General features: G+C 73.4%; 374 protein-coding genes, 1 tRNA gene, 1 pseudogene and 1 other annotated feature. Of the genes and pseudogenes, 165 read left to right on the top strand and 211 right to left on the bottom strand.

Annotated features, from left to right (window positions below):
• Positions 1-408: 408 nt before the first annotated feature.
• On the bottom strand, positions 409-621 hold the full coding sequence (locus Q0967_RS07065; protein ID WP_298748202.1) for a hypothetical protein: 213 nt from the start codon (positions 619-621) through the stop codon (positions 409-411).
• A gap of 182 nt (positions 622-803) precedes the next feature.
• A complete protein-coding gene (locus Q0967_RS07060; protein ID WP_298748205.1) occupies positions 804-1,217 on the bottom strand; it encodes a hypothetical protein in 414 nt (137 codons plus the stop codon).
• Between the two features lie 382 nt (positions 1,218-1,599).
• On the opposite strand from Q0967_RS07060, the gene Q0967_RS07055 reads away from it, so the two are divergent.
• Positions 1,600-1,821: a hypothetical protein gene (locus Q0967_RS07055; protein WP_298748208.1), complete on the top strand. Its 222-nt coding sequence runs from the start codon at positions 1,600-1,602 to the stop codon at positions 1,819-1,821.
• A 378-nt stretch (positions 1,822-2,199) separates the two neighbouring features.
• Here the strand turns inward: Q0967_RS07055 and Q0967_RS07050 are convergent, their stop codons facing one another.
• Positions 2,200-2,595, bottom strand: a complete 396-nt coding sequence (locus Q0967_RS07050) for a transposase (protein ID WP_298748211.1) — start codon at positions 2,593-2,595, stop codon at positions 2,200-2,202.
• A 637-nt stretch (positions 2,596-3,232) separates the two neighbouring features.
• On the opposite strand from Q0967_RS07050, the gene Q0967_RS07045 reads away from it, so the two are divergent.
• Positions 3,233-3,628, top strand: coding sequence for a VOC family protein (locus Q0967_RS07045; protein ID WP_298748214.1), 396 nt, complete (start codon positions 3,233-3,235; stop codon positions 3,626-3,628).
• A 35-nt stretch (positions 3,629-3,663) separates the two neighbouring features.
• Here the strand turns inward: Q0967_RS07045 and Q0967_RS07040 are convergent, their stop codons facing one another.
• The gene (locus tag Q0967_RS07040) at positions 3,664-4,395 is read right to left on the bottom strand and encodes a class I SAM-dependent methyltransferase (protein WP_298748217.1); all 732 of its coding nucleotides are present in this window, start codon (positions 4,393-4,395) and stop codon (positions 3,664-3,666) included.
• 102 nt (positions 4,396-4,497) lie between these two features.
• Positions 4,498-4,917 carry an HIT family protein gene (locus Q0967_RS07035; RefSeq protein WP_298748221.1) on the bottom strand — a complete coding sequence of 140 codons (420 nt, stop codon included), beginning with the start codon at positions 4,915-4,917 and terminating at the stop codon, positions 4,498-4,500.
• A 340-nt stretch (positions 4,918-5,257) separates the two neighbouring features.
• Between Q0967_RS07035 and Q0967_RS07030 the strand changes: the two genes are divergently transcribed.
• A complete protein-coding gene (locus Q0967_RS07030; protein WP_298748223.1) occupies positions 5,258-5,731 on the top strand; it encodes a hypothetical protein in 474 nt (157 codons plus the stop codon).
• 178 nt (positions 5,732-5,909) lie between these two features.
• On the opposite strand, the gene Q0967_RS07025 is transcribed toward Q0967_RS07030, so the two are convergent.
• From Q0967_RS07025 to Q0967_RS06965, 13 genes are all read right to left on the bottom strand, one after another.
• A complete protein-coding gene (locus Q0967_RS07025; protein WP_299449521.1) occupies positions 5,910-6,299 on the bottom strand; it encodes a PH domain-containing protein in 390 nt (129 codons plus the stop codon).
• A 196-nt stretch (positions 6,300-6,495) separates the two neighbouring features.
• Positions 6,496-6,735, bottom strand: a complete 240-nt coding sequence (locus Q0967_RS07020) for a toxin (protein ID WP_298748228.1) — start codon at positions 6,733-6,735, stop codon at positions 6,496-6,498.
• Complete coding sequence (locus tag Q0967_RS07015) at positions 6,732-6,980, bottom strand: ribbon-helix-helix domain-containing protein (RefSeq protein ID WP_363321978.1); 249 nt, start codon at positions 6,978-6,980, stop codon at positions 6,732-6,734. The genes Q0967_RS07020 and Q0967_RS07015 overlap by 4 nt, the downstream gene beginning before the upstream one ends.
• A 576-nt stretch (positions 6,981-7,556) precedes the next feature.
• Positions 7,557-8,717 (bottom strand): site-specific integrase, encoded by a 1,161-nt coding sequence (locus Q0967_RS07010; RefSeq protein WP_298748231.1) that lies wholly within the window; start codon positions 8,715-8,717, stop codon positions 7,557-7,559.
• 388 nt (positions 8,718-9,105) lie between these two features.
• Positions 9,106-9,867: an HpcH/HpaI aldolase/citrate lyase family protein gene (locus Q0967_RS07005; protein WP_298748234.1), complete on the bottom strand. Its 762-nt coding sequence runs from the start codon at positions 9,865-9,867 to the stop codon at positions 9,106-9,108.
• A gap of 5 nt (positions 9,868-9,872) precedes the next feature.
• Complete coding sequence (locus tag Q0967_RS07000) at positions 9,873-11,024, bottom strand: Ldh family oxidoreductase (protein WP_298748236.1); 1,152 nt, start codon at positions 11,022-11,024, stop codon at positions 9,873-9,875.
• A 40-nt stretch (positions 11,025-11,064) separates the two neighbouring features.
• Complete coding sequence (locus Q0967_RS06995) at positions 11,065-11,736, bottom strand: GntR family transcriptional regulator (protein WP_298748239.1); 672 nt, start codon at positions 11,734-11,736, stop codon at positions 11,065-11,067.
• A gap of 45 nt (positions 11,737-11,781) precedes the next feature.
• Positions 11,782-12,996: an enolase C-terminal domain-like protein gene (locus Q0967_RS06990; RefSeq protein ID WP_298748242.1), complete on the bottom strand. Its 1,215-nt coding sequence runs from the start codon at positions 12,994-12,996 to the stop codon at positions 11,782-11,784.
• A 6-nt stretch (positions 12,997-13,002) separates the two neighbouring features.
• The gene (locus tag Q0967_RS06985) at positions 13,003-13,974 is read right to left on the bottom strand and encodes an aldo/keto reductase (RefSeq protein WP_298748244.1); all 972 of its coding nucleotides are present in this window, start codon (positions 13,972-13,974) and stop codon (positions 13,003-13,005) included.
• Positions 13,974-15,545 carry a tripartite tricarboxylate transporter permease gene (locus tag Q0967_RS06980; protein ID WP_298748247.1) on the bottom strand — a complete coding sequence of 524 codons (1,572 nt, stop codon included), beginning with the start codon at positions 15,543-15,545 and terminating at the stop codon, positions 13,974-13,976. Before Q0967_RS06980 ends, Q0967_RS06985 begins: the two co-directional genes overlap by 1 nt.
• A gap of 10 nt (positions 15,546-15,555) precedes the next feature.
• Positions 15,556-16,110 carry a tripartite tricarboxylate transporter TctB family protein gene (locus Q0967_RS06975; protein ID WP_298748250.1) on the bottom strand — a complete coding sequence of 185 codons (555 nt, stop codon included), beginning with the start codon at positions 16,108-16,110 and terminating at the stop codon, positions 15,556-15,558.
• Positions 16,107-17,138, bottom strand: coding sequence for a tripartite tricarboxylate transporter substrate binding protein (locus tag Q0967_RS06970; RefSeq protein WP_298748253.1), 1,032 nt, complete (start codon positions 17,136-17,138; stop codon positions 16,107-16,109). The genes Q0967_RS06975 and Q0967_RS06970 overlap by 4 nt, the downstream gene beginning before the upstream one ends.
• A 174-nt stretch (positions 17,139-17,312) precedes the next feature.
• A complete protein-coding gene (locus Q0967_RS06965) occupies positions 17,313-17,723 on the bottom strand; it encodes a universal stress protein (protein ID WP_298748256.1) in 411 nt (136 codons plus the stop codon).
• A gap of 84 nt (positions 17,724-17,807) precedes the next feature.
• Between Q0967_RS06965 and Q0967_RS06960 the strand changes: the two genes are divergently transcribed.
• Complete coding sequence (locus Q0967_RS06960; RefSeq protein WP_298748259.1) at positions 17,808-18,605, top strand: enoyl-CoA hydratase/isomerase family protein; 798 nt, start codon at positions 17,808-17,810, stop codon at positions 18,603-18,605.
• A gap of 29 nt (positions 18,606-18,634) precedes the next feature.
• Here Q0967_RS06960 and Q0967_RS06955 read toward each other — a convergent pair whose 3' ends face one another.
• Positions 18,635-19,402: an IclR family transcriptional regulator gene (locus Q0967_RS06955; protein ID WP_298748262.1), complete on the bottom strand. Its 768-nt coding sequence runs from the start codon at positions 19,400-19,402 to the stop codon at positions 18,635-18,637.
• An 89-nt stretch (positions 19,403-19,491) separates the two neighbouring features.
• Between Q0967_RS06955 and Q0967_RS06950 the strand changes: the two genes are divergently transcribed.
• From Q0967_RS06950 to Q0967_RS06900, 11 genes are all read left to right on the top strand, one after another.
• Positions 19,492-20,709 (top strand): CaiB/BaiF CoA-transferase family protein, encoded by a 1,218-nt coding sequence (locus Q0967_RS06950; protein ID WP_299449518.1) that lies wholly within the window; start codon positions 19,492-19,494, stop codon positions 20,707-20,709.
• Positions 20,706-21,911, top strand: a complete 1,206-nt coding sequence (locus Q0967_RS06945) for a hypothetical protein (protein WP_298748267.1) — start codon at positions 20,706-20,708, stop codon at positions 21,909-21,911. The genes Q0967_RS06950 and Q0967_RS06945 overlap by 4 nt, the downstream gene beginning before the upstream one ends.
• Positions 21,908-22,942, top strand: coding sequence for a CaiB/BaiF CoA-transferase family protein (locus tag Q0967_RS06940; RefSeq protein ID WP_298748270.1), 1,035 nt, complete (start codon positions 21,908-21,910; stop codon positions 22,940-22,942). Before Q0967_RS06945 ends, Q0967_RS06940 begins: the two co-directional genes overlap by 4 nt.
• Positions 22,939-24,126: an acyl-CoA dehydrogenase family protein gene (locus Q0967_RS06935; RefSeq protein ID WP_298748273.1), complete on the top strand. Its 1,188-nt coding sequence runs from the start codon at positions 22,939-22,941 to the stop codon at positions 24,124-24,126. Before Q0967_RS06940 ends, Q0967_RS06935 begins: the two co-directional genes overlap by 4 nt.
• Before the next feature lie 5 nt (positions 24,127-24,131).
• The gene (locus Q0967_RS06930; RefSeq protein WP_298748276.1) at positions 24,132-25,055 is read left to right on the top strand and encodes an AEC family transporter; all 924 of its coding nucleotides are present in this window, start codon (positions 24,132-24,134) and stop codon (positions 25,053-25,055) included.
• A gap of 111 nt (positions 25,056-25,166) precedes the next feature.
• Positions 25,167-28,151 (top strand): DUF4040 family protein, encoded by a 2,985-nt coding sequence (locus Q0967_RS06925; protein ID WP_298748279.1) that lies wholly within the window; start codon positions 25,167-25,169, stop codon positions 28,149-28,151.
• Positions 28,148-28,480, top strand: coding sequence for a sodium:proton antiporter (locus tag Q0967_RS06920; protein WP_298748282.1), 333 nt, complete (start codon positions 28,148-28,150; stop codon positions 28,478-28,480). Before Q0967_RS06925 ends, Q0967_RS06920 begins: the two co-directional genes overlap by 4 nt.
• Positions 28,477-29,991, top strand: coding sequence for a monovalent cation/H+ antiporter subunit D family protein (locus tag Q0967_RS06915; RefSeq protein WP_363321979.1), 1,515 nt, complete (start codon positions 28,477-28,479; stop codon positions 29,989-29,991). Before Q0967_RS06920 ends, Q0967_RS06915 begins: the two co-directional genes overlap by 4 nt.
• Positions 29,988-30,368 carry a Na+/H+ antiporter subunit E gene (locus tag Q0967_RS06910; RefSeq protein WP_298748283.1) on the top strand — a complete coding sequence of 127 codons (381 nt, stop codon included), beginning with the start codon at positions 29,988-29,990 and terminating at the stop codon, positions 30,366-30,368. The genes Q0967_RS06915 and Q0967_RS06910 overlap by 4 nt, the downstream gene beginning before the upstream one ends.
• Positions 30,365-30,625: a transporter gene (locus tag Q0967_RS06905; protein WP_298748286.1), complete on the top strand. Its 261-nt coding sequence runs from the start codon at positions 30,365-30,367 to the stop codon at positions 30,623-30,625. Before Q0967_RS06910 ends, Q0967_RS06905 begins: the two co-directional genes overlap by 4 nt.
• Positions 30,622-30,960: a monovalent cation/H(+) antiporter subunit G gene (locus Q0967_RS06900; protein ID WP_298748289.1), complete on the top strand. Its 339-nt coding sequence runs from the start codon at positions 30,622-30,624 to the stop codon at positions 30,958-30,960. The genes Q0967_RS06905 and Q0967_RS06900 overlap by 4 nt, the downstream gene beginning before the upstream one ends.
• A gap of 29 nt (positions 30,961-30,989) precedes the next feature.
• Here Q0967_RS06900 and Q0967_RS06895 read toward each other — a convergent pair whose 3' ends face one another.
• The 7 genes from Q0967_RS06895 to Q0967_RS06865 form a co-directional block, all read right to left on the bottom strand.
• Positions 30,990-31,550, bottom strand: coding sequence for a DUF5063 domain-containing protein (locus Q0967_RS06895; protein ID WP_298748291.1), 561 nt, complete (start codon positions 31,548-31,550; stop codon positions 30,990-30,992).
• A gap of 77 nt (positions 31,551-31,627) precedes the next feature.
• On the bottom strand, positions 31,628-32,245 hold the full coding sequence (gene recR / locus Q0967_RS06890; RefSeq protein WP_298748293.1) for a recombination mediator RecR: 618 nt from the start codon (positions 32,243-32,245) through the stop codon (positions 31,628-31,630).
• A gap of 58 nt (positions 32,246-32,303) precedes the next feature.
• Entirely contained in the window at positions 32,304-32,978 is a 675-nt protein-coding gene (locus Q0967_RS06885; RefSeq protein ID WP_298748295.1) for a 1-acyl-sn-glycerol-3-phosphate acyltransferase, read from the bottom strand.
• 13 nt (positions 32,979-32,991) lie between these two features.
• On the bottom strand, positions 32,992-35,589 hold the full coding sequence (locus tag Q0967_RS06880) for a DNA polymerase III subunit gamma and tau (protein WP_298748297.1): 2,598 nt from the start codon (positions 35,587-35,589) through the stop codon (positions 32,992-32,994).
• Between the two features lie 43 nt (positions 35,590-35,632).
• A complete protein-coding gene (locus tag Q0967_RS06875) occupies positions 35,633-36,703 on the bottom strand; it encodes a hypothetical protein (RefSeq protein ID WP_298748299.1) in 1,071 nt (356 codons plus the stop codon).
• A 120-nt stretch (positions 36,704-36,823) separates the two neighbouring features.
• Positions 36,824-39,037 carry a helicase gene (locus tag Q0967_RS06870; RefSeq protein WP_299449513.1) on the bottom strand — a complete coding sequence of 738 codons (2,214 nt, stop codon included), beginning with the start codon at positions 39,035-39,037 and terminating at the stop codon, positions 36,824-36,826.
• Between the two features lie 84 nt (positions 39,038-39,121).
• A complete protein-coding gene (locus Q0967_RS06865; protein ID WP_298748303.1) occupies positions 39,122-40,138 on the bottom strand; it encodes a helix-turn-helix transcriptional regulator in 1,017 nt (338 codons plus the stop codon).
• 294 nt (positions 40,139-40,432) lie between these two features.
• Here Q0967_RS06865 and purD point away from each other — a divergent pair, with 294 nt between their 5' ends.
• The 4 genes from purD to Q0967_RS06845 are packed head-to-tail and all read left to right on the top strand — an operon-like array spanning position 40,433 to position 47,500.
• On the top strand, positions 40,433-41,719 hold the full coding sequence (gene purD, locus Q0967_RS06860) for a phosphoribosylamine--glycine ligase (RefSeq protein ID WP_298748305.1): 1,287 nt from the start codon (positions 40,433-40,435) through the stop codon (positions 41,717-41,719).
• 1 nt (position 41,720) lies between these two features.
• Positions 41,721-42,680, top strand: a complete 960-nt coding sequence (locus tag Q0967_RS06855; RefSeq protein ID WP_298748306.1) for a phosphoribosylaminoimidazolesuccinocarboxamide synthase — start codon at positions 41,721-41,723, stop codon at positions 42,678-42,680.
• Between the two features lie 36 nt (positions 42,681-42,716).
• Positions 42,717-46,814, top strand: a complete 4,098-nt coding sequence (gene purL, locus Q0967_RS06850) for a phosphoribosylformylglycinamidine synthase (RefSeq protein ID WP_298748308.1) — start codon at positions 42,717-42,719, stop codon at positions 46,812-46,814.
• Positions 46,815-46,870: 56 nt separating this feature from the next.
• Entirely contained in the window at positions 46,871-47,500 is a 630-nt protein-coding gene (locus Q0967_RS06845) for an alpha/beta fold hydrolase (RefSeq protein WP_298748310.1), read from the top strand.
• Between the two features lie 9 nt (positions 47,501-47,509).
• Here Q0967_RS06845 and Q0967_RS06840 read toward each other — a convergent pair whose 3' ends face one another.
• Positions 47,510-47,941 carry a glyoxalase/bleomycin resistance/extradiol dioxygenase family protein gene (locus Q0967_RS06840; protein WP_298748311.1) on the bottom strand — a complete coding sequence of 144 codons (432 nt, stop codon included), beginning with the start codon at positions 47,939-47,941 and terminating at the stop codon, positions 47,510-47,512.
• 133 nt (positions 47,942-48,074) lie between these two features.
• Here Q0967_RS06840 and Q0967_RS06835 point away from each other — a divergent pair, with 133 nt between their 5' ends.
• From Q0967_RS06835 to Q0967_RS06825, 3 genes are read left to right on the top strand one after another with little or no spacing between them, the layout of a single operon-like run.
• The gene (locus tag Q0967_RS06835) at positions 48,075-48,593 is read left to right on the top strand and encodes a pyridoxamine 5'-phosphate oxidase family protein (protein WP_298748313.1); all 519 of its coding nucleotides are present in this window, start codon (positions 48,075-48,077) and stop codon (positions 48,591-48,593) included.
• Between the two features lie 2 nt (positions 48,594-48,595).
• Positions 48,596-49,273 carry a YdeI family protein gene (locus Q0967_RS06830; protein WP_298748315.1) on the top strand — a complete coding sequence of 226 codons (678 nt, stop codon included), beginning with the start codon at positions 48,596-48,598 and terminating at the stop codon, positions 49,271-49,273.
• Between the two features lie 10 nt (positions 49,274-49,283).
• On the top strand, positions 49,284-50,126 hold the full coding sequence (locus tag Q0967_RS06825) for a DNA glycosylase AlkZ-like family protein (protein WP_298748317.1): 843 nt from the start codon (positions 49,284-49,286) through the stop codon (positions 50,124-50,126).
• 10 nt (positions 50,127-50,136) lie between these two features.
• Here Q0967_RS06825 and Q0967_RS06820 read toward each other — a convergent pair whose 3' ends face one another.
• The 6 genes from Q0967_RS06820 to fbaA form a co-directional block, all read right to left on the bottom strand.
• The gene (locus tag Q0967_RS06820) at positions 50,137-50,787 is read right to left on the bottom strand and encodes a maleylpyruvate isomerase family mycothiol-dependent enzyme (RefSeq protein ID WP_298748319.1); all 651 of its coding nucleotides are present in this window, start codon (positions 50,785-50,787) and stop codon (positions 50,137-50,139) included.
• A 71-nt stretch (positions 50,788-50,858) separates the two neighbouring features.
• Entirely contained in the window at positions 50,859-51,326 is a 468-nt protein-coding gene (locus Q0967_RS06815) for an SRPBCC family protein (RefSeq protein ID WP_298748321.1), read from the bottom strand.
• Positions 51,327-51,417: 91 nt separating this feature from the next.
• The gene (locus Q0967_RS06810) at positions 51,418-52,716 is read right to left on the bottom strand and encodes an adenylosuccinate synthase (protein WP_298748323.1); all 1,299 of its coding nucleotides are present in this window, start codon (positions 52,714-52,716) and stop codon (positions 51,418-51,420) included.
• 72 nt (positions 52,717-52,788) lie between these two features.
• Entirely contained in the window at positions 52,789-53,751 is a 963-nt protein-coding gene (locus Q0967_RS06805; protein ID WP_298748325.1) for a hypothetical protein, read from the bottom strand.
• A gap of 171 nt (positions 53,752-53,922) precedes the next feature.
• A complete protein-coding gene (locus Q0967_RS06800; protein WP_298748327.1) occupies positions 53,923-54,339 on the bottom strand; it encodes a DUF3151 domain-containing protein in 417 nt (138 codons plus the stop codon).
• Positions 54,336-55,364, bottom strand: coding sequence for a class II fructose-bisphosphate aldolase (fbaA, locus tag Q0967_RS06795; protein WP_298748329.1), 1,029 nt, complete (start codon positions 55,362-55,364; stop codon positions 54,336-54,338). Before fbaA ends, Q0967_RS06800 begins: the two co-directional genes overlap by 4 nt.
• 83 nt (positions 55,365-55,447) lie before the next feature.
• Here fbaA and Q0967_RS06790 point away from each other — a divergent pair, with 83 nt between their 5' ends.
• The 3 genes from Q0967_RS06790 to Q0967_RS06780 are packed head-to-tail and all read left to right on the top strand — an operon-like array spanning position 55,448 to position 58,829.
• Positions 55,448-57,061 (top strand): circularly permuted type 2 ATP-grasp protein, encoded by a 1,614-nt coding sequence (locus Q0967_RS06790; RefSeq protein ID WP_298748331.1) that lies wholly within the window; start codon positions 55,448-55,450, stop codon positions 57,059-57,061.
• Complete coding sequence (locus tag Q0967_RS06785) at positions 57,055-57,987, top strand: alpha-E domain-containing protein (protein ID WP_298748333.1); 933 nt, start codon at positions 57,055-57,057, stop codon at positions 57,985-57,987. The genes Q0967_RS06790 and Q0967_RS06785 overlap by 7 nt, the downstream gene beginning before the upstream one ends.
• Positions 57,987-58,829 carry a transglutaminase family protein gene (locus Q0967_RS06780; RefSeq protein ID WP_298748335.1) on the top strand — a complete coding sequence of 281 codons (843 nt, stop codon included), beginning with the start codon at positions 57,987-57,989 and terminating at the stop codon, positions 58,827-58,829. Before Q0967_RS06785 ends, Q0967_RS06780 begins: the two co-directional genes overlap by 1 nt.
• Positions 58,830-58,838: 9 nt before the next feature.
• On the opposite strand, the gene Q0967_RS06775 is transcribed toward Q0967_RS06780, so the two are convergent.
• A complete protein-coding gene (locus Q0967_RS06775) occupies positions 58,839-59,642 on the bottom strand; it encodes a transglutaminase family protein (protein ID WP_298748337.1) in 804 nt (267 codons plus the stop codon).
• Between the two features lie 4 nt (positions 59,643-59,646).
• Complete coding sequence (locus tag Q0967_RS06770; protein WP_299449529.1) at positions 59,647-60,300, bottom strand: RNA methyltransferase; 654 nt, start codon at positions 60,298-60,300, stop codon at positions 59,647-59,649.
• A gap of 129 nt (positions 60,301-60,429) precedes the next feature.
• Here Q0967_RS06770 and Q0967_RS06765 point away from each other — a divergent pair, with 129 nt between their 5' ends.
• On the top strand, positions 60,430-61,992 hold the full coding sequence (locus tag Q0967_RS06765; RefSeq protein ID WP_298748341.1) for a hypothetical protein: 1,563 nt from the start codon (positions 60,430-60,432) through the stop codon (positions 61,990-61,992).
• Positions 61,993-62,078: 86 nt separating this feature from the next.
• Here the strand turns inward: Q0967_RS06765 and pyrE are convergent, their stop codons facing one another.
• From pyrE to Q0967_RS06745, 4 genes are all read right to left on the bottom strand, one after another.
• A complete protein-coding gene (gene pyrE / locus Q0967_RS06760) occupies positions 62,079-62,627 on the bottom strand; it encodes an orotate phosphoribosyltransferase (RefSeq protein ID WP_298748343.1) in 549 nt (182 codons plus the stop codon).
• A 199-nt stretch (positions 62,628-62,826) separates the two neighbouring features.
• Positions 62,827-64,221, bottom strand: coding sequence for a glycoside hydrolase family 15 (locus Q0967_RS06755; protein WP_298748345.1), 1,395 nt, complete (start codon positions 64,219-64,221; stop codon positions 62,827-62,829).
• Entirely contained in the window at positions 64,218-65,003 is a 786-nt protein-coding gene (locus Q0967_RS06750; RefSeq protein WP_298748347.1) for an SDR family oxidoreductase, read from the bottom strand. Before Q0967_RS06750 ends, Q0967_RS06755 begins: the two co-directional genes overlap by 4 nt.
• 86 nt (positions 65,004-65,089) lie before the next feature.
• On the bottom strand, positions 65,090-65,890 hold the full coding sequence (locus tag Q0967_RS06745; RefSeq protein WP_298748349.1) for a deoxyribonuclease IV: 801 nt from the start codon (positions 65,888-65,890) through the stop codon (positions 65,090-65,092).
• Between the two features lie 140 nt (positions 65,891-66,030).
• Here Q0967_RS06745 and Q0967_RS06740 point away from each other — a divergent pair, with 140 nt between their 5' ends.
• Positions 66,031-66,441 (top strand): SRPBCC family protein, encoded by a 411-nt coding sequence (locus Q0967_RS06740; protein ID WP_298748351.1) that lies wholly within the window; start codon positions 66,031-66,033, stop codon positions 66,439-66,441.
• Here the strand turns inward: Q0967_RS06740 and aztD are convergent.
• Positions 66,423-67,838, bottom strand: a complete 1,416-nt coding sequence (gene aztD / locus Q0967_RS06735) for a zinc metallochaperone AztD (RefSeq protein ID WP_298748353.1) — start codon at positions 67,836-67,838, stop codon at positions 66,423-66,425. The genes Q0967_RS06740 and aztD overlap by 19 nt on opposite strands.
• A 155-nt stretch (positions 67,839-67,993) precedes the next feature.
• On the bottom strand, positions 67,994-68,446 hold the full coding sequence (locus Q0967_RS06730) for a DUF2231 domain-containing protein (protein WP_298748355.1): 453 nt from the start codon (positions 68,444-68,446) through the stop codon (positions 67,994-67,996).
• A gap of 118 nt (positions 68,447-68,564) precedes the next feature.
• Here Q0967_RS06730 and Q0967_RS06725 point away from each other — a divergent pair, with 118 nt between their 5' ends.
• Positions 68,565-69,368 carry an exodeoxyribonuclease III gene (locus tag Q0967_RS06725; protein WP_298748357.1) on the top strand — a complete coding sequence of 268 codons (804 nt, stop codon included), beginning with the start codon at positions 68,565-68,567 and terminating at the stop codon, positions 69,366-69,368.
• Between the two features lie 25 nt (positions 69,369-69,393).
• Here Q0967_RS06725 and Q0967_RS06720 read toward each other — a convergent pair whose 3' ends face one another.
• Positions 69,394-70,626: an MFS transporter gene (locus Q0967_RS06720; RefSeq protein ID WP_298748359.1), complete on the bottom strand. Its 1,233-nt coding sequence runs from the start codon at positions 70,624-70,626 to the stop codon at positions 69,394-69,396.
• Positions 70,623-71,204 carry an HhH-GPD-type base excision DNA repair protein gene (locus Q0967_RS06715; RefSeq protein WP_298748360.1) on the bottom strand — a complete coding sequence of 194 codons (582 nt, stop codon included), beginning with the start codon at positions 71,202-71,204 and terminating at the stop codon, positions 70,623-70,625. Before Q0967_RS06715 ends, Q0967_RS06720 begins: the two co-directional genes overlap by 4 nt.
• 55 nt (positions 71,205-71,259) lie before the next feature.
• Here Q0967_RS06715 and Q0967_RS06710 point away from each other — a divergent pair, with 55 nt between their 5' ends.
• Positions 71,260-72,138 carry a ribonuclease HI family protein gene (locus Q0967_RS06710; protein WP_298748362.1) on the top strand — a complete coding sequence of 293 codons (879 nt, stop codon included), beginning with the start codon at positions 71,260-71,262 and terminating at the stop codon, positions 72,136-72,138.
• Here the strand turns inward: Q0967_RS06710 and Q0967_RS06705 are convergent.
• The 7 genes from Q0967_RS06705 to clpB all read right to left on the bottom strand — a co-directional run bounded on the left by Q0967_RS06705 (position 72,135) and on the right by clpB (position 81,716).
• The gene (locus Q0967_RS06705; RefSeq protein ID WP_298748364.1) at positions 72,135-73,991 is read right to left on the bottom strand and encodes an MFS transporter; all 1,857 of its coding nucleotides are present in this window, start codon (positions 73,989-73,991) and stop codon (positions 72,135-72,137) included. The two genes, Q0967_RS06710 and Q0967_RS06705, sit on opposite strands and share 4 nt — an antisense overlap.
• A 2-nt stretch (positions 73,992-73,993) precedes the next feature.
• On the bottom strand, positions 73,994-74,746 hold the full coding sequence (locus Q0967_RS06700) for an LppX_LprAFG lipoprotein (protein WP_298748366.1): 753 nt from the start codon (positions 74,744-74,746) through the stop codon (positions 73,994-73,996).
• Between the two features lie 64 nt (positions 74,747-74,810).
• On the bottom strand, positions 74,811-75,590 hold the full coding sequence (pstB, locus tag Q0967_RS06695; RefSeq protein ID WP_298748368.1) for a phosphate ABC transporter ATP-binding protein PstB: 780 nt from the start codon (positions 75,588-75,590) through the stop codon (positions 74,811-74,813).
• Positions 75,591-75,627: 37 nt separating this feature from the next.
• Positions 75,628-76,770: a phosphate ABC transporter permease PstA gene (gene pstA, locus Q0967_RS06690; protein WP_298748370.1), complete on the bottom strand. Its 1,143-nt coding sequence runs from the start codon at positions 76,768-76,770 to the stop codon at positions 75,628-75,630.
• Positions 76,770-77,744: a phosphate ABC transporter permease subunit PstC gene (gene pstC / locus Q0967_RS06685; protein ID WP_298748372.1), complete on the bottom strand. Its 975-nt coding sequence runs from the start codon at positions 77,742-77,744 to the stop codon at positions 76,770-76,772. The genes pstA and pstC overlap by 1 nt, the downstream gene beginning before the upstream one ends.
• Positions 77,745-77,849: 105 nt before the next feature.
• Positions 77,850-78,956: a phosphate ABC transporter substrate-binding protein PstS gene (gene pstS, locus Q0967_RS06680; RefSeq protein ID WP_363321980.1), complete on the bottom strand. Its 1,107-nt coding sequence runs from the start codon at positions 78,954-78,956 to the stop codon at positions 77,850-77,852.
• Between the two features lie 189 nt (positions 78,957-79,145).
• The gene (gene clpB / locus Q0967_RS06675; RefSeq protein WP_298748374.1) at positions 79,146-81,716 is read right to left on the bottom strand and encodes an ATP-dependent chaperone ClpB; all 2,571 of its coding nucleotides are present in this window, start codon (positions 81,714-81,716) and stop codon (positions 79,146-79,148) included.
• Between the two features lie 226 nt (positions 81,717-81,942).
• Here clpB and Q0967_RS06670 point away from each other — a divergent pair, with 226 nt between their 5' ends.
• Both Q0967_RS06670 and Q0967_RS06665 read left to right on the top strand, forming a co-directional pair.
• A complete protein-coding gene (locus Q0967_RS06670; protein WP_298748375.1) occupies positions 81,943-82,287 on the top strand; it encodes a hypothetical protein in 345 nt (114 codons plus the stop codon).
• An 11-nt stretch (positions 82,288-82,298) separates the two neighbouring features.
• A complete protein-coding gene (locus Q0967_RS06665) occupies positions 82,299-83,735 on the top strand; it encodes a hypothetical protein (RefSeq protein ID WP_298748377.1) in 1,437 nt (478 codons plus the stop codon).
• Between the two features lie 12 nt (positions 83,736-83,747).
• Here Q0967_RS06665 and Q0967_RS06660 read toward each other — a convergent pair whose 3' ends face one another.
• The gene (locus Q0967_RS06660) at positions 83,748-84,569 is read right to left on the bottom strand and encodes a ZIP family metal transporter (RefSeq protein ID WP_298748379.1); all 822 of its coding nucleotides are present in this window, start codon (positions 84,567-84,569) and stop codon (positions 83,748-83,750) included.
• 79 nt (positions 84,570-84,648) lie between these two features.
• Between Q0967_RS06660 and Q0967_RS06655 the strand changes: the two genes are divergently transcribed.
• The gene (locus Q0967_RS06655; protein WP_298748381.1) at positions 84,649-85,167 is read left to right on the top strand and encodes an O-acetyl-ADP-ribose deacetylase; all 519 of its coding nucleotides are present in this window, start codon (positions 84,649-84,651) and stop codon (positions 85,165-85,167) included.
• A gap of 54 nt (positions 85,168-85,221) precedes the next feature.
• On the opposite strand, the gene Q0967_RS06650 is transcribed toward Q0967_RS06655, so the two are convergent.
• Complete coding sequence (locus tag Q0967_RS06650; protein WP_298748383.1) at positions 85,222-86,727, bottom strand: CYTH and CHAD domain-containing protein; 1,506 nt, start codon at positions 86,725-86,727, stop codon at positions 85,222-85,224.
• A gap of 88 nt (positions 86,728-86,815) precedes the next feature.
• On the bottom strand, positions 86,816-87,124 hold the full coding sequence (locus tag Q0967_RS06645) for a ribonuclease E inhibitor RraB (protein ID WP_298748385.1): 309 nt from the start codon (positions 87,122-87,124) through the stop codon (positions 86,816-86,818).
• Between the two features lie 306 nt (positions 87,125-87,430).
• On the opposite strand from Q0967_RS06645, the gene Q0967_RS06640 reads away from it, so the two are divergent.
• Positions 87,431-88,054, top strand: coding sequence for a GNAT family N-acetyltransferase (locus Q0967_RS06640; protein ID WP_298748387.1), 624 nt, complete (start codon positions 87,431-87,433; stop codon positions 88,052-88,054).
• On the opposite strand, the gene Q0967_RS06635 is transcribed toward Q0967_RS06640, so the two are convergent.
• Genes Q0967_RS06635 through Q0967_RS06625 form a run of 3 tightly spaced genes read right to left on the bottom strand, consistent with a single transcriptional unit; the run spans position 87,966 to position 91,364 of the window.
• The gene (locus Q0967_RS06635; RefSeq protein WP_298748389.1) at positions 87,966-89,207 is read right to left on the bottom strand and encodes an MFS transporter; all 1,242 of its coding nucleotides are present in this window, start codon (positions 89,205-89,207) and stop codon (positions 87,966-87,968) included. The genes Q0967_RS06640 and Q0967_RS06635 overlap by 89 nt on opposite strands.
• Complete coding sequence (locus tag Q0967_RS06630; RefSeq protein ID WP_298748391.1) at positions 89,204-90,313, bottom strand: ATP-binding protein; 1,110 nt, start codon at positions 90,311-90,313, stop codon at positions 89,204-89,206. Before Q0967_RS06630 ends, Q0967_RS06635 begins: the two co-directional genes overlap by 4 nt.
• A gap of 34 nt (positions 90,314-90,347) precedes the next feature.
• Entirely contained in the window at positions 90,348-91,364 is a 1,017-nt protein-coding gene (locus Q0967_RS06625; protein WP_298748393.1) for a threo-3-hydroxy-L-aspartate ammonia-lyase, read from the bottom strand.
• A 53-nt stretch (positions 91,365-91,417) separates the two neighbouring features.
• On the opposite strand from Q0967_RS06625, the gene Q0967_RS06620 reads away from it, so the two are divergent.
• The 3 genes from Q0967_RS06620 to Q0967_RS06610 all read left to right on the top strand — a co-directional run bounded on the left by Q0967_RS06620 (position 91,418) and on the right by Q0967_RS06610 (position 93,369).
• Complete coding sequence (locus tag Q0967_RS06620) at positions 91,418-91,951, top strand: thioredoxin family protein (protein WP_298748395.1); 534 nt, start codon at positions 91,418-91,420, stop codon at positions 91,949-91,951.
• Positions 91,952-92,689 (top strand): cytochrome c biogenesis CcdA family protein, encoded by a 738-nt coding sequence (locus Q0967_RS06615; protein WP_298748397.1) that lies wholly within the window; start codon positions 91,952-91,954, stop codon positions 92,687-92,689.
• Between the two features lie 80 nt (positions 92,690-92,769).
• Positions 92,770-93,369, top strand: coding sequence for a bifunctional 2-polyprenyl-6-hydroxyphenol methylase/3-demethylubiquinol 3-O-methyltransferase UbiG (locus tag Q0967_RS06610; protein ID WP_298748399.1), 600 nt, complete (start codon positions 92,770-92,772; stop codon positions 93,367-93,369).
• 56 nt (positions 93,370-93,425) lie between these two features.
• On the opposite strand, the gene Q0967_RS06605 is transcribed toward Q0967_RS06610, so the two are convergent.
• The 4 genes from Q0967_RS06605 to Q0967_RS06590 all read right to left on the bottom strand — a co-directional run bounded on the left by Q0967_RS06605 (position 93,426) and on the right by Q0967_RS06590 (position 97,173).
• Positions 93,426-94,454 carry a sensor histidine kinase KdpD gene (locus Q0967_RS06605; protein WP_298748401.1) on the bottom strand — a complete coding sequence of 343 codons (1,029 nt, stop codon included), beginning with the start codon at positions 94,452-94,454 and terminating at the stop codon, positions 93,426-93,428.
• Entirely contained in the window at positions 94,444-95,157 is a 714-nt protein-coding gene (locus Q0967_RS06600) for a response regulator transcription factor (RefSeq protein ID WP_298748403.1), read from the bottom strand. Before Q0967_RS06600 ends, Q0967_RS06605 begins: the two co-directional genes overlap by 11 nt.
• Positions 95,158-95,239: 82 nt before the next feature.
• Positions 95,240-95,896 carry a response regulator transcription factor gene (locus Q0967_RS06595; protein WP_298748405.1) on the bottom strand — a complete coding sequence of 219 codons (657 nt, stop codon included), beginning with the start codon at positions 95,894-95,896 and terminating at the stop codon, positions 95,240-95,242.
• Between the two features lie 29 nt (positions 95,897-95,925).
• On the bottom strand, positions 95,926-97,173 hold the full coding sequence (locus Q0967_RS06590) for a sensor histidine kinase (protein ID WP_298748407.1): 1,248 nt from the start codon (positions 97,171-97,173) through the stop codon (positions 95,926-95,928).
• A gap of 164 nt (positions 97,174-97,337) precedes the next feature.
• On the opposite strand from Q0967_RS06590, the gene Q0967_RS06585 reads away from it, so the two are divergent.
• Positions 97,338-98,231, top strand: coding sequence for an ABC transporter ATP-binding protein (locus Q0967_RS06585; RefSeq protein WP_058892203.1), 894 nt, complete (start codon positions 97,338-97,340; stop codon positions 98,229-98,231).
• Positions 98,228-99,175, top strand: a complete 948-nt coding sequence (locus Q0967_RS06580; RefSeq protein WP_298748409.1) for an ABC transporter permease — start codon at positions 98,228-98,230, stop codon at positions 99,173-99,175. The genes Q0967_RS06585 and Q0967_RS06580 overlap by 4 nt, the downstream gene beginning before the upstream one ends.
• Before the next feature lie 164 nt (positions 99,176-99,339).
• Here Q0967_RS06580 and Q0967_RS06575 read toward each other — a convergent pair whose 3' ends face one another.
• The 5 genes from Q0967_RS06575 to Q0967_RS06555 all read right to left on the bottom strand — a co-directional run bounded on the left by Q0967_RS06575 (position 99,340) and on the right by Q0967_RS06555 (position 104,468).
• Positions 99,340-99,777 (bottom strand): heat shock protein transcriptional repressor HspR, encoded by a 438-nt coding sequence (locus Q0967_RS06575; RefSeq protein ID WP_298748410.1) that lies wholly within the window; start codon positions 99,775-99,777, stop codon positions 99,340-99,342.
• Between the two features lie 3 nt (positions 99,778-99,780).
• Positions 99,781-100,857 carry a DnaJ C-terminal domain-containing protein gene (locus Q0967_RS06570; protein WP_298748412.1) on the bottom strand — a complete coding sequence of 359 codons (1,077 nt, stop codon included), beginning with the start codon at positions 100,855-100,857 and terminating at the stop codon, positions 99,781-99,783.
• Positions 100,858-100,905: 48 nt separating this feature from the next.
• Positions 100,906-101,649 carry a nucleotide exchange factor GrpE gene (locus Q0967_RS06565; RefSeq protein ID WP_298748414.1) on the bottom strand — a complete coding sequence of 248 codons (744 nt, stop codon included), beginning with the start codon at positions 101,647-101,649 and terminating at the stop codon, positions 100,906-100,908.
• Positions 101,646-103,580 (bottom strand): molecular chaperone DnaK, encoded by a 1,935-nt coding sequence (dnaK, locus tag Q0967_RS06560; RefSeq protein WP_298748416.1) that lies wholly within the window; start codon positions 103,578-103,580, stop codon positions 101,646-101,648. The genes Q0967_RS06565 and dnaK overlap by 4 nt, the downstream gene beginning before the upstream one ends.
• A 177-nt stretch (positions 103,581-103,757) precedes the next feature.
• A complete protein-coding gene (locus Q0967_RS06555) occupies positions 103,758-104,468 on the bottom strand; it encodes an HAD family hydrolase (RefSeq protein WP_298748418.1) in 711 nt (236 codons plus the stop codon).
• 64 nt (positions 104,469-104,532) lie between these two features.
• Here Q0967_RS06555 and Q0967_RS06550 point away from each other — a divergent pair, with 64 nt between their 5' ends.
• Together Q0967_RS06550 and Q0967_RS06545 are read left to right on the top strand one after the other, a co-directional pair.
• Positions 104,533-105,471, top strand: coding sequence for an aminotransferase class IV (locus Q0967_RS06550; RefSeq protein ID WP_298748420.1), 939 nt, complete (start codon positions 104,533-104,535; stop codon positions 105,469-105,471).
• Positions 105,468-106,175 (top strand): HAD family hydrolase, encoded by a 708-nt coding sequence (locus Q0967_RS06545; protein ID WP_298748422.1) that lies wholly within the window; start codon positions 105,468-105,470, stop codon positions 106,173-106,175. The genes Q0967_RS06550 and Q0967_RS06545 overlap by 4 nt, the downstream gene beginning before the upstream one ends.
• A 92-nt stretch (positions 106,176-106,267) precedes the next feature.
• Here the strand turns inward: Q0967_RS06545 and Q0967_RS06540 are convergent, their stop codons facing one another.
• A complete protein-coding gene (locus tag Q0967_RS06540) occupies positions 106,268-106,795 on the bottom strand; it encodes a DUF4188 domain-containing protein (protein ID WP_298748424.1) in 528 nt (175 codons plus the stop codon).
• 71 nt (positions 106,796-106,866) lie between these two features.
• Here Q0967_RS06540 and Q0967_RS06535 point away from each other — a divergent pair, with 71 nt between their 5' ends.
• Positions 106,867-107,589: a MerR family transcriptional regulator gene (locus Q0967_RS06535; RefSeq protein ID WP_298748425.1), complete on the top strand. Its 723-nt coding sequence runs from the start codon at positions 106,867-106,869 to the stop codon at positions 107,587-107,589.
• Complete coding sequence (locus tag Q0967_RS06530; RefSeq protein WP_298748427.1) at positions 107,586-108,347, top strand: isocitrate lyase/phosphoenolpyruvate mutase family protein; 762 nt, start codon at positions 107,586-107,588, stop codon at positions 108,345-108,347. The genes Q0967_RS06535 and Q0967_RS06530 overlap by 4 nt, the downstream gene beginning before the upstream one ends.
• A gap of 60 nt (positions 108,348-108,407) precedes the next feature.
• Here the strand turns inward: Q0967_RS06530 and pdxY are convergent, their stop codons facing one another.
• Positions 108,408-109,274, bottom strand: coding sequence for a pyridoxal kinase PdxY (gene pdxY, locus Q0967_RS06525; protein WP_298748429.1), 867 nt, complete (start codon positions 109,272-109,274; stop codon positions 108,408-108,410).
• Positions 109,275-109,468: 194 nt separating this feature from the next.
• Between pdxY and Q0967_RS06520 the strand changes: the two genes are divergently transcribed.
• From Q0967_RS06520 to Q0967_RS06500, 5 genes are all read left to right on the top strand, one after another.
• Positions 109,469-110,017, top strand: a complete 549-nt coding sequence (locus Q0967_RS06520) for an MOSC domain-containing protein (protein ID WP_298748431.1) — start codon at positions 109,469-109,471, stop codon at positions 110,015-110,017.
• A gap of 199 nt (positions 110,018-110,216) precedes the next feature.
• Positions 110,217-111,119 (top strand): phosphatase PAP2 family protein, encoded by a 903-nt coding sequence (locus tag Q0967_RS06515; protein WP_298748433.1) that lies wholly within the window; start codon positions 110,217-110,219, stop codon positions 111,117-111,119.
• A gap of 12 nt (positions 111,120-111,131) precedes the next feature.
• Entirely contained in the window at positions 111,132-112,184 is a 1,053-nt protein-coding gene (locus Q0967_RS06510; protein ID WP_298748435.1) for an ArsO family NAD(P)H-dependent flavin-containing monooxygenase, read from the top strand.
• 24 nt (positions 112,185-112,208) lie between these two features.
• On the top strand, positions 112,209-112,601 hold the full coding sequence (locus tag Q0967_RS06505) for a helix-turn-helix transcriptional regulator (protein WP_298748773.1): 393 nt from the start codon (positions 112,209-112,211) through the stop codon (positions 112,599-112,601).
• Positions 112,598-113,272: a cation diffusion facilitator family transporter gene (locus Q0967_RS06500; RefSeq protein ID WP_298748437.1), complete on the top strand. Its 675-nt coding sequence runs from the start codon at positions 112,598-112,600 to the stop codon at positions 113,270-113,272. Before Q0967_RS06505 ends, Q0967_RS06500 begins: the two co-directional genes overlap by 4 nt.
• A 4-nt stretch (positions 113,273-113,276) precedes the next feature.
• Here Q0967_RS06500 and Q0967_RS06495 read toward each other — a convergent pair whose 3' ends face one another.
• Positions 113,277-113,639, bottom strand: coding sequence for an iron chaperone (locus Q0967_RS06495; protein ID WP_298748439.1), 363 nt, complete (start codon positions 113,637-113,639; stop codon positions 113,277-113,279).
• A 31-nt stretch (positions 113,640-113,670) separates the two neighbouring features.
• Here Q0967_RS06495 and Q0967_RS06490 point away from each other — a divergent pair, with 31 nt between their 5' ends.
• On the top strand, positions 113,671-114,552 hold the full coding sequence (locus Q0967_RS06490) for a patatin family protein (protein WP_298748442.1): 882 nt from the start codon (positions 113,671-113,673) through the stop codon (positions 114,550-114,552).
• Between the two features lie 56 nt (positions 114,553-114,608).
• Here Q0967_RS06490 and Q0967_RS06485 read toward each other — a convergent pair whose 3' ends face one another.
• Positions 114,609-115,265: an alpha/beta fold hydrolase gene (locus Q0967_RS06485; protein WP_298748444.1), complete on the bottom strand. Its 657-nt coding sequence runs from the start codon at positions 115,263-115,265 to the stop codon at positions 114,609-114,611.
• A complete protein-coding gene (locus tag Q0967_RS06480; RefSeq protein WP_298748446.1) occupies positions 115,262-115,834 on the bottom strand; it encodes a VOC family protein in 573 nt (190 codons plus the stop codon). Before Q0967_RS06480 ends, Q0967_RS06485 begins: the two co-directional genes overlap by 4 nt.
• 96 nt (positions 115,835-115,930) lie before the next feature.
• Between Q0967_RS06480 and Q0967_RS06475 the strand changes: the two genes are divergently transcribed.
• From Q0967_RS06475 to Q0967_RS06455, 5 genes are all read left to right on the top strand, one after another.
• A complete protein-coding gene (locus Q0967_RS06475) occupies positions 115,931-116,371 on the top strand; it encodes an OsmC family peroxiredoxin (protein WP_298748448.1) in 441 nt (146 codons plus the stop codon).
• Between the two features lie 132 nt (positions 116,372-116,503).
• Positions 116,504-117,301, top strand: coding sequence for a crotonase/enoyl-CoA hydratase family protein (locus Q0967_RS06470; RefSeq protein WP_298748449.1), 798 nt, complete (start codon positions 116,504-116,506; stop codon positions 117,299-117,301).
• A gap of 20 nt (positions 117,302-117,321) precedes the next feature.
• Positions 117,322-118,710 (top strand): DUF2254 domain-containing protein, encoded by a 1,389-nt coding sequence (locus Q0967_RS06465; RefSeq protein ID WP_298748450.1) that lies wholly within the window; start codon positions 117,322-117,324, stop codon positions 118,708-118,710.
• Positions 118,707-119,609 carry a mechanosensitive ion channel family protein gene (locus tag Q0967_RS06460; protein WP_298748451.1) on the top strand — a complete coding sequence of 301 codons (903 nt, stop codon included), beginning with the start codon at positions 118,707-118,709 and terminating at the stop codon, positions 119,607-119,609. Before Q0967_RS06465 ends, Q0967_RS06460 begins: the two co-directional genes overlap by 4 nt.
• A gap of 5 nt (positions 119,610-119,614) precedes the next feature.
• Positions 119,615-122,086, top strand: coding sequence for an excinuclease ABC subunit A (locus Q0967_RS06455; protein WP_298748453.1), 2,472 nt, complete (start codon positions 119,615-119,617; stop codon positions 122,084-122,086).
• Here the strand turns inward: Q0967_RS06455 and Q0967_RS06450 are convergent.
• Together Q0967_RS06450 and Q0967_RS06445 are read right to left on the bottom strand one after the other, a co-directional pair.
• The gene (locus Q0967_RS06450) at positions 122,067-123,020 is read right to left on the bottom strand and encodes a class II glutamine amidotransferase (protein WP_298748455.1); all 954 of its coding nucleotides are present in this window, start codon (positions 123,018-123,020) and stop codon (positions 122,067-122,069) included. The two genes, Q0967_RS06455 and Q0967_RS06450, sit on opposite strands and share 20 nt — an antisense overlap.
• Before the next feature lie 74 nt (positions 123,021-123,094).
• Positions 123,095-123,484: an OsmC family protein gene (locus Q0967_RS06445; protein WP_298748457.1), complete on the bottom strand. Its 390-nt coding sequence runs from the start codon at positions 123,482-123,484 to the stop codon at positions 123,095-123,097.
• A 72-nt stretch (positions 123,485-123,556) separates the two neighbouring features.
• On the opposite strand from Q0967_RS06445, the gene Q0967_RS06440 reads away from it, so the two are divergent.
• Positions 123,557-124,795 carry a glycosyltransferase gene (locus Q0967_RS06440; protein WP_298748459.1) on the top strand — a complete coding sequence of 413 codons (1,239 nt, stop codon included), beginning with the start codon at positions 123,557-123,559 and terminating at the stop codon, positions 124,793-124,795.
• A 151-nt stretch (positions 124,796-124,946) separates the two neighbouring features.
• Here the strand turns inward: Q0967_RS06440 and Q0967_RS06435 are convergent, their stop codons facing one another.
• Positions 124,947-126,137 carry a sorbosone dehydrogenase family protein gene (locus Q0967_RS06435; RefSeq protein WP_298748461.1) on the bottom strand — a complete coding sequence of 397 codons (1,191 nt, stop codon included), beginning with the start codon at positions 126,135-126,137 and terminating at the stop codon, positions 124,947-124,949.
• A 23-nt stretch (positions 126,138-126,160) separates the two neighbouring features.
• A complete protein-coding gene (locus Q0967_RS06430; RefSeq protein WP_298748463.1) occupies positions 126,161-127,345 on the bottom strand; it encodes a hypothetical protein in 1,185 nt (394 codons plus the stop codon).
• Positions 127,346-127,479: 134 nt separating this feature from the next.
• Here Q0967_RS06430 and deoD point away from each other — a divergent pair, with 134 nt between their 5' ends.
• Positions 127,480-128,199 carry a purine-nucleoside phosphorylase gene (gene deoD, locus Q0967_RS06425; protein WP_298748465.1) on the top strand — a complete coding sequence of 240 codons (720 nt, stop codon included), beginning with the start codon at positions 127,480-127,482 and terminating at the stop codon, positions 128,197-128,199.
• A 74-nt stretch (positions 128,200-128,273) separates the two neighbouring features.
• Here the strand turns inward: deoD and Q0967_RS06420 are convergent, their stop codons facing one another.
• The 5 genes from Q0967_RS06420 to Q0967_RS06400 form a co-directional block, all read right to left on the bottom strand.
• Positions 128,274-129,302, bottom strand: coding sequence for an alpha/beta fold hydrolase (locus tag Q0967_RS06420; RefSeq protein WP_298748467.1), 1,029 nt, complete (start codon positions 129,300-129,302; stop codon positions 128,274-128,276).
• Positions 129,303-129,340: 38 nt separating this feature from the next.
• A complete protein-coding gene (locus Q0967_RS06415; RefSeq protein ID WP_298748468.1) occupies positions 129,341-130,213 on the bottom strand; it encodes an NUDIX hydrolase in 873 nt (290 codons plus the stop codon).
• An 11-nt stretch (positions 130,214-130,224) separates the two neighbouring features.
• Positions 130,225-131,934 carry a phenylacetic acid degradation protein PaaN gene (paaN, locus tag Q0967_RS06410; RefSeq protein WP_298748470.1) on the bottom strand — a complete coding sequence of 570 codons (1,710 nt, stop codon included), beginning with the start codon at positions 131,932-131,934 and terminating at the stop codon, positions 130,225-130,227.
• A 100-nt stretch (positions 131,935-132,034) separates the two neighbouring features.
• A complete protein-coding gene (locus tag Q0967_RS06405; protein ID WP_298748472.1) occupies positions 132,035-132,979 on the bottom strand; it encodes a hypothetical protein in 945 nt (314 codons plus the stop codon).
• Between the two features lie 274 nt (positions 132,980-133,253).
• On the bottom strand, positions 133,254-134,051 hold the full coding sequence (locus Q0967_RS06400; RefSeq protein ID WP_298748474.1) for a MerR family transcriptional regulator: 798 nt from the start codon (positions 134,049-134,051) through the stop codon (positions 133,254-133,256).
• A gap of 82 nt (positions 134,052-134,133) precedes the next feature.
• Between Q0967_RS06400 and Q0967_RS06395 the strand changes: the two genes are divergently transcribed.
• The 4 genes from Q0967_RS06395 to paaK are packed head-to-tail and all read left to right on the top strand — an operon-like array spanning position 134,134 to position 137,771.
• Positions 134,134-135,393, top strand: a complete 1,260-nt coding sequence (locus Q0967_RS06395; protein ID WP_298748476.1) for a 3-hydroxyacyl-CoA dehydrogenase NAD-binding domain-containing protein — start codon at positions 134,134-134,136, stop codon at positions 135,391-135,393.
• Positions 135,394-135,427: 34 nt separating this feature from the next.
• Complete coding sequence (paaI, locus tag Q0967_RS06390; RefSeq protein ID WP_298748477.1) at positions 135,428-135,868, top strand: hydroxyphenylacetyl-CoA thioesterase PaaI; 441 nt, start codon at positions 135,428-135,430, stop codon at positions 135,866-135,868.
• A gap of 16 nt (positions 135,869-135,884) precedes the next feature.
• Positions 135,885-136,403, top strand: a complete 519-nt coding sequence (locus tag Q0967_RS06385) for a hypothetical protein (protein WP_298748479.1) — start codon at positions 135,885-135,887, stop codon at positions 136,401-136,403.
• A 45-nt stretch (positions 136,404-136,448) separates the two neighbouring features.
• The gene (gene paaK, locus Q0967_RS06380; RefSeq protein ID WP_298748481.1) at positions 136,449-137,771 is read left to right on the top strand and encodes a phenylacetate--CoA ligase PaaK; all 1,323 of its coding nucleotides are present in this window, start codon (positions 136,449-136,451) and stop codon (positions 137,769-137,771) included.
• A 38-nt stretch (positions 137,772-137,809) separates the two neighbouring features.
• On the opposite strand, the gene Q0967_RS06375 is transcribed toward paaK, so the two are convergent.
• Entirely contained in the window at positions 137,810-138,595 is a 786-nt protein-coding gene (locus tag Q0967_RS06375; protein ID WP_298748484.1) for a hypothetical protein, read from the bottom strand.
• Positions 138,592-139,140 (bottom strand): SigE family RNA polymerase sigma factor, encoded by a 549-nt coding sequence (locus Q0967_RS06370; RefSeq protein WP_298748486.1) that lies wholly within the window; start codon positions 139,138-139,140, stop codon positions 138,592-138,594. The genes Q0967_RS06375 and Q0967_RS06370 overlap by 4 nt, the downstream gene beginning before the upstream one ends.
• A gap of 223 nt (positions 139,141-139,363) precedes the next feature.
• Here Q0967_RS06370 and Q0967_RS06365 point away from each other — a divergent pair, with 223 nt between their 5' ends.
• The 4 genes from Q0967_RS06365 to Q0967_RS06350 are packed head-to-tail and all read left to right on the top strand — an operon-like array spanning position 139,364 to position 147,540.
• Positions 139,364-143,005: an FtsX-like permease family protein gene (locus Q0967_RS06365; RefSeq protein WP_298748488.1), complete on the top strand. Its 3,642-nt coding sequence runs from the start codon at positions 139,364-139,366 to the stop codon at positions 143,003-143,005.
• Positions 143,002-145,809: an FtsX-like permease family protein gene (locus tag Q0967_RS06360; RefSeq protein ID WP_298748490.1), complete on the top strand. Its 2,808-nt coding sequence runs from the start codon at positions 143,002-143,004 to the stop codon at positions 145,807-145,809. The genes Q0967_RS06365 and Q0967_RS06360 overlap by 4 nt, the downstream gene beginning before the upstream one ends.
• Complete coding sequence (locus tag Q0967_RS06355) at positions 145,806-146,822, top strand: ABC transporter ATP-binding protein (RefSeq protein ID WP_298748492.1); 1,017 nt, start codon at positions 145,806-145,808, stop codon at positions 146,820-146,822. Before Q0967_RS06360 ends, Q0967_RS06355 begins: the two co-directional genes overlap by 4 nt.
• A complete protein-coding gene (locus tag Q0967_RS06350) occupies positions 146,815-147,540 on the top strand; it encodes an ABC transporter ATP-binding protein (RefSeq protein WP_298748494.1) in 726 nt (241 codons plus the stop codon). Before Q0967_RS06355 ends, Q0967_RS06350 begins: the two co-directional genes overlap by 8 nt.
• A gap of 49 nt (positions 147,541-147,589) precedes the next feature.
• Here the strand turns inward: Q0967_RS06350 and Q0967_RS06345 are convergent, their stop codons facing one another.
• Entirely contained in the window at positions 147,590-148,081 is a 492-nt protein-coding gene (locus tag Q0967_RS06345; protein ID WP_298748496.1) for a nucleoside deaminase, read from the bottom strand.
• A 116-nt stretch (positions 148,082-148,197) separates the two neighbouring features.
• Here Q0967_RS06345 and galE point away from each other — a divergent pair, with 116 nt between their 5' ends.
• The 7 genes from galE (at position 148,198) to Q0967_RS06310 (ending at position 157,065) form a co-directional block, all read left to right on the top strand.
• Positions 148,198-149,214 carry a UDP-glucose 4-epimerase GalE gene (gene galE, locus Q0967_RS06340; protein ID WP_298748499.1) on the top strand — a complete coding sequence of 339 codons (1,017 nt, stop codon included), beginning with the start codon at positions 148,198-148,200 and terminating at the stop codon, positions 149,212-149,214.
• Between the two features lie 122 nt (positions 149,215-149,336).
• On the top strand, positions 149,337-149,729 hold the full coding sequence (locus tag Q0967_RS06335) for a BlaI/MecI/CopY family transcriptional regulator (RefSeq protein WP_298748501.1): 393 nt from the start codon (positions 149,337-149,339) through the stop codon (positions 149,727-149,729).
• A 16-nt stretch (positions 149,730-149,745) separates the two neighbouring features.
• A complete protein-coding gene (locus Q0967_RS06330) occupies positions 149,746-150,609 on the top strand; it encodes a M56 family metallopeptidase (protein ID WP_298748503.1) in 864 nt (287 codons plus the stop codon).
• A 74-nt stretch (positions 150,610-150,683) separates the two neighbouring features.
• Complete coding sequence (locus Q0967_RS06325) at positions 150,684-152,147, top strand: cytochrome ubiquinol oxidase subunit I (RefSeq protein WP_298748504.1); 1,464 nt, start codon at positions 150,684-150,686, stop codon at positions 152,145-152,147.
• Positions 152,148-152,159: 12 nt separating this feature from the next.
• A complete protein-coding gene (gene cydB, locus Q0967_RS06320; RefSeq protein WP_298748505.1) occupies positions 152,160-153,239 on the top strand; it encodes a cytochrome d ubiquinol oxidase subunit II in 1,080 nt (359 codons plus the stop codon).
• Positions 153,240-153,266: 27 nt separating this feature from the next.
• Positions 153,267-156,716, top strand: coding sequence for a thiol reductant ABC exporter subunit CydD (cydD, locus tag Q0967_RS06315; RefSeq protein WP_298748506.1), 3,450 nt, complete (start codon positions 153,267-153,269; stop codon positions 156,714-156,716).
• A 10-nt stretch (positions 156,717-156,726) separates the two neighbouring features.
• Positions 156,727-157,065 (top strand): hypothetical protein, encoded by a 339-nt coding sequence (locus tag Q0967_RS06310; protein WP_298748507.1) that lies wholly within the window; start codon positions 156,727-156,729, stop codon positions 157,063-157,065.
• 63 nt (positions 157,066-157,128) lie between these two features.
• Here Q0967_RS06310 and Q0967_RS06305 read toward each other — a convergent pair whose 3' ends face one another.
• Together Q0967_RS06305 and Q0967_RS06300 are read right to left on the bottom strand one after the other, a co-directional pair.
• Positions 157,129-157,713, bottom strand: a complete 585-nt coding sequence (locus Q0967_RS06305; RefSeq protein ID WP_298748509.1) for a hypothetical protein — start codon at positions 157,711-157,713, stop codon at positions 157,129-157,131.
• On the bottom strand, positions 157,710-158,003 hold the full coding sequence (locus Q0967_RS06300) for a hypothetical protein (RefSeq protein ID WP_298748511.1): 294 nt from the start codon (positions 158,001-158,003) through the stop codon (positions 157,710-157,712). Before Q0967_RS06300 ends, Q0967_RS06305 begins: the two co-directional genes overlap by 4 nt.
• 111 nt (positions 158,004-158,114) lie before the next feature.
• On the opposite strand from Q0967_RS06300, the gene purB reads away from it, so the two are divergent.
• From purB to Q0967_RS06280, 4 genes are read left to right on the top strand one after another with little or no spacing between them, the layout of a single operon-like run.
• Entirely contained in the window at positions 158,115-159,569 is a 1,455-nt protein-coding gene (gene purB, locus Q0967_RS06295; protein WP_298748513.1) for an adenylosuccinate lyase, read from the top strand.
• Positions 159,566-159,925, top strand: a complete 360-nt coding sequence (locus tag Q0967_RS06290) for a barstar family protein (protein ID WP_298748515.1) — start codon at positions 159,566-159,568, stop codon at positions 159,923-159,925. Before purB ends, Q0967_RS06290 begins: the two co-directional genes overlap by 4 nt.
• Positions 159,922-160,443, top strand: a complete 522-nt coding sequence (locus Q0967_RS06285) for a ribonuclease domain-containing protein (RefSeq protein ID WP_298748516.1) — start codon at positions 159,922-159,924, stop codon at positions 160,441-160,443. The genes Q0967_RS06290 and Q0967_RS06285 overlap by 4 nt, the downstream gene beginning before the upstream one ends.
• Positions 160,444-160,479: 36 nt before the next feature.
• Positions 160,480-161,097 carry a hypothetical protein gene (locus tag Q0967_RS06280; RefSeq protein ID WP_298748519.1) on the top strand — a complete coding sequence of 206 codons (618 nt, stop codon included), beginning with the start codon at positions 160,480-160,482 and terminating at the stop codon, positions 161,095-161,097.
• A 64-nt stretch (positions 161,098-161,161) separates the two neighbouring features.
• On the opposite strand, the gene Q0967_RS06275 is transcribed toward Q0967_RS06280, so the two are convergent.
• A complete protein-coding gene (locus tag Q0967_RS06275; RefSeq protein WP_298748521.1) occupies positions 161,162-161,536 on the bottom strand; it encodes a hypothetical protein in 375 nt (124 codons plus the stop codon).
• Between the two features lie 469 nt (positions 161,537-162,005).
• Complete coding sequence (locus tag Q0967_RS06270) at positions 162,006-162,569, bottom strand: dihydrofolate reductase family protein (protein WP_298748523.1); 564 nt, start codon at positions 162,567-162,569, stop codon at positions 162,006-162,008.
• A gap of 182 nt (positions 162,570-162,751) precedes the next feature.
• Between Q0967_RS06270 and Q0967_RS06265 the strand changes: the two genes are divergently transcribed.
• Entirely contained in the window at positions 162,752-163,657 is a 906-nt protein-coding gene (locus Q0967_RS06265) for an MBL fold metallo-hydrolase (protein ID WP_298748525.1), read from the top strand.
• Here Q0967_RS06265 and Q0967_RS06260 read toward each other — a convergent pair.
• Both Q0967_RS06260 and Q0967_RS06255 read right to left on the bottom strand, forming a co-directional pair.
• The gene (locus Q0967_RS06260) at positions 163,646-164,137 is read right to left on the bottom strand and encodes a hypothetical protein (RefSeq protein WP_298748526.1); all 492 of its coding nucleotides are present in this window, start codon (positions 164,135-164,137) and stop codon (positions 163,646-163,648) included. The genes Q0967_RS06265 and Q0967_RS06260 overlap by 12 nt on opposite strands.
• 41 nt (positions 164,138-164,178) lie before the next feature.
• The gene (locus tag Q0967_RS06255; protein ID WP_298748528.1) at positions 164,179-164,664 is read right to left on the bottom strand and encodes an ATP-binding protein; all 486 of its coding nucleotides are present in this window, start codon (positions 164,662-164,664) and stop codon (positions 164,179-164,181) included.
• Between the two features lie 82 nt (positions 164,665-164,746).
• Between Q0967_RS06255 and Q0967_RS06250 the strand changes: the two genes are divergently transcribed.
• The 4 genes from Q0967_RS06250 (at position 164,747) to Q0967_RS06235 (ending at position 169,119) form a co-directional block, all read left to right on the top strand.
• Entirely contained in the window at positions 164,747-166,186 is a 1,440-nt protein-coding gene (locus Q0967_RS06250) for a carboxylesterase/lipase family protein (protein ID WP_298748530.1), read from the top strand.
• 97 nt (positions 166,187-166,283) lie between these two features.
• Positions 166,284-166,565, top strand: coding sequence for a metal-sensitive transcriptional regulator (locus tag Q0967_RS06245; protein WP_058892257.1), 282 nt, complete (start codon positions 166,284-166,286; stop codon positions 166,563-166,565).
• 63 nt (positions 166,566-166,628) lie between these two features.
• Positions 166,629-166,868, top strand: coding sequence for a heavy-metal-associated domain-containing protein (locus Q0967_RS06240; RefSeq protein WP_298748531.1), 240 nt, complete (start codon positions 166,629-166,631; stop codon positions 166,866-166,868).
• Between the two features lie 31 nt (positions 166,869-166,899).
• Entirely contained in the window at positions 166,900-169,119 is a 2,220-nt protein-coding gene (locus Q0967_RS06235; RefSeq protein ID WP_298748532.1) for a cation-translocating P-type ATPase, read from the top strand.
• Here the strand turns inward: Q0967_RS06235 and Q0967_RS06230 are convergent.
• From Q0967_RS06230 to serS, 9 genes are all read right to left on the bottom strand, one after another.
• On the bottom strand, positions 169,116-170,474 hold the full coding sequence (locus tag Q0967_RS06230; RefSeq protein WP_298748535.1) for a hypothetical protein: 1,359 nt from the start codon (positions 170,472-170,474) through the stop codon (positions 169,116-169,118). The two genes, Q0967_RS06235 and Q0967_RS06230, sit on opposite strands and share 4 nt — an antisense overlap.
• A gap of 128 nt (positions 170,475-170,602) precedes the next feature.
• Complete coding sequence (locus tag Q0967_RS06225) at positions 170,603-171,250, bottom strand: VOC family protein (RefSeq protein ID WP_298748536.1); 648 nt, start codon at positions 171,248-171,250, stop codon at positions 170,603-170,605.
• A gap of 35 nt (positions 171,251-171,285) precedes the next feature.
• On the bottom strand, positions 171,286-172,086 hold the full coding sequence (locus Q0967_RS06220; RefSeq protein WP_298748538.1) for an RNA methyltransferase: 801 nt from the start codon (positions 172,084-172,086) through the stop codon (positions 171,286-171,288).
• Positions 172,087-172,088: 2 nt separating this feature from the next.
• Positions 172,089-172,940, bottom strand: a complete 852-nt coding sequence (locus Q0967_RS06215; RefSeq protein ID WP_298748540.1) for an HAD family hydrolase — start codon at positions 172,938-172,940, stop codon at positions 172,089-172,091.
• A 47-nt stretch (positions 172,941-172,987) separates the two neighbouring features.
• The gene (locus Q0967_RS06210) at positions 172,988-174,169 is read right to left on the bottom strand and encodes an ABC transporter permease (RefSeq protein WP_298748542.1); all 1,182 of its coding nucleotides are present in this window, start codon (positions 174,167-174,169) and stop codon (positions 172,988-172,990) included.
• Positions 174,166-175,047, bottom strand: a complete 882-nt coding sequence (locus tag Q0967_RS06205; RefSeq protein ID WP_298748544.1) for an ABC transporter ATP-binding protein — start codon at positions 175,045-175,047, stop codon at positions 174,166-174,168. Before Q0967_RS06205 ends, Q0967_RS06210 begins: the two co-directional genes overlap by 4 nt.
• Before the next feature lie 113 nt (positions 175,048-175,160).
• Positions 175,161-175,859 (bottom strand): response regulator transcription factor, encoded by a 699-nt coding sequence (locus Q0967_RS06200; protein ID WP_298748545.1) that lies wholly within the window; start codon positions 175,857-175,859, stop codon positions 175,161-175,163.
• Positions 175,856-177,286, bottom strand: coding sequence for a sensor histidine kinase (locus tag Q0967_RS06195; RefSeq protein ID WP_298748547.1), 1,431 nt, complete (start codon positions 177,284-177,286; stop codon positions 175,856-175,858). Before Q0967_RS06195 ends, Q0967_RS06200 begins: the two co-directional genes overlap by 4 nt.
• 110 nt (positions 177,287-177,396) lie before the next feature.
• On the bottom strand, positions 177,397-178,677 hold the full coding sequence (serS, locus tag Q0967_RS06190) for a serine--tRNA ligase (protein WP_298748549.1): 1,281 nt from the start codon (positions 178,675-178,677) through the stop codon (positions 177,397-177,399).
• 37 nt (positions 178,678-178,714) lie between these two features.
• On the opposite strand from serS, the gene Q0967_RS06185 reads away from it, so the two are divergent.
• Positions 178,715-179,737, top strand: coding sequence for a diacylglycerol kinase family protein (locus Q0967_RS06185; RefSeq protein ID WP_298748551.1), 1,023 nt, complete (start codon positions 178,715-178,717; stop codon positions 179,735-179,737).
• Between the two features lie 274 nt (positions 179,738-180,011).
• On the opposite strand, the gene Q0967_RS06180 is transcribed toward Q0967_RS06185, so the two are convergent.
• Positions 180,012-180,467 carry a DUF4446 family protein gene (locus Q0967_RS06180; protein ID WP_058892269.1) on the bottom strand — a complete coding sequence of 152 codons (456 nt, stop codon included), beginning with the start codon at positions 180,465-180,467 and terminating at the stop codon, positions 180,012-180,014.
• A gap of 72 nt (positions 180,468-180,539) precedes the next feature.
• Here Q0967_RS06180 and Q0967_RS06175 point away from each other — a divergent pair, with 72 nt between their 5' ends.
• Positions 180,540-182,672 (top strand): hypothetical protein, encoded by a 2,133-nt coding sequence (locus Q0967_RS06175; RefSeq protein WP_298748556.1) that lies wholly within the window; start codon positions 180,540-180,542, stop codon positions 182,670-182,672.
• Positions 182,673-182,744: 72 nt separating this feature from the next.
• Here the strand turns inward: Q0967_RS06175 and Q0967_RS06170 are convergent, their stop codons facing one another.
• Together Q0967_RS06170 and Q0967_RS06165 are read right to left on the bottom strand one after the other, a co-directional pair.
• The gene (locus tag Q0967_RS06170) at positions 182,745-183,671 is read right to left on the bottom strand and encodes a glycosyltransferase (RefSeq protein ID WP_298748558.1); all 927 of its coding nucleotides are present in this window, start codon (positions 183,669-183,671) and stop codon (positions 182,745-182,747) included.
• A gap of 4 nt (positions 183,672-183,675) precedes the next feature.
• Positions 183,676-184,584: a DUF5926 family protein gene (locus tag Q0967_RS06165; RefSeq protein ID WP_299449512.1), complete on the bottom strand. Its 909-nt coding sequence runs from the start codon at positions 184,582-184,584 to the stop codon at positions 183,676-183,678.
• 38 nt (positions 184,585-184,622) lie between these two features.
• Between Q0967_RS06165 and Q0967_RS06160 the strand changes: the two genes are divergently transcribed.
• Together Q0967_RS06160 and lgt are read left to right on the top strand one after the other, a co-directional pair.
• On the top strand, positions 184,623-185,747 hold the full coding sequence (locus Q0967_RS06160) for an enoyl-CoA hydratase/isomerase family protein (RefSeq protein WP_298748561.1): 1,125 nt from the start codon (positions 184,623-184,625) through the stop codon (positions 185,745-185,747).
• 109 nt (positions 185,748-185,856) lie between these two features.
• Positions 185,857-186,744, top strand: coding sequence for a prolipoprotein diacylglyceryl transferase (lgt, locus tag Q0967_RS06155; protein WP_298748563.1), 888 nt, complete (start codon positions 185,857-185,859; stop codon positions 186,742-186,744).
• On the opposite strand, the gene Q0967_RS06150 is transcribed toward lgt, so the two are convergent.
• The 7 genes from Q0967_RS06150 to Q0967_RS06120 form a co-directional block, all read right to left on the bottom strand.
• On the bottom strand, positions 186,737-188,242 hold the full coding sequence (locus tag Q0967_RS06150; protein ID WP_298748565.1) for a UDP-N-acetylmuramoyl-L-alanyl-D-glutamate--2,6-diaminopimelate ligase: 1,506 nt from the start codon (positions 188,240-188,242) through the stop codon (positions 186,737-186,739). The two genes, lgt and Q0967_RS06150, sit on opposite strands and share 8 nt — an antisense overlap.
• A 135-nt stretch (positions 188,243-188,377) precedes the next feature.
• Positions 188,378-188,545: a hypothetical protein gene (locus tag Q0967_RS06145; RefSeq protein ID WP_298748567.1), complete on the bottom strand. Its 168-nt coding sequence runs from the start codon at positions 188,543-188,545 to the stop codon at positions 188,378-188,380.
• Between the two features lie 77 nt (positions 188,546-188,622).
• Positions 188,623-190,614 carry an alpha-amylase family protein gene (locus Q0967_RS06140; RefSeq protein WP_299449511.1) on the bottom strand — a complete coding sequence of 664 codons (1,992 nt, stop codon included), beginning with the start codon at positions 190,612-190,614 and terminating at the stop codon, positions 188,623-188,625.
• A gap of 90 nt (positions 190,615-190,704) precedes the next feature.
• Entirely contained in the window at positions 190,705-191,568 is an 864-nt protein-coding gene (locus Q0967_RS06135) for a carbohydrate ABC transporter permease (protein WP_298748571.1), read from the bottom strand.
• Complete coding sequence (locus tag Q0967_RS06130; RefSeq protein WP_298748572.1) at positions 191,565-192,767, bottom strand: carbohydrate ABC transporter permease; 1,203 nt, start codon at positions 192,765-192,767, stop codon at positions 191,565-191,567. The genes Q0967_RS06135 and Q0967_RS06130 overlap by 4 nt, the downstream gene beginning before the upstream one ends.
• Positions 192,764-194,140, bottom strand: coding sequence for an ABC transporter substrate-binding protein (locus Q0967_RS06125; RefSeq protein WP_298748574.1), 1,377 nt, complete (start codon positions 194,138-194,140; stop codon positions 192,764-192,766). The genes Q0967_RS06130 and Q0967_RS06125 overlap by 4 nt, the downstream gene beginning before the upstream one ends.
• 170 nt (positions 194,141-194,310) lie before the next feature.
• A complete protein-coding gene (locus Q0967_RS06120; protein WP_298748575.1) occupies positions 194,311-194,832 on the bottom strand; it encodes a SprT-like domain-containing protein in 522 nt (173 codons plus the stop codon).
• Positions 194,833-194,886: 54 nt separating this feature from the next.
• On the opposite strand from Q0967_RS06120, the gene Q0967_RS06115 reads away from it, so the two are divergent.
• Both Q0967_RS06115 and Q0967_RS06110 read left to right on the top strand, forming a co-directional pair.
• Positions 194,887-195,273, top strand: a complete 387-nt coding sequence (locus Q0967_RS06115; RefSeq protein ID WP_139719370.1) for a DUF6394 family protein — start codon at positions 194,887-194,889, stop codon at positions 195,271-195,273.
• Between the two features lie 15 nt (positions 195,274-195,288).
• Positions 195,289-197,067, top strand: coding sequence for a potassium channel protein (locus Q0967_RS06110; RefSeq protein ID WP_298748577.1), 1,779 nt, complete (start codon positions 195,289-195,291; stop codon positions 197,065-197,067).
• Between the two features lie 18 nt (positions 197,068-197,085).
• Here the strand turns inward: Q0967_RS06110 and Q0967_RS06105 are convergent, their stop codons facing one another.
• Positions 197,086-197,619: a DUF3806 domain-containing protein gene (locus Q0967_RS06105; RefSeq protein ID WP_298748578.1), complete on the bottom strand. Its 534-nt coding sequence runs from the start codon at positions 197,617-197,619 to the stop codon at positions 197,086-197,088.
• 127 nt (positions 197,620-197,746) lie between these two features.
• Between Q0967_RS06105 and Q0967_RS06100 the strand changes: the two genes are divergently transcribed.
• Together Q0967_RS06100 and Q0967_RS06095 are read left to right on the top strand one after the other, a co-directional pair.
• A complete protein-coding gene (locus Q0967_RS06100) occupies positions 197,747-198,250 on the top strand; it encodes a DUF427 domain-containing protein (protein ID WP_298748579.1) in 504 nt (167 codons plus the stop codon).
• 144 nt (positions 198,251-198,394) lie between these two features.
• Positions 198,395-198,892, top strand: a complete 498-nt coding sequence (locus tag Q0967_RS06095; RefSeq protein WP_298748580.1) for a hypothetical protein — start codon at positions 198,395-198,397, stop codon at positions 198,890-198,892.
• A gap of 107 nt (positions 198,893-198,999) precedes the next feature.
• Here Q0967_RS06095 and Q0967_RS06090 read toward each other — a convergent pair whose 3' ends face one another.
• The 3 genes and pseudogenes from Q0967_RS06090 to Q0967_RS06080 all read right to left on the bottom strand — a co-directional run.
• Complete coding sequence (locus tag Q0967_RS06090) at positions 199,000-199,869, bottom strand: transglycosylase family protein (protein ID WP_298748582.1); 870 nt, start codon at positions 199,867-199,869, stop codon at positions 199,000-199,002.
• Between the two features lie 171 nt (positions 199,870-200,040).
• Positions 200,041-200,664, bottom strand: coding sequence for a DinB family protein (locus tag Q0967_RS06085; RefSeq protein WP_298748584.1), 624 nt, complete (start codon positions 200,662-200,664; stop codon positions 200,041-200,043).
• 184 nt (positions 200,665-200,848) lie between these two features.
• Positions 200,849-201,484: pseudogene (locus Q0967_RS06080) on the bottom strand (Type 1 glutamine amidotransferase-like domain-containing protein); the annotation flags it as partial.
• 131 nt (positions 201,485-201,615) lie between these two features.
• Between Q0967_RS06080 and Q0967_RS06075 the strand changes: the two are divergent.
• Positions 201,616-202,176, top strand: coding sequence for an aldo/keto reductase (locus Q0967_RS06075; protein WP_298748586.1), 561 nt, complete (start codon positions 201,616-201,618; stop codon positions 202,174-202,176).
• Between the two features lie 12 nt (positions 202,177-202,188).
• Complete coding sequence (locus Q0967_RS06070) at positions 202,189-202,548, top strand: aldo/keto reductase (RefSeq protein WP_367181611.1); 360 nt, start codon at positions 202,189-202,191, stop codon at positions 202,546-202,548.
• Between the two features lie 120 nt (positions 202,549-202,668).
• On the opposite strand, the gene Q0967_RS06065 is transcribed toward Q0967_RS06070, so the two are convergent.
• From Q0967_RS06065 to Q0967_RS05995, 15 genes are all read right to left on the bottom strand, one after another.
• Entirely contained in the window at positions 202,669-203,877 is a 1,209-nt protein-coding gene (locus Q0967_RS06065; RefSeq protein ID WP_298748587.1) for an ATP-binding protein, read from the bottom strand.
• 127 nt (positions 203,878-204,004) lie between these two features.
• Positions 204,005-204,280, bottom strand: a complete 276-nt coding sequence (locus tag Q0967_RS06060; protein ID WP_058891933.1) for a WXG100 family type VII secretion target — start codon at positions 204,278-204,280, stop codon at positions 204,005-204,007.
• 214 nt (positions 204,281-204,494) lie between these two features.
• Positions 204,495-209,174, bottom strand: coding sequence for an FtsK/SpoIIIE domain-containing protein (locus Q0967_RS06055; RefSeq protein ID WP_298748590.1), 4,680 nt, complete (start codon positions 209,172-209,174; stop codon positions 204,495-204,497).
• Positions 209,175-209,178: 4 nt separating this feature from the next.
• Positions 209,179-212,088, bottom strand: coding sequence for a LysM domain-containing protein (locus Q0967_RS06050; RefSeq protein ID WP_298748591.1), 2,910 nt, complete (start codon positions 212,086-212,088; stop codon positions 209,179-209,181).
• A gap of 33 nt (positions 212,089-212,121) precedes the next feature.
• Positions 212,122-213,084, bottom strand: a complete 963-nt coding sequence (locus tag Q0967_RS06045) for a hypothetical protein (protein WP_298748593.1) — start codon at positions 213,082-213,084, stop codon at positions 212,122-212,124.
• The gene (locus Q0967_RS06040; RefSeq protein WP_298748595.1) at positions 213,078-213,839 is read right to left on the bottom strand and encodes a hypothetical protein; all 762 of its coding nucleotides are present in this window, start codon (positions 213,837-213,839) and stop codon (positions 213,078-213,080) included. Before Q0967_RS06040 ends, Q0967_RS06045 begins: the two co-directional genes overlap by 7 nt.
• Positions 213,840-213,847: 8 nt before the next feature.
• A complete protein-coding gene (locus Q0967_RS06035; RefSeq protein WP_298748597.1) occupies positions 213,848-214,414 on the bottom strand; it encodes a Tad domain-containing protein in 567 nt (188 codons plus the stop codon).
• Complete coding sequence (locus tag Q0967_RS06030; RefSeq protein ID WP_298748600.1) at positions 214,411-214,833, bottom strand: TadE/TadG family type IV pilus assembly protein; 423 nt, start codon at positions 214,831-214,833, stop codon at positions 214,411-214,413. Before Q0967_RS06030 ends, Q0967_RS06035 begins: the two co-directional genes overlap by 4 nt.
• Before the next feature lie 50 nt (positions 214,834-214,883).
• Positions 214,884-215,348 carry a TadE/TadG family type IV pilus assembly protein gene (locus Q0967_RS06025; protein ID WP_298748602.1) on the bottom strand — a complete coding sequence of 155 codons (465 nt, stop codon included), beginning with the start codon at positions 215,346-215,348 and terminating at the stop codon, positions 214,884-214,886.
• Entirely contained in the window at positions 215,348-215,557 is a 210-nt protein-coding gene (locus tag Q0967_RS06020) for a hypothetical protein (protein ID WP_139719341.1), read from the bottom strand. The genes Q0967_RS06025 and Q0967_RS06020 overlap by 1 nt, the downstream gene beginning before the upstream one ends.
• A 101-nt stretch (positions 215,558-215,658) precedes the next feature.
• Positions 215,659-216,594: a type II secretion system F family protein gene (locus Q0967_RS06015; protein WP_298748778.1), complete on the bottom strand. Its 936-nt coding sequence runs from the start codon at positions 216,592-216,594 to the stop codon at positions 215,659-215,661.
• Positions 216,595-216,599: 5 nt separating this feature from the next.
• Positions 216,600-217,541 (bottom strand): type II secretion system F family protein, encoded by a 942-nt coding sequence (locus Q0967_RS06010; RefSeq protein WP_298748780.1) that lies wholly within the window; start codon positions 217,539-217,541, stop codon positions 216,600-216,602.
• The gene (locus Q0967_RS06005; protein ID WP_298748605.1) at positions 217,541-218,899 is read right to left on the bottom strand and encodes a CpaF family protein; all 1,359 of its coding nucleotides are present in this window, start codon (positions 218,897-218,899) and stop codon (positions 217,541-217,543) included. The genes Q0967_RS06010 and Q0967_RS06005 overlap by 1 nt, the downstream gene beginning before the upstream one ends.
• Positions 218,896-219,888: a hypothetical protein gene (locus Q0967_RS06000; RefSeq protein ID WP_298748607.1), complete on the bottom strand. Its 993-nt coding sequence runs from the start codon at positions 219,886-219,888 to the stop codon at positions 218,896-218,898. The genes Q0967_RS06005 and Q0967_RS06000 overlap by 4 nt, the downstream gene beginning before the upstream one ends.
• 7 nt (positions 219,889-219,895) lie before the next feature.
• Positions 219,896-220,573, bottom strand: coding sequence for an SAF domain-containing protein (locus tag Q0967_RS05995; RefSeq protein WP_298748609.1), 678 nt, complete (start codon positions 220,571-220,573; stop codon positions 219,896-219,898).
• Between the two features lie 149 nt (positions 220,574-220,722).
• On the opposite strand from Q0967_RS05995, the gene Q0967_RS05990 reads away from it, so the two are divergent.
• The gene (locus Q0967_RS05990) at positions 220,723-221,055 is read left to right on the top strand and encodes a rhodanese-like domain-containing protein (RefSeq protein WP_298748611.1); all 333 of its coding nucleotides are present in this window, start codon (positions 220,723-220,725) and stop codon (positions 221,053-221,055) included.
• Positions 221,056-221,136: 81 nt separating this feature from the next.
• Entirely contained in the window at positions 221,137-221,730 is a 594-nt protein-coding gene (locus Q0967_RS05985; protein ID WP_298748612.1) for an HAD family hydrolase, read from the top strand.
• A gap of 137 nt (positions 221,731-221,867) precedes the next feature.
• On the opposite strand, the gene Q0967_RS05980 is transcribed toward Q0967_RS05985, so the two are convergent.
• From Q0967_RS05980 to Q0967_RS05935, 10 genes are read right to left on the bottom strand one after another with little or no spacing between them, the layout of a single operon-like run.
• Entirely contained in the window at positions 221,868-222,728 is an 861-nt protein-coding gene (locus Q0967_RS05980) for an Fpg/Nei family DNA glycosylase (protein WP_298748613.1), read from the bottom strand.
• Entirely contained in the window at positions 222,728-223,792 is a 1,065-nt protein-coding gene (locus tag Q0967_RS05975) for an App1 family protein (RefSeq protein ID WP_298748615.1), read from the bottom strand. Before Q0967_RS05975 ends, Q0967_RS05980 begins: the two co-directional genes overlap by 1 nt.
• A gap of 10 nt (positions 223,793-223,802) precedes the next feature.
• Positions 223,803-224,363 (bottom strand): hypothetical protein, encoded by a 561-nt coding sequence (locus tag Q0967_RS05970; RefSeq protein ID WP_298748616.1) that lies wholly within the window; start codon positions 224,361-224,363, stop codon positions 223,803-223,805.
• A 24-nt stretch (positions 224,364-224,387) separates the two neighbouring features.
• Positions 224,388-224,609, bottom strand: a complete 222-nt coding sequence (locus tag Q0967_RS05965) for a hypothetical protein (protein WP_298748618.1) — start codon at positions 224,607-224,609, stop codon at positions 224,388-224,390.
• A complete protein-coding gene (locus Q0967_RS05960) occupies positions 224,597-225,109 on the bottom strand; it encodes a hypothetical protein (protein ID WP_298748619.1) in 513 nt (170 codons plus the stop codon). Before Q0967_RS05960 ends, Q0967_RS05965 begins: the two co-directional genes overlap by 13 nt.
• Positions 225,106-225,699, bottom strand: coding sequence for a hypothetical protein (locus Q0967_RS05955; protein WP_298748621.1), 594 nt, complete (start codon positions 225,697-225,699; stop codon positions 225,106-225,108). The genes Q0967_RS05960 and Q0967_RS05955 overlap by 4 nt, the downstream gene beginning before the upstream one ends.
• Positions 225,696-226,268, bottom strand: a complete 573-nt coding sequence (locus tag Q0967_RS05950) for a MauE/DoxX family redox-associated membrane protein (RefSeq protein ID WP_298748623.1) — start codon at positions 226,266-226,268, stop codon at positions 225,696-225,698. The genes Q0967_RS05955 and Q0967_RS05950 overlap by 4 nt, the downstream gene beginning before the upstream one ends.
• On the bottom strand, positions 226,265-226,981 hold the full coding sequence (locus Q0967_RS05945) for a hypothetical protein (protein ID WP_298748624.1): 717 nt from the start codon (positions 226,979-226,981) through the stop codon (positions 226,265-226,267). The genes Q0967_RS05950 and Q0967_RS05945 overlap by 4 nt, the downstream gene beginning before the upstream one ends.
• A 9-nt stretch (positions 226,982-226,990) precedes the next feature.
• Complete coding sequence (locus tag Q0967_RS05940) at positions 226,991-228,520, bottom strand: cell wall-binding repeat-containing protein (RefSeq protein ID WP_298748625.1); 1,530 nt, start codon at positions 228,518-228,520, stop codon at positions 226,991-226,993.
• 14 nt (positions 228,521-228,534) lie between these two features.
• On the bottom strand, positions 228,535-230,400 hold the full coding sequence (locus Q0967_RS05935; RefSeq protein ID WP_298748626.1) for a peptidoglycan-binding protein: 1,866 nt from the start codon (positions 230,398-230,400) through the stop codon (positions 228,535-228,537).
• A gap of 355 nt (positions 230,401-230,755) precedes the next feature.
• On the opposite strand from Q0967_RS05935, the gene Q0967_RS05930 reads away from it, so the two are divergent.
• Complete coding sequence (locus Q0967_RS05930) at positions 230,756-233,458, top strand: cell wall-binding repeat-containing protein (RefSeq protein WP_298748628.1); 2,703 nt, start codon at positions 230,756-230,758, stop codon at positions 233,456-233,458.
• Positions 233,459-233,551: 93 nt separating this feature from the next.
• Here Q0967_RS05930 and Q0967_RS05925 read toward each other — a convergent pair whose 3' ends face one another.
• From Q0967_RS05925 to Q0967_RS05910, 4 genes are read right to left on the bottom strand one after another with little or no spacing between them, the layout of a single operon-like run.
• A complete protein-coding gene (locus Q0967_RS05925; protein ID WP_298748630.1) occupies positions 233,552-234,451 on the bottom strand; it encodes a carbohydrate ABC transporter permease in 900 nt (299 codons plus the stop codon).
• Positions 234,448-235,542, bottom strand: a complete 1,095-nt coding sequence (locus Q0967_RS05920) for a carbohydrate ABC transporter permease (protein WP_298748632.1) — start codon at positions 235,540-235,542, stop codon at positions 234,448-234,450. Before Q0967_RS05920 ends, Q0967_RS05925 begins: the two co-directional genes overlap by 4 nt.
• Entirely contained in the window at positions 235,539-236,792 is a 1,254-nt protein-coding gene (locus tag Q0967_RS05915; RefSeq protein WP_298748634.1) for an extracellular solute-binding protein, read from the bottom strand. The genes Q0967_RS05920 and Q0967_RS05915 overlap by 4 nt, the downstream gene beginning before the upstream one ends.
• 31 nt (positions 236,793-236,823) lie before the next feature.
• The gene (locus tag Q0967_RS05910; RefSeq protein WP_298748635.1) at positions 236,824-237,900 is read right to left on the bottom strand and encodes a LacI family DNA-binding transcriptional regulator; all 1,077 of its coding nucleotides are present in this window, start codon (positions 237,898-237,900) and stop codon (positions 236,824-236,826) included.
• A gap of 147 nt (positions 237,901-238,047) precedes the next feature.
• On the opposite strand from Q0967_RS05910, the gene Q0967_RS05905 reads away from it, so the two are divergent.
• Together Q0967_RS05905 and Q0967_RS05900 are read left to right on the top strand one after the other, a co-directional pair.
• Positions 238,048-240,045, top strand: coding sequence for a glycogen debranching N-terminal domain-containing protein (locus Q0967_RS05905; protein ID WP_298748637.1), 1,998 nt, complete (start codon positions 238,048-238,050; stop codon positions 240,043-240,045).
• An 86-nt stretch (positions 240,046-240,131) separates the two neighbouring features.
• Entirely contained in the window at positions 240,132-241,010 is an 879-nt protein-coding gene (locus tag Q0967_RS05900; RefSeq protein ID WP_299449508.1) for a cobalamin B12-binding domain-containing protein, read from the top strand.
• Between the two features lie 9 nt (positions 241,011-241,019).
• On the opposite strand, the gene Q0967_RS05895 is transcribed toward Q0967_RS05900, so the two are convergent.
• The 4 genes from Q0967_RS05895 to Q0967_RS05880 form a co-directional block, all read right to left on the bottom strand.
• Positions 241,020-241,943, bottom strand: a complete 924-nt coding sequence (locus tag Q0967_RS05895) for an ABC transporter substrate-binding protein (protein ID WP_298748640.1) — start codon at positions 241,941-241,943, stop codon at positions 241,020-241,022.
• 99 nt (positions 241,944-242,042) lie between these two features.
• Positions 242,043-242,732, bottom strand: coding sequence for an ABC transporter permease (locus Q0967_RS05890; protein WP_298748642.1), 690 nt, complete (start codon positions 242,730-242,732; stop codon positions 242,043-242,045).
• Positions 242,729-243,370: an ABC transporter permease gene (locus tag Q0967_RS05885; RefSeq protein ID WP_298748644.1), complete on the bottom strand. Its 642-nt coding sequence runs from the start codon at positions 243,368-243,370 to the stop codon at positions 242,729-242,731. Before Q0967_RS05885 ends, Q0967_RS05890 begins: the two co-directional genes overlap by 4 nt.
• The gene (locus Q0967_RS05880) at positions 243,367-244,446 is read right to left on the bottom strand and encodes an ABC transporter ATP-binding protein (protein ID WP_298748646.1); all 1,080 of its coding nucleotides are present in this window, start codon (positions 244,444-244,446) and stop codon (positions 243,367-243,369) included. Before Q0967_RS05880 ends, Q0967_RS05885 begins: the two co-directional genes overlap by 4 nt.
• Positions 244,447-244,719: 273 nt before the next feature.
• Here Q0967_RS05880 and Q0967_RS05875 point away from each other — a divergent pair, with 273 nt between their 5' ends.
• Positions 244,720-246,246 (top strand): BCCT family transporter, encoded by a 1,527-nt coding sequence (locus tag Q0967_RS05875; RefSeq protein ID WP_298748647.1) that lies wholly within the window; start codon positions 244,720-244,722, stop codon positions 246,244-246,246.
• Here the strand turns inward: Q0967_RS05875 and Q0967_RS05870 are convergent.
• From Q0967_RS05870 to Q0967_RS05830, 9 genes are all read right to left on the bottom strand, one after another.
• Positions 246,243-247,187 (bottom strand): NAD(P)H-binding protein, encoded by a 945-nt coding sequence (locus Q0967_RS05870; protein WP_298748650.1) that lies wholly within the window; start codon positions 247,185-247,187, stop codon positions 246,243-246,245. The genes Q0967_RS05875 and Q0967_RS05870 overlap by 4 nt on opposite strands.
• A 4-nt stretch (positions 247,188-247,191) precedes the next feature.
• Complete coding sequence (locus tag Q0967_RS05865; protein WP_298748652.1) at positions 247,192-247,914, bottom strand: CPBP family intramembrane glutamic endopeptidase; 723 nt, start codon at positions 247,912-247,914, stop codon at positions 247,192-247,194.
• 357 nt (positions 247,915-248,271) lie between these two features.
• Complete coding sequence (locus tag Q0967_RS05860) at positions 248,272-249,549, bottom strand: cyclopropane-fatty-acyl-phospholipid synthase family protein (RefSeq protein ID WP_298748654.1); 1,278 nt, start codon at positions 249,547-249,549, stop codon at positions 248,272-248,274.
• Positions 249,546-250,301, bottom strand: a complete 756-nt coding sequence (locus Q0967_RS05855) for a DUF1365 domain-containing protein (protein WP_298748656.1) — start codon at positions 250,299-250,301, stop codon at positions 249,546-249,548. Before Q0967_RS05855 ends, Q0967_RS05860 begins: the two co-directional genes overlap by 4 nt.
• Positions 250,298-251,662, bottom strand: a complete 1,365-nt coding sequence (locus Q0967_RS05850; RefSeq protein ID WP_298748658.1) for an NAD(P)/FAD-dependent oxidoreductase — start codon at positions 251,660-251,662, stop codon at positions 250,298-250,300. The genes Q0967_RS05855 and Q0967_RS05850 overlap by 4 nt, the downstream gene beginning before the upstream one ends.
• Before the next feature lie 99 nt (positions 251,663-251,761).
• Entirely contained in the window at positions 251,762-252,568 is an 807-nt protein-coding gene (locus tag Q0967_RS05845; protein WP_298748660.1) for a TspO/MBR family protein, read from the bottom strand.
• Positions 252,565-253,101 carry a pyridoxamine 5'-phosphate oxidase family protein gene (locus Q0967_RS05840; RefSeq protein WP_298748662.1) on the bottom strand — a complete coding sequence of 179 codons (537 nt, stop codon included), beginning with the start codon at positions 253,099-253,101 and terminating at the stop codon, positions 252,565-252,567. Before Q0967_RS05840 ends, Q0967_RS05845 begins: the two co-directional genes overlap by 4 nt.
• On the bottom strand, positions 253,098-253,829 hold the full coding sequence (locus Q0967_RS05835; RefSeq protein WP_298748664.1) for an anti-sigma factor: 732 nt from the start codon (positions 253,827-253,829) through the stop codon (positions 253,098-253,100). The genes Q0967_RS05840 and Q0967_RS05835 overlap by 4 nt, the downstream gene beginning before the upstream one ends.
• Positions 253,826-254,371: an RNA polymerase sigma factor gene (locus Q0967_RS05830; protein WP_298748666.1), complete on the bottom strand. Its 546-nt coding sequence runs from the start codon at positions 254,369-254,371 to the stop codon at positions 253,826-253,828. Before Q0967_RS05830 ends, Q0967_RS05835 begins: the two co-directional genes overlap by 4 nt.
• Before the next feature lie 58 nt (positions 254,372-254,429).
• Between Q0967_RS05830 and Q0967_RS05825 the strand changes: the two genes are divergently transcribed.
• Positions 254,430-255,704, top strand: coding sequence for a class I SAM-dependent methyltransferase (locus Q0967_RS05825; protein ID WP_298748668.1), 1,275 nt, complete (start codon positions 254,430-254,432; stop codon positions 255,702-255,704).
• 16 nt (positions 255,705-255,720) lie between these two features.
• Here Q0967_RS05825 and Q0967_RS05820 read toward each other — a convergent pair whose 3' ends face one another.
• Positions 255,721-256,482 (bottom strand): class F sortase, encoded by a 762-nt coding sequence (locus Q0967_RS05820; protein ID WP_298748670.1) that lies wholly within the window; start codon positions 256,480-256,482, stop codon positions 255,721-255,723.
• A gap of 3 nt (positions 256,483-256,485) precedes the next feature.
• The gene (locus Q0967_RS05815; RefSeq protein ID WP_298748672.1) at positions 256,486-257,304 is read right to left on the bottom strand and encodes a DUF4397 domain-containing protein; all 819 of its coding nucleotides are present in this window, start codon (positions 257,302-257,304) and stop codon (positions 256,486-256,488) included.
• Positions 257,305-257,520: 216 nt separating this feature from the next.
• Between Q0967_RS05815 and Q0967_RS05810 the strand changes: the two genes are divergently transcribed.
• Complete coding sequence (locus Q0967_RS05810; protein ID WP_298748674.1) at positions 257,521-257,754, top strand: hypothetical protein; 234 nt, start codon at positions 257,521-257,523, stop codon at positions 257,752-257,754.
• A gap of 3 nt (positions 257,755-257,757) precedes the next feature.
• Positions 257,758-258,639 carry an FHA domain-containing protein gene (locus Q0967_RS05805; protein WP_298748676.1) on the top strand — a complete coding sequence of 294 codons (882 nt, stop codon included), beginning with the start codon at positions 257,758-257,760 and terminating at the stop codon, positions 258,637-258,639.
• A gap of 30 nt (positions 258,640-258,669) precedes the next feature.
• Here Q0967_RS05805 and Q0967_RS05800 read toward each other — a convergent pair whose 3' ends face one another.
• Positions 258,670-259,371, bottom strand: coding sequence for a FadR/GntR family transcriptional regulator (locus Q0967_RS05800; protein ID WP_298748678.1), 702 nt, complete (start codon positions 259,369-259,371; stop codon positions 258,670-258,672).
• A 111-nt stretch (positions 259,372-259,482) separates the two neighbouring features.
• Here Q0967_RS05800 and eat point away from each other — a divergent pair, with 111 nt between their 5' ends.
• From eat to Q0967_RS05770, 6 genes are read left to right on the top strand one after another with little or no spacing between them, the layout of a single operon-like run.
• Positions 259,483-260,916 carry an ethanolamine permease gene (gene eat, locus Q0967_RS05795; protein WP_298748679.1) on the top strand — a complete coding sequence of 478 codons (1,434 nt, stop codon included), beginning with the start codon at positions 259,483-259,485 and terminating at the stop codon, positions 260,914-260,916.
• The gene (locus tag Q0967_RS05790; protein ID WP_298748680.1) at positions 260,913-262,277 is read left to right on the top strand and encodes a glutamine synthetase family protein; all 1,365 of its coding nucleotides are present in this window, start codon (positions 260,913-260,915) and stop codon (positions 262,275-262,277) included. The genes eat and Q0967_RS05790 overlap by 4 nt, the downstream gene beginning before the upstream one ends.
• Entirely contained in the window at positions 262,274-263,074 is an 801-nt protein-coding gene (locus tag Q0967_RS05785; RefSeq protein ID WP_298748682.1) for a gamma-glutamyl-gamma-aminobutyrate hydrolase family protein, read from the top strand. The genes Q0967_RS05790 and Q0967_RS05785 overlap by 4 nt, the downstream gene beginning before the upstream one ends.
• Entirely contained in the window at positions 263,071-264,432 is a 1,362-nt protein-coding gene (locus tag Q0967_RS05780) for an aldehyde dehydrogenase (protein WP_298748684.1), read from the top strand. The genes Q0967_RS05785 and Q0967_RS05780 overlap by 4 nt, the downstream gene beginning before the upstream one ends.
• Before the next feature lie 40 nt (positions 264,433-264,472).
• Positions 264,473-265,249: a 3-oxoacyl-ACP reductase gene (locus Q0967_RS05775; RefSeq protein ID WP_298748781.1), complete on the top strand. Its 777-nt coding sequence runs from the start codon at positions 264,473-264,475 to the stop codon at positions 265,247-265,249.
• Positions 265,250-265,287: 38 nt separating this feature from the next.
• Positions 265,288-266,139, top strand: coding sequence for an Fpg/Nei family DNA glycosylase (locus Q0967_RS05770; RefSeq protein ID WP_298748686.1), 852 nt, complete (start codon positions 265,288-265,290; stop codon positions 266,137-266,139).
• 67 nt (positions 266,140-266,206) lie between these two features.
• On the opposite strand, the gene Q0967_RS05765 is transcribed toward Q0967_RS05770, so the two are convergent.
• The 4 genes from Q0967_RS05765 to Q0967_RS05750 all read right to left on the bottom strand — a co-directional run bounded on the left by Q0967_RS05765 (position 266,207) and on the right by Q0967_RS05750 (position 269,793).
• Complete coding sequence (locus tag Q0967_RS05765; RefSeq protein WP_298748687.1) at positions 266,207-267,835, bottom strand: CopD family protein; 1,629 nt, start codon at positions 267,833-267,835, stop codon at positions 266,207-266,209.
• Positions 267,836-267,839: 4 nt separating this feature from the next.
• Positions 267,840-268,643 (bottom strand): class F sortase, encoded by an 804-nt coding sequence (locus tag Q0967_RS05760; protein WP_298748689.1) that lies wholly within the window; start codon positions 268,641-268,643, stop codon positions 267,840-267,842.
• Positions 268,644-268,656: 13 nt separating this feature from the next.
• Entirely contained in the window at positions 268,657-269,433 is a 777-nt protein-coding gene (locus tag Q0967_RS05755; RefSeq protein WP_298748691.1) for a CHRD domain-containing protein, read from the bottom strand.
• Between the two features lie 183 nt (positions 269,434-269,616).
• Complete coding sequence (locus Q0967_RS05750) at positions 269,617-269,793, bottom strand: hypothetical protein (protein WP_298748692.1); 177 nt, start codon at positions 269,791-269,793, stop codon at positions 269,617-269,619.
• Positions 269,794-269,932: 139 nt separating this feature from the next.
• Between Q0967_RS05750 and Q0967_RS05745 the strand changes: the two genes are divergently transcribed.
• Positions 269,933-271,312: an amidase gene (locus tag Q0967_RS05745; protein ID WP_299449500.1), complete on the top strand. Its 1,380-nt coding sequence runs from the start codon at positions 269,933-269,935 to the stop codon at positions 271,310-271,312.
• Between the two features lie 42 nt (positions 271,313-271,354).
• Here the strand turns inward: Q0967_RS05745 and Q0967_RS05740 are convergent, their stop codons facing one another.
• The 6 genes from Q0967_RS05740 to Q0967_RS05715 are packed head-to-tail and all read right to left on the bottom strand — an operon-like array spanning position 271,355 to position 279,005.
• Complete coding sequence (locus Q0967_RS05740) at positions 271,355-273,691, bottom strand: glycosyltransferase (RefSeq protein WP_298748694.1); 2,337 nt, start codon at positions 273,689-273,691, stop codon at positions 271,355-271,357.
• Positions 273,688-274,599, bottom strand: a complete 912-nt coding sequence (locus tag Q0967_RS05735) for a WcbI family polysaccharide biosynthesis putative acetyltransferase (RefSeq protein ID WP_298748695.1) — start codon at positions 274,597-274,599, stop codon at positions 273,688-273,690. Before Q0967_RS05735 ends, Q0967_RS05740 begins: the two co-directional genes overlap by 4 nt.
• Positions 274,596-275,714: a glycosyltransferase gene (locus tag Q0967_RS05730; protein WP_298748696.1), complete on the bottom strand. Its 1,119-nt coding sequence runs from the start codon at positions 275,712-275,714 to the stop codon at positions 274,596-274,598. The genes Q0967_RS05735 and Q0967_RS05730 overlap by 4 nt, the downstream gene beginning before the upstream one ends.
• Positions 275,711-276,625 carry a glycosyltransferase family 2 protein gene (locus Q0967_RS05725; protein ID WP_298748698.1) on the bottom strand — a complete coding sequence of 305 codons (915 nt, stop codon included), beginning with the start codon at positions 276,623-276,625 and terminating at the stop codon, positions 275,711-275,713. Before Q0967_RS05725 ends, Q0967_RS05730 begins: the two co-directional genes overlap by 4 nt.
• A complete protein-coding gene (locus tag Q0967_RS05720; RefSeq protein WP_298748700.1) occupies positions 276,622-277,767 on the bottom strand; it encodes a hypothetical protein in 1,146 nt (381 codons plus the stop codon). The genes Q0967_RS05725 and Q0967_RS05720 overlap by 4 nt, the downstream gene beginning before the upstream one ends.
• Positions 277,764-279,005, bottom strand: a complete 1,242-nt coding sequence (locus tag Q0967_RS05715) for a glycosyltransferase (protein ID WP_298748701.1) — start codon at positions 279,003-279,005, stop codon at positions 277,764-277,766. Before Q0967_RS05715 ends, Q0967_RS05720 begins: the two co-directional genes overlap by 4 nt.
• Positions 279,006-279,280: 275 nt before the next feature.
• On the opposite strand from Q0967_RS05715, the gene Q0967_RS05710 reads away from it, so the two are divergent.
• Complete coding sequence (locus Q0967_RS05710) at positions 279,281-280,543, top strand: NAD(P)/FAD-dependent oxidoreductase (RefSeq protein WP_298748703.1); 1,263 nt, start codon at positions 279,281-279,283, stop codon at positions 280,541-280,543.
• A 686-nt stretch (positions 280,544-281,229) separates the two neighbouring features.
• On the opposite strand, the gene Q0967_RS05705 is transcribed toward Q0967_RS05710, so the two are convergent.
• The 8 genes from Q0967_RS05705 to Q0967_RS05670 all read right to left on the bottom strand — a co-directional run bounded on the left by Q0967_RS05705 (position 281,230) and on the right by Q0967_RS05670 (position 291,950).
• Positions 281,230-283,068 carry a glycoside hydrolase family 3 protein gene (locus tag Q0967_RS05705; protein ID WP_298748705.1) on the bottom strand — a complete coding sequence of 613 codons (1,839 nt, stop codon included), beginning with the start codon at positions 283,066-283,068 and terminating at the stop codon, positions 281,230-281,232.
• Positions 283,065-284,639 (bottom strand): glucoamylase family protein, encoded by a 1,575-nt coding sequence (locus Q0967_RS05700; RefSeq protein WP_298748707.1) that lies wholly within the window; start codon positions 284,637-284,639, stop codon positions 283,065-283,067. The genes Q0967_RS05705 and Q0967_RS05700 overlap by 4 nt, the downstream gene beginning before the upstream one ends.
• A 47-nt stretch (positions 284,640-284,686) precedes the next feature.
• Positions 284,687-285,508, bottom strand: coding sequence for a carbohydrate ABC transporter permease (locus Q0967_RS05695; protein WP_298748709.1), 822 nt, complete (start codon positions 285,506-285,508; stop codon positions 284,687-284,689).
• Between the two features lie 3 nt (positions 285,509-285,511).
• Positions 285,512-286,471, bottom strand: a complete 960-nt coding sequence (locus Q0967_RS05690; protein ID WP_298748712.1) for a carbohydrate ABC transporter permease — start codon at positions 286,469-286,471, stop codon at positions 285,512-285,514.
• A gap of 4 nt (positions 286,472-286,475) precedes the next feature.
• Positions 286,476-287,768 carry a sugar ABC transporter substrate-binding protein gene (locus Q0967_RS05685; RefSeq protein WP_298748713.1) on the bottom strand — a complete coding sequence of 431 codons (1,293 nt, stop codon included), beginning with the start codon at positions 287,766-287,768 and terminating at the stop codon, positions 286,476-286,478.
• Between the two features lie 77 nt (positions 287,769-287,845).
• Positions 287,846-288,853: a LacI family DNA-binding transcriptional regulator gene (locus Q0967_RS05680; protein ID WP_298748714.1), complete on the bottom strand. Its 1,008-nt coding sequence runs from the start codon at positions 288,851-288,853 to the stop codon at positions 287,846-287,848.
• 54 nt (positions 288,854-288,907) lie between these two features.
• Positions 288,908-290,359: a sulfatase gene (locus Q0967_RS05675; RefSeq protein WP_298748715.1), complete on the bottom strand. Its 1,452-nt coding sequence runs from the start codon at positions 290,357-290,359 to the stop codon at positions 288,908-288,910.
• Between the two features lie 58 nt (positions 290,360-290,417).
• Complete coding sequence (locus tag Q0967_RS05670; protein WP_298748716.1) at positions 290,418-291,950, bottom strand: long-chain fatty acid--CoA ligase; 1,533 nt, start codon at positions 291,948-291,950, stop codon at positions 290,418-290,420.
• A gap of 111 nt (positions 291,951-292,061) precedes the next feature.
• Here Q0967_RS05670 and Q0967_RS05665 point away from each other — a divergent pair, with 111 nt between their 5' ends.
• From Q0967_RS05665 to Q0967_RS05650, 4 genes are all read left to right on the top strand, one after another.
• A complete protein-coding gene (locus tag Q0967_RS05665) occupies positions 292,062-292,349 on the top strand; it encodes a hypothetical protein (RefSeq protein ID WP_298748717.1) in 288 nt (95 codons plus the stop codon).
• Entirely contained in the window at positions 292,346-294,598 is a 2,253-nt protein-coding gene (locus Q0967_RS05660) for an alpha/beta hydrolase (protein ID WP_298748718.1), read from the top strand. Before Q0967_RS05665 ends, Q0967_RS05660 begins: the two co-directional genes overlap by 4 nt.
• 107 nt (positions 294,599-294,705) lie before the next feature.
• Positions 294,706-295,137 (top strand): hypothetical protein, encoded by a 432-nt coding sequence (locus tag Q0967_RS05655; RefSeq protein WP_298748720.1) that lies wholly within the window; start codon positions 294,706-294,708, stop codon positions 295,135-295,137.
• 77 nt (positions 295,138-295,214) lie between these two features.
• On the top strand, positions 295,215-295,721 hold the full coding sequence (locus Q0967_RS05650; protein ID WP_299449493.1) for a hypothetical protein: 507 nt from the start codon (positions 295,215-295,217) through the stop codon (positions 295,719-295,721).
• 167 nt (positions 295,722-295,888) lie between these two features.
• Here Q0967_RS05650 and Q0967_RS05645 read toward each other — a convergent pair whose 3' ends face one another.
• From Q0967_RS05645 to Q0967_RS05630, 4 genes are all read right to left on the bottom strand, one after another.
• Complete coding sequence (locus Q0967_RS05645; protein ID WP_298748722.1) at positions 295,889-297,409, bottom strand: ATP-dependent DNA ligase; 1,521 nt, start codon at positions 297,407-297,409, stop codon at positions 295,889-295,891.
• Positions 297,410-297,877: 468 nt separating this feature from the next.
• Positions 297,878-298,759: a biotin-dependent carboxyltransferase family protein gene (locus Q0967_RS05640; protein WP_299449491.1), complete on the bottom strand. Its 882-nt coding sequence runs from the start codon at positions 298,757-298,759 to the stop codon at positions 297,878-297,880.
• A gap of 1 nt (position 298,760) precedes the next feature.
• Positions 298,761-299,417: an allophanate hydrolase subunit 1 gene (locus tag Q0967_RS05635; RefSeq protein WP_298748724.1), complete on the bottom strand. Its 657-nt coding sequence runs from the start codon at positions 299,415-299,417 to the stop codon at positions 298,761-298,763.
• Between the two features lie 7 nt (positions 299,418-299,424).
• Positions 299,425-300,183 (bottom strand): LamB/YcsF family protein, encoded by a 759-nt coding sequence (locus Q0967_RS05630; protein WP_298748725.1) that lies wholly within the window; start codon positions 300,181-300,183, stop codon positions 299,425-299,427.
• Between the two features lie 124 nt (positions 300,184-300,307).
• On the opposite strand from Q0967_RS05630, the gene Q0967_RS05625 reads away from it, so the two are divergent.
• The 6 genes from Q0967_RS05625 (at position 300,308) to Q0967_RS05600 (ending at position 306,398) form a co-directional block, all read left to right on the top strand.
• Positions 300,308-301,732 (top strand): sensor histidine kinase, encoded by a 1,425-nt coding sequence (locus tag Q0967_RS05625; RefSeq protein WP_298748727.1) that lies wholly within the window; start codon positions 300,308-300,310, stop codon positions 301,730-301,732.
• A complete protein-coding gene (locus tag Q0967_RS05620; protein ID WP_298748729.1) occupies positions 301,729-302,433 on the top strand; it encodes a response regulator transcription factor in 705 nt (234 codons plus the stop codon). The genes Q0967_RS05625 and Q0967_RS05620 overlap by 4 nt, the downstream gene beginning before the upstream one ends.
• Positions 302,430-303,200: a DUF4097 family beta strand repeat-containing protein gene (locus Q0967_RS05615; RefSeq protein ID WP_298748731.1), complete on the top strand. Its 771-nt coding sequence runs from the start codon at positions 302,430-302,432 to the stop codon at positions 303,198-303,200. The genes Q0967_RS05620 and Q0967_RS05615 overlap by 4 nt, the downstream gene beginning before the upstream one ends.
• A gap of 147 nt (positions 303,201-303,347) precedes the next feature.
• Positions 303,348-305,087, top strand: coding sequence for a carbon starvation protein A (locus Q0967_RS05610; protein ID WP_298748733.1), 1,740 nt, complete (start codon positions 303,348-303,350; stop codon positions 305,085-305,087).
• A 32-nt stretch (positions 305,088-305,119) separates the two neighbouring features.
• Positions 305,120-305,365: a cory-CC-star protein gene (locus Q0967_RS05605; protein ID WP_298748783.1), complete on the top strand. Its 246-nt coding sequence runs from the start codon at positions 305,120-305,122 to the stop codon at positions 305,363-305,365.
• A 13-nt stretch (positions 305,366-305,378) separates the two neighbouring features.
• Positions 305,379-306,398, top strand: a complete 1,020-nt coding sequence (locus Q0967_RS05600; protein ID WP_298748734.1) for an ArsA family ATPase — start codon at positions 305,379-305,381, stop codon at positions 306,396-306,398.
• 157 nt (positions 306,399-306,555) lie between these two features.
• Here Q0967_RS05600 and Q0967_RS05595 read toward each other — a convergent pair whose 3' ends face one another.
• The gene (locus tag Q0967_RS05595; protein ID WP_298748735.1) at positions 306,556-310,227 is read right to left on the bottom strand and encodes a cell wall-binding repeat-containing protein; all 3,672 of its coding nucleotides are present in this window, start codon (positions 310,225-310,227) and stop codon (positions 306,556-306,558) included.
• A 235-nt stretch (positions 310,228-310,462) separates the two neighbouring features.
• On the opposite strand from Q0967_RS05595, the gene Q0967_RS05590 reads away from it, so the two are divergent.
• Together Q0967_RS05590 and Q0967_RS05585 are read left to right on the top strand one after the other, a co-directional pair.
• Positions 310,463-312,199, top strand: a complete 1,737-nt coding sequence (locus tag Q0967_RS05590; protein ID WP_298748738.1) for an ABC transporter ATP-binding protein — start codon at positions 310,463-310,465, stop codon at positions 312,197-312,199.
• Complete coding sequence (locus tag Q0967_RS05585) at positions 312,196-314,184, top strand: ABC transporter ATP-binding protein (protein WP_298748740.1); 1,989 nt, start codon at positions 312,196-312,198, stop codon at positions 314,182-314,184. The genes Q0967_RS05590 and Q0967_RS05585 overlap by 4 nt, the downstream gene beginning before the upstream one ends.
• A gap of 41 nt (positions 314,185-314,225) precedes the next feature.
• On the opposite strand, the gene Q0967_RS05580 is transcribed toward Q0967_RS05585, so the two are convergent.
• The 3 genes from Q0967_RS05580 to Q0967_RS05570 are packed head-to-tail and all read right to left on the bottom strand — an operon-like array spanning position 314,226 to position 317,508.
• Complete coding sequence (locus Q0967_RS05580; RefSeq protein ID WP_298748742.1) at positions 314,226-315,392, bottom strand: ABC transporter permease; 1,167 nt, start codon at positions 315,390-315,392, stop codon at positions 314,226-314,228.
• On the bottom strand, positions 315,389-316,558 hold the full coding sequence (locus Q0967_RS05575) for an ABC transporter permease (RefSeq protein ID WP_298748744.1): 1,170 nt from the start codon (positions 316,556-316,558) through the stop codon (positions 315,389-315,391). The genes Q0967_RS05580 and Q0967_RS05575 overlap by 4 nt, the downstream gene beginning before the upstream one ends.
• A gap of 2 nt (positions 316,559-316,560) precedes the next feature.
• Positions 316,561-317,508: an ABC transporter ATP-binding protein gene (locus Q0967_RS05570; RefSeq protein WP_298748746.1), complete on the bottom strand. Its 948-nt coding sequence runs from the start codon at positions 317,506-317,508 to the stop codon at positions 316,561-316,563.
• 105 nt (positions 317,509-317,613) lie between these two features.
• On the opposite strand from Q0967_RS05570, the gene Q0967_RS05565 reads away from it, so the two are divergent.
• The 3 genes from Q0967_RS05565 to Q0967_RS05555 are packed head-to-tail and all read left to right on the top strand — an operon-like array spanning position 317,614 to position 321,217.
• Positions 317,614-318,378, top strand: a complete 765-nt coding sequence (locus tag Q0967_RS05565) for a methyltransferase domain-containing protein (RefSeq protein ID WP_298748748.1) — start codon at positions 317,614-317,616, stop codon at positions 318,376-318,378.
• The gene (locus Q0967_RS05560) at positions 318,375-319,952 is read left to right on the top strand and encodes an NAD(P)/FAD-dependent oxidoreductase (RefSeq protein WP_298748749.1); all 1,578 of its coding nucleotides are present in this window, start codon (positions 318,375-318,377) and stop codon (positions 319,950-319,952) included. The genes Q0967_RS05565 and Q0967_RS05560 overlap by 4 nt, the downstream gene beginning before the upstream one ends.
• Positions 319,949-321,217: a cytochrome P450 gene (locus Q0967_RS05555; RefSeq protein ID WP_298748755.1), complete on the top strand. Its 1,269-nt coding sequence runs from the start codon at positions 319,949-319,951 to the stop codon at positions 321,215-321,217. Before Q0967_RS05560 ends, Q0967_RS05555 begins: the two co-directional genes overlap by 4 nt.
• Here Q0967_RS05555 and Q0967_RS05550 read toward each other — a convergent pair.
• Both Q0967_RS05550 and Q0967_RS05545 read right to left on the bottom strand, forming a co-directional pair.
• Positions 321,169-321,582: a hypothetical protein gene (locus Q0967_RS05550; protein ID WP_298748757.1), complete on the bottom strand. Its 414-nt coding sequence runs from the start codon at positions 321,580-321,582 to the stop codon at positions 321,169-321,171. The two genes, Q0967_RS05555 and Q0967_RS05550, sit on opposite strands and share 49 nt — an antisense overlap.
• Positions 321,583-321,587: 5 nt before the next feature.
• Entirely contained in the window at positions 321,588-322,511 is a 924-nt protein-coding gene (locus Q0967_RS05545; RefSeq protein ID WP_298748759.1) for a phytoene/squalene synthase family protein, read from the bottom strand.
• Positions 322,512-322,558: 47 nt separating this feature from the next.
• On the opposite strand from Q0967_RS05545, the gene Q0967_RS05540 reads away from it, so the two are divergent.
• Positions 322,559-323,674 (top strand): lycopene cyclase family protein, encoded by a 1,116-nt coding sequence (locus Q0967_RS05540; RefSeq protein ID WP_298748760.1) that lies wholly within the window; start codon positions 322,559-322,561, stop codon positions 323,672-323,674.
• Between the two features lie 15 nt (positions 323,675-323,689).
• On the opposite strand, the gene Q0967_RS05535 is transcribed toward Q0967_RS05540, so the two are convergent.
• Positions 323,690-324,895: a sugar MFS transporter gene (locus Q0967_RS05535; protein ID WP_298748761.1), complete on the bottom strand. Its 1,206-nt coding sequence runs from the start codon at positions 324,893-324,895 to the stop codon at positions 323,690-323,692.
• 137 nt (positions 324,896-325,032) lie between these two features.
• Between Q0967_RS05535 and Q0967_RS05530 the strand changes: the two genes are divergently transcribed.
• Both Q0967_RS05530 and Q0967_RS05525 read left to right on the top strand, forming a co-directional pair.
• Entirely contained in the window at positions 325,033-325,656 is a 624-nt protein-coding gene (locus Q0967_RS05530) for a TetR family transcriptional regulator (RefSeq protein WP_363321981.1), read from the top strand.
• Between the two features lie 204 nt (positions 325,657-325,860).
• Positions 325,861-326,055 carry a hypothetical protein gene (locus Q0967_RS05525; protein WP_299449484.1) on the top strand — a complete coding sequence of 65 codons (195 nt, stop codon included), beginning with the start codon at positions 325,861-325,863 and terminating at the stop codon, positions 326,053-326,055.
• On the opposite strand, the gene Q0967_RS05520 is transcribed toward Q0967_RS05525, so the two are convergent.
• Together Q0967_RS05520 and Q0967_RS05515 are read right to left on the bottom strand one after the other, a co-directional pair.
• Positions 326,052-326,702, bottom strand: a complete 651-nt coding sequence (locus Q0967_RS05520) for a hypothetical protein (protein WP_298748764.1) — start codon at positions 326,700-326,702, stop codon at positions 326,052-326,054. The two genes, Q0967_RS05525 and Q0967_RS05520, sit on opposite strands and share 4 nt — an antisense overlap.
• 276 nt (positions 326,703-326,978) lie before the next feature.
• A protein-coding gene (locus Q0967_RS05515; RefSeq protein WP_299449525.1) for an IS3 family transposase occupies positions 326,979-328,276 on the bottom strand; the annotation gives its coding sequence in 2 pieces (ribosomal slippage) (positions 326,979-327,982 and positions 327,982-328,276; 1,299 coding nt in all).
• Positions 327,849-327,998: a sequence feature (AL1L pseudoknot), on the bottom strand. It overlaps the preceding gene by 150 nt.
• A 108-nt stretch (positions 328,277-328,384) precedes the next feature.
• Between Q0967_RS05515 and Q0967_RS05510 the strand changes: the two genes are divergently transcribed.
• Together Q0967_RS05510 and Q0967_RS05505 are read left to right on the top strand one after the other, a co-directional pair.
• Positions 328,385-329,518 carry a tyrosine-type recombinase/integrase gene (locus Q0967_RS05510; protein ID WP_299449481.1) on the top strand — a complete coding sequence of 378 codons (1,134 nt, stop codon included), beginning with the start codon at positions 328,385-328,387 and terminating at the stop codon, positions 329,516-329,518.
• The gene (locus tag Q0967_RS05505; protein WP_298751805.1) at positions 329,515-330,804 is read left to right on the top strand and encodes a tyrosine-type recombinase/integrase; all 1,290 of its coding nucleotides are present in this window, start codon (positions 329,515-329,517) and stop codon (positions 330,802-330,804) included. The genes Q0967_RS05510 and Q0967_RS05505 overlap by 4 nt, the downstream gene beginning before the upstream one ends.
• A gap of 33 nt (positions 330,805-330,837) precedes the next feature.
• Here the strand turns inward: Q0967_RS05505 and Q0967_RS05500 are convergent, their stop codons facing one another.
• Entirely contained in the window at positions 330,838-331,350 is a 513-nt protein-coding gene (locus Q0967_RS05500; protein WP_298751807.1) for a hypothetical protein, read from the bottom strand.
• Between the two features lie 149 nt (positions 331,351-331,499).
• Between Q0967_RS05500 and Q0967_RS05495 the strand changes: the two genes are divergently transcribed.
• The 4 genes from Q0967_RS05495 (at position 331,500) to Q0967_RS05480 (ending at position 333,687) form a co-directional block, all read left to right on the top strand.
• On the top strand, positions 331,500-331,748 hold the full coding sequence (locus tag Q0967_RS05495) for a ribbon-helix-helix protein, CopG family (protein ID WP_298751809.1): 249 nt from the start codon (positions 331,500-331,502) through the stop codon (positions 331,746-331,748).
• On the top strand, positions 331,745-331,987 hold the full coding sequence (locus Q0967_RS05490; protein ID WP_298751811.1) for a toxin: 243 nt from the start codon (positions 331,745-331,747) through the stop codon (positions 331,985-331,987). Before Q0967_RS05495 ends, Q0967_RS05490 begins: the two co-directional genes overlap by 4 nt.
• Positions 331,988-332,361: 374 nt before the next feature.
• Positions 332,362-333,012, top strand: coding sequence for a hypothetical protein (locus Q0967_RS05485; RefSeq protein ID WP_298751813.1), 651 nt, complete (start codon positions 332,362-332,364; stop codon positions 333,010-333,012).
• A 495-nt stretch (positions 333,013-333,507) separates the two neighbouring features.
• Positions 333,508-333,687 carry a hypothetical protein gene (locus Q0967_RS05480; protein WP_298751815.1) on the top strand — a complete coding sequence of 60 codons (180 nt, stop codon included), beginning with the start codon at positions 333,508-333,510 and terminating at the stop codon, positions 333,685-333,687.
• 19 nt (positions 333,688-333,706) lie between these two features.
• Here Q0967_RS05480 and Q0967_RS05475 read toward each other — a convergent pair whose 3' ends face one another.
• Positions 333,707-334,054: a type II toxin-antitoxin system PemK/MazF family toxin gene (locus Q0967_RS05475; RefSeq protein ID WP_298751817.1), complete on the bottom strand. Its 348-nt coding sequence runs from the start codon at positions 334,052-334,054 to the stop codon at positions 333,707-333,709.
• Complete coding sequence (locus Q0967_RS05470; RefSeq protein WP_298751819.1) at positions 334,041-334,259, bottom strand: CopG family ribbon-helix-helix protein; 219 nt, start codon at positions 334,257-334,259, stop codon at positions 334,041-334,043. Before Q0967_RS05470 ends, Q0967_RS05475 begins: the two co-directional genes overlap by 14 nt.
• A gap of 240 nt (positions 334,260-334,499) precedes the next feature.
• On the opposite strand from Q0967_RS05470, the gene Q0967_RS05465 reads away from it, so the two are divergent.
• Positions 334,500-334,895: a GNAT family N-acetyltransferase gene (locus Q0967_RS05465; RefSeq protein WP_298751822.1), complete on the top strand. Its 396-nt coding sequence runs from the start codon at positions 334,500-334,502 to the stop codon at positions 334,893-334,895.
• A 136-nt stretch (positions 334,896-335,031) separates the two neighbouring features.
• Here Q0967_RS05465 and crtI read toward each other — a convergent pair whose 3' ends face one another.
• On the bottom strand, positions 335,032-336,525 hold the full coding sequence (gene crtI, locus Q0967_RS05460) for a phytoene desaturase family protein (RefSeq protein WP_298751825.1): 1,494 nt from the start codon (positions 336,523-336,525) through the stop codon (positions 335,032-335,034).
• Positions 336,522-338,171 (bottom strand): isopentenyl-diphosphate Delta-isomerase, encoded by a 1,650-nt coding sequence (gene idi, locus Q0967_RS05455; protein ID WP_298751827.1) that lies wholly within the window; start codon positions 338,169-338,171, stop codon positions 336,522-336,524. Before idi ends, crtI begins: the two co-directional genes overlap by 4 nt.
• 196 nt (positions 338,172-338,367) lie before the next feature.
• On the opposite strand from idi, the gene Q0967_RS05450 reads away from it, so the two are divergent.
• Complete coding sequence (locus tag Q0967_RS05450) at positions 338,368-340,218, top strand: Na+/H+ antiporter (protein ID WP_298751829.1); 1,851 nt, start codon at positions 338,368-338,370, stop codon at positions 340,216-340,218.
• A 7-nt stretch (positions 340,219-340,225) separates the two neighbouring features.
• On the opposite strand, the gene Q0967_RS05445 is transcribed toward Q0967_RS05450, so the two are convergent.
• Positions 340,226-341,140, bottom strand: coding sequence for an exodeoxyribonuclease III (locus tag Q0967_RS05445; protein WP_298751831.1), 915 nt, complete (start codon positions 341,138-341,140; stop codon positions 340,226-340,228).
• 64 nt (positions 341,141-341,204) lie between these two features.
• Here Q0967_RS05445 and Q0967_RS05440 point away from each other — a divergent pair, with 64 nt between their 5' ends.
• Positions 341,205-341,642 carry a hypothetical protein gene (locus tag Q0967_RS05440; RefSeq protein ID WP_298751833.1) on the top strand — a complete coding sequence of 146 codons (438 nt, stop codon included), beginning with the start codon at positions 341,205-341,207 and terminating at the stop codon, positions 341,640-341,642.
• Positions 341,643-341,693: 51 nt separating this feature from the next.
• Here Q0967_RS05440 and Q0967_RS05435 read toward each other — a convergent pair whose 3' ends face one another.
• From Q0967_RS05435 to Q0967_RS05410, 6 genes are all read right to left on the bottom strand, one after another.
• Positions 341,694-343,007 (bottom strand): serine hydrolase, encoded by a 1,314-nt coding sequence (locus tag Q0967_RS05435; RefSeq protein ID WP_299449473.1) that lies wholly within the window; start codon positions 343,005-343,007, stop codon positions 341,694-341,696.
• 163 nt (positions 343,008-343,170) lie between these two features.
• Positions 343,171-345,522 (bottom strand): excinuclease ABC subunit UvrA, encoded by a 2,352-nt coding sequence (locus Q0967_RS05430; protein WP_298751838.1) that lies wholly within the window; start codon positions 345,520-345,522, stop codon positions 343,171-343,173.
• A 205-nt stretch (positions 345,523-345,727) separates the two neighbouring features.
• Complete coding sequence (locus Q0967_RS05425; RefSeq protein ID WP_298751840.1) at positions 345,728-347,071, bottom strand: sugar ABC transporter substrate-binding protein; 1,344 nt, start codon at positions 347,069-347,071, stop codon at positions 345,728-345,730.
• Between the two features lie 32 nt (positions 347,072-347,103).
• Complete coding sequence (locus tag Q0967_RS05420) at positions 347,104-347,970, bottom strand: carbohydrate ABC transporter permease (RefSeq protein WP_298751842.1); 867 nt, start codon at positions 347,968-347,970, stop codon at positions 347,104-347,106.
• The gene (locus tag Q0967_RS05415; protein ID WP_298751844.1) at positions 347,967-348,851 is read right to left on the bottom strand and encodes a carbohydrate ABC transporter permease; all 885 of its coding nucleotides are present in this window, start codon (positions 348,849-348,851) and stop codon (positions 347,967-347,969) included. The genes Q0967_RS05420 and Q0967_RS05415 overlap by 4 nt, the downstream gene beginning before the upstream one ends.
• The gene (locus Q0967_RS05410) at positions 348,848-350,932 is read right to left on the bottom strand and encodes a beta-galactosidase (RefSeq protein ID WP_298751846.1); all 2,085 of its coding nucleotides are present in this window, start codon (positions 350,930-350,932) and stop codon (positions 348,848-348,850) included. The genes Q0967_RS05415 and Q0967_RS05410 overlap by 4 nt, the downstream gene beginning before the upstream one ends.
• A gap of 149 nt (positions 350,933-351,081) precedes the next feature.
• Between Q0967_RS05410 and Q0967_RS05405 the strand changes: the two genes are divergently transcribed.
• The 3 genes from Q0967_RS05405 to Q0967_RS05395 all read left to right on the top strand — a co-directional run bounded on the left by Q0967_RS05405 (position 351,082) and on the right by Q0967_RS05395 (position 354,084).
• Positions 351,082-352,095 (top strand): LacI family DNA-binding transcriptional regulator, encoded by a 1,014-nt coding sequence (locus Q0967_RS05405; protein WP_298751848.1) that lies wholly within the window; start codon positions 351,082-351,084, stop codon positions 352,093-352,095.
• Between the two features lie 96 nt (positions 352,096-352,191).
• The gene (locus Q0967_RS05400; protein WP_298751850.1) at positions 352,192-353,217 is read left to right on the top strand and encodes an endonuclease/exonuclease/phosphatase family protein; all 1,026 of its coding nucleotides are present in this window, start codon (positions 352,192-352,194) and stop codon (positions 353,215-353,217) included.
• Between the two features lie 63 nt (positions 353,218-353,280).
• Positions 353,281-354,084 carry a hypothetical protein gene (locus tag Q0967_RS05395; protein WP_298751852.1) on the top strand — a complete coding sequence of 268 codons (804 nt, stop codon included), beginning with the start codon at positions 353,281-353,283 and terminating at the stop codon, positions 354,082-354,084.
• Here the strand turns inward: Q0967_RS05395 and Q0967_RS05390 are convergent.
• Positions 354,069-354,344 (bottom strand): DUF1540 domain-containing protein, encoded by a 276-nt coding sequence (locus tag Q0967_RS05390; protein ID WP_298751855.1) that lies wholly within the window; start codon positions 354,342-354,344, stop codon positions 354,069-354,071. The two genes, Q0967_RS05395 and Q0967_RS05390, sit on opposite strands and share 16 nt — an antisense overlap.
• A gap of 239 nt (positions 354,345-354,583) precedes the next feature.
• Here Q0967_RS05390 and Q0967_RS05385 point away from each other — a divergent pair, with 239 nt between their 5' ends.
• On the top strand, positions 354,584-355,327 hold the full coding sequence (locus Q0967_RS05385) for a hypothetical protein (RefSeq protein ID WP_298751857.1): 744 nt from the start codon (positions 354,584-354,586) through the stop codon (positions 355,325-355,327).
• 3 nt (positions 355,328-355,330) lie between these two features.
• Here the strand turns inward: Q0967_RS05385 and Q0967_RS05380 are convergent, their stop codons facing one another.
• Both Q0967_RS05380 and Q0967_RS05375 read right to left on the bottom strand, forming a co-directional pair.
• Positions 355,331-355,711 (bottom strand): DUF2237 family protein, encoded by a 381-nt coding sequence (locus Q0967_RS05380; protein WP_298751859.1) that lies wholly within the window; start codon positions 355,709-355,711, stop codon positions 355,331-355,333.
• A gap of 66 nt (positions 355,712-355,777) precedes the next feature.
• Complete coding sequence (locus tag Q0967_RS05375; RefSeq protein WP_298751861.1) at positions 355,778-356,827, bottom strand: SGNH/GDSL hydrolase family protein; 1,050 nt, start codon at positions 356,825-356,827, stop codon at positions 355,778-355,780.
• A 93-nt stretch (positions 356,828-356,920) separates the two neighbouring features.
• Here Q0967_RS05375 and Q0967_RS05370 point away from each other — a divergent pair, with 93 nt between their 5' ends.
• From Q0967_RS05370 to Q0967_RS05340, 7 genes are all read left to right on the top strand, one after another.
• On the top strand, positions 356,921-357,220 hold the full coding sequence (locus Q0967_RS05370) for a GNAT family N-acetyltransferase (protein WP_298751863.1): 300 nt from the start codon (positions 356,921-356,923) through the stop codon (positions 357,218-357,220).
• A 52-nt stretch (positions 357,221-357,272) separates the two neighbouring features.
• Positions 357,273-357,470, top strand: coding sequence for a transcriptional regulator (locus Q0967_RS05365; protein WP_298751865.1), 198 nt, complete (start codon positions 357,273-357,275; stop codon positions 357,468-357,470).
• A gap of 1 nt (position 357,471) precedes the next feature.
• The gene (locus tag Q0967_RS05360; protein ID WP_298751867.1) at positions 357,472-357,726 is read left to right on the top strand and encodes a hypothetical protein; all 255 of its coding nucleotides are present in this window, start codon (positions 357,472-357,474) and stop codon (positions 357,724-357,726) included.
• A 106-nt stretch (positions 357,727-357,832) separates the two neighbouring features.
• Positions 357,833-358,147, top strand: a complete 315-nt coding sequence (locus Q0967_RS05355; RefSeq protein ID WP_298751869.1) for a hypothetical protein — start codon at positions 357,833-357,835, stop codon at positions 358,145-358,147.
• A 7-nt stretch (positions 358,148-358,154) separates the two neighbouring features.
• Positions 358,155-360,119, top strand: a complete 1,965-nt coding sequence (locus Q0967_RS05350) for a hypothetical protein (protein ID WP_298751871.1) — start codon at positions 358,155-358,157, stop codon at positions 360,117-360,119.
• A gap of 10 nt (positions 360,120-360,129) precedes the next feature.
• Positions 360,130-360,654 carry a hypothetical protein gene (locus Q0967_RS05345; RefSeq protein WP_298751873.1) on the top strand — a complete coding sequence of 175 codons (525 nt, stop codon included), beginning with the start codon at positions 360,130-360,132 and terminating at the stop codon, positions 360,652-360,654.
• A gap of 10 nt (positions 360,655-360,664) precedes the next feature.
• A complete protein-coding gene (locus Q0967_RS05340; protein ID WP_298751876.1) occupies positions 360,665-361,189 on the top strand; it encodes a hypothetical protein in 525 nt (174 codons plus the stop codon).
• 70 nt (positions 361,190-361,259) lie between these two features.
• On the opposite strand, the gene Q0967_RS05335 is transcribed toward Q0967_RS05340, so the two are convergent.
• The 3 genes from Q0967_RS05335 to Q0967_RS05325 all read right to left on the bottom strand — a co-directional run bounded on the left by Q0967_RS05335 (position 361,260) and on the right by Q0967_RS05325 (position 364,383).
• The gene (locus Q0967_RS05335; protein WP_298752177.1) at positions 361,260-361,982 is read right to left on the bottom strand and encodes an HAD-IA family hydrolase; all 723 of its coding nucleotides are present in this window, start codon (positions 361,980-361,982) and stop codon (positions 361,260-361,262) included.
• The gene (locus tag Q0967_RS05330; protein ID WP_298751878.1) at positions 361,982-363,412 is read right to left on the bottom strand and encodes a sodium:solute symporter; all 1,431 of its coding nucleotides are present in this window, start codon (positions 363,410-363,412) and stop codon (positions 361,982-361,984) included. Before Q0967_RS05330 ends, Q0967_RS05335 begins: the two co-directional genes overlap by 1 nt.
• 89 nt (positions 363,413-363,501) lie before the next feature.
• The gene (locus Q0967_RS05325) at positions 363,502-364,383 is read right to left on the bottom strand and encodes a MurR/RpiR family transcriptional regulator (protein WP_298751880.1); all 882 of its coding nucleotides are present in this window, start codon (positions 364,381-364,383) and stop codon (positions 363,502-363,504) included.
• 72 nt (positions 364,384-364,455) lie between these two features.
• On the opposite strand from Q0967_RS05325, the gene Q0967_RS05320 reads away from it, so the two are divergent.
• Positions 364,456-365,682, top strand: coding sequence for an amidohydrolase family protein (locus Q0967_RS05320; RefSeq protein ID WP_298751882.1), 1,227 nt, complete (start codon positions 364,456-364,458; stop codon positions 365,680-365,682).
• 393 nt (positions 365,683-366,075) lie between these two features.
• Here the strand turns inward: Q0967_RS05320 and Q0967_RS05315 are convergent.
• Positions 366,076-366,159, bottom strand: a tRNA-Leu gene (locus Q0967_RS05315).
• 179 nt (positions 366,160-366,338) lie between these two features.
• Between Q0967_RS05315 and Q0967_RS05310 the strand changes: the two genes are divergently transcribed.
• The 6 genes from Q0967_RS05310 to pknB are packed head-to-tail and all read left to right on the top strand — an operon-like array spanning position 366,339 to position 374,082.
• On the top strand, positions 366,339-367,226 hold the full coding sequence (locus Q0967_RS05310) for a DUF3662 and FHA domain-containing protein (protein WP_298751884.1): 888 nt from the start codon (positions 366,339-366,341) through the stop codon (positions 367,224-367,226).
• A complete protein-coding gene (locus Q0967_RS05305; protein WP_130014851.1) occupies positions 367,226-367,693 on the top strand; it encodes an FHA domain-containing protein in 468 nt (155 codons plus the stop codon). The genes Q0967_RS05310 and Q0967_RS05305 overlap by 1 nt, the downstream gene beginning before the upstream one ends.
• A gap of 2 nt (positions 367,694-367,695) precedes the next feature.
• Complete coding sequence (locus Q0967_RS05300) at positions 367,696-369,177, top strand: PP2C family serine/threonine-protein phosphatase (protein ID WP_298751890.1); 1,482 nt, start codon at positions 367,696-367,698, stop codon at positions 369,175-369,177.
• On the top strand, positions 369,168-370,565 hold the full coding sequence (locus tag Q0967_RS05295) for an FtsW/RodA/SpoVE family cell cycle protein (protein ID WP_298751892.1): 1,398 nt from the start codon (positions 369,168-369,170) through the stop codon (positions 370,563-370,565). The genes Q0967_RS05300 and Q0967_RS05295 overlap by 10 nt, the downstream gene beginning before the upstream one ends.
• Positions 370,562-372,019, top strand: a complete 1,458-nt coding sequence (locus Q0967_RS05290; RefSeq protein ID WP_298751894.1) for a penicillin-binding protein 2 — start codon at positions 370,562-370,564, stop codon at positions 372,017-372,019. The genes Q0967_RS05295 and Q0967_RS05290 overlap by 4 nt, the downstream gene beginning before the upstream one ends.
• Positions 372,016-374,082: a Stk1 family PASTA domain-containing Ser/Thr kinase gene (gene pknB, locus Q0967_RS05285; protein WP_298751896.1), complete on the top strand. Its 2,067-nt coding sequence runs from the start codon at positions 372,016-372,018 to the stop codon at positions 374,080-374,082. The genes Q0967_RS05290 and pknB overlap by 4 nt, the downstream gene beginning before the upstream one ends.
• Before the next feature lie 12 nt (positions 374,083-374,094).
• Here the strand turns inward: pknB and Q0967_RS05280 are convergent, their stop codons facing one another.
• On the bottom strand, positions 374,095-374,856 hold the full coding sequence (locus tag Q0967_RS05280) for a DUF881 domain-containing protein (protein ID WP_298751898.1): 762 nt from the start codon (positions 374,854-374,856) through the stop codon (positions 374,095-374,097).
• 54 nt (positions 374,857-374,910) lie between these two features.
• On the opposite strand from Q0967_RS05280, the gene Q0967_RS05275 reads away from it, so the two are divergent.
• Complete coding sequence (locus Q0967_RS05275) at positions 374,911-375,174, top strand: cell division protein CrgA (protein ID WP_298751901.1); 264 nt, start codon at positions 374,911-374,913, stop codon at positions 375,172-375,174.
• Between the two features lie 74 nt (positions 375,175-375,248).
• Here the strand turns inward: Q0967_RS05275 and Q0967_RS05270 are convergent, their stop codons facing one another.
• On the bottom strand, positions 375,249-375,938 hold the full coding sequence (locus Q0967_RS05270) for a rhomboid family intramembrane serine protease (protein ID WP_298751903.1): 690 nt from the start codon (positions 375,936-375,938) through the stop codon (positions 375,249-375,251).
• Positions 375,939-376,190: 252 nt separating this feature from the next.
• Positions 376,191-376,709, bottom strand: a complete 519-nt coding sequence (locus Q0967_RS05265) for a peptidylprolyl isomerase (protein WP_058891986.1) — start codon at positions 376,707-376,709, stop codon at positions 376,191-376,193.
• Between the two features lie 109 nt (positions 376,710-376,818).
• On the opposite strand from Q0967_RS05265, the gene Q0967_RS05260 reads away from it, so the two are divergent.
• From Q0967_RS05260 to Q0967_RS05200, 13 genes are all read left to right on the top strand, one after another.
• Positions 376,819-378,333: a hypothetical protein gene (locus Q0967_RS05260; protein WP_298751908.1), complete on the top strand. Its 1,515-nt coding sequence runs from the start codon at positions 376,819-376,821 to the stop codon at positions 378,331-378,333.
• Positions 378,334-378,506: 173 nt separating this feature from the next.
• Positions 378,507-380,708, top strand: a complete 2,202-nt coding sequence (locus tag Q0967_RS05255) for an acyltransferase family protein (protein ID WP_299449450.1) — start codon at positions 378,507-378,509, stop codon at positions 380,706-380,708.
• 72 nt (positions 380,709-380,780) lie between these two features.
• A complete protein-coding gene (locus Q0967_RS05250; protein ID WP_299449448.1) occupies positions 380,781-381,998 on the top strand; it encodes an acetyl-CoA carboxylase biotin carboxylase subunit family protein in 1,218 nt (405 codons plus the stop codon).
• Positions 381,988-383,076, top strand: a complete 1,089-nt coding sequence (locus Q0967_RS05245) for a hypothetical protein (protein ID WP_299449445.1) — start codon at positions 381,988-381,990, stop codon at positions 383,074-383,076. Before Q0967_RS05250 ends, Q0967_RS05245 begins: the two co-directional genes overlap by 11 nt.
• Positions 383,073-384,263, top strand: a complete 1,191-nt coding sequence (locus tag Q0967_RS05240; RefSeq protein ID WP_298751914.1) for an alpha/beta hydrolase-fold protein — start codon at positions 383,073-383,075, stop codon at positions 384,261-384,263. The genes Q0967_RS05245 and Q0967_RS05240 overlap by 4 nt, the downstream gene beginning before the upstream one ends.
• A gap of 33 nt (positions 384,264-384,296) precedes the next feature.
• The gene (locus Q0967_RS05235; RefSeq protein ID WP_298751916.1) at positions 384,297-384,860 is read left to right on the top strand and encodes an NYN domain-containing protein; all 564 of its coding nucleotides are present in this window, start codon (positions 384,297-384,299) and stop codon (positions 384,858-384,860) included.
• A 132-nt stretch (positions 384,861-384,992) separates the two neighbouring features.
• Positions 384,993-386,981, top strand: coding sequence for a cell wall-binding repeat-containing protein (locus tag Q0967_RS05230; RefSeq protein ID WP_299449440.1), 1,989 nt, complete (start codon positions 384,993-384,995; stop codon positions 386,979-386,981).
• Positions 386,982-387,083: 102 nt separating this feature from the next.
• A complete protein-coding gene (locus Q0967_RS05225; protein WP_298751920.1) occupies positions 387,084-387,785 on the top strand; it encodes an AzlC family ABC transporter permease in 702 nt (233 codons plus the stop codon).
• Positions 387,782-388,093 (top strand): AzlD domain-containing protein, encoded by a 312-nt coding sequence (locus Q0967_RS05220; protein WP_298751923.1) that lies wholly within the window; start codon positions 387,782-387,784, stop codon positions 388,091-388,093. Before Q0967_RS05225 ends, Q0967_RS05220 begins: the two co-directional genes overlap by 4 nt.
• Before the next feature lie 5 nt (positions 388,094-388,098).
• Positions 388,099-389,088 (top strand): alpha/beta hydrolase, encoded by a 990-nt coding sequence (locus tag Q0967_RS05215; RefSeq protein ID WP_298751925.1) that lies wholly within the window; start codon positions 388,099-388,101, stop codon positions 389,086-389,088.
• A gap of 167 nt (positions 389,089-389,255) precedes the next feature.
• Positions 389,256-390,812 carry a flotillin family protein gene (locus Q0967_RS05210; RefSeq protein WP_298751927.1) on the top strand — a complete coding sequence of 519 codons (1,557 nt, stop codon included), beginning with the start codon at positions 389,256-389,258 and terminating at the stop codon, positions 390,810-390,812.
• Positions 390,813-390,895: 83 nt separating this feature from the next.
• Complete coding sequence (locus tag Q0967_RS05205; RefSeq protein WP_299449435.1) at positions 390,896-391,597, top strand: magnesium transporter MgtE N-terminal domain-containing protein; 702 nt, start codon at positions 390,896-390,898, stop codon at positions 391,595-391,597.
• A gap of 9 nt (positions 391,598-391,606) precedes the next feature.
• Complete coding sequence (locus Q0967_RS05200; RefSeq protein ID WP_298751931.1) at positions 391,607-392,233, top strand: magnesium transporter; 627 nt, start codon at positions 391,607-391,609, stop codon at positions 392,231-392,233.
• Between the two features lie 9 nt (positions 392,234-392,242).
• Here the strand turns inward: Q0967_RS05200 and Q0967_RS05195 are convergent, their stop codons facing one another.
• Together Q0967_RS05195 and Q0967_RS05190 are read right to left on the bottom strand one after the other, a co-directional pair.
• A complete protein-coding gene (locus Q0967_RS05195) occupies positions 392,243-394,525 on the bottom strand; it encodes a cell wall-binding repeat-containing protein (RefSeq protein WP_298751934.1) in 2,283 nt (760 codons plus the stop codon).
• 154 nt (positions 394,526-394,679) lie between these two features.
• Positions 394,680-395,486 (bottom strand): SDR family NAD(P)-dependent oxidoreductase, encoded by an 807-nt coding sequence (locus Q0967_RS05190; protein ID WP_298751936.1) that lies wholly within the window; start codon positions 395,484-395,486, stop codon positions 394,680-394,682.
• Positions 395,487-395,668 lie beyond the last annotated feature (182 nt).

Raw genomic sequence — 395,668 nt, 5'->3', positions numbered from 1 at the left:
GATGCCCTACCCGCGCTGACCGCCTGACAACCCCTGTCGAAGGAGCACAGCGCTACACCACTACCCGGGACTTGACCTTCGGTGCCCTAGCAGTGTGAGGCACCTGACGGCCCGTGCCATTCCAGGGCGCAATCGGGCGTGAGCAGGTCGTGGGCTCACGACGATCACCACCGCTGGGCCCCCGACGGGGCAGCGCAGTGTGGCAGACGACTCGAAACGGTCGTCACCGCGCCAGGCCGAGTTGGCTCCCGAGCACTGCAAAACAGCGCGTTATAGTCGGCTCGGCGCGCCGCGTGACGGCACCGAGGTTGTGACAGGCCAGCTCCGCCGGCGATCGGGCTCTACGGCCTCCTGCTACCGGGCGCGTAGAAGCGTCGGCGATTCACGCAGAGACCGAATTCGTGGGGTCTAGATGTCACCCGCCACTTGCCCCTGGATCAGGTTTCGATGTTCCTCGGTGACTCGCTTGAACTGCAATCCCATCACAGCTCGGGCCTGATGCTCGTTCCAGCCGTACTCGCACTGAAGGGCCTTGGCCGCGCTATGCGCGCTACTGCAGCTGTAGAGGAGCTGGACGAGGGCGATGGGGTTCTTCACCGCCTCGTTGATCGCGATCATCACGTCGTGGGGGTCAGATGCTCTCAAGCTGGCCATGACCGACCCTCCCACGACTCATCCGACCGACACTCGATGTCCCTTGCTGCCAGTGTGCAGCGGTGGTGCGTCGCCCCGGCCCTGCTTACGCAGCCGCCGCTGGCGGATCGATGGGCCGACCAGGTACCCGGCTTCATAGCGTGACGGACTCAGCGTGGCTGCCCCGCGCGCTCCACACGTTGCAGCAGCGACTCGCCCTTCTCGGGTCCGGTGTTCCCGCTATCGGTGCTCAGGTCTTCGAGTTCGGCAGCTACCTGCGCTTGTGAGAGGGCCGGGGAGTCCGGCAGTCGAATGGCATCTGCTTCAAGGAGGAAGGTGTTCAGCAGGGTGAGGACCTGTGCGCCGTCGGTGATGTCATCGGTGAGGGCCACGGCGTAACGCTGACCGACCTCCATGCGTAGCGCGCCCTGCGCCCTTGCCGGTGATCGTTGCCCGTCGATCTCTACGTAACCGGGGAAGGTGTAGATCGACAACTGGTCCCCGGCAGACACTGTGGTGACAGCCCCTGGGTGCTGCCAAACGACTTGCTCTACGCGCACGGCCAGGTCGCGACCGATCTCCACCTCGCCCGGACCTGCTGAACTGGCGGAGCGAGCGTTCTCGCCTGTGACTGACACCACGAGCATTGAGGACCCCCAGCGAGCAATGTCCTCGAGCGACTCCGCCGGCACCATGACCGTCCCCGCCTCACGCACGACGGTCGTGGGGTCTTCGCTCCTCACCGCAGGGGCTGGGGTCACCTCAGAACGGCTGGACTGTATGACTCCTGACGATCCACAGCCAGCGAGCAACGTAGAAGCGGCCACACAACACGCCACTACTGAACGCGGACCAGTGTGCTTCATCGCTCTCTCCCAGCCGTTCACTAGTTCGGCCTCCAGTCAACCACTCCTGGGAGTACTGTTCGTTCCACGTACCCGACAGGGGTTCCGAAGGGAGCCGTCAATGCGTGTGAGCACCCGTCGCAACCTCGCGGCCGCCATCATGTTGCTGCTGATGCTGGCACCCTTCACGATGCTGACTGCCCCCAGCTCGGACGTGGGACACAAGGCCCTGCTGACCGGACTCGGGTTCGTGGTGGTCGGGCTCTGGCGCATCTTCGTCGCGCTCTGGGGACCCGTCGTCGCTCTGCTGACGTGGGGGCCGCGTGGCCCATGCACTTCCTGATCTCGTGCCTGCTCGTCGCCGGCCTGTGGCCAGCACCCGAGAACTCCTGGGGACACTTCGCGTTCGCCTTCCCCGCCTGGGTAGCCACCGTGCTGCTCGTCAGCGGCACGCTCGTGCATCTGCTCGAAGTAGAACAGCGTCAGGCCTCGACGACCCCAGTCCCTGAGAACTTCAAATGTGTAGATCTATGGCTCGGAGGAGTCGAAAGCTCGCGGCGCCGAGGCGCCAACGGACCTGGCCGACCTGTCGGTAAGGCCCCCACTCGGGTTGCTCGCGTCACAGCGGGCGAGAAGGGCAGGAAGCAGACCCCGGTGAGGCGCCAGGACTCGACCCGTCCGTCGCGATGCCCTGCTGGCGCGCCAGTCCTACGGCGGTGGATCAGGAGTCGAAGTTCGCCACGTCGTCTCGGAGACGGTCCGTGCGCTCCCGCCACCAGGCAAGCGAGGGCTGCATGTCCAGAATTGCCGCCCGAGGCGTCATTGACGCGAAGAAAGCCGAGGCCGTCTTGAGGATGTGATTCGCGCGCCGCAACTCGCGGACCTCCCGCTCGAGCTCGGCCACGCGCTGCGAGTCGCTGGTGGTAGTGCCCGGCCGGGCACCGCCATCAATCTCAGCCTGCCGGACCCAGTTGCGCAAGGTCTCACGGTGCATCCCGAGCTGCTCGGCCACCCGAGCGATCGCCCCCGGCTTCGTCGCCGGGTCTGCTCGCAGCTCCACCGCCATACGGGTGGCACGCTCACGCAGCTCGTCGGGGTACTTCCTGGGTGCTGCCATAACTCTCATCCTCCATGGATTGAGAGCCTCCACCAGACCCGGGGCGATTCAGCCACGCCCGCACCAGGTGGCCACGAACAGTGTGGGCCCAAGCCCAGTCTGGAAGCATCGGCAACGCCATTTCTGCCACAGTGTCCAAGTCCGTCACAGCCACCGTGCGACCCCGTCGCCGAGCTTCGGCTGCCATCGCTGCTGCGAGCGTGCTCTTCCCACTGGCGATAGGCCCAGAAATCAGGATCAACCGTGGAAACGCCCCACCTGTCACCGCCCCTAACTTACTCGGCGACATTCGCTTGCCGCATTGCGACGTGGCCTCGGAGACCGGTAGTTGCCAGACTCAGTGCGCCGGCGGTGTCGGCTCAAACTCGCGCGTCTCGATGCTGGCCAGAAAGCGGTGACCGTCGCGGCACCTGTAAGCCATGCGAAGAGTGACCTGGGGCTGGACCAGCCTCCCTGTCCCGGTTGCCGTCACCGGGTAGGCGTCGACCCCGCACGAGGGACACGTCCTTGGCGCGATCTCCATGACCATCAGCGTGACACCGAGCTGCCGGTTGAGCAAGCGCCCAACGCCACTGCGAGCCAGGCGACCGACACCAGCATGTTCGGCCCTGGCGTGCAGGGCCGATACGGTCGCGGCATGGCGAACGTGGTGCATCACATCGAGTTGTGGACCTGCGACATCGAATCCGCCACTTCCTCTTTCGGTTGGCTCCTGTCCTCGATCGGCTGGACAGCGAAGCACGACCCCGGGTGGCCCACCGGGCGCACCTGGCGGCACCCCAGCGGTGTCTACATCGTCCTGGAACAGTCATCAGACATAACCGGCGCCCACGAACGAACCCGCGCTGGCCTGAACCACCTTGCGCTGCGCGCTGGCAGCCTCGAACAGCTCGACGCCCTGCGGGAGCAGAGCGGCAAGCATGGGTGGACCGAACTGTTCGCCGACGACTACCCCCATGCGGGTGGGCCACAGCACACCGCGCTGTTCATCGAGAACAACGAAGGCCTCGAGCTCGAGCTCGTTACGGACTAGGGCGCACCCACTTCCGCGGGACGCGCGGCTGAAACTCAGCTCGGGAGGGCTGCCTCGAAGACCATCAGGGGTTCTGCCTCGGTGTCGCCGAACGACGTCCCTGCCCAGTCGCTCCAGACGTGGAGCGTGCCGAGGCCGACGGCGGCCAGGTCGGCCTCGATCTGGGCCCGGTCGCGGAACTGCAGGGGCTGTTCCACGTCGAGAACGTCGCCGTCATCGAGGAACTCGTTGTGACAGTGCATGAGAACGACACCATTGATGTCCGGTGGTTCGGTTGTCACGGATTCGCGGAGTTTGCCGACGGGTGTGTCCCGTTCGGCGAGCGGGTCGTTCCACCGTGTCCAGGCGCGTGCTGCAGGGTTGCGCGCCTCGAACACGAACCGCCCGTAGGGTCTGAGGGCGCGAGCGACCGCGACCAGCGTGGTGTGCCAGTCGTCTCCGATGATGTGCATGGCGACATTCCCGCTCATGATGATGAGGTCGGCCGTGCAAGGCGTGAGCACGTCGCTGGCGCCGAGGACCCAGTTGACAGCCTCACCTCCGGGCCGGGTAACTGCGCGTTCCAGCATCGCCGGCGCGGGGTCGATCCCCATGACGGTCCGACCCGGTTTGACCAGGGTGATGGTGAGTAGACCGGTGCCGCAACCCAGATCGACAATGTCCTTCGCGCCGAGGTCGTCCGCGAACCGTCGGAAGAAGTCGTGGTCCGGGCCGTCTGGATTGTCGACGTCATACAGCACCGCCAGGCGTGGATCGTCATAGGTCATGGGGTCCTCTGCTCTGTTCCGCTGAGGCCTAGTATCGCCACACGTGGCCTGCTACGGCACTGACGGATGTCAAGGTCTGCCGACGGTCGTGCACGAGGCGCGCTAGGAGAACGAGGTGGGCAGCTGCACGCTGGCGCGCAGAAGGTCGGCGAAGGGGCGTCGTTCATCGGCTGGCACCCAACGGGCCTCAAGATGCCGCTGGTACAGGTCATCGTTCTGGTATCGCGGGAGCACATGAACGTGCAGATGCCACACGTCCTGACCGCCCGCCGGCTCGTTGTGTTGTCGAATGGACACCCCCTGGCAGCCGTACGCGGAACGCATAGCGATGGCGACCCGCTGCGTGAGGTCCCAGACCGCGTGGCCGTCGACCTGCGAGATGTCGTAGAGGTTCTCCACGTGGTGTCGCGAAATGACCAGCGCGCCGCCAGCGTTGGCGGGCCACCACTTCGGGGCGATGCGCGCATAGGCCCGATGCGTCACGCCGACCACGTCGTGGGCCCGATTGCGTTCGTCGAACACGCCGGTCTGAAGCCGGCAGAATGGACAGTCGTCTCCAACCGTTATGCCCCTCCTATCCCGCATCCCCCGATGCTGCCACCCGCCGCCAGTCTCGACCTGCCAGGCGCGCCAACCTCAGCCCTTGACTCTCGGAGCCGGGTTCCCTTGAGTCCGGCTCGAAAAGGGTCGTTTTCGGACCAGCCGGGTTTAACCCATCTGCCGCGGGTCGGTCGGGACCCTTCGCGCTAATCTCGGTAGGTTGAGGCGTGGCATACGACGCCGTGACGGAGAGCCTGCGACTCATCGAGTCTCGCGAGCTCTCAGACGTGAGGAGCCTGAGTCGCCGTCGTCGGCACCCGCGATGGCCCTCGACGTCTCCGAGGACATAGCGGTGACGATGTTCGCGCGCAGAAGCGTGGGCTGCATTGTCGAGGAAACTCATGTCTTCACTCGTCACGGCGATAGGTGGAGAATCCTTGGCGGCGGCGGCGGGCCGCTGGATGACCGCGCGCTCGAGGACCGACCTGCAGAACTGCCTGCGGGGCTCCGCGCAGCCCCTGGGGTGGATGCTCGGGTCCTAGCGCTGGAAGGCGCCGGCGGCATTGTGGACAGTCATTACAAGAGCTGGCGGCCTACCCGCGGGCGATGGATCAATTACGGCATCGTGCGCGTCAACCTCGACGTTGCACACCTCCTCGTGGACAGCAGGGAGATCACGGTTCCGTGGCACGGGCGATGCGTCGTCGCCTGGCCAGGAGGGCGGGCGCAGAAGTTGTCAATCCTTGGTACCGACGGCCAGCGGCTGGGGCAGATATCGCTAAATCGCTCGCCCTGAGACACCATCCGGAAATGCCGCCGGCCGGTTGGCCGCCGACCATGGCTAGGAGGGCTGGGCGCAACGAAACATCTACTTGCCCTTGTTTCAGCGGGCGGTCGACTCCAAAACAGCCGGCTCAGCTACATAGACCATCCTCTTACGTGTGATGCCCCTGCCACCGCGAGCGAAGTCGGCTTCACGATCGAGCTTCCCCGTCTAACGCGCGCCGAACATCACGACTACCTCGCAGAACTTCGACCTCGCTTAACCGCGAAGGGGCGTAACCGAGAAGTTCATCGAGCTGGTTGCCCGGCACGGTCAAGAGAAGCTCAGAGCCGTCCACCAGCCGGACCGTCAACAGTTGCAGGTCACGCCCCGACAGACGGAAGCCGACCACCTCGTCCCACGGCACTCGTTTGCGACCCACCGTATGGAGGCTTAGGCCGTCGCGATCGGCCGCAGTTCCACGAGAACCGGAGACGAATCCGACCACGCCAAGACCACTCCACACCACTGCCATGGCCACCCACGGCCATTCCCCCACAGTGAGGTACAGCACCCCTATCACCAGCCACGCCACGGCCATGGCAAGCCACAACCAGCGAAAGCGATCCCACACTGGCCACTTCCTTGCTTGAGCGTCCACTGATGAGTCCGATCTCTCCGGCATCATCGGCTCCCATCACTCCGGTGTTCTGCAGCTCGACAAGACAGGACCAACCTACTGACGTTCGCACCCGAGCAGAGAGCGCGAACGCACGCATCTGCCGCCGGTCACATGTTCAGTTGAGCAGATGCAGGTACTGTCGCCGAGCCTTCATGGCATGGATGACGAGCTGGTGCCCGCTGTCGAAAGTGAGAATCGCCATCTCGAGAAGACGGCCGCTCCGGTCGAAGCCCAACACGAACTGCTTGGCCGGCATGTCATCGTCCGGTTCGCTGGCGTAGCTCCAGTTCTCGGCCGCGTAGAGGATGTCAAGTTCGCTCACTCCATGCTTGAGTGCTGAGGGGTTGACCTTCACGCCACGTAGGCACGAAGAGCAGCACGGATCAGCTCAGAGCGGGTGGTGTGATCTCGATCCGCGCGCTCGTCTAGCGCGCTGAGCAGAGTGTCGTCGAGGCGGACGGGCACCACCCGAGCGGGTCCGTCGCCCATCGGCTTGCGGCCCCGCTTGCGAAGTTGTTCGACGTCGTAGCCCTGCTCAGCCTCGTCGGCCCACTCCTGGATCATCTCGTCGGTGACGGGCACTCCCTTGATCTTCTCCACCCACGAATCGTAATACGGTTTGGGGAGGCGTGTCACGAGCAACCCGTTCGTATCGCTCGTTCTCACCCCTCTTGCCGAGGGCTGCCTGCGAGCCCATGACCAGGATCTTCGGGTCCCAGTGACGTCGCAGGCAGCCCTCAGCAGGCGTGCCAGCTGCTGGCGGTTCAGGCCGCCGGCGCGCGCTTCTCGCGGAAGGTCCGTAGCGCCTGAGTCCCTTTGGTCTCGTCCCAGGACGCCGGCGAACGGGGAGTTCTGGCGCAGCTCGCGCGCCCGGGGGCTGGTGCTGAGGATCGTATTGACCGTCTGCTCCAGTCCCTGGGCGAGGATGCTGTCCCACTCACGGAGGTGGTCGACCGTTCGGCCATCCGCCCGATGCATGGAGCTCCACCGTCGGATGTTCTCTCGTGCCAGCCTCATCACGTCCTCCGGCCTGGTGAGCAAGTGGGTGAGCATCGCCTGGTGGAGCCACAGCTGCTGACGCTGCTCCTCCGTCATCGACGGGGCCCCGAGCAGGGCTTCGACAAGACCCCCGCAGGGGGCGCATTCCGCCAGCCAGCCTTGGGAGGCAAGCGACGTTCACAGTCCGTCCCGACGCGGGGATCCGGCCACGACCATCGCCGACAGCGCCTCCGCGATCCTGGCGTCCCTGTCCGCCGCGGCGTGCTGGTAGCGCAGTGCCGCCTTGTGCGTCGAGTGGCCGAGCCGAGCCATGAGCTCAGCCAGCGTCGCTCCCGCCTGCGCCGCGAACACCGCTCCCGTGTGTCGCAGGTCGTGCCAGCGCAGGTCCGGACGCCCGGCCGCTGCCCGTGCGGGGTGCCATGCCTTGTTGAGGGTGGACACGGCCAGGTGCTGGGCCGCGTTGCTCTTGGCGTGGAACAGCAGCGCGTCCGGTCGCTTGTCCTGCATCGCGTCCAGGTGCGCCTGAATGGCGGGCATGATCGCGGGCGGCAGCGTGACGGTGCGGATGCCGGCCTCGCTCTTGGGGTCGCCCACGACGAACCGTGGTCGACGACGCGCCGCCACGGTCTCGGGATCCTCACCAGGCAGGCGCACCACGGCGCGGGTCACATGGACGACGTTGCCGAACAGGTCCTTGCGACGCAGCTCCGCCACCTCACCCCAACGGAGCCCACCCCAGGCGGACAGGAGCACGGCGGCCCGCAGCTGGGGCGGCATGTTCTCCACGATCGTCGCCAGCTCCGTCGGCGTCGCAGGCTGGATGCGGTGCCGGCGGCGTGGCGGTGAGCCCGCCTCGCGCAGCCGACAGGGGTTGACGTCGATCAGGGGCGGGTCGTCCTTGCGGGCTGCCTCTAGGACCGTGCGCAGCAGAGCGTAGGCGTGGGCACGGGCCGTGGCCTTGTCCGGGTCCATCCGGCGCCACCACTCCCGCACCGTGTCGGTGGTGATCGCGTTCACGGTGAGCTGGCCGAGGGCGGGAAGGAGGTAGCGGTCGAGCTGGCCGGCGTAGAGCACCCTGGTCCGCGGCTTGAGATCCTGCCGTTCCTCCAGCCACCCCCGCGCGTACTCGCTGAAGGTCACCGACCGGCGTCGCCTCTCCCGGGTCAGGATCCACCCGGTGTCCAGCTCCGTGCGCTTGGTCCGCAGCCAGGCCTCCGCCGCGCCCCTGCTCGCGAACGTGCGCGGCGCCTTGTGCTCCAGCGCCTCCCACGTGTAGCGGGCTTGCCACTTCCCCGACGGCAGACGACGCACCGAGCCGAACCGTCGTTCGCGTGCCATGCCGCCGCCTTTCGTGCCATGAACGTGCCTGGAGATGTGACATCTCCTGCCCTCTCGTGACCACCCGCGTCCTGAGTAACAGTGTGCCCTTTGTGCAGGTCAGACAGCATATCTGCTGATCGGCACCAGCGCCCCAAAATGCCCTAGTGCCATTTTCAAATCCTGTCACCCCGACCAGACGATGTCTCAGGGCATCGGCGACGGCCGGACCCCCATCTGGCGGTCCGGACATCGGTCGCGACGGCCGGTCAGGGGTCCGCGCCACGTCGATGGTGGTGGTCCCGGCGCAGCCGGTCTCCTGCCCCGTCACTCCGCATCGCCGGGCGCCGAGGACAGCGGACCTCAGTCACGAAGGTCCGCTGTCCCCGTCCTGCGGGCCGCAGCTGCGTCAGGCGCCGCCGGCCAGGCCCAGCTCGTGCGCTCCTCCGGCACGGACCAGGGCCAGGTCGTTGACCAGGGTGGTCATCCGGAAACCCTGGGAGATGCGCCGCGAGCCCATCTCGCCGCCGGTGCAGTGGACGCCGGCGATCACGCCGTGCCTGTCGCAGGCGGCCTGGATCCGGGCGACGGCCTCCGCGTGCACGGCGTCCTCGTGCTCGTAGGCCGGCGGAAGGCCGAGGGCCAGGGACAGGTCCGCCGGCCCCACGTAGATGACGTCCACCCCCGGGGTGGCGGCGATCTCGTCGACCCGTTCCAGACCTTCCTGCGTCTCGACCATCACCCCGCAGATGACCTGGTCGAGGTCCACCGGATCCTTGGACCCGACGACCGTGCTGGCGCGTACCGGCCCGTAGGACCGACCGCCCAGCGGGGGATAGCGGCAGGCGGCCACGGCGCGGGCCGCGTCGTCTGGGGTGCTGACCAGAGGGACGATGACCCCCAGGGCCCCGGCGTCCAGCACCCGACCGATCATCGCGGCGTCGTTGGCCGGCACGCGCACGACCGGCGCTGCCCCCTGACCGCTGATGGCCTGCATCATCGGCACCACGTCGGAGTAGTCGGCCACGCCGTGCTGCATGTCCGCGCACACGTAGTCGAAGCCCACCGTGGCCAGGGCCTCGGCGACGACGGCGCTGGGCGAGGCGCACCAGGCGCCCTTCGCGATCTCGCCGCGCTCCCAGGTGGCGCGCAACGGGTTGGTGAAGGTCATGATGATCAGGCTCCTGTCTGAGAGGGTGCTATGTCGGGAGTGCGGGACGGGTCGTCGACCGCGCCCGTGAGCTGTCGCTGAGCGCCGACCTCGTCCGCCAGCCTCTGCAGGTCCGCGAAGACGGTCCCCGAGACGAGGACCCCCTCCTGGGAGGCGCGATCGAAGGCCTGCTCCTCGACCTCCCCCGGCAGCAGCACCTGGTCGAAGCCGTCAGCGGGAGGCAGGTCGTGGACCCGGCGGGCGAAGTCCTCGACGTGCTCGAGGAAGGCCGAGCTGCCCACCCAGCCGTCAGGGTTCAGGGTGATGAACACGTGGCCCACCCGCTGGGGGCGGGTCCAGTCCTCGTACATGTCGCCGATGCCCTCTCCGCTGACACCGGCCACCATCCCCCCGGCCAGGAGGTCGATCATCATCGCCAGCCCGGACCCCTTGGGTCCGCCGAAGGGCGTCACGGAACCCGCCAGGGCAGCCGCGGCATCGGTCGTCGGACGCCCCTCGGCGTCGACGGCCCATCCTTCGGGGATGTCCTTCCCGAGCTGGTTGGCGAGGATGATCTTGCCCCGGGCGGTGGCGCTGGTCGCCATGTCCACGGTGATCGGAGGGCCGTCCGGCCGGGGCAGCGCGATGCTCAACGGGTTGGTGCCGACGGCACGGCTGCGCCCCCCGAAGTAGACCATGGTGGTGGGGGCCGTGGAGATGGCGATCGCCGCGACACCGGCCAGCGCCGCGCGGCGGGTGTAGTACGCCAGGGTGCCGCAGTGGTTGGAGTTGGCCACACCGACCGCTCCCACGGCACCCGCCAGGGCCCGCTCGACGGCCAGGTCCATCCCGACGTCGGCGCCCACGTGACCGATGGCGTTGCGCGCGTCGAGGTAGACGCTGGCCGGGTCCTCGCGGATCACGACCGGCTCCGCCTCGGCATCCAGCAGCCCGCCCCGCAGGCGTTCGGCGTAGATCCTCGTCCGGGTCACCCCGTGGGAGGAGATCCCGCGTGCCTCGGCGTCGGTCATCGAGTCCGCGACCAGGTCCGCACGGGCCGGGGGGAGGCCACAGGCACGCAGTACGGCGGAGCAGTGCTCGCGCAGCTCCGGCAGGGTCACCCGCCGGGCGGGTGCCGTGTCGCCTCCGCCGCGCAGGTAGGCGGTCTTCGTGCTCATGTCGTCCTCCGGGTCGGGGCTGTCGGAATGGTGGTCCGGGTCAGCTGAGCTGGCGCAGCTGCTTGATCATGAGGTCCTCCCCGGTGCGCAGGTGCAGGAGCAGCTCGCTGCGGGCCCGGGCGAAGTCGCCCTCCCCGATGGCCCGGGCGATGGCCAGGTGCTCGTCCAGGGTGTCCTCGACCCGCCCGGCCGCCGCACCCGAGAGGAAGTAGCGACCGCGGTTGATGTGTGCCTCGATGACGTCGTAGAAGTGCTGCAGCCGGCTGTTGCCGCTGCACGCGACGATGGCCTTGTGGAAGCGTTGGTCCTCCTCGAAGTAGTCGCGGTACTGCCCCGGGTCGATGGGGTGCGCGTAGTCCTCGAAGAACCTGCTGAGGGCACGGACCCGCATCGGGTCGGCGGTGCGCTCCAGCTCTTCCAGCCCTACCGGTTCGAGCACCACCCGCAGCTGGAAGATCTCGCGCACGTCCTTCTCGGTGAAGTGGGTGACGGCCCAGCCGGTCCGACCCCGGGGCTCCACGAGCCCGGCCTCCTTCAGCCGGTGCAACGCCTCGCGCACCGGGGTGCGGCTCACACCCAGCGACTCCGAGAGCTCGCGGTCGCTGAGGGCCGTCCCCCCGGGCAGCTCGCCCTTGATGATCGCTGCCCTGATCGCCGCGACGGTGCGGTCTCCCAGGGGAACTGTCTCGATACGTCCCAACGATGACGGCATCCGTCGGCTCCTTCACCCTCGTTGCATTTGGTATGCAGCATACCGTCACGACGGATCAGCCCACCTCTCGTTGGGGACGAGGGGGAACCAGCCCGGGCGCCGCGGATCCCGGTCATAGGTGTAGTTGCCCACCTCGCGGAAGTAGTCCGCGTACTTCTCCATGCGGTCCCGGTCCAGCTCCACCCCGAGGCCGGGACCGGTCGGGACGGCGATGCTGCCGTCCTCGTACCGGAGCTTGCCTCCCACGACCACGTCGTCGAGCAGGTGGTGGTAGTGGGTGTCCACCGCGAAGGGCAGGGCGGGGAGCACGGCACCGAGGTGCAACATGGTCGCCAGCTGGATACCCAGCTCCCCGGACGAGTGCATCGCCACCGACAGCTGGAAGGTCTCGCAGACGCCGGCCGCCTTGATGCAGGGGCGGATACCACCCCAGAACGTGGTGTCGAGCAGGATCACGTCGACGGCCGGGTCCAGCACGTTGGCCGCCAGCTGCTCGAAGTTCACCACCACGGTGTTCGTCGCCATGGGGATCCGGACGTTCTCGCGCACCCGCCGCATACCGTTCATCCCCCAGGTGGGGTCCTCGAAGTAGTCGTTGCGGAGGTGCTCGATCGCCCGCCCGAAGCGGATGGACTCCTCCACGCTGAGCACGGCATTGGGGTCGTAGCGCAACCCGTCGTCCGGGAAGGCCTCGGCCAGGGCCTCGTAGCAGGAGCGCTCGTAGTCAGGGTGGAAGACCCCTCCCTTGAGCTTGTGCGAGCTGAAGCCGTGCTGCCGCTTGAGCTCGGCCGCCTGATCCACCAGCTGCTCGGGGGTCCGGACCTCACCCCGGCCCGCCTCGTCCGAGTAGCGGAAGAAGAGGTAGGAGCCGAAGGCCACCCGGTCCCGCACCCTCCCCCCGAAGAGCTGGGAGGCGGGGACGTCGAGGTACTTGCCCATGAGGTCGATGCAGGCGAACTCCAGGGCGGAGTGCAGGCTCGTGCGGTTGCCGTACAGCGCGGCGGTCGGGTTGAGCAGCTTGAACCGCATCGCCTCCAGGTCGAACGGGTCGTGCCCCACCAGGTAGGCCGTGAGCGCCTTCAGTGCGTCCTCCGTCACGGCGCCGGCGCCTCGCAGCTCGCCGAGCCCGACCAGGCCCTCGTCGGTGTCGACCTCCACGATCGTGCGCACGAAACGACCCCAGTGCCCGCCGTTGGCGTGCCGGAGGGGGGCCTCGAGAGGGACGGCGACCGTGGTCGCGCGGATGTCGGTGATCCTCATCGCGAGTCAGCGGTTGTAGTCCGGCGCGCTGCCGCGGAGGCTGTCCCAGACCTCGTCGCATTCCACCATCACGTCGTCGGCCGGTCTCGGTCCGTCCAGCGCCTGCAGGTTGGCCTCGAGCTGCTCTTGCCGGGACGCCCCGAGCAGCATGCCGTCCGCCAGGGGCCGGGCCGCCACCCACCGCAGCGCGAGCTCCACGAGAGTCAGCCCGGCACCCTCGGCGACCCCGCGCAGCCGCTCCACCGCCGAGAACTGGGCGTCGTTCCAGTACCGGTCGCGATACATCGGCTTGCTGAACCGCGTGCCGTCCTCCGGCGCCTGGTCCGGACGGTGCTTGCCGGTCAGCAGACCGCCGGCCAGAGGGTTGTAGGTGATGCTGGTGAGACCCAGGCGCTGCGCGCAGGCGGCGTACTCCGCCTCGACCCGACGGCCCAGCAGGTTGTACATCGGCTGTGAGACGCGGATCTCCGGCCACCCGTGGAGCCTCGCGAGATAGATCATCTCGGTGATCTGCCAGGCGGCGAAGTTGGACTGGCCGACGTACCTCACCTTCCCTGCCGCCACGATCTCCTCCAGCGCGGCCAGCGTCTCCTCGATCGGGGTGTTCCAGTCCGGACGGTGCAGGTAGTAGACGTCGATGTGGTCCACCCCGAGCCGGCGCAGGCTCCCGTCGACAGCGTGCCTCAGCGCCTTCCGCCCCAGTCCGGCCAACGCCGGGTCCGCCTGGTCGACGTGACTGCCACCCTTGGTCGAGATGACGACCTCGTCGCGGAAGGGCCGCACGATCCGGCCGAGGATCTCCTCCGAGGCCCCGCCGGCGTAGTTGTTGGACGTGTCGAACATGGTGATGCCCGCGTCCCGGCAGGTCTGCACCATCCGGGCTGCGCCCTCCTCGTCGACCTGCGCGCCGAAGGTCATGGTGCCGAAGACGACGCGACCCACCATGAGGTCGGTGCCGGCCAGCTGGATCTGTTCCATCAGTGCTCCTCGTGCGATCGGGTGCGTGTCTGCCGGGGCGCATCGGCGCCGGCGCGATGGGCACGCCGCTCGCGGGCGGCGGTGACCATCGGAAGGAGGAAGAGGATCGCCGTGACGACGAGCACAGGCAGCCCCACGGGGCTGGTGGCCAGCGTTCCCGCGGAGGCCAGGACGTCGCCGTCGTTCAGCGACAGCAGCCGCCGGAGGTTGCTCTCCAGGATGGGTCCGAGGATGAGCGCCAGCACCAGGGGTGCCTTGGGGATTCCGGCCCGGGAGAAGAGGAAGCCGACCAGCGCCGCCACCAGGGTCACCCCGACGTCGAACGCGCTGCCGTTGAGGGCGTAGGACCCGGCGATGCACGCGACGACGATCAGCGGGTAGAGCAGCGTGCGCGGGACGTTGAGCACCTTGGCGAAGTGGCGCGCCCCGAACATGCCGATGAGCAGCAGACACACGTTGGCCAGCAGCAGGCTGATGAAGATGGAGGAGACCAGCTCGCTCTCGTTCTCGAAGAGCAACGGCCCCGGCTGGACACCCTGGATGATCAGCGCTCCCAGCAGGATGGCGGTCAGCGCGTCGCCGGGTATGCCGAGCGACAAGGTCGTCAGCAGGGAGCCGCCGGTGGCCGCGTTGTTCGCGGTGTCGGAGGCGGACAGTCCCTCCGGCGCTCCCTTGCCCATCTCCTCCGGGTGCTTCGACAGCTGCTTCTGCGTCCCGTAGGAGATCACCGAGGCGATGGTGGGGCCCGCCCCCGGGATCGCGCCCACCATCGTCCCGATCACCGACGACCTGGCGATCACCCACCTCAGCGGCAGGACGTCCTTGACCGCAGACCACACGTTGCGTACCTGCTGCGGGTGCTCGGCGAGCCGGTGCTGACGCGCGTAGACCTGCTCGATGACCTCGGACAGGCCGAAGATGCCGACCACCACCGCGATGAAGTCGACGCCGCCGTAGAGCTCCTGCTGGTCCAGCGTCAGACGTGACTGGCCCGTCATGACATCACGGCCGATGCTCCCCACGAGGAGGCCGAGGAGGGCGGAGATGATGCCCTTGAGCATCGAGGAGCCGGACACGAAGGCGATCACCGACAGGCCCAGCAGCGCCACGGCGAAGTACTCGGCGGACCCGAAGTTGCTGGCGAACGAGGCCAATACGGGCCCCGCGCTGCCGAGCACCAGGACGCTGAAGACGCCGCCGAGGAAGGAGGAGAGGACCCCGATGCCGATCGCCCGTCCGCCCTCGCCCCGCCGGCTCATGGGGTAGCCGTCGATCGTCGACATGAGGTCCGCCGGGGTCCCTGGCATGTTGATGAGGATCGCGGGGAGCGTGCCGCCGTACATGGCGCCGAGCCAGATCCCCGTGAGCACGGCGATCGCCTCGGTCGGGGACATGGTGAACGTCAGCGGGACCAGCACCGCGACACTCATGTTGGCGGTCAGACCGGGAATGGCTCCGACCACCATGCCCACGAGCACGGAGGCGAGGATGAGCAGGAGGGTGGTCGGCGTGGCGACCAGGGCCCAGCCCTCCGTGTAGAGGGACCCGGCCGAGGCGGTCAGAACGGTCATCAGGCCTCGCTCACGGAAGGGGGGTGTCAGGGGCGCGCACGCTCAGCAGCTCGAAGAACCCCAGGTAGGCGACCGCCGTCACCGCCGCGGCGAACGCAGCAAGGGTGAGGAGCGAGCGTCTGCTCCGGTCCCGTCCGAGGACGAGGCTGGCGAGCGCCACGAAGACGAACGTGGACACGACGAAGCCGAGCTGGAACGCGGCGACGGCGTAGGCCACCACCGCCAGGCACAGTCCCCCGACGACCCCCCACTCCACGGGTGGCGCGTCGGCCTGTGCGGCGCGGTCGGCCTCGCGCGCTCGCCGGGCCTCCTCGGGGAGGTCCAGCGGCACGCTGTCGGCGTCGTCGGCCTGGGTGATCCCCAGGTGGCGGCGGACCAGGGTCACCACCACCAGGAGGAGGCCACAGCTGATGAGCCCGATGCCCAGCAGCCGAGGAAGGAGTGCCGGGTCGGACCCCACCGGCGCACCGATCGGGAACTCCGAGACCGCCCACATCACCGCGGCCCCGAGAGCCACCGTCAGAGCTCCCGAGAGGAGGTCCTTCGACGGGGCCAGGGTCGTCACTCGCTCAGCCGCTCCGGCATTGTCGTCATGAAGTCCTCGCCCTCGAAGAGCTCGCGGACCAGCTCGTCCTCCTCCTCGATCAGACCTGCGAAGTCCTCGGCCGGGATCCACGTGGTCTCGAAGCCGACCTCCTCCATCGCCGAGACGTACTCCTCGCTGGTGGCGGCCTGCTCCAGCCGTGCGGACAGCTCGTCCTGGATGGCCTCCGGCGTCTCGGCGCTCACGACATACCCGCGCCAGACGTAGTAGGTGACGTCGATGCCCTCCTCCTGGAGGGTCGGCACGTCGGGCAGGGTGGCCGACCGCTCGTCACCCAGCACACCGAGAGTGACCGCGTCGCCGCCGTCGGTGATCGGCCTCGTCTCGGAGGGGCCGTTGAGCACCGCGTCGATCTCGCCGGCCAGGAGCGCGGCGTTGGAGGCGGCGCCGCCGTCGTAGGGGACGAACGAGAACTCCACGCCTGCGGCGTCCTCGAGGAGCAGTCCGGCGGCGTGCCAGACACTGCCCACGCCGGAGTGCCCGATCTGGATCTCCCCCGGGTTCTGCTCCGCGTACTCGATGAACTCCTCGACGCTCTGGTAGGGCGCGTCAGCCCGTACGGTGAGCGACGACACGTCCTGGACCGTCACGCCCAGCGGAGCGAAGTCGACCACCGGGTCGATCTCCGGGGACCCGCTGTAGGGGACCGAGGAGATCGACCGGGACACGACCATCATGGAGGTCCCGTCGGCCGGCTGGTCCAGCAGCTCGGCAGCCGCGATCGCGCCGCTGGCGCCCGTGACGTTGGTCACCACGACGCTGGTCCCCAAGGCCTCGGCCATCTGGTCCTGCATGCCGCGGACCATGATGTCGAAGCCGCCACCGGCGGCAGCGGGGACGTAGACCGTCAGGTCACCGTTCCACTCACCCTCGGCGGGGACCTCGACGTCCCCCCCGGCCTCGGCGCCGTCACCGCCGCCGTCGTCGCCGCAGGCCGCGAGGCAGAGCAGGAGGGGGGCGGAAACTGCGAGTGCTCGGATCGTGCGCATCTGGGCTCCTTTGCTCGTGCCACTCGAGGTGGCCTGCGCGTGCTGCACCGGCGCGGCAGGACAGGGGGCCGCACCGGTCCGAAGTGTCCAAAACTCAATGTTCAGAACTCGGTATACGCAACACCATCGCCCTCGTGCTGTCAAGGGTCGCGAGCACCCCCGCCCGGCTCCGGGTCACCGTCCAGGGTGCTGCGGCTTGACCGCGAGCACGTCGCAGTCGGCCTCGAGCAGGACCCGCTGTGCGGTACTCCCGAAGAGGAACTTGCCGGTGGCCGAGCGTCGCCGCAGCCCGATGACGAGCAGGTCCACCTGCAGCTCGCGGGCCAAGTCGAGAAGCTCGTCCGCTGCGTTCCCCGGGTGGCTCTCGCGTCGGATGGTGTAACTCGCCCCCGAGGCGTCCAACATCTCCGTCAGACCGGCGAGCTGGTCGTCGTAGAGACGACGGCCCTCGACCACGGCGTCACCGCTGGAGAAGTTGAGGACCACCAGCTCACCGCCCTGCTCGGACGCCAGCTGGGTGGCCCGCCGCACGGCCGCCTCCCCGTGTGGTGTAGGGACATATCCGACCAGGATCAAATTCGGCATGTGGTATACCACTACGCAGCCGAATGCCCTGTCAAGTGACCCACAGGCACCCCTCCCTCGACAGGCCGTGACGAGAGGACGAGCATGACCGTCGACGACGACACCGCGGGCCTGCTCTCGGTCCGGCGCGAGGGCGCCGTGGCCACGGTGGTGCTGCAGAACCCCCCGCTGAACATCCTGACCAGCGAGCTCAAGGACCTCATCACCGCGACCTTCCGGGACCTGTCGGCCGACGACGGCGTCCGCGCGGTCGTGCTCACCGGTGGTGGTGAACGGGCCTTCTCGGCCGGCGCCAACCTCAAGGAGTTCCCGGACAGGATCCGCCGGGGGAGCGCCTACGAGGTGTCCCAGCAGGGGCACCGGGTCTCCGAAGCGGTCCGACGGTGCCGGTGCCCGGTGGTCGCGGCGATCGACGGCCTGGCCCTGGGCGGTGGGCTGGAGCTCGCGCTCTTCGCCGACCTGCGGGTGGCGTCTCGACGGTCGACCTTCGCCCTGCCGGAGGTGAGGCGCGGGATCTTCCCCGGGACCAGCGGCTCGCAGCTGCTGCCCCGCATCGTCGGCGCGTCGCAGGCCAAGCGCCTGATGATGTTCGGCGACCCCGTCGACGCCGAGGAGGCCCTGCGGATCGGGCTGGTGGACCTGGTCGTCGACGACGGCCAGGCGCTGGGGCAGGCGCAGGCCTGGGCGGGCACCCTCGCAGACCGGCCCGCCGTCGCCGTCCGGATGATCAAGCGCCTGGTGGACACCGGCGCCACGGCACCTCTCGAGGTGGGCCTGGAGTACGAGTCCCAGCTCTTCGCCCGTGCCTTCGGCACGGAGGACGCGGCCGAGGGCGCCGCCGCTTTCCTGGAGCGGCGCGACCCTCTCTTCCGGCACCGCTAGGATGGCAGGGACCCCTGCGGCGCTGCGGGTCAGTCGGAGCGGAGCGCCTCGGACACCCGACCGGCAGCAGCGCGGACCCGCAGACCCAGCTCGTGCATCTGCTCCGCCGAGGGCGGCGAGCCGAGGTGCGCCAGGCTGAGCGCGGCGACCACCTGCCCGTGGTGACCGCGCACCGGGGCGGCCCAGGCGGTGACCGCCGGGTGCAGCTCCTGGTCGTTCACGGCATACCCGAGGCGGTCCTGCGTGGCGAGCTGGGCGCGGAAGGCCGCTGGGTCGGCGACGGTGCTGCCGGTCACCTGGGTGAAGGTGTGCGCGTCGACCCACCTCTCCCGCTCCTCCCGCGGCAGCGCCCCCACCAACGCCTTGCCCAGGGCGTTGATGTGCGCCGGGACCCGCGTGCCGACCTGCGTGACGACCTGCACCAGGCTGCTGCGGTCCTCGACCTTCTCGAGGTACACCACCTCGTGCCCGTCGAGCACCGCCAGGCTCGCGGTGCCCCGGGTGCTCTCCGAGAGCTCGCGCATCGCGGGACGGGCGACGTCGCGCAGGTCCTCGAACCCCAGGGCGGTCGCCGCCAGCGAGAAGAGCCGGATCGAGAGCCGGTACCGCTGCTCCTCGTCCCGTCGGACGAAGTCCCTGGCGTCCAGCGTGTGCAGCAGTCCGTGGACGGTGCTCTTCGGCATCTCGAGCTCCTGCGCGATCTCGGCCAGGCGCATCGGTCGCCGCCGGGCCGAGAGCAGCTCCAGCACCGCCGTGACGCGCTCCACCGAACGGACCGACCCGTTGTCGCTGACCACGCTGCGCCTCCTCGTCCTGGACCGATCTCTTGCGGGGACCGGGACAGCCTACTACCCTGAACGCCGTTCCTATTTACGAACGGAGACTCATGAGCGCCTCCCTCCCCCTCGCCGGCCTCACGGTGCTGGACCTGAGCCACCTGGCCGCCGGCCCCTGGTGCACCATGCTCCTGGCGGACCTCGGGGCCGACGTCATCAAGATCGAGCGGCCTGGGACCGGAGACATGTCCCGCACCGCTGGCAGCGTCTACGCCGGGGACGAGAGCGCGGTGTTCCTGGCCCTGAACCGCAACAAGCGCAGCGTGGTTCTCGACCTGACCAGCCCGGAGGGCCGGCGGGTCTTCCACCGTCTGGTCCTGGGTGCGGACGCCGTCGTCGAGAACCTCCGTCCGGGCAAGGCAGCCGCCCTGGGCGTAGACCGTCCCGCGCTGGAGCACCTCGCGCCCGAGCTCGTCTACGTCTCCATCTCAGCGTTCGGCACCGACGGCCCCTACGCCGGGCTGGGCGGCAACGACCCCATCGTCCAGGCCCTGTCGGGGGTGATGTCGATCACCGGGGAGCAGGACGGTCCACCGGCCCGCCAGGGGGTGAGCGTGCCCGACTTCGCCGCGGGCATGCTCGCCGCCCAGGCGGTGCTCGCGGGCCTGCTGGGTCGCGTCCGGCACGGTCACGGAAGCCAGGTGGACCTGAACCTGCTGGACGCCGAGATCTTCGCGCTCGGCCCCCGCGCCCAGGAGTACCTCATCAACGGCGAGGACCAGCCGCGGCTCGGGAGCGCGCACCCGCAGTTCTGCCCGTACCAGGCGTTCCGCTGCCAGGACGGGACCTACATCTACCTCTCGGTCATCAACGACAAGTTCTGGCGGCTGCTCTGTCGGGCGCTGGAACGGACCGACCTCCTCGAGGACAGCGGGTACGCCGCCAACCGGGACCGGGTGGCTCGTCGGGAGGAGCTGGTGGCGACGCTCACCGCCCAGTTCGGCCAGCGCGACGCCCAGGACTGGCTCCGCATCCTCCAGGACGAAGGGGTGCCCTGCGCCCCCGTCAACACGTTGTCCACGGCCATGACGGACCCCCAGGTGGTCCACAACCAGATCGTGGTGGAGGTCGAGCACCCCACCGTGGGGCAGCTGCGCACCCTCGCCGCGCCCATGCGTCTCGACGGGGTGCGCCCAGCGGTCCGGACCGCTCCCCCACGACTCGGCGCCGACACCCGCGCCGTCCTGCGCGAGCACGGCCTGTCCGAGGACGAGGTCGAGACCCTTCTCGCCACCGGGGTCGCCGCGAGCGAGGGTGGACGCCCGTGACCGGGGACGCCGACGCGCGCGCCGCCGCCGACCGGGCGCTGCTCGACGTCCGTGCCGGCCTGGACCCGGTGCTGGAGCTCGTCGAGGACGCCCCTGCCGGACACGTCCCGGCCTTCAGCTACCGCACCGGCGGCTACCGGCCGGTGGCGCCTTACGACCCGCACCGGTGGGCCACGTTCCAGTGGGTCGGTTTCCTCACCGGCCGGCTGTGGCTGGTCTCGGAGCACCTCGGCGACGACCGGGTGCGGGCCGCAGCGACCACCCTGGCCCGCACCGTGGCGAGCGCCCTGGCCGCTGCCCCGCCCCGCTTCTCCGCCGCCGGCAGCGACCTGTTCTACGCCTCCTGCCTGGGAGCGCGGCTGACCGGTGACGAGGACCTCGCTGCCGCGTCACTACGTGCCACCGAGCGCTATGCGGAGAACCTCGACCCTCGGCTGGAGATCTTCTTCCAGGTGCTGGGCGTGAACCGCGCCGTCATCGACACCGGCCTGAACCTGCTCCCCTTCTACTGGGCCGCCCCGCAGTCCCCAGCGCTGCGGGACATCGCCGTCACGCACAACGCCCGGCTGCTCGACCACGGCATCATCCGCGACGACGGCTCCGCCCACCAGGCCATCGAGTTCGACCTGGAGACCGGCAGAGCGGCCCGACGGTACTCCCTGCAGGGCTACGACGACGACACCACCTGGGCGCGAGGACAGGCCTGGGCGATGCACAACTACGTCAATGTGCACGAGGCCACCGGGGAACCCCGGTTCCTGGAGGTCGCCCGGCGCACCTGCCGGTGGTACGTGGACCACCTCCCCGAGGACGACGTCCCCTTCTACGACTTCCACGACCCCGCCGCTCCGGCGGTCCCCCGGGACTCGTGCAGCGCCGCGATCGCCGCCAACGCGCTGCTCCGCCTGGCTCGTCTCGACCCCGCCTCCGCCAGGTGGGCGGAGGCGGCCGGGACCCGCATCGCCACCCGCCTGTTCCGCGACCACCTGTCCCCGGGCGGCGTGCTGCTGCACAGCAGCTGGGGGAGGCTGCCGGCCGACAAGGCGGGAGCCGGCTTCTCCCGCTTCCCGATGGAGGACGTGATGCCCTACGGCAACTACTGGGTGGTCGAGGCCGCCTTCCGGCTGCTGCACCCCGACGCCGAGCCCCTGAGCCTGGCACCGGTCCTGCACCCCGCCGGCACCCCCGCCCGCCGCTCATGACCTCCCCGCTCACCGGCCTGCGGGTCCTCGACCTCACGCATTTCGTCGCAGGCCCGTGGTGCACCCAGATGCTGGCCGACCTGGGCGCGGACGTGATCAAGGTCGAGCCCCCCACCGGTGAGATCGGCCGGGCCATGGGCGCGGTCTACGAGGGCGGGGAGTCAGCGATCTTCCTGGGCTTCAACCGCGGCAAGCGGGGGGTCACGCTCGACCTGAAGCGCTCGGAGGACCAATGCCGGGCCCGGGACCTCGCGGCCACGTGCGACGTGGTCGTCCACAACTTCCGGCCGGGGACGGCGGAGCGCCTGGGCATGGGCGCCGACCTTCTCCGGCGCGCCGACCCGCGCCTGGTCTACTGCGCGATCTCCGCCTTCGGGCCAGACGGACCAGCCGCCGGGCGGCCCGCCAACGACCCCGTCATCCAGGCGCTGAGCGGCGCGCTGCACGAGACCGGCGGCGGCGCTCCGGTGCGGATGGGCGTGAGCCTGCCCGACTTCGCGGCCGCCGCGCTCGCGACGAACGCCGTGCTCGCCGCGCTGCTGCGTCGTTCGAGCACCGGGCAGGGGTGCCGCATCGACCTCAACCTGCTCGACGCCCAGCTCTACGCCCAGAACGACCGTATGACCACGCGGGCCGGGGACGAGGTGGGAGAGAGCGCGGCACAGGAGGTGGGAGCGCTCTGCTGCCGGGACGGGGCGGTCTGGGCCGCCACCGCCGACCGGTCGGCGGTGGCGCGTGCCCTGGGCGCCGACGGCCCGGAGGACCTCGACCGGGTCCTGGGCCGCACGGTCCGTGCCGACGCGGTCCACGCCCTGTCCGCCGCCGGCATACCGGTGGCCCCGGTGCACGGGCTGGGCGACGTCCTGCCCGGCCCGCCGGGGCGCACGGTGCAGGTGGAGCATCCCACCCTGGGACCGCTCGCCCAGCTGCCGACACCCCTGCGTGCCGACCCACCCTGGCCACCGGCCACCCGGCCACCACCGCTCCTGGGGCAGCACGACCCCGCACCGACCGACGAGGAGACACCGTGAGCACCACCACACCCACCCCCGAAGCCCGCCACGACGCCGAGCAGTACGCCCTCTCGACCGAGCAGCAGCAGCTCGTCGAACGGGTGCGGGTCCTGGCGGACGGTCCGGTGGCCGCCGGCGCGGCCGAGCGGGACCGCACCGGGGACTATCCCCAGGACATGTTCGAGCTGCTCCGGGACGAGGGCCTGCTCACCCTGCCCTTCCACGAGCGGCACGGCGGGCAGGGAGCCGGCATCCTCACCTCTGCACTGGTGATCGAGGAGCTGACCCGTGCCTGCTACAACACCTCCTACCTGCTGATGATGACCTGGCAGCCGCTCTTCGCGATCGCGATGGCCGGCAACGAGCAGCAGCAGGCCCGCTTCCTGCCCGGGCTGGCTGCCGGCGACCTCCGCTTCTCCACCGCGAACACCGAGCCGGACGTGGGGTCGGACATGGCCAACCTGCAGACGCGGGCCGAGCGGGTGCCCGGTGGGTACCGGCTCACCGGCACCAAGGTCTGGGCCGGCAACGCTCCCGTCTCCGACTACTTCGTGACCTTCGCCCGCACCGGCGAGCCAGGGCATCGCGGGCTGAGCAGCTTCGTGGTCCCGACGGACGCCCCGGGCGTCACCCTCGGGGAGCGGATGAACAAGATCGGCGGCCGCGCCATCCCCTCGTGCCGGGTCGACTTCGCGGACGTCCTGGTGCCCGAGAGCGACCGTCTCGGGGAGGAGGGCCGCGGCTTCGCCACAGCTGCCAGCACCTTCACGATGCTCCGCCCGCTGGTCGGGGCCCGGGCCCTGGGCCTGGGGCGGGCGGCGCTGGAGCACGCGGTCGCCTACTCCCGCGAGCGACACGCGTTCGGACAGCCGATCGGCGACTTCCAGGGCCTGTCCTGGATGCTGGCCGACATGAAGATCGGCCTGGAGGCCTCCCGGCACCTGGTGTACAAGTCCGCCGCCGTCCTGGACGCGGGGACTCCGCCCCGGGAGGCGGCCCCGCTGATCGCCATGGCCAAGACCTTCGCCACGGACTCCACGATGAAGATCACGGTGGACGCCCTCCAGGTGTTCGGCGCGAACGGCTACAGCGCGGACTACCCCCTGGAGCGCTTCATGCGCGAGGCCAAGGGTCTGCAGATCATCGAGGGCACCAACCAGATCCAGCGCAACATCGTCGCCCGAGACCTGATGGCGTCGTAGGCGCCGTGCTGGACGTCCTGGGCGGGTTCCTGCTGCTGGGAACGGTGGTCGGTGTCGGCTACGTGCTCGGGCGGTGGGAGGTCCTCGGCCAGGACGCCGAGGTCCCGCTCAGCCGGCTGTCCTTCGCCGTGGCCGCCCCCGCCCTGCTCTTCACGACGCTGTACGACGCAGAGGTGGGCGCGGTGATGTCGCCGGCGTCGGGGGTGGCGGTCGTCACCGCCACCCTCACGGCTGTGCTCTACGTGGTGGTGGCACGCAGCGTCCTGGGACGCCCCGGCGCCGAGACGGTCATCGGCGCCATGTGCGCGAGCTACGTGAACACCAACAACCTCGGCATACCTCTGCTCATCCTGGTCGTGGGCAGCGCCGCACCCGTCGCCCCGCTGCTGCTCTTCCAGGTACTGGTCATGCTGCCCGTCGGCCTGACCGCGCTCGACCTGCTCACCTCGGGGAAGGGCTCGGGGTGGAGGGTTCTCCTGGGACCGGTGCGCAACCCCTACGTCCTGGCGGTGACCCTGGGACTGGGCGTCAGCCTCGTCGGCTGGAACCCACCACGGGTGCTCCTCGATCCCCTTGAGCTCCTCGGGGCGGCTGCGGTCCCGCTCATGCTGCTGGCCTTCGGCATCTCCCTCCACGGTGCACCCGCGCCGGGACGCGGTCCCGGACGTGACGCCGTCCTCCTGGCGGTCACGCTCAAGTCCCTCATCGCGCCGGCCCTCGCCCTGGGGATCGGCGCGGGCGTCCTCGGCCTCGCGGGCTCGGAGCTGCTCACCGCGATGGTGCTGGTCTCCCTGCCCACCGCGCAGAACATCTTCGTGCACGCCGTGCGCTACTCCACCTCGGTACCGCTGGCACGGGACTCCATCCTGCTCACCACCGCCCTCTCGCTACCCGTCATCCTGCTGGCGTCCGCCCTGGTGTCGGCGTAGGTCCCGCGACACGTCATCCTGAGGCACGACCGGGGTTGGTAGCCTGCTGTTCATGATCCGCCCGGTCGACCGTTGCCCCACTGGCACCGGCCTGTCCAGGGCGGGTGCTCCGTGAGCCTGCTCTGGACCCTCGTCATCTCCGCGGTGACGGTCCTCGCGACGTTCCCGCTCACCCGTTTCCTCGGTCGTCACGCCGGCTGGCCCATCGCCGCGCTCTACCTCGCGGCCGCGGCGGCGTTCTGGCCCGCCGCGGCGCAGGTCATGGCCGGGGACACGCCGACCTGGTCCATGCCGTGGGTGCCGACCCTGGGCCTGGACCTGTCGCTGCGCGCGGACGGCCTCGGCACGGTCTTCACCTTCATCGCCCTGGTCATCGGCGCGATCGTGCTCGCCTACTCCACGGCATACCTCAAGCCGGGCCGCAACCTCACCTTCTACTTCTACATGGCGATGTTCACCGTCTCCATGGTCGGGTTGGTGCTGGCGGACGACCTCATCCTGCTGTTCCTGTGCTGGGAGCTCACCAGCCTCGCCAGCTTCTTCCTCATCGCCCGGTCGGGGTATGCCGGTGAGGCCGCCTCGATGCGCACCCTGCTCATCACCTTCCTCGGCGGGCTCGGGCTGCTGGCCGCGGTCACCGCGATCATCGTGCGCACCGGCACGACCACGCTGTCCGAGGCGCTCGCCCACGAGGTGTGGGACACCAGCCCCGGTTTCACGGCCGCCGTGGCCCTGCTCGTCATCCTCGCGGCCTTCACCAAGTCGGCGCAGTTCCCCTTCCACGTCTGGCTGCCCGACGCCATGGCCGCCGCCACCCCGGTCAGCGCCTACCTGCACGCCGCCGCCGTCGTCAAGGCCGGCATCTTCCTGCTCATGCGCTTCTCCCCGGCCTTCCACGACGTGCCGGTGTGGAACGTCCTGCTCATCACGACCGGCCTCGTCACCTGCGGCATCGGCGGCTGGTTCGCGCTGCAGAAGACCGACCTCAAGAAGCTCATGGCCTACTCCACGGTCAGCCAGCTCGGCCTCATCGTCGCCACCATCGGCGTGGGCACGGAGTACGCCCTGGCCGCCGCCATCCTCCACGTGATCGCGCACGCGCTCTTCAAGTCCGGGCTCTTCATGATGGTCGGCGTCGTCGACCACGCGACCGGGACCCGCGACGTGCGACGGATGCCGGTGCTCTCCAGCGCCATGCCGATGGCCTTCTGGGTCACCGTGCTCGGGTGCGCCTCGATGGCCGGCGTCCCGCCCATGCTCGGCTTCGTCTCCAAGGAGAGCATCCTCACCTCGATGCTCGACTCCCCCTTCGGCGTGGTCGCCTCCTGGGCCGCCTTCCTCGGGGTCGCCCTGACCGCCATCCTCACCTTCGCCTACTGCGCGAAGATCGTCTTCAACGGCTTCTACGACGGCCGCGGCCAGGCCAAGTGGCCCGAGGACCGCCCGTTGCACACCACCCCGTGGGCCCTCGGGACCTTCGCCGCCATCCCCATCGTCGTCGGACTGCCGCTGGCCTTCGTGGTCGGCATCCTCGACACCCCGGTGGGCCGGGCCACCGCCGCCATGCTCCCCGCCGACGCCGAGGAGCCGCACCCGCACCTCGCCCTGTGGCACGGCGTCAACCTCGAGCTCATCACCTCGCTGGCGATCATCGCCGTCGGCGTGATGGTCATCCTGCGCCGCCGCTTCTTCTTCCCGGCCCGCGAGCACGACACCTTCTCCTTCGACGGCGCCGACGTCATCCGGGTCATCAACGACACCGCCGCCGACATCGGCAAGGCGCTGGGCGCCCTCGCCCGCGCCGACAACCCCACCCGCCACGTCGCCGTGCAGTTCGTCGCCCTCGCCGCCCTGGTGCTCGGCGGCGTGGGGGTCCTCGTCGCCCGCGACGAGCTCCTGCCGGTGCAGGAGGGGCTGGTCAGCCCGGTCGACGCGGTCGTGCTCGTCATCATCGCCGGGGCCGTGGTCGTCCTGGGCCGCGCCAGCTCCCGGCTCGCGGCGGTGGTCGCGCTGTCCACGATCGGCGCCGCCGTGACCGTCCAGATCTTCGCCCTCGGCGCACCCGACGTGGGCATGACCCAGCTGCTCGTCGAGGCACTCACCGTGCTGATGATCATGCTCGTGCTGCAGCGCCTCCCCCAGACCTTCGGGCGCGGGCCGCGGTGGGGCAACAAGGCCGCCCTGGTGCTCGCCGTCGTCGGCGGGCTGTCCGCCGGCGTGGCGACCTGGGCGCTGACCGGCCGTCGCGACCGCAGCGAGATCGCGATCTGGTACCTCACCGAGGGCCCGGTCGAGACGAGCGGCGACAACGTCGTCAACACGATCCTCGTGGAGTTCCGTGCCCTCGACACCTTCGGCGAGCTCACCGTGCTCGGGATGGCCGCGGCCGCCATGGTCGCCATCCTCTCCACGGTCCGCGACCGCTACCTCGACCCGCCCCCGGAGGCGGACCGCAACTACGTCGCGCCCCCGGAGGTGCCGCTGCAGGCCGAGGGGTCCACGGCATACCGCGCCATCGCCGAGGCCTGGGGCAACGCCGTGCCGATGCAGATCATGGTCCGGGTCACTGCGCCGCTGCTGGCGATCATCTCCACGATCCTCTTCCTGCGCGGCCACAACTCCCCCGGCGGCGGGTTCATCGCCGCGCTCGTGGGGTCGTCCATCGTGGCGCTGATCTACCTCGCCACCTCCCGCGACCGTGTCGTCGGGCCGCCCCGGCTCCCGCTGCGCCTCGTCGCGGTGGGCGTGCTCATCGCCATCGGCACGGGCATCTGGGGCATGCTCGGTCACGCGTCCTTCCTCGAGCCGCTGCACGGCTACGTCTTCGACATCCACGTCAGCACCTCGATGGTCTTCGACCTCGGCGTCTACCTCGCGGTGCTCGGCCTCGTCATGGAGGCCTTCAACCTGCTCGGCGCCACCGGTGGCCGCGAGGGCACCCGGGAGCGCGCCGACGAGTCGGTGGAGGGTGAGATCAGCGGCCCCATGGACACCTCCCGCGGCGAGCGGTATGCCGAGACGCGTCGCGGCATCCCCGGACGGCGGTCGACCTACCTGCAGCAGGACCGTCCCCCACGGCCGGGAGGTGGCCAGTGATCATCCCCATCACCGTCGGGGTCCTCACCGCGGGGGCCATCTACCTCATGCTGCAGCGCGGCATGGTGCGCATCATCTTCGGCCTGTCGCTGCTCGCCCACGCCGCCAACCTGGTCATCCTCTCCGCGGGCGTGACCGCCTGGCGCGGCGAGCCGTTCCCGGACGCGGCCGGGGCCGCGGACGCCGGTGACCCCCTGCCCCAGGCCTTCGTCCTGACCGCCATCGTCATCGCCCTCGCCGTGACCGTGCTCATGCTCGCCATGGCCGTCATCGGCCACAACGACGACACCAAGCGGATGCCCGAGACCGGGGAGACCCACCGCCGATGATGACCTCCGCCCTCCTCCCGTTCCTCGCCGTGCTGCCGATCGCCGCGTCCGCCGCCACCGTGCTCTGGCGCAACGCCACGTGGCAGCGGATCTGGCTGCTCGCCATCCCGGTCCTCACCGGGCTCGGCGCCCTCGACCTGCTGCTGCAGCACCGCGAGACCCCCGTCATCGCCGAGAACGTCGGCGCCTTCGTGCCCGGGGTCGCGATCCCCTTCGTCTCCGACACGCTCAGCGCGCTCATGATCCTGGTGACCTCGCTCACCGTGCTCATGTGCCTCGTCTTCATGACGATCACCGGGGAGAGCCGCTACCGGCTGGTGACCCCCCTCGTGCTCATGCTGCTCGGCGGGGTCAACGGCGCCTTCCTCACCGGCGACCTCTTCAACCTCTTCGTCTTCGTCGAGGTCATGCTGCTGCCCAGCTACGCCCTCATCGCGGTGACCGGCACGTGGCGGCGCCTGGGCGTGGGCCGGACCTTCGTCGTCGTCAACCTGCTCACCAGCACGATCCTGCTCATCGGGGTCGGCCTCGTCTACGCGACCGCCGAGACGGTCAACCTCGCGCTCCTCGTCGGCGCCGGCAGCGACCCGCGGACCATGCTCAGCTCGGGCGTGGTGCTGCTGGCGCTGTCGATCAAGGCCGCCATCGTGCCCCTGCACACCTGGCTGCCGCGGACCTACCCCGCCACCTCGGCCTCCGTCATGGCGCTGTTCAGCGCCCTGCACACCAAGGTCGCGCTGTACGCCCTGTACCGCGTCACGTCCACGCTCTACGAGGGTCAGCCCCCGTGGATCATGGTCCTCGCCGTCCTCGTGGGGCTCTCGCTGGTCGTCGGCTCCTACAGCACCTTCGGCGAGCGGGTCATGCGGCGGGCCCTGTCCTGGCAGATGGTCGCCGGCGTCGGGCACATCATGCTGGGCCTCGTGCTGTTCACCCAGTTCTCCCTGGGCGCCGGCATCTTCTACATGATCCACCACATCATCACGATGGGGGCCCTCATCCTCGGGGCCGGCGCCATCGAGCAGACCTACGGCTCGGGCCGGTACGAGCGGCTGTCGGGCATCATCCGTCGCGACCGGCTGCTGACCATCGGCTACGCCCTCGCCCTCATGTCGCTCATCGGGCTCCCCCCCAGCTCCGGCTTCTTCGGCAAGGTGGGTCTCGTGCAGGCCTCCGCCCAGGCGGGTGGTGCGTGGCAGGCGGTCTTCATCACGCTGATCTTCGTCGGTGCCCTCGGCTCGCTCGTCGCCATGCAGCGGCTGTGGGTCGGGGTGTTCTGGGGCCCCGACATGGAGGACTACCTCCCCGACTCCCCGGAGACGGGCCGCGGCACCACGGTCGCGCTGACCGACGACGTCCGGGTCACCCCCCGGCTCCTCGCCCCCATGGCCGTGCTCGTGCTCACCCAGCTCGCGATGTTCGTCTTCGCCGGACCGATCATGCAGGTGACCACCCGGGCGGCCCAGGGTCTGGTCGACCTGCAGCCCTACGTGCAGGCGGTGACCGGATGATCCCCAACCCACTGCGCGTCGGGGTCTACGCCGGCTGGCTGGCCGGCGAGGTCATCCGTGGCGCGCTGCGCATCGGGGTCGACGTCATCACCCCGAACCTGCGCATGTCCCCTGCGATCGTGGCGCTCCCCCTGCACTGCGAGACCGACCTGGAGATCAGCACCATGGCCTCCTCCATCACCATCACCCCCGGAACCATCACTCTCGGCATCGCCCCCCGCACCGGCGACTCGCCCCCCACCCTCTACGTCCACGCGCTCTACGGCGAGGACCGCGACTCCGTCATCGAGGACCTGCGGGACATGGAGCGTCGGCTCCTCGTCATGACCCGCGGGCGCCGGTCCGGGGAGCAGGCGATGGAGGGGGAACCGTCATGACCGTCATCGTGTGGACCACCGTGGTGATCCTGCTGCTCGCGGCCGTGCTGGGGCTCGTGCGGGTGATGCTCTCGCGCGACGACGCCTCGGTCGCCGCGGTGAGCGACCTCGTCTACTTCTGCGCGGTCGGCATCTTCCTCATGGTCGGGCTGAACGCCGAGTCGATCGTGCTGCTCGACGTCGCCTCCCTCGCCGCGCTCGTCGGCATCCTCGCGACGGTGTCGTTGGCCCGGATCCTCACCAGGGGGCGACGATGACGCTGCTGCTGACCATCCTCACCGGCGTGCTGTGCATCGGTGGCGCCATCTTCGTGCTGCTCAGCGCCATCGCCATGCTGCGCTCGCGGGACGGCCTGTCCCGGATCAACGTGCTCTCCAGCGCCACCGGCATGGGGCTGCCGTGGATCGCGACCGGGGTCTACATCCAGCACGTCGTGGTGCACGGCTTCGACGTCATCACCCTCATCAAGCTCCTGGTCGCCATCGCCGGCTTCATCATCATGAGCTCGGTCGCCTCCAACGCGCTCGGGCGGGCGGCCTACCGCTCGGGCGCCCCCCTCGACCCCGCCACGGACCCCAACGAGCTGGCCTGAGCCCCCACGCCCCCGGGCGACGGCGGCCGTCAGGTGACGGCGTGCAGCGCGGCGAGCTCGGCCTCCATGACCTGCTCGTCGCTGGCATCGAGCCGGACGTGCGCCAGGAGGGTGTGCAGCACGCGCAGCGCCGCGGCGGCGCGCTCGCCCCAGGAGGACAGGTAGCTGAACTGCCACCACCACATAGCCTCGGTCGGGCGCCCGGCGAGGTAGTGCTCCTGGCCGTGCGCGAGGTCCGCCGCCACGGCCACGAGGTCGTCCGAGAGCGAGCCACGCGTCACCTCGCCGGTGATGACAGGGTCCTCCAGGTCGCAGTAGTCGTCCAGACCCCCGAGCAGCGCGTGCAGCGCCTCGCGCACCCGTTCCAGGTCGGCGTCCGGGCCCGCGTCGGGCTCAAAGCGCTCGGCCGGCACCACGTCCACCAGGGCCCCCAGCCGCGCCCCGGCGGCGCACAGCTGCCCCACGCTGAGCAGCAGGAGCGGCAGCGCCGACTCGGCGGCCTCGCCCGACGCCACCTCCTCGAGACTGCTGAAGTAGGCGGCCACCTCGGCGTGCATGTCCTGCGCCGGCTGGGTCCAGTCGTCGACCATGTCCCCACCCTAGGGGCAACGGGGCGCGCGTGCTGGGCGTGCCGCGCGGCCCTCCCCACCGGTCCGCCGTCGGCGGATCAGGGCGTCGCCGTGCCGGTGGAGATCATCCGGCGGCCCTCGAAGGCGCGTCCGAGGGTGACCTCGTCGGCATACTCCAGGTCGCCGCCGACGGGGAGCCCGGACGCGAGGCGGCTGACCCGCACCCCGTCGTAGGGCTTGAGCAGGCGGGCGAGGTAGGTCGCGGTCGCCTCGCCCTCGAGGTTGGGGTCGGTCGCGATGATGACCTCGGCGACCTCGCCGTCGGCGAGCCTGGCGACCAGCTCGCGGACCCGCAGGTCCTCCGGTCCCACGCCACCGATGGGGTTGATGGCCCCGCCGAGCACGTGGTAACGGCCGCGGAACTCCCGGGTCCGCTCGACGGCGGCCACGTCCTGGCTCTGCTCGACGACGCAGATCATGCTCGGGTCGCGCCGGTCGTCCAGACAGATCCGGCAGCGCTCGGCCTCCGCCACGTTGCCGCAGACCTCGCAGAAGCGCACCTTCTCCCGGATCTGCAGCAGGGCCTCGGCGAGGCGGGTGATGTCCTCGGGGTCGGCCGCGAGCAGGTGGAAGGCCATCCGCTGGGCTCCCTTGGGGCCCACCCCGGGCAGCCGCCCCAGCTCGTCGATCAGGTCCTGGACCACGCCTTCATACACAGCACGCCACTGTATGCCGTGCCGCCGACGCCCGCGTCCAGGCTCGCCCGCCCCCGCGTCAGGCCGGGGTGTCGCCGGAGCGCTGGGCGTACTCCCCCGCCCACTCCTGACCCGACAGCTCACGGATGCGCTGCATGACCTCGTCGGTCAGCTCACGCCGGGCCCGGCCCTGGGGCACCCCGTCGAACCGGTCGGCGACGTGGATCGGCGCGCCGAACTCCACCCGCACCTTCGCCCGGCGCGGGAGGCGGCTCCCCACCGGCTGGATGTCCTGGGTGCCCTGCAACCCGACGGGCACGACCGGGCAGCCGGCCTCCAGGGCCAGCCAGGCGACCCCGGTCCGGCCGCGGTAGAGGCGCCCGTCGCGCGACCGGGTGCCCTCGGGGTAGATGCCGAACGCGCCACCCCCGCGCAGGTGCGCCAGGGCGAGATCGAGGGACTTCTGCGCCGCCCGGGTGTCGTCACGGTCCACGGGGATCGACCCCACCCCGGTGAACCACTCGCGGCTGATCCAGCCCTTGATGCCGGTGCCGGTGAAGTACTCGGACTTGGCGAGGAAGGCCACCTGGCGGGGGGCCGTGAGCGGGATGACGACGCTGTCGATGAACGAGCGGTGGTTGCTCGCGAGGATGACCGGCCCGTCCATCGGCACGTTGTCGCGCCCCACGACCTCGGGCCGCCAGATCACCGTGGCCAACGGGGTCACCACGGGATGGAGCAGCTCGTAGATCATGCCTGGGCCGTCCTCACGCCACGGGGTCGTCGTTGATGGCGATGACAGTACCGCCCAGCACGCTCTCGATGACCGGCTGCCCGACCGTGCCCGAGGTCGCGAGGTCCTCGTCGTCGTCGCTCGGGTCGGCGTCCGCCGGGTGCGCGGGCGCCGTCGCCGGCCGGTCGCCGGTGGCCGGCGGCCCGTCCGGGGCCGGCTCCGCGCCGGTCGCCCAGGCGGGCGCACCCTGGCCGGCGGTCCGGCGCGACCAGTCCGGCTGGTCCGGTGCCGGTCCGTCCGGCCGCCCACCGGCACCGAGCTGCTCGGCCAGACCCGGCTCGCCGGCGCCGGCGCCGCGCCGCGGCTGGCCGGGCGCCGGGTCGGCGCCGCCCCGCCCGCGCACCCGCACCGGGGCGGCGGCAGCCGACGGTGCCGCAGCGGCGGTGGCACCGCCGTCGCCGCTCGCACCACGCGTCCGCAGCCGTCCCCGCATCGGTGCGTCGGGGATGCCCTCGGGCACCGCGGGCGTGCGGGCCGACGGCACACCCGACGTGTCCGTCCGGGGTGACGCCGGGGTGGCGACGTCGGGCGGGCCGAGGTCCTCCGGGGGGGCCCAGTCGTCGGGCTCGGGCGGCTCCTCCGGCTCCGGCCCAGAGGGCTGCTGCGGTGCTGGCCCGGGTGGCTGCTGCGGGGCTCGCTCGGGTTCGTCGTCCGGCGGCTCGGGTGCCGCCTGGCCGCCCGGGCCGGGTGCAGGGCCTCCACCCGGCCGCGCCGCGGGTTGGCGGGGGCGGTTACCGGACCGGTGGTGGGACCCCGCGGCCTCCGCGGCCGCGGTGGGCGGCGCCGAGGGGGAGCTCCCCGAACCGGCGCGCCCGCCACCGCCACCGTCAGCGGGCGGGTGGCCACCGACCACGGTGGCCTCGATCCGGGTGTCGAGGGCGAGCGCGTCCAGCACCCCCTGGCGCAGCGCCTCCTCGTTGGAGGTGCCCATGAAGTGGCGGATCCACCGTTCGTCCGGCATCCCGACGAGCAGCCGTCGGCCGTCGAAGTCCACGACCTGGATCGACTCCAGAGCTCCTGCGGTGCGGCGACTGATCGAGCGCACGGCCGCGATGATCTCCGGCCAGTGCCGACGCAGCGCGGCCGTGTCCAGGTGACCGGGTGCCTGCGCACCGGGGTCCGGCCGCGGGCCGTCGACCTGCTGACCGCGGCCCTGCTCCTCGACCTGTCCCTGACCCGCGCCGCGCGCCTGCTCCCCGTCCACGGGGGCCGGGGCCGGCGCCGTCGGCGCCGATTCCCCGTCCGTGGCCCGCGCCTGCGCCACGGCCCGCTGCCGTGCCGAGGGCTGCGCGGGAACGCCCTGCCCGCCGGTGCTCGCCCCAGGACCACCGCCGGCGGCACCCGGGGGGCCCTCCTCGACCGGGGACGGGCCGCCACGCCGACCGGCGGCCACCCCGTCACCCGGGTGGTCGGCCGCGCCGAGCCGACGCTCGATCCGGTCCAGCCGGGCCCCGTGACCCTCCTCGCCCTGGGCCGCGGGCAGCAGCAGGCGGGCCGCCAGCAGCTCCAGGACCAGCCGGTAGGAGACCGCTCCGGTCATCTCCGAGAGGCCCTGGCTCACCAGGTCCCCCGCTCGCGACAGCCCGGCCGCGCCGTAGGCCTGCGCCTGCCGTCGCATCCGCTCCACCTGGTCCGCCGGCAGCCCGGGGAGGAGCCCGCCGGCCTGCTCGCCCACGGCGGCGAGGACGATGAGGTCGCGGTAGCGCTCGAGCAGGTCCTCGACGAAGCGCCGTGGGTCGTGCCCGGACTCCATGACCCGGTCGACCTGCGCGAAGACCGTGGCCGCGTCGCCGGCCGCGACCGCCTCGACGACGGCGTCGAGCAGCTCGACGTCGGTGAAGCCCAGCAGCGCCGCGGTGCGCTCGTAGGTGAGGCCGTCCTCGCCCGCGCCGGAGATGAGCTGGTCGAGCACCGACAGCGAGTCGCGCACGGAGCCGCCCCCGGCCCGGGTCACGAACGACAGCACGCCCGGCTCGAGGTGCACCCCCTCCGTCCGGCACAGCTGCTCGAGGTATGCCGTGAGCCGCTGCGGCGGGACGAGGTGGAAGGGGTAGTGGTGGGTGCGGGAGCGGATGGTCGCCAGGACCTTCTCCGGCTCGGTGGTCGCGAAGATGAACTTGACGTGCGGCGGGGGCTCCTCCACGACCTTGAGCAGGGAGTTGAAGCCCTCGCGGCTCACCATGTGGGCCTCGTCGATGATGTAGATCTTGTAGCGCGCCGTGGCGGGCCCGAAGGCCGCGCGCTCGCGCAGCTCGCGGGTGTCGTCCACCCGCCCGTGGCTGGCCGCGTCGATCTCGATGACGTCGACCGACCCGGCGCCGTCGCGGGCCAGCGCCACGCACGACTCGCAGGTGCCGCAGGGCTCGGGCGTGGGTCCCTGCTCGCAGTTGAGGCACCGGGCGAGGATGCGCGCGCTCGTGGTCTTGCCGCAGCCGCGCGGGCCCGAGAAGAGGTAGGCGTGGCTCACCCGCTCCGAGCGCAGCGCCTGCATGAGCGGCTCGGTGACGTGCTCCTGACCGATGACGTCCGCGAAGGTCTCCGGTCGGTAGCGGCGGTACAGGGCGATGCTCACAGGACCGACCCTAACGCCCTGGGCCGACAGCGCCCCCCGCCGATCACGCCGTCTGTGGACGACCCCTCTCGCGGCGGACGCGGCGCCACGCCGCGACGACGGACCAGCACACCGCGACAGCGAACAGGACCCAGACCCAGGAGACGAGGTCCGCGCCCCCACCGCTGACGAGGCGGTCGACCGCGAGGAGCACGACCACGGGCACCAGCGCCGTCCAGCCCCAGGCCGCCCGGCGGGCGCGGGCCACCCGGTCCCGGCCGAACCGCGCGGCGTAGGACGCAGGTGTCCCGAACTCCTCGCGCAGCCCGGCACCGGACCGGGCCGCGTGGGCCCTGGCCTCGCGGACGATCTCGGTCACCCTCGCCTCGCTCAGGTCCAACCGCAGCCGGAGGGTGCCGGCCAGCTCCCGCTGCCAGGCCTCGTCGTCCGAGGGGGCACCCCGCGGACCGGCCTGCGGCAGCACCCGCTCGAGCAGGCCGGCGAGCAGGGCGTACCCCACCGCGAGGAGGGCGAGCGAGAAGGTGCTGGTGGTGGCCAGGACGGCGTCCCGGGTGCCCAGCAGCAGCCACGCCAGCCCGGCGACCACCGCCGCCGCCACCCCGAGCCCGGCCGCCGCCGCGACGCCGACCGGGCGGCGGGTCAGCACCGACTCCCAGGTGGCGAGTGCCGCCACGACCCCCGTGCCCGCCAGCAGCGGCAGGAGGAGCAGGCCCCAGGTCACCTCCACCGACCACCCGTCCCGCAGGAGCCACACGAGCATCATCAGCAGGCTGACGAGGCAGGCCACCACCGACCCGAGGACGGGGACGTCCCGCCATCTCGCGTCCGGGGTGGAGTCGACCGTCGCCATCCCGCGCTCGGCCCGGTCCGCGAGCCGCCCCGCGGCCCACTCGGGCGCAGGGCCGTAGAGCTCTGCGGGCCCCTCCCCGGTCTCGCGGACCAGGGGGAGAGCATCCCGCAGCTCCTCCAGGACGGGCTGCGGTGACACCTCCTCACGCACCAGGGTGAGGACCACCTCCTCGGCCCAGGCCTGGTCCTCCGCCCGCCCGCGGGCCTGGCGGTAGGCGCGCAGCACGGGGGTCAGCGGCCCCTCCGACCGTCGTGTCCTGCTCATGGTCCCTCCTCCGTCCGTAGCGCGTCGCCCAGCTCGGCCCAGCTCGCCAGTCCGCGGGCCAGGTGGGCGCCCTCCTCCAACCGCGCCAGCACCGGGTAGAGGGAGCCTCCACGGAGCCTCCTACGCCTCGGGACGCAGCACCGTCATGCGGTGGGCGGCCCGGGTGAGCACGACGTAGAGGGCCCGCACCCCGCCCGGGGCCTCCCGGACGACCGCGTCGGGGTCCACCACGACGGTGGCGTCGTACTCCAGGCCCTTGGTCGACAGCGGGTCGACGAGGACCACCTGCTCGCCGGTGACGACCTCGGCGAGCCGCTCGTGCCAGGACCAGGGGGCGATGACCGCGATCGCGCCGGACACCTGGGCGCGCAGGTCCGCCACCTCCTCGGCCACCCGGGCGGCCGTCTCCTCCACCCGCACGGTGACGTCGCGCGGCTCGTGGCCGGTCTCGCGCACCGCCTGCGGGATGTCGGCGTCCGGCACGTGCTCGGTGATGAGGCGCGCCGCCAGGTCGAAGATCTCCCGGGCGTTGCGGTAGTTGGTGTCCATGTGGAAGGCCCGTCGCGGCGCGCCACCGAAGGCCTCCTCACGGGCCTGTCCGGCCTCCGCGAGGTCGTCCCACGAGGCCTGGGCCAGGTCGCCCACGACGGTCCACGAGGCCCACCGACCACGCCGACCGAGCGTCCGCCACTGCATCGGCGAGAGGTCCTGGGCCTCGTCGACCAGGACGTGGGCGTACTCCTCGGACTCACCCACCCGTCCGGCGAGCAGCCGCTCGCGCGGGTCGGCGGACACCCTCTGCCCCCGACCGGGCGCCACCCCCGCGTCGGTCGCTCCGTCCGCGCCGACCCGCAGGGCGGAGACGCCGTACTGGCTGGCGTCGTCGAGCTCCTCGATCTCGTAGAACCCGCGCTCCTCGCTCGGCAGGTCCACCACGGGCCCCAGCCGGGCGGCGAGGTCGTCGACGAGCGCGACGTCGGCCACGGTCCACGTCCCGAGCCGCAGGGCCTCCTGGTAGGACGACGCGAGACCGGCCGCGGCGTCGGCGTCCAGCCCCCCGAGCCGGCGGACGAGGCCCTCGTCGGCGAGCCAGAGCAGCATCTCGCGGGGATCGAGCGGGCGCCACCAGTGCCGCATGAACGTCTCGACGTCCCCGGAGTCGCGGAACCGGTCGAGGAAGTCGTCGCGCTCGCCGTGCTCGACCTGGGCCCAGGCCAGCTGCGCCAGCGCCTCGACCGCCGCGTCGTAGCCGGCGTTGCGGTGGTGGTGCCGCAGCACCTGGGCGCGAGCCCGGTCGAGGTCCGGGGCGTCCAGCCGGATGGCGTGCCCCGCGACGAAGGTGCGCAGCTGCACGGGCGCCTCCGGGATCGGCTCGCGGACCAGCCGGGCGAGCAGGCGGCGGACCCGGAGGCTGCCCTTGGTGGCAGAGACCGACGGCGGGTCCAGCCGGGTGGCGGTGATGCCGCCGAGGACGTCCCCCAGCGAGCGCAGCACGACCGAGTCCTCCCCCAACGAGGGCAGGACCCGCTCGATGTATGCGGTGTAGGCGGCGGACGGACCGACGACCAGCACCCCGCCGCCCTCGAACCTGCGGCGGTCGGAGTAGAGCAGGTAGGCCGCACGATGCAGCGCGACCACCGTCTTGCCGGTGCCCGGGCCCCCGGTGATCTCGGTGACGCCCCGGGCGGGGGCCCGGATGGCCTCGTCCTGGTGGTGCTGGATGGTGGCGACGATGTCGCGCATCCGGGCGCCCCGGCTGCGGGTCAGCGCGGCCAGCAGGGCCCCGTCGCCGACCACGACGACGTCCTCCGGCGGCTCGGCCACCATGAGGTCGTCCTCGACGCCCACGACCTGCACCCCTCGGCAGCGCAGCACCCGGCGGCGCAGGACGCCGTGCGGGTCGACCGGGGTGGCGCGGTAGAACGGCGCGGCGGCCGGCGCCCGCCAGTCCACGACGAGCGGCTCGTAGTCGTCGTCGCGCACCCCGAGCCGGCCGACGTAGCGCACCTCCCGGGTGGCTCCGTGCTCGTCGGGCACCTCGTGCTCGAGGTCGAGCCGACCGAAGACGAGGCCCTCGTGCTGGTGCTCCAGCGAGGCCCGTCGCCTGCTGGCGGAGTAGACGAGCGCGTCCCGCTCGAACAGCCCGGCCATCTCCTCCTCCCGGGGGTCCCCGGTGCCCCGGCGGTCGGTCTGCCCCCGGGCCATGCCCTCCGCGTGCACCAGCTCGACGCGCGCGGCAGCCTTGCCCAGCTCGGCGTAGACCTTGTCCACGTGCGCCTGCTCCGCTGCGATCTCGGCCGCGACCGTCTGGTCGGTCGTCGCCAGCTCGGTCATCCGCCCACCTTCCGTGCGATCTCCCGGGGGCGCAGCGCCTCGACGGCGGCCCCCGCAAAGTCGGCAGTCTATCGGTCCCCGGCGTCAGACCCAGCCGCGGCGGACCGCCTGGGCACCGGCATGGAAGCGGGTGGCCGCCCCGAGGTGCTCCATGACGTAGCGGACACGCCGCTCGACGGTGCGCACCGAGATGTCGCACCGCCGGGCGATCACCTGGTCCGACGCCCCGCTGACGAGGAGGGTGAGGATGGTCTGGTCGCGCTCGTCCAGCGGTGCCGCCGACCCGCCCACCTCCCTGCGCCGGTTGGCGTCCCGCATCGCGCCGTAGGGGGCCGCCAGCAGCCAGGTCCGCTCGATGAGGCTGGCGACGGCGGCCACCGGGGCCGGCATCCGGGCCTCGAAGGACCCGACGCCCTCGGGGTCGAACCGGCTGATGTCCACGAGCGTGGCGTCGTCGTCGCAGACGACCGCGGTCACCGGCACCCCGTTGCCGGTCCGGACGAGGGCGCCGTCGCGCACCGCCTGCTCCATCACCGCCACCGTGGCGGGGAGCTCCAGCAGCCCGGTGTCGAGGATGAGCCGCCGGTCGACCCCTGCCCGCACGGAGAGGAGCCCGGGGTCGGCGGCCGCGAGCTCGAGCAGCCTGCGGCTCGCCACCGAGCCGTCGATCGCCCACCACAGCCGCTCGGTGGTGGCCAGGTGCATGGCGGTGATCCGACCCACGATGTCGTCGACCCCGCCGAGGAAGTCCATGCCGGGGACGACGCGCTGCACCCCGCCGTCCGCCGCCCGCCGCCACGCCCGCTCCAGCTCCCCGGCCGTGGCCCGGGCCAGCCGCAGCCGGTGCTCGGTCTCGGCGGCATACCGGGCCACCGCCTCGCGCGGCGGCACCACGTCCCAGGTCCCGGGCGTGCCGCCCGGCCGCAGGAAGCCCCGCGCCTCCAGCTCGGCCGTGGCCACGTCGATCTCCTCGTCCGTGAGGCCGGCGTCCTTGAGGGCGGGTCGCGAGGGGCTGCCGAGGCGCACCGCCCGGCGGAACACCGCGGAGACGAAGTCCTCGTAGGCCGCGCCGTGCAGGCGTGCGGGGGGCTGGGCGTCCATCCCCCCATGATGTCGGATGTCCGCCAACGGCAGCATTCCGACGTGCCTGGCGTGACATCGTCCTCGTGGTGTGCCACTGTGGAGAGGTCGGTTCCGACCGGCGCAGGGACCGTGTGTGTCGCGTGGGCAGCCCCCCATCAGCCCGTGACGACCCTGCCCTGCCGATGGCCCTCCTGGGAGATATCCCCCCTGCCTCCCAGGAGGGTCATCCTCGTCCACCGAGCGCCCCCGCGCCGGCCCGCTCGCTCCACCCGCGGCTCCTCCGGGTGCCTGGGGCCAGTAGGCTGCTGGCCCGTGGTGGTCCTCGTCCTCGGCTCGGGCGCGCGTGAGCACGCCCTGGTCCGCTCCCTGGCCCGCGATCCCTCGGTCGACGAGGTGCTCGCCCTGCCCGGCAACCCCGGGATCTCCGCGCTGGCGCGGTGCCTGCCGGGCGACCCTGCGGACCCCGCGACCGTCGTCGCCGCCACCCGCTCGCACGCGGTGGACCTCGTCGTCGTCGGGCCGGAGGCGCCGCTGGTGGCCGGGGTCGCCGACGCCGTGCGCGATGCCGGTGTCGACTGCTTCGGACCCAGCGCCCGGGCCGCCCTGCTGGAGGGCAGCAAGGCGTTCGCCAAGGAGGTCATGGCGGCCGCGGGCGTCCCCACCGCGGCCGCGCACGTGTGCACCGAGGTCGCCCAGGTCGAGCTGGCCCTGGAGGCCACCGGCGCGCCCTACGTCGTCAAGGAGGACGGTCTCGCCGCCGGCAAGGGGGTCGTGGTCACGGAGGACCGGGACGCGGCCCTCGAGCACGCTGCCGCCTGCCTGTCCCGCGAGGGCGGCCGGGTCGTGGTGGAGGACCACCTCGACGGCCCCGAGGTCTCGCTCTTCTGCCTGAGCGACGGCACCGACGTCGTGGCCCTGGAGCCGGCGCAGGACTTCAAGCGGGTCGGCGAGGGCGACAACGGCCCGAACACCGGGGGCATGGGCGCCTACTCGCCGCTCACCTGGGTCCCGGAGGACCTGGTGCCCGGGGTGCTGAGCACGATCGCCCGTCCGACGGTCGCGGAGATGGCGCGGCGGGGGACGCCCTTCGTCGGGGTCCTCTACGTCGGCCTCGCGCTGACGAGCTCGGGTCCGCGGGTGGTCGAGTTCAACGCCCGCTTCGGCGACCCCGAGACCCAGGTCGTCCTGGCCCGTCTGCGCACCCCGCTGGGAGGCGTCCTGCGGGCCGCCGCCCGCGGGAGCCTGGCCGCGCTCCCGCCGCTGGAGTGGGACCCGCGCACCGGGGTCAACGTCGTCGTCGCGGCCGAGCACTACCCCGGCACGCCCGCCACGGGCGACCCGGTCAGCGGGACCGAGGAGGCCGAGCGGGTGGAGGGGGTGCACGTGCTGCACGCCGGCACGGCCACCGACGACCACGGCGTCCTCGTCTCCTCGGGGGGCCGGGTGCTCAGCGTGGTCGCCGTCGCCGAGGACCTGCCGCGGGCGCGCGAGCGGGCCTATGCGGCGGTGGGCCGGATCGGTCTGCGCGGCGGCCACTCCCGCCCCGACATCGCGCTGGCGGCCGAGCAGGGCCGCGTGCGGATCCCGCAGGAGGACTGAGATGACCCTGAGCATCCCCGGCCACGAGCTGCTCTACTCCGGCAAGGTCCGCGGGCTCTACGCCCCGACCGACCCGGTGACCGGCCGGCGCGACGACACCCGCCTGCTGCTGGTCGCCTCCGACCGGGTCAGCGCCTACGACCACGTCCTCTCGACGCCGGTCCCGGACAAGGGCGCGATCCTCACCCAGATGTCGTTGTGGTGGTTCGACCAGCTCGCGGACCTCGTCCCGCACCACGTCCTGTCCACCGACGTGCCGGACGAGGTCGCCGGGCGCGCCGTCTACGTGCGCCGCCTCACCATGCTGCCGGTGGAGTGCGTGGCCCGGGCCTACCTCACCGGGGGCGGCCTGGCCGAGTACGCCGCGACGGGCACCGTCTCCGGGGTGCGGCTGCCGCAGGGCCTGGTCGACGGCTCCCGGCTGCCGGAGCCGGTCTTCACCCCGAGCACCAAGGCGCCGCAGGGCCAGCACGACGAGCCGATCAGCCTCGAGCAGGTCGCGGACCTCGTGGGCCCCGGGCTGGCCGACCGCCTGCGCGACCTCACCGTGGCGATCCTGGCGCGCGGGGACCAGGTCGCCGCCGGACGCGGCATCCTCATCGCCGACACCAAGGTCGAGTTCGGCGTCGACCCCGCCCACCTGCCGCCCCCCGGCGCGGACGGCCGCCCCGACTGGCGGGCGGTGGACCCCGACCACCTCGAGATCCGCCTCGCCGACGAGGTCCTCACCCCCGACTCCTCGCGCTTCTGGCGCGCCGCGGACTGGGAGCCGGGGCGCGCCCAGACCTCCTACGACAAGCAGGTGCTGCGCGACTGGCTCACCTCTCCCGCGAGCGGGTGGGACCGTGCGTCCGACACGCCCCCGCCCGCCCTGCCGGCGGACGTCGTCCAGCTCACCCGGTCCCGCTACGTCGAGGCCTACGAGGCCCTCACCGGCCAGACCTTCCACCCCCGGGCCTGACCCGCCGCCATCCACCCCGCCAGGAGCCGCACCGACATGGCCGCCCCCGACCTCGTCCTCACCACCGTGCCGGGCGGGTCCGCCCTGTCCCCCTTCCGCGCCGAGGGTCTGCTGCGCCGCCTGCGACGGGTGGCCCCGCAGGTCGCCGGCCTGACCGCCCGCCACGTCCTCGTGGTCGCGACCGACGAGGAGCCGACACCCGCAGAGCGTCAGGCCCTGGCCGCCATCCTCGACCACGGCGAGCCCTGGCCCGAGGGCGAGGGCGAGGGCGAGGGCGAGGGCGACGGGGCGGGCGAGCCGCGGCATACCTCGCTCGTCGTCGTCTCCCCCCGGCTCGGCACGATCTCGCCGTGGTCCAGCAAGGCGACCGACATCCTGCACAACTGCGGCCTCGACGTGCGCCGCGTCGAGCGGGTGACCGAGCTCCACCTCGCGCTGGACGGCGCCCCGCTGGACGAGCCCACCTGGGCCGCCTGCGCGGAGGTGCTCCACGACCGGATGACGGAGTCGGCGCTGCCCACCCGCGAGGCCACCGTGCTGCTCTTCGCCGAGCGGGACGCCGCGCCGATGGAGCGGGTGGACGTGCTCGGTCGCGGCCGCGCGGCGCTGGAGGAGGCGGACACCGCCTTCGGGCTGGCGCTCTCGCCGGACGAGATCGACTACCTCGTCGAGTCGTTCACCGCGCTGCGGCGCAACCCGACCGACGTCGAGCTGACGATGTTCGCCCAGGCCAACTCCGAGCACTGCCGGCACAAGATCTTCAACGCCGACTTCGTCATCGACGGCCAGGTCCAGGAGCACAGCCTCTTCGGGATGATCCGGCACACCGAGGCCGTCGCCGGGCAGGGCACCGTCGTCGCCTACAAGGACAACGCCTCGGTCATGCAGGGCGGTCGGGTCTCCCTGTTCCGCCCCGAGGGCGACGGCTCCGGCCACGGGGAGCGGTATGCCGTGCACGAGGACACCGTCCACGTCCTCATGAAGGTCGAGACGCACAACCACCCCACCGCCATCTCGCCCTTTCCCGGGGCCGCGACCGGCGCCGGGGGCGAGATCCGCGACGAGGGCGCGACCGGCCGCGGCAGCGCCCCCAAGGCCGGGCTGACCGGCTTCGCGGTCAGCCACCTGCACCTGCCCGGCACGCAGGAGCCCTGGGAGACCGCCGACCCCGGCCCCGGGTCCCCCGACCACCTCGCGACCCCGCTGGACGTCATGCTGGACGGGCCGCTCGGGGCAGCCGCCTTCAACAACGAGTTCGGCCGGCCCGGGCTCGGGGGCTTCTTCCGGGTCTACGAGCAGACCGTGGACGGGGTGCGCCGCGGCTTCCACAAGCCGGTCATGAGCGCCGGCGGGCTGGGGACGATCAGCGCGGGGCAGACCGAGAAGGTGCGCTTCCCCGCCGGAACGCTCCTCGTGCAGCTCGGCGGCCCGGGCATGCGGATCGGGATGGGCGGCGGGGCGGCCAGCTCGATGGCGTCCGGCACCAACGCGGCCGAGCTCGACTTCGACTCGGTGCAACGGGGCAACCCGGAGATGCAGCGGCGGGCCCAGGAGGTCATCAACCACTGCTGGTCGCGCGGCGCGGACAACCCGGTCCTGGCGATCCACGACGTCGGCGCGGGCGGGCTCTCCAACGCCTTCCCCGAGCTGGTGGACGACGCCGGGCTCGGCGCCCGCTTCGACCTGTCGCGGGTGCCGCTGGCCGAGACCGGCCTGTCGCCCAAGGAGATCTGGTCCAACGAGAGCCAGGAGCGCTACGTCCTGGCGATCGCGCCGGCGTCGCTGGCGGACTTCGCGGCCCTGTGCGAGCGCGAGCGGTGCCCCTTCGCGGTCGTCGGCACCGCCCAGGAGGAGACCGAGCTGGTGGTCACCGACGGGCGGGCGCAGCGGGACGCGGTGACCTCGCCGGAGGACCCGCAGGAGGACCCGCAGGACGGTCCGGGCTCGACCGAGGTCGTCGCCGACGCCCCCGTCGACATGCCCCTGGGGGTGCTGCTGGGCAAGCCGCCACGGACGACCCGCGACGTGCACCGCGTGGTGCGCCGGACCGACGAGCTCGACCTGGAGGGGCTGGACGCCGGTGGCCTGCGGGAGGCGGCCTACGCCGTCCTGCGGCACCCCAGCGTCGCGTCCAAGCGCTTCCTCATCACCATCGGCGACCGCACCGTCGGCGGGCTCAGCCACCGCGACCAGATGGTCGGGCCGTGGCAGGTGCCGGTCGCCGACGTCGCGGTCACGCTGTCGGACCACCTCGGGCTCGGCGGCCAGGCCATGGCCAGCGGGGAACGGATGCCGCTCGCCGCCGTCGACGCACCCGCGTCCGGCCGGATGGCCGTCGGCGAGGCGCTGACCAACCTGCTCGCCGCGCCCGTCACGCCCCTGTCGGACGCCTCACCGCTGTCCGGGGTCAAGCTCTCCTGCAACTGGATGGCCGCCTGCGGCGAGCCCGGTGAGGACGCCGCGCTGCACGACACCGTCCGGGCCGTCGCGCTGGAGCTGTGCCCCGCGCTGGACGTCTCCGTGCCCGTGGGCAAGGACTCGCTGTCGATGCGCACCCGGTGGGCCGACGAGGACGGGACGCAGCAGCAGGTCACCTCCCCGGTCTCGCTCGTCGTCTCGGCCTTCGCCTCGCTGCCCGACGTCCGCGGCACCCTGACGCCGCAGCTCCACGCGGGGTCCGAGCTGCTGTTCGTCGACCTCGGCGCCGGGGCGGACCGCCTCGGGGGCTCCATCCTGGCCCAGGTGCGGGGCGCGTTCGGCGGCACCGTCCCGGACCTGGACGACCCGGCGCGCCTCACCGGCCTCGCCGCCGCACTGACCGGGCTGCGCGCGCAGGGGCTCGTGACGGCCTACCACGACCGCTCCGACGGCGGGCTCTGGGCGACGCTCGTCGAGATGGCGCTCGCCGGTGGGGTCGGGCTCGACGTCGCCCTCCCGTCGGGGCGCGGGCCGGCAGCCCTCTTCACCGAGGAGCTGGGCGTCGTGCTGGAGGTGCCCGCCGGCCGGGTCGAGCAGGCCGAGGACGTGCTGCGCGCGCACGGCCTGGGCGACCTCACGAGCGTGCTCGGGCGCCCCACGACCGGGCGCCGCGTGCGCGTGCGCGCCGCGGACGGCACCGCGGGCGCGGCGCGCGGGACGCGCACCGGGGGCGCGACCGAGGACGTCCTGCTCGACGAGCCCCTCACCGACCTCGCGCAGGCCTGGGACGAGGTGTCCTGGCGGATCGCGTCGCTGCGGGACCACCCGGGCTGCGCCGACGAGGAGCACGCCGCCGTGGGCCGCGACGAGCCCGGGCTGCAGGTGTCACCGAGCTTCGACCCGACCGACGACGTCGCCGCGCCCTACGTCTCGCGCGGCGTCCGGCCCCGCGTGGCGATCCTGCGCGAGCAGGGTGTCAACAGCCACGTCGAGACCGCCTACGCCTTCCACCGCGCCGGGTTCGACGCGCTGGACGTGCACATGACCGACCTGCAGGCGGGGCGGGTCGACCTGTCCGACCCCGGGCTGGTGGGCCTGGTCGCGGCCGGCGGCTTCTCCTACGGCGACACGCTGGGGGCCGGCGAGGGCTGGGCCCGGTCGGTGCTCTTCAGCCCCGGTCTCACCGAGGCCGTCTCGGGCTTCTTCGCCCGGCCTGACACCTTCGCGCTGGGGCTGTGCAACGGGTGCCAGATGTTCGCCGCGCTCGCCGACCTGATCCCCGGCGCGTCCGCCTGGCCCCGCTTCGTGCGCAACCGCAGCGAGCAGTACGAGGCGCGCCTGTCCCAGGTCGAGGTCCTCGACAGCCCGTCGCTCTTCTTCGCCGGGATGGCCGGGTCACGCCTGCCCATCGCCGTGGCGCACGGCGAGGGCCGCGCCGACTTCTCCCGGCAGGGCGACGAGCGCGCCGTCGCCGCCCTGACCGCGATGCGCTACGTCGACGGGCGGGGAGAGGTGGCGACGGCATACCCGCAGAACCCGAACGGCTCCCCCGGCGGACTCACCGCCGTCACCACGCCGGACGGGCGGTTCACCGCGATGATGCCGCACCCGGAGCGGGTCACGCGGAACGCCCAGCTGTCGTGGACGCCCGGGGCGCCGGAGGAGGCGAGCCCCTGGCTGCGGATGTTCCGCAACGCCCGGGTCTGGGTCGGCTGAGGCCCGGCGGCCACCGTGAGCGATGACTCCGAGGGGCCGGGCGGGTCGGACCCGGCATGAGAGTTCTCCTCGTCCCCGGGGCCGGCGGGCAGGCCTGGGACTGGCACCGGGTCGTGCCGCTGCTCGGCGACGCGGTGGCCGTGCAGCTGCCCGCCGCGGACGACACGGCCGGGCTGTCGGCCTATGCCGACACCGTCGTCGCCGCGGCGGGCACGGACCCGGGACCGGTGACGGTCGTGGGTCACTCGATGGGCGGGCTGTCGGCGCCCCTGGTGTGCGACCGGCTCGACGTGCGCCGGCTCGTGCTGCTCAACGCGATGATCCCTGCGCCCGGGGAGAGCGGCGCCGAGTGGTGGTCGGGGTCCGGCCACTCGGACGTCGACATCGGGGAGCTCGACGAGGTGGAGCGCTTCTACCACGACCTGCCGGCGGACCTGCGGGCCGAGGCGCTGGCCCGGCCGGCCCCGGGTCAGAGCGAGACACCCTTCGCCGAGCCGTGGCCCCTGGACGACTGGCCGGACGTGCCGACCCAGGTGGTGGCCGGGGCGGAGGACCGGCTCTTCCCCCTGTCCGTCCAGCGCCGCCTCGCCCGTGAGCGCCTCGGGCTCGGCGTCACGGTCGTGCCGGGCGGGCACATGGCGGCGCTGAACCGCCCCGAGGAGCTGGCCACGGTGCTGCGCGGCTGAGCGAGCGTCTCAGGTATGCCGTGACCAGGCGTCGAGCGCGGCCTGCACCTCCTCGTCGCTCATGGCGACCGGTGTCCCCACGATCCACTGGTGGCCGAAGGGGTCCCGGAACCGTCCCTGGCGGGCACCGTAGGCCTGGTCCGCCACGGGGAAGACCTCGGACGCCCCGTGGTCCAGCGCCCGCTGCATGACGGCGTCCGGGTCGTCGGTGAGGATGTCGAGGACCACGCCACCGCCGCCCTCCGGTGGGGCCGGGTCGGTGTCGTCGGCCTCCTTGACCTGCAGCTGGGCACCGCGCGGCAGGTCGAGGGAGGCGAAGACGACGGCCCCGCCGGCGGCATACCTCGAGCGCGGTCGGGCGCCCAGCACGGCCTCGTAGAACGCGATGGCCTCGTCGGCACCCCGGACGACGAGCTTGGGCGAGATCTGCGGGCCGCTCATGCCCCCAGGCTGGCAGCGGCCGGCGCCGGTCGGCAACCCCCTCACCGGCATCCCCCGCGGGGTGCGGGTCCCCGCCCGACCGGCACCCGCGGGAACGGTGCGGTGTGTCGGCCGCCGGGTCTACGGTGCGGGTATGCCGCCGACGAGCAGCCCGCGCACCGACCGTCCGACCCTGCCGGAGGGCTACGGCCTGCCGACCGGCACCGAGGGGACGCTGGACTGGCCGACGGTCGAGGAGCGCCTCCGCGAGGCGGCGCACTACTGGCTGGCCAGCGTCCGCCCGGACGGTCGTCCGCACTCGGTGCCACGCTGGGGCGTGTGGCTGGACGGACGGTTCTGGTACGACGGGGCCCCGACCACACGGCATACCCGCAACGTCGAGGCCAACCCCGCCGTCACGCTGACGCTGGAGAGCGGCACCGAGGTGGTCATCGTCGAGGGAGACTCCCGCGCCACCTGCGCGGACGCCGACGGGCTGGGGCCGAGGCTGTCCGAGGCCTTCGGGAAGTACGCGGAAGCGGGCTACTCCCCGGGTCCGGACTCCTGGTCCGGCGAGGACGGCGGCGGGCTCCGGGTCATCGAGCCGCACCGGGTGCTGGCATGGTTCGACTTCCCGACCGACTGCACCCGGTTCACCTTCGGGGGCGGCTGAGCATGGCGGGGCGGCCGGGCGGCACACCGGAGCGACCGGCGGTGTTCTTCGACGGGCCGGAGGACTTCCGCGCCTGGCTCGAGGAGCACCACGAGAGCGCGGACGAGCTCTGGATGGGGCTGCACAAGAAGCACGTCGAGCCGCAGGGCCTGACCTGGGCGCAGGCGGTGCCGGAGGCCCTGTGCTTCGGGTGGATCGACTCGGTGAGCCAGCGGATCGACGCGGACAGCCGGCGCCAGCGGTGGACCCCGCGTCGGCGGGGCAGCATCTGGAGCGCGGTCAACGTGGCGCACGTCGAGCGGCTGCTGGCGCAGGGCCGGATGCGACCGGCCGGGATCGCAGCCTTCGAGGCACGGACCGCGGAACGCACGGCGGTCTACTCCTTCGAGAGCGCCCCCGCGCCGCTGGACGCCGCCCAGGAGGAGGCGCTGCGCTCGGACCCGGCGGCGTGGGCGTTCTGGGAGGCGGCCACCCCGAGCTACCGCAGGACCGTCACCGGCTGGGTGACCAGCGCCAAGCGCGAGAGCACCCGGGCGGCGCGGATGCGCCAGCTCGCGGAGGACTGCGCGGCCGGCCGCCTCGTGCCGCCGCAGCGCTACGGCGACCCGCCCGCGTGGCTGACGCGGGCGGCGCAGGCCGCGCGGGCTGCGGGTGGGCCGCCCGGGGAGCCGGGCCGATGAGGGCTGGCCCATGCGCGGCACGCTCTTCGTCGTGCCGGCGGAGGACCTCGGGTGGATGCTCGGCCTCACCGCGACCAAGGTCCTGCGCGGGACGACCCGCCGGCGCGAGGAGCTCGGTCTGGACGACGCCGCCCTGGACCGGGCCGAGGCCGTCGCCCGCACCGTGCTGACGGGCGGCGGGGCGACCCGCGACGCCCTGGTGGAGGCCTGGGTGCAGGCCGGGCACCCCACCGCCGCCGGCCGCGGCTACCACTCGCTCTTCCACCTCGCCGTCCGCGGGGTGATCTGCCTGGGGCCGACCGAGGCTCGTGCCCAGCGGTTCGTCCTCGCCGAGGAGTGGATCACCTCCTCGCGCGCTCTCGAGCCCGAGGCGGCCGTCCTCGAGTGGTTCGTCCGCTACGTCCGCAGCCACGGGCCGGTGCCGGCCGCCGACTTCCTCTGGTGGACCAAGCTGCTCAAGCGCGACCTCGCACCGGTCCTCGGTCCCGCCTGCGACGAGCTGGACGTCCTCGACGTCGACGGGGTCGAGCACTGGGTCGACCCCGCCGTCGTGGAGCGGTATGCCGGTGCCCGCCGGGCGACCGCCACCCCGCTGCTGCTGCCGGGCTTCGACGAGCTGGTGCTGGGCTACGGCGACCGCCGGGCGGTCGTCACCCGGGAGGAGGAGGCGGCGGTGGTGCCGGGAGGCAACGGGGTGTTCCGGCCCACGCTCGTGCAGGCGGGGCGGGCGCTCGGCACGTGGCGTCGGCCGGCGCGGGCCGGTGCCCCCGTCGCGGTGGAGCCTTTCGGGACCGCCCTGCCCGGGCCGGTGGACCGCGCGCTGCCCCGCCTCACCCGCGAGCTGCCCGCCTGAAGCCGTCGGCTCAGCCGGCGATGCGCCCGGCCACGGTCGGCACACCGGGGCCGCTGAGATCCTCCAGGAAGGCTGCTCGACCGGCCAGCACCATGGTGAGCGCGACGGTGGGACCGACGACCTCGAGGCCCGTCCCGACGTCCAGACCGCTGTCGTCCGCCCGGAGTCGCAGCCCTTCACCGGTGGTGCGGCTGGGCACGGTGAAGTCGCGGGACGCGAAGAAGCGCGCCACCGTCTCCGCCCGCCCGGGTGGCGTCGTGGCAGGAAGTCCGAGGGGACGGCGGATGTCCTGGCCGTGCACCACGACCTCGCCCAGCCACGCCGGGGTGTGGCCGGATGCCGCCGTGGTGCTGGTGACCACCCGCCGCAGACCGGCCAGGGTGTCCTGGGGGGACGCGCCGAGGTGCTCGACGAGGCGCCGCTGGTTGTGCAGGTCGACGTCGAAGCGGGCGCCCAGCACGCTGGTCAGCCACCGCACCCGCCCCACGCTGGCCGCGGCGGTCAGGTGGGCCACCACCTCCCGCACGCTCCAGCGGCCGCACAGGCTCGGCGCCGCCCACTGCTCGTCGTCGAGCGTGCTCAGCTGGTCGGCCAGCGCCGCACGCTCCGCGTGCACCGCCGCCCACAGGTCCCTCGTCGTCGTCCGGTCCGGCACAGGCATACCTCGTCGTGGTCGTGGTCAGGTCGGTGGTGGGACCGGGCGGACGCCCCGGACTCATCGGTGCGGGCCTACTACGCGTCCGGTACGCCGAGCTCTTCCCGCAGCACCAGGCGCAGCCGCTCCAGGTCGCGCCGCATGGCCCGCTTCATGCCGAGGGTCACCGCGCCGGAGGCGAGGGTGGTCATCGCCGAGGGACGGCCCGCGTTGCGCACGCTCATCCCGGTGCGCGGGCGACCCCCCTCCCCCGGCTCCTCATCCCACCAGCAGTAGGTCGTCTCCATCGGCAGGGGCCCGTCGTCGGTGCGCATGACCATCCGTTCCTGCGGCACCAGGTCGACGATCTCGTAGGTGTAGGCCAGGTGGCGCCCGAGGAAGCGGGCCACGAAGTCGACCCGGGCCCCCACCACCACCTCGGCCGGGCCCTGCCAGCGGACCGACCGGATGTTGGCGTACCACCGCAGCGCCTGGTCCGGGTCACCGGAGACCGCGGCGACCAGCGGTCGCGGCGCGTCGAAGGTGGTGCCCACGGTGACGTCCATGGGGGTCAGGGTAGCCCTCGCCGCTGCGGTCCCTCCGGCTCAGGAGCAGCCGGCCACGCCTCCCCTGGGGCGGGTCCCGCCACCAGGGGCGTCAGGCCTCGCCGCGCCCCAGCAGGTCGTGCCGCACGATGACCTCGTCCCGGCCGGGCCCGATGCCGATGACCGAGATCCGGGTGCCGATGAGCTCCTCGAGACGCTCCACGTAGCGCTGCGCGGCCTCGGGGAGGTCGTCGAACTCCCGGGCACCGGTGATGTCCTCGCTCCAGCCGGGGAGCTCCTCGTAGACCGGGCGCGCGTGGTGGACATCGGACTGGTTGACCGGCATCTCCTCCACGCGCTCCCCCTGCACGTCGTAGGCGACGCAGACGGGGATGGTGTCGAGACCGGTGAGGACGTCGAGCTTGGTCAGCACGATGTCGGTCAGCCCGTTGACCCGGCGCGCGTAGCGCCCGATGACGACGTCCGCCCAGCCGCACCGGCGCGGCCGGCCCGTGGTCGTGCCGAACTCCGCCCCCACCGTGCGCAGGTGCTCCCCGTGCTCGTCCTCGAGCTCGGTGGGGAACGGTCCCTCGCCCACCCGGGTGGTGTAGGCCTTGAACACCCCGACCACCCGGTCGATCCGGGTGGGGGGCACGCCCGACCCCGTGCAGGCACCACCGGCGGTGGCGTTGGACGACGTGACGAAGGGGTAGGTGCCGTGGTCCACGTCGAGCAGGGTGGCCTGCCCCGCCTCGAAGAGGACGGTACGGCCCTCGTCCAGCGCCTGCCCGAGCTCCAGGACGGTGTCGGTCACCATGGGGCGGATGCGCTCGGCGTGCCGCAGCAGCTCGTCCAGGACCTCGTCGACCTCGACGGCGCGCCGGTTGTAGATCTTGAGCAGCATCTGGTTCTTGACCTCGAGGGCCGCCTCCACCTTCTGCCGCAGGATGGACTCGTCGTAGAGGTCCTGCACGCGGATGCCGACCCGGCTCATCTTGTCGGCGTAGGTGGGGCCGATGCCGCGACCGGTGGTGCCGATGCGCCGCTTGCCCAGGAAACGCTCGGTCACCTTGTCCAGCACCCGGTTGTAGGGCGGTATGACGTGCGCGCTCGCGCTGATGCGCAGCAGCGAGGTGTCGATCCCCCGCACCTCCAGCGCGTCCAGCTCCTCGATGAGCACGCCCAGGTCCACGACGACGCCGTTGCCGATGACCGGCGTGCAGTTCGGGGACAGGATCCCGCTCGGCAGCAGGTGCAGGGCGTACTTCTGGTCCCCGATGACCACCGTGTGGCCGGCGTTGTTGCCCCCGTTGAACTTCACGACGTAGTCGATGTCGGAGCCCAGCAGGTCGGTCGCCTTGCCCTTTCCCTCGTCACCCCACTGGGTGCCGACCAGGACGATCGCTGGCATGGCTGAATGCCTTCCTCTCGGGGCTGCTGACGCCTCACTCTATCGACGTCCCTGCCCTGCCCCGACCACGACTCAGTCGACGAGCCCGCGTCGGCTGACCGCCAGCCCCAGCTGGAAGCGGGTGTCCGATCCGTGCTCCTCCATGAGGGCGGCGATCCGGCGCCGCACGGTGCGCAGGCCCAGGCCCATCTGCCGCGCGATCGCCTCGTCCTTGAAGCCGAGGGAGAGCAGCTCCAGGAGCTTGACGTCCTGGGCCGAGGCGTCCCGGGCCAGCAGCGGCTCCGCCCGCCGCCAGAGCTCGTCGAAGAGGGTGCTGAAGGCGTCGATGATGGCCGGTGGGCGCAGGAGCAGGTGGTCGGCGTCCTCCCCCGCCTCCTTGAGCATCACCCCGGAGCGGCCGAAGATGCCGAACTCCACCCCGATCGCGTCGTCGGCGAGATAGCGCTGCTGCTCCCCCGCCCGGGCCCGCTGCTGGGCGAAGGAGTGCCACTGCGGGTCGGTCAGCACCGACAGCGGGAAGATCGCGCGCAGCTCGCGTCCGCTGCCGGCCGCCTCCTCCCACCGACGCCGGACCCCCTCGTCGTGAGCCGGTCCGGTGGTGACCTGGAGGATGGATCCGCGCGAGGTCCGGGACAGGTGCTCGACCACCGACGCCGCCTCGGACGGCGCCACCTGCTCCCAGGGGGGCACCCGCGGGCCGGAGAGCTGCAGGCCGCGGCGGTAGTCGGACTCGAAGCTCTCCAGGGACTCCCGGAGGCTGAGCAGCTGCCGTCGCCGCTCGTCGAGGTCCGCCTCCTCGGTGTCCAGCAGCCGACCGACGCCGGCCCGGGGGTCGTCCACCTTCACCAGGTCGTCGGGGACCCGCCGCGCGAGACGCAGGCGTTCCAGGTCCCCCATGACGCGCTCCGCGTGGCGCAGCTGCCACCCCAGCGCCTCGGCGTGCTGCGGCAGGGTGGCGGGGGCCGAGCGCAGGACGTGGCGGTAGAGCTGCTCGGCCTCCGCGGACAGCCCGACCGTCTGTGGTTGAGCATTCATCTATGGCAGCATAGAGCCACTGGCAGCCATGGGACAGCCCCGCGCGCGCCAGCGTGCTTGGATGTCCTGGTCGGACCGCACGTCAGGGGACGCGATCGATCCGACTCATGGGGAGCGGGCGGCACCCGGGGCGGTCACGGACCCGGGCGCCGCCCGCAACCCCCCGTCGGCTCAGCAGCCGAGCTCGCGCGCCGCCGTCGCCGAGGACGCCCGGAGGAACTCCGTGCACCGGTGCTGCTCCTCGGTCTCGCCGATGCGACCCGCCGCCGCGGCCAGGGACGCCAGGGCCCGCAGGAAGCCCCGGTTGGGCTCGTGCTCCCAGGGCACCGGCCCCTGCCCGCGCCACCCGGCCCGGCGCAGCTGGTCCAGGCCCCGGTGGTAGCCGGTCCGCGCGAAGGCGTAGGCGGACACGTCGTCCCCCTCGTGCAGGGCGTCCTCGGCCAGCATGGCCCAGGCCAGGCACGATCCGGGGTATGCCGCGGCGACCGCCCGCGGGTCGCCCTCGGCCAGCACCCGGGCCGCGGGGTCCTCGGGCAGCTCGGTCGGCGGGATGCCGAGCAGGTCGGTCGACCCGATGCCGCCGGTCACCGGTGGGTCCCGGCGGAGCGCAGGTTCTCGCAGGCCTCGACGACGCGCGCCGACATCGCGTTCTCGGCGACCTTGCCCCAGGCCCGCGGGTCGTACTGCTTCTTGTTGCCGACCTCGCCGTCCACCTTGAGCACGCCCTCGTAGTTGCTGAGCATGAAGCCGGCGACGGGGCGGGTGAAGGCGTACTGCGTGTCCGTGTCGATGTTCATCTTGACCACGCCGTAGTCGACCGCGTCGGAGATCTCCTGGGCGCTGGAGCCGGAGCCGCCGTGGAAGACCAGGTCGAAGGGGCGGCTCTCGGCGTCGCGGCCGAGCGCCTTGGCGGCCGCCTCCTGGGCGGTCTGGAGCACCTCCGGACGCAGCTTGACGTTGCCCGGCTTGTAGACGCCGTGCACGTTGCCGAAGGTCAGGGCCGCGAGGTAGCGGCCCTGGTCGCCCGTGCCGAGCGCCTCGATCGTGGCGACCGCATCCTCGGGGGTGGTGTAGAGCTGGTCGTTGATCTCGTTGGCGACGCCGTCCTCCTCGCCCCCGACCACGCCGATCTCGACCTCGAGGATGATCTTGGCCTGGCGGCACTGCTCCAGCAGCTCCTCGGCGATCTGCAGGTTCTCGTCCAGCGGCGTCGCGGAGCCGTCCCACATGTGGGACTGGAAGTAGGGCAGCCCGCCCTCCTTGACCCGCTCGACCGACGCGGCGAGCAGCGGCCGGACGAAGCCGTCGAGCTTGTCCTTGGGGCAGTGGTCGGTGTGCAGGGCGATGTTGACGTCGTACTTCTTGGCGACCTCGTGGGCGAAGGCACTGAAGGCCATGGCCCCGGTCACCATCTCCTTGACCCCCTGGCCGGACCAGTACTCCGCTCCTCCGGTCGAGACCTGGATGATCCCGTCCGAGCCGGCCTCGGCGAACCCCTGGATGGCGGCGTTGAAGGTCTGGCTGCTGCTGACGTTGATGGCCGGGTAGGCGAAGCTGCCGGCCTTCGCCCGGTCGATCATGTCGGCGTAGACCTCGGGGGTGGCGATGGGCATGGTGGTCCTCCTCGGGACGCGGTGACGTCAGGTCGCCACCCATGCTTCCACAGCGAGCGGGTGGTCTCCTCTAGGGTTGCGGTATGACTGGCGCGTTCACCGACTACCCGACCACGCCGTCCATCTATGACGAGACGGTCACCACGGACGGAGGCGTCAGGCCCGGCTACGAGCAGATCTCGACGCAGTTCGACACCTTCGGCCTCGAGGACGTCCGCAACCGCGGCGAGTACGTCAGCAAGAGCTACCACGACCAGGGCGTCACCTTCGACTTCGAGGGCGAGGAACGGCCCTTCCCGCTGGACATCGTCCCCCGGGTCATCGAGGCGGACACCTGGTCGCACGTGGAGGCGGGGGTGGCCCAGCGGGTGAAGGCCCTGGAGGCCTTCCTGGCCGACATCTACGGCCCGATGCAGATCATCACGGACAAGGTGATCCCCCGGCACATCGTCACCAGCAGCAACCACTACCACCGGGTGGCCTTCGACATCCAGCCCGGCAACGGGGTGCGGGTGCACGTCTCGGGCATCGACCTCATCCGGGACGGCGAGGGCGCCTTCCGGGTGCTCGAGGACAACGTGCGCATCCCCAGCGGGGTGTCCTACGTCCTCACCAACCGCCGGGCCATGACCTCGACCCTGCCCGAGGTCGTCGGGACGCACCGCATCCGGCCGGTGGCGGCATACCCCAGCCGCCTGCTCCGCGCCCTGCGGGCGGCGGCCCCCTCCGGCATCACCGACCCCGAGGTCGTCGTGCTCACCCCCGGCCCCTACAACTCGGCCTACTTCGAGCACTCGCTCCTGGCCCGTCTCATGGGCTGCCGGCTCGTCGAGGGCCGCGACCTGGTGACCCAGGGCGGTCGCGTCATGATGCGCACCACCCACGGGCTGCAGCCGGTGCACGTCATCTACCGCCGGGTCGACGACGACTTCCTCGACCCGGTCGCCTTCCGCAACGACTCGGTGCTCGGGTGCCCGGGGGTGCTCAACGCGGCCCGCGCGGGCAACGTCACCATCGCCAACGCGGTCGGCAACGGCGTCGCGGACGACAAGCTCATGTACTCCTACGTCCCGGAGATCATCCGCTACTACCTGGGCGAGGAGCCGATCCTGCCCAACGTCGACACCTGGCGGCTGGAGGACCCCACCCACCGCGAGGAGGTGATGGACCGGCTCGACGAGCTCGTGCTCAAGCCGGTGGACGGGTCCGGGGGCAAGGGCATCGTCATCGGGCCCCAGGCGAGCAAGGCCGAGCTGGACCAGCTGCGCACGACGGTCAGCGCCTCGCCCCGCGGCTGGATCGCCCAGCCGGTCGTGCAGCTGTCCACCGTGCCGACCATGGTCGAGGACGGGCTGCGCCCGCGGCACGTCGACCTGCGCCCGTTCGCGATCAACGACGGGGAGAAGGTCTGGGTCCTGCCCGGCGGCCTCACCCGGGTCGCGCTCGGCGAGGGCGAGCTCATCGTCAACTCCAGCCGCGGCGGCGGCTCCAAGGACACCTGGGTGCTCTCGGGCGACGGCCGGCGCACCCGGGTCGAGCCCCGGGCCCAGCGTCAGGTGCAGGTCGGCACCGCCCCGCAGGTGGCGCTCAAGCGCTCGGAGGCCGAGCCCGCCGAGCAGGAGCAGCAGCAACAACAACAGCAGCAGCAGCAGCGAGAACAGCACCAGCTCGCGGACGAGGAGGTGGCGACGTGCTGAGCCGCATCGCCGAGTCGCTCTTCTGGATCGGCCGCTACCTCGAGCGCGCCGAGGACACCTCGCGCCTGCTCGAGGTGCACCTCACCCTCCTGCTCGAGGACCCGGTCGTCGACGAGGAGGCCACCAGCGAGGTCCTGCTGCGGGTCATGGGCATCGACGGCGCAGCCAGCCCCGACCACCAGACGGTGCTGCAGCTGCTGGGCTGGGACGAGACATCCCTCACCTCCATGGTGGCCGCGTTCTACGGCGCCCGTGAGAGCGCCCGCCGGTCCCGGGAGACGGTGTCCCTGGAGATGTGGGAGGCGGTCAACACGACGTGGAACATGATGCGCGGCAACCGGCTCCAGCACGTGCCCGCGCACCGCGCCTGCCAGCTGGTCCGGGAACGCTGCGCGGTCGTCGGCGGCATCGCGGACACGACGATGACCCACGACGAGGGCTGGCAGTACATGATGCTCGGTCGCCAGCTGGAGCGGGTCGACATGACCTCGCGCATCATCGAGTCGGCGGCCTACAACGCCGACAGCCCCTACGCCTGGACGCAGACGCTGCGCGCCTGCGGGGCGCACCACGCGTTCATCCGCACCTACCGGGGCGCGGCGACCGATGCACAGGCGGCGGAGTTCCTCCTGCTGGACCGGATGTTCCCCCGGTCGGTGCTGGTGTCCCTGCAGGCCGCGGAGGACGCGCTGGCCTCGCTCGAGGCCACCACCGGCGGCCGTCGGGTCGGGCTGACCGGTGAGGCGCTGCGCGCCCTCGGTCGGGCCCGTGCAGAGCTGGAGTTCGGATCCTTGGAGGAGACCATGGCCCACCTGCCCGAGCGGATGAGCCGGCTGCAGCGCACCTGCAGCGCGGTCAACGACGCGGTGTCCGACCACTACTTCGACGGCGCCGGCGCGTCCGTCTGGCGGGCGGGGGTGCGCTGATGCTGCTCCGTATCGTGCACCGCACCGGCTACGAGTACGCCGGCATGGCCTCGCACTCCTTCAACGAGGCCCGGATGTCGCCGCGGTCGACGCTGCACCAGGCGGTGCTGCATACCAAGGTCGACATCTCGCCCACGGCGTGGACCAACACCTACACCGACTACTGGGGCACCACGGTGACCCAGTTCGAGGTGCACGAGCCGCACCCGCGGATGGCGGTCACGGCCTCGGCCACCGTCGACGTGCAGCGCCCCGAGGTCACCGGGCACGGGCTGAGCTGGGAGGAGGTGCGCGACCCGGAGGTCTTCGACGACCTCAGCGAGTACCTCCTCACCTCCCCCATGGTCGAGCCGCCCGCCGAGCTCAAGGCCCGGGTGGAGGAGATCGCCGGCCGCAGCAGGACCCCCGGGGACTGCGCCCACGAGGTGGTGGAGCTCATCCACGACGAGATGGAGTACGTCTCCGGCTCGACCGGGGTGCACACCCGCGCGTCCGAGGCGTGGGCCAACCGCTCCGGCGTGTGCCAGGACATGTCCAACCTCACCATCGGCTGCCTCCGCGCCGTCGGCATCCCCGCCTGCTACGTCAGCGGCTACCTGCTGCCAGCCCGGGAGCCCGAGATCGGCACCCCCTACACCGGGGAGTCGCACGCGTGGGTCCGCTGGTGGGACGGGGAGTGGGTCGGCATGGACCCGACCAACGCCATCCAGCCCGGAGGGCGCCACGTGGAGGTGGCCCGCGGCCGCGAGTACGGCGACGTGCCGCCGCTGCGGGGCATCTACACCGGCACCAAGAGCAGCTCGATGTTCGTCGAGGTGGAGCTGACCGCCCTGCGGTCCTGACCCGGGCGGTCAGCCGATCGTCACGGTGCCCAGGTGGTCGTCGGCGGGGAGGTCCCCGTCGGCGACCGCGCTGACCTGCAGGCTGTTGAAGGTCAGGCCGCCGGAGTGCACCGTGAGGAAGGACGTCTCGCTGGCGTCCGCGCCCCCGCCGATCCGCACGAGGGAGGGTCGCGGGGCCAGGCGGGTGGGGTCGACCACGACCCACCGGTCCTCCACCGCGGCCTCGACGACGGCGTGGAAGTCCATCGGCGAGAGACCGGGGGCGTAGCAGGCGACCAGCCGTGCCGGTATGCCGCGCGCCCGCAGCAGCGCGAGCGTCAGGTGGGCGAAGTCGCGGCAGACGCCCCGGCGGGCGAGGTAGGTGTCGCTGGCGCCGTCGGTGACCGTCGAGGACCCGACGACGTAGCGGACGTGGTCGTGCACCCAGCCGGCTACGTCCAGGACCCCCTGCTCACCGGTCACGTCGCCGACCTCGGCCCTGGCCACCGCCTCCAGGCGGTCCAGGTCGACGTAGCGGCTCGGGCGCACGTAGCGGATGCGCTCCAGCGGGCTCACCCCGGCGACCGCACCGCCGTCGGTCGCCGTCGTGGTGTAGCTGATGCTCAGCTCACCCGCCGGCACGTCCCGCAGGAGGTGCCAGCGCGTGCCGGAGACCTCGTCGAGGACGTCGTGGACCTCGACGTCCTGGCCGTCCAGGGTCACGGACAAGGACTCGTCGTGGCGCGTCACCTGCTCGGCGACGGTCACCCCGAGGGTGGCCTCGACCGGGGACGTCACGGTGGCGGTCAGGTCGGCGGAGAGGTGTCGGTGCATCCGCTCATGGTGTCAGGTCGCCGGCGTGCTGCAGCGCCCAGTGGTACATGACGATCGCGGCGGCCGCCCCGGCGTTGAGGGAGCGGGTGGACCCGTGCTGGGTGATGGACACCACGTCCACGCATCCGGCGACCGCCTCCGCGCTCAGCCCGGGACCCTCCTGCCCGAGCAGGAGCACGCAGTCCCGGGGCAGGGCATACCCCTCCAGCGGCACCGACCCCGGCACGTTGTCGACACCCACCACGGGCAGGTGCCGGTCCCTCGCCCAGCGCAGGAGCGCGGCGACGTCGGCGTGGTGGTGCTCGTGCAGGTAGCGGTCGGTCACCATGGCACCGCGCCGGTTCCAGCGGCGCCGGCCCACGATGTGGACCGCCGCCGCGTTGAACGCGTTGGCGGTGCGCACGACCGACCCGATGTTGAAGTCGTGACCCCAGTTCTCGATCCCCACGTGGAACCCGTGGCGCCGGGTGTCCAGGTCGGCGACCACCGCCTCCAGCCGCCAGTAGCGGTAGCGGTCCAGCACGTTGCGGCGGTCACCGGCCTCGAGCAGGTGGGGGTCGAGGTGGGCCGGCAGGTCGCCCGACTCCTGGGTCGGCCACGGCCCCTCCCACGGACCGACGCCCACCGGGGGATCCGTCGACTCGCTCACGCGCAGCATTGTGGCACCGCGGCGGCGCTCTGCCATGGCCGACCTGCGTGTTTCGCACTACGGTGGGGTCGGTCGCGGGCACCAGCCCGCCACCGACCGACATGCGGCCGCACCGGGCCGCCGAACGGAGGCACCACCATGGACTCCACCACCTGGATCCTGTTGATCCTGCTGCTGGTGCTCGTCGGCATCGTCGTCTTCTGGCTGCTGCGCCGCCCCGGCGACGACGGCGACGGCGCGGGGGCGCTGGACGCGCGTGACCACGACGAGCTGGCCGGCGGCGAGGACCACGGCGAGACCGGACCGGCACCCCTGGCCGAGCCGGTGGGAGGGACCGAGGTCCACCAGCAGCCCGCCGGGACCGAGGACGTGCGGGCCGGCGCCGAGGACGGGCAGGTGGCGCCGACCGAGTCCCGTTACGACGCGCAGCCGGTGGAGCCGGTGGTCGAGGACACCTCCGCCCCCGTCCTCGACGAGCAGGACAGCTCCCACGGGCAGCCTCAGGCTCCCGTGGTGGACGAGCAGGACGGCTCCCTCGAGGAGGCCTACCAGCCGGTGGACGACCAGGACGTCGCCGACGAGCACGAGGAGGCCTACCAGCCGGTCGACGAGGAGGACATCGCCGACGAGCCCGCCGTCGTCGAGGAGGGTGGGGCACCGCGCGAGGCCGAGGCGCCCGAGTTCACCGACCCGGCCGCGGCGCAGGAGCCCTCGACCGAGCCGCTCACCGCCGACGAGGTCCTCGCCTCGCAGGACACCCCCGGGGCCGAGGAGTACCCGGTCGGCGACGACGCCACCACCTACCGCGCAGAGGAGGGGCAGGCCGTCGTCCTGGACGACGACGGCTCGGTGCGCGAGGACCGCGGCTCGGCCACCGACGTCTACCCCGGCGGTGACGGGTCGGTGTCCCCCCTCACCGACGAGCCGCCCGTCGAGGACGAGCCGTCGGCCCAGGACGACGCGTGGGACGGCACGGACACGGCGCGCGCCGCGGGCACGGCCGGTGCTGCCGGCGCGGCGAGCCCGGGTGAGGACCAGCACCGGGAGGACCTCTGGGAGTCCCCCGACACCGCCCCCGCCGACGCCCCCGTCGCCGACGACACCTGGTCGGCCCCGGAGGCCTCCACGACCGAGACCACCGTCGCCGACGAGCGTCACGACGACACGTGGGTCACTCCGGACAGCGCACCCACCGAGGCCGTGGGCACCGACCAGCGCCAGGACGAGACCTGGGGCACCCCGGACACCGCCCCCACCGACGTCCCGCCGACCGAGCCCACGGGCGAGGCACCTGTCGTCGAGGAGCCTGTCGTCCAGGAGCCCGTCGTCGAGGAGCCCGTCGCCCAGGAGCCCGTGGTCCAGGAGCCCGTCGTCGAGGCACCTGTTGTCGAGGAGCCCGTCGCCGAGGAGCCTGTCGCCGAGGAGCACCCCACCGAGGCCCCCCTGGCCGACGAGCCGCCGTCGGAGGCCGAGGTCGGCGCTGCGGTCTTCGCCGAGTCCATCTACGGGTCCGGGTCCGCGGAGCCGCTCGAGGACGGCACCGGTCCGGCCGGCTGGTCGGTCAAGGGCAACACCGGCTCGATGCTCTTCCACACCCCTGACTCGCCCAGCTACGAGGGTGTGCGGGCGGAGGTGTGGTTCGAGAGCGAGGACGCGGCGCGCGCCGCCGGCTTCGCACACTGGGACCGCCGCCGGCGCTGAGGGCCGCGGCGGCCACCAGCACCGCAGCTGGGGCTGAGGGCCGCGGCGGCACCAGCACCGCCGCCGGGGCGCTCAGCCCGTCAGGATCAGTCCGCCAGGCCGAGGTCTGCCAGGGAGTAGGCGGCGCGGTACTCGACGCCCTGCTCCTCGATGCGTTCCCGCGCACCGCTGTCCCGGTCGACGATGACCGCGACGGCGAGCACCTCGCCGCCTGCCTCACGGACCGCCTCGACGGCCGTCAGCGGCGAGCTGCCCGTGGTGGACGTGTCCTCGACGACGACGACCCGTCGGCCCGCGAGCGCTGGGCCCTCGATCCGCTGCTGCAGACCGTGGGCCTTCTCGCTCTTGCGGACGACGAAGGCGTCCAGAGCGGGCCCCTCCCGCTGCGCGGCGGCGTGAAGCATGGCCACGGCCACCGGGTCCGCGCCCATCGTCAGCCCCCCGACGGCGTCGACCGCGAGGTCGTCGACGAGGTCGAGCATGACCTCGCCCACCAGCGGGGCGGCCTCGCCGTGCAGGGTGACCCGGCGCAGGTCGACGTAGTAGTCGGCCTCCGCTCCGGAGGAGAGCGTCACCCGGCCGTGCACCACGGCCAGGTCGGTGATGTGGCGGAGCAGCCGGTCGCGTGAGGTCATGACGCCCAGCCTAGCCAGCGTCCCGACCGGTCCCCGTGGGCGACCGGGCCGCCCGAGGGGCCGCTCCTCTGGTCCGTCAGGACGTCCGGTGCGACCCGATCCCGCGTCCGGTGGTGCGCGACTGCAGCGGATATGTCGCCCGCCAGGGCGATTCCACGACATACCCGGTGCAGTCGCACCCTTCCGGGCACGGAGACGGTCAGGGCGCGGGGGCTCGCGCGGCGAGGAGCACGAGGGCCGCGGTCCAGCCCAGCGGGGCCACGGCCGCCGGGTCGCCGTCGTGCAGCACCTTCTCCGGCAGCGCTCCGGCCGCCGTCCGGTGGGCGTCCAGCCAGTCCAGCCAGCGGTCGGCCTCCAGCGGGTGGCCGTTGTGCGCGGCGGCGACCGCCTGGAGCGCCGTCTGCGGGGTCCAGGAGACGCCGTCGTTGCGCCACCCCGCCCCGGGCGCCACCCCTCCGGCCGGACGCCGCTGGGCCTCCTGCGCCCGCAGCCGCGCCTCGTCCGCCCCCGGGACCGGCACGTCGACGAACGGGGGGAGCAGCAGGGTCACCGCGGCGTCCGGGCGTCCACCGACGTGGCGGGGGAACCGCGGCCCGAACGAGTCCCCGATCTGCGCCCGCAGGTTGGCGGCCGCCGGTGCCAGGAGGCCGGGGTCCACCCCGCCCGAGCGCCACGCCTGCTCGCCCACCAGCCCCGAGGCGTGCAGGTCGGACGCCGCCTCCAGACCCATGAGAGCCGTCGCCGCGACGGCCAGCGTGACCTCGTCCTCCGGGCGCTCCCAGTAGTCCGGGGAGGGCCGGGGCAGACCCGTCCCCGGGTCGAGCCGGTCCAGCAGGCGCCCGGTCGAGCGCACCACCAGGGGGGTCAGCAGCCCGGCCACCTGCTGCTGCCCACCTGCTCCTTCGCGGCGGCCCGTCGCCGGCCCGCCGCCGGCGTCACCGGCGTCGCCGTCGTCACCGGGCGACGGCACACCCTCCTCGATCACCGCGGCGGCCGCCCACAGCGCCCACCCCGGCCCGTCCTCCTGCGGCTCCCGGTCGTCCGGCACCGTGCCGTCCCCCACGGGCAGGTAGCGGGCCTGCATCGAGCCGTCGTCGGCCTGCAGGTCCTGCAGCAGGAGCAGGGTCAGGAGCGCGTCCTGCTGGTGCCCGGTGCGGGCGAGCGCCACCGCCACGCAGCTCGCGTCCCGGGGCCAGACGTACTGCCAGGCCGGGGAGGCACCGGCGAGCACCGCGCCGGGTGCGGTGCCGGTGGGCGCGGTGAGGGTGTGCAGGTCGGCCAGCGCGGCACGCACCATCCCGGCCCTCGGGTCGGCGGGGTCTGGGAGCCACCCGGAGGCGAGCCACCCCTGTCGCCCGGCCTCGCGGGCGGCGAGCACGGACACCTCGAGGGGCATCGTCTCGGGGTCCGCGGACAGCGGGAGCCATCCGTCGGCCGACCGCCCGGGTGCCACCTCGACCAGCCGCCCCCAGGCGTCGCGGGTCACCGCCTCCTGGTGCAGCGAGACCTGCCGGTGGCTGCCCTGCCAGACCAGGGACCCGCCGCAGGCGAGCAGCACCGCGAGGGCGGCGGCCCACCGGCTGCGGCGGGTCATCCCTGGGGGTCGCGGGGGCGCCGTCGGGCGGCGAGGGACCCGGCGACCCTGCGGGTCAGCCGGCGGGGCGCGACCCGCAGGAACCCGACGAGGGACCGGTAGGTCACCGACGGCACCGAGACCACGGTGCCGCGGGCGACGTCGTCGAGCCCAGCACGCACGACGTCGGCCGCGTCCAGCCACAGGGCGTCCGGCAGCCGCGACATGTTCATGCGGGCACGGTCGTGGAACTCGGTGTGCACGAAACCGGGGCACAGCGCCGTCACGGTGACGCCGTGGGGCACGAGCTCGGTGGCGAGGGCCTCGGAGAAGACGGTGACGTAGGACTTGATCGCCGAGTAGTGGCCCATGACCGCGAAGGAGGCCACCGAGGAGACGTTGAGGATCGCTCCCCGGCGACGCTCGCGCATGGCGCCGCCGGCCGCGTGCGAGAGCACCATGACCGCTCGCACCATGAGGTCGAGGGCCGCCTCCTCCTCGGCGAGATCACCGCGCACGAAGCCGCGCCGGCTCCCGAACCCGGCGTTGTTGACGAGCAGGTCGACCGGGCGGTCCCGGTCGGCGACGCGCTCGGCGACGCGGCCCAGCGCCGCCCGGTCGGACAGGTCGGCCGGCAGGACCTCGACGGCCACCCCGTGCCGGGCGATGAGCTCGTCCGCGAGCGCGGTGAGCCGCGTCCCGTCCCGGGCCACCAGCACCAGGTCGTGCCCGCGCCCGGCGAGCTGTGCGGCGAACTCCCGTCCCAGTCCGGCCGAGGCACCGGTCACCAGCGCTGTTCCCATGGGCTCAGGGTATGCCGGGGCCTCCCCCGTCGCGCCCGGCAGGTCGTCGCGGGGCACGTCCGGTGGGCGAGCCCGGCGTGCGTCAGCTAGAGGTGCTCGCGGAGCCAGTCGAGGTCCGTGACGTGCTCGTCGGCGCCGCCCGGGGTCTCGACCAGGGAGGGCGCGCCGGCGGCTCGGACGACGTCGGCCAGCTCGTCCGGCGGGACCTGTCCGGCGCCGAGGTTCGCGTGCCGGTCGGCGCCGCTGCCGGCGGCGTCCCGGGAGTCGTTGACGTGCACGAGGTCGATGCGTCCGGTGATGGCGCGCACCTGGTCCACGACCCCGTCCAGCGCGATGCCGCCCGCCCAGGCGTGGCACGTGTCCAGGCAGAAACCGACGTGCTCGGCACCCTCCGCCCGCCCGATCGCCTCCCAGACCCGGGCGATCCGCTCCAGGTGCCGGGCCATGGCGTTGTCGCCCCCGGCGGTGTTCTCGAGGAGCAGCGGCGTCACCCCGAAGGTCAGCGACTCCACGGCCTTGCGCCAGTTGTCGAACCCCTTCTCCGGGTCGTCCTGGGCGTTGACGTGGCCCCCGTGCACGATGAGGCCCTTCGCGCCGATCTCCGTGGCCGCGTCGAGATGCTGCTGCAGCAGCTTGCGCGACGGGATGCGGATGCGGTTGTTGAGGGTGGCGACGTTGACGATGTAGGGGGCGTGGACGTAGAGGTCGACCCCGGCCTCCTCGGCGGCCGCGCGCAGCGCCGCGGCGCCGCCGGCATACCGGATCTCAGGACCCTGGTAGCCCTGGGGGTCACCGAGGAAGAACTGCACCAGGGGCGCCCGCCGGGCCTGCGCCTCGGCGATCGGGTCGGTCTGGTCGACGTGCGCCCCCAGGGCCGGTGTGCTCATGGCCACCATCGTAGGCACGGCACCGGACGCGCGGTCAGGCCACACCGGACCACCGCGTCGTCCGGTGTACGCGTCCGGTGTCGACGGAGCACGCGTCCTGTGCAGGCGGCGGGTGGCGCGGGGTGCCCTAGGCTGGCCGCATGGCCCGGTTCTGGTTCGACGTGCTGGTCCCCGGCGCTCCCGCGCAGGTGTGGGAGCGGCTGTGGGACCTCGACCGGCACACGGCCGCGATCCCCCTCACCACGACGACGGGTGGCCCGCTCGGGCCGGGTGCCGGCTTCGTCGCCAGGACCCGCCTCGGTCCCGTCCGGATCGACGACGAGATGGTCGTGCGGCTCTGGGAGCCCCACGGCCACGCCGTCATCGCGAAAGTCGGCCGCCCCCTCACCGGCCACATCGACGTGACGCTGCGCCCGGCCGGCGCCGACACCCGGCTCAGGTGGGAGCAGGAGTATGCCGTGGCCGGGGTGCCCGGCGCCCTCGCGGCGCTGGCGTCCCCGGCCGTACGAACGGCATACCTGCGTGCCGTGCGTCAGATCACGCGACCCTGATCAGGAGTCCTCGCCTCGTGGTCGTGGTCCTCGTGGTCGTGGTCCTCGCCCTCGTGGTCGTGGTCACCCTCGTGCGCGTGCTCCAGCTCGACGTCGCCCGTGACGCCCGACAGCTCGTTCGGCTCGTGCGGCACGGTGGCGGAGTCGATGACGGCCATCGTGGCCAGGTCGACGATGTGGATCTCGCTGGAGGCGGGCTCGGTGACGTAGGCGAACTGCCCCATGGTGAACAGGGTGGGCCGCGGCTGCTGCCACTCCATCGGCTCCTCCCACTCCTGCACGACCGGGATCTCCTCGGTGATCTCGCCGCTCTCCGGGTCGAGCACCTGGAGCTCGCCGTCGGTGCCGAGGACGAGGGCCTCACCCTCCGGGCCGCGGGCCAGGGAACGGAAGCTGTAGGACGTGCCGAGGTCCACCAGCTGCATCTGCGCCGTCTCGGTGTCGATGAGGGCGACCCGCTCCGGGCGCTCCAGCTCGGCGTCCTCGTCCACCTTGTAGTCACCCAGGACGACGTGCGACTCCTCGGAGCCGGCGACGTTGCCCGTCCGGGCGTAGTCGTCCGGCGCCTCCACCTTGGCGAAGCTGCCGTCGGAGAAGACGACGGGGCCGTCCTCGCAGCCGAGCACGACGGCCTCGTCCTCGGCGACGGTCTCGCCGTGCACGCCCGGGCACTCGTCGGTCAGGGCGATCTGCTCGCCGTCGGGCCCGGTGACCATGGCGCCGGTGCGCTCGTCCTCGGTGCCGACGGTCTGCAGCATCGACCCGTCCTCCAGGCGCACCGCGACGCCGTGGTGCGGGTCCTCCACCTCGATCGACTCGGTGATGGGGAGCTCGCTCGCGGTGGCGTCCAGCTCGGCGGGGTCCAGGATGTCGATCCGGCCGGCGCCGTCGAAGTAGAGCGCGGTCGTGCCATGGTGCCGGACCACGTGGCCGGGGTGCGAGCCTTCGGCGGCGAGGTCGGTGAGCTGCGGCGCGGTGGTGTAGCTGTGGCTGTGGTTGCCGTGCGGCTCGCTCCACGTCCCGGCGTCCAGCAGCCGGAAGGAGTCGCCCTCCGTGAGGAACAGGTGCCGACCGTCACCGGCCGGGTTGAGCCGGACGAAGCCTTCGGCCTCCATCTCCCCCTCGACCTCGAGCGACAGGGCGTCGAGGACCATGACGCCACCGTCGTAGGTCACCGCCAGCCGCGGGCTGGGGCCGCTCGCCTCGACGGTCGAGGCCGCCTCGGACCCGCCCTCGGCGTCCTCCGTCGACTCCTCCTCGGAGGTCGTCTCCTCGGAGTCCTCGGACCCGGCCCCCCCGGTGCTGGCGGCGTCGGTCTCCTGCTCCTCGCTCCCCCCGCCGGACGTCGTGGACTCCGTGGCGCACCCCGCGAGCAGGAGGGAGGCGGCCACGGTCATGGGTAGCAGTCTTCTATGCATGGTGGGAATCATTATCAATTCCAGCCCGTAGGTCAAGTCGGGACCTCCTCGACCAACGGGGCGACGCGCCCGCAGCACCCACCCACGACGCCGGCGCGGCCCGCCGCCGGGCCTCCCGGGCGTGCTCGTGCCGGTCAGCCGCCCCAGACCGACGTGGCGCCGGTGTGGCCGGCCAGCGTGACCGCCACGACCGCCCACAGCGCGGCCAGGGCGGCCAGCGCGCCGAGCACCGTGCCGACCCGGTCCGGCCAGCGCGCCGCCCACCGCGACCGCCCCCACGGGGACGTCGCGACCCAGTGCAGGACGCTCAGCACGGCCAGCAGGATGCCGGCCAGGCCGGCCCGCACCCCCCACGCCCCGTGCTCCTGCAGGATCTGGCTGCTGCCCACCGTCTGCAGCAGGACGTCGCCGTAGCCCTGCGTCACCCGGGCGACGACCCCGGCGACGACGGCGAGCAGCGGCATACCCCACCCCAACCAGCGACGGAAGCGCGGCACGAGCACCACGAGCAGCTGCGCCCCGGCGGCCAGCAGCAGGAGGACGATGGCGAAGTGGACGAGCAGCGGGTGCACCGGTAGTCCCAGCACCGTGGCGACCTCCTGAGGGACAGGTGGATGAAGATTCAACCATCCTCGCGCCGGCTGAGAATCACCTGTGAAGAATCGGGTCGTCCTGGGGGCGAGCAGGGGCACGTAGGCTTCCCGGATGCGCATCGCCACGTGGAACTGCAACAGCATCCGCACCCGGGTGGACCGGGCGGTCGCCTTCCTCGAGCGGCACGACGTGGACGTGCTGGCGCTGCAGGAGACCAAGTGCCGGGACGACCAGTTCCCGTTGCTGCCGTTCGAGCAGGTGGGGTACGAGGTGGCGCACGTCGGGCTGAACCAGTGGAACGGCGTCGCCGTCGTCAGCCGGGTGGGGCTGGCCGACGTCGCCACGTCCTTCCCGGGCCAGCCCGCCTGGGCACCGGAAGGGGCCGAGCCCACGGTCGAGGCGCGGGCGCTCGGGGCGACCTGCGGCGGCGTGCGCGTCTGGAGCCTCTACGTGCCGAACGGCCGGTCGCTGCAGGACCCGCACCTGGACTACAAGCTGGCCTGGCTGGGAGCCCTGCGGGAGGCCGGCCGCGGCTGGCTGGAGCAGGACGCCGGCGCCCCGGTCGCGCTCATGGGTGACTGGAACATCGCACCGACCGACGACGACGTCTGGTCGGTGGAGTACTACGAGGGCAAGACGCATACCAGCCCGGCGGAGCGGGCGGCCTTCGCCGCGGTCGAGCGCGCCGGGTATGCCGACGTCACCCGCGAGCACACGCCCGGTCCGGGGACCTACACCTACTGGGACTACACGCAGCTGGCCTTCCCCAAGCGGCGCGGCATGCGGATCGACTTCTGCCTCGGCTCTCCGGCCCTGGCGGAGCGCGTCGAGGGAGCCTTCATCGACCGCGAGGAGCGCAAGGGCAAGGGCGCCTCGGACCACGCCCCTGTGGTCGTCGACCTGACCGCCGACTGAGCCCCTCCCCGGCCCCGGGGTGCGGTCACGCAGCCCGCCGTGGAGGGCGCGGGGCGACCCGGGCCAGCGGCACGGTGAGCAGGCAGAGCAGGGCGGCCAGGGCCATGCCGGGCCCGAAGCCGGAGGCCACCGCGACCCCGCCGACGACGAGCGAGCCGGTGGCGGTGCCGGTGTCGAAGCCGGCGTTCCACACCGCGCTGGCGGCGCCCACCCGGCGCGGCCCCGCGGCCTCGAAGGCGCGCAGCATCGTCAGGGTCTGCAGGGTGCCGTAGCAGACCCCGACGAGGGCGCAGACCAGGATCCACGGGACGGCGCGGGAGACGTCGACGGGGGTCCGCACCACCCAGGCGAGGGCCGCCAGGACGAGCACGCTCGCGAGGACGGCGGGGACGAGCAGCCGCTGCGCACCGGCCCGGTCCGCGAGCCCGCCGACCTGCCACCGGGTGATGGCCGAGAGCAGTCCGACGGCGAACAGGCCGGCAGCGGAGAGCCAGGGCACCTGCACCATCTGGGGCGCGAAGGTGATGACGGCTCCCCCGGCGAAGGTGATGGCGAGCAGGACGAGCGTCGGGCGCAGCAGGGCGAGGTAGGTGGCGCGGGACGTGGTCGGCTCGGCCACCTCGGGGTGGCTGGCGTCGTGGGTGGAGCGTGCGGGCAGGTGGCGGGCCACCGCCACGCAGGCGGGGATCCCGGCCAGGGGCAGGGCGCCGATGACGAAGACCGGCCAGAAGCCGATCGCGTCGGCGACCCAGCCGCCCACCGGCATGACGACGACCAGGGGCAGCGAGAGCGCGAAGGAGTATGCCCCGACCGCGGCGCCCCGACGGGCCGGCTCGACGAGCAGCACGGCGGCGGCGTTGGCCGCCACCGTGAGGATGCCGAAACCGACCCCGCGCACCGCCGACAGGGCCAGCACCGGGCCGAGGTCCGCGGTCAGCAGGTGCAGGAGCGAGGGCACCCCGAGGAAGACCATGCCGAGGGAGAGGACCCACGCCCACCCGGCCCGACCGATCGCCCACGGCACCGCGAACTGGGTGGCCACCGTGGTGCCCAGGAGCACGAAGTTGACCAGCCCCGCACCGGCGCTGTCCGCGCCGCCGGAGACCGCCCACAGGGGCGCGACCGGGAGCAGCGCGGCATACCCGGTGAACCCGGCCGTCGCGAGCAGCGCGAGAGCGACCATGCCGGGGGTGGACCAGACGGACCCCCGTCCGGGTGGTTCCAGGGCCGCGGACGGCTCGATGGGGGCGCCGCTCACCCCTGGGCAGCCTTGGCGGCGGCCTTCTTCTCCCTCTTGTAGGCGCGCACCTGCTGCAGGGACTCCGCGCCGGTGACGTCGGCAATCGACATGTGCACGCCCTCCCGGCCGTAGTCGCCGGCCGCCTCGCGCCAGCCCTCGGCGGTGAGGCCGCGCTGCTTGCCGAGGAGGGCGAGGAAGATCCGGGCCTTCTGGTCACCGAACCCGGGCAGCGCCTTGAGCCGCTCGAGGACCTCCCGTCCGTCCGGCTCGCCGTCGGTCCAGATCGCCGCGGTGTCGCCGTCGTAGTCGCGGACGACGGCGGTCGCCAGGTCGTGCACGCGCCGGCCCATGGACGTGGGGAACCGGTGGACCGAGGGAGGGGTGGCGCAGAGCGCCACGAACTCCTCGGGGTCGGTGTCGGCGATGGTCCTCGGGTCCACCGAGCCGAGCCGCTCGGCGATCTTGCGCGGGCCGTCGAAGGCGACCTCCATGGGGATCTGCTGGTCCAGGAGCATGCCGGTCAGCAGGGCGAAGGGGTGCTCGGTCAGGATGCGGTCGGCCTCGGCCTCGCCGACCAGGTGCAGGGTGCCGGTCATACCTGCAGCCTAGGACCTTCCTGCGGGCGCCGGGAGGTCTCCTACCCTGGACCCCATGACAGTCGTCGCGGCCGCGGACGGATCCGCCCTGGGCAACCCTGGTCCGGCGGGCTGGGGGTGGTACGTCGACGCCGACCGGTGGGCCAGCGGCGGCTGGCGCCACGGGACCAACAACATGGGTGAGCTGACCGCCGTGCTGGACCTGCTGCAGCAGACGGCCGACCTGGACGAGGACCTGCTCGTCCTGTGCGACTCGCAGTACGCCATCAAGTCCATCACCCAGTGGATGCCCGGCTGGAAGCGGCGCGGCTGGAAGAAGGGCGACGGCAAGCCGCTGGCCAACGTCGAGATCATCAAGGCGCTGGACGCCGCGATGCGCCCCAACGTGCGCTTCCAGTGGGTCAAGGGTCACGCCGGGCACGAGCTCAACGAGCAGGCCGACCGGCTGGCCAACGCCGCCGCCCAGGCGTATGCCGCAGGGCGGCAGCCGCAGCCGGGGCCCGGCTTCGGCGCGGTGTCGGCGCCGGCAGAGCACGCCTTCACGGTGGGCGGCCGGGCGGAGGACGACCTCTTCTCCCTCGCCGAGGAGCCGGGAGACGAGGAGCAGGTGGTGGCGCTGGAGCGCTCGCTGCTCTCCGACGAGGTGCGTTCCGACCCCTCGTCCGCCGCGGCGCTGCTGCACCCGGACTGGCAGGAGGTCGGCCGCTCGGGCCGGCGCTGGAGCCGGGAGGAGATGCTCGACGCGATCACCCCGCTGCCCGACCCGGTGGAGCTCGAGGTCCTCGACGTCCAGCGCCTCCCCGGTGACCTCGTCCTGCTCGTGTGGCGGGGCACCGGCGTCGGCGCCGGGGCGAGCACCCTGCGCAGCTCGCTCTGGCAGCGCTCCGGCCAGCGGTGGCAGCAGCGCTTCCACCAGGGCACCCCGGAGGTCTAGGAGCCCGAGGAGCCGCTCCGGGCGGCACCGACCGGTCGCCAGCCGAGGGCGAGCGCCACCACGGCGGCGAGCGCCGCGGCATACCCCGCGCCGGTGAGGACGGTCTGCACCTGGACGACCGCGGCGTCGAGCAGCGCGTCGGTGTCGGTCGGGTCCGCGAGCGTGCCGACCTCGAGGTGGAAGCGGCGCAGGCCGAGGGCGGTGAGCAGGGCCAGGCCGACCACCATGCCCACCATGCGGGCGACGACGACGAGCGAGCTGACGGTCCCGTGGCCGTCCTCCCGAGCGTCGGCGAGGGCGGCGTCGTTCACCGGCGCGATCGCGAGTCCGACGCCCAGACCGGCGCCGGCGAGGGCGAGCGTCGTGCCGACGAGCTCGTCGAGCGAGGCCCGCTCCCAGCGGGACATCGCGAGGATCGACACCGCGGCGAGGGCCAGCCCCGGCGCCGCGACCAGGGCCGGACCGACCCGCCGCAGCAGCCAGCCGCCCAGCAGCGCCCCGACCGGCACCGCGACGAGGAAGCGCACCAGCACCAGCGCCGCGTCGGTCTCGTCGGTGCCCTGGGTGAGGCGGGAGAGCAACGGCACGTCCACGACGACCGCGACGATCGCGGCCCCCACCAGCAGGCTCACCACGAGCGCCGGCCAGACCCGGCGCCGGACGACGCCGCGCGGGACCAGCGGGGCGGCGGCCAGCCGCTGCCGGAGGAGGAAGGCCACGGTCGAGGCGGCGCCGAGCGGCAGCAGCCAGACGCCCCACGGCCCGAGCACCTCGGTCTCGGGGTTCGCGGTGGAGAAGGTCAGCACCAGCGAGCCCAGGGCGACGGCGACGAAGGTCGCCCCCAGCAGGTCGGCGCGCAGGAGCAGCGGCAGCCACCGGGTCAGGGTGACCAGGGCGAGCAGCAGCGTCACCGCCGCCGCCGCGAGACCGACGGGCGTGGCGACCCGGGAGCCGGAGTCCGGGTCGAGGGGCACGAAGGGCAGGCCGAGCTCCACCGAGGTCGTCAGCGCCTGCGGCGCCCAGAGCGCCAGGGTCCAGAGAGCCGCGGCGAGGACGGCCAGGAGGTATGCCGTGCCCGTCACCCACCGTCTGCGACGCCCGGTCGCCCCAGGGCCAACCACTCGCGACGCTCGGTCGGGGGTGGGGGCAACCACTCGCGACGCCCGGTCAGGGGTGGGGCCCACCACTCGCGACGCCCGGTCGGGGGCGGGCGCCGCGGGGCGGAGGAGGACGACGCCGAGGAGGGCGAGCAGGCCCAGCACGACGTTGAGCCAGAAGATCTCCCGCCACCCGGCGACGGCGAGGACGAGCGCCCCGAGCAGCGGTCCCAGCACCGACCCGAGCTCCTGGACGGCGCCGACGACGCCCAGCGGCATACCCCGTCGACCGCGGGGCCAGAGGTCGGCGACCAGCGCCAGCGTGGCCGGCACCAGCCCTCCGCCGCCCAGGCCCTGCAGGAACCGGCCACCGACCATGACCGGCAGCTCGACCGCCGCGGCGGTCACCGCCGACCCGACGACGAAGACGACGAGGCACCAGAGGAGGATGCGCCGCCGGTCCACCAGGTCGGACAGGCGCCCGATGAGCGGCAGGACGGCGATGTAGCCGAGCAGGAACCCGGAGATGATGGGCGTGCCGCGCTGCAGCGACTCGATCCCCACGCCGACCCCGGCCATCATGTCGGCCAGCGCCAGCACGACGACGTAGGTGTCCGCCGCGGCCAGCGCCACGGCGAGCGCGGCGACGGCCAGCAGCGCACGGGCACCGCGCACGGGCCCGGTGGCCGGGCGGTCGGCGGCCGCGGCGCCCGGCGGTGGCCCGGCCCCCGGCCGCTCCTGCCGCGTCCGCGTCATCCTCAGGGCTGGGTCACGGTGACCGGCTCGCCGTAGGCGTCGAGGGTCACGGTGTAGGTGGACGTCGCCGGCGGGTAGAACGGGCCGGTGATGGCCACGCTGCGGACCTGCCAGTCCTCCTCGACCAGGCCGTAGGTCACGTCGAAGTCGGAGTCGGCGTCGCCCACGAGGAGCAGGTCGGTGACAGTCTGTCCGGGCAGCGTGCCGACGACCTGCTGGACCACCTCGGCCCCGTCCCGGGAGCGCTCCCCGAACTCCGGCTCCTGGGTCTGCTCGAGCAGACCCACGAGGCCGTCCTCGGGGTCGAAGAGCGTCGCCGGGTCGGGCACCCCCAGCTCGGCCGGGTCGGTGTTGACGTGGGCGGGGACGTAGGGCAGCTTCACCCACAGCTCGCCGTCGAGCGCCACCGTCGGGATGTCCGCCTGCACCCCGGCGATGACCGCGGTGATGGTCCCGTCGAAGGCGGGCGGCTCCATGGTGCCGGCCCCCTCGGCGCTGATGATGTAGGACGACTCGTCCTCGGGCAGGTCCGTGCCGGTGAGCGCGAGGCTCACCGACCCGGCGTCGACGAGGACGTCGTGCGCCTGGGCCAGCCGGTCCGCCGCGGTGGGCGGGGGCGGCGCGGAGGAGGTGGCCGTCTCCTCGCCGTCGTCGCTGCAGCCGGCGAGCGCCAGGGAGAGGACGAGGGCCGGCGCGAGCGCGAGCCTCGACCAGCCCGTCCGGGTGAGGGTGTGCCGTCCGCCGCAAGACCTCATACGCCCAGTATCACGCACCCACCGCCCGAGGGGGCGGCAGCGCGCGCGACCGGGCGGCGACCGGTCACCCGAAGCGGCCGGAGATGTAGTCCTCGGTCGCCTGCTGACCCGGGTTGTTGAAGATGTTCTGGGTGGAGTCGTACTCGACGAGCTCGCCGGGCTTGCCGGTCGCCTCGAGGTTGAAGAACCCGGTCTTGTCCGACACCCGCGCCGCCTGCTGCATGTTGTGCGTGACGATGACGACGGTGTAGCGGTCCTTGAGCTCGTTGATGAGGTCCTCGATCGCCAGCGTGGAGATCGGGTCCAGGGCCGAGCAGGGCTCGTCCATGAGGATGACCTCGGGCTGGATGGCGATCGCCCGGGCGATGCACAGGCGCTGCTGCTGCCCGCCGGAGAGGCCCGAACCGGGCTTGTCGAGCCGGTCCTTGACCTCGTTCCACAGGTTGGCCCCGCGCAGCGCCTTCTCGGTCAGCTCGTCGGCCGCCTTGCTGGAGATGCGCTTGGAGTTGAGGCGCACGCCGGCGAGGACGTTCTCCTTGATGGTCATCGTGGGGAAGGGGTTGGGCCGCTGGAAGACCATCCCGACCTGGCGGCGGACGTCGACCGGGTCGACCCCGCGGGCGTAGAGGTTGGTGCCGTCGATCGCCACCTCGCCCTTGACGTAGGCGCCGGGGATGACCTCGTGCATGCGGTTGAGGGTGCGCAGCACCGTCGACTTCCCGCAGCCGGACGGACCGATGAACGCGGTCACGGACCGCGGCTCGATGGTCATCGACACGTTCTTCACGGCATGGAAGTCGCCGTAGTAGATGTCGAGATCCTTGACGTCGATGCGCTTGGACATAGCAGTGATTCTCTCTTCTCCGGACAGGGGTATGCCGTCAGCGGCCGGTCTTGGGGGCGAAGAACGTCGCGATGGCACGGGCGGCGAGGTTCAGCGTCACGACGATGAGCACCAGCAGCAGCGCGGCCGCCCAGGCCCGCTCGCGGCTCGGCTCGATGAGCGCCGGGTCGAGGGGCTTGGTGAACATCCAGTAGGTGTAGACCGCGAGGCTGTTGATGGGCCCCTCGAACATGTTGGTGTTGAAGCTGCGGGCGAACCCGATGGCCACCAGCAGCGGGGCCGTCTCCCCGATGACGCGGGCGATGGCCAGCGTGATGCCGGAGGCCAGGCCCGAGGCCGCGGTGGGCAGCACCACCTTGGCGATGGTGCGCCACTTCGGCACGCCGAGGGCGAGGGAGGCCTCGCGCAGCTCGTTGGGGACGATCCGCAGCATCTCCTCGCTGTTGCGCACGACGGTCGGGATCATGAGGACCGACAGGGCGACCGCGCCGGCGATGCCCATCTTGGCGTCCCGGATGCCGACGATCTGGGTGAACAGCGCGAACGCGAAAAGGCCGGCGACGATCGACGGGATGCCGGTCATGACGTCGACGAGGAAGCGGATGCCCTTGGAGAGGTGGTTGCTGCCGCCGTACTCGACGAGGTAGATCGCGGTGAACATGCCGATGGGCACCGAGATCAGCGCTGCCGTCCCGGTGATGATGAGCGTGCCGATGATGGCGTGCCCCGCACCGCCGGCGAGGGTGTCGGTCTCCCCGCTCGCGTAGGCCTGGTCGTCGGCGCCGGTGATCCCCACCATGTCCTGGGTCCAGAAGCCGGGGGTGAAGGCCAGCGGCAGGCCCTGGCTGAAGACGGTCCAGAGCATCGAGATGAGGGGGACGATCGCGCAGACGAAGGCGGCGTAGACCAGCCAGCGCATGACGACGTCGGTCGCGACCCGCGACCCGCCGAGGGAACGGTAGGTCGCCCACGAGGCCACGAGGAACACCACGTAGGACGCGACCAGCGAGAAGACCGGGTTGAGGTCGACGACGAACCACAGCGCCAGCCACAGCAGGACCGCACCCGCGCCGATGACCATGAGCGGCCGGGAGCTGGTGGCCCGGACGGGCGAGGGGACGTAGTCCGGCTCCTCGCCGCGAGGGGTGGTGCCCGGGGGCGTCGTCGTGGTGGTGCTCATCAGTTGGCTCCGGAGAACTCGGCCCGGCGCTCGACGATCCAGCGAGCGACGAGGTTGACGGCCAGGGTGAGGAGGAAGAGGACGAGTCCGGCGGCGATGAGCTCGGACAGGCGCAGCCCGGCGGCCTCGGGGAAGTTGAGGGCGATCTCGGCGGGGATGGTGTTGTTGCCGGTCCCGATGATGTTCCAGGTGAAGACCCCGGGCGAGAGGATGATGGCCACCGCCATCGTCTCGCCGAGCGCGCGGCCCAGGCCGAGCATGACCCCGCCGATGACGCCCGGGCCGCCGAACGGCAGGACGGCCGTGCGGATCATCTCCCACTGCGTCGCGCCGAGGGCCAGCGCCGCCTCCTCGTGCAGCCGGGGCGTCTGGAGGAACACCTCGCGGGAGACCGAGGTGATGATCGGCAGGATCATCACGGCCAGCACCACCGAGGCGGTCATGAGCGTCCGCCCGGTGGCCGAGCTGTCGGCGAAGAAGGGCAGGAAGCCGAGGTTGGCCTCGAGCCAGTCGAGGAGCGGGACCAGCCGGGGGGCGAAGACGAACAGGCCCCACATGCCGAAGACGACCGAGGGGACGGCCGCCAGCAGGTCGATGACGAACCCGATGGTGCGTCCGATGCGCGGGGGCGCGTAGTGGGACACGAAGAGCGCGATCCCCACGGCGACCGGCGTGGCGAGGACCAGGGCGACGACCGAGGAGACGACCGTGCCCAGCAGCATCGGCCAGACGTAGCTCCAGAACCCGTTGCCGCCGCTGATCTCCTCGGCCGGCGCGGTGAGGGCCGGCATGCCCTGCCAGACCAGGAAGATCGCCACCAGGGCGAGGATCAGCAGGATCAGGACGCCGGAGAACAAGGACGTGCCGCTGAAGACGACGTCCCCGACCCGGCGCTTGACCTTGCCGCCGCCGGTCGGGGGCTCGGTCGTGGCGACGCCACCGCCCCGGTCCGGTTCAGGCTGGGTTGTGCTCATCGTGTACCTCTCGTCTGCGGTCGACGACCGTCACACGCCCGCGACGACGGACGTCCCCCGTGGGTGACGTCCGCCGTCATGGCGTGCTCGCGGGTCCGAACGGGCTCAGCCGCCCTGGATCATGTCGATGGAGGACATGACCTGCTCGCGGGTGCTCTCCCCGATGGGGGCCGAGCCGGCCGCGTCGGACGCGGCCTGCTGGCCCTCCTCGGAGGCGACGTACTCGAGGAACGCCTTGACGTTGTCGGCGCGCTCGGCGTCGTCGTACTCCTTGCAGGCGATGTGGTAGCTCACCAGGACGATCGGGTAGGCACCCGACTCGGTGGTGTCACGGGCCAGCTCCAGGGCCAGGTCGCCCTCGACACCGGTCTCGGCCGGCTCGGAGGACTCGACGACCCGCGCGGCCGCCTCCGGGGAGAACGGCACGAACTCCTCGCCGACCCCGATCGAAGCGGACTGCCCGGTCACGGCCGAGGCGTCGGCATACCCGATGGTGCCCTCGGTCGAGTTGATGACCTGCATGACACCGGTGGTCTGCGCGGCGGCCTCGCCACCCTCGACCGGCCAGGCGTCGGACGGCTCGTGCGGCCACGCGTCGGGGGCGGCCGCGGTGAGGTACTCCATGAAGTTCTCCGTGGTGCCCGAGTCGTCGGACCGGTGCACGACGGTGATCTCGGTGTCCGGCAGCTCGGCGTCCGGGTTGTCCGCCGCGATCGCCTCGTCGTCCCACGTGGTGATGTCGCCGTTCATGATGCCGGCGAGCACCTCCGGCGCGAGGTTGAGCTCGTCCACGCCGGGCAGGTTGTAGGGGATGGCGACCGGGGAGATGTACATCGGCAGGTTGATGGCCTCGCCACCGGCGCAGGCGTCCGCGACCATGCCGCGCTCCTCCTCGTCGAGGTAGGCGTCGGACCCGGCGAAGTCGGTGGCCCCGGCGAGGAACTGCTCGCGACCGGCACCCGAGCCGACGGCGTCGTACTGCACCTCGACCTCGGGCTGCACCTCGAGGTAGCCGGCGATCCAGGCGGTCATCGCGGACTCCTGGGAGGAGGCGCCGGCCCCGACCAGACGGCCGGACAGCTCTCCGCCCCCGGACTCCGAGCCGCCGCCGGCGTCGCCCTCCGAGCTGCTGTCGTCTCCGCCGCAGGCGGCGAGCGCGAAGGACGCCGCCATGGCGATGGCGACCGTGCGGGTCAAGCGGTGCTGCTTCACGGGGAACCTCTCTCAACGTCTGTCAGGGATCGTGACCCCGGGGCCGGTGGCGGAGCACCGGCGCGTCCAGGGGCACGCTGGCGGCATCGCCAACGCTTGAGAAGGTAGGAGCCGCACGTGACGCGATCCACGGCCTTGGGTGAACGAGTGGTGAACGAGGGGCGAAGGTCCGGCAGGGAGACCCCCCGCTCAGCGCAGGAGGAGCTCCCCGGTGCCCTCGTCGAGGTCGACGACGACGTGGGAGCCGTCGCGCACCTCGCCGGAGAGCAGCAGCCGCGCCAGCCGGTCCCCGATCTGGGTCTGCACCAGGCGGCGCAGGGGTCGCGCGCCGTAGGCCGGGTCGTAGCCCCGCTCGGCCAGCCAGGCGGACGCGGCGTCGGTGACCTCGAGGCCGATACGACGACCCTCGAGGCGGCGGGCCAGCTCGGCGACCTGCAGCCCCACGATGGTGGCCAGCTCCTCGCGGGTCAGCGCGTCGAAGATGACGACCTCGTCCAGGCGGTTGAGGAACTCGGGCTTGAAGCTGGCCCGGACGGTGCCCATGACCTGCTCGCGCTTGGTCTGCTCGTCCGTGGTCGGGTCCACGAGGAACTGGCTGCCCAGGTTGGAGGTCATGACGAGGATGACGTTGCGGAAGTCGACCGTCCGGCCCTGCCCGTCGGTGAGCCGGCCGTCGTCGAGCACCTGCAGCAGGATGTCGAAGGTCTCCGGGTGGGCCTTCTCCACCTCGTCCAGCAGCACCACGCTGTACGGGCGCCGCCGGACCGCCTCGGTGAGCTGACCGCCCTCGTCGTACCCGACGTAGCCGGGAGGCGCACCGATGAGGCGCGCGACCGCGTGCCGCTCGGCATACTCCGACATGTCGATGCGCACCATCGCCCGCTCGTCGTCGAAGAGGAAGTCGGCCAGGCTCTTGGCGAGCTCGGTCTTGCCGACGCCGGTCGGGCCGAGGAAGAGGAAGGAGCCCTGCGGGCGGTCGGGGTCGGAGATGCCGGCCCGGGACCGGCGCACCGCGTCGGAGACCAGCCGGACGGCGGTGTGCTGGCCGATGAGCCGCTCGCCGAGGACCGACTCCATCCGGAGCAGCTTCTCGGTCTCGCCCTCGAGCAGCCGACCGGCCGGGATCCCGGTCCAGGCGGAGATGACGTCGGCGACGTCGTCCGCGCCGACCTCGTCCTTGACCATCGGTGCCGTGTCGCTGCTGCGCTCGAGCGCCGACTCCTCCTCCTGGGCGGCGACCAGCTCGGCCTCGGCGGCGGGGATCTCGCCGTAGAGCAGGCGCGACGCACCCTCGTAGTCGCCCTGGCGCTGCAGCCGCTCGGCCTGCGTGCGCAGGTCGTCCAGCCGCGCCTTGAGCTCACCGACCCGGTTGAGGCCCGTCTTCTCCGCCTCCCACCGGGCGGTCAGCGCCGCCAGCTCCTCGCGGCGGTCGGCGAGGTCGGAGCGCAGCTTCTCCAGCCGGGCCCGGGACGCCTCGTCCTCCTCCCGCGCCAGGTGCATCTCCTCCATGGTCAACCGGTCGACCTGCCGCTGCAGCTGGTCGATCTCGACCGGTGAGGAGTCGATCTCCATCCGCAGCCGGCTCGCGGCCTCGTCCACGAGGTCGATCGCCTTGTCCGGCAGCTGACGGCCCGGGATGTAGCGGTCGGAGAGGTCGGCCGCGGCGACGAGCGCGGAGTCCTCGATGGCCACCTTGTGGTGGGCCTCGTAGCGCTCCTTGAGCCCGCGCAGGATGGCGATGGTGTCCTCCACCGACGGCTCACCCACGAAGACCTGCTGGAAGCGGCGCTCCAGGGCCGCGTCCTTCTCGATGTTCTCGCGGTACTCGTCCAGCGTCGTCGCCCCCACCATGCGCAGCTCGCCACGGGCCAGGAGCGGCTTGAGCATGTTGCCCGCGTCCATCGAGGAGTCCCCGCTGGCGCCGGCACCGACGACGGTGTGCAGCTCGTCGATGAAGGTCACGACCTGGCCGTCGCTGCCGGTGATCTCGGCGAGCACCGCCTTGAGCCGCTCCTCGAACTCGCCGCGGTACTTCGCCCCCGCGACCATCGCGCCCAGGTCGAGGGAGATGAGCGTCTTGTCGCGCAGCGACTCCGGGACGTCCCCGGCGACGATGCGCTGGGCCAGGCCCTCGACGACCGCGGTCTTGCCCACACCGGGGTCGCCGATGAGGACGGGGTTGTTCTTGGTGCGACGGGAGAGTACCTGGACCACCCGGCGGATCTCGGCGTCCCGGCCGATGACCGGGTCCAGCTTGCCCTCCCGGGCCATCGCGGTGAGGTCGGTGCCGTACTTGCCCAGCGCGTCGAAGGTGGCCTCCGGGTCGGCGGAGTCCACCCGCTTGCCGCCGCGCAGTGCCGGGATGCGCTCGGCCAGGGCGTCCGCGTCGACCCCGGGCACCGCCCCTGCCCGAGCCAGGGCCAGCAGCAGGTGGTCGGTCGAGACGAAGGTGTCGCCCATCGCCGACATGGCGTCCTGGGCCCCCTTGACGACGCCATGCATGGCCCGCGACAGGCCCGGGTTGCCCATGCTGGACCCGCTGGCGCGCGGCAGTCCGGCCAGCGCGGCGTCGGCGGCCTGCTTGGCCGCCTGCGGGCTGGAGCCGGCCGCCTCGAGCAGCGGTCCGGTCGTCGTGTCGCCCTGCTGGCTCAGCGCCGCGAGCAGGTGCGCGGGCTCGACCTGCGCGTGTCCTGCCGCCGCGGCGTCCCGCACCGCGGTCGACAATGCCTCCTGGGCCTTGCTGGTGAGGTTGAGATCCATGGGTGTGCCCTTGTCCTCCCCGACCGGGAGCGGCGTGCTCGACGGCCGTGTCGTGTCGTTCGAAGAATGTCTGATCTGGTCAACGTCGACAAAGTTGAGCGCATTCCGCTCAACCTTGGTGCACGCTCGTCGCCATGGTCGTGCGGTCGGGCGACCCAGGCTCTACACTCCTCTCAGGTCCAGCCGTGGCAGGGCGGCTGTCGATCACCTGGAGGGGATACACACGATGTGCGACGACGGCACCGGCACCCATGAGATGGTGCCCAACCCGCGGCGGGAGCAGATCCGGGCGACGCTGACCAACCTCGCCCCCGACCTCGAGGCCCTGCGGACGGCCTTCGACCCGGCCGAGCGGGCGATGTCGGCGGGGGCCTGGACGGGTACGCTCGCGGACCGGTTCGGCGACGGGCTGTCGGCCCGCGCCCGGCGGTTGGGCAGGGCGGCCGAGCAGGCGCGCGAGCAGCTCCTCGACGAGCTCGCGGCCGAGCCCGAGCAGGTGCGCCGCTGCGAGACCTTCGGCACGGTCCCGGGGTGGCCGCTGACGCTGCCCCCCGTCGGGAGCCGGGGCTAGTCGTAGCGAGGGTGTCGGTCGACATCGAGGCGATGCGGGACCTGGTCCGCGACCTGAGGGGCGTCGAGGACGAGCTCGGCCAGGCGGAGTCGCGCGTCCGGCAGGCGCTCACCGGTCTCGGCCTGTCCGCGCGCGACCTCACGGGTGTCGACGAGATCGGGGACAGGGCGACGCGCCAGCACCTGGTCCTGCGCAACCAGCTCTTCTACGCGGAGTGGCTCGCGGCGAGCGCGCCCGGCATCCAGCGCACGGTCTCCTACGACCACCAGGCCGTGCCCGACCTGTCGTACGAGGAGGCCAAGCAGTTCGCCGACCGGGCGCGCGACCTCATGGACACCGACAGCATGCCGCCACCGCAGGAGCTCATCGACCTCCTGGAGCACTACGGCGGGGACGCGACCTTCGCCCTGCTCGTCCTCGACGGCTACCGCGAGGGCGACGGCTACGCGACCATGGACCTCGGGCCCAGCATCGACCTCGACTACCTCGAGGCCCTGGACGACTCCCCCGCCTCGGAGCGCTTCCTGCAGCTGTATGCCGGGTCCCTGGGCGTCCTCAGCCACGAGTTCGACTTCCCCGGCGCGGGGGACGTGACCTACGCCCGCGCGTTCGCGCTGCTCGCCAGCCGCGGCGACTGGTCGGCCGACTGGCTGGTCGGCCTCGGCGAGGACGTCATCCACATCGAGCAGGAGGACCCCGAGGCGTGGGCGGCGGAGAAGGTGCGGACCGGGACGGGCACCTACGACTGGCTGCCGATGTTCCGCGACCCGCAGGGGGCGGACGTGGTCGACCCGATGCCGTGGGTCCTGGAGGCGATGAGCCGCAACCCCGAGGCCCTGCGGGCGTTCCTGCTCGGCGGCGAGGACGTCCCGATCCGGGTCCAGGACGGCGACGGCGACGACGACGACGACGTGGACATCCCGGCGAACCTGCGTCACCTCACCCTGGAGCGGGGGTGGATGCAGGGTCGCGGGGCCAGCCTGGGCGCCGCCCTCGTCGAGCTCTCCGCCCTGGACCCGGGCAGCATCGACCAGCACCTGGAGAACCTCGACCGGCTCAAGCCGATGGACGGCTTCAACCCGCTGTCCTTCTTCACCCACCTCGGGCTGGACATCGTCGGACTCGTCCCGGGGGTCGGTGAGTGGGCCGACGGGCTCAACGTCGCGCTCTACGTCGGCGAGGGGAAGTACGTCAACGCCGGCTTCTCCTCTGCCGCCGCCATCCCCGGCGCGGGCGCCGGGTCGACGATCGCCAAGTGGATCCGGCACGTCAACCAGGCAGGGTATGCGGGGGGCGTCACCCTCACCGCCAAGGACATCAAGGACCTCATCCGGTTCCGGAACCACGCCGACCAGGGGGACCCCTCCGGCCCCGGGCTGGACGTCCTGGACGAGGCCGACGTGCGGCGGCAGCGGGTCGGCGGGTGGCAGGGCGCACCGGCCCGCTGAGCGGCCGGGCTCTCACCGCCGCAGCAGCGCCAGCGAGACGACCATGACGACGGCCCCGAGGAAGAGGCCGACCAGGACCTCGCGGTGGCCCACGGCATACCGGCGGGCCCCCGGGACGAGCTCGAGCAGGCTGACCGCGATCATCATCCCCGCGACCAGGGCGAGGGACAGGTCGAGCCAGGCGGGCGGCAGCAGGGCCCGCAGGGCGAGGTAGCCGAGCAGCCCACCGGCGGGCTCGGCGAGCCCGCTGAGCGTCGCCCAGAGCATCGCCTGCGTCCGGTTGCGGGTCGCCACGTAGATCGGCGCGGCCACCGCCAGGCCCTCGGGCACGTTGTGGATGGCGATCGCGAGCGCCAGGACCATCCCGCCGGCAGGGTCCTCGACGGTCGACAGGAAGGTCGCCAGCCCTTCCGGCAGGTTGTGCAGCGTGACCACCACGGCGATGAGGACACCGCTGCGCAGCAGGGTCGGGTCCAGGCCCCGGACGTCGGGCACGCCCGGCGCCGGGCGGTGCGGGAGGAGCCGGCGGAGGGCGAGGACGACCCCGGCCCCGAGGGTCATCGCGCCCAGCACGGCGAGGACCGCGGTGCCCCGACCGAGCGCCCTGGTCATGCTGTCGAGGGCGGCGGGGGCGATCTCGACGAGCGAGATCGTCATCATCAGGCCGGCGGCGAACGCCAGGGCCACCGCCATCGCCCCCGGCCGGACCATCCTCGACCGCGTGCCGATCACCCCGCCGACGCTGGTGGCCAGCCCGGCGAGCAGGGTGACGCCGAGAGCGAGCAGCACGGCATACCTCCTTGCGGGTCGTGCGTCGGACCGGGACGGCGTCACGGCCGACATCGTGGTCGGCCGCCTGACGGTACCTCCCGGCCGGTCGCAGACCACGGGAGGACGGGGCACCATGGGGACCATGCGCATCACTGCCGAGCAGGGCGACCTCACGACCACGAGCGTGGACGCCGTGGTCAACGCCGCCAACTCGACGCTGCTGGGAGGCGGTGGTGTGGACGGCGCACTGCACGCTGCCGCCGGGCCGCAGCTGCTCGAGGAGTGCCGCAGGGTCCGGGCCGCGCGCTGGCACGACGGGCTCCCGGTCGGGGAGGCGGTGGCGACGGGGGCCGGGCGGCTGCCCGCGCGGTGGGTCATCCACACGGTCGGGCCGAACCGGCACCGCGGCCAGACCGACCCCGCCCTGCTCGCGTCCTGCTTCCGGCGCAGCCTGGAGGTGGCGCACGAGGTGGGAGCGCGGTCGGTCGCCTTCCCGGCGATCAGCGCCGGCGTCTACGGCTGGGACCCGGCCGAGGTGGCCCGGGTGGCGGTGCGGGCCGTGCGGGACACCGCCCCGGGCGTGCCGTCGGTGGACGAGACGCGCTTCGTGCTCTTCGGCCAGGAGGTGCTGCTGCACTTCGAGCGCGCGCTCGAGGACTGACGGACGACCTCGCGGCCGGGACGCGACCATCCCGGTCGCGACCTGCCGACACCGTCAGGGCCAGCCGTGCTCCAGGGCCCGGGCGAGCGCCTCCTCGCCGTCCTGGACCGCCTGGGCGCGCGTGACCGCCTGCGCGGCGAGCACCCCGTAGGTGTAGCCCGGCTCCCCCGCCTCCTGCGCTGCCGCAGCGACCCCCCGCAGCCACTCGGCCGCCAGGGCGGCGTCCTGGACGGAGCCCAGCGTCTCGGTGACCTGCTCCCACACCTCGGCGGCCTCGGCCGCCTCCTCGCCCAGCGCGGGGGCGAGCGCCTCGCAGGCGTAGCGCACCGCCTTGGCCTTCTTGCGGGCCTCGTGCAGCTGGTGCAGCTGCTGGCGACCCTCGGCCCGCTCCGCGGCCCGGGCCTGCGTCCGCGCCCGGTCGACAGCACCGAGCACGAGGGCCGGCAGCACCTGGTCGGCACGCTGGTGGGCACGGCCCCGCCAGGGCGGGGCAGCCAGCAGGTCCATGAGCTGTTCCACCAGCTCGCGGTACCGGTCGGAGTCCAGCACCTGGACGAGGGCCTGGTGCGCCGCCGCGTGGCGCTGCCCCAGGTCCGTGCTCACCCGCTCGCGCACGGGGCCGACCCGCTCGTCGTGCGGCAGGTCGTCGACGGAAGCGAGGAGGTGGTCGCGCATCACCTCGGCGTCACGAGGGGCCTCCAGAGCGGTCGCGAACCACCGGATCTCCTCCCGCAGGGGGTCGACGACGTCACGGTCGAGGAGTCGTCGGAACGTGCGCAGAGCGCTGCGCAACCGCCGGGTGGCGACCCGCGTCTTGTGGACCGCGTCCGGCACGTCGGTGCGCACGTCCTCCTCCCGGGCCACGATCACCGCGACCTGCGCCGCGAGGTAGGCCAGCACGACGTCGGCAGCCGGGCCGCCGGCGGCCGGCCCCTCACCGCGCCGGGCCCGCTCCGGCCGGTCGCCCAGGGCACGGGACAGCTTGGAGGGGTCGTCGGCCAGGAGGAGGCCCTGGCGCTCGAAGATGTCGGCCACATGCCCGAGGAAGGCTTCGTCACCGTCGACGAGCTCGACCTCCAGCTCACGCCAGGTCTCCCCCGCCGGCAGGGCGGTCACCCGGTCGTCGCACAGCTGGGCGAGCACCACCTCCGGGCGGGCCGGGTCGAGCAGGTCGAGCTCGAGGCGGTGCGTGACCAGCACGGCCACGGGCAGCAGGGTCCCGTCCGGACCCTCCGGCAGGGCGTGCCCGAGGGTTGCCAGGACCTGCTCACGCAACGTCTGCGGCACCCGTAGCCGGCCCGGGCCGTCCTCGAGCGGGGCGTGCACCTCCAGCCGGGTGCCGTCGGGGCGCGGCGACTTGAGGTGCCACCCGGCGTCCCCACCTCCCTCGCGCCGGCGCAGCGTGAGGCGGTGGCGCGCGAGGTGCAGGGCCTGGGTGTCGAGGTAGACGGCGCGCAGGTGCTGCTCGCGCACCGGCCCCACCTCGACGAACTCGTCCAGCACGGGCAGCGGGTCGTCCGCACCGATCGCGAACTTCAGCTCGGCCTCGACCTGCTGCATACCCGCCTCGCTCTCCGTGGTCCATGCGCTTCCGACCCGGTCCCGCGAACCGGGTCGGTGCACCCACGACCCTAGGTGGGTCCGGCGGTCAGCGCGTGGCGGGCCGGGGGTCGCCCGGCTCGTCGTACCACCCGTCGTGCTCGCGGGCCAGGTCGGTGAACCGCTCCCGCAACGCCTCGTAGGCCCCGCCCCCGGCCGCGTCCGGCAACCGGGTGTCGCGGACGTGCACGACCCACGCGGACTCTCCCTGCCCCCGTCGGCTCTCGCCCTCGGGCACGACTCGCACCTGGCGGAAGCCCTCCTCGTCCAGATCCTCGGCGACGGCCTCGGCCTCCGCGCGGTCCGGCATGGCGACGAGGTGCTCACTGCCGGGGCGAGGGGGCTGTGCGGTGGTCACGCCTGCAGCGTATGAGGTGATCGACGGCCCCGGCCGCAAGCGTTCCAGGGTGTCGACGACTTCCGACCCCACCCTGTCCGCAGACGTCACACTGATCCACCCCCCGAATCAGCCCGCCACTGACCCACCACCCGAATCAACCCGCCGATGATGCACCACTCGAGTCACCGCGCCAGTGATCCACGGCCAGAATCAGCCCGCCACTGATTCAGCATCCGACTCAGTGTGACGTCTCGGCCGGTGCATCTGTCGGGAGGTGCCGGAAAATGACTGGCGCCCACGACGCGGCTCAGTAGCATCGGCCCGGTGCCCGCGTTGCCCACCGACACCCCCACGCTGACCGGAGACCTGGTCGAGCTCCGACCCGTCACCGCCCCGGACGTCGTGCGGCTGCACGCGCTGATGCGTGACCCGGAGGTGGGCCGGCTCACCGGCTCCGTCCACGACGACGCCGAGACCACGGGCGACCCGTGGACCGTCGAGCAGCTGCAGGAGGTCTACGCCCGCTGGGCCGACGACACCGACCGGGTGGTCTGGGCGGTGGTCGACCTCGGCACGGGGCAGGTGGCCGGGGAGGCGGTGCTGCTCGACCACGACCCCGACAACGCCTCCATCGGCTTCCGCATCTGGCTGGGGGGCGCACGCGACCGCGGTCTCGGCACCGAGGCGACACGTCTCGCGGTCGGGCACGCCTTCGACGTCCTGGGGCTGCACCGGGTCGAGCTCGAGGTTTACGCGTTCAACCCGCGCGCCCGCCGGGTCTACGAGAAGGTCGGCTTCGTGCTCGAGGGGACGAAGCGGGAGGCGCTGCGGTATGCCGACCGCTGGGTCGACTGCCACGTCATGGGGATGCTGGCGCAGGACTGGCGCCGGCGTCGCGACCGAGGGTCTCCGGCGCCCGGAACCACACCGCCGCGCCCAGCACGCTGACGATCCCGGTCACGGCCAGGGCGGCACCGAAGCCGACGAGGTCGACCACGGCCCCGATGAGCACCGGTCCGACGATGACGCCGACGTCGGTGGCCATCTGGTAGGTGGACAGCACCGTGCCGCCCTTGCGCTCCTGCCCCACGATGTCGGCGACGGCCGCCTGCTGCGCCGGGTTGACGAAGCCCGCCCCCACCCCGGAGACGAAGCTGAGCCCCAGCAGCACCGCGAGCGAGGCGACGACGGCCAGACCAGGGAGCAGGCTCAGCCCGAGCACCCCCAGCGACAGTCCAGAGGTGACCATCCCAGCGATGACCAGCGGGCGTCGACCCACCCGGTCGGCCAGGCGGCCGGTGACCTGCAGCGTGATCGCGGTGCCCAGCGCCGCGGCGGTGAGCGTCGCGCCGGCCACCCACGGTTCGTCCAGCACGGCCGCCGCCAGCAGCGGGATCACCGCCATCCGCACCCCGAGGTTGGCCCACCCGTTGGCCACGCCGCACGCCAGCGCCGCCCGGTAGGCCCGGTCGCCCAGCGCCTCCCGCACCGTGAGGACCGGCCGGTCCTCCTCCCCCGGCGGCGGCCGGAGCCTCGCCCCGCCCAGCCCCAGACCCACGACCAGGGCCGCGACGACGAGCGCGACGGCATACACGACGAAGGGCAACCGCATCCCCCACCCGGCGATGAGACCACCGATGACGGGGCCGAGCATCGACCCGATGATGAACGAGCTCCCCCACAGCGAGCTGACCCGCCCCCGGATCGTCGGCGGCGCCAGCCGCACCACCAGGGCGATCGCCGAGATCGTGAACATCGTCGAGCCGACCCCGCCGAGGCCGCGGAAGACGAGGAGCTGCCAGTAGGTCTGCGCGTACGCCGTCGCGAAGGAGGAGACGGCCACGATGAGCAGGCCGGTGAGATAGACCGGACGCTCGCCCAGGCGCTGCACCAGCCGGCCGCCCACCGGCGCGAAGACCAGCCGGCAGAACGCGAAGGCCGAGACCACGACCGTCGCCGCGGTGGCGCCGACGTCGAAGGAGCGCGCGAACCCCGGCAGCACCGGTGACACCAGGCCGAACCCGACCGCGATGACGAAGGACGCACCGACGAGGATCCAGATCTCGGACGGTATGCGGACCCGCTCGGTGACGGCGCTCACCCGCGCCTCAGGTGCTCGCGCAGGTAGGGCAGCGCCATGTCGACGAGGCCGTGGCCGGCCGGCGCGATGAGCTCGCGGTCGATGAGCCGGGCGCGCACGACGTTGCCGTGCTGCTTGCTCACCCCCAGCCGGGCGGCCACCTCCCCCGTCGACGACGGCCCGTCGTCCTGGGCCATGGCCCGCAGGTAGTCGAGCTGTCCCTGCGGCACCTGCCGCAGGGCCGGGGTGTGCACCAGCCGGCTCATCCGGTCCACGACGACCGGCAGCGTGGCCTTCACGTCCGCGAGGGTGATGACCTCGTCGTCCCCGGCAGCACGCCAGGCCTGGTAGCCCACGAGCTGCAGCAGGTAGGGGTAGCCGTGCACGACGTCGGCCAGCCGTTCGCCGGCCTCGGCGCTGATGACCCGTCCGGCCTCCCGGACCGTCCGGACCGCCGCGTCGAGGACCTCCTCGCGCCGCAGCGGGGCCAGGTCGACGCGCTCGGCCCGGCGCAGGAAGGTCGAGCCCTGCTGGGCCAGGAGGGCCGCGATCCCCGTAGGCAGACCGGCCCCGACGAAGGCGATCTCGCTCTCGTCCCGCAGCAGGTGCTGGTAGGCCGACGCCAGCCGGGCGACGTCCTCGATGGGGGCTGCCTGGACCTCGTCCAGGGTCAGCAGGACCCCGGTGCCGTGCGACCGGGCGATCTCGGTCAGCCGCTGCAGCATGGTCGCGACGCTGGGGGTCGTGGGGTAGGCCTCCGAGGTGTCGGTGGAGACCGACCCGACCGCGCTGATGCTGCCGCCGGTGATGCGCCGCCGCTGCGAGGCGGGGTCGTGCTCGGTGAGGCGGGCGGGCAGCACGGTCCGCTCCAGCTCGCTCATCAGCCCCGGGCCCTCGGGGAGCCGCAGCACGTGCCAGCCGCGGACCCGCGCCCGTTCCTCCAGCTCGTTGAGCAGGACGGTCTTGCCCATGCCGCGCGCCCCGCTGAGCAGGATCGAGCGCATGGGCGATCCCGGGCCCTCGTCGAGAGCGATGTCGAACTCGTCGAGCAGGTCGGCCCGGCCCGCGACCACCCGGGGGCTGGTGCCGAAGCTCGGCCGGAAGGGGTTTCCCCCGCGCGCACTCATCGGCGCACCTCCCTCCCTGCTGGTGTTTTACCTGTTATACCACGGCCTCGGCGTTTGACCTGTTGTACCCCAGCAGCTGCCCGTACCGCTCCGGGTCGACGTTGCCACCGGTGAGCACCACGCCCACGCGCTCACCCTCCCGCACCGGCACGGCCCCGCTCAGCACCGCCGCGAGGCCCAGGACCCCTGTGGGCTCGACCACCTGCTTGAGCGTGCCGGCGACCAGCGCCATCGCCGCGACGAGCTCCTCGTCGGTCGCGGTCACCACCGCGTCGACCCCGGTGCGCAGGATGGGGAAGGTCAGCTCGCCGAGGTGCTGGGTCTGCGCCCCGTCCGCGATCGTCACCGGGGTGTCGATGTGCACGATCCGCCCCTGCTCCAGGGAGCGTCGGGCGTCGTCCCCCGCGGCCGGCTCCACGCCGTACACCCGGGCCTGCGGGCAGAGGGCACGCACGGCGAGGACGGACCCGGCCAGCAGCCCACCCCCGCCCAGCGGCGTGACCAGGACGTCGAGCGGGCCGGCGTCCTCGACCAGCTCCTTGACCGCCGTGCCCTGCCCGGCGATGACGTGCGGGTGGTCGTAGGGCGGGACGACGGTGGCGCCGCGCTCCTGCGCGATCTCCCGCCCGATCTGCTCCCGGTCCTGCGTGTAGCGGTCGTAGCGCACCACCCGGGCGCCGTAGCCCAGGGTGGCCTCGACCTTGAGCCGGGGCGCGTCGTGGGGCATGACGATGGTCGCGGGGATGCCCAGCTCACGGGCCGCGAGCGCGACCGCCTGCGCGTGGTTGCCCGAGGAGTAGGCCACGACACCGGCCTCCCGCTGCCCCGCGTCGAAGGCCGAGAGCGCGGTGAAGGCGCCCCGGAACTTGAACGCCCCGACCCGCTGCAGGTGCTCGGCCTTGAGCAGCAGCCGGGCGCCGACCTGCGCGTCCAGCCGGCCCGAGGTGAGCACCGGCGTCCGGTGGGCCGCGCCCGCCAGCGTGACCGAGGCGGCCTCCACGTCGGCGTAGGTCGGAGGGGTGGTGAGCGGCATACCCGCAGCGTGCGTCATGCGGTAAGGATTCGGCAACACCACCGCCCCCTCGGCGGGGCCACGCTGGCGGTATGACACGGACCCCAGCCACCCTGCTCGCCGCCCTCGCCACCGCCCTCGTGGTGGCCTCGTGCGGCACCACCGACGACACCGAGCAGCCCGCCACGCCGGCCGCGAGCGCCGAGGACATGACCAGCGAGGACATGACCGGCGAGGACGACATGACGACCGAGGTCGAGGAGATGACCGAGGACGACATGGACGAGGAGGAGACCAGCGCCATGGCCGGGATGAGCGGCTACGTCGAGCACGACACGTATGCCGCGGACCCCGCCGCCTACGACGGCGGCCCGGTCGTGCTGTTCTTCCACGCCGACTGGTGCCCCGACTGCCGCGCCACCGACGAGAGCCTCACCACCGTCGGCCTGCCCGAGGGCCTCACCGTGGTCAAGGTGGACTTCGACGAGCGGACGGACCTGCGGCAGACCTACGGCGTCACCCAGCAGCACACCTTCGTCCAGGTCGACGCGGACGGCGAGGAGATCGCCACCTGGACGGGCGCCACCACGGGCGAGGAGATCCTCGCCCGGACCCAGGGCTCCTGAGTGCTCGCGCTGCTCGGCGCGCTCGTCGCGGGCGTCCTCACGACGCTCGCGCCCTGCGTGCTGCCGCTGCTGCCGGTCATCGTCGGCGGTTCCCTCGTCGGGGACGGTTCCCGCGCGGCGCAGGCCCGGCGCGCGGTGGTCGTGGCCGGGTCGTTGGGTCTGTCGGTGGCCGCCTTCACCCTGGTCCTCAAGGGCACGACGGCGCTCATCGGGGTGCCGCCGGGCGTCTGGCGCTGGTTGTCCGGCGGCATCCTGCTCGCCCTGGGCGCGGTGATGCTCGCCCCGAGGCTGTGGGAGCAGGCCAGCGCCCGGCTCGGCCTGGCCGCCCGCAGCCACGCCGGCCTGCACGGGGCGCAGCAGCGCCAGGGGTTTCTCGGGCAGGCGCTCACCGGCGCCGCGCTGGGGCCGGTCTTCTCCTCGTGCAGCCCGCTGTACGCCTACGTGGTCGTGACCGTGCTGCCCGCCGAGCTCGGCTACGGGCTGACCCTGCTGGCCGCCTACTGCCTCGGCCTGAGCACCACCCTGCTGGCCGTCGCGCTGGCGGGGCAGGGCCTGGTCCGCCGGCTGGGTTGGGCGGCCGACCCCCGCGGGTGGCTGCAGCGGGGTCTCGGTCTGGTCTTCGTCGCGGTCGGGATCGCCGTGGGCCTGGGCTGGGACCGCGAGCTCCAGGCCTGGATCCTGGAGCACTCCCCGGTCGCGCCGTGGGAGCTGGACTCCGGCTTCATCCCCGAGCGGTGAGAGGGGCGCGGCGGCGCTAGCGTGGGCGCCCGGCCGACGGCATACCGGATCCGTCGCCCGCCCGAGCCGAGGAGTCGCGCATGTCCCACCGCCCCACCCGCTGGGAGCTGGCCGGCGAGCACACGCGTGAGTTCGGCGAGCGTCTCGCCCGCCTGGTCGAGGAGGGCACGGACGTCGACGGCGAGGCGCGGCTGGCCGACGTGCTGGTACCCCGGTGCGCCCGGGTCCTCGACGTCGGCTCCGGTATGGGGCGGGTGGCGGCCGCGCTGCAGGCGCGCGGCCACCGGGTGACCGCCGTCGAGCCGGACCCGGCCCTGGTGGAGCAGTCGCGCCGGACCTACCCCGGGCTCGCGGTGACGCAGGCCGACATCCTCGAGGTCGACCTCGAGCCCGGCTACGACCTCGTGGTCCTGGTCGGCAATGTCATGGCGTTCCTGGCCGAGGGGACCGAGCGGGAGGTCCTGGGCCGCGTGCGCGACCTGCTCGGCCCCCAGGGGCGGGTGCTCGTCGGGATGCACCAGCGGGGCGGGCCGGACCACGCGCGACGCTACCCGCCGGAGGAGCTCGAGGCGGACGCCCGTGCCTGCGGTCTCGGCGTGGACCTGCGCGCCGGCTCCTACGAGCTGCACCCGCCGGGTCCGGACTACGCGGTGTGGGTCCTCTCGCCGATCGGCCCCTGACGGCAGTTGTCCCTGCCGCACGTCCGGTGCGGCACGAGCGCGCGTCCGGTGGTGCCCTACCGCGCGTCCGGTGCGGGGGTGTGGCGCGGGAGGGCGATCCGGACGCGGCAGCCGGGCCCGTGGTCGGCCAGCGTGATCGTGCCGCCGCTGCGCTCGACGAGGGCGTGGGCGATCGTCAGGCCCACGCCGACCCCGGCGCCCGCCGACCGGGCGCTGCTGCCGCGCCACCCGGGCTCGAAGGCATGGGCGAGGGCCTCCTCCCCCAGCCCCCCGCAGGCGTCGTCGACGTGGAGCACGACCTCCTCCGCGACCGGGTCCGCCCTGACGTGCACCACGACCTCGGACCCGGCCGCCGACTCCCGGACGGCATTGCTCACCACGTTGGCCACGACCCGGTCGAGCTCGCCGGCGACCGCCCGCACCGGCGCCGGCCCGTCGCCGGTCAGCCGCACGCGGACCTGCTGCTGCTCCGCCACCGGCTGCTGGCCGGCCACCACGGCCGCGGCGACGTCCGCCAGGTCCACCACCTCCCCCGGGTCTGCGGGGGAGGCACTCCGCAGCCGGCTGAGCTCGAGCAGGTCGTCCACCATGACGGTCATCCGGTCGGCCTCGGCGCGGATGCGGCGGTGGTAGTCGTCGTGGTCGGTGACGAGGCCGTCCTCGAGGGCCTCGGCCATCACCCTGATCGAGGACAGCGGGGTCCGCAGGTCGTGCGAGGCCCAGGTGATCATGTCCTGCCGGGAGCGGGCGAGCGCCAGCTCGCGCTGCTCGTCGGCCAGCCGTTGCTGCGCCCGCCGGTCCAGCCGCCGCACGCTGCGGAAGAGCAGGACCCCGATCGCCAGGGCCACCGGCGCCGCCGCCAGCAGCACCAGCGCGATGAGCGTCGCGTCGTGCTCGGACAGGAACATCGCGCGCGTGGTCACGACCACCCCGGCGGCGACGCTGGCCACCCCCACCACCGGCCCCAGCAGGGTCGCCGCCGCCGGCGAGCGCCGGGCCACGAGCAGCGTCAGCGCGGCGCCGGCCAGCCCGACCGCTCCCGCGGTGCCCGCCGCGAGGGTGATCGCCTCCAGCTCAGGCCTCATCGGCATACCCCTGCGCCCGGTCCCACCGGTAGCCCCGTCCCCAGACCGTGCTGATCCGCGCCGGCCGGGACGGGTCGGCCTCGACCTTCTCGCGCAGCCGCCGCACGTGGACGGTGACGGTCGAGCGGTCGCCGACCTCCCACCCCCACACCTCGCGCAGGAGGTCGTCCCGGTCCAGCACGACGCCGGGATGGGTCATGAGGTGCACGAGCAGGTCGAACTCGCGGCTGGTCAGCGCCAGCTCCGCACCCGCCCGGGTGGCCCGGCGGGCGCCGCGGTCGACGACGAGGTCGCCGTCCCGGACGGTGCCGGAGGGCCCGGGGCCGCCCGGCGAGGAGCCGGCCGTGCGGCGCAGCAGCCCCTGCACGCGCAGCACGAGCTCCCGGGCGCTGAAGGGTTTGGTGACGTAGTCGTCCGCACCCAGCTCCAGGCCGGCGATCCGGTCCTGCTCGGTGCTCCGGGCGGTGAGCATGAGCACCGGCACGTCCGGGTCCATCGCCCGGATGCGCCGCAGCACCTCGAAACCGTCGATGCCGGGCACCATGACGTCGAGCACGACCACGGCGGGCCGCACGTCCGGGAAGGCCCGCACCGCCACCAGACCGTCCGCCGCCTCGTGGGTGGGCAGCCCGGCCCGGTGCAGGTAGGCGCACACCACCTCCCGCACCGTCCCCTCGTCCTCGACGACCAGCACCGTGCTCACCGTCTCAGGGTATGCCGCGCCCCGGCGGCCAGATCTTGCGCGACGGTGACGGCCGGCGACCCGCGCGGGGGGCACAGGGGGGTCAGCGCTCGGTGTCGCCGTCCTGCGCGTCGTGGACGAGCAGGGCGATCTGCACCCGGTTCGCGAGCCCGAGCTTGGCCAGGACGCTCGAGACGTGCGCCTTCACCGTCGGCACCGACAGGAAGAGCTCCCGGGAGACCTCGGCGTTGGAGCCACCCCTGGCGACCGCCCGGGCCACCTCGCGCTCCCGCTCGGTCAGGTGCGCCAGCGCGGCCCTGGCCCGCCCGGCCCGCTCCCCACCCGCCGCGGCCGGGGCGCCCGAGACCTCCCGGACGAGCAGTGCCGCGACCGAGGGCGACAGGGCGTGATCGCCGGCCGCGACCTCGTGGACGGCGGCGACCAGCTGGGCCGGCGGGGTGTCCTTGAGCACGAAACCGCGAGCCCCGGCCCGCAGCGCCTCCAGCACGAGCGCGTCGGCGTCGAAGGTGGTCAGGATGAGCACCTGCAGGTCGGGGTAGGCCGCGAGCACCTCCCGGGTGGCGCTCACCCCGTCCGTGCGCGCCATCCGGACGTCGATGACGAGCACGTCGGGCCGGTGCCGTCCGACGAGCTCGACCGCCTGGTCGCCGTCCTCCCCCTCGGCGACGACGTCGACCCCGTCGGGCCCACCCAGCAGCATGCGCAGCCCGGCCCGCACCAGCGGGTCGTCGTCGATCATCACCACTCGTGGGCGGGGCGCCCCCGCGGTCACCTGGTCTCCCACGGCAACCAGACTCGCACGACGAAGACCCCCGGCCCGCCACCGGCCTCGAAGGTGCCGCCGACGAGGGTGACGCGCTCCTGCATACCGGTGAGACCCCGACCGGGCGCCCCGGGGTCCTGGGCCGCCGGGCGCGGGACGACGTTGCGGACCTCCAGGCTCAGCCCCGTCGACTCGTCCCCCGACAGGTCCACCTCGACGGCGGCCCCCGGTGCGTGCTTGCGCGCGTTGGTCAGGGCCTCCTGCACGACGCGGTAGGCGTGGCGCCCGACCCGGTCGGAGAGGGTGACGCTGCGGTCCCACAGACCCGGGGAGGCGGTGAGGTCGACGGGGTGACCGCCCGTCGTCACCTCCGCCGCGAGCGAGGGCAGGTCGGTCAGGGTGGGCTGGGGGGCCGCGGTCCCGGTCGCCGCGTCGGCGTCGTCCTCCCCGCGCAGGACCCCCAGGACCTCGCGCAGCTCCTGCAGGGCCTGGTGCGCGCCGTCGCGGACGATCTCGGCGCTCTGCACCCGCTCGGCCTCGGTCAGGTCGGGACGGTGGGCGAGCGCCCCGGCGTGCATCGCGACGAGGGAGAGCCGGTGTCCCATGACGTCGTGCATCTCCCGGGCGATCCGGGCGCGCTCGGCGGTCCGGGCCTGCGCGACCCTCGCGGCCTGCTCGCGGTGGGCCGTCTCCGCCTGGGTCCGCCAGCTCTCCACGAGCTGGCGACGGCCGCCGATGTTCCAGCCGATGAGGGACACGAGGGCGAACAGCAGGACGCTGAGCAGGGCGACGAGGCCGGCGTACCACGGCGAGGGGATGTCGGACACCGTCTCCATGCCGAGCTGGCGTGCCACCACGAGCTCGTAGAACATCCCTGCCCCGATGTTGACGGCACCGACGGCCAGCAGGGGGCGCCACCGTCGGCGACTGGCCAGGGACAGCGCCGCGAGGAGGGAGGCCGGGACCGCGAGGGAGGAGACCACGAGGGCCGCGCTGGTCAGCACCGCGACGGTCACCGGGAACCGGCGCCGCCAGAGCACGAGGGCGACGGCCAGGTGACCGACGACCAGGTCCGCCACCAGCAGCGCGTCGACGTGGGCCGGGTAGCTGCCCAGCTCCTGGGAGCCGGCCGGCGAGCTCGCGAAGGTGACGAGGAGGATGAGCAGCCCGGTGACCCACACCACCAGGACCCGCCAGGCGTGGCCCCACCAGCGCAGGGGCGGGGGGCCCGGGACCGGGCGGGCGGACGTCATACCGCAGCAGCGTAGGCGGGCGCCGGGCGGCCCGCCTCGACCGTCGGTCGTGCCTCTCTACGACTTTCGTCGGGGTCGGGGCCGCCGAACGCGCGACCATGGGACCACCGACGACCGACCGTGGGCCGATGCGGAGGGGTGGGCGTGTCACCGAGGGTGGAGCCATGATCGAGATCGAGAACCTCACCAAGAGATACGGCGCCTTCACGGCCGTCGACGACATCAGCTTCACCGCACGTCCGGGTCGGGTCACCGGCTTCCTGGGCCCCAACGGCGCGGGCAAGTCCACCGCGATGCGGATGATGTGCGGGCTGACCCCGGCGACCTCGGGCAGCGCGCGGATCCTGGGCCGCCCCTACGCCGCCCTGCCCAACCCCACCCGGCACGTCGGCGTCATGCTCGACGCCAGCGCCCAGCACGCCGGGCGCACGGGCCGCGAGGTCCTCACCCTGGCCGCCATCCTCGTCGGCGCGGGACGCGGCCAGGTCGACGCGACGCTGGAGCGGGTCGGCCTCACCTCCCGCGAGGCCGAGCGTCGGGTCGGCAACTACAGCCTCGGTATGCGGCAGCGGCTCGGCCTGGGTGCCGCCCTGGTCGGCGACCCCCGGGTGCTCATCCTCGACGAGCCGGCCAACGGGCTGGACCCGGGCGGCATCCACTGGATGCGCGGGCTGCTGCGCGACTACGCCCGGGACGGTGGCACCGTGCTGCTCAGCTCGCACCTGCTCTCCGAGGTGGAGATCATCGCCGACGACCTGGTGCTCATCGGCCGCGGCCGCATCGTCGCCCAGGGCACGAAGGAGGAGCTGCTGTCGGCGGCGGGCGTCGTCGTCGACGCCACCGACCGGGCGGCGCTGCGGGCGGCGGTCGAGCAGTCCGGCCTCGAGCACACCCCGCGCCCCGACGGCACGCTCGCGGTCGCCGCGCAGACCGCCGAGGTCGGCGAGCTGGCGCTGCGGCACGGCCTGGTCCTCACCAGCCTGGGCTCCTCCGGGGGCGGCCTGGAGGAGATGTTCCTCACGCTGACCTCCGACGACGCGCGGGAGGTGGCGGCATGACCGGCCCGACGAGCCACACGCAGGCGCCCACGACGACCCCCGGCCCCCTCGACGACCAGGACGGCACCATGACCGGCACGACCTCGACCACGACCCACCCCGACGGCACGAGGGGTGCCGACGGAGGACCCGCCGACGCGTCGCGCGGCGGCGGGCGGACGGCATACCGGCGAGACGGTGAGGCCCCCGAGCTCACCGGCGGCGCGCTGCCCTTCTCCCGCCTCCTGCGCACCGAGCTGCGCAAGACCGTGGACACCCGCGCGGGGCGGTGGCTGCTCATCGTCATCGTCGCGCTGACCGCGCTGGCGATGGGGCTGGTCATGTGGTTCGGCCGGGAGAACGGCGCCGACTACTCCACGCTCCTGCTCACCGCGGTGCTGCCCCAGGGCGTGCTGCTGCCCGTGCTGGGGATCCTCACCGCCGCCTCGGAGTGGAGCCAGCGCACGGCGCTGGTGACCTTCACGCAGGAGCCGCGGCGGCTGCGGGTCATGACCGCCAAGTCGCTGGCGGCGCTGCTGCTGGGCCTGGCGGTCGTCGCGGTGACCATCGGCCTCGCCGTCCTGGCGCACCTCGCGTCGGCGGGCCTGGCCGGGGGCGACGTGGACCTCAGCCTGCCCGGGCACATCTACGGCGGGATCGTCGTGCTGCAGCTGGCCTACGTGCTCATGGGCGTGGCCTTCGGCGCGCTGTTCCTCAACGTGCCGCTGGCCATCGCCGCCTTCTTCGTGCTGCCCGTGCTGATGAACGTCGTCTCCATGACCGTGGGGTGGGTGCAGGACCGGGCCGCATGGATCGACCAGAACGTCGCCTCGCTGCCGCTCACGACGCTCGACGCGGCCCCGACCGGGGAGCAGTGGGCGCAGTTCGGCGCGACCTCGGTCTGGTGGGTGCTCCTCCCGCTGGCCCTCGGGCTGTGGCGGGTGGCGCGCCGCGAGGTGAAGTAACCCGGCGCACCACGGGTCACATCCGTCACGTCGGCCACATCCTGCGGGGATGATGCTCTCTGCACGGGGTATATCCCCGGCTGCGGGGCACATCCCCGCATCGTGGTGCTCGTGGGAGCAGAGGTGCCCAGCGTCTCGGCGCGGCGCCGGGGTGGAGCCCCTCCTCAGTCGGTGGGCCAGCCGCGGGGACGCCACAGCGCCAGCGCGGTGCTGGAGGGGCGGCCCTGCGGCCGCTGGCCGGCCCGCACGGCGACGACCTCGCCGGCCAGGTCCGCCGCGAAGACCCGCGACCCCTGGACGGCCCGCTCGCGCAGCCGCTCGTTGTCCACCATGAGCTGGGCGACCCGGTCGCGCAGCGCCTCGACCTGCACCTCCAGCTCCATGATCCGCTGGATGCCGGCCAGGCTGACGCCCTCGCCGGAGAGGCGCTGGACCTCCCGGAGCCGGTCGACGTCGCGCGAGGAGTAGCGACGGCCCCCGCCCCGGGTGCGCGACGGCGTGACCAGGCCGAGCCGGTCGTACTGCCGTAGCGTCTGGGCGTGCATCCCGGCCAGCTCGGCGGCGACCGAGATGACGTAGACGGGGGTGTCGCGGTCGACCACGGCTCAGCCCTGCGCCCGTCGGATGAGGTCGGCCCGGGGGTCGCTGCCGCCCTCCTCGGCGCGCAGCGCCTCGACGGCCTGCCGCGCCTCGTCGGACAGCCGTTGGGGGACCACGACCTGCACCTTGGCGAGCAGGTCCCCAGCGCCCTTCTTCGTCTGGATGCCGCGGCCCTTGACCCGCAGGACCCTCCCGGAGGGCGTCCCGGGTGCGACCTTGACCCTGACGGTGCCGCCGTCGAGGGTCGGCACCTGCACGGTCGCGCCCAGCGCCGCCTCCGAGAAGGTCACCGGCAGGTCCACGGTGAGGTGGTCGCCGTCGCGGCCGAAGACGGGGTGCGGGGTGACGGCGACCTTGAGGTACATGTCTCCGGCCTCCCCACCCTGCATCGGCGCGGGCATGCCCTTGCCCTTGAGCCGGATCCGCTGGCCGTCCTTGACGCCGGCCGGGATGCGGGTGGTGATGCGGCCACCGTCGGGCGTGGACAGGGTGACGGTGTCACCCGTCACCGCGGCCCGGAAGTCGAGCGTGGTGGACGCCTCCACGTCCTGGCCCTTCGGCATACCTCCGCCGTAGCCGCGGCCGGAGAACCCGCCGGGGAAGCCCTGACCGGCCCCGGGCTGGAAGCCGCCAGGGAAGCCCTGGCCACCGCCGCCGGGCTGGAAGCCTCCGCCCCCGCCGAACGCGCCGAGCAGGTCCTCGAGGTCGATCCCGCCCCCGCCACCGCCGGTGCCGAAGCGCACGTTCTGCGCTCCACCCGCACCGCCGAACATCTGCGCGAAGACGTCCTCGAACCCGCTGCCGGCCCCGCCCGGGCCGCCGGCGCCCGCGGTGAAGCGGGCGCCGCCGCCCATGGCGCGCACGGCGTCGTACTGCTGGCGCTGCTCGGGGTCGGAGAGCACCGCGTAGGCCTCACCGATGTCCTTGAACCGCTGCTCTGCCGCCGCGTCGCCCGGGTTGCTGTCCGGGTGGTGCTGGCGCGCCAGCTTGCGGTAGGTCTTCTTCAGCTCCTTGGCGTCGACGTCCTTGCTGACGCCGAGGATCGCGTAGAAGTCCTTGTCGAACCAGTCCTGGTTCACCATCGGTGCTCACCTCCTCCTGCCGTGCTCATTCTGCTCCGGGTATGCCGCTCAGCCCGGGTCCGCGACCGCGACGCGCGCGGCGCGCACGACCTGGTCGCCGACCTTGAAGCCGGGCTGCATGACCTGCACCACGGTCATCTCCGTCGTGCCCTCGGGCAGCTCCACCGGGGAGCGGTCCGCGGGCAGGTGCATGAGCGCCTCGTGGACGGTGGGGTCGAAGACGTCACCGACCGCGCCGACCCGCTCGACCCCGAAGCGGCCCAGGGCCTGCTCCAGCTTGTCGGCGATCGCCGCGAACGGGCTGCCCTCGGTGATGTCGCCGTGCTCCCGCGCGGAGTGCACGTCGTCCAGCACCGGCAGCAGCGCCTCGACGACGGCGCCGGTCGCCCGACCCCGGTCGCCCTCCCGCTCCCGCTGGGTGCGGTTGCGGAAGTTGACGAACTCCGCCTGCATGCGGCGCATCTCCTCGAGCCGCTCGGCCGCCAGCCGGGTGTCCGGGTGGCCGTCGTCGACCGCGTCCTGCTCCGTCGCCTCCGGCACGCCGTCCGTCTCCGGTGTGGCCAGCGGGGTCTCGTCCGGCACCTGCCCGGCCGCGGTCTGATCGTCCGCGCCCCGGCCCGTGTCGGCCTGGGTCTCGCTCTGGTCGCTCACAGCGTCTGCACCCTCCGTGCTCTGCCGCACGCGCCCCGTCTCGGGGTCGATGCGGCGCTTGTCCCGGATGACCGGGCCCGAGCCCGGGCGCTCCTCCTCGGGAGCGCCCGGGCCGGGGTTGCCCTGCGGCTGGTCGGTCACTTGGTGTCCTTGTCCTCGTCGTCGTCGACGACCTCGGCGTCCACCACGTCCTCGTCGGACGTCGACTGGCCCTGCTGGCCGGCGTCGGCGCCGCCGGCGGCACCGCCGGGGAAGCCCTCGCCACCCGGGAAGCCGGCACCCGCGCCCGCGCCCTCACCGGACTCGGCCTGCGCGGCATACATCGCCGACCCCATCTTCTGGCTCTCGGTGGAGAGGGTCTCCATCTTGGCCTTGATGTCGTCCAGGCTGGCGCCGCTGTCGGCCTTGAGCGCGTCCTTGAGGTCGGCGAGAGCGGTGTCGACCGGGCCGCGCGCGTCGGCGGGCACCTGCTCGCCGGAGTCGGAGAGGAACTTCTCGGTCGAGTAGACGAGCTGCTCCGCGCTGTTGCGCGTCTCGGTCTCCTCGCGGCGGGCCTTGTCCTCCTCGGCGTGCGCCTCGGCGTCCTTGATCATCCGCTCGATCTCGTCCTTCGGCAGCGCGGAGCCGCCGGAGATCGTCATCGACTGCTCCTTGCCGGTGCCGCGGTCCTTGGCGGACACGTGCACGATGCCGTTGGCGTCGATGTCGAAGGTGACCTCGATCTGCGGGACCCCGCGGGGGGCCGGCGCGATGCCGGTCAGCTCGAAGTTGCCGAGCAGCTTGTTGTGCGCGGCGATCTCGCGCTCACCCTGGTAGACCTGGATGCCCACCGACGGCTGGTTGTCGCTGGCCGTGGTGAAGACCTCGCTGCGCTTGGTCGGGATGGCCGTGTTGCGCTCGATGAGCTTGGTCATGATCCCGCCCTGGGTCTCGATGCCCAGCGAGAGCGGGGTGACATCGATGAGCAGCACGTCCTTGCGGTCGCCCTTGAGGACACCGGCCTGCAGGGCCGCGCCGACGGCGACGACCTCGTCGGGGTTGACGCCCTTGTTGGGCTCCTTGCCGCCGGTCATCTTCTTCACCGTGTCGACGACGGCCGGCATCCGGGTGGAGCCGCCGACGAGGACGACGTGGTCGATCTGGCCGACGTCGATGCCCGCGTCCTTGATGACCTGCTCGAAGGGCTGCTTGACCCGGTCGAGGAGGTCGGAGGTCATCTGCTCGAACTGCGCCCGGGTGAGGGTCTCGTCCAGGTGGATCGGACCGTTCTCGCCCATGGAGAGGTACTGCAGGTTGATCGAGGTGCTGGAGCCCGAGCTGAGCTCCTTCTTGGCCTGCTCGGCGGCGTCCTTCAGCCGCTGCAGGGCGATCTTGTCGTTGCCCAGGTCGACGCCGGACTGGTTCTTCACCGTGGTGACCAGGTGGTCGATGATGCGCTGGTCCCAGTCGTCGCCGCCGAGCTTGTTGTCGCCGTGGGTGGCCTTGACCTGGATGGTCGCGAAGCCGTCGTCGGCGTCCTTGCCCACCTCGAGCAGGGACACGTCGAAGGTGCCGCCACCGAGGTCGAAGACGAGGATGAGCTCGTCCTCCTTCCCCTTGTCGAGGCCGTAGGCGAGCGCCGCGGCGGTCGGCTCGTTGACGATGCGCAGCACGTTGAGGCCGGCGATCTCGCCGGCGTCCTTGGTGGCCTGGCGCTCGGCGTCGTCGAAGTAGGCGGGCACGGTGATGACCGCGTCGGTGACGTCCTCGCCGAGGTAGGACTCGGCGTCCCGCTTGAGCTTCATCAGCGTGCGGGCGCTGATCTCCTGCGGGGTGTACTTCTTGTCGTCGATGGTGGTGCTCCAGTCGGTGCCCATGTGGCGCTTGACGGAGCGGACGGTCCGGTCGACGTTGGTGACGGCCTGGCGCTTGGCCACCTCACCGACGAGCACCTCACCGTTCTTGGCGAAGCTGACGACCGACGGGGTGGTGCGCCCACCCTCGGCGTTGGCGATGATCTCCGGCTCGCCACCGGTCAGCACGGCCACAGCCGAGTTGGTGGTGCCCAGGTCGATACCGACTGCACGTCCCATGAACTGCTCTCCTTGGTATGTCGTGGCGTTCGTTGCGCGCCGCGGTTGACACGTCTGCGCTCAACTCTGCGGAGCGGATTGCCGTCTTGTCAAACCGAGGCTCAGTCAAGTTGAGTTCACCTGGCTCAACCCCAGTGCGGGCCGGATCATTCCCGAAGAGGTCGTCGGCGGCCGCGGTCAGTGCGGCAGCGGCTCCTGCGGGTCGTCGGAGCCCGCCGGCGGCTCGGCCCGGCACAGCTCGTCCCAGTCCGCGTCGACGAGGTCGCGAGGGCCGTCGACGATCCGGACGGCCCCGGCGTCCCGCAGCTCCTGCACCCCGAACCCCCCGGAGCGCACCACGACGCACGGCGCGCCCATCCGGGCCGCGGAGGCCACGTCGTACGGCGTGTCACCGACGAGGACGGCTCGCTCACCCCCCGCCCGCTCCAGGGCGACCCCGAGGATGTCCGGCGCCGGCTTGGACTGCTCGGCGTCCTCGGAGGTGGTGACGGTGCCCAGCACCCCGTCCGGCAGGTCGAGCAGCTCGATGACGTGGTCGGTGAACCGCTTCTTGCCCGAGGAGGCCAGCGCCACCCGCAGCCCGCGCTCGTGCAGCGAGAGCACCAGGTCACGGGCGCCGTCCAGCAGGCGGACCTCGTCGAGGATGCGGGTGTACTCCTCCTCCCAGCTCTCCCGCAGGTCGTCGCCGACGCGGTCCTCCACCGCGTCGTCGGTCACCACGGCCACCAGCTTGTCCCCACCCATGCCGATGGCCCGGTGCACCCGCCACAGCGGAGGGGTGAGGTCGTACCGGGCGAACGCCCGGGCCCACGCCAGGGCGTGGTGGTAGGTCGAGTCGGCCAGGGTGCCGTCGACGTCCAGCAGGACGGTGTCGCGTGTCGAGGTCATGCCACCTGTCTACCCGACGGCGGACGTCCTCGCTGCGCCGTCGTGCAACCCCTACGCTGGCCGGGTGCCCCACGGAACCCACGACCACGGCGACGACCCCCGCAACGAGGACATCCTCATCTGGGTGAACGGCCGGCTCACGCCCCGGGCCGAGGCGGTGGTGTCGGTCTTCGACTCCGGCTTCGTCCTCGGTGACGGGGTCTGGGAGGGGATCCGGGTGCACGACGGCCACCCGGTCTTCTGGGAGCAGCACCTCGACCGGCTGCTCGAGGGAGCGGCGGCGATCATGCTCGACCTCGGGATGACCCGCGAGGAGCTGACCGCGGCGGTCTACGAGGTCCTGCGCGCCAACGACATGCACGACGGCGTGCACATCCGGCTCATGGTCTCGCGCGGGGTGAAGTCGACGCCCTACCAGGACCCCCGCGTGACCGTCGGCCCGCCCACGGTCGTCCTCATCCCCGAGCACAAGGAGCCGCTGCCGGCGACGGTGCGCGAGGGCATCACCCTCTTCACCACGCACGTGCGCCGGGCCACGCCGGACACGCTGGACCCGAAGCTCAACGCGCACAGCAAGCTCAACGACATCACCGCCTGCATCCAGGCCTACACCGCCGGCGCGGACGAGGCGCTCATGCTCGACCCGCACGGCTTCGTGGCCACCTGCAACAGCACGCACTTCTTCGTCGTCAAGGGCACCCCGGAGGAGCCGGAGGTGTGGACCAGCGACGGCCGCTTCTGCCTCGCCGGGATCACCCGGGGCAACGTCCTGCGCGTCTGCCGCGACCGCGGCCTGCCGGCGCACGAGCGGACCTTCAGCCTCACCGACGTCTACAGCGCGCAGGAGGCCTTCGTCACCGGGACCTTCGCCGGTGTCGTGCCGGTGCGCTCGGTCGACGGGCGGACCATCGGGACCGGCGCCCGCGGGCCGGTGGTGGAGCTGCTCCAGGGCTGGTATGCCGAGCACGTCGCCGCCGACGCCGCCGGGCGGAGCGCGCCGTGACCGTCCGCCTCGCGATGTGGTCCGGCCCGCGCAACATCTCCACCGCGATGATGCGCTCCTGGGAGAACCGCCCGGACAGCGAGGTCGTCGACGAGCCGTTCTACGCGGCATACCTGCACCGCACCGGGATCGAGCACCCGGCGCGCGAGGAGGTCATCGCCTCCCAGCCGACCGACCCGGCCGAGGTGGCGGAGTCGCTGCTGGCGCCGACGGACGCGGCCGTGTCCTACTCCAAGCAGATGACCCACCACTACCTCGACGGCGACGACCTGACCTGGGCCCGGCAGGTGCGCAACGTGCTGCTCATCCGCGACCCGGCCGAGGTGGTCTCCTCCTACGTCCGCTCCCGCGAGGCGTGCCAGCCCGAGGACATCGGCCTGCTGCAGCAGCTCGCCCTCTCCGACCTGCTGGGCTCGCCGCCGGTCATCGACGCGGCCGACTTCCTGCGCGACCCGGAGGCCTACCTTCGCTGGTTGTGCGACTGGCTCGGCATCGACTTCACCGACCGGATGCTCTCCTGGCCGGCCGGGCCGCGGGACTCCGACGGGGTGTGGGCGCCGCACTGGTACGACGCGGTCGTCGCCTCCACCGGCTTCACGCCCTACCGGCCGCGCGAGGTGGAGCTGAGCGACCACGACGCCGCCGTCGCCCAGGCCTGCCGCCCGGCCTACGAGGCCCTGCGCGAGCGGGCCCTGCGGCTCTGAGCCACCGGCGGCTGCGCACACGGCACCTCCCCTGCTGATCGTGTGCGGTCGTGGCCCCCTGAGGGCCACGGACGCACACAGCACGGCTCCCTCTACGCCGGGGCGGGTGCCGGGTCGGGGTGCAGCGGCCCGGAGGTCAGCCGCTCCCGCGCGTGCGTGCCGCGCCGGGTCGCGGTGACGGTGCCGGTCGCTGCCGCGAGCCCCACCTCGGCGCCGCCGACGTAGAGCGTCTCCACCCCGCCCGCGGGCACGGCATACGTCTCGTGCCAGATGCCGACGGCGCCCGGGTGCCGCCGGGCGGCCCGGTTGAAGGCGCGCCAGGCCGGCAGGTGCGCGTGGTCCGGCGCCTGCGCGTAGTCGTAGAGGTGGTCGACGGACCGCCAGTACTGCACCACCCACGGTCCGCGGGCACCGACGAGCGTGGTGGCCCCGAGGCAGCCGAGGTCCTGCGCCTCCCCGCGCCGCGCGGCCTCCCGGTTGCGGGCGAGCTCGGCGAGCATCGGCGGCATGGCGCGCAGGACCGGCAGCCACAGGTCCGGCCGGTGCGGCTTGCGGATCGTCATGCCGATGTGGAAGACGACGAGCGCGCCGTCGTGGGCGTGGGTCTGGGGTGCGGTCATGTCAGCTCCTCGTGGATAGTGTCACTACCCAATATTGGATAGTGATACTCTCCAATGTCAAGAGGTGGTGTATGCAGATCTCCGACCTGTCCGAGGCGACCGGGGTGCCGGTGCCGACGGTGAAGTACTACCTGCGCGAGCGGCTGCTCCATCCCGGCGTCACGGTGTCCAGGACCCGGGCGAGGTATGACGCCTCGCACGTCGAGCGGCTCACCCTCGTCCGCGCGCTGACCGAGGTCGGCGGGCTCAGCCTGGCGGCGGCGCGCCGGGTGCTGGCCGCGATCGAGGAGCCCGACCTGTCCCCCGTCGACGTCATGGCGGTGGCGCAGCGGTCGCTGCCCGGGGTGGCCGGGGCCCGGCCCGCGGCGGGGACCTCGACCACGACCGGGGCGTATGCCGGGCGCGACCACGAGGCCGGGCACGACCTCGCACCGCCCTGCGACGCCCCCGGTGCGCCGGACTCGCGGTCCCGCCGGTTCGTCGCGGGCCGCGGCTGGCAGGTGCACCCGGGCGACCCGGTCCTCGACGAGCTGGACGCCGCGTGGGAGGCGTGCGACCGGGCGGGGCTGGGCCTGGACGAGGAACGGATGACCCGCTACGCCGACGCCGTGGAGCAGATCGGCCGCACCGACGTCGAGTCGGTGCCGCAGACCTCCCCCCAGGCGGCGGTCCGCCACGTCGTCTTGGGCACCGTGCTCGTCGACCCGGTGCTCGCGGCGCTGCGCCGCCTCGCGCAGCAGCACGTGGCGGTCAGCAGCAGCGCCTCCGCCCGCTCTGGCATGCTCGCCCCATGACCGACGTCGCTCTCCACGCCTCCGAGCTCCTCCGGCTGCACCACACCGGCCGGACCCTGGTCCTGCCCACCGTCTGGGACGTGTGGTCCGCCCGCGCCGTGGTGGGTGCCGGGTTCCCGGCGCTGAGCGTGGGCAGCCACCCCCTGGCCGACTCCCGCGGCCAGCAGGACAACGAGGGGATGAGCCTGCCCGACGCGCTGGACGGCATACGCCGCATCACCGCGGCCGTGGACGTGCCGGTCACCGCCGACCTCGAGTCCGGCTACGACACCCCCGCCGCCGAGCTCGTCGAGCGCACCCTCGAGGCGGGCGTCGCGGGCATCAACATCGAGGACACGGTGCACAGCGAGGGCCGCCTGCGGGAGGTCGGCGAGCACGCCGACTACATCGGTGCCCTGCGGGCGGCCGCGGACGAGGCCGGGGTGGAGCTCGTGATCAACGCCCGCACCGACGCCTTCATGGGCCAGGTCGTGACCTTCGACGACCCGCTGGCCGAGGCGCTCACCCGCCTGCGGGCGTGCGAGGAGGCCGGTGCCCGGTGCGTCTACCCGGTGCGGGTCCCGGACGCGGACACGCTGCGGGCCCTGCTCGACGGCCTGTCCGGCCCGGTCAACGTCACCGCCCACCCGGTGGACGGCGCGCCGTCCGGCTCGCTCGAGGAGCTGCGCGCCCTGGGCGTCCACCGCGTCACCTTCGGCCCGTTGCTGCAGAAGGCGCTGACCGACAGCCTCACCGAGCTCGTCGCCCCCTGGCGCTGACCCGCCGGTCCGCCGTCCAGCTCGGCCCCGGCCCGGGGCCGGCAGCCCCCGCGGGGCCGCTCAGCGCACCTGGGTCGCCGTGAACTCCCGCCCGGGCGCGACGAACGCCTCCTGCGCCTGCACCAGCCGCAGCTCGCGCTCGCCGGAGTCGATGGTCACCTGCAGCAGCTCGAGGACGCTGGCGGCCGTCCGCTCCAGGGCGGTCGCGGCCGACCCGGTCTCGCGGTAGTGGGCGGTGAAGAGAGCGCTGGTCACGTCGCCCGAGCCGTTGGCCTTGATCGGCAGCCGCGGGGTCGCCACGATCCAAGCGCCGTCGTCGTCGACGGCCAGCATCTCGATGGTCTCGCCCCCGTCGGGCTGCGGCTCCCGCTCCGGGCGCAGCACGCTGGTGACGAGCACGGTCCGCGGCCCGAGCTCGCGGGCGCGGTCCACCGACTCCAGCGTCGACTCCAGGCTGTCGGGCTCCGTGTGCGTCATGTAGCCGAGCTCGAACTGGTTGGGCGTGATGATGTCGGCGTGCGGCAGCACGCGCTCGCGGATGAGCGGGGGGATCGCCGGCGCCACGAAGCAGCCCGAGGTGGCGTTGCCCATGACCGGGTCGCAGGTATACGTGGCGTCGGGGTTGGCCGCCTTGACCCGGCCGACGGCCTCGACCACCACGTCGACGATCTCCTCACCGCCGAGGTAGCCGGAGAGCACGCCGTCGCCGCTCCCCAGCACCCCACGGTCCTCGATCCCGCTGATGACGGCGCGCACGTCGTCGGCGGGGATGAGCGGGCCACCCCACGCGCCGTAGCCCGTGTGGTTGGAGAAGTTCACCGTCAGCACCGGCCAGACCTCGTGCCCGAGACGCTGCAGCGGGAAGACGGCGGCCGAGTTGCCGACGTGGCCGTAGGCGACGTGGCTCTGGATGGAGAGGAAGCGCATTCTCCCGATGATGGCACCTCCGCGCCCGCATCCGCAGCGCGGGCACCACGAGGGGCATGCCGCACCCGCCGGTCCCGGCTCAGGCGCGTCGCCCGTGGGCTCCCACGTCCCGCGGACACGCCCGGCCCGCCCGGCTCAGGTGCGCACGTGCGTACCTGAGCCGGGCGGCACGGGCGTGGCGTCGGGACGGCAGAATGCGGGGTATGCCGTCCCGTGTGCTCGCCGTGCAGCTCAGCCCCGTCCACGAGTTCCGCAAGGAGCCGGTCGCCGAGATCGAGCTCGTCGAGGGGTATGGCGTGCGCGGGGACGCGCACGCCGGCGTCACCGTGCAGCACCTCCACCGGGTGAAGAAGGACCCGACGGCGCCCAACCTGCGCCAGGTCCACCTCATCCACGCCGAGCTCTTCGACGACCTGGCCGAGCTCGGGCACACCGTGCGCCCGGGCGACCTCGGGGAGAACGTCACGACGACCGGCATCGACCTGCTGGCGCTGGCGCGCGGCACCCGGCTGACCCTGGGCGAGGCAGAGGTGGAGGTCACCGGGCTGCGCAACCCCTGCTACCAGATCGACGACTTCCAGCCCGGGCTGCTCAAGCAGGTGCTGCGCCGACACGGCGACGGCGCGGTGGAGCGGCTCACCGGCGTCATGGCCGTCGTGACGCGCGGCGGGACGGTCCGGCCGGGTGACCAGATCAGGGTCGCGGTGCCGGACGGCCCGCTGGTGGCGTTGTCGCCCGTCTGACCGAGCACTGTGCGCGGTCGTGGCCCGCTGAGGGCCACCATCGCGCACGGACCCGGCGGGAGAACGGCATACCGAAGAAAAGCGCCGGCCATTCTCGACCTGCATTCCTGTGCCATCCCCAGTACCATGAAATGTCGTCGAGGCCCAAATGGCGTGCCCAGACTCATCCCAGTCTTCTTTCCTACCCTAGGAATTCTCTATGCTGACCCTCCGCCGCCTCACCAGCCTGCCGGTGCTCGTCGGCGCCCTGGTGCTGGTGACGTCGCTGGTCGCGGGTCCGCTGCGTGAGGTCGACCGTTCGCTGCACGGTTTCTGGTCCGACGACCTCACGCCCCGGTGGACCGACTTCCTGGACCAGGTGCCCAATGCCGTCGCGGGGCAGGCGGTCTGCCTGCCCGCCCTGCTCGCCGTCGCGTTCTTCCTCGCGTGGAAGCACCGCACCTGGCGACCCGTCCTCGTCGCGGCCGCCGCCGAGATCGGCTTCTACGCCGTCGTCGGTGGCCTCAAGGTCGTCCTGGCCCGCACCTCCCCGAAGGCCGACGACGTCTCGGGCCGCTTCCTCAACGGCGGAGCGGCCGAGCACGGGTGGTACGGCATCACCTACCCCTCGGGCCACGCCTCCGAGGCCATCCTCTTCTACGGCGCCGCGGCCTACCTCATCGTGGTCTACTCCCACCCCGACACCCGGGTGAGGCGTCGCCTGGGGTGGGCGATGGGCCTCATCGTGCTCAACTCGATCGGGGTCGCCTACTACCTCGGCTACCACTGGCCCTCCGACCTCCTAGGCGGGATGCTCGTGGGCGCGGTCGTGCTGCGGGCCATCATCGACGCCGACCAGTGGATGGTGCGGCGCCGCACCGCCACCCTCTGGCGCCAGCTCGAGACGGCCCCCGGCCGCCCGCACCCCTCCGAGGCCACCCCCGCGCCAGCAGCCGGTGCCGTGGCCTCGACGCCCTCCCCGCGCACCGCCGCCGCCACCCCGGCGCCGACCCGGGAGCCGGCGCACCCCCGCACGGCGACCTGGCGGCCCGCGAAGCACGGCACCCGTGCGCCGCAGCAGGCGCCGGGTCGCCGCGAGCGCGACCCCGAGCTCGTCCCGTAGTCCTCGCCCAGCGTGGACACCGATCCCCTCCCCGCCGTCGTCGTGGGCGGAGGGCAGGCCGGCCTCGCGGCCTCCTTCTACCTCCGCCGCCGCGGCGTGGAGCACCTCGTCCTCGATGCCGGTGACGCGCCCGGCGGTGCCTGGCGGCACACCTGGCCCTCGCTGCGCCTCTTCTCCCCGGCGGCCTACTCCTCGCTGCCGGGCTGGCGGATGCCCCCGACGGAGGGGCCCGACAACCCCGACGCCGCCCACGTCATCGACTACCTCGCCGCCTACGAGCAGCGGTACGACCTGCCGGTCCACCGACCGGTACGCGTCCGCTCGGTTCTGCGTCAGGACGGCCTCTTCGTGCTCGACACCGACCACGGCGCCCGGCGGGCGCAGGCGATCGTCGGCGCGACGGGCACCTGGAGCCGGCCGTTCGTCCCCGCCGTCCCCGGGATCGAGGACTTCCGCGGGGTGCAGCTGCACAGCTCGCGGTATGCCGGTCCCGCCCCCTTCGCAGGACGGCGCGTGCTCGTCGTCGGCGGCGCCAACTCCGGCGCGCAGGTCGCCACCGACCTGCTGCCGGTGGCGGACGTGACGTGGGCGACCCTCGGGCCGCCCCGCTACCTGCCCGACGAGGTGGACGGGCGCGAGCTCTTCCGGGTCGCCTCGGCCAGCCTGCGCGGCGAGGGCGAGGGGGTCGGCAGCCTCGGCGACATCGTGGCCGTGCCGCCGGTGCGCCGCGCCCGGGACGCCGGTGAGCTCGTGGCTACGCCGATGGTCACCCGCCTCACCCCGAGCGGTGCCGTCGCCGAGGACGGGACCGAGCTCGAGCTGGACGCCGTCGTCTGGTGCACCGGCTTCCGCCCCGAGCTGTCGTGGCTCACCGGGCTGGAGGTGCCGCGGCGGGCGGGCCGGGTGCTCACCGACGGCGGCCCCGCCGTGCCCGGCGTGCCCGGCTTGTTCCTCCTCGGCTACGGCGACTGGTGCGGAGCGGCGTCGGCCACGCTCATCGGGGTGGGCCAGTGGGCTCGCCAGGTGGCGGCGGAGGTCGGGACGAGGCTCGACAGCATCGTCTGACGGCTCTATCATCGTCACATGACGATGACAGAGCCGCGCATCGATACCGCAGGAAGCACCGACCTCGGGACTCCTGCAGGCAGCGAGCCGGACGCGGCCCTGGCCGCGGCCTGCCTCTTCCACGGCCTCGCCGACTCCTCCCGCGTGGCGATCCTGCGGCACCTGCTGCTGGGCGAGCACAACGTGCGCCGGCTCACCGAGCACCTGGGCCTGGCGCAGTCGACCGTCTCCACCCACCTGGCCTGCCTGCGCGACTGCGGGCTCGTCACCTCGCGGCCGGTGGGCCGCTCCTCCGTCTTCAGGGTCACCGAGCCCGCCCTGGTCATGTCGCTCTTCTCGGCCGCGGAGCAGCTCCTGGCGGCGACCGGGGACGCGGTCGTCCTCTGCCCGGACACCGGCGCGGCGGCCACCCGATGAGCGCGTTGCAGCTGCAGACCGGGGCCGCCGTAGAGCGGACCCGACGGCTGCGCCGACGTGCCCGGGCGCTCGCGTTGACCTCGGTGGTCTACAACGTCCTCGAGGCGGTCGTCGCGATCGCCGCGGGCCTGGTCGCCGGGTCGGTGGCCCTGCTCGGCTTCGGCCTCGACTCGGTGGTGGAGGTGAGCAGCGGGCTCGTCGTGCTGTGGCAGTTCAGTCACCACCTGCCGCAGGAGCGCGAGCGGACCGCGCTGCGGCTCATGTCCGTGGCCTTCTTCGCGCTCGCGGCCCTGGTCTCCGTCGAGTCGGTCCGCGCGCTCGTGGTGGGGCGCGAGGCGGAGACCTCGACGATCGGCATCGCCCTCGCCCTGGTCTCGCTCGCCGTCATGCCCGTCCTGTCCTGGGCGCAGCGCCGCACCGGCCGCGCGCTCGGGTCCAACGCCGTCGTCGCGGACGGCACCCAGACCCTGCTGTGCACCTACCTCTCGGCCGTGCTGCTCCTCGGCCTGCTGCTCAACGCCGCCCTCGGCTGGTCGTGGGCCGACCCGGTGGCCGGCCTGGTCATCGCCGGTGTCGCGCTGCGCGAGGGGCTGCAGGCCTGGCGGGGCGAGGGCTGCTGCGCCCCGGCCGGCGACGGGTGCGCCTGCGGACCGGGGGCGTGCGACTGCTGACGCCTCACGCCGGGGGCCGCAGCCGCGCGAGGTGCGCGGCGGCGACGTCACCGACGAGGTCGAGGGGGAGCTCGGCGCCGTGCGGGAACTTCAGCGTCCCTCGGCCGGAGACGTAGGGCGCCATCCGTTCGGCCAGGTCCGGGTCTGCGGAGACGTCCGGCAGGGGGTAGACGGCCACGTGCCGGGCATACCCCGCCGTGTAGCAGACGGTGCGCCCGTCGAGGGTGAAGGTGAGGATGCCGTAAGAGATCCGCTCCCCCAGCCCCGGCGCCGTGGCGTGGACCCGGGCGCGCACGGCGTCCACCCGCTCACGCGCCGTCGGCGGCAGCGAGTCCAGGTATGCCCTGACGGCCTCACCCTGGCCCATGACGCCAATGTAGCCTCCTATGCTCGGGCGTGTGGCTCAGACCGTGACCGACACCGCGCTGGTCTTCGAGGGTGGGGGCATGCGGGCGTCGTACACCTCCGGGATGGTGGTGGCCCTGCTCGAGGCCGGCCTCCACCTGCCGTGGGTGGGCGGCATCTCGGCCGGGGCGAGCAACACGTGCAACTACGTCAGCCACGACCCGTGGCGGGCCCGGCACAGTTTCACCGACTTCGCCTCCGACCCTCGCTTCGGTGACTGGCGCTCGTTCGCCCGCGGGCAGGGGTGGTTCAACGCCCAGTACATCTACGAGGAGACCTCGCTGCCGAATCAGGCGCTGCCCTTCGACTGGTGGACCTTCGCGGCCGACCCGGCGCAGGTGCGGATCGGTGCCTTCGACGCCGTGGCCGGGGAGCAGGTGTGGTGGGGGCGCGAGGACCTGGTCACGCTGCGTGACCTCATGGTCCGGGTGCGCGCCTCCTCGACCATGCCGGTGGTCATGCCGCCGGTGACCATCGACGGGCGCGTCTACGTCGACGGGGCGCTGGGCAGCTCGGCGGGGATCGCGCTGGACGCCGCTCGCGCCGACGGCTACGAGAAGTTCCTCGTCGTGCTCACCCAGGAGCGGGGCTACCGCAAGAGCGAGCAGCGCGGCGACTGGTACCTCCGGCGCCACTTCCGCCGCTACCCCGCGATCCCGGAGGCGCTGGCGGCGCGCCCCGCCCGCTACAACGCGGTGCGCGAGGAGCTCTTCGACCTCGAGGCCGACGGCGCGGCCTATCTCTTCGTGCCCGAACGGATGCCGGTGGGCAACGGGGAGCGCGACGTGGCGAAGCTGCGGGCCAGCCACGAGGCGGGTCTGGCGCAGGCGCGTCGCGAGCTGCCCGCGGTCCGCGACTTCCTCGGCACGACCTGAGGGCGCCGCGGACGCACGACTCGAGGGCGTCGTGGACGGCCGGCCCGAGGGGAGGCTCAGGCGTCGAGGAAGTCGCGCAGCAGCTCCACGAGCGCCCCGGGCGCCTCCTCGTTGAGGGCGTGCCCGGCGCCCTCGACGATCCGCAGCCGCGCGGAGGGTATGCCGGCCGCCAGCGCCCTGGAGCCCGGCTGGTTGACCTTGTCCTTGGCTCCGACGAGCACCAGGGTCTGCGCCTGGACCCGCTCGAGGGCCTGCGTCAGGTCGGCCGAGCGGGTGACCTCCAGCGCCTGGAGCAGCCGGTCCTTGGACACCCCCGAGTCGGCCAGGCGTGAGGCCGGCACCAGCCGCAGCGCCGCCGACTGCGCCCGCATCGCCAGGCGGGGCGGTCGCACCTGCCCGGCGACGAGCACCAGGCGGCGCACCCGCTCGGGGAAGTCGGCCGCCAGCCGGGTAGCGGCCATCGCCCCGTAGGACACGCCGCACACGTCGACCTGCTGCATCCCCTCGAGCATGAGCTGCTGGTCGAGGGCCGCCGCGGCGTCGCTCAGGCCGAGCAGCTGCGTCTCGGTCGGGCGCAGACCGGGCACCCAGGGGGTGAGGATCCGGCGGCTGCCGTAGAGGGGGACGACGACGTCCTCCCAGGCCATGGGCGCCTGGCCGACCCCGTGCAGCAGCACGAGCGGGGTGGCCGCCGCGGCCTCCGCCGCGCTCACCGGCCGCCCTCGTCCTCGACGCCGGGCGGCACGCCGTCATCCTCGGCGGCCCCGGCGGGCTCGGCGTCGTCACGGACGGCCTCCCCGACGTCACGGACAGCCTCGTGGCCACTCGTGCCGGCGTCCTGGCCCCGAGGGTCGTCGCAGTCGTCGCGCCCGAGCTCGGCGTCGGGCGCGGAGTCGAAGCCGTGCTCGCCCTCGCCCTCGGTCCTCGGCTCCACCTCCTCGCCGCCGTCGTGCGGGTCGCTGACGCAGAACTCGTTGCCGGCGGGGTCGACCATGACCGTCCAGCCGAAGCCGTCCACGTCGTGGGTCCGCACCACGTCCGCCCCCAGCTCGACGAGGCGGGCGACCTCGGGAGCCCGGTCGCCGCCGGCGAGGTCCAGGTGCAGCCGGTTCTTGCCGGGCTGGACGCTCTCCACCCGCTGCAACCCGATCGCGGGGGTGCCGGCGAGGACGACGAAGTCGCCCCAGTCGGCGGCGACCTCGGTCTGCAGCGCGCGGCTCCAGAACTCCGCGAGTCCCTGCGGGTCGTCGCAGTCGATCGTCACCATCGTCACCGCCAGCATGGCCCCATGGTGTCAGGTGCGGCCGACCCGCACGGAATGCGGCGGCCTCGCCGCCGGTTGACGCCGAGGACAGCACCGCCGAGCAAAGGATGACGTATGCCCACGCGCACCGCACGCACCGACTGGACCGGCTCCCTGCAGGACGGCTCGGGCAAGGTCGAGCTCAGCAGCTCCAAGGTCGGCACCTACGACGTGTCCTTCCCGTCCCGCGCGGCGGACGACGCGGCCGGCACGACCTCCCCCGAGGAGCTCATCGCCGCCGCCCACTCCTCCTGCTACGCGATGCAGCTGTCCAACCTGCTCGCCGAGGCCGGCGGCACGCCGCGGGCCCTCGAGGTGAAGGCGGACGTCTCGCTCGGCGAGGACCCGGCCGGCGGCTTCCGCCTGACCGGCATCACCCTCACCGTGCGCGGCGAGGTGGACAGCCTCGACGAGGAGGCCTTCGTCAAGGCCGCCGAGGACGCCAAGGCCAGCTGCCCCGTGAGCAAGGCCCTCACCGGCGTCGAGATCACCCTGGACGCCGCGCTGGAGGCCTGAGCCGCACCCTCCCGTCGGCTGGAGCGTTCACGTGTACGCCCTGGCCGACGACACGCCCGTGCCGACGGGCCCGGCCGTTCACGTGAACGGCTGGGCCGGTCCGTGTCGGGAGGGTCTGCGATGCTCACGGGTATGCCGTCGCCGCCCGCCCCACACGTCCGCGTCGATCGGCGCCCCGACGGCGTCGCGCACGTCGTCCTGGACCGCCCGGACAAGCTCAACGCCCTCACCCTGGGGATGCTCGACGAGCTGGTCCGCACCGCCCGGGTCCTCGGGCGCGACGACACCGTGCGGGCCGTCGTGCTCCTCGGCGAGGGGGACGCGTTCTGCGCCGGGCTGGACCTGCGCGCCGCGCTCGGGGACCCGGTCGGCATCGGCCGGCGGTTCGTGCCCCGGCCGTGGCGCGGCACCAACGTCTTCCAGGAGGCGTGCTGGGTCTGGCGCCGGCTGCCGGTGCCGGTGGTCGCCGCCGTGCACGGCCACTGCCTGGGGGCCGGCATCCAGCTCGCCCTGGGCGCCGACCTGCGCACCACCACCCCGGACGCGTCCTGGTCGGTGCGCGAGGTGCGGTGGGGGCTGGTCCCCGACATGACCGGGATGCGCTCGCTGGCCGAGCTGGTCGGCCTCGACACCGCCAAGGAGCTGACCCTGACCGGTCGCACGGTGGGCGGCACCGAGGCCGGGGAGCTCGGCCTGGCCACGCGGGTCGGGGCCGATCCGCTCGCCCTCGCGCACGAGCTCGTGGCCCCCATGCTCGAGCACGACCCCCGGGCACTGGCGGCGGCCAAGCGGGTGTTCCGGCATACCTGGACGTCCGGCCCGCGGGCCACCTTCGCCCACGAACGGCGGGCGCAGGTCGGCCTGCTGCGGCGGCTGGCCACCCGCAGCGCCGGCGGCGACCTCCCCGGTCGGCGCGCGGCCACCCGGTGATGCTGGGACACTGACGCACCATGACCGCCCCGTCCCACCCTCGCGACGACGCCCAGCCGGACGACCGCGACGACGTCGGCGTCCTGCCGCAGATCCGGCGCACCACGAGGTGGAGCCGGATCTGGCGTCCGTTCTGGGTGCTGCCGATGACCTTGGTGGTCGTCGCCACGGTGGTGGGCGCGCTGCTGCCGGAGTGGGAGCTGGCGTTCGACGAGAGCCTGCCCTACGTCTTCCAGGGCGGCGCGGACGGTGCCCGCGGCATGCTCAGCACCATCGCCGGCGCGATGATCTCGGTGACCGGTCTCGTCTTCTCGATCACCATGGTCGTCATCCAGCTGGCGAGCAGCCAGTTCAGCCCCCGGGTGCTCGACGACTTCCTCTCCAGCCGGATCACCCAGTCGACGCTGGGCATCTTCGCCGCGACCTTCACCTACGCCCTGACGGTGCTGCGGTCGGTGCAGGGCGCCTCCGGTGAGGAGTCGTTCGTCCCGCAGATCTCGGTCACGCTCGGCTTCCTGCTGGTGCTGGCCAGCGTCGGCACCTTCCTCGCCTTCATCCAGCACATCACCACCTCCATCCAGGTGTCCTCGATCGTCACCCACCTGGGCAGCTCGACCATGTCGGTCATCGACCGCTACTTCCCGCACGCCGACGAGCCGGCCGCCCGCCGCCCCGACCGGGAGTGGGACCCGCCGGAGTCGGCGCCGGTGCTGCAGCTGGAGGCGGTGGAGCACGGGTATGTCGTGGAGATCGGCTACCGCCGGCTCGTCGACTGGGCGGCCGAGCACGACGCGGTCGTGCAGGTCCTCACCCCGGTCGGGAGGTACGTCACCGAAGGAGCGCCGGCGGTGCGCATCCACGGGCTGGCGCTGCCCGAGCGCCGGATGGTGATGAACGGCGCCGACGACGAGGAGCACCAGGAGCTGGCCGACCGCTTCGACCTCGGCACGGTGCGCCGCGCGATCGTCGTCGAGAAGGACCGCTCCTTCAACCAGGACCCCGAGGTGGGGGTGCGCAAGCTCGTCGACATCGCCGAGCGGGCGCTCAGCCCGGGCATCAACGACCCGACGACCGCCAGCCAGGTGACCAACGAGCTGCACCGCATCCTGCGCCTCGTGGTCACCCGGAGGGACCTGCCGGAGGTCGTCGAGCGCGACGGGCAGATCCGGCTCGTGCACCGCCCCCAGCGGGTGGCCGAGCTCATCGACCTGGCCCTGGAGGAGCTGCTGCACTACGCCGAGGAGTCCTTGCAGGTGCCGCGCCAGGTGCTCTTCGTCCTCGGTCGGCTGCGCCCGGTCGCGCTGCCGGAGTATGCCGAGGTGCTCGACCACTGGGAGCGCGTCACCCGCCAGATCGTGGAGCGGGCGCGCGCCGAGGACGAGAAGGCCTACACCCGGCGGGAACCGTGAGCGGCGCGGACACCGGGCTGGCGCTGCCGGCGGTGACCCTGACCGGCGCCGGGCTGGCGCTGGCGACGGTGGTCGGGGCGGTCCTGCTGGGCCAGCTGGTCCGGCTGGGCGTGACCGCCGTGCTGGGGTGGCGCGGCCGCAGCGCCGAGTCGGCCCGGGTCTTCGGCCGGTTGGCCGGGATGCTCGTCGTCGCGCTGGGCATCGGGGCGGCGCTGACCATCCTCTTCCCCAGCGTGCGGCCGGTGAACATCCTGGGCGGCGTCGGCGTCATCTCCATCGCCGCGGGCATCGCCTTCCAGACGGTGCTGGGCAACATGTTCGCCGGGATCGTCATCCTCGCGCGGGGCCGCTTCGGGGTCGGCGACCAGATCGCCGTGCTGGAGCACGCGGGGACGGTCGTCCAGATGGGGCTCAGCTCGACGTCGGTCCGCACCTTCGACGGACGACTCGTGCTCGTCCCCAACGGCACCCTGCACTCCCACCCGGTGACCGTGCAGACCGGCTTCGAGGCGGTGCGGTCGGCGATCACGGTCGAGCTGGCCGACGACAACGACCTCGAGCAGGTGCGCGACGTGGCCGTGCGGGCGATGGTCGAGCTGCCGACGGTGCTCGACGAGCCGCTGCCGCAGGCCCTCTTCACCACCATCGGCACCCGCACGGTCGGGCTGGAGCTGCGCTTCTGGTCGGGTGCTCGCCAGCTGGAGACCAAGGAGGCGCGCGACGACGTCATCCGGGCGGTGCTGCAGGCCTTCCGGGACGCCGGCATCGAGACCTCCTCCGACGTGACGACCATCGGGGTGACCTCGCAGCTGCGCGAGCTGTGGGAGAGGACCCGCGGCGGCGACGCCCCGCGCGCCGGCTCCGGCTCGCCGACCGGCGACGGAGGCGGCATACCCTGACCGGCATGAACGGTCAGATCGAGGTCCGCGGCGCCCGGCTGCACAACCTGCGCGACGTCGACGTCGACCTGCCGCGGGACGCCCTCGTGGCGGTGACCGGGGTGAGCGGGTCGGGCAAGTCGAGCCTGGCCTTCGGCACGATCCACGGCGAGTCGCAGCGGCGCTACCTCGACTCCGTCGCCCCCTACGCCCGGCGCCTGCTGCACACCGCCATCGACCCCCAGGTGCGCGACGTGCACGGGCTGCCCCCGACGGTCGCGCTCGAGCAGGGGAGGTCGGGCGCCGGGGCGCGGTCCAGCGTCGGGACGGTGACCACCACCGGGGCGACCCTGCGGATGCTGCTGTCCCGGTGCGGGGCCTACCCCCCGGGCGCGCAGCGCCTCGACTCCGACCACTTCTCCGCGAACACCGCGGTCGGCGCCTGCCCGGACTGCGGCGGGCTGGGGGTGGTGCACGAGCCGACCGAGGCCTCGATGGTGCCGGACGACTCGCTCTCGATCGCCGAGGGGGCGGTCGCCGCCTGGCCCGGGGCGTGGCTGGGCAAGAACTACCGCGACATCGTCGCCACCCTCGGGCACGACGTCGACGCCCCGTGGCGCGAGCTGCCGGCGCAGACGCGGACGTGGATCCTCTTCACCGACGAGCAGCCGGTCGTCACGGTCGTGCCGGTGCGGGACGCGGAGCGGATCAACCGGCCCTACCAGGGCACCTTCTCCTCCGCGGCGAGGTACGTGCGGCGCACCCTGGCCGAGACCAGGAGCGCGACCTCACGGCGCCGGATGCTGCGCTTCGTCGAGACGCGCGCGTGCCCGACCTGCGCCGGGCGGCGGCTGCGGCCCGACGCCCTCGCCGTCACCTGGCAGGGGCTCGCCGTCGACGAGGCGGCCGCGCTGCCGGTGGCCAGGCTCGTCGAGGTGCTGCGGGCGCGCCGGGAGGAGCTCGAGGGCGGACCCGACGCGCAGGCGCAGGCCGAGTCGGTGCTGGTCACGGATCTGCTGGGACGCCTCGAGCTGCTGCTCGACCTGGGTCTGGGCCACCTGTCGCTGGACCGGCCGGCGGTGGGCGTGTCGACCGGTGAGCTGCAGCGCCTACGGCTGGCGACAGCCCTGCGGTCGGGGTTGTTCGGGGTGGTCTACGTGCTCGACGAGCCGTCGGCCGGGCTGCACCCGCGGGACGTGGACCAGCTCATGGAGCTGCTGAGGGCGCTGGTGGCGGCCGGCAACACCGTGGTGGTCGTGGAGCACGACATGGCCGTCGTGCAGCGGTGCGACTGGGTCGTCGACGTCGGCCCGGGCGCCGGACGTGACGGTGGGGAGGTCCTCTGGTCCGGGCCGGTGGGCGGGCTGGCCGGGGTGGCGGTCTCGCCGACCGCCGCCTACCTGCACCAGCCCGTGCACGAGGCCGAGGTGCGCGGCGTGGACACCGGACGGGGCCCCGCGCGGGGTGGGCGGGCGTCGACCGGGACGCTGGAGCTGAGAGGCCTGGAACGGCATACCGTGCGGGGTGTCGACCTCGACCTGCCGCTGGGGGTCGTCACCGTCGTGACCGGGGTGTCCGGGTCCGGCAAGACCAGCCTGCTCGACGCGGTGCACGACGTGGTCGGCGGGCAGCTGGCCCGGGTGGAGGACGTCGAGGGCGAGGACGGCGCCGCCCAGGGCGAGGACGGCGCCGGGTCCGGCCCCGAGCCGCGCTCCGGCGGCGAGGCCCGGGCCGTGGGTGACGGGGCGCCGACCCGGGTGGTGCGGATCACCCAGAAGCCGATCGGGCGGTCGCCTCGGTCGACGCTCGCGACCTACACCGGCCTGTGGGACGCGGTCCGTCAGGCCTTCGCCGGGACCCCGGAGGCGAGGGGTCGCGGCTTCACCGCGTCGCGCTTCAGCTTCAACACCACCGCCGGGCAGTGCCCCACCTGCGGCGGGGAGGGCGCCGTCGCCGTGGAGCTGCTCTTCCTCCCGGGGACGTATGCGCCGTGCCCGACCTGCCACGGCGACCGCTTCGGTCCCGAGACGCTGGAGGTGGGCTGGCACGGGCACACCGTCGCCGACCTGCTGCGGATGAGCGTGCGCGAGGCCCGCGAGGCCCTGGGCGGGCTGCCCGCGGCGGCGCGCGCGCTCGACGCCCTGGACGCGCTGGGGCTCGGCTACCTGCAGCTGGGCCAGTCGGCGACCGAGCTCTCCGGAGGGGAGGCGCAGCGCATCAAGCTCGCGACCGAGCTGCAGAAGCGCCGCCGCAGCGCGACGCTCTACCTCTTCGACGAGCCGACCACCGGGCTGCACCCCGCCGACGTGCACCGGCTCCTGGCGCAGCTGCACGCCCTCGCCGGCGAGGGGCACACCGTGGTGGTCACCGAGCACGACCCGGCGGCCGTCGCGACCGCGGACGTGGTGGTGCAGATGGGCCCGGGGGCCGGGGACGCCGGCGGCCGCGTCGAAGAGGTGCGGCGGGTGCGGCCGGGGCCTAGACCGACAGCTCCTTGACCGTCCCGGTCACCCGCCCGTCCTCGTTGCGCAGGAAGAGGATGTGGCCGAAGTCGAGCCTCGACCAGCCGTCGGTGTCCTCGGTCAGGGCCTCGGAGGCGAAGATCGCGCCGGTGGCCTCCTCGTCCCGGTCGCTGGTCTCGAAGGCATACGTCGAGGTGTCCTGGTCGAAGCCCGTCCCCATGAGGTAGTACATCGGCTCCAGGAGCATCGAGAGGCTGTGCTCGTCCGAGCCCGGCTCGGCCCGGCGCAGCTCCTGCCAGTCCCCGCTCAAGTCGGTCTCGCCCTCGAGCCCGAGCCCGCCGTTGACGCCGATGATCCGGTCCTGGGACACCAGCGCCAGCTTGAGCTTGGTCAGTCCTGGCAGGCCGAGCGTCTCCATGGCCGCCGCGACGAGCCGGATCAGCTGCTCCACCGCTCGCTGGATGTCCTCGTCGCCGTCGCCGTCGAGCAGCGAGAGCAGCAGCACGTAGATGAACTCGGTGTCCGTCGAGCCCGCCATCTGCTCGAGGTACTCGTCCTTGCAGTGCTGCAGCAGCTCCCGCTGGAGGATCTTCCAGCCCGGCAGGTAGCCGTTCTGCGCGACGATCCAGCGGGTCCCCTGGAAGGAGAACGGGTGGCAGTTCTCGTCGGCCAGCACGACCTTCGCGTCGTAGGCCGCCGCCCGCACGTGCGCCAGCATCGTGCTCGCGCGCAGGCTCGGCACGATGCGCTCCACGTTGTCGTCGTAGAACGCCGCCATGGGCCGGCGGTAGATGAACGGCTCCTGCGGCTTGGCCAGGTGCTCACCCCAGGCGCCGAACCCCCACCCGGCCAGCTGGAGCTCCGGGTGGCTCTCCGGGTCGAGGGCCTGGTTGACCAGGCTGTTCGCGGGGGTGAGGAGCAGGTTCTCCAGCGGGGTCTCCGGCCCGATGAAGGCGAGCACTCGGCACATGGGGGTCCTCTACTGACGGTGGGGGTGGGTGCCGCCAGCCTAGGGGTCGGCCGGGGCGGTCGCGCCCGGGGCCGTCAGTCGACCCTGCTCACCGGCGCCCCGTGCCGCAGCGCCCGCGGGATCTCCGCGACGGCGTCCACCCGCTCGACCAGCCGGGTCCGGTCCGCCGCGGACGCGCGCGCGTCGAGCCGGACGGCATACCTCACCCCGGTCGAGCGCCAGTCGTCGTCGAAGCCGCCGTCGGCGGCGACCGCGACCCCGTCCACCTGGATGCCGAGGGTCTGCGCCTCCCGGTAGGTGTCGTTGAGCACGCAGAGCGCCACCGACAGGTGCAGCAGCTGCGCCCCGTTGGTCGCCGGACCGGCGACGACGCCCTCGTCCGTCCACGCGTGGGCGAGCACGATCCCGTCGGCGGCGCGCAACGTGCCCGCCGTGGCACGCACCCCCAGGGGTGACAGGTCCATGGCGCCGACCGTACTCCTGCGGCGAGGCTCCCCGCCGGCGTCGGCCGACGGGTCCTCCTGCGAGGATGGGGCATGCGGATCGCGATCCTGGCCGGGGGCAGCCGGGGCGACTACCAGCCGGTCCTCGCGGTGGGCCAGGAGCTGCGCTCACGCGGTCACCAGGTCGGGGTCACGGCCTCCAGCGACTTCGCCCGGAGCATCCACGAGGCGGGGCTGGACCTCGAGGAGGTCCGCGTCGACGCCATGCGGATCTACCGCGAGGGGACGGTCGCCCAGATCATGGCCGGCGCCGACATCGGCCGGCAGGTCGCCGCGCTGCGCCACCAGGCCGAGGCCATGGCGCCCGAGCTCGCGCGGGTGCTGCTCGACCTGTGGCCCCGCTACGACGCGGTCGTGTCCACCGCGCTCACCTTCGGGTGGGCCGGCCAGCTCGCGGCCCGCGACCCCCGACCGCACACGCTCATGCTCTTCGTCCCCGCGCTGCCCTCGACCTGGGGCGACGCGAGCATGTTCACCACCCGGCCCGGCCGGTCCGCCCGCAACCTCCTCGACGGGCTGCGGGCGCTGCGGCCGGCCATGGCGATGGGCTCACCCGTCTCCGCCGCCCTCGCCGACCGCGGGGTGCCGCGCGGCTCCGGGGTGCGGGCGGCACGGCACACCCTCGGCGTGCCGGCGTTCGTCGCCCACACCCCGCAGGTGATCGCGCCGCGTCGGGTGAGCGGACGGCGCATCGTGCTGACCGGCTACCCCTTCCGCGACTCCCCGGCGGGCACCGGGCTCGGTCCCGAGCTCGAGGGCTTCCTCGGGGCCGGGTCCGCGCCGGTCTACGCCGGCTTCGGCAGCCAGAGCCTGCCCCAGACCCGCGAGGCGCTGGGGCACGCCGTCGAGGGCGCCCTCGCGGCGGGGCACCGCGTCGTGGCGCTGCGGGGCACCGGCCTGCCGGAGGGGTATGACGAGCGCGTCCTCTTCGTCGACGGCGCCCCGCACGACCTCCTCTTCCCCCGGATGGCCGCCGTCGTCCACCACGGCGGCGCGGGGACGACCGCCGAGGCGCTGCGCTCCGGGGTGCCGCAGGTCGTCGTGCCGTTCGCGCTGGACCAGCCGTTCTTCGGGCGCCGCGTGCACGAGGTGGGCGCCGGGGCGCGACCGGTCGCCGTCGGGCATACCTCGGTCGAGGCGCTGCGGCAGGCGTTCACCACCACCGCCGGCTCGCCGGTGCGGCGCCAGGCCGCGCTGGTCGGCGCCCGGGTGCGCGCCGAGCGGGGCGTCGAGCGCGCGGCAGACCGCATCGAGGCGGCCCTCTGGGGCTGACCGTGGGTCCGGTGTGGTCTGACCGCGCGTCCGGTGTGGTCTGACCGCGCGTCCGGTGTGGTCTGACCGCGCGTCCGGTGTGGTCTGACTGTGCGTCCGGTGTGGTCTGACCGCGCGTCCGGTGTGGTCTGATGGCGCGTCCGGTGCGGTCCTAGCGCGTGTCCGGTGCGGGCCGGGGGGTGACGCGGAGGACGACGTCGCCCTCGCCGTTCGAGGTGGTCACCCACAGCGCCCCGTCGTCGTCCAGGGTGAGCGAGCGCAGCCGGCCGTAGTCGCCCTCGAGCTCGGCCATCCGGTCCTCGCCGACGACCTCCTCGCCGTCCACCCGCAGCACGCCGACGCCGGAGTCCTTGAGCTCGGCGACGGCGAGCGACCCCTCCCAGGCGCCCCACTGCTCGCCCTCGAGGAAGGCGGCACCGCTCGTCGCGTGCGTCCGGTCACCGCTGCTCCACGCCGCCTCGACCGCCTCGGGGAAGCGGTCGGTGTCGGTCATCGGCACCGACTCGTCGTAGCCCGGGCCCGGCGCCCAGCCGTAGTTCGCCCCCGGCTCCAGCACGTTGACCTCGTCGTCGACCGACGAGCCGTGCTCCACCGACCAGATCGTGCCGCTGCCCGGCTGCGCGGCGAGCCCCTGAACGTTGCGGTGGCCGTAGGTGAGGATCCGCGGGTCGCCGTCGACGAACGGCGCGTCCGCCAGCGGCTCCCCCTCGGGTGTCACCGCCAGCACCTTGCCGCCGAGGGAGTCCAGCGACTGCGGGTTGGTCTCGTCGGCCGCGTCCCCCGTGCCGACGTAGAGCGTGTCGTCCTCCAGCAGCAGCCGGCACCCGCCGTGCCGCCCGGAGGTGATCGGCATACCGTCCACCACCACGCCGTCGGCGCTCGCGCCGGTCGCGCCGTCGTCGAGGGTCCACCGGGTGACCCGGACGTCCTGCGGCTGCCCGCCGGACTGCGTCGCGTGGCAGAGGTATGCCGTGTCACCCTCCGGCGAGAGCGCCATCCCCATGAGCCCGGACTCGGAGCCGACGAAGAGGTCGGGGAGGTCGATCGCGACCTCCCGCACCTGGCCGTCCTCCAGCGCCAGCAGGCGGCCCCCGCGCTCGGTCACCAGCGGGGTGCCGCCGGGCAGCAGCTGCACGTCCCACGGCAGCGCCAGCCCGTCGGCGACGACCTCGACGTCCAGCGTCGGGCCCGCGTCGCCGGCGTCGGCGGCAGCTGGGGAGCCCCCCGCCGCGGCGTCCTCGCCCGAGCCGTCCTCGCCCGAGCCGGTCGCGCATCCGCCGAGCGCGAGCGGCAGGGCCGCGAGCAGCAGCAGGGCACGGCCCCTGAACCGGTGGTCACCCATGGCTCGACGGTACCTGCGCGACGTCACACCGGCAGGTCGAGGACCTGCGCCAGCCGCTGCACGGAGCGCCCGGCCTGCCGCTGGTAGACCGCGCTGCGCGGGTGCCCCTCCAGCCCCGCGCGCCGCAGGGCGTAGGCACTGAGCTGGAAGGCGTGCGCGAGCGCCAGCTGCTGGGCGTGACCCAGCTCGCCGGGAGCCAGGGGCCACGCCCAGCCGGCGTGGATCTCGCCGAGGGTGCGTCCGGGGTCGCCGGAGAAGAGGTGCAGCCGGGCGGCGTCGAGCATGACCGGCGCGACCCCCGCGCGCTCCCAGTCCACGAGCACCAGGCCCGCGGGGGTGCGCAGCACGGTGGAGGCGACGAGGTCGCCGTGGCACCACGACGTGGCGACCGTGCCGCCAGCCGCCAGGAGGCCCTCGACGACGTCGGCGACGAGAGGAGGCACGATGCCGGTCTCCACCGTCTCCTGCCACTGCTCCTGCCGCGGGGCGTCCCACCAGTCGACCAGCCGCAGCTGCTCGACGCCGTGCCCGACGTGCACCCCGCGCAGCCGTTCCAGCAGCTCGGCCGCCGCGGCCGCCAGCGAGACGCCGGTGGCCAACGGCGCGCCGTCCACCCACCCCTCGACCAGCCAGCAGGCTCCACCCGGCAGCACCCCGTGGGCGACGAGCGGGGGGATGAGGGCGGGGTCGCAGGCCCCCACCACCTGGTGGGAGGCGCGGATCCGGCCCTGCCGGGCGAGGTCCCCCGACCCGTCGACCGCCAGGGTCAGCCGGCCGGAGGCGTAGGCCGCCCGCAACTTGACCCCGCCGAGCAGCGCGAACTTGGCCAGCACCACGGCGTCCGCCGCCACCGGTGCGGCGAGCCGCTCGGCCCCGGTCGCCGGTGCCGGTGCCGCCGGGAGGAGGCTGCTGACCAGCTCCGGGGCCGGTGCCGGCAGCAGCGCCCGGCCGTCCGCGACGAAGGTGCGCGAGAGGTTTCGCCGGGGCAGGGCAGGAGCGACGCGCTCGACCTGCCGGACGAGGTCCAGGGCCACGACGTGCGGGTCGGCCCGCCAGGCTGCACGTCGCGCCCGGGCGCTCCGCCAGGCCCTGCGCGCACGGCCCCCGGCGCCACGGAGCCGGACCGCCGCACCTCGCACCCGGCCCGCCACCCTCGGACGTGGGCGCGCGCCGCGGCGCACCGGGTCACGGGACGTCGGTTCCGGCATACCTCCTCCTTCCGACGGGACCGACCCCACCACGCCCAGAGGAGAGGACGATGAGAGCCGAGCCGGCCGGCAGCGGGTGCCTGGGGCTGCGCGGGGGTGGGACGCGCGGGCCGCGAGCGCCTACCCTGTGGGGCGTGAGCACCCACATCGCCGCCGAGCCCGGCCAGATCGCCCCACGTGTCCTGCTGCCCGGCGACCCGCTGCGCGCCCGCTGGATCGCCGAGAACTTCCTCGACGACGCGGTCTGCTACTCCGAGGTGCGCGGCATGCTCGGCTTCACCGGCACCTACCGCGGCGAGCGCGTCTCGGTCCAGGGCACCGGCATGGGGCAGCCGTCCGCGTCGATCTACGTCAACGAGCTCATCAGCGAGTACGACGTGCAGCAGCTGGTCCGGGTCGGCTCCTGCGGGGCGCTCACCGAGCGGCTCGCGGTGCGTGACGTGGTCCTGGCGCAGGCGGCGGCGACGGACAGCTCGATGAACAGCCTGCGCTTCGGCGGCTACCACTACCCGGCCACCGCCGACTTCGGTCTGCTGCGCGCCGCGGTGGAGGCGGCCGAGGCGGCCGGCGCGCCGCACCTGGTGGGGACCGTCTTCTCCTCGGACAGCTTCTACCACGCCCGCCCCGAGCTCACTCAGAAGGTCGTGGAGTACGGCGTCGTCGCGGTCGAGATGGAGGCCGCCGAGATCTACACCCTCGCCGCGCAGCACGGCCGGCAGGCGCTGGCGGTGTGCACCGTCTCCGACCACATCGTCACCGGCGAGGAGACCAGCGCCCAGGAGCGCGAGCAGACCTTCGCCGACATGGTCACGATCGCCCTCGACGCCGCGCTGGCGACGCCGCTGCCCGCCTAGCGCACGGCATACCCACGTTCTGGACATAGGTTTCTGGGACCCGTCGCCCAGAAACCGAGGTCCAGAAGGGCAGGTCAGCCCTGCAGGAAGGCCCGGACGTCGGCGGCGAAGCGCTCCGGGTGCTCCAGGTGCGGGCTGTGCCCGCAGTCCTCGTAGACCACCTCGGTGAACGCGCCCGCCCGCTCGAGCACCGCCCGCACCTGGCTCACCATCGGCTGCGTCGGGCAGACGTCCTCCCCCGGGTAGCCGGGCACCGCGCCGAGCCTCCCCAGCTGGGCGAGGTCGAACATCGAGGTGTCGGAGACGATCTGGTCGGCGTCGCCGCGGATCCACAGCACCGGCGGGGCGGGGTCGAGGTCGGCGAAGCCGGACTGGTCGAGGTACTTCGGCGACAGCGCGTTGTTCATCCCGGTCGTCCCGGGGGCGACGCCGGGCCAGTTCTCGCTGGTCGTCGTGTCGCCGGGGTAGACGTCGTCGCCGACGAAGGCCTGCAGCATCGCGTCCAGGTATGCCTCCTCCACCTCGGGCGCGAAGGTGAACCCGGGCTTGACGTAGAAGGCACGCAGGGTGGTCCGCGGGCTCGTCGGCTCCTCGCCCCGGTCCCCCGCCCGGAGGGCCTCGCAGAACGCCGGGTTGGCGGTGCCGCCGCCGCTGCCCGCGAAGTCGTCGGCCACCGGACGGCCGTCGAGACCGGTGCTGCCGCCGAAGCCGAACGGGCTGCCGGGCGCCTCCAGCACGACGCGCCGCACCCGGTGCGGGTGGTCCGTCGCCAGCTGCAGCGCGACGTTGCCGCCGGCCGACCAGCCCAGCACGTCCACGGCGCCCTCGACCCCCAGGGTGTCGAGCAGGGCCGCGACGTCGTCGGAGAGGTCGGCGACGCCGCGGGTGGCGTCGATGGTCGCGCGGGCGGAGTCGCCGTAGCCCCGGTAGTCGGGCGCGAGGACGTGGTGGTCGGTGGAGAGGTCGTCGATGAGCCGGTCGAAGAAGGCCGAGGAGGAGACGTTGCCGTGGATGAGCACCAGGGTCGGCGCGGCGGGGTCGCCCGCCTCCCGGACGGCGGTGGTGGTGCGGGCGGTCTGCACGGGACGCGCGGCGGTGGTCATGCGCGCATCCTGCCAGCCGCCGGTCGCGGCCGCACCCCTCAGACCGGCAGCCCGTCCTCCAGCTCGCCGGGGCCGTCGGCGAGCACCGAGCGCAGGTGCCGTGCGACGTAGGGCGCGACGTGCTCGTCGACGTCCTCGGGCCGCACCCAGTGGACCGCGCGCAGCTCGCTGCGCTGCAGCGAGGCCCGTTCGGCGAGGTCGGGGTGGGTGCCGAGGTCGTGCACGAGCAGCAGCGCGTCGTCCCACTGCCGGTAGGGCGGCAGCCAGTTGACGGTGAGCAGGTCGCCGACGGGCAGGTCGACACCCAGCTCCTCGCGCACCTCGCGCCGGATCGTCTGGCGGGGCGACTCGCGGGGGTCGACGACCCCGCCCGGCAGGTCCCAGTCGGTCTTGTAGGTCAGCTCGCAGAGCAGGACCCGGCCCTGGTCGTCGCGGACGAGGCCCTGGGCGATGAGCCGCTTGCGCGGCAGCGTGGCGTTGAGCATGCCGAGGAAGGCGCCGGGTTCGCCCGGCGCCGGGTCGTCGACGAGGCGCGCCAGGCGCAGCAGGTCCACGGGCACGCCCCGGCCGTTCGTGCCCCGCCCGCGGCTCACCCCCTCCGGGCGCAGGCCGGCGCGCTGCAGGGTGCGCCGGGTCTCGACGTCGTCGGCGCGGACCTCCGCCTCCACCCGGTGCCGGCCGGCGGTGAACGCCTGCTCCACCAGGGCCAGCAGCGCCAGGACGGCCTCGTCGGGGTCCCGGCCCCGCAGCCCGGACAGCCCGGCGAGCATGACCACGCCGTCGGTCACGGCGCGCAGCCGGACGGCGGCGGGCTCGGCCTCGGCGGGCGTCTGGCCCTCCGGGGCGACGCGACCCGCCCCCGCGTCCCCGTCGCCGGTCGGTGACGGGGAGGGGCGCTCGGCGGTCGGCATACCCTCAGGCCTCAGACGTGGCGCCGGCTGGTGATGACACGGAAGCGGTTGGCCACGAAGGCGGCGTCCGAGTAGGCGGCGTTGGCCGCGGGGTTGGCCCCGGTCCCGTGGAAGTCGGAGAACGCCGCCGTCTGGTTGACGAAGATCTGGCCGGTGAGGTTCTCCGAGAGCGCCACCCCGGCGTCCGCCGCGGCCTCGCGCGCGTCGTCGAGCACCTGCTCGTCGGTGGAGTAGACCGCCGCCGTCATACCGCCGTGCTCGGAGACCGTCTGCGCGAAGCGGTGCAGCGAGTCGCCCGTGTCGGCGGTGCGCACGACGAAGGCGACGGGCCCGAAGCACTCGGTCGTGTATGCCGCCTCGTTGCCGGCGTCGACCCCGATGAGGGCGGGGGTGCGGACGACGGCGTCGGGGTAGCTCGGGTGGGTCACGGCGCGCGAGTCGAGGACGACGTCGCCGCCGAGCTGTCCGGCCAGGGCGGGGATGTCGGTGGCCCGGCCGCGGACCTCGTCGTTGACCGTGGCGCCGAGGATCTCGACCGCCTTGGCGTCATCACCGGTGAACCGGCTGATCGCCTCGCCCAGCCGGCCGGCGAACTCCTCGGCGCTCAGCTCGCCCTCGTCGGTGCGCACCGTCGGGGGCACGTAGACGTTCTGCGGTGCGGTGCACATCTGGCCGGAGTAGAGCGAGAAGGAGAAGGCGAGGTTGCCGAGCATGCCCCGCAGGTCGTCGGTGGAGTCGACGACGACGGTGTTGAGGCCGGCCTTCTCGGTGTAGACGAGCTTGCCGGCGCCGGCGGCCTCGGTCTCCAGCCAGTGGCCGAACCCCGGACCCCCGGTGTAGTCGATGATCTTCACCGCCGGGTGCAGCGCCAGGTCCTTGGCGAGGGTGCCGCCGTCGTCCTCGGCCGCCAGCTGGACCAGGGCCGGGTCGAAGCCCGCCTCGGCGAGCACCTCGCGGGCGACCTGCACGGTGATGGCGAGCGGGAGCACCGCCTGCGGGTGCGGCTTGACGACGACCGGGTTGCCGGTCGCGAGGGACGCGAAGATGCCCGGGTAGGCGTTCCAGGTGGGGAAGGTGTTGCAGCCGATGACGAGGGCCACGCCGCGGGGGACCACGCGGTAGTCCTTCTGCATGCGGATCGGGTCGCCCTTGGCCGGCTTCTCCCAGGTCACCGTGGCGGGGACGCGCTCCTGCTCCTCGAGCGCCACGACCACCGCCTCCAGCGCCCGGTCCTGCGCGTGCGGGCCGCCGGCCTGGAAGGACATGACGAAGGGCTGACCCGAGGTGTGCATGACGGCGTGCGCCATCTCGTGCGAGCGCGCGTTGATCCGCTCGATGACCTCGGTGAGCACGGCCGCGCGGACCCGGGCGCCGGCGTCGCGCCAGGCGGGCAGGGCGGACTGCGCCGCCGCCATCGCCGCGTCGACGTCCAGCTGGGGGTAGCGCACGCCCAGCGTCGGGCCGTAGGGGCTCTTCTCCGAGCCCGCCGTGGCGCCGGTGGTGGGCTGCTCGGCGAGGCCGGCGAAGTCCGTGTTGAGCGTCTCCTGGTGGGCGAGCTGACCGCGCTCCGGAGCGCCCTCCCCATACACCCGGGGGCTGGGCGACTCGGGGTAGCGGCTGTAGTAGCTGCGCTCGCGCAGCGCCCGGGCGGCGGTCTCCAGGGTCTCGCGGTGGGTGTCGAGCAGGGGGTGTGCGGACGACGTCGTCGCGGTCTCAGCCATGATCCTCAGCGTAACGACGCCCGCGCGGGCGTGCCCACGCGGCATACCTGGGCGGTTGCGTCCCGTGGTAGTCGTGAAGGGTGCCGACTTCCGCGGGACGCTACCCGGCCCACCCGCCGCGTCGGAGCGCCGACGCGATCTGATCGAGGAAGATCGTGGGGTCCAGCCGCCAGCCGAGGACGGGGATCTGCAGCGAGACGAGGTCGCGCTGGCTGATGGCGAGGGCGTTGCCGCGCACCGCGTCGTCGACGCCGTGCAGACCCCACTGGTGATGGGCGCCCTGGATCTCGCCATGCACGCCGTAGTCGTCCCAGAACAGGTCGAGGTAGACCCGCCCCGCATCGAGGATCCGGGTGCTCTGCCGGCTCGGAGCAGGTATGCCGTGGGCCCGGCACGCCGCGACGACGTCCAGCTCGTTGATCGAGTGGGAGCCGTCGCAGACGTCGCGGATCACGGCGTCGAGCAGCTGCCGTCGGGCGCAGCGCCTCGTCCGGTCCCAGCGGTCCATGAGCGCGCTCGTCGACACGATGCGCTGCTGGACCGTCATCGCCACCAGCGTCGCGGCGGCCCGGTCGCTGCGCTCCCACTGCGCGGCGCGGATGAGCGCCACGTCGGCCTTGGTCCGCCGCAGCCCGACCAGGATCGCGGGACCAGGGTCGCGCAGGACGTGGTGCCGGACGCCGGGCAACGAGCGGACCGTGGCGTTGCGTGGGACCGAGACGTGGGTGAGCGGCACCTGCCAGTGCCGCAGCCCAGAGGCCACCAGGGAGCTGGAGCCGTCCAGCACCGCGCGAGGACCGGACTCCCACAACGCCCACCAGAGAAGCCCTTCGCCCTGCGGCTCGGTGCCCGAGACGCACAGGGTGTGGCAGCCGGCACGGTGCCACACCCCGCGATCCACCTCGGCCCGGATGTCCTCGTGGGTCAGTCCCTCCGCGATCAGGTCCTGGCGTCGCGCGACGCCGGAGTGCCGGTCGGCCAGCCGTCGGGCGACCTCCTGGCGCCAGGCACGTCGACGGGCTGCGGTGCTCGGTCGTCGCGCCATGCCCTCCCCCTGCCGAACCTGCCCCCCGGCTGGTGCGTCGGCTCCTACCCTGGCAGAGGTAGACCTCCCGGGGCGAAGGTCGTCCACAGCCCTGCGAACCTCCCGTGGGACTCGGGACTCTGCCCGACTCCCACGGGACCGTCGCGGGTTGGGGCGACGCCGGCTTGCCCTGCGGCGACGTGGCGAGCGTCGTCGCCGCGGCACCAGGCCCATGAGCGTCCCGCGGAAGTCGGCAATGGTCACGACTCCCACGGGACGCTCTGGTGCGGACCCCTCAGGCGACGGGTTGCTGGAGGTCCACCGACCAGCCGGCGCCGGCGCCGTCGAAGGGCGTGACGTCGTACACCTCGCGGCAGGTGCCGGTCGGCGTGAGGCCGCGCGCCTCCATCTCGGCGACGAGGCCCTGCCACGCCTGCTGGATGCCGGACAGGTCCCGCCCGGTGTAGCGCACGGTGAGCGCCCTCGGGGCGGGCGGCAGCAGCGCGGCCTCGAGCCCCTCGGGCGTCGGCGCGTCACCGATCTGCTCGGCGGCCGCGGCGATCATGCCGTCGCCGTCCAGCGTGTAGGTGGCGACACCGGGACCGCTGCGCGGCAGCGCCCCGATCGCGGTGTTGACCTGCTGGAACATGCCGCTGATCTCCTCCTCGATCTGCGCCATCTCCTCGATGTGCACGGACAGCTGCACGAGGCTGAGCCCGGGCAGCGACGTCTCGACGTAGTCGGACATGGGGTTCTCCTTCTCGATCGACCGGAGCCTCGCCTCGATGGCCGCGAGCCGGTGCTCGTCGGCCGCCATCTGCCCGCGGAGCTCGTCGCGGCGGGCGCGCATCAGCGCGACCACCTCGGCCTCGCTCAGGTCCGCGTCCAGCAGCACCCCGACCTGCTCGAGGGTGAACCCGAGCTCCTTGAGGCCGACGAGCTGGTTGGCGCGGGCGAGCTGGGCGGCGGCGTACGAGCGGTAGCCGGTGAACGCGTCGACCTGCTGCGGGCGCAGCAGCCCGAGCCGGTCGTAGTGGCGCAGCATCCGCACCGAGACCCCGGCCAGACGGGCGAACTCTCCGATACTCAACATGACAACCCCACTCCAGAGCCTGACACCGTGGGAGAGTCAACACCACGTGCCGGCCGTCCGGCAGGGCTGGCACCATGGGCGCGTGACCGACGACGACTCGCCCCTGACCGACGGCCCGCACCCGCTGCTCGACCCGCCCGCCGAGGTCCCGGTCGCGGTCCTCGGCGCGGGGGCGATGGGCGCTGGCATCGCGCAGGTCGCGGCGCAGGCCGGGCACCCGGTGGTCCTCGTCGACGCCCAGGCGGGCGCCGCGGACTCCGCGCTGGACGGGCTGCGCCGGACCTTCCGGACGCTGGTCGACAAGGGGAAGGTCACCGAGGAGGACGCCCGGGCCACCCTGTCCCGGGTCACCCCGCTCACGACGTCGGACATGACGACCGTGCCGGCCGTCCGCCTCGTGGTGGAGGCCGTCGTGGAGCACCTCGACGTCAAGCGGGCGATCTTCCGGCAGCTCGAGCAGACGCAGGGCCCGCAGACCGTGCTGGCGAGCAACACCTCGTCGCTGTCCATCGATGACCTCGTCGGTGAGGCGACCACGGGTCACGACGCGGCGATGCACGGCGGCACGTCCCCCGCGATGACCCACCCCGGGCGGGTCCTGGGCCTGCACTTCTTCAACCCGCCGCCGCTCATGCGGCTGGTCGAGGTCATCACCGCCCGCACCTCCGACACCGCGGTCCTGGACGCCGCGTCCGAGCTGGTGCGCCGCTGGGGCAAGGTGCCGGTGCGGTGCACCTCGACCCCCGGTTTCATCGTCAACCGGGTCGCCCGGCCGTTCTACGGGGAGGCGCAGCGCATGGCCGCCGAGGGGCTGGCCGACCCGGCCACCCTCGACCTGGCGCTGCGGGACGCCGGCTTCCGGATGGGGCCGTTCGAGCTCACCGACCTCATCGGTCAGGACGTCAACCTCGCCGTCGGCGAGTCCGTGTGGCGGCAGACCGGTGAGGACCCCCGCTACGCGCCGACCGACTGGCAGCGCCGGCTGGTGCGCGAGGGCCGGCTCGGGCGCAAGAGCGGGCAGGGCGTCTTCACGTATGCCGACGGCGCGGCCGTCGACGCCGCGCCCGACGAGCGGCGCGCGGCCGAGCTCGTCGGCGGGCCGCTGCGCACCGACCCCGTCGCCCGGACCCTCGCCATGCTCGTCAACGAGGGCGTCGACCTCGTCCACCGCGGCGAGGCCACCGCCGAGGACGTCGACACCGCCATGACCCTGGGCACCAACTACCCCCGGGGCCCGTTCGGCTGGCTGGAGCAGATCGGGGCGGAGACGGTGCGCGCCCAGCTCACCGAGCTCGACGGCATGTACCCCGGTGGCCGGTACCGGCCGAGCGAGGCGCTGTGAGCCACGCCCGCCCCCTCGTCCTGGGCGGTCCCTCGTGACCGCGCCCGACCTCACCCACGTCCGGCGCATGTGGGAGCAGGACCGGGCCTCGGCGGCCCTCGGCATCGAGCTGCTGGACCTCGACGTGGAGACCACCGACTCCGGTCGGCGCCTGGGCCGTGCCCGCACCCGGATGACCGTCACCGACACGATGGTCAACGGCCACGCCATCGCCCACGGCGGCTACGTCTTCACGCTCGCCGACTCGACCTTCGCCCTGGCCTGCAACGCCACCGGCCGCACGACCGTCGCCGCGAGCTGCGACATCGCCTATCTCCTCCCCTCCCACCTCGGCGACGTGCTGGTCGCCACGGCCCGCGAGCGCGTGACCTACGGCCGCAGCGGCATCACCGACGTCACGGTATGTCGCGCCACCGACGGTGCCGTCGTGGCCGAGTTCCGCGGGCACTCCCGGGCGGTGCGCCCGGCCTCGTGACCGCGATGCACCGGCGATGACGGCGCCGCTCGGGCGGCCGCGGCGGGAGGCGCTGCGGCGTCGCCTCCTCTCCCTGGGCCTCGGCGAGCTGAGCGCCGCGACGGTGTTCGTCCTCCTGGCCGTCTCGGTGGTCGGCCCGCGCTGGACCGACGACCAGGCAGCCACCCTGTGGTGGGCACTGGGGCCGCTGACGGTGGTGCTGGTCCAGGCGGGCGCCTACTGGCTGCTCGCCCGGTCGTGGGTCGGCAGGGGCACCATGCCGCGCCCGGTGGCACGGGCCTACCGCGTCGTCCGCGTGCTCGACCCGGTGCTCCTGGCTCTGGGCCTGGTGATGATCCTCGTCCACGGCGGTCCCGCCCCCGGGCCGTGGCTGCTGACGCTGGGCGTCTGGGCCTTCGCGGCCCTCGAGTACGCCAACTACTTCCTCGTCCGCCTCTCCTACCCACCGACGACCTGGGCCCGCGAGGTGACGTCGTGGCGCACGCCGCGGCTCGTCCGGGACCTCCGCGCGTCCGACCGCGCGGGAGGGCGCTGACCCCGGTCCCTCGTCGCCCCGGCGGCGACGGCATACCCTGCCGTCATGGCGTCGCAGCAGCTGCCCGAGATCGAGCCCCGACCCGACCTCTACGACGAGGCGGAGACCTGGTCGGTCGACCAGCTCCGCACCACCCAGCTGCAGCGGCTGCAGGACGGCGTGCGGCGTGCCTACGAGGGCGTCGCGCACTACCGCCGCCGGCTCGACGAGCGCGGCGTCCACCCCGACGACATCCGCAGCCTCGAGGACGTCCGCCTGCTGCCCTTCACGACCAAGGCCGACCTGCGGGAGAACTACCCCTTCGGCATGTTCGCGGTGCCCCGCGAGCAGTGCGTCCGGGTGCACGCCAGCTCCGGCACCACCGGGCGCCCGACGGTCGTCGGCTACACCCGGGGCGACATCGACACCTGGGCCGGTCTCGTCGCCCGCTCGCTGCGCGCCGCCGGCACCCGCCCGGGCGACCTCGTGCACGTCGCCTACGGCTACGGCCTGTTCACCGGCGGCCTGGGCGCCCACTACGGTGCGGAGCGGCTGGGCTGCACCGTCGTCCCGATGAGCGGAGGGCAGACCGAGAAGCAGCTGCAGCTCATCGAGGACTTCGGGCCCCGCGTCATCATGGTGACGCCGTCCTACTTCCTCGCCCTGGTCGACGCGATGACCGCGCGCGGCACCGACCCCGCGAGCACCTCGCTCGAGGTCGGTGTCTTCGGCGCCGAGCCGTGGACCGAGGCGATGCGCGCGGAGATCGAGCAGCGCTGCGGCATGCACGCGACCGACATCTTCGGCCTCTCCGAGATGATGGGGCCGGGCGTCGCCCAGGAGTGCGTCGAGACCAAGGACGGGCTGACGCTCTGGGAGGACCACTTCTACCCCGAGATCGTCGACCCGCTGACCGACGAGCCGGTGCCGGACGGCGAGGAGGGCGAGCTGGTCCTCACCGCGATGACCCGCGAGGCCATGCCGGTGCTGCGCTACCGCACGCGCGACCTCACCCGGCTGCTCCCCGGCACCGCCCGGCCCGGTATGCGGCGGCTCGCCAAGATCACCGGCCGCAGCGACGACCTCATGATCGTCCGGGGGGTCAACGTCTTCCCCACGCAGATCGAGGAGCTGGTGCTGGCGCTCCCGGGCCTGACGCCGCACTTCCAGTGCGTCCTGTCCCGGCCCGGGCGGATGGACCAGTTCACCATCAACGTGGAGGGTGAGCCTGGCCTCGGGGCGGACGCCCGGGAACGGCTCGCCGAAGAGCTCGCGCGGCAGGTCAAGGACCGCATCGGCACGACCGCACAGGTCGTCGTGCTCGCCGAAGGCGGGGTCGAGCGGTCGGTCGGCAAGGCGCGGCGCATCGTGGACCAGCGCGAGAGCTGAGCACCGACCCCGCCCGCCGTCCGGCGGGGGGCGGGCCCCTAGGGGGTGAGCGGGCAGCTGGTGAGCGCCTGCCCGTACCGACCCTGGCCGGCCGCCTCGAGGTGGGGGTGCCACGGCGGCAGCTGGTCCCGGACCAGTGCCTGGATGAAGTCCTCGGCCGGCGGCGGGTCGGAGGTCGGCAGCCCGGCGTCGCGCAGACACGCGTCGACGACGAGGTACTCCTGGTAGCGGGCGGTCAGCTGCAGCCGGCTCGGCTGGTCCAGGCCCCACCCCGCGCTCTCGGCAGGGCGCTCGCGGCCCGCCTCGGGCGGGGTCAGCCGCCCCGCCTCGGAGGGTGCGGCCGTGACCGGGGAGTCCAGCACCAGCTGGGCCCGGCACCGCTGGAGGTCGCGGTCGCGCTCCCCGGCCTGGACGCCCTGCCGAGTGGCGGCGAGCCCACCCGCGTCGCCCGGCACGACGCTCACCGCGTAGCCGAGGTCCTCCAGGCAGGCGGTGTAGAGCACCCGCCAGACCGACCTGGCCTGCTCCCCGGGGAGGGTCGCCGACGAGGTCAGGGGCATCTCGATCGCCTCCGTGTCCGTCACCCCGACGGACTCGCCGGCCTCGCCGGCCGCGGGTCCGGCCGGCAGCGGCCCCGGCCCCGACCACGAGAGGCTGAGCGCCGACACCGCCAGCGCGAGGACGCCCAGGGTCCCCGTGCCCGTGAGGGCGCGCCGCCGGCGGCGCGCCCGTCGCCCTCGCTCCCAGGTGGACCGGGCGAGGTCCGGCTCGAGCACCTCGTCGCCCGCCAGGTGCAGCAGGCGCGGCAGGTCCTGGCTCCTCACGCGCTCCCCCTCTCCTCGTCGCGCACGACCCGCGGCACCCAGCCGTCGACGTCGGGCAGCAGCGAGCGCAGCGTCCGCATGGCGTCGCTGGCCTGGCTCTTGACGGTGCCGCGCGAGACGCCGAGCGTCGCGGCGATGTCCGCCTCGGACAGGTCCTCGTAGTAGCGCAGCACGACGACCGCGCGCTGCCGCGGCGGCAGGAGCGCGAGTGCCTGGCGCACGGCCGCGCCCTCGACCCACCCCTCGACCGGCTCCCGCGTGCGGAGGCGGGCGAGGTCGCCGCCGGGGTCCTGGTGGTCGACGAGACGCTCACGCCGGGTGCGCCGCCAGCGCGAGACGGCGTCGCGGTAGAGGATCTGGCGCACGTAGGCCTCGGGCGCCTCGTCCCGCAGCCGCTCCCACCGGCTGGCCAGCTTGACCAGGGCGTCCTGGAGGAGGTCGTGGGCGAGGTGCTCGTCGCCGCAGACGAGGTAGGCGGCACGCAGCAGCGAGCCCTGGCGGGCGGTGACGAAGGCGACGTAGTCGTCGCCGGCGCGTCCGGGCATACCGCCTCCTGTCCACCTCGTGCCCTCATCCTCTCCTGGAACGCGCCGCCCACCCCCGAGGTTGGGTGGACGGCCCGCCGGCCCGCGTCGACGAGCTGCCGGCCCGACCCAACCTCGGCCGGGGGGCCGCGCGTTGGGAGCACATGGCGTCGGCATCTCGATCTGGTCACCGTGGACGGGCCGGGTGGGGTGCGCGCACGACGGGCTGCCTAGGGTTCCCGGTATGACGTGGGCGAGCTTCGCGAGGGCGCGGGCACGGTCCTCCCGGGGGCTGCTGCTCACGCTGCTGGCGCTCGTGACCGTCACGACGGCGATCATCGCGGGGACGGTCGGCTACTCGGCGGCCGCGGCCAGCACCGCCGCCCGCGGCGCGCTGACCGAGGGCGAGCCCACCGAGACCGGGGTGCAGGTGCAGACCCGGCTGGCCGAGGACCCGGGACGCCAGGACGAGCTGGCGCGGCGCACGATCACCGGCGCCTTCGCCCCCGCCCCGGTGAGCATCGGCCGGCTCGTCGTGACCGAGCCGCAGCCCGTCGGTGTCGACGGGACGGACGCGGACGGCGAGCTCGTGCTCGTCGGTGGCCCGGAGCTGGCGCCGGGTGAGCCCCCGCGCGAGCTCGTCACGGTCCTGGAGGGGGCCTGGCCGTCGACCCCCGGGGCCGACGCGCCGGGAGCCGGCGAGGAGGCCCCGGCGCGGGGAGCCCTGCACGTCGGGGCCGCGCAGGCCCTGGACGTGTCGGTCGGCGACACCGTGGTCGTGGACGACCGCACCGTCGAGGTCACCGCGCTGTGGCAGCCGGTGGACCCCGCGGACGCCTTCTGGTTCGGCGAGGAGCTGGTCCGCACCGGGGTGACCGAGGAGGGCACCCTGGGGCCGCTGGTGGTCGACGAGACGCTGGCGCAGGAGCTGGGCGCCCCCTTCGTGCGCTGGCCGGTGCGGCCCGACGTCGACCGCATCACCCCCGAGGACCTCGGCGTGCTCGCGACCGGCGCCGAGAGCCTGCGCTCGGACCTGCGGGACGCCGACGGGGTGGCGGTCCGGGGGGTGCAGGTCGAGGGCGACCTCGCCCCCACCGCCGGCCAGGCCTCGACCAACCTGGCCACCGCCCGCGCCCTGGGGGTCGTCCCGCTGTCGGTGCTCGTCCTCGTCACCGGGCTCGCCGTCACCCAGCTCGCCCGGCTGCTGGCCGCCACCCGGGAGCCGCAGGCCCAGCTGCTCGTGGCGCGGGGGGCCTCACGGCGCCAGGTCCTGCTGAGCGGGCTCGTCGAGTCGGTGCTCGTCGCGCTGCTGGGGGCGGGCCTCGGCACCCTGGGGGCGTGGGCGGTGATGCAGGCCGTGCCGGGCGGCGAGGGGCTGCTGGGGCGGCTCGTCGTCACCGCCCTGCTGACGCTGGCCGGCATCACCCTGGCCCTCTGGGTCGTGGCCGTGCTCCAGGCGCGCCGCCTCTCCGGCGGGGCGGCAGTGGCCGACCGGTCGGGCCGGGTCCGGGCCGCGACGACCCTCGCCGCGGTAGTCCTCGTCCTGGGGGCGGCCGCGCTCAGCTGGTGGCAGCTGCGCCGCGCGGGCTCCCCGGTGACCCGGGCCGAGGACGGCACCCTCGGCACCGACCTCGTGGCCGGGGCCGCCCCCGCCCTGCTGCTGGCGGCCGCCGCCGTCCTCGCCACGGCCCTGCTGGGCCCGCTCAGCCGGCTGCTCGAGCTGGCCACCGGGCCCACCCGGGCCGCGACGCAGCACCTCGCCGCCGCGCAGGTCAGCCGCCGCCTGCAGGTGTATGCCGTGCCCGTCGTCCTCGTCGTCCTCGCCGCCGGCTCGACGACGCTGGCGGCGCTCTTCTCCGGCACCAGCGCCCAGCTGCGCGACGACCTCGCGGCCGTCCGGGAGGGCGCGCCGTTGCGGGCCGACCTGGTCCGTCCGCCCGCCACGGTCGAGCCCGGCCTCGTGCCCGAGCCGCCCCCCGACCTCGCCGCGCTGCCGCAGGTCGACGCGGCCGCCCTGGTCTGGTCCGACCCGGACGCCCGGGTCGGCGACGTCGACGTGCCGCTCACCCTGGCTCCCACCGGGACCGACGACGGCGGCCTCGGCGCGGTCGCGAACGTGCCCCAGGGCATACCGGCCGGTCTCGTGCCCGCCGGTCTGGACCGGGCCGTGGACGCCGACGGGGAGCCGCTCCCGGACTCGGCCGTCACCGTCCCCGAGGGTGCCGACGAGGTCACCGCGGAGCTCGTGGTCGAGCGGGGCACCGACGCGTGGGAGCTCGCCCGGCTCGAGCAGCTCCCGGCTGCCCAGGAGAGCCTCGTGCAGGGGCTGGAGGCGGTCGGGTGGGACCCGGCTCAGGACGAGGCCGGCGGGGACGTCTTCCGCTACTACCTCGACGACTCCCCGGACGCCATCCGGCGGTCGCTGGAGAGCGAGGTAGCCGCCGCCGCGGCGCCGGTCGAGCTCCGGGTGACCCTGCTGGTCGAGGACGTCGCCACCGGCATGACCTCACCGGTCACGTCCGAGCCGGTCCAGGCCGACGGGCCCCGGCTGGACCACGACCGGCAGGCGCTCGGCGACTGGACCTCCACGCCTGCCCGGACGACCGCCGACCTGCGCTTCGACCTGCCCGACGGACGCGAGCACCGGGTCCGCTCGGTGACGGTCAGCACGCCGGGCACGACGGACGACGTTCCACCCGACCTCTTCTCCGGCTACAGCTCGACCACCCTCGACCTCGACCTCGGGCTCACCGCCGGGGGTGAGGAGCTGCTCACGGGGACGGACGGGTGGGGCAGCACGGCCGCGATGGACCGGGACCAGGTCGCGCCGCTGCTGGAGGAGGCCGAGGCGGTCGAGGACCCCACCTTCGAGACGGTGATCGAGGTGGACCAGCGCTACGTCGGGGAGGGCCTGCCCCGCGTCTCCTGGGAGGAGTCGAGCCACGAGGTGGACGTCCCGCCCTGGGTGGACACCACGGCCTCGACGTGGCGCCTGCAGGTTCCCGACCTGCGGCAGGAGCCGTTCGAGATCGGTGTGTCACCCGGGGTGACCTACCGCGGCGGCCCGGTGCTCGGGCAGGCCGCCGGGACGCCCACGACCGAGGACGAGCCACAGGCCGCCGCCGTCCCCGTCGCCCTGACCCGGCAGGCCGCCTCCGCGGCCGCCCTGACGGTCGGCGACCCGGTCACCCTGCGCCTCGTCGGCACCACCGTGCCGGCCGTGGTGACCCACGTCGTCGCGGCCCTGCCCGGGCAGCAGGGCGAGACCGCCGCCCTCGCGGACTCGCGGGTCGCCTCCCGGGTCCTCGCCGAGCAGCAGCGCAGCCTCACCTGGCCGGACGAGGTCTGGGCCAGCCCGTCCGCGGGCGTGCAGGCCGCCGTCGAGGCCCTCACGGCCCGCGGGGACCTGCGCGCCGTCACCGGGCCGGGAACCGTCTCGGTGACGGACGCGACGAGCGCGGCCCGGCTGGTCTTCTGGGTTGCCTCCGCCGGTGCGGTGCTGCTGGCCCTGACCGGGGTCGCGGCCGTGGCAGCCACCCTGCTGGCCGCGCGCCGCCCGGAGGTCGCGGTGCTCCGCGCGCTGGGTATGCCGCCCGCCGCCCAGGCGCGCTCGCGCGCCCTCGAGCTGGCCGGGGTGGTGCTGGTCGCGGCGGTCTTCGGCCTGGCCGCCGGCTGGCTCGTGGGGGGGGCGGTGGTGCCGGAGCTGGCGTCGTCGACCACGGCCCCCGGCCGGCTGCGGCTCCCGGCGGCGCTGCGGCTGGAGGCGTTCCCGTGGGCGGCGCTGCTGGCCGTCACCCTGGCGACGGCCGGGCTGCTGACCGCCCTGGTCGCCGGACGTGTCCGCGCGCAGGCCCTGGACCGCGGCTACCGGGAGGAGATCCGGTGAGCCCGCGTCACGGCATACCCCGGGCTCCGGGCGCGGCCCGCCTGGCCCGGCGCCAGTTCGCCGCCGACCCCTGGGTGTCGGTCGGCCTGGCCCTCCTCGTCGGCCTGGTCGCCCTGCTGCTCACGGCGGCGCCGCGCGGTCTCGTCGACGTCCAGGGCCGCCAGCTCGACCAGGAGATCGGGGCCCTGTCCGCGGCGCAGCGCGACCTGCGCGGCGACTGGCAGCGCAGCGTCTACGTCGGAAGCGCGGAGGAGCTCACCGGCGACCCCGACGCCGACGGCTGGGCACCCCTCGTCGAGGGCGCCGAGCAGGTCCGCAGCGAGCAGCCCGAGCCGTTGTGCGACGTCCTGGGCCCGGCGCAGCTCCTGGCCCGGTTGCAGTCCGAGGTCCCCTTCACCCCCGACATCGAGTCCGGCTACTACACCGCGACCCTCAGCCTCGCCGTCGATCCCGACCTGCGCGACCACGTCGAGCTCGTCGAGGGTGACTGGCCCGAGCTGGTCGTCGGGCCCTCGCCCCTGGTGGGCGCCGGCGGGTCGGCGGACCGACCTGCGCAGGACGGGCCCGAGGAGCCCGAGCCCGAGGACGCCCCGGAGGTGCCGATCGTGCTCCTCGAGGAGACCGCGCAGGAGCTGCACCTCGAGGTAGGCGACACGGTGCCGCAGACCGACCTCGTCGTCAGCGGCACCTACGTCCCCCGCGACCCAGACGACCCGCGGTGGCAGCACGTCGACAACGCCGCGGTCATGGGCACGCTCTACGACCCCAACCAGGGCGAGGCGGCGTTCCTCACCGGTTTCCTGTCCCCGCAGAACCGCGGGAGCATCGGGCCGCTGGCCACCGTCTCGATGCGGGTCTGGTACCCCGTCGACCCCTCGGCCATCACCGGCACCACCGGTCAGGTCGAGGCGCTGACCGCCCAGGTCAACGGTTTCCTGGCCGCCCAGCACCCGCTCGCCACCGCCCAGCAGATGGGCGACGCGCGGGCCGCCCAGATCCCGCTGTTCACCACCGACCTCACCGAGACGCTCGACCGCATCGCCGGCCAGCAGCGGGCGACGAGCTCGATGCTGGCGGTGGTGGCGGCCGGACCGCTCGGGGTGGCCCTCGCCGTCGCCGCGCTGGGCGCCCGGCTCGTCGTGCAGCGTCGGCAGCAGAGCCTGGCGATGACGCTCGCGCGCGGCGCCTCCCCCGCCCAGCTGCGCCGCCTGATCACCGCCGAGGGTCTGCTGCTGGGGGCGCCGGCCGCCGCCCTCGGCCACGTCACGGCGATGCTGCTCGTGCCCGGTCCGACCCCCTGGTGGCAGTGGGCGGTCTCCGCCGCGGTCGCGCTCGCCCCGTCGCTGGCGCTGGCCGCCTCCGTCGACGACGCCTCGCTGCTGACCCGGCGCCAGGACCTCGCCGGCCGCAGCCGCAGCCGGTGGCGCTGGGTGGTGGAGGTCGCCGTCGTCGCGCTGGCCGGGGTCGCGACCTGGCGGCTGCTGGGCCGCGGGGCGCGCGGGGACGACGCCGCCGCCAGCGGCATCGACCTGCTCGCCGCGGCCACCCCGGTGCTGGTCGCGCTCGCCGCCTGCGTCCTCACCCTGCGCCTCTACCCCCTGCCCCTGGCCGCGCTCACCCGGGTGCTGCGGCGCCGCCCCTCGCTCACCCCGTTCCTGGGGGCCGCGCGCGCCCTGCGCGACCCGGCCGGCGGGCTCGTGCCGACCCTGGCCGTCGTCCTGGGGACCACCGTGGCGCTCGTCAGCGCGGTGCTCCTGTCGACCGTGACCCGGGGCGCGCAGGTGGCGGCGTGGCAGGACAACGGCGCGCCGGTGCGGCTCACCGGGCCGGTCCTCACCGACGAGCTGCGCACCGAGATCGAGGCCCTCCCGGGGGTCGGCGCGGTCGGCGGCGTCGCCGACAGCGGCTCGACCCAGGACCTGGTCGTCGACGGGGAGCGGAAGGCCGCGCGCGTGTGGGTGGTCGAGCCGCAGGTGGAGCAGGTGTATGCCTACTCCGACCTCGTCGACGGCCCGCCGCCCGAGTTCTGGTCCGACGACGGCAGGCCGGGCGTCATGACGTTGCGCTCGGCGGGCGAGGCGGTGCCCGAGGGGGCGCAGGACGTCGCCGTCTCGGGCCTCGGTCAGGTCGAGGTGCTCGGTCACCTCGAGGAGGTCCCCGGGATCCTCGTCACCGGTGCCGGGGTGCTCGTCGACGGCGACCGCTGGGTCGCGGCCGGGGGGAGGATGCCCAGCGTGTCCACGACGCTCGTCGGGGTCGAGGCGGGTGCCGACCCGGAGGCGGTCGCCGACGCCGTGACCGAGGTCGTCGGCACCGGGGGCGTGGTGACGACGGTGGCGACCCGGCTGGACACCTTCGCCCAGGCACCGGTCACCGTCGGGCTGCGCCAGCTCTTCGTCGGGGCGACGCTGGTCTCCGCGCTGCTGACCGTCCTCGCGGTGGTCGTGGTGCAGCTCATGGGCTCGGGCGCCCGGACCCGGCTGCTCGCGACCCTGCGCACCCTCGGGCTCGCCCCCGGCCAGACCCGGGCGCTCACGGCCTGGGAGCTGGCACCGCTGCTGGCGACCTCCCTCGTCGTCGGGACGGTGCTGGGGCTCGCCGTGCCCTGGGTCCTCCTGCGCGGCCTCGACCTCACCGGCCTCACCGGCGGGACCACCCAACCCGCCCTCCACCTCGACCTGCCGCTGCTGGGCGCCGTGCTCGGCGCGGTGGTCCTGACCGTCCTGACCGCCGTCACCACCAGCGCCTGGCTCGCCGGGCGCACCAACCTCGCGCAGGCCCTGCGCGTCGGGGAGGACCGATGAGCACGACCCCTCAGCACCACCAGGAGCAGACCGTGGACGACTCGACCAGGCTCGCGACCGTGGACGACCACGCCACCCTCGGGACGGTCCGCGAGCACCAGGGCCCGGACATCTGGTGCGAGGACCTGGTGCGGATCTACTCCACCGAGGGCGTGGAGGTCCAGGCCCTGCAGGGGCTCAACCTCGTCGTCGACCCCGGCGACGTCGTCGCGCTGGTCGGGGCCAGCGGCTCGGGGAAGTCGACGCTGCTCGGCATCCTCTCCGGGCTCGACCGGCCGACCGGAGGCCGTGCGCGGGTCGCGGGGGTGGACCTGCTGTCGATGAGCCGCGCGCAGCGGGTGGACTACCAGCGGCACACCGTCGGCTTCGTGTGGCAGCAGACCTCCCGCAACCTGCTGCCCTTCCTCTCCGCGGCCGAGAACGTCGCCCTGCCCACGGTCATCTCCGGCCGGCGCGAACGCGCCCGGCGGGTGGAGGACCTGCTCGACCTGCTCGGCCTCGGCGACTGCGCCGACCGCCGGCCGACCGAGCTGTCCGGCGGGCAGCAGCAGCGGGTGGCGATCGCCACCGCCCTGGCCAACTCACCGGCCGTGCTGCTCGCCGACGAGCCGACCGGTGAGCTCGACGACACCGCCTCCGCCCAGGTCCTCGAGGTGATGCGCGAGGCCGCCGGCAGTCTCGGCACCACCGTGCTCGTGGTCACCCACGACCCCACCGTCTCCGACCACGTGCGGCGCACGGTCGCGATCCGGGACGGCCGCACCTCGACCGAGGTGCTCCGGTACGTCGTGACCGACGAGTCGGGCGAGCAGCGACGGGTCGCCCGGGAGTACACCGTCATCGACCGGGCCGGGCGGATCCAGCTGCCGCAGGCCCATGTCGAGGAGCTGGGCCTGCGCGACCGGGTGCGGCTGGAGCACGAGAGCACCCACGTGCAGGTCTGGCCCGACGACGAGGAGCACCGGACGGGCGCCGGGCGCGCGGTCGACACGCAGGAGGACGACGATGACTGAGCCGACGGCATACCGCGCCGACGCGGACGAGGCGGTCGACGGACCGCCGTCGGTGCTGCGGGCGGTGGGCCTGCACCGGACCTTCGGTGCGGGCGCCACCCAGGTGCACGCCGTCGCCGGGGTGGACCTGGACGTGTCCGCCGGGCGCCTCACCGTGGTGCGCGGCCCGTCGGGGTCGGGCAAGACGACCCTGCTCAACCTGCTGGGCGGGCTCGACCGGCCCGACGCCGGTCAGGTGCTGCTCGACGACGGGCGGGTCCTGTCCGAGCTGCCGGAGAAGGAGGTGCTGGCGGTCCGGCGGGAGCGCATCGGCTACGTCTTCCAGAGCTTCGGGCTGGTGCCGGTGCTGTCGGCCGCCGAGAACGTCGAGGTCCCGCTGCGGCTCCAGCGCACGGCCGTGGGCGAGCGGGCCCGCCGGGTCGAGGAGGCGCTGGAGCTCGTCGGGCTGGCCCGGCACAGCAGGCAGCGACCCTACGAGCTGTCCGGCGGCCAGCAGCAGCGGGTCGGCATCGCGCGGGCCCTCGTCGGCGAGCCGGACATCCTCGTCGCGGACGAGCCCACCGGACAGCTGGACTCCGAGACCGGCGCGATGGTCATGGAACTGCTGGTGCGCCTCACCCACGAGCGCGGCATCGCCTCCGTGGTGTCCACCCACGACCCGGTGCTCATGGAGCGGGCCGACCAGGTCGTCGAGCTGCACGACGGGCGGCGGGTCTGAGCCCTGCCCGCCCGACCGTGGAATCGTGGCCGGGGCCGCATCTCCACGGTCAGGAGGAGGCGTGGCGGGCGTGCAGGGCGCGGACCCGCTCCGAGAGCTCCGGGTCCGGGCCGGCGACGACGGCGTCCGGCACGAGCGCGGTGATCGGCAGCGGCGCGACGGGTCCCGGTGGCCTGCCCAGCTGAGCCGACCACGCGGAGAGCTGCTCGGTCGAGGAGGCGTAGACGATGCGTCCCAGCCCCACCCACCCGTGCGCGGCGGCGCACATCGGGCAGTGCTCACCGGAGGTGTAGACCGTGCTCGTCGCGCGCTCCTGCGGCGAGAGGTGCTGCGCGGCCCACCGGGCGATCGCGAACTCGGGGTGCTGGGTGTGGTCGCCGCCGGAGACGTGGTTGTGGTCCTCGAGCAGCACCTCTCCGTCGGCCGACACGAGCAATGAGCCGAAGGGCTCGTCACCGGCGTCGAGCGCGGCCTCGGCCAGCTCGACGGCCCGGGAGAGGTGGGTCCGGTCGGTCGCGGAGATGCTCGTGCGTTCGCTCACGCCCCGAGGGTATGCCGGGCGGCGGGCGCCCGGGCGACGCGAGGCGTCGTCGGGCACGCAGGTCGGGCCGGGCCGGGTCACGGCATACCGGAGCTGCCGTCTGACACCATGACGCCATGCGCGTTCTCGTCACCGGCGGCGCCGGCTACATCGGGTCCCACACGGTCATCGCCCTGGCCCGGGCGGGCCACGAGGTGGTCGTCGTGGACGACTTCTCCAACAGCAAGCCGTCGGTGACGCCGCGCCTGGAGGAGCTGGCCGGCATCCCCGTCCCGGTGCACGCCTTCGACCTCGCCGACGGCGACAAGGTCGACTCGCTGCTCGGCCAGGAGCGCTTCGACGCGGTCATCCACTTCGCGGCGTACAAGGCGGTCGGTGAGTCGGTCGAGAAGCCGATCGACTACTACCGCAACAACATCGGCGCGACCCTCCGGCTGGTCGAGGCGATGGTCGCGCACGACGTGCCCTACCTGGTCTTCTCCTCCAGCGCCACCGTCTACGGCGAGGACGCGCCGGTGCCGATGACCGAGGGGCTGCCGACCTCCGCGACCAACCCCTACGGGTGGACCAAGGTCATGAACGAGCAGATCCTGCGCGACGTGACCCATGCCTACCCGCAGCTCAAGGTGGCCTTGCTGCGCTACTTCAACCCGGTCGGCGCGCACCCCTCCGGACGGATCGGCGAGGACCCCTCCGACATCCCCAACAACCTCATGCCCTTCGTGGCCCAGGTCGCGGTCGGGCGGCGGGAGAAGCTCGCGGTCTTCGGCGACGACTACGACACGGTCGACGGGACCGGCGTGCGGGACTACATCCACGTCCAGGACCTCGCGGAGGGTCACGTCGCGGCGCTGGAGTGGATCAGCGGCCACGACCGTCCGCTGTCAGTCTGGAACCTCGGCACCGGACGCGGCACCTCGGTGCTCGAGCTGGTGTCCGCGTTCGAGCGCGCCAGCGGGCAGCAGATCCCCTACGAGATCGTCGGGCGCCGCCCGGGCGACATCGCCAGCTCGTATGCCGACCCCTCGCTCGCCGAGACCGAGCTGGGGTGGCGGGCGAGCCGGTCGGTGGAGGACATGTGCGCCGACACGTGGCGGTGGCAGCAGGCGAACCCGCAGGGCTACCCCGACTGACGGCATACCGGTGCGACCCGACCACGCGTCCGGTGCGCCCGGAGCACGCGTCCGGTGCGATCCGACCACGCGTCCGGTGCAGACCGGGGTGGTTCCCAGGTGGGGGGCGTACCCTTTGTCACATGCCCCTGCGCAGCACCTCCCTCGGCGACCTGGAGCGCGCCGTGATGGACATCCTCTGGTCCGAGGGACCAGAGCTGTCGGTCCGTGACGTCCTGGACCACCTGGAGCGGCGCGAGCACCACAAGGAGCTGGCCTACACCACGGTCATGACGGTCCTGGACCGGCTGACGAAGAAGGGCGTGACCGAGCGGACCCGCGAGGGGCGGGCCTGGCAGTACTCCCCCGCCGCCAGCCGCGAGGAGCTCGCCGCCGGCGCCCTGCGCTCGGCCCTCGACACCGTCCAGGCCGACCGGACCGCCGCGATGCTGCACTTCCTGGACGACGCCAGCCCCGGCGAGCTCGACGACCTGCGGGCCGCGCTCGCCGAGGTCGAGCGCCGCCGCGGCGCCTGACCTCACGCCCCCCGCCATGGGCGGCCCGCTGCTGACCGCCGCCGTCGTCCTGGCCGCCCTCCTCCTCGTCCTGGGCGCGCCCCGCGTGCTCCCCGCCTGGACCGCGCTGCGTCGCATGCCGGGTCCGGGCCTGCTGCTGTGGCAGTCGGTCAGCCTGGCCGGCGTCCTGTGCGCGCTGCTGGCCGCCCCCACCGCGGTGCTCACCACGGGCCTGTCCCAGCCGTTGCTCCTGGGCCTGGCCCTCCTCCTGTCCGGGGTCATGCTCGTGCGGCTGCTCGCCTCCGGGCACCGCGTCGGCACCGACCTGCGCCGCCGCCGCACCCGGCACCGAGAATTGGTCGACCTCGTCGGGGAGCACCTCGACGACACCCTGGCCGGTGGCGCCGACGGCATCACCCGGCCGGACGTCACCGTCCTCGCCCTGGGCAACCCCAGCGCCTACTGTCTGCCGGGGCACGGGCACCGCATCGTCCTCACCCGCGCCGCCCTGGACCGGCTGGGCGCCACCGAGCTGCGCGCCGTCCTCGCCCACGAGCAGGGGCACCTCGACGCCCGGCACGACCTGCTCCTCGAGCTGTTCACCGTCCTGCACGAGGCTGTCCCCCGCGGCCTGCGGGTGCCCGCGGCCCTGACCGAGGTGCAGCTGCTCACCGAGGCGCTCGCCGACCGGATCGCCGAGCAGCGCACCGGACCCACGGACCTCGCCCGGGCCCTGGTCGCCATGGCCCCGGCCGCGACCCCCGAGGTCACCGCCCGGGTCCGGCTGCTCAGCCACCCGCCGGCGCCGCGGCATACCCGCCTGGCGGTCACCGCCCTGTCCGCCGTGGTCCTCGCCATCCCTGTCGCCGTCACCGTGACCCTTCTCACGCCGGCCGGGTGACCTCCTCGGCTACGACGAGGGGTAGCATCTACGACGTCACGTAGTTCACTCCTCGCAGACGGGAGGCACCCTTCGTGGATGCACTCGACCTGGCCCGCTGGCAGTTCGGCATCACCACCGTCTACCACTACTTCTTCGTGCCGATCACGATCGGACTCAGCCTGCTCGTGGCCGTCATGCAGACGCAGTGGATGCGCACCCGGAACCCGCAGTGGCTGCGGCTGACGAAGTTCTACGGCAAGCTCTTCACCATCAACTTCGCGCTGGGCCTGGTCACCGGCATCGTGCAGGAGTTCCAGTTCGGGATGAACTGGTCGGACTACTCGCGCTTCGTCGGCGACATCTTCGGCGCCCCGCTGGCGATCGAGGCACTGCTGGCGTTCTTCCTGGAGTCGACCTTCCTCGGGCTGTGGATCTTCGGCTGGGGACGGATCCCGGAGAAGCTGCACGCCGCGGCCATCTGGCTCGTGCACATCGGGACCCTGCTGTCGGCCTACTTCATCCTCGCCGCCAACTCCTTCATGCAGAACCCCGTCGGCTACCGGCTCAACCCGGAGACCGGCCGGGCCGAGCTCACCGACTTCCTCGCGGTCCTCACCAACCCGGTGCAGCTGGTGACCTTCCCGCACGTCATCGCCGCGGCCTACATGACCGGTGGCGGTTTCGTCCTGGCCTTCGCGATGTGGCACCTGTGGCGCGGCGCCACCCCGGGGACGGACAAGCCGATGTACCGCAAGGCCGCCAAGCTCGGTGCCGTCACCGTGCTGGTCGCCTCCCTCGGCGTCATCGTGTCCGGTGACCTGCAGGGGAAGGTGATGACCGAGGTGCAGCCGATGAAGATGGCCGCCGCCGAGGCGCTCTACGAGGACGTGCCCGAGGGTGAGGGCGCCCCGTTCTCCATCGTCACCATCGGCACCCTCGACGGGAGCGAGGAGGTCTGGGCGCTGACCGTGCCGAAGCTGCTGTCCTACCTCGCCACCGGGACCCTCGACGGCGCCGTGGAGGGCATCGACCACATCCAGGACCGCTACGAGCTGACCTACGCCGGCTCCGAGCTGACCGCCGTCGAGGACTACCGGCCGGTCATCCCGGTCACCTACTGGACCTTCCGCCTCATGATGGGGCTGGGCTTCGCGGCCATGGCGATCGCGGCCGCGGTCCTGTGGGTGCTGCGGGGTCGGGGCAGCGAGACCGACGAGCAGCGGCTCGGGCACCGGATGTGGGGCTGGGCCGGGCTCCTCGTGCTGCTGCTGCCGCTGCTGGCCAACACCTTCGGCTGGATGTTCACCGAGATGGGGCGCCAGCCCTGGCTCGTCATGGGCCTCATGACGACCCAGACCGGCGTCTCCCCGGGCACGACCGCCGCCGAGGTGCTGACCTCGATGACCGTCTTCACCCTCCTCTACGGCGTGCTCGCCGTCGTCGAGGTCGGTCTCCTCCTGCGCTACGGCCGGGCCGGCGCGGAGCAGGTGCCCGAGGACGCGTCCTACGACCCCCGGACCCGCGACGACGACGACGCGTTCGTCTTCACCTACTGAGACAGGGACGTCATGGAACTCACCACGATCTGGTTCATCCTCATCGCCGTCCTCTGGGTCGGGTACTTCTGCCTGGAGGGCTTCGACTACGGCGTGGGCATGCTGCTCCCGGTGCTCGGCCGAGACGAGACCGAGGGCGAGGCCCCGCACACCGGGGAGACCCGCAAGCGGCAGATGCTCTCGGCCATCGGTCCGTTCTGGGACGGCAACGAGGTCTGGCTGCTCACCGCGGGCGGGGCCATCTTCGCCGCCTTCCCGCACTGGTACGCCACCCTCTTCTCCGGGTTCTACCTGCCGCTGCTGCTCATCCTCGTCGGGCTCATCCTGCGCGGCGTGGGGCTGGAGTACCGCGGCAAGGTCGACTCCCCCGCCTGGCGGGCCAGGATGGACGCCATGGTGGTCGTCGGGTCCTTCGTCCCGGCGCTGCTGTGGGGGGTGGCCTTCACCAACATCGTGCTCGGGGTGCCCATCGACGCGGACATGGAGTACGTCGGCGGGTTCTGGAACCTCCTGGGTCCGGTGGCCCTGCTCGGCGGGCTGACCACGCTCACCCTCTTCCTCACCCACGGCGCGCTCTTCGTGGCGCTCAAGACCGACGGCCGGCTGCGCCACGACGCCCGGGCGCTGGCGCTGCGGCTGGGGGCGGCGAGCGCCGTGCTGGCCGTGCTGTGGCTGGGCATCCTGCACGTCCGCACCGGGACGACGGCCTCCTGGCTGGTGGCCGGGGTGGCCGCGGCCGGCCTGGTGGGCGGGCTGCTCGCGGCGGCCCGTGGCCGGGAGGGCTGGGCCTTCACCGGCACCTTCGTCGCGATCGCGCTGGCCACCACGTCGCTGTTCCTCGCGCTCTTCCCCGACGTGATGCCCTCCAGCCTGGACCCCGCCTGGTCGCTCACGGCGGAGAACGCCAGCTCGAGCCAGAAGACGCTCGGCATCATGACGGTCGTGGCGCTCGTCTTCACGCCCGTCATGCTGCTCTACACCGCGTGGAGCTACTGGGCGTTCCGCAAGCGGGTGTCCGGGCACCACATCCCCACCGGGGTCCACCACGCGGCCGTCGTCGACGGCGGCGAGCGGGCCGGGGCGGACCGCTGACGTGACGGCACCGGAGCGCTGAGCCGCGTGCGACCCTTCGACCCTGCCCTGCTGCGCGCGCTCCCGGCGACCCGCGTCCCGGTGGCCTCGCTGTCCGTGGTCGGCATCCTCACGGGGGTCGTCGCGATCGCGCAGGCCCTCACCCTGGCCCTCGTCGTGGGGGCGGTGGTGCGGGGTTCGCGCGAGGAGCTCGCGTCATACCTCGGCTGGCTGGTCGCGGTGCTCGTCTTGCGCGGCGTGCTCGCCGGGACGGGTGAGCTCGTGGCGCGGCGCGCCGGGCTGCGCATCGTGGGCATCGTCCGGGAGGCGCTGCTGCGGCACTGGCTGGGGCGACCGGTCGAGGCCCGGCCCCGGACCGAGGTCGCGGTGACCCGCGCCACCGACGGCGTCAGCGCCCTCGAGCCGTATGTCGCGCGCTACCTCCCCGCGCTCGTCACGGCTGCCGTGGTGCCGGCGCTGACGCTGGTCGCGCTGGTCGTGGTGGACCCGTGGAGCGCGCTCATCGTCGTGCTGACGCTGCCGCTGCTGCCGCTCTTCGCCGCGCTCATCGGGATGCACACGCGGGACGAGACCCAGCGCCGGTGGGGCGCGATGGAGCTGCTGGCCGGACACTTCCTCGACGTCATGAAGGGGCTCCCGACGCTGGTGGCCTACGGCCGGGCCCGGGCGCAGGTCGAGGTGGTCCGCGAGGTCGGCGAGCGGCACCGGCGGGCGAGCGTCGCGACCCTGCGCACGGCCTTCCTGTCGACGGCGGCCCTGGAGCTGCTGGCGACGATCTCCGTCGCCATGGTGGCCGTGGCCGTGGGGCTGCGGCTCGCGCACGGCGGGATGGACCTCGTCGTCGGGCTCACCGCGATCCTGCTGGCGCCCGAGGCGTACTGGCCGGTCCGCCGGGTCGGCGCCGAGTTCCACAACGCCGCCGACGGGGCGCAGGTGCTGGAGGAGCTGGCGGCCGAGGGGGTGCTGGGGGGCGCGGCGGCGCAGGGCCCCGGTGGGCGTGCGGCCGGGGGGCCGATCGGTCTCACCGAGGTGTCCTACGCCCACCCCGGCCGGGTCCGCACGCTGACGGAGCTGTCGCTGCGCACACCGCCCGGCCCCGGTGTCACCGCGCTCACCGGCCCGAGCGGAGCCGGCAAGACCACGGTGCTGGAGCTGCTGGCCGGGCTGCGCACCCCCGCCGCGGGGGCGGTCAGCGCACCCGCGGCACACCTGGCGACCCAGCGGCCGCTCCTGCTGCCGGGCACCGTGCGCGACAACCTGGCGATCGCCGACCCCGACGCGACCGACACGGCGATGAGGGAGGCCTTGGACCGGGTCGGGCTCTGGCGCCAGCTGGCGGACCGGCACGGGCTGGACACCTGGCTCGGCGACGACGGCGTCGGCCTGTCGGCCGGTCAGCGGGCGCGGCTGGCCCTGGCCCGGGCCACCCTCTCACCCGCACGGCTGCTCCTGCTGGACGAGCCGACGGCCAACGTGGCGGTAGACGGCATACCCCGGCTTCACCAGGTCATCACCGAGCTGGCGGAGACGCGACGCATCGTCGTCGTGACGCACGACTGCTACCTGGCCGCGCTCGCAGACGACCACTGGCGGCTCGAGGGGGCCGCGGAGCCGGCGCCCGGGACCGGGGGGCCCGTCCACCACCTCGCCGCACCCGTCCTGCCCCTGCCCGACCCCGCGGCGGATCCCGAGGCCGACCCCGGGGACGACTCCGACGTCGGCCGCAGGGCCGAGCCGGAGGCCGATGCGGTCCCGCGCCCCGGGGAGGTCGCCCCCGTCCGGACCCCCCGCGGCCGCCGCGGCCTGGCGCTGGCCTGCCTGCTCGGTGGTGCCTCCGTCGGCTGCGGCGTGGCCCTGACGGCGACCTCGGGGTGGCTCATCGTGCAGGCCTCGACGATGCCGGTCGTGCTCACGCTGCTCGTGGCGATCGTGGGCGTGCGGGCGTTCGGCATCTTCCGCCCGGTGTTCCGCTACGCCGAGCGGGTGGTCAGCCACGACGTCGCCCTGGACGACCTGTCGGGCCGACGGGCGGACCTCTACGCCGCGCTCATCCCGCTCACCCCGGCCCGCCTGGGCCGGCGCAGCCGGGGCCAGGTGCTCACCGCCGCCGCCCGGGACCTCGAGGACGTCGTCGACGAGCACGTGCGGGTGAGCGTGCCGGGGTGGTCCACGGGCATCGCGACCCTCGTCGGGGCGGCGGTCGCCGGCTGGCACCTGCCGGCCGCCGGCCTGGTGGTCGCGACCGGAGGGCTGGTCGTCGCCCTCGTCGGCCTCCTCGGGTATGCCGCCGAGCGCCCCGCCCAGGACGCGGCGGTCGCGCGACGCGGCGAGGTGCGCGACCGGGCCACCGCACTGGCCGCCCAGCTGCTCCCCGTCCAGGCGGTCAGTGGGCTCGCCGGAGAGCACCGGCAGCTGCTCGACCCCGTGCTGCGGGCCGAGGAGGCGCACCGCCGTGGCGAGGCGCGGCTCACCCGGGCCCGGGCGGCGGGGCTGGTGGCCACGTGGGTGGTCGTCGCGGCGACCGCCACGGCCGTGGCGCTGCTGGCGTTCGACGCGCGGGCCGTCGGGGCGCTGAGCGGCCCCTTCGCGGCGCTCGTCGCGCTGGTGCCGCTCGCGCTGGCCGACGCCTGGGCGGGGGTCCCCGACGTGGCGGGCGCGCGGGCCCGGGCCCGGTCGGCACGGGCCCGCCTGGACGCGCTCGTCGACCAGACGCCGGCCGTGGCCGGACGCGGGACCGCCGCGGCGCCGACGGGACCGCCGGCGCTGCAGCTGCGGGGCGTCTCCGCACGGTGGTCGCCCGTGCCGGAGCACCGTGCGGCACCCGACCTGTCCCCGCTCGACCTCGACGTGCAGCCGGGCGACCGCATCCGCCTCGCCGGGCCCAACGGGGCCGGCAAGTCGACGGCCCTGGCCGTGCTCGCGCGCCACCTCGACCCGGACGGTGGCTGCTCCCTCGTGTCCGGCGCGGACGGGGACGCAGTGAGCCGGCACGGCGCGGACGTGCGGGGGCTGGACCTGGACCAGACCCGCGCGCTCGTGGCCGTCGTCGACGACGAACCGCACGCCTTCGCGGGGTCGGTCCGCGCCAACCTCGTGCTCGCCTCACCCGGCGCGACCGACGGCGAGGTGCTCGACGCGCTCGCGGCGGTCGACCTCGGCGGCTGGTTCGCCACCCTCCCGCGCGGCCTGGACACCCCCCTGACCGGCCTGTCCGGCGGGGAGCGCAGCCGCCTCGCGCTGGCCCGCGCGCTGCTGTCCGGGCGGTCGGTCGTCCTGCTGGACGAGCCCACCGCGCACCTCGACGACGCGACGGCCGAGCGCTCGCTCGGCGGGTTGCTGGCCGGTCTCGGCAGCGGCCGCTCGGTCGTGCTGGTGAGCCACACCGCACCGGTCACCGGCCGCTGGACCGACCACCGGGTCGGCCGGGACGCCCCCGAGGCAGCGGACGACCGAGCGGTCCCGCAGCACATCGGCTAGGTTGCGGGGCATGGACACCTCGACCGTCGTCTGGATCGTCGTCATCGCCCTCGTCGTGGTGGCGGCGCTCGCCGTCTGGGCGATGATCGCTCGCAACAAGCGGCTCGCGGCGGCCCGCGAGGAGGCGGCGGGGCTCCGGGAGAAGGCGCAGTCCGGCGAGTCCTACGCGCAGAGCGCCGAGGAGCGGGCCCGTGAGCTGCAGGGCAAGGCGCGCGAGGCGCAGCTGCACGCCGACCAGCTGCACCGGGAGGCCGAGGAGGCCACCCGCATCGCCCGGGAGCACCGCGACCGCGTCACCGGCGACTACGTCAACGCCGACGAGATCGACCCGGACGCCAAGAAGCGCTGAGCCTGCCGCGCCTCGACCGGTGCCGCCCCGCCCGAAGGACCGGGGGCACGTCGTCGGCGAGACTCAGCGCCCCTCCACCGGAAGACCCGTGTCCCGCACCAGGTAGAGCCACGGGAAGGCCCTGGCCCCTACCTGCCACCCGTCGGTGAGGTAGCTCGAGGTGGTGCGCGCCCACAGCACCCGGCGGTGCTCCCACCGGGTCGCCGTCCGCACCATCCGGTGCCGGAACATGCCGGCCTCGACGGTGTGCCAGCCGAGCTGGCCGGCGAGCTCGAGCTCGCCCAGCTCGTCGACGGCGGTGACCGGACCGAGCCACCGCTCGTCCGGACGCTCCGTGCTCCCGGCGCTCGGACCTGCGTCGTCGGCGACCCCGGTCCGACGACCAGCCCCGCCGAAACGCTGCTGGGCGCCCTGCCTGCTCAGCCCCAGCTCCTGGCCGAGGGTCGCCCAGCTCTGCCCGCCGGAGCGGGCGGCGGTCACCGCCTGCTGCAGCAGCTCGCCGCTCACCTCGTGGGCCAGCGCGGCGCGGCGCACCAGACGGAGGTGGTCGTCGCCGTCCAGCGTCTGACCCCCCGGTTCCGGACCGCCGTCGAGGATGACGTGCCCGATCTGGGCGGCGAGGTCCCCCTCGGGGTGGGCCTGGCTCACCGGGGGTCCCGGGTGTCGGGAGCGGGCCCGTCGTCGGCACCGTCGCGGCTGGGCAGCCAGTGCCGGTCGTCCTCGCCCTGTCCCCGGCTGCGTCGGTGCCACATCGCGGCCCCGACCAGGTAGGCACCGGCGACCATGAGCGCCAGGGTGGCGCCCTGGAAGAAGCCGTGGACGAAGCCGGAGTCGACGGCGCGGCTCAGCGCGTAGGTGACGAAGCCGATGGCGATCGCGACCAGGCCGGCGGTGAGGCGGACCCGGGACATCGCGGTGGCGGCGGAAGGAGTGGTCATGCGTCAACCATACGTTGACACTCGGAGAACGTCAACGTCATGTTGACGCCATGGCCGCCGGGGTCCAGGCGCCCGTGCGGCGTCGTGCCGCGCCCCTGCCAAGATGGGTGCATGCCGCTGCCTCCCGCCCGCACGCCGCTCGCCGAGCTCTCTCCCACCATCGCCCTGGGCGCCCTGGACGGGAGGTACCGTGGGGCGGTCGCGCCGTTGGTCGACCATCTCTCGGAGGCCGCTCTCAACCGGGCACGCCTGCACGTCGAGGTCGAGTGGCTGCTGCACCTGGTGCAGCACGAGGTGGTGCCGGGAGCGCCGGGCATCTCCGAGGACGAGCGGGCGGCGCTGCGGGCGCTGGTGGTCGACTTCGACGCCGACGCCATCGCCGAGCTCCGGGCCATCGAGGCCGAGACGGTGCACGACGTCAAGGCGGTGGAGTACTTCCTGCGCGGGCGGCTGACCACCCTGCTCGCCGGGTCCGGGGTCGGCGACGGCGCCGCGCGCGCCGAGGCCCTGGGACAGCTCATCCACTTCGCCTGCACCAGCGAGGACATCAACAACACGTCCTACGCCCTCATGGTGCAGGGCGCCGTCCAGGAGGTCTGGCTGCCGCGGGCGCAGGCCCTGGTGGGCCAGCTCGCCTCGATGGCCCGCGAGCTCGCCGAGGTGCCGCTGCTGGCGCACACGCACGGCCAGCCGGCCACCCCCACGACGATGGGCAAGGAGCTGGCGGTGCTGGCGCACCGGCTGACGCGACAGCTGCGCAGGGTCGAGGGGGCGGCATACCTGGGCAAGCTCAACGGGGCCACCGGCACCTACGGCGCGCACGTCGAGGCGGTGCCGGGGGCGGACTGGCAGCGGCTCAGCCGGGACTTCGTCGAGCACCTGGGGCTGACCTGGAACCCGCTGACCACGCAGATCGAGAGCCACGACTGGCAGGCCGAGCTGTACGCCGACATCGCGCGGTTCAACCGGATCCTGCACAACCTGGCCACCGACGTGTGGACCTACATCTCCATGGGCTACTTCGCCCAGGTGCGCGGACAGGGCACCGTCGGCTCCTCGACCATGCCGCACAAGGTCAACCCGATCCGCTTCGAGAACGCCGAGGCCAACCTCGAGGTGAGCAACGCCCTGCTCGACGTGCTCGCCTCGACGCTGGTCACCAGCCGGCTGCAGCGCGACCTCACCGACTCCTCGATGCAGCGCAACGCGGGCACCGCGCTCGGGCACAGCCTGCTGGCGCTGGACAACGTCAGCCGCGGGCTGGCCGGGCTGGACGCCGTGCCGGAGGCGATGGCCGCCGACCTCGACGCCAACTGGGAGGTGCTCGCCGAGCCGGTGCAGTCGGTGATGCGGGCGCTCGCCGCGCGCGGGGTGGAGGGGATGAGCAACCCCTACGAGCGGCTCAAGGAGCTGACCCGGGGGCGGCGCATCGGGCAGGCCGAGCTGGTCGAGTTCGTCCGCGGCCTGGGGCTGCCGGCGCAGGAGGAGGAGCGGCTGGTCGCGCTCACGCCGGCGACCTACGTCGGTCTGGCGCCGGACCTGGTCGAGCACCTGGGGGACGCGTGATCCTCCTGCCCGCCGAACGTCTGGGCGACGCGGAGGCGCACTTCGCCCAGGCCGGGTATGCCCTCACCACCATCACCACCCCACCCGCCGGAGGGTTGCGGGAGACCCAGGCGCAGCTGGCGCACGCGCTCCGGCTGCCGGAGCCGGCCTCGACCAACCTGGACGCGATGGCCGACACGCTGCGCGACCTGCGCGACCTCTGGGACGGTCAGGAGGTGGCCCTGCTGTGGCAGGAGGCGGGGGCGCTGGCGGCCCGTGACGGTCGGGCGTGGTGGATCCTGGCCGAGATCCTCGACGACGCCGACGCCCTGGCCGTGGTGGCCTTCGGGGCGGTGCGGACCTCCGAGCGGCCGTGACCCGGTTCCGGGTGGTCTCCGCCGCCGTGCTCGTGGTGCTCGCAGCCCTCGTGGTGTGGCTGGCGCTCGGGCGGGTCAGCGGGGTGGGGGAGCCCTCGGCAGGGGTGGGGGAGCCCTCGGCAGGGACGGGTGAGCCGTCGGCGACGGTGACGGGCGAGCCCGCTGCTGAGGACGCGGCGGGGCGCGGCGCCCAGGGCACGGACACCCGCGCCTGGGACGACGTCGACGCCTGCACCGACGGGGTGCTGCCGCCCGAGCTCGAGCCGGTGGTCGACGACGTCGAGGAGGGCGGGCCCTACGCCTACCCGGAACGGGACGGGTCCACGTTCAGGAACCAGGAGGGTCTCCTGCCGCAGGAGGAGCGGGGGTACTACCGGGAGTTCACCGTCCAGACCCCGGGCCTCTCGCACCGCGGCGCGAAGCGGGTGGTCACCGGTGGGGACGAGGTCGACCCCGAGGTCTGGTACTACACCGACGACCACTACGAGAGCTTCTGCGAGTTCGCCCCGGCGGGCTGAGGCTGCCGGTCCCGCCGGTGGTGGTTGGATGCGGGTATGGCGCGGCGCGCGACGTGGTCGCAGTACAGGGAGTCCATCGGGGACCGGTCCGAGCTGTTCGCCGCCGTCGCCGACCTCCGCCCGGTGGAGGAGGCGCTCTACCCGGGTAGCTACGTCGACCTGTCACCGTCCACCGCGATCGCCTCGGTCACCTACGTGGACACCGACGTCCGGGCGGCGAGGTTCTTCGCCGACACCGACCTGGTGCAGCAGGAGCTGTCGGGACGGACCCGGCCCGGCGCCGGGGCTCGGGTGCGCTTCCTCGAAGCCGACTACACCGGACCGTTGGAGGTCCCGCAGCGCAGCGTGGATCTCATCGTCTCGCTCTACGCCGGGCCCGTCTCGGAGCACACCCGCCCCTACCTGCGCCGCGGAGGACGTCTCCTGGCCAACGCCAGCCACGGCGACGCGAGCCTGGCCGCCCTGGACCCCGCCTGGACCCTTGTCGCGGTCGTCGACCACCGCGACGGCCGCTACCGCGTGTCCACCGAGCGGCTCGAGGAACACCTCGTCCCCCGACGCCCAGACCTGGCCGACGCGGAGCGCATCCGCGCCAGCGGCCGCGGGGTCGCCTACACCCGATCGGCCTCCGCCTACCTCTTCGAGCTGGGCTGACGCTGACGGGCGGTGGCCACGCTCCGCGTGTCAGCTCCCCGTGGGCCGCCGCTCTCGGCTCTCGTCACTCCCCTGCCGAACCTCGGGCCCGCCAGGCGGCATACGCGAGCGCGCCCGAGGCGGGCGTCCAGATGGCCCGCTCGAGGGCGGAGCGGGACATCGCGTTCGGGACGACGGCCACCGACATCAGCCCGGCCACCGCGGTGAGGACGCCGCGCCGCACCCGTGGCGGTGTCCGCTCGCTGGCGACGGTGACGGCCACACCGGCGTAGACCACCGTGGCCCCGGCGCTCACCCATCTCAGCCGTCGCGGCAGCACCCCCTCGTGCTGGCCGCCGTAGCTCGCCCGGCCCCACGGCGCGCCCAGCGCCAGGGCCAGCTGGAACGCGGCCACCCCACCCAACCCCAGGGCAGTGACCGTCCGGTCCCGTGTCGACATCGCCTCTCCTCTCGACGTCCCCTCGACGGGCTCCGGCACGTGGCGGTCACCGGGCGGACACCGGGGACCGGGTGCCGCCCACCTCGCCGCGCTCCCGCCAGTCAGACTAGTCCCCCCCGCCCACCTGCCCCGGGCTTCCTGGGCACGCTCCAGGGTCGTTCGCCGGAGACGTCACGATGAGTCACCCTCAGAATCAGCGCGCCACCGAGTCACTCCCCGGATCAGCGAGCCACTGAGTCGCCGGGAGACGCAGTCCGCCGCTGAGTCGTCCTCCGACTCAGTGCGCCGGTGAGTCACCGGCTGCATCAAGGGCGGACTGATTCGCGGGGTCACTCATCGTGACGTCTCCGGCGGGGTACGGGCGGGGGCGCCCCCCAGGCCGGCACGGGCGGGGGCGCCCCGAGGCCGGCACGGGCGGGGGCGCCCCGAGGCCGGCAAGGGCGGGCGGGGCGAGTGTGCCACCGAGAGCTCAGTGGCGGGCCGCGTACCTGGTCATCAGGACGCCGCCGGGGAACGTCCTGGTCTCCACGAGGTCCAGGTGCACCCAGCGGTCCAGGGTCGCGAAGAACGGCGTGCCACCACCCACCAGGACCGGGGTGGTGACCAGGACGTACTCGTCGACGAGGCCGGCGCGCATCGCGGCGGCGGCCAGGGTGGCACCCCCGATGTCCATCGGCCCGCCGTCCTCGTCCTTGAGCCGACGGATCTCGCTCATCGCGTCGCCGGTGACCAGCCTGGTGTTCCAGTCGACCGGGCACGCCGTGGAGGAGAAGACGACCTTCGGCATGGCCCGCCAGCGGCGCGCGTACTCACGGTGCGCCGGGGTGGCGCCGGGCTGCTGGTCCGCGGTCGGCCAGTGGGAGCTCATGTCCTCCCACAACCGGCGCCCGTAGAGCGCAAGCTCCGTCGCACCCACGCGGTCGGACCACCACTCGAACAGCTCGTCGCTCGGCTCGCTCCAGTCGAGGCCACCGTCCGGGGTGGCGACGTAGCCGTCCAGGCTCACGTTCATGGCGAAGGTCAGCCTGCGCACGGCGGTCCACCTCTCCTCGGGCCGGTTCTCTACTGCACCAGACCACGGTGGTCCGCCATTCTCATCGCCGCGACACCGATGAGTGCAGCACGCCGACGCGGTCACACCTGACGACGCCGGCCGGCCACCGAGGACCTCGGCGGCACACAGGCCGACGATCGGCGGCGTGCGGAGGAGAGCCCATGCTGCAGCGCGTCACGGACGACGTCCTGGTCCACCAGAGCGAGCTGCTCCGCAACAACACCGTGGTGGTGCGCGGACCGTCAGGGGTGCTGCTCGTGGACCCGGGGGTCACGGACACCGAGCTGCGCGAGCTCGCCCAAGACCTCCGTGAGCTCGGCGGCCGGGTGACGGCAGGCTTCGCGACCCACCCCGACTGGGACCACGTGCTCTGGCACCCCGACCTCGGTGACGCGCCCCGGTTCGGCACGGCCCGGTGCGCCTCATCTCTGCGCGAGCTGCGCGCACAGCCGGACTGGCGGACCCGGGTGCGGGAGGGTCTGCCACCCGAGATCGTCGACGAGGTGCCGCTCGAGCCCTTCGGCCTCGTCACCGGACTGCCCCAGGGCGCCATCGAGCTGCCGTGGGAGGGGCCGGCGGTGCGGGTCCTCGAGCACCCGGCGCACTCCCCCGGCCACGCGGCGCTGCTCGTCGTCGCCAGCCGCGTCCTCGTCGTCGGCGACATGCTGTCCGACGTCTTCGTCCCCATGCTCGACGAGGCCCGCGAGGGCAGCGACCCGGTCGAGGACCACCTCGCCGGGCTGCGGGTGCTGGAGTCCGTCGCGGACGACGTCGACGTCGTCGTCCCGGGGCACGGGTCGGTCGCCCGCGGACCCCAGGTGCGAGCTCGTATCGACCTCGACCGGGCCTACCTGCACGCCCTGCGCGAGGGGCTGGAACCCGACGACCCGCGGATCGGCCCCGACGTGCCCGCGGGTTGGGAGTGGGTCCGCGACATCCACACTGGCCAGGCGCGGGGCGTCGCGCAGCGCCGCGCCGCCGCGGGGTCGGCCGGCGAGGGGCCAGCCGCCGGCGAGGGATCAGCCGCCGCCGAGAGACCTGCGGCCGGGGAGGCGTCAGCCCGGTAGCTGCTCGCGCAGCGTGACGACCTCGAGCGCCACCGCCCCGGGGTCGAACCGGTCGGCCGGGACGACCTGGTCGACGACCTCCCGCGGCCACCAGCGGGTCCAGGGCGGCAGCAGGCCGTCAGCGCCGGCGAGCCCGGCGAGGTGCTCCCGGAACCGCGCCGGGGCCAGCGGCGCCGACCCGGCCTCCGGCGGCAGGGCTGCATCCACGAAGACGACGTCACGGGGGTTCCTGCCGGCCGACCTCGCCGCCGCCCTCGTGGCCGGGGCGAGATAGCCCGCGTTGCTGTGCGCCAGCACGGTCGCCCCGGGCTCCACCAGCCCGGCCCACTCGCGGACGAGGGCGTGCGGATCGAGCCCCGGGCCGGCCTCCACCGGTGCGACGACGACCTCGGCTCCCGCCTGCTCCAACGCGGAGGCCAGACCGGCATACGTCGACACCGGCAGGAGCGGACTCGGCAGCAGCAGGAAGGAGACGACCACGATCCTGACCCTACGGCCCCCGCCCAGGTCGCCGGGCTCCGTCAGTCCTCCGGTTCGTCGAAGAGGGCGAGCTCCTGCTCGGTCGGTACCTCGAAGAGCTCCCTCCAGGACCGCAGGTCGGCGAGGGTGATCGGCGGGTCCTCGCGCCGCCGGCCGGCGATCCGTCGCCACAGCTCCTCGTCGGGCGCGTCGAGGAAGCGCAGCTCGACCCGCGCGCCCCGGGAGCGCCCCACCTCGCGCAGGGCGTCCCGCTCCCGTCGGAACCACGTGCCCCACTCGACGACGACACCGCGGCGCTCGTCGAGCAGCGTGAGCATCACCCCGTGCTGCTCCCGCTCCACCTCCGCCCGGGCCTCGAGGTCCCACAGCGACATCCCCCGGCGTTCCATCCAGTCGTCGGCGCACAGCCGCACCAGCTGCCCTCGCTCCGCCAGCCGCCGGGCCAGCGTCGTCTTGCCGCTACCCGGGAGCCCGCAGACGACGACCAGCACGGGTCGGCGCGATCCTGCGGCACCGTCACCGGCCATGTGCTCAGGATAGGTCGGTCGAGGACCCGGCAGGGCCGCCATCGCGGTCGACGCCGCAGCCCTCGCGGGAGCATCATCAGGTATGGACCCGGAGCTCACCATCACCGGGGGTGCGGTGCGCGGCGTCGTCCGGGACGGCATCAGCATCTTCCGAGGGATGCCGTTCGCCTCCCTCCCCGCCCCCTTCGACCCCCCTCGGCCCGCCGTCCCGTGGTCCGGCGTCCGCGACGCGATCTCGTTCGGACCACCGTGCCCGCAGGCCACCGACGGTCTCGTCCAGGCGGACGAGGGGTGGCTCACCGTCAACGTGTGGTCGCCCGCCCTGGACGGCAGCCTGCCGGTCATGGTGTGGGTCCACGGCGGGGCCTACCTCCTCGGGACGTCCGGCCTGCCCGAGTACGACGGCACCGTCCTGGCCCGCGACGGCGTCGTCCTGGTGACCTTCAACTACCGGGTCGGGCTCGCAGGCTTCGGACTCATCGACGGCACGGCACCCAACCGCGGCCTCCTGGACCAGGTCGCCGCCCTGCGGTGGGTCCGGGACAACATCGCCCGGTTCGGCGGCGACCCGGACCGGGTCACCGTCTTCGGCCAGTCGGCGGGTGGGGGGTCGGTGGCGGCCCTGCTGGCGATGCCGCTCGCCACCGGACTCTTCCGGCGGGCCATCGCCCAGAGCGTGCAGGGGACGGTCTTCACCCCTGACCTGGCGGCCGACATCACGCGCACCTGTGCCGCCGAGCTCGCGGTGGCGCCGGCCGACCTCCCCGGCCTGGACCCGTGGCTGCTGCCCCTCGCGGCCGACGCCGTGGCGAGCCGGATCGCGGAGCACGCCGGCCGGTGGGGTCGTGCGGCCCACGCGTCCTGCCTCTTCGCACCCGTGGTCGACGGTGACGTCCTGCCGACGACGCCGTGGGAGGGTCTGAGCGGGCAGGTGGAGCTGGTGGTGGGTCACACGCGGGACGAGCAACGCCTGCTCACGATGCTCACCGGGGGCCTCGGTGACCTCACCCGTGACGAGGCCCGCCGGACGGCGGAGACCTTCGCGCCCGACCCCCACCGCTACCTCGAGGCCTTCCCCGACCCCGCTGAGCTCGACGAGGTCGTGCGCTCCGACTGGCTGTTCCGCATGCCGTCGCTGCAGCTCGCGCAGGCACAGCTGCGGGCCGGTGGGCCGGCATACCTCTACGAGCTGACGTGGCCCGCCCCCGGGATGGGCGGCGCGCTGGGGGCGTGTCACGGGGTGGACGTGCCGCTCGTCTTCGGCACCCTGTCCGCGGGCGAGCCGGCCCTGCTCATCGGCGACGCCACGGAGGAGGCGGGCGTCGTCTCGGAGCAGATGCGCAGCGCCTGGGTGGCGTTCGCCGCGACGGGCGACCCCGGCTGGCCCGGCCACCAGACCGGCGCCACCCGGATCTTCGACCTCGAGCCGACGGTCACGGACTATCCGGAGCAGGTCTCGCTGGAGATCTGGCGAGGACACCCACCGGAGGTGCTCGACCTGGTGGCCACGGGCCACGGGTGAGGCCTCGGCACGGTCCTCCCGGGACCGCCGGTGCCCTCGAGGCGGGCGACCCGAGGCCTGCGGAAATACCCTCAGGGGGTATGCTGTTGTCATGGCTGTGAACGGATACACCGGGTCCAAGGAGGACTACCTCAAGCGGCTGCGCCGCATCGAGGGCCAGGTGCGCGGCATCGCCCGGATGGTCGAGGACGACACCTACTGCATCGACGTGCTCACCCAGGTGAGCGCCGCGACCAAGGCGCTGCAGGCGGTGAGCCTCGGCCTGCTCGAGGACCACATCGGCCACTGCGTCGTCGACGCCGCCGCCGAGTCCGAGGAGGCCAAGGACGAGAAGGTCCGGGAGGCCTCCGCGGCCATCGCCCGGCTCGTCCGCAGCTGACCCAGCACGCACCCAGGCGCCGGGCCTAGCGTGCCGGCCGCACCGCATACCCAGGAGAGCACCATGACCGACACCCCGCTGCAGAACCAGACCACCAAGGTCGTCGTCTCCGGCATGACCTGCGAGCACTGCGTCTCCTCCGTCACCGAGGAGCTGCAGGAGATCGAGAACGTCCTGGAGGTCCGCGTCGAGGACCTCGTCAAGGGCGGCGAGACCGACGTCTTCGTCGTCTCCGACGGCCCGCTCGACCTCGGCGCCGCACGGGCGGCGGTCGAGGAGGCCGGCTACACCGCCAGCGCCTGACCCTGCCCCACCCCCGCTCCAGGAGGAGCCGATGAGCACCACCGAGACCGCCACCCAGCACGTCGACCTTGCCATCAGCGGCATGACGTGCGCCTCCTGCTCGGCCCGCATCGAGCGCAAGCTGGGCAGGCTGGAGGGCGTCGAGGCCAGCGTCAACCTCGCCACCGAGAAGGCCAGCGTCACCTTCCCGTCCGCCCTGTCGGTGGCCGACATCGTCGCCACCGTCGAGAAGACGGGGTATGGCGCCACCCCCCTGACCGACGACGCGACCGGACGTGGTCGCGACGGTGGTCCGGCGATGACGCACGACGTGCTCGACCAGGACTCGCTGCGGCGGCGGATGCTCGTGGCCAGCGCCCTGGCCCTGGTCGTCGCCGTGCTGCACATGGTGCCGCCGGTGCGGGAGGCGACGGGGGCGGCCGGGCACTGGCTGCAGCTGCTGCTGACCCTGCCGGTCTACCTGTGGGCGGCATGGCCCTTCCACCGGGCGGCCGCCATCAACGCCCGGCACGGCGCCTCGACGATGGACACCCTCGTCTCGGTGGGCACCACGGCGGCGATGGGCTGGTCGGTCCTCGCGCTGCTCACCGGCTTCACCCACGACCTCTACTTCGAGGTCGTGGCGGTGGTCACCGCCTTCCTGCTCATCGGGCGCTACATCGAGGCGCACGCCAAGGAGCAGGGGCGCTCGGCGCTCACCACCCTCATGGAGCTCGGCGCCAAGGACGTGGCGGTGCTGCGCCAGGACGCGGGCAAGGGCGGCGCCATGGCCACCACCGAGCAGCGGGTGCCCGTCGAGGAGCTCGTCGTCGGTGACCGGTTCGTCGTGCGGCCGGGCGAGAAGGTCGCCACCGACGGGGTCGTCCTCTCCGGCCGCTCGACCATCGACGCCTCCATGGTCACCGGGGAGTCCATGCCGGTCGAGGTCGGACCGGAGGACCAGGTCACCGGTGCCACCGTCAACGGGCACGGGCGGCTCATCGTCCGTGCCACCCGGGTCGGCGGCGAGACGACGCTCGCGCGCATCACCGAGCTGGTGGAGCAGGCCCAGACCGGCAAGGCCCCCGTGCAGCGGCTGGCCGACCGCGTCTCCGCGGTCTTCGTGCCGGCCGTGCTCATCATCGCCGGGCTCACCCTGCTGCTGTGGCTCGTGACCGGCAACCCCTTCACGCAGGGCCTGGCCGCCGCCGTCGCGGTGCTCATCATCGCCTGCCCCTGCGCGCTCGGGCTGGCCACGCCGACGGCGCTGCTCACCGGCACCGGTCGCGGCGCCCAGCTCGGCATCCTCATCAAGGGCCCGCAGATCCTCGAGTCCACCCGGGCCGTCGACACCGTCGTGCTCGACAAGACCGGCACGTTGACCACCGGGCACCCGGTGCTCACCGACGTCGTCACCGCCGGGTCCCTGCCCGCGGACGCCGCGCTCAAGGCGGCCGCCAGCGTCGAGGTCGGCAGCGAGCACCCGGTGGCCCAGGCCGTCGTGGCGGGGGCCCGCGAGCGCGGCGTGCGGCTCGCGGACGCCCAGGACTTCGTCACCCTCCCCGGCGAGGGCGCGCGCGCCGACGTCAACGGCATGCTCGTCACGGTCGGTCGACCCAGCCTGTTCGAGGTCGTCCCCGAGGTGCTGCACGAGGCGCTGGCCCGCGCCGAGGGCACGATCGTCCTCGTGGGCTGGCAGGGCACCGCCCGGGCCGCGATCACCGTCGCCGACACCCCGCGGGAGACCAGCGCGGCCGCCGTGGAGCGGCTGCGCGGGCTGGGCCTCACGCCATACCTGCTGACGGGCGACAACGCGCGCACCGCCGCGGCGGTCGCGCAGCAGGTGGGCATCGACCCGGCGCACGTGACCGCCGACGTCCTGCCGCAGCACAAGTTCGACCACGTGCGGGCGCTGCAGGAGCAGGGCCGGGTGGTGGCCATGGTCGGCGACGGCGTCAACGACGCGGCCGCCCTGGCCCAGGCCGACCTCGGTGTGGCGATGGGTTCGGGGACCGACGTCGCCGCCGAGTCGGCCGACATCGTCCTCATGCGCCCCGACGTGCAGACCGTGGCCGACGCGATCGGGCTGTCCCGGCGGACGCTCCAGATCATCAAGCAGAACCTGCTCTGGGCGTTCGGCTACAACACCCTCGCCATCCCGCTCGCCGCCTTCGGCCTGCTGACGCCGGTCATCGCCGGAGGGGCGATGGCGCTCAGCTCGGTGCTCGTCGTGCTCAACAGCCTGCGGCTGCGGGGCTACGGACGCGTCTAGCCCGACCCGGTCGTGGCAGGCACCCAGTCGGGCGGCGGGCCGTCGCCGACGTCCCACCGCTCGTCGATGGTCCACCTCTGGCCGTCGGTCGTCAGCGTCGCCCAGGTGTCCCGCTCGTCAGGGTCGGCCGTCGGTCCCAGGCGCAGTCCGACCAGCGCGCCCGCCGTGGTCTCCTCGACGACCTCCACGCACGCGTACTCGCCGGTCGGCTCCTCCTCGCACAGGTCCAGGTACCCGCCCGCAGGCAGCTCCTCCTCCCAGAGCAACCAGGCCGCCTCCCAGGCGTCGTAGGCGATCACCCCGTCCTCACCGCCGCCGGGGGCCGGTCCGTCCGACCCCTGGCCCCCGGGGTCGTCGCCGACCCACACCTCGTCGCCGAACGGCCCCGAGCCCTCGCCGAAGCCCTCCTCCAGCCCGGCGCCCTCCGGACCCACCGCCGGCGGGGCCGGGACCACGGCGCCGTCCTCCGGCTGCGGCTCGGACCCGGCGACGGGTGCGCCGGCACCGGCCGCCTCCGCGTCCGCATCGCGGGTGTCGACGGTCACGAGGGGCTCCCCGGACGCGTGCAGCTCGCCCCAGTAGCGGTCGAACAGCGCCAGCCCGGTGTCATCCGCCGCTGCCCCCTGGTGCTCGGCGACCCACTCGATGGAGGCCAGCACGTCGTCCAGGGCGGCCTCGTCGGGGTCGGCGTCGCGCAGGGTGAGCACGGCGGCTCCGTCCCCGGAGATCTGCAGCACAGGATCTCCCGCGAGGAAGGACTCCGGCCCCCGGGAGGCGAAGCAGTAGATGGCCGTCAGCCGGGTGCCGGGCTCCAGAAACGTCGGGTCACCGTGCACACCGGTGGGCGCGGTCCAGCCGTACGCGCACTCGCTGAGGCTGCCCGAACCCTGCCCGGACGTCGTGAACACGTCGACGCGGAGCTCGTCGAAGCCGCGGAAGCTGGTCAGCTCGAGCGCCCGGTCGCCCACCACCTCGAGGTCGAACACCGCGGCCACCCCCAGGAACTCCGGGTTGGCCTCGTTGCCGGACAGCTGGCGCACCGTACGGCCGCCCCGGTAGGTGATGCGCAGGTGGTCGGAGACGAAGGTCGTCCCCGCTCCCGCGAGGACCGTCGGGTCGCCCGGGCACCCCGGCGCCTCGTCGGTGGTGCAGCGCTCCTCGAGGGACAACGGGTACTCACCGCCGGCGGCCACGTCCAGGTCTGCCACGTCGGCTGCCGGTTCCGCGTCGCCGGAGTGGACGACGACGACATTCTCGTCGGCCACGTCCTCACCGCCCTGCCCGCAGGCCCCCAGGACGAGCAGCAGCACCAGCCCGGCCGCTCCTCCGCGGCGCGACGACAGCTTCGGACGCACGGTGCTCTCCTCCGCGACGGGGGCGTTGGGCGCACACGCTAGCGTCGTTCTTGACGCTCTGACAAGGATTTCTTGACGATCCCTTGGCCCGATCGTGAGGGTCGGGAGCTGTCCCGGAGCGCGGGAGCTCAGATCGCGGCGGGCCCCTGGGGCGTCTCGAAGGAGACCTGGACCAGGCACGGGCAGTCGTCGTCCTCGAGGAAGCCGAACTCGATCTGGCTCTCGAACGACCCCTGGGGCTCCCCGGTCAGCCCGAGCCACTCGCGCACCTCGGGGAAGTCCCCGCCGATGGTGAGGCCGGTCAGCCGGGTCGCCGACTCCGCCAGCCGGGACGGGTGGTGGTCGGCGTCGGACTCCCAGCGGACGAAGAACGGCCGGTTGCCGTGGTCGATGACGTTCTTGACGCCGATCTGCCGCCACCGCAGCTGCACCCCCTCCGGGGTGTGCCGGTGCCCCTCGACCGAGGGACGGCCGAGCCGCTCCTCGACCGGGGCGAGGTCGTCGACGGCGACGACCCAGGCCATCCAGCCCCCTCCGGCGGCGGACCGGGCCCGCACGGCCTGGCCGAAGGGCGCCTTGTCCGAGGCCGGGTGGTCGAGCACCTCGACGACCTCGACGTAGCGCTGGTCGGCGAGCGGGAGGATGACGTTGCGGGTCCCGAAGCGCGGGTGCACCCCGCCGTCGTGCGGGGTGACCTCGAGCTGCGCCGCCAGGCGCTCCGCCGTGGCCTGGAGCCCCTCCGGGCCGGCCGCATAACTCACGTGGTCGATACGCATGGCGCTCATCGTGACACACCCCTGTTTCGGGGAGGTCATCGACCTCCGCCCCGTTGCCGGACCGCCTCGTAGACGATGATCGCGGCCGAGGTCGCGACGTTGAGGGAGTTGACGCGACCGGCCATCGGGATGCGCACCCGGTGCGCGGCCCGCTCGAGGACCTGCTCGGTGAGGCCGGTCTTCTCCGTGCCGACGGCGATCGCGACGGGTCCGCGGTAGTCCACGGAGGTGTGCAGCGCGTCGGTGTCGGGGGTGGCCGCGACGAGAGGTATGCCGTGCCCGTCCAGCCAGTCGAGGGTCGCCGCCGTGCCGTCCGCGGCGACGGGCACGGAGAAGGCCGTGCCCTTGGAGGCCCGGACGGTGTTGGGGTTGCCCCAGTCGGTCACCGGGGCCGCCGCGACCACGGCGTCCACCCCGGCGGCGTCGGCGGTCCGCAGCACGGCCCCCAGGTTGCCCGGCTTCTCCACCCCCTCGCAGACGAGCACCAGCGCATCGTCCGGGAGCGTCAGGTCCCGCGGCCGGCGCTGCGTCGTCGGCACGACCGCGAGCACCCCGTCGGGGCCCTCGCGGTAGGCGGCCTTCTCGAAGGCCGCGCGCGAGGCCTCCACCGTCTCGACGGCCAGCTCGTCGACCCGGGCCAGCACGTCGTCGAGCACGCCGTCGGCCATGAGCTCGGGGCAGACCAGGAGCAGCTCGGGGACGACGCCGGCCTCCAGGGCCAGGGCGAGCTCCTCGTGCCCCTCCACGACCGTGCGCCGCTCCGCCTCGCGGGTCCGGCGCCGCCGCAGGCCCACGACCGCCTTGATGCGCGGGTTCGCGGGCGAGGTGATGAGCACGCTCAGACCAGCTCGGCGAGGACCTCGTCGAGGGCGTCGGCCAGACCGTCCTCCTCGACCGCCCCGGTGGTGCGGTCCGCGACCCGGAGCACCTCCTCGGGGGCCTGGCCCATGGCATACCCGACGGCGGCCCAGTGCAGCATCTCCAGGTCGTTGCGCTGGTCGCCGACCGCGACCGTGCGATGCGGCTGCACACCGAGCCGGCGCCGCACGAGCTCCAGCGCCGACGCCTTGGACACGCCCTCGGGCGCGAGGTCCAGCCAGGCGCTGTAGCCCACGGCGTAGGACACCCCGTGCAGCCCGATGCGTTCCACGAGCGCGGTGAAGTCGGCCGAGCTGAGCGTGGGCTCGCGGAAGGTCACCCGCGTCGCGGGCCGGGCGCCCAGCTCCTCGACGGGCACCACCCGCTCCTCGCCCCACAGCTCGCCGGGCGGGAACGGCGTGCTCACCTTGAAGCCGACCCCGATCTCCTCGACCGCGACCAGCGCCGAGGGCAGGTGGGTGTGCACGAGGGCGATGGCCGGCGCCGGGTCGAAGGTCACCATGTCGACGAGCTCGTAGCCCTCGGCCACCTCCGGCGCCGCGCTGATCGTCACCGCCCCGTTGGAGCAGACGGCGGGGCGGCCGGTCGTGCTCAGCCCCAGCTGGTCCATGACCGGCAGGGTCGAGAGCACCGAGCGTCCGGTGGCGATCATCACGGTGACGTGCGGCAGGGCCGCCAGCGCCTGGACCGTCTCCCGCACGCGCGGGGCGAGGTAGCCGTCGTGGTGGACGATGGTGCCGTCCACGTCCAGCGCCACGAGCAGCGGGGACGCGGTGGCGGAGGCGGGGTCGAGCTGGTCGGGGTCGGTCACCCCGCCAGCCTATCCACCCGCCTCCGCCCGACCCCGGCGGAGCCTGGTCAGTCCTTCGACAGCGACATGGCCCGACGCCAGGACAGGCTGCCGGAGGTGTGCAGCAGCGCCCGCTCGTAGAGGCGCGAGCCCAGGGTGATGGTCACCGCGCAGAAGACGAGGGCGAGCGCCAGCGCCAGCACCGGCTCCCAGATCGCCGCGTCCCCCTCGATGATCCGGACCGGCATGACGAAGGTGGAGGCCACCGGCACGAAGGAGAACACCTGCTGCCACGTGCCCTCGAGGTAGAGCCCGATGATGAAGAGCACGACGAGCACCATCGTCAGCGGCATCGTCGTCTGCTGGAGGTCCTCGGTCCGCGAGGCCAGGGCGCCGGCAGCCGCCCAGACGCAAGCCAGGGCGAGGAAGCCCACCAGGAAGAACGGCAGGTACCACAGGATCGCCTGGGTGAGGCCCGGCAGGGCCACGTCGAGGTCGACGACGGTGAGGCCGACCAGGCTGACCGCCGCGATGAGGGCCAGCTGACCGAAGGCCAGCACGGTGTTGCCCAGGACCTTGCCCATGAGCAGCTGGCGGGTGGGGATCTTGGCGGCGAGGATCTCGATGATGCGCGACTGCTTCTCCTCGACCACGCTGTTGGCGATCTGCATCCCGAACATGAGGGCGGCGAAGTAGAAGAGCATGGCGAACGCGAAGCCCAGCACGAAGGCCAGCGGCCCGGTCATGGCGCCGTCGTCGGCCGCCAGGTCGACCTGGGCGAGGTCGCTCCCGGCCGTGAGGTCGGCGACGGTCGTCCCCGCCGCCTCGGCGTTGGCCGCCATGGCGGAGGCGCTGACCGCCTCGCTCAACGCTCCGTCGAGGCTGGTGGGGGCCCCGCCGTCGTGCAGGAGCTCCCAGGCGCCCGGCTCGCCCACCAGGGCGGCGTCCACGTCACCGTCCAGCACGGCGGTCTCGGCCGCCACCCGGTCGGCCACGTCGACCGCGGTGATCGCGGACTCCTCGTCCGCGGCCTGCAGCGACTCCTCGGCCTGCTCGACGACACCGGTGGCCGCCTCGTCGGTGACCGCGACGTCGTAGGACGGCGCGCCCCCGCCGATGAGGGCGGGGAGGAACATCGCCCCGAGCAGCAGCACGAGGGTCAGGGCCGTGCCGACGAGGAAGTTCTTGTCGGTCAGCTTGACCTGGATCTCGCGCGCGGCGACGAGGGTCCAGGGGGCTCGGGTGCTCATGCGGCCACCTCTCGGTAGATCTCGGACAAGGTCGGCCGAATGCGGGAGAACTCCCGCACCCCGCCGCGGGCGACGGCGTCGGTGAGCAGCCGCTCCGCCGACGCCTCGTCCTCGGGCTGGACCAGCGCGCTCGGTCCGTCCAGGTCGATGACCTGGACGCCCGCCGCCCCGCGGACCCACCCGGTGTCACCGGTGGTCACCAGCCGGTAGCGCAGCGGGGCGCTGGCCCGCAGGTCCTCCGAGGTGCCCTGGGCGACGACCCGCCCCGCGTGCAGGACCACGATGGAGTCGCAGAGCCGGTCGACGAGGTCGAGCTGGTGGGAGGAGAAGAGGACCGGGGTGCCGTTCGCGGTGTGCTCGCGCAGCAGCGCGCTCATCTGGTCCACGGCCGAGGGGTCCAGGCCGCTGAACGGCTCGTCGAGCACGAGCATCTTGGGGTCCCCGAGCACCGAGGCGATGATCTGGGCCCGCTGCTGGTTGCCCAGCGAAAGGGTCTCGACCTTGCTCGTGAGCCGTTCCCCGAGCCCGAAGCGGGTCAGCAGCTCCTCGGAGCGCTCCCGGGCGCTGGACTGCGTCATGCCGTGCAGCCGCCCGAGGTAGGTGAGCTGGGCCAGGACCGGCTGCTTGGGGTAGAGCCCGCGCTCCTCGGGCATGTAGCCGAAGCGCACCCGGTCGGCCCGGGTGACCGGCTCGCCGTCCCACCGGACCTCACCGGCGGTCGGGGCCAGGACGCCCATGATCATCCGCATGGTCGTGGTCTTGCCGGCGCCGTTGCCGCCGACGAAGCCCACCATGCGCCCGTCCGGGACGGTGAAGCTCACCTCGTCGACGGCGCGGTGCTCTCCGTAGCTCCGGCTCAGTCCGTGCAGCTCGAGCACGTGTGCCCCCTCTCGTCGTCCCGCGTCCCGGCGGGACACGGCTGGTATGCCGTCACGCTAGTGGGGGCGGGGGCGGCGGGACATCGGTCGTGCCGCCGATCCTCGGCTCCCCCTCAGGACGGAGACGACGAGGTGCCCGGCCGGACCAGCCCGGCCTCGTAGGCGGCGATGACGGCCTGCACCCGGTCCCGGACGAGCAGCTTGGCCAGGACGTTGGAGACGTGGGTCTTCACGGTGGCCTCGCTGACGAAGGCCTCGGCCGCGATCTCGGCGTTGGACAGCCCCCGCGCCATCATCCGCAGCACCTCGCGCTCGCGCTCGGTCAGCTGCGGCAGCGCGGTCTCCGGGTCGCCCGCCGGCCCCGGGCCGGGGCCCCGCGGGCCGCCGGCCATCCGGTCGATGACCCGCATCGTGACCTCCGGGGCCAGCAGCGCGTGACCTTCGGCGGCGGCCCGGACGGCGTCGACGAGGTCGTCCGCCTCGGCGTTCTTGAGCAGGAAACCGCTCGCACCGGCCTCGAGGGCGTCGAAGAGGTAGTCGTCGCGGTCGAAGGTGGTGAGGATGACGACCTTGACGTGCGGGTGCTCGCTGACGATGCGCCGGGTGGCCTCGATGCCGTCGAGCACCGGCATCTGGACGTCCATGAGGACGACGTCCGGGCGGTGCGCGGCCACCGCGGCCAGCGCCTCCCGCCCGTCGGCGGCCTGGCCGACCACCTCGACGTCGGCCTCCGTCGACAGGATCATCGAGAAGCCCTGCAGGAGCAGCGGCTGGTCGTCGACGAGCAGGACCCGCAGCGGGGAGGTGGTCACGACAAGGCCCTCCTCAGGGTGGCCGGGGTGCCGGCCGCGGTGGTGCGGGCGGTGGCCCGGTGCCCGTCCAGCGGCAGCCAGACGCGCACCCGCCAGCCCGGCCCCCCGGTGCGGGGACCGGCCTCCACGCCGCCGCCGAGGTAGTCCGCGCGCTCGCGCATCCCCTGCAGCCCCAGGCCGGTACCGGAGGTGCCGACCCGGGGTGACCCGTCGTCGACGACCTCGACCTCGACCGTCCCCGCGTCCTCGTCGACCCTCACGGTGGCGCGGGCGTGCCGGGCGGTGGAGTGGCGGCGCACGTTGGCCAGCGCCTCCTGCACGATCCGGTAGGCGGACAGCTGCAGCGGCGGGGGCACGCGGCCGGCCGCCCCCGGCGCGGACTCGACCACCTCGCCGGTGACCGCGCAGAGCGGCGTGGTGGCCTGCTCGATGAGCTGCGGCAGGGTCGCGAGCGTGGGCTGCGGTGCCCGGTCGGTGGGCTCCGGCGCGGGCCGGCCGTCCCCGTGGCCGTCCTGGTGGGCGCCGTCCCCGTGGCCGTCGGCGACGCGCAACGTCCCCAGGAGGTCCCGCATCTGCGCCACCCCGTCGCGGGCGGCCCGCTCGATCGCGGTGAGCGAGTCGTGCGCGGCCTCGGGGTCGCGCTCCATGACCCGCCGGGCGGCGGCCGCCTGCACCCCCATGACCGAGACGTGGTGCGCGACGACGTCGTGCAGCTCGCGGGCGATGCGCAGCCGCTCGGCCACGACCGCCTGGTCGGTGAGCCGCTCGGTCTGCGCGCGGATCGTGTCGGCCTGCTCCTCCACCTGGGCGCGGCGCATGGCTCCCCGCCAGGCCACCTGGCCCAGGCCGATCGCGAAGCCGAAGAAGATCGTGTTGCCGAGGATCGAGAAGAGCACCACGGCGAGCACCGTCGGCAGGGGCCCCACCTGCTCGACCTCCGACTCACCCAGGTTGCGGCGGATGTCCTCGATGCCCGAGCCGAGGGCATACGTCCAGGCGAAGAGCAGCACCAGGAGCACGAGCACGACGACCACCGCGCCCGCGAGCGCCCGCCGGTTCCTCGCCCAGGCCATCCCCGAGAAGATGAGCAGGAAGTAGGCCATCTGCGTCGTCAGCTGCGACATCGTCATGGGCATGACCAGGGACATGAGGATCATGTGGGTGCCTGCCGCCAGCGTGACGAAGACCGGCAGGCGCCGCCGCACGACGATGAGGGCGGACAGCGAGACGACCCCGGCGTACTGCCACACCGGCCCGTAGCGCTCGTCCTGCAGGAGCCCGAGCGAGCGGGTCAGCTCCTGCGACACGGTGATCGTCACCAGCGCCACCAGGGCCCACCGCAGGTCGGCCCGCAGCTCCCCGGGCCCGGGGGCGGGACGCTCCCAGACCTCGTCGACCCCGAACCAGCCCTCGACCGCCCGGATCACGGCAGGTCCCGCCCGCGCTCTCGTCTCACCACGGGGACCAGCCTAGGCAGACCCGACGCGGGCGTGCCTCCGCCGCACGGGGGAGATCACGACGGGTCGGGGGCCGGGACTCATCCCCGGGGGGTGAGCGAGGACATGCCCCCGAGGAAGGGACGCAGGGCCTCCGGGACGCGGACGCTGCCGTCGGCCTGCTGGTGGTTCTCCAGGAGCGCGACGATCGGGCGGGTGCTCGTCGCGACCGTGCCGTTGAGGGTCGCCACGGCCCGGGTGCCCGAACCGTGCGGGTCGCGCTCGCGGGTGCCCAGGCGACGCGCCTGGAAGGTCGTGCAGTTCGACGTCGAGGTGAGCTCGCGGTACCTCTCCTGCGTCGGCACCCACGCCTCGCAGTCGAACTTGCGGGCCGCCGGGCCGCCGAGGTCGCCGGCCGCGACGTCGATGATGCGGTAGGGCAGCTCGAGGGCGTCGAGCAGACGCCGCTCGATGCGCAGGAGGTTCTGGTGCTCGGCCTCGGCGTCCTCGACGCGGCAGTAGACGAACATCTCGGTCTTGGTGAACTGGTGCACCCGGAAGATGCCCTTGGTGTCCTTGCCGTAGGACCCGGCCTCGCGGCGGTAGCAGGTGGAGGTCGCGACGTACCGCAGCGGGCCGTCGGCCAGGTCGAGGATCTCGTCGGCGTGCAGCCCGGCCAGCGCGACCTCGGAGGTGCCGATGAGGTAGAGGTCGTCGGCCTCCAGGCGGTAGACCTCGTCGGCGTGGGCGTCGAGGAAGCCCGCGCCGGCCATGGTCTCGGGGCGCACGAGGTTGGGGACGACCGCCGGGACGAAGCCCTCCTCCTGCGCGATCTGCTGGGCCAGGCCCATGAGCGCCTGCTCGAGCCGGGCGCCGTCGCCGAGCAGGTAGTAGAACCGGGCGCCGGCGACCTTGGCGCCCCGGGCCATGTCGATGGCACCGAGCCCCTCCCCGAGCGCGAGGTGGTCGCGGGGCTCGAAGCCCTCGGCCGCGAAGTCGCGGGGGGTGCCGACCTCCTCGAGGGTGACGAAGTCGTCCTCGCCGCCGACCGGTACGCCGTCCATGACGACGTTGCCGATCCGGCGCATCGCCTCGTCGCGGGCGCTCGCCGCCTCCCCGGCCTGCGCGTCCAGCGCCTTGACCCGGGCGGCCAGCTCCTTCACCTCGGCGAGCAGGGCCTGCTTCTCCTCGCCCTGGGCCTGGGCCACCTTCTTGCCGAACGCCTTCTGCTCGGCCCGCGCGGCCTCGAACTGCGCGAGCGCGCTGCGGTGCGCCTCGTCCGCGGAGAGCACCTGGTCGACGACGGACGGGTCCTCGCCACGGGCCTGCTGGCTGGTGCGGACGCGGTCGGGGTCGGTGCGCAGGTCGCGGAGGTCGATCATGCGGCCAAGCCTACTGGCGGGTCGGTAGGGTCACGGCATGGATTCTGCTGGCCGGGCGGCCGTCATCGTCAACCCCACGAAGTTCTCGGACGTGGGTCGCGTGCGCCGGCGGGTGGAGGAGGTATGCCGCCGGCACGGCTGGGAGGAGCCGCTCTGGCTGGAGACCACCGCCGAGGACCCCGGGCCCGGCCAGACGGCCCAGGCCCTGGAGGCGAGAGTGGACGTCGTCTGCCCGCTGGGGGGCGACGGGACGGTCCGGGCCGTCGGGGCCGCGCTGGCGGGTTCGGGGGTACCGGTGGGGCTGCTGCCCGGGGGCACCGGCAACCTGCTCGCCCGCAACCTCGAGCTGCCGGTCGAGTCCCTGGACCGGGCCCTGACGATCGCCCTCACCGGCCGGACGGCCCCCATCGACACCTGCCGGCTCGAGCTCCTCCGGCCCACGACCTCCCAGCTGGAGGCGCGGCTGGAGGACGAGGAGGGCCAGCCCTCCAAGAGCGTCGACATGGACGACGCCGTCGACGACCGGACCAGCCCGGACGTGCGTGAGGAGCACCGCTTCCTCGTCATGGCGGGCCTCGGGTTCGACGCGGAGGTCATGGCTGCCGCGCCGGAGAAGCTCAAGGACCGCGTCGGGTGGCTGGCCTATCTCGTGACCGGGCTGCAGCACCTCAAGGGACCCCAGTTCACCGTCGCTCTGCGGATGCCGGGGAGCGGGCAGGTCCGCCGGCGGGTGCGCTCGGTCATGGTCGGCAACGTGGGCAGGCTGCAGGGCGGGATGGAGCTGCTGCCCGACGCGCTCGCCGACGACGGCACCATGGACGCGGTGCTGCTCTCGCCCGAGGGGGTCGTCGGCTGGGCCGCGACCGTCGCCCAGCTCACCACCCGGCGCCGCATCGGGCACCGGCGGGTCGAGCACTTCCAGAGCCCGGAGGTGCGGATCGTGTCGGACAAGCCGGTGGAGCTGGAGATCGACGGGGACACCATCGGCACCGTGATGGCCATCCGGGTGCAGGTGGACCCCGGCAGCCTGCTGGTGCGCCTGCCCGGGACCGCCGCCTGACCGCCCCTCAGGTCCGCACCGGACGCGTCAGCTGTCCTGGCCGGTGCGGGCGGCGCCCCTCCGCCAGCGGCTCCGGCTCCTCCGCACAGGACGCGCGCTAGGCACACACCGGACACGTCCTCGGCATACACCGGACGCGCGCTCGGCATACACCGAGTCACGGTGGGCGGTTCGGCGCGGCCCCACCACGTGTTTTGTGCCGCCCCACCACGCGTCCTGTGCGGCCCCACCACGCGTCCTGTGCGGCCCCACCACGCGTCCTGTGCGGGAAAGGTCAGGTGTCCTGGCCGGTGCGGGCGGCGTCGAGCGCCTGCCGCTCCTCGGGCGTGAGGACGATCTCGGAGTCGCCGCCGACGATGCCCTTGGCGTAGGTCCGGCTCTCCCCGCGGGCGTGGATCGAGCTGATGACCATGCCGTCCCCCGTGTCGTCGACGACCGCGGCCGAGAAGCTCATCCGGCCCCCCATGTCCCCGAAGGCGTCGTAGCGGACGACCGCCACGTGGCGCAGCGCCTGCGCGAGGTCACCGCGCACGCTCGCCAGCTCCTGCTCGAGCGCCTCGATCCGCCCGCGCTCCGGCGTGGTGGGCGCACCCGCCTCGACGAGCTGGGTCAGCCGCCGGTCGACCACCCGCAGCCGTCGCCAGACGACGGCCGTGACCAGCAGGGCGAGCAGGGCGATCGCGCCGGCGGTCCAGGCGAGCAGCTCGGGGTCCAGGCGTGCAGCGTCCACGCGCTCAGGGTATGCCGTCGCTCCCCGGGGATCCGGCGGGCCGCCGTGGGACCATGCTCGGGGAGGTGAGCCATGGGAGACGGTCGGCGCGAGCCGGGCAGCGTGCAGCGGGGGCCCGACGGGTGGACACCGCCGGTCGGCGACCCTGAGGCCACGGCGGGACGAGTGACGGGCGGCCCGAGGTCGCCCCGGGCGGCCTGGGGGCTCGTGGCGGCGGTCCTCCTCTCCTGGGGTCTGGCCGTCGTCGCCGTGGTGACGGGCCTGGCCCCCGCGCACGCCCCGGACACCCGGCCGCTGGCCACGGCCACGGACCCGCAGGTGGTGCTGGTGGGCATACCGGGGCTCACCTGGGACCTCGTGGACGACGGCACACCGACGCTCCGGTCGCTGGCGCGGACCGGCCGGACCGCGGCGCTGGTCGTCCGCGGACCCGACGAGGTGACCTGCGCCGCCGACGCCTGGCTGACGGTCGGCACCGGCACCCGCACCGACCGCGACGCGCTCGGCTGCGGCCCGGACGCGATGCTGCCGTGGGGCGCTCCGGACTCCCCCGAGCCCGACCTGCACGCCCTCACCGGGCCGGTCGAGGCGGCCGGGGGGTGCGTCGCGACCTACGGCCTGACCGCCACCCCCGACGCGGCCGGCCGGCCGCAGCTGGACACCGCGAGCGCCGGGCTGCTCGCCGGGCCGGCCCTCGACCCCGGGTGCCACGTCCACCTCCTCGCCGGGCCGACCATCCTGGAGGGGGACCGCTCGGACGTGCTGGAGGCCACCGACGCGGCCCTCGCCGACCTCGTCGCGGGGCTCCCGGACCGCAGCACGCTGGTGGTGAGCGGGATGGGGCAGACCGCCGGCCGCCCCGACGCGCAGGTGCTCGTGGTCCACGGTCCGGCGGGAGGCTCGCAGGAGCTCCCGCCACCGGCGCAGCTGAGCTCGGGCTCCACCCGGCAGACCGGGCTCGTGCAGCTGGTGGACCTCACGCCGACCGTCCTCTCCCTGGCGGACGTCCCGCCCGGCCCGTCCGGTGCCGACCTGCCCGGCTCCCCGGCCACCGCCGTGGAGGGCACGGGCGCGGACCCCGCCCGGGAGGCCGCGGACCTGGCGGCGGCGGTCAGCGACGCCAAGAGACTGGCCCCGTGGAGCCTCGGCGCCCTGGCCGTGGTGCTCTTCCCGCTGGTCGGGCTCGCCGGCCTGCTCGGCAGCCGTCGCCTGCTCGTCGGCACCACGGCGACGGTCATGGCGGTGCCCGCCGCCACCTTCCTCGCCGGCCTGGTGCCGTGGTGGCGGGCAGGGCAGCCCTGGCCGGCGCTCACGGCCACCGTCCTCACCGTCGCCGCGCTGGTCGCCGCCCTGGCGGTCTCCCTCGCCCACCGGGCCGGCCCGGTGACCGGACCCGGGCGCCGCAGCCCCCTGCTCCTCCCCGCGCTCGTCGCGGCCGCGACCCTCGTCGTCGTCGGCGTGGACACGATCTGGTCCTCCCGCCTGGGGCTGGTGAGCGTCCTCGGGCTGCAGCCGGTCACGGCGGGCCGGTTCTACGGGCAGGGCAACGTCGGCTTCGGCATGCTGCTGGGCGCGCTGCTCGGCGTCCTGGCCGCCGTCCTCAGCTGGCTCCCGCGCCGCGGCGCGGCCCTGGCCGTGGCCCTGCTGGGCGGGGCGTCGCTGCTGCTCGGCGCGGCTCCGGGTGCGGGCGCCGACTTCGGCAGCGTCCCGGCCACGGCGGTCGTGACCGGCCTGCTGCTGCTCGCCGCGCTGGGCATCCGGTGGACCTGGCGCTCGCTGCTCGTGGTGGCCGGCGGGTCGGTGGTCCTGGCGCTGCTGGCGATGGTGCTCGACTGGCTGCGGGGGCCCGAGCGACGCACCCACCTGGGGGCGTTCGTGCAGTCCGCCCTGGACGGCGAGGCCCTCGGCATCGTCACCCGCAAGCTGGAGCAGAGCCTGGGGATCCTCGTGAGCTACCCCCTGTCCTGGTTGGCGGTCGCCGCCCTCCTCGCCGTGGCCTGGGTCGTCGTCCGCCGGCCGGGGTGGAGCGACCCGCTGTGGCGCGAGCCGGGCGTGACGCCGGTGGCGGGAGCCGCGCTGGCGGGTATGACGGTCGCCTGGGTCCTCAACGACTCCGGCATCGCGGCGGTCGCCCTCTGCCTGACGATGCTCGTGACGGCCGGGATCCTGCTGCTCGCCCCCGAGGGGGAGGCGCAGGCACGCTGAGGGTGCGGCCGAGGAGGGCCCCGGGCGTCAGGCGCACCGCAGGGCGCGCTCGGGACAGAGCCACGGTGTGCCTCAGGCGTCCGGACGACGACGCGCGCGCTCCTCGTAGGCCGCCTTCGCCCGGTCCAGGAGCGGGCGGCCGTGCCGCTGCACCTGCTCGGTGACCTGGCCGGCGGTCCGGCGCGCCAGCGGCACCCCGCGCTCGCGGGCGGTCTGCGCGAGCCTGGCCCCCTGCTCGCGGGCGATCCGGCTGCCCTCGAGCCCGCCCTCGCGGACCTTGTCGGGCACCCCCGAGCGCTCGGCCAGCGCCAGCGAGACGTCCGCCAGCTGACGGGCGCGGTGGGCCTGGGACGACAGGTCGCGCCCGGTGGCCCGGTGGCGCACCTCGCAGGGGATCTCCAGCACCCGACGGCCGGAGCGGATGACGTCGATGGTCAGGCCGACCTCGACGCCCCACCCCCGCGCCAGCGGCATCGCGTCCAGGAGCGCCTCCCGGGTGAGGCAGCGCTGCCCGGAGAGCGGTTGCGTGGGCTCCCAGCCGGTGAGCCGGCGGATGCCGGCGGAGGCGGTCCGCACGACGAGACCCAGCCCGGCGGCACCGGGCTGCGGGGGCAGGACCGCGATCGTCATGTCGGCCTGGCCGACGAGCACCGGCGTGATGATGGGCCCGAGCTCGGCGGCCGACTCCTCGAGGTCGGCGTCCACGAAGAGCACGGGCGCACCGGGGCGCAGCTCCTGCGCCCGGGCCACGCCCGTGGTCATGGCGGCGGCCTTGCCGCGGTTGCGCTCGTGCCGGACCACCTCGACCCGGCCCGACCACTCGGCCACGTGCGCCGTCTGGTCGGTCGACCCGTCGTCGACCACCACGACCGCGCCCACCAGCGGCAGCCGCTGCAGGGCCGCGAGGGTGGCGCCGATCCGGGCCTCCTCGTCCTTGGCGGGCACGACGGCCACGACGAGCTCCTGCGGGACGCCCTCCACCGGCTGCGACGCGCTCATCGGCTCAGCGCAGGGTGACCTGGCGGGAGACCAGGGCGTTCCTGGCCCGGCGCTCGGGCTCGGTGAGCGCCGCCTCCTGGCCGAGGGCGGCGGCATACCGCTCCTGGAGCGCGGTCAGCGCCTCGGCGTGGTCCTCGGCGGCGCTGTCGGCGGGCACCTCCAGGACGGGCACGAGCACCCCGCAGGCCCGGAACGCGCCGATGAGGTCGGTGCCCTCGCCCAGGGTGTGCTCGTGGGCGGCCTGGAGCCGGGCCAGCGCCTGCAGCGCCGTGTCCTCGTCCTCGTCGAGGATCCACCGGATGTAGGACCGCCCCGACATGTGGCACCAGAACGCGGTGGGCACGCCCTCGACGCGGGCCATGGGGACGGCCGACTCGTTCATCTGCTCGAGCGCGGCCGTCATCTCCTCGCTGGCGTCCTCGCCGAGCCAGAAGCCGAAGTCGTCGTGCACCTCGACGGCCAGCTGCTGCCCCTCGACCAGGACGTCCTGCAGCCGCGGGGTGTCGGTGGTCGCCGGGCGCACCGAGTTGACCGAGGTGCCCGGGTCCGCGGCGAGCGCGGTGAGGGCGGCGGCGACGATGTCGCGGGAGGCGTCACCGCTGCTGGTGCGGGACTGGAGGGCGACGAGCACCTCGCCGTTCTCGCGGTGGATCGCCGGCATCGCCGCGGGCAGGACGGTGACCAGGGTGACCTCGTGCTCGCCCGCGGGGACCTCGCGGCCGGAGACCGTCGTGCCCTCGGGGACGGCGAGGGTGACCGGAGCCGAGGCGGCGGGGAGGATCTCCCGCATCGCCACCCACTCGCTCTCGTCCGCGAGACCCTCGAAGGGCCGGGAGACGAAGGGCGCCGGCCGTGCCGACCCCTGCGCCTGCGTGCCGCCCGCCTGCCGCTTCTTGCGTGATGCCTTACCCATAGCGGGCGAGTCTACGTGCGTCGTGAGAGCCTGCCTGCATGCGCGACGACGCCTCCCTGACCTGGCAGCCGGCCGAGGGCCACGGAGCGGGGGTGGTGTATGCCGTGGACGGCCCGCTGGGCAGGGTGCGCCTGGACCGCCCGCGCGCGATCAACGCGCTGGACCGGCCCAGCATCGACTCGCTGCTGCACCAGCTGCGGGCGTGGGCCGACGACGACACCATCGCGGCGGTCGTGCTCGACGGCGCCGGGGAGCGGGGGCTGTGCGCCGGGGGCGACGTCCGCGCGCTGCGGGAGGCGATCCTCGCCGGCCGCGAGCAGGAGGCGCTCGACTACTGGGAGGCGGAGTATGCCGTGGACGCCCTGGTCGCGGCCTACCCCAAGCCCTACGTCGCGTGGATGGACGGCATCGTCATGGGCGGGGGCGTGGGGGTCTCGGCGCACGGGTCGGTGCGGCTGGTGACCGAGCGGACCCAGCTGGCCATGCCGGAGGTCGTCATCGGCTTCTTCCCCGATGTCGCCGGGCTGCACCCGCTCTCGCGCGCCCCCGGCGAGACCGGCACCCACGTCGCGCTGACCGGCGCGCCGGTGGGCGGGGCGGACGCGGTGCTGCTCGGCATGGCCGACGCCGTGGTGCCGAGCAGCACCCAGGAGGAGGTCCTCGCCGCCCTGCGCGAGGACCCCACGCGGGACGCGGCGACCCTGGCCTCCTTCGTCCGGACCCCTGACGCGGCGGGCGACGCCGACCCGGCCGGCGGACGGGCCAGCACCGGCACCACGGACCCGGCCGGGACGTCCCCGTCCTGGCTGCAGCAGCAGCGGCCCTGGATCGACGAGTGCTACGCCGGGGACGACGCCGCGGAGATCCTCCGGCGCCTGCGCGAGCACTCCGAGCCCGCCGCCCGGGAGGCGGGTGAGCTGGTCGGCTCGCGCTCCCCCCACTCGGTGGCGGTGACGCTGGAGGCGCTGCGCCGGGCGGCGTCCCTGACCGTCGAGGAGGTCCTGGCGCAGGACCTGCGGCTGGGCCCGGTCTTCGCGGCCCACCCCGACTTCGCCGAGGGCGTCCGCGCCCAGCTCGTCGACAAGGACCGTCTGCCCCGCTGGCAGCACGCGTCCCTGGCCGACGTCACCCGGGCCGAGGTGCTCGCCGCGTTCGGCACCTGAGCCGGGCGGACGGCGCACCGGCGTCCTCCGGCGTCCTCGGTCGCCGCCGGGCCCGGCCACCGCGGCGCGGGGCACGGCATACCCAGGCCCACCGGATATCGTCGCGCTCGTGCCGCTGCTGACCGACCTGGCCCTGCTCGCCGCGAGCGCCTCCGGCGACGACTCACCGTTGCGCTGGGAGGACCTGGGGCTCTCCCCGGGCATCGACCTGGGCTTCTTCACGCTGCGCTACTACGCGCTGGCCTACCTGCTGGGCATCCTGCTCGGCTACTGGCACTTCGTCCGCATGGCCAAGGCGCCCGGGAGTCCCATCACGCCGCGGCAGGTGGACGACCTCATGATCGGGGTGACCTTCGGCATCATCATCGGCGGCCGCCTCGGCTACGCCACGTTCTACAACCCCTCGCTCTGGACCTCCTGGGAGATCCTGCAGCCGTGGAACGGGGGGATGAGCTTCCACGGCGGCCTCATCGGGGTGCTCGTCGCGATGGCGTGGTTCACCTGGCGCAACCACCTGAGCCCGGTGCGGGTCACCGACTACATCGCGGTCAACGTGCCGATCGGCATGATGCTCGGCCGCATCGCCAACTTCATCAACGGCGAGCTGTGGGGCCGGCCCAGCGACGTCCCGTGGGCCATGGTGTTCCCCGGAGCGGGCGAGCAGCCCCGGCACCCGAGCCAGCTCTACGAGGCGGCGCTCGAGGGGGCGCTGCTCATCCTCGTGCTCTTCTGGCTCTTCTGGCGCACCCGGGCGCGCTGGCGGCCCGGCCTGCTGGCCGGGGTCTTCGCGATCGGGGTCGGCGGCGGGCGGTTCGTCGTGGAGTTCTTCCGGGAGCCGGACGCCCAGCTGACCGAGTTCGCCGAGGCGACCGGTCTCAACATGGGCCAGTGGCTGACGATCCCGCTCGTCCTGGCCGGGGTCGTGCTCGTCGTGCGCGCCCTGCGACGCCCCGAGGTGGAGACGCCGGAGCCGGTCGAGGAGCAGCCGGCTAGCTGACGTCCTCGCCCCGTCGCGCCGCGAGCGCCCGACGGGCCTCCCCGACCTCGTCCCAGGGCACCAGCTCGGTGCCGCGCTCCATGGTCTCCTCCGGGCCCTTCCCGGCCAGCAGGACGGTGTCCTCCGGGGCGGCCTCGCGCACGGCATACCGGATCGCCTCGGTGCGGTCGCCGATCGAGACGAAGTTGTCGCGCCCGGCCTCGCGCGCCCCCCGCTCCATCTCCTCAAGGATCTCCTGCAGCGGGGTGGTGCGGTGGTCCTCCTCGGTGAGCACGACGTGGTCGGCGAGCTGGGTGGCGACCCGGCCGAGCGGGGCTCGCTTGGACGGGTCGCGCGGCCCGCCGGCCGAGCCGAGCACGACCCACAGCCGGCCCCGGGTGGTCACCCGCACCGTCTCCAGCGCCTTCTCCAGGCTCGGCGGGGTGTGGGCGAAGTCGACGATGACCCGCGGGTCGCCGTCGCCGTGCTCCACCATCTCCATCCGCCCGGCGACCCCGGCGAAGGTGGCGAGTCCGGCGACGAGCTCGGCCAGCGGCACGCCGGTGGCCGCGGCGCCGGCCATCGCGGCCAGGGCGTTGGCCACGTTGAAGCGGCCGATCATCGGCAGCCGGGCCGGCACCTCGCCCTGAGGCGCGTGGACGGTGAAGGTGATGGCCTCGGCCCCCTCGACCACGTCGGTGGCGCGCCAGTCGGCCGCGGAGCCCTCGGCGGAGTAGGTCGTCACGCCGTGCCCGTCGGCGGTCGCCATCGGCAGGAGCTGCTCGACCCAGGGGTGGTCGTCGACGTTGAGGACGCTGTGCCGAGCCCGCTGCACGAGGCGGGCCTTGTCGGCGAAGTATTGCTCCATCGTGCCGTGGAAGTCCAGGTGCTCACCGGTGAGGTTGGTCCACACCGCGACGTCGTAGTCGACCCCCCGCACCCGGTCCAGCGCCAGGGCGTGGCTGGAGCTCTCGACCACCGCGTCGCTCGCACCGGCCTCGACGATGTCGCGCAGGATCTGCTGGACCTGCGGGGCCTCGGGGGTGGTGAAGTGCGAGGGCGGCTGGCGCAGCACGCCGTCGGGCAGCTGGTAGCCGATCGTCGAGAGCAGCCCGCTCGCCCGCCCCGCCTCCCGCAGCAGGTGCAGCGCCAGGCAGGAGGTGGTGGTCTTGCCGTCGGTCCCCGTGACGCCGATGACCCGCAGCGCGTCGCTGGGGCGCCCGGCGAGGGCGGTGGCCGCGTCGGCCAGCGCCGGCCGCACCGCCTCGACGCTCAGGTAGGGCACGGGGCAGGTCGCTCCGTCGGGCATCCCCTCGCCGATGACGGCGACCGCGCCGCCGTGCACGGCCCGGTCGATGAAGGTGTGCCCGTCGAAGCGGGCTCCGCGGATGGCCACGAAGGCGTCCCCCGGCCGGATCCAGTCCGCCTGGTGGCTCACCCCGGTGACCCGCACGTCGTCGGCCTCAGGGCCGGGGACGAGGCGGGCCCCCAGGAGGGCGGCGAGGTCGCTCAGCTGCATGGCGACACCCTATGTCCGGAACCGAGGGGACCCGGCGCGCCCGGCGGGCACACGCCGCAGGGACGTCGGCCGCCCTCGCGAACAGGGATGGGGCGAGGACGGCCGACGTCGGGACCGCGCAGGGGAACGCGGTCGTCAGCGCCCGAGGAGCCGGGAGAGCAGGCCACCACCGGAGGGGGCGGTGCCCTCGTGCCCGTCGCACCACTGGCCGGCCGGCACCCCGCGCCGGACCTGGTCGACGTGCTGGCCGCAGCCGGCCCAGGTGGTCCTGCCGCAGGTCCTGCAGGTGACAGCTCGGCACACGGGGGGCTCCTCGGTCGGTCGTCGGACGCCGTCGCGGCGTCCTGACCTCCAGACTACTATACCCCGGGGGGTATAGGTCAACCGCGCACGAGCCACACCGGCTGGTAGGTCGACAGGTAGACCGAGCCGTCGGCGGTGAGGCTCGGCGGGTAGCCGTTGAGGGCGTCCACGGTCCGGTCCACCGACAGGCCCTGCTCCCGCAGCCACCAGCCGGGGACGGAGCGCGGCACGGCCGTGAGGTTGTAGAGCTGCACCATGGTGCCGACCGGGTGGCGGCGGACCACGACGAAGACCGCCGCGTCCGGCGCCGCGACGACCTTCGCGCCGACGCTCGCGTGCAGGTGGGGCAGGGACGCCCGGGTGCGGGCGAGGTGCTGCATGCCCCGCAGCACCCGCCCGGCGGCCGACTCCGGCGCCTCGCGCGCGGCGGCGACCTCCTCCCGGTCCAGCCGGGGCCGGTGGACCCAGCGGTTGTCCGCCGCGTGCTCGGGGACCTGGTCCCACCCGGCGTCGCCCAGGCTCGCGATCTCGTCGCCCGACCAGATGACCGGGATCCCGCCGAAGCCGTAGACGACGGCATACCCCAGCAGGAGCCGGGCCACCGCCTCGTCGACCGCGTGCTCGGCCTCCGTGGCCGCCTCCTCGTCGACGGCGCCGTCCACCAGCTCCAGCGCCCGCTCCAGCCCGCTCAGGCTGGCGGCCGACCCGGAGATGCGGCGGTCGCCGGTGAGCGGGTTGTGCTGGAAGACGAGCCCGGTCGCCCCGGAGCCCGGGAACTCCCCGGAGTAGTAGTCCGACAGGAAGGTCCGGTGACCGTGGCCGTCGACCATCACCGAGCGCGCGTCGTCGTCGTCGATGGCCCAGCCGATGTCGTCGTGGCAGCGCAGGTAGGTGATCCAGGCCGTCGTGGACGGGACGGCAGGGAAGCGCCCGAGGGCGTGGGTGGCCAGCCGCGCGTCGCCGCTGGCGAGCATCGACCAGATCTGCACCATGAGGCTGTTGTGGTAGGCGAGGTCGGAGACCTTGCCGTGGTGCTGACCCCGGCCGAGGTAGTGCACCACCTCGTTGGGGCCGACGATCGCCTCGGCCTTGAAGACCAGCGCCGGAGCGGCCATCCGGGCCAGCGCCCGCAGCGCCTGCGTGAGCTGGTGCACCTCGGGCTCGTTCTGGCACTGGGTGCCCATGCGCTTCCAGATGAACGCGATCGCGTCCAGCCGCAGGACCTCCACGCCCTGGTTGGCGAGGAAGAGGATGACATCGGCCAGCTCGGCGAAGACGTCGGGGTTGTCCCACGCCAGGTCCCACTGGTAGTCGTTGAAGGTCGTCCAGACCCACCCCTGCAGCTCCTCGTCCCAGGTGAAGTTGCCGGGGGCGAAGTCCGGGAAGACCTCCAGCAGGGTGCGCTCGTAGGCGTCGGGCACCTCGCGGTCGGGGTAGACGTGGAAGTACCGGCGGTAGCGCTCGTCACCCTCGCGCGCGGCCAGGGCCCAGGCGTGCTCGCGGGCGACGTGGTTGAGCACCAGGTCGAGGCACACGCTGATGCCCCGCTCGCGCAGGCTCGCGGTGAGGGACCGCAGGTCGTCCATCGACCCCAGGTCCTCGCGCACCGAGCGGTAGTCGGCGACGGCATACCCTCCGTCGTTGGGCGCCGGGCGCGGTTGCAGCAGCGGCATGAGGTGCAGGTAGCGCACGCCCAGACCGGTGAGGTGGTCGGCCAGCCGGGCGAGCGCGGTGAGCGTGCCCTCCTCGGTGAGCCGCTCGGCGTAGCCGGCGTAGCCCACGACGTCCGGGCGCTGGAACCAGTCCGGCTCCAGGGACCGTCGCTGGTCCAGCAGGTGCAGATCCTCGTCGCGGTCGCGGTATGCCGTCGCCGCCAGCTCGAGCACCCGCGCGGCCACGGCGGGCGGGTCCGGGTAGGGCGCGAGCCCGGCGACGAGGTCGTCCCACCAGCGGGCCACGCGCAGGGCGAAGGTGGTGCGGCGATGCTCGGGCAGCGGGGCCAGGACGGCCTCGGTGCGGGCGCGGGCCTCCGGGGGAAGTGCCACGGGCCAGGGGAGTTCACGTGTCACGGTCACATCCAATCATCGGACGCGACGAGCGGGCGGGAGCTCCACCGGGGATCTCCCGCCCGCTCGACGTCGAGCCAGGCGCGGACGCGGTCAGCCCTTGACCGCGCCGCTCGTCATGCCGCGCACCAGGAAGTTCTGGAGCGCGAAGAAGACGATCATCGGCAGCACCATCGAGATGAACGCCCCCGCGGTCAGCAGCTCGGCGCCCTGACCCTGGGTGCCCAGCAGCTGCTGGAGCTTGACGATCACCGTGGTGTTGTCGTTGCTGAGGAACAGCTTGGCGATGAGCAGGTCGTTCCACACCCAGAGGAACTGCAGGGTGGCGAACGCCGCCATCGCCGGCATCGCCATCGGCGCCACGAGCTTCCAGAAGATCTGGAAGTTGGAGCAGCCGTCGATCCGGGCCGACTCCACCACGCTGTAGGGCAGCGTGGACATGTAGTTGCGCAGCACGTAGATGCACAACGGCATGCCGAAGCCGGTGTGCAGCAGCCACACCGCGAGGTACTGACCCGAGATGCCCAGACCGTTGGGGCCGAAGAGGTTGAGCAACGGCTGGAAGGCCACGTGGATCGGGACCACCATCACCGCGACGATGACGATGAACAGCGTCTCCTTGAACCGGAACTGGAGGAAGGTGAACGCGTAGGCGGCGAAGGCGGCGAACATGATGGGGATGACCGTCGCCGGCACCGCCACCACGATGCCGTTGAGGAAGGCGTTGCCCATGTCCGCCCGCTCGAAGACCTCGGTGTAGTTGCCGAGAGTCCACGAGGTGCCGAACGGGTTGATGATCGCCGACCACCAACCGCTGGTCAGCGCGTCGTCCCGGCTGCGGAAGCTGGTGACGAGCAGGCCCAGGGTCGGCAGCGTCCACAGCAGCGCCAGCAGCAGCATGGTCACCATCGAGACGGGACTGCGCTGGCGCCCGTCCTTGAGCCGTCCGGCGTTCATCGCATGGCCTCCTGCTTACGGAAGTCCCTGACCTGGTAGATCAGGATGGGGATGATGGCGACGAGCAGGACGACGATGAGGGCCGTCGCCCGTCCGGCGTCGCGGTTGGTGAACATCTCCCGGAAGAACATGTTGGCGATGACATCGGTGTTGTTGCGCCCGTTGGTGAGCACGTAGACGATGTCGAAGACCTTCATCACCAGGATGAGCACGGTGATGAAGACGGTGACGATGGTGCCCCAGATCTGCGGGATGATGACCTGCCAGAAGATCTGCCACTCCGACGCGCCGTCGATCCGGGCCGCCTCGAGGGTGTCCTCGGGGACACCCTTGATCGCCGAGCTGAGCAGGACCATCGCGAAGCCGGTCTGCAGCCAGATGAGGATGACCATGAGCAGGATGCTGTTGAGCCGGGCGGTGTCGATGTCCAGCCAGCTGGCCGGGTCCTGACCGAACCAGTTGACCCAGATGGCGTTCAGCGCCGCGGTCTGCGGCTCGCCCGGGGGCCGGTAGCCGTAGACCGTCGTCAGCCAGATCGCCGAGGCGGCCACGAAGCTGATGGCCATCGGCATGAAGATGAAGCTCTTGGACCACTTCTCGCTCGCGGACGACAGCTTGTCGGCCAGCACCGCGACGACGACGCCCAGCGACACCGTGATCGCCGGGACGATGGCGATCCACAGCAGGTTGTTGAACATCGCCGACCAGAAGTCGCCGCTGGCGAACAGGCTGCTGAAGTTGGCCCACAGCGGGTCGACGTAGGCCGTGGAGCTCCGGTTGGCGAAGCTGTAGTGGATCGTCTGCACCGTCGGGAACAGCAGCATCAACCCGATGAGGGAGAAGCCCGGCAGCAGGAAGGCGTACGGCATGACGCCGTGCTCCAGCCGTCGGGGCAGCGCCTCGATCGCCATGTTGAGGAACCAGAAGAGGACGGCCGCACCGCCGACGCCCACGACGAGGCCGAGGGCGCCCATGAGCAGCTTGCTGTCGAAGAACCACTGGGGGTACCACGCGAAGGCGAGGAAGAGGTTGCCGATCAGCCAGACCGAGACCGCGATGCCGAGCACCCCGATGACGAGCTTGCCCGGCTGGAGCCCGGCGTCGGAGGGTCCGACGTTGCCTGCCCCGCCCGGGCCGTCGTCCGCGGGCGCCTGTGGTACCTCCTCCCCGACGGGAGGGGTCGATGATGTCGTGCTCACTGGTCCTCGCCCTCCTCACTTGCGTCGGCCGACTCGGGCCAGCCCGCCTCGATGTCGTCCGCGACCTCCTGGGCGGTCTTGGACCCGCTCTGGAACTCGACCATGCCGGTCCAGAACGAGCCCGAACCCACCTCGCGGGGCATGACGTCGGAGCCGTCGTAGCGGAAGACGTCCGAGGTGTAGCCGAACTCGGCGATCTGCCGGGTCACCTCGTCGGGGTAGAGGCTCGTGTCGAAGCTGGTGTGGGGGCTGAGCCACCCACCGGCCTCGGCCCACGGGCCGCCGAACTCGTCGGAGGAGAGGAACTCCATCACCGCGGCCACGTCGGTGTCGTAGGTGAAGGCGGCGGCCAGGTCGCCACCACCGAGGATGGGCTGGCCGTCGAAGCCGTCCGCCGCGGGCGGGAAGACGAAGATGCCGACCTCCTCGTCGAGGTTCTCCTGGACGTCCTCGGGGAAGAACGTGGTGGCGAAGTTGCCCTGCCGCATGAGGTAGCAGCCGGGGTCAGCGTTGAAGGCGGGGTTCATCGCCTCGGCGAACGGGGTGTTGAGGATGCCCCGGGAGCCGCCGAGGACGTTGCCCTCCTCGTTGGCGAGGTCGCCGTAGGTCTCGATCGCCTCGACGACCCGCTCGTCGTTGAAGGGGATGCGGTGGTAGATCCAGTCGTCGTAGACGTCCGGGCCGTGCAGGCGGAGCATGTACTCCTCCACCCAGTCGGTGCCGACCCACCCGGTGGCCTGGTCGGACTGCCACCCGATGCACCAGGGCGGCGTGTCGGCGTCGGTCCGGATCTGGTCGGCGACCTCGTCGAGCTCGTCGAGGTTGGCCGGCTCGGTGTTCCAGCCGCCCTCCTCGTAGGGGCCCTTGGGGTACCAGACGATCGACTTGACCGCCATGCGCATCGGCGCGGCGTAGACACGGCCGTCGAAGCGGGCCGAGTCCAGGAAGCCGTTGACCAGGGTGCGGTCGATCTCGTCGTAGTCGAGCATGGAGTCGATCGGGACCAGCTCTCCGCGCTCGGCGAGGCTGAGCACACCACCGGGCTGCGGGAAGAGCCCGATGTCCGGCTTGTCGCCGGCGTCCACCCGCACCTGGATGGTGTTGGTGAAGTCTTGGTCCGAGACGTAGTCGATGGTGATGCCGGTCTCGTCCTGGAACTCCTGGAGGGAGGCGTTGAACAGCTCCTCCTCGGCTCCACCGAAGGCACCCAGGATGCTGACGCTCCCGTCGCCCTCCTCGGGCTCGGCGCCGACCGCTCCTACTGCTCCCCCCGACCCGGCATCAGGATTCTGCAGACAGCCCGCCAGGGTCAGCCCGAGCGCTGCCGCGAGCGCCGGGACCGTGGCACGTCGCCACCTCGTAGTCGCCACCATTGGCTCCTCTCTCCATCCGCGCCCACGGCCACCGCCTCACGGAACAGGGGTGCATCACATGAGCGACTCTCTCGGAACCTAGCGCAGACCCGGCGCGCGATCAGCCCAGCGAGGTCACGCTTTGGTCACGGAACCGTCTTCCCTCAGCTCCCGGTACCGCAGGCCGGACGCTACGTCAACCTCTCCAGCCGACGCATCGCCGCCGCCACGTGCGGACCCAGCTCGGAGGGGTCCACGCCACGGCCGTCGAGCGTCCAGCCGAGGACCCGCTGCCGCACCGGCACCCCCCGGCAGCGCGTGCAGACGAGCACCCGCGTCGGCCGCCGGTGGCGGTGGACGAGGTGGCCGGCCGCGCACCGGCCCTGCCAGCGCCCCGGCACCACGGGCCCGTCCGCCCCCACCGCGTAGCACCGGTCCCCCGTCGCGCCCAGGGCTCGGGCACGGGCACGCCATACCGCGTCGTGGCCGTGCCCGGGGCCGACGAGGGCGTGCGCGACCTCGTGCAGCACCGTCTCGCGCACCTGCGCCTCGTCGTGCACCGCCGTGATCGCCCGGCTCAGCGTGATCCGCCGGTCGGTCCAGTGGCACGCCCCGGCCCGGACCTTGGCCCGGTCGAAACCGAACCCCCAGCCGGCCAGACCGTGCTCCCTCATCAGCCCCCGGGCCAGCGCCCCCGCCTCGTCGAGTTCCATGCCCCGCACCCTAGGAGGCAGCACCGACAGACCTGCGGCGTTATCGTCGTGGCTGTGAACCTTGAGAAAGTCGTCTTCGGCTTCTTCGTCCTGCTGGCGGCGACCCTGAACTTCGGGTACGTCCTCGGCGACATCGACAACCCGCGGCTGCACAACGTCTACGAGCTGTACGCCGCCGTCGTGGTCAACATCATCGCGACCATCCTGAAGTTCGGCGACCGCACCCAGATCGGTGCCGTCCACCTGGCCACCTCCCTGGTCGCCAGCATCCAGCTCATCGTCGCCGCGCTCGTGTGGATCTGGGCCCGGCACGTCGACCCGGGCGGGCTGACCGGGCAGCACATGAGCAGCGTCGTCTCCATCGCGGCCGGCGCGCTGCTCGCCAACATCGTCTCCATCGTCCTGCTCGTCGTGGAGACGGTCTCCTACCGCCGCCGCTGAGCGGCGCCGCCCACGATGGCCAACCTCCTCCAGCTCCTCGGCCGCGGCAAGCCGGCCCGGCCGCGCCCGGACTCGCTGCGCCGCTACCGCGTCGACGTGCCGATGGAGCTGCCGACGACCGACGCCGTCTTCCTCGTCCTGCGCCGCATGCGCACGCCGCTGGTCGTCATCGTCAGCGTCTTCGCCATCATGACCTTCGGGCTCAGCATGATGCCCGGCACCGAGGAGAACCCGGACCGGCTGGCCATCTTCGACAGCTTCTACGTCATCAGCTACACGGGCCTCACCATCGGCTACGGCGAGGTGCCGCACGAGTTCAGCTACGCGCAGCGGCTGTGGGTCACCGCGACGATCTACGCCTGCGTCATCGCCTGGTCCTACAGCATCGGCTCCCTGCTGTCGCTGTCGCAGGAGCAGACCTTCCGCCAGGCCATCCGGCTGCAGCGCTTCGGCCGCAAGGTCCGCGGCCTCCAGAACCCCTTCGTCCTCGTCGTCGGCTACGGCCAGGCGGGCGAGGCGGTCTGCCGGGCGCTGGAGGACCAGGGCCGCGACTTCGTCATCCTCGACGAGGACCCCGAGCGGGTCCAGCAGCTCGCGCTCGACGGCTACTCCAGCGACCACCCCGGCTTCGCCGCGAGCGGCCGGGACCCGCGCATGCTCGGCCTGGCGGGGCTCGGCCACGACCGCTGCGAGGCGGTGCTCGCCCTCACCGACAGCGACGAGACGAACCTCTCGGTCGTCATGTCGGTCAACCTGCTGCGGCCCGAGCTCATGGTCATCGCGCGCTGCAGCGACCGCGAGCACGCCCAGCAGATGCACGACTTCGCCGCCGACGTCATCATCAACCCCTTCGACCGCTACGGCGCCTACCTCGTCATGGCCCTGCGCCGCCCGGCCGGCTTCCGGCTGGCCTCCTGGCTCATGAGCAAGCGCGGCTCGAACCTGCCGCACCGGCTCTCCCACCTCACCGACGGGCAGTGGGTGGTCTGCGCCGACGGCACCTTCGGCTTCGAGGTGACCCGCGACCTGGAGAGCGCCGGGCTCGACGTCATCCTCGTCGACCCCGCCGACGGCCGTCCCGACGTCTCCGACGCGGTGGGGTTCATCGCCGGCGCCGAGTCCGACATCGTCAACATGGCCAACGCCGCGCACGCCCGCATCGAGAACGACCAACTGTTCATCGCCGTCCGGCAGAACTCGGCCGTCAACGCAGCACCGCTGCAGGCCTTCGACGCCGACTCGGTCTTCATCCCCACCGAGCTGCTCGCCCGCGAGGCGGTCGCCCGGATCACCTCGCCGAACTACTGGAGCTTCATCGACCACGTCCTGCACGAGGACGACGAGTGGGACCGCCGGGTCATGGACGAGATCGTCGCCGTGGTCGGTGACGAGACGCCGATCTCCACCCGCCTCGACCTCGACTTCACGAGCGCCCCGGCCGTGGTGCGGTGGCTGGGCGAGCACGAGCTGACGCTCGGTGACCTGGTGCGCGACCCGGACGAGCGGGACGTGCGGCTCGCCGTCTACCCCGCGGTGCTGGTGCGCTCCGGACGCCGCATCTTCACCCCGGGGATGGACGAGAAGCTCAAGGAGGGCGACACGCTGCTGCTGCTGGGCCGCGAGCTCGACCTGGCGGTCGTCCGCTCCACGGTGTTCCACGACTCCGCGGTGGAGTACGTCGCGACCGGGCGCGAGGTCGCCACGGCCTGGGTCTTCCGCCAGCTGCAGAAGGTCACCGGCCGGGAGAAGGCCACCGCCTCGCGCGGGCCCGTCCCCCCGCCCGACGAGGCCTGAGGGCGGCGGACGCCCGGCTCAGCGGCTGCGGACCTCGACGATGTGCCCCACGACCTGGGGCACCCACCCGCGCTCGCGCCGCATCCAGCGGACCGCGACGAGGTTGGAGGGGACGACGACGAAGTCGCCCGCGGCGACCGCGAGGTCGGTGCCGAAGACGTCGGTGACCACCTCCCAGGCCAGGTCGGTGTGCCGGTGCAGGTGCTCCCCGATCGCCGCGGCATACCGCTCGACGACCTCCTCGTGGTGCCCGTCGGCGCCCTGGGTCGCGAGCCAGCCGGCGAGCGCCCGGTCGAGCCCGGCGCTGATCGAGGCCAGGTCGTCGACGTCCACGCCGTCCGCCGCCACCGCCGCCAGGCCGGCGTCGATCCGGGCCCGCTCCGCCTCGCCGATCTTGCGCGACTCGGGGGTGAGCGGCAGCTCACCGACGGGGCTCTCACCCGGGTCGGGCAGGGCCCGCACCCGGGGCTCGTCGTCGGTCGACCGGGACCGGCCGAGCAGGTTCCGGACCTTGTCGAGGCCGGCCGACACCCGGCGTCCGCGATCGTTCATCCGGGCAGCGTAGCGCCCGGGAGCAGCAGGGGCCGACCACGAGGAGGCGGCTCGACCCGCCCCGGTCCCGGCTGCCGCCGCCCGACGCCCGTTGGTCACTTCGGGCCACCCGCCCTATGGTCGGGGTATGCCTGCACAGACCGAGTCCGTCTGGGACTACCCGCGACCCCCGGCCGTGGACACCTCCGGGGGGGAGCACGTCGTCATCCGCGCGGGCGGGCAGACCATCGCCGAGACCGTCGCGGCGATCCGGGTGCTGGAGACCTCGCACCCGCCGACCTACTACCTGCCGCTCGGCGCCTTCGTCACCGGCGTCCTGCAGCCGGCCCGCGACAACCGCCGCACGACCTGCGAGTTCAAGGGGTCGGCGACCTACTTCGACCTGGTGGTGGACGGCACCCGGCTGAGCCGGGCGGCGTGGACCTACCCGGACCCCACCCCCGCCTTCCGCGAGATCGCCGACTACGCGGCCGTCATGCCCAGCGCCATCGACGGTGCGACCGACCCGGCGGACGGCTGCTACGTCGACGGCGAGCGGGTGCAGCCGCAGGAGGGCGGCTTCTACGGCGGGTGGATCACCTCCAGGGTGCGGGGCCCGTTCAAGGGGGCGGCGGGCACCCAGGGCTGGTAGCCCGCCGGCGCCACCCGGTCGCGCCGCACCGGGACCGGTGAGGCAGGATGGACCGTCGCGCGTGCCGGGGCCGGGGGGCCCGCCACGGGCGGAACGCGTCGTCCATGTCGGACGGCGACCATCCACACAAGGAGGAATGATCTGATGCGACGTGCCCTGACCATGGCCACCGTGATGAGCCTGGCTGTCCTCACCGGCGCCTGCTCGGCCGAGGACGAGGACGCGGGCACCACCCCTGAGAGCTCCCAGGAGGAGAGCGCCGGGGACGACGCGGCGTCGTCGGGCGAGGAGGGCATGGCCGTCTCGGACGACCCCGCCTGCCAGGGCTTCTTCGCCAGCCAGGGGACCCCGCTCGCGGAGCGCGCGGCCACCCAGCGCGACGTCGTCGGCTCCGGCGACGACCTCGACCCGGTCGCCTTCTCGGAGGTGACGCTGCTCTCCGGCCGGCTCATGACGCTGGCCGAGGAGGCGGGTGGGGACCACGCGGCCCTGCTCGAGCGGATCAACGCCCCCTTCGAGGAGGTCAACGACGCGGTCGTGGAGGCGGGGACCCGCACCGAGGACGTCATCGAGATCCCCGAGGTGGACGTCTCCGACTCCGAGGCGGCCCAGACCGAGCTCGAGGAGGCCTGCGCGGCCTGATCCCGGATTCCGGACCCCGCGTATGCCGGTGGCCCGGACCCCGACCGCGTCGCGTGAGCGAGGGGGTCGGGGTCCGGGCCACCGTGCGTCGCGTCAGCCCTGCGTCATCAGATCGTCAGCGTCTGACCCGCGATGATGAGGTCCGGGTCGTCCAGGTCGTTGGCCTGCGCCAGGGTGTGCACGTCGGTGCCGTGCTGCGCGGCGATCTCCGACAGCGTGTCACCGTGCTGCACGGTGTAGCTCTGCGCGGCCGCGGGCGTTCCTCCCGCCGGCACGAGCATGATGTCGCCGGCGTAGATCAGCGCGCCGCCGTGGGCGAGGTCGTTGATCCCCACCAGCTCGGCGACCGTGGTGCCGTGGTGGTGCGCGATCTTCGCGGTGGTCTCGCCCCCGGCGATGACGTGCTCGGCGAGGTCGGCGTCGGCGGCCGGGGCCTGCTGCGGCGCGGCCTGCTGCGCCGGCTGCTGCGGCGCGGCCTGCTGTGCCGGCTCAGGCTGCGCGGGCGCCGCCGGGGCCGGGTCGGCAGGCTGCGCGGGCTCGGCCGGAGCGGGGTCGGCGGGCTGCGCGGGCTCGGCGGGCTGCGCGGGCTCGGCCGGGGCGGGCTCCGCCGGAGCGGGGCCACCGGCGGTCAGGCCGGCCTCGACGGAGCACACGGGCCAGGCGCCGGGGCCCTGGACCGCCAGGACGTTCTCGGCGATCGCGATCTGCTGCGCCCGCGTCGCGAGGTCGGCGCGCGGCGCGTAGTCGGTGCCGCCGAAGCCCTCCCAGGTGCTCTGCACGAACTGCAGGCCGCCGTAGTAGCCGTTGCCGGTGTTGATGCTCCAGTTGCCGCCGGACTCGCACTGGGCGACGGCGTCCCAGGTCTCGCCGCTGGCGGCCTGGGCGGACCCGGCGGACACGACGCCGGTCAGGCCGGTGAGGCCGGTGGCGAGGGCGAGCGCGCCCAGGCGAGGCTTGCGGATGGCACGGTGCTTCATGGTGGAACCTCAGGGGAAGTCGAGTACAGGGGGACCGCCGCAGGCTCCCCCGCGGCCCCTCCACCGTGACGGGGCAACCTGGACGTCGCAACCTGTCCACGGTCAGACTCCGGTCAGGAACGCGCGTCGCACCCCACTGAGCAGCGGCGACGTCTCACCACGTGAGACTGCTCACGTCCTCGCGTCGATGACGTCGAGGTCGCGCTGCGCGAACCGCAGGTGCTCCCACTCCTCCTCCAGGATGGTGCGCAGGCACGAGAGGGTCGACTCGGGGTATGCCGGTGCCCACGGGTTGCGCCGCGGCACCTGGAGGTCGTCCGTCGTGACCGTCGCGAGGTGGTCGCGGACCATCGCGACCCGTTCGGCCCGGACCTGCAGCACCCGTTCCCAGCCGGGGTCGGTCTCGTGGAAGACGGCGGGGTCGTGCCCGTCCAGGGCGTACTCGACGTTCGGCTGACCGATCGGGTGGTAGGGCTCGTCCAGCTCGAGCACGGCCCGCCGCAGCCAGGTGTCGGTCGCCATGACGAGGTGGCGCAGCGTCTGGGCGAAGCTCCACTCCCCGGCGACGGAGACGTCCACGGTGCCGGGCGGCATACCCTCGGCACGGGCGACCGCCCCCGCCCAGGCGGTCTCCAGGGCGGCCCACGCCGCCCGCAGCCCGTCCGGGTCCTCGGCCCGGCGCAGCGCCCGGCCGGGGTCGGTCGAGCTCGGCGTCGACCAGCGGCGCGACGTCGACCCCGTTGACCAGCAGCGTCCCCTCGCCCTCCAGCAGCCACGGCGCGTCGATCTCGGCACCGTCGACGTCGACGGCGCGCATCACGGCACCGGACAGCGAGCACCCGACGAAGCGGGCACCGGACAGGTCCTCGCCGCGGAACTCGCGCGGGGCGGACGCCTCCTCCGGCGCCGGGGTCGCCCCGTCGTCCTCCTCGTCCCTGCGCTCGTCCCGGTCTCCACCCTCGACCGCGGACAGGTGCCGCCAGACGCCCTCGGAGACGACCGTCACCGCGCCGTCGACCACCTGGACCGCGCTCTGGTCGTCGAGGGCGTAGGCGGGCACGCCCAGCGGCGCCACCCACCGGTCGGCTCCCTCCATCGGGTTCATCCCGACGTGCGGGTAGATCGAGAAGTCGACGACGCCCAGGGTCCGGTCGCTCCAGCCGTCGGGACGCCAGGTGACGAACGGCTCACCGATCCGGGGGGTCAGGACCATGCTGCCCGCGCTCAGCCCGACCCACACGGTGTCCGTCAGCGTCGGCAGCAGGTCGGCGAGCCCGGACTCGCGCATCCAGTGGGCGAGGTAGGTCGCGTCACCGCCGTCGACCAGCAGCGCGTCCGCCTCCTCGACCCAGGGCACCCAGCGCTCGCGGGGCAGGCTGGGCAGCGCGGTGAGCTCGAGGACGCCGAGCGAGGCCCACCCCAGGTCGCACATCCGGGCGGAGGACCCACCGGTGAGGAAGCGCCAGGCGTTCCCGGGGTCGCACATCGTGTGCCCGTAGGTCGCGGTCGGGATGGCCAGCGCCGCGGACTCGGCGACGGGCTTGCCGAGGAGGGACACGAGGGCCTCCTCGATGCTGGGGTTGGTGACCCCGTCCGAGGTGAGCAGGAGCTTCATACCGGTCCCTTCGCCGTGCCGCCCGAGGATGCCGCTGGGCGCCGGTCGCTCCGACCGACGGCGCGCGGCGGCATGAGGAAGAGTAGACCCGTCCGCGCCGACCGCGCAGCGGCCCGGAGGAGGCGAGGCGCATGATCCTGCAGGAGACGTCCACCCTGGCCAACGGGGTCAGCATCCCCCGGCTCGGGCTCGGCACCTGGTTCGTCAGCGACACGGCCGTCGTGCCGGCGGTGGGCGAGGCGCTGCGCCTGGGCTACCGGCACGTCGACACGGCCCCGGCCTACCGCAACGAGCAGGGCGTGGGCAGGGCGGTGCGCAGCAGCGGCGTGCCCCGGGACGAGGTCTTCGTCACGACCAAGGTCGACGCCGGGGCGAAGACCTACGGCGCGGCCCGGGACGGCATCGACGCCTCGCTGCGCCGGACCGGGCTGGACCACCTGGACCTCGTGCTCGTCCACAGCCCGACGCCCTGGCGGAGGTTCGGTGGCGAGGAGCGCTACCTCGAGGAGAACCGGCAGGTCTGGCGGGCGCTGGAGGAGGCGCTCGCGGCCGGCACGGTGCGGGCGATCGGGCTGTCGAACTTCGAGGTCGCCGATGTCGACAACATCCTCGAGGGGTGCACCGTCGCGCCCATGGTCAACCAGGTGCTCGCGCACATCAGCAACACCCCGCACGACCTCATCCAGCACTGACGCGACCGCGGCATCCTCGTCGAGGCCCACTCTTCCGTCGCGCACGGCGAGCTGCTGAAGAACGAGGAGGTCGCGCGGGTCGCGCAGCGGTATGCCGTGAGCGTCCCGCAGCTCTCGATCCGCTACTGCCTGCAGCTCGGCCTGCTCCCCCTGCCGAGGTCGGCGGACCCGGCCCACCTGCGCGCGAACGCGGAGGTCGACTTCACCATCACCGAGGAGGACATGGACCTGCTGCGCGGCGTCGAGCCGATCGCGGACTACGGCGACCACCGCGCGATGACCATCTACGGCGGCCGGCGCGACGTCCGCTCCCTGCTGGCCCTGGCCCGCGGCACGTTGCGGTCGCGCGTGCGGCCGCAACGTGGCCGATGAGGATGCGGCTTGCCGGGCTGTCGCCGCGTCCCGGCGACACGCCCGTCCGGAACGGCTCAGGTGCGCACGTGCGTACCTGAGCCGATCGGCACCGTCGTGTCGGCGGCACCGGCCGATCCCTCAGGTGTTCTCGCGCAGGTAGCGGCCGAAGTGCGGCACCGTGAAGGCGATCCGGCCGCGCTCGCCGGAGTAGATGAGGCCCTTCTTGAGCAGCGCGTCCCGCGGCGGCGACAGCGACTGCGGCTTGCGGCCCAGGTGGCCGGCGATGTCGGCGGTCGCCACCGACTCGATCTCGTCGATCTCCTCCCCCGTCTCCACCCGCTGCGCGGCCAGGTCGGCCATCGCCCGGAGGTACTCCCGCTCCCCCGGCGTCGCGCGCTCGTAGCGGCTGCCGAAGAAGCCGACCGCCAGCTCCGCCTCCGCCTCCGGGCCCGCGACCCGCACGTCCTCGGCGGTGATGGGGGACTCCGGCGCGAGGTCCCACACCTCCTTGCCGTAGGCCTGCAGGAAGTAGGGATAACCGCCGGTCGCGGCATACATCGCCGACAGCGCCTCCGGCGACCACGTGGCGTCCTCGTCCTGCGCGGGCAGCTGCAGCGCCCGCTCGGCCTGCTCCCGGGAGAGCCGGTCGATGCGGGTGTAGCGGAAGAGCCGCTCGGAGTAGGACTTGCTCGCCGACAGCACCGCGGGCAGGTGGGGCAGCCCGGCGCCGACGACGATGACCGGCAGCGCCGACTGGCTCAGCTCGTGGCAGGCGGCGCAGATCGCCGACACGTCATCGGGCTGGAGGTCCTGCATCTCGTCGATGAAGACGCCGACGCCCTTGCCGACGTCCGCCGCGAGCCCGCCCACGTCGGAGAGCAGCTCGACGAGGTCGATCTCGATGTCGCCGGAGTCGGCGCGCCCGGTGACCGCGGCGACCTCGATGCCGGGGTTCCACCGGTCCCGCAGCTTGGCCCCCGGCTGGTCCTTCTGCGCGAACGCCTTGATGACGCCGAGCACGTGGTCGACCTCGTCCCCCTGCGGGTGCCCGAGCTCGCGCACCGCCACGTGCAGCGCGGCCGCCATGGGCCGGCGCATGCCCTGCTCCGGACGCGCCTCGTACTTCCCCGTCCCCCAGCGGGAGCGCACCGCGGCGCCCCGCAGCGCGTTGAGGAGCACGGTCTTGCCGACGCCGCGCAGCCCGGTGAGCACCATGGAGCGTTCGGGGCGGCCGCGCTGGATGCGCTCGAGCACCACGCGGAAGCGGTCGAGCTGCTCGTCCCGGCCGGCGAGCTCGGGTGGGCGCTGGCCGGCGCCGGGGGCGTAGGGGTTACGGATGGGATCCACGATGGCACTGTATGCCGTTCTCTAGCGATTCTGTCAGAGACACGCAGACACGGTCATCGTCGACCTCCCGGACAGACGACGAGGGCCGGGGAGCGCCTCGCGCTCCCCGGCCCCGTCGACGGATGACTCAGATGCGGTCCGACTCGCCGGTGGCGGCGGCCAGGTTGTTGTGCTGCGTCTTGATGTCTTCCTTGGCCTCGTTGAGCGCGTCGACCAGCTTGGGGGTCAGCGTCGGCTTGAACGTCTGCCAGGCGTCCTTGAACTTCTCCGAGTTGGCACCGGTCCAGACGGTGCTGTTGAGCGACTTGTCGATGTCCTCGGACACCCGCTGGATGTCCAGGGCGGAGGTGTCGAGCGTCTTGTGCAGGTCTCGCAGAGTCGCGAGTTCACCACCAACGGCCATGAGTAGTACTCCCCTTCCGAGGGTTCGTGGAAATGGTCCCGACCGCATCCCCCATGAAACCCCTCGGCGGTGCGGCCGTTCCTCACCCTAGGCAGACCCGGACGCCGTGTCCACCCCACCTCCGACATCTTCGCGCCAAAGCACGACATCGGCAGCATCCTGCCCATGGGGCGGGCGCCGGGCGGCGAGGGCACCTGTCCCGGGGGTGGCGGCCTCAGCCGGGCCAGACCACCTGCACCCGCTCCGCCTGGCCGGCCAGGACGAGGTAGCCGCCACCCGGGGGCAGGGACTGCCCGTAGGCCGACCTGTTGAGGCGGGCCCCGAAGAGGTCGGCGTCCGCGCTGGACTGCGGGTTGAGCAGGACACCGGTGCCCGCCTTCTTCAGCACGGCGGACGGGCCGCGGTAGTGGCTCTGCATGTCCGAGGCCGTGCCGGCACCCACGAGCATGCTGTCGGAGTCGCGCATCTGCTCGATGGCCTTGACGAGGGCCTCGGCCAGCCACCCGTCCGAGCCGACCAGCTCGGTGTCGTCGACGAGCACGACCAGGGGCTCCTCCCCTGCCACGAGGGCGGTGAGCTGCTCGGTGACCTCGCTCTGGTCGCTGCCCAGGTCCCAGGGCCCGTGCACCCCCGGCGACCCGGCGAGCTCGCGCAACGGGCTCTTGCGCGGCGTGACCAGGGCCACCTGGCACCGCGCCCGGAGCGCCTCGTCGGCGAGCTGGCGCAGGACGGTGGAGCGTCCGCTGCGGCGGGGGCCGGTGACCAGCACGGCCGGACCGTGCTCGACCGCGTCGAGGTGCCGCAGGCCCAGGGTGTCGCCGCCCACGGCGACGGCCAGCGCGGTGTCGGGGACGGTGAGTCCTTGCGCCCGCTCCTCATCGCGCAGCCGGTGCGCCTCCTGAGCGGTGAACCGGACCGGGAGCAGGTCGACGTGGAACGGCCGACGCGAGCGCGGCAGGTCGGCATACCGCTGCGTGGCGGCCTTGCCGAGCGCCTGCAGGGCGCGCACCTGGGCCGTCCCGGCCGGGTCGTCGGCCAGCAGCGCGAACTGCGTCTCCCGGAGACCGTCGGCCCGGAAGCCACGGCCCTCCGGCATCCGCTCGGGGACCTTCTTGGCCGGCATGCCGATGTTGGAGAAGTCACTGGGGTCGGTCATGCGCAGCATGATCTTGTCGTCCAGCAGCGTGCCCATGCGACCCATGACCACCGAGCGGTCGCCGGTCATGACGACCCGCACCCCCACGGCGGCACCCTCCTGGAGGATCTGCTGGACGGCGGCCACCAGCCGACCCCCGTCGAGGGAGTCGTAGACCTGGAAGAAGCCCTCCCAGCGGTCGAAGAGCACGAGCACGTAGGGCAGGCGCTCCTCCTGCGGCACGGCCGCCCGCTGCTCGGCGACGTCGGCGTAGCCCTCCTGCGCCAGCAGCTGCTGCCGCTCGCTGATGAGGGCGCGCAGGCGGCCGACCAGCCGCTCCATGCGGTCGGTCTGGTCGCGCAGGACGACCGCACCCACGTGCGGGAGGGCCTGCAGCGGCAGCAGGGCGTTGTTGCCGCAGTCCACGCCGTAGACGTGCACGTCCTCCGGCGACAGGTCCCGGGCGACCGCCCCGGCGAGGACCCGCAGCGCGCTGGATCGTCCGGTGCGTGCGGCCCCGACGACCGCGAGGTGGGACCCGGTCGCGAGGCTGTATGCCGCCACGTCCCGGCGCTGCTGCGCGGGGAGGTCGACGACGCCGATCGGCAGGCGCATCGTCCGGGCGTCGGGCACGGCACCGGGGAACTGCTCCAGCAGCTGCTCGAGGGTGACCACGTCGTCCAGCGCCGGCAGCCACGGGCTGGCCGGGGCGCGCACCCCCGACTCCTCGCTCGCCTCCTGGCAGGCCTGCACGAGGGCCGCGAGGTCGGTCGCGACCGAGACGTCCTCCTCCGCCGCCTGCGCCCGCGGCGGCGCGACCCCGAGCTCGGCGAACGGCATACCCCGCAGCTCGACCTCGGCGGCCCTGCCCTCCCCGCGCGGCCGCCCACCGACCCGGGAGGACTGGAAGGGGATGAGGCTGGAGTGGCCGAGCCGGGCGTAGCCGCGCCCCGGCGTCGACTGCGAGATCTCGGCGGCGTCGCGGGCCTCGATGACGTCCTGGGAGTCTCCCGAGTCGGTCACGCGCAGGGCGATCCGCAGATTGGTGTTGGACTTGATCTCGGCGCTCACCACCCCGGCCGGCCGCTGCGTCGCCAGGATGAGGTGCACCCCCAGGGAGCGCCCGCGCCGGGCGATGTCGACCAGCCCGGTGACGAAGTCGGGGAGCTCGGCGACGAGCGCGGCGAACTCGTCGATGACGATGAGCAACCGGGGCATCGGCTCGTCGTCGGGCCCCCGGGTCGCGAGGTAGTCCTCGATGTCCTTGGCGTCGGCACCCGCCAGCTGGTGCTCGCGACGACGCAGCTCGGCCCCCAGCGACTCCAGCGCCCGACCGGTGAGGTGGCCGTCCAGGTCGGTCACCATCCCGACGGTGTGCGGCAGGCGGTTGCAGTCCTTGAAGGCCGCACCTCCCTTGTAGTCGACGAGCACGAAGGTCATCTCGTCGGGCCGGTTGTGCACCGCGAGCGAGGCGATGACGGTCTGCAGCAGCTCGGACTTGCCCGAGCCCGTGGTGCCGGCCACCAGGCCGTGCGGACCGTCCTTGACCATGTCGATGGCGAAGGCCCCTTCCGTGCCCTCCCCGATGACCGCCCGGGTGGTCCGCCCGACCGACACCCAGCGCTCCTGCACCGCGGCGGCGGTGGGCGGGTCGAGCCGGAGCACGTCGAGCAGGCGGCTCGAGGTGGGGATCGTCGCCGCGGCGTCCTCGGCCGACACGTCCCGCACCGGTGCCACCGCCCGTGCCACCCGCTCCCCCCATGCGGGGCTGACCAGGTCAGGGCGGACGCCCTCGATGACCCACTGCTCGCTCACCGTCACCCGCATGAGCGGCTCGTCGGCCTGGACGACGGCCCGGCACTCCTCCGGCAGCAGCCGCTCGTCCTCGTCCAGGCACAGGAAGGTGATGCCGACCGAGGGACCGCGCTGCAGCAGCGGCACCATGCCGGGCAGCAGGCGCAGCCGCCGGGACCCGTCGAGCACGACGAGCAGCGGCGGGAAGGTCACGCCCTTGCTCGAGAACGAGCCCGAGTCGGCGAGCTCGAGACGGCGCTCGAGCTCGGCCACCAGCTCGGCGATCCGCCGGGCCGTGGTCTCGTCATCCACCCCCACCTGGGCCAGCTCGGGGTCGCCGTCGTCGGAGCGCAGGTGCGGCAGCCACCGCGTCCAGTGCCAGTCGGCCTCGCCGTCGGCCGAGGTGAGCAGGGTCATGTCCAGGTCCACCGGTGAGTGCAGGACCGCCAGCTGGGCCACGACCCACCGGCCCACCGCGCGCCGGGCCGGACCGGCCAGGCCGGTCACGCCGGCCTCCAGCAGGCTGACCGTGACCGGCACGTCGGGGGCGGTCCACGCGAGGTCCCCCTCGTGCTCCTCCCGGGCGTTGGACTTCACCGTCACCGAGGACACCTGGTCGGCCGTGCCGAAGCGGGCGACCAGCCAGTCCGGGTCGCTGCGGCGCCGCTCCCACAGGCGTCGCCGGGGCCCGATGGCGGTCATGAGCACCTCACCGGGGTCGGCGAAGTCACGTCGCCGGGCGGACCGCTCGTCGGAGAGGCCGGCGAGGGCGCTCTGCTGCACCTTCCGCATCCGGGCGGTGTACTCGGCGAAGTCGTTGCGGTAGCGCTTGCGCTCCTGCGACCGACCACTCACCCAGTTGGAGATGGCCATGAGCGGCGTCAGCGCGATGAAGATGAGCGTGTAGAGGCGTCCGGTGATGAGGTACATCGCCAGGCCCGCGAAGGCCGGCAGGAAGATGAAGGCCCAGGGGATCTGCTGCCCCAGCGGCCGCCGCGGCTCGTTGGGCAGGGTGAACTCGGTCTGCCGGGCCGCGGGCAGCAGCCGTGGCGGCCGGTTGTAGTCCAGGGTGGCGCCCTGCGGGCTGAGCGACAGCGAGGCGTCGGGCGCCGTCGGCACGGTGAGCTCGAGCAGGCAGGGACCCACCACGAGGGCCTGCCCCGGCTCCCACACCTGGCCCGGCGCCACCTCCTCGCGGTCGATGTGCAGCAGGGGCGTGGGCGCGTCGGCGCCGATGACCCGGGTCCCCGGCGGCAGCTCGCTGTAGGTGCTCTCGCCGGCACGGCGCTGCTGGATCTCGGCCTCGGCGTCGAGCACGATCGGGCCCGGCAACGGGCGGCTGCGCCACACCGGCTGCTGCAGCACCCCCAGCAGGTCCGGGTCCGGGTCGAGGACGACGGTGCCGTCGGGCCGCACCTGCACGGTGAGGCAGACCTCGGGCAGACCCACCGGGGGCATGGCCACCGCGGCGTGCACCGTGCTGCCGACCACGTGCTCCCCGGTGCTGAGCCGGGCCACCGTGCCCGCCCCGGGACCGGAGGAGATCCGGACCTCCACCACCCCCCGCGGCTCGGCCAGCAGGTCGCCCACCGACCCGCCGACGCCGACCACGGAGCCGTGGCGGACCGGGCTCGCGGCCAGCGGCATACCCGGGTCGAGCCGCCGGTCACCCACGTAGAGCGGGGGCGGGGTCACGGCCTCGCGCTCCCGGTCGGCGACCGCGACCGGGGCCGAGGAGGGTCCGTCCTCGCTCCGCACGACGCGCAGCTGCGGGACCTGGGCCTCGGCACCCCCGCCCGCCCCCATGGCGGCGAGCGGGCGCCGGCGTGCGGTGGCGTCGGACACCCGGCGGGCCAGGGCGAGGGCGAGGTCGCCGACGGTGGCGTCGTCCTCGGTGTCGACGACGAGGTCCAGCGGGTCCGAGGGGCCCTCGGCCGCGGCGATCGCCGTGATCAGCAGCCGCACCGGCTCACCCGAGCTCGCGCAGGTCCGGGCTGAGGTGCTGAACGAGGGACACGGTCTCCGGCTCCAGGGCGGCGTCGCCCAGCGCGGCCGTCATCTCCCTGGTCACCCCGGCCGCGTGGTCGGGGTCCGACCCGCCGAGGAGACGCAGCAGGTCGCGCCACAGGGCCTGGGCCTGCGGCACGAGGGTCAGGCCGTCCCGCAGGGCCCGCTCGGCGGCCGGACGGTCGCCGGAGCCGGCGAGCGCCGAGGCGGTGTGCCGGGCCACGGCGGTGATGACGACGCGGGCGTCCCGGGCCGCCTGGTGGAAGGCCAGCCAGCCGTAGCGGGTGCCGGGGGTGCCGGAGAAGGCTGGTCCGCGGGCCTGGTCGAGGACCTCCGCGAGCTCGCGCGGCGGTGTGTGGCGCCGCCCGGCCAGGGCCGTCAGCTCCAGCCAGTCGACGTGGACCTCCGGGCCCAGGCGCCAGCGACCTGCGTCGTCGCGGTCCAGCACCGGGCTGCCGTCGCTGCCCGTGCCGAGCCACTGCGTGGCCGAGGCCAAGGTCGCCTCCACCACGTCGTCCTCGACCCCGCGGGGCCACAGGGAGATGCGCAGCACCGCGTCGTGCACCCCTTCCGGGTGCAGGGCCACCAGGGTGACCAGCTCGGTGAGCAGCTCCTCCCGGCCGGGGGTGACCTGGCCAGGGGCCTGGACGAGCACCGGGCCGAGGAGCCCGACGTGGGCGAGGGCCGACTGCCGGTCCCACATCGGGGCGGCCTCCGCGACGGGGCGACGCTGCGCGGGCAGCGTCGCGACGGCGTCCAGGGGGCCCAGCGCGGCCGTGCGGGCGGCTGCCTCGGCACCGCTCTCGGCGGCCTCGCGCACCCACCCGGCGATCCGGTCCAGGTCGCCGTGGCGCAGTCGACGGGCCGTGCCCGACAGCCCGAGCACGCCCAGGTCGAGCTGACCCGAGGCGTCGACGACGAACCGCCAGCGCGCGGACAGGGTCTGGCCCACGCAGAGGACCGCCAGCCCGGTGCGGCCCGCGGCGAGCAGCTCGGTCAGCTGCTGCGCCTCCTGGGGTCCCGGGCTGCCGGACAGGACGATGACGTGCGGCCGCAGGTCCGGTCCCGCACCGGCCGAGCGCCCCGCGAGCACGCCGTCGACCCCGAGCCCGCGCAGCCGGGAACGGTGGGCCTCCACGTCACGCCTCCCGACCTCCAGCGCCTCCTCGATCGAGCGGACCTGGTGGATGCGGCCGGGGGCGAGGTCGGCCAGCGCCTCGGTGCCGCTCCCGGCGAAGCCGACCAGCGTGGCCCGGGCCCCGTCGGACCACGCGTGGGTCACGAGGTCGACGACGGTCGACAGGGCGACCTCGCGGGCGACCTGCGGGTCGCCGCCGATGCTCACCAGGCCGGGGGCGTACTCCAGGTCGACGAGCAGGTCGAAGCCGTGGGACCGGGCCACGTTGACGAGGGCCGGCCAGGGGGCCGGCCCGGTCACGGGGTGACCCTCCAGGTCGCCCGCGCGCAGGACCCAGACGCCACCCTCCTCGGTCTGCTGCCAGGGCGACGGGGGTGCGGGGTGGTCGGCGCCCCCCGCCAGGTGGACGACGAGCTGCTCGTCCCCGACGTAGACCGCGGCCGCGTCCGGCAGGTCCAGCCCTTGGTCGCGGCGGCCGGCCACCAGCACCCGCAGGCCCCGGTCGAGCAGCTCGGCCCGTCCCCCGTCAGCCGCGAGCCGGAGGGCCTGCTCGGGGGCACCGGGGTCGCCGTAGGCGCCGCGGCGGGTGGAGAGCGCCAGGGCGAGGCCGGCCAGCACCATGCCGCCACCGAGGGCCAGGTCGCCCAACGGGACCTGCTCGGCCTCGCCACCCTCGGTCGCACCGGCGGGTGCGGTGTCCGCCGAGACCCCGCCGCCGGCGGGGACGGCCAGGTCGGCCGCCCGGCCGACCGCGCCGGAGCCTGCCTCTCCCGCGGCCTGCGCGGTGACGTCCGCCGTGCGTCCACCCAGCTCGTCGAGGACCGCCTGGCTGGCCTCCGGGGCGGGCGTGGGCGCCGCGGCCGGCGCCTGGGTCCGCACCGAGGTGATGTCGGGGCCGGTCGCATCGGCCGGCATGACCAGCTGCCAGCCCGGCTGGATGAGGTCGGCCTCCTGCAGCTTGCGTCCGTCGGGCTGCGTCCGGCCCTGGTTGAGCTGGTAGAGCTCCTTGTAGCGGTAGGGGTCCCCCAGCGTCCGGTCCGCGATGTCCCAGAGGGTGTCGTGGTGGCGGCCGGACGGCGGCTTGACCTCGTAGAACTTGGTGACGGTGGAGGAGGCGACCTCGGACCTGGCCTCGGCCACGGCGCCGGACGCGGTGGGGGCGGAGTCCTCCCGCGCCCCGGCCTCCCCGACGCCGACCCCACCCGTCGCTCCCTGCTCGGCGGCGGCGCCGGCCTGCGCGGTGCTCACGACGGAGGCCGCCGGGGCCCCGGACTGTCCGGGCGCCTGGCCCGTCATGGTCGCCGACCCCGCCAGGAGGAGGACGCCGGCGATGAGACGGCGGGCGACGAGCTGGGACCCGGCCCCCGCCGGCACCATGCCGGGCAGCCGCCCGGCGCGCACGGCCCGCCACTCGGCGAGGAGGCAGACGACGAAGTGGGCCCACACGAGCCACACCAGCACCGCCACGATGTTGATGAGCGCCTCGGCGGTCACCGGGGCGGTCAGCCAGTCGAGGCTGGGCGCTGCTGTCGGGAGGGGGTTGCCGACGAGGAGCACGAGGCCCACCGGCACCCCGACGACGAGCACCAGCAGCCCGAGCAGGGCGGCCAGCCCTCGGGGGACGGACCGCTCGGTCCGCTCCGGGCGGGGCAGGTGGTCGGCCGCGGTCCGCGGCCGGAAGCCCGGCGACGGGGTGCGCCCGGACCTGGGGCGCCTGGGTGTGGTGGTGCTCATCGGTGATCCTCCCCGGATCGCTGTCGGCTCAGGTCACGGGCGGACCAGGGCCTGGACCTCGTTGACCTGCATGAGTCCCTCGCCGCTCTTGACGAAGGAGTGGAAGGGCTGCCACTCGCCCTGGATGCGCGCGTCGATCTGCCACTGGGCGTGGATCTCACCCTGGTAGGTGTCGTCCGGCTGGGTCTGGCTGGCCTGCTCGTAGGCGTGCCAGCAGGCCTCGGGCACGGTCCGCGGGGTGTCGTCCGCAGTGACCTCGCGACCACCGCCGGGGCAGCGCACGACCGGCCCCCCGCGACCCTCGGGATAGACGAGCAGCTCGGTGATGCGGCCCCGCATCTCCACGCCCGGGATGGACAGGTCGACGTGCAGGTCGTCCTCGCCCGCGTTGTAGAAGGCCACGTCGTCGTTGACCCACGGCACGGCGCTGGGCGAGGAGAGCATGACCGGGTCGGGCACGTTGCCGCGCCGCACGAAACGGTCGATGAAGGCCTGCTGGTTGGGCGTGAGCTCGGTGAGCTCGGGGTCGTCGGGCTCGTAGATCCAGATGCCGACGGCGAAGAAGATGCCTCCGGGCTCGATGTCCAGGGACTTGCGGTCGATGCCGCGCAGGCACCGGCGCCAGTAGTAGTCCGTGCCCTCCGGCGGCGCCTGCAGCTCGATGTCGCTGAGCTCCTCCGCGGTGAGCCGCTCGTGCCAGCAGTCCGGCAGGTCGTCCCCCTGGAGCACGTCGCGGATGCTGGGCCCGTCGGAGGCGTTGGCCGACACGCACACACCGCCCACCGAGTTCGGCGAGGCGATGAGCGAGCAGGCGCCCCCACCGGTCTGGTACGTCTTGATGCGGGTGCGGTTCTCGGCGGGCCACACCACCGGCTGGCCCTCACGCGGCTCGGTGTTGACCCCGGCCTGCGCGGCCGGGGGGAGGGTCGCCAGCAGCAGCGCGCCGGCCAGTGCGGCCGCGGCTCCGCGCGAACGCAGGGCGGGCGTGCTTACCATGATCGTGTCTCCACCTCGGTGGTCGAGCAGTTGATGGTCCCGGAGTACAGCGCCTCGACGAGATAGTCCCCCTCCGCGCCCGGGTCGTCCACGAGCGAGTACTCGATCGACGACACCTCCAGACCCGTCATGCCGTCGTCCGAGCGCGAGGGATCGGCCGAGAACCCGTCCGTCACCATACATCCTTGGACCGACCATGTCCCGTCCTCCAGCTCGGTGACCTGCAGGGGCGTGAAGGGCAGCGGCCCGGGGTAGGCCCGGCCGAACTCCTCCGCGAAGACCTCGACGAGGCCGTCGTGGCCGTCCTCGTCCAGGGTCGCGAGCCATCCCTCGTCCCGGGGGTCGTCGGCCGTCGCCGCGCGGGCGAACGCCTCGTTGAAGCGCCCGACCGCCCGGACCCGGGGGTCGTCGTCGAGCTCGCCCTCCTCGACGACGAGCGGCGGTGGCTCGGCGGTGAAGGTCGCCCAGGTGTCCGGCAGGTCCTCGGCCCCCTCGTCCTCACCGTCACCCTCGTCCTCGGAGGCCTCGTCCGTGGCCTGCTCCTCCGGCGCGGTCTCCGCGGAGGTCGGTGCGGCCTCCTCGGTGGTCGGCTCGTCCGTCGCCGCGACCGCGTCGTCGGAGGACAGGGCCGTCGGAGAGCTCTCCGGCACCCCGCTCGAGCCGCCGCAGGCTCCCAGCACGAGCGGCAGCGCGCAGCAGGCCAGCAGCCGGGCGCGGGCGGGGGCGGTCCTCCACGGGGAGGTCGTCGTCGTCATCGTGGTCCTCAGGGGGCGGGGGGGCCGGGCTCGGGGTCAGGGTCAGGGTCGGGCGGCCCGGGCTCGGGCCCGGGGTCCGGACCGGGATCCGGGTCCGGTTCCGGCTCGGGATCCGGCGCGGGCGGCAGCAGCTCCCCGGCCACCGGCTCGGCGCGCCCGACGCCGGAGGCGCTGAGGCTGCGCACCCCCACCATGCCCAGCAGGGTCGTCGGGATCTGCGTCTCCACCCGCACGACCATGGTGTAGGGCCGGGGGCTGTCGTCGGCCGGCTCGATGTCGGTGACGCCGCAGCTGGTCACCGCGCTGCGCTGCAGCACCTGGGCGCAGTAGTCCCCGACGTTGCGCCGGGCCTGCTGGGGGTCCAGCGTGGCCGGCGGCTCGGGCTCGACGGCCTGGGCGCCGGCCCTCGCGGCCTCCTCGGCATAGGCGACCGCCTGGCTGCGGGCGTTGAGCTGGCGCGAGGCGTCGATGACGAGCCCGGCGATGAGCAGCAGGGACAGCGCCACCACCGGGATCACCGGGAGGATCGACCCGCGCTCCCGGCCGGCGCGCAGCACCTGGACGAGCCGGCTCACGGGTCCACCCCGCGGTACTGGTCCACGACGGAGGCGAAGGAGGAGGAGGGTGAGACGCGCCCCGGGGCACCGGGCATACCGATGTCGGACAGGGCGTAGCTGCAGCTGGCCTGGACCATGAGGGTCGAGCCGGGCTCGAAGTCGCCGGTGATCTGCACCGTGAGGCTCGCCGGACACCCCTCGATCGCCCGGGTGTTCTCCTGGAGCACCGCCATCGCGCTGCTGCGCGCCTCGGGCATCGACCGCGCCTGGGTGGCCACCCGCGCGGCGTCCCGGGTGCCGGCCTCGAGGTGGCCGTTCGCCCAGGCGACCCGGCCGAAGGTCCAGGCCAGGGCGAGCATGAGGAGCACGATGGGCGCGGCGAAGGCGAACTCGAGCGCGATGGACCCGCGCTCCCGGGTGGCGGTATGCCGTCCCATGTCGTCCTCGTCTCGGTGCTCTGCTGTCGGTGGTTCTGGAGGGGGGTGGGTCAGGGGGCGAGCTCGGGCTCGAGGAAACGCTCCACGGACCCGGAGGCGTCGGCCGTGGCCGTGAGCCGCAGCCCCGGCACGAGGGTGATGACGCGGCCGCTCACCGTCACCGTCACCCGGGCGGTGCCGTCGCCCTCCTCGACGTAGGTGCTCCCCACCTCGGGGTCCGTGAGGCCCGGGCCGCCGACGTTGGCGGCGAAGCGCTCGGTGCGGGCGATCGCATCGGGCTCCAGCGCGGCGTAGGCGGACCGGTCCTCGGCGAGGCGGAGCATGGACACCCCTTCCCGGGCCGCGTGCGTGGCGGCGGCCCGGCCGTAGAAGAAGAACGCCGCCTGCAGGCTGAAGAAGATCAACGAGAGCAGGACCGGCGCCACGATCGCCAGCTCCAGCGCCGAGGTGCCCCGGTCGACTCCCCGCCGGGCCTCCCGCCGCGTCCGCACCTGCGGGCGACGGCGGAAGGGCATCAGCAGGTGCCGCCCGGCCCCACGTTGCCGCAGGACTCGACCTGCGCGGCCCGCGTGGCGATGACGTTGTAGACGGCGGCCCCGATGAGGGCTGCCGCGACGACGACCACCGCAGCGATGAGCGCCCACTCCAGCGCGGAGGCCCCGCGGTCCTTCTGGGCGATCAGGTCGCGCCGGACACGCAGCGCATACGCTCTCATCGATTTCATGGACACCCCTCGGTCATGGTCATGCCCCCGGGAAGAACCAGGGTCGCAACTCAGGATAGTTGCACAACTACCCTGACGACGCCACTCGGTCCACGGTTCCCTCAGATGGCCTGCTCGGTCATGAGCGCGACCAGCGCCGGGTAGGCGAGGTAGACCAGGAACGCCACGACGAGCAGCATCTGGGCGATAAGCATGGACTGGGACCGCTCGCCCTCGTCCCCCTCGGCCTCGGACAGCGCCTTGCGGCGCATGGTGGTGGCCCGGGCGGTGAGCGACTGCCGGATCTTCGCCCCGTCGTCGGCGGCCAGGACCAGCGCGCCGGACAGGCTCTCCAGCTCCTCCAGGCCGATGTCCTTGCCGAGCCGCCCCAGCGCCTCCCAGGGGGTGGTGCCGAAGAGCCGGGCGTTGGCCAGGGTCTGCCGGATGCGGACCACGGACCAGTGGTCGCTCACCGAGGAGGCCGCGAGGAGCGCCTCGGGCAGACCGCGGCCACCCGCGAGGTTCATGGCCACCAGGTCCAGGAAGATCCCCACCGTCCTGCGGAACTCCCTTCGCCGCTGCTCGGCCTCGGCCCGCAGCGACAGGTCGGGCAGGAAGAAGCCGAGCAGGCCGAGCAGGAGCCCCAGGCCGAGGGGCATGGACGGGCCGATGTCGAGGCCGCCGAGGCGCAGCGCCCCCCACACCAGGGGCCCCACGAGGAGCAGCATCGTGCCGCTCACGACCTTGAGGGCCAGCATGGCGCCGACGCTGCGGTTGAGGATGGTGAGGTCAGCGCGGTGGCGGCTCATCTGCCAGCCACGCTGGGCGGCCAGCACCTCGAAGCGGTCCGCGAGGCCGGTCATCACCGAGCGGCCGCGGCTGCTCATGTCGGCGAACGACGTGTCGTACTCCGACAGCGTGTGGGTCTGCATCGAGCGCGAGCCGGCGTCGATGCGGGCCACGAGGGTGGCCACGCCGGGCCGCGGCCGCAGCAGCGTGCGGACGAAGAGGTAGACACCGAGGCCGACGAGACCTCCGGCCAGCATGGGCCAGACCATCGAGCTCACCGTCGGCCTCCCCGGTCGGCCCGGCCCGTCTGCGCGCCCTCGCGCACGTCGTCGAGCAGCTGCTCCATGTCCCGCGCCCGGGCCTCCCGGTTGACCACGAGGAACCTGCTGAGCTTCTGCGGCTCGGACAGCCGGCGCATCCACAGCAGCCCGCCGGCGAACAGGCCGGCCACGACGAGCAGGACGCCCTGGCCGGCCAGGCTGGCGTAGGGCTCGACGTAGACGCGGTTGAACAGCGCCAGACCACCCATGACGGACAGCACGATGACGACGATGATCTTTACCGAGCGCCGGATGGAGCGCCGGCTGGCGGAGATGCGCCGCCGCATGTCCAGCTCCTCGCGGGTGGAGACCGCGAGCGCGCCCAGGACGTCCCGCAGACCTGGCCCGCGCAGCCGGGCGTTGAGCACGAGCGCCGAGCAGATGACGTCGGCGGAGGGGTCGTCCAGGTCCTCGGCGAAGTCGATGAGGGCCTCCGAGAGCGGCTCGCGGATGCGCAGCCGGTCGACGAGGAGGTTGAGCGAGGACCGGATCGAGGGGCCGGCGTTGACGGCCGTGGCGGGGATGGCCTGCTCCAGCCCGACGGCCCCGGCGATGGTGTCGCGCAACGACTCGGTCCACGTCGCCAGCGCCTCGAGCTTGTTGATCCCGGCGGTCTCGGCGCGGGAGTCGCCGGTGAGCTGGTCCCAGAGCCCGGCGAGCAGCCCGATCCCGATCGCGGCCACCACCCACCGGGTGAGCAGGAGCACGAGAAGCCCGACCACGATGCCGGCGACGAGGCGGCGGCTGACCCCGCCCAGCGTGACGTTCTCGAAGCGCCGGGGCGTGGACGGGTCGCGCTCGGGCAGGCCGACCACCGCGAGGACGGCGACGTAGAGCCCGAGGCCGACGACCGCACCGGTCGCCATGGGCATGAGCAGGGTGTAGAGCTGGCCCATCAGTCCCACCGGGTGACCGGTGTCGGCGTGTAGCCGAAGGGCACCAGGTCGTCGATGCACTCGATGGGCGCCTTGGCCCGGGCCACCCCGTCCGGACCGGCCGCGAAGACCTCGGAGGAGAGCACCCGGCCGTCCACGCCGGTGACCTCCCGGATCGACTGCACGCCGCGCAGGAGTCCACCGCCCGTGGCGTGCTCGTTCTTCTTGCGCAGGAACACGACGAAGTTGACGGACCCGGCGATGAGCATGTGCGTGGCCTCGACGGGGAGGTTCTCCTCGGCCTGCAGGGCATACGTCGCGATGCGGTTGAAGACCTCCATCGAGGAGTTGGCGTGGATCGTCGACAGGGACCCGTCGTTGCCCTGGCTCATCGCGTTGAGCATGGTGACGATCTCGTCACCCAGGACCTCGCCGACGATGACCCGCGAGGGGTTCATGCGCAGGCTCCGGCGCACCAGCTCGGCCATCGTCACCATGCCGACACCCTCGGAGTTGGGCAGCCGCTCCTCGAAGGCGACGACGTTGGGGTGCTGGTCCTCGAACTTGTCCAGACCCAGCTCCAGGGCCCGCTCCACGGTGATGAGCCGCTCCTCGGCCGGGATCTCGGCGGCCATCGCGCGCAGCATCGTGGTCTTGCCCGAGTTGGTGGCCCCCGCGATCATGATGTTCTTGCGGGCCGCGACCGCCGCCTTGAGGAAGCGCATGACGTCCTCGCTGAAGGTCCCGGTGGCCACGAGGTCCTCGAGGCTGACCTGACCGAGGCGCGCGCGCCGGATCGACAGCGAGGGCCGCTGGCAGACCCCCATGACGGCCGAGAGCCGGGAACCGTCCGGCAGCCGCAGGTCCAGCTGGGGGTTGGCGGAGTCGAAGGGCCGGGAGGTCAGACCGACGTTGGCCGCGAGGATCTGGATGAGCTCGATGAGCTCCTCGTCGCTGTCCGCGACCGGGGCCGCGGTCTCCTCGTGCCCGTCGGCATACCCCACGAAGACCCGGTCGCAGCCGTTGATGTCGATGTTCTCGACCTCGCGGTCCTCGAGCAGCGGCTGCAGCCGGCCGACCCCGAAGAGGGCCGCGTGGATGGCCGCCGCGACCCGCTCCTCCTCCTCCGCGGTCGGCGGCACGCGCCCCTCGGTGATCATGAGCGTCGCGTGGTCCTCGAGGACCTGGACGATGAGGGAGCGGGCGAAGTGCCGCTCGTCCTCGCTGCTCATGGGCGAGCGGCCGGCGACCTCGTCGCGGCGGCGCTGCTGGTTGAGCCGGTCGGCGACCTGCGACCGCAGGGTGCGCACCAGCTGGTTCATCTCCGCCTGCTGCTCGGGGCTCGCGCCCGCCAGCAGGGGGGTCGAGGACGTGGTCATCGCAGGGTCCACCTCTTCTTGCCGGGTCGCTCGCGGCGGCGGCGCCGCTCGCCCTGGGCCGCGTCCTGCTCGCCGGCGCCGGCGTCAGGCGCCGGGCCGGCGGGCCCACCCTCGGGTATGCCGTCGGCAGGCTCCTCCTGCCCCGTCGCGGCGCCGGGGGCGGAGGGCGGGTCTTCCGTCGTCGGGTCCGTGGTCTCGTGCTCGTCGGTGCCGGTGTCGAGGACCACGGCAGGCCCCAGGGCCGCGACGAGCCGTTCGACGAGGGAGCGACCCGAGCGCACGAGCATGGTGCGCTCCGGGCGCGACACCGGGTCGCCGTGGAACATCCGCTCCGGGCGGGGGTCGAGGGCGACCTGGCCGAGGTCCAGCACGTCGGGGAAGTCGGCTCGCACCGTGGCGACCGCCGAGGACGCCTCGTCCTGACGCTGCACGCCGGAGAGCGCCACCAGCCCGATCCGCGGGGCGTCGGCCCCCAGGGCGGCGAAGGTCTGCGTCAGCACCGTCAGCCGCTCGCGCATGTGCATGACGCTGGCCGGCTCGGCCCGCACGACCCCGACGACGAGGTCGCTGCGCTGCACCAGCGAGAGCTGGCCGGAGCGCGCGGCGAGCTGGCCGGCGTCGACGACCACGTCGGTGCCCGGCACCTCCCGGAAGGCGCGGGCCAGCGTCGGCCACAGCGCGGCCGAGGCCTCGGCCTGCTCCGAGGTCTCCAGCCCCACGAGCACCTGCTGGCCGCCGAGGGCCACCTGCGAGTGGTCCAGGACGACACCGGAGGACAGTCCGTGCCGGGCGAGCGGCAGCAGGGTCAGCAGCCCCGGGTGCTGGGTCAGGGCCAGACCCGACGCGGAGGGAAGCCGCATGAGCAGGTCACCGCCGTTGCCGTCGGCGTCGACGAGCAGCGTGGGACGCGGCCAGAGGGCGGCCACCAGCATCGAGGTGCTCGTGACGCCGGGCGCGCCCTTGGCGCTGAAGAAGGAGATCAGAGCCACGGCGCGCTCACTCCGTGCGCCAGTCGACCACCGGCGTGGTGTCGGCCGGCAGCAGCGACAGCGCCACCGTGCCGGTCGCGCTCGCGGCGACGACGGCGGGTGCGGCGTCCTCGGGCAGGAGCAGGGTGACGTGGATGGTGTCGCTGGTGTCGACGACCGGGCCGACCGCGACCACCTTGGCGGCCTCGACCAGCTGCTCGGCGTCCTCGGCGGCGGCCACCGCCGACTCGGGGGCCGTCGCGAAGACGCGCACGATGTCACCGGCCCGCATCGCGTCGGCCGGCCGCCCGGGGGAGGCCACCACCACGCCGACCTGCTGCACGCCCGGCTCGGCCAGCTCGGACGGGGTGAACATCTGGCCCGAGACGAGGCTGCCCTGGGGGATGGTGCTCACCGCCTGGGAGCCGACGAACTGCGGCAGCGACTCGGCGCTCACCACCTGGGCACCCTCCTCGAAGGCGATCTCGGTCACGGTGAAGTCGTCCTCGGTCACCTGCGCGCCCTGCTGGATCGTCTGGGAGGCGACGAGGACCTGCACGCGGTTGCCGGTGCGGTAGACGAGCAGCGCGCTGCCGAGCGCCCCCACGAGGACGAGCAGGAGCGCCAGCAGCGCGAGGGCGGGACGCTTGTCACGGCTGCGCGCGGGCAGGCGTGACGCGTTCGCGCCAGAGGTGGCGGTGGTCATACGGTGTCGTCCCCTCCCGGCACAGACCGGAACATCGAGTCGGTGGTGCGGCGATCACCCCTGTGCGGTGCTCAGCCGCCGACCATGCTAACCCTGCCGCCGACTTCCCCCTAGCGGCACGCGACCGGCGGCGGTGCCATAGTGAGGGCATGAGCGACATCCCCAGCATTGCCGTCACCGAGCTCGCGGACGACGCGGTCGTCGTCGACGTGCGTGAGCCCGAGGAGTGGGCGGCCGGTCACGCACCCGGCGCCATCCACCTCCCCCTGGGCGACATCCCCGCCCGCATCGACGAGCTGCCCGAGACGTCCGCCTCGCTGCCGGTGGTCTGCCGCAGCGGTGGGCGGTCCGGGCGGGCCGTGGAGTGGCTCGTCCAACAGGGCTTCGACGTCGTCAACGTCGACGGCGGCATGCAGGCGTGGAGCCGGGCGGGCAAGAGCATGGTCGGCGGGACGGACGGGCAGGAGCCGACGGTCGTCTGACCGCCTCTGCCACGATCTAGGGCTTTCTTCGCGTGAGGCGAGATTCAGGCATACACCGCTCGCGACCCGGAGGGGACGCCCGTGGCTGAGCCTGGAGATCGGCCTCTGCCGGTCGGGTCCCGGGTGGTGGTCCGGCACCTCATCGAGGACGGGGAGCGGGCGACCGACACCGTCGGCGAGCTGCTCGGTGCCACCGAGGACGAGCTGCTCGTGGGAGGCCGCCACGGGGACGTGCGCATCCGGCGCTCGGACGTCGTCGCCGCCAAGCCGGTCCCCGACCGGCCCTGGCGGGTCGCCGCGTTCCTGCGCCGCGCCGGCGTGGCCGTGCTCGACCTCGACGGGGTGCTGCTGCACGCCCGCGTCGAGTCGCTGCTGGGGGCCCTGGCGACGGACGGCACACCGGTCGTCCTGCTCTCCGACGACACCGACCGCGTGGCGGCCGAGCTCGAGGAGATCGGCCTGGCGCGCTGCATACCGATGCTGCTCGACACGCACGACCTGGGCGCCGCCAAGCCCGAGACGGAGGCGTATGCCGCGGCGCACGCGGAGATCGAGCGTCGCCTCGGGCGCCGCGTGGCGACGGCGGAGGTCGCCTTCACCGACGACCGCGCCGACCACGTCGAGGCCGCCCGTGCCTTCGGCTGGCGCGGCCAGGTGTTCACCCTCCCCCGCTGACCCCCTCCGCAGGACGGCACGTCCGGTGGGGGCCCGATCCCGCGTCCGGTGGTGCGCGACTGCAGCGGATAGGTCGCTCAGCAGGGCAATGAAACGACATACCCGGTGCAGTCGCGCGCCTTCCGGGCGGGAGCCGGTCAGCGCAGGAGGCGGGACATGCGGCGGTCGGCGAGGGGCTTGCCGCCGGTCTGGCAGGTGGGGCAGTACTGCAGGGAGGAGTCGGCGAAGGAGACCTCGCGGACGGTGTCGCCGCACACCGGGCAGGCCTCGCCGGTGCGGCCGTGGACGTTCATGCCGGCGCGCTTGGCGTCCTTAAGGGCGGCCGCCGGCTTCCCCTCGGCCGCCATCACCGCCGCCTGCAGCGTGGTGCGCAGCGCCCGGTAGAGCTCGCCGACCTGTTCCTCGGTCAGGCCGGCCGCCAGCGCGAAGGGCGAGAGCCGGGCGGCGTGCAGGATCTCGTCGGAGTAGGCGTTGCCGACCCCGGCGAGGACGGACTGGTCGCGCAGCACCCCCTTGATCTGGGTCCGACGTCCCTGCAGCAGCGCGGTGAAGGCCGCCTCGTCGAAGTCGTCGGCCAGGGGGTCCGGACCCAGCGAGGCCACCCCCGGCACCTTGGCCGGGTCGGTGACGACGTAGGCCGCGAGGCCCTTCTTGGTCCCCGCCTCGGTGAGGTCGAAGCCGGCCCCGTCGTCCAGCCGCACCCGCAGGGCGATGGGGCTGCGGCCGGGCCGGACCTGGGTCCGGGGCACCTCGTCGTACCAGCGCAGCCACCCCGCCCGGGCCAGGTGGAAGACCAGGTGGGTGCCGTCGACGTCGAGGTCGACGAACTTGCCGTGCCGGCGGACCGCGTCCACGGGCGCCCCGACGAGGGCGGAGGGCGGGGGGTCGAAGGTCTTGAGCACCGCGATGGACCCGAGCTCGGTGTCGGTGACGACCCGCCCGGTGACCCGTTCGGACAGGAAGTCCGTGAGCGCCTGGACCTCCGGCAGCTCGGGCATCAGGCCTTCTCCCCCGGTCGGGCCCGCTTCCGGGCGCCGGCGAGGAGCTGGTGCAGCCCGAAGCCGTTGGACGCCTTGAGCATCGGCACCTGCACGCGCTTGCCCAGCAGCTCGTCGGTCGCCACCGGCAGACCGCTGGAGAGGACCTGCTCGGCGGGGGTCAGCTCGCGCAGGCAGATCGCCTCGACGGCGTCCGGGTGCTCCTGGGCGAACTGGCCGTAGATCACCGGGTCGTGCTGACCGTCGTCACCGACGAGGATCCACCGCATCTGCGGGAAGTCCTCCCGCAGCCGCCGCAGCTCGGCCTCCTTGTGCTCCTGCCCCGACCGGAACCAGCCGGTGTTGGTAGGCCCCCAGTCGGTGAGGAGCATCGGGCCGACCGGGAAGTCGTGGCGCCGCAGGAAGCGGGTGAGGGCGGGCGCGGTGTTCCACGCCCCGGTCGAGAGGTAGAAGACCGGCATGAGGGGGTCCTCGGCCAGCAGGGCGCGGTACATCGCGCTCATCCCGGGGACGGCCTGGCGCACCTGCTCGGACCGGACGAAGGTGTTCCACCCCGCGATGAACATGCGGGGCAGGTGGGTCACCATCACCGTGTCGTCGATGTCGCTGACCAGCCCGACGCCGACGGCGGGGTCCACGACCAGCACCGACACCGTGAGCGAGTCGCCGTTGCCGAGGTCGAGGTGGGCCTCCTGCCAGCCCGGGCCGAGGCCGTGGCCGTCCAGCTCGACGTCGACGTAGCCGCCGCGGTCGGTGCGGGCGCTCGCCTGCGCGTCGCCGAGCCGGACGTGCACGGTCACGCCCACCGCGGGCGCGGTGAGGAACAGCCGCCAGCCGCGCTGGGCGATGTCGAGCAGCGAGTCCTGCGCGTGGGTGAGGGCGGTGCGCGACTCCTCCGGCTCGTGCCGGGACAGCAGCACCCGCGCGAAGACCCGCACCCGGTCGGGCGTGCCGTAGCCGGTGTAGCCGAACAACCGCTCGTGCCAGCCGCGTCGACGCAGGCTGGAGCTCATGCGCCGTCGGACGGAGTCCTCGAGCTGGGCGGCGATGTGGGGACGCGCCATACCGTCCACCCTATCCGCCCCACCGCGACCAGGCCGCCGCGAGCAGCAGCAGCCCGGCGAGCACGCTGCCGGTCCGCTCGAGGACGCGCGAGTGCCCGGCCAGGAAGGTCTGCCACCCCGGTGAACCCAGGCCGATCCAGAGCAGCACCGCCCAGGACCGGGAGAGCCCGAAGGCCGCGCCCAGGAGGACGGCGACCCACCACGGCGGCACGACGAGCAGGACGAACAGCGCGGCGAGGTATGCCGCGGCTGACGGCACGAGGGTCCGCCACCCGCAGCCGTACTCCAGGCCGAAGCGCAGCCCCCCGCGGGCCATGCCCCGGGCGAAGACCTCCTGCGGGATGAGGATCGAGCGCTGCGGCAGCGGCAGCCGGGGCGTGCGCACGTCGAGCAGCACCAGGGCCAGGACGAGTCCGGCCAGCAGCACCAGGCGGACCTGCTCGGGCACCGGGCTGACCAGCCCGGACAGGACACCGAGACCCAGGCCGGTGGCAGCGCCGCCCAGGGTCGTCCCGGCGGCGAAGGCTCCCCAGAGGGAGAGCTGTCGTTGTCGGCCCCGGACCGAGGCCACCAGCGCCCACGCGCTGTTGACGCCTCAGGTGGAGCCGGAGAGCGCCACCCCGGCGACCGTCACCCCGAAGAGGGCCGGGACGACCCACGCCGGACCGGACACCGGGAGCAGCACCAGGCAGACCAGCCCGCCGGCCCCGAGGAGCAGGAGCAGCGGCAACGGGTCGGCCGCCCAGCGGCGGCGCGCGGAGACCCCGGTCGCGGCGTCCGCCACGACCGGCAGGTCCGGGTCCTCTAGATCGCCCACGGGCAGATCGTCGCGACGCAGGAGCCGGAGCCGGAGCAGGTCCAGCCGTCGGAGCAGCGGTAGGTCCGGCCGTCGCTGAACTTCCAGTGCCAGGAGTCGTAGACGCCGCCCCAGCAGTCGTCCGGCCGGTGGGTGTAGTAGCGGTCGACGCCCGGCCCGTTCTTGTGCCACGCGACGACGTTGCCGGCACCCGAGCGGTACTTCCAGCAGCAGGACCCGTCACGGCACATGGGTGAGGGACCGCACTGGATGCCGTTCTCGGTGTGGTCGCGGGCGTAGGTGGCGCACGGCCCGGTCGAGGTGTCGGTGTAGTCCAGGAAGTAGGCGGCCTGGGCTCGCACCTGGCTGCCGCCGCGGTTGACCAGCGCCAGCGACCCGACACCGACCGCCGTCCCCGCACCCAGCACGCGGGCCAGGAAGCCGCGACGGCTGGGCCGCTCCCGCAGCCGGTCCCGTAGCCGGCCGGTGTCGGCCACCGGCAGGTCCTCGAAGCGCATCATGACGGGCGGTCCTCCCTCGTCGACGGTCGTGCCGCGGCCTGCTGGAGCGTGGTGCCCACCTGGCGGAGCCAGCCGCCCAGGTCGGTGTCCTCCTCGGGCAGCAGGGCCGCCCGGAGGGTGCCGGAGGCGTCCAGCAGCGCCAGGTAGGGGGTGGCCGGGACGGCCAGCCGGTCCATCACCGTCCGGCCCTGCGGCAGGCAGCGCAGCCGCAGGGACCCCTCGGCGTCCCGCAGGCCGGGCTCGCAGGAGCCCGCCGAGACGAGGGTCAGCGCCACCGACCCGTCCGCGACCTGCGGGTCCGCGGCGAGCGCCCTCAGGGTCAGCGAGCACGAGCTGCACCCGGGTGAGACGAAGGCCAGGAGGGTATGCGGTGCGGCCGGGTCGACGAGCTCGGCCGCCAGGTCCCCGGGCACCCGGAACCCCACCAGCTCGCGGGTGGTCCGCGCCCCGGCGCCCGGGTGCGGTGCCGCCACCCCGCCGTCCAGCTGCTGGGTGAGCAGGCTGACCTGCCGCAGCAGACCGGCCAGCCCCAGGGCCAGCAGCGCGATGGCGACGAAGGCGAGCACGAGGGCGGACGCGGTGAAGCTCATCGCGCGGCCCCGGTGAGGGTGGTGAGCCCGGCGGGGACGGCCCGGGCGGCGGGCAGGGCAGCCGTGCCCACGGCGAGCGCCAGCCCCCCGGCTGCGGCCACGACGGCCTGGGCCCAGACCGGTGCGCCGGGGAGGGCGGTCCACGGACCGGTCGGGAGCGTCACGGCGGCGAGCGCGAGGGCGCCCAGCAGCCCGGCCCGCACCACGCTCCAGCCGGTGACCGGGGTGGCGCCGAGCCCGCAGCCGCAGGGCACCTCCTGCCCGGCGGTGCGCCGCAGGACCACCCGGAGGTAGGCCGCGAAGCCCAGGCAGAGCAGGGCGGCACCCAGCCCGAGGACCCGCGCCACCGGACCGCCGAGCACGCCGAGCCCGCCCGCGAGCAGGGCCACGGCCAGCACCAGCTCGACGGGGCCCAGCACGAGGGCCAGCCACCGGTGGGTGGAGGAGGGCAGCAGGTCGTGGGCCGAGAGCGCGGCCTGCGTCGACCGGGGCGCCCGGACGTGGGACAGCCCGGAGACGAGCAGCACGAGGCCGACGGCCCAGGCGCTCGCCACCGCGAGGACGCTCACCGGACCAGCTCCACGGCGACCTCGGCCATCGAGGCGATGACCGCGTCGACGACCCCCTCGCTGCCCGGCATGCCGTAGGTCACAAAGTCGGCGCCCTCGAGGACGGCGTACGGGTGACGCTCCTCGCCCGAGGACCGGGACAGCAGCCCGCCCCGCACGGGCGCCCCGGAGGAGCGGCCGCTCTGCAGCTGACCGGTGCGGGCCCGCCGGATGTCGAGGAGGTAGCCCGGGGTCCCCCCGTCGTCGGACCCGACCGTCCCGCCCAGCTCGACCACCTGGGCGAGGGTCTGCGTGCGGTAGGGCGACCAGCTCGTCCGGCCGGCGGGGGTGAGCACCGGGCCCAGCCGGTCCTCCCGGAGGTCCACGTCGGCGAGGTAGCCGCTGAGGGCCTCGACGTCCATGGCCGGCACGGTCGAGCCGTAGACGTGGTGGTCCCCGACCGCGACCGACCAGCCCAGACCCTGCTGCGGGTCGCCACCGAGCCGGCCGTAGCGCAACGACCGGCCGTCGCGCAGCGCGACCTCCCGCTGCAGGGAGGTCCCGGTCACCTCGAGGTAGAAGCCGAGGTCGGCCTCGGCGCCGGAGGTGACCTCCAGCTGGCCGGCGCCCTCCAGGGCCAGGACCGCCAGCGCCGTGCCCCCCGGCAGGGCGGTGGCGTCCGGGACGTCGACGCGCACGCCCTCACCGGAGAGCAGTCGGTGCTCGGTCTGCATGCGTCCTCCTCAGCCGACCTGCGCGCCGACCTGGTCCATGACGACCGAACTCAGCGCGACCTGTCCGCCGAGCAGGACCCCCCGCAGCGGGTCCAGCGCCTGCAACGCCGAGCGCGCGTCGCTGACGAGCTGGTCCTGCCGGGTGAGGACGACGGGCACCCCCTGGCTGCCCGCGCGCGCGGCACCCACGAGGGCGTCCGGGAACGCGGTGCCGGTGGCGACGTAGACGCGGGCCGGCTCCTCGTCGAACTGGCGGGCGACGGCCGCCGCCACGGCATACCGGTTGCTGCCGGTGAGGCGGGTCACCGAGCCCGAGGTGTGCCGGCGCAGCTGGCCGACCACGGTGTCGGACACCGCGACCGGGCCGCCGACCACGACGATCCGTCCTGGGTCGAGCCGGGCGATCTGCTCCTCGACCGCGGGGTGGAGCCCACCGGTCGGGGTGAGGAGGACCGGGGCCCCCTGGTCGCCCGCGAGGGCACCGATGGCCAGGGCGTCGGGGAAGTTGGCCCCGCTGGCGACGTAGAGGACCGGCCGACCCGGGGAGTAGGTCTCGGCCAGCGCCGCCGAGACGTCGTAGCGGGTGGCGCCGGTCACCCGGCTCGTCGTGCCGGCGTAGGCCCCGGCCTCCCGGGCGACCGTCGAGCTGACCGCGCCGGTGCCGCCGAGCACCACGAGGCGCTGCGGCGCGAGCCGGTCCAGCTGGGCCGCGGTCGCGCCGGGCAGGCGGTCCGAGCGGGTGAGCAGCACGGGCGCGTCCCGCTGGGCCGCCAGGGCCGAGGCGCCGATGGCGTCCGGGAAGTTCTCGCCCGTCGCGAGGTAGGCGACCGGCACCCCGGCCGGGTACGTCGCCGCGATGCGGGCGGCCGAGGCATACCGGTCCGAGCCGGAGATCCGGGAGACCGGCGCGTCGCGGCAGGTGTAGACCTGGACGTTGTCGACGTCCCAGCGGGTGCTGGCCCCGGCCCGGCTGGTGTGCTCGAACCACGTCCCGAGGTGGCCGTTCTCGTCGTCGGTGGCGGCGGTGACGTCGTAGACCCGCCCGTCCCAGGACGACCCGGCGTAGACCCGGAGGTCCACGGAGTTCATCTGGACGCGGGTGTGCGCGGAGTTGCCCTGGGTGCCGCGGGTGGACAGGGCGAGCATGGTGCGGCGGTCGACGGAGACCTTGACGTAGGGCAGGAAGAAGTGGTCGCTCGGGTCGGCGGCGGACACCACGGCCCGGGCGGCCCCGCCGTCCCGGGAGGACACCGCACCCCAGCCGTCGTTGAACCTCGCCTGCGGGACACCCGAGTCCATGCTCCAGCCGCCCACGCTCACCCGCCGTGTCATGCCCTCGGGGCAGGGGGCCTGCCCCAACCCGGACCACCCGACCGCACCCGGCGTCGCCGCCTGCGTCTCCGCCCAGCCGGGCTCCCCCTCGGCGCCCGGATCGGCGGCCGAGGTCGCCACCACGCCCACGCCCCCGGCGCCGAGGACGCCCACGAGAAGCGCGGACGCCAGGACGGTGGTCCCGCGACGTCGACGTAGGAGGCTCATCCGGGACGGGCCGATCAGCGACCGGCGCCCTCGACGGCCGCCTCGTGCTGCTCCAGGGCGCGCTGACGCTCCAGCTCGGCCTCGCGCTCCTGCTCCTCCTGCTGCTGACGCTCCTTCTCCCGCGCCGCCTCCTCGCGGGCCCGCTGGGCCTCCAGACCGGGAGCACCGGCGACGCGCTCGGCGTCGATCGCGGCCGCCTCGACCGCGACCCAGGTCGGGCCGTCGACCTCACCGGTCGGCTCGAGCCCGGCCTTCTCCTGGATCTCGCGGACGGCCTGCGCGGTCAGCGGGCCGTAGCTGCCGTCCGCCTCGACGCCGAGCAGCTCCTGGAGGACGGCCACCGCGCCGCCGGCGTAGGGGCTGTCCTCGCTGCCCTCGAGGGCGGCCCGGGCCGCGAGCTCGCCGTCGGGGTCGGCACCGATGTCGCGGCTGCCCTCGGTGAGCTCGACGTCCCGCAGCACCATGGTCGGGTGCGCCGCCCGCTCGAGGTAGACCCAGGTGAGCGGGGTGACCACGGCCGGCTCGTCACCGCGCCGCTCGGCCTGCTCGGTGAGCACCGGGACGGTCTGCTCCCACTCGGCCAGCGCCTCGGCGGTCTTCGGCCCGAAGTCCCCGTCGGGCTCGGTGCCCAGGGCCTCCTGGAGCACCGTCACGGCCTTGCCCTGCTCGCCCTGCGTCAGGGTCGTGCGCTTGTAGGGGGTGAACTGCGAGACCTGCCAGTCCTCGGGGGTGACCGCGAACGCCGAGGCCGGGACCTCCTCCAGGTCCGATCCCTGGGCGGCGGCGTAGGTCAGGGCGTCCGCGACGCCGGAGGTCGGCAGCTCGTGCTCGGCCTGCCACTCGACGAGGGCGGTGCGGGTGGGCGCGTCCAGGACCCCGGTGGGCTCGATCCCGAGGACGGACTGGAGCATCGACACCCCCGGGCCCGACTCGCCGGGGCGCACCCGCGCGAGGTCGGTCGAGGGGGCGGCCACGGCCGGGTCGGCGCACGGCTCGAACCGGGGGAAGGTGTGCAGCGCGGCATACTCGCGGGCGACGGTGTCGCAGGGCCCGAGGTCGGGCCGGGTCACCGCGACGCCGGTCCACCAGGAGGTCCGCATCATCGCGCCGTCCCAGGTGAAGGACAGGTGCACGTGGTCGGTGTGCGGGCTGGGCCCGACGTAGTGCCGCCACTCGTTGTCGTCCTTCATGAAGACGAGGCCGTTCCAGATGATGTACTCGATGCCGAAGCGGCGCATCATCTCGCCGTCGTCCTCGGTCAGCCAGGCCACGGCGGCGTCCCCGATGCGCCGGTCGTACGGGTCGGAGGCGTCGAGCTGCCAGTCCAGGGCACGGCCGTCGTGGTGCTGGCTCATGTAGTCGATGCAGGGGCGCGCACCGGTCCACCCCGGGCGGCCGTAGTGCTCGGTGAGCAGCAGGGCGAAGGCGATGACCCCCGGGCGGTCCTCGGGGTCGCAGGACAGCTGGTTCTGGTATGCCGTGTCCTCGTCGAGCTCGACCGGCAGGTCGTCGTTCTGCGGGGGCGCGGGGACGGGGTAGGCGGGGTCCTCCGGCAGCTGGACGAAGCTCGCCGGCCCGGCGGGCGACCCGCTGTGCGAGTAACCGCCGCCTCCCGGGGCGGGGGCGACCGGCGCGCCGGCGCTCTGGGTGCCGTCCGGCTGGGTGCCGTCGGCGGGCGCATCACCCGTGGGGCCGGTCTGACCCTGACCGTCGTCCGCCCCGGCCGTGCCCCCGGTGCCGGCGGCGACCGGAGCGGCGGGATCGGTCGTCGGCTCCTCGTCGGCGATCGCCATCGACGAGGAGAGCGCGAGCGCCCCGGTCAACATCGACGTCGCGAGCAGGCGAACCCCACCCCGACGTCGTCCCCCTGTGCCTGCCATCGACTCCTGACCCCTGACCTGTCTCGTGGGCGCCGCGGCGACCTGACGTGTGCATGACGAGCGCCGACCACCACCTCGGTGGGGCGGCCCGGCGCTGCGCTCAGCGTACGTCGCCCTCGCCGTCGGCGATACCCCTCACCAGCGCTTCTTTACCAAGTCGTCATCCGTCTCACCCCAGCTGCCCCATCGACCACATGCTCCCCTCACGCACCATCTGTCAGACGGGAGTGCCTCCGCGGGTTCACCAGACCGTGACCTTCTCGTCAGGTGCGGGCGGCCGACGATGGGCTACGTTGCTTCCGGCGGGTTCGCCGAGGAACCTGCGACGGACACCCTCATGAGGAGAACACCACGCATGTCCCCCCGAACCCCTTCCGCACGTCGTGGCCTCGTGGCCGTCGGCGCAGCGGTCGCCCTCGTCGGTGGCGGTGCAGCCGCCGCGACGAGCGCGCCCAGCCTGCCCACGGCACCCGAGATCGAGGACCCCACCCAGGTGCACCGCATCGCGGGCACCGACCGCTACGAGACCGCCGCCGAGATCGCCCGGGCCTTCCCCGAGGAGGCGACGGGCACCGTGGTCATCGCCTCCGGACAGGCCTTCCCTGACGCGCTCAGCGCGCAGATGCCCTCCGGCTCCGCCGGTGCCGCCGGCGGGGTGTCCCGCCCGGACAACGCCGAGGCCGCCGGGCTCCCGGTGCCGATGCTGCTGACCAAGCAGGACGCCCTGCCCAGCGCCACCGCCGAGGCGCTGGCCGACCTCGCACCGAGCCAGATCATCGTCGTCGGCGGGACCGTGGCCGTCTCCGCCGAGGTGGAGACCGAGCTCGAGGGCTTCGGGGCCGAGGTGGTGCGGGTCTCGGGCGAGAACCGCTACGACACCTCCGCCGAGATCGCCGGGCTCTTCCCCACCGGCCTCCCCGTGCTCTACCTCGCCACCGGGACCGACTTCCCGGACGCGCTCACCGGTGGTGCCCGCGCCGGGCGTGACGGCGCGCCCATGCTGCTCACCGACCCGGACGAGCTGCGCCCCAGCACGGCCGAGGCGATCGCTGCGCTGCAGCCGCAGTCGGTCGTCGTCCTCGGTGGGTCCGGCGCCGTCTCCGACGACGTCGTGGAGGCCGTCACCGGCCTGGTGCCCGACACCACCCGCGTGTTCGGCGCCAACCGCTACGAGACCGCCGTGGCGCTGGCCTCCTCCTACGAGTTCGACTCGGTGTCCTACCTCGCCAGCGGCCAGGACTACCCGGACGCGCTCACCGGCGGGGCGCTGGCCGCCTACCACGGCGGCCCGCTCGTGCTGAGCCGCGCCACGGAGGTGCCCGCACCCACGGTCGGCGCGCTCGACCGCCTCTCCCCCCAGGGCCTGGTGCTCTTCGGCGGCGAGGGAGCCCTCTCCGACGAGGGCGTGGCCACGCCCCTGGAGACCTGGCTGCCCGTCTGGGTCGACGAGCTCGTCGTGCAGATGCTCTCGTTCAACGACTACCACGGCCACATCGAGGAGGAGGACGGGACGCTCGACGAGGAGCAGGACCCCGACCAGAACCTCGTCGGTGGCGCGGTCAACCTCAGCTCGACCCTGGACGCGCTGCGGACCCGGTCCTTCGAGGACCAGACGCTGACGGTGGCCGCGGGTGACCTCATCGGCGGGTCGACCTTCGTGTCCGGCCTCTTCCAGGACGAGCCCTCGGTGGAGACCCTCGAGGTCGCCGGCCTGGACATCTCCGGCGTCGGCAACCACGAGTTCGACGAGGGTGTGGACGAGCTCCTGCGCATGCAGGAGGGCGGCTGCCACCCCGAGCGCGGGTGCTTCGGTGACGAGCCCTACGACGGGGCCGACTTCCAGTGGCTCGCAGCCAACGTCGTGGACAAGGAGACCGGCGAGTCCATCCTGCCCGCGACCGAGGTCCGCACCGTCGACGGCGTGGACGTCGGTTTCATCGGCATGACCCTGGAGGAGACCCCGACGCTCGTCAGCCCCGGCGGGGTCGCGAGCGTCGACTTCCTCGACGAGGTCGAGACCGCCAACGCCCAGGCCGCCGCGCTGCGGGAGCAGGGCGTCGAGTCGATCGTCGTGCTGCTGCACGAGGGTGGCTACCAGACCGGCACCTACGACCAGTGCGAGGGCATCTCCGGTCCGGTCGTCGAGATCGCCGAGAACCTCGACCCGGCCATCGACGCCGTGGTCACCGGCCACACCCACCAGCCCTACGTCTGCTCGATCCCGGACCCGGCCGGTGCCGACCGCCTGGTGACCAGCGCCAACCAGTACGGCCGTGTGGTCACCGAGACCGCGCTGACCATCTCCCGCACCTCCGGTGACGTGACCCGCGACCGGGCCTACGCCGACAACCACCTGGTGCTGCAGTCCATCGCGGACGACCCGGAGATGGCCGAGGTCGTCGACACCTGGGTCGCCCGGGCCGAGGTCCTCGCGGGCGAGGTCGTCGGCACCGTCGCCGAGGACATCACCGGTGACGCCGGTGGTGACCGCGGCATCGAGACCCCCATGGCCGACCTGGTCGCCGACTCGATCCTCGCCGGCACCGACGGCGACGACGAGGGCGGGGCCCAGATCTCGTTCATGAACGTCGGCGGGGTGCGCGCGAGCCTGCTCGTCGACCAGATCAGCAACGACGAGGAGGCGGGCGAGGTCACCTACCAGGAGGCCTACAACGTCATGCCGTTCGGCAACATCATCGTGTCGATCGACATGACCGGTGAGCAGGTCAAGGCCGTGCTCGAGCAGCAGTACGTCCCCGACCGCGGCCGCCAGTACCTCGCGCTGGGCGTCTCGGAGGGCTTCACCTACACCTGGGACGACAGCCAGCCCGAGGGCAGCAAGGTGAGCGACATGGCGCTGGACGGCGTCCCGCTGGAGATGGGTGAGACCTACCGCGTCTCGACCCTGAACTTCCTCCAGGAGGGTGGTGACAGCTTCACCGCCTTCACCGAGGGCACCAACGTCGTCGGGGGCCCGGAGGACCTGGCCAACCTGGTGGACTACCTCCAGGACAACCCGGGTCTCACCGCCCCGGAGAGCCGCGTCGACGGCCTCTGAGCCGCACGGTCCCGCGGCGCCGGGCGCCGCGGGACCCACGAAGGGCCGCCACCCTGCCGGGTGGCGGCCCTTCGCCGTCTCGCGAGAGGGACTTCAGCCCTTCTCGGCGCCGGCGTTCGCGCCCTGGGTGAAGTAGCGCTGGAAGACCACGAAGACGATGGCGGTGGGGATCGTCATGAGCAGCCCCGCCATCATCGTGATGGGGAACTGGTTGCCGGATCCCAGACCACCGCTGGTGAGGCTCGCCAGGCCTCGCGTCAGGGTGTAGAGGCTGGAGTCGTTGGTGGCGATGATGAAGTGCCCCAGCTCGTTCCACGAGCCCTGGAAGGAGAGGATGGTCAGCGTGATGAGCGCGGGCCGTGCCATCGGCAGCACCACGGACCAGAAGGTCCGGAACGGCCCGGCCCCGTCGATCCGCGCGGCCTCCTCGATGGAGGGCGGGATCTGCTCGAAGAACTGCTTCATGATGAAGACCCCCGCGGCGTCCACCGCCAGGGGCAGGATGAGCGCCGCGTAGGAGTTGTAGATGCCCAGCGAGTTGATGACGAGGAACTTCGGGATGAGCAGGACGATCCCGGGGACCGACAGCAGGGCCAGCAGCGCCGTGAAGACGGCGTCCCGGCCGTAGAACTTCAGCCGGGCGAGGGCATACCCCGCCATCGAGCAGAAGAGCACCCGCATCACCGTGACGAACAGGGTGACGACGACCGAGTTGGTGAACCACAGCGGGAACTGCGTCTCCAGGAGCCGGTACCACGCGTCCAGGGTGAACGGGTCGGGCACCAGCGACAGCGGGTGCTCCACCGCGTCGGCGTCCGTCTTGAACGCGGTCACCAGCTGGATGACGAAGGGGTAGATGTAGATGATGGCGAACGCCAGGAGCGCGGCGTAGACGAGCGCCTTCTTGATGCTCGAGTCGCGCTCCCCGACCGCGGCGGTGCCGGTTGTGGCCGCCGTCGCCGTGGCGTCACGCCTCCGGGTGGGTGTGCTCATGCGGGGGTCTCCGTCCGGGTGCGCGGGTGCTGGCGCCGCTGCCGTCGCTCGGCGCGGCGCTGGGCCGCCTCGTCCTTGTCCCGCAGCAGGAAGCGCTGGGCCTGCGTGAGCAGGAAGATCAGCGCGAAGAGCAGGAACGCGATGGCCGCGCCGCGGGGGAAGTCGAGGTTGGTGAAGGCCGTCTGGAAGCTCAGGTAGGCGGGGGTCAGGGTGGTCTTGGCCGGGCCGCCGTCGGTCATGACGTAGACCTGGTCGAAGACCTGCCAGGTCCCGATGACGCCGAGGGTCAGGACGAGCAGGATCGTCGGCCGCAGGTGGGGCACGGTGACGTTCATGAAGCGCTGCCACGTGTTGGCCCCGTCGACCATCGCGGCCTCGTCGACCTCGGCGGGCAGGTCCTGCAACGCCGCGAGGAACATGAGCATGAAGGTGCCGGCCGTGGTCCAGACGACCTGCAGCATGATGGCCGAGAGCGCCACCGACGGTCCGGAGATCCACTCCCACAACGACAGGCTGAGCACCTCGGTCCCGGTCAGGGCCTGAGGGGGTGACCCGACCTCCCAGAGGCCCAGCGCGTCACCGGTGACGTGGAGCACCCCGCGGGGGTCGGCGAACCAGTTCGGACCGGAGATGCCGAAGAGGGCGAGGAACTGGTTGACGGCGCCGGTGCCGGTGAAGAGGAAGAGGAACACCAGCGAGATGGCCACCGAGCTGACCACCGACGGGAAGTAGAAGGCGGTGCGGAAGAAGGTCCTGCCGCGCAGGAACTTCTGGTTGACGATCACCGCCAGCAGCAGGGCCAGCACCGTCTGGACCGGGACGACGCCCAGCACGTAGTAGAAGGTGTTGCGCATGGAGGTCATGAAGTCCTGCCGGGCCAGCCCGTCGGCGCCCAGCAGGTCGCGGTAGTTCTGCGCGCCGACGAAGCTCACCTCGCCGGAGAACGGGCTGCCGCGTCCGGTCCAGTCCGAGACCGAGACCCACAGCGCCATCACGATCGGCGCCGCCAGGAAGAGCCCCAGGATGACCAGCATCGGTGTGATGAACAGCCACCCGGCGACCGGCTGGCGCTGCGGGTCCCGGGTCCTCACTGCCCCAGCACCGCCTCGGCGTTGCTGTCGAAGGACTCGACGACGGACTGCAGGTCGGCGTTGCCGATGTTCTCCAGCTGGGAGTTGAGGTCCGCGACGACGTCGGCGATCCCGGGCACGTTGATCGGCCCGTGGCCGTAGTCACCGCCCGCGATGAAGGCCGCGTCCTCGGGGTAGGCCTCGGTGTACTCCTCGGAGACCGACTCGCGTGAGGGCATGACGCCGAAGGCGTCGGCGAAGGCCATCTGCTGCTCGGCGGACGTCAGGTGGTTGACGAGGTCGACTGCCTGGGCCTGGGCGTCGGACTGCGCCGCGACGCCCCAGCACTGCGTGAACAGCAGGGTGCCCGGTCCGGCCGGCCCCTCGGGGAGCTCGGCGACCGTGTAGTCGACGTCCGGGTAGTCGTTCTGCATGGCGCCCTTGATCCAGTTGCCCTCGATCGTCATCGCCGCCCGGCCCGTGCCGAAGGCCTCGCCGCCCCAGCCGGTGTCGACCTGGCTGGACAGGGCGCCCGAGCCCGAGCTCACGAGGTCCTGGGCCACCTGCAGACCCTGCAGCACCTCGGGGGTGTCGGCGGTGGGCTCGGTGTTGTCCTCGTTCATCCACCACCCGCCGGATCCGACGACGAACGCGCCGAGCCGGTCGATGCCCGGGGAGAGCACCAGCCCGGTGACGTCGTCGGTGGTGAGGGTGTCGGCCACCTGCATCAGCTCGTCGTAGGTGGTGGGCACGTCGTCCTCGCCCAGGCCGGCCTCCTCCCACATGGTCTGGTTGATGACCAGGCCGAGGGTCGAGAAGTCCTTGGGCGCGCAGTACTGCTGGCCCTCGTAGGTGAACGCCTCGCGCAGCGGCTCGTAGAAGTCGCCGTTGTCCTCCGCCTCGTAGGCGTAGAGGTTGCCGGCCTCGGCGTTGGTGGCGAAGGCGCCGGCGTCGAGGTAGAACACGTCGGCGGGGCTGCCACCGGCGAAGCCCTGGGCCAGCTCCTGGTTCATGTCGGAGGCGACCGTCACCTCGACGCTGTTGCCGCTCTCCTCGGCCCAGGCCGCGGCGGCCTCCTCGACCGCGTCGGTCTCGGCGTCGCCGGAGGAGGCGATGAGCATGGAGAGCTCGACGGGCCCCTCGGCGGACGCCGGGGCCTGCGACTCGCCGGCCTCACCGCCGGCCGAGTCCTCGAACCCGTCGCCGCCGCAGGCGGTCAGGGCGAGGGGACCGATGGCGGCGATCGCGAACAGACGGGTGGTGCGCTTCATGACAGGTGCCTTCCTTCTCGAGCGCCGGTGGTCACCGGCGGTTCCCCGGTGCGGGGAGGGGGGTGTATGCCGTCGCCTCGGTGGTCCGGTCCGTGGACGGGCCGGGGGTCAGCGTCGGGGTCAGCAGTCGGCCGCCGGGGTCGTCGGCCGTCCCGGCCAGCTGGTCGGTGAGCAGTCCGAGCAGGGTGTCGGCGATGTCCGGGAGCGGCTGCGAGACCGAGGTGAGGCCGTGGCGGGCGGCGGTCAACGAGCCGTCGAAGCCCACGACGCCGAGGTCGGGGCCGATGCGCCACCCCCGCGCGGCCGCGGCGTACATCACGCCGAGGGCGATGAGGTCGGAGGCGCAGACGACGGCGTCGCCCGGGTCCAGCTGGTCGAGGAGGGTGCGGGCGGCCAGGGTGGCGTCCGCGAGGTCCTGCTCGCAGGTCAGCTCCGGTCCCGCCGTCCCCAGCTCCCGGGCCCGGACCAGCCAGCCCTCGCGACGTGTGTCGGCGACCTCGGAGTCGTCCTTGTGCAACGGCCAGCCGAGGTAGGCGGCGGTGCGGTACCCGCGGTCGTGCAGGTGCTCGACGGCCTGCGCGGTCCCCGCGGCTCCGTCGACGTCGGCCCACCACCCGAGCTCGGGGTGGTCGTAGATGCGGCCGAAGGCGGCGAACGGGATACCGGCCCCGAGGAGCCACTCCGGCCGCGGGTCGCCGGTGTGCGTGTCGGCGAGCACGAAGGCGTCCACCAGCCGCCGGCGGACCATGTCGCGGTAGCCGTCGACAGCCGGGAACCGGGAGCCGTGGGCGAAGGGCACGAGGTGGACGTCGTGCCGCGGAGCGGCGACGGTGAGGTCGGTGAGGAAGGGCTGGGCGACGTCCGACGCCCCGCGGTGCACCGCGTTGATCTCGATGCCGATGGCCCCGGCGCGCTGGCTGCGCATGCCCTGCGCCGCCTGGCTGGGGAGGTAGCCGAGGCGGTCGATCTGCGCGCGCACCCGCTCCAGGGTCGCGGGCCGCACCAGGTGCGGCTTGTTGAGCGCGTTGGACACCGTCTGCCGCGAGACCTCGGCGGCTCGTGCGACATCGTTGATCGTCGCGCGGGTGGCGCTGCTCCGGTGGCTCAACTCTCGTCTCCCTTGACGGCCGGTCGGTCGGCAGTGTTGGCTTAGATCGTTCATATGAACGTTCAAAACTCGTTGCTGCGAGCATGGACCACCACCCCGGGCCTGTCAAGAGTGCACCGGTCCGGCCCGAGGAGAGGGAGCACCCCGATGGCCCAGCAGCCCTGGCTGCACGAGTTCGAGATCGCCGTGGACGGCCCCTCGACCGCGCTGAGCGCCCACGACGGCCAGATGGGTGCGCCCGGCACCGGCTGGTTCCTCGACGACCGCCGGCTCCTCTCCCGACTCGACCTCCGGCTGGACGGCGAGCCCCTCACCGCCGTCGCGGCGGACTCCGCCGGCCCGCGCACCGACGTGTGGGCGGTGGCCCGTCAGCTGTCCGGCCCCACCCCTGACCCCGTCGTGCAGGTCCACCGCGAGCGCCGGCTCGAGGACGCCGTGCTCACCGAGACCATCACCGTGGTCTCCCGCTCGGCCGAGCCGGTCTCGGCGACGCTCACCCTCGCCTGCGGCGGCGACGGCGCCGCCCTCGCTGCGGTCAAGGGCGGGCTCGCGGACGACCTCCCGCCGCTCCCGGTCCACGTCGACGGGGACGACGTCGGCTGGGACGACGAGCACCACCGGACCACCGTCACCGCCGCACCCGCCCCGACCGACCTCGACCACGGCACCGAGGGGGCCCTGCTGAGCTGGCCGGTGCGCCTGGCGCCGCACTCGGCCACGACGCTGGAGGTCACCGTCACCGCGCACCGGGGTGCGGCCAGCGCCTTCGACACCCGACCCGGCCGGCTGGACCTGGCGTCGGTGCGGCTGCAGGCGGACCCGCGCTGGGACCTCGCCACCCGGACCAACCTGGCCGACGTGGCCCACCTCGCGCAGACGGACCCGGCCGCCCCGGACGACGTCTTCCTGGCGGCGGGCACACCGTGGTACCTCACGCTCTTCGGCCGCGACGCCTTGTGGTCGGCTCGCTTCCTGCTGCCCTTCGCCCCCGGGCTGGCGCTCGGCACCCTGCGGACCCTGGCCCGCCGCCAGGCCACCACGGAGGATCCCGCCACCGGTGCCGAGCCCGGCAAGATCCTCCACGAGGTGCGCCGCGGCACCTTCGGCGAGGGGGAGATCACCCTCCCGCCGACCTACTACGGCACCGTCGACGCCACGCCGCTGTGGGTCTGCCTCCTGCACGACACCTGGCGCTTCGGACTGCCCACCGAGGACGTCCGCCCCTTCCTGCCGACCCTGCGCGCCGCGCTGGGCTGGATGGAGCGCAGCGCCGCGCGGGCCGACGGCCTCCTGAGCTACCTCGACTCTTCCGGTCACGGCCTGACCAACCAGGGGTGGAAAGACTCCGGCGACGCCATGCGGCGCGCCGACGGCACCGTCGCCCCGGCGCCGATCGCCCTGCTCGAGGCCCAGGGGTATGCGGTGGAGGCCGCCCGGGGGGCCGCCCGCCTGCTGGAGGCCCTCGGCGAGCCCGGGGCCGGGTCGTGGCGGGACTGGGCCGATGCACTGTCCGCCCGCGTCCGCGACCGCTTCTGGGTGGGGTCCGGCGACGACGCCTACCTGGCGATGGCGCTGGACGGGCAGGGACGACCGGTCGACGGCGTCGGGTCCAACATGGGCCACGTCCTGGAGACAGGCCTGCTGACCCCGGAGGAGTCCGACCACGTGGTCCGCCGGCTCCTGCGCCCGGACCTGCTCACCCCCTTCGGCATCGCCACCCTCTCGTCCGGCAACCCGGCGTACAACCCCCTCGGCTACCACACGGGGTCCGTCTGGACCCACGACACCGCCATCGCGCTGCGCGGGCTCACGGCCACCGGTCACCGGGCCGAGGCGGACACGGTCATCGAGGCCCTGCTGCACCTCGCGCAGTCCGTGGACGGCCGGTTCCCCGAGCTCACCTCGGGCGAGCCGCTGGGATCGACCGCCGTGCCCTACCCGGCGTCCTGCCGCCCGCAGGCCTGGTCGGCCGCCACCGCCGCGGTGCTCATGACCGCCGCGGTCGGCCTCCGGGTCGACGTGCCGGCCGGCGTCGTCTCCTGCGACCCCTCCCCGTCCCTGCCGCGGGGGTGGAGCCTGCGCGGGGTGCAGGTCACGGGCGAGGAGCTCGCGCTGGGCGACGACGGGTCGCGCACGACGTCCTGACCGCGGCGCCTCCCACGCGGTACAGTCGGCCTACGCTGTTCAACGATCGTCACACTTTTGTCCTAGATGGAGAGGCGGCCGCGGCCATGGGGCAGGCGCGCTACACGGTCAAGCAGGTAGCCGATCTCACGGGGGTCGCCCCCGCCACCCTCCGCGCCTGGGAGCGCCGGTACGCCGTGGTCGAGCCGCAGCGCAGCAGCTCGCGCTACCGGCTCTACGACGACACCGACATCCGACGGCTGAGCCGCATGGCCGAGCTGGTGCGCGGGGGCAGCCCGGCCTCGCTGGCCGCGACGCAGGTACGGGAGGAGACCTCGGAGCCGACCGTCACCGGCGAGTTCCGCACCGGTGAGGGCCCGCCCGTCGCGGACCTCATCCTCGCCGCGCAGCGCTACGACCAGACCCTGCTGACCGCCGTGCTCGACCGGGCCCTGGCGCGGACGTCCTTCGAGCACGCGCTCGAGGGATGGCTCATGCCGGCCCTCACCGAGCTGGGCCGGGCCTGGGAGCGCGGCGAGGTCGACGTCGCCAGCGAGCACTTCGTCTCGGCAGCGGTCCACCGACGGCTCTCGTCCGCCTTCGACGCGGCCGGTCTCAACGAGGGCGCCCCGGTGGTGCTGGTGGGGCTGCCCCCCGGGGCGCTGCACCAGCTCGGCGCGCTGGCCTTCGCCGTCTGCCTGCGCCGTCAAGGGGTCGACGTGCGGTTCCTCGGCGCCGACGTGCCGGTCGCCAGCTGGGACCACTCGGTGCGCACCCTCGGCCCGGCGGGTGTCGTCGTCTCGGTGCCAATGCCGCAGGACGCGGAGCCGGCGGGCGAGCTCATCGAGCAGCTGTCCCAGGCATACCCGTCCGTCCCGGTCTGGGTCGGCGGCCACGGCAGCTCGACCCACCCCCTCGGGCGGACGCTGCCGCCCTCGGCCGTGGAGGCCGCGCGCGCCGTGTCGCGCGACCTCCTGCGGCGGTGACGGGAACGCTCAGAGGTTCTCGTCCACGAACTCCCGGGCGACCTCGGCGGGGTCCTGACCCTCGGTCTGCACCTGCACCATCATCGAGGTGAGGTTCTCGGTGTTCAGCGCGGCCGAGACCTCGTCGAGGGTCTCCTCGATGGTCGGGTTGACCGCGTCGGCGCGGATGAGGGGCACGACGTTCTGGGCCGCGAACAGCGACTCCGGGTCCTCGAGGACGACGAAGTCGTTCTCCTCGATGGCGGGGTTGGTGGTGAAGATGTTGGCCACGTCCACCTGGCCGTTGGCCAGGGACTGGACGGTGAGGTTGGCACCGGCCGCCAGCGAGCGGAAGCTGCCGAACTCCAGGCCGTAGACCTCCTGCAGCCCGTCCACGCCGTTCGGTCGGGTCTCGAACTCCGGCGGTCCCCCGAGGGTCATGTCGGCGGCGTGGTCGGACAGGTCGCCGATCGTGGTGAGGCCCAGCTCCTCGGCCGTCTCGCCGGTGACGACCAGCGAGTCCTTGTCCTCCGCCTCGCTGATCTCCAGGACCTGCAGGTCGTCCGGCAGGTTCTCCTGCAGGTCGGCCAGGACGTCCTCGGAGGAGGTGGCCGTGATCTCGGGGTTGAGGTAGGTGGCCAGGCCGCCGGTGTACTCCGGCAGCGCGTCGATCGAGCCGTCCTGGATGCCGGCGATGTAGGCCTCGCGGCTGCCGATGTTGAGCTGGGTGTCGACGTCCACCCCGGCGTCGGAGAGCGCGGCCGCGTAGATCTCCGCGAGCAGCTCGTTCTCCGGGAAGTTCGCCGAGCCGATGGTGATGCTGCCGGCGCCGGCGTCCTCGCTGCCACCGGCGTCGGAGTCGCCACCGGTGTCCATGGGGTCGCTGCCGCCGCCGCAGGCGGCCAGGCCGAGGGTCGCGCTCAGGGCAAGGGTGATGACTGCGGTGCGTCGCATGAGGGGTGTCCTCCCGGTCGGGTTGGGTTGTCTGGTCGAACGTCGGGTCTGGGTGGGGTATGCCGTGCGCTGGGTCACGATGTGGTCACGAGATCGGTCTCAGTGCTCCTTGGCGACGACGAGCCCGGGCGAGACCACGATCCGCTGGACGCCGGCCATCACCAGGTCGACGAGCAGGGCGAGCAGGGCGACGACGATGGCGCCGCCGGCCATCACCTCGTACTGGCGGGAGGCCTGACCGTCGATGAGGTAGCGCCCCAGCCCGCCGATGCCCACGATGGCCGCGATGGTGGCCGTGGCGATGATCTGCAGCATGGCCGAGCGCAGCCCGGAGATGAGCAGGGGCAGGGCGGCCGGGAACTCCACCTGCCACAGGATCTGGGTCTCGGTCATCCCGACGCCGCGGGCGGCGTCCCGGGCGGCGGGGTCGACGGCCTCGACCCCGGCATACGTCCCGGACAGCACCGGCGGGACGGCGAGGAGCACGAGCACCAGGACGACCGGCAGCTCGAAGGCGAGGTCGCCGCTGAGCCGCGGCAGGAGCAGCAGGGTGGCCACGAAGAGGACACCGAGCGAGGGGATGGCGCGGAAGGCACCGGCCAGGTTGATCGCCAGCCAGCGGCCGCGGCCGGTGTGGCCGATGAACAGCCCCACGGGCACGGCGACGAGGGCCGCGAGCACCAGCGCGACGACGGAGATCCGCAGATGCGTGATGCTCTGGGCGATGATCCCGCCGGGGCCCGTCCAGGTGGCCGGGTCGATGAGCCACTGCCAGGTGAGGGAGATCATCGGGCCACCCCCGCCCGCAGCCACGGCGTGAGCACCCGGGAGAGCAGCGCGATGCCCGCGTCCAGCACGAGCGCGAGCGCGACGCACGCGACGATGCCGACGACGATCGGCCCCATGTCGTTGCGGTTGAAGCCCTCGGTGAACAGCTGCCCGAGCTGGCTCACCCCGATGAGCGCGGCCACCGAGACGATGGAGACGTTGCTCACGGCGGCGACGCGCAGGCCGGCGGTGATGACCGGCACGGCCAGCGGCAGGTCCACGACGAGGGTGCGGCGCAGCTCGCCGTAGCCCATGGCCGTGGCCGCCTGCCGGGTCGCCCCGGGCACCGAGCCCAGGCCGTCGGCCACCGTGCGGGTGAGCAGCGCGACCGAGTAGAGCGTCATCGCCACGAGGACGTTGGCGTCGTCCAGGACGCGGGTGCCCAGCAGCAGCGGCAGCAGGATGAACAGCGCCAGCGAGGGGATGGTGTAGAGCAGCCCGGTGCCGGCGATCATCGGCGGCGCGAGCCAGCGGTAGCGCGTCGCCAGCCACCCGAGGGGCAGGCTGATGAGCAGGCCGACCAGCAGCGGCACCCCCGCGAGGTAGAGGTGGCGCAGGAGGAGGTCACCGACGGTGGACCAGGCGACACCCCCGATCACGCCGCGCTCCCGCCCCGCGCCCTGATCGCCTCCAGCACACGCTCGGGCACGACGGTCCCGACCACCCGGCCGTCCTCCACCACGACCCCCCGACCGGAGGGCGCCGAGAGCGCGGCGTCGAGGAAGACCCGGGCGGAGTCGCCCACCTCGGCGAGCGAGCCCATGCGGTGCAGCTCCTCCTCGCGCACCGGCCCGCCCGAACCGCCCTGGCGGTCGACCCAGCCGAGCGGCTGCCCGTCCTCGTCGACGGCGAGGACCCAGCCGCGCCCGGCCGGCACGTCCTCGCCCAGCGCGACGGTCTCCTCCGGGTCGGACTCGACCTGCGTGGTGGTGAACCCCAGCTTGCGGTAGCCGCGGTCCTTGCCGACGAAGCTGGCCACGAAGTCGTCGGCGGGCTCGGTGAGCAGCTCCCCCGGGCTGGCCAGCTGGGCCAGGTGGCCGCCCTGGCGCATGACCGCGACGTGGTCGCCCAGGCTGATGGCCTCGTCGATGTCGTGGGTGACGAGCACGACGGTGATGCCGAGCTCGCGCTGCAGGCGCCGCACCTCGTTCTGGAGGTCGGTGCGCACCAACGGGTCGACCGCGCTGAAGGGCTCGTCCATGAGCACCACCTCCGGGTCGCTGGCGAGCGCCCTGGCCACGCCGACCCGCTGCTGCTGACCGCCGGAGAGCTGGGCGGGGTAGCGCGAGGCCTGGTCGGCGGTGAGCCCGACCTTCTCGATGGCCTCCATCGCGGCCGTGCGGGCGCGGCCCTTGTCCCACCCGATGAGGGTGGGCACCGTCATGACGTTGGCGAGCACGGTCCGGTGCGGGAAGAGCCCGGCGTGCTGGATGACGTAGCCGATGGACCGGCGCAGCCGGGCGGGCTTGCGGTCGGCGACGTCCTCGTCGTTGATGAGGATCCGCCCCTCGGTGGGCTCCACCATGCGGTTGATCATCCGCAGGCTCGTCGTCTTGCCGCAGCCCGAGGGCCCGACGAAGACGGTGATACCGCCCCGGGGGACCTCCAGACTGAGGTCGTCCACGGCCGTGGTGCCGTCGGGATACCTCTTGGTCACGCTCTCGAAGCGGATCATCACCCAGACCCTACGGGGTGGGCCCGACACCGGCACCCCAAGCGGGCCCCAGGACGCGTCCTGGCGGCCATCAGACGTTCCAGTACCACCACTGCCGGGTTGACGCTACGTTAAGCACATCTCCCGCCGGGTGGGGGCGGGCGGCACGAAGGAGGGCGTCGTGGCCCGAGCAGAATCCCCCCAGGTGACGCGGACGTCGCGCACCCCGCAGGGGCACGGGAAGGTGGGGCCGGTCTTCTACGCCTCACTGGTGGTGGCGTTGGTGTTCATCCTGTGGGGCGTGTTCTTCACCGAGAGCCTCGCGAGGTTCAACACGGCAGCCATGGGCCTGGTAGTCCCTTCGGGTGGGTCTACATCCTCGCGACGACGCTGTTCATCGCGTTCCTGCTCTTCCTGGCCCTCAGCCGGTTCGGGCACATCCGGCTGGGGAAGGACCACGAGCGGCCGGAGTTCACCACCGTGTCCTGGCTGGCCATGCTCTTCAGCGCCGGCATGGGTGTCGGCCTGGTGTTCTACGGCGTCGCCGAGCCGATGAGCCACCTCGCCTCGCCCCCGCTCGGCATCGGCGAGCCGATGACGATCGAGGCCGGTCAGCGCGCGATGCAGTACACCTTCTTCCACTGGGGCCTGCATGCCTGGGCGATCTACGGGCTGGTGGGCCTGGCCCTGGCCTACTTCCAGTTCCGCAAGGGCGCCTCCGGGCTCATCAGCTCGGCGTTCTACCCCCTGCTGGGTGACCGGGTCCACGGCCCGATCGGCTGGACCATCGACGTCCTGGCCATCTTCGTCACCGCGCTCGGCGTGGCGACCTCGTTCGGGATCAGCGCCACCCAGATGAACAGCGGGCTGAACTACGTCTTCGGTCTGCCCGAGGGACTGGCCATGCAGGTCGTCATCATCGTCGTGGTGATGTGCCTCTTCCTCACGTCTGCGCTCTCCGGCCTGGACAAGGGCATCAAGTACCTCAGCAACCTCAACATGATCCTCATGGGCGCGGTCATGCTCTTCGTGCTCGCGGTCGGGCCCCGGCTCTTCGTGCTCGACACCTTCGTCGCCTCCATCGGCAACTACCTGCAGAACTTCCTGGCGATGAGCTTCACGTCGGGCGCCTTCGTCGGTGAGGAGGGGTCGGCCTGGCTGGAGGGCTGGACCCTCTACTACTGGGCGTGGTGGATGATGTGGGTGATGTGGGTCGGCACCTTCATCGCCCGGGTGTCCCGGGGTCGGACCATCCGCGAGTTCGTCGCCGGGGTCCTCCTCGTCCCCAGCGTCCTGAGCTTCCTGTGGTTCTCGGTGCTCGGTGGGACCGCGATCAACGAAGAGCTCTTCGGCGGTGGCGGGATCTCCGAGGCGGTGGCCGAGAGCCTGGACACCGCGCTGTTCGTCACCTTCGACCAGTTCCCCGGGGCGGCGTTCATCTCCCTGGTGGCGATCCTGCTCATCGCCTCCTTCCTCATCACCTCCGCGGACTCGGCGGCCTTCGTGCTGGCCATGCTCTCCACCAACGGGGACCAGAACCCGACCGCCCGGATGAAGGTGCTCTGGGGCGTGCTCATCGCCGTCTTCGCCTTCGTCCTGCTGCTCGCCGGTGGGCTGCAGGCGGTGCAGCAGGTGGCCATCATCACCGGCGTGCCGTTCACCATCCTGCTCATCGGGATGGCGGTCTCGCTCTACAAGTCCGTCGTGGACGACTCCTTCCCCGGTCTGCGTCCCCACCTGCCCGGGGCCGACCGTCGCGCCGCCCGGCGGGCGCACGCAGGCCCGTCCGGCGACGCCGAGGACCAGGTTCCGACGGGCTAGCGGGTGCCGACGGCGGACCGCACGGCGTCGCGGTACGGCGTCGGCCCCCCGGGCGGCGCGCCGACCAGCTCCTTGAGGTCGTCCTCCTGGCAGACGACCTCGTGGACCAGCGAGCCGACGAGCGGCTTGGCCACCCCCGCGTCGACGGGGGTCACCAGACCGACCCAGTGGCCGGCGAGCCACGGGGTGAGCACGGGCAGGGTGACGATCATCCGGTGCCGCAGCCCGGTCTCCTCGGCGAAGCCCTGCATCATCGCCTTGTAGGTCAGCACGTCCGGACCACCGATGTCGAAGGTCCGGTTGACCTCCGGGGGCAGGTCCGCGGCCGCGACGAGGTAGTGCAGCACGTCGTCGATGCCGACCGGCTGGATCCGGTTCTTCAACCACTTCGGCGCCACCATGACCGGGAGCCGCTTGGTGAGGTGGCGCAGCATCTCGAAGCTGGCCGAGCCCGAGCCGATGACCGTCGCGGCCTGCAGCACCGCGGTCGGCACCCCGCAGGCCATGAGGATCTCGCCGACCTCCACCCGGGAGGCCAGGTGCTTGGACAGCTTGCCCTGCGGGTGCAGACCGGAGAGGTAGACGATGCGGGCCACCCCGGCCTCGCGGGCCGCGCGGCCGAACTCCCGGGCCAGGCGCCGGTCCCGCTCGACGAAGTCCCCCGAGCCGTCCATGGAGTGGATGAAGTAGTAGGCGAGGTCGGCACCGGCCAGCGCCCGCGCGAGGTCCGCCGGCTCGTTGGCGTCCCCCTCGGCCACCTCGACGCGGTCGGCCCACTCCTGGGGCAGCTTGTCGGCCGACCGGGTGAGGGCGCGGACGGTGTACCCGGCGTCGAGCAGGCGCGGGACGAGGAGCCCACCGACGTATCCGGTGGCGCCGGTGACCAGCGCCACGCGGGCGTCGCCGCCGGGGGTGGGGGTGTGGGAGGGGGAGGAGGTCATGGTGTCAGCTCACGATCGACAGGAGGGGGGGCAGGATGAGGAGCATGCCGGAGGACCAGGTGATGTGCGTGATGGCCGGGCCGAGGATCCCACCGGTGACCCGGCGCTGCAGCCCGCAGACCAGCCCGAGGCACACGGCGGCGAAGACGAGCAGCGGCACGCCGGCCACCACCGTCGTCAGGGCGTAGATCGCCGTCGTCGCGATGACGGTCCAGCGTTCGGGGATGGCGGCGTAGAGCGCCCCGCGGAAGAAGATCTCCTCGGCGATGCCGTTCATGACCGTGATGACGAGCACGAGCGGGACCGAGGCGAAGCGGACGTGGTCCAGCAGCTCGTTGACCGGGCCGAGCAGGAACGGCACCTGGGCGATGAGGAGCGCACCGGCGGTGAAGACGGCGAGCAGCAGCACGCCGAGGGCGAGGGACTGCACCACCGGGCGGGCGTAGGACTCGCCCCGACGGGTGTTGCCGCGCCCGAGGTAGAGACGCCCCGAGGCGAACGCGCCCACGACCCACGTGGCCGCGAGGGCGGTGCTCCCCAGGTAGAAGAGCGGGTTGCCGGGCTCCAGCCGCAGGGACCACCACAGCAGGGCCGTGCCGACCAGCAGCGTCACCCCGGTCACCACCTGACGACGCACCCGGACGGCCGGCGGGTCACGGTGGTCCCGGGGCACCTTGGTCACCAGGGCTGCACGGAGGAAGGCGCTCAGCTCGGTGACGGGGTTCACGCTTGCCCACCTTTCCGTACCTGGCACCGGACCGCCTCTCGAAGCTGGTCGTCCCGCATGGGACAAACATGGTGCAGCCGTGCCCGGCGGCCGGACCCACGGTCACTGTCAGCCCAGCATACCGGCGGAACGACGGGATATCGCCTTCGACAAACCCTTGACAGCCCGGTGCCGGCAGCGTCATGCTGGGAATAGTCGACGCCGTGACCGTCTCCTCCTGAGCGGGCGTGTCTGCACACTCCGGGCTGTGCACGGGACAGCGGCCGGTACGGGTGGCGGGAAACACTCGTACCGTCCGGCGTCGCGTGCACAGCCCGCGTCCGCCGCGTTCCTCGCGTCAGGTGCGGAGGCGGATGGTCAGCCCGCCGCCACGGGACCCCGAACCGGGCGCCGGAGGACCACCTGACCCACGTCGATCGTGCCGGCCGTGAACCCTGCCTGGCAGTAGGCGAGGTAGAACTCCCAGATGCGCCGGAAGCGCTCGTCGAAGCCGAGCCCGGCGATCCGTGGCCAGGCCTCGCCGAAGCTGGTGCGCCAGCGGCGCAGCGTCTCCGCGTAGTGCTGCCCGAAGACGTGGACCTCGCGCAGCCCGAGGGAGGTGTGGGCGGTGCAGGTCCGCTCCATCGCGTCGAGGCTGGGCAGCGCACCGCCGGGGAAGACGTACTTCTGGATCCAGCCGTAGGTGTTGCGGGTCGACAGGTAGCGGTCGTGCGGGAGGGTGATCGCCTGCACCACCGCCGTCCCTCCCGGCGCGAGCCGGGCGTCGATGGTCCCGAAGTAGGTCGGCCAGAACTCCTCCCCCACCGCCTCGACCATCTCCACGGACACCACGGCGTCGAACTCGCCCTCCACCTCGCGGTAGTCCTGGACCCGCACCTCGACCCGGTCCGCCAGGCCGGCCTCGGCCACCCGCTTCTCGGCCCAGGCCGCCTGCTCGCCCGAGAGGGTGATCGTGCGCACCTGCGCCCCCCGCTCCGCCGCCCGGACGGCCAGGGTGCCCCACCCCGTCCCGATCTCCAGCAGCCGGCTCCCCTCCTGGACCCCCGCCCGGTCCAGCACCGCGTCGACCTTGCGCAGCTGCGCGTCCTCGAGCGTCTGGTCGTGCCAGGGGGCGTCCTCGTCGAACAGCGCGCACGAGTAGGTCATCGACGCGTCCAGGAAGGCCGCGAACATCTCGTTGGAGAGGTCGTAGTGCGCCTCGATGTTGCGGCGCGACCCGTCCAGGGTGTTGCGGGTGGAGCGCGGCAGCGCCTGGTCGGCCAGGTGCCGGAGGGCCCGCAGCGGGCGGGGCAGGCCGTCGCCCAGCCGCTGCGCGAAGGGGAGCAGCACCGCGGCGAGGTCGTGCCCCGGCGCCGGGCTCCAGTCGCCCTCGGTGTAGCCCTCCCCCACCGCCACCTTGTGCGAGGCGCCGAGGCGGGCGTAGAAGCGCTCCGGCTCGTGCAGGACGACGGCCGGCCGCCCCACCGGCGCCGCGGCTCCGTCCGTCCCGCCGGAGGCGTGACGGTGCTGCTCCTCCTCGCTGCGCAGATCGACCTCGACCCGGCGGAGCACCTGCTCCATGACCCGCCGGGCGGCGGCCGCGCGGGCCCGGGCCACGGGGTCGGTGCGGACGGGGATGGGGGCTGGGCCGGTCATCGGACGGCCTCCTTCGGGTGGGTGGGACGGTCGTGGATCGGCAGCCGGCGCCACAGGCGCAGCCCGTGCAGCCGGATGAGGAGGGTGACGACCTGCGGCATGAGCAGGTGGCGACGGACCACCCGGGCCACCGCCCCGGGCGTCGCCGGCCGGGGGGTGCCGTCGGTCACCGCGGTGATGACCCGCTCGCCCTCGCGCTCGAGGCCGATGCCCACGAGGACCCGGTCCGGGGTCAGGCGCAGTGACACGGCATACCGTCCGCGGGTGTCGTTGAAGGGCGAGACGTAGAACTCCTTGTCCATGCTGCCGCGGCCGGCCCCGTCGAGGTCGAGCAGGTAGCCGTGCCGCTCGCCGTAGGTGTTGTGCACCTCGAGGACGACGGTCCGGAGGCGACCGTCGGCGGTGCGGACCCAGAACACGGTGAGGGGGTCGAAGACGTAGCCCAGCACCCGGGCGTTGGCGAGCATGAGCACCTGGTCGTCGGGCGCCAGCGGCACTCCGCGGCGGGCGCAGAAGCGCTCGAGGTCGCCGCGCAGCCCGCCGCCGAGCCGTCCTCCGTCGAGGTGGTCGGCCGCGGAGAACGCGCTGACCAGACGCCGCCACCCGCGGTGCGCGGGGAGGTCGTCGATGTCGACCAGCCACTGGTACGCGCGGTAGCGGAAGGCGTGGTGCACCGGCCGGTGCCGCGTGTGCGCCACGGTGCCGACGACCAGGGCGGGCACCGGCGGCGGATCCAGGACGGCGGTGCTCATGCCACCCCGCCGAGGGCCAGCTCACCCTCCAGTCGTCGCGCAGCCCGCAGACCCGAGCGCGCGCCGTCCTCGTGGAAGCCCCAGCCCAGGTGCGCACCGGCGAAGGCCACCCGCGGCCCGCCCGCCTCGCGCAGTCGCGCCGCGGCCTCGATGGCCTCGTGCGTGAACACCGGATGAGCGTACTCCCGCTCCACCAGCACCCGGTCCGGGTCGACCCGCCCGACGTGGTTCAGGGTGACGACGTAGTCGTCGGTGACCTCGGGGCCCAACCGGTGCAGGGTGTTCATCCAGTAGCTCACGAGCACCCGGTCCTCACGGGCCGCGCACCCCGTGAGCCGGTAGTTCCACGCCGCCCTGGCCCGGCGGGCCGTCGGCAGCACCCCCGGGCCGGTGTGCAGGACGGTCGGGTTGAGCGAGTAGCGGATGGACCCGAGGTCGGCGCGCTCGGCGTCGGTCGCGTCGGCGAGCACCCGCAGGGCGACGTCCGCGTGCGTCGCGAGGACCACCCGGTCGGCGGTCTCGGTGGCCGGCGCGGCGCCGCCGGTGCTCACCTCGACCCGGTCGGCGTGGCGGCGCACCGCCGTCACGGGCGCGTCGGTGCGCACCGTCGCGCCGGCCGCGACCAGGGCCTCCCGGATGCGCTCGACGTAGACCCGGCTCCCCCCGACGACCGTGCGCCACGTCGGCGACCCACCCACGGTGAGCAGGCCGTGGTGGTCGAGGAACTCGAAGAGGTGGTGGGCGGGGTAGGCCGCGGCGTCCTCGTGTCCGGAGGACCACACGCAGGAGATGAGCGGGATGGCGTAGTGCTGGACGAAGTAGGGGTTGAAGCGTCCGCGCTCGAGGAACCCGCCCCAGGTGATCGGTGCGGCCTCGCCGCGCCGGGACGCCGCCAGCTCGGCGAGCGCCGCCCGGTGGAAGCGGGGCACCTCGCGCAGCAGCCGCCGGTAGCGACGGTCCAGCACCCGGGCCGGCTGGGCCAGCAGCCCGCTGAGACCCTTGGCGCCGGCGAAGGACAACCCGCACCCGTCGCAGGTGATCGACATCGACATCTCCGTCTCCTGCGTGGGGATGTCGAGCTCGTCGAAGATGCGGCGCAGCACCGGGTAGGTCCGGTCGTTGTGCACGATGAACCCCGAGTCGACGGCCAGCCGTTCCCCCCGGTCGGTGAGCACGTCGTGGGTGTCGGCGTGCCCGCCCAGCCGTCCGTCGGCCTCGAGCAGCAGCACCCGGTGGCTGTGCCGCAGGTGGTATGCCGCGCTGAGGCCCGCGACCCCCGCACCGACGACGACGACGGTGGGTCGGTCGTCGGCGGCGGCGCGGCCGGGGGCGGGGGAGGTCGTCGTCGGGGCACTGGTCATGCCGGGTGTTCGTGCTGTCGGCACCGATCGGATTGCTCACCGGCGCCGGGAACCCGGGCTGACCTGCGCTCCCCACCGACGGAGCGGGCCCCGGGGGGTCTAGGCGGTCCGGCCCCGACCCTCGACGCCCGGTCGGGAACGGGCCACCGCCCACACCCCCATGGCGGCGACGAGCAGGGCCGTGAGCGCCGCGGCGATGCCGACGACCTCGGAGCGCAGCTCACCGGTCAACCGGCCCGAGGCCACCCAGGCGGTCCCCCAGACGACCGCCGCGGCCAGGCCGAGCTGGAAGATCCGCTGGTCGGTGCGCCGCAGCAGGAGGGTCACGATGACGACGACCGCGGCCAGCACCGCGACGGTGATCCAGGTGGACGGTCCGCTCTGCGTCGCCACGCCCAGGCCGACCAGCCAGGAGGCGATGTTGGCGCACGTCGCGACGCAGATCCAGCCGAGGTAGAGCCCGAAGGTGGCCGCCACCCAGACGTCCGCCCCCACGCCCTGCCGAGGCACCCCGGAGGTCGCGCGCAGCACCAGGCCGAGCGAGACGACGATGCCCAGCATCACGAGCACCGAGACCAGGACCCAGCCGGCGAAGACGACGAGCAGCCAGATCCCGTTGAGCGCGATGGCCGCGGCGGCCGGCACCCGGGTGACCTCGGCCCAGCGCGAGCCGGCGACGGCCGGCAGCCACTGCCACACGACGTAGCCGGCCAGACCCAGGTAGATCACCGACCAGATGGAGAAGGCCGGGCCCTGCGGGGCGATGAGCGTCGCACTGTCGGAGAACAGGCCGCCACCCTGCGTCTCCACGCCGCCGCCGGCCACGAGCCCGGTGCCGAGCAGCGTGCCGCCGAGCCACACCACGGCGGCGAGGGTCACGAGGACCTGCCGGGCACGGGTGCTCACGGCAGGTCGACGACGGTCGGGCCGGCGTCCTCCTGGTCACCCCTGCCGGTGATCATCTTGAGGGTGTCGATGGCCGTCCCGACCAGCGAGCTCCCGCCCCAGTACATGACGGTGTCGCCGTTGACCTTCAGCACGACGTTGTCCGGGTTGTCCGGGCCGCCCTCCATGAAGGCGTCGGCGCCCCGGGACCACAGCTGCTCCACCAGCTCGCGGTCCTCGATGACGGTGGCGCTCCCGGCGAGGGAGACCCAGGCCTTGGCCGAGGAGTAGGCGACGTTGACGTTGGGGTGGGCCCGCACGTCGGTCACCACGGCGCTGCTGGCGCGCACGAGGAAGAGGACGTCACCGTCCTCCTCGTGCACCTGGGTCGACAGCGGCCGGCTGGTGAGCCGGCCGTCGTCGGAGCTGGCGTCGACGGTGGTGAGCATGGCGACGTCCATGGTGGACATCACCTCGTGGGCCTCCTTCACCGCCTGGGGGTCGGAGGTGACGGTCACCGGGTCGGACGGGCTGGAGTCGTGCTGCTCGGTCATGGGGAGGCCTCTCGGTCGGTGCGTGATGTGGTGTCGGGCGGAAGGTCGATGGCCACGGCAGGTGGGTCGCCGGGCAGAGCGCTGGCGCCGGCGGTGTGCAGCTCGCCACGGACGATGCTCTCGCCGCCGTGCGAGGGGTCGCCGTCCAGCTGCTCCCGCGAGATGTCGACGACGGGGTACTCCTCGAGGTCGACGGTCGCCGGGAGGCTGAACTCCGCGGTGGTGCCCGAGATGACGCCGACGGTCACCAGCCCGCTGACGTCCGGGCGCAGCAGCCACACCTCGAGGTATCCCGACCCGGTGTCCGGCAGCTCGTCGAGCTGCACCCGCAGGCGCCGCTCCCCGTCGACGCTGACGACCTCCGCGCTGCCGTCGACGGCCCCTCCGGCGTCGGGGAGGTCCTCCAGCGTCGCGTCGGCGACCACGATCTCCTCGTCCTGCTGGCCCGCGCCGACCACCTGCGTGCCGACCCAGGCGACGAGGGCACCGGCGGCGGCCGCCGCGAGCAGGGGCCAGCGCCCGGGCCGACGGCGCGCGCCCACGTCCCGGCCCGCCGCGCGGCGACGCCCGGCCAGCTGGTCCTCGCCCTCGATCTCGGCGCGGATGCGCTCCCACACCGCGTCGCCCGGCGCCTCGGCGAGATCGCCGCCGCGCGCCAGCAGCTCCTGCGTGCGGTCCGGCGGGACGTCGTCGGCGGGCCGTCCGGCATACCGCTCATCGTGGTTCATCGCGCACCTCCGAGAAGGGTTCGGAGCCGTGCCAGGGTTCGGTTCGTATGGGTCTTGACCGTGCCCAGCGGCAGGTCGAGCCGTTCGGCGATCTCCCGTTGCGTGAGGTCCTCCACGTAGGCGAGCAGGATGATGCGGCGCTGCGGGTCGCCGATCCGCTCCAGCTCCTCGTAGATGGTGAGCAGGTCGGTGCTGTCGGCCGCCGTCCAGGCGCCGCCGTCCGGGACGTCCTGCTGCTCGCGGGCGACGGCGACAGGGACCTGGCGCTGGCGGGTGCGCAGCTGGTCGGCGATGCGGCGCCGGGTGATGCCGACGAGCCAGGCGCCCAGCGGGGCCGAGGCACGGTCGTAGGTGGCGCGCCCGCGCCAGGCCGACACGAAGACCGCCTGGGTGACGTCGTCGGCGTCGTCCGGGCCCACAGCACGCCGGGCGAGGCCGTGGACGAGCCCGCCCCACCGGCGGTAGGCACGCTCGAGCGCGTCCGGCTCGGCGTTCTCCCACGCCACGGCGATCGCGTCGTCATCGCCGTCCTCCACGCTCATGACGCAACCCTAGGCGACCCGGCGCGCGCCGCCAGCACAGTGTGCTTAGGTCGACGGTATGCCCTCCCCCGTCGCCCCCCGTCTGACCACCCTGCTCGAGCCGCTGGCCGGCGGGCCGCTGCCGGTGCACGTCGTCGCCTGGGACGGGTCGACGGCGGGCGCCGACCCGCGCTCCCACCCGACCGTGCGGCTCACCAGCCCCCAGGCGCTGCGGCGTCTGCTCTGGGCACCCGGCGAGCTCGGCGCCGCCCAGGCCTTCGTCACCGGCGAGGTCGTCGTGGAGGGTGAGCTCGGACCGGCCCTGACCGAGGTCAGGGACGAGCTCGCGCGCCGCGCCCCCCGGCCGACCCCGGCCGAGCGGGCCAGCGCGCTCGCCGGGCTGGGGCTGCTGGCCAAGGACCTCGGCCTCATCGGGCGACCGCCCGCGCCACCGGCCTCCCAGGCGGTCGTCCGGGGACGCCTGCACAGCCTGACCCGCGACCGGGCGGCGATCAGCCACCACTACGACCTGTCCAACGACTTCTACGAGCTCGTCCTGGACGCGCGGATGGCCTACTCGTGCGCCTACGTGACCGCGGACGGGGCGGACCTGCTCCGTGGCCGGGAGGACGCGGCATACACCCTCGAGCAGGCGCAGTCCGACAAGCTGGAGCTGGTCTGCCGCAAGCTCGGGCTGCACACGCGCCCGGAGCAGCGGCTGGCCGACGTCGGGTGCGGCTGGGGGTCGCTCACCCTGCACGCCGCCCGGGAGCACGGCGCCCGGGTGACGGCGGTGACCATCAGCCGAGAGCAGCAGGCCTTCGTGCAGGCCCGCGCCGACGAGCAGGGCGTGAGCGACCGGGTCGACGTGCGGCTGCAGGACTACCGGGAGGTGCCGGAGTCCGGCTTCGACGCCGTGGCGTCGATCGAGATGGGCGAGCACGTGGGCGACCGCAACTACGCGACGTACGCCGCGACGCTGCACCGGCTGGCCGCCCCGGGCGCCCCCGTGCTCGTGCAGCAGATGAGCCGACCGGGCCGCAACCCCGGCGGGGGGCCGTTCATCGAGTCGTTCATCGCCCCGGACATGTCGATGCGCCCGGTCGGCGCGACGGTGCAGCTGCTGGAGCGGGCGGGGCTGGAGCTGCGCGGGGTCGAGGCGCTGCGCGAGCACTACGTCTGGACCATCCGCTCCTGGGAGGAGCGGCTCCGCGGGCGCCGCGACGAGGTCGTCGCCCTGGTCGGCGAGGAGGTCACCCGGGTCTGGGAGCTCTATCTCGCGGGCGCGGCCTGGACCTTCGCGGCGGGCCGGATGGGCGTCGACCAGCTGCTCCTGCGGCGGCCCGAGCGCTGAGGCCCGGCCGCCGGGCTCAGGGCGCCGGCGTGGCGGTGATGACGAGGTTGTCGGTGTAGCTCCCGGCACGCTCGGACCACTCGCCGGTGCAGGTGATGAGCTGCAGGCGCTGCTCTCCCTCACGGTCGAAGAGGTCATCGACGGGAAGCTCCTTCTTGTCGGTCGTCCGTCGGGCGGTGACGACGTAGTCGAGCCGGGAACCGTCCTCCCGGACGATGGTGACCGGGGTGCCCTTCTCGGCGCCGTTGAGGGCGAGGAAGGCCCCGGGGCCCTCGAGGTCGTCGACGTGACCGGCGATCACCGCGGAGCCGTCCTCCCCCGGGGCAGGCCCGTGCCGGTACCACCCGGCCCGGTCGGCGTCCTCGGGGATCTCCATGAGCCCGTCGCCGGTGACGCCGACGGCGTCCAGGGGCACGTCCAGGCCGAGGGTGGGTGCCAGCAGCCGCGTGGGGGCCGGGGGTCGCTGCGCGGCGGTGGCCTCCACCGAGGCGTCCCGGACGTCGGGGGCGGGCACGACGACCCGCGGGGCGTCACGCCCCGCGGGTGCGTCGTCCCCTCCGCCCCCCGGCGGCGCCGCGGTGGGGACAGGGTCCACCGCGGCGCCCGGTGCTGCCGGACCGGTCGAGGGCGCCGGGGCGGGCGGCCCGAAGTCGGCAGCGGCCGGGAGCGGCCCTCGCTGCAGGCCCCACAGGGCCCCCAGGACGACCGCGAGACTGAGGAGCAGGGCCGCCGCCGCGGCCGGCGAGAGCCGGCCGCGGCGGGGCTGGGTCCGGGGCAAGGGTCAGGCGACCTCGCGACGGACCAGGCGGCTGCCGGCGAGCACCGCGCCCGCAGCGCCGGCCATGAGGAGCACGGTGAGCACCCCGGTCGAGGTGGCGATGCCACCCTGGCCGGACGGCACGCCACCCGGGTCGCCGTGCAGGCCGTCGATGGTCTGCACGGCCAGGTCGAGGGTGCCCTCCTCGGCGGAGCCCCACGCGTAGACGATCGTGTTGGTGCCCTCGGCGAGGTCCAGGTCGGCCGGACCGATGACGACGTCCTCGGTGCCCGCGAGCACCACGTCCGCCGACACGGTGCCGGCGTCCAGGTCGAGGACCTCCTCGTTGGGGTTGGTCAGGCCCTCGATCACCGGGCTGCCACCCGCACGGACGTCGACCGCCGGGGCGGCGGCGGCGTGCCGGACGGTGAGCCGGGACTGGCCGGCGTCCAGCGTCGAGGTGTCGTTGACGAAGGCGGACAGCATCGGGGTGCCGTCCTCGGCCAGGTGGGCGGCCAGGGTGAGGTTCGCGCCGCCCGGTACCTCCAGGCCCTCGGCGGAGATCGCCGGCTCGGCGGACTCCGGGTCGTCGCCGTCGGCGTAGACCGCCACGTCGTAGGTGCCCTCGGGCAGCATGAGGGGGTCGGTCAGCGTCCCCGGCTCGAAGTCGGGGACGGTCTCCTCACCGTTGACGTAGACGTCGACGGTGAGCCCGGGGACGGCGTGCAGGACGGAGACGGTCGCCTCCCCACCGTCCTCCATGGCCATGGCCGGGGTGGCGAGGGCCGCCGTACCGGCTCCGGCCAGCAAGGCCGCCGTGGTGGTCGCAGTGATCTTCCGCATGAGGGGTGCTCCTTCATCGCAGCTGGGGCAGACCTGTTCTGCCCTCACCCCCCACTACGTCCGGACCCCCGGCTGCGGATTCAGCCTTTGTCCACAGTTTGTGCGAAAGCTGTGGATCAGGCCCGAGATCTGCGGTTGCGAGGGCCCCGAGGGCGGTCCATAGTGGAAAAACGTTGAACACACATTGGACGTGTTCCCCGATGCAAGGAGCTGAGCATGAGCGAGCAGCACGGACAGATGACCGGGACGAGCGGCGAGGCCGTCTCGTGGACCGACCTCGGCAAGGAGATGTGGAACTACCTGACCGGTCAGGGTGCGGCGATCAACTACACGTTCCAGGACATGTCGGTCGAGGTGCCCCGCGACACCGGCCCGGACGCACCGCGCGCCACCTGGAAGCTGGACGGCACGCTGCGGATCACCACCGAGGACCGCGAGCACCAGGGCTGAGTGATGGCTGAGCAGCTGCGCGTCGAGGCCGACCTCACGCTCACCGTCTCCACGTCCCCGTCCGAGGACGGCGCCCAGGACGACGGGCTGACGGCCCGCATCCGGGGCACCGGGTCGCAGATCGAGGTGATGATGGACAGGCTGGTCGGGCTGCCGCTCGGCATGGGGAGGCGGCAGGCCACCGACCTCGCCTCCGACATCGGCACCCTCGCGGCCGAGGCCGGCCTGACCGTGGTCGTGTCCGGCCCGGACGGGCCGGTCCTCGCCCTCGGCGACGTCCGCTCCCGGCTCCTGGACCGCGCCGTCACCGGCTCCCGGCACGTGGCGGTGCGGGACCGCAGGGCTGCGCTGCGCATGATGCGACGCTCCGGCGAGGCGGGTCCCTCGCTGGCCGACCTCACACCCCCCAGCACCCCGTGGCCCCCCGTCCCCCTCGTGCCGACGGGGCGACCTCGCCGGGTCACGACCACCCACGACCCGCTCGGCCGGGGTGACCCGCGGCTCGTCTACTACCTGCCCCCGGGTCCCGAGCAGGGCAGCCCGCGGCAGACGGCATACCTGCTCCGGGGCACGACGACCATCGGCTCGGACCCGGGCAGCGACGTCGTCGTCCCCGGGTTGGCGCCGCACCACGCCGAGGTCCGGCGCAACCCGACCGACGACGAGTACCTCGTGCACGCCGTGGACGGGGACGTGTCGGTCGCCGGGGCGGTCGTCGGAGAGGGTGTGGTCCTGCGCACCGGGGCCACGGTGACGTGCGGCGAGCAGCGCTTCGTCTACGTCCGCGAGGAGTTCGCCGACCACGGCCGTCCCTACGGCGGCCGGGAGGGCGGGGAGTTCAGCCGTCAGCGGCCCCAACGGCGGCCGGAGCGCTACGAGCGCTGACCCGCGGAGACCTCGGGGCCCGCGCCGGGCTCAGGACAGGAAGCCGCGCAGCAGGGACGCCGTGCCCTCCAGGTGCTCGCGCATCGCCTCCGTCGCGTCCGCCGGCCGCCCGTCCAGGACCGCCGCCACGACCGCCTCGTGCTGGTCGGTGGAGTGGACGAGGTTGGGGGGCAGCAGCGGGATGCGGTCGAGCATCCCGGTGACCCGGTCCCGGACGTCGGCCACCACCCGGGCCAGGCTGGGCGAACCGCTCAGCTCGGCCAGGGTCAGGTGCAGCCGGGCGTCGAGGGGACGGTACTGCTCCACGCCGGCCGCGGCGCAGTCCGCCGCCACGTCCTGCACCCGCTGCCGCTCCTCGACCGTCAGGTCCCGGGCGGCGGCCAGGCCGGCCGCCGCGGGCTCGACGATGGCGCGCAGCAGCAGCAGGTCGTCGACCTCCGCCGGGTCCAGGGCCCCCTCCCCGCGACGGCGCGGCAGCGTCGCGGCGACGTGGGTCCCGCCGTACCGGCCGCGGCTCACCGTGACGTAGCCCGCCTTCTGCAGCTCGCCCAGGACCTCCCGCAGGGTGGTCCGCGACACCCGCAGCGACTCGGCCAGCTCCCGCTCGGCCGGCAGCTTGGCCCCGGGCGGGAAGGTGCCCAGGTGCAGCAGCCGGAGCAGGTGCTCGGTCGTCTCCTCGAAGACGTTGCCGCTGCGCACCGGGCGTACCCACGGTGGCTCTGAGGAGGACATACGGCCAAATCTAGGCTCCCGCACCCCTTGACGGGGTCGCCCGGACCCGACCAGACTCGACCCACACCAATGGACCACACCTGATCCATTGATCTCAGGGAAGGCTTCCCCATGGCCAAGCGCAGGGTCGACTACCAGAACGTCGCGGACGACTACCACCAGCACCGGCAGCTCAAGAAGGGGGCGGCCGGCTGGGTGCTGCTCGCCGGCCTGGGGGTCAGCTACGTCATCTCCGGTGACTTCGCGGGCTGGAACTTCGGCATCGACGAGGGGGGCTGGGGCGGCCTGCTCATCGCCACCGTGCTCATGGCGGTGATGTACACGTGCATGGTGCTCGGGCTGGCCGAGATGTCCTCGACGCTGCCCACCGCGGGCGCCGGCTACGGCTTCGCCCGGCGCGCCCTGGGCCCGCTCGGCGGCTACGCGACCGGCGTCGCCGTCCTCATCGAGTATGCCGTCGCGCCCGCCGCCATCGCCGTGTTCATCGGCGGCTACGTCGAGGCCCTGGGGCTGTTCGGGTTGACCAACGGCTGGCCGATCTACCTCGTCGCCTACCTCATCTTCATCGGGCTGCACATATGGGGAGTCGGTGAGGCGCTCAAGGTGATGTTCGCCATCACCGCCATCGCCGTCGTCGCCCTGGTGGCCACGGTCGTCGGCCTGCTGCCGCACTTCCGGGTCGACAACCTCTTCGACATCGCCGCGACCGACGCCGCCGGGGCCAGCAGCTTCCTGCCCTACGGCTTCGCGGGCGCGCTCGCGGCCCTGGTCTACGGCATCTGGTTCTTCCTCGCCGTCGAGGGGGTGCCGCTGGCCGCGGAGGAGACCTCCGACCCCAAGCGCGACATGCCGCGCGGGATCATCGTGGCGATGAGCATCCTGCTCGTCTTCGCCGCCTTCATGCTCCTGCTCGTGCCGGGATCGGCGGGCGCGGAGACGGTGCGCGACTCGGACAACCCGCTCCCGCTGGCGCTGCGCACGGCCCTGGGCGAGGACTCCGCGATCGCCGGCTTCGTCAACTACGCCGGGCTCGCGGGGCTGGTGGCGAGCTTCTTCTCCATCATCTACGCCTACTCCCGGCAGCTGTTCGCCCTGTCCCGGGCCGGTTACCTGCCCCGGGTGCTGTCGCTGACCGGCTCCCGCAAGACGCCGTGGGTCGGCCTCCTGGTCCCCGGCACGATCGGCTTCCTGCTCGCCGCGATCACCCAGAACGGCGCGCTGCTCATCAACATCGCGGTCTTCGGCGCCACAGTGTCCTACGTGCTGCTCAACCTCTCGCACATCGTGCTGCGCCGCCGCGAGCCCGACCTCGAGCGCGGCTACCGCACCCCCGGCGGTACGGTGACGACCGGCATCGCGCTCGTCCTCAGCGTCGTCGCCGTCATCGCCACCTTCGTCGTCGACATCCTGGCCGCCGGCATCACCGCGGCCGTCTTCGCCGGGTTCCTCGCCTACTTCTGGTTCTACAGCCGCCACCACCTCGTCTCCTCCGCCCCGGAGGAAGAGTTCGACCAGATCAGCTCAGCCGAAGGAGACCTCCGATGACCCACCCCCGCAGCGAGCGCATGCTCACCGTGGACCAGCTCCGGGCGGGGGTCGCCGACGAGAGCATCGAGACGGTGATCGTCGCCTTCACCGACATGCAGGGCCGGCTGCAGGGCAAGTACCTGCACGCCCCCTACTTCGTCGAGCACGCGCTGGGGCACGGGGTCGAGGGCTGCAACTACCTGCTGGCCGTGGACCCCGAGATGAACACCGTCGACGGCTACGCCATCTCCTCCTGGGAGGCGGGCTACGGCGACATGGAGTTCACCCTCGACACCGACACCATCCGCCGGGTGCCGTGGCTCGAGCGCACGGTGATGGTGCAGTGCGACCTCGCGCTCACCGACGGCTCCCCGGTGCCCATGTCCCCGCGCTCCATGCTGGCCTCGCAGGTCGAGCGAGCGGCCGGGCACGGGTGGTCGGCGGTCGCCGGCACCGAGCTCGAGTTCGTCGTCTACCGCGACTCCTACGAGGAGGCCTGGTCCAAGGGGTATACCGGCCTCACCCCGGCGAACCAGTACAACGTCGACTACTCGATCGTCGGCTCCGGTCGGGTGGAGCCGCTGCTGCGCCGGATCCGCAGCGACATGTACCAGGCCGGCATGACCGTGGAGTCGGCCAAGGGCGAGTGCAACTTCGGCCAGCATGAGATCGGCTTCCTCTTCGACGAGGTCGTCACCACGTGCGACAACCACAGCGTCTACAAGACCGGCGCCAAGATGATCGCGGCCCAGCTCGGTCAGTCCCTGACGTTCATGGCCAAGCCCAACGAGCGGGAGGGCAACTCCTGCCACATCCACCTCTCGCTGCGCGGGCTGGACGGGTCGACGATCTTCTGGGACGAGGACGGGCGCACCCCGCTCTACGACCACTTCATCGCCGGCGTGCTCGCGACGATGCGCGAGTTCACCCTCTTCTACGCCCCCAACATCAACTCCTACAAGCGCTTCGCCCAGGGCTCCTTCGCGCCCACGGCCGTGGCGTGGGGTCAGGACAACCGCACCTGCTCGGTGCGCACCGTCGGCGAGGGCTCCGGCGCCCGCATGGAGAACCGCGTGCCCGGCGGGGACTGCAACCCCTACCTCGCGGTGGCGGCGATGATGGCCGGTGGGCTGCACGGCATCGAGCAGGAGCTCGAGCTGGAGCCGATGACGACCGGCAACGCCTACGAGTCCGACGCGCCGCTCGTGCCGCACACCCTGCGCGAGGCCCGCGACCTCTTCGCCGCCTCCGAGGTCGCCAGGGAGGCCTTCGGGCAGGACGTGGTGGACCACTACGTCAACATGGCGGACATCGAGATCACCGCCTTCGACGCGGCGGTCACCGACTGGGAGCTGCGGCGGGGGTTCGAGCGCCTGTGACGGACCGCCCACGCATCGGGCTGACCACCTACTACAAGGAGGCGGCCTGGGGAGTCTGGCGACGGCCCGCGGCGATCGTGCCGGCCGTCTACGTCGAGGGGGTGGCCGCCGCCGGTGGCATGCCGCTGCTGCTGCCGCCCGTGGGGTCCGACACCTCGGTGCTCGACGTGCTCGACGGGCTGGTCCTCATCGGCGGGGCCGACGTGGACGCGACGCAGTACGCCGCCACGCCCCACGCGAGCACCGCGCCCGAGCCGGTGCGGGACGCCCCCGAGCTGGCGCTGGCGCGCGCGGCCCTGGAGCGGGGGGTGCCGCTGCTCGCGATCTGCCGCGGGGTCCAGGTGCTCAACGTCGCCCTCGGCGGCACCCTCGACCAGCACCTGCCGGACCGGCTGGGGCACACGGCATACCAGCCGAGCCCGGGCGTCTTCGGGGAGGTGACCTTCCGCACCGAGCCCGGGTCCCGGATCGCCGAGGTCCTGGGGCCCGAGGCGGCCTCGCCGTGCTACCACCACCAGGGGGTCGACCGGGTCGCCGACGGGCTCGTCGTCACCGCGCGCTCGGCCGACGGGGTCGTCCAGGCCCTGGAGCCCGCGGACTCCCCCGGCTGGGCGGTCGGCGTGCAGTTCCACCCGGAGGAGAACCCCGCCGACCGGCGCCTCTTCCACGCGCTCGTCCACCAGGCCACCACCCGCCCCCGCACCGCCACCCCCCGACGTGGACAGAGCCATCTGGGGGACGGGCACCAGGAAGCGATGTCCAGATCCGCAGCAGAAGAGGAGAGATCGACCGTATGAGCACCACCGACGTCGTCGACCCGGCCACCGAGGAGGTCATCACCACCCTCGAGCTCGCCGACGAGGAGCGGACCGATGCCGCCGTCGAGGCGGCCCACCGGGCCTACCAGACCTGGCGCGAGGTGAGCCCCGCCGACCGGGCGCGGCTGCTGCGCCGCTTCGCCGCGGTCGTCGACGACCACGTCGAGGAGCTGGCCCGGCTCGAGGTCGCGAACGCCGGGCACACCATCGGCAACGCGCGCTGGGAGGCGGGCAACGTCCGCGACGTGCTCGCCTACTACGCCGGCGCGCCGGAGCGGCCCGGCGGCGAGACCATCCCGGTGGACGGCGGCGTCGCCATGACCTTCGCCGAGCCGCTCGGGGTGGTGGGGGTCATCGTGCCCTGGAACTTCCCCATGCCCATCGCCGGGTGGGCCATCGGGCCGGCGCTCGCCGCCGGCAACACCGTGGTCCTCAAGCCCGCCGAGCTGACCCCGCTCACCGCGATGCGGCTGGCCGAGCTGGCCCTGGAGGCGGGGATCCCCGAGGGCGTGCTGCAGGTGCTCCCCGGCGCCGGGTCGGTCGTCGGCGAGCGTTTCGTCACCCACCCGCTCGTCCGCAAGGTGGTCTTCACCGGGTCCACGGCCGTCGGCAAGCGGGTCATGGCCGGGTGCGCCGACCAGGTCAAGCGGGTGACCCTCGAGCTCGGCGGCAAGAACGCCAACATCGTCTTCGCCGACGCCGACCTCGACGCGGCCGCCGCCGCCGCACCCGGCGGGGCCTTCGACAACGCCGGCCAGGACTGCTGCGCCCGCTCGCGGCTGCTCGTGCAGGCGGACGTGCTCGACGCCTTCCTGGAGCGGCTCGAGCCCGCGGTGCGCGGCTTCGTGTGCGGACCACCGGGCGAGGACGCGAGCGGTATGGGTCCGCTCATCTCCGCAGGCCAGCGGGAGACGGTCGCGGGTTACGTCCGCGACGCCGAGGTGCTCATCCAGGGCAGCGCCCCGGACGGCCCCGGCTTCTGGCACCCGCCCACGGTCCTGCGGACCCGGGCCGAGGACGACCCCGCCTTCACCGAGGAGATCTTCGGGCCGGTGATCTCCGTGCTGCCGTTCCGCGACGAGCAGGACGCGCTCCGGATCGCCAACGACACGGCATACGGGCTCGCCGGCTCGATCTGGACGCGTGACGTCGGACGGGCGCTGCGGGTCGCCCGGCGGCTGGAGGCGGGCAACCTCGCCGTCAACAGCCACGCATCCGTCCGGTACAACACTCCCTTCGGGGGCTTCGGGCAGTCGGGGCTCGGCCGCGAGCTGGGCCCGCACGCGCTGGAGTCCTTCACCGAGACCAAGACCGTCTTCATCGCCACCGGCGACTGACCTACCAGGAACGAGGCACGACATGAGCACGAGCATCGACCTGACCCAGCGCCTGGCCGGCCGGGTCGCCGTCGTCACCGGAGGCGCCAGCGGCATCGGCCTGGCCTCCGCCCGCCGCCTGGCCGCCGAGGGCGCCCGCGTCGTCCTGGCGGACATCTGCGAGCAGTCCGTCGGCGAGGGGCTGGCGCAGGAGCTCGGCGGGCTCTTCGTCCGCACCGACGTCACCGACGCCGAGCAGGTGGAGCGGCTGTTCACCACGGCCAAGGAGACCTACGGCAGCATCGACATCGCGTTCAACAACGCGGGCATCTCGCCGCCGGAGGACGACTCCATCCTCAGCACCGACCTGGAGGCCTGGCGACGGGTCCAGGAGGTCAACCTCACCAGCGTCTACCTGTGCTGCCGGGCCGTGCTCCCGCACATGCTCGAGCAGGGACGGGGGTCGATCATCAACACGGCCTCCTTCGTGGCGGTCATGGGGGCGGCGACCTCGCAGATCTCCTACTCCGCCTCCAAGGGCGGGGTGCTGTCGATGACCCGCGAGCTCGGGGTGCAGTTCGCCCGCGAGGGCATCCGGGTCAACGCGCTGTGCCCCGGGCCGGTCGACACCCCGCTGCTGACCGAGCTCTTCGCCTCCGACCCCGAGCGGGCGCAGCGGCGGCTGGTGCACGTGCCGATGGGTCGCTTCGGTCGACCCGAGGAGATGGCCGCGGCCGTGGCTTTCCTCGCCAGCGACGACAGCTCCTTCATGACAGCCTCCGAGTTCCTCGTCGACGGCGGGATCAGCTCGGCCTACGTCACGCCCCTCGCGGGCTGACCGCGGCGGGCCGAGGAGGCCGCGCCTAGGCTCAGCCCATGGCCGAGGGTCACGCCGTCCACGGGATGGCTGCGCGGGTGCGCCGGCTGGTCGGTCAGCCCGGCCGGTCCTCGGGGCCGCCGGGCGAGGCCTTCGACCCGGCCGTCCTCGACGGCCTGGCGATCGGTGGCGCCGACGCGCACGGCAAGCACCTGCTCGTCCCGGTGGCCGGCTCCCCCTGGACGGGGCACCTCCACCTCGGCATGCACGGTCGCGTCTCGGTGCGCCGCCACCGGAGGGCCCTCGGCGCGGACGGTCTGCCCCGGACCGACCCGCCCGTGCCGGAGGGTCTGGCCTGGAGGTTCCTCACGGCGTCCTTCCTCCTCGAGGTGACCCGGCCGACCATCTGCGAGGTGCTGGACGCCGAGGGGGTGGCGGCGCTGCACGAGCGGCTCGGGCCGGACCCCCTGCGCGACGACGCCGACCCCGAGGCGGCGGTCGCCCGCCTGAGTCGCTCACGGCGGGCGCTCGGGGTGCTGCTGCTCGACCAGGGCGTGGTCTCCGGCATCGGCAACGTCTACCGGGCCGAGCTGCTGTGGCGGGCCCGGATCGACCCGCACTCGCCCGGCCGGGCGGTCCCGCCCGAGGCGCTCGAGGCGCTGTGGCAGGACGCGATCGACCTCATGACGGTCGGGCTCGGAGCGGGCTGGATCGTCACCGACCCGCGACAGCTCAGCGATGCGCGCGACCTGCTCACGCGCGGGGAGCCGGTGCCCCGCTGGCGCCGGCGCTACGCCGTCTACCTGCGCCGTGGCCGGCCCTGCCCACGCTGCGGCGAGACGGTCCGGGCCGAGCGGATGGGGCTGCAGACGGCCTACTGGTGCCCCGGCTGCCAGGTGCTGCACCCATGAGGACTCGGCGGACCCGACATACAGGGAGGTGCTCGCCGGGTGTCCCCGGCGACCCGCGCCCGGGGCGTCAGGGATCCGTGCGGACGAGGAGGGTGTCGGCGAAGCCGACGGCATCGGCCCCGTCGGGCCGGCTCACGAAGGCGTAGTCGCCCTCGCGGTCGGGTGCCTCGAAGGTGACGAAGGTCCGGGCCGGGACGTCGACGTCGAAGGCGCCGCCGCCGTCGCCGTCGGGACCGTCCGCGGTGATGGTGGCGTCGGCGTCGCTGCTGTTGTAGACGGTCACCCGCTGACCGGGTCGGACGGCCGCGGTGACGTGGAAGCGCTCGGCGTCGACGAGCACCGTCACGGACAGGTCGCCGTGGTCGTGCCCGCTCATGTCCTCGACCAGCGGCTCCTCGGAGGGCTGGGCGGTCCCAGCCCCGTCCGGGGCTCCGGGGTCGTCGGCGGTCCCGGGGTCGCCCCCGTCCTGCGGGGCGTCCTCGCCCTCGGCCGTGCCCGGCGCGTCCGCGCGGGCCCCGGGGTCCTGGGGTGCGGAGTCCTGCAGGGGATCCCCCTCCGGGCTGGCCGACGGGGCCGGGGCCGGCGAGGCGCTGAGCGCCACCGAGACCGCGACCGTCAGTGCCATCAGGGCGACCTCGACGGCCCCCAGGCGCACGAACGTCCCGGGCCTCCCTGCCGCCAGCGCCGGGATGGTGGCTCGGCGGTGCTGGGCTCCGAGGAGGGCCAGGACGGCCAGCAGCAGGCTCTTGACGACCAGCAGGTGCACCCACCCCTGCCCCGCCCACGACCAGGAGGGGGCCCCGGCCACCAGCAGGGCGGACGCCACCCCGGACAGCAGGAGCAGCAGGACGCAGCCCAGGGCCAGGGCGCTGAACCGGCGCACCGTGTCGACGCGTCCGGTCCGGTCCCGCCCGTGCAGGAGCACCGCGGCCAGACCACCCACCCACAGGCTCGCGGCGAGGATGTGGACCGACAGCGCGAGCACGGCCGGCACGTGGTTGCCGGCCGCCGCGGAATGGCCCGCGAGCACCGCCGGCACGATGACCGCGCCGCAGGCAGCGACCAGGAGCACGCCGGCCGCTGCCCGGTCCCGGCGCGCGGGGCGGCGGCGCAGTGCCGCACTGCCGACCACGACCAGCAGGAGCAGGACGACGACGCCCAGGGTGGACCGTCCGACCGGCAGGGCGGTGAGGACCGCCAGCACGGACTGGGTGGACAGCCGCCAGACCGGCACGCCGTAGATGGTGCTCACGGTCAGCACCAGGGCCACCAGCTCGGCGGCCAACCAGCCCGAGGCCGTCCAGGAGGCGCCACACAGCGAGCGGAGTGAGCCTGGCGAGGGCCCCTGGGGGGTCGGGACCACGAGCGCCGCGGAGAAGAGGAGCTGACCGATGGTGAGCACGGCCAGCAGCCGGACCGCGAGGTCGGCCACGGGGAGCCCCCAGCCGGTCAGGGCACCGGCGTCGGGAAGGTCACCCGGGGGTGGGGCCGGGGCCCCGCCCCCCACGAGGAGGGCGAGGACCAGGGCGACGACGGAGGCGGCGGCCAGGACGGTGACCAGGGTGCCGACGCCCGGGTGCCGAGGCGCCGCCCCGACGTCCGACCCCGCGGGGGACGGCAGGACCTCGCGCGTCCCCTCGTCGACCGGACCTCCGACCTGGGCGGGCGAGGGCCGCTCCAGCGGCGACAGGGCCACCGGATCAGACCTCGCGGGCGAAGGCGATGATGTTGTCGTCGAAGTGGCCGGTGGTGTCGGAGTAGGTGCCGCCGCAGGTGATGACGCGCAGCTCGGGTCCGGTGGTGTTGCCGTAGACCTGGGCGGTGGGGAAGGTGTCCTTGGGGAACTGGCGCAGGTCGTAGATCTCGAAGGTGGCGGTGGTGCCGTCGGCGCGGGAGACCTCGACGGTGTCGCCGACCTGGAGGCGGGCGAGGTCGAAGAAGACCGAGGGGCCGGCGGCGCCGCTGACGTGGCCGAGGATGACGGCGGGGCCGTCCTGGCCGGGGCGGGGGGATCCGTCGTACCAGGCGGCGGAGTCGTAGTCCTGGCCCTCGGGGACGGCCAGCGCCCCCTGGTCGTCCAGGCCGAGGTGCAGCAGGTCGGAGGTGACGCCGATCGCGGGGATGGACACCGAGGCGGGCTCGGCGACCGGGGCGACCTCGTCCGTGGGCTCGGAGGCCGGTGCCGAGGGCTCCGGAACGTCGTCGTCGGCGTCCGCGCCCTCGTCGACGTCGTCGCGGGGGCCCTGGGTGGCGCCGGAGTCGTCGTCGAGGTCCTGGGTGGGTGCCTGGCGCGGGTCGGCCGGTGCCGGGGGCGCCGGGTCGGTCGTGACCGAGGGGGTGTCGGCCAGGCTCGGGGGGGCTGGCGTGGGCGGCGGCCCGGAGACCCCGACCGCCACGGCGGTGCCGCCCCCGAGCATGAGCACGAGGGCGGCCACCGTGGGCAGGAGCGGACCGCGACGCCGGGCAGCACGGTGCACGCCCGGCCGCCCGACGTCGTCAGTCATCAGCTGGTCCTGGTCAGCTCTGGTCGGCGCTGCGGCGACGCGACACGAGCAGCGCACCACCCGCGGCGAGGGCCACACCACCGGCGGCGATCAGACCGAGGTTCTGACCGTCGACGGGAGCCTGGCCGGTCTCGACACCGCCACCGGGGACGCCACCCATCTGGGAGACCTCGACCACGCCGCACAGGGCGGGGTCGGTGGCCTCACCGGGCAGCGCGGGGTCCAGGTCGGACATGCCGCGGTCGCCCTCGTCGTAGGCGCCGCTGCCGTCGTGGTCCACACCGTGGACGACGACGACGGCCTCGCCGTCGGCGAGCGCGTCCGCGGTCTCCTGGTCGACCTCGACACCGCCGCGGGAGTAGGACACGTCGTCACCGACACCGAAACGGTCGACGGCCAGGCCCGAGTCCGGGCTGGTGTCACCCTCGGTGGTCAGCGACACCTTGATGCCGCCGTAGGCGGGGCCACCCTCGGTGGTGGTGAGGAAGCCGTCGCCGTCCGCGTCGTCCTCGGCCGTCGGGCACATGTTGCGCGCGTCGCCGGCGTAGTGGATGTGGGCGGCGTGCGGGGCGTCCGCCAGCAGGCCCTGGTAGGCCAGGGTGAAGTCCAGCGTGGTGCCGTCGAGGGTGATCATCGCCGAGCCCGAGCCCGGGGCGTCGTTGACGGGGACCGGCTGCAGGTCGCCCATGCCCTCCCAGGCGCTCGAGGAGGCCAGGGCCGGGGCGGCGGTCATCATGAGGACGGCCGCACCGGCGGCCGGGACGGCGAGGAGCTTACGGGAGAGGTTCATCGAGACATTCCTTCTGTTCGGCCCGCAGCACGGCGTCGTGCGCGCCTACAGGCGGTGGTCACCCCCGTCAACAGGGGCTGCACACGGCATTCGGTGCCGGACACCCGGGCGGATTGGACCGGATCGAAGTTTTTTTCCCACGACGGCGGGACGTCGTGCCAGGAGGTCCCGACGCAGCCGGGATCAGGCCGGCGGGTCGTGCGGCCCCGGCCCCTTCGGTGCCTCGTCCGGACGGTGCGGAGCGGGGTCGTCGTCGTGCCTCGCCGGGTCCGACGCCGGGGGCGGGCCCGGGCTCTTCGGGGCGTCCGGGTCCGGCGCGGGGTCGGACGGGCGGTCGGGTCGGGTCGGCTCGGTGCTCATGGCAGCTCCCCTGAGGAAGGGTGGTGGATGGTCCAGCACCTCCGACCGTACTCCCGCACCGGCGGGCGCGCGGGCTGGAGGCACCTCCCGCAGGGGACGCGCCGGGCGACCGGCGCGAGGACGGGCTACCGTCGGGCCCATGACCGACCCCTCCCGCACGGCGGCGGACCTGGCCGCCGGGTACGCCGACGGCTCGCTGTCCCCTGCCGACGTCGTCGCGCGGGTGCAGCAGGTCGTCGACGAGCGGGAGGACCAGCTCAACGCGTTCGCCGTCCGCGACGACGCCGATGCCGTCTCGGAGCAGGCGGCGGCGTCGGCACGCCGCTGGGAGCAGGGCCGTCCCCTCGGCCCGCTGGACGGCATACCGGTCACGCTCAAGGAGAACCTCGCCCGCGCGGGCGTGCCGATGACCATGGGCTGCGCGGGCGTCACGCCGGTCGTCCCGGAGACCGACTCCCCGGTCGCCCGCCGCTGCCGCGAGGCGGGGCTCGTCGTCCTCGGCTCCACCGTCATGCCGGACTGGGGGATGCTCTCCTCCGGCGTGTCCAGCCGGCACGGCATCACCCGCTCACCGCTGGACCCGACGTGGACGACCGGCGGGTCCAGCTCCGGCGCGGGCGCCGCGGCGGCCGGCGGCTACGGCCCGCTGCACGTCGGCACCGACATCGGCGGCTCCATCCGGCTGCCCGGCACCTGGCTGGGGCTGGCGACCCTCAAGCCCAGCGCGGGTCGGATCCCGCTGCACGCGCCCTACCTGGGTCGGGTCGCCGGGCCCATGGCGCGCACGGCCCGGGACTGCGCCCTGCTCATGTCGGTGCTGGCCGGCCCGGACCCGGTCGACTGGACCTCGCTCCCGGAGCGACGGACGCCGTGGGAGGACCTCGACGTCGACGTCGCCGGGCTGCGCGTCGCGGTGTGGACGCAGGCGGGGTATGGCGTGGAGCCCGATCCCGAGGTCGTCGCCGCGGTGGAGGGCGCCGCCGGGCGGTTGGCCGCCGCGGGTGCGCAGGTGAGCAGGGTCGGGCCGTGGCTGACCCAGGACCTGCTGGACGGGGTCAACCTCTTCTGGCAGGCGCGGTCCTGGGCGGACTTCTCCCGGCTGGACCCGCAGGCGCAGGGCCGGGTGCTGCCCTTCATCGCCGAGTGGGTCGCCGGGGCGCGTGACCTCACCGGCACCGAGGTCATGGACGCCTACCACTGCTTCGCCGAGGTGCAGGCCCGCACGGTCGCCGCGTGGGCCGCGGCCGGTGACCCGGACGTGCTCCTGTCGCCGGTCGCCCCCGGGGTGGCCTTCCCCGCGGAGCAGCCCATGCCCTACCCCGACGACGGACGCGGCATGTGGCACATCAACTTCACCATGCCGTGGAACATGACCGGCCAGCCTGCCGGGACGGTCGACACCGCCCGGACCGCCGAGGGGAAGCCGGTGGGTGTCCAGGTCGTCGGCCGCCCCTTCGACGACCTCGGCGTGCTGCGGGTCATGCACCAGCTGGAGGCGGACCGCCCGACCCCCGGCTGACCGGCGTCCGCGAGGGCCCGCAGCCCACGGCCACGCGAGCGGTCAGGGGTGCGCGGCCCGCCAGTGCTCGACCACGACGTCCGGCGGGACCGTCTCCACCGCGTCGGTGCCCAGCCAGCAGGGCCCCGGCCGCCCGCCCTGCAGCCGGGTCAGGCCGGTGGCGCGGGTGACCCGGGCCTGCACGCCGCTCGCCGGGTCCTCCGTCCACGCGCCGCGGGACGGGTCGGGGACGTCCACCTGGTCCGGCCACGGCTGCCAGGGCAGCCGGTGCACCCAGACCGGCCGGGTCAGCCTCAGCTCGACCCGGGCCCGGGCGAGGACCTCGGCCGGTGGCCGACCCCGGTGGACGCGGGGGTCCGGCGGCAGGCCGTCGCGCGGGTCCGTCGCCCCCGGCCCCGACGCGGCGTCCGTCCCGGTCAGCCAGACCCCCACGTCACCCTGGCGCAGCACCGACTCGACCGCGAGCACGACCTGGCCGTGGGTCCAGCCCCGGACGTCGAGGTCCACGACGACGTCCGGCTGGGGGTAGGACCAGCCGCGGCCCCGCACCAGGGGGTGGGGCAGGAGGTGGGCCAGTCGAGCGGTCTCGGCGTTCTTGACCGCCGAGAGCCCGGTGCCCGCGGCGTCCGCGCGGCCCGCGACGTCCGGGCCGTCGTGCCAGGCCACGGCGTCGGGCACGTGCCGCAGGTCCGCCCCCGCCAGCCAGCACCGCCACGCGAACTCCCAGTCCTCCCCGCCGTAGCCGGTGAGACGCGCCTCGAACCCGTCGACGACGTCCAGCACCGCACGGGACACCCCCAGCACCGCGCCGATGACGAAGCGGAACGACGTGTCGTCAGCGGCCTGCAGGTCCTGCGTCCGGGCATACCCCTCGGCCAGCCAGGCGGGGGCCAGCAGCTCCTCGGACGGTGGCCAGCGCGCCTCCCCGGGCAGGTCGGCGTGACCGCGCAGGTCGGCGTGGCGCCGGCGTCCGACCGCGAGGGTGGGCCGGTCGAGGCAGACCCGTTGCAGGGCGGCGACGTAGCCGTCCTCGGGCACGGTGTCCCCGTCGAGCAGGACCAGCACGCGACCCGTCGTCGCCCCCAGGCCGAGGTTGCGGGCCGCCGCGAGCCGGAAGCCCTCGTCGGGCTGCCGGAGCACCCGGATCCGCCCGAGCGCCCCGTGCGGGGCGGCGGGCAGGGTGGGCGGCCGGGGCGAACCGTCGTCCGCGACCACCAGCTCCAGGCCGCCCCGGACCCCGGTCTGGGCCGCCAGGCGTCCGACGAGCAGGTCGAGCAGCTCCTGGTCGCGGTAGTAGGGCACCACGACGGAGACCGCCGCCTCGCGGGCCGGGCCGGCGACCCGCTGCCCCGCCTCCTCCCAGCCGGGCCCGAGGCGGACGTCGTGGGGCAGCCAGGTCGGGTCCGTGCCGTCCGGCGAGGACACCTCGACCAGCGCGTCGGCGAGCGCCGGGGCCAGCCGGTCCCCGGGGACCGTCTGCACGGTCCCGGGCAGCCGGTCGGCGAGCTCGCGGGCATACCGCGAGTCGAGCAGCAGCGGCCGTCGTCCCGCCGCGAGCCAGGTGGCGACGGAGCCGGACGCGGAGACGTGCCGGTGCGCCGCGACGGGCACCGTCGCCGCGGCGAGCAGACCAGGCAGCGCCTCGTCGGGCACGTAGCCGGTGGCGTGCCAGCGCACCCCCGCGTCCCTGGCCCGCACGGCCAGTTCCTCCAGCAGGTCCTCGTGGCCCTGCGACGCACCCCCGAGGTTGAGGACCTCCACCGCGCGGTCCTGCAGCCGGGGGTCCCGGGCCGCCAGCGCCGCGGCGTCCACCACCTCCTCGAGCCCCTTGCCCGGATAGACGAACCCGAGCGTCACGACGGTGAGGGGCGGTGCCGGCGTGTCCGCCGACGAGGGTCGGGGGACGGCGCCGGGGTCGGGCTCGACCGGCAGCGGGACCACCAGGGTGCGGCCGAGCACGGCGGCGGCGACGTCGGGGCGGGCCCAGCGCAACGCCGCCGCGAGCAGCAGCCGCTCGTGCCCGCTCGCCACGACGACGGTGTCCGCGGAGGCGGCCACGCCCGCGTAGAGCTCGCTGCGCGCGTGCCGGTGGCGCCCGTCCGAGCGCTGCGGCAGGTCGTGGAGCACCACCGTCACCCGGGCCGCCCCCCGCAGCACCCGGCGCCACTCCTCCAGCCCCTGCCCCGGCGCGGAGGCCAGCAGCCGGTCGGTCACCTGGGCGAGCACCACCCGCCCGGCGACGGCACCGTCGGCGAGCTCGTCGAGCCGGCCGCACCGCAGGAGCTCGGCCTCCCCCAGGTGCGGGTGCACGCCGAGACCGTGCCGCACGACACCGTGCCCCTCGGGCCCGGGCACGAGGTGGACCAACGGCGGGGTCACGGGCGCCAGCCCCACCGCCGCAGCAGGTCCTCCCTCTTCTCGATCCCCACCTCGACGACCCGCGGGTGGCGGGCGTAGAACTCCCGGTGCGCCGCCCCCACCTCGTCGTCGGAGACCGCCTCGCCCTCGACCAGCCACCCCTCGCGAGGGTCCCCCCGCAGGTCCAGCGCCTCGAGGACACCGCGCGACAGCGGGGTGGACACGGACGCGAGCAGGACACGGCCCGGGTCCTGGACGGCGATTCCGGACCCGGGCTCGACCTCCTCCAGCACCCGTCGGGCCAGCGCCAGCAGCACCTCGTTGCCGGGGTGGTCGACCGTGCGGCCGGCCTCGGCCCCCGCGGCACGCACGACGTCGCTGATGCGCAGGCTCTCCTGGGCCCGCTCCCGCCGCTCGAGCTCGGCCAGCGAGTCGGCGGCGAGTTCGCGCACGAGCGCGGCCGGCGCCTCCCACGGACCGTCCCAGCCCGCGGCACGCGCCAGCCGCCGCACGTCGTGGTAGGGCACGACGGGCGGGTCCTCGACGTCCGGGTGGCGCACCAGCACCTGCTCGGGGTAGAGCCCCGTGAAGAAGTAGTTGGGCGCAGCGACCACGCGCGCCCCCGTCCGCAGCCGCGCCGCGACCTGGTCGGTGCCGAGCGGCATACCCCGGTAGTCGTCGGCCACCGCCTGGGCGACGAGGACGTCGACCCAGGTCAGCAGGCGGTCGAGGTGGGGCAGGTCCGCCTCCTCGAGCTCGTGCACCGGCGGCATCCGCACCGTGTCGAGGACGCCGGCGGTGTCGAGGGCGACCCGCAGCGCCTCGGCCTGGCAGTTGCCGAAGACCGCCAGCCGCGGTCGACCCGTGGCGGGCAGCTCCGCCAGCCCGTAGAAGCCGCCGTAGTGGCGACGCCGTCCGTCCTCGCTCACGGTGGGCTCCCTCCGTCGATCCGTCGTCCCTCGAGGACACCGGCATACACCTGGGCGTGCCGCCGCGCCAGCCCCGCCCGCTGCGCGGCCCGTGCCGCCCGGCCGGGGCGGGCGGGAGGTCCGGCCGCGCACCCCGCGAGGAGATCAGCCAGGCGCGACGGGGACGGAGCCCGGTCCGGCGGCCCCCACGTCCTGACCATCCCGCCACCCTGCTCCTCGAGGTGGCCGACCTGCGGGGCGAGCACCCAGGTGCCGAGGTCGCGGCACGCCTCGACCCAGCCCGAGTGCGTGGCCCAGGCGTAGGGCAGGACCGAGACGTCCAGCGCCTGCAGGGCGGACCAGAGCTGCTCGTCGTCCAGGCGGGGGCCGACGACCACCTCCACCCCGGGCTGCGGGTCGTCGAGCAGCCGCCGCAACAACCCCGCCAGCGCCTCGTCGTGCCGGGGGAAGTCCGGGTCCAGCACCTCGGGGTGCGCCCGGACCTCCAGCACGGCCGGGCGCCCGGTCCGCGCCGGCAGGTCCGGCAGCGCCTCGAGCAGCGCCGGCAGGACCCGCATCGGCGCCAGGTTGGTCCGCAGGCTCTTGAGGTGCAGCCCGATGCGCAGCTCCTCGTGCCCCGGGCGTGGCCCGTCGAGCAGCTCCAGCGGGACCACGTGCGGGTGCGGCAGGACGAGGGGGCGGCGGCCGTGCTCCCGCTCGACGCGGTCCGCCGCGCCCTCGCTGAGGGTGAGCAGCCCGTCGGAGCGCTCGACGAGCAGGGCCAGCTGGTCCCGGTGGTGCGTCTGGTCGTGCAGGTGGGGGTGGTCGACGTCGTGGACGGTATGGACGAGCGGCAGACCGAGGTCGGCCAGCGCGTCCAGCCAGGCGCGCAGCTCGGGCAGGCTGCGTCCCTCCACCCCGAAGTGCACGTGCAGGACGTCCTGCTCGCGCGCGTGCTCGCGCACCCACGTCTCCTCCAGCGCGGGGTGCGGCCACCACCGGCCCGCGGGGGCGCCGGGCACCGGCGGGTCGGGGAGCACGGTCACGGAGGGCGGCGTCGCTCCCGTCGGCGGCGCCTGCACGTGCTCGACGTAGGGATGGGCGGCGGGGACGTGCCGCACCCGCACGGGGCTCACCCGCTCACGACCCAGCGCCCGGACCGGTCCTGCTCCGCCAGGCCGAGCCGACGGAAGGCCTCGAGCCAGCCCCCCATCGGCCACCACCCCCAGCGGTCGGCGAAGACCCCCGCGTTGCGCACGACCGCCTCCAGGTGCGTCACCGGAGGGGAGGACGAGGGGTGGTGCTGGTGGTAGGCGGTCGCCCCGCCGACCCACACGAGACGGCCTCCGCGCGCCCCCAGCAGCTGGCCGAAGTCGGTGTCCTCCCCGCCGTAGCCGACGTAGTCGGTGCAGAAGCCGCCCACGGCCCGCAGGTCCTCGGCCGTCGTCGCGAAGCTCAGCGACCAGAACCGGGTGAGGTCGGGCTCCGGGCGCTGCTCCCCCTCCGGCAGCCGCACCCGGTCGGGCCGGTGCTCGCCCCGCCGGGCGAGCTCGGCCGGGTCGGACCACCCTCGCGGCCGGGGAGGCAGGTAGGCCACGTCCCCGCCCAGGACCAGCGGTCCGGTGTCGGGGCGCGGGGCGGCCAGCGCCGCGGCATACGTCTCGACCGTGCCGGGCCCCGGTATGCAGTCCACGTCCAGGAAGACGAGGGTCTGCGCCCCGTGCCGCGCGGCCGTCTCGGCCGCGGTGTTGCGGGCGAGGGCGAGCGGCAGCCCGCGCGGGTCGGCGTCGACCTCGACCACCAGCAGCCGCGGGACGACGCGCCCGGTCCTCCGTCGAGGTCCCTCGCCGGAGGGGGCGGGCCGGTCGCGGCCGTCCTCCGCGACGTGCTCGTCCCAGGCCTCCCGTGCCACCCGGGCGACGTCCGGGTCGTCGATCGCCGCCACGACGTGGAGGTCGGGACGGCGCACGCCCGAGGCGAGTCCGGCGATCTGACCGCGCAGGTGGTCGTGCCGACCGTGCGCCAGGGTGAGGACCGCGACGCTCATGCGCCCCGCTCCACGCCCTCGCGGACCGCCGGACCCGTCGGGGTGCGGGGCACGTCCCCCTCGGCATCGCCGCCGACCGGCCGCACCAGCGAGTCGGCCAGGGCGTCCAGGTGGCCGGCGGCGGTGCCCGCACCGTCCTGCCCCCACCGCGACCATCCCTGCCCGCCGAGCTCGAGGGCGCGCGACAGCAGCCCGGGCCAGCGCGCGCCGGCGGGCCACCCCTCGGCGGTCGCGGCGATCCCGAGCCGGGAGAGGGCTTCGGCCGTCGCCACCTGCTCGTCGAAGGGCCGCGGCTGAGCCAGCGCCACCGCCGGGCGGCGGGCCAGCGCGACGTCGGCCACCGCACCCTGGCCCGCGTGGCACACCACGACGTCCGCCCGGCACAGCTCGGCCGGCAGGTCCGGCGACGACGGGTGCCCCCCACCACGGACCACCCAGGTCCACCCGGGGGTCGCGGACCGCGCCTCCTGCAGCTGCGCGGGGCTCAGGGGCTCCCCTCCGTGGCCCCAGAGCACCAGCACCTGCCGACCGGTCCCGTCGGTCCCCTCGGTCCCGCCCGTCTCACGGGCCAGGGCCGGGCCGACCGCCGCGGGCCCGGGGGTGCCGGGGGACGACGACACCGCATCGGCGAGCGCGCTGATCCCCCCGACCTCCCAGGTCTTGAGGCGCCACCGTGCGGGCCAGTCCTCCCGGGGGTGGGCGCCGGCGGGCCAGGGCGCGAGGATGGCCTCCGCCACGTCGTAGGCCAGCGCGTGCACGGCGTCGGCGCGCCGGCCCGGCATACCCCCCACCACCACGGGCACCCCGCACAGCCGGGCCAGCAGGCTGACCTCGACCGACACGTCGACGACGAGCAGCTCGGGGCGGGCCTGCTGCAGCCAGGACACGAGCTGCGCGTGGCGGCGCAGCAGGCCCTGGTGGTGCAGCGGCACCCAGTGCAGGACCCCGCGGGCGGTGACGTCCGCCGCCTCGTGGTCCACGACCGGGTCGTCGTCGCGCTCCAGCTCGACCCAGCGACCCGGCCAGCCCTCCGGAGGCGGACCGCTGCCGAGCCCGACGACGTCGTGCCGGGTGCGGCGGGCCACGGCGGTGGCGCGGCGCCGGTGGCCCGACCCCTGGTGGTGCAGGTAGTAGCCGATCACCGGCCGGGCTCTGCCTCGGCCTCGGAGAGGGCCAGCGACCCCACGGTCCGGGGGTGCGTGGTGCGCTCGAGGACGGCCCGCTCCCGGCGGCCCGCCCGCTGCGCGGCCCTGCCGGCGCCCCGGGGCTGACGCAGGGAGCGGCGGCCCAGCCGCGCCGTGGACTCGTAGACCCGCTCGAAACGGTCGACCATGGCGTCCACCGAGTGGTGCTCCAGGGCGTGGGCGCGGGCCAGCGGGCGGGAGAGCTGCAGCACCTCGCCCAGCAGCTCGGCGCCGCTGCGCACCAGCTCCGCCTCCGGGAGCGGGCGTCCGGCCCGGTCCTGCACCGGGACGAGCCGGCCGACGTGCTCGCCCACGACCTCGCCGAGCCCGCCCCGGTCGAGCGCGAGCACCGGGGTGCCGCAGGCCAGGGCCTCGGCGGCCACCAGACCGAAGGGCTCGTCCCAGACAGGCGTGACGAGCGCGGCCGCGCTGCGGCCCACGAGCGAGGCGAGCTCGGAGGTGCGCAGGTGACCGGCATACGTGATGCCCTCGCCGAGGAGCGGCCACAGCACCTCGCGCGCGTAGGTCTCGTCGGACAACGGGCCGGCCAGCACGAGCGGCAGGCCGGCGCGCCGGGCGATGGCGACGGCCAGGTGCGGCGCCTTCTCGGGGGTGATGCGCCCGGACCAGACGAGGGCCGGTCCGCCGGGACCGGCGCGCCACTCCCGGGTGTCGATGCCGTTCGGCACGAGCTGGGGCCGGACCAGGTCCGACCAGGCCCGGGCGGTGTGCCTGCTGACGGCCGTCACGACCGGCTGACGACCCGGTATGCCCTGGGCGGCCCGCAGCGCGGACTCCAGCCAGGGCGTCGGCGGGGTGTGCAGGGAGAGCACCGTCGGTGCGGGCAGCAGGGGTGCCATCGCCACCGGGAGGTAGTGCAGGGCGTGGGTGTGCACGATGTCGACGTCCGTGCGCTGCGCCAGGTGCATCATGAGGCTGAGGTGGGCGTGGTGCTGCTGCATCCACCCCGCCTCCGGCATGGAGACGTCACCCTGGGCCGCGGCGCTGAGCTCCAGGCGCTCCGGCCACAGGTAGTCCACCCCGGGGACCTCCTGGCTGCCGCGAGCCGCGAAGACGCTGACCCGGTGCCCCCGCGTGGCGAGCCCCGAGATGAGGTGGGCCGTCAGTGACTCCAGGCCCCCGGCGAAGGGCTCGGCCAACGGGTGCCGGGCGTGGGCGACGACCACGACGTGCATAGCAGAACCTCCAGTCACTGGGTGGGCGACGTGACGTGGGCATGCGCCTGCGCCGGCATGCTCGACCATCGAACGTCAGTCTGGACAATAGGCCGAGTCCGGCGATCGCGCCGTCTGGACCGCCACCTGCCGACGGCCGCGGCCGCGGTGGCGGCCGTCCGGGCGGCCGCGAGGCCCGCAGGTCCGGGGCGCGACGGGCACGTCCCCGGTGGTCGGGTGCGGGGGCCTCTCACCACGACAAGACGTGCGGCGTGCCCGGTCCTACGCTGAGGGGCATGTCCTCATCTGTCGAAGTGATCGTCGTCGGTGCCGGACTCGCCGGGCTCACGTGTGCCCGCACGTTGCAGGACCAGGGCGTCGGGGTGCGCGTGCTCGAGGCGGGTGACGCCGTCGGGGGTCGCGTGCGCACCGACCAGGTCGACGGCTTCCTGCTCGACCGGGGCTTCCAGCTGCTCAACCCCGCCTACCCGGCGCTGCGACCGCACGTCGACCTCGACGCACTGGCCCTGCAGCCCTTCCGGGCCGGGCTGGCCATCCGCAGCGAGCGCTCCGAGCCGCTGCTCGTCATGGCCGACCCGCGCAGGGAGCCCCAGCTCATCGGGCAGACCATGCGCTCGGGCAAGCTGCACCCGGCCGCCCTGGGCGCGCTCGCCCGCTGGGCCGCGCCCGCCCTGCGGGTGGACTGGGCCCTGCGCAACGAACGGGAGGACGTCTCCCGCCGGGAGTCCATGGACCGCGCGGGCCTGCACGGGCCGTTGCGCCGGGTCATCGACACCTTCTTCTCGGGGGTCGTCCTCGAGGACGACGGGAGCACCTCGACGGCCTTCACCCACATGCTCACCCGCATGTTCGCCCGGGGGAAGCCGGCCCTGCCCGAGCGGGGGATGCAGGCGCTCCCCGAGCAGCTCGCGGCCGGGCTGCACACCCCTGTGGAGCTCGGGACCGAGGTCGTCTCGGTCGGTCCCGGCCGGGTGGAGACGGCCGGGGGCGAGCAGATCACCGCCGACCTCGTCGTCGTGGCGACCGGCGCGCAGGCCGCGGCGGCCCTGACCGACCGGCCCACGACGCCGGGCAAGGGCATCACCACGCACTGGTTCGCCGTGGACGAGGCGCCGACCGACCTGGCGCTGCTCGTCATCGACCAGCGGACCTCGCCCGGCCCGGTCATCAACACCGCGGTCCTCAGCAACGCCGCCCCCTCCTACGCCCCGCCCGGGCGGCACCTGGTGGAGGCCAGCAGCCTGCTCCGCCCCGGGCAGGACCCGGTCACCGACGCGGAGGTCGCCGGACAGCTCGCCGGCATCTACGGCGTCCCCACCGAGGGTTGGCAGCTGCTCCGGCGCGACCACATCCCCTACGCCCTGCCCGCCCAGCCCGCGCCGCTGAACGTCCGGGAGGCGCTCGAGGTCGAGCCAGGGCTCATCATGGCCGGCGACCACCTGGACACCGGCTCGATCCAGGGCGCCATGGTCTCCGGGCGGCGGGCCGCCGAGGGCTACCTCCAGCGACGCACGCCCGCGCTGGCCCGCCAGGACTGAGCCGGCCAGGACTGAGCCGCTGTCCCCGCCCCCGCCAGGACTGAGCGGCTGCCCCTCCGCCCGCCAGGACTGAACCCGCCAGGACTGAGCGGCTGTCCCTGCGCCCGCCAGGACTGAACCCGCCAGGACTGAGCGGCTGCCCCTGCGCCCGCCAGGACTGAACCCGCCAGGACTGAGCCGCTGTCCCCGCCCCCGCACACCGGTGCACCTCCGACAGCGCAGCACTGAGGATCAGGCTGCCGCTCCCTGTCCCTGAGCTCGAGCGCGACCTCGGCGGCTGGCGGGAGGCCCGGGGTCGGCTGCCCCACGCATCCCTTGCGTCACCGTGGTCACACCGTGCGGAGACATGCACAGAACCACGGGATATATCCCCGGCATCTGCCACCATCGCCGCACCGTGGTGCTCGTGCGTCTGCTGTGCCTGGTGTGACTGCCGGCATCCCCCACGTAACTGCTGCAGAGGGTGGGCGGGCTCCTCGTGCAGCTGGGCGCCACCCTCAACGGGTCGCTCGGCGCCATCCTCAGCGGGCGGCCGACACCCCAAACCTCAACGGGCGGCTCGGCACCCCACCCTCAGCGGGCGGCCGGCACCTCACCCTCAGCGGGCGGCCCGGCACCCGTGGTGGCTACGGGTCGTCAGAGACACCCGCAGCCACCACGCCCCTCCGTCTGGGTGGTGCGGCCGGTCAGACCCGCGCGCCGAGAGGTATGCCGTGCCCGCAGGGCAGCAGCGGGTCGCCCAGCCCCGGCTGGTCGGGGTGGTGGGTGCGCACCTGCTCCATCGAGCGCGGCAGGTCGAAGGGCAGCCGGCCACGGGCCTCGCCCCGCAGGGCGCGGACCAGCGCGGGCCCGCCGCTGCCGTAGCTGCCCACGACGGCGTCGACCGCGTCCATGACCGGGCCGAGGACCGCGGGCCGGTCCAGGGTCACGTCGACGACGACCGGGCAGTGCTCGCGGATCCGGCGCAGCCGCACCGGCAGCCCCGGGGGGAACTCCAGCGACCCCTGGTGGAACCACGCCTCGAGGAAGAGGTCGGAGCGCGGCTCGTGCGGGGCGGCCAGCCGGATCACCGCCAGGTCGGCGTCCTCGGGACGCTCCACCACCCGGCCGAGCGCGGCGGCGTCCTGTGCCGAGATGCCCTCGACGTAGACCGCGCGGTCGGACCCCGACAACGGCAGCAGCCCCCCGTCGTCGGCCAGCACGGTGACCGAGGCGGCCTGGGCGGCCAGGCCGGCCTCGACCGTCCCGGGCGTCCCGACCCGCTCGTCGGCGAGCGCCTCGTCGACGAAGGGGTCGTCGAACAGGCCGAGCTGCATCTTGACCATGAGCAGCCGTCGGGCCGAGACGTCGAGGCGCTCCTCGCTCACCCGGCCGTCGGCCACGAGGCCGGCCAGCACCTCCACGCACTCCTCGCCGCCGAACTGGTCGCAGCCGGCCTCCAGCAGCAGCTCCATCCGGCCCGCCGCGTCGAGGTGCTCGACGCCCCAGGCGCGGGCGGGCAGCACCTGGTCGCCGACGTGGTTGTCGTTGACGAGCTCCCAGTCGGTGAGGACGACCCCGTCGTAGCCGAGCTCGTCGCGCAGGAGGCCGGTGACGATGCGCCGGTTGAAGCCGAAGCCCACCTCCGGCACGGCCTCGCCGTCCAGCTCCAGCCCCACGGGCATGCCGTAGTAGGGCATCATCGCGGCCACCCCGGCCTCGATCGCCGGTAGGAACGGCGCCAGGTGGTCGGCGAAGTGCCCGCCGCCGTAGACCTGCTCCCGGCCGTAGGGGAAGTGCGCGTCCTCCCCGTCGGCCTGCGGCCCGCCGCCGGGGAAGTGCTTGGCCGTGCAGGCCACGCTGCCCGGCCCGAGCTCGCCGCGCTGCAGGCCCTCGAGGAAGGCCAGGCCCAGCTCGGTCACCACCTGCGGGTCCTGCCCGAAGGTGTGGAGCTGCCGCGCCCACCGGGGCTCTGTGGCGAGGTCGAGGGTGGGGTGGAGCGCCGCCCGGATGCCGACCGCGACGTACTCGGAGCGGACGGCCTCGGCATACTCCCGGCACACCTGCACGTCGCGCAGCGCGGCGATCCCCAGCGGCTCGGGCCACTGGGAGAACGAGCCCGCGGAGAAGCTCGCGCCGGCGTTCTCGCTGAAGCCGTGCCGGGGGTCGGTCGAGATGGTGACCGGTATGCCGTGCGGCGTCTCCTGCGCCAGGCGCTGGACCGCGTTGTGCCAGCGGGCCGCCTCGTGGGCCGGGCCGAGCTGGTGGACGTTGAAGTGGTTGACGCGCTTGTCGACGACGACGTGGCGGGTGCCGGTCTTGCTGATCGCCCCCGGCCCGTCGAGCACGCTGCCGCCCGGGCCGGTCTCGATGACCGTGTGGAACAGCAGCCCGATCTTCTCGTCCAGGGTCAGCCGGCCGAGGAGGTCGTCGACGCGCTCGGCGTCCGGCAGGCGCGGGTCCTCGAAGGGGTCCATGACGCCGTTGTGGTTGAGGTCGCGGTAGCGCACGCCGTCCGGTCCGGTGCGAAAGGCCTGGTCACTCATGCGCTCGCACCGAACTCCTCCATGGCGAGCACCGGGCGCAGCGCGCGCTCGGCCGCCCCGGTGCTGAAGTAGCGCTGCAGCATGCCGCCGCACAGGACGTTGCCCAGCGCCCCGAGGATCATCGCCTGGTCCAGGGACAGGTAACGGGTGGCGACCTGCCCCGAGCTGGTGTTGACCGCGTCGTAGAAACCGCCCGGGCCGTAGGAGTCGAAGTCGGCCTCGATCGCCACGAGGTTGTCGTAGGACTCGGCCGGGGCGTGCATCATCGCCAGGAAGGCCGCGTGCGGCGTGACGACGCCCTGGCCGTAGTCCGGCTCGGGCTGCCCGTGCACCCGGTCGGTGCGCTCGACGTCAGAGAAGTAGCCCTCCGGGTTGAGCCCGAGGGCGTCCACGCCCCACTCGGCGTAGCCGCCGGCCGGGTGGCTGGCCGGTGAGAAGCCCCAGTAGCCGTACTCGGCCAGCCCGTGGGCGGCCTGCACCGCGACGTGGTTGGGGTGGTTGCGGCCCCAGGATTCGGGCGCCCAGGTCTCCTCGGGCACGAAGACGTTGGGCATGAGCTCCTCGAACATCGAGCCGCCCCAGCCCGGCACGGTGCGGTGGCCGAGGTAGTCGTGGGCGCCCTCGAAGACGTCCACGCCGAGGTAGGTCCGCCACTGCCCGACCGGCGGCATCTCCGGCCAGGTCCACTCCGGCGGGAAGGTCCGCCACGCCTGGAAGTAGGCCTCCGGCGGCACCTGACCCTTGATGATGCCCAGGTAGGTGGTGATCCGGGTCTCGGAGACGATGGTGTCGTAGTGGTGGTCGGCGGTGTACCAGACCGGCGTGCCCGCGTCGATGAGGTCGCGGGCCTCGGTCCGCGGCGGGGAGAGCAGCCGGGTGGGCTCCTCCAGGTAGAACCCGCCGTAGTTGAGGTAGGGCTTGTCGAAGGTCGGGTCGGCGAAGACGTCGAAGCGCATACGGTCGAAGAGCCGGCCGGCGAGCCGGGCGTTGGCCCGGTCGGCGTTGCGGACCACGAGCAGCGCGGCACCGAGCCAGGAGGCGTCGATGCTCGAGACGAACGGCACGACCGGGTCGCCGCTCTCGGGCCAGTCGTAGATGACCGAGCCGTCCCGCGGGTCGTACCAGTTGAAGTACATCCCGCTGGCCTCGTGGTGCTCCATCCCCTGCAGCGTGCGCAGGGTGCGCCGGATCCGGCGGGTCGCCTCGCCGCGGGTGATGAGGCCCAGCTCGCGGGCGACGACCGCCGACCAGAGGTAGCCGCCGATGTTGGTCGGCGAGGTGTAGACGCCCGGCGTGGACAGGTCGCCGGTGATGTTGTCCGAGACCAGCCCGGTGTCCTCCGGCGTCATCGCGACCATCGAGGCCCACGTGTCCCGCGTCCACCGCCGGAGGGTGGCGGCGTCGGTGCCCTCCGGTGCCCCTCCGGGACGGCCCGGACGGCCGGGACGCCGGTGGCCGGGCGGGGTGGCGTGGGCGGCCGAGGGCATGCCGAGGGCGACACCCCCGGCCAGTCCCCCGGCCAGCATGGTGCGGCGGGACAGCGAGGTATGACGTGCGTCGAGCGGGTGCATCGGTGCTCCTTCGTCGGTGATGGAGGGGAGGGAGAGGTGCGCGGGACTCACTTGATCCCGGTCGTGGCGATCCCTTGGATGAACCGCCGCTGGAAGATGAGGAACACGACCAGCACGGGCAGGACGACGATCGTCGCGCCGGCCATGAGGAGGCCGTACTGCTGCTCGTTCTGCCCGGTGGAGTAGAGCGCGAGCGCCACCGGGAGGGTGTAGGTGTCGTTGCTCTGCGCCACCACGAGGGGCCACAGGAAGTTGTTCCAGCTGCCGAGGAAGGTGAGGATCCCCAGCGTCGCGAGCGCCGGCGTCAGCAGCGGCAGGATGACCTGGAAGAAGATCCGGAACTCGCCCGCGCCGTCGATCCGCGCGGCCTCGACCAGGTCCCGGGGCAGCCCGAGGACGAACTGACGCATGAGGAAGACGCCGAACGGCGCGACGAGGAAGGGCAGGAACAACCCGGGCAGGGTGTCGACGAGGCCGAGGTTGGCGACGAGGACGAAGAGCGGCACGAAGGTGACGACCCCGGGGATCATCAGGGTGCCCAGGATGAGGGCGAAGATGAGCCGGCGGCCGCGGAAGCGCAGCATGCCCAGGGCGTAGCCCACCATCGAGCAGAAGAGCAGGTTGCCGGCCGTGACCACGACCGCGACGATCGTGGAGTTGCTGAAGTAGGTCCCGAAGGACAACCGGCTGAAGAGCTGGGTGAAGTTGTCCAGCGTCGGGTTCTGCGGCCACCACGTCGGGGGGATCTGCCGCAGCTCGGCGTTGGTCTTGAACGACCCCAGCACCATCCAGGCGAAGGGGGTGATGACCAGGACGAGCGCCACCGTGAGCAGCACGTACAGCCACCAGCGCGAGCGGGTGCCGATCATGGCTCAGTCCTCCTTCTCGGAGAGGAAGCGGAACTGCAGCGCGGTGACGATCGCGATGACGAGGAAGATGAGGTAGCTCAGCGCCGCGGCATACCCGTAGTTGCCGAAGCTGAACTGCTGGTAGGTGTACATCGAGGCCGAGATCGTGCTGTTGAGCGGACCACCCTGGGTCATGACGAAGGGCTCCTCGAAGAACTGCAGGTAGCCGATCGCGGTGGTCACCGAGACGAAGAGGATCGTCGGCCGCAGCACGGGGACGGTGACGTTGCGGAAGCGCTGCCACGCGTTGGCCCCGTCGATCGCGGCCGCCTCGTGCAGCTGCTGGGGCACCGCCTGCAGACCCGCCAGGAAGATGATCATGGCGGTGCCGAAGTTGCGCCACGTCGCCATCGCGATGAGCGAGGGCATCGCCCAGGTGGTCGACCCGAGCCAGTTGGGCCCGTCGATGCCGACCCACGCCAGGACGGTGTTGACCAGGCCGCTGTCCGGGTGCAGCAGGAAGCGCCACACCACGGCGACCGCCACGATCGAGGTGATGACCGGGGTGTAGAAGCCGAGCCGGTAGACCGCCCGGAAGCGGGTGATCCCGGTGTTGAGCGCGATCGCCGCGGCCAGCGCGATGGTCATCGTCAGCGGCACCCCGACGAGCACGAAGTATGCCGTGTTGAGCGCGGCCTGCCGGAAGACCGGGTCGCCGAAGGCCTTGGCGTACTGCTCGAAGGCGACGAAGTTCACCTGGAACGGGGTGCGCAGGTCGCGGTTGGTGATGTCGGTGACCGAGAAGAAGACCGACTGGATCACCGGCCAGGCGGTGAAGACCCCGAAGAGGAGCAGGAAGGGCAGGGTCAGCAACCAGCCGGCGCGCTCCTCGCGCCGCGCGCCGGGCGGGCGCGAGGAGCCGGCCTTCCTGGCCGCACGGGTGCTCTGGGGGGCGCTGCGTCGCGTCCCGGTGACGGCGCTCACGGGCTTACTGCCCGGTGCCGATGGACTCCGCCTGCTGCTGGGCGGTCCGGACGGCCTCCTCGCCGGAGAGGTCCTGCTTGGCGACCTTCTCCATCTCGGCGTCGAAGGCGGCGGCCACCTGCTCCCACGTGGGGAACGAGGGCGGGGCCTGGGCGGTGGTGAGCTGCTCACCGAACTTCGCGAGCTTCTCGTCCTCCGTCAGCGCCTCGTCGTCCCAGGCGGACTGGACCGAGGGCAGCGCGCTGGTCATGTCGTACCACTCCACCTGCGTCTCGGGCTGGGTGAGCCAGTCGACGAGCGCCCAGGCGGCGTCGCGGTTCTCGGTGTCGGCGAAGACGCCGAGGTTGGAGCCGCCGATGAACGAGGTGGACTCACCGCCGTCCGCGGTGGGGATGGGGGCGACGTCGTACATCGAGCCGAAGTCCTCCTCACCGCCCTCGGCGGCGAAGTCCTCGACGAGGCTCATCATCCAGGGACCGGAGATGAACATCGGGACGCTGCCGTCGGTGAAGGTGGCCTCGGTCTGGCCCTCGGGCGGGTTGGCGTCGGAGATCTCCTCGTCGAAGAAGCTGCCGAAGTAGTCCACCGCGGCGACGTTCTCCGGGGTGTCGAGGGTGTAGGCGTCCTCGGTGGCGATCTGCCCCCCGCGGGACCAGGCGAAGGGCACGACGGTCTGCCACGAGCCGGTCTGCCCGGGCTGCAGGCTGATGCCCCAGTCGACGCCCTCCTGCTCCTGCATCGCGGCCGCCATCTCCTGGAAGCCCGCCTGGTCGGTGGGGACCTCGTCGTAGCCGGCCTCGGAGGCGATGTCGGTGCGGTAGTAGACCATCCGGGTCTCGACGTACCACGGGACCCCGTAGGACGTGCCCTCGACCTCGGTGGTGCCCTGGGCGCCCTCGAAGAACGTGGAGGTGTCGATGGAGCCCGGGGTCGGGTCCAGGGCGTCCATGCCGGCGAACTCACCCATCCACGTGGTGCCGATCATCGCGACGTCGGGCGTGGTGCCGGCGGTGATGGAGTTGACGAACTTGTCGTGCGCCGAGTCCCACGGGACCGGGGTCACGTTGACGCTCACCTCCGGGTACTGCTCCTCGAAGCCGGCCACCAGGTCGGGCAGCGCCTCCCCCTCGGCACCCATCGCCCAGACCTCCAGCTCGCCGGACAGGTCGTCGGTCGAGACCGCCTCCCCGGTCTGGGGGGCACCCGCGTCACCCGCACCGCCGTCGTCGCGGCCGCACCCGGAGAGGGCCAGCGCGGTCGTGGTCGTGAGGGCGACCAGCAGGGTGGAACGTCGCATGAGGACTCCTTCGTCGTCGTAAGCGCTTACATCACGTCATGCCGAAGATACACCCGGCCCCGGGGCAGCACAAGGGGTCAGGCGCAGCCGCAGGACTGCCGCAGCACCAGCCGGGTCGGCAGCACGTGCTGCTCGGGAGCCGAGTGACGGTCCTCCAGCAGCGCCCGCATCCGCACCGCCACCTCGCGGCCGAGCTCGCGCACCGGCTGGCTCACCGTGGTCAGCCCGGGGGTGACGTACCGGGCGGCCATGACGTCGTCCCACCCGGTGACGCTGATCCGCCCCGGCACGTCCACGCCCGCCGCCAGCAGCCGCTGCATCACCGACAGCGCCAGCTCGTCGTTGGCGCAGACCACGCCGTCCGCGCCGAGCCCGTCCTCGACCAGCAACGAGGCCACCCGGGGACCGTCGTCCTCCCGGAAGGTGGCCGGCACCGGCTCGGCCGGCGCCAGGCCCGCCGCCTCGTGGGCGGCGACGAAACCGGCATACCGCTCCCGGACGTCGTCGGCGAACTCCGGCGACCCGACGAAGCGCAGCGAGCGCCGCCCGTGCACGTCGATGAGGTGCCGGGTCAGCTGCTCGGCGCTGCGGACGTTCTCGGTGCTGAAGCTCTCGACGGAGACCTGGTGGCGGTCGGCCAGCACGAGCACCGGCAGCTTGGCGCGCACCGCGGCGACCGTGCCGGACGACACGGGGACAGCGCCCATGAGCACCATCCCGTCGACCCGCCCGGCCAGCCGGCGCACCAGCAGGTCCACGTCGTCCTTGCCGTGGGTGAGCAGCACGACGACGCTGGCCCCGCCCTCGGCGGCGCCCTGCTCGTAGCCGGTGAGCAGGTCGGCGTAGTAGGGGCCGCGCAGCTCGGGCAGCACCAGCCCGTGCGCCTCGTGCGACTTCACCGCGAGCGAGCGCGCCGCGCCGTCGGGGACGTAGCCCAGCTCCTCGACGACCGCGAGGACGCGGTCACGCGTCGAGGCGCGCACCTCGCCGGGGCGGCGCAGCACCCGGGAGACGGTGGCGATGGAGACCCCCGCGCGGTCGGCGACCGAGTAGATCGTGGGGCGTCGCCCCGTGCTCTCCACCATCGGCCCTTCCTCCTGCCGGCCTGCCCGGACTCCCCGGAAGGCTACCGTCCGGTGTCAGCCCAGCAGCCGGGGCACCGGCTGGCTGGGGTGCGGCTCGTCCCCCAGCTCGGCCTGCGCCCGCCACAGGCGGGCCTCCAGCTCCTCGCGCACGTCCGCGTAGGCGGGGTCGTGAGCGACGTTGCGCAGCTCGGCGGGGTCGGCCCGCAGGTCGTAGAGCTCCCACTCCGGCTCGCCGGGCCCGCCGGTCGTGCCGGGCAGACCCATCGGGTCGTTGTAGTAGTAGACGAGCTTGTGCCGCTCGGTGCGGTAGCCGTAGTGCGCGGGCGCGTGGTGGTTGCCGTCCGCGTGCTCCCAGTAGCGGTAGTAGAGGCCGTCGGCCGGGGGCGGGGCGTCGCCGCCGACGAGGTCGCGCCAGAAGCTGCGGCCCTGCATCCGGGGGTGCGCCGGGACCCCGCAGGCCTCGAGGATGGTGGGCGCCAGGTCGACGTTGGACACGATGCCGTCGTGCACGCCACCACCCGGCAGGCCGCGCGGCCAGGACAGCACCAGCGGCATCCGGATGGACTCCTCGAACATCAGCCGCTTGTCGAACCACCCGTGGTCACCCAGGAAGAAGCCCTGGTCCGAGCTGTAGGCGAGCACCGTGTCGTCCAGCTCGCCGCGCGCGGTGAGGGCGTCCACCACCCGGCCCACGCTCTCGTCGACCGCCTCGACGCAGCGCAGGTAGTCCTCCATCCAGCGCTGGTACTTCCACCGGGTGAGCTCGGCGCCGGCCAGCCCCGCCGGCGGCTCGACCTTGAGGTCCTCGGCGTTCAGGTGCTCCGCCACGCTCATCCACACGTGCTGCACCGCCTCGGACCGGCCGGTGTGGTCGTCCTCGAAGGTCTCCGGCAGCGGGATCGGGTCGGTGAAGAGCTCGGTATGCCGTGGCGCCGGAATCCAGGGCCGGTGCGGGGCCTTGTGCCACAGCAGCAGGCACCAGGGCTCGTCGCCGTCGAGGGAGTCGAGCCAGCCCAGGGCGAGGTCGGTGAGGACGTCGGTGGCGTAACCCGGCTCGGTGCGGGTGCCCTCGGGGCTGACGATGGTGGGGTCGACGTACTCCCCCTGGTCGACGAGGATCTCCCAGTGGTCGAAGCCCTGCGGCTGGTGGGCCAGCCCCTCGCCCAGGTGCCACTTGCCGACGAGCCCGGTGCGGTAGCCCGCCTCCTTGAGCAGCGACACGAAGGTCGGCTGGCTCGGGTCGATGGGCGTCGACAGGGTCCGCACCCCGTTGACGTGGCTGTAGGTGCCGGTGAGGATGCTGGCCCGGCTCGGGGTGCACAGCGAGTTGGTGACGAAGCAGCGGTCGAGCCGCACGCCCCGCTCGGCGATCCCGTCGATGTGCGGGGTGGTGTTGATCCGCGAGCCGTAGGCACCGACCGCGTGCGCCGCGTGGTCGTCGGTGAGGATGAGCAGGATGTGGGGGCGCCGCGCGGGCTCGCCCGAGGTATGCCGGTCGGTCGTCACCCCGACGATCCTGCCCCATCGCCCACAGGTCGACGCGGACCCCGGCCGCGGTATGCCGTCAGGACCCCTCGCGGCGCAGCTCGCGCTTCAGGATCTTGCCGGTGGCGCCCTTGGGCAGCTCCTCGATGACGGTGACCGTGCGGGGGTACTTGTACGGCGCGACCTGGTCCTTGACGTGCCGGATCAGCTCATCCTCGTCGGTCCGGGCGTCCGGGGCCAGCACGACGTAGGCCGCGACCTCCTCGCCGAGCTCGGGGTGCGGCACCCCGACGACGGCCGCCTCGGCGACGGCCGGGTGCTCGTAGAGCAGCTCCTCGATCTCGCGCGGGTAGACGTTGAGCCCGCCGCGGATGATCATGTCCTTCTTGCGGTCGACGATGACGTAGTAGCCGTCTTCGTCGCGGCGGGCGAGGTCGCCGGAGTGGAACCAGCCGTCGGCGTCGATCGCCTCGGCCGTGGCGTCGGGCCGGTTCCAGTAGCCCTTCATGATGTTCTCCCCGCGGATGCAGATCTCCCCGACCTGCGGGTCCTCCTCGCTGCTGGACCCGACCTCGGCGCCGTCCGGACCGACGAGCCGCATCTGCACCCCGCGGATCGGCGTGCCGATGGACCCGGCCTTGCGCTCGGCGTCCGGATGGTTGAACGAGGCCACCGGTGAGGTCTCGGACAGCCCGTAGCCCTCCAGGATCGTGGCCCCGAAGGTCTCCTCGAACCTCTTCATGACCTCGAGCGGCAGGCTGGCACCACCGGAGATCGCGGTGCGCAGCGTGGACAGGTCCGGGGAGGTCTCGGCGGCGCCCGCGGCGGCGAGCATCGCGCCATACATCGTCGGGACCCCCTCGAAGACGGTGACCCGGTCGCGCTCGATGACCTCCAGCGCCTTCGCCGGGTCGAACCGCGGGATCATCGTCAGGGCCGCCCCGGTCGCGAAGGCGGTGTTCATGCCGCAGGTCATCCCGAAGACGTGGAAGAGCGGCAGGCAGCCCATGACGACGTCCGAGGAGTCGAGGTGCAGCAGGGTTTCGGTCGTCGCGAGCTGGTTGGACTGCAGGTTGTCGCAGGTCAGCTCGGCCCCCTTGGGGCGACCGGTGGTGCCGGAGGTGTAGAGGATGACGGCGGTGTCGTCACCGGAGCGCTCGACGACCTCCTCGGCCGGGTCCACCGCGTCGTCGCCGTGGACGTAGGAGCTCAGGCCCTCCGGGCCGACGGTGAGCAGCCGGGTGCCCGTCGCGTCGGCCGCGGCGGCGGCGTCCTCCCCCGGCATGGCCGCGAGCAGCGAGGCGCCGGAGTCCTCGAGGTAGTACTGGATCTCCCGCCTCTTGAACAGCGGGTTCATCGGCACCACGACCGCCCCGAGCCGCAGCGCGGCGTAGTAGAGGACGGGGAAGGCCGGCACGTTCGGCAGCATGAGCGCCACCCGGTCGCCCTCGCCGACCCCCTGGGCGCGCATCCACCCGGCGAGCTGCCGCGCCGAGTGCTCGACCTCGGCATACGTCAGGACGAGGTCGTCGAGGATCACCGCCCGGGCGTCCGGGTGGGCGTCCGCCGTGGCGGCGAGGTTGTGGGCGAGGTTCGCGCTGGCGCTGGTCATCGTCGACCTCCTGCGGTGGGGTGGGGTCCTGATCGTCCCAAACCGTCGACCGCGTGTCCTGTCGGCGACGACCCGTCGTCGGGTCCAGACCGGCCCACGAGCCTCTCCGGTATGGTCTCGGCCGAGGGAGGGGTCATGCCACGGGTCGACATCGACGCCACGAGGGAGGCCGCGCGCGAGCTGGGCGACGGCGGCGCCGCGCTGGAGGGCGCCACGGGTGACGTCGCGGTCGCCGAACTGGCGGGGACGCTGCGCGGGACCTCCACCGCGGCCGTGCTCGCCGACCTGCAGAGCACCGCGCGGCTGCGCCTCACGGACGCCGGTCGCGAGCTCGCGACGCTGGGCGAGGGGATGCAGACGCTGGCCGACCACACCGCCGACGCGACGGGTGGACGATGAGCCTCGACATCCCCGGCTGGATGGTCGGTGAGGGCGACCCGCTGCGGACCTCCGCCCGCGGGCTGCGCGCGGCCGCGGACGTCGTCGACGACGAGCGGATGGGCCTGCGACGCACCCTCGGGCAGGCGGCCACCGCCCTCGGGTGGGAGGGCCAGATCACCGACCGGGCCGACGAGGCCGCCGACCCGGCGCAGGACGGCCTGCGGACCCTGCAGGAGGACCTCCGTGCCGCCGGCGGCGCCCTGGACGGTCTGGCGGGCGCCCTCGACGAGCACGCGCCGACCCTGCGCGACGTGCAGCGCGACTGGGACGCGTTGCAGGCCGCCCGGCCACGCACCGAGGTGACGCACTACACCGGCGAGACGATCGAGACGGTCGACTGGACGGAGGTGCGACGCCGGGAGGACGCGCTGCGCGACCGCGCCGAGCATCCCCAGGAGATGCTGCGGACGGCCGACCGCGGTTGTCGCGACACCCTCGCCCAGGTCCGCGCCTCCCTGGCCGCCCTGGAGCCCGGCTCCTCCACGGCGAGCTTCACCCGGTCGCAGGCGCCGGAGGGGACCTGGCAGGTCTTCCGGGACCACGGCCTGGTCAACACCGCCGCCGACGAGGCCCTCCTCGCCCGCCTCGTCCGGGCAGCGGACCCGAACGCCGTGCGAGCCCTGCTCGACGAGCTCGACCAGGAACGGCTGGCCGGCTTCCTGCAGCGCAACCCGCAGGTCATGGCGTCGCTGGCGACGGACCACGAGCCGCGCGACGCCGACGACCCCGTGCTGTCGGGCCTGTGGGAGGAGATCGGTGAGCTCGAGGACGGTCAGGTCGCCGACCCCCGAGCGATCGAGGATATACGGGACTACTGGGCCGGGTTGAGCCCGCAGGAGCAGCAGCGGATGCGGCTGCTCTACCCGACCCTGGTCGGGAGCCTGGACGGCATACCGGTGGAGCACCGGGCGGCGGCCAACCGGTTGCTGGTCGAGAGCGCGATCGACGTCGAGCAGCAGCGGTTGGCGGTCCTCCAGGCGATGCCGGACAACGCCGCGACCCGCGAGCAGGCTCTCGACGCGCTGCCCGGGTGGTATCCCGACTGGCTGGGCGAGACGATCCTCGAGGGACTCATGGGCGACGACGCCCAGACGCTGCTCCACGACTTCCGGCTGCGGGACCAGGAAGTCGACCGGTCCCTGGCGCGGCTGAGGTTCTACGAAGGGCTGATGGAGCCCCTGGAGCGTCCCCGCTTCGCCGACGTGGAGGACGCCGCCGGCACGGTGCTGCCCGCCGATGCGCGGGCCGTCCTGCTCTTCGACCCTCGTGGGGACGGTCGGTATGCCGAGTGGCACGGGGAGCTGGACAGCGAGAACGTCGGGATCTTCGTGCCGGGGACGACGACGGATCTGTCGAACATCAGCAGCTACGTCGACCGGGTGCAGCAGCTCGCTGAGGACCCCGACACGAGCAGCGTGACCTGGATGGGCATCGACCTGCCGAACTCGGTGGCCTCCGACGCCACCCAGACGCGCTGGTCCGAGGACGGCGGGCAGGCGCTGCTGCGCTTCGTCGAGGGCCTGGGCATGGCGGACCGCACGGTCACCGCGGTCGGCCACTCCGCGGGCGGCGGGATCGTCGGCTTCGCCGACGTCTACGGCATGGACGTGGACCGCACGATGCTCGTCGCCCCCTCCGGCTCCGGTCTGGGGCTGCACCGACCGCTCCCCTGGCCGCTCGACCCGTGGGGCGAGCAGCCCTCCACCCCGGGCACGTACCCGTCGCAGACGTGGGACGGTCATGACCGGGACGTCCAGCGCTTCACCCAGACCGCCCCGGGCGACAGCATCGCCGTGGCCCAGGCCTCGGAGGACGTGCGCTGGTGGGTCGGCCTTCCCGAGGACTGGGGGCACGGTGACGACCCGAACAGCTCCGACCAGTTCACCCGGCTGGAGACCGGGCGTTGGACAGAAGGAGAGTACGCCGGAGAACGCCTCGAGGGCTTCGACGCGCACAGGCACGTGGTGACCCCCGGGACGGACGCATGGACCAACATCGTCGGCGTCATCACCGGCGGTGAGGTCATCCCTTACCGGGAGGACGGAGACTGGATCGGCCCGGACAACGTCTATGACGAGCCGGACTACCCTGGCACCGACCCCGTCCCTGTCGACGATCTGGAGTCCCCGTGGGAGCAGTCGCAACCCGAGATCATGGCGCCCGGCCCGCTGGACGGCAGCTTCGGGCAGGGAGGGGAGCCCGCGTGAGGTTCCTGGGATCGGTGCTCGCGCTGGCCGCGGTGACGCTAGCAGGATGTCAGAACCTGGGTGGTGCGACCACCCCGGAAGGCTCCACGACGACGGAGGAAGCCAGCGTGAGCGGAAGCGCCGACGAGGCAGCGGCGAGGGAGCAGCAGCCCCGCGTTCGGGAGATCCTGCAGGACCTGTGGGACCAGTTCGACCTCGAGGACAAGCCACCGTTGGAGGACAAACCCGGAGAGGGGACCATCCGCGCGTGCACGCTGGACACCAAGTCCGACCTGTCGGCCTGGGCCGAGGGGACACAGCTGCGCGTCTCGGAAGAGGCGGACCCCGAGCTGGAGGCCGAGCAGGCGCAGCTCGTCCGTGACTGGCTCGACGCGAACGACTGGGAACGTCTCGACAACCCGGCACCCGACTCCAGCCCGGTGACGTACCACCGCAACGACCAGGGGTTCAAGGTCACCGTCGCACCGCAGCTCGACGCCCGCGTCAACCTCGACGTCGAGTCACCGTGCTTCGACGGGCAGGGACAGCGCGTGGGGTGATTCGTCCAGACCGGGCGCCAGGTCCTCGTCTCGGACCCCGAGGACGGCGCTTGCCCGGCGCCACAGCAATGGGGCTGATGATGGCCAGCGTTGCCGGTTGCGCACTGCTGAGTGCCGACGACGCACGAGTCACCACCCCCGGTGGCGCCGTGGTGACCGCGCGCGCCGACGAGGCAGCCGCGCGGGAGCAGCGTGCCCGCACGCGAGAGATCCTGCACGACCTGTGGGACCAGTTCGACCTGGCGGACAAGCCCGACGTCGAGCAGCAGATGGCTCCGGGTCGTCTACGGGCCTGCACCTTGGACACGACGTCCCAGATCTCGGCCTGGGCCGAGACAGCCCGACTGCGGGTGTCGGAGGACGAGAACCCCGAGCTCGAGGCCGGGCAGGCCGAACTCGTCCGCGCCTGGCTGGACGACCACGGCTGGGAACGCATCGACAACCCCGCCCCCGAGGGCGACCCGGTCACCTACCACCGCGACGCCGACGGGTTCAAGGTCACCGTCGCGCCGCAGCTGGACGCCCGGGTCAGTCTCGACGTCGAGTCACCGTGCTTCGACGGGCAGGGACAGCGCGTGGGGTGATCCCGGCAGACCGGGCGCCGGGCCCCCGTCGGGGACCCCGAGGACGGCGCCTCGCTCGGTGAGGTCCAGGACAACCATGTGCGGCGCCCGGTGGGGTCCAGGACAACCATGTGCGGCGCCCGGTGGAGGTCCAGGGCAACCATGCGCGGCGCTCGGTGGGTGGTGGGTCAGCGCAGCGCCTCGACCGTGTCGATCTCCTCGACCGGCTTGTCGTCGCGGTAGCGCAGGACCCGGGCGAAGCGCAGGGCGACGCCGCCGGCATACCGCCTCGACGTCTGCACCGCGTCGTAGGCGACCTCGACCACCTGCTCGGGGCGCACGTGCACGACGTGGCCCTCGCGCGCGGTCTCCAGGCCCAGGAAGCGCTCGGTCTGCCAGGCGAGCAGCTCGTCGGTCATGCCCTTGAACGTCTTGCCGACCATGACCGGCTCGCCGTCGGCGCCGCGGGCCGCGAGGTGGATGTTGGACAGCCACCCCTGGCGGCGCCCGCTGCCCCACTCGACCGCGACGACGACGAGGTCGGCGGTGCGGCGCGGCTTGACCTTGACCCACCCGGCGCCGCGTCGGCCGGCGGCGTAGGGCGCCTGCGGGTGTTTAGCCACGACGCCCTCATGGCCCTGCGCGACCACCCGGTCGAAGAACTCCTGCGCCACCGCCGGGTCGTCGGTGCTCACCCGCTCCACGACGAGGCCGGGCGCCAGGTCGCCGAGCGCCGCCCACCGCTCGGTCGCGGGCTCGTCGACGAGGTCGCGGCCGTCGAGATGCAGCAGGTCGAAGAGGTATGTCGTCACCGGGGTCGTGCGGGCGAGCTCGGCCGGGTCGGTCCGCGAGGCGGTCCGGGCCCCGGTGACCTGGAACGGCTCAGGGCGACCGTCGGGGCCGAGCACGATGACCTCGCCGTCGAGGACGGCGGACCCCGCCGGGAGCGCGCCGACCGCCTCGACCACCTCGGGGAGCCGGTCGGTGATCTCCTCCAGGCTCCGGGTGAACAGGCGTACGGGCTGCTCGGCGTCCCGGTCGAGGTGGGCCTGGATGCGGATGCCGTCGAGCTTGAGGTCGAGGGCCAGCTCGCGTTCCCCGCTGACCGCCGTCGCCACGTCCGGCTCGGAGCCGGCGAGCATGGGCCGCAGCGGGCGCCCGACCTCCAGCCGGACCTCCTCCAGCGCCGCCGACCCGCCGGTCAGCGCGGCCCGGGCGACCGGCCCGGGGAAGCCGGCGAGCATGACGGCCCGGCGCACCAGCGTCTCGGGCACGTCCGCGGCCCGGGCGATGGCCGGCAGGAGCACGCCGTCGCCGGCCCCCTGGCGCAGCTCCCCGGTGAGCAGGCCGACGAGCCACTCCTGCTCCTGGTCGGTGGCGCGGCCGAGGAGGTCGCGCAGGGCCGCCGCGCGGGCCGCCGTCGAGCCGGCGCCGGCCAGCTGCTTGAGGTCGTCGAGCGCCGCGTCCACCTCCAGCACGGACAGCGACGGGTCCGCGGCCGGGTCGGGGAGGTCCCGCAGGGAACGCCAGCCGACCCCGACCGTGCGCTGCGGCAAGGTTCCGGCGAGGTAGTCGGCCACCACCTCGACCTCGCGCGGGTCCCCTCCGGACACGTCCGTGAGGGCCTGCGCGAGCAGGGTCGTCTTCTCGGTGCGCGAGCGGGTCGCGGCCACCGCGGCGGACGTCGAGGTCACCTCGGCCAGATGCATACCGTGCAGTCTGGCGCACCCGGGCGGGCCCGTCGCGGCCACCGGCGCCCCACCCCACCCGTCACAGACTTGACCAAGTCCTTACCCGCGGCATACCCGCCCTTTGCCGACGCGCCGTTAGCGTGGAGACATCGACCAGGCGTCGCGTCTCGGCGCCGTCGGGTCGATCAGGCACGAGAGCAATGTGACTGGTGGTGGGCACACCCCCCTGCGCGCCCGCCACAGGTCATCGGGAGGGTTGCGTGCCTGGCGAGAAGGGCGCGTCGGCTGTCACGGGACCGACGCGCCCTTCCTCTGCGTCCGGACGCCGGGCCCGGGCCGGGGCCCGCGCCACTGTGCGCGACGGTGGCCCCTGGAGGGCCAGAACCGCACACGAGGGAGTCAGGGCCATCATCGGGCAGGCCCACTGTGCGCGGCGGTGGCCCCTGGAGGGCCACGACCGCACACACCGAGGGTCCGACCGGGCGGTCAGGGACGGGCCGCGCCGGGCTGGGCCCAGGTCAGCCGCACCTGCGTCCCCGGGCTCAGCTGGCCGAGCCGGTCCATGTCCGTGGGCTGCACGACGGCGACCACCGGATAGCCGCCGGTCACCGGGTGGTCCGCGCCGAAGACCACGGGCTGGCCGTCGGCGGGCACCTGCACGCACCCGCGCACCATGGGCTCGCTCGGCAGCTCGCGGTCGCGGTATGCCGACGCCCGGGTGAGCGCCTGGCCGGTGAGCCGGGTGCCGACCCGGTCGGAGCGGTCGCTGACCGTCCAGACCTGGGCGGTCAGCGCCTCGAGGTCCGCCAGCCAGTCGCCGCGCGGCCCCGGGGTGAGGTGGAGGGCCAGAGCGGTGGGGGATTCTGCCGGTGGCGCCACCTGGTCGACCGTCGGGGGCTCTGCCGGTGGCCGGCCGACGGGCAGGACGTCACCGGGCTGCAGGGGCTCGGGGCCCAGCCCGGCCAGCATGTCCCGGCTGCGCGAGCCGAGGACCTCGGGCACGTCGAGCCCGCCGCGCACCGCGAGGTAGGTGCGCAGCCCGGTCGTGGGGGCCCCGAGCTGGAGGGTCTGGCCGTCCTCCAGGCGCACTGGCGCGCCCCAGCCGACCGCCCGTCCGTCGACGGTGACCGGCCCCTCGGCCCCGGTGACGGCGACGGTCACCGCGCCGTGCGTCCGGAGCCGGCACCCGCCGAGCAGCACCTCCAGGCCGGCGAGGGTCTCGTCCTGCGCGAGGATCCGGGCTCCGAGCCGGTGGGCCGCGCGGTCGGCAGCACCGGACCGGCCGACGCCGAGGGCGGCCAGACCGGGCCGGCCCAGGTCCTGGACGAGGACCTGGGGGCCGACGTCCAGCACCTCCAGCGACGGCACGTCAGGCCTCCTCGAAGCGGACGGTCGCGCCCGGCACCAGGAGCGCTGGCGGGTCGCGGTCGACGTCCCAGAGGGGCGCGTCGGTGCGGCCGATGAGCTGCCACCCGCCCGGGGAGGACCGGGGGTAGATGCCGCCGAACTCCCCGGCCAGACCGACCGACCCGGCCGGGACCGCGGTGCGCGGGGTGTCGCGGCGCGGCACGTGCAGCCGCTCGTCGCCGCCGACGAGATAGGCGAACCCGGGCGCGAAGCCGATGAAACCGACCCGCCACGTGGACCCGGTGTGCGCCCGCACCACCTCGTCCTCGCCGAGGCCCGTCAGCCGGGCGACCTCCGCCAGGTCGGCCCCGTCGTAGGTGACCGGGATGACCACGTCGTCCTCGAGTGCGTGCGGGGCCGCCGCGGCGACGTCCGCCGGCGCGTCCAGGTCGGTGGCGACGACGAGGAGCCCTTCCCGCACCGTCGGCAGGTCCGCCGGGTCCCCCACCCGCACCAGCAGGGTGCGGGCGGACGGCACGACCTCGGTGACCGACCGCGACCAGGGGGTCGCCCCCGGCTCTGCGGCCCGCAAGGCGTCCGCGAGCGCCAGGACCTCCCCGGTGCCGCCCACCTCGACCAGCACGGCGTCCCGGCCCATCGGCAGCAGCGTGACCTCCATCAGCGCCTCATCCCACGAACGCCGCCAGCTCGACGCCGTCCGCCTCCAGAGCCGCCCGCACCGCTCGGGCCATGGCGACCGCCCCCGGGGAGTCGCCGTGGGTGCAGATCGAGGCGACCCGCACCGGCACGTCGGTGCCGTCCACCGCCTCCACCACGCCCTCGCGCACGAGGCGCAGCATCCTGGCCGCCACGGCCTCGGGGTCGTGCAGCACCGCACCCTCCTCGGAGCGCGGCACGAGGGTGCCGTCCGGGCGGTAGCCGCGGTCGGCAAAGGCCTCGGCGACCACCCGCACCCCGGCCTCCTGCGCCAACCGGGACACCAGCGACCCCTCCTGGTGCAGGAGGGGGAGGGTGGCGTCATACCGGGTCAGGGCGCTCACGAGGGCCCGCGCCTGCCCCTCGTGGCGCCCGACGGCGTGGTAGAGCGCGCCGTGCGGCTTGAGGTAGGCGACGCGGGTCCCGGCCACGCGGCAGAGGGCCTCCAGCGCCCCCACCTGGTAGAGAACGTCGGCCTCGAGGTCGGCCGGCTCGGCGTCGACGAACCGGCGACCGAAGCCCGCGAGGTCGCGGTAGGAGACCTGGGCCCCGACCACCACGCCGCGCGCGGCCGCCGCGGCCACCGTCCGCTCCAGCGTGCGGGCGTCCCCGGCGTGGAAGCCGCAGGCGACGTTGGCGCTGGTGACGAGGCCGAGCATCGCGTCGTCGTCGCCGAGGGTCCACGTCCCGAAGGACTCCCCGAGGTCGGCGTTGAGGTCGATGCGCATGACGCCAGCCTAGGCGCGAACCGCCGGCCGGGCCGGTCGAGCACGGCCCGGGGGGGTTATCCCCCCGTCGTCCCGGGGGCGTACCGGCTGACCGCGGGTCCCGGTCCTGGCTACCGTGGTCGGCATGAGCAGCCCGTCGATGCAGGCCCCCGGGGCCCCAGGGTCCGGCCCGGCCCGCATGCCCCGCCTGGTGAGCGGTCCCGGCGACACCGTCGAGGACGACGCGCCGGCGCTGCCCGCCCCGCCCGGGGGCCCACCCGCCAGGACCGAGCGCCGGACGGCCCGCCTCCTCGACCACTGGTGGACCGTCTGCTACCTCGTGACCAGCCTGTTCACCGCCGTGGCGGCCCTGGCGCTGACGGGTCTGGCGATCGGTGGCTTCTTCGGAGTGCTGGGCGCCGGTGTCGGGGTCCTGGTGCTGGTGCCGGCGATCTGGGGCGCCTACGGCCTGTCCGTGCTGGAGCGGCACCGCATCGCCGCCTTCCTCGGCCTCGACATCGGGGAGCGCGCGCCCTCCACCGCGCCGGGCTGGCGCCGCGCCCTGGGGCTGGACGAGCGGCGGCTGCGCGCCCTCGGCTGGGTCGGCCTGCACGGGCTGTGGGGCCTGGTCGCCGCCGGCCTCACCCTCACCCTGCTCGTCCAGGGGGTCCTCCTCGCCACCCTCCCGCTGTGGGGGCCGGTCGCCGGGGGCGTCACCGTGCTCGGGGCGCTCCGGGTCGAGTCCTTCCTCGGTATGACGCTCGCCTGGCTGGTCGGCATCGTGCTCGTGCTCGGGATGCCGTGGGTCGCGCGGGGTCTGGCGAGCGTCGACGTCGTGCTCGCCCGGTGGCTCGTGGGCGAGGACGCGCAGGCGCAGCTGCGGCGCATGAGCGAGCGGGTGGACACCCTCACCACCTCGCGCGAGGACACGCTGGACTCGGTCGAGGCCGAGCGCCGGCGGATCGAGCGCGACCTGCACGACGGGCCGCAGCAGCGGCTCGTCTCGGTGGCCATGACGTTGGGCCTGGCCCGGGACGCCCTGGACCGCAACCCCGACGACCGCGAGGCCGCCCGACAGGTGCGTGAGCTGCTCGACGAGGCGCACGCCTCGAGCAAGGAGGCCATCACCGAGATGCGGCAGGTCGCCCGGGGCATCGTGCCGCCCATCCTCACCGACCGGGGGCTGGACGCCGCGGTGTCGGCGCTCGCCGCCCGCAGCCCCGTCCCCGTGACCGTGAGCTCGCGGCTGCCCGCGGGACGGCTCGACCCGACGACCGAGGCGATCGCCTACTTCTCCGTCTCCGAGGCGCTCACCAACGTCGCCAAGCACGCGCGGGCCACCCGGGCGGGCGTCGAGCTCGGCACCGCCCGTGGTCTCACCGGCGACCTGCTGGCCATCACGGTCACCGACGACGGCGCGGGCGGCGCGATCGTGGGCGGCGGCAGCGGGCTCACCGGGCTGCGCCAGCGGGTCGGTGCGGTCGACGGCGAGCTGCACGTGCACTCCCCGGTCGGGACCGGCACCACCGTCGCCATCACCCTGCCCCTGCGGACGCGGGGGCCGCGATGAGCCTCGGCACCGCGGCGACCGCCGCGTCCGGCACCCCGGCGCCGCTGCGGGTCATCCTGGCCGAGGACTCCGTGCTCCTGCGGGACGGCATCGTGCGGTTGCTCGGGGCCACCGGCTTCGACGTCGTGGACGCCTGCCCGGACGCCGAGACCTTCGCCGTCTCGGTGCGCGAGCACCGCCCGGACCTCGTCGTCGTCGATGTGCGGATGCCCCCCACCTTCACCGCCGAGGGCCTGCAGGCCGCGCTCGCCGTGCGCGCCGAGCTGCCCGACGTCGCCGTGGTCGTGCTGAGCCAGTACGTCGAGGAGCGCTACGCCACCGAGCTCCTGGCCGGACGGCCGCGGGGCGTGGGCTACCTGCTCAAGGACCGGGTGGCCGACACCCAGGAGTTCGTCGAGGCGCTGCGCACGGTGGCCGCGGGCGGCACGGCCCTGGACCCCGAGGTCGTCTCCCAGCTCATGTCGCGGGCCCGCAACGTCGACCCGCTGGAGCGCCTCACGCCCCGGGAGCGCGACGTCATGCGGCTCATGGCGCAGGGGCGCACCAACAGCGCCATCAGCCGGGAGCTGTTCATCGGCGAGGGAGCGGTGGAGAAGAACGTCTCCTCCATCTTCGGCAAGCTCGAGCTGCCGCCCACGGACGACGACCACCGCCGGGTGCTCGCCGTCCTGCAGTGGCTCGAGCACGGGGAGGGCGGGTGAGCGCCGCCGACCGGCACGAGGCCCGGGCGCAGGCCCGCGCCGTACGGGCCCGGGCGCCCTACCCCGCCCTGCGGGCTGTGGGGGCCGCGGTGACGGCGGTCCTCGTCGCCGGCGGCGCCCTGAGCACCGCCCCGGCGATGATGACGCAGGAGGGGTCGCAGACCACGGCGCTGCCCACCTCGATGGAGCGGCTCGTGCTCCAGGCGCCCCGCGGGGACGTCGAGGTGCGCGAGCTGGCCACGGGCGAGGAGCCGCAGGTCGTCGCCACCGCGACGTGGACCCTGAACCGCCCCGCGGTGCGCACCCGCGGGGACGGGGGGACGGTGCACGTCGACGCGCCCTGCACCGGCGAGAACCTCGGGGTGTGCTCCCAGGACCTGCTCGTGCGGGTTCCTGCCGGGACGGCGCTGCAGATCGAGGGCACCTTCGGCGACGTCGACGTCTCCAGCACCGGCGAGGTGCAGGTCGAGGTCACCGGTGGCACCATCGACCTCTCCGGTGCGCCGCCGCGCGCCGAGGTGCGCACCACGCTGGGGGATGTCACCGTCCAGCACACCGGGGAGGAGCCCCCGGAGCTGCTGCGCGTCCGCACCACCGTGGGCGACGTGGAGGTCGAGGTCCCCGGGTCGCACGGGTATGCCGTGAGCACGGCGACCAGCCAGGGCGACCGGGACGTGCGGGTCGACGACGTCCAGGACGCCCCCTCCGTCATCGACGTCGAGACGACGCTCGGCGACATCGAGGTCGCGCCCTCGTCCACGCTCTGAGGTGCGACGCCGCGCGCCTCGCGTCGGGCATACCCGCAGGACGGGCGACGACCCCGCCTCGTGACGGGCGGGACGGAAGTGACGCACGAGGCGTGAGCGTCGGGTAGATTGAGGGCGCCAGGTGCCGCGCCGTCAACGGAGACCGCCATGAACTCGCTCCTCCTCGCCCTCATCGGGGTGACCATGATCCTGGTCGGGTACGCGCTCTACTCGCGCTTCCTGGCCACGAAGATCTACGCCCTCGACGACTCCCGGCGCACGCCGGCCCACGAGCTCGAGGACGGGGTCGACTACGTCCCCACCAACAAGTACGTCCTGTGGGGCCACCACTTCACCTCCGTGGCCGGTGCGGCGCCGATCGTCGGCCCGGCCATCGCGGTCATCTGGGGGTGGCTGCCGGCCTTCCTCTGGGTGACCATCGGCACGGTCTTCTTCGCCGGCATGCACGACCTGGGCGCGCTGTGGGCCTCGGTCCGCAACAAGGGCCAGTCGATGGGGGCCCTCTCCGGCCGCTACATCGGCGCCCGCGGCCGCAACCTCTTCCTCGTCGTCATCTTCCTGCTGCTCCTCATGGTCAACGCGGCCTTCGCGGTCGTCATCGCCGGACTGCTCGTCAGCACCCCCACCGCCGTCATCCCCACCTGGGGCGCGCTGCTCGTGGCGCTGCTCGTCGGCCAGGCCATCTACCGGCTGCGCTGGAGCCTCCCGGTGGTCTCGGTCGTCGGCGTCGTCGCGCTCTACGCCCTCATCTGGGTCGGCGACCAGGTGCCGCTCGCCCTGCCGGAGACCGTCGCCGGGCTGCCGGCCAACGCGGTCTGGATCATCCTGCTGTTCGTCTACGCCGGCATCGCCTCGATGCTGCCGGTCTGGGTGCTGCTCCAGCCGCGCGACTACATCAACGGGCTCCAGCTGTTCATCGCCCTGGGCATCCTCTACGGCTCGGTGCTCATCGCCCGCCCGGAGATCGTCGCGCCGGCGGTCAACGGCAACGTCCCCGAGGGCACCCCCTCGATCGTGCCGCTGCTCTTCGTCACCATCGCCTGCGGCGCCATCTCGGGCTTCCACGGCATGGTCAGCTCCGGCACCAGCTCCAAGCAGCTGGACAAGGAGAGCGACGCCCGGTTCGTCGGCTACTTCGGCGCCGTGGGTGAGGGCCTGCTGGCGCTGGGCGCGATCATCGCGGCCACCGCCGGCTTCCAGACGCTCGCCGCCTGGGAGGAGGTCTACTCGGCCTTCGGGCAGGGCAGCGTCGGGGCCTTCGTCTCCGGCGGCGGCGCGATCGTCGAGAGCGGCCTGGGCCTGCCCCAGTCGCTGTCGGCGACCATCCTCGCGACGACCGCGATCCTCTTCGCCGCGACGACGATGGACACCGGTGTCCGTCTTCAGCGCTTCGTGGTGCAGGAGATCGGCGAGATCGCCGGCGTCCGGCTCGGCAAGGGCCTCGCGACGCTCGTGGCCGTCGGTGTCGCCCTCGCGCTGACCTTCGGGGCCGGCGTCGACGGCTCGGGCGGCATGCTCATCTGGCCGCTGTTCGGCACCACCAACCAGCTGCTCGCCGCCCTGACCCTGTCGATCGTGGCGATCATGCTGCTGCGCCGCGGCCGCACCGCGCTGCCCGCCCTCATCCCGCTCGGCTTCGTCGGCGTCATGACCCTCTACGCCCTCTTCATCCAGCTGGGCACCTTCTGGTCCGAGGGCAACTGGCTGCTGCTCGTCCTCGACATCGTCATCCTCGTCGCCTCCCTGTGGGTGATGGTCGAGGCGCTGGGGGCCATGCGCAAGGCGCGGGACTTCCAGGGTGACGACGACGCCGAGCTCGAGCAGCTGTCCGCCGCCGAGGTGGCCACCTCGGGCGAGATGAACCGGACCCGGTCGGACGAGAGCTGACCCGGTCCGGAGCCCCGTCGCCGACCGCGCGCCTGCGGTCGGCGGCCGGTGTGCTGCGCGACGTGTTCGCCGGGCCCTACGCGCGCACCTTCGCCCGGGCGCAGCAGGACGAGGACGACCTCTTCATGGTCATCGTCATGGCCGAGGCGCTCGGGGTGCCCAACCCGGCGAGCTACTACACCGTGGAGCTGCTGCCGGTGGTCTACGACCAGGTGCACGACTGGCACCGTCGGATGGGCCTGGACCGCAGCCCGCTGGACCACTTCTCGTGCTGCTGACCGCGGGCCGCGCGTGCTGAGCGGGCTGGCCGACGGGCGCGAGGTCCTCTTCGTCGGCGGCAAGGGCGGGGTCGGCAAGACCGCCGTCGCCTCCGCGCTGGGCCTCGCCCTCGCCCGCGGGGGGCGTCGGGTGCTCGTCGTCTCGACCGACCCGGCGCACAACCTCGGCCACCTGTGGGGGCGGGCCGTGGGTGACGAGACCGTCGAGCTCGCCCCGCTGCTGCGCGGCCTGGAGATCGACCCGGCGCGGACCACCGACGAGCACCTGCGCGCCGTGCGCGACACCATGCACCGCCTCATGCCCGAGCACCTGCAGGGGGAGGTGAGCCGGCACCTCGAGCTGGCCCGTGACGCCCCGGGCACCCACGAGGCCGCCGTGCTCGAGCGGATCGCCGAGGTGCTGGAGGCCCGGCACCCGGACGAGCTCGTCGTCTTCGACACCGCCCCCTCCGGGCACACCTCCCGGCTCGTCGCGCTGCCCGAGCTCATGCAGGCGTGGACCGAGGGGCTGCTGCGGCGCCAGGACCGCTCGGCCCGCTTCGGGGCGGCCCTGCGTGGGCTGCAGGGCCGGCCGCGCCCGGACGCCGGGGAGCGGGCCGCGGCCGACATCCTGGGCAGCTCGCGGGGCCGCGACGAGGCCGCGGCGCCGGACCGGCGCTCGCGACGCGACGCCGAGATCCGCCGGATCCTGGACCGGCGGCAGGCCCGCTTCGCGCAGCTCCGGTCGGTGCTGCAGGACCCGGCGCGCAGCGCCTTCGTCATCGTGCTCGCCGCCGAGCGCCTCCCCGTCCTGGAGACCGTGGAGCTGCACGAGCAGCTCACCCGGGCCGGCATGGGGGTCGGCGCGCTCGTGGTCAACAAGCGCTCGCCCGCCGACGCCGGCGACCTGCTCGCCGCGCGCCGGGCGCTCGAGGAGGGGTATGTCGCGCAGCTGGCCGACGCCCTCCCGCACCTCCCGGTGACCCAGGTGCCGCTGCTGCCGGACGAGGTCCTCGGCGCGGACGGCCTGGCCCGGCTCGCGGCATACCTCTGAGGCGGGTGAGCCCGCCGTCCCGACCGTGCTTCTGCCGCCCCGGCACAACATCCACGGTCGGCAGCACCGCGTCCACGGTGCCCCGGGGACGCGGCAGGCCCCCGCCGCGCGGTGCGCGACGGGGGCCTGCCGGTGTCGGTCCGTCAGGTCGGTGACCTCACGGGTAGACGACGTCCTCCAGGGTCTCCTGGACCGAGAGGTTGACCGCGCCGTAGCCACCGACGATGTGGACCATCTGCGCCCGCAGGCTGGTCATCGCGTCGACAGTCGGGCTCGGCAGCATGTCCGCCCGCGTGAGCAGCACGGGCATGGAGCTCATCGCCGCCACCGGGGCCGCCGCGAGGGCGTCCGGGAACTCCGCACCGGTCGCCAGGAAGGCGCCCGGGGCCGGGGTCGGGAAGAACTCCGCGGCCACCGCGGCGGCCGTGCCGTAGCGGTTGGTGCCGCTCAGCCGAACGACCTCACCGGCGTCGGCACCGGCGGCGGTCGCCACGTCGTCCGAGACCGCCGCGTCGCCACCGACGACGTAGACCGTCTCCGGCGACAGCCGCTCCAGCTCGTCGGCCGTCGCGCCCGGCAGCAGGTCCGGACGGGTCAGCAGGACCGCAGAGTCCTCCATCCCGGCCGCCGCGGCCGCCGCGAGGGCGTCCGGGTAGTCCTTGCCGCTGGCGAGGAAGACGATGTCGGCGTCGTCGGCCTGGGCCTGGCTGACGTCGACGGCCGTCTCGTACCGGTTGGCGCCCGCGAGCCGCTCGACGTCGGCGTACTCGCCGAGCGCCGTGACGACGTCGTCGTCCACCGCGCCGTCGCCACCGAGGACGACGATGCTGTCCGGGCCGAGCTGCTGCAGCGCCATCCGCGTCGCCGCCGGGACCATGTCCGGGCGGGTCAGCAGGACCGGGGCCTCGTCGGAGCCCGCGAGGGCACCGCCGGCCAGGGCGTCCGGGAAGGCCAGACCGCTGGCGACGTAGACCGTGTCCACACCCTGCGGGAAGGCCTCGACGGCCAGCTCGGAGGCGGTGGAGTAGCGGTCCTGACCGATGGTGCGCTGGACCGCCGGGCGGTCCTCGTTGCCGTAGTCCGAGCCCTCGAAGGCGATCCCGAAGACCGGGCTGTCCCAGGTCTCGGTCTGCGCCTCGCGGTCGTCGTTCCACGCCTTCGCCTTGGTGACGACGATCTCCATGATGTAGTCACCGTCCGGGACCCGGACCGAGGCGCCGTTGTCGTCGATCATCATGCCGTCCCACGGGTAGGCCGAGAAGCCGTCGCGGGTAGCGGAGCGGGCGAGGTAGTCGACCTCGGCGACGGTCCCCAGGGACTCACCCTTGGTGCCGTCCTCGTTCGCCGCGAAGACCTCCCACTCCATCCGGCGGGCCTGGTGCTCGAAGTGGATGAGGAACTGCGGGGCGTCGTCCTGCTCCATGGAGTAGGTCGTGCCCTCCTCGACGCCGAGGACGTACGTACCGGCCGGGTCGACGCACTCGTAGCCGAGCCAGATCGAGCACTCGGCGACTGCGCCCAGCGAGGGCATCTCGGTGCCGTCGGTTCGGTCCGCGAGGACCTCGGTCTCCTGCAGGTCGGCCGCGTGACCGCCGTAGGCGACCGAGTAGGTGTCGGCCTCCTCGCCCTCACCGGCGGTGAAGGTGACGTAGCCGCCGAAGATCGGGCCCATCTCACCGTCGATCGCCGGTGACGTGACGGTCATCGGGACCTCGACGCTCGCGCCGGCGGGCACGACCACGCTCGGCGCGACGGTGACGTCGGCCGGAGCCAGGTAGTAGCCGAAGTCGTTCGCCGTGCCGGAGGTGGCCACGGCGGGGGTGTGCTCGACCGCGTAGGTCTGCTCGGCGTCGCTGGTGTTGGTCAGCGTCACCGTCTGGGTGCTGGTCTCACCGGAGAGCTGCTGACCCAGCTGGACCAGACCGGGCTCGATCGTCGCCTCGGCGAGGATCGAGTCGTCGATCTGGATCATGCCGGCGCCCTGCCGGTGCACCAGCTCCAGGCCGGCGGCCGGGGAGACGTTCAGCGGCAGCTGCATCGAGCTGTTCTGCAGCTTGAGCTTGACCTCCTCGACACCCAGGTCCGGGTCGGCCTCGAGCATGAGGGCCGCGGCCCCCGCGACGTGCGGGGACGCCATCGAGGTGCCGGAGAGGGTGGCGTAGGGCTGCGACTCCAGCGGGTAGGTGCTGTAGATCTGGCCGCCCGGGGCCGACAGGTCCGGCTTGAAGGTGGTGTCGGCCATCGTGCCGATGGAGCTGAACGAGCTGATGAGACCGCCGGTCGGGTTCGGGACCGAGGCCTCCTCACCGGTCCAGGTCACGACGTGGCCCTCGGTCGCCAACGCGTCCGCGGCGAGCCGCCCGCCGTCCTCCTGGCTGACCATGATGACGGGGACCTCGATCTCCGGGTCGCCCGCGAGGCTGGGGTTGATGGACCCAGGGACGTTGTTGTAGAGCATGACGCCCGCCGCGCCGGCCTCCTGGCCGTTGAACGCCTTCTCGTAGAAGCTGCAGGTGCCGCGCTGGATCATGACCCAGTTGCCCTCGATGACGGCCTGCTCCTCCGCGGTGAAGGGGTCGGTGCCGCAGGCCTGGGCCTCGGTCGTGCCGGGCTCGTGCACGGCGACGACGGTGTCCTCGCCCGAGGTCGGCGGCGCGGGGGCCGGGGTGCCGACCGAGAAGGGCACGTCGTTGCCCTCCTCGTCGACGAAGACGATGGCGTCGTAGAACGTGTTGTCCACCGAGCCGACCCCGATGGTGTCCTCGCCGACGCCGGGGGCGCCGACCGAGTGCAGGCCGTTGGCCCCGGAGTTGCCGATCGAGGCGACCATGACGACGCCCTCGCGGGCGAGCGCGTCGGTGGCCTGCGCGGTCGGGTACTCCTTCCAGGCGGAGAACGCCGAGCCGATAGAGAGGTTGACGACGTCCATCTCGTCGGTCAGCGTCTTCTCCATGGCGTGCAGCATGATGTCGGCGTCGGTCGAGCCGTCGCAGCCGAAGACGCGGTAGGCGCCCAGCGTCACGCCGGGGGCCACCCCGGTGACCTCGCCGTCGGCGCCGGTGATGCCGGCGACGTGGGTGCCGTGGCCCTGGCAGTCGTCCGGGTCCTCGTCGGGGAACGGCTTGGGCTGGTAGGCGTCGCCCGCGCTCGGGTCGGCGTTGTAGTCGTCGCCGACGAAGTCGTAGCCGAAGGCCACCTTCTCGGTCGGGAAGGTCGTGCTGCCGGGGCTGCCGTTGCCGCCGAAGTCCGGGTGGTCGTAGTCGATGCCGGTGTCGATGATGCCGACCTTGACCCCGGTGCCGTCGTAGCCGAGCTCGCTCTGCACGATGTCGGCGCCGGTCATCGAGATGGCGGTGAACAGCTCAGGGTCGATCTGGGTGCCCTCGGGGCGCTCGGGGGCGTCGATGACCCCGACCGGGAAGATCGCCTCGACCGCGTCGGAGGCGGCCAGCTCGACCAGCGTGCTCTCGCTGGCCGTCACCGACAGGCCGTTCCAGAGGGTCTCGAACTCCGAGCGCACCTCGATCTCGGCCCCGGCGGCGTCCACGTCGGCGAGGAAGCGGTCGCGCTGGGACTCGATCGAGGCCAGCGAACCGCCGGCGCTCGTGCTGGGTCCGGCGAGCTGGACGAAGTAGGAGTGGGGCACCAGCTCCGCGCCGGTGGCCTGGTTGTCCTGGATCTTGCTCTCCGGCGCCGGGGAACCCGGCGCGACGAACGCGTCCTCGTCGGCTGCGGCCGACAGCGGTGCCAGGACGGCTCCGGTCAGCGACAGGACGGCGATCGCGGAGAGAGCACGGCGGGGGGATCCCCCTGGCCTAGCACTGCTCACGAATGATCTCCTTCGATGATTCGGCCCCGACAGGTCGCGCGTGGGCCGTCTTCGACCCTAGGCGTTGGAGGGCTGCAGACCAGGGGACCGACGTCACGATCAGGTCACGATCAGGTCACGCCGCAGGGTTGTCCGACGTAGCGTCAACAGAGTCTGACCTGCACGTATATCCTTTACCTCACCCTCGTGCACCAGGTCACAGCACTCTGTCGGCCGGAGGGTGCACAATCAGGAGGTGCTCACCCGACTGCTGCGCCGCCACCTGCGGCCCTACACCGGGCTCGTCGTGACGGTGCTGGCCCTGCAGCTGGTGGCGACCCTGGCCAGCCTCTACCTGCCCAGCCTCAACGCCGACGTCATCGACCGCGGGATCGTCCAGACCGACCTGCCCTACATCTGGCGGGTCGGGGGTCTCATGCTCGCGGTGAGCGCCGTCCAGGCGACCGCCCAGATCGCGGCCACCTGGGCAGCGGCGCGGACGGCGATGGGGGTGGGCCGAGACGTGCGCGGCGCGGTGGTCGAGCGGGTGCTGTCCTTCTCCACCCGGGAGCTCGGCGAGTTCGGCGCCCCCTCGCTCATCACCCGCAGCACCAACGACGTCCAGCAGGTGCAGCAGGTGACGTTCATGGCGCTCGTCATGCTCGTCGCCGCCCCGATCACCGCCGTCGGTGGTGTCGTCATGGCGATCCGGCAGGACGTCGGCCTCTCCCCGCTCATCGCCGTGGCCGTCGCGGTGCTGCTCGCCGGCATGGGGCTCATCATCGCGCGGATGGTGCCGCTGTTCCGGGCCAACCAGCGTCAGCTGGACGCCGTCAACCGGGTCATGCGCGAGCAGATCACCGGCATCCGCGTCATCCGCGCCTTCACCCGCGAGCCGCAGGAGCGGGAGCGCTTCGCGCGGACCAACGACGAGCTCACCGGCATCGGGCTCCGGCTCGGCGACCTCATGGCGCTGATGTTCCCCTTCGTCATGCTCGTCATGAACCTCTCGAGCGTCGGCGTCATCTGGTTCGGCGCCCAGCGCGTGTCCTCCGGGGCGATGGAGGTCGGCGCGCTCACCGCCTACATCAGCTACCTCATCCAGATCCTCATGTCGATCATGATGGCGACGATGGTCGCGACGATGATCCCGCGCGCCACCGTCTCGGCCGAACGGATCGGCGCGGTGCTCGGCACCGGCACGAGCGTCGTCGCGCCCACGCAGCCGCAGGACCCGCGGCCGGACGCCCGCGGCCTGGTCGAGCTGCGGGGTGTCTCCTTCACCTACCCGGGGGCCGAGCACCCCGTCCTGCGCGACATCGACCTCCTCGCCCGCCCGGGCACGACGACGGCCGTCGTCGGGGCGACCGGTTCGGGCAAGACCACCCTGGTCCGGCTCCTGCCCCGGCTGGCGGACGTCAGCGGCGGCGCGGTGCTCGTGGACGGCGTCGACGTGCGCGACCTCGCCCCGGAGCAGCTCTGGTCGCGGGTCGGCCTGGTGCCGCAACGGCCCTACCTCTTCTCCGGCACCGTCGCGACCAACCTGCGCTTCGGGGACCCCGACGCCACCGACGAGCAGCTGTGGGAGGCGCTGCGGGTCGCGCAGGCCGACGACTTCGTCCGCGCCTTCCCGGAGGGGCTGGACCACCCGGTCGCCCAGGGCGGCAGCAACGTCTCCGGGGGCCAGCGCCAGCGCCTGTGCATCGCGCGGGCGCTCGTCGCGCGGCCGTCGGTCTACCTCTTCGACGACTCCTTCTCGGCCCTCGACCTGGCCACCGACGCGCGGCTGCGCGCCGCCCTGCGCCCGATCACCCGCGACGCCACGGTCCTCGTCGTCGCGCAGCGCGTCTCCACCATCGCCGACGCCGACCAGATCGTCGTCCTCGACGAGGGTCGCGTGGTCGGCACGGGACGGCATACCGAGCTCATCGAGACCTGCCCGACGTATGCCGAGATCGTCCGGTCGCAGCAGCACGGGGAGGTGGCGGCGTGAGCACCGAGGACGAGGACCGCGCCCCCAGCCCGCCACCGCGGCGCGGGCCGGGCGGACCGATCGGGGCGGCGGTGCCGGTCGAGAAGCCGAGCGACTTCGCGGCCTCGGCCCGCCGGCTCGCCGGCCGGCTGTCCCCCTACCGCGCCTACGTCGCCCTGTCCGTCCTGCTCACCCTCGTCGCCGTGGTGCTCAGCGTGCTCGGGCCGCGCGTGCTGGGCCGGGCCACCGACTACATCTTCGCCGGGTTCCTGGGGTCGCGGCTTCCGGACGGCGCGAGCGTGGACTCGGTGGTGCGCGGGCTGCGGGCCGACGGGCAGGACACGATGGCCGACCTGGTGGCGGGGACGCCCCACCTCGTGCCCGGCCAGGGGATCGACTTCGGGGCCGTCGGACGCACGGTCTCGGTGGTCATCGCGCTCTACGCCGGCTCCGCGGTGCTCATGTGGGTCTCGACCCGGCTGGTCAACCGCATCTCGATGCGGACCGTCCGCGACCTGCGCTCCGACGCCGAGGACCAGCTGCACGAGCTGCCCCTGGCCTACTTCGACGGCCGCCCGCGCGGGGAGATCCTCTCCCGGGTCACCAACGACCTGGACAACCTGCAGCAGACCCTGCAGCAGACCTTCGGCCAGCTGCTCAACGCCCTCGTCACGGTGGTCGCGATCCTCGCCATGATGCTGTGGATCTCCCCCACGCTCACCCTCATCGCCGTGCTGTCCGTCCCGGTCTCGGTCCTGGTGACCGTGCTCATCGCGCGGCGCAGCCAGAAGCTCTTCAAGGCCCAGTGGGCGCACACCGGCACCCTCAACGGGCAGATCGAGGAGGCCTTCACCGGCCACGAGCTGGTGACCGTCTTCGGCCGCCGCGAGCAGGTGGCCGGGCGGGTCCGGGAGATCAACGACCAGCTCTACGACGTGACCTGGCGGGCGCAGTTCATGAGCGGCGTGATCATGCCCGCGATGTTCCTCATCGGCAACCTCGGCTACGTCCTGGTCGCCGTCGTGGGAGCGCTGCGGGTGACCTCGGGCACGCTGTCGCTCGGCAGCGTGCAGGCGTTCATCCAGTACTCCCGCCAGTTCACCCAGCCGGTGACCCAGGTCGCCTCCATGGCCAACCTGCTGCAGTCGGGCGTGGCCTCCGCCGAGCGCACCTTCGAGCTGCTCGACGCGCCGCGCCAGACTCCCGACCCGGCCGACGCGTCGCCCGCCCCCCGGGGCCGCAGCGGGCGCATCGTCTTCGAGGACGTGCGCTTCTCCTACGGCGAGGAGCCGCTCATCGAGGACCTGTCCCTCGTCGCGGAGCCGGGGCAGACGGTCGCGATCGTGGGGCCGACCGGGGCCGGCAAGACCACGCTGGTCAACCTCATCCTGCGCTTCTACGAGCTGGACGGCGGCCGGATCACCCTCGACGGCCGGGACGTCACCACGATGACCCGCGAGGACCTGCGGTCGCGGGTCGGCATGGTCCTGCAGGACACCTGGCTCTTCGAGGGCAGTATCGCCGACAACATCGCCTACGGCCGGCCGGGGGCGAGCGTCGAGGAGGTGCGCGCGGCCGCCGAGGCGGCCTACGTCTCCCGGTTCGTGCAGCACCTGCCCGAGGGCTACGACACGGTCCTCGACGACGACGCCGGCGCCGTCTCCGTCGGGGAGAAGCAGCTCATCACCATCGGGCGGGCGTTCGTGGCCCAACCCTCGCTGCTCATCCTCGACGAGGCGACCAGCTCGGTCGACACCCGCACCGAGCTGCTCGTGCAGGAGGCCATGGCCCGGCTGCGGGCCGACCGCACCAGCTTCGTCATCGCCCACCGGCTCTCGACCATCCGGGACGCCGACCTCATCCTCGTCATGGAGGCGGGTCGCATCGTCGAGCAGGGCACGCACGACGACCTGCTGCGGCGCGAGGGCGCCTACGCCCGCCTGCACGCCGCCCAGTTCAGCGGCGCCGCCGTGCAGGTCGACGCCGAGGAGCCCGCCACCCCCTGACGGAGGGCCGGGGCAGGCCGGACCCCGGTCGGCGTCCTGCCCTACATCGCCCGGGCGAGGCTGCGCCGCAGCAGCAGCGAGCCGAGGACGAGCACGCCGACGGCCATCGCGGCGAGCACGCCGAGCTGGGGCAGCACGTCGGCGATCCCCGCCCCCTGCCGCTGGACCTCCGCCATGGCGTCGTTGGCCCAGGCGTGCGGGGTGAGCTGGGCGACCTGGCGCAGGGTGTCGGAGTAGAACTCGAGCGGCACCATCGAGCCGCCGACGGCACCGAGCACCAGCCCACCACCCACGGCCAGGCCGCTGGCGGCACCCTCGCTGTCGACCAGGACCCCGATGACCATCGCGACCCCCGCGGCGACGAGCCCGAAGACGAGCAGCACCAGGAGGGCCACCCCGAGCGAGCCCCACCGCACCCCGAAGAGCAGGCTGGAGGCCAGCATGATGTAGGCCCCCTGGACCAGGGCGATGACGACCCGCCCGGCCGTCAGCCCGGCCATCGCCTGGGTGGTCGTCACCGGGGCGGCCATGGTGCGCCGGACCACGCCGTCCCGCCGGGCCTTGATGAGGGCCGGCGCGGCGTTGAGGGTACTGAGGAAGACGAAGAGCAGCAGCTGGGCGACGGCTCCGGTGTCGAACTGCTCGACCCCCTCGAAGGCCACGGCCACCGGGTCCTCGGGCTGCTGCACGAGCAGCTGCGCCGGGGGCACGAGGGTCGAGGCGTCGTCGAGCGCGGCCCGCGCCTCGGCCTCGTCGCCGAAGGTCTCCAGCAGGCCGACCTGCGCCGCCTCCGTGGCAACCGCCTCCGCCTGGGCGCGGACCACCTGCGCCACCGCCGGGGCCTCGGACGAGGACCCGCTGATGATCTCCAGCTCCATCGGTATGCCGTCACGGTAGGCCGCCTCCGCCTCCGCGTCGAGGAGCACGCCGACCTCGGCGCTGCCCCGGGAGACGTCCTCCTGCACGAGCTCCGGTGTGGTGCGGACGGTGACCGCGAGGTCGGCGTCCTCCCACCCCGCGACCAGGGCCTGCGTCGCCGCGCCGCCCGGCCCCTGCACCGAGACCGGCGCGCCGGACCGGTCGCTGCCGAACTGCCAGCCGATGACGGCCACCATGGCCAACGGCAGGATGAGCACGAAGAAGAGGTTGGACCGGTCGGCGAGGAAGCGCCGCAGCTCGACCCAGGCGATCGCCAGCACGGTCCTCACAGCACGTCCCTCCGCCCGGGCACGCGGACGGCGAGCGCCGCCATCGCCACGCACATCAGCCCCATGGCCAGCAGCACCGGCGCGAGGTCGACCACCCCACCGCCCCCGGCCGTGATGCCGAGGCCCCGGCCCAGCGCGGTGACCGGGTTGAGCTGCAGCATGGTGCCGAGGGCCCCCTCGGAGCTCACCCGGAAGAAGGCCCCGCCGCTCATCCCCAGGGTGATCGCCACGATGGTCTGCGCCACGCCCGCCTGCTCCGCGCTGCGGGCGACCTTGGCGATGACGAACATGATGGAGGTCGCGGCGGCCACGACGGCGAGGAGGAGCACGGCGATCACGGCGGGCGAGCCGAGGTGGACGTCGTCGAAGAGCAGCGAGCCCGCGAGGAGCAGCACCCCCGTGGCCAGCACCCCCAGCAGCCAGCTGGACAACCCCTTGGACAGCAGCACCCACCACGACGGGATCGGCATGGACAGCAGGCGCGCGAGGGTGCCCCACTCCCGCTCGACGACCAGCCCCAGGACCCCGAAGCCCACGGTGAAGAGCAGGAAGAACCCGGCCTGGCCGGCGACGATCGACTCGCGGGCGGACAGCTGCTCGTCGGCCGTCTCGCCCTGGGCCCAGCCCACCGAGGGCCCGGTGGCCGCGTCCTCGGCGAGGACGGCGTCGACCTCCTCCGGCTGCCCGCCCAGCTCCTCCGCGGCGGCGGCGGTGCGCGCCGTGGCGGTGAACTGCCGCAGCACCCCGTCGACGACCGCGGTGACGACCTCACCCTCCAGGCCGGGGGACTCGGGCAGGCGTACCTGCACCTGCGGGGCGTCCCCGTCGGCGAGCGCGGCGGAGAACCCGTCCGGGACGAGGACACCCGCCCCGACCTCGCCGTCCGCGAGGAGCGCGGGCACGTCGGCGGCGTCCGCCTCGAGGACCGTCACGTCGACGGCGTCGTCGAGGCCGCCCAGCGTCTCCACGAGGGTCCCCGTGAGCGGGTCGTCCGCGGGTCCGCTCACCGCGACGGTGACCGGCTCGAGCTCCTCGGCGAGCGGCGCGAAGATGAGCGAGAAGACCCACATGAGCGCCAGCGGCACCGCCAGCCCGAAGATGAAGATGGACCGGTCCAGCACCTGCTGGCGCAGGTCCGAACCCACCATGACGAGGACGCGGCCCATGCTCAGTCCCGCAGCGCCTTGCCGGTGAGGTGCAGGAAGACCGACTCGAGGTCAGGCCGGCTGGTCTCGACGTCGCGCAGGGTCATCCCCGCGCCGGTCGCGGTCGCCACGATGGCGCTGATCGCCTGCGGGGCGCCCTGCACCATCATGACGAGGCGCCGCTCACCGGCGACCCGGCGCACCTCGCGCACGGCCGGTATGCCGGCCACCGCCACCTCGACCTCGTCCAGCGGCCCCTCACCCACCAGGGTCACGGTGTCGGCGCCCCCGGTGATCTCGACCAGCTCGTCCCTCGTGCCCTCCGCGATCACCCGCCCGGCGTCCATGATGCCGATGCGGTCGCAGAGCCGCTCCGCCTCCTCCATGTAGTGGGTGGTGTAGAGCACCGCCATCCCCTCCCCCGACAGCGCCTCGACGGACTCCAGGATGGCGTTGCGCGACTGCGGGTCGACGCCGACGGTCGGCTCGTCGAGGATGAGCAGCCGCGGCTCGTGCAGGAGACCGATCGCGATGTTGAGCCGGCGCTTCATCCCGCCCGAGAAGGTCTTGCTGGCCCCCGTGGCGCGGTCGGTGAGGCCGACGACGTCGAGCACCTCGGCGACCCGTCGCCGCAGCGCGGTCCCCCGCATCCCCTGCAGCCGCCCGAAGAAGAACAGGTTGCTCCGTGCCGAGAGCTCGGGGTAGATCGCGAGGTCCTGGGGGACGAGGCCCAGGTGACGCTTGGCGGCCAGGGGGTCCTTCGCCATGTCCACCCCCTGGATGCGCACCGACCCGTCGTCCGGCCGCAGCAGCCCCGCGATCATCGAGATCGTCGTCGTCTTGCCCGCGCCGTTGGGCCCCAGGAGCCCGACCGTCTCACCGGGGTCGACGCGCAGACTGACCCCGTCCACCACGGTGGCGGGGCCGAACGAGCGGCGCAGCGCGTCGACCTGGAGCACGGGAGTCGTCATGGCGACCAACCTAGGGCGTCCGAGGCCGGTGGCGCCGATGACATCTGTCGTGCGTGCGGGGTGACCTGCGGCGCCCCGTCGGGGCGGCAGCATAGGCTGGCCCGCGTGGCTGACGTATCGAGGACCGGGCGCAGGGCGAGACCGCGGCTGGACGAGGAGTTCGACCGCGCGGCGGGCCGCTACGACCTGCTGACCCGGCTCAACCCGGGCTACCACGACGCCCTGGCCGGCGCCGCCGCCGACCTGGTGGACGCCCTGCCGGACGGACCCCTCGTGCTGTGGGACCTCGGGTGCGGCTCCGGCCTGTCCACCTCGGCCCTCGTCGGGGCCGCCGGTCCCCGGGCGCGCATCGTCGGGCTGGACGCGTCCGCGGGGATGCTGGCGCAGGCCAGGGGCAAGGAGTGGCCGCCGGGCGTGAGCTTCGTGCACGCGCCCGCCCAGGACCTGCCGACGGTGGCCACCGTCGAGCTGGACGCGACCGCCGACGGGGTGCTCGCGGCATACCTCCTGCGCAACGTGCCGGCGGAGCAGCGGGACGAGGTGGTCGGTGCCATCGTCGACCAGGTGCGCCCCGGCGGCTGGGTGGCGCTGCAGGACTACCACGTCAAGGGCGACCGGCGGGCGGCGCTGACCTGGTCGGCGGTATGCCGTCTCGTCGTCACCCCGCTCGCCGCGCTGACCCGCGGCAACCCGGCGATCTACGCCTACCTGCGGCGCAGCGTCCTCGACAACGACTCCACCGGCGAGCTGGAGGCCCGCCTGCGTCGGGCCGGCCTGGTGGACCTGCGGTGGAGCACCCCCCGGGGGTGGCAGCGCGGGATCCTGCACACCGTCCTGGCCCGGCGCCCGTTCGAGGGGGAGACAGCATGAGCGCGCGGCCGATCCCGCCCGGACGCGACCGGCGGGCCGTCCGCCACCCCGGCCCTGCCGGGACGGCACAGGTGCAGGAGCAGCGCCGGGTGGTCGTCGTCGGCGGGGGCATCGCGGGCATCGCCGCGGCCACCGTGCTCGCCGAGCGGGGCGTTCAGGTGACACTCGTCGAGGCCCAGGACCAGCTCGGGGGGCGGGTCCGCGCCTGGCCGCTCGAGGACGACCGGACGATGTCGCGGGGCTTCCACGCCTTCTTCCGACAGTACTACACGCTGCGCGCGCTGCTGCGCCGCGTCGACCCGACCCTGGACCACCTCGTGCCGGTGCCCGACTACCCGCTGCGCCGGGGCGACGGGCTGACCGACTCCTTCGCGGTGCTGCCGCCGAGCCCGCCGGCCAACCTGGCGACCTTCGTGGTCCGCAGCCCCACCTTCCCGGTCAGCGGCCTGGCCTCGGTCCACCTCCCGAGCGCCGTCGAGCTCATCAACGTGTCCTACCCCGAGAGCCACGAGCGCTACGACGGCGAGTCGGCCGAGGCGTTCCTGGACCGGCTGCGCTTCCCCGAGGGCGCCCGGCACCTGGCCCTGGAGGTCTTCGCGCGGTCGTTCTTCGCGCACCCGGACGACTTCGGCGCCGGCGAGCTGGTGGGCATGTTTCACGCCTACTTCACCGGCTCCTCCGAGGGGCTGCTCTTCGACGTGCCGGACGACGACTACGACACCGTGCTGTGGGAGCCGCTGCACCGCTACCTCCTGGCCCGCGGCGCGCAGGTCCGGACCGGCACCCGGGTCGAGGACCTGGGGGCGCCGGGCGACGAGGGGGCACCGTGGCAGGTGCGGCTCGGGGACGGCGAGACCCTGGACGCGGACGCCGTGGTCCTGGCCACCGACCCCAGGACGACCCGGGCCCTGGCCGGCGAGCTCCCCGCTGCCGGTCCCGACCAGCAGGACTGGCACCGGAGGCTGGCCGCGGGCCACAACGCCCCGCCCTTCGTCGTGCTGCGGCTGTGGCTCGACGGGCTCGTCGAGCCGGGCCGGGAGGCCTTCCTCGGCACCAGCGGCTTCGACCTGCTCGACAACGTCACCGTGCTGGAGCGCTTCGAGGCCGGCGCGGCCCGCTGGTCGGACGAGCACGGCGGATCGGTCGTGGAGCTGCACGCGTATGCCGTGGACCCGGCCCGCGACCCGTCCCTAGCCGCGGACGGCGGGCCCGGCGGGTGCGGGGTCGACACGGCCGCGGTCCGGGAGCGCCTGCTGCGCTCGCTGCACGAGGTCTACCCCGAGACGGCGGCGCTCTCGGTCCGGCACGAGGAGCTGCTCGTCGAGGACGACTGCGGCCTCGTGGGCACCGGCCCCTGGCGCGACCGCCTGACCGTCACCACGCCGTACCCGGGTCTCGTGCTGGCCGGCGACGGGGTGCGCGTGGACTGGCCGGTGGCCCTCATGGAGCGCGCCGCGGTGACCGGGGTCCTGGCCGCCAACGACCTGCTCGGCGGCTGGGGCGCGCAGGGCGAGGACGTCTGGACCGTGCCGCTGCAGGGGATCCTGCGCCCCGGGCGCTACCGCTCCCGATGAGCTGCCCGGCGCACCCCGGTGGGGGCGACCAGGGCACGGGCACCGAGGGGGCCAGGCGGGCCCGCCGCCCCGAGGAGCCGGCGACCCCGCGGGTGGAACGCGTCGACGCGGGCGGCCGGCCCGGCGTGAGCACGGTGTGGCGGCTGCGCGGGCTGCAGCCCGCACGCCAGCTGCTGCGGGCCCGGCACGCGACGACCCAGGCCGGCTTCACCGCCGAGGCCATCCCCCAGGGACGGCTCGAGCACCACCCGATCCTCGTCTCGGACGGCCCGGTGCACGACGACCAGCGGCGCAAGGTGGCGCGCTTCCTCGCCCCGGCCGTCGTGACCGAGCGCTACGGCGACCTCATGGCCCAAGTGGCCGACCGCACCGTCGCGCAGGCCCTGGAGAGCGGCCGGTGCCGGCTCGACGAGGCCGCGCTGCACTACACCGTCGAGGTCACCGCCGAGCTGGTCGGGCTGACCGAGTCCGACGTGCCGGGGCTGTCCCGGCGGCTGGTGTCGTTCTTCAACCAGCCGCCCTTCGACATCGCGCGCGACGACCTCGGCCGCAGCCGCCGGGACTGGGCCCGCGCGGCCCGCAACGGGCTGTGGCCGGTCGCCCGGCTGTGGTGGCACGACGTGCGCCCGGCGATCCGGGCCCGCCGCCGGCGGCGCCGCACCGACATCATCAGCCACCTGCTCGACGAGGGCTACAGCCGCACGAGCATCCTCGTCGAGTGCGTCACCTACGGCACCGCGGGCATGGTGACGACGCGCGAGTTCATCGTCATGGCGGCCTGGCACCTGCTCGGGGACGACGCCCTGCGCGAGCGCTACCTCGCGGCGGAGCAGGCCGAGCGGCTGGCCGTCCTGGAGGAGATCATCCGGCTCGAGCCGGTCGTCGGCCACCTCTACCGCCGGGTCCGTCAGCCCGTCGAGATCACCGACGGCGAGCAGACGTGGACCATCCCGCCCGGGGACCTCGTGGACGTGTGCGTGCGCGCCACCAACACCGACCCCGAGGCGGTCGGCGCCGACCCCCAGCAGCTGTGCCCGGGCCGGGGTATGCCGCGGGGCACCGCCGGCTACGGCCTCGCCTTCGGCGACGGCGAGCACAAGTGCCCGGGGCAGCCCCTGGCGCTGCTGGAGTCCGACGCGCTCCTCGTGCGGCTGCTCGCGCACCACCCGCGGCTGGTCGCCGAGCCCGAGCTGGGCTGGGACCACCTCATCGAGGGCTACTGGCTGCGGGGCTTCGAGCTGGCGCTCGGCTCCGGGAGCGCGTGACGGTAGGTCCACGACGTCAGGGCGGTGGCCACCATCGCGATGAGCACGCCGAGGAAGACGTGCGGTGCCACGACGCCGGAGGACCCCAGCCCGGTCTGGACCGCGACCAGCGCCGCGAGCAGGACCGCCAGGGTGACGTTGACCGGACCGGCCGAGGCACGCAGGACGAGGTAGACCACCGCGCAGGCCACCGTCAGCGTGAGGGTGACCCAGGCACCCACCTCGTGGAACACCCGGTAGCCGGGCTCGCCCCCGATGAAGGCGGCCGCCCACCCGGCCTGCGCCACGACCGCGCTCAGCACGAGCGTCGCCGCCGAGCGCAGCACGACGAGGTGCGGGTGCGGCAGCGCGGGGAGCGACGGCATACCTCTCACCGCGCGTCCACGGGGCCGGGGAGCCGCCGCAGCGGACCTCGGGCCAGCACGTCGACGAGGAGGGCGACCTTGACCCGGCGCGGCACCCGGCGGCGCTCGGTGAAGACGTCGTAGTCGGCGGCCTCGATGCGGTCCAGGATGCGGGCATACATCCGCAGGGCCGTGGCCACGCACCGGGCGCTGCGCGGCGGCAGCATCGCCACACCCTGAGAGGCGTGGGCGTAGAGACCGCGGTTGCGCTCGATCTGCTCGGCCATCATCGCGCGCCACTGCGGCGTCACCCGCCGCTCGTGCGGGTCGACGCCGTGCCGGGCGAGGTCGTCCTGCGGCAGGTAGACCCGCCCACGGTCGAGGTCCTCGCCGACGTCGCGCAGGAAGTTGGTGAGCTGGAAGGCCAGCCCGAGGGAGCGGGCCGGGCCCTTGGCCGCCGGGTCGTGCGGCTCGAGCACGGGCAGCATCATCTCCCCGATGACGGCGGCCGAGCCCTCCATGTAGCCGTCGCGCAGCTCCTCCCAGCTGGCCCAGGTCTCCCGGATGAGGTCCAGCTCCATGGCGCGGAAGAAGCGGTCGAAGCACTCGGGGTCGGTGCCGCGGCGACGCAGGCTGTCGGCGACCGCGGCCATGACCGGGTCGGAGGAACCACCCTGCGCGAGCGCGTCGGTGAAGAGCTGCTCGAAGCCGCGCAGCCGCACCCCCGGGTCCGGGTCGGCGGGCACCGGCACGTCCACCGTCTCGGGCTCGTCCACGATGTCGTCGGCCAGGCGGCACAGGGCGTAGACGGCGTAGACGTCGCGGCGCTGCTCCGGCGCCAGCAGCCGCGCGCCCCAGTAGTAGGTGGTCCCGTGCCGCTTGGTCAGCTCCCGGCACCGTTCGTACCCGAGCTCCAGGTGGGGGTCGGCCGCCGTCGCTCCGGAATGCATGGCGTCAGCCTAGTGCGGCTAGGGTCGGCGCCGGAGGTGAGACGCGCGTGCGGGATGTGGCGATCGTCGGGCTCGGCCCGGCCGGACGGGCCCTGGCGTCGGCCTGCGCGGCCCGGGGCCTGTCCGTGCTCGCGGTCGACCCGCGACCGGGAGCCGGCTGGGCACCGACCTACGGCGCGTGGGTCGAGGAGCTCGCCGGTCTGCCGCCCGGGGTCGTGCGGCACCGGGTCGACGTGCCCGAGCTGTGGGCCCGCGGCCGGCACCGGCTGCCCCGGGCGTACGCCGTGCTCGACAACCCGGCGCTGCAGGCGGCCCTGCCGCTGGACGGGGTCGAGCTGAGGGAGGCCCGGCTCGACGACGCCGGGGTGAGCGGGCTGGCCGCCGAGGCGAGGGTCGTGGTGGACGCGCGCGGCGCGCGCCCGGCCGGTCGGCGGCCGCAGGACCCGGCGCCCGCGCAGACCGCCTACGGCATCGTGGTGGACCGTGCGGACGCGGCGCCGGCGCTGGCCGGGGCCGAGGGGATCCTCATGGACTGGAGCACCGACTGGTCGGAGGCTCCCGACTCCCCGCGGGGTGTGCCGAGCTTCCTCTACGCCCTCCCGCTGGACGAGGAGCGGGTGCTGCTGGAGGAGACCTGTCTCGCGGCCGCCCCCGCGATGCCGGTGCCCGAGCTGCGGGAGCGCCTGCACCGCAGGCTGCGGCGGCGCGGCGTGCGGGCGGCGGCGGTCGAGGAACCGCTGGCCCGGGAGACGGTCTGGATCCCCATGCGCGGGCGGGACGAGCCTGCGCCTCCCGACACCCTCGCCGTCGGCACGGCCGGTCGCGGGGGCCACCTCGTCACCGGCTACTCGGTGGCGCACTCGCTGCGCTCGGCGCGGTCGTTGGCCGACGCTCTCGCCGCCGGCGACCGGCCGTCGGCAGCCGACCCGGCCCGGCCGGGGGACGTGCTGCGCCGGGCCGGGCTGCGGGCGCTGCTGCGGCTCGACACCGCCGGGACGGTCGCGCTCTTCGAGGCCTTCGGCACGCTGCCGGTGCACCGCCAGCGGGCGGTCATGGCCCGGGACGCCGGGGCCGGGGCGCTGGGGGCGGCCATGTGGGGGATGTTCAGCGCGATGCCCGCCGCCGGTCGGACCGCGTTGGTGCGGGCCACCCTGGGGCCCTGACCACAGGGGTGTGACTCAAACGCGGCGGGTGACCAGGTGGTTGAGCCGTTCGGACATGAGCAGACCGAGGGCGACCAGCGCGAGGAGGAAGAGGGGGAAGGTCCAGCTGCCCGCCCAGGTGACGAGGACGCCGAACAGGGGTGGGGCCAGGGTCGATCCGGTGTAGGCGGCCGCCATCTGGATGCCGATGATGGCCTGCGAGTTGCGGTGACCGAAGTTGGCCGGGGTGGAGTGGATGATCGCCGGGTAGATCGGTGCGCACCCCAGCCCCGCGACGACGAGACCGACCAGCGCGAGCAGGGGGGTCTCGACGGGCAGTGCCAGCATCACGGCACCCAGTCCCACCGTGATGAACCCGCCCCGGAGGAGGCGCTTGTCGCCGACACGGTCGGCGAAGAACCCGGCCAGGAACCGCCCACCGGTGATGCCGAGCAGGAACAGGGAGGCGAAGGCGGCCGCCGTGGCGGGGGTGATGCCCCGATCCTCCACGAGGTAGGTCGAGGCCCAGAGGATCGAGGTGCTCTCCAGCGCGCAGTAGGCGAAGAAGGCGACCAGGATCGAGACGACGCCGGGGATCCTCAGCGCCTGCACGAGCGGGACCGGACCCACGTCCTCGCCACGCCGCTCCTGCGCGTCATCGGGCTCACCGGCGGGCAGCGTGGCCGTTCCCGGGGTGGCCCTACCCCAGAGCGGCAGGCTGGCGATGAGCACCACGGTGAAGGCGGCCTGGACGATCCCGACGACCCAGAAGGCGTTGCCCCAGCCCTGGCCGGCCCCGAGGACGTAGCCCATGATGAACGGGCTGATCGACGCCCCGACACCCCAGAAGCTGTGCAGCCAGTTCATGTGCCGCGCGGCGTAGTGCAGCGCCACGTAGTTGTTCAGCGCCGCGTCCACGGCCCCGGCCCCCAGCCCGTAGGGGACGGCCCACAGGCAGAGCATCCAGAACGAGCCGGAGAAGGAGAACCCGACCAGGGCGGCCGCCGTCAGACCCACGCTGGCCGCGGTCACCGCGCCGACGCCATACCGGCGGGTGATCCGCTCCGAGCCCAGGCTGGAGATGATCGTGCCGCTCGCGATGATCATCGTCACGATGCCCGCGAAGGCCACCGGGACACCGAGGTCCTGGTACATCACCGGCCAGCCGGCCCCGACCAGCGCGTCCGGGAGACCGAGGCTGACGAAGGCGAGGTAGATGATCGCCAGCAGGAGCGAGTACACGGTGGACGGTCTGCCTTTCGGAGCGAGCAAGATGTCTGCGGCGGCGAGCCGGTCGCCGGACCGGGGCGCCAGGATGCACCGTCACGGGGCACGCAGTTGTTGGACGATCGTACACACTATGCCGTAGGTTCGACGCCGTGACGACGGACGACGGCGCGGACGACCCGCGCAGCAACCAGGAGCACGGGCCGACGCCTCCGCCGCGTCGACCGGGCTCACGCCTGGGGCGCAGCAACGACCCGGACCGTCGCGACCGGATCATCGACGCCTGCCTCGAGGTGATCTCGCAGGCCGGCATCGCCGGGACCTCCCACCGCAAGGTCGCCGCCCGGGCAGACGTGCCCCTCGGCGCGATGACCTACTACTTCGACGGTATGGACGACCTCCTGCGGGAGGCGTTCACCCGCTTCGCCACCACCGTCAGTGACCGGTTCGAGCGCCGCATGGCGTCGGTGACCGATCCGGCCACGGCCCGCGAGGCGGTCGTCGCGATCATCCTCCAGGACGTCTACGGCGACGACCGGGACCTGGTGCTCTCCCACGAGCTCTACACCCTGGCCGCACGCGATCCCTCCTACCGGTCCATCACCAGCGCGTGGATGGGCCGCAGCCGGGCGGCCCTCGAGCGCCACTTCGACCCGCAGACCGCGAGCCTGCTGGACGCCCTCATCGAAGGGCTCACCATCCACCGCGCCCTCGACGCACAGCCGCGCGACTCCCACGACGTCGCCGTCGCCGTCGCGCGCATCACCGCGAGCTGACCCAGCATCTCGCCACGACCACCTGGCCCGGCTCCCTTCGGGCTCCTCACGGAGCCCAGCTCGGACGTCGGCCACAAGGCACTGCTGTCAGGTCTCGCAGTTGTCGTCGTCGGTCTGTGGCGCGTATGCGTCGCGCTCTGGGGGCCCGTCATCGCTCTCTTGACGTGGGGGCTCGCGTGGCCCATGCACTTCCTCATGGCATGGATGGGCGCGGCTGGGGTGTGGCCCACACCTGAGAACTCCTGGGGGCACTTCACGATCACCTTCCCCGCCTGGATGGCCATCGTGCTGCTCGTCGGCGGCATGCTCGTGCACCTCCTCGAGGTGGAGCAGCGTCAGACCGCTCCGCCGATCTCTCCGAGGACCGCGGACGCGCGGACCTGGGCTCGCCAGCCCTAGAGCGGAGGCACCCGATAGGTGTCGACCTTCCAGTCCCACGTGCTCATGTCATGCGGGTCCAGGTTCAGCAGCGAGGTGATGACCATGGCCATGAGCACGTCGGAGACCTCGACCCACAGGCCGTCCCGGTCGGGCAACGTGCCGTCCTCGTCAGGGATGGGTTCGGCGTTGGCGACCCAGGTCCAGAACGGTGCCTCGAACTCGGGCGGCTCACCCACCTGGATGCCGGTGTCGGACTCGTCCAGCCCGTAGCTCAGCCGGCGCTTGAGGACGCCACGGACCCACCAGTCGAACTCCTCCCACCCGACCCTGGTGTTACGGGCGACGTGGCGCATCTCGCCCGCGGTGACGTCCAGGGTGCGCCAGGGCTCGATCTGCGGGTCCAGGCTCAGGATGCTGGTGCTGGCCATGTAGAAGGTGTGCTCGTCGTGACCGAACGCCACGACCTCAGGGTCCTCCTCCGTCAGGAGGAACTCGCCCAGCCGTCGGCCCGTCTCGACGGGCTGCAGGGGGATGCCGCGCAGGGCGTGGTACTGCTCGACCACCGACCGGGGACCGCCCTTAGGCCGCAGCCACTGCACGACATCGAAGTGGTCCGCCACCGCAGGGAAGTCGTCGATCGGGTCCTTGCCGCCAGATTCGCCCATGCTGCCCACCCTAGGACCGGGCACACCGGCGACGATCTCCGCGGCCTCGCTCGAAACCTCTTCTCACCGCGCCAGGGCGATGAGGCACTCAGCCGGCAGAAGTGGCGCACCATGACCCGATTGGCGGGCTACGCCCCAGGCGCGGAGGGCGTGACAGACGGGATCTGCCGACCAGCGCGTCCTCATCAGGGATATGCGAGTCATCAGCCAGCGCCGAGGGTCGGTACATCGCTGTCATGCTTGATATGAATCGCCCCGGGTTTCGTGGAGGCTCGGTTAGTTGGATCCGGCCTCGGTGAGGACCGGGTTCTTACGGTAGTGCTCGCTGTGCAGCGTTGCCCAGTGGGTGGTCTCGAACTCGGCGGGTGGGACGAGTCCGATCTCGCCGTGAAGCCGTCCCTGGTTGTACCAGTCGACGTACTCGGCGACCGCGACCTCGACATCGACGACCGACTTCCAGCCGCCTTTGGGTCGCATGACGGGGTTGCGGATGCATTCGGCCTTGAACAGCGAGTTGAGCGCTTCGGCCATCGCGTTGTCATACGAGTCGCCCTTGGACCCGACCGAGGCGACGGCCTCAGCCTCGGCGAGGCGCTCGGTGTAGCGAATCGCTCGATATTGCACGCCGCGGTCGCTGTGATGGACCAGGCCAGTGACGTCCTGACCAGCGCGCTGACGCGCCCACAGCCCCATGTCGAGGGCGTCCAACGCCAGGTCGGTGCGCAGGCTGGTCGAGACCTGCCAGCCCACGATCATCCGGCTGAAGACGTCCAGCACGAACGCGACGTAGGTCCATCCGGCATGAGTGCGCACGTAGGTCAGATCGGCCACCCACAGCTGGTTCGGCGCGGTGGCGACGAACTTTCGAGCTACCAGATCCTCAGGTCGCTCGGTCTCAGCTCCGTCACCGATCGTGGTCTTTCGGGTCTTCTCCCGCGGGATTCCCCGCAGCCCCTCGGTCTTCATCAGCCGCTCCACGGTGCAGCGGGCGACCTGGACGCCCTCGCGATTGAGTTCGGCGTGGATCTTGCGGGCGCCGTAGACACCGAGGTTGGCCTTGTGGGCGGTCCGGATGTCCTCGGCCAGCTCGGCGTCCCGGATGCTGCGCGCCGAGGCAGGTCGGGTCTTGGCGGCGTAGTAGGTGCTCGGGGCGATCTGCATGCCGGCGTCCTTCAGCACGGTGCAGATCGGCTCGACCCCGAACCTGTCGCGGTGCTGGTCGATGTAGTCGACCAGCACCGCGGTGGGCACTTCTACCTGATCTTGCGGTCGAGCTCCGCGGCCGCGAAAAAAGCCGCGGACGTCTTCAGGATCTCGTTCGCCCGGCGCAGCTCGCGCACCTCACGCTCGAGCGCGACCAGCCGCTGCGCGTCATCGGTGGTGGTGCCGGCCCGGACACCGCCGTCGATCTCGGCCTGCCGGACCCAGTTACGCAACGCCTCGGGGTGCACCCCCAGTTGATCGGCGATCCGTTTGATCGCTCCTCGGGCACTCTCAGGGTCCTTCCGGGCCTCTATCGCCATCCTCGTCGCCCGCTGCTGCAACTCAACGCTGTACTTCCTCGGTGCTGGCATGGTGTTCATCATCCTTCCCAGGAATGAGAGCCTCCATCAGACCCGGGGCGATTCAATATGTAGGTGATCTCTTCGGGTGTGGGCGCGGCAGTGTTGGGCTCGTTGCCGATGCTCGAGGAGGAGCTTGCGATGAGTGATGTGCTGCCGTGCGTGGTCCGGCCTGTCCACCCGGGGCGGGGGTCTTTGGGTGACCCGCGCCTGGATGCCTATCTGGAGTTCGTCGCGGCCAGGGCGCGTCCGAACACGGTGCTGGCGACGTGGTTCGATCTGAAGGTCTTTTTCACGGTGGTGGGCAAGCCGGTCGATGAGGTGCGCGCGGTCGACGTGCTCGGTTTCATCAGCGCGCAACGGGCGGGGTTGGCGAGGCTACCGGACCCGCTGCCGGGTCCGGTGGTCGGGGTGGCTGAGGGCTCGGGTGTCTCGGTGCGCACGATCCGGCGCCGTCTGTCGACGATCAACGGGCTGTACGCGTTCCTGAGGGTGCGCGGCGACGTGGACACCAACCCGGTACCGCGTGGGCTGCCGACCCGTCGGGAGAAGGCGCGCCCGTCCCAGGGCGTGCCGCTGCTGCGTTCTGCCCGGACGCTGCCTCGGATCTTGTCCCCCGGCCAGGTCGATGCCCTGACCGGCGCGCTGCGCACCCACCGGGACCGGGCCATGGTCGCTGCGATGCTGCTCGGTGGGTTGCGACGGTGCGAGGTCCTCGGGTTACGCCTGGTCGACGTGCGTGCCGGGGACCGGCAGCTGTTCGTCGCTGACGGCAAGGGCGGCCACCAACGCCTGGTCCCGGTCTCACCACGGTTCTTCGAGCACGTGGGCGCCTATCTGGACATCGAACGGCCTGCCGACACCGCCTCCGACGCGCTGTTCCTGGTCCTGAAGCGGCCTCACCGGGGTCGCCCGTTGTCGGCCAAGGGCCTGGAACAGGTGCTCGCCTCGGCTCGGGAACGAGCCGGGTTACAGCACGGGTCCTGCCACGAGCTGCGGCACACCTGTCTGACGCGGCTGCGGGAGGCGGGGATGGCCCTGGAAGCCGTGCAGGCCCAGGCCGGGCACGCCTCGATCGAGTCGACCAGGATCTACCTGCACCTGGCTGATGACTGGCTGGCCTCGCAGTACCGGCGGGCGGCCGAGGTGATCGATGCCCAGGTCTACGCCGGGCCCACCGCCGCATCACCGCACCCGCCGGATCCGGACCCGCTGGACCGGGTGCCGGTCGCCGGCTTCAGGAGGCTGCGGTGAGCACCGGCCTTCCGGGACGGTTCTGCCCGCAGCAGCCCGGACGCGGTGGCGGGGCACCGGTGGCCACCTGGGAGCAGGTGGACGCCGACCTGCCGTTCGTGGCCGCCACCATGCGGGCCTACCTGGGCCAGGTCGCCGTCGTGCTGCGTCCGGGCAGCGTGAACAACGCCGACCAGTGCCTGCGTGTCTTCGCGACCTACCTGCTGACCCACCACCGTGAGGTCACCAGGATCCGTGAGGTCGGCCGGGTCCACATCGAGGGGTACAAGCCCTGGCTGGCAGCCCGACCTGGACGCGCAGGCGCGCCCCGCGCCAACGCCGCCACCCTGGCGCACCGGCTCGGCACCCTGCGCATGTTCTTCCTGCGGATCGATGAATGGGGCTGGGACGACGCCCCGCCCCGGGTACCGATGTTCCCCGGCGACGTGCCCAAACAGCGCCACCCGTTGCCCAAGGCCCTGGACGACCAGGCCGCCTCACGTCTGCTGGTCGCGGCCCAGGCCGACCGGCGTCTGCTCGTCGCGCTCACCGTGGAGTTCCTCCTGCGCACCGGGCTACGCGTCGGGGAGTACACCGCCCTGGCCGCTGACGCCGTCGTCCTCATCGGCCAGACCCACTGGTTGCACGTACCGGTCGGCAAGCTGCACGAGGACCGCTACCTACCCCTGCACCCCCGGCTGGTTGAGCTCGTCGCCGCCTACCGGGCCACGCACGTGCCCGAGGGACACCGGCTGTTGCTGCCTCGGGAGAACGGCAAACCCCTGGACCGGCACACCGTCACCCGGTTCATCAACAAAGCCGGCGCCGCCGCCGGCCTGGGCCACATCCACCCACTGCGTCACACCCTGGCCACCCAAGCGATCAACCGCGGCATGTCCCTCGAAGCGATCGCCGCGATGCTGGGCCACAAGTCGATGGACATGACCCTGGTCTACGCCAAGATCGCCAACCGCACCGTCGCCGAGGAGTACTTCACCGTCGCCGCCAAGGTCGACGCGCTCTACGCCCACCCCGCCCAGCTGCCCGCTGACGACCTCGGCCCGAACATGGCCAGACTGCGCCGCGAGCACGCCCGCATGCTTGGCAACGGCTACTGCACCAGACCCCAAGCCATGGACTGCGTCTACGAGACAATCTGCGAGTCCTGCACCTTCTTCCAGACCACCATCGAGTTCCGCCCCACCCTGCTCGCCCAACGCGACGACGCCACCGCCAAGGGCCAGACCCGGCGCACCGCGATCTACGACCAACTCCTCAGCAGCCTCGACAACGACGCCGCCTCTTGACACCCGATACCTACATAATGCCGCAGGTCGTTCCTAGGGTTCGACGAGGGCCAGCCGCTGCTGCGCGTCCCACTCGTAGGTGTCGTCACACCGGTACCCCCTCAGCCAGACCACGTGGTCGACGACGCGCAGATAGAAGCCCTTTGGGTACAGCTCGTCCTCACTGAGCGGTTTCGCGGCGACGTGGATGGCCCCGGTCGGTGCTCGACCCCCAGACAAGACCGAATCGGGTGCGTTTACCTGATGCATGGTAGCCAACCGCAGGAACGGGCCGCTGATGACCGGGCAGAGCTGAAAGCCGTGCTTCCGTGCCGCCTCGAAGACCTGCGACTGGGTACCGCCGGCCGGCAATCCAAGTTGCTGCACGGTCCGCTCGACGAACCGCAGATCCTCACTCTGTGGATCATCGAACACTGGGTTCTCAAGCAGTGTCTCGGCGTGGGCGTTGAGCCGCACGCCACACTCTCGAAGGCGTTGTAGGAGGACGCGCCGCGGCTGTCCGCCAACGCGCACGGTCTGACCCCCGAGCTCTGCGACGTGTGTCATGGGCACCATCCTCGCTGGCTCAACACCTCAGACGTCTCGAAGGATGACGCCGCTGCCAAGCCGGCATGGCAACGACCGGATTGCCGCCAGGAGCATGTCGTGACTGCAAGCCTCTCCCTGTCGTCAGGTTTTCGTTATACGATTTGGCCATGGCACGTGAAACTCAGGTAACGGACGAGCAGATCCAGAAGTGGGCTGACGAGGCCGAGGCTGGCTATGACGTCGAGGCGCTGAAGCGCCGCGGACGGGGTCGTCCCGGGCGCGGGGCCGAACCAACCCAGGTGATCGCCGTGCGGCTCACGGCCGAGGAGATCGCAGCGCTCGACGCGTATGCCGCCCGGGAGCACCTGTCTCGCTCCGAGGCCATCCGACGGGCGCTGGCCGGCTACGCCGCGTGAAGGTCCACCGCAGCGCTCTCAAGCATGGAGTCCTTCCCAAGGATGCGGTTCAGGCTGCGGACCTGTCGTTGTGGGTCGAGCCACTGGAGGAGGATGACTGGCCCCACCGCGAGCTGCGGCTGGGCTTTGACACTCAAGCGAGGTTGCTGGAGACGGTCGTGCTGGTCTTCCCCAGTGGCGAGGAGATGGTGATTCACGCAATGCCGGCCCGCCGTCAGTTCTGGGACCTTCTGCCCTGACAAGCGTACGACTCTGCCGCTGGTTACCCGTGGTGGCGCGTGTGAAGCGGGGGCCTGTGTGCGGGTGGCGTTTCGGGGCGGCATCTTCCCAGGTGGTAGGTCTTTGATCGTGTGTGGGAACCCCGTCCGGGAGGTGGGAGTCCGAAGTGCATCGACGACTGGAGGTGGCCATGGACCATGGCGGGGTTGCTGGACGGGGTGATCGGGTGCGGCGCTCCCTGTGGGGTGTCGTGCTCGCAGTCCTGTCGCTGAGCTTGTCGGGCTGCGCAACCGGCTCGGCCACCGCCCCCGGAGCAGGGGAGGGCGACGCTCGTCAGGGCGACACGGCGACGTGGCAGATCGGCAGCGCACCAGAAGCGACAGAGGATGGCGCCGTGGTCAGTCTCTTGGTCACCCGGTTGGGGTGTGCCGGCGGTGTCACCGGCCCCGTCCTCGACCCCGTGATCGAGGTAGAGCCCGACAGAGTCGTCATCAGCACCCCGGTGGAGGCCCGGTCCGGCGCCGCCAACTGCCTCGGGAACGACACGGTCCCTCTCGAGGTGCGGCTCGGGCCGGACGCCCTGGGTCGGGACTTGGTCGATGCTGCCTGCCTGGACGGCGCCGAGGCCGCTGGGACCGCCGCCTGCACGCCCGGGCCTGCCCGGTGGCACCTGCCGAGCCCAGAACGGGCCGGGCGCATCGACTGGGCGGCCCCCGACACCTACACCTTCCAGGTGACGAGCATGTGCGGGGAACGGGCGTTCCTGGGCACCTTCGAGGTTGACGTCTCCGGTGGCGAGGTCACCGGCATCGAGCCGCTCGGGGACGGGTTCGGCGAGAGCACGATGAGCGAGCTGGTTGTGGACTCGGCGATGACGTTGGGAGACATCGTGGAGGAGGTCAACCGCGGCGGGGTCGCCCGGCGCGTCGCCCTCGATGCCGAGGGCACCCCACGGTACGTCTCTCTCGGGAGGGACCTGGCCCAGTCTGACTCGGCGACCTGCTACTTCATCCACGACTATTCGGCCCGCCCGATCAGCGAATGAGCCAGCAGGGGCGGGCACCGATTTCACGGCCGCGGAAGCCCATGGCGTTGGTAGCCTCACCCTCGTGGCACCGGACCGCACACCCGCGACGAAGGACTCGAGGCGTCCATTGGTCGGGACGTTCGGGCTCATTCTTGCGATCTTCCTCATGTTCGCCAGTTCCCTCCAGTGGCCCCGGATGGCTAGGGGTGATGCCGACTGGCGGGTGTGGTTGGTGGCAGCCTGCTTGCTCGTTCAAGGCGGCACGATGATCTTTGTCTACGGGCGTGAGCGAAAGTCGCGTCGCACCAAGCAAGAAGGGCACACCCTGGAAGAGCCCTCGAGCTGAGGCGCGCCAGCCTCCCTGCAACCCCATCAGGATGGAGGCGTCACGCGACGACTCGACCATCCTGTAGAGCTGTACCCGGGTGTCCTGGAGCACCCACCATCGGGTTTTCAGACGATAGGTTCATCTCCACGACGGGGAGGTAGATGCGCTTGCGTGCGAGCACGGTGATGATCGTCGCCATGGTCATGGCGACGGTGGTGAGCGTTGTCGCCTACTTGCTGGACGGCCATTCGGCCCTTCTCATCCTTGGCTGCGCGCTTCTTGTGGGCTCCGTGGCAGGGCTGATGTCCAGGCAGCAGTTAGGGGCTAAAGGGACTGCTGAAGGGAACAGCCAGCAGACGCACTGACATGCCGCGCCTCGGGCGGTCATAGTTGGAGATGGATGCGCAACGCTTCGTCGACCGCAGCCATGAGGCGGGGCGGCACCCGGCCTACTGCAAGCCCGACCCTTTCGACTGCGACCGAGCGCACCTGCTCCGCCTGGGCCTTGGAGTCCACCCGCAGTCCTGTCTCGTCAGCTGGCAGCAACACCTGGAAGGGGAAGACCCGCTCCACGTTGCTGGTCACGGGCAGGACGGTGACGACTCCACGACCGAGTCGTTGAGCCATGGTGTTCGCCCGGTCATTGCTGACAAGCACCGCGGGACGCCGCTTGTTGGCCTCGCTCCCGCGAACTGGATCCAGATCGACGAGAAGGATCTCACCGCGCAGCATCGGTTAGCCCGTCCGAGGACGCTGATGCCCAGGCGTCCTCGTCCCCCGCGACGGCCCACTCCTCCCAGGCGGCGGCATAGGCCGCCTCCAGCTGCGGGTCTTGTAGGCGGCGGATGGCCTGCTGGACGGCAGCGGACCTCGACTCGAGGCCAGCTTCTTCGACGTATCGGTCGAGGGCCGCGAGGTCTTCCTCGCTCAGACTCACGCTCACCTTCATACATCGATACTACCCGGGTAAGACGATGATTGCTACCTCAGTAGCAGCATCAGGACATGCCGCGGGTCGGGTCGTTTCAAACTGGCATGAGGTGTCCCGAGGAACACTCCTGCGCGAGCGGTTAGTCGCGTGTAGTCGCAGATGCGTTCTGGCAGGCTCCACCCCATGACATGGATGTGTCGACCGGACTCTCAGGTGCCGGATGCAGCGAGGCGACTGCTGGCGAGCGTGCCTGAGTGGTTCGGCCTTCCGGAGGCGAACGTCGACTACATCGAGGCTGCGTGTACGAAGGAGACGTGGACGGTCCGCGATAACGGCGGGACCGTCATCGGTCTCACCCTGGTCGATCGACACTTCCCACACGTAGCTGAGCTTCACCTCATGGTCGTCGACCGCGACCATCACGGTCATGGAGTCGGAACCGCCATGGTTCGGGCCATCGAGCACGACGCGCGCGAGCGAGGCGTTCAGTTGCTCGAGGTGAAGACCTTGGGCGGCTCACACCCGGACCCCGGTTACGCGCGCACCCGTCACTTCTACGAGCGGGCCGGGTTCCTCCCGCTTGAGGAGACGAACCTGTGGGGTCAAGCGAATCCTTGCCTCTTCATGGTCAAGCCCCTCTGACGCCCACGCCTAGCCAGCCCGGAGCCGACCGACCGCTCAGGCGGCCCTACAGGACGCTCGAGCCAGGTCAGCCCACCCGCGACGGTGACGTAGGACGCCTCCGCAACCTGCCCGTATGCCGCCGCTGTCCGCGCGATCAGGCGGGGCGGCCGAGCATCTGGCCCACCCGCTGGGCCGCCAGCCGCCCAGAGGGCAGCACCATCGGGACCCCGACGCCGGGCACCGTCCCGGAACCGGCGAAGACCAGCCCCGGCACCCGACGGTCGATGTTGTTGGGGCGGAACGGCCCCGTCTGCGGGAAGGTGTGCGCCAGCGCGAAGGGGGTGCCGGCCGCCATCCCCTGGTCGTGCCAGTCGGCCGGGGTGACGAGCTCCTCGGTGACGACGTCGGTCGGATAGCCGCTCTCCTGCAGGAAGCCGAGCAGGCGCTCGCGCATCATGTCGCGGGTCGACTGCGCCTCCCAGTCGATGCTGCCGACCTCGAGGTGGGGCACCGGCTCCAGGACGTAGAGGGTGCTGTGACCCTCCGGCGCCGCCTCCTCGTCGTCGAGGGAGTGCATGGTCACGAGCCGCGACGGGTCGCTCATCAGGGTCCCGCGCTTGAGCAGGTCGTCGAACGCCTCGGACCACTGGTGGCCGAAGTGGATGTTGTGGTGCGCCTTCCCGTCCGCCACCCCGCGGACGCCGACGTGCCAGACCACGCAGGAGGGTGAGTAGTTGCCGCCCAGCAGCCCGCTCACCGCGCGCGGGGGGCGCACGTCCGGCAACCACCACCGGTATGCCGTCGGCAGGTCGACGGTGCACACCACCGCGTCGGCCGCGATCCGCTCGCCGTCGTCGGTGGCCACGCCCCGCACCCGGCCCGAGAAGTCCCGGACGAGCTCGGTCACCGACGTCCCGTAGCGGAACTCGGCGCCGGCGTCGGCGGCCGCGCCCGCGAGCGCCTCGGGGACGGCACGCATACCGCCCTTGGGGAAGTAGACCCCCTCGATGGAGTCCATGTAGGTGATGACCGCGTAGATGGACAGCGCCTCGTCCGGGGCCAGCCCGGCATACATCGCCTGGAAGGAGAAGAGCCGGTGCAGCCGCTCGTCACGGAATCGGCGCCGGATCATCGGGCCCAGCCGACCGAACCCGCCCATGGCCAGCAGCTGCGCGGCGGCCCGGGGGTTGGCGAGCAGGTCGGTGGGCCGGTCGAAGTTGCGGTCGATGAACGAGCCCATCTCGGCGAGGTAGAGCCGGCGCAGCCAGATGACGAACTCGTCGAAGGCGGCGGCGTCGAGGCTGCCGCACTCGCGGTGGATCTCGGCGCGCATCGCCTCGTGCCCGTGCCGCACCTCCAGGGTGCTGCCGTCGGCGAAGAACCCGCGGTATGCCGGGTCGAGCAGCTTCAGGTCCAGCCGCTCGGCGAGGCTGGAGCCCGCCGCCCGCAGCGGCCGGTCGATGAGGTCGGGCATGGTGAGCACCGTCGGCCCGGTGTCGAAGGTGAAGCCGTCGCGGGTGAGGCGGCCGGCGCGCCCGCCGGGCACGTCCTCCCGCTCGACCACGGTCACCCGGTGGCCGTCCCCGACCAGGTGGCAGGCGGCGGCGAGCCCGCTCAGCCCCGCCCCGACGACGACGACGTGGCTCATGCGTCCCTCCAGGCGATCGAGGTGGCCTCGTGGCGCAGCCCGGCCAGGCCGACCTCGCTGAGCCGGTCGGTGTCCAGGACGGCCTTGGCCGCCTCGACCTCCTCGCTGATCCTCCGCTCCATCTCCTCGCGCACTCCTGCCTCCTCCAGCGCCTGCCGGAGCACGCGCACGTCGTCGGGCCGCGACTGCGGCGTGGTGATCCGGGTCATCGTCTCCGCCGCGGCCCCGGTGAGCCGCTGCGCTCCCAGCACCCAGATCATGGTGGCCTTGCCCTCACGCAGGTCGTCGTCGCAGGGCTTGCCGGTCACGGCGTCGTCGCCCCACACGCCGAGCACGTCGTCCCGCCAGGCGAAGGCCCGGCCGAGGTGCCAGCCGTAGGAGCTGAGGATCTCCTGCTGCGCGGGGTCGGCCGCCGCGGCCATCGCCCCCAGCTGGAGGGGTCGCTCGATGGTGTAGGCACCCGACTTCAGCGCCGCGACTTCGTGGGCATGGGCCGCGTCCCGACGCCCGGCGGCGGCGCCGGTGAGGTCGGCCCGCTGCCCGGCGATGAGCTCGAGGTTCAGCTCGTACCAGCAGTCGCGCAGCAGGGCCGGCAGCGGCACCACCAGACGGTCGGCCACCGAGTGGGCCAGGTCGCCGAGCAGGATCGCGAGGTTGTCGCCGAACCGGGCCCCGTCGCCGTGCCCGCCCCCTCGGCGGTGCCGGTCGGCCGCCACCACGTGGGCCGCGGGCGCGCCGCGGCGCAGCGGCGACTCGTCCATGACGTCGTCGTGGATGAGCGCGAAGGCATGGAGCATCTCCAGCGCCGCCCCCACCCGGACGACGTGCTCGTGGGCGGGGGTGTCGGCACGGCCACCGGCCGCGACGAAGCCCCAGTGGCACATCCGCGGACGCAGGCGCTTGCCACCGGCCCGCACCACGTCGCGCAACCAGGTCGGCAGGTCGCCCGGGTCCGGGGAGAGCAGGTCGACCGGGCCGGCCGCGGACAATCCCGACCACATCTGCTCGGTCCAGGCGCACTCGCGGTCGATGAGCTCGCCGACCCGGGCCAGGGTGTCCTCGACCTCCGCCTCGGCGAGGTCCTCGCCCGCCGCGGCCCCCGCGAGGGGGAGCCGGCTCCGCTCGGCGTCCAGCAGCAGGATCTGCTCGGCCGCCCACGGGCTGATGAGCGACGGAGTCGCACGCGCCGTGGCGACGAGGTCGTCCCAGTCCACCCAGCGGTGTTCGGCGACCTCCTCCGCGGCGGGGTCGAGCTCACCCGCGACGGTCCCGACGAACACCGGGCAGATCTCGTGCTCGACGATGCCGCTCGCGTCGACCGCGCGGTAGCGGAACTCGGGGAGCGCGACGGAGAGGTGCTCCACGGTGACGCCCAGCTCCTCGCCGAGCCGGCGCCGGACCGCGTCGACGTCGTCCTCGCCGGGGCGGGGGTGGCCGCAGCACGCGTTGGTCCACACGCCCGGCCACGTCTTCTTGGTCAGCGCCCGCCGGGTCAGGAGGACCTGGCCCTGCCCGTCGAAGAGGTAGAGGGAGAACGCCAGGTGCAGCGGGGTGTTCTCGTCGTGCACGGTCAGGCGCTGCGCTGTGCCCACGGGCCGGGCCTGCTCGTCCAGGAGCACCACCTCGTCGTCGGGCTTCTGCTGCACCTGACCTCGTCCGTTCTGGGGCAAGAGCCCTCCTGCAGGGTGACATCTCCGGCGCCAGGATCGGCCCAGGAAGGTCCCACCAAGTCTACGTGCGCCGCGCCCGGGCGCCCACTCGACGGCCGGACGCGGATCGGCCCTCGGGGCAGGCACCGCCGCGGACGTCCCGCCCAGCGCGGGCGTGGAGGACAATCACCTCGTGGAGATCGCCGTCCTGCTGGTGCTGCTCGCGGTCGTGGTCATCGCGGGCGAGGCGCTGTCCGAGCGCCTCGGGGCTCCGGCGCCCCTGCTGCTCACCGTCGTCGGCATCGGGCTGTCCTTCGTGCCGGGGGTGCCGGAGGTCCACCTCTCGCCGGAGATCGTGCTCATCGGCCTGCTGCCCCCGCTGCTCTACACCGCGGCGCTGTCCACCTCGCTCGTGGACCTCAAGGCCAACCTGCGGCCCATCCTGCTGCTGTCGGTGGCAGCCGTGCTCGTGACCATGGTCGCCGTCGCCGGGCTCATGGTCGCGCTGCTGCCGGACATCGGCTGGCCGGTGGCGCTGGCCATCGGGGCGATCGTCGCCCCGCCCGACGCCGTGGCGGCCACCGCCGTCGGTCGCCGCATCGGGCTGCCCCGCCGGGTCGTGTCCGTGCTCGAGGGCGAGTCGCTGCTCAACGACGCCACCGCCCTCGTCGCGCTGCGCACCGCCATCGCCGCCATGGCGGGCGGCGTGACGGCCACCGGCGTGGCCGGAGACTTCCTGCTGGCCGCCGGGGGTGGGGTGCTCGTCGGCCTCGTCCTCTACCGCCTCGTGGCCTGGATCCGGCGTCGTGTGCACGACCCGCTCCTGGACACCGCCGTCTCCTTCGTGACGCCCTTCGCGGCATACCTGCTCGCCGAGACGGTCGGCGCATCGGGGGTCTTCGGCGTCGTCGTCGTCGGCCTGCTGCTGAGCCACCGGTCCCTCACCCTCCAGACGGCCCGCGCCCGGATCGTGGAGACCACCACGTGGAGCACCATCTCCTTCCTGCTGGAGAACGTCGTCTTCCTGCTCATCGGGCTGCAGGCGCGGTGGATCGTCGAGGACCTCTCCGGGTCCGAGCTCCCGCTGGGCACGATCGTCACCGTGTGCGTGGGGACGCTGGTGACGGTGATCGCGGTGCGGATGGCCTGGGTGCACCTCACCCGGCCGCTGCTGGGCAGCCGCCTCGGGGACCGCCGCGAGCCCGCCGGGCTGGCCGAGACGACGCTCATCGGCTGGGCGGGGATGCGGGGGGTGGTCACCCTGGCCGCCGCGTTCATCCTCCCCGTCGACGTGCCCTACCGCGACCTGCTGCTGCTCGTCGCCCTCACCGTCGTCGCGGGCACGCTGCTCCTCCAGGGCCTGACCCTGCCCGCGCTCACCCGGGTGCTACGGGTGCGCGCCCCTGACCCGGCCGACGACGCGCTGGCCCGGGCCACGCTCCTGCAGCAGGCGGCCACCGCGGGGCTGGAGCGGCTGGAGGAGCTCGAGACCGACGAGAGCGCCGAGGTCGCCCGCACCATCCGCCAGCGTCTGGACCAACGCACCTTCGCGGCCTGGGAGCAGCTGTCGACCACCGAGGGGCGGCAGTCGCCCTCCGAGGCCTACGCCGAGCTGCGGCTCGCGATGATCGCGGCGGAGCGCGAGCGCATCCTTCACATCCGGGCCAAGGGCAAGGTGCCGGCGACCGTGGTGCGCCAGGTGCTCGGGATGCTGGACCTCGAGGAGTCGATGATCGACACCTCCAGGGCCGCCCGGCAGGACATCCGGGCGACCGGGGGAACGGGTCGCCACCAGTGCCCCGAGCTCACGGCATACCCCCGGGCCCCGCGGGTGGAGAACCCGGTCTGCGAGGCCTGCGAGCGCGAGGGCTGGGAGGTCGTGGCCCTGCGGCAGTGCCTGGAGTGCGGTCACGTCGGCTGCTGCGACTCCTCGCGGGGGCAGCACGGGAGCGCGCACTTCCACGAGACCGGGCACCCGGTCATGCAGTCGGCCGAGCCCGGCGAGGGCTGGCGGTGGTGCTTCGTGCACCACCTCGCGGACTGAGCAGCCCTCAGACGTCGTAGTCGACGACCACCGGCGCGTGGTCGGAGAGCCGCGTGCCGGCGTGCGCCCGGTCCACCTCGGCGCGCACCGCGCACCGGGCCAGCCCCGGCGTGGCCAGGTGGTAGTCGATGCGCCAGCCGACGTCGAGGGCGTAGGACTGCCCCAGCCAGGACCACCACGAGTAGGGCCCGGCGGTGTCCGGGTGCAGGCGTCGGACGACGTCGACGAGGGTGCGCGCGGAGAGCTGGTCGTCCAGCCACGCGCGCTCCTCGGGCAGGAATCCCTCGGCCTGCTGGCTGCGGCGCCAGGCCGCGACGTCCAGCTGGGTGTGCGCGACGTTGAGGTCACCGGTCAGGAGCAGATCGCGGCCGCGGGCCCGGGCCTCGCGCCGGGCCCGCCTCAGCTGACGGGCGAAGGCGTCGAGGAAGTGCATCTTGCGCTGGTACTTCGCGCCCCCGTCCGGCGCCTCCCGCATCCGGCCGGGCCGCTGCAGGTGGGCCGGCAGACCGCCCTTGGGCAGGTAGAGCGAGGCCACCGTCAGGGGCGCGTCGGCCAGGTCCACCTCGACGTAGCGGCCCTCCGCGGCATACCTCGAGATCCCGCGCGCGAGGGTGGGGGTCTGCGCCGGCACGGTCGAGGTATGCCGTTCTCCCGGCCCCCGCAGCAGCACCTCGGCACCCCAGGTGCGCACCGCCGCCGGTGGCCGCCGGGCGAGGACGGCCACGCCGTTGCGACCGGCGATGGTGCCGGGCTCGTAGACGGCGTGGTAGCCGCCGAAGGCGTCCTCGGGGAGGTCGGCGAGGGTGCAGCGGACCTCCTGCAGGGTCACGACGTCGGCGTCCCGGCCGGCCATCCACTCCCCGAAGCCGCGACGCAGGGTCGCGCGGATGCCGTTGATGTTGACGGTGGCGATGCGGAGCACCCGGCGATGCTACGGACCGCCCTGCGGAGTTGCCGCACGAGGGCGGAGGGCACACTGTGGAGCCATGAGCGAGAACCCGTACGAGGACGAGAGCGGCATCCCCGACTACAGCCCCGAGCAGGAGGCCGAGGCCGAGGTCAACCTGGACGAGCCGAGCTCGACCGCCGACGTGGCCTGGAGCCCGCCGGACCGGCGCCCGGTCAGCTCGGAGTTCGCCGACGACGACGCGAGCGAGGAGACCATCGACCAGCGGATCGCGCAGGAGCTGCCCGAGGAGGGCACCTCCTACGGCCGTCCCGAGCACGGCGGCGAGGACACCGCGCGCGAGCCCGAGCTGCTCGGTGGTGACGACCCGGACGCCATCCCGGCCGACCAGGACATCCTCGGCGGCGACGCCGGTGAGGACGTCGACCAGCCCGAGGCCGGTGCCGGCGACGCGGCCGAGGAGGCCGCCATGCACGTCACCGAGGGTGAGTGGGACAGCACCGACGAGCGCCCCTGACCGCACCGTCACGCCCGCGCCGGCCGTGGTCCGGCGCGGGCGTCGTCGCGGTCAGCAGGTGGCGACGAGCATCGGGACCAGCAGGTCGTTGAGGTCGTAGAGCGCGTCCTGGGCGACCGTCAGGTCGCGTCCGGTCACCCCCAGGGCCAGCTGGCGGGTGCCGTCGCGCGAGCTGAGCGCCAGGCTGAGCGAGCCGAAGCTCGCCCCGTCGTGACCGTGCAGGAACTCGCCCGGTCGGCACGGGTCGGGGATGGCGTAGGTGCCCAGCCCGTAGCCCAGGGGGTTCTCCGAGGACGGCGTCACCATCTGCTCGACCGACTCCTCCGAGACCAGGTCGCCGGACATGAGCGCCCGGGTGAGGTCGTCGAGGTCCTCGACCGTGCTGAGGGCGGACCCGCTGTGCGAGAAGACGTCCGGGTCGAAGCCGTCCAGCCCGATCCAGCCCCGTCCGTCGACGTACATCGCCTCGTGCAGGGCCGGGCCACGCAGCCCCGGCTCGTCGAGCACCCGGGTCTGCCCCATGCCGGCGGGCCTGCGGATGCGCTCGTCCACCAGCGCCTCGACCTGCTCACCGGTGACCTCCTCGAGCAGCATGCCGAGTGCGACGTAGCCGGCGTTGGAGTAGCTGAACTGCGCACCCGGCTCCCCGACCCACGGCGCGGCGTTGACGGCGGCGATGTGCTCGGCGTCGCTGTAGTCGCGGCCGATCGCCGACACGAACGCGTCCCAGTCCTCCGGGTCCGTCCCCGCGTAGGGGGTGATGAGCTCGTAGGTGCCCAACGGCATACCGGAGGTGTGGCTGAGCAGGTGGCGGATCGTCACCTCGGGGTGGTCCGGGAAGAGGCCCGGTATGACGTCGTCCACCCGGGTGTCGAGCGTCCAGGTCCCGGCCTCCACCTCCTGCATGACGAGGGTGGCGACCATCATCTTGGTGTTGCTGGCGACGCGCAGCGGGCTGCGCTCGAGCGCCGGCGCCTGCCCGGCGAGGTCGCGGGTGCCGGCCGCGTCCGACCAGCGCAGCGTGGAGGTCTCGACCGTCGCCGTGACGCCGATGGCGCCGTCGGCGGCCAGCTGGTCGAGGGCGGCGTCGAGGTCGGGGCGGGGGAAGCTGGGCAGCCGGGCGGGGCCGGGCACGTCCAGCGCGGTGGCCGACGGGGACGAGCGCTGCACGGCGACCTGCGTCGCCGCCTGCGCCGCGGCCTCCCGCAGCGCCTCTCGGACGGCTTCCTGGTCGGCGGGGTCGCCGGCCGTGCCGACGGCGCCCACCGGCGCGGGCGGCGGCGCGTCCGGTGCGGCGACGGCGGCCGGGATCGCGGCCAGGCTCAGTGCGAGCGCGGTGGCGGTGGCGGTGGTGCGACGGTGCATGGTCGTGCCCTCCCAGGTGTCGATGACCGATGACCCCAGCCTCGCCCCGCCCCGGGGCCAGCACATCCGCCTGGGGCCTGATATCGGCTCCGCCGCGAGGATGAGACCGCCACGGGGCGGTCGGCCGGGTGGGGCCATGGCAGCCCTCGCACCGCCCGTGTGGTCAGGCGCCGACCCACTCCCTGAGGTGCTCGGCGGTCAGGGTGTCGCCGTCCGCGACCATCTGCGCGGGCGTGCCCTTGAAGACGACCCGGCCCCCGTCGTGCCCGGCGCCCGGGCCGATGTCCACCACCCAGTCGGCGTTCGCGACGACCGCCAGGTTGTGCTCGATGACGACGAGGCTGTGACCCTGGTCCACCAGCGTGTGCAGCATCGCGACGAGGCGCTCGGTGTCGGCGAGGTGCAGCCCGGCGGTGGGCTCGTCGAGGACGATGGTGGTGCCCTTGCCGCCGAGCTGGGCGGCGAGCTTGAGCCGTTGACGCTCCCCGCCGGAGAGCGTCGTGAGCGGCTGACCCAGCCGGAGGTACCCCAGGCCGACGTCGACCAGACGGGCCAGGATGCCCCGGGCCTTGCCGGTGCTGAAGACCTCGGCGGCCCGCGCGATGGACAGCTCGAAGACTTCCGCGATGGTCAGCCCGTGCAGGGTGTGCTCGAGGACGTCGTCGCGGAAGCGCTGACCCCCGCAGGTCTCGCACCGGGACGGTCCGCCGACGAGCATGCCCTGCTCGGGGTAGATCACGCCCTGGCCGTTGCAGGCCGGGCAGGCGCCCTCGGAGTTGGGCGAGAAGAGCGAGGCGGAGACGTCGTTCTCCTTGGCGAAGGCGGTGCGGATCGGGTCGAGCAGCCCGGAGTACGTCGCCGGGTTGGACCGGCGGGAGCCCCGGATCGCGGACTGGTCGACGATGAGCACGTCCTCGTGGCCGCCGAGCGAGCCGTGGACGAGCGAGCTCTTGCCCGACCCGGCCACCCCGGTGACCGCGACGAGCACCCCCGTCGGCAGGTCGACGTCGACGTCGCGCAGGTTGTGGGTCGAGGCACCCCGGATCTCGATCGCCCCGGTGGGCGTCCGCACCTCCTCGCGCAACGGCATGCGGTGGTCCAGGTAGTGGCCGGTGACCGTGTCCGAGGCGCGCAGCCCGGCGACCTCCCCCTCGAAGGTGATCGTGCCCCCGTCGCCACCGGCTCCCGGGCCGATGTCGATGACGTGGTCGGCCGCCTCGATGACCTCGGGCTTGTGCTCGACCACGAGGATGGTGTTGCCCTTGTCGCGCAGGGAGGTCAGCAGCGCGATCATCCGGCGGATGTCGTGCGGGTGCAGCCCCACCGTCGGCTCGTCGAAGACGTAGGTCACGTCGGTGAGCGCGCTGCCGAGCTGACGGATCATCTTCACCCGCTGCGCCTCGCCCCCGGACAGGCTCCCCGCCTCCCGGTCGAGGGAGAGGTATCCCAGACCGATCTCGGTGAACGCGTCGAGCATCGCGGCCAGGTTGGCGACCAGCGGCCGCACCGAGGGGTCGTCGATGCCGCGGACCCACCCGACCAGGTCGCTGACCTGCATGGCCGTGCACTCGCTGATCGTCGTGCCGTGCACCGTCGCGGTCCGCGCCGCCTCGTTGAGCCGGGTGCCGCCGCACTCGCTGCACGGGCCGGTCGTCGCGACCCGCTCCTTGAACTCGATCATGTGCTTCTGCTTGGGCTCCTTGTCGCCGAAGAGGGTGCGTCGGATGCGCACCACCAGACCCTCGTAGGTCAGGTTGATCCCCGCGAACTTCACCTTCGTCGGCTCCTGGTACATCAACCAGTGCCACTCGCGCTCGGAGTAGTCGGCGAGCTTCTTGTCCATGTCGAGCTTGCCGTCGGCCGCCGCCCCCTCGTCGCCGTACATCTTCCAGCCCCAGGTGCCCACGCCATACCCCGGGACGAGGATGGCGCCCTCGTTGAGGCTCTTGCCGCGGTCGACCACGACGTCCTCGTCGATCGCGGCCCGCGTGCCGAGGCCCTCGCACACGGGGCACATGCCCCCGATGAACTCGAAGGTCGCGACCTCGCCCTTGGGTGCCTTGCCGTCCTTCTCGACGACCAGCCGTCCGCTGCCGCTGGCGCTGGCGAGGTTGAACGAGAAGGCCGAGCTGGGCCCGACGTGCGGCTCGGACAGCCGGCTGAAGAGGATGCGCAGCAGGGCGTAGGCGTCGGTCGCGGTCCCCACGGTCGAGCGCGCGTTGGCACCGAGCCGCTCCTGGTCGACGACGATCGCCGCCGACAGCCCGTCGAGCTCCTCGACCTCCGGCCGGCTCGTCACCGGCATGAAGGACTGGAGGAAGGCCGAGTAGGTCTCGTTGATGAGCCGTTGGCTCTCGGCGGCGACGGTGCCGAAGACCAGGCTGGACTTGCCGGAGCCGGACACCCCGGAGAAGACGGTGAGCCGGCGCTTGGGGATGTCGACGTCGACGTCGCGCAGGTTGTTGACCCGGGCGCCGCGCACCCGGATGACGTCGTGGCTGTCCGCGGGGTGCATGGGCCGATCGTGCCACGGGGTGGGCCCGCACGACCGGGAAATTCTTGCCGGGGCAGGAGGACGACGGTCAGGCGCTGTCCGTCACCCGGCCCGACCGTGGTCCTGCTGCCCCGGCGGCAGAACCACGGTCACGAGGACTCAGGACGGGCGCTGAGGGCGAGGTGGCAGCGGGCGGTGCGGACGGTGCCGGCCCGCCCCCACCGGCTCACTCCCCGACCGGTATGCCCTGGCTCTCCAGCGCGCTCGTCGTCGACTCCTGCGTCGAGGTCAGCGCCTCGGCGAGGCTGCCGTTGCCGCTCGCCGCGGCGGAGAAGCCGTCGGACACGTCGTTGTAGACCTGCGTCATCGTCGGGCCCCAGGTCCACTCGGTGGGCACGGTGGCCCCGGCCTCGGTGAAGACCTGGTAGATCTCCTGGTCGCCGTAGAACGGCACGCCCTCGGAGAGGGCCGGCAGCTGCTGGCCCTCGGTGGTGGCCGGGTAGAGGTTCGCCGCCTCGATGAGCGCCTCGTGGGCCTCCTCGGAGGTGTTGAGCCACAGGGCGAACTGCGCGGCCTCGTGCGGGTGCTCGCTGCCCTTGAAGACGGCCGTGGTCGAGCCGCCCCAGTTGCCGGCCGCCTGCTCGTCGCCCCAGGTCGGCATGGGGGCGACCCGCCAGCTGCCCTCGGTGTCGGGGGCACCGGACATGATGGAGTTCGCACCCCAGACCGCCGAGATCCAGGTCCACGCGTCGCCGCTGTTGTAGGCGTTGTCCCACTCGGTGGTCCACGGCGGGAGGGTGGAGACGAGGTCATCCTGGATGAGCCCGTTCCAGTAGTCGGCGACCTGCACCGACTCCTCGCTGTCGAGCCCGACCTGCCAGGTGTCGCCCTCGTTGCCGAACCACGAGCCGCCGGCCTGCCAGACGAAGCCGGCGAACTGGTTGATGTCGCTGGTCGAGAAGTTGGTGATGTAGGCGTCGTTCTCGCGCACCTGCTCGGCGGCGGCGGCATACTCCTCCCACGTCGTCGGCACCTCGATGCCGGCCTCGGTGAAGAGGTCCTCGCGGTAGAACATCGCCATCGGGCCGGTGTCCTGCGGGATCGCGTAGACCGCGTCCTCCTCGCCGAGCTGCACCTGGCTCCAGGTCCAGTCGACGAACTGCTCCTGGGAGTCCATGACGCCCTCGCACCCACCGATGTCGGTCAGCCCGTCCTGCACCCGGAAGTTGGGCAGCGCGTCGAACTCGATCTGGCCCAGGTCGGGGGGATTGCCGGCCTCGAGCTGGTTGAAGAAGTTCTGGTAGGTGCCGGAGTTGCCGTTGGGGCCGGTCTGCACCTCGACCTGGACGTCCGGGTTCTGCTCGTTCCAGATGTCGACGACGCCCTCGATGCCGGGAACCCAGGAGAAGAAGGTCAGGCTGACCTCCCCGTCGCTGGGCTCGCAGTCGGCAGCTGCGGCGCCATCACCCTCGGCGGCACCCTCGGAGCCGGAGTCGCCGCCGCCGCACGCGGCCAGGGTGAGCAGCAGGGCCACCGAGGCGGCCCCCAGCAGTGGTGATGTGATCTTCATGGGTGTCACTCTTTCTTCAGGGGTGGGTGGAGCTACTTCACCGAACCGGTGCCCAGACCGGAGCGCCAGAAGCGTTGGAGGAGCAGGAAGACGACGATGAGCGGCACGATGGAGACCAGGGAGCCGGTGAGGACGTAGAGGCGCAGCTCGGGGACCTGGTTGACGACGGTGTTCCAGTTGTAGAGGCCCAGCGTCACCGGGAAGAGGCGCTCGTCGCGCAGCATGATGAGCGGCAGGAAGAAGTTGTTCCAGATCGCCACGAACTGGAAGAGGTAGACGGTCACCAGCGCGGGCACCATGAGCCGCACCGAGACCGAGAAGAAGGTGCGGACCTCGCCGGCGCCGTCGAGCCGGGCCGCCTCAAGCAGCTCGTCGGGCACCGACGAGGCGGCGTAGATCCGCGCGAGGTAGACGCCGAACGGGCTGACGATGCTCGGCAGGAAGACCGACCAGAAGGTGTTGGTCGCGCCCACCTGGGCGAAGATGAGGAACAGCGGCAGCGCCAGCGCGGTCGCCGGCACGAGCACCCCGCCGAGGACGACGTTGAAGATGACCTCCCGGCCGGGGAAGGCGTACTTCGCGAGGGCGTACCCGCACATCCCCGCCAGCACCGTCGCGACCAGCGAGCCGACCCCGGCGTAGAGCACCGAGTTGAGCAGCCAGCGCGGCAGGATCGCGTCGCCGTAGGAGAAGACGCCCTGCAGGTTCTCCACGAGGTTGAGGTCGGAGAACCACAGCGGGTTGGTCGTCGTGAGGTCGCCGCGCTCCTTGGTGGCGGCGATGAACAGCCACCAGATGGGCGTGAGGAAGTAGAGGGTGAACACGCCCAGGACGAGCATCGCGACCGTCCGGGAGACCGGGCTCTGCCGGTATGCCGTGCTGCTGGGTGTCGCGCTCACGAGAAGGCCCTCCGTTGGGTCAGCTTGAGGAAGGTGAAGGAGAGCACGAAGGTCGCCAGCGCGAGCACCACCGAGAACGCCGCGGCGAGCGGCTGGTTGGGCACGGCGGCCGTCGTGTAGACCAGCAGGTTCGGGGTGTAGTCGCTGGTCACCGCGGTGGAGAAGGTGCGGAAGACCTGCGGCTCGGCGAGCAGCTGCAGGGTGCCGATGATGGAGAAGACGCCGGTGAGAATGATCGCCGGCAGCACGAGCGGGATCTTGACCGACCACGCGATGCGCCACTGGCCGGCCCCGTCGAGCAGGGCCGCCTCGTAGACCTCGCCCGGGATCGCCAGCAGCGAGGAGTAGATGATGAGCATGTTGTAGCCGACGTAGACCCAGGTCACGACGTTGGCGATGGACCACAGCACCAGCCCGCTGCCGAGGAGGTCGACCTCGCGGGTGACGCCGGTGAACGGTGACAGGTTGGGCGAGTAGAGGAAGCCCCACATGATCGCCGCGATGACGCCGGGGACGGCGTACGGGGCGAAGAAGGCGAGCCGGAAGAAGCGCGCTCCCTTGACGACCGGTGAGTCGAGCAGCAGGGCCAGCAGCAGCGCCACGCCCAGCATGATCGGGACCTGCACCGCCCCGAAGAGCAGCACCCGGCCGACGGAGTCCCAGAAGGCCTCGTCGGCGATGACCTCGCGGTACTGCGTCAGCCCGCCGAAGACCTCCTCGGCCGGGCCGAAGGTGCCCGTGCGCTCGACCGTGCGCGTCGACTGCCAGACGGCGTAGGCCACCGGCAGCAGGTAGAAGAGGGTGAACAGCACCGCGAACGGACCGATGAAGATCGCGATCGCGCCGGGGTGCTGCACCCGTGGTCGGGTCGGGCGGCTCATGACTGCTCCTGCGCTGAGAGTCGGACGATGCGGACGGCGCCGGCCGGCACCTCGAGCGTGGGGTCGACGTCCTCGCCCGTGCACACCTCGCTGCCCCGGGCGGGGACCAGCACGGTGTCGGGGCCGTGGTTGAGGACGAAGAGGAAGTCCGGGCCCGAGCCCACGGGCTCGGCGCGCCGGCGCACGACCTCGACCTGCGGGCCGGCACCCGGCTCGGGCTGCACGCCCGCCCCGGCGAGCACCTCCTCGACCAGCGCTCGCTGGGCGTCGGGGTCGAGGTCCGCCGCGGCGTACCAGGCGCGTCCCGTGCCGTGCTCGTGGACGGTGACCGCCGGGTGCCCCGCGAGCGGGCCCGCCCCCAGGCGGCGGTGGGCCCGCGCCCCGTCGAGCCGGACTCGCTCGGTCCAGCGGCGCACCGTCCCGCCCGGGGCGCCCTCCAGGGCCAGGGCGACCCCCTCCGGCAGCGGGTGGACCTCCTCGACGGTGACGCCGAGCAGGTCGCGGAAGGCACCGGGGTAGCCGCCGGGGCGCACCCGGTCGTCCTCGTCGACGATGCCGGAGAAGAAGGTCACGAGCGCGTGCCCGCCGCCGGCGACGAAGTCCTCCAGGACGGCGGCCTCGGCGTCACGGACGAGGTAGAGGTGGGGCACGACCACGACCCGGTAGCCCTGGAGCGCGGCACCCGGGGGCACGATGTCGACACCGACGCCGGCCGCCCGCAACGCGGCATAGGCCTGGTGGACCTGCTCGAGGTGGACGACCAGCTCGCTGGGCCGGTTGGGGGCGTCGGCCGCCCACCAGTTCTCGTAGGAGAAGACGAGGGCGACCTCGGCGGACACCCGGGTCCCGGCGAGGTCGGGCAGGGCACGCAGGATCCGGCCGAGCTCGAGCACCTCGCGCCACGTCGCCGAGTCCGTGCCGGCGTGCGGCAGCATCGCCGAGTGGAACTTCTCCGCGCCCTGGCGCGAGGCCCGCCACTGGAAGAAGCAGAGCGCGTCGGCGCCGCGCGCGAGGTGCGCCACCGAGCCGCGCAGCAGCTCGCCCGGCTGCTTGGCGATGTTGACCGGCTGCCAGTTGACCGCACCGGTGGCGTGCTCCATGAGGATCCAGGGCCGGCCCTGCGCCAGCCCGCGGGTGAGGTCGGCGCAGAAGGCGAGCTCGGCGGCCGGGTCGGCGAGCCGGTGGTCGAGGTAGTGGTCGTTGGCGACGACGTCGAGGTGCGGCGCCCAGTCCCAGTAATCCATGTCGCGCTGGTGCGCCGTGACCATGAGGTTGGTGGTGACCGGCAGGGGGCTGCGGGTCCGGATCACCTCGGCCTCCGCGCGGTGCTGGGCGAGCAGCTCGTCGGAGCTGAAGCGGTGGAAGTCCAGGGCCTGGCCGGGGTTCGGGGTGGACAGCGTCAGGCGCGGGGGCAGGATCTCCTCGAAGGTGCCGTAGCGCTGGGACCAGAACGAGGTGCCCCAGGCCTCGTTCACCGCCTCGATCCGGCCGTAGCGCTCGCGCAGCCACCGGCGGAAGGCCTCGGCACTGACATCGCAGTAGCACAGCGAGTTGTGCCCACCGAGCTCGTTGCTCACGTGCCACAGGCGCAGGGCCGGGTGCCGGCCGTAGCGGGAGGCCACCCGGTCCACGAGCGCCAGGGAGAGCTCGCGGAAGACCGGCGAGCTGGGGCACCACGCCTGCCGGCCCCCCGGCCAGCGGGTGGTGCCGTCCTCGGCGACCGGGAGGACCTGCGGGTATGCCGTGGTCAGCCAGGGCGGCGGGGACGCCGTCCCGGTGCCGAGGTTGACCCCGATGCGGTGCTCGTGGAGCAGGTCCAGCACCTCGTCCAGGCGGTCGAAGGCGAAGCGGTCGGCGGCGGGCTGGACCTCGGCCCAGCCGAAGATGTTGACCGCCACCAGCTCGACGCCGGCCTCGCGCATGAGCCGGACGTCCTCGTGCCACACCTCCCGAGGCCACTGCTCGGGGTTGTAGTCGCAGCCCAGCAGCGGGTGGTCGGTGCGCCACGGGGTGCGCCCGGGCGCCTCTGCGGGGTCGACGCGACGGTGCGACCACACCGGTGGGGTGCCGACCTGGACCATCGCCGCTCCTTCGCGCAGGGCGACCGGGTCGGTCGCCTGTGACCGTGCACAGAACCAGCACCGGCGAAGCGGATGCGCGTTTCTGTGACCGTGCACAGAGACTGCCCGTCAGCACCCGTGGCTGTCAACCCCCTGGGTAGGATCGGGGTATGCCCCCCTCTGCCGGACGCGTGACGATCCGCGATGTCGCGGCGGCTGCCGGCGTGTCCCGGGGCACCGTGAGCCGGGTGCTCAACGGAGAGGGGTACGTCTCCGACCACGCCCGGGAGGCGATCGAGCGAGCGGTCCGCACGGTGGGCTACGTGCCCAACACCGCGGCGCGCAACCTCGCCCTCAACCGGTCCGGTGCCGTGGGGCTCGTCGTCCACGAGCCGCACGAGCTCTTCCTGGAGGACCCCAACATCGGCGCCATCCTGCTCGGGGCCAACGAGGTGCTCTCGACCGCCGACCAGCAGCTGGTCAGCCTGGTCATCGACTCCGAGCGCGACACCGAGCGGGTCGTGCGCTACCTGCGGGGCGGGTTCGTCGACGGTGCGGTGGTCGTCTCCGCGCGGGAGCACGACGCCCTCCTCGAGGCGATGCAGCGGACCACCCTGCCGACGGCGCTGGTCGGCCGGCCGCCGCAGGGGGTCGAGATGCCCTGGGTGGGCATCGACAACGCCGGCGCCGCGGCGGCGGTGACCCAGCTCCTGGTGGACCGGGGCCGGCGGCGAGTCGGCATCATCGCCGTGGGTCTCGACCGCGACTCGGGTGCGGACCGGCTCGCCGGCTTCCGCGCGGCGCTGGGCCCGGCCTTCGACCCGGGGCTGGTCGTGGAGCGCCCGCTCTACGAGTACGCCGCGGGTCGGGACGCGATGCGCGAGCTGCTGGACCGCGCTCCCGACGTCGACGGGGTCTTCGCCACCTCGGACGCCGTGGCCGCCGGCGCCCTGGAGGCGCTGCTGGCCGCCGGTCGGCGGGTGCCGGAGGACGTCGCCCTGGTCGGCTTCGACGACTCCAGCTGGGCCCGACGGTGCCGGCCCGCCCTGACGACGGTGCGCCAGCCCGCGCGCGACCTGGGCGCCGCCGCGGCTCGGCTGGTGCTCGACCAGCTCTCCGGCATACCGGCCGGGCCGGAGGGTCGACTGCTGCCCACCGAGGTCGTCGCCCGCGACTCGGCCTGACGGCACCGTCCGGCGCCGGGTGGGCTCGTATCTGCGGCGGTCCGCGCCCCTCTGAGAGCGTGGCACCCGGTGGCCCACGACCCGAGGAGGACAGCGGTGGACCGGACGACGCTGAGCGTGGTGACCTTCAACCTCTACAACCTCAACCTGCCCGGTGGCCCGATGTACCGCGACGAGGAGGGCTGGAGCCCCCAGGAGTACGCCGCCAAGGTCGCCTGGTCCGCCGGCGTCCTCGCCCGGCTCGCCCCCGACGTGGTGGGGCTGCAGGAGCTCTGGCACGTCGACGCCCTGCGTGACGTGCTCGTCCAGGCCGGGCTCGAGGAGGAGTACGCCCTGCTCGCCGACCCGGCGACCGGCGCCCGGATCGTGTGTGCGGCGCTGGTGCGGCGCGACCTCCTCGTGCCCGGCACCGCCACCTGGATCGAGGACTTCCCCGAGGACCTGAGGCTGGAGTCGGGAGGCGAGGACCCGCAGACCCCTGACGTGTCGGTGCGCATCCGCGGTTTCTCCCGGCCCGTGCTCCGCTTCGACATCGCACCGCGCCAGGACGAGCCCGCCACCACCGTCTACGTGTGCCACCTGAAGTCCAAGGCACCGACGCAGGTCTGGCGTGAAGGGTGGTACGACGCCGACCGCGACCGGTACAAGCCGCATACCACCGCCATCGGGTCGGCCCTGTCCACCATCCGCCGGACCGCCGAGGCCGCCGCCCTGCGGGTGGTCCTGACGGCCCAGCTCAAGGGCACCGTCACCCCCGTCATGGTGCTCGGCGACCTCAACGACGGCCAGCACTCCAACACCCTCAACCTGCTGACCGAGCAACCGCGCTACCTCGTCGGCGACTCCCGGGGAGGGGGCGACAACGCGCTCTACACCGCCCAGACGCTGCAGCAGTACCGCGACACCCGCGATGTCTACTACACGCACGTCTTCCAGGACCTGCGCGAGTCGCTGGACCACGTGCTGGTGTCGGAGCAGTTCTACGACCACTCGCGGCGGCGGCGCTGGCTCTTCGACGGGCTGACCATCGACAACGACCACCTGCACACCGCGGACCACCGCGCCGACGGCAGCACCGACCACGGCGTCGTCCTCGTCCGCTTCCGCCACGCACCCGCCTGAGCCTCCACCTGCAGGTATGCGCGCACTTGCTTTTCGCTAAAGAGGTGAGGTTATCCTTACCTCATGACGCCAGCCCAGCCCACCCCGACGGTGACCAACCGGATGCGGGAGGGGACCACCCGCTCGACGGCGGCGCGGCTGCTGCGCGGCGCCGGGCGGGCGTCCGTCGTCGCCTACCGGGACGACCCCGACCGCGCCCTGCACGTGCTGGCCCACGGGCTCACGGCGGCGGACGTGCCGGTGGTGGCCCTGCCGGCCGACACCCTGGACCCGTCGCAGACGTGCCGCGAGGTCCGATTCAAGGTCGACCAGCACGGGGCGGACCCGCGCACGCGGGTCTCGGTGGCCAGCCTGCACGCCCTCGCCCACCTGCGGATCATGGACGAGGCCGAGACGCGGGCCATGAGCAGCCTGGGGCTGCTGCCGCCGGAGGTGGACTGGCCGGCGACCACGGGGGCCCAGGTGGCCCTGCTCTGCCTGGACCGGCTGCTGCTGCACGACCAGGCGGGGGTGACGCCGATGTCGTTCTCCGAGGTCGTGCACCCGCCGTGCTTCCCGGCTCGCGACCAGGAGTGGCTCTGCCGGGACGCCGTCGAGGAGCTGGGGTCCGGACGCATCGGGCAGATCGTCGAGGAGGTCGTCTGCGGTGCGCGGGAGGGGCTGGTCGGCCCGGGCCACCCCACGCCTGCCTCGATGGCCCCGGTCGTGGGGGAACGGGTGCTGGCCGACGTCGACAGCACCGGGTGCACCTGGCTGGAGGTCGGGCCCGGGAGCACCCGCACGGTGTTCGTGCCGTTCGGGGAGCCCGTGCGCTGCCTGGACGACCTCCAGGCAGCGGTGGGCCTGCTCGCTCAGCCGGCGGTGTAGCTCAGGCAGCGCGCCGTGTCGCCCCCGACGGTGATGGCGTCGGCGGTGCACAGGAGGTCCTTGTTGTGGGCGCACTCCAGTCGCTGGCAGGCCCCGACGTGCCCCTCGGCGACGGGCAGGCCGCCGCGGACGTCGAGCTCTACGAACGTGCCGCAGGACGCGCCGTCGCCGCCGATGGTCACGGCCTCGGCGCTGCAGCCGCCCTTGTTGTAGGCGCAGCTGGTCGCGGCACAGGAACTGATGGCGGTCATGGTGGCCATGAGGGTCGTCCTTTCGTCTGGTTCCCGGATGGAACTATCCATCGAGAATAGGAGCCCCCCGGGTGCGCCACAAGATCATCGTGCCTGATCAGAGTATGTGACGAATCCTTTCTCCTATTTCTCGGACAGCATTCTCACCACAGGCTCAGCAGGAATGCGCACCCTCGGTGTTGCGCAATTCCGGGAAGGTCCTGCCGGGCTGGCGCTGCGACGGTGCGGCACAGGGCAAGATGGGGGCCATGAGCTACGACATCACGTTGTGCCCGCGTCGTCCCGGACAGGACTGGGAGGAGGCGCTGGCCACCGCCGACGCCGAGGACACCGCCGTCGAGACGGACGAGCAGGCGCTCGCCGCCGGGGTCGAGACCTTCCGCCGCATCGAGGCACGCCTGCGCGAGGTGGTCGACGGGGAGGTCGAGACCTGGGTGGCCGAGGAGACCGGGGGCGACGTCTACGGCGAGCTGCGGGCCCTCGATACCGGCCTCCAGGTCGAGCTCTTCGACCGCTCGGCGTCCGTGACCGTCCCCGAGGACGCACCCGGGGACGCTGCGACGCTCGACGCCCAGGTGCGCGGGGCGGTGGAGGCGGTCCGGCAGGAGACCGGCTACGAGGCCTACGACCACCATCGTGGCGAGACCTTCGACGGCACGGTCGCGGCACCCGCCGCCCCCGCCACCGTGGAGACGGCCGGGGCGTCCGAGGGTGCTGAGGGGGCCGCCGCGGGCGCCGAGGCCGGGGGACCGGGGCGGCGCGCCGCCGCGGACGCCGCCCGCCGGAACCCCGCCAGCCTGCGTCGACGCGGCTGGATCTACCTCGTCCTCGGCATCGTCATCACCATCCTGGCCATCCAGCGTCTGGGCTCTGGCGACACGGGCGCGCTCACCATCATCCTGCTGGTCATCGGCGTCCTCGACCTGCTCGGGGGCGCCCTCCTGGTGGCGGTGTCGCAGCGCCCTGCGGCCGACGAGCCGACGACGGACTGAGCCTCACAGCCCCGACAGGTCGTCGGGGACGTCCACGGCATACCTGCGCAGGAGGTCCAGGGGGACGACCTCGAGCACCTGCTCGTGGGTGCTGGCGAGCACCACCGGTGCGGCGTGACCGTCCTGCTCGGCCTGCAGCCAGCGCGCCGCGACGACGCACCAGCGGTCGCCGGGCCGCAGGCCGGGGAAGCCCCAGGAGGGCCGGGGGGTCAGCAGGTCGTTGCCGACCGAGAACTCGTGGGTGAGGAACTCCTCGGTCATGACCGCGCAGACCCCGTGGACGCCGGCGTCCTCCGAGGTCACCTCGCAGGAGCCCGACCGGGTGAAGCCGGTGACCGGATCGCGGCCACACTCCTCGAGCGGGGAACCCAGCACGTTGCGCATAAGGCCAGCATGTCAGGCGACGCGGACCTTCCGACCGCAGGTCCACGCCGCGGACGGCGTGCTGCCTCAGCCGCGGGAGGAGACCTGGGCGTCCAGCTGCTGCAGCTCCCGCAGACCCGCCCGGACGACCTGCTCGTTGCCGCTGCGCAGTTTGGCCACCGCCTTCCTGACCTCGCCCGGCGTGATGCCCGCGGCGCGGGCCTCCCGCAGGTGCTCGGCGCTGGTCAGGTCCATGTCCAGCACCGCCGAGGCCTGCGAGCGGACGCTCGGTGCGGGCGCCGGCTGCGCCTGCGCCCCCGGCAGGCTGCGGGCCGCCACCGAGGTGAGGCCCAGCGCCGGGGCGACCGCCGAGGCGTAGGCCCGGTTGCCCGCCCGGTTGGGGTGGAAGGACTCGTCGATCGGGAGCGTGAGGTTGTTGATCCACGCCTGCCGGTCGCACACGGCGTGGCCGGCGAAGTCGTCCCGGACCTCCACGTAGGTGAAGCCGGCCGCGCTCGAGCGGGCGTCGATGAGCCGGTCGAGCTCGGCCGTGCCGGAGTTGAGCCTCGCCATCTCCCGGCCGGAGAAGAAGGTGGCCCAGGAGCAGTCCTGGCCGTTGAAGAGGTAGGGGTAGCCCGCGACGGCCACCTCCGCGTTGGGCGCGCGCCCGGCGATCTCACCGTAGACCTGGTCGAGGCGCCCGGGCAGCACCGTGCGCAGGGTGGTCAGGCTGTCGTCGATCTCGCCGTCGCAGTCGCTGATCCACCCGGGCAGCGCGCACTCGGTCAGCACGTCGGCGAAGCCGACGTCGTTGCCGCCGATCGTCATCGACACCAGGGCCGTGTGCGCGTCCAGGGTGCCCAGCTGGTCGGCCAGCACGTCGGTCGTGTCGGCCCCCGAGCAGGCCTGGTAGTCGAGGTCGAGGCCCCGCTGACCGGCGAGGAGCGCGGGGTAGCCCAAGGGCGAGCGGTAGCAGGAGTCGGTGCGGGCGTAGGTGCCCGTCCCGGCGGAGAAGCTGTCGCCGAGGGCGACGTAGTCGCCGTCGGAGCTCGCGGCCTGCGCGGGCGCGGCGGCGAGGGTGGCGCCCAGGGCGAGGGTGCAGGTCGAGGCCAGGAGGGTCCGTGTCGTCGTTGACATGAGCACATGCAAGCACAAGCCTCCGACGCACCGCAGGGTTCTGGCCCCCGTGGCCGTGTGGACGTCGGGCGGCCGTCGCGAGAGGCTGGGGGCATGGCCGATGTCCAGGTGACCCGGAACGACGACCTGACGAGGTACGAGGCGCACGTCGACGGCGCGCTGGTGGGGTTCGCCGAGTACCAGCTGACCGACATCCTCGTGGTCTTCACGCACACCGAGGTCGAGCCGGCCGCCGAGGGCCAGGGGGTGGGTAGCGCCCTGGCGCGGTGGGCCCTGGACGACGTCCGCGCCCAGGGGACCCGGACGGTGCTGCCGATCTGCCCGTTCATCAAGGCCTGGATCGACCGGCACCCCGACTACGCCGACCTGCTCTACTCCGGCCGCCAGGCCTGAGGTCCGCCGCGCCCCCCCGGTGTCGGTGTCGGCCCTGGCGTCGAGCTACGACATGAGCTTCGCCGCCGTCCAGAAGCATGTCGCCGTGCTGGAGCGCGCCGGCCTGCTCACCAAGCGTCGCCGGGGCCGGGAGCAGCTGGCCAGCGGCGACGTGGAGGCCGTCCGCTCGGTCTCCTCGATGCTCACCGAGCTGGAGCACCTCTGGCGCGGGCGCATCGACCGCATCGACACCTTTCTCGAGGAGCACTGACATGCCCGTCACCGACGTGACCACCGACACCGCCCGCCGCACCATCACGATCACCGCGGAGTTCGCGGCACCGGTCGAGCGCGTGTGGGAGATGTATGCCGACCCCCGCCAGCTGGAGCAGGTCGACGGCGGCACCCGCGCGACCTTCACCTCGGTCTACGACTCGGCCGAGGGCCTCCAGCAGGTGCTGGACATGGGCGTCGAGGAGGGCGCCACCGGGTCGATCAACCAGATCGACGGGTTCCTGGCGGCCTGAGCCCGGCCGGGGGCGGTGGCGCCCGGCGTGCGGGGATCGTCCGCCGACCCCGGCATGTCGGGCACCGCTGCTACCGTGTCTCCTGCTGCGCGAGAGAGGTGGGGCGATGGCGGGGGACGACGAGGTCGTCATGGTGAACAACACCTACAAGGACGCTGTCCGCAGCGCCCGGTCGGCGTGCGTGAGCCCGGCGGCACGGCTGGAGGACGCCCTGCGTGCGGCCCGGCGCGCCATGGATGCCGGGGCCTGGCAGGGCCCCATGGGCGAGGACTTCTCCGGGGAGCTCAACACCTACCGGAGCAAGCTCAACGAGGCCGGGCCGGCGGCGCTGGACGACTTCGACCGGGTCATCTCCGGTCAGCCGGAGCAGGTGCCGTCGACGGCCTGGCAGGTGCGCTGGCAGCGCATGGGACCTCGCTGAGGTCGGCATGGCACTCGTCAGCATCGACATCGGGGCCATGGAGGAGCTCGTCACCGACATGACGTCGGCCCACGACGAGCTCCCCTCCGACGTCAGCACCATCCGCGGCCGGCTCGACCACGTGTTCATCGGCACCGGGTCGGTGGCCCAGGTCGACTTCGGGTCGGCCATCTGGACCTGGATGGGTGACCGCATCCGCGACCTCAACCGGCGTCTCGCCCTGGCGCGCCTCATCGCCGCCAGCACCCCGGGCATACCGGGCGTGGGCGTCGTCGAGATCGACGAGAGCTACGTCAGCGACCTGTCGCAGGCGGAGGTCGACGCCCTGGCCGACGAGGTCGAGGTGCTCATGACGCCGGCGGAGTTCGCCGACCCCCAGGACATCGACCCGCGGCTGCTGGAGATCCTCGCCGAGCACGCCCACGACCCCTACTTCGCCTCCGCCGTCGCGGGGCGGGTCTCGCCATCGACGCTGGACCAGTACCTCCAGAGCATCTCCTCCTACCGCGAGTTCCACGCGCGGACCCCGGAGGAGGCCACCGACTTCGACGGCCGCTACGACGCCCTGCTCAACGGCCTGGGGATGACCTACGGGCTCGCCTCGCAGGGGGAGGGCGACCTCGAGGTCCCCGGGATGAGCGAGGCGTGGGCGGACGCCATCGAGGACGTCCCGCCGATCAGCGGCCGGGCGCAGCGCCTGTCCCTGGTCATCTCCCGGGGCACCTTCTCCACCGAGCTGCTCACGACGGTCCACGACCGGATGGTCGACCTGGAGGGCGACGACGGGGCGGAGTACTGGACCTCCATGGGGTTCGTCTTCGACCCCGACCCGAGCAAGAGCCCCGCCACCAACCTGGTGACGGACCCGTTCGGCGGGCTCTACCAGGGGATGGGCAACAACCCCGAGGCCCTGCGCCAGGTCTTCGCCGAGGGCGGGACCATCACGGTCGAGACCGACGACGGCCCGGTCGAGGTGAACGCCCGGCTGTGGGAGACGATGCGCTTCCGCGGGATGGACGAGTATGCCGTGTCCCAGCTGGTCGCCGGGCTCCAGACGGGGCTGGCGGCGCCGCCGGTGGAGGGCGCCGACGCCTGGCAGCCGGGGCTGGTCGAGGACCTCGAGGGGTCGATCGCGGCGATCGAGCGGGAGGCGCGGATCGCCGAGGAGAACCGGCCGCCGTGGTACGCCCAGGCCGGCCACATCGTCCTCGACGTCCTGGGGATGCTGCCGCTGGTCGGCGAGCCGGCGGACGTGCTCAACGGCCTCTGGTACACCGCCGAGGGCAACTACGTCGACGCCGGGCTGTCCTACGCCGGGGCGGTGCCGGTCGTCGGGTGGTTCGCGGTCGGCGGCAAGTGGGTCAAGCGCGCGCTGACGGTCGAGGAGCTCGCCTCCATCGAGCGGCTGGCCGCCAGCGGCACCGACGTCGGACGCTTGCTCCCGGGTGGTCGGCTGGCTGCCTCCGCCGACGAGCTGGCCGACGCCGCGAACTTCACCACCGACGCCTTCCTCACCCCGGCCGAGCTGCGCCGTTTCGGGGACCGGCCGTGGTTGCAGAACATGGTGGCGGGCAACAGGTTCGACACCTACATGACCCCGAACTACCCGCACAACCAGGTCTACCTCCAGGCGCCCGGCGGGTCGGGATACGTGCGGCTGGACAGCTACGTCCCCGGCCAGGAGATCATCTCCCGCAAGCTCACCCAGCTCGGCGACGTGCAGCCGACCACGGCGTTCAGCTACATCGACGAGCTGGTCACGAAGTACCCCGACGGCGCGATGGTCGCCGACGTGCCCTCGACGCAGATGTCTGGGCTCGCGGGTCGTCAGCTGCGGGGCGACATGGTGTTGCAAGTCCCACCCCAGGCGGGCGGCACTATTCCTGACGAGGTCGCCGAGTACGCGTTCGAGAACGGCGTCCATATCATCGACATCAACGGCTTCGACTACACCGCCCACCTCTACCCCTGAGAAGAGAGCGATGACCTACCGCTACGGACGTGATTGGCACCCCGTGCTGCGCAAACCGATCCAGGAGATCAGTGAGGCGCAGGCCCGGAAGCGCTTCACGGACGGCCCGAGCCTCTCGGTGAGCAAGGTCGGCAATCCCTCCGGGGGCGTAGTTCCCCTCTACACCCTCAAGATCAACCCGGCTGGGATGTACGTCGGCGCCGTATTCTACGACGAGTTCGGCTCGGAGGTGAAGAGCTACCACTTCGACGAGGACGGTGCCCGTCCCGGGGACCTGTTCCTCCGAGAGGTCGTCCTGACGGTCTATCCTGACGGTCAGGACAAGTGGCTGTCGCTCCGCGACTCCAAAGCCCACCGGTCCCTGCTCTTCCAACCCGACGGGCGGGCGAGTTCCTACCTCGCCGTCACGGGTGAGCCGGCGGCCAAGGTCGAGGAGTTCACGGGTGTCGACGTCTCGGCCCACTGGGTGCCCATGATCACCTTCGGCGACTGGGACCGCTTCGGCGAGCACCGCGAGCCGGGGCTGCCCGGCTGAGCGGGACACGATGACCTACCGGTACGGGCGCGACTGGCACCCCGTGCTGCGCAAGCCGATCCAGGAGATCAGCGAGGCGCAGGCCCGGAAGCGTTTCACCGACGGCCCGAGTCTCTCGGTGAGCAGGGTCACCGATCCCTCCGGTGGCGTGGTGCCGGACTACACGCTCACGATCAACCCCGAGGGGATGTATGTCGGGACCGTGTTCTACGACTCGTTCGGCTCGCAGGTGAAGCACTACCACTTCTACGAGCAGGCCGATCGTCCCGGGGAGCTGTTCCTCAGCGGCGTCACGGTGCACGTCTACCAGGACGACCAGACGACGTGGTTGTCCCTCAGGGACTCCACGGCGCACACCGCCTTCACGTTCAAGCCCGACGGGTGGGCCCGTTCCTACCTCGCCGTCACAGGTGAGCCGGCGGCCAAGGTCGAGGAGTTCACGGGTGTCGACGTCTCGGCCCACTGGGTGCCCATGATCACCTTCGGCGACGGGGACCGCTTCGGCGAGCACCGCGAGCCGGGGCTGCCCGGCTGAGCGACGCGCACCCGTGCGGGCCGCGCGCCCGACGGCGCTCAGGCCTGGGGGCGCGCAGACCTCGGGACGCTCAGATCTCCTCGCCGTCCTGGACGGCCTGCGCGAAGGCGGCCATCGAGGGGTACTCCGCCAGGTAGGACCACTGACCGCGCGGCTCGGGCGTCGCGCCCCAGCCGGGGCGGGCGTGACGGCGGTTGATCCAGACCGAGTCGAGCCCGCGCCGGGCGGCCGGGACGTGGTCGTGGAAGAGGCTCTGCGCGACGTGCAGGTGCTCCTCCCGGGCGATCCCGAGGTCCCGCAGGGTGGCGTCCAGCGCCAGGAAGTGCGGGTCGGCGGGCTTGTACGCCCCGACGTCCTGCGCCGTGACGACCGCGGACGGCGTCATGCCGAGGTGGCGGTTGCTGCCGGCGAAGCCCTCACGGTGCACGTTGGACAGGATGATGAGCGAGAACCGCTCCGCCAGCGAGGCGAGCGCCTCGGCGGAGTCCTCGAACGCCGGCCAGTCGGGCACCGAGGAGCCCAGCCGCTGCCTCCACCCCTCGTCGACCTCGACGCCGAGCGCCCGACCCGTGCGCGCGAACGCCCGGGCGAGCACCTCCGGGTAGAGCGTGCGCGGGTGCTCGCGCGCCACGTCGGCCTCGTCCCGGGCATACTCGCGCAGCAGTTCCTCCTCGCTCAGGCCCAGACCCACCTGCGCGGCCCAGGGGACGAGGACGCCGCCGATCCCGGCCTCCCAGTCGATGAGCGTGCCGTAGACGTCGAAGCTCAGCGCGCGGTAGTCCTGGAGCCGCATCACCGCGCCTCACCCTCGGCGGCCTCGAGCGGCTGGTCCTCGACGCTGCGCCGGGACCCGGGGGTGAGCAGGCTGACGACCACGAGCGTGACCAGGGTCGCGGGCAGGGACACCAGCACCGAGTTGATGTCACCGGGCTGACCCAGCTGCTCCCAGGTGATGGTGAGGACGACCGCGACGCTCATCGAGGCGATCGCTCCCCACTTGGTCGCCCGCTGCCAGAAGAAGATGGCGAGCACCGGCGGCGCCAGGGCCACGCCATAGACGGTGTAGGAGTAGAGTTGCAGCTCGAGCACGGTGGGGAAGAAGCGCCCCAGCACGTAGGCGACCGCGGCGATGGCGAGCACCGCGAGGCGGTGCACCTTGAGGCGCCCGGCGTCGTCGAGCTGTACGCCCATCATCCGCTGCACGGCGTCGTAGACGACGTTGCCGGCGCCGGAGAGCAGGAACGAGGACCCGGTGGTGATGATGAAGGCCAGGGCCCCGCCGAGCAGCAGGCCGCCGAGGACCACCGGCAGGTAGCCCTCGCCGGCGAGGGAGAGGATGGCGGTGTCCGGCGCGATGTCGGGCATGAGCACCACGGCCGCCGAGCCGAGCAGCGCCACCGGCACGGTCACGAGGAAGCTGGTGAAGAAGAACCCGGCGGTCGCCTGCTTGGCCTCGTCCTCGCTGCGCGCCGCGCCGAGCCGCTGGTACATGTTCTGGTCGGCCAGGATGAGCAGGAAGAGCGGGAGGAAGTAGCCCAGCAGGGCCAGGGTCGGGAGGCCACCGGAGAGGGTGGTGTGGGTGTCCGGCATCCCCTGCCAGTAGGCGTCCCACCCGCCGATGTCCCGACCCAGGATGATCGGGAGCGCCACGAGCAGGCTGACCACGATGACCATGGCCGAGACGAAGTCGCTCCAGGCGACCGACCGCAGCCCGCCGCCCACCGCGAGGAGGGTGATGATGACGGCCACGAGGATCGCGCCGCCCTGCGGGGACAGCGGCGTGATGACGCTGATGATGTAGCCGCCGCCGGTGAACTGGTAGGCGGTGATGCCGGTGTAGGCGAGGATCGTGATGAGGGCCGCGATGATCCGCACCGCGACGCCGTAGCGCCGCTCGAGCAGCTCGGGCACGGTGTGGGCGGCCGAGCGCCGGACCCGTTTGGCGATGAAGTAGAGGACGACGATGCCGACCGGGGTCCCTGCCATGAAGAAGATCGAGGCCAGGGGTCCGTAGGTGTAGGCGAAGCTCGCCCCGCCGATGATCGTCCCGGACCCGACCCACGTGGCCAGCAGGGTCCCGATCATCACCGGCTTGGGCAGGCTGCGGCCGGCGAAGAGGAAGTCGTCAGCGGTCGCGGTGTACTTGCGCCGGCTGAACCAGACGCCGATCCCGACCATCAGGGCCAGGTAGAGCACCAGGGTGGTGACGTGCACGGGCTGCATGACAGACCTCCCACAGGGACGGGATGGGACCGCCGGGCCCGGCGGACGTTGCACGCCATCCAACCGCGAGAGCCACCAGATTGCAACAACTATTGCACCTCGGGCAGCAGTCCGTCCTTGTCGCGGGGGAAGAGACCGAAGTCGCGCCAGAGCTCGTCGGCGGCGTCGGTGGCCCGGGTCGCCGCCCCCGGGTCGGCCGCCACGATCGCGGCCACGACCGCCTGGACCACCGTCACCGTCGGCACCAGCGAGGGGAACATGCTGGCCCCCTCGCTCGGGACCATGACGAACTCGTCGGCGAGCGCCGTGATGCCCGGGCGGGCGTGGTCGCCGACGACGACCAGCCTCACCCCCCGGTCACGGGCGAGACCCGCGATCTGCAGCAGGTCCCCGGGCGTCCGCCACAGGTGGAAGATCACCAGCGCGTCCCCCTCGCGGAGCATCGCGAAGGCGTTGAGCAGCGCCGTGCCGCCCGCGCGCTCCAGCCGGACGTCGTGCCCCAGGGTCTGCGTCAGGTGGGCCAGCTGCAGGCCGGGAGCCGCGAAGCTGCCCGACCCGAGGACGAGGGTGGTGCGGGCGGCCATGATGATGGCCGCCACCCGGGCGAGCTGGTCCTCGTCGAGGAGGGTCCCCAGGTCCCGCAGGTTGTGCAGGTCCTGCCGCACGGCGGACTCCCCGGCCCCCTGCGCCTCCCCGTGCTCCTGCAGCACCTCGGACGCCGAGAGCAGCGACAGGTAGCGGGACCGGACCTCCGCCCGCAGCTGCGGCCAGCCGGTGAACCCGATGAGCTGGGCCGCGCGCACGACCGTGGCGGGGTTCACCTCGGCGAGGCCCGCCGCCTCCTGGACCGAGGCGTACGACATCTGGCGCGGGTGCGAGCCCAACGTCCTCAGCACCTCCTGCACCCCCCGCCCCGGTGCACGTGCTCCCAGGCGCGCCGCCACCCACGGCGGCACCTCGCTGACGGACATGGTGACATTGTGCAACATTTCTTGCGGGACTGTGGCAGGGTGAGGCGCGAAGCCCGCGAGAGGAGATCAGCAGTGGAAGCCGACACCGTCGTCCTGCAGGGAGGCAGCGTCTGCGACGTCACGGCCGGGGAGGCCGTCCGCGCCGACATCGTCATCAGCGACGGGGTGATCCAGGAGGTGGGCCCCGACGTCACGCCACCGCGGTCCGCCACCACGATCGACGCCACGGGCCTGTTCGTGAGCCCGGGCCTCATCGACGCGCACGTCCACGTCACCGCCGGGACCGCGGACCTGGCGGCGCAGGCGGAGTTCTCCCCCTTCTACGTCGCGGCCCAGACCCAGGGGATCCTGCGGGGGATGCTCGAGCGCGGCTTCACCTCGGTGCGCGACGTCGGCGGTGCGGACCACGGGGTGGCGGCCGCGGTCGCGGACGGGCTGTGGGCCGGACCCACGGTCTTCTTCGGGGGCAAGGCGCTGTCACCCAGCGGCGGGCACGCCGACCTGCGCAGCGCCGGTCGGCAGGTCGTCGACAACCACGTCTGCTGCCCCAACATCGGCACCCTCTGCGACGGGGTCGACGAGGTCCGCCGGGCCGCCCGCAACCAGCTGCGCACCGGCGCCGACCACGTCAAGATCATGCTCTCCGGAGGCGTCGCCTCCCCGACCGACCGGGTCGACTCGCTGCAGTTCTCGGTCGACGAGATCGAGGCCGTCGTCGAGGAGGCGTCCAACGCCAACCGCTACGTCACCGGGCACGCCTACACCGCGCGCGCCGTCAACCGCGGGCTGCAGCTGGGTCTGCGGTGCATCGAGCACGGCAACCTCATCGACGCCTCCAGCGTCGCGCTCTTCCGCGAGCACGACGCCTTCCTCGTGCCGACCCTGGTGACCTACGACTACCTGAGCAAGGAGGGCGCGGAGGCCGGTCTGCCCGCGGCGAGCCAGGCCAAGGTGGGCGACGTGCTCGAGGCCGGGCTGCACGCCCTGGACCTCGCGAGCAAGGGCGGGGTCAAGATCGCCCTCGGGACCGACCTGCTGGGCGCCATGCACCGCCACCAGAGCCACGAGTTCACGATCCGGGCCCAGGTCCAGACTCCCGTGGACATCCTGCGCTCGGCGACCCTCGTCGGTGCCGACCTCGTGGGGCAGCCTGGCCGGCTGGGCACGGTCGCGGAGGGCGCGACGGCCGACCTCGCGCTCTGGCGCAGCAACCCCGTGGAGGACGCCCAGGTGCTCGCCGACCCCGCGGCCCAGCTGCGGATGGTGCTCCAGGGCGGCGTCGTGGCGCACGAGGCCTGACCGCACGGTTCCTGCACGCCCCACGAGTCTCACGAGCCCGGCGAGCACCATGGTGCGGAGAAGTTCGCGGCGGACGGGGATATACCTGTGTCATCGGGGCATGTCCCCGCATCGTGTGACTGCTGTGACTGCTGGGGTCCGTGAGGACTGATCAGGAATCGGCGGCCCCGGGGGCTGGAGAGGAACGGGCCAGCACGGCAACGGCGGCTGGAGAGGAACGGGCCAGCACGGCCCCGGGGGCTGAAGAGGGACGGGGCCGCACAGCCCCCGCTGGACAAGGACGGGCCAGCACGGCCCCGGGGGCTGGAGAGGGGCGGGCCGACACGGCACGGCGGCGGCCCGGGAACAGCGAAGAGCCCCAGGTGATCGATGATCCCTGGGGCTCTTCCGGTGTGCGCGAGGGGGGAGTTGAACCCCCACGCCCTTGCGGGCACACGGACCTGAACCGTGCGCGTCTGCCTATTCCGCCACTCGCGCGAGTGCCGAGCAAGATTAGCACGGTGGCAGCGTCCGCCCCGAATCGTCGATGCCCCCGGGCGCGCACCGGGCGCCTCCGCCGTGCCGTCACCGCACCCCCCAGCCTCCAGGCTCCTCCCACGGTCGGCAGATACCATCGAGGCGCCAGCCAGTGCCGTGACGAGACCGAGGAGCAGGACGTGGGTGTGTTCGACAGGCTCGAGCGGGGTCTCGAGCGAGCCGTCAAGCAACCCTTCGCCAAGGTCTTCAAGGCCGAGGTGCAGCCGGTCGAGATCGCCTCGGCGATGCGCGGCGCCATGGACGACCGCGCCGCCGTCCTGGGCCCCGGGCGGACCATGGTCCCCAACGTCTTCACCGTCGAGCTGGCCGAGTCCGACTACGAGCGGCTCGCGTCCTACGAGCACGCCCTCACCGACGAACTCGTCGCCGCGGCCGAGGACCACGCCGACGCGCAGAGGTATGTCGCTCCCGGCCCGTTCGAGGTCCGCCTCGTCTCCGGCGAGGAGCTGGAGACCGGCATCTTCCGGGTCCGCCCCACGGCCAAGGACGGCCGGCAGGGCGGCCAGCGCGGTGGCGCCCGCGAGTTCGCCCAGGCCCAGCGCGCCCGCGACGAGCGACGCGAGGCGCAGGAGCGCGAGCAGCGCGAGGCGGACGCCCGTCGGGCCGCCGCCGAGGCGCGCGACGGGGACCGCGACCACGACGTCGACCACGCCGCCGACGCGTACGAGGAGTCGGCATACCGCCGACCCGCCGCAGAACGCCCGCGCCCGCGCCGCTCCGGCCCCGCCCTCACCATCGACGGCCGGCAGGTGCCGCTGACCGCGGCCGTCACCACCCTCGGGCGCGGCGAGGACTGCACGCTCGTCGTCGACGACCCGGGCGCCTCCCGCCGGCACGCCGAGATCCGCATCAGCCACGACGGGCCCCACCTGCAGGTGATCCTGCGGGACCTCAACTCCACCAACGGCACCTACCTCAACGGTGAGCAGGTCGGCAGCGAGGAGCTGCGCTCCGGCGACCGCATCACCCTGGGACGCACCCACATCACGGTCCACCTGGAGGGTTGATGGGTGAGCTGACCCTCAACCTGCTCCGCCTCGGGGTCGTCGTGCTCCTCTGGGCCTTCGTCGTCGCCGTGGTGGGCGCGCTGCGCGGCGACCTCTACGGCACCCGGGTCCTCACCCGCAACGCCGGGCCGACCCGCAAGCCGGAGTCACGCTCGGACCGCAAGCAGCGGCGCAACACCCCCACCCACCTCGTCGTCACCGAGGGCCGGCTGCGCGGCACCTCGGTGCCGCTGCACGACGCCGGAGTCCTCGTCGGGCGCAACCCCGAGTGCTCGCTCGTCCTCACCGACGACTACGCCTCCGGCCGGCACCTGCGCATCTACCCCGGCGCTGACGCGTGGTACGCCGACGACCTCGGCTCCACCAACGGCACCGAGGTCAACGGGCAGCGGATCGCGACCGGTGCCCGGCTCGACCCGGGCGCGCAGATCCGGATCGGTCAGACCGTCCTCGAGCTGCGTCGTTGAGCATGGCCCTCGCCCTCCGCTACGCCGCGCGCACCAACATCGGCCTCGGCAGCAAGTCCCGCAACGAGGACTCTGCGTATGCCGGCCCCGAGCTCCTGGTGCTGTGCGACGGGATGGGCGGGCACGCCGCGGGTGACGTCGCCTCCTCCCTCGTCGTGGGCGAGCTCGTGCACCTCGACGGGGAGTCGCACGGCGCCGACGACGCCCTGGACATCCTCGAGCACGCCCTCGAGGAGGCCAACAACCGGCTGGCCGACGTCATGGAGGTCTACCCGGACTCCGACGGCATGGGCACCACCTGCATCGCCATGCTCCGGGTCGACAGCAAGCTCGCGGTCGCCAACATCGGCGACTCCCGGGCCTACCTCCTGCGCGGTGGGCGCCTCACCCAGATCACCACCGACCACTCGTTCGTGCAGAAGCTGCTGGACGAGGGCCGGATCAGCCAGGAGGAGGCCCAGCACCACCCCCAGCGCTCCCTCGTGACCCGCGTCTTCACCGGCCGCCCGGAGGACCACCCGGACCTGTCGCTGCGCGAGCTGCGCGAGGGCGACCGGGTGCTGCTGTGCAGCGACGGGCTCACCGACTACGTCTCCACCGAGGTCGTCACCGAGATCCTCGCCGAACCCGGCCGCACCCCCGGCCAGGTCGCCGACGCGCTGGTCCACACGGCGCTGCGCGCCTCGACGCGCGACAACGTCAGCGTCATCGTCGCCGACGCCGTCTCGCCCGGGGAGGGCACGAGCAAGCCGCAGGTGGTCGGGGCCGCCAGCGAGCGCCGCGGCACCCGCCCGCTCAGCCACCTCAGCCCCGCCGAGAAGGCCGCCGCCCTGTCCCGGGAGGCCGCGGGCACCTCCGAGATCGCCGAGGCGCCGCTGCTGGCCGAGGAGCAGTCCCGGCCCTGGGTGCGCTGGCTGCGGCTGGTCGGGGTCGGTGTCGCCCTCGCCGCGGTGCTCGTCGCCGGCGGCTGGGCGGCCTGGACGTGGAGCCAGCAGCAGTACTTCGTCGGCGAGCAGGACGGGCGGGTGACGATCTACCGCGGGATCTCCCAGGACCTCGGGCCCGTGCGGTTGTCCACCGCCGAGGAGCAGACCGACGTGCTCGTCGAGGACCTGCCGGACTACTACCAGGAGCGGGTCCAGGACACCCTGTCCGCGGACGGGCGCGCGGGGGCCGACCGCGTCGTCGCCGACCTGCGGGCCCTCACGCCGGCGGCCTGCGTCCCGACCGTGCTGCTGCCCGACGGGACGACCGCCACCCAGATCCCGGACGACATGGACACGACCACCGCCGACAGCCTCCCCGACGCCGGCGGCGCCCCGGGCAGCGGCTCACCCGTCGACGACCTGCTGCGCGAGTCGCTGGACCTGGGCACCGGCGCCCTCGCGGGCCCGGGGGGCACCACCTCCGGCGTCACGCCCACCGGCGCCGAGGACGACGCCCGCCCCACCGCGACGGTCGTCTGGCCGGAGGGATGTCCGTGAGCACCACGACCCCCACCCCCTCGACGGTCACCAGCCTCGCGGTCCGCAGCGGCCGCACCATCGAGCTGCTCCTGCTCGTGCTCGCCGTGGGGATCGTCACCCTGGCCTACGTCGCCGTCAACCTCACCGTCACCGGTGAGCTGCCCGCCGACGTCTGGTGGCACGTGGGCATCTACGCCGCGCTCGCGGCGGGGCTGCACGTCGTGCTCCGGCTGCGCGCGAGGTATGCCGACCCCCTCCTCCTCCCGCTCGCGACGCTGCTCAACGGGCTGGGTCTGGTGATGATCCACCGCATCGACCTCGTCCCGGGCCAGCTCGGGACCTCGGGGGTCGCCAGCCGGCAGCTGCTGTGGACCGGGCTGGCGATGGCGATGGCGGCGGCCGTGCTCGTCCTGCTGCGGGACCACCGGGTGCTGCGCCGCTACACCTACATCGCCATGGCGCTCGGGTTCGTCCTCCTGCTCCTGCCGATGCTGCCCTTCATCGGGGAGACGGTGAACGGCTCACGCCTGTGGATCCGCATCGGGCCGTTCAGCTTCCAGCCCGGCGAGCTCGCCAAGATCGCGGTGGCCGTGTTCTTCGCCGGCTACCTCGTGTCCACCCGGGACGCGCTGTCGCTCGTCGGCCGCCGGGTCCTCGGCCTCCAGCTCCCGCGCGCCCGGGACCTCGGGCCCATCCTCGTCGCCTGGTCCCTCTCCGTGCTCATCCTCGTGCTGCAGCGCGACCTCGGCTCCTCGCTGCTCTTCTTCGGGCTGTTCGTCGCGATGCTCTACGTCGCGACCGAGCGCACCAGCTGGATCGTCATCGGCCTGGCGCTCTTCGCCTCCGGCGCCGTGCTGGCCTGGCGGCTGTTCAGCCACGTCCAGAGCCGGGTCACGCTGTGGCTGGACCCGTTCGCGCCGGACCAGTCCGACCAGGTGGCCAAGGGGTTGATGGGGCTGGCCCACGGCGGCATCTTCGGAGCAGGTCTGGGCAACGGCTACCCCTACATCACCTACTACGCCAACAGCGACTACATCGTCGCCAGCTTCGGGGAGGAGCTGGGCATGGTGGGGCTCTTCGCCCTGCTCATGCTCTACGCCCTGCTCGTGGAGCGGGGGCTGCGCACGGCGATCGGCTCGCGCGACGGCTTCGGCAAGCTGCTCGCCGTGGGGTTGTCCTTCACCGTGGCGCTGCAGGTCTTCGTCATCGTGGGCGGCATCACCCGGGTCATCCCGCTGACCGGGCTGACCACCCCCTTCCTCTCCGCCGGCGGCTCCTCGCTGCTGGCCAACTGGATCATCGTGGCGCTGCTGCTGCGGATCAGCGACGCCGCCCGGCGCCCCATCTCCGAGCGTCGCCAGGACCCGAGCATCGACGCCGCCGAGCGGGCGGAGGCACCCCGATGAACACCCCTGTCCGCCGGCTGGCGCTCGTCGTCTTCGCGATGTTCACCGCCCTGCTGCTCTCGACCACGTGGATCCAGTTCGTCCAGGCCGACGACCTGCGGGACCGCGCCGGCAACCGGCGCACCCTCATCGAGAACTACAGCCGCGACCGCGGGGCCATCCTCGTCGACGGCAACCCCATCGCCTCCTCCGAGCCGACCGACGACGAGCTGGAGTGGTTGCGCCGCTACCAGCAGCCGTCCCGGTATGCCCACGTCACCGGCTACTACTCCTTCACCTACGGCGCGGGGCTCGGTCTGGAGCGCGCCGAGGACTCGCTGCTCGCGGGCACCGACGACAGCCTCTTCTACCAGCGGCTGTCCGACGTGGTCACCGGCAGGCCGGCCTCGGGCGCGAGCCTCGAGCTCACCATCGACCCCGACGTGCAGGCGGCGGCCGTCGAGGCGCTGGGCGACCGGCGCGGGGCGGCGGTCGCCCTGGACCCCCGGACCGGGGAGATCCTGGCGATGGTCAGCCGCCCCAGCTTCGACCCCAACGCGCTGTCCAGCCACCGCCTCAGCGCGGTCGACGAGGCCTACACGGCCCTCATCGAGGACCCGGCGGCACCGCTGACCAACCGCGCGATCGGGGGCGACCTCTACCCACCCGGCTCGACCTTCAAGCTCGTCGTCGCCGCGGCGGCGCTGGAGTCGGGGGAGTACGAGCCGGACACCGAGCTGGAGGGCGGGCTCACCTACACCCTCCCCGGGACCGAGACCACGCTGCCCAACTTCGGCGGCGCGGCCTGCGATCCCGAGGACCGCCCCACCCTCGCCGAGTCGGTGCAGGTCTCGTGCAACACCTCCTTCGCCTGGCTGGCCGGTGAGCTCGGCGACGACGCCCTCCGGCAGCAGTCGGAGGCCTTCGGTTTCGGCGAGCCCCTCGAGGTGCCCATGAGCGTCACCCCGTCCATCTACCCGGACGAGCTCGACGACGCCCAGCTGGCGCTCACCGGCATCGGCCAGTTCGAGGTCCGGGAGACGCCTATGCAGGTGGCGATGATCTCCGCCGCCATCGCCAACGGCGGGGTGACGATGACGCCGTACCTCGTGGAGGAGGTGCGCAACTCAGACCTGGAGGTCATCGAGTCCGCCGAGCCGCGCACCCGTTCCCGGGCCGTCTCCAGCCAGACGGCCCAGGAGCTCACCGACATGATGGAGCTCGTGGTCGAGCAGGGGTCGGGCCAGTCGGCCGCGCTGCCGGACGTCCAGGTCGCGGGCAAGACGGGCACCGCGGAGTACGGCGACAGCGGCGCCGCGCACGCCTGGTTCACCGGGTTCGCACCGGCCGACGACCCGCAGATCGCGGTCGCCGTCATCGTCGAGTCGGCGACCGACAACTGGGCCGGGGAGACCGGCGGCCAGGTGGCGGCGCCGGTCGCCCGGGCCATGCTCGACGCAGGAGTGGAACGATGAGCGAGGACCCCACGGAGGCCACCCCGCGGCCCGAGGACCCCCCGTCGCCGCAGCGGGTCCTCGGCGGACGCTACGAGCTGGGCGACCTCATCGGCCGCGGCGGCATGGCCGACGTGCACCTCGGCCACGACCTGCGGCTGGGGCGCCCGGTGGCCATCAAGGTGCTGCGCACCGACCTGGCCCGGGACTCCTCCTTCCTGGCCCGCTTTCGGCGCGAGGCGCAGTCGGCCGCCGGGCTGTCGCACCCCGCGATCGTGGGCGTCTTCGACTCGGGCGAGGAGCCGGTGTCCGAGTCCGGGGGCGCCACGGTGCAGGTGCCCTACATCGTCATGGAGCTCGTCGAGGGCAAGACGCTGCGCGAGCTGCTCAACGAGCAGCGCACCCTCGACCCCGACGAGGCCGCGCGCATCACCGCGGCGGTGCTCGCGGCGCTGGAGTACGCCCACGAGCGCGGCCTCGTGCACCGCGACATCAAGCCCGCCAACGTGATGGTGACCGAGGCGGGCGCGGTGAAGGTCATGGACTTCGGCATCGCCCGGGCCATCGCCGACACCGCCGCCACGATGACGCAGACGCAGGCCGTCATGGGCACGGCGCGCTACCTCTCCCCCGAGCAGGCCCAGGGCCTGGACGTCGACGGGCGCTCGGACCTGTACTCCGTCGGGTGCCTGCTCTACGAGCTCCTCGCCGGGCGCACCCCGTTCCAGGGGGATCCCGTCTCGCTGGTCTACCAGCACCTGGGCGAGGCGCCCAAGGCGCCGTCCACCCACGCGGCCCGGCTGCCGCAGGCCCTGGACGCGGTCACCCTGCACGCGCTGGAGAAGAAGCCGGAGGAGCGCTACCAGGACGCGGCGGCCTTCCGCGCCGACCTCAACGCCGCGCGCGCGGGTGAGCCGGTCTCCGCGGCCGCCCGCTCCACCTACGACCGGGTCCTCGGGTTCGGCGTCGCCGGGGCGGGGGCGGCCGCCGCTGCCGCCGCTGCGGCGAGCCGGGCGGGTGCCGCCACCCAGGCGGTGCCCACCGCCGGCACGGACGGGCAGCGGGCACCGGCCTATGCCGAGGAGCCCACGGGGCTCTTCAGCTCCGCCGAGGACGACCGCTACGAGCGGACCGACGAGCTGCCGGTGCGCGAGCGCCGCCACCCCGGTGCGGCGCTGATGCTGGGGGCGCTCGCCCTCGTGGCGCTGGCCGGGGTCGCCTGGGTCCTGGTGCAGGTGCTGGGGCCGGGTGGCGACGACGGGCCCGAGATGCTCGTCGTGCCGAGCACCGTGGGCAGCACGGAGGCGCAGGCGCGGACCACCCTCGTCGCGGCCGGGTTCACCGTGGCCGAGGACGTCGTGCAGCGCAACAGCGACGAGGAGCCCGGCATCGTCATCGAGCAGGACCCGCCCGGCGGCGAGGCGCCCCGGGGCGAGGAGGTGGAGCTCACCGTGTCCGCCGGACCGCAGGCCCGGACCATCCCGCGGCTCCAGGGTCTGGAGGAGCAGGCGGCCAGGGACCTGCTCGAGCGCGAGGGCTTCAGCAACGTGCGGGGCGAGTCCGAGGAGACCGACGACCCCGACTGGGAGGAGGGGCAGGTCGTCTCCAGCGACCCGGGCGACGGCGAGGAGGTAGCCCCCGACGAGCTCATCGTGCTCACCGTGTCCAGCGGTGAGGTCGAGGTGCCGGACGTCGTCGGGCTCGACCAGAACGAGGCGGTGCTGCTCCTCGACGAGCAGACCCTGCAGTGGGAGGTCACGACGCGGCGCACCGGTGAGGAGGACGCCGGCACCGTGCTCGAGCAGTCGGTCGACCCCGGGGACACCGTCGAGCAGGGCACCACGGTCGAGCTCGTCGTCGCCGCCGAGCCCGTCCAGACCGCCACCGAGGTCGTGACGGAGTCGGTGACGGTGACACCCACCCCGGAGCCGACCGAGGACCCGACCACGGAGGAGCCCACGGAGGAGCCCACGGAGGAGCCGACCGAGGAGCCCACGGTCCCCCCGGAGCCGACCGAGCCGCCGGAGCCCACGGAGCCGGGGCCGCCGGAGGACCCGCCCCCCACGGAGGAGCCGACCGACTGACCGGCGCCCGCGTCAGCGGGAGTCGACGACCTGCGCGTGGCTCGGTCGGACCTGACCGGCGTAGGCCGGGAGCTCGGTCTCCCCGAGGTCGGCGACGGCATACCCCAGTCCGACGGCGTCGGCCCAGTCGCGGTAGGTCGCGACGACGGGGTCGGCCGCGAGCGCCGCGGTGAGCGCCTCGGGATCCCCGACGGCGGTCACGGTGAAGGGCGGGGAGTAGACCCGGCCCTGGAGGTAGAGGGTGTTGCCCACGCACTGGACCGAGCTGGTCGCGACGATGCGCTGGTCCTGGACCATGATCGCCTCGGCGCCGCCCGTCCACAGGGCGTTGACCACGCCCTGGAGGTCCTGCTGGTGCACGACGACGTCGTCGACCGAGTACCCCTCGGGCAGGGTGTCCAGGCTGTAGCCGGCATCGTCCAGGGTCACGCTCACCGCCGGTCCGGAGACGGCGGTGGCGCCGACGCCCACCGCCAGCTCCTCCGCCCGCTGCTGGTCCACCGCCGCGGCGCTGGTCGCCTGCTCGGCCCGCAGCCGGTCCACGTCCTCGCGCAGATCGTCGGCCCGGGCGCTCAGCTCGCGCACCTCGAGGTCGCGCTGGGTGATGAGACCGACCAGGTCGCCCGGCTCCGGCCGCGCGTCCCGGGCGAGCGAGGCGCTGGTGCCGAAGAGCAGCCCCGCCGCCAGGCAGACCAGGGTGACCCCGACCGTCCTGCTCCGGGCCCGGCGCGGCGTCACCGCGGACCCCGGCCCCCCGCTGCGCTGATCGGTCATGGCCCCAGGGTATCCGGCGTATATCCTGGCGGCTCCCACCACGAAGGAGTCGACGTGCCCGAGTCCCGAGGCCGAGAAGGCGCCCGCAAGCGCGCCCAGCGCACCAGCCAGACGGAGCCCAGGACCCAGAGCCTGCCGAGCAACCCCAACTGGTTCGTGCCGGTGATGTGTGCGTTGATGATCGTCGGCGTGCTGTGGGTGGCCATCTTCTACATCACCGGCGGCCTGTGGCCCATCGAGTCGATCCGCTACTGGAACCTCGGGATCGGCATGGGTCTCATCATGATCGGCTTCGGTATGGCGACCCAGTGGCGGTAGTCATCCACAGGTTGTCCCCACGGTGGGGATAACCACACCCGTGTAACTCGGCCGGCGCACCGTCGGGCGGCCGCTCAGCCGGGCAGCCCGAGGGCCGCGGGGCCCAGGACCTGCCACAGCCGGAGCCCGGCCAGCAGCAGGAGCACGACCAGCACGCCGGTCAGCGCCGGCCAGGCCAGCGCCCGTCGCCGCACGGCCTCCGGGGACCGGCCGGGCGCCGAGGTCAGCAGCATGAGACCCCCGATGGCCGCGCCGGTCACGGCGCCACCGATGTGGGCCTGCCAGGCGATGCCGCCGACGAAGAACGGCAGGGCCAGGTTGATGCCGATCATCACCAGCAGGCCCGTCGACACCCCGCCCCGGCGCGAGGCCAGCACGATGTAGAGGAACAGCAGGCCGAAGATGGCGCCGGAGGCGCCCACGACGGGGCGCACCCACCCGGGGTCGGGGGCCGCCAGCACGAGCACCCCGACCGAGCCGCCGACGGCGCAGATGAGGTAGGCCACGGCGAAGCGCGCGCGCCCGAGGGCCTCCTCGAGGACCGGGCCGACGGCGAAGAGGATGTAGAGGTTGAAGGCGATGTGCAGCAGGCTCTGGGGGGAGTGGACGAAGGCCGACGTCACGAGCCGCCACGGCTCGGCCCCGGCGAGCACGCCGACGAAGGCCAGCTCGCGGGTGACCGCGGGGTTGGCGAGCTGCGCGACGTACACCACCAGGCACAGCCCCATGAGCGTCCAGGTGACGACCGGCCGACCCTGGCGCACTGGCGCACCGAAACGGGTCCGGGCGACCGGCGCCGAGCGAGCACCCTCCGACACGCAGTCCACGCACTGGACCCCCACCGCCGCGGGACGCTGGCAGTCAGGGCAGGTCGGGCGCTCGCAGCGCTGGCACCGGATGTAGGACGTCCGGTCCGGGTGCCGCGGGCACACGGGCGGGCCCTCCGGCGCGCCGCCCCCACCGGGCGGGACCCCCGGGGCGTCGGCAGCAGATCCGCTCACCGGCTCGCCCGGGGCTCAGCCGTCGACGCTGACCCGCTCGATGACGACCGGCTCGGCCGGCTTGTCACCGGCACCGGTCGGCACCGCGGCGATCGCGTCGACGACGTCGCGGGAGGCCTGGTCGGCCACCTCGCCGAAGATGGTGTGCTTGCCCTGCAGCCACGGGGTCGGCTCCACGGTGATGAAGAACTGCGAGCCGTTGGTGCCCTTGCCCATGCGCTTGCCGGCGTTGGCCATGGCGAGCATGTAGGGCTGGGTGAAGGTGTGGTCGGGGCTGATCTCGTCGTCGAAGGTGAAGCCCGGGCCGCCGAAGCCCTCGCCCATCGGGCAACCCCCCTGGATCATGAACCCCGGGATGATGCGGTGGAAGGACAGGCCGTCGTAGAACGGCTGCGGGTTGCTCCGGCCGGCGTCGTCGGAGTACTCCTTCTCCCCCGTGGCGAGGCCCGTGAAGTTGGCGACCGTCTTGGGGGCCGCGTGCTCGAAGAGCACCAGCGCGATGTCGCCGTGGTTGGTGTGCAGCGTGACGTTCATGGCCCCAGTTTCGCACGGCCCTCCGAGGCCGCGTGCCTGGCGGGTGAGGTGGAGTTCGGAAGCGCGACAGGGCAGGATGGGCCGAGACCGACAACAGGAGGGACAGCACGTGTTCTTCAAGACCGATGCCGAGCGAGCCGCGGCCGAGGCCAGCCGCGCCCGGCAGGACGCCTCCGAGGCCGGTGCGAGCGCCGCGTCCGGCGCCCGCAACCTGGGAGCCGCAGTCCTGGCCACCCTCGCCGAGGTGACCGCCCCGCAGGACGACACATCCGGGCGCAAGCACGCCCAGAAGGCCCGCGCCAAGGCGCTCAAGGCCGCTCAGCAGGACCGCGAGTCGGCCGCCAAGGCGGCAGGCAAGGCCCGTGCGGCCGCCGGACAGGCGCGCCAGCACAGCCGGTCGGCGCTGGAGAAGCAGAGCAAGAAGGCCGGTGGCCGCGCCGCGGCCGTCAGTGCCGTCGGGGCCGACCGCGCCTCCCGCCTCGCCGAGGACCTGCGCAGCCAGGGCGAGGAGGCGGCCAAGAAGGCCCGCAAGCAGGGCAAGCAGACCGCCAAGGACGCCCGCAAGCACGGCGAGAAGGCGGCCAAGAACGCCCGCAAGCAGGGCAAGCAGACCGCCAAGGACGCCCGCAAGCACGGCACGCAGGCGGTGAAGGACGCCCGCCACCAGGGCGAGGTCCTGCGCGAGCAGGGCCTCCACGCCGTGGACGTGCTGCGCGACCGCTCCGCCGCCGCCCTGGACCAGGCCGGCCCCGTCGGCGAGGCCGCCGTCGCCCGGGCCGGCGCGGGAGCCGCCGCGCTCGCCGGACTGGCGGCCGCCACCCGCGACCGCGCGGTCTCCGGCGTGGACCACGGCATCGACGTCGCCGTGCCCCGCGCCCAGGAGTCCATCGCCGGCGTCGCACCCGCGGTCGACCACGTCCGCGACCTCATCAACGACGAGCTGCTCCCGAAGATCCAGCAGATGCTCGCGGACATGCAGGTCGGCAAGGACCGGCTGCTGGCGCAGGACGAGGGCGTCGTGGCCGCGGTGACCGGGACGCCCAAGCCCAGGAAGCGCCGGGGCGGGGCCCTCATCACCCTGGGCCTGCTGGCCGCCGCCGGCGCCGGCCTCGCCTGGTGGCTCGCCCAGCAGCAGCGGCAGCCCGCCGCCGACCCGTGGGCCGCCAAGGAGACGCGCGACCCGTGGGCCGCGAGCACCTCGACCACCTCCACCTCCTCGGCGACCGCCGCTCCGGCGACGACCACCGCCGCGACGGCGGGGGCGGTCGGGTCCACCACAGAGAAGGAGAGCACCATGAGCAACGACGCTCAGGAGACGCAGGGCGACCACCCGGTGGCCGACGACGGCATCGGCGAGGACCACGGCCGGGTGGGCGACGGCGACGCCGCCGACGGCGCGGACGCGGGCGTGGCAGCGCCCTCGCTCAACGACGACGGCTCCCCGAAGATGCTCGACACCGAGCAGATCGACGAGCTCGGCAGCGACCACGCCGCCCCCGTCGAGGAGCAGGGTGAGGGCGAGGCCCCCACCGAGGAGATCCGCGAGGCCCAGGCGCGTCAGGGCGACGCCCTGCCGCACGCCTCCGACGGTGACGAGGACGGGGACACCCCCTCCCGGGTCTGAGGCACCGAGCCACCCCGGCCGCACCCGGCCCGCACGAGGCGCCCACCACCGCGGTGGGCGCCTCGTCGCACGTCCGGCGACACACCCTCCACCTCCCCGACCTGCGCCGACGGCGCGCCTAGATTGGTCGCCAGCGGTTCCCGGGTCGGTCGACGAAGGAGGTGGCACGGCAGATGTCTCTGCCCGCCTCGTCCCCGACCCCCGCGGAGGACCGCGGCGCCACCCCCGGCGGTGAGCGGGCCCTGGTCGACCCCGGTGAGCACCGCACCCGGGCGTCCCTGCCCCCGCGGCACACCGCGGCACCGGGCGCCGTGCTCGAGGCCACCCCCGCCCCGCGACGGCCCCCGCGCCGGGGAGGTCGCGGCCCCCGCGACGTCGACCCGCGACCCGGCCACATCCCGGGCCTGGACGGCCTGCGGGCCATCGCCATCCTCGCGGTCCTGACCTTCCACTTCGTCCCGACGGCCCTGCCCGGCGGGTTCCTCGGGGTCGACGTCTTCTTCGTCGTCAGCGGCTTCCTCATCACCACCCTGCTGCTGCGCGAGGTCGACCACCGCGGACGGGTCGACCTCCCGACCTTCTGGCGCCGACGGGCGCGCCGGCTGCTGCCCCCGCTGGCCGTGGTCGTGCTGGTCAGCGTCGCCACCGCCCGGCTGGTCGGCGGCGACCTGCTCGTCGGCATCGGCCGGCAGACCATCGGCGCCCTGACCTTCACCAGCAACTGGCTGGAGATCGCGGCCGGCGCGAGCTACTTCCACAGCACCAGCCCCATCCTCTTCGTCAACTTCTGGAGCCTGGCGGTCGAGGAGCAGTTCTACCTCCTGTGGCCGCTGGCGCTGGTCGTCCTGCTCGCCCTCGCCCCCACCACCCGGCACCGGGTGACAGCGGTCGCGTTGCTCGGGCTCGCCTCGACCGTGCTCATGGCCACCCTCGTCACCACCGGCGCGGACGCCACCCGCGTCTACTACGGCACCGACACCCACCTCATGGGGCTCATGGGCGGGGCGGCCCTGGCCCTCGCCTGGGCCGACCCCGGGCACCGGGCCGGTCTGCGCACCCGCACCTGGCGACGGGCTCGTGGTCCCGCGGTCATCGCGGCACTGCTGGTCCTGGGCGGCCTCATGCGCTGGTCCGGGGAGGACTCGGCGCTGACCTTCCGTGGTGGCATCGCCCTCGCGTCGCTGGCGACCGTCGTGCTCGTCGCCGGGCTGCTCGAGGCCCCCTCTCCGTGGCGGCGCGTCATGTCGCTGCGGCCGCTGGCCTGGCTGGGGCAGCGCTCCTACGGCATCTACCTCTGGCACTGGCCGGTGCTCGTCATCGCCGGGGCGCTCGTCCCGTATGCCGTCGGTACCGCCCGCGGGACCGCCGTCCTGCTCAGCGCCCTGGTCGTCACCCTGGTCCTGGCCGAGCTGTCCTGGCGGTTCCTCGAGGTGCCGGTCCGACGGCGGGGCATCCGGGCCAGCATCCGGGCCGCCGCCGGCTGGTTCACCCAGGGGTGGCACCGCAGCACGCGCCCGCGCATCGTCGCGGCGGGCCTGGTGCTGCTGCTCCTGGCCACCGTCATCGCCCTCGTGACCGCCCCCGAGAAGTCCGCGACCCAGCGGCAGATCGAGCAGTCGCAGACCCGCATCGACAACGGCACGCCGGCTCCCGCCTCGACCCAGGAGGGCCCGTCCGAGGCCGTGCGCCGGGGCACCGGGCTCGGGGCGGCCCTCGGCGCGGGCGCCGAGCGGTCCGAGGAGGGCACCGCCGAGGACGGGGGGAGCGACGAGGACGCCCCGGGCGACGAGGGCGAGGAGGGCACCACCGAGGCGGAGGCCGCACCCTCCCCCGGTGAGGTGGACGTCAACGGCAGCACCTTCCGCGAGGACGCCGACGGGCTGCTGGTGCCTGCCGGGTCCGACCTCACCGCCATCGGCGACTCGCTCGTCGTCACCAGCGCCGACGGCCTGACCTACCGCTTCCCGGACATCGCCTTCGTCGCCGAGTCCAACCGCCAGTGGGGCGACGCGACGCAGCGCGTGGACGAGGCGATCGAGGCCGGGACGGTGCGCGACAACGTCGTCCTCCACCTCGGCACCAACGCCGGCGTCGACGAGGAGGCGCTGCGGGCGGTGCTGGACGCGCTCGGACCGGAGCGCAACGTCGTGGTCATGGACCTCTACGTGCAGGCCTCCTTCACCGAGTCCTCCAACCAGACCATCGGCGAGGTCGTCGCGGACTACCCCAACGCCGTCGTCGGGGAGTGGAACGCGACGATCAGCCAGCAGCCGGAGACGCTGCAGAGCGACAACGTCCACCCCGACATCGACGGGATGCACGTCTACGCCGGGGTCGTCGCCCGTGCCTTCGACGAGCTCGCCCGCCGCGGCTGAGGTCGCCCGGGCCGAGGCGTCCTCCCCGGTCAGCACTCCCGCCCGCCGCCCGGATGTGGCAGGCTCAGGGTCGTGAACATCGTCCTCGTGGAGCCGCACTTCCCGAAGAACCAGCGCGAGTTCGCCCGGGCCCTGGCGGAGGCCGGCGCCAACGTCATCGGCATCGGCGAGACCCCGCTGGACTACCTGGACGACCAGCTGACGTCCTGGATGGTCCACTACGAGCAGGTCGGGTCGGTGACCGACCGGGCCCAGATGACCGACGCCGTACGCCGCGTCCAGGGCATGGTGTGGGTGGACCGGATGGAGTCGACCATCGAGTCCCACCAGATGGTGGCCGCCCAGGTCCGCGAGGACCTCGGCATACCCGGCACCTCGGTGCGCACCACCTGGCTGTGCCGCGACAAGCCCTCGATGAAGGAGGCGCTGCGCGCCGCCGGCGTGCCGACCGCCCGGTCCACCGGGGCCGACGACGCCGCGCAGGTGTGGGACTTCGCCGCCGCCGTCGGCTACCCGCTCATCCTCAAGCCCCGGGACGCCGCCGGCGCCGCGGACACGGTGCGCGTGGGCTCCGACACCGAGCTCTCCGCGGCGCTGGAGCGGATGGGCCGCTACAGCTCCATCGCGGTCGAGGAGTTCATCGAGGGCCACGAGGGGTTCTACGACACCGTCTCCGTCGACGGCCGCATCGAGCTGGACTTCGCCTGCCACTACTTCCCCGGGGTGCTGGAGGGGATGCGCTCGCGGTGGATCTCCCCGCAGTTCATCGCCACCAACCGCATCGACGACGGCGGGCTCTACGACGAGATCCGTGCCATGGGGCACCGGGTCAACGAGGCGCTGGGGATCGGCACGTCCGCGACCCACATGGAGTGGTTCCACGGGCCGCGCGGGCTGACCTTCTCCGAGATCGGCTGCCGGCCGCCCGGGGTCGGGTGCTGGGACCTCTACTGCGCGGCCAACGACATGGACGTGTATGCCGCGTGGGCCCAGTCCGTCGTTCACGGCGAGGTGCGCGAGCGCCCCAGCCGCAGCCACAGCGCGGGCATCGTCGCGCTGCGCCCGGACCGGGACGGCGTCATCAGCGGCTACAGCGGGCTGGAGGACGTGGAGAACCGCTACGGCCGGTGGATCATCGACGCGCACGTCCCGGTCGCGGGCACCGGCACCCAGCCGGTCGAGGCCGGCTTCATGGCCAACGCGTGGATCCGGATGCGGCACCCGGACTTCGACGTGCTGCGGGACATGCTCGACGACGTGGGGCGCACGGTGCATGTCCATGCCCGCTGAGGGCTCCACCGACGGGGACGGCCACGGGGCGCCCGACCACCGGATCACCCTGCTGGGCCCCCAGCGCGAGCCCGTCGTCGACGAGGTCATGCGCTCCCTCGGGCTCGAGGGTGCCCGGGTGGCGACCATCACCGCCGGGTGGCGGGACCGGGAGCGCGACGACACGGTGCTCGTGGACCAGCTCGGCGGTCGGTGCGTCAACCTCCACCTGTGGCAGCGGATGCAGCAGATCTGGGAGGAGGACCCCGAGCTGGAGCGCGCCGACCGGCGGCGTCGGCAGGTCCTCACCGAGATGCAGGAGCTCTACCTCATCGGCCTCCAGAAGGCGGTCGAGGCCTGCACCCGGATCCGGGGCCACCAGCCGCGCGACGCCCGGGTGCACCGGATGGCCGTGGAGGACGTCCTGGAGATCATCCGCGAGCTGGACGAACGGCACGTCCAGCGGGTCGGCGAGGTGAACGAGGAGTTCTTCGCCACCCACGAGCCGCAGCACCGGGACCCCGTCGTGCGGGGCCGGCACGAGGTGGGCCACCTCGTCGGCGAGTGCGAGGCCGTCGTCATCGCCGGCGGGCACGTCGGCGTGCTGCTCGGCACCCTGCACATGTTCGACCTCGCCCCGGTGCTCGCCACGGCCGTGCCGGACCCGCGCGACCCCCGGGGGGTCCACGCCCGCGTCGACCGCCCGGTCCTCGCCTGGGGTGCCGGCGCGATGGCGATCACCGAGCGGGTCGTGCTGTTCTACGACGACTCCGTCGTGGCCCCCGGGGTGGCCGAGGTGCTCATGGACGGGCTCGGTCTGACCCGCGGCCTGGTCGCCCTGCCCTCCGCGACCGACCGGCTCGACATCAAGGACCCGGACCGCATGCGCACCCTCACCCACCGGTGCCAGCCGAGGGTGGCGCTGCCGCTGGACCCCGGCGACCGGGTCACCCTCACCGCGGACGGGCGGGTGCCCGAGGGCACCCGGGTCTTCGGACCCGACGGCACGGTGACGAGGTATGCCGCGCCCGTCGCAGCCCCCTCCACCGCCGCCACGTCCGCCGACCCGTCCACCACCCCGGGGGAGGAGGACGCGTGAGCCAGCAGACGGCATACCCGCTGCCCCCTCGGCACAAGGGCAAGCTCGCGATCAACGCGCTGCGCGCCCGCCGGCTGGACGACCAGGTCATCGAGCGCTTCCTGGCCGAGCGCGAGGTGCCGATCGTGGAGGGGCCGAAGTGCACCTTCCTCTACCGCGGCCACGCCGACGGCGTCGCCGTGCGGCACCGCATCGTCAACCAGCCGCAGCACGTGCCGATGAAGCGGCTGGAGGTGCCCGAGGGCACCACCCCGCTCTGGTACGTCACCATCGAGCTGCCGGCGGCGTCGCGGGTGGAGTACCAGATCGAGGTCCGCCAGGGCGAGGCCGTGGAGACCTTCAACGACCCGCTCAACCCGTACGTGGCGCACAGCCCCGTCGGGTCCTCGAGCGTGTGCCAGGCCGCCGGCTACCAGACCCCCGAGTGGGTCGTGCCGCAGCCGGACGCCCGGCCCGGCGAGCTCGTCGACCTCACCGTCCAGAGCACGGCGCTGCGGCGTGCGACCCACCCCCGCGTCTACCTCCCGGCGCGGTTCCGCCGCAGCAGCCGCTACCCGCTGCTCGTCGTGCACGACGGTGACGACTACCTCGACTACGCCGCCATGCGCACGGTGCTCGACAACCTCATCCACGACCTCGACATGGCCGAGACCGTCGTCGTCTTCACCAACCCCGGGGACCGGCTGCGCGAGTACCCCAACTCCGCCCCGCACGCGCGCCACCTCACGACCGAGCTGCTGCCGGCCCTGGAGGAGCAGCTGCCGCTCATCCGGCGCTCGGACGCCCGCTGCCTCATGGGTGCCAGCTTCGGCGCGGTCGCCTCGTTGTCCACCGCCGCCCGCAACCCCGGCGTCTGGGGCAACCTCTTCCTGCAGTCCGGGTCCTTCGTCTTCACCGACATCGGCTCCGACCACGGCGGCGGGCCGGCCTTCGACCCCGTGGTGACCTTCATGAACCGCTACCGCGAGCGTCCCCGTCGGGTGGCCGAGCGGATGTTCATCACCTGTGGCGTCTACGAGCCGCTCATCGTGCCGAACCGCTCGATGGTGCCGGTCTTCGAGTCCACCGGGGCGCGGGTGCAGTACGTCGAGTCCCGGGACGGCCACTCCTGGGAGAACTGGCGGGACCGGCTGCGCGACGGCTTGTCGTGGATCTTCCCGGGCCCGCAGAAGCTCGTCTACGAATAGATCGATACATAACAAGAGAGACGAAGGTTCGTCATGACCGCTGACCGCATCACCTATCTCCTCGTCGACGGGGAGAACATCGACGCCACCCTAGGCAACTCCATCCTCGGGCGGCGCCCCCACCCGGACGAGCGTCCCCGGTGGGACCGCCTGCTCACCTTCACGCAGGAGACGTGGGGGCAGGGCGCCAAGGGGCTGTTCTTCCTCAACGCCAGCAGCGGACTGCCGATGTCCTTCGTCCAGGCGCTGCGCGCCCTGGGCTACACGCCGGTACCGCTGTCCGGGACGGCCGAGGAGAAGGTCGTCGACATCGCCATCCAGCGCACCCTGGAGGCGCTGCACGCCCGCACCGACGACGTCATGCTCGTCAGCCACGACGGCGACTTCCTGGAGACGGTGTCCCCCCTCCTCGACGGCACCCGCCGCGTCGGGCTCATCGCCTTCGAGGAGTTCCGCAACGCCGGCTTCCAGCAGCTCGTGCACCAGGGCATGGAGTTCTTCGACCTCGAGCACGACACCCGGGCCTTCAACGCCCCGCTGCCGCGCCTGCGGATCATCCCGATCGCGGAGTTCGACCCGGCGCAGTTCCTGCAGTAACGACATCGCCGCAGATCAGTTGGTATGCATTGGGTAAAGAGTAGTGACATCAGTGACGCCTGAGGTTAGTGTCACTGCGTCCCTCTGATGCAGTCAGCCGCGGCCGGACGTCTCCGGTCAAGGAGATCCGCCATGTCCTCTGCCCGTCGCTTCGTGCTGTCCGCGCTCACCGCGATGGCCCTGGTGGTGCCCGGGATCGGCGTTCCGACCGCCCTCGCCACCGACGAGTCCCCCGCCGACCCCCAGCACCGCTCGGTGGCCCTCGACCCGGTGCCGCAGACCACGTCCGCCGAGGGTGCCGACGTCCTGCGGGGGACGCTGGACGTCGACGAGCGGGCCGTGACCGTCGTGGGGGTGCGCTGGTCGGGCCCGCAGGACGGCGGGGCCCGCATGCGGGTGGAGCAGGAGGGCGCCTGGGGTGAGTGGACCTCCCTCGAGGACGGTCTCGCCACCGGCCCCGAGGAGGGCGCCGGCGAGGGCGACTGGGGCACCGAGGGCACCGTGCTGCTCGACGCCGACCGGGTCCAGGTGGAGCTCTCCGGCGACACCGCGGACGCGCGCATCGAGAGCTGGACCACCTACGTCACCGAGCAGGACGCCGCGACCGTGGCCGAGCTGCCGGTCCCCGACGCCGAGCCGGACGGCCTGGTCGTCGCCCGGCGCAAGGACTGGGCCCAGGGCATGGACCTCATCCCCAGCGCCGGCCCCATCCGCCCCTCGGCCAAGATGGGCATCACCCTGCACCACACCGCGACCGACGCCTACTACGCCGCCGAGGACGTGCCGGCGATGCTGCGCGCGGTCTACCGCTACCACGCGCACACCCTCGACTGGCGCGACGTGGGCTACAACGTCATCGTCGACCGCTACGGGCGGGTCTGGGAGGGCCGCTCCGGCGGGCTGGAGAACAACGTCCAGGGCGCGCACTCCTACGGCATGAACTACGACTGGTTCGGCCTCAGCTCGCTCGGCAACCACGAGATCAGCCCGGTGCCGCAGGCCGAGCTCGCCGGTCTCGCGCGCACCGCCGGGTGGGTGCTCAACCTGCACGGGGTCGACGTGACCCAGCAGAAGCGCTACACCAACGCCTACCTCGGCTGGACCCGCACCCTGTCCACGCTGCACGGTCACCGCGACGTCTACGCGACCAGCTGCCCCGGCTGGCAGATGTACCAGATGCTCGGCGCGCTGCGCACCATGGTGGCCGCCGAGCAGCGCCTGGACCGCACCGCGGTGCAGCGGATCGGTGGCTCCACCCGGTACGACGTCGCCGCCGGTCTCGCCCACGAGGGCGCCGCCTACGGCGTGGACACGGCCTACGTCACGCAGGGCCAGGAGATCGCCGACGCGCTGGGCGTCGGCCCGGTCGCCAGCAAGGGGCACGCCGCCGTCCTGCTGACCCGGCCCGAGGCAGTGCCGCCGTCCACGATGGGCGTGCTGGAGGACATGGGCGCCCTGGAGGTCGTCCTCGTCGGCGGCGAGAAGGCCGTCACCCCCGCCGTCGGGCGGGCGTTCGAGCGGCAGGGGTACGCCGTGCGCCGCGTGTCGGGCACGGACCGCTACGACACCGCGGTGCAGCTGAGCTACGAGCAGGAGTGGGACAGCGGCACCGTCTACCTCGCGAGCGGCAGCAACCTCACCGACGCCCTGGGTGGCGGCGCGGCCGCCGCCCACGTCGAGGCACCGATGCTGCTCACCCGGACGGCGAACCTGCCGCCGGTCACCGCGGCCCGGCTCGCCGAGCTCGCGCCCTCGCGCGTCGTCGTCCTGGGCGGGACGGGCGCGGTCGCCGAGTCGGTGGTCCGGCAGGCGCAGCGGCTGCTCCCCGAGGCCAGCATCGAACGGCTCGGCGGCGGCAACCGCTACCAGACGAGCGCGATCATCGCCATGGACGCCTTCGAGCAGTCGACCACGGCGGTCCTCGCCGCCGGGGACGCCGCGGTGGACGCGATGGCCGGCACCCAGCTGGCGGCCGACCGCTCCGCCCCGCTGCTGCTGGTGCGCAAGGGCTGCCGCACGAACTCGGTGGACGAGGTCTACGACGCCCTCGACATCCGCCTCTCCCGGCTCGCCGGTGGGTCGGGCGTCCTCTCCTGGGACGCCGGCTCCACCACCTGCTGAGACTCCCGGGGTGGAGAGACGGCACCCGGATCCGCCCCAGGCGCCGCCTCTCCATCCCAGGTCCCTTCCTCCCGCGCCCGACGGAGGAGGCACCATGGCGTGGTGAACGTGCGCGAGCTGGTCCGGACGAGCCCGGCCACCCGGGCGGGGCTGTCCATCGCGGTGGCCACCGGGGCCTACGGGGTGTCCTTCGGCGCCCTCGGCACGGCCAGCGGCCTGGGGGTGCTCGAGGTCTGCCTGCTCAGCCTGCTGCTCTTCTCCGGGGGGTCGCAGTTCGCCTTCATCGGGGTGCTGGCCGGGGGCGGGAGCCCCGCCTCGGCCGCCGGCGCGGCCACGCTGCTGGGGCTGCGCAACGGCGTCTACGGCATGCAGGTCAACACCCTGCTGCAGCCCCGGGGCTGGCGCCGGCTCGCGGCCGCGCAGGTCACCATCGACGAGTCGACGGCCATCGCGCTGGGGCAGACCGACCGGGTCGAGCAGGGCCGGGGCTTCTGGACCGCCGGCATCGGGGTCTTCGTCCTGTGGAACCTCATGACCCTCCTCGGTGCACTGGCCGGGGACGCGCTCGGCGATCCCCGTCAGTGGGGGTTGGACGGCGCCGCGGTGGCGGCCTTCCTCGGTCTGCTGTGGCCGCGCCTGCGCGGACGTGAGCCCTGGGCGATCGCCACGGTCTGCGCGGTGGTGACCGTGCTGGCCATACCTCTCGTGCCGCCGGGCATCCCCATCCTCGTCGCGGCCGCCGTCGCCGCCCTCGTCGGGTGGTGGGGGCGCGACCGGGCGGCCGAGGAGGTGGCCGCGCGATGACGGTATGGCTGTGGCTGCTCGCCGCGTGCGGGCTCGCCTTCCTCACCAAGCTCAGCGGCTACCTCGTGCCGCGACGGCTGCTCGGCTCGCCCGCTGTCGTCCGGGTCTCGGGGTGCATGACCATCGGGCTGCTGGCCTCCCTGGTGACGATGAACGCCGTGGCGGACGGCCAGGCGCTGGCCCTCGACTCCCGGCTGCTGGCCCTGGGCGCGGCCGTGGTGGCGCTGCTCCTGCGCGCCCCCTTCCTCCTCGTCGTCGTGGTGGGCGCGACGGCCGCCGCGCTCGGCCGGCTCGTGGGTCTACCGTGACCCGCATGACCCGCTCGCGCCGCACGCCCTGGCTGCTGCTCGTCCTGGGCGCGCTGTGGGTCCTGGTGCCCGGGTGGATCTGGCTCACCCGGGCGGGGGTCCTGCTGGCCGGCCACCCGGCCTACGCGGTCGCGGTCTCGCTCGCCGCGGTCGTCGGCGTCCTGCTGCTCGCCGCCGGGCTCCGTCGGCGCGGGGCACGGGGCAGGACCGAGACCGCGCGCGACGCCCCCTCGCGCGCGGACGCTGGACGACGGTCCGGCTGGCTGCGGGTCGTGGGCGGCGCGGTGGCGGTCGTCCTGAGCGTCCTCGTGCTGGGCGTCCTCGCCTGGCTGCGGCCCTTCGCCGCCAGCCCGCCGGCGATCGCCCTGGTGGACGGCACGTCCGAGGTGGCGGTCACCGACTCCGCGTCCCGGATCACGCTCACCCCGACGGCGCAGGAACCGACGGACGGGCTCGTCTTCCAGCCGGGCGCGCGGGTCGACCCCCGGGCCTACCTCTCGCTGCTCACCGAGGTCGCCGCGGACGGCCACCTGGTCGTCGTCGTCAAGCAGCCCTTCGACATCGGCTTCACCGCGGCGGGGGCTCCGGGGGACGTCATCGAGGACCATCCCGAGATCGTGACCTGGGTGACCGGCGGCCACAGCCTGGGCGGCGTCGTCGCCTCGACGTATGCCGCCGACCACCCCGACGAGGTCGCCGGCCTGCTGCTCTGGGCGTCCTACCCGCTGGACGACCTCAGCGGGCGCGAGGACCTGGCGGTCGCGACGGTGTCCGGCAGCGAGGACGGCCTCGCCACCCCGGCCGACATCGAGGCCAGCCTGGCCGACCTGCCACCGGACACCCAGGTGGTGCAGGTCGCCGGCGCGGTGCACGCCTTCTTCGGGGACTACGGCGAGCAGCCGGGCGACGGCACCCCCGGGACGAGCCGGGCCGAGGCGCAGGCGCAGATCGTCGAGGCCAGCCTGGCCCTGCTGGAGGCTGCGGCCGCGCCGTGACCGGGCGACTGGCCCGCTGACCTGCCCCGTCGCGCCGCTGCGCCTGGATAAGGTGGAGGCGACCGCCCGACGTCGTGCAGGCTGACGGGACGGTCGACCGGGGGGCTCCGTCCGTGAGGGGCCGACCGCCCTCCGTGCCGGACCACACGTCATACCTGAGGAGTCCCATGGATCTCGCCGGTCCCGTCCTGATCGTCGCGCTCGTCGTCATCGTCCTGGTCGTCCTGGGGGTGGTCGCGTTCGTCTACGCCAAGGTGCGGTTCAAGATCGCCACCCCGGACGAGGCGCTCATCATCACCGGCCGCAAGAGCGGCACCCCCGTCATCAACCCCGAGACCGGCGACGAGACCACCGACCTGTCCGGTCAGCGGGTGGTCATCGGCGGCGGCACCTTCGTCAAGCCCATCTTCGAGCAGGTGGCGCGGCTGTCGCTGGCCTCGCAGAGCTTCCCGGTCACGGCCGAGGACGCCACGACCAAGAGCGGTGTCGGCGTCACCCTGCGCAGCATCGCCGTCGTCAAGGTGGGCGGCACCGAGCGGATGGTGCGCGCGGCGGCGCAGCGCTTCGCCGGCCGCAGCCAGGAGCAGGTCATCGAGCAGCAGACCAGCGAGGTGCTCGTGGGTGTGCTGCGCACGATCGCGGGCACGCTGACGGTGGAGTCGATCCTCTACGAGCGGCAGGACTTCTCCAAGGAGGTCAAGGACATCGCGGTGCCGATGCTGGCCGAGCGCGGCCTCATCCTGGAGAACTTCGAGATCCAGACCGTCGAGGACTCCGGTGACTACATCCGCAACCTCGGCCGGCCGCGCGCCGCCGCGGTCGCCCGGGACGCCGAGATCGCCGAGGCGCAGGCCCGGCAGGAGAGCACCGAGCGCTCCAACGAGGCCGCCGTGCAGATCGCTGAGTCCGACAAGGCGCTGGCCCTGCGCAACGCGCAGATCGCCCGGGAGACCGCCACGGCGGAGGCCGAGGCGGGGGCGGCGAAGGAGCGCGCCGAGGCCGAGGCGCAGCAGTCGGTGCTGGTCGAGCAGGAGCAGGTGGCCCAGCGCCGGGCGGCGCTGCGCGAGCAGGAGCTGCAGACCGAGGTGCGCAAGCCGGCGGAGGCCCGCAAGTACGAGGCGGCCCAGGAGGCGGACGCCCGCAAGTACGCCGCGGAGCAGGAGGCGGAGGCCGCCAAGACCACCGCGATCCGCAAGGCGGAGGCCGAGGCCCAGCGCACGACCGCGCAGGCCGACGCGGAGGCCGCGGCCCTGCGGGCGCGCGCCGAGGCCGCGCTGGTGGAGCAGCAGCGGAACGCCGAGGGTGCCCTCGCCCGGGCGCGTGCCGAGGCCGACGGCGTGCAGGCGCGCGGTGAGGCCGAGGCCGCCGCCGAGCGGGCCAAGGGCGAGGCGCGCGGTGCCGCGATCAAGGCGGAGGCCGACGCCTACCAGACCTTCCCGGAGTCGGCGCGCCTGCAGATGGTGCTCGACGCGCTGCCCAAGATGGCCCAGCCCTACGCCGACGCCCTCGGCAGCATCGACGACATCACCGTCATCGACCGCGACGGCGCCTCCCGGCTGTCCGGCCAGGTGTCGACCGGGGTGCAGGAGCTCGCCAAGCAGCTCAAGTCCCAGACCGGCATCGACCTGCTGCAGATGCTGCGCAGCGGGCGGACGGCGGACGACCGGCCGGGGGACGACCGGCCGGCGGAGGTCGTCGCGGCGGAGGAGACCGTCGAGGGCTGACCCCCGGCCCGACCTGCCGGGCCGCGACCACGCCGGCCGGAGGCTGACGCCCCGGCCGGCCGACGAGGAGCGGAGGAGCGCCGATGCCGAGGACGGACCAGACCGACCTGGCCGCACTCGTGCGCGAGCAGGACCTGCGGGCGGTGCAGGAGCGGCTGCTCGAGCTCGACCTCCCCGCGCTCCTCGACGAGCTGGAACGCCTCGACGCCCGATCCCGCGCCGTGGCATACCGGGTGCTGCCCAGGCCGGCGTCGGTGCGCATCTTCGAGCTGCTCGCGCCCGCGCTCCAGAGCGAGCTCCTGACGCAGCTGCGCTCCCAGGACGTCGGGCGCATCGTGGCCGAGCTGGACCCGGACGACCGGGTCTCGCTGCTGGACGAGCTGCCCACGTCGGTCGCCCGGGAGCTGCTGAGGGACCTCGAGCCCGAGGAGCGCCGGATGACGCTCACCGTGCTCGGTTACCCGCCGGGGTCGGTGGGTCGTCGGATGACCCCGGAAGTGCTCTCCCTGCCGGCCGGCACCACCGTGGCCGACGCCCTGGTGCGGGTCCGGGAGGGCGCGGACGCCGCCGAGACGATCTACATGCTGCCTGTGGTCGATCCGGGGCGAGTGGTCGTCGGCGTCGTCTCGCTGCGGCGCCTGCTGGTCACCGACCCAGCCACCTCGGTCGACGCCCTCATGTCGGCGCCCATCTCGGTCGCCGCGACCCAGGACCAGGAGGTCGCCGCCCGGTCGGTCCGTGACCACGGCGCGCTCGCCGTGCCGGTCGTCGACGCGGAGGACTGACTCCTGGGGGTGCTCACCGTGGACGACGCCATGCGCATCCTGGAGCTGGAGGAGTCCGAGGACGTCGCCCGCTCGGGCGGCACGGTGCCCACGGGCCGTCCCTACCTGTCCACGTCCGTGTGGCGCCTGGTCCGCAGCCGCGTCGCCTGGCTGCTGACCCTCATCGTCGCCGCGGCGCTGACCGTCAACGTCCTCGACCACTTCGAGGACACCCTCGCGCAGGTCGTCGCCCTGGCGCTCTTCGTCCCGCTGCTCATCGGCACGGGCGGCAATGTCGGCGCCCAGTCCGCGACCACCGTGATCCGCGCCCTGGCGCTGGACGAGGTGCGCACCCGGGACGTCGGCCGGGTCCTGGCTCGCGAGACGGCCGTCGGACTCCTGCTGGGTTGCTCGCTTGCCCTGCTCGCGTTCCTGCCCGCGGCCTGGGTGGCCGGGATTGACATCGCCGTCGTGCTCAGCCTCTCGCTCGTGGCGGTGTGCGCGCTGGCCGCGGCCGCCGGCGGCGTCATCCCCATCGTCACCCGTCGCCTGGGGGTCGACCCGGCGGTGATCAGCGCGCCCTTCATCACCACGTTCGTGGACGCCACCGGGCTCGTCGTCTACTTCCTGGTCGCCGGGCTGGTCCTGGGGCTGTAGGCGGGTCGGTCACTCCAGTGACAGACCCAGCTCGGCGAGCACCCGGTCGCTGACCACCGCGGACCCTCCCACGACGTAGATCGCCGAGAGGGTGAGCCGGTCCAGGGCTGCGGCGGTGCGTCCGGGCACCGCGGTCTCCCGGGTGAGCAGCAGGGGAGCATCCTGGCGCCCCGCCCGTGCGGCGGCCACCAGCGCGTCGGGGTAGGCGCTGCCCGAGGTCACGTAGGCGCGGCTGGTGCCGGCTGGGTAGAGCTGGGCGACGGCCTGGGCGGTGGCGTAACGGTCGGTGCCGGACACCCGGGTGAACCCGCCGGTGTCGCTGAAGCTGCCGGCAGCCCGTGCCGTCGCCCCCGACACCGCCGCGTCGCCGCCCAGCACGATGACCTGGCCTGGGGACAGGCGTCGCAGCTGCTCGGCGACCACGGGTGGGAGCGACGTCGGGCGGGTGAGCAGCAGCGGTGCTCCCTGGCGGGCGGCCAGGGCGGCGCCGGAGAGCGCGTCGGGGTAGTCCTGCCCGCTGGCCAGGTAGACCCGGGCGACGTCCGGCGGGTAGTGCGCGGCGACGGTGGCCGCCACGTGGTAGCGGTCGGCGCCACCCAGCCGCTGCACCTCCCCGCTCGAGGAGTATGCCGCCAGCTGGGAGACGACCGTGTCGGAGACGGCCGCCGAGCCCCCGACGACGACGATGCGCCCCGGCTGCAGTCGGGCCAGCGCCTGGGCGGTCGACGACGACAGCGACGCCGGGTCGGTGATGAGCAGGGGCGCGTCGCGGACCCCGCTGCGGGCTCCCGCGGTGAGGGCGTCAGGGAAGTCGCGACCGGAGGCGATGTACGCGGTGGAGACCCCCGCCGGCCAGGCGCGCGCCACGGCGGCGCTCGTGGCATACCGGTCGGCGCCGGCGATCCGGGTGGCCGGACTGACCGTGGGCTCGGCGACGAAGGTGAAGTAGTGGGAGGACAGCCCGTCGCGGTGCGTCGGGTAGGGCCGGGCGAAGCGGAGGTCCGGTCCGGTGACGTCCCGGTAGGTGTAGCGCCCCGCCGCGTCGTAGCCCTCGACGCGGGCGCGCACGATGCGCCCGCCGTACGACCCGAAGCCGTCTCGTCTGAGCACCTGCAGCCGCTCCACCCACGCGATCCCGAAGGTCGACTCCAGGGTGCTCACGGGCAGCTCCGCGGTCCAGGTGTGGCGTGAGTTGCCGGCGACGCCGTCGTACGCGTCCGGGTGGGCACGCAGGTAGGGGTGCTCGGCGGACCCAGGGGCCGTGTGCCCGCCCGAAGACGAGGAGAACATCGTCGTGGCCAGCGCCCGGCCGGTGCCGAAGGCGTAGGTGAGGACCTGCCCCGACGTCGCCGACACCGCGGCGTCGGTGTCAGGGTGCTCGTAGGAGGTGATCCCGCCACCGCTGGTGCGCACCCCCCTGCCCCGGTACACCTGGCAGGCCACCGTGTCGCAGGTGTCGTAGACCGCCGTCCCGCCCACGCCACGGGCGGCGTAGGTGCGCGCGCTCACGGCCTGGCTGCGCAGGGCGGCGGCATGGAAGGAGATCGGCATCTCGGAGGGGACGACCGAGCGCAGGTAGGACTGCATCGGCAACCGGTTGACCGTCTGGAGGGTGGACGTGCCGGTGTGCATCGCCGTGAGTGCGCCGCGGTAGACCCGCCGCGAGCCGTCGGGCAGGACGAGGTCGACGCTTCCGTCGGTGGGCGAGCTGAAGGTCACCGGGCAGGCGCGGGTGAGGCCCGCCGGCCAGGTCGTCGACCACACCCCGTCGACCCGTCCCTGCAGCTCGCAGCTGCTGGGGGAGCCGCCGGTGGCCCGCACCCTCCACTGGTCGCGACCGGAGGGCAGCGCATACGTCGTGGTGCTGGTGGCGGCGTTGCCGACCCGGAGGCCGGAGCGGTGGGCGACCCGGGTTCCCCCGTCGTCGTCGACCGTGATGCCGACGCGGATGGGCCCGAAGGTGAGGGTGTCCAGGCGGGTGCCCGGGTAGTAGTAGGCGAGGATCTGGGCGTGGGTGAGCCCGGCGAGCCCGGCGCCGTGGGCGCCGTACTGGGACATGCCGATGCCGTGGCCGAAGCCGCGTCCGCTGATCGTGTAGGACCCGTCCACGGGGCGGCGGTAGACCTCGGCCCCTGGCTGGGGAGGGGGCAGCTGTGACAGGACCGGTGCCGCGGCGGGCGTCGGCGACACCTCAGCACGGGCGCTGTCGCCCTGGGCGGGGACCGTCCCCAGCGCGAGGGCCAGCGTGCAGCCAGCCACCACCACGGCTGTCGAGAACCGTCGAAGGAGCATCACGGACTCCTTGTCCTCCCGGCGGCCCACCAGGTCGCCGATCTCCTCAGTGTGGCACTGCGCGCGCCCCAGGGGTAGGGCCTTGTGCGCCGGCCCTCTCGTCGTCCCGAGGCGTCCACGGCCGGAGACGCAGCACGACCGCCCCGGCTCTGTGTCAGCGCAGGTGGCTGGCCCCGTTGAGGTCGAGGACCGCCCCCGAGGCCCACTCCGCCCGCGGATCGGCCAGCGCGAGCACGGCATCGGCGACCTCGCGGGGCTGCGCGACCCGGCCGAAGGGGCTCTGCGCGCGGGTGGCCGCCCCCTGGTCCCCGGTCAGCGCGTAGCCGGCCATCTCGGTCTCGATGAACCCCGGTGCCACCGAGGTCACCGCGATGCCGTGCCGACCCAGCCGCACCGCCATCGACTGGCCGAAGGAGTGCAGGCCGGCCTTGCTCGCGCCATAGGCCGGGATGTCCGGCTCCCCCCGGTAGGCGCCGCGGCTGCCGACGTTGACGATCCGTCCGACAGGGACACCGTCGGCGGGCGGCACGTCGATCATGTGGCGGGCCACCTGCCAGGTCAGGTGGGCCGGGCCGAGCAGGTTGGTCTCGAGGGTCCGCCGCCAGATCTCCACCCACTCGGGGTAGGACGTCTCCTCCAGCGGGTGGTCGCCGCGCCGGCTCCCGCCCTCCGACGGGGCGGCGAGCATCGCCGCGTTGTTGACCAGGACGTCGACCCGGCCCAGGGCCCCTGTCGCCTCGGCTGCCAGCCGCTCGACGGCGTCCGGGTCGGCGAGGTCGGCCTGGACGACGGCATGCCCGTCGCCCGGGAGGGAACGACATACCTCTTGCGCAGCCGACTCGCTGCCCAGGTAGTGGACGACGACCCGGTCGCCTCGCGCGGCGAAGGCGCGGGCCACCGCCGCCCCCACTCCTCGAGAAGAGCCGGTGACGAGGACGCCGCGCGAGGGGTGGGAACTCATGGGCCTCATCCTGTCACCCTGGCGAGCTCGCGAGTGTGGCTCAGTACTCCTGACTGCATGGACGCCTCAGCGGCCGCATGGACTCCCTCCGGACCAACAGGCTCAAGTTGAGTCCCGCATAGTGGTGTAGCGCGGTAGCTGAGGTCGTCGTCTCCGGCGTGTGTGCCGGACGAGGACGCGGC

The organism is uncultured Serinicoccus sp. (assembly GCF_947500995.1).
Lineage (GTDB): Bacteria > Actinomycetota > Actinomycetes > Actinomycetales > Dermatophilaceae > Ornithinicoccus.
Note: the sequence above shows the minus strand (reverse complement) of the source record. Positions and strands in the feature narration are given on the sequence as shown.

Bases quoted from the DNA above. Each gene is read 5' to 3' on its own strand.
- Q0967_RS05810 (WP_298748674.1), top strand. From the start codon at position 257,521: ATGAGCGAGCAGCACGGACAGATGACCGGGACGAGCGGCGAGGCCGTC.
- Q0967_RS05335 (WP_298752177.1), bottom strand. From the start codon at position 361,982: ATGCGGCTCCAGGACTACCGCGCGCTGAGCTTCGACGTCTACGGCACG.
- Q0967_RS07030 (WP_298748223.1), top strand. From the start codon at position 5,258: ATGGCCCTCGACGTCTCCGAGGACATAGCGGTGACGATGTTCGCGCGC.
- Q0967_RS06225 (WP_298748536.1), bottom strand. From the start codon at position 171,250: ATGCGTATCGACCACGTGAGTTATGCGGCCGGCCCGGAGGGGCTCCAG.
- Q0967_RS05995 (WP_298748609.1), bottom strand. From the start codon at position 220,573: ATGACCACCGCCACCTCTGGCGCGAACGCGTCACGCCTGCCCGCGCGC.
- Q0967_RS06705 (WP_298748364.1), bottom strand. From the start codon at position 73,991: ATGACGCGGACGCGGCAGGAGCGGCCGGGGGCCGGGCCACCGCCGGGC.
- Q0967_RS06515 (WP_298748433.1), top strand. From the start codon at position 110,217: ATGCTGACCCTCCGCCGCCTCACCAGCCTGCCGGTGCTCGTCGGCGCC.
- Q0967_RS05560 (WP_298748749.1), top strand. From the start codon at position 318,375: ATGAGCGCGCGGCCGATCCCGCCCGGACGCGACCGGCGGGCCGTCCGC.
- Q0967_RS05635 (WP_298748724.1), bottom strand. From the start codon at position 299,417: ATGGAGGTCACGCTGCTGCCGATGGGCCGGGACGCCGTGCTGGTCGAG.
- Q0967_RS06995 (WP_298748239.1), bottom strand. From the start codon at position 11,736: ATGCCGTCATCGTTGGGACGTATCGAGACAGTTCCCCTGGGAGACCGC.
- Q0967_RS06770 (WP_299449529.1), bottom strand. From the start codon at position 60,300: ATGCTGCGCGTGAGCGAGTCGACGGATCCCCCGGTGGGCGTCGGTCCG.
- Q0967_RS05700 (WP_298748707.1), bottom strand. From the start codon at position 284,639: ATGCACCCGCTCGACGCACGTCATACCTCGCTGTCCCGCCGCACCATG.
- Q0967_RS06415 (WP_298748468.1), bottom strand. From the start codon at position 130,213: ATGCCGACCGCCGAGCGCCCCTCCCCGTCACCGACCGGCGACGGGGAC.
- crtI (WP_298751825.1), bottom strand. From the start codon at position 336,525: ATGAGCCACGTCGTCGTCGTCGGGGCGGGGCTGAGCGGGCTCGCCGCC.
- Q0967_RS06915 (WP_363321979.1), top strand. From the start codon at position 28,477: ATGATGACCTCCGCCCTCCTCCCGTTCCTCGCCGTGCTGCCGATCGCC.
- Q0967_RS05745 (WP_299449500.1), top strand. From the start codon at position 269,933: ATGACCGACCCCTCCCGCACGGCGGCGGACCTGGCCGCCGGGTACGCC.
- Q0967_RS06440 (WP_298748459.1), top strand. From the start codon at position 123,557: ATGCGGATCGCGATCCTGGCCGGGGGCAGCCGGGGCGACTACCAGCCG.
- Q0967_RS06170 (WP_298748558.1), bottom strand. From the start codon at position 183,671: ATGAGCGCGTCGCAGCCGGTGGAGGGCGTCCCGCAGGAGCTCGTCGTG.
- Q0967_RS06310 (WP_298748507.1), top strand. From the start codon at position 156,727: ATGGACACCTCGACCGTCGTCTGGATCGTCGTCATCGCCCTCGTCGTG.
- Q0967_RS07000 (WP_298748236.1), bottom strand. From the start codon at position 11,024: ATGAGCACGAAGACCGCCTACCTGCGCGGCGGAGGCGACACGGCACCC.
- Q0967_RS07050 (WP_298748211.1), bottom strand. From the start codon at position 2,595: ATGGCAGCACCCAGGAAGTACCCCGACGAGCTGCGTGAGCGTGCCACC.
- Q0967_RS05380 (WP_298751859.1), bottom strand. From the start codon at position 355,711: ATGCGCAACGTGCTGGGTTCCCCGCTCGAGGAGTGTGGCCGCGATCCG.
- Q0967_RS06780 (WP_298748335.1), top strand. From the start codon at position 57,987: ATGCTGCTCCGTATCGTGCACCGCACCGGCTACGAGTACGCCGGCATG.
- Q0967_RS05825 (WP_298748668.1), top strand. From the start codon at position 254,430: ATGCCCTCCCCCGTCGCCCCCCGTCTGACCACCCTGCTCGAGCCGCTG.
- Q0967_RS06125 (WP_298748574.1), bottom strand. From the start codon at position 194,140: ATGGTGGCGACTACGAGGTGGCGACGTGCCACGGTCCCGGCGCTCGCG.
- Q0967_RS06970 (WP_298748253.1), bottom strand. From the start codon at position 17,138: ATGCGCACGATCCGAGCACTCGCAGTTTCCGCCCCCCTCCTGCTCTGC.
- Q0967_RS05520 (WP_298748764.1), bottom strand. From the start codon at position 326,702: ATGGGCGAATCTGGCGGCAAGGACCCGATCGACGACTTCCCTGCGGTG.
- Q0967_RS06005 (WP_298748605.1), bottom strand. From the start codon at position 218,899: ATGACCACGTCCTCGACCCCCCTGCTGGCGGGCGCGAGCCCCGAGCAG.
- Q0967_RS05660 (WP_298748718.1), top strand. From the start codon at position 292,346: ATGAGCCTCGACATCCCCGGCTGGATGGTCGGTGAGGGCGACCCGCTG.
- Q0967_RS05215 (WP_298751925.1), top strand. From the start codon at position 388,099: ATGACCCGCTCGCGCCGCACGCCCTGGCTGCTGCTCGTCCTGGGCGCG.
- Q0967_RS05235 (WP_298751916.1), top strand. From the start codon at position 384,297: ATGACCGCTGACCGCATCACCTATCTCCTCGTCGACGGGGAGAACATC.
- Q0967_RS05980 (WP_298748613.1), bottom strand. From the start codon at position 222,728: ATGCCCGAGCTGCCGGAGGTCCAGGCGCTCACGGACTTCCTGTCCGAA.
- Q0967_RS05545 (WP_298748759.1), bottom strand. From the start codon at position 322,511: ATGCATTCCGGAGCGACGGCGGCCGACCCCCACCTGGAGCTCGGGTAC.
- Q0967_RS05325 (WP_298751880.1), bottom strand. From the start codon at position 364,383: ATGTCCGTCAGCGAGGTGCCGCCGTGGGTGGCGGCGCGCCTGGGAGCA.
- Q0967_RS06810 (WP_298748323.1), bottom strand. From the start codon at position 52,716: ATGCCAGCGATCGTCCTGGTCGGCACCCAGTGGGGTGACGAGGGAAAG.
- Q0967_RS06940 (WP_298748270.1), top strand. From the start codon at position 21,908: ATGACCTCCCCGCTCACCGGCCTGCGGGTCCTCGACCTCACGCATTTC.
- Q0967_RS06775 (WP_298748337.1), bottom strand. From the start codon at position 59,642: ATGCACCGACACCTCTCCGCCGACCTGACCGCCACCGTGACGTCCCCG.
- Q0967_RS05230 (WP_299449440.1), top strand. From the start codon at position 384,993: ATGTCCTCTGCCCGTCGCTTCGTGCTGTCCGCGCTCACCGCGATGGCC.
- Q0967_RS06950 (WP_299449518.1), top strand. From the start codon at position 19,492: ATGAGCGCCTCCCTCCCCCTCGCCGGCCTCACGGTGCTGGACCTGAGC.
- Q0967_RS06965 (WP_298748256.1), bottom strand. From the start codon at position 17,723: ATGCCGAATTTGATCCTGGTCGGATATGTCCCTACACCACACGGGGAG.
- Q0967_RS05385 (WP_298751857.1), top strand. From the start codon at position 354,584: ATGAGCTACGACATCACGTTGTGCCCGCGTCGTCCCGGACAGGACTGG.
- Q0967_RS06740 (WP_298748351.1), top strand. From the start codon at position 66,031: ATGGCCCGGTTCTGGTTCGACGTGCTGGTCCCCGGCGCTCCCGCGCAG.
- Q0967_RS06355 (WP_298748492.1), top strand. From the start codon at position 145,806: ATGAGCACGACCCCTCAGCACCACCAGGAGCAGACCGTGGACGACTCG.
- Q0967_RS06455 (WP_298748453.1), top strand. From the start codon at position 119,615: ATGAACGGTCAGATCGAGGTCCGCGGCGCCCGGCTGCACAACCTGCGC.
- clpB (WP_298748374.1), bottom strand. From the start codon at position 81,716: ATGGATCTCAACCTCACCAGCAAGGCCCAGGAGGCATTGTCGACCGCG.
- Q0967_RS06980 (WP_298748247.1), bottom strand. From the start codon at position 15,545: ATGACCGTTCTGACCGCCTCGGCCGGGTCCCTCTACACGGAGGGCTGG.
- Q0967_RS06610 (WP_298748399.1), top strand. From the start codon at position 92,770: ATGTCCCACCGCCCCACCCGCTGGGAGCTGGCCGGCGAGCACACGCGT.
- dnaK (WP_298748416.1), bottom strand. From the start codon at position 103,580: ATGGGACGTGCAGTCGGTATCGACCTGGGCACCACCAACTCGGCTGTG.
- purB (WP_298748513.1), top strand. From the start codon at position 158,115: ATGCCGCTGCCTCCCGCCCGCACGCCGCTCGCCGAGCTCTCTCCCACC.
- Q0967_RS05510 (WP_299449481.1), top strand. From the start codon at position 328,385: ATGCTCGAGGAGGAGCTTGCGATGAGTGATGTGCTGCCGTGCGTGGTC.
- Q0967_RS06715 (WP_298748360.1), bottom strand. From the start codon at position 71,204: ATGACCGGCACCCTGCACCTGGTCGGCGAGGCCGAGGCCGACCGCATC.
- Q0967_RS06835 (WP_298748313.1), top strand. From the start codon at position 48,075: ATGCCGCCGACGAGCAGCCCGCGCACCGACCGTCCGACCCTGCCGGAG.
- Q0967_RS05525 (WP_299449484.1), top strand. From the start codon at position 325,861: ATGGGCGCGGCTGGGGTGTGGCCCACACCTGAGAACTCCTGGGGGCAC.
- Q0967_RS05760 (WP_298748689.1), bottom strand. From the start codon at position 268,643: ATGACTGACGACGTCGGGCGGCCGGGCGTGCACCGTGCTGCCCGGCGT.
- Q0967_RS06875 (WP_298748299.1), bottom strand. From the start codon at position 36,703: ATGAGCAGGACACGACGGTCGGAGGGGCCGCTGACCCCCGTGCTGCGC.
- Q0967_RS05440 (WP_298751833.1), top strand. From the start codon at position 341,205: ATGAGCGAGAACCCGTACGAGGACGAGAGCGGCATCCCCGACTACAGC.
- Q0967_RS06110 (WP_298748577.1), top strand. From the start codon at position 195,289: ATGGCCAACCTCCTCCAGCTCCTCGGCCGCGGCAAGCCGGCCCGGCCG.
- Q0967_RS06100 (WP_298748579.1), top strand. From the start codon at position 197,747: ATGCCTGCACAGACCGAGTCCGTCTGGGACTACCCGCGACCCCCGGCC.
- Q0967_RS06505 (WP_298748773.1), top strand. From the start codon at position 112,209: ATGACAGAGCCGCGCATCGATACCGCAGGAAGCACCGACCTCGGGACT.
- cydB (WP_298748505.1), top strand. From the start codon at position 152,160: ATGGAACTCACCACGATCTGGTTCATCCTCATCGCCGTCCTCTGGGTC.
- Q0967_RS06275 (WP_298748521.1), bottom strand. From the start codon at position 161,536: ATGTCGACACGGGACCGGACGGTCACTGCCCTGGGGTTGGGTGGGGTG.
- Q0967_RS06990 (WP_298748242.1), bottom strand. From the start codon at position 12,996: ATGAGGATCACCGACATCCGCGCGACCACGGTCGCCGTCCCTCTCGAG.
- Q0967_RS06605 (WP_298748401.1), bottom strand. From the start codon at position 94,454: ATGAGGCCTGAGCTGGAGGCGATCACCCTCGCGGCGGGCACCGCGGGA.
- Q0967_RS06670 (WP_298748375.1), top strand. From the start codon at position 81,943: ATGTGCGACGACGGCACCGGCACCCATGAGATGGTGCCCAACCCGCGG.
- Q0967_RS05790 (WP_298748680.1), top strand. From the start codon at position 260,913: ATGACCCACCCCCGCAGCGAGCGCATGCTCACCGTGGACCAGCTCCGG.
- Q0967_RS05555 (WP_298748755.1), top strand. From the start codon at position 319,949: ATGAGCTGCCCGGCGCACCCCGGTGGGGGCGACCAGGGCACGGGCACC.
- Q0967_RS06845 (WP_298748310.1), top strand. From the start codon at position 46,871: ATGAGAGTTCTCCTCGTCCCCGGGGCCGGCGGGCAGGCCTGGGACTGG.
- Q0967_RS06905 (WP_298748286.1), top strand. From the start codon at position 30,365: ATGACCGTCATCGTGTGGACCACCGTGGTGATCCTGCTGCTCGCGGCC.
- Q0967_RS06580 (WP_298748409.1), top strand. From the start codon at position 98,228: ATGACCGGCCCGACGAGCCACACGCAGGCGCCCACGACGACCCCCGGC.
- Q0967_RS06185 (WP_298748551.1), top strand. From the start codon at position 178,715: ATGGATTCTGCTGGCCGGGCGGCCGTCATCGTCAACCCCACGAAGTTC.
- Q0967_RS06430 (WP_298748463.1), bottom strand. From the start codon at position 127,345: ATGCCGGAACCGACGTCCCGTGACCCGGTGCGCCGCGGCGCGCGCCCA.
- Q0967_RS06555 (WP_298748418.1), bottom strand. From the start codon at position 104,468: ATGACCTCGACACGCGACACCGTCCTGCTGGACGTCGACGGCACCCTG.
- Q0967_RS05245 (WP_299449445.1), top strand. From the start codon at position 381,988: ATGCCCGCTGAGGGCTCCACCGACGGGGACGGCCACGGGGCGCCCGAC.
- Q0967_RS05205 (WP_299449435.1), top strand. From the start codon at position 390,896: ATGCCGAGGACGGACCAGACCGACCTGGCCGCACTCGTGCGCGAGCAG.
- Q0967_RS05300 (WP_298751890.1), top strand. From the start codon at position 367,696: ATGGCCCTCGCCCTCCGCTACGCCGCGCGCACCAACATCGGCCTCGGC.
- fbaA (WP_298748329.1), bottom strand. From the start codon at position 55,364: ATGCCCATCGCCACCCCCGAGGTCTACGCCGACATGATCGACCGGGCG.
- Q0967_RS05500 (WP_298751807.1), bottom strand. From the start codon at position 331,350: ATGACACACGTCGCAGAGCTCGGGGGTCAGACCGTGCGCGTTGGCGGA.
- Q0967_RS05630 (WP_298748725.1), bottom strand. From the start codon at position 300,183: ATGCGCATCGACCTCAACGCCGACCTCGGGGAGTCCTTCGGGACGTGG.
- Q0967_RS05370 (WP_298751863.1), top strand. From the start codon at position 356,921: ATGGCCGATGTCCAGGTGACCCGGAACGACGACCTGACGAGGTACGAG.
- Q0967_RS06655 (WP_298748381.1), top strand. From the start codon at position 84,649: ATGCGCATCACTGCCGAGCAGGGCGACCTCACGACCACGAGCGTGGAC.
- Q0967_RS06370 (WP_298748486.1), bottom strand. From the start codon at position 139,140: ATGCCCGGACGCGCCGGCGACGACTACGTCGCCTTCGTCACCGCCCGC.
- Q0967_RS06765 (WP_298748341.1), top strand. From the start codon at position 60,430: ATGGACTCCACCACCTGGATCCTGTTGATCCTGCTGCTGGTGCTCGTC.
- Q0967_RS06625 (WP_298748393.1), bottom strand. From the start codon at position 91,364: ATGACGCACGCTGCGGGTATGCCGCTCACCACCCCTCCGACCTACGCC.
- Q0967_RS05480 (WP_298751815.1), top strand. From the start codon at position 333,508: ATGATCGTCGCCATGGTCATGGCGACGGTGGTGAGCGTTGTCGCCTAC.
- Q0967_RS05695 (WP_298748709.1), bottom strand. From the start codon at position 285,508: ATGATCGGCACCCGCTCGCGCTGGTGGCTGTACGTGCTGCTCACGGTG.
- Q0967_RS05345 (WP_298751873.1), top strand. From the start codon at position 360,130: ATGACCTACCGCTACGGACGTGATTGGCACCCCGTGCTGCGCAAACCG.
- Q0967_RS05930 (WP_298748628.1), top strand. From the start codon at position 230,756: ATGTCCCCCCGAACCCCTTCCGCACGTCGTGGCCTCGTGGCCGTCGGC.
- Q0967_RS06385 (WP_298748479.1), top strand. From the start codon at position 135,885: ATGACGGCGCCGCTCGGGCGGCCGCGGCGGGAGGCGCTGCGGCGTCGC.
- paaN (WP_298748470.1), bottom strand. From the start codon at position 131,934: ATGGCTGAGACCGCGACGACGTCGTCCGCACACCCCCTGCTCGACACC.
- pknB (WP_298751896.1), top strand. From the start codon at position 372,016: ATGAGCGAGGACCCCACGGAGGCCACCCCGCGGCCCGAGGACCCCCCG.
- Q0967_RS05220 (WP_298751923.1), top strand. From the start codon at position 387,782: ATGACGGTATGGCTGTGGCTGCTCGCCGCGTGCGGGCTCGCCTTCCTC.
- Q0967_RS06025 (WP_298748602.1), bottom strand. From the start codon at position 215,348: ATGCCCTTCCGCCGTCGCCCGCAGGTGCGGACGCGGCGGGAGGCCCGG.
- Q0967_RS06590 (WP_298748407.1), bottom strand. From the start codon at position 97,173: ATGACGTCCGCCCGCCCGGTCCCGGGCCCCCCGCCCCTGCGCTGGTGG.
- Q0967_RS05365 (WP_298751865.1), top strand. From the start codon at position 357,273: ATGAGCTTCGCCGCCGTCCAGAAGCATGTCGCCGTGCTGGAGCGCGCC.
- Q0967_RS05915 (WP_298748634.1), bottom strand. From the start codon at position 236,792: ATGAAGCGCACCACCCGTCTGTTCGCGATCGCCGCCATCGGTCCCCTC.
- Q0967_RS05940 (WP_298748625.1), bottom strand. From the start codon at position 228,520: ATGAGCCTCCTACGTCGACGTCGCGGGACCACCGTCCTGGCGTCCGCG.
- Q0967_RS05430 (WP_298751838.1), bottom strand. From the start codon at position 345,522: ATGCACCCCGCGGACAGCCACGACGTCATCCGGGTGCGCGGCGCCCGG.
- Q0967_RS05840 (WP_298748662.1), bottom strand. From the start codon at position 253,101: ATGACCGAGCAGCACGACTCCAGCCCGTCCGACCCGGTGACCGTCACC.
- Q0967_RS06335 (WP_298748501.1), top strand. From the start codon at position 149,337: ATGCCCCTGCGCAGCACCTCCCTCGGCGACCTGGAGCGCGCCGTGATG.
- Q0967_RS07025 (WP_299449521.1), bottom strand. From the start codon at position 6,299: ATGGCCGTGGCGTGGCTGGTGATAGGGGTGCTGTACCTCACTGTGGGG.
- Q0967_RS06300 (WP_298748511.1), bottom strand. From the start codon at position 158,003: ATGACCACTCCTTCCGCCGCCACCGCGATGTCCCGGGTCCGCCTCACC.
- pdxY (WP_298748429.1), bottom strand. From the start codon at position 109,274: ATGCGCTTCCTCTCCATCCAGAGCCACGTCGCCTACGGCCACGTCGGC.
- Q0967_RS05805 (WP_298748676.1), top strand. From the start codon at position 257,758: ATGGCTGAGCAGCTGCGCGTCGAGGCCGACCTCACGCTCACCGTCTCC.
- Q0967_RS07055 (WP_298748208.1), top strand. From the start codon at position 1,600: ATGCGTGTGAGCACCCGTCGCAACCTCGCGGCCGCCATCATGTTGCTG.
- Q0967_RS06570 (WP_298748412.1), bottom strand. From the start codon at position 100,857: ATGGTGAACCAGGACTGGTTCGACAAGGACTTCTACGCGATCCTCGGC.
- Q0967_RS05725 (WP_298748698.1), bottom strand. From the start codon at position 276,625: ATGAGCGTCGCGGTCCTCACCCTGGCGCACGGTCGGCACGACCACCTG.
- Q0967_RS06045 (WP_298748593.1), bottom strand. From the start codon at position 213,084: ATGGTAAGCACGCCCGCCCTGCGTTCGCGCGGAGCCGCGGCCGCACTG.
- Q0967_RS06160 (WP_298748561.1), top strand. From the start codon at position 184,623: ATGCGCGACGACGCCTCCCTGACCTGGCAGCCGGCCGAGGGCCACGGA.
- Q0967_RS06445 (WP_298748457.1), bottom strand. From the start codon at position 123,484: ATGGACCTGTCACCCCTGGGGGTGCGTGCCACGGCGGGCACGTTGCGC.
- paaK (WP_298748481.1), top strand. From the start codon at position 136,449: ATGGCGTCGCAGCAGCTGCCCGAGATCGAGCCCCGACCCGACCTCTAC.
- Q0967_RS06790 (WP_298748331.1), top strand. From the start codon at position 55,448: ATGACTGGCGCGTTCACCGACTACCCGACCACGCCGTCCATCTATGAC.
- Q0967_RS06235 (WP_298748532.1), top strand. From the start codon at position 166,900: ATGAGCACCACCGAGACCGCCACCCAGCACGTCGACCTTGCCATCAGC.
- Q0967_RS06870 (WP_299449513.1), bottom strand. From the start codon at position 39,037: ATGACCGAGCTGGCGACGACCGACCAGACGGTCGCGGCCGAGATCGCA.
- purL (WP_298748308.1), top strand. From the start codon at position 42,717: ATGGCCGCCCCCGACCTCGTCCTCACCACCGTGCCGGGCGGGTCCGCC.
- Q0967_RS06475 (WP_298748448.1), top strand. From the start codon at position 115,931: ATGCCCACGCGCACCGCACGCACCGACTGGACCGGCTCCCTGCAGGAC.
- Q0967_RS06620 (WP_298748395.1), top strand. From the start codon at position 91,418: ATGACACGGACCCCAGCCACCCTGCTCGCCGCCCTCGCCACCGCCCTC.
- Q0967_RS06240 (WP_298748531.1), top strand. From the start codon at position 166,629: ATGACCGACACCCCGCTGCAGAACCAGACCACCAAGGTCGTCGTCTCC.
- Q0967_RS06280 (WP_298748519.1), top strand. From the start codon at position 160,480: ATGGCGCGGCGCGCGACGTGGTCGCAGTACAGGGAGTCCATCGGGGAC.
- Q0967_RS05925 (WP_298748630.1), bottom strand. From the start codon at position 234,451: ATGAGCACACCCACCCGGAGGCGTGACGCCACGGCGACGGCGGCCACA.
- Q0967_RS06700 (WP_298748366.1), bottom strand. From the start codon at position 74,746: ATGAGGTCTTGCGGCGGACGGCACACCCTCACCCGGACGGGCTGGTCG.
- Q0967_RS05880 (WP_298748646.1), bottom strand. From the start codon at position 244,446: ATGATCCGCTTCGAGAGCGTGACCAAGAGGTATCCCGACGGCACCACG.
- Q0967_RS05550 (WP_298748757.1), bottom strand. From the start codon at position 321,582: ATGCCGTCGCTCCCCGCGCTGCCGCACCCGCACCTCGTCGTGCTGCGC.
- Q0967_RS06530 (WP_298748427.1), top strand. From the start codon at position 107,586: ATGACCGACGTCGCTCTCCACGCCTCCGAGCTCCTCCGGCTGCACCAC.
- Q0967_RS05570 (WP_298748746.1), bottom strand. From the start codon at position 317,508: ATGACGACTCCCGTGCTCCAGGTCGACGCGCTGCGCCGCTCGTTCGGC.
- Q0967_RS06175 (WP_298748556.1), top strand. From the start codon at position 180,540: ATGGGAGACGGTCGGCGCGAGCCGGGCAGCGTGCAGCGGGGGCCCGAC.
- Q0967_RS06135 (WP_298748571.1), bottom strand. From the start codon at position 191,568: ATGAACGCCGGACGGCTCAAGGACGGGCGCCAGCGCAGTCCCGTCTCG.
- Q0967_RS06050 (WP_298748591.1), bottom strand. From the start codon at position 212,088: ATGAGCACCACCACACCCAGGCGCCCCAGGTCCGGGCGCACCCCGTCG.
- Q0967_RS05355 (WP_298751869.1), top strand. From the start codon at position 357,833: ATGGCGGGGGACGACGAGGTCGTCATGGTGAACAACACCTACAAGGAC.
- Q0967_RS05800 (WP_298748678.1), bottom strand. From the start codon at position 259,371: ATGTCCTCCTCAGAGCCACCGTGGGTACGCCCGGTGCGCAGCGGCAAC.
- Q0967_RS05685 (WP_298748713.1), bottom strand. From the start codon at position 287,768: ATGCGACGTTCCACCCTGCTGGTCGCCCTCACGACCACGACCGCGCTG.
- Q0967_RS05975 (WP_298748615.1), bottom strand. From the start codon at position 223,792: ATGGCGCGTCCCCACATCGCCGCCCAGCTCGAGGACTCCGTCCGACGG.
- Q0967_RS06015 (WP_298748778.1), bottom strand. From the start codon at position 216,594: ATGGTCTGGCCCATGCTGGCCGGAGGTCTCGTCGGCCTCGGTGTCTAC.
- Q0967_RS06540 (WP_298748424.1), bottom strand. From the start codon at position 106,795: ATGACCGCACCCCAGACCCACGCCCACGACGGCGCGCTCGTCGTCTTC.
- Q0967_RS05575 (WP_298748744.1), bottom strand. From the start codon at position 316,558: ATGGGCCGCGTCCTCGTCATGGTGGGTTCGGACCTGCGCCAGCAGGTG.
- Q0967_RS05305 (WP_130014851.1), top strand. From the start codon at position 367,226: ATGGGTGAGCTGACCCTCAACCTGCTCCGCCTCGGGGTCGTCGTGCTC.
- Q0967_RS05290 (WP_298751894.1), top strand. From the start codon at position 370,562: ATGAACACCCCTGTCCGCCGGCTGGCGCTCGTCGTCTTCGCGATGTTC.
- Q0967_RS05405 (WP_298751848.1), top strand. From the start codon at position 351,082: ATGCCCCCCTCTGCCGGACGCGTGACGATCCGCGATGTCGCGGCGGCT.
- pyrE (WP_298748343.1), bottom strand. From the start codon at position 62,627: ATGACCTCACGCGACCGGCTGCTCCGCCACATCACCGACCTGGCCGTG.
- pstA (WP_298748370.1), bottom strand. From the start codon at position 76,770: ATGAGCACCACCACGACGACGCCCCCGGGCACCACCCCTCGCGGCGAG.
- Q0967_RS05830 (WP_298748666.1), bottom strand. From the start codon at position 254,371: ATGAGCGTGGAGGACGGCGATGACGACGCGATCGCCGTGGCGTGGGAG.
- Q0967_RS05715 (WP_298748701.1), bottom strand. From the start codon at position 279,005: ATGCACGTCGTGGTCGTCGCCCACGCCCGGCACCCGTTGGCCGAGCCC.
- Q0967_RS05770 (WP_298748686.1), top strand. From the start codon at position 265,288: ATGGCCGAGGGTCACGCCGTCCACGGGATGGCTGCGCGGGTGCGCCGG.
- Q0967_RS06650 (WP_298748383.1), bottom strand. From the start codon at position 86,727: ATGCAGCAGGTCGAGGCCGAGCTGAAGTTCGCGATCGGTGCGGACGAC.
- Q0967_RS06250 (WP_298748530.1), top strand. From the start codon at position 164,747: ATGGACCCGGAGCTCACCATCACCGGGGGTGCGGTGCGCGGCGTCGTC.
- Q0967_RS05495 (WP_298751809.1), top strand. From the start codon at position 331,500: ATGGCACGTGAAACTCAGGTAACGGACGAGCAGATCCAGAAGTGGGCT.
- Q0967_RS05935 (WP_298748626.1), bottom strand. From the start codon at position 230,400: ATGGCAGGCACAGGGGGACGACGTCGGGGTGGGGTTCGCCTGCTCGCG.
- Q0967_RS06435 (WP_298748461.1), bottom strand. From the start codon at position 126,137: ATGGGTGACCACCGGTTCAGGGGCCGTGCCCTGCTGCTGCTCGCGGCC.
- Q0967_RS05375 (WP_298751861.1), bottom strand. From the start codon at position 356,827: ATGTCAACGACGACACGGACCCTCCTGGCCTCGACCTGCACCCTCGCC.
- Q0967_RS06020 (WP_139719341.1), bottom strand. From the start codon at position 215,557: ATGAAATCGATGAGAGCGTATGCGCTGCGTGTCCGGCGCGACCTGATC.
- Q0967_RS06010 (WP_298748780.1), bottom strand. From the start codon at position 217,541: ATGGGCCAGCTCTACACCCTGCTCATGCCCATGGCGACCGGTGCGGTC.
- Q0967_RS05390 (WP_298751855.1), bottom strand. From the start codon at position 354,344: ATGGCCACCATGACCGCCATCAGTTCCTGTGCCGCGACCAGCTGCGCC.
- Q0967_RS06480 (WP_298748446.1), bottom strand. From the start codon at position 115,834: ATGCTGGCGGTGACGATGGTGACGATCGACTGCGACGACCCGCAGGGA.
- Q0967_RS05870 (WP_298748650.1), bottom strand. From the start codon at position 247,187: ATGACCTCCTCCCCCTCCCACACCCCCACCCCCGGCGGCGACGCCCGC.
- Q0967_RS06820 (WP_298748319.1), bottom strand. From the start codon at position 50,787: ATGCCTGTGCCGGACCGGACGACGACGAGGGACCTGTGGGCGGCGGTG.
- Q0967_RS05625 (WP_298748727.1), top strand. From the start codon at position 300,308: ATGAGCAGCCCGTCGATGCAGGCCCCCGGGGCCCCAGGGTCCGGCCCG.
- Q0967_RS07005 (WP_298748234.1), bottom strand. From the start codon at position 9,867: ATGACCTTCACCAACCCGTTGCGCGCCACCTGGGAGCGCGGCGAGATC.
- Q0967_RS06105 (WP_298748578.1), bottom strand. From the start codon at position 197,619: ATGAACGATCGCGGACGCCGGGTGTCGGCCGGCCTCGACAAGGTCCGG.
- Q0967_RS05360 (WP_298751867.1), top strand. From the start codon at position 357,472: ATGCCCGTCACCGACGTGACCACCGACACCGCCCGCCGCACCATCACG.
- Q0967_RS06210 (WP_298748542.1), bottom strand. From the start codon at position 174,169: ATGAGCACCCGAGCCCCCTGGACCCTCGTCGCCGCGCGCGAGATCCAG.
- Q0967_RS06095 (WP_298748580.1), top strand. From the start codon at position 198,395: ATGCGACGTGCCCTGACCATGGCCACCGTGATGAGCCTGGCTGTCCTC.
- Q0967_RS06750 (WP_298748347.1), bottom strand. From the start codon at position 65,003: ATGGGAACAGCGCTGGTGACCGGTGCCTCGGCCGGACTGGGACGGGAG.
- serS (WP_298748549.1), bottom strand. From the start codon at position 178,677: ATGATCGACCTCCGCGACCTGCGCACCGACCCCGACCGCGTCCGCACC.
- Q0967_RS06855 (WP_298748306.1), top strand. From the start codon at position 41,721: ATGACCCTGAGCATCCCCGGCCACGAGCTGCTCTACTCCGGCAAGGTC.
- Q0967_RS06830 (WP_298748315.1), top strand. From the start codon at position 48,596: ATGGCGGGGCGGCCGGGCGGCACACCGGAGCGACCGGCGGTGTTCTTC.
- Q0967_RS05945 (WP_298748624.1), bottom strand. From the start codon at position 226,981: ATGCAGACCGAGCACCGACTGCTCTCCGGTGAGGGCGTGCGCGTCGAC.
- Q0967_RS05645 (WP_298748722.1), bottom strand. From the start codon at position 297,409: ATGCATCTGGCCGAGGTGACCTCGACGTCCGCCGCGGTGGCCGCGACC.
- Q0967_RS05755 (WP_298748691.1), bottom strand. From the start codon at position 269,433: ATGAACCTCTCCCGTAAGCTCCTCGCCGTCCCGGCCGCCGGTGCGGCC.
- Q0967_RS06900 (WP_298748289.1), top strand. From the start codon at position 30,622: ATGACGCTGCTGCTGACCATCCTCACCGGCGTGCTGTGCATCGGTGGC.
- Q0967_RS05650 (WP_299449493.1), top strand. From the start codon at position 295,215: ATGATGGCCAGCGTTGCCGGTTGCGCACTGCTGAGTGCCGACGACGCA.
- Q0967_RS05410 (WP_298751846.1), bottom strand. From the start codon at position 350,932: ATGGTCCAGGTCGGCACCCCACCGGTGTGGTCGCACCGTCGCGTCGAC.
- Q0967_RS05860 (WP_298748654.1), bottom strand. From the start codon at position 249,549: ATGACCGGCCCAGCCCCCATCCCCGTCCGCACCGACCCCGTGGCCCGG.
- Q0967_RS05395 (WP_298751852.1), top strand. From the start codon at position 353,281: ATGACGCCAGCCCAGCCCACCCCGACGGTGACCAACCGGATGCGGGAG.
- aztD (WP_298748353.1), bottom strand. From the start codon at position 67,838: ATGACCGTGGCCGCCTCCCTCCTGCTCGCGGGGTGCGCCACGGAGTCC.
- Q0967_RS05780 (WP_298748684.1), top strand. From the start codon at position 263,071: ATGAGCACCACCGACGTCGTCGACCCGGCCACCGAGGAGGTCATCACC.
- Q0967_RS06840 (WP_298748311.1), bottom strand. From the start codon at position 47,941: ATGAGCGGCCCGCAGATCTCGCCCAAGCTCGTCGTCCGGGGTGCCGAC.
- Q0967_RS06450 (WP_298748455.1), bottom strand. From the start codon at position 123,020: ATGTGCCGAGTGCTCGCCTTCATCGGGCCGGAGACCCCGCTGGAGAAC.
- Q0967_RS06500 (WP_298748437.1), top strand. From the start codon at position 112,598: ATGAGCGCGTTGCAGCTGCAGACCGGGGCCGCCGTAGAGCGGACCCGA.
- Q0967_RS06630 (WP_298748391.1), bottom strand. From the start codon at position 90,313: ATGAGTGCGCGCGGGGGAAACCCCTTCCGGCCGAGCTTCGGCACCAGC.
- Q0967_RS06350 (WP_298748494.1), top strand. From the start codon at position 146,815: ATGACTGAGCCGACGGCATACCGCGCCGACGCGGACGAGGCGGTCGAC.
- Q0967_RS05475 (WP_298751817.1), bottom strand. From the start codon at position 334,054: ATGCTGCGCGGTGAGATCCTTCTCGTCGATCTGGATCCAGTTCGCGGG.
- Q0967_RS05850 (WP_298748658.1), bottom strand. From the start codon at position 251,662: ATGACCAGTGCCCCGACGACGACCTCCCCCGCCCCCGGCCGCGCCGCC.
- Q0967_RS06535 (WP_298748425.1), top strand. From the start codon at position 106,867: ATGCAGATCTCCGACCTGTCCGAGGCGACCGGGGTGCCGGTGCCGACG.
- Q0967_RS05425 (WP_298751840.1), bottom strand. From the start codon at position 347,071: ATGAAGATCACATCACCACTGCTGGGGGCCGCCTCGGTGGCCCTGCTG.
- Q0967_RS05680 (WP_298748714.1), bottom strand. From the start codon at position 288,853: ATGGTGGAGAGCACGGGGCGACGCCCCACGATCTACTCGGTCGCCGAC.
- Q0967_RS05750 (WP_298748692.1), bottom strand. From the start codon at position 269,793: ATGAGCACCGAGCCGACCCGACCCGACCGCCCGTCCGACCCCGCGCCG.
- Q0967_RS06120 (WP_298748575.1), bottom strand. From the start codon at position 194,832: ATGGAACTCGACGAGGCGGGGGCGCTGGCCCGGGGGCTGATGAGGGAG.
- Q0967_RS06895 (WP_298748291.1), bottom strand. From the start codon at position 31,550: ATGGTCGACGACTGGACCCAGCCGGCGCAGGACATGCACGCCGAGGTG.
- Q0967_RS06265 (WP_298748525.1), top strand. From the start codon at position 162,752: ATGCTGCAGCGCGTCACGGACGACGTCCTGGTCCACCAGAGCGAGCTG.
- Q0967_RS06495 (WP_298748439.1), bottom strand. From the start codon at position 113,639: ATGGGCCAGGGTGAGGCCGTCAGGGCATACCTGGACTCGCTGCCGCCG.
- Q0967_RS05265 (WP_058891986.1), bottom strand. From the start codon at position 376,709: ATGAACGTCACGCTGCACACCAACCACGGCGACATCGCGCTGGTGCTC.
- Q0967_RS05610 (WP_298748733.1), top strand. From the start codon at position 303,348: ATGAACTCGCTCCTCCTCGCCCTCATCGGGGTGACCATGATCCTGGTC.
- Q0967_RS06910 (WP_298748283.1), top strand. From the start codon at position 29,988: ATGATCCCCAACCCACTGCGCGTCGGGGTCTACGCCGGCTGGCTGGCC.
- Q0967_RS06165 (WP_299449512.1), bottom strand. From the start codon at position 184,584: ATGGGTAAGGCATCACGCAAGAAGCGGCAGGCGGGCGGCACGCAGGCG.
- Q0967_RS06725 (WP_298748357.1), top strand. From the start codon at position 68,565: ATGCGCATCGCCACGTGGAACTGCAACAGCATCCGCACCCGGGTGGAC.
- Q0967_RS06090 (WP_298748582.1), bottom strand. From the start codon at position 199,869: ATGAAGCACCGTGCCATCCGCAAGCCTCGCCTGGGCGCGCTCGCCCTC.
- Q0967_RS05855 (WP_298748656.1), bottom strand. From the start codon at position 250,301: ATGAGCACCGCCGTCCTGGATCCGCCGCCGGTGCCCGCCCTGGTCGTC.
- Q0967_RS05895 (WP_298748640.1), bottom strand. From the start codon at position 241,943: ATGCGACGCACCGCAGTCATCACCCTTGCCCTGAGCGCGACCCTCGGC.
- Q0967_RS05665 (WP_298748717.1), top strand. From the start codon at position 292,062: ATGGTCTCGGCCGAGGGAGGGGTCATGCCACGGGTCGACATCGACGCC.
- pstB (WP_298748368.1), bottom strand. From the start codon at position 75,590: ATGTCCAAGCGCATCGACGTCAAGGATCTCGACATCTACTACGGCGAC.
- Q0967_RS06400 (WP_298748474.1), bottom strand. From the start codon at position 134,051: ATGTTGAGTATCGGAGAGTTCGCCCGTCTGGCCGGGGTCTCGGTGCGG.
- eat (WP_298748679.1), top strand. From the start codon at position 259,483: ATGGCCAAGCGCAGGGTCGACTACCAGAACGTCGCGGACGACTACCAC.
- galE (WP_298748499.1), top strand. From the start codon at position 148,198: ATGCGCGTTCTCGTCACCGGCGGCGCCGGCTACATCGGGTCCCACACG.
- Q0967_RS05900 (WP_299449508.1), top strand. From the start codon at position 240,132: ATGGGGCAGGCGCGCTACACGGTCAAGCAGGTAGCCGATCTCACGGGG.
- Q0967_RS05330 (WP_298751878.1), bottom strand. From the start codon at position 363,412: ATGCAGCCCGTGCACGTCACCACCCTGGTGCTCTACCTGGCCCTGATG.
- Q0967_RS05350 (WP_298751871.1), top strand. From the start codon at position 358,155: ATGGCACTCGTCAGCATCGACATCGGGGCCATGGAGGAGCTCGTCACC.
- Q0967_RS06255 (WP_298748528.1), bottom strand. From the start codon at position 164,664: ATGGCCGGTGACGGTGCCGCAGGATCGCGCCGACCCGTGCTGGTCGTC.
- Q0967_RS06060 (WP_058891933.1), bottom strand. From the start codon at position 204,280: ATGGCCGTTGGTGGTGAACTCGCGACTCTGCGAGACCTGCACAAGACG.
- Q0967_RS06470 (WP_298748449.1), top strand. From the start codon at position 116,504: ATGCCGTCGCCGCCCGCCCCACACGTCCGCGTCGATCGGCGCCCCGAC.
- Q0967_RS06745 (WP_298748349.1), bottom strand. From the start codon at position 65,890: ATGAGCACACCGGCCCTGGGGGCGCACGTCGACCAGACCGACCCGATC.
- Q0967_RS05280 (WP_298751898.1), bottom strand. From the start codon at position 374,856: ATGACCGATCAGCGCAGCGGGGGGCCGGGGTCCGCGGTGACGCCGCGC.
- Q0967_RS05955 (WP_298748621.1), bottom strand. From the start codon at position 225,699: ATGAGCTTCACCGCGTCCGCCCTCGTGCTCGCCTTCGTCGCCATCGCG.
- Q0967_RS05905 (WP_298748637.1), top strand. From the start codon at position 238,048: ATGGCCCAGCAGCCCTGGCTGCACGAGTTCGAGATCGCCGTGGACGGC.
- Q0967_RS06150 (WP_298748565.1), bottom strand. From the start codon at position 188,242: ATGCAGCTGAGCGACCTCGCCGCCCTCCTGGGGGCCCGCCTCGTCCCC.
- Q0967_RS06865 (WP_298748303.1), bottom strand. From the start codon at position 40,138: ATGGACGCCCAGCCCCCCGCACGCCTGCACGGCGCGGCCTACGAGGAC.
- Q0967_RS05670 (WP_298748716.1), bottom strand. From the start codon at position 291,950: ATGACCAGCGCCAGCGCGAACCTCGCCCACAACCTCGCCGCCACGGCG.
- Q0967_RS06585 (WP_058892203.1), top strand. From the start codon at position 97,338: ATGATCGAGATCGAGAACCTCACCAAGAGATACGGCGCCTTCACGGCC.
- Q0967_RS07045 (WP_298748214.1), top strand. From the start codon at position 3,233: ATGGCGAACGTGGTGCATCACATCGAGTTGTGGACCTGCGACATCGAA.
- Q0967_RS06420 (WP_298748467.1), bottom strand. From the start codon at position 129,302: ATGACCACCGCCGCGCGTCCCGTGCAGACCGCCCGCACCACCACCGCC.
- Q0967_RS05340 (WP_298751876.1), top strand. From the start codon at position 360,665: ATGACCTACCGGTACGGGCGCGACTGGCACCCCGTGCTGCGCAAGCCG.
- Q0967_RS06520 (WP_298748431.1), top strand. From the start codon at position 109,469: ATGCGGGGTATGCCGTCCCGTGTGCTCGCCGTGCAGCTCAGCCCCGTC.
- Q0967_RS05815 (WP_298748672.1), bottom strand. From the start codon at position 257,304: ATGCGGAAGATCACTGCGACCACCACGGCGGCCTTGCTGGCCGGAGCC.
- Q0967_RS06465 (WP_298748450.1), top strand. From the start codon at position 117,322: ATGACCGCCCCGTCCCACCCTCGCGACGACGCCCAGCCGGACGACCGC.
- Q0967_RS07040 (WP_298748217.1), bottom strand. From the start codon at position 4,395: ATGACCTATGACGATCCACGCCTGGCGGTGCTGTATGACGTCGACAAT.
- Q0967_RS05890 (WP_298748642.1), bottom strand. From the start codon at position 242,732: ATGATCTCCCTCACCTGGCAGTGGCTCATCGACCCGGCCACCTGGACG.
- Q0967_RS05620 (WP_298748729.1), top strand. From the start codon at position 301,729: ATGAGCCTCGGCACCGCGGCGACCGCCGCGTCCGGCACCCCGGCGCCG.
- Q0967_RS06825 (WP_298748317.1), top strand. From the start codon at position 49,284: ATGCGCGGCACGCTCTTCGTCGTGCCGGCGGAGGACCTCGGGTGGATG.
- Q0967_RS06960 (WP_298748259.1), top strand. From the start codon at position 17,808: ATGACCGTCGACGACGACACCGCGGGCCTGCTCTCGGTCCGGCGCGAG.
- Q0967_RS06330 (WP_298748503.1), top strand. From the start codon at position 149,746: ATGGGCGGCCCGCTGCTGACCGCCGCCGTCGTCCTGGCCGCCCTCCTC.
- Q0967_RS05195 (WP_298751934.1), bottom strand. From the start codon at position 394,525: ATGCTCCTTCGACGGTTCTCGACAGCCGTGGTGGTGGCTGGCTGCACG.
- Q0967_RS05435 (WP_299449473.1), bottom strand. From the start codon at position 343,007: ATGCACCGTCGCACCACCGCCACCGCCACCGCGCTCGCACTGAGCCTG.
- Q0967_RS06365 (WP_298748488.1), top strand. From the start codon at position 139,364: ATGACGTGGGCGAGCTTCGCGAGGGCGCGGGCACGGTCCTCCCGGGGG.
- Q0967_RS05190 (WP_298751936.1), bottom strand. From the start codon at position 395,486: ATGAGTTCCCACCCCTCGCGCGGCGTCCTCGTCACCGGCTCTTCTCGA.
- Q0967_RS06985 (WP_298748244.1), bottom strand. From the start codon at position 13,974: ATGGAACAGATCCAGCTGGCCGGCACCGACCTCATGGTGGGTCGCGTC.
- Q0967_RS06405 (WP_298748472.1), bottom strand. From the start codon at position 132,979: ATGGCGCGACGACCGAGCACCGCAGCCCGTCGACGTGCCTGGCGCCAG.
- Q0967_RS06710 (WP_298748362.1), top strand. From the start codon at position 71,260: ATGACAGTCGTCGCGGCCGCGGACGGATCCGCCCTGGGCAACCCTGGT.
- Q0967_RS06885 (WP_298748295.1), bottom strand. From the start codon at position 32,978: ATGATCTACGAGCTGCTCCATCCCGTGGTGACCCCGTTGGCCACGGTG.
- Q0967_RS06595 (WP_298748405.1), bottom strand. From the start codon at position 95,896: ATGATCGACGACGACCCGCTGGTGCGGGCCGGGCTGCGCATGCTGCTG.
- Q0967_RS07010 (WP_298748231.1), bottom strand. From the start codon at position 8,717: ATGGCACGCGAACGACGGTTCGGCTCGGTGCGTCGTCTGCCGTCGGGG.
- Q0967_RS05255 (WP_299449450.1), top strand. From the start codon at position 378,507: ATGTCTCTGCCCGCCTCGTCCCCGACCCCCGCGGAGGACCGCGGCGCC.
- Q0967_RS06030 (WP_298748600.1), bottom strand. From the start codon at position 214,833: ATGGGACGGCATACCGCCACCCGGGAGCGCGGGTCCATCGCGCTCGAG.
- Q0967_RS05295 (WP_298751892.1), top strand. From the start codon at position 369,168: ATGTCCGTGAGCACCACGACCCCCACCCCCTCGACGGTCACCAGCCTC.
- Q0967_RS06805 (WP_298748325.1), bottom strand. From the start codon at position 53,751: ATGAATGCTCAACCACAGACGGTCGGGCTGTCCGCGGAGGCCGAGCAG.
- Q0967_RS06755 (WP_298748345.1), bottom strand. From the start codon at position 64,221: ATGACCCGCCGCAGCCGGTGGGCCGCCGCCCTCGCGGTGCTGCTCGCC.
- Q0967_RS05990 (WP_298748611.1), top strand. From the start codon at position 220,723: ATGAGCGACATCCCCAGCATTGCCGTCACCGAGCTCGCGGACGACGCG.
- Q0967_RS06075 (WP_298748586.1), top strand. From the start codon at position 201,616: ATGATCCTGCAGGAGACGTCCACCCTGGCCAACGGGGTCAGCATCCCC.
- Q0967_RS05415 (WP_298751844.1), bottom strand. From the start codon at position 348,851: ATGAGCCGCCCGACCCGACCACGGGTGCAGCACCCCGGCGCGATCGCG.
- pstC (WP_298748372.1), bottom strand. From the start codon at position 77,744: ATGAGCACAACCCAGCCTGAACCGGACCGGGGCGGTGGCGTCGCCACG.
- Q0967_RS05960 (WP_298748619.1), bottom strand. From the start codon at position 225,109: ATGATGCGCTTCGAGGACCTGCCGGTGGCCGACACCGGCCGGCTACGG.
- Q0967_RS05835 (WP_298748664.1), bottom strand. From the start codon at position 253,829: ATGAACCACGATGAGCGGTATGCCGGACGGCCCGCCGACGACGTCCCG.
- Q0967_RS05710 (WP_298748703.1), top strand. From the start codon at position 279,281: ATGTCCTCATCTGTCGAAGTGATCGTCGTCGGTGCCGGACTCGCCGGG.
- Q0967_RS06040 (WP_298748595.1), bottom strand. From the start codon at position 213,839: ATGACGACGACGACCTCCCCGTGGAGGACCGCCCCCGCCCGCGCCCGG.
- Q0967_RS05705 (WP_298748705.1), bottom strand. From the start codon at position 283,068: ATGAGTGACCAGGCCTTTCGCACCGGACCGGACGGCGTGCGCTACCGC.
- Q0967_RS05210 (WP_298751927.1), top strand. From the start codon at position 389,256: ATGGATCTCGCCGGTCCCGTCCTGATCGTCGCGCTCGTCGTCATCGTC.
- Q0967_RS06815 (WP_298748321.1), bottom strand. From the start codon at position 51,326: ATGGACGTCACCGTGGGCACCACCTTCGACGCGCCGCGACCGCTGGTC.